Genomic DNA, 461,373 nt, shown 5'->3' on the forward strand with positions numbered 1-461,373 from the left:
TGATTTTGCAAGCAAAATCGTTTTACTCACTCGTTGTTCAGTTTTCAAAGATCAAACATTCAATGTCCGCATCGGCGTTTCTTTCAACCCCTCGGCAACTTTTATAGTGTATCATATTTTCTAGAGTTATGTCAACACTTTTTTCAAAAGTGTTTTTCGCTCTTCTTGATAACACTTGAAGCGACAAGAAATAATATATCATACTTTCTTTATATTGTGCAACTGTTATTTTAAAAATACTTAGTTAAGTAACAATACACTCGATATAAAGCTCTCTTTGCAGCATTAAGTTAATGATTTCCCCATCTACTTGAATCAACGGCCGAGTCGGATGATCTCGATCAGCGAAAATAATTTCCCCTGTACGGTTATCATTGAGGCGCACCTTGGTTCCATTATTGAATTGGGTTAACTTATGAATAAAAACTTGTACGACACTTGGGTCCAGCTTTCCAAATGATTCTGACTTGATTTGCTCTAGAACCAGATACGGTGATTGGGCAGGTCGGTATGTTTTCTCTAGAGTCATAGCATGGAATACATCAGCCACTCCAACGATTTTAGCGTAGATGTGGATTTGTTCCCCTTTAAGACGCAGTGGATATCCAGTACCGTCCACTTTCTCATGATGCTGAAGAGCTGCCAAACGCACACCTTCGTTAATAGCTTTCACATTTTTAAGCAACTGGTATCCTAGTGATGTATGGCGACGTATTTCTTCTTGCTCTTCCCACGTTAGTTTGGAGGGCTTATACAGAATGACCGGGTCCATTTTAGCGTTCCCTATGTCATGAAGCAATCCAGCAAAAGCCACTTGCATCCAATCCTTTTGAGGTAATCCGATCCATTGTGCAATGGAATAGGAAGTAAGGGAGGTTAGCACGGCGTTGTGAAAAATATAGTCCACTTCGATCATGGCGGGCGGAGTATAGGTCATTACATTATAGCGCTGAATGTGCACCAGTAAGGACTCCAATTGTCCTCGCAGTTCATATATAGATAAATTAGAGACGAGCACCGATTGAAATGCATTCTTAACGAGCATCACCATTTTGTCATACTCATCCTGAAATTGTTCAGATTCATCTCGTCCATCTAACGAAGGTCCTTGCGATTCAGATGTTCCAGATCGAACAGTCGTAGACTCGCTACTGGATTTTGTAAGATCATCCGTCCCTACCTCAACTTGCTGGATCAGGAACGCCTGTAAAATCTCCAAGTCACGCGGTAGCAGAATGCGCCCTTTCGGTAGCAGCAAGCTGCCCATTTCTGTAAATACATCGCTTTGCAATCTAAGTCCTGCTTTTAATTCGGATACGGGTACAGTTGTCATGGTCAACCTCTCTGTTCTCACAACAGCTGCTCCAGCTGCCAGTTATGATGTCATTATATTACTTGGGAATGATCCTGTACATTCATTTTATGCCATTTAAAGCATACTTGTCTGAATTCGTTAGCCAGAAAAAGAAAAAGACTCCCCGACCAAATAGTCAGAGAGTCTGTTCCATCTGAAATTTAATAACTACTGTTGTTTCCATATTCAGGCTCTTATTCGCCCCCAGAAGATTCTGGGTCGTTACCTTCCGCACCTTCTGTATTCGTTTCGAGAGATGGTTCAACAGATGATAGAGATGAGCCCTCTCCAGCTTCCCCACCCTCTAATAATTCTTCAAGCAGTTCATCCTGCTCCTCATTCTTGTTCGCTCGACAAACAGTTGCAACCGAATCATCATCGCGAATATTAATCAGCCTTACCCCTTGTGTATTCCGACCCATCGTGGAGATTTCCCCCATGCTAGTCCGAATCAAGGTGCCACTAGCTGTAATGATCATCAGATCCTCTTCGGTTTTTACAACCTTGAGACCGACAACCGGACCATTTTTATCCGTAACATTAATCGTCTTGATCCCCTTACCTCCACGGCTTTGGATACGATAATCCACAACAGGGGTACGCTTGCCATAACCTTTGGCCGTTACAATCAGGATATCCAGGCTGGTATCCACGATGTCCATACCAATTACAGCATCACTCTCATCAAGGTTGATCCCTTTAACCCCTGTAGCGCTACGGCCCATAGACCGTACATCACTTTCAGGGAAACGGATAGACATGCCTTGTGCTGTACCAATAATCATTTCCTGTTGTCCGTCCGTCAGCTTCACTTCGATCAGGGCGTCATCTTCACGCAAGTTAATGGCAATCAAGCCACCTTTGCGGATATTTGCATAGTCGTCAAGTGGTGTCTTCTTTATGATTCCATGCTGGGTCGCAAAGAATAGATAGCTATCCTCCACAAATTCCTCGATTGGAATTACCGCATTGATCGACTCACCCTGTTCAATCTGAATCAGGTTAATAATCGGTGTTCCCCGGGCTGTCCGGCTAAGGTCAGGAATCTCATAGGCCTTAATCCGATATACCTTGCCCTTGTCGGTAAAGAATAACAAATGATGATGTGAATTCGTAATGAACAGATGCTCTACGAAATCCTCATCTTTGGTATCCATACCCACTACACCACGACCACCGCGTTTTTGACTGCGATAGGTAGTAACAGGAAGGCGTTTGATATATCCCGTATGGGTTACAGTAATAATAACATCTTCACGCGGAATGAGATCCTCATCCAGAATACTCTCTTCACCCACTGTAATTTCAGTGCGACGGTCATCAGCGAAGCGTTCCTTAAGTTCATTCAGCTCTTCGCTAATGATGTTGAGTACCAGATGCTCGTTCGCCAAAATCTCACGGTATTCCGCAATCTTTTGTATTAGCTCGTTATATTCGTTCTCGATCTTCTCACGTTCCAAACCGGTTAAGCGTTGCAGACGCATATCGAGAATAGCCTGAGACTGCTCAAGAGTGAGCGAGAAACGCTCAATCAGTCCTTCACGAGCTGCTTCCGCAGTTTGGGAAGAACGAATCAAAGCAATAACTTCGTCCAGATGGTCAAGGGCAATGCGCAAGCCTTCCAGAATGTGTGCTCTAGCTTCGGCTTTTTTCAGATCAAATTCTGTCCGGCGACGAATAACCTCGACCTGATGTTTGAGATAATGATACAAGACATCCTTCAGGTTCAAAATCTTCGGTTCGTTGTTTACAATGGCAAGCATATTAATACCGAAATTCGACTGCATAGCCGTATGTTTAAACAAATTATTCAGAACGACGTTCGGGTTCACGTCCCTACGCAACTCGATAACGACACGCATACCCGTACGGTCCGATTCATCCCGAAGATCCGTAATGCCTTCAATACGTTTGTCACGTACTAATTCGGCAATTTTCTCAACCAGACGAGCCTTATTCACTTGGTAAGGCAGCTCATGCACGATAATCCGTGCTTTATTGCCAATCTCTTCTATGGTGGTCTTCGCACGCATGGTCACAGATCCGCGGCCAGTCTGGTACGCCTGACGGATACCAGAGCGTCCTAAAATATAACCTGCTGTCGGGAAATCGGGCCCTTGAATATAATCCATAAGTTCCATTGGCGTAATGTCGGGGTTTTCGATCAGTGCTTGTACACCATCGATAACCTCTCCCAAGTTATGCGGAGGAATATTGGTAGCCATTCCGACTGCAATTCCGCCGACACCATTCACCAGCAAGTTAGGATAACGTGCAGGTAATACGACGGGCTCGCTCTCTTCACCATCGTAGTTCGGCATAAAATCAACGGTCTCTTTGTTCAAATCACGTAGCATTTCCATGGCAATCTTGGACAACCGTGCTTCGGTGTAACGCATCGCAGCCGCCATATCTCCATCCACGGAGCCAAAGTTACCGTGTCCATCCACCAACATATAACGCAAAGAAAAATCCTGCGCCATCCGCACCATCGTATCATATACAGCCGTATCACCATGAGGGTGATATTTACCGATAACTTCGCCGACGATTCTTGCCGATTTTTTGTAAGGCTTATCTGGCGACATGCCCAGCTCGGACATCGCGTACAAAATACGACGGTGTACCGGCTTCAGTCCGTCCCGCACATCAGGCAAGGCACGGCTAACAATAATACTCATGGCATAATCCATAAAGGATTCGCGCATTTCCACTCCGATATCCCTATTGATGATTTGCGAGTTATTTTGATCCGCCATGCTGGTCCTCCTTCTTATCCTTCAATACAATGCTCTCTATGTGAAAAGCCTAACAAGATACTGCCTATACACTCCGCTCTCTGCGCAGGATTTTGGCTGAAATCCTCATCTGTATAATTATATTACTTTCACAAAAAGAGCACAATTAAACACATCTGTCCTCTTTACAGCGTAAATCCCTCGTCATTCTCTCTCTGCCTGTAGCAGATCGCTATTCTCTTGTACAACTCACAAGCCCTGATTATAACAAATTCCCCAGAGCTGGGGATTAGCCCCCACCCTAAGGGCCTTTTCCACATACAATACGTATACGGTCAGGGTTCACTTAGCAAAATTCCGAAAAACGCCGTATTTCTCTATTATATCATTGTTTTACGCACTTGTCCTTTAGTTTCCCTTGTTTTGTCAAAGTGTTGCGGATTCCAAGTACATGACTCATATTTCGAAAAGAAAGGGATGAGATTACTTGTCTATTCAGCGAGTATCCAGTAAGTGGACCAAAACAAATGCCATTCTCCCCAATCCGACATTGGCCGCTTATGTACCGGAAACACGGTTGTACACGTTTGATCACTTGAACGAAATGTTGGCCGTGTATGGTACTGTCTATATTAAGCCTGATAACGGTACTTATGGAAAAGGGGTTATGCGGGCAGAGAGGCTGACAGAACCGCTTCCGCCGACAGAAGAAGGAATCATCGAAGAGAGAACTTGGTATGTGCTTCGCTATGAAGTAGATACCTTCACCTTCGAAAGTCTAGAAGATCTGCATAGAGTGGTTTCTTCCCGCATACGAAAACGTCCATATCTGATCCAGCGTGGAATTCCACTTCTTCAGCATGAAGCACGCCCTTTCGATCTGAGGGTATTAACCCAGATGAACTTAAGACACCAATGGGAAACAACGCTTATTGTAGGACGCGTAGCTGCTCCTGACAAAGTCGTCACCAATCATCACAGCGGTGGGACAACGCGCTTTTTCAATGAGCTGGTCGCTCCATACATGGATGTAAAGGAATCTGTACGACTGGAGCAAAAATTATCAAAAATGGGCGAACGGGTAGCCTGGCAGTTGCAAAAAAGATACCCACGTTTAAGGGAAATAGGATTAGATGTGGGACTGGATCAGCAAAATTATCCGTGGATTCTGGAGGTTAACACGAGACCAGCAATCAAGGTATTCTCTTCCCTTCCAAACAAAAGCCTCTATCATAAAATATTCAGATATGCAGTAGGCTACGGACGGTACTCTCCATCCACGGGTAAAGCCGTACGCTCTAAGAAAAAAGCCTAAAACAATGAGATTAAATATTCAAATACACCCGGGCTGGTTAATGACAAGAAAAGGGACGCCCATTTGGGCGCCCCTTGTGAACTCCTACAAAATACTACCTAATGAGCACGTAATACAGCCACTAGGAAAGAACATCACACATTAAAAATCGAGATTTTTCACGTACTTCGCATGTTCTTGGATAAAGTCACGACGAGGTTCTACATTATCACCCATCAAGGTATTGAACAGTGTATCAGCCAGCATCGCGTCACTGACAGTTACCTGAAGCATGGTACGACTCTCAGGGTCCATCGTAGTTTCCCAAAGTTGGGTCGCATTCATCTCACCCAAACCTTTATAGCGCTGTACATTGTACTTCGCGTTTTCTCCAAATTCCCTGATGATCTCATCACGTTCCGCCTCGGAGTTCGCATAACGTACAACTTTGTTACGCTCTACTTTGAATAGTGGTGGCTGAGCAATATAAATATAGCCTGCATCAATGATTTTACGCATGTACCGATAGAAGAACGTCAGCAACAACGTACGAATATGGGCACCATCGACATCCGCATCTGTCATGATAATGACCTTGTGATAACGGGCTTTGGCGATGTCAAAGTCGTCTCCGATCCCTGTGCCCATTGCTGTTACCATCGACCGGATTTCATCACTGGACAAAATACGGTCCAAGCGTGCCTTTTCGACATTCAGGATTTTACCGCGAATCGGCAAAATAGCTTGAAAGTGACGATCACGACCCTGCTTGGCCGAACCCCCTGCTGAGTCACCTTCGACGATGTACAGTTCACTAATCGAAGCATCCTTAGAGGAGCAATCTGCCAGCTTGCCTGGGAGCGAACTGATTTCCAGCGCACTTTTACGACGTGTAAGCTCACGCGCTTTACGCGCTGCTTCCCGGGCACGTGCTGCTTGTAATGATTTATCAACCACACGGCGGGAAACAGACGGATTTTCCTCTAGGAATTCCTGGAGTTTCTCTGCGAATAGGGATTCGACAATCCCTCGCACCTCACTGTTCCCCAGCTTTGTCTTGGTCTGACCCTCAAACTGTGGTTCTGGAATTTTGACGGAGATAATCGCCGTCAATCCTTCACGCACATCATCACCGGTCAAGTTGGCATTGTTGTCCTTAATCAAGCCATTTTTACGTGCATAATCGTTAATAATCCGGGTTAATGCACTCTTGAAGCCTGATTCGTGAGTTCCGCCCTCATGGGTATTGATGTTGTTAGCAAAAGAATAAATATTCTCGGTATAGCTGTCGTTATATTGCAAAGCAACTTCGACTTGAATCATATCACGCGAGCCTTCGACATAAATCGGCTGTTCATGTAACGCTTCTCTTTTTTGATTCAAGAATTGCACATATTCACTGATTCCGCCCTCGTAATGGAATGTATCGCTGGCGCCCGTCCGTTCATCAGTCAAGCTGATTGCAATGCCTTTGTTCAGGAAAGCCAACTCACGAATCCGCGTTTGGAGCGTATCATAATCGTATACAGTCGTTTCTGTAAAGATTTGATCGTCCGGATAGAAGGTCGTTTGGGTACCCGTCTCATCTGTATCACCGATGACTCTGACATCATACTGCGGAGCACCACGGTGGTATTCCTGCTCATACAGATGTCCGTCCCGTTTAACATGAACGATCATTTTGCTGGAGAGAGCGTTCACTACCGATACACCAACCCCGTGCAGACCACCGGATACCTTGTACCCTCCGCCTCCGAATTTACCACCTGCGTGAAGTACAGTCATAACGACTTCCAGCGCAGATTTTTTCATTTTGGCGTGTTCGCTTACCGGAATACCGCGTCCGTTATCTGTAACGGTAACGCTGTTATCTTCGTGAACCACAACTTGAATGCTGTCACAATAACCCGCCAGCGCTTCGTCAATGCTGTTGTCCACAACTTCCCAGACCAGATGATGGAGACCTTTGGCGCTCGTGGAGCCAATATACATCCCGGGACGTTTCCGAACCGCTTCCAGGCCCTCGAGGACCTGAATCTCGCCCGCATCATAAGACGGTTGATTCATAGACATGCCTTTCACCTACTTCTATAGATTCTATGGTTAAGCATTGGCAACAAACTGGTTTGCCCGCTTTTTGAGTGTTGTTGAGGAGATGGGGGAATAATACACCGTATTCTGAGTCACTACGATGGACTTGGCTTCCTCTTCGCCAATCATCTCGACATGCTTTTGCTGTTGGGCGTGGTTCACATATTGCTTGGAGATTTTAGAGGATTTTTCAATCGAGATATCGAAAATAGCCACAAGCTCTGACGAGCGGATGATTTTTTCTCCACCCAGATGAATATACATAGCGGTCACTCACTCCTTAGTGTTCCACATGCCCGTCGTGGACGTGGTAAATATTGGAATCCTTGAGTCGTTCTGCGTTCAAAGTCTCAACCCCGGTTGCCGTGATAAAGGTCTGTACCTTGCTTTGGAAAGTCTCGATCAGCTGGGTCTGACGATAGGGGTCCAGCTCGGACAAAACATCATCCAACAGCAAGACAGGATATTCACCAATTTCCTCATGAATTAACTCTATTTCGGCCAGCTTCAAGGACAGGGCCGTCGTCCGCTGCTGCCCCTGAGAGCCATACGTATGCACTTCTCTGCCGTTAATGGCAAAGGCCAAATCGTCACGATGGGGTCCCGCCAAAGTCATGCCACGGCGGATTTCCTGTTCCCTCATTTGGGATAACTTTATCATAAATCGCTCCAATAAGACAGCTTCATCTTCTTCCTCTGGCTCACTGAAGGAGGGAACATAGGTTAATTTTAACTCTTCTGTCCCACCTGCGATCCCTTCATGAATGGCCTGAGCCCACTTTTGTAGCTTTGTTATAAATTGTTTCCGCTTTTTAACAATTTTAACACCATGCTCAACAAGTTGCTCATTCCATACCTCCAGCATCAGCTGCACTGACGCCATATCCTTACCCCAAGCTTGCTTGAGCAAGTTGTTTCGCTGAACCAATACTTTCTGATATTGCTGCAAATGATACAGATATCCTGGCGCAACCTGTCCGATTTCCATGTCAAGAAACCGGCGGCGAACCCCCGGTGTCCCTTTCACAATTTCCAGATCCTCAGGTGCAAACATGACCACATTTAACGAACCGATAAAATCGCTCAGTTTTCGCTGCTCCAGTCCGTTGATCTTTGCTTTTTTGCCTTGTGTGGATAACGCGAGATCCAGTCTGATTTTCCCGTATTTTTTATCCACATCCGCAGCTAGGTGAGTGGAAGTAGCCCCGAAAGAGATTAACTCCTTGTCGCGGGACGTTCGATGACTTTTGGTTAAAGCCAGTACAAAAATCGCCTCTACCAGATTCGTTTTGCCCTGCGCATTTTGTCCGATCAGCAAATTAACGGGCCCAAATTCATTCAGCTCCAGCTGTTCATAGTTCCGGTACTGCTGCAAAACAATGTTGTTCACAAACACATAGGGTCCCCCTTGTTACTCCGTACCTAAAAGGAGTCCTTGCCACCCAGGCGATCATGCTCCTGCTGTAACTTCGAAACTTCCGTTGTCCTCTACTTCTACGGTATCACCCGGGTACAGTTTTCTTCCACGACGTTCTTCCGGTTCACCATTCACACGGACTTGTCCTTCTTGCAGCAGGGCTTTAGCCATGCCTCCTGTGGATACACAATCGGCTAATTTTAAAAATTGATCGAGCTTAATGTATTCGGTTTGTATAGATATCTGTTTCAAGGCTTGTTCATCCTTTCGCTTGTCCTCGGGTGGGTTAACGCTAAACGTCAGTTGGTTGTGCGATATGGCAGGATGATATACAGCGCATTGCTGGAATCAGCCGGTTTTAAAATAATGGGGCTCATAATGCCGGTAAAAGCAATCGTCAGTTGCTCGCTGTCAATCACCTTCAGCACGTCGAGCATGTATTTAGAGTTGAACGAAATTTTGAGCGGCTCTCCCTCAAATTTGGACACAGTTACTTCCTCACGCACTTTGCCAAGCTCAGAGGAACTAGAGGAAATCTCCAAACCGCCATTTTCCAGCGACTGCATTTTTACAATATTCGTTTTTTCCTCACGGGACAGCAAATAAGCACGGTCAATTGACTCACTTAAACTTTTTGTATCCACAATCAGTTCTGTTTTGTAGGAGGTCGGAATAATTCTAGAAGTATCAGGATAGGTGCCGTCCAAGATGCGGGAATAAAATAGCACCCGATCTACTTTGAATAATACCTGATTGTCCGCTACTACGATATCCACAAGCATATTTTGATCTGGAATAATTCTGCTCAGCTCATTCAGCGTTTTGCCCGCAATGACAACATTGCTAAAACGCAAGCCTTCAGACGTCTCCAAATGGGCGCTACGGGTGGCAAGGCGGTGGCGGTCCGTTGCCACAAACTTCAATTCACCCTCAGCCAGATTCCACAACACGCCAGTTAAAATCGGTGTCGTTTCGTGGGTGGAGATGGAGAATACCGTCTGTTTAATCATATTTTTAAGTAAATCTCCTGGTACAGAGATGACTTGATTTTCTTCAATGTTGGGAAGCACCGGGAATTCTTCAGGGTCCAAGCCAACAATCTGAATTTCAGTTGCGCCGGACGAGATAAAGGTTTGGAATTGGTCTTTTACCTCCATATGGATCTCCTGCGACGGCAACTTTTTGATAATTTCGACAAAGAATTTGGCAGGCAGCACAACACTGCCGGGTTGTTCGACCTGAACAACAGTTTGGTCACCATCCTCCATCGGAATAAAGGATTGAATGGAGATGTCTGTATCGCTGGCGGTCAGCGTTACTCCCTGGTGATTCACATCCAGCTTAATACCACTCAGAATTGGAATCGTAGTCCGACTTGATATCGCTTTGGATACATGTTGTATAGCCTCGTTCAAAACGTTTTTCAGAATGCTGATCTTCATAAGTTCCTCCTACGGGTTTTAATCCTTCAAGCACGCGTTGACGCGGGCCTTATTTAGGTGATGTATATCTTTAAAATATAATAGTAATAGTAATAGGCGCACTGAATATGTGGATAAGTCACTGTAACCCTAATAAAATCAAGCCTATCCACATGTGTATAAATTGTGTATAGGCTCTGAACTTATTCAGGTTGGATTTTTGATTTTTTCTATTAGGCTGTTGATAACTTTAAACAGATCCTGATCCACTTGAATGGATTTGGAGATTTTTTCGTGCGCATGAATGACAGTCGTATGATCACGCCCACCGAAGGCTTCGCCGATTTTTGGCAAAGAATAGTCGGTTAGCTCACGAGACAGGTACATGGCAATCTGTCGTGGAAAAGCTACAGCCTTCGTCCGCTTACGCGCTTTAAAATCCTCCAGCCGTAGATTGTAAAATTCCCCGACTTGATGCTGTATATCCTGAATCGTGATCATTTTTGGACGACTGGACGGGATAATATCTTTCAACGCCTCAGCCGCGAGATGACTTGTGACATCCTGATTGGTTAAGGAGGAATAAGCGACAACGCGAATAAGCGCCCCTTCCAGCTCACGGATGTTTGTATCAATTTGATTAGCGATATACATCATGGCCTCATTAGGAATATCCAGGTTTTCCGCCCGCGCCTTTTTCCGAAGAATAGCAATTCTCGTCTCCAGATCCGGCGGTTGAATATCCGTAATAAGTCCCCACTCGAAGCGAGAGCGCAGCCGTTCTTCCAGCGTTGGAATTTCTTTAGGCGGCCGATCGCTTGAGATTATAATCTGCTTGCGTTCCTCATGAAGGGCGTTGAACGTGTGGAAAAATTCCTCCTGCGTCGATTCCTTGCCCGCAATGAATTGAATATCATCAATGAGCAAAATATCAATGTTGCGATATTTATTCCGGAAACTTTCCCCGCGGTTGTCCCGGATGGCATTAATGAATTCATTCGTAAACTTCTCCGACGATAAATAAACGACCTTGCTGGTCGGATTGTGCTCCAAAATATAGTGTCCGATAGCGTGCATCAGATGCGTTTTCCCCAGCCCCACACCACCGTATAAAAACAGCGGATTGTAAGCTTTTGCCGGCGCCTCGGCGACGGCCAGCGATGCCGCATGGGCAAAACGGTTCCCCGATCCGATGACGAATGTATCGAATGTATATTTGGGATTCAGCATATGGGACACAGCTTCTTCATGAACGACCGGCTGCTGCTGAGGTTGTTGCTGAAGGTCGACCTCGGCGGGCTTGTTCTCTTCAATAACGAACTTGACCTCTAGTTGTTTGCCCAAAATTTCATAAACCGTTGCTCCGACTAGCTTGGTATAGCGGCTTTCAAGCCATTCCACGGCAAAAGTTGTCGGTGCAGAAATCACAATGGAGTGGTCATTTAGTTTCGCTGCCTTGGTAGCCTTAAACCAAGTGTCGTAACTCGGCTTACTCAGCTTGGTTTGTATGATGGATAGAATTTGCTGCCATAGTTCAGAGGTATGGCTGTCCACAGACGTCACTCCTTTTAAATCCTGACATTTTACCGAATTAAGCTGCAGAGAGCTGCTCTCGGCGCTTCGGCAAAACGCCTAAATCCCAAAAATGTTGTTGAAGGCCATAAAAAGACATACCGCCGCCTAAATCATGCGGCAGTGTGGTGAGAGAACGCAGCACAAAATGACCCTGAAAAATAGCTAATGGAAATTCCGCTGCTGATCAGCAGAAGAAAGGCGATATTTCTCAGGAGGGAATGTGCGGCACGATCCGTTCTCTTGATCCCGCAGGCCAAAACGGGACTGCAATATGTCGAAATCAAATGAAAAATGTAGAATATATCCCCAGAATCCCGAATCCGCACAAAAATAAAAAGATGGATAAATTGAACTTGTTCACAACTTTATCCACAGGGTGTTGATAATATGGAGGGTAAAACAACATATTCACATTCAAAAGTAATATCATCATAGCAAAAGAAGCCTTGTATTTCAATGACTGGTGGTTATTTATCCACAAATTCAATCTGTTGTGTACAATTTTTATTCACAACACAAGATATTGTTTATAATTTGTTCAGTTTTCGACAATAACTCTTTTTTACTCTAAAATGTTATGCACAGGTTATGACCATTTAAATCACAATTCAGTTCTTTTTGTGGATCTGTGTATAACAGCCGTTGCCTTTTGGTCACAGAGGCTTATTTTTCTGTTGAAAATTTCCGGTAACGTTTCCGACATTATTTTTGAACGAACCTGATAACGTCGATCTGAAAATAGGATGGATTCAAGTTACAGAATGAATAAATGTAAAAAAACCGTTTTTGGAGGAGCGAAAACTACAAATAGAATGCTGATGATGGAGGGAGAGGTGAAAGAAGTTTTATGAAGTAAGGGGATAAAAGAGTGAAGTGAGTGAGCGGGAGGAAGGGGAGGAGGCTTCCTGAATGCGAAAAAGAGGGAGAGGATTCACAAGTACATTGACTTTGGCCGCTATTTGTGGTTAAATGTACAAAGGTGTTTTTTGTGGAGATTGCTACGTTAGGTATATTCCATATAAAACGTATTCCTTGTAAGGAGGTGCAGCACAATGAGACCGACTTTCAGACCGAATGTCAGCAAACGTAAAAAAGTTCACGGCTTCCGTAAAAGAATGAGCACGAAGAATGGCCGTAAAGTTTTGGCAGCTCGTCGCCAAAAAGGTAGAAAAGTATTGAGTGCGTAATGCGTGCATAAAGACCACTACGGTGGTCTTTTTTTTCATAATTGAGGTATTCAGGGATCGGATTCCTTCTTTTATTGTTGTAAAAAATGTAGTGAAAGAAGAGGGAGAAGTCCAGCATCCTGTCCTATATTAGATGAAGCTTTTGAAAACGGATATAAAATAAGCGAGATTACCATGTTGGAATGTTGTCCATACTTCTTACTATATAAAAGGTAAAGGTTAGCTTACCGACATGTGTAAAAGAGATGAGCAAGGAGAAGCGCCGTGCAAAAAAAATTGCGTCTACGAAACCGGGCGGACTTTGGGCGCGTATACCGCCATGGCAAATCTTTTGCCAACCATCAGTTTGTGGTGTACTGGTTCCGCCGCAGAGAGGTAGAGCAGTTCCGCGTCGGAATTTCGGCCAGCAAGAAGATCGGCAACGCAGTAGTTCGCAACCGGATGCGCAGAATCGTTAAGGAAATTGTGCGCCATCATGAGCATGAATTGGTGGAGCAGATTGACCTGATTTTTATCGTTCGTAAGGGTGCGGTTACAATGTCGTATCAAGAGCTGGAGAAAAGCGTGCTGCACGTTCTACGCAAAGCCTCGCTGCTCAAGTCTTCACGCCGATAGTCAGTATCTTTGTCCTACAGGATATGGTATGATTTACGTTGGAATGGATTGGTTAAGAAAGGGGTTATGAAGTGTCGCGTTTGAAGACTCAACGAGGAAAATGGTTCCTCCTGATTGCCTTATTGGCACTTGTTGCTGTGCTGTCCGGATGTGCTCAGACGGCCCACAATTCTTACACGACGGCAGACTTGGCCAATGGATCGTTTTGGCAAAGATATGTCGTTTACTGGTTTTCGTATGCGTTAGATACATTTGCCCAATGGTTCTCTGGAGAGTATGGCCTGGCCGTACTGATTCTGGTGATTATCGTGCGAACCATTATTTTGCCGCTTACACTCAAGCAAGTACGTAGTTCCAAAGCTATGCAGGCCATTCAGCCGCAATTAAAAGAAATTCAAGCGAAGTACAAGGATACGCCTGAAAAAGTCCAGCAAGAGACGATGAAGTTGTTCCAGGAAAATAAGGTCAACCCGATGGCTGGCTGTCTTCCTTTGGTAGTACAGATGCCAATTTTCATCGCGCTTTATAATGCCATTTATTATAACTCGGCATTGCGGGATCATGACTTCTTGTGGCTCCAGTTAGGTAAACCGGATCACTTGTTTATCCTGCCGATTTTGGCAGCGATTACGACTTTTGTCCAAACCTGGATGATGATGAAAATGAATCCGACGCCGCAGCAGGGACCAATGCAATTTTTGCTGTACGTCTATCCAGTGCTGATTCTTTTCATGTCGTACAACTTTCCATCCGCTTTGCCGTTGTACTGGTTCTACAGTAATATTTACACGATCATTCAAAACTATTTCCTTTATCGGAATAAGGATAAAGAAGCAGCACTGGCGAATGTGAAAACAGCCAGTCTCGCGAAAACAGGTTCCTCCAATAGTAAGAAAAAAAGTGGCAAAAACACGAAGGGGGCTAAAAAGTCGAGATGACCAAAGTCGTGACATCAGGAAAAACCGTTGAAGATGCTGTAAGACAAGGACTCTCCCAGCTGGGAGTAAGCCGTGAACGGGTAACCGTAAGCGTGTTGGAACAGCCGTCAAAAGGATTCCTGGGGTGGCTCGGGGTCAAGAAGGCGAAGGTGGAGCTTACGCTGCTCTCTGAGCCGTCTCCTGAAACCACACACGCGGCTGAACCTCATGTATCGGCTCAAGCACCTTCTAGCGTGGGACAGGCTTTATCAGAAGAAACTGGGCCTGTTGCACAGGAAGCACAGATGAACATGGGAGCACCTTCGGGACATATAGATCCTTATGAAGAGGCGGTGCGTTTCATCCGTGAAACAGCAGCAGGAATGGGATTGGACGTTAAAGTTGATGTCCGCCACCGCAAGGATGAAAGTACACTGGATATCTCCGGTCCGTCGCTCGGTATGTTGATCGGCCGCAGAGGACAGACATTGGATGCATTACAGTACCTGACGAATATCGTTGCCAACCGTCATTCTGACAAATTCATCCGAATTGTGCTGGATGCCGAGCAATTTCGTGCACGTCGGCAAAAAACGCTGGAGGATTTGGCAGATCGGTTGGCGAACCAGGCTATTCGTTATGGCAAGGAAGTGGTACTGGAGCCAATGCCGTCACAGGAGCGGAAGCTGATTCACGCCAAGCTCCAACAGCATGCGCTGGTTAGAACATACAGCAAGGGGGACGAGCCCAATCGGCGCGTCGTCATTGCTAAAAAATAATCCGACGCAATGGCTCTCTGCAAGATGCAGAAGCCATTGCTTTTTTTCTTATATTTCTCGCTGAAACGGCTGCCGTCCTTGATGAAGGACGGCAATGTCGTTTCTACTTGATAGGAGGTAGAAACTTTATGCTGAGCGATACTATAGCTGCCATTGCAACGGCTGTCGGCGAGGGCGGCATTGCGGTTGTACGGATCAGCGGTCCAGAAGCGGTCACGGAAGTGGAGGCTTTGTTCCGTAGTAAAACGCCTCTAAGCAAGGCTCCAACTCACACGGTACATTATGGACATATAATAGATCCTCAAAGCCAGGAAAAGGTGGAGGAAGTTTTAGTTACAGTGATGCGGGCTCCACGCTCTTTTACGACAGAAGATGTCGTAGAAATCAGCACTCATGGCGGGGTCGTAGCCGTCAAACGGGTGATGGATTTACTATTGCTGCAAAATATACGTCTGGCTGAGCCAGGTGAATTTACGAAACGTGCTTTTTTGAATGGTCGTATTGACCTGAGTCAGGCGGAGGGTGTCATTGACTTGATTCGCTCCAAATCAGATAAAGCTTTTTCGGTGGCTTTGAAGCAGGTGGATGGACAACTGTCCCAGAATATTCGTCGCTTGCGTCATGTTTTGGTGGAGACACTTGCTCATATTGAAGTGAACATTGATTATCCTGAGCATGATGTTGAATCTTTTACATCTGACTTAATCAAGGATAAAAGCAGTCAGGTCATGACGGAAATTGATCGGCTGTTGCATACGGCGGAGCAGGGAAAGATTTTACGTGAAGGGCTGACCACAGCGATTGTTGGAAGACCAAATGTGGGAAAATCATCACTGCTGAACACATTGGCTCAGGGCGAGCGGGCAATTGTGACCGATATTCCGGGTACAACCCGTGACGTTATTGAGGAATATGTGACGATTAATAGTATTCCGCTCAAGCTGCTGGATACAGCCGGGATTCGTGAAACGATGGACGTAGTGGAACGGATCGGAGTAGAACGTTCGAGAACGGCGGTTAGTGAAGCGGATCTGCTGCTCATCGTCATTAACGCCAACGAACCACTGCATGAGGATGAAATGGCATTAATGGAACAAATCCGCGGTAGACAAGCGATTGTCATTATGAATAAAATGGACTTACCGGCCCAAGTAGACCGGGATTTGTTGCTGCGTTATGTTCCCGAAGAGCTTATCGTACCGATGTCTGTGAAGGAAAATGAGGGAGCGGACCGACTGGAGCAGGCTATATCGAATTTATTCTTTAGCGGCAAGCTGGAATCAGCGGATATGACATATGTCAGCAACGTACGGCATATTGCTTTGTTGAAGAAGGCGCGGCAATCGCTGGTAGATGCCTATGAAGCCGCTGATCAATTTGTTCCGATCGACATGATCCAGATTGATGTAAGGCTGGCATGGGAGCATTTGGGTGAGATTGTAGGCGATACTGCGCATGATGCGCTAATAGATCAAATATTTTCACAATTTTGTCTGGGCAAATAGAACTTTCAAGCATGGCTGATATAAGCCTACTATCGTTATATATACAAGAGCATATTCGGCGTGAAGACCGGAATGTATAAGGAGGTAAGAAAGGTATGGGTTACCAAGGAGGCGACTATGACGTAATTGTCGTAGGCGCGGGCCATGCGGGCGTAGAATCAGCCTTGGCAGCAGCACGGATGGGCTGTCGCACGTTGATGATCACAATTAACCTGGATATGGTCGCTTTCATGCCCTGCAACCCGTCTATTGGCGGTCCTGCAAAAGGGCATGTGGTGCGAGAAATTGATGCACTGGGCGGCGAAATGGGTCGGAATATCGATAAGACGTTTATCCAAATGAGAATGTTGAATACTGGTAAAGGTCCCGCGGTTCATGCATTGCGTGCACAAGCAGACAAGTTCTCTTATCAGCATACGATGAAGGAAACGATGGAAAAGGAACCGAATCTGACCTTACGCCAAGGTATGGTTGAAGAGCTGATTATGGAAGACGGTCATTGCGTAGGTGTAATTACGAAGACGGGCACAGAGTATCGAAGTAAAGCAGTTGTCCTGACCACAGGCACTTATCTGCGCGGAAAAATCATTATGGGCGAGCTGATGTATGAGAGTGGTCCGAACAATCAACAGCCTTCGTTGAGATTGTCTGAGCATTTGAGAGAGCTGGGTTTTGATCTGGTTCGATTTAAGACAGGAACGCCGCCACGTGTGCATAAGGACACGATTGATTTTAGCAAAACGGAAATACAACCGGGTGATGATCAACCGAAGTTCTTTTCCTATGAAACGAAGTCTTCAGATAATGAACAGCTTCCTTGCTGGCTGACATATACTTCAATAGAAACGCATCAGATTATTAATGATAATTTGCACCGTGCACCCATGTTCTCTGGTCTGATTGAAGGAACGGGACCACGTTATTGCCCATCTATTGAAGATAAGGTGGTACGTTTCAGTGATAAGCCTAAGCACCAAATCTTTTTGGAGCCTGAAGGTAAAAACACATCTGAATACTATGTTCAGGGCTTGTCCACCAGCTTGCCAGAGGATGTGCAATTAGCTGTGCTGCGTTCGATTCCGGGGATGGAAAAGGTAGAGATGATGCGCAATGGCTATGCTATCGAATATGATGCAATGGTACCTACGCAGTTATGGCCTACTTTGGAAACGAAGAAAGTCCCAGGCTTGTTCACAGCAGGTCAGATTAACGGTACTTCCGGTTACGAAGAAGCTGCAGGTCAAGGGATTATGGCAGGGATTAACGCAGCTCGCAAGGTGCAGGGCAAAGAGCCTGTCGTATTGGACCGTTCGCAAGGCTACATTGGGGTTCTGATCGACGATCTCGTGACGAAGGGTACGAATGAGCCTTATCGCTTGCTGACGTCGCGTGCAGAATACCGTCTGTTGTTGCGTCATGATAACGCCGACCTGCGATTGACTCCGATCGGGCATGATATTGGCCTAATTACGGATGAACGATACGAGCGCTTTTTGGATAAAAAGCAAAAGGTAGAGCAAGAGATTGAACGTTTACGCTTGGCGAAGGTTCGTCCGGTTGATATAAATGAGATGCTGGAGCAAGGCGGATCTGCACCAATACAGGATGGCAGTAATTTGTTAACGGTGCTGCGTCGACCAGAGATCAGTTATGCGCAAGTAGCACAAATCTCACCTTCACCTATAGCTCTAACTGAGGAAGAACAGGAGCAGGTGGAAATCCAAATTAAGTATGCGGGCTACATTGAAAAGCAATTGATGCATGTTGAGCGTCTGCAAAAGATGGAGAAGAAGAAGCTCCCAGAGGATATTGTATACAGTGAAGTTCAAGGACTGGCCATTGAAGCCAAGCAGAAACTTGAAAAGATCCGTCCGATGTCGATTGGCCAAGCATCCCGTATTTCGGGTGTAACTCCTGCGGATATTTCCATTTTGCTGGTTTATCTGGAGCATTATAACCGCGTAACGGCAGCAAGGGGATCATAATGGACGCGATACAACAGCAATTTAAGCAGCGGCTGGCAGAGCATAGTATTGTGATTAATGACAGTCAGTTAGAGCAGTTTGAAACATATTACCGTGTGCTGGTTGAGTGGAATGAAAAAATGAACCTGACGGGTATTACTGAGCGTGATGCAGTGTACACCAAGCATTTTTATGATTCTCTTTCCCTGGCCTTTTATGTACCGTTAAAAGATGTGGAAAGCCTAGCTGATATTGGATCAGGTGCAGGTTTTCCGGGCATTCCTTTGAAAATATGCTTTCCGCAGATTCAGTTGACTATTGTAGACTCGTTGAATAAACGTATACAATTCTTGGCACATGTGGTAGAACAGTTGGGTCTGGAAAATGTTGAACTGATTCATAGCAGGGCAGAGGAATTGGGGCGTAAACCAGGATACCGCGATAGTTATGATCTAGTGACAGCCAGAGCTGTTGCTCGTCTCGCAGTATTGAATGAATTTTGTTTGCCGTTTGTCCGTGAAGGAGGACACTTTGCCGCGATGAAGGGCAGTGATCCTACAGAGGAAATCAAGGAAGCTTCCTACAGCTTGAAAGAGCTAAAGGGAAAAATCAAACATGTTCAGGCCTTCCAGCTACCTGTTGAAGATGCAGCTAGACATATGATTATTATTGAAAAAAGAGCGGCGACACCACGAAAATATCCACGTAAGCCGGGTACTCCTTTGAAGACGCCGTTAGTGTAAATGTTTGAAAGAAAGTGAATGTTTCACGTGAAACATTCACTTTCTTTATGGCTGATAGACTCTTTACATAAAAGACTCTTTGCTAACATACGTTCTTGTTTACATTTGGGGAGGAAGATGGCTGATAGTTATCAAAGAGGATGCATAATTTATTCTCTTATCCTTCCGAAAAGCTGGTAGAGACGATAGGATTATGGCTGGAAAAGTGATAGAATAGAGATAATCGTTTTAATGTAAGTTGACTGCTCCTGTACCCATGAATTCAGATATACATATAGGGGAGTGGGACAACAAATGTCAGGGGAGTACGTGGAGTGTACCCGCTTACGGCGCTGTTTCATATAAAAGGGTCTACGATCCGCGTAAGGAACTGTTTTTCACGAAGCGCTGTTAGTATGGTGCTATTATGAAATTAGGTGGTATTATACGGAATGAAAGAACAATTTTCCAAGCTATTTGGTTTGACGGAGCGATCTACTGGGGACGAAATAAAACAAATTCCAGTTCGGGATATTGTCAGCAGTCCTTATCAGCCCCGTACCATATTTGACGACGAGAAGATTGATGAGCTATGCCAGACCATTAAGACGCATGGTGTAATTCAACCGATTGTCGTTCGTTTCCGTAATGGACAATATGAGATTATAGCAGGGGAACGTCGTTGGAGAGCTGTCACCAAGCTGGGTATGGAAACTATTCCAGCCATTGTTCGTGAGTTTAATGATTCACAAGCTGCATCCATCGCGTTGATTGAGAATCTTCAACGGGAAGGGTTAACTGCGATTGAAGAGGCTGTAGCTTACCAAAAGCTGATTGATCTACATCAGCTCACCCAGGAAAGCCTCGCTCAACGACTTGGTAAAAGCCAATCCACTATTGCTAACAAGATACGGCTGCTTCATCTGCCGGAGAGAGTGAAAGAGGCTCTAATGGAACGGAAGGTGTCCGAGCGTCATGCTCGTGCATTATTGTCATTAGAGACCGAAGAACTACAGTACAAGGTTTTAGATGAAGTCATTGCCAAAGAACTCAATGTGAAGCAGACAGAGGCACGAGTTGCCTTTTATAAACAAGTATCCACCAATAAGAAATCGAAGCGGATTTCCTTTACCAAGGATGTCCGGCTTGCGCTGAATACGATACGTCAATCCATTGATATGGTGTCTGGCTCAGGCTTGGATATCAAAACCAAGGAATCTGATCATGAGGATCACTATGAGATTGTCATTCAAATTCCCAAACGTAAGTAAGGGATGAAGCGTACAGGCGGCAGCAATTGCCGCTTTTTCTGTCTAACGCCGAATAAAACCGCAGCATACTCAATTCTATTCTGAAATTGCCGTTATCCGTAAGTTAAGGACTAAGTAACGTCTCCATAGAGCATTTTGCAATCATGGAGTGTAGCAGGATTCCGATTAAATTATGAGGTGAATGAAGTGTCAAAAATAATAGCCGTAGCCAATCAAAAGGGCGGAGTAGGCAAAACAACTACTTCCGTTAATTTGGGCGCCGGACTTGCTTCCCTCGGCAAAAGGGTATTGCTCGTGGATATCGACCCGCAAGGTAATACAACCAGCGGTGTGGGTATCAATAAGGCGGATGTGGCAAATTGCATTTATGATGTACTCATTAACGAGGTTGATCCTAGCGAAGCTATTGTCAGTACACAGGTTGAAGGACTAGATATTATTCCGGCAACCATTCAGTTAGCAGGCGCGGAAATTGAACTGGTGCCGACCATTTCTCGTGAATTGAGATTAAAAAGATCGCTTCAACTCGTTAAGCATAATTATGATTATATATTAATTGATTGCCCGCCATCGCTGGGTATTTTGACGCTCAATTCATTGACGGCTTCCGATTCAGTCATTATTCCAATCCAGTGTGAATATTACGCATTGGAAGGATTAAGTCAATTGTTGAATACCGTGCGATTAGTGCAAAAACATCTGAACACCTCATTGCAAATTGAAGGTGTGTTGTTAACCATGTTTGATGCCCGCACGAACTTGGGTATTCAGGTGATTGAAGAAGTGAAAAAGTATTTTCAAAGCAAGGTTTATCAGACGATTATTCCACGCAATGTGAGACTCAGCGAAGCACCATCACATGGCCAGTCCATTATTACGTATGATCCCCGTTCCCGTGGGGCAGAGGTATATATTGAGTTGGCAAAGGAAGTGGTATCTTATGAGTAAACGGTTGGGAAAAGGACTTGATGCACTCATTCCCTCCCTTACAGTCAATGAAGAGGATAAGGTTGTTGACATTCCGCTCAGCCAGTTGCGTGCGAATCCGTACCAGCCTCGAAAAACGTTTGATGAAGAGTCCATTAAGGAATTAGCCGAATCCATTCGTCAGCACGGTGTTATCCAACCTATTATTGCACGTAGTGTATTGCGAGGATATGAAATCATAGCCGGGGAAAGACGTTTTCGGGCTTCTCAATTTTGTGGGAATCCGACTATACCTGTAGTTGTTCGCAATTTTACGGATCAGCAGGTGATGGAGATTGCCCTGATTGAGAATTTACAGCGTGAGAATTTGAATGCAATGGAAGTGGCAGTAGCTTATCAGGGATTAATGGATCAGTTTTCTTTAACTCAGGAAGAGTTGTCCATGAAAGTGGGAAAATCACGTTCTCATATTGCCAATTTCCTTCGCTTGCTCGCATTGCCTGAAGAAGTTAAAGATCATGTTTCACGTGGAACATTGTCTATGGGACATGCTAGAGCTATTGTTGGGCTCAAAGATCCAGACATGGTGAAACAGTTAGCACAGCAATGTATTGAACAGCAGTGGAGTGTTCGCGAACTGGAGGAAGCTGTACAGCAGTTGGATCATAAGCCTGGTGAGGCGAAAGCCAAAACAAAGGTACGAAAAAAGGACCCCTATATTGACCATATGGAAGAGTCCCTGCGTGAACGCTTTAAAACAACTGTAAAGATCAAGCACAATAAGGATAAAGGCAAAATTGAATTGAATTATTACAGCCAGCAGGATTTGGAAAGATTACTGGAGCTATTACAGTAGTTTGTTGAAATATGGACATGTCTCCTTGAGCAAAATGGAAAGTGAGATATGTCTTTGCTTTGTCTGGAATTGCAGGAATTAGAATGGTTATGATGGATAAACTAATAGCCTTGTGTTATTTGTTTCGCTGTTCTCAAACGTATAAAATATAAGTATGCAGTAACATGATTTTTGAGGTAGAGGAGTAGAAGCAAGCATATGGCTGAATTGAATGGACTAATCATGGAACAGCTTGCCGGAATCGTTGCAGGGATCGTGCTTATTTTGCTCATCCTGTTGATTGTTATTATCGTGCAGGGTGCAAAGCTGAAGAAGATGCGGCGAAAGTATGAAACCATGATGGCAGGCAGCGGTGTCGAGAATTTGGAAACGCTGCTGATTGATTTGAAGGTACAGATGGATACGATTGAGGATGAGCAGGAAACCCATCGTGCAAGTATGAAATCATTACGTAGTAAACTGGCTGGCTTGAAGGGACATATAGGTATCAAACGTTATAATGCCTTTGGTGAGAGAGGAAGCGATTTAAGCTTTTCCCTGGCTATTGTAGACGACAATCAGGATGGTATGGTATTAACCGGCATTTATAACCGAGATGGCTCATATGTGTATGCCAAGCCACTAGAAGCGGGACAATCCACCTATTCCTTATCACCTGAAGAAAAAGAAGCCGTTACTCTTGCGCAGCAAGCAGGACAGAACGGTAATGCCACTCCTTAATTGCGGAGTATAGGCTGCCAGCAATGATATCTGATAATTTCATTACCAAATTTAGTCTCGTATTTTGCAGCACGAAGTATTCCATGAAGCCGCCGACGTTAACGATACCAGTTAAATGGATATCGCCGACCGGCGGTAATTCTTTATTTACACCTGCTCCAGGCTTGAGAGGACCATCTGAAACCTGAATGCATCCAACGCTGGAGGTTTGTCCAAGACATGCATCTATACCAATGATATAAGGCTGTTCATATCGGGCTTGTATGCCATTCAGCGTCGTTTGCAGGTTCATAGCATGTACAGGCTCCTCTAATGTACCGTATAGGTTAAACAGAGGGCTTTTGTAGCGTGATAAATGCGTACCTACGAGCGGACCCAGGCAATCTCCAGTAGAACGGTCGGTGCCGATGCAAATAATGACGATATTTTGCAGACTCGGCGCCTGATGCAGATGGAACAGCAGACGATGGATGATGGCTGATTGGATCCCGGGGTCTGTGTGTGATATTTTTAAGCTTAGGGGTTCTTGCTCCGGAATGAAGTCAGATGGATGAGTCATGGAATCTTCCTTTCGCTCTGTAATGGAGTGTGAAGGTTGCGCTCGCTGTACCTTGGAGAATAACAATTAGCCTGCGGGTAACATTTATTCTCAAGATAGTAGCTAGTATATGGATAAACTTGTGCTTTTATACTCGAGGAAGTAGATTATTCATAGCCGTATGTTTGAAGTCAGTAGATAAGCTTATATAGTAGGAAATAGAATTCGGGAAGCAGGAAGAGTAGTTCCCTTTTTTAAGGAGGAGTACAGGATGACCTTTATGCATTGGCTGGAGGGCGATTCAGGCACAGAAGAGGTAGTGAAGGGTGCTATCCACTTGAAGGATATCGTATGGAAATTCATTACAGATGGTGAGATGTGGTCGACCTTTTTGTTTGTGATTTTGAAAATTGCAATTATTTTCATTATTACACGTATCTTTATTCGAGTTATTAATAAAATTATAGATAAGTCAATGCAACAAAAGGGAGATAACGGCAGATTCCGATTGAATACAAGGCGGTTAACGACCGTTGGGGAATTGCTAAAAAATGTAACCAATATTGTATTCAATTTCATCTTGATTATGCTGGTGCTTTCTCAAATGGGCATTAATCTTGGTCCTCTGATTGCTGGAGCTGGAGTGCTTGGATTGGCCGTTGGTTTTGGGGCACAGAGCCTGGTTAAGGATGTAATTACTGGATTCTTCATTATTTTTGAAGATCAATTTGCCGTAGGAGACGTCATTCAGACAGGTACTTTCAAGGGTACGGTGGAAATGATCGGGCTGCGCACAACCAGACTGGTGAGCTGGAAAGGTGAGGTTTACATTTTACCGAACGGCTCAATTACAACGGTAACAAACTTCTCCATGTCCAACGCGTTGGCGGTAGTGGATGTGCCAATGAAGGCCGAGCGTAGTCTGGAGGAAGCAGTTGGTTTGGTAAAACAGGCAATCCAAGGCATTGAAGAGTCCAATGTACAGATACTTAATATACCAGATGTGTTAGGGGTTCAGTCCATGACTACCTCAGAGTATATTGTGCGTGTTGTGGCAGAATGTATGCCAAATACAGGGGCCGTGGTAGAGCGTGATATTCAGAATAACATCAAGAAGGCCCTAGAGGATGAGGAACATCGTCAGGCCGCCTTGGAGACGGCGATAACCCTAGAAAAAAAAGATGAGCAAGGAATAAAAGGGGGAGAGAAGGGTGGAGCGTAAGTCATTTGAACTAGGGGACATTGTACAGATGAAGAAGCCTCATCCGTGTGGAACGAATGAAATGGAAATTATCCGCATGGGGATGGATATTCGAATCAAATGTGTCGGTTGCCAGCATAGTGTGCTGATTCCGCGTGCCAAGTTCGAAAAGAATATGAAGAAAGTGCTGCGATCAAAGGCCAACGCCGACGATTAAAACACGGAAGCGAATTGAGCCAAGAAAGATGAATGGCGATGAACCAGAATCAGCTTGCGTCACAGTTGCAATGATGATATAATTATCCTTGCTGCGGAAAGGTACCCAAGAGGTCTAAGGGGGCTGACTCGAAATCAGTTAGGCGTCGCAAGGCGTGCGTGGGTTCGACTCCCACTCTTTCCGCCACTAACTTCATTTAATAAACCAATCTCTTACGTCTGTGACGTAGGAGATTTTTTGTTTATGGGAGATATTTTGAAGGTATATATGCGGCTAACGTGTCCACGAAGTAAAGAACTTAGAAGGGATTTATGCTTTTTGAAAAGTAAGAATCATATTATTAAAAAAAGTACGCGCTATCCCAAAGTGGATTAGCGCGTATTTTCTGTGCTTTGAGGGACGTACTGAATGATATCTTCAATACCAAATGTTTGTTCCAAGCCGTGGCTACGGGCGATTTCGTTTATCGCATTTAAGATATTAACCAAGGTTTCCAGCTTAATGGTTTTTGTATCGCCACTTGCTAAATCAAGAATTGTAGCAGGTCTTGTTTTCGATTCCACCGCGATCTTGTTACGTGTAGTTCCAATCATTTCTAGTGTTTCACTCAATTTAAAATGAATTTGACTCACGTTAATGAGCCTCCTTAAGGAAATATTGTGGGTTACAAAATTACTAAATTAGTTATTTGTATTATATCCTACACTACCTATATCGTAAAACTTTTTTCGTATATCCTATTGACATACTACTCACCGAGTAGTACTATTTTCTTAATATTATATTACTAATAAAGTAGTACTTATTAAGTTTTATTGGTTTTAGGTTTACATACTTTTGCTCCATATTACTTGGAAAGAAGGATAACTTTATTTTCATTAGGAAAGGGGAAACGATGTATGAGTAAATCGTTGGCATTGGAATGGGCTTCGATGGTATACGGGCCGTATGATTTGCCGCATATGTATGAGATATTCGAAGGGGTTCTATATAAAGGATGCTACTTCTTCTATCTGGACAATGGTGTGCTATGTCTGCGTCAGGTACGCAAGTTGGAGCAGCTGGAACACACACATTTGTTCATTGATGGTGACAGTGCAGGATTACAACTGGCAGAGGGGATTCGGCGTGATTTGATGGAGGTAGTATCGGACATCATCAGAAACTGGAGAGACAAAAGCGGACTTACTTTCCTGTTCGATGAATTGCTGTGTCTGCGAGAAAGGGGAGACATACAGCTCGACCTTGTAAAAGACAAGGGTTAGTTTGTTCCTTCTGAGAGATATCGTTACAGCAAAAAATGCTCCTGACAGCAGAGAAACATTGCCGGTAGGAGCACTCTTTTGTTATAGCTGGTTAGGCGGGTAATGATAGCGTTTTGTTTTTTTTGAGCCAGAGATCATCAGAAGGATCGCTGCAATCAAATGGAGAGCCCAGCCTACAAAGGGTATCCAGGCCAGCAAAGAAGTGAGTACTCCCCATACGGAGCCGTAGATCGCCTCCTGATTGCGTAACGACAGGATAAGTGTTACTGCATGCAGGACAAGCATAAATCCCAGAGCCGAGTAGCCGGTCCCCATGACAATAGCTCCCCCCACAATCGGTACGGCAAGCACCAATTCGAATATACCTGATATCCACTTTAATATTCGAGAATAGCTCATCTTTAAACCTCCGTAGATAGTAGGTCTTTGTACTTGGATATATTCTAGCAGAAGGAGCTGAATTAATCTGCATTTTACCAGGATATGCAAAAAGTCCGATAATGCAACAAAGGAGGACCACAAAGGTCCTCCATCGTAGGCGATACATTTTTAACAGGATACGATCTGTCCAATCACATCATGAAACTCGGTGTACTGACCAGCAATACCGTGTTGAAAAGACAGTGTCCTTTTACACAAACCTAACGCTTCTAATGCCCGGAATGGATCTCCTAACAGTTTGTCCGGCTACGTCGTCCAACGGAACCACACCTCTCTGTTGTATCGCCTAATCATAATATGGCCAGGATTGCGACGAAATATACATTAGTGGACACGAGCTTTCGTTTTTTTCTTCCATTTGCGATTATGGTTGGCGGTCTCCGGAAAAGAATCGCCTCTTTCCAGCGTTACTTGCTGCGGGTTTTGGATTTCAGTATGGAAGCTCTTTTCTCCGACCTCCATGTATACGCCGTCGTTTGGGACCTTATCTCCTGGTTCGAACTCAGTCTTTTCACCCATGCGATTGTGCCTCCTTAGATAAATGAATTTGGACTGCAACGGTTATTGTGCGCTGTCTTGAACAGAAACATGCGAAACCGGGTATACAGATACTGAGTGAATCAAATGATTTCCTTTATATATGCGAAATTTTTGATATGCTATAAAATTGTATAAAGCTTATGATATGCAAGTGTTTTTAGCCGTTTTAGGCTTGTTTATTGAATTTGTAGGTTGCATTCAGTTGTTGGATTTGGTAAACTGTTTTAGTGCGAGCTTAGGCTCGTTCCTTGCTCTCAACTGAGATTGAGGGCCTTATGTCCATAAGGAGGTGTAAAGAATGCGCAAATATGAAGCGATGTATATTATTCGTCCTGACATTGAACAAGAAGCTGTTCAAGCGACAGTCGATAAATTCCAAGGTATCATCTCTAACGGCGGTGGCGAAATTACGAGTCACGATGTAACTAAACGCCGTCTTGCGTATGAGATCAAGAAATTCCGTGATGGTTCTTTCGTTCTGGTAAACTTCACAGCAGAACCTGCTGTTGTTACTGAGCTTGAGCGTATCATGAAAATTTCTGACGAAGTAATTCGTTATCTCATTACGAACGACGTAGCTTAATTATTGTACGTGATTATGTAATGAACAACGCTCAAAGGAGGGGATTGGATTGTTGAACCGTGTCATTCTGATCGGTCGTTTGACCAAAGATCCAGAGCTGCGCTATACACCGTCTGGTGTAGCAGTAACCCAGTTCACCCTGGCTGTAGACCGTCCGTTTACGAGTCAAGGCGGCGAACGGGAAGCGGATTTCTTGCCGATCGTAACCTGGCGTCAGCTTGCTGAAACATGTGCTAACTATCTTCGCAAAGGTCGTTTAACGGCTGTTGAAGGCCGTGTTCAGGTGCGTAATTATGAGAACAATGAAGGAAAACGTGTATACGTGACTGAAATTGTAGCTGATAATGTGCGTTTCTTGGAATCTAACCGCGATGGCGGTAACGGTGGCGGCAATAGCGGTGGAGCTGCGCGTGAGGAGTCTCCTTTCGGAGGCGGTAACAGCAATAGTGGACGCGGGAATAATAACTCGCGAAACAATCAGGATCCTTTTTCCGATGACGGAAAACCGATCGATATTTCGGATGATGATTTACCATTTTAATTGGGAAAGGACTGACAAAGAATGGGCTTCAGACAAAGAGAAGGCGGAGACGATAACAAAAGACCAGCTCGTCGTGGTGGTCGCAACAAACGTCGTAAAGTATGTTTCTTCACTGTGAACAAAATTACTCACATTGACTATAAAGATACAGACCTGCTTAAAAAATTCATCAGCGAACGTGGAAAAATTCTTCCTCGTCGTGTGACTGGAACAAGTGCGAAATATCAACGTATGTTGACAATCGCTGTTAAACGTTCCCGTCAAATCGCATTGCTTCCTTACACTACTGAATAGTAGTGGGTGGAAAAAAGAGACGTTCCCGATCCCGGGAGCGTCTTTTTTCGTGATTTTTTATATTGACAACAAGTGCCATCTATTGTAACTTACTAATAATACAATCCATGTTTACCCATAAACCATAGTATACCTTTTAATGGCTTGTGAAATTGCAAGCTCCCCAACTCGCCAGAGTAAACATTTCGGCCTTCTGAAATGTTATTTTATATTACATGGAATCCTGTTTTTTTGTCATTTTCCACAAGTAAAATTCATAAACTTTACATAAATAGATATTTTGCATTTTTATATTACATAAAAAAAGATATTGACGTGATATTATTTTACACTTAAGATAAACCTTAATAAAAATGTAATGGTTGTTAGCGCACGAAATTGACCAGAGGTCTAAAACACGTGTTTACGCTATTAAGACAGTGAGGAGGATGTGCAAACTTCATTTTCAAACCTCAAGCTTTAACGAATCACCGCAGGAATGAGACAGGCTGTTAAATAAAGAACCGACTAAGGGGGATTAACAGGATGATGCAGACGAAGAAATGGGTTTCTTTGCTTATGGTGCTTACGATCGTTGGTGTTCTGTTTGCAGGATGTAGCGGGGGTGCTAATGAGGCACAGCCACAGCAAGGCAATGCGGATAATAAAACAGAGGGAAATGAAGGAACTGCACCCGTTACGGAGGGCGTTATTAAAGCGACTGATCTGACGCAAAATCCTCCGGGGGCGACTAATCGGAAAGATAACATTGTAGTAGGTATGACATCACCTAAAGGGGTATTTAACCCGCTATTCTGGCAAACGACTTACGATTTATATGTAGTCAGAACAGTATTTGATTCCTTCTTACAGGTGAAGGCGGATGGTACATATGAAAATAGTTTGGCTGACAAGGTAGATGTATCGCCGGATGGTCTAAAATATACATTCCATCTGAAACCAGGCGTGAAGTATAGTGACGGTACCCCAGTAACAGTGAAGGATTATGCTTTTGTCCTCAAGGTACTGCATGATCCAAATTATGACGGAGAAACAGATGTATTATCTTTTAAGATTAAAGGCGGTAAAGAGTATCACGATGGCAAGGCGAATGATATCTCTGGTATCAAAGTCATTGATGATAACACAGTAGAGGTAACGGTTACAGAAGCAACAGCGTATACCAAGGATTTTCTGGGTGAGCAATACTTCATGCCAGAAGCTTATTACGGAAAAGGGTTCAAAAAGGGTAACCTGGATAGCATTAAGGCGCTTAATAATAAGCCAATCGGCTCTGGTCAGTATGTGCTGAAGAGCTTTTCCCCGGGTCAACAAGTCGTATTTGATGCGAATCCAAACTACTTCAAAGGCGCACCAAAGGTGAAATCGGTTATTTTCAAAACAACGACAGAAGAAACGAATCTGTCTATGCTGCAAACAGGTGAAACGGACATGGACAACATCACAGTTACTGAAGACAATGTAGAGGAATTAAAGGCGTTAGGCTTCTTGGACGTGAATATTATGCCGACAAACGGCTATGGATATATTGCGTTTAATCATAAGGAAAAGAAATTTCAGGACCCTAAAGTACGTCAGGCTCTAACGATTGGCTTAAACCGTAAGGAGATTGTGCAGGGCGTGTATGGTCCATATGCGAATGTTATTAACATTCCACAATCTACAGAATCTTGGTCTTATACAGATGAAGGTATCAACAAATATGAATTTGATACAGCTAAGGCGAAGGCTTTGCTGGATGAGGCAGGCTGGAAGGTTGGTGCTGACGGAATTCGCGAAAAGGATGGAGAAAAGCTGACCATTAACTTCTCTGCGACTGCTGATAATCCAGTAGTAGAGGCCTTGCTACCGATCATGTCCAATAACTATAAGGAGCTAGGCATCAAGCTGACTTCCGAAACTTTAGATTTTAACGCCATTATGGATAAAAAGGACACAGGCAAGTTTGATATGTTCTTCGCGGCTTGGGGCTTAACTCCAGACCCGGATACAACGACTTTTATTACGAATGGTGCACAAAATGATATCGGCTATTCCAATAAGAAGGTCGATGAACTAACGCTTGCTGGTAAGCATGAGCTGGATCAAGAGAAACGCAAATTGATTTACAAACAGCTCTATCAAGAGCTGAATAAGGATCTACCAACTATTTTTATGTACCAACGCAGAGATATGTGGCCAGTTAATGGACGTGTATCCGGCTTGGAAATTACGCCATACAAAGATTTTGAGTTCACCCTGCATAACGCTCAGATCGCTCAATAAGGGTTGCCAATCGTATGCTCAGCTCTCACGAGCTGAGCATATCACTTTATTCGTCTGGAGGAATGAATATGAAGCAGTACATTATTCGAAGACTGCTGCAACTCATCCCCACACTTATTGGCATATCCATTATCGTATTTGCGATTTCAGCCATGGTGCCGGGTGATTATATTACAGCCAAGCAGAACCCGAATATGACGGCCGAAAAGGCGCAGCAGCTACGACATATCTACGGGCTGGATAAACCGGAGTACCAACGCTATTTTATATGGGCCGGTAATATGTTAAAGGGGAATATGGGGGATTCATTACAGCATAAGCAGCCGGTAACGAAGGTCATTGGCAATTATGTATGGAACTCATTTATTATCGCTTTTTTTAGTCTTATTTTTAGCTGGTTGATTGCGGTTATTGCAGGAGTATTTTCAGCCAAGTTCCAATATTCGTTATTCGATAAGTTTGTCACATTATTCATTTTCTTATGTATGTCGCTGCCTTCATTTTTTATTGGTCTATTGGTCATCAAAATATTTGCCCTGGAGTGGGGAATTCTCCCGGTTGGGGGCATGACCACAGCAGGGATGGAGCCAGGCTCGTGGGCTTATATGGTGGATGTTCTCAAGCATATGTTCCTGCCGACACTCGTACTTACGATGCTGAGCACAGGAAGTCTGACCCGGTATTTCCGTACAGGCATGTTGGAGGTCATTCGTCAGGATTATATTCGTACCGCACGCGCCAAAGGTTTGAAGGAACGTACGGTTATTTTCAAGCACGCACTGCGCAATGCACTGATTCCAGCCATCACACTACTTGGCTTCGAGCTTCCGGCCTTATTTGGTGGGGCGATGATTCTGGAGAAGGTATTTGTGTGGCCGGGTGTGGGTCAGGTCTATCTGGAGTCGATTAGTATGCGGGATTATCCGTTTATGTTGGGCTTCACGATTTTCTTAGCGTTGCTTACGCTTATCGGTAATTTGCTCTCTGATGTATTGTATGGCATGGCAGATCCAAGAATTCGCTTGAAGTAGGAGGGATACTATTGTCCGCAGAAACAGTCACGATTGAAACGAATCAAAAGGCGGCGATCCGTCCTGAAGCGTCTCCATGGAGAATCGCCATTCGCCGTTTTAACCAAAACCGTCTGGCTTTGGCTGGTCTCGTTATATTAATTCTGATGGTTATCATTTGTAGTTTTGGACCGATGATTTCACCTTATCATTTAGATGATTACAAGCTAGCTGACAAAAATTTATCGCCTAATGCTAAGTACTGGCTTGGTACAGATAAGTTTGGTAGAGATATTTTGTTGCGTACGATGCTGGCCGGCCGTATTTCCTTGACGGTGGGACTGGTTGCCACGTTTATTTCGGTCATGATCGGAGCAACGTTGGGTGCGCTGGCAGGGTTTTATCGTAAAGGCGTGGATACGGTTATTATGCGGATTGCCGATATTTTCATGGCACTCCCTACATTACCGCTGCTTATTATTTTAGGTGCTGTTCTGTCGGATTTGAAGGTCGATCCGTCGAATCGCATTTATTTTCTGATGCTCATTATCGGGGTCTTGAGCTGGACTAGCTTGTCCCGTCTGGTCAGGGGGCAAATTCTTACGCTGCGTGAACAGGAGTTCATGCAGGCGACGGAAGCGCTAGGCTTGAGAGACCGTCGCAAAATATTCCGACATTTGCTGCCGAACACCATTCCTACCATTATTGTTACGGCTACGCTTGGAGTAGCGGGTGCGATTATTACAGAATCTGCGCTCAGTTACTTGGGAATCGGCGTTGTGCCGCCCACACCTTCGTGGGGGAATATGATATCGGCTGCAAATAACCTAATTGACTTCCGCAAACGGCCTTGGATATGGGTCCCACCGGGAATGTGTATTCTAATTACAGTTGTAGCGATTAACCTGATTGGCGACGGTTTGCGTGATGCGCTGGACCCTAAAATGAAGAAGTAGGAGACGAACGTTTATGGAAAATGCTTTGATTGAATTTCGTAACCTGAAAACCCACTTTCATACCTCTAACGGAACTGTCAAAGCGGTCAATGACGTCAGTTTTAAAATTCGTGAGGGTGAAACGCTCTGTGTGGTAGGAGAATCTGGTTGCGGTAAGAGTGTAACTGCGATGACGATGATGCGGTTGATTGATTCTCCCCACACCTCAGACGGACAAATCTGGTTTGAGGGCAAAGACCTCCTAAAACTCAATAAAGGTCAAATGCAGCAGATTCGCGGCAATGACATCTCGATTATTTTTCAGGAGCCGATGTCTTCTCTGAATCCCGTGCTTACGATTGGGGAACAGATCACGGAGCCATTGCTGATGCATACATTAATGAGTAAAAAAGAAGCACATGCTCGGGCAATTGAGCTGATTAATTTGGTGGGGATTTCACGTTCAGAGGAAATATTTCATTCCTATCCTCATGAATTGAGTGGCGGTATGCGCCAGCGGATCATGATTGCCATCGCATTAAGCTGTAATCCGAAGTTATTGATTGCGGATGAACCAACAACGGCACTGGATGTTACGATTCAGGCACAGATTCTGGATTTAATGCGGGATTTGAAGGATAAGCTTAAAACGTCCATTATGCTCATTACGCACGACTTGGGTGTCGTGGCAGAAATGGCTGATTATGTGGTCGTTATGTATGCTGGAAACGTCATTGAAGAGGCGCCTGTCATTGAGCTGTTTAAAAATCCGCAGCATCCATATACTCAAGGCTTATTAAAGGCGAAGCCCGTCATTAATCAGAAAATGGATCGACTGTATTCCATCCCAGGACAGGTTCCAAACCCAATTGAGCTGGAAGAAAATTGTCATTTCCATGATCGGTGCTCCCACTGTATGCAAATTTGCAAGGATCAGGCTCCTCCTTTGAATGAAAAGGAGAATGGTCATAAGGTTGCCTGCTGGCTATATGAGAAAGAAGGAGGGCAACGGATATGAGCGAGCCTTTGATTCAAGTGGAAGGGCTGAAAAAGTATTTCCCGATCACAGGCGGGATTTTTCAGCGTACTGTCGGACATGTGAAAGCAGTCGATGATGTATCCTTTAACATTCATAAGGGTGAATCCTTCGGTCTGGTAGGAGAATCGGGTTGTGGCAAAAGTACGATTGGACGCACGATTCTTAGATTGATGGATAAGACAGAGGGATCGGTACGATACAAAGGCGAAGACTTGCACGCGTTAAACAAAGAGCAGATTCGTGCGCTTCGTCCGAAGTTGCAAATCGTCTTTCAGGACCCTTTTAGCTCACTGAATCCGAGAATTAAGGTCGGTGAAGCCATTGGTGAGGCGTTGCTGGATCACGGGTTGATTGATCGTAGTGAGCTGCGGAAGAAGGTCAATGAAACGCTGAATATTTGTGGGCTATCCTCGTATCATTATGATCGGTATCCGCATGAGTTCTCTGGCGGCCAGCGTCAGCGGATCGGGATTGCAAGGGCTTTGATTTTGAATCCTGATTTTATTGTGGCTGATGAGCCGGTATCTGCTCTAGATGTGTCTATTCAGGCCCAGATTATTAACTTGTTAAGTGATTTGCAGCAGGAACGCCAATTGACCTATCTGTTCATCTCGCATGATCTAAGTGTAGTCGAGCATCTGTGTAGCCGGATTGGTGTGATGTATCTGGGCTCAATGGTAGAGCTTTCCTCCAAGGAGGAACTGTTCAGTAATCCGCTTCATCCGTACACAAAGGCGCTGCTATCGGCAGTACCGATTCCCGATCCCACGATCAAGAGACAACGGATTGTGTTGAAAGGAGACATCCCATCTCCGGCCAATCCGCCTTCAGGATGCAAGTTTCATACACGTTGTCCTATGGCAGAAGCACGTTGTAAAACAGAGATTCCGGTATACCGCGATGCGGGCGATCAGCATTTTGTAGCCTGTCACTTTGCCTAAAATATATAATTAGGAAGCAAAATATCCGTCATCCTGAAAGCAGAATTGACGGATATTTTGGCGTGGAATACAAAAGGTAAAAAAATTGTATCTTTTTTTCGAAAAATTGCAGACAAAATGGATTTTTCATCGTCTAATAAAGTATGGAGGTTATTACGATGATGAAAAAACATTGGTTACGTTGGGCTATTGTCGTCCCGGTACTTATTATATTGATTTTTATTACGCTTGGACCCCGCCTGTTGATCGGAAAGCCGAATGTGGATGCAGAGGCTGCGGTGCTGATGGACATGCATACTGGGGAATTACTGATGGATGTGAACGGCGATACGCCTATGCCTTCCGCAAATATGTCCAAGCTCATGACTGAGCTATTGGTGCTGGAGGATATTCGGGCCGGACGGTTAGGCTGGAATGATGAAGTGCGAATTAGCCGTTACGCGAGTACGGTGGGCGGTGTGAATTTGTCCCTCCGGTATGGTGAAAGGATGACCGTATCCGAATTGTTCCAGAGTATGGTTGTGTATTCAGCGAATGATGCCGCTGTCGCGTTAGCGGAGCGTTCAGCAGGGAATGAATCAGCTTTTGTGAAGCGTATGAATGGAAAAGCTACCCAAATCGGGTTGTCATCCGATAGTCGCTTCAGCAATGCCTCTGGAGCAGGGCAGAGTGAATTGGGGCCGAATCACCCTGAGGATATTCGGGGAGAAACGAAAATGACAGCAAGCGACACGGCGAAGTTGGCCTCCTATTTGATTACGTCACACCCGGAGATTTTGAGAACGTCCAGCCGTACGCAGATGGAGTTGAAGGATAAAGGCATCTACATTAGTAATACGAACTGGATGCTGCCTTCCTTGGCTGGACCATACTCTTACGCGGGAACGGACGGACTGAAAGCAGGATACACAAGCGATGCTGGATACTGCTTCACGGGTACAGCTGAGCAGCATGGAAGACGGCTAGTTGCTGTGGTGTTGGGTGCACCGAGCAAGGAGGAGCGTTTTGAGCAGACACGGAGGTTGTTCGATTATGGTTTTGCCCTGTCGACTTCTTTCCCCGTGCGACTGCAAAATTTGGTGAAACTGGCCCCGCATTAAGGGGGAAAATGATTTTGAAAGCTACATAGGATACGAATATAAACATGAATTGGGGCTTTGACCGTGAGGTCGAAGCCTTTTTTGGCATGAATTTGAGAAGCTGACCACGCCATGATACTTTTGACAACAGGGTAGCAGACCTTTTATGCTTTGAGGGGAAGTTTTCGCTTCATGTGGGACCAATTCGGTTTAATGAAGAGATGGGATTTGTGACGGAAAGAAGGAAGGTACCTGTTATGGAGAGAAGACATAAGAGAAGGACCAGTGGAAAGCCCAAAAAGAAAAAGAGGTTTACCGCTCTATATATTTCATGTATTGTTTTATTTTTGATTGCAGTGGGAGGCTACCTATTCCGCAAACAGCTGACACTGGTGGCTTTTGATTGGTTTGTATCACCGACGTTGGAGAGCAAGCTGGAGAAATCCTATCAGCCGCGACAATCCGGTGAACAGCAGCAGCAAGAGACAGTAGCTTACCGTAAGGAGCCCTTTTCGGTGCTGTTACTGGGTACAGATGAAAGGCCAAATGAAAAGGCGCGTGGTCGTTCGGATACGGTTATGTATGCAGTAGTACGGCCCGCAGAATCGCGTGTGCTTTTGATTTCCATTCCAAGGGATACGTACGTACAGATTGTCGGACATGATCCGAATCGCGATGGCGAGGATGATTTTGATAAGTTGGGGCATGCTTATGCGTTCGGAGGCGCAGATATGTCCATGGCTACAGTAGAGAAGTTGATGGAGCATAAGGCCGATTATTATGCTACGATTAATTTCCAGGGTATTCAGGAGGCGGTGAACGCAGTGGGTGGAGTTGTGCTTCCCATCGACAAGCCCATTGAGAATAAGAATCCGCTGCATATCAAGTTCCGTATTGAGGCGGGCAAGCCGCTTTATAATGGTGAGGAAGCCATGTATTATGTTAGATATCGGGAAGATAGCGACTTCAACCGTACAAAACGGCAGCAAATTTTCTTGAACGCTATGGCCGATAAGCTGCTGAATATCAACGGAATTACCAAAATCCCGGAGCTGCTCGATATTATGGGAGCCAATTTCAAAACCGATATGGAACCTACTTTTATTACTGGGCTTGGCAAGCAGGCTATTTCGCAGGGGAATCCACAAATTTCAAGTTTTACGATTACGGGGGAAGGGTTCAAGAAGAAGGGCCTGTATTATGACCGGGCTAATGAACAGGAACTTGAATATGCCAGACTTATGATTGCGAACTGGCTAGATTCCGATACAACCCCGCAGACGCTGAGGCTTCCCGACAAGCAGGACATTCAGTGAATAATCAATTGATTTATATTTGATTTTGAGGGGGATTCGTTTCTCATGAACATCGCTTTTTTCTTGCTTCCCAAACAGGAAGTTGCTTGTGTAACGGCGGATGCTACTTTACGGCAAACGTTGGAACGGATGGAATATCACCGTTTTACAGCGGTTCCTATTTTGGATAAAGAAGGTAGATATACAGGTACAGTTACAGAAGGTGATCTGTTGTGGCATATGAAAGAGTCCGAGGGGAAAATCACCTTTGAAAACGCTTCTAAGTTTATGCTTAAGGACGTTCCGTTGCGGGTTACGATGAAGCCCGTATCCATTGACGCGAACATGGAGGATTTAATTAATTTGGCGAAGGTACAGAATTTTGTGCCCGTCGTAGATGATATGGAACGGTTTATTGGCATTGTACGTCGCAGCCAGATTATTGAGTATTGTGAAAAATTTGTGTCCAGGGAATCGCTTAATACTTCAAGCTAAAATAAGCAGCAAAGCTGGTCCGAAAATAACGATTTACCTTATGGGGTAACAGTTATTTTCAGAATAGGATATGCTATAATGGAGAATAAAGCTTTTTCAGAGGGGTGTGACTCTTCATCATATGCCTAAAGAAATGGATGTAGTTAAACGAGCCAAGGTTATTGAATGGCTTAAAACAGAGGTGCTTGACCAAGTCTCCCGTCTGTTTAAGGCGATGTGGGAAGGCAGTACAGCCCGCATTGGTGATTGTTTGGCGAGTTTGGTGATGAGCAGTTATATTTTGGGGAGGCGCCTTGGAGTGTCTTACCGTGAATTGGATGATCTACTCATCGACAAGCTAAGAAAGCACAGAAAAGAAGGACACCAGCTGGAGGATTGGTATCAGGACATTTCCGCACTGGAAGAACATATGCGTAAGAGGTGAAAACGTTGAAATTCCGCTTGGCAACTGTAGCATGGAGCGTCATTTATTTGCTTCTGCTGCTGACTCTATTGACACCATTAAGAATCATTACCGTATTTTTGCTGATTGTGCCTGGCGCTGTATTGTTTTCATCGCTGCCTTTCAAAGGATTTCTGGTTCACGTCATACCGGTGCTGTTAATTATAGCGCTACTCGATGTGTATTCGCTGCTCCCTGCGATTTATTTTCTGATTCCTTCAATAATGATGGGACGGATTTATAAAAAGGGAGGACCTGCTTTTCAGGCGTTGATGACCGGAATGGGCATTATTTTAGCCGAGTTGTTGGTTGTTCTGTTTATCGCTACGTATTCTTTTGGGTTTGATCTTTCGCAGTACCTTCGTGATCAGGCCGCGATATCGGCAAGTATAGTACAGCAGGTTTTGAGTGCTAATCCGATGTTTTCGAACATGAATTGGACAGCGGAGGATACGCAGAAACTCGGTACAATGCTGATTGGAAAAATTCCGTATGTGCTGATCATGACCTCGTTCATATTGGCGATGATTACGCATGCTTTGGCACGTCCGGCATTGAGCAGTCTCGATGTACCGGTACGCAAAATGAAGCCTGCTCGCGAGTGGAGGCTACCGCGCGCGCTGATCTGGTATTATCTGCTGGCAATTGTAATTGAATGGATAGCAGGGTCTTCCGATAGCAGCTGGATTCAAATGGTTTCCATTAGTATGCTACCGCTGATTCATGCATGTTTTATTATCCAGACGATTGGTTTTGTATACTTCTGGACGCATAGCCGTAAAATGAGCCCGGTGATTGCGTTGCTGCTGTCGCTCGTCGTTCTGGTGTTCCAGCCGCTCCGCATTATAGGTATTATTGATTTGGCCTTTCCGCTGCGTGAAGCTATTACAAGATCAAAGAAATAGGGTGAACAGTCATGCCTAAATTTCTACAAAAACGCTGGCACGGCTATCAGACGGTCTGGGCGTTTTTACTGCTGCTGGTGCTTGTCATATGTATTTCCATGTACAACTGGGAACTGGGTGTGATAGGACTGCTGCTGTCATTCTTGCTCGGCGGACTGATGCTGAAGACGGAATTGGATTTTCGTCGGGAACTGAATCAATATATCAGCGGTCTTTCCTTCCGGATCAAGCGGGTGGAAGGGGAAGCGATTAGTACATTGCCGTTCGGCATCATTTTATACAGTGAAAATCGAACGGTAGAATGGCACAATCGGTTTGCCGGGGAGATGTTCGAGGAGCAATCGCTGATTGGTGAGTCTCTTCAAGATTTGTTTCCTCAACTCGCAGGTGCTCTAAGCACCAAGAAGGAAACAAAGGAGCCTGCTCGTGAGCTGAAGGTGGAGCTACAGCATGATGAGCGTCATTATCAGTTTCTGATCGTGCCCGATGAGCGTCTGATATATTTGTATGAAGTAACGGAGTTGGCGGTGCTACGCAAGCAGTATGAAAACGAGCGGTTGGCGCTCGGTATCGTCATGCTCGATAATATGGACGAGGCTGCTCAGGGAATGGACGATCAGCAACGCACCGCGCTTATTGCAAAGGTGTCGAGCGAGATTACATCTTGGGCTAATCAGTACAATATTTATTTGCGTCGATTATCTTCTGAGCGTTATCTCATTATGCTAAATCATAAAGCGCTTCAGGAGCTGGAGCAAAGTCGATTCGTCATTCTGGATACCGTAAGGGAAATGACGGCGGATTTGAAAGTACCGATGACACTGAGTATTGGCTTGTCCTTCGGTGCAGAGAGCATCAAGGAGCTAGGCGAGCTGGCCCAATCCAGTCTAGATATGGCGCTTGGACGTGGGGGCGATCAGGCAGCAGTGAAGGCGGGACAGCGCCTGTCCTTTTATGGAGGCAAGTCCAATGCTGTCGAGAAGCGTACCAGGGTGCGTGCCCGAGTCATTGCACATGCGCTGCGTGACCTGATGCAGGAGAGCGACCGCGTCCTGATCATGGGACACAAAATACCGGACATGGATGCATTGGGAGCAGCCATCGGTGTGTGGAAGGCTGCGGCACTTTACAATGTAGAGGCACATATCGTACTGGATAAATCCAATCCGTCTATCGACCGAATGATGGAGCAGGTAAACAAGGATGAGAAGTTATCGCAAGCGCTCATGACGCCAGAGCAGTCGCTCCAGCTGATGACTGAGCACAGTCTGCTGGTCGTGGTGGACACGCATAAGGCCTCAATGACGATTGAGCCGCGTCTGGTGCAAACGGCCAGCCGGGTGGTGGTTGTCGACCATCATCGTCGGGGCGAGGAATTTATTAACGATTCGGTTCTGATCTACTTGGAGCCATATGCGTCATCGGCCTGTGAGCTGGTGACCGAGCTGCTGCAATATATCCATGAGAAGGTCCAACTGACACCGCTGGAGGCAACATCACTGCTGGCGGGGATTACAGTGGATACCAAGCATTTTTCCCTGCATACAGGCTCGCGTACATTCGAGGCAGCCGGCTTTTTACGGCGTAGTGGGGCAGATACAGTAATGATCCAGCGCATGTTAAAAGAGGACCTGGATGAATATATTGCTAAGGCGGAAATTATTAAGCATGCTAAAATGATATATGGGCATATCGCAATTGCGGTAACTGAGCCCGGACAGAAAATACCGCAGCTCCTGATTGCTCAGGTGGCGGATTCATTACTCAATATGACGGATGTACTGGCCTCCTTTGTGGTCAGTGAACGTCCTGACGGCCTGGTGGGGATCAGCGCCCGTTCACTCGGACGCATGAACGTACAGGTCGTCATGGAACGGCTAGGCGGCGGAGGACATCTGACGAATGCGGCGGTTCAGCTGGATTGCCCGCTGGAGGAAGCTAAGCGCAGAGTGGTCGACGTGCTGGCCGAAATTGATGGGGAAGAGGGGTTATTTGAATGAAAGTGATATTCATTAAAGATATGAAGGGCCAAGGCAAGAAGGGACAAATTAAGGAAGTGTCGGACGGTTATGCAGCGAATTTCCTGTTGCCGCGTGGTGTTGCCCGTCCAGCGACAGAAGGAAATATGAAGACGCTGGAAAATCAGAATGCTGCTGAGGAAAAGCGCAAGCAAGAGGAAAAGGAAGAGGCTCAAGCGCTCGGCAAAAAGCTGGAAGAGACAACGATTCAGCTCAAGGCGAAGGCTGGTGAAGGTGGACGGCTGTTCGGCGCGATTACAAGCAAGCAAATCGCGGAGGCAGTAGCTAAAACTGGCATCAAGCTGGACAAACGCAAAATTGAGCTGGAAGAACCGATTCGTACGTTGGGCGTGACTCAAATGACCGTTAAGCTTCATCCTGAGGTCAAAGCTACGCTGAAAGTACAGGTGACTGAAGAATAATTATGGGCGGCGAATTTTTTGATCGGATTCCTCCGCAAAATCTGGAGGCTGAACAGGCGGTTATCGGGTCTATTTTGCTCCAGTCTGAAGCACTGATTACCGCAATGGAGCGGGTGCAGACCGAGGACTTTTATGATAAGGCTCATCAGATGATTTACGAAGCAATGATTGAGCTGGGTGAATCCGGACAGCCGATTGACTTGGTTACGCTGACCTCGAAAATTCAGGACAAGGGACAGCTAGAGGATATCGGCGGTGTCAGTTATCTGGCGAAGCTGGCTCACGGGGTGCCAACAGCGGCTAACGTGGATTACTATGCCCAGATCATTGAAGAAAAAGCGATGCTTCGTCGCTTGATTCGTGCAGCTACACAGATTGTGAGCGAAGGCTATAGCAGTGGCGAAGATGTCGCTGGTATGCTGAGCGATGCTGAGCGCAAGATTATGGAGATATCCAACGGGCGCTCAGGTAGTGGCTTTATTGCCATCCGCGATGTCGTGATGGAAGTGTTTGACCGCGTTGAATTGCTGCATCAGAACAAGGGCAATACGACCGGGATTCCGTCCGGGTTTGTTGATTTGGACAAGATGACGGCGGGTTTCCAGCGCAATGACTTGATCATTGTGGCCGCCCGTCCATCCGTAGGTAAAACAGCGTTCGCTCTGAATATTGCGCAAAACGTTGCAGTTCGGGCAAAAGAGACAGTAGCCATCTTCAGTCTGGAGATGTCGGCCGCTCAGCTCGTGCAGCGGATGATTTGCGCCGAGGCCAATCTGGACGCGAACGTCATGCGGACAGGTGAATTTAAAGGCGACGACGATTGGGCGAAGCTGACGATGGGCATTGCAGCCTTGTCAGAGGCGGAAATCTATATCGATGATACGCCCGGCATCACTGTGGCTGATATCCGTGCCAAATGCCGCCGTCTCAAGACGGAAAAGGGACTGGGTATGATCGTAATCGACTACTTGCAGCTTATTCACGGACGAGGCAAAGCAGGCGAGAACCGGCAGCAGGAGGTATCCGAAATCTCACGGACATTGAAGCAAATCGCTCGTGAGCTTGAAGTGCCTGTAATTGCCCTCTCCCAGCTGAGTCGGGGTGTGGAGCAGCGTCAAGACAAGCGGCCGATGATGAGTGACTTGCGGGAATCGGGTTCTATCGAGCAGGATGCTGATATCGTGGCGTTTCTGTACCGGGATGATTACTATAATCAAGAAACAGAAAAGAAGAATATTATTGAGATTATCATTGCCAAGCAGCGTAACGGCCCGGTCGGTACGGTAGAATTGGTCTTTCTCAAAAATTATAATAAATTCGCTAATTACGAGCGTGCCCATTCGGATGCGTTCGCCGGATAACATATTAGTATCATTAGAAAAGGCTCTTTCGACGCGGATCTCGCGATCTCGAAAGGGTCTTTTTTTATAGAATTCACGTATTTCATATAAGGAATGAAACTCTCAATTACGAACAATACTATTTTCATGTAATATAATGTTCGCTTTTTATTTGACTTTAAAAAATGGTGCTGTTACACTTATAGTGCTGCTTCAACGCAGTGGGGAGAACAATACGCCCGGGGCTTTCCGAACCTACGGAATGTCTGCGACGGACGTTTTTTCCTGCTGTCCGAGAACGCTCCATATCTGCTCGCTCAGGCGGTTGAAGTTGGATATGCGTAGTGTGTCAGCTCAAAATTAGAGTGTCTGTGGGCACTCCACGGAGGAATGAAACATGTCAACTGTAGTCGTTGTGGGAACACAATGGGGAGACGAAGGCAAAGGTAAAATCACGGACTATCTGGCGGAAAGCGCTGAAGTGGTAGCCCGTTACCAAGGCGGAAACAATGCTGGTCATACGATTCTCATTGACGGTAAAAAGTACAAGCTGAGCCTGATTCCATCCGGCGTTTTTTATGAAGATAAAAAGTGTGTTATTGGCAACGGCATGGTAGTAAATCCAGCCGCTCTTATTGAAGAAATTACTTACATTCATGATAATGGCTTTTCCACAAAAAATCTGGTCATTAGTGACCGTGCACATGTGATTATGCCGTACCATATGACGCTGGATGTGCTGGAAGAAGACCGCAAAGGTCCTAACAAAATTGGTACTACCCGTAAAGGGATCGGTCCTGCTTATATGGATAAAGCTGCACGTAACGGTATTCGTATTGCTGATTTGCTGGATGCAGAGGAATTCGAAAAGAAGCTGCGCCATCAAACGAAAGAAAAAAATCAAGTGATTGAACAAGTATACGGCGGCGAGCCGCTGGACGTAGAAGAAATACTGAAACAGTATCTGGAGTATGCTGAATTTATCCGTCCTTATGTAGGAGATACGTCTGTCGTGTTGAATGATGCGATTGACGCAAATCAAAAGGTACTGTTCGAGGGTGCGCAAGGCGTTATGCTCGATATCGACCAAGGTACGTATCCGTACGTTACGTCCTCCAACCCGTCGGCTGGCGGCGTATGTATTGGTTCCGGTGTGGGACCGTCCAAGATTCAACAAGTCATCGGTGTAGCTAAATCGTACACAACTCGTGTAGGTGATGGACCCTTCCCAACTGAGCTGAACGATGAAGTCGGCGATTACATTCGTGAAACAGGTCATGAGTACGGTACGGTTACAGGTCGTGCTCGTCGTGTTGGCTGGTTTGACAGCGTCGTTGTGCGTCATGCCCGTCGTGTCAGTGGGTTAACGGGTCTTTCCCTGAACTCGCTGGATGTATTGACTGGCCTGAAAACAGTGAAAATTTGCACAGGTTACAAGTACCACGGCGAGGTGATTACGCATTATCCGGCTAGCCTGAAAATGCTGGCGGAGTGCGAAGCGGTATATGAAGAAATGCCAGGTTGGAGCGAAGACATCACTGGTGTGAAAACGCTGGAGGAACTGCCTGAGACTACACGCAATTACGTACAACGCGTGTCTGATCTGACAGGTATCCCAATTGCTATTTTCTCGGTTGGGCGTAATCGCGATCAAACAAATCAGGTGCTTCCGATTTATTTGTAGGACAAGAATGATATAGCTATTGATACATGTTCAAGGAGAGAGGCTGTTAGCAGCCTCTCTCTTTTTTTTATTCTGTGAAGTGTTAAATGGTTCCTCCCCCTTTACATAATCTTATCTTCCTTGTCGATTTGTGATAACAAACCCTCTCTATAATCCAAATAGAAAAGAGATTCGGACGTCTAGACGTCTTGAGAGGGATGAATTATGAACTGGTATCTTCGCTCACTCGGCACACGCAAAATTGTGGAATTCATCGTGCTTGTCATTTTCGTCATTTTTTTCCTGGGACCTCTGACCAACCTTCTCCTTTTGGCGGTTTCGGGAAAATGGCAATATCCTGCACCGCTCCCGCAGAGCTTGTCACTGGAATGGTGGAAGTTTGTACTTACCCAGGATGATGTACTCAGCTCGATTTCCCTATCCTTCTTTATTGCGATTACCGTTACGGTCTGCTCCATTATCGTATGTATTCCTGCTGCTTATGCCTTTGCACGAATTTCTTTCCCGCTCAGTAAGTGGTTTCTTTTCTCATTCCTGCTTACGCATGCTTTTCCGAAAATGGGTTTGTATGTGTCCATTGCCGTACTATTCTACCAATTCGGGTTGATGAACACCTTTGCAGGTATTGTGCTTATCCATATGGTAAACACGCTCATGTATATGACCTGGATTCCTTCCTCTGCCTTCCGCAGCGTACATCGTGCACAGGAGGAGTCAGCGCGGGATGCCGGAGCCGGACCATTTCGGGTGTTTTGGAAAATCACCTTTCCTATGGCGCTGCCCGGCATTGTGGTCGCCTCCATCTTTACCTTTCTTGCTTCACTAGATGAAGCACAGGGGACACTCCTTGTCGGAACACCGGACTATAAAACAATGCCAGTCATCATGTATTCCATCATTGCTGATTATCCGAGCACAACGGGCGCTGTTTTCTCTGTCATTCTTACCCTGCCAACGATCATTCTGTTATTGGCAGCCAAGCGTTTTGTAAGTGCGGATGTACTGGCAGGCGGATTTCAGGTGAAATAACGTAATTGGTCAAAAGAGGAGTTTGCAAAATCCTGAAAAAGGAGCCTAAGCTAATGCCCATTCAATTATCCATTCAAGAGTTAACCAAGCGCTTCAAGACAGGAGACGGAGTCAAAGGCATTTCACTTGACGTGATGAAGGGAGAGCTGGTGACACTGCTAGGACCTTCCGGCTGTGGTAAAACAACCGTGCTTCGCTCCATTGGCGGCTTTTTGGACCCGGACAGTGGCGACATTCAGATTCAGGGTAAAAGCGTACTCAAGCTGCCGCCCGAAAAGCGTCCGACGGCTATGGTGTTCCAAAGTTATAATTTGTGGCCGCATATGACCGTGTATGACAACCTGGCTTTCGGGTTGAAGATTCGAAAGGTGAAGAAGACAGAAATTGACCGTCAGGTGAAGGAAGCGCTAGCGCTGGTTCGGCTAGAGAGCGCAGAGCGTAAAACGCCAGGACAGCTCTCGGGCGGTCAGCAGCAGCGGGTAGCACTCGCTCGGGCTTTGCTGCTAAAGCCTGATGTATTGCTGCTGGACGAGCCTTTTTCCGCGCTTGATGCCAAATTGCGCATGGAGATGAGAGAGGAGCTGCGCGATATCCAGACCCAGACAGGGATGACGATGGTGTTCGTCACCCATGATCAGGAGGAGGCGCTGTCCATTTCCGACCGAATCGTCGTTATGAATGCGGGCCGAATTGAGCAGCTCTCTTCACCGCAGGAGATTTATGACAAGCCACAGTCACTTTTTGTAGCGGGTTTTATTGGCCGTATCAATTTATTAAAGGGGGTGAGCACAGGTCGCAGTGTCTCTGTGAGCGGAATACCGTTTGCACAAGAGCATGAATACACAGGTGAATCCATGGTTGGTGTAAGACCAGAGGATATTGTTCTGAAGACGGAAGAAAATGGTTCTCTAGCCGGAACGATCAGACAAGTGATGATTCTCGGGCATTATGCGGAAGTTTCGCTGGATAGCGGTACCCATCATCTGAAAATGTTTGTGCCGCGTGAACGAGCGGCCGAGCTGCGCAGTGGAGAGCACATCAGCTTCAGCTTCAGTAAAATTGTTACTTTTCCATCAGCACAGTGAAGATTCACGATCAACCTCTATATCGCATCAATGTCCATCACGAACGCATCATCTGGTGATGCTGCGAACTTGTGCAACTATCTAAAGGAGGCAACAACGTGTTTGGGAAAAAGAATATGGGTCTGGTTTTGGCAGGGGTACTTAGTTTATCGTTGTTGGCTGGCTGTGGAAACGGCGGTAATGCCGCCACGGCTACTGGGGAAGCCAAGTCTACAAAAGCGGGAGCGGCTACGGGAACGACGGAAATTTCCTTGTACACTGGAGGGTCCCTGAACGTCAAAGAGCTGTGGGAAACGTTAATCAAGGACTTTGAAGCTAAAAATGATCACGTTAAGGTCAAACTGGTGTATTTGCCAGCAGGGACCGGAGGCGCATCTACACTGGATCGTCTGATCGCAGCCAAGAAAAGCGGACAAACCGATACAGATATCGACCTGTACGAAGGCAGTCTGGATGACATCACCAAAGGGGTAGGCGAGAAACTGTGGGAAACGGTGGATGCTGCCAAGGTTCCAAATTTGAAGAATGTTGATGAAACATATCTCAAGCAAGTCAACAATCAGGCCATTCCATACCGTGCCTCTTCGGTTGTCCTTGCCTATAACAGTGCAAAAGTAGCGACACCTCCGAAAACAGCCGACGAGCTGTACACGTGGATTCGCCAGCATCCGGGCAAGTTTGCCTATAATGATCCGTCCACAGGTGGATCAGGCAGCTCGTTTGTGAACACGGTTATCTATAATTTCCTTCCGCCAGAGGCGATGAACAGTGATGATCCGGCAAATATGAAGAAATGGGATCAAGGCTTCTCACTGCTCAAGGAACTGGGCCCTTCAATGTACCAAAAAGGAGTCTATCCTAAGAAAAACCAAGGTACGCTTGATATTTTGGCAAGTGGAGAGGTAGACATGGTTCCAGCCTGGTCTGATATGGCGCTCGAACAACTGGCTAAAGGGCTGCTTCCAGACACGGTGAAGCTGACACAGATCGACCCTGCTTTTACAGGTGGACCCTCTTATCTGATGGTTCCTTCGCTTTCCTCCAAAAAAGAAGCAACTCAGGAATTCTTGAATTATATACTGACGCCTGAAGCGCAAACGGTGGTTATTAATAAAATGTACGGCTATCCGGGGATTAAGTGGAATCTGATGCCAACGGAGCTGCAAGAGAAATTCAACAGTGTATCTTCTGGATACCGCAGCTTTAATAGCGGAGAGCTTCAGCAGGAAATCTACAAACGCTGGCAAAGTGAAGTAGCGGGCGGCTGATCATGAGTTCATTGTCTAAAAGGGGGATGCTGGGGCTTGCCCTGGTCATCCCGTCTTTTCTCATTTTGCTGGTCGTCGTTATTATTCCGATTCTCTATGCCGTAGAGGAAAGCTTGATTGATCAATATGGAACGGGCTACGGTCTGGCCAACTATATTCGGCTGTTCACGGAACCTGCCATGCGTAGAAATATCATGTATACCATTAATGTCACGTTAGTCTCGACGGCCCTTACTCTGGTCATCAGCTATGCTTTGGCGGTTTATCTGAGATTCGGTAAAGGGGTTGTCGTGAAGTGGATAGGTCGGTTGTATTTTATTCCGATGTTTGTTCCCGGTGTAATTGCAACGTATGCGATCATTACTATGTATGGTAATCACGGTTGGGCTGCACGTCTTTTGCTGCCGCTTGGCATTGAGACGATTCCGAGGATTATTTATGACTACAAAGGGCTGGTGCTGGCTAATTTGTGGTTCAACATTCCGTTCGCAACCATGCTGCTCAGCTCGGCACTTGCCAGCATTCCAAACGCTGTCGTCGAAAGTGCCAGAGATGCCGGAGCCAGCACGATGCAGCTGTTTGGGCGCTTTATTTTACCCCTTTCCTACAAAACGATGTGGGTTGCGGTGACCTTCATTTTTATGGGAATCATGGGCAGCTTTACGGCTCCTTTCCTGATCGGTGCCAACTCGCCACAAGTGCTGGGTGTTGCGATGCAGCAGGTGTTTTCCAGCTATCAGGAGACGCATACGGCCAGCGCAATGGCAGTGTTTATGTTTCTACTGTGTTCTTTTATGGGCTACTTTTATATTCGGACAATGGTGAAGGATGCGGATGCCAGCTAGACCGCCGTTATACACTAAGGAGGTTACAGGGATGAACAGCCAAGCAGAGGTGCAAATTACCGGGTTTAGTGGGCGAGCGTGGGAAAAGGATCTGCTGGATTGCGGTTATCGGATTGCCTTACACAAGGCGGAGGTTGAGCTCAGTCCGGGAAACGGATTTCGGTTTAGGTTCTCCATGCCAGAAGACGGATACGCGGAGCTTGATCTGTTCGCCAGATCGGACAGTGACTGGGCTGCGACAGATCGAGAATCTGCCTTCGTACGTCTCTACCTGAATGAAGCCTATAATCAAGATGTCATTTTGTACTATGGTAGCAGTCAGGGAGTGTACACCCGTTTGTTGGGGTATCTAAAAGAAGGCGATTATGAGGTCTATGCCGAATTCCGCGAACTGGAATCGGCTCCGCTTGTATCTCGAGCATGGATCGACGGGGTTGAACTGCGCTGCGTGGCTGATTCCTCTCCAAGATCGCTGATTTATCGCCATACCCCGCTTTTATATGGCCGTAATCTGTCACATCCTTATGAGAATCGCTTTACGGATACACCGCTTGTTTTGTTCTATTCCGTGGAAGGGAATGAGGAGAAGACGGTCATCGAATACCAGATGATGTTCAGCCATGAAGATGAGGGAACGCCCGCGCCGCTGCTTATGAGCAAATGGGGAAGAACCACCGATATCGAATGGATGTACCGCGTAGAGCTAGATGCAGAGGACAATGTTCTGGAAGCTGTTTTCCAGGGGGCACATCATATTACGACTGCGTTTAATGGGAATTATGATCTGGGCGGGCATCCTGTTCTCCAATCCGCAACAACCAACGGAAACTTTAAGGATGACATTTCATCGGACTATCGTTTTATGCTGCCGCCTGCTTTCCATTGGAAACCAGAGGAAGAGCCGCGTGAGGCTGTCATGAGCCGTTTTCCTTTTGCCTATCAGGTCACTGGGTGGGAGATGGAACGTCAGCAGGAGCTGGAAATGCCATCACAAGCGTCTTCCATTACACTTGCACACCAGCGTAGCTATGTGTTTATACAGACTTCCAAACGCCCCTTGCGGGATTCAGGCAGAGAATCGGTTCCAGCGTCCAGACCTGGCTTCAATCGGCGTGAGGAGGATGCCTGTGTCGATGTTCAGCTTCGTCTTCACGGCTCGGAGCAGTGGTATTCATCGTGCCATCATGATCTGAGACTCGGGGAATTTAGAGCCGCTTATGAGGGGGCAGAGTCACATTTTTCTACCACGGTCAAGCTGTCTGGAGAGGCTGTGCTTGAGGATATAGCTGAAATCAGAGCCGTATTGCTGGAAGGCGGTGCGGACAGCATGGAAGTGGTCGGACTGTGTGCTTTTACGTTAAACGAGGATAATCTCCCGCAGTTTCCAGGTATTCGTACAGACCGGGTGCTTGAGCTGACGCGGCTTCAACCCGTAGGTGTTTTATGGGCGGCAGACAAAGACATGTCGAGTGATGAAGAACATACTGTGAATGATATGGTAAAGCATGTTGTGGATGAACCGTCTGGCCAGGATGGGGAGTCATGAGCAGACTACTGTATGTGGAAGGAACGGTCGACAGAACCTGCACCCAGAGCCATATTACGTACTCTTTTCATATTCCACAGCCGACTGAAACGATCCGTATTCACTTCTCTTACACGCCCAAGTTATTGGAGGATCAAGAGCAAGCACGAGGAATCATTGAGGAAAGCATGAGCAAATACGGATACGACGAACCGGGACATTCATCCGATCTATGGAAGAAGTATACGCCGCTGCAAAATTTATTAACGCTGTCTGTTGATGATCCTCTCCATCACCGGGGAAATGCGCACCGTCCCGAGATGCAGCAGGAGCATTGGCTCGGTTCGTCTGCGGCTTCGCCGGGATTCCTTGCAGGAGATAATCCGGCGGGCATGTGGCGGATTACGGTCAGTTTGCATGCCGTTGTGACCGAGACGCTTGCCTACCAAATTCGTGTATTGGGGGAGGAAGCAGCATATGCTTAAATGGATTCCGGCTGAGCTTCACACCCATACGCTTCACAGCGACGGCAAGCAAACACTGGAGGAGCTGGCCCAAAGTGCAGCCAATCTCGGGCTTGAATGCATCGCTATGACGGATCACAACACGCAGTCGGCACTTGCGGATCAGGAACGGGTTCAGCGGCAGTTCGGTCTCCCGATCATTTCAGGGATGGAGTGGACGACCTTTTACGGGCACATGCTGACACTTGGGGTTGACCGCTTTATCGACTGGCGTGTGCTGGGACCAGATGACATCCATGAGGGGATTCGGCAGGTGCATGAGCAGGGAGGCATTGCAGGGATTGCCCATCCGTTCAGGATTGGAAGTCCGATCTGTACGGGGTGCTTTTGGGAATACACTATTCAGGATTGGCATGAGGTGGATTATATAGAAGTCTGGTCAACGCTTATGCCATCTATTAAGCGAGATAGCCAGCGGGCGTTTGCCATGTGGACCGATTTGTTGAATCAGGAGTATCGCATCACTGCGGTAAGCGGTCGGGACTGGCATGTATCTAAACCAGATGATGCGCTTCCGGCTGTTACGTATTTGGGTGTTCATGATGAAGCAGAAGAGCGAGAAGGTTTAGCAGGCCGGGCAGTTGAGGCGATTCGCCACGGTTCAGTGTCAGTTACGATGGGACCGTTACTGACGATGTGGGCACAGATTAAGGGCAAAGAAAATCGTTATCACATCGGCGAATGTATAGAGCTGACTGTAGAGGATTCACTATCGGTGACGGTTCAATTGGATGTGGAAGCAAGAGCATCCCATTATAACCTCAAGCCTCAGAATCTTCGTCTTCTGCTGACAAGTAGTCATGGAATATGCTCCGAGATTCAGATCCCTGCTCACACAGGAGAATATACGCTGTCATTGCAAGATCCGCTAGGAAAGGGCTGGATAAGAGCCGAGCTTTACGGCTGCATGGAAGACTGCGTGATGATGATTGCTTTTACGAATCCGATTTATATGGCTTAACACAATAGAAAGGCTGGGCTTCGGACGGTGTCAACAAAACAAGAGAACATAAAGCAGCTTATAGAAGAATATATGAAGGTTAATCAAATGGGTCCGGGGGATCGGCTGCCGTCGGAAACTGCACTTTCCCAATCGTTTCGTGTCTCGCGTACGACGCTAAGGGGAGCTATTCGCCAACTGGAATCGGAAGGTAAGCTACTAGTAAAACACGGGAGTGGCACGTTTGCTACTTGTCCGCTGCCGAGTATTCCAAGCTCGCTGGACCGCCTGTACAGCATCGGGGACATGATTCGTTCGGCAGGGTTACGGGAAGACGAGCAGCTGGAATCCATTCAGAGAATTTCGGTTTGTCCTCCTGATATTGCCGAACAGATGAGATTTTCCGAAAATGAGCCCATGATTGCCCTAGAGCGTACACGCACTGCCAACGGAGAGGCTGTAGCCCACTCTATAAACTGGATGCCAGAGAAATTAGCCGGTCCCATTCTGGAAGGTGACTCTTTTTCAGGCTCACTTTTTCAGAGTCTTGAGTTCAAGGCGGGGGTGCGAATCGTCGGAGCGTATTCCGAGCTTACCGTTCCCAACTATGACGACGCACATATGACACGTCTGCTGAAGGATCCGCAGGCTACGGTATTACTATTGAAGCAGCTTCACTATGATGAAATGAACAGGCAGGTGCTGTATTCTCTGGATTATGTCCGCAGTGACATTTTCCGTTTCTGGGTGCGTCGTACGCGCTGATTCAATCAGAATGTGGCATCTTCTATTGAATTGTGCTAGTTTTACATATTCCATGGGTTAAAAATCGTCATATCTCGTCAATACTGATCTATATGCACTTCATGATGATACACACATGGCAGGATGCGTATAAGGAGGTAACGGGATATGAGGTGGCTTGGATGGCTGCTCAAAAAAGGAATGACGGTGGTGTTGGTTAGCGCACTAACGCTGGCAGTGACAGGTGTAGTCGTTAATGCTTATGTTCAATCGCTGCTGCGGCAGTTTAACATTCAGCTCGATCATCAGCCCATATGGGGATTGGGTTGGCTAAAAGGCAGTGCGGGTACGGACCAAAGCACAAACACGGGGAAGAACAAGACGACGGGAAGTGGCTCGGGAAGTGTAACACCGCCTGATGATGCGTTGCCTGTCATGGGACAGGGCTTAGAAGAAAGCGGGAGTGAGGCTGGTGGCGTAGCCAATGGCAAGGTATCTCAGGAGGGGGCCACGTCGGCCGGAACATCAGGCAACGAGTCACGGAAGCAGGCAGAAGGTACAGCTACACCCGAAACGAGTATTGAAGGCCATGATTTAGTGATTACGCCCGACCATTTGACGGAGAAGAAGAACAACTTACCAGCGGCACAGAAGCAGGAAATTTTTGCGATTCTGATGAATAAGCTGCCGCCGGAGGAGATGCAGAAAATATCAGCTGCGATGGAAGGCGGTCTCACCGAGCAGGAGCTTCAGGATATTCAGCAGGTGCTTGCGAAGTATTTGACCAAAGAGGAATATAACAAGCTGATGGATTTGCTTAAATGAGTATTTTGCAAAATCTTGAATAATAAACGATGAATTCATGGGAAATGTTTATGCTCAAAATAGGACTATAGAATCCGCGCCATGCGCGGATTTTTTTGCGTGTCAGGAAGGAATTGGAGTGTAGTTGAATTCTTTGTAAAGGCTATGTTAAAGTAAACAGTGTTGTGAAAAGGTTAAATTTTTGAAACCTTTTACGCAACTATGCAATGGTAGATAGCGACTAATATCATAGATGCTTGTGAATACAGGCTAGGTTCATAATGTGAAAGACCAATAACGAACGCATTTATATAGAGATAAGATATGCTGAAAAGGAGAGAGTCATGAAGGTTTTGAGGGAGCAGGATTCACCAGACAGCAGGAATGCAGACTCAAACGTTGCAGACAAGCCTGCTGTGGAAGCGGGGAAAATAGCAAAGTGGTGGAGCGGTCGGAGAAAATGGTTGAGCTGGACGGCAGGCGGTGTGGTGATTGCAGGCAGTCTTATTTTTGCGAGTAATCAGTATGTCGGGGCTAACACAGTTCCTTATTATAAAGTGTATGTAAAAGGCGTCGAGGTCGGGAATATCTTGAATGAGCAACAACTTAAACAGCTGTACGCAACGAAGAGCAAACAATATAAGGACAAGTATCCCGGCGTCGATATGGTGCTCAATACGAGCGCGGTAACGACAGGCATTGAGAAGGCATATAAAGCGGATATCGACAGCGCGGCCACGCTGAAGAAGCTGGACGGTATGCTGACAGCGTATGCCAAAGGGGTAGAAGTGAAGGTCAACGGTCAGACGGTTGGCATTGTAAAGGACAAAGCGACTGCACAAGCGGCTTTAAAACAAGTACAGAAGAAGTACACACCTGTGGGTGAGGGTACATCTACAGGCATCAAGGGGCTGGTTCGCAAAACATCCGTGGGCAGCAGCCATGCGAGTGCTAGTACTAAAACCCCTAAAGCATGGCTGGAGTCTGCCGGTATCCGTGAGAAAATCGCGTACGAGCCTGTGAAAGCAGACCCGAACAAGGTGCTGACGGAGGCAGAAGCAGTCAAAGTATTGACTGAGGGGCGTGAGGCTCCTATCACGTATACAGTGCAAGAAGGCGATTCTTTGTCGTCGATTGCAACTAAATTTAATATGACCGCTTGGGAGATTAAGCAGAACAACCCTGGCTCGCGTGAGCTGTATTTGCAAATTGGGGACGAATTGAAGCTTACTGCTCCGAAGGCTCCGGTTACGGTGCGAACAGTAGAGAAGGTCGTCGAACAGATTGCCATCGAGCCTGAGGTTGAGATTCGCCAGAGCGATGAACTGAAGGCAGGAGTTACCAAAGTGGTCAGACCGGGACAAGCAGGTCTTAAAGAGATGGACTATCGTTTGACCAAGGAGAACGGTGAGGTCGTGCAAGAGGAATGGCTCGGTCAAAAGGTGCTGCAGCCGTCTGTTACTGAGGTGGTTCTTAGAGGAACGAAGGTCGTGGGAGAAGGCTCAGGACAGTTCGCTTGGCCGGTGTCCGGCGCATCGATGTCGAGTAGCTTTGGCGCACGTTGGGGACGTATGCATGAGGGTGTGGACTTGGTCGGTAGTGCTGACATTCACGCATCAGATGAAGGCGTGGTATCATTTGCAGGTCAGCAGAATGGATACGGCAATGTTATTATGATCGATCATGGCAACGGCTACCAAACCGTGTACGGGCATTTGAGCAGCATTGGCGTTCATGTAGGACAGGTGGTTCAGCAAGGCGAATCGATTGGGGTCATGGGGAACACAGGACGCTCGACCGGAACGCATCTGCATTTTGAAATTCGTAAAGATAATACGCCACGCAATCCAATGACGTATTTAAGATAGATTGGATGTTTATATCGAGAGTTACATGATTTATGAGAATCAAAGGGAAAGGCCATGTTTTTCTGCATGCTTAACATTAGGTGCAGGCATGGTTTTTTTCTGCTTAAAGAAAAGGGTCTAGAGAAGTAATGGAATGGCTCACGGGTATGATAGAATAGAATAAACATCTTATAGGTACTGACAAACGTAAGTTAATTATAAATTATGATCCGTGAAGAGAGGTGAACGCTATATGCAGGGAACGATTCTGGTAGTGGATGATGAACAGCCAATCGCTGATATTTTAAAATTTAATTTGGAAAAAGAGGGCTACCAGGTGATTTGCGCCTTCGATGGAATCAGCGCGGTGGATATCGCGGTCAAGCAGCAGCCTGACCTGATTCTGCTGGATCTGATGCTACCGGGCATGGATGGCATGGACGTATGCCGCGAGGTACGTGGGCATCAGCTCCAGACGCCGATTATTATGCTGACCGCCAAGGACGGCGAAATCGACAAAGTGCTGGGGCTGGAGCTGGGCGCGGACGATTATGTGACAAAACCGTTCAGCACACGGGAATTGCTGGCACGGGTGAAGGCACAGATGCGCAGACAGCAACGCGGCGGGGCAGGCGCGTCGGAAAGCCGACCGCAGGAGGATAAGCAGGGGCTGCGCGTGGGCGACCTCTTTTTTGATACGGATATGTATACAGCTTACAAAAACGGAACACCGCTTGACCTGACGCACCGTGAGTATGAGCTATTGCACTACATGGCGAAGAATGCCGGAAAAGTCATGACGCGGGAGCATTTACTCCAGGCGGTGTGGGGCTTCGAATACTACGGGGATGTGCGGACAGTGGATGTGACCATTCGGAGGTTGCGCGAGAAGATTGAGGAGAACCCGAGCAAGCCGGAGACCATCCTGACACGCCGTGGTCTTGGATATATTGTGAGCGGGGGCAAAGGTGGCCTGCGGGCATGAGATGGCTGTCTTTCTTTCGTACCATTCATGCAAAGCTGATTATTATCTATGTGCTGCTTATCTTGGTGGCTATGCAGCTGATTGGGGTCTACTTTGTCAGCTCGATGAAGAACTCTCTCACGAGTAATTTTACGCAGGATTTGCAAGCACGGGCGGAGATGCTGTCCGTGCTGGCGGAGCAGGATCTGAGTGGCAGTGACGGCAAAATGGAAGAAGACAGCGTGGAAAGCCTGCGTGCACGCGTGAATAATTTGTTTGATTTCAGCGGCGCGGAAATTCAGGTGCTGGATGCCAGCGGTAAAGTGTTAATTACTTCTCAGGGTTCACACGCCGATTATGTCGGACGCAAAAACACGCAGACAGTGGTCAGCCGCGCACTCCAAGGTATCCGTGATAACGAGGAATACATGGTGGACGAGGATAATGTCCGCAAGAAGGTCGTCGCCAAGCCTGTTATCAGCCAAGGCAAGATTGTCGGCGCGGTGTACATCGCCGCTTCGATGAGCGAGCTCTACGATACGATGAAACGCATTAACAATGTGTTTCTCTCAGGTATGCTCATTGCGCTCGCGTTGACGGCTGTGCTGGGCGTGGTATTGGCCCACACGATTACGCACCCGATTAAGGTGATGACACGTCATGCAACGGAGGTTGCCGAGGGCAAATTCGACCAGCAGATGCCTGTATTTGGTGATGACGAGATCGGCAGGCTCAGCGTGGCCTTTAACTATATGACAGGCCGTCTGCGTGAGGCGCTGTCCCAAAATGAAGAGGAGAAGGAGAAGCTCTCCTCCATCTTGACCAATATGAGCGACGGTGTGGTCGCTACTGATGACAATGGCCGGGTCATTCTAGTCAACCGTCGGGCCAGCGCCATGCTGGGCGTAAACGAAAACGAAATGACTGGCAGGCATATCGCGGTACTGCTGGGGATCGACCCGGAGGAAACCGAGGCCCTGTATAGCGGCTCTTCGGCCTCCACGCTCTTGCAGCTGGAGCCAGCCGGTCAGGATGAACCCATCGTCATCCGTGTGACATTCACGCCGATTCATCGGCGGGAATTTGGCATTACGGGAACGATTGCCGTACTCCAAGACGTGACGGAGCAGGAGGAGATGGAGACGACACGGCGGGAATTCGTAGCGAATGTATCACATGAGCTGCGCACTCCGTTGACGACCATCCGCAGCTATGCTGAGGCGCTGGATGACGGCGCGATGGCTGAACCGCAGCTCGCGGAGCGTTTCGTGGGCGTGATCCGCAACGAGACAGAGCGTATGATCCGGTTGGTTACGGATTTGCTGCATCTGTCACGGCTCGATTCCAATGAGGCACCTTTGCGGATGCAGCCTGCAGATGTGATGGAGATGCTGGACGAGGTCGCAGATCGGTTTTCTTTTCAAATGAAGCAAAAGCACATTCGCTCAGGGATGTTCGTAGAGCAGGGAATCGGTAAAGTCGTGATCGACCGGGACCAAATTGAGCAGGTGTTGGACAACCTGATGTCCAATGCGCTGAAATATACGCCAGATGGCGGGAGTATTCGGATCGAAGCTCGCCGCAATAGTGAGGGGATGCTATCCATTTCGGTACAGGACACCGGGATTGGTATCCCCAAAAAAGACCTGGACCGGATTTTTGAACGGTTTTATCGTGTAGACAAGGCGAGATCGCGCAATATGGGCGGCACGGGACTGGGACTGTCGATTGCCCGGGAAATTGTAAAGGCGCATGGGGGCCAGATTTTTCTGGAGTCGGAATACGGTCAGGGAACCTGCACGACCTTTACGCTACCCATGTCGAGTGAAGGGAGGGAAGCACAGTGAAGGAACGTTTGAAGTCCTGGACGCTTATTTTGCTGGTTGCTTCCAGCCTGATACAGACTTATTTTTTGATTTACCGCCTTCCGGGCAGTGATTCTGTACTCACTTCAGAGACGAACTATGTCAAAACCGAAAGCATGGGGCAGGAGAAAAAGATTGAGAACCTCGTGTTTCCTGATAAAATGCTCATTCACCAAGGTGAGAAGAAGCATACCGTTTTTTATCCGGGTGTTACTTTTTACGATTTAATTTATACACGGCTGGAAAGCCGAAGCTTTAACAACTTTCAACGTCGAAGTATTCAATCGGCAGACTGGGCGCGGATTCGCAGCGAAAATGAAGGCATCGAATTATCTTTTTCAGGCGGGGTCCCGGTTTCATTACTGGAGCGGGTCATGCGTCTGACGCCGGATTCGGTGTTTCAGGGAGAGACGATTAACCGCATCTGGATCTATATAGATGAAAAGAATGCCAAGCCGCACGCGCTCTTTTTCAGTGCCAGAGGCGATGTGGTGTATGAGGCGAACCAGTTCGATATGACGGTAGAGGACATCCGGCAGCATGTGAATTTCGGTAAAAATGCCCCGTTGTACGAGCTGGTGGATAATCAGTACTACATTCCCGTGAATGACCTGGAAACTACACAGCCTGTGGTGTATGCCGGGTTGTTTACGACGGAGCAAATGCAGCGGAATTTGTTTTTCGATCCGGGGATTACGCGCAATATTCAGGAAAAGGACGGCTCCCAAATTTATACGGACAGCAAGCGTAGTCTGCAAATCAAGCAGGAGCAACGATGGATGAGCTATACCGATCCCAGTGCGCCGGGGGCGGGTGGAAGCAGTCCGATTAGGGATGTGCTGGCCGCGGTTGATTTTGTGAATCAGCATGGTGGTTGGGATGCTTCGTATCAGCTGAAATTGAAGAGCAGTGATGAAAATCGTACGACTGTGATGTTTCAGCAGTATTATGGTGCCTATCCGGTGCTGGACACACCATCGTTCCGCTTTGGTACGATTTCGCTGCAAATTCAGCAGGAAACGGCATCGGTCTATGATCGTTCGTTGCTGTTTCTCAAAGGCGGGGAGCAATCCTCAAAGAAGGTTATGCTACCGGGTGGCGAGCCCTTGAAGAAGCAACTGGAGACTGTAGGCAGAGGGAAGACGATTCGAGATCTGACTCCCGTATATCAGCCGGAGCTGATTAATGATGGATTGAAGCTTTCTCCTGAGTGGCGCGTTACGCTCAGTGACGGTTCTGTTGCTGAGATTCATGCTGTCCCTGTAACGACAGCATCGAATACAACACAAACGCAGCCAGACCGGGAGACAAAGAGGTGACAGGAAGGGGGAACGGGAATGGATTGGAGTCGCGCCAAGAACGTATTGATTTGTACATTTTTGCTGCTCAATGTGGTATTAGGTTACCAATTGTGGCATGATGCGCAGGAAACGGCAGGGCCGAATCTGGATTTTACTTCATTGGATGAAAATACGCAGCGTTTAATGGAAGAGAAAAGCATTCAGGTGCTGGCTCCGATTCCCGGTGATACCCCGCAGCTGCCTAAACTTTCTTACACATACGTTCATAGTGGAGAAAAGGATGATCGTGTGCAGCTGGTGAAGCCGGTGGACAGCAAACTGGTATTCACCCATGACGCGTTAGTTGAGGCATTGGAGCCACAAATCAAGGATATCGATAACTTTCAGTATGATCCGCTGGATGTTCAGGAGGAGTTGGCATCCGGACAAGCAGATGCTTTTGTACTTCATCCGCTGGTTCAGGGCAAGTGGCCGCTATTTAATGTGAAGCTGGCTCTGTTTTACAGCAATCAGAAAATTACAGGGTATCGCAAAATTAAGGTCGATCTCCAGCCTTCGGATGAGGCAAAGAAAATGCTGCCTGCGTCCAAAGCACTGGCAAGGCTGATTGACGGTTATTTGCCGCGCGACTCGATTGTGAAGGATATCCGGCTCGGTTATTACGGACAGACCTTTAACTCCGATAGCCAGGTGGCTGCCCCCGTGTGGCGGTTTATGATGGACAACGGGAAAGGTGTGTACTATGTGCAGATGAACGGAGATGTCATTAGTCCAAAGACAGAACATACAGAAGGGTCTTGAACAGATATGGGGATTTCATTTACCGTGCTGTCGAGCGGTTCGACCGGCAACGCTACCGTTGTGCGGAACGAAGACACGACATTGCTCATCGACGCAGGTCTCAGCGCGAAGCGTATTGACGAATTGCTGAAAGAACGCGATCTGAGCGGAGAAGAGTTGGATGGTATTTTGGTCACGCATGAGCATTCCGATCATGTTAAAGGACTAGGCGCCATGGCGCGTAAATATAATTTACCTATATATGCTAACGAGAAGACATGGTTTGCCATCAGCAATGCTGTTGGGCAAATTGCAGACGATAACCGCAGAATATTGGAGACAGGCGCAACGCGGGAATTTGAGTCATTACGCGTGGAGTCTTTTGGCATATCCCATGATGCGGCTGAGCCTGTAGGATATAGCTTTTATGATGGGGCAGAGAAGCTCAGTGTAGCGACCGATCTTGGCTATGTCAGCGACAAAGTGAAACAGGCGATATCAGACGCGGATGTATTGGTGCTGGAGTCTAATCATGATGTGGAAATGCTGCGTATGGGTCGTTATCCGTGGAACATCAAGCGCCGTATTCTCAGTGATATCGGTCATTTATCCAATGAGATGGCGGGCGCGATTCTTAGCGAGCTATTGACAGGACGTACGAAGCGAACGTATTTGGCACATTTGAGCCGCGACCACAATATGATGGAACTTGCGAAGTTGACTGTACGTGGGGCGATGGAAGACCGCGGCTGTTTTTACAAGGACAGTGAATTTCGATTGTGCGATACGTACTATGATCGTCCTACACCTTGGGATAAGGTAAGTGAGTCATAAAGCTGTCCAGCTCGGCGGCTTTGCGTTCTACCTCTTCACGGGTCACTACGCCTTTGTCCACCAGTAGTTCAATCAATGTACTTAGCGCCAGTGTATTGCGGTAATGCTCGTCTTTCAAATCCGCAAGCTTGGCAGCCATGCGAACTTCATCCATAGCCGAACGATGTGAATTCATCATATATTCCTCCTGTAAAAATATTTTAGAAATGGCGTGCAATGAGCTTGGTTCTGCCTGTGGTTTTGTTGGGTGCTGTGATACAATAAAGCTAACAACGGAAAGCTTTCTGAAGGAAGGCTCTCATCGAAAGTATAGGCAGCTTTAAACGGACGGGAATAGGCCAGAACGTCTCTATGAGACGATCATTTTGTAATAGAATAGAAGACTTGTTACTATTGTAGTCCATTGGTTTGGAAATCATTCCTCTTTTTTCCTCTATTCGGGGTCAGATTCGGCGTGTATGCTAATTTATGAGATTCGGTTGCTTAGGAAGGTACCATTTGTGGTGATTAATAAGTAGGCCGGAACGATTGGTTGCTGGATTCCGATGATAAGGGATATTCAATCCATTTGAGATGTTCAACGGAGCAGGTTCTCTGTAGCATAGGTTGGCGCAAGCCCGAATAGCCCTAATTTTTTAGTGAGTGTCGGTGCATGACAACGAAGGGGAGAGGATTAGCATGGGCTTGTTTGAGGACGATTTTTATTCAACAAAGGTATCCACACGTGCGGCTAAAAAAATGGCATTTAAGGCGCGCCGTGGAGGACGTGGACGTTGGCCACACAGGAAGCGTGGAGTAAGTCCGGTGCAAGCTGCTGTCATTAGCGGTGCAGTCAGTGCAGTGGTTGCTGTGCTTCTGTTCAGCTTTATTACAGGCCTGCCCTCCACTACGGCGGTAACGGGAGCCAGTCACTATCCCTTGCGGCAAGCAGCGGGTGATCCGTATGATCGGATTGTGCAGGCGGCAGCCAAGGTGCGCCCAGCCGTCGTCAGCATCGTGAATCTGAAAGAGGAAGATGGTAAAAGCACGGAACAATCCGCGCTTGGATCGGGTGTCATTTTCCGAGTGAGTTCAGGCAAAGCCTTCATTATGACAAATAACCATGTGGTCGAAGGATCAGATGATCTGGATATTGTAACGGTAGACGGCGTCACAAAAGAGGCAAAGCTGATCGGAAAGGATCGCATTAGTGATATCGCTGTACTCGCAGTGGACGATAAAGGCATTAGCACGGTAGCGGATATCGGCGATTCCAGCAAACTTCGTCTGGGTGAAACGGTCATTGCTATCGGCAATCCGCTTGGCCTGGGAGACACGCTTACCTCCGGTATTGTGAGTTATACGAATCGCATCATTCCGATTTCCATTAACCAGGATGGCGTATATGACTGGGAGCAGCATGTGATCCAGACCGATGCGGCGATTAATGAGGGAAACAGCGGCGGAGCGCTGGTCGATCTGGACGGACGTGTGATTGGCATCAATACGATGAAAATCGCTGATACAGGTGTTGAGGGACTTGGCTTCGCCATTCCCGCCAATGAGGTAATGAAGACGGTGAATGAACTGGTTGAGGACGGCAAGATCACCCGCCCTTATCTGGGGGTATACACGGTGGACCTCAACAATGAATATGCACCGCTGGATGAAACTCAGCGCAAGGAGCTCAAGTTGCCGGACAGCGTGAAAAATGGGGCAGTCGTTCTGGAGGCCCATGGTCCTGCCAAGGAGGGTGGCTTGAAGTTGAACGATGTCATTACAGCGTTTGATAGCGAACCGATTAACTCTACCCTTGATTTACGTCGCTACTTGTACGATAACAAGAAGATTGGCGATGAGCTGAAAGTTACTTTTTACCGGGCAGGCAAGGAAGAAACGGTGATGTTAAAATTAACAGATAAGCCGGAAGGCTAAGGTAACTTATAGGCTTAACTATAAAAAAAGGCGTTCACCGGCTCATTTCCGGGAACGCCTTTTTCGATCTTCTGCTGAGCCTTAGATTAGGATGTCGTTCCCGTTACACGGGTTCCGCTCTTGGTGATTTTGTATGTCACCACATCGCCGCTCCAAAAATGGAACTTCAGCGTGACTTCACCATCTTTTACACTATTAAAAAATTCAGGTAGCAGCTTGATGCCATTGGCATCATAGGCAGGGGCAAAAGTATTGCCAAACTCTTTATAAGGCGTCCAATCCTGTGGACCGGCATTGCCACCATTGGTATAAACGGCTTCCATCGTGGCGAGCTGGCTACCGTGGAATTCTGTTGGAATGGTAAAGGCTTGTGTAGTCCCTTCGACAGCGCTTAATTTTGGGGTATCATACACGACTACTTTGAAGTTCCAGTCTGCCCCCTTGTTAAACTTAGCGGTAATGACGGCATTCTCCCCATATTTACCGGAAGTGGTCAGGCTGGTGAGCAAGCTGGCTTTTAAGGTTAATGTATCTCCGCTCAGCGTATAGTCGGTGCCCTGTGTCAGTTGCCTGTTGTTGACACTGAGTGTTTTCAGCTGATTGCCATTCAGGTTTAAGGTGACCTTGGCATCCTGAGCAGGAGTGCCCTTCTTCAAGTGAATGAGGTCACTGGCTGCATTGGAGGAACGCCCTTTTAGACTGGCTTTAATAACATTAAAGAGCTCAGGATCAGACCATTTGTACGTTGTGCGGTTAAAATGCTGGCCGTTATCCCAGAGTATGCCTGTTATTTTCTTCTCTTTCATGTAATAGGTTAAATACTCGAAGAATTTCAGCTTTTCGCCTTGTTCAATAACGCCTGTATTTTTATCGAAGCCGAGTAGACCGAATTCACCTACAATAACCGGAATACCTTTGGCTACAAAGGTGTTATAGACGTTATCAAAGGTTTGGATGATATCGTTTTTAGTATCTTTATCAAAAGTAGTATGGCCCGCAATATTTACACTGAAAGGCCAATAACCATAATAGTGGACGGTGGCAATCAGATTGGGATCATTCAGCTTGGTTATCGTGTTGTACAGCTCGTTGATTTTGGCCTGAGCAGGTGAGGTGTCCAAGCCAGGCAGAACAAGGGGACGAGTGGCATTCTTACCGCCAGAGGCGCGGACAATTTTGTGGAAGGATACATTCAGTTCTTGGAGCATCTGATTCATTTTCGCTTCATCCGTAGTCCCTCCTTCGGAGAAACGGGGTTCGTTAATACTTTCGAACATCAGCTTGTTAGGCTGGTCTTTAAAGCGCGGGGCAATTTGTGTCCATAATGCGTTATAGCGAGCCAGCACCTCATCATGTTTGGGCTCCATATTGCTTACCCACGTCCATGAATCATGATGGACATTAATCATGACGTACAGATTGGCATCCAGTGCCCAGCGAACAACCTCTTCCACACGGTTCATGTAGGCAGCCTCTACGGTATAGTTCGGTGCTGCTCCAATGTGCTTATCCCAGGTGACGGGGATGCGTATGCTTTTGTACCCTTGGGCGGCAATTTGCTGGATCAACGCCTGGGTAATGCGCGGATTGCCCCAGGCTGTTTCATCCGCGCCGACAGCATCCAGAGAATTTCCTAAATTCCATCCGGGCTGCATGGCTTCTACATACAATTGCATGCTGCTCACAGCCGCAGCTTGTGGTGCTTGTCCGTCAGATTCGGCAGCAGCGGCAACGGATGCGAACGTAGATAACAACAGGGTAATGGCAAGCGTCAACGACAGCAATGAAACGGGTCTTCGTTTTAACATAACAGGCCCCTTTACAAAGTTATTTTTGAAAGCGCTTTCTAATAAAACACTACCACACTATTTGAATATGGAATACCTGTATAATTCATGTAAAAATCATGTGTTAATTAGATATTTTAATTTTGTAAGCGTTATTATTGAAAAAATACAGAAATGAGTGTAGAATCTATGGCCCTACGTGGATTGTAGTATAGCATCGGATTTGTAAATACAAAAGAAAGAAGGAGATGAATATGAATAAGTGGGACACGGAAGAGGCCATTCGACGCTGGGATATGCATGCAGAAAACTTTACTGCCAAGTACACGGAGGAAGGAGATCGATCTCGCGAAGTACTGCTAAACCCGGCATTGCAAGCCTGTATGGGACCTCTCGGGGGCAAAAAAGTGCTGGATGCCGGCTGTGGCGAAGGCTATCTAAGCCGTAAAATGGCCAGAGCGGGTGCGTTGGTAGAGGCTGTCGATTACTCGACAGAGATGCTGAAGCTTGCAAGAGAGCGAACACCACCATCAATGGGAATTACATATCACCATGGCAATCTGGAGAGGCTTGAGATGTTTGGAGACCAGAGCTTTGATCTGATTGTGTCCAATATGGTCATACAGGACTTGGCCCATTATGAGCAGGCGATTGCCGAAATGCAACGATTATTAGTTCCAGGGGGCCGCTTTATTTTTTCTATTCTGCATCCGTGCTTTCAGACACCGCAGAGTGGTTGGGTGAAGGATGAGACAGGGAAAAAACTGTATTGGAAAGTGGACCAATATTTCAACGAAGGCCCATTGGAGCAAGCGATCCCTTATGATCAGGAAGAAAAAATTTTGTACTTTCACCGTACGCTGGGCAGCTATGTACAGACCATTATTGAGGCGGGTTTGCTGTTGGAAGGGATGGTCGAACCCAAGCCGTCTGCCGAAATGTTGGAGAAATATCCCCATTTTCACGAGGACCTGAATGTCACTAATTTTCTTATTTTTACAACCAGACGCCTGGGGTAAAAAGCAAGCCCTTTTCTTTCCGCGTCAAGTGTGGTAGAACAAAAGAAGGCGGTTTTGGCACACCTACAACAGGAAGAGCTTCAAACGGAAAGGGATGCAACTGGAATGTACGTGGTATGTAAAGAGCATGTGGAACTGGCAATTGATATGTTCGTCGATGAATACGAGGATGCACCGGATGTCGTCGATCTTAAGGAAACGAAATTTTCGGATTGGGACCCTCCAGTGAAGTGCAAGGAATGTGAGAACAAAGCAGAGTTTTTGGTCGTCTAAAAAACAAGCACGGGCGTTTCGGGCAGAAACGTCCTTTTTGTATACCAGAATTTTTGCAAAAATACCCCATACATAGAGCTATATTTATTCCCATCACGTGCTGAGACAGGAGTGAACGATGGATGGACCCTTTGCTGCATTCACTATTTCGTCCGCTTCAAGTCAATGGAAGTGATCTCTCCACGTATTATATCGAACAAAAGCCGTCTGCTGCGCTGAAAGCTTACGTGGCCTGTTATTGGGAGTCCGGTCCGGCTAATAGGGTGGTAGAAGAGAATCTAGCAGCTTCGTGCGAAGACACCGCTTTGTTAAGCTTGCCGCAGGAAGAAACCATGGAGCGGGTATTACCTGACGGCTGTACGGATATTCTATTTGAATACGACCCGGTGAGTAAGCGTCAGGAACTCTCGTACTGTGGGACATTTACGCAACCGTTTGTGTCTGCCAGACAAGCAGGGTCCGAGACACGCATTTTTGCGGTGCGATTTTTTCCCGGTGGGGCACATTATTTTCACGGTATGCCGACTCATTTGTTTACAGGTGGTAATTATCGCTTGGAAGATCTCTGGCCCGAAAGCATCGCTGTGATAGGTGAGCGCATTATGGAAGCGCAGAATTTCAATGAACGGGTGCGCATAATGGATGAGTATCTTAACCAGCTTCTGCTGCGCCAACGCACGAACGATTGTGACCTGATGAAAAACTTGCTGCATCGCATCTTTGTGAGCGCTGGGAGTGTGGGGGTTAAGGAGCTTGCGGAGCGTGAGGCGATCAGTGAAAGACAGCTTAACCGCAAGTTTGGGCAATGGATCGGAATCAGCCCCAAAAAGTTCAGTGAGGTCGTCCGCTTCCAGAGCGTTCTACACAGTATTCAAAGCGGCGGGGATCTGGATTGGACGGAGTTGGCATTGAAGCACAGCTTTTTCGACCAGGCGCATTTAATCCGCGATTTCCGCAGGTTTTATGGAGATTCTCCGCTTACTGCGGCTAAGGATTTACGGAAGTTGTCCGATTTTTACAATACACGCCCAGAGGCTTCGGCTATACTCAAAATATGAATAAGAATGGCAAAGGAGAGATGTGAATATGAGTGGAACGCTGCAAGTTCGCGATCATCTGCTGAATGAGCTAGAGACCGGAGTACGAACGGGGGAAGCCTTGATCCGTAAAATACGCCCAGAGGATTGGGGCTTTCGCCCGCAAGACAATTTTCGCTCGCTGCTGGAGTTAGTGCATCACTTTGTGCTTATTCCTGCTTCGGATCTTGCGATAATGCAGGAGAAGTCTGAGGGTGAAGTGGGAAGCATTGAAAACAGCCTGTCCGGGGTGGAAGATCCCGAGCGCTTGGCTGCGACTTTCAGGCAGAATTTTGAGGCTTATAAGGCTTACATTCTTTCGCTTAGCGAAGAAGATTATCTGAACCGTTCGACGAAGGCTTTCTATATGGAGCACGGACATTTGCAGGTTCAATGGCAGATTGAGACCTTGACCCACGTATTCCATCATCGTTCGCAGATTTATAATTATTTGAAGCAACTGGGACATGAAGTGAGCTTTTTTATGCTGTACGCTTGAGTATTGTTATAAAAGGTTTGGAGGGCACCTGTGCGGTGCTCTTTTTTGGTTTTATTTATGGTTTTTATAGGGTGGCATGACTTACTTGAACGCCCGTGAAACTTCTTTACTAACCCGTCTGAGAATGCCGATTTGCTCCTCATTCAATCTGATGGTCAACGCAACAAACTCATCTATCGCCTCTTGCCGAATCGTTTCGTCTTCAGTCATATGTTCTTTGGAAAACATTAATTCACTGATAGACACGTTTAAGGCAGTTAACACTTTCTCCAAGGTATCAATCGAAAAGTTTCTTTCGCCACGCTCTACCGATCCAATATATGCATCATCTAATCCTGAAAGTTCCGCAAGTTGTTGCTGTGTTAGTCCCTTAGCCTTCCGAATCGTTCTAATTCTTTCTCCAACCGAATTCCGTAATTTTGTCATATTAACCACCTCATAACAAGCTTATGGAAGATGAAGTGTAAAAGTCAGGTAGAAAAGAATTATTCAATTCTTTTTTGTTGTAACTCAACTAAAGCAACAATATTTTTTGTTATAGTAGTAAGAATTTCGAGCTCTGTTGTTTCTCTTGAATTTATGAGTAACATAAGTTCATTTATGATCTGTTTTCGATCCGTATTTTCATCGAATTGAAAAAGTTCAAAGGCTGGAACGTTTAATGCTAGAATTATTTTTTCCAACGTCTCCAATGAAATATTTCGATCTCCACGTTCTACTCCACCAATATAACTGTAATGAAGTCCTGCTGCTTCTGCCAGTTGTTCCTGTGTCCATCCTTTAGCTTTTCTTAGTTCTCGTATTCGGTTTCCGACACTTTCTGGTAAACTCATGTAATCACCTCCACTTAAGGTTAGAAGAGGAGAGAATATCGTTACAGACCATCTTATACAAAATAAATACATATAAAACTGTACTTTTAAGTACTATTTATATTGACCTCCTTTTTCACTTTCTATACAATTGGTTATGAATGGAAATATAAGGAGGGGCTACTCTTGAGAACTTCTATCCTGAAATCACTCAAACCGGACATCATTGTTGAAATGTTAGAGATGGCTGTGGTTTTTGAAAATTGGAAAAAGGTGATGGAGACGGCAGATATTTTGTACCAATGTGTACAGCGTATCTATGAAGAACGGCAGTATCATAAAGCAATGAAGTTATCCATCCCGCATGTCAATTTAGAACGTCCGTTGGTATACTATTTTGGTTTCAGTCACCTGATGTGTGGAATGGCTCACCAGAACCAGGGTGCATATGAGCAGGCAAGGGAGTGCATCTATAAGTATGCTGAGCTGGGGTGGATGGAGGATTTAGAGAAAGAAGACATTCAGGTTGTCGAGGAATTCAGGTTTTTAGCCAAAACTAATTTATATGCAGTAGATATTTTGTCTGGAAATATAGAGCTTGTCGAGGAATACGTTGCCTTTTTGCAGGATAATCTAGAGGAAATATTACCGGGGCTGAATACCATATTACAGGCAGCGCTTATGTATCATTTGGAAGTAGGGGATATTTTACATACGTTTGCAGAGCAGATTGATGAATTCGGGAGTTATGAAGACGCAGAGAACATATCTTACTATTATAGCTACTGCTATCACTTGGCTTTGTACTATCGGAAGTACAATAGATTACAGGATGCAGTGGGACTTACTGTGCGGGCGATGCAACTAGCCGATCAGTCGGGTAACGATCGTAATTTCAAGAAATGTACAGCATTGTTTGAATCATTACGGGAGTCAGCGACAGCGGAACAAATCAGCGAATATCGACAGATGCTAATGCAGTATCTTGATGAATACGAAACGGACAGGCATTTCATTGTGAAGAGCGTAAATGAATGATCCGCTATAATCTGAACAGGGAATAGGCTCGTAGTGGAGAGGAAATAGATAGGTAAGAGACGTTGCAGGTGCTAAAATAACTATGTTAAAGGTATTTTTTCATGTTAGGGATCGTAAATGCGATTTTACATTATCATTCGACATAGATAGGGGTATGGAATTTGTTTATTCAGCTTATAGGTGTGGGCAAGTTAAAAGAGAAGTATTTGGTCATGGGAATTCAGGAATACGTTAAACGGCTGGGCCCGTACATTAAGTTTCAAATGATCGAAGTAGCCGATGAAAAGGCTCCCGATACACTGAGCGAGGCGGAGGTTCGACAGGTCAAGGAGCGAGAGGGAGAGCGCATCCTTGCTCATGTGAAAAGCGAAGCACACATCATTGTACTCGCCATCGACGGCAAACTGTGGAGCTCGGAAGAACTCGCAGAGGAATTGGACAAGCTCGGCACCTACGGCACAAGCCATGTTGTCTTCGTCATTGGCGGCAGTCACGGCCTTTCTGACGAAGTCCTCCGCCGTGCCCAGCAGAAGCTGAGCTTCGGAAGGATGACCTTGCCGCATCAACTGATGCGATTGGTTCTGGTAGAGCAGATTTACCGGGCGGTGAAGATTAATCGGGGTGAACCTTATCACAAGTAGGGCGAACTATATTATTGCGATTTCACTACTAGGTTTGGCTCTGCCAAACCTAAAATATCCACAACAGTAGCTCCATCTCTTCTGTACAATGAGGAAGTTAATCTGAAAGAAAAATGCTCAGTACCTTTTTTGGCTACAGGGATAATGGTCACAGACGTACAACCTTCGTCATGGACATACGAATATAGCACTGCTATAATGGACGTATGAACACATATGACAAAATATTGGCAGCTGCTCTTAAGGTACTCGAAGAGGAGGGTGGAGCCCAATTTTCGACGCGAGCCGTAACTGCGATCGCGCAGGTTACAGCTCCTACACTCTACCACCATTTTGGAAATGCCGATGGACTTCTAAGTGCAGCTATAGTGGAAGCATTCAAACAGTTATTTGAAAGCAAGATTGCCGCAGTGGAGTCCACCATTCCAGAGATGGCTCTTCGTCAAGGATGGGATGACTATGTCCGCTTCGCGGCAGCCCGTCCTCGGATTTATGCGGCGATGATGGGGCGGTTGCTCGAGGGCGCCCATATCGAGGCGGCAGATCATTCGTACCAAGCACTAGTGCAAAATATTCAGGGAGTCGCCGCCGAAGGCAAACTGGCTGTGTCAGCCAAGGCTGCGGCAGATCTGGTCTGGGCTTCCGCCAATACGGCCTCTTGGCTCTATGTGACGGCCCAGATTCGTAAGGCACCCCCACCCCAACCCGACGTCGTTGACCTCATTCGGGAAAGCGTAATGCAGATCATTTTGATCCAAAGGCCGAACGCCGATTCAAAATGAGGGATTCGATGACAGAGCCTGGAGACTCCAGGCAAAGCCCCAATTTAGAAGACGCATAAGAAAGATCGCCTATCCAACCTGGACCTCCAGAGGATGGCGATCTTTTTATGTTTGGAGGATGCGAGCATTAGTTCTCTTGGATTGTGTTGTGTGATAAGTGAAATGTGGTACGCCGAGTGCATCACGCAACACCCACTAAAACGATGTTCAGACCGCAGGGCAACACTTTAGAAAATATATAGCACCGCTATATACAACTTTGTATAGCGGTGCTATAATGCCAGTATAGCGGTGCTATATCGTGATCCATATCTTATCAAACCTAGGAGGGTTACTATGTCATTCAAAACTCAAGAACTGGTCGTCGTCACAGGTACGTCCAGCGGTATCGGTAGGGCTACCGCGGAGCAGCTCGCCGCTGAAGGATTTCACGTTTTGGCGGGGGTTCGTCGTCAGGAAGACGCCGACAAAATCAAACGCAAAAATATCGAGCCGGTGATCGTCGATGTTACCAATATCGACACACTAAAGACGCTGGCCGAACGGGTGGAGAAAGATCCGCTTGGTCGCCCTTTGCGGGCAGTGGTTAACAATGCCGGCATCGCCGTTAATGCGCCTCTCGAGATGGTTCCGCTTGATGAATTGCGCCGCCAGATCGAAGTCAGCGTGATCGGACAGGTCGCGGTTATTCAGGCACTCACCCCGGCGTTATTGAACAGCGGCGGACGCGTGGTCAATATCGGCTCCGTTGGCGGCAAGGTCTCCATGCCCGGATTCGGAATTTACTCGGCTGCGAAGTATGCGATGGAAGCGATCAATGACAGTCTCCGCAGGGAGATGTCCTCGTTTGGCCTCAAGGTAATCATGATCACTCCGGGTGGCGTCAGCACTGGCCTGTCGGAGCACGGGATTACGACAGCGGAGCGGCTGGCCAAGTTGATGACGCCGGACCAGCACCGACGCCATGATCGTCTTTTTGACGCCGTGAAGGCTCAGGCTGAAACGTGGGCAACGGACGGTATCCGCCCTGAGAAAGTGGCAGCAGTGATTTCACGCGCAATCCACGAAAGAAAGCCACGCACCCGCTATACGGTCGGTCGCGATTCGGCACTGCTGACCCGACTGGTCCGCATTCTCCCAGACAAACTCCTCGACCGGATGCTCCGCAGCCAGATGAAGCTGCAGTAACGGGCAGTTTCACGAATCCTCTTGGACAGAAAGCTAAAATGGGGGAATGAAATATGCCACAAAACAAGTTTGAACATGCCATTATTGTAGGTGGATCTTTAGGTGGTCTAATGATGGGGCTTGCGTTATCCCGTTCTGGTTATACAGTTACCATTCTTGAACGTGCAGATTCATCATTAAGAAATGGTGCTTTTATTCGTTTACACACAAAGCCTTATAGTAATAGTGAAATTGAACGAGAATTAAGACACTTGGCATCCAATGGTAACAACAATGTTGAAGCTTGGTCAGCCATTCAAGAACGTTTGCGCAATGCGGTTGCTAAAGAACGTGGTATTACCCTTCAGCACAATACACGAATTGTTAGTGTTGGGCAAAATGAATCATCTGCTTGGGCTACCAGTGAAGAGGAGAAGACGTTTAAAGGTGATTTTTTAATTGGCGCAGATGGATATCGCAGTATTGTCCGCCGCTATTTAGACCCTGATAAACCATTTGCAGATTATGCTGGCTATCTGGTTTGGGTAGGGAAGGTGGGCGAAGAGCTGCTGCCAAAGAAAGACTGGAAAAAACGGCAATTTTCGAGCGCTTATTTCAACAATAGTGCTGCCGGTACACTGACAACTGCGGTGATGCCAGGTATAGAGGGGGGGACCAATCCTGGCCAGCGATGGATAGGTTTTTGCTGGTTTGATCATTCGCATAATCAATTGCTGTCTGAGTTAGGGGTGTTAAAGGACGGGGTTGCCCAGCATTCCTTATACGGTGGAGATATTCCGGATTCGCTACTGGAAGAACTATCACAAACCAGCCAAGCAAATTGGAATAAAGAAGATGATGCAATTTTGCAAATCGCGATTAAGGACCGCAGTTTAATCGGGGCACCTGTTAATGAATACATCCCTAATATATTGTCAAAAGGAAGAATAGCCATGATCGGCGATGCAGCTCATACCATGTCACCAATGACTGGCGCAGGCTTTAATGACTCACTTGATGATACGGTTGCCATTATGGACTCCATTAAACAGTATCCGAATTCGATAACAAAAGCTTTGGGTGAATACCAAACACGTCGTTTAGATGTGGTTCGTCAAGATGTTCTTGGGGGCCAAGGCTTTAATCGTTCTTTTGGACGATTATAACAGCATTAAACTAAGCCATTGATACACTGGAATTTCAAGCATAAACGGGGAATTCCCCCATTTGAGAAAACGGTAAAGCAAAAAATACGAAGTATTTATAAATTAGGAGGAATTAGTATGAACGATACAAAGAACCCTTACGTTACTGTACTCTGGGAGGCGAGAGCTAAGGCAGGGAGAGAAGCCGAGATGAAGGCATTCATGACTGCTGCTGTCACCCCGTCGCGCAACGACCTGGGCAACATTGACTACGAGGCTCACGAGGTAGAAGGCCAGCCTGGCACATTCATCATCTACGAGCGCTGGGAAAACCGGGATGCCCTCGATCGGCACCTGAGCGCCCCCCGGATGCAGGAACTGGTGCCCCAGCTCTTAGAACTGATGGAGGGATCCATAGAGGAAGGGATTCGACTCCTGCAGCCGTTCCGCCCAGCGCAGTAAAACGCAACACCGAGCGGAACTCATTAAGTTCTGCCGGAAAGCGTGAGAGATATTTTCGTGAGCGGTTAAAGACTTTAGTGGAGGAGGCAAAACGTTGGCAACGATCGATGATTTTGCAGCACTAGATATTCGTGTCGGAACGATTAAGGAAGCGGAGTTTTTTGAAGAAGCAAAGATTCCTGCGATAAAGCTTAAGATTGATTTTGGACCGGAGATCGGGATGAAATCCTCAAGCGCACAAATAACTAAGCGGTATAAGGCTGAAGAATTGGTAGGGAAGCAAATTATAGCGATCGTTAATTTTCCTCCTCGGCGTATTGCAGGATTCAAATCGGAGGTATTAGTTTTGGGAGGCGTTCCGGAAAAAGGAGATGTCATTCTATTAAAGCCGGATATTGAAATACCTAATGGTACTCCTATTGCGTAAAAATAAGGCTCTAAAAGCGGCTCAACCTTAAAATCAGTGCTTGACGATTAGAGCAACAGGCGGTGCCGATTGCATTTCCAGAAGAATGCCGTTTTTGTAGCGGTTACGATTGTAGCCCAACAAGGTGCCCAGACGTTTTCTGCTCTCACCATTTAGTGCATCCGCTGGAGGATTTAGCAAAAGATGTTGCGATTTCAAATGAGCTTTCGCCCATGATGATAACGTATGCTGAACGTTTTTCGCACTGCCTGCAGGCATTCGATCACATACCCGTTGCCCTTTCTTGATGGCGAAGTCATCTACGCCGAGCACCGGCTCGGTCATGGCTTTGGCCTCTCCCCAGCTTTTGTTTGGACTTGTTCGCTCATCTCCGGCATAGGATTTCCTTTCAAAGGCAGGGAGATGGCGTACGGTTCGCATTCCATATGGCGTTAACGGTACTTGGTATGCAACTTAACATGTCATATAATTACGTTGTGCGAGCGATATCCCAGGTCTGAGGCTAAATGTTTCTGGTTTGTTGGAGGAGTGCAATTAGTATCTCTTTGGTTGGAATTTGCAGAAATCTCGCGATGGTCTAGCTTATACTGAATTTTTGAGTTTCTACAAGGCGGGATTTTCCTTGCTGAAAAGAGTTTAGCGTTATTCAAGGTAATTGAATTATAGATTATTTATTCTTATTAATTCTTGGAAATAACGATGGCAATGTGTAACGAAAGCTTCCGAAATTTTAGTTGGATATAGATAATGATGTTTTAATAAACAAATTGTACGTGTAAACTTTCCGTTTATAATTTTAAGGTGTTTTATTTTATCTTCATATATATTAACAGATGTTTCGGGAGTAAATGCTACTCCACGTCCATTCTTAACAAACTGTAAAATTGTAGTTGCTTCTTCTACCTCTATTTGATATTTAGGTGTAAATCCTATTGAATTACAGAATTGATCCGTAAATTGACGAAAGCTATATTGATTTGTTAATCCAATAAATGGTATATCGACAAGCTCTGCTAAGTCAATTTTGCCGGCATTCGCTTCATCGTACGATGTTGGTACAGTTAAAAAAATTTCTTCTTCAAATAAGGGTACACATTCAACATTCGGGTGGTCAATTTTCTCTGTAGTAATACACACATCATATTTGCCATATTCAATAAACTGTTGCAAGTTTTCTTTCGATAAAGGTACTTGTTGCCACTTTACGGATGGGAATTGTTTGGAAAAATAATCTAATATATTTGTAAAAGTATATGGAAGTGTGGTGACAATAGATAAATTACCACTATCTTCACCTTGTCTCTCTCCTAATTCACGCTCTAAATCGCGTACTTCTGAAAAGATACGCTCTACTCTTCTGAGTAAAAACCTTCCATTTTCATTCAATGAAATACGTTTGCCACTCCGGAAAAACAAATCCATGCCTAGTTCTGCCTCAAGATTTGATATTGCCTTACTTAGAGCTGGTTGAGAAATAAAAAGCTCTTTAGCGGCAAGTGATATATTTTCCAAATTAGCTGTTGTGTAAAAGTATTTTAATTTTATAAAGTCCATAATACATCCTTCCTATATAACTTTTAGTTATAAATATAAAGATAAAAGGTAATTTTAATTATATCAAATCATACTGTATATTGAGAATAAATGTGAACATGTTAGGAATATATAAATGCGAAATCATTAACTTACAATACGGGATAGTTTCCATTTATGAGATTAAAAGACAAATTTGCAATCCTTACAGGTGCAGAATCAGTGGTAGAAGAAATTAAAGCATTTGGTGGGGAGGCAATTGCTGTATCCGTAAATGTTAAGAATCAGAAGATATTTTAAACTGCGTAAAAGTAACGGAAGAAACATTCGGTCCAGTTGATATATTAGTAAACAATGCGGGTGTATTTGATAAATACGCTAAATCATTAGATACAACATTAGATAAATACAGGTTCAATCGTAAATATTGCTTCTGTTGCAGGAAAAGGCGGAGCTGCTTATACAGCTACTAAATACGGGGTAATCGGATATACCAAACATCTATCTTCTGAATATGTACGCTTTGGTATTAAGATTAATGCAATCCATTAGTAAAAGATGTGTTGGCTGGTATTCCAAAAGGTTTTGTACCCACTTGTACATTTGGACAAGTAGATCAAGTAGCTGATTTAGCTGTTACAGTGGCATTTTGGTCACGCCTAACAATCCCGAACTAAAGATTGTTGATCAACATGATTTTCGTACTATGAAGTTTCGTGTCTACGATTAGGGAGGATTGGGTTTGGAAACGTAACCCCATGTGTGTGACTCTTGGTTTCTAGCAATTTTACGATTTCCGCATAACTTTGATGTTTAGAAAGCTGTTTGGCAAACGATGACGAACGTGTTACCTCAAGAAGGACTAGATGGGAGTGAGGCATAATGAGAGGTAAGAAGTTCATGATGACGATCAGGAACAAGGTAATTCTAACGATTGTCGTTACTGTAATCACCAGCCTTGTGATCGGAGGCGTTGGGATTTACAATTTGAAGCGGGTACAATCCTCGCTTGAGGAGAGCCTCAGTATTAGGGCGGAAGTCATCGATCTTATTCGTACAGCGGATGTCGACCTATATCAGATGCTATTGGTAGAACGATCGCTGTACAGTTATGAACCAGGGTCGGAACAATTTTTGGAACAACTAGAAGATTACAAAAAGCAAAAGGAGTCGGCAAAGAAGAGACTTGATAAGTATAAGTCAATGGGAACTATTTTTGATAATGAGGAAAAGTTGATTCAAGACTACGAAGCAGCGGTTGCAGCGTATGAATTGGTCTCCAAGAAAGTGATTGACGGATTATCGTCAAATGATTCAACTGTCCGTGAAGGGGCGTATCTTCTTTCTAATCAGGAGGGCAGTGAAAAGTTTGACCAGATGGAAGACGCTTTGGATGACATAGGCGATCTGTACTACGAAGATAATGAAATCATGCTGGCCAGCACAGAAAAACAATACAACTTCCTGCGATTGATCAGTATTCTCTTAACATTGGCAGGCCTGATCGTTTCATCGTTGTTTGGTTATTTGATCATCCGATCCATAAATCATCCGATCCGTTATTTGCGCGGACGTGTCCGAGAGATTGCGGAGGGCAATTTGGCCGTTGATATACGTGCCTTCTCGCAGGATGAGCTTGGGGAATTAACCGCTGATTTTAATATAATGGTATCTCGTATGAAAGAGCTCATTTCGACAGTAAGCCAATCGATTGGGCATGTAAATACTTCCGTTCATGAACTTACCTTTATTGCGGAACAAACAACGGCAACAGGCGAGGAAATGACGTCAGGCATTAATGAAATTGCAGTTGGTGCTTCCGAGCAAGCGTCCTTGACAGAGGCAACGAGCCGTGAAACGATGGCGCTATCGGACACGATTGAAAAGGTAAATGTAAGGAACAAAAAAATGACCAGCTTGTCTTCGGAGGCGGAAATCGTCTTAAGAGGTGGCATGGATAAAGTAAAGAAATTACAGGATCACAATCTCCAAACGACAGAAGCAAATCAACTGGTCGTACAACATATTGAAGGCCTGGCAGAACAGATGCTTACGATTTCCACAATCGTACAAACGATTAATGAAGTATCGGAGCAAACGAAGCTCCTCGCATTAAATGCGAGCATAGAAGCGGCGCGTGCCGGCGATTCCGGAAAAGGATTTGCAGTCGTCGCTACAGAGATTCGCAAGCTGTCGACCATGACTTATGAATCAACAGAGAGAATTAACACAACTATTGCACGCCTCAAGGCAGAAGTTTCTCAAACGTTGCAGGTCATGAATCAGACAGAGGTGGTTATCTCCGAACAATCTCTTATTGTTCAGGAGTCGGGAACGGTATTTGAATCGATTATGGATATGCTAAAGGAAATCATCAGCTCGATTCAAGAGATGGATGGGGATATAGGGCAGATGAATGTTAGCAGGGAACAGGTCATCTCATCCATTATCAAGATATCCGATGTAGCTCGAGACGCAGCTTCTGCCACAGAAGAGATAAGTTCGGCTTCTAACGATCAGAGTCAAGCGTATTCCCATGTGCATAGTGCAGCTGAACAATTGAAACAATCAAGCCAACAAGTGAGCGAAATGATCAGCAGGTTTCGAATTGCACAAGAATAATTAGTGCTGAGAATAAGAAAAGGAGCTATCTGACTACGGATGGCTCCTTTTCTGCCCTCGTTGATGAAAAGCGTGCGTACCGTCTCACCTCTAGGTGGGGGTGGGTGGTGCACGTGATTACCAATGCTTTTATTCAGCTTTAGTTTTTTGTGCACGTACTGGTTTAAAAATAGACAGTAGGAAAATGACTAAACCTGCAATACCAATTCCTAAAATGGTATTGAATGACTGGCCAGTGTAAAAGCCACTACCGAAGTAGAAAATTTCACGTAAACCCTCAGAAGCAAAGCGAATCGGCACCCATGGACGAATGAAGTTTACGAAGAAACTTGGAAGCATTTCTTGGGGTGTCATTAGAACACCCATACCTAACATCATAACAACCATGAATAATGTAATGGCTGGTTTGCCAATCCATGCAGTAATAGCTGATACTAATAAGAAGAAACAGAATGCTGCAAACGATACAAAGAAAGCAACTAAGAAGTAGCTTGGCATGTTAATACCAGCCATCTGTGCAAGTGTTGCAACAGTAAAGCCTGAGAATAGGGCAATAATAAGACCGAATAAAACTTGACCACCTATTAGGCGTAATGTTTGTTTACGTGTTAACATTTCCTTTTTAAGAATGCTTGATGATGCTAGGAATACAATGAAACCACCGATTAATGCACCTACCCAAGCAGGTACGGCCATTAATGTTGGTGCACTACCATTTGCTGTAGCAGTAGTAATGGCATTGAATACTTTTTCTTCAGAAACAATTGGGTGTACAAGCACGGATGCTTGATTAGCATCGATTTGTTGATCGCCCATTTGTGCTACAAAGTTTGTTGAATATTGGTTGCTAATTTGCGTAATTAAACCATTTAAAGCAGTTTTCGCAAAGTTTGCACCTGTCATGTTAAAGCCTTGGTTAATATATACTTTTAAGGTTGTTGGTGTGTTGCTCGTCATGGCATTTTGTACGGCATCATTATAACCCTCAGGAATAACTAATGCTGCATAATACTCTTTATCAGCAAATAATTTTTCAATATCTGCTTCTTTTTCATTTGTAAAAGCTAACATCGGTTCTTCACCGGCAATACCTTTACTCATTTGTTCGATTGCTGCTTTTACAGCGTCAACGTGATCTCCCTCATCACTCGTAATAAGTGCAACTGGTAGATTTTTTACTTGTGGATCTCCTTGAGCAAATAAGTTCAACGAGAATAGCGCAATAATTAATATAACAGCGATGGGGGCAGCCCATGCTAATTTTTCTTTAAATAATCTCAATGGATTTCACCCTTTCTCAATTTTCAACATGTTGTTCAGTGGCATGCATTTATCTTATAATTTTCAAAAGTGTATAAGCAATGAACAAAACTGAACAGATTGTTGAATTTTAAAGCGGGGGTGATTTTGTTGTGAGCATTTATGCAGAGAAAAATCGAAAAACAAAACAGCTCATTCAAACATCATTTATACAAATTTTAGAAAATAAGTCATTTGAATCGATTACGGTAGGGGACATTACGAAAACAGCACAAATTAATCGCGGCACATTTTATTTGCACTATAAAGATAAATTCGATTTGCTAGATCAAATAGAACAGCAGTTGTTTGAGGATTTAGGAAATCATATTGATGAATTGCAATCTCGCTATTCATCTACTCATACGTTTGAAAAAGGACAAGAGCAATTAGCTGCTACATTATTTAGCTCTATTAAAATGCATTCGCCAATATTAAAGATATTTTTAAGCGATCATGGCAGAACTGGTTTTCACCTTCGATTTAGAGATGCCTTTTCAGAAAAAGTGCGTTTTAATTTAGAGAAAAATGAAAGCTTCAATGCAAATTTAAAGGTGCCAATGGAATACTTTTTATCCTTTATTACGTCTGCTTTTTTAGGATTAATAGAGCAATGGGTTCAAAATGGTTTAGATAAAACCCCTCAAGAAATGACCGCATTATATATTGATATTATTTCCTTTATTCAAAAGAAATAACGAGGCGCGAAGACTCGGAAGTATTCATCTACAAATACTAAGGAGATGAAAACATGTTCTAGCACGGTGACTGTATCATAAGCAGGGCGAAACTTGAAATTGCGAATTTATCAGAATTATAAAAAGTGGCAGTCTTCGACTTATTCGTTGGACTGCCGTCTTTCTTTTACATTACTAATGCAGATTAAAATGGTGTGGATTCGAAAGGGAGTTTTTTCCTTTATCCTCTGTCTATGAAAAAAGATCCTCTCTCAAAACCAACTCCTACCCACTCTCCCGATTTGTATGCTTTAATAAAATGAGCAGTATCAACAAGAAGCGTTGAAAGTGGGATTCTATGAAGCGACTAACGATTGGCCTGTTCGCCCATGTGGATGCAGGTAAGACAACTTTTGCGGAACAGCTGCTGTACCATACGCACAGTATCCGGTCGCGGGGGCGGGTGGATCATCAGGATGCGTTTCTGGACAGCCACGACATCGAGCGGGCAAGGGGTATTACGGTATTCGCAGATCAGGCGGTAATAGAATATAAAGGAGACAGCTATTATTTAATAGACACGCCCGGACACGTCGATTTCTCCCCGGAGATGGAGCGGGCGATTCAGGTCATTGATTATGCCATCCTGATTGTAAGCGCAGTTGAAGGTGTCCAGGGTCATACGGAGACGGTCTGGCAGCTGCTGCGCAAGCATCGAATTCCGACGTTCTTCTTTATCAACAAGACGGATCGGATCGGCGCGGATGTAGGCAGAACCGAGGCGGATATCCGTCAACAGTTGACGGGGGAAGTATGCTGCATTACACAGAGCTTCGCTGACGGCATAGTCGGCGAGCCGCTGCGGGAGGCCATGGCGGAGCGGGACGAAGCCTTGCTGGAAGCATTCCTGGAGGGGAGAGAGGATTCCGGCTTCTGGCTGGAGGCCTTGCAGAGGATGATAGCGGCGGGTCTTCTTTTCCCCTGTGCTTACGGCTCTGCGCTTCAGGATACAGGCGTCATTGAATTTCTGAATCAGCTGCATCTGCTGACGACAACCACTTATGACGAGAATGCTTCGTTCCAGGGGCGGGTTTATAAAATTCGGCACGATGCAGGCGGAGCGAGACTCACGTTCATTAAGGCGCTGGGTGGTCGGCTGAAGGTGAGAGAACAGCTTAGTTACGAGAGCGGCGGGGTTCAATATGACGAAAAAGTTACACGGCTCTTCTTGTTTAACGGCCTTAAATCGCAGCCGGTGGAACAAGTGGAAGCTGGAGATTTGTTTGCGGTTGCCGGCTTGTCAGCCGTCGGGGTCGGACAAGGCCTGGGGTCGATATCAGACAAGTTAGCTTACGACTCGGAGCCGACGTTACAATCGAAGGTATTATTCGACAATTCGATACATGTACAGAAGGTGCTCGGTACTTTTCGCACGCTGGAGGCGGAGGAGCCGTCTCTGAACGTCGTTTGGGATGAGAAATTGCAGGAGATTTCTATCCGCGTCATGGGATTGATTCAACTGGAAGTGCTGGAGCAGCTTGTTAGAGAGCGGTTTGGCTTTGCTATCTCTTTTGGACAACCGGAAATCTTGTATAAGGAAACGATTCAATCGGCTGTGAAAGGGTACGGCCACTTCGAACCGCTCAGGCATTATGCGGAAGTGCATCTGCTGATTGAACCGGGAGCAAGGGGCAACGGCATCATGTTCGATAGCAGATGTCATGCCGATGATCTGAATGTCAGCTATCAGAATCTGATTCGGAATCATCTCTATGAACGGGAGCATCACGGACTGCTGACCGGCATGCCAGTCACCGACGTAAACATTACGCTGCTGAGGGGCCGCGCGCATAAAGAACATACCCATGGTGGCGATTTTCGTGAGGCTGCCTTTCGAGCACTACGGCAGGGTCTGGAGAAGGCGGACAACGTGCTGCTGGAGCCTTTTTACGATTTTAAAATTAAGGTCGCTATCGATGAAATGGGCAGGGTGCTGTCCGATATTCAGCGTGCTTCAGGTATTTTTAATCCGCCGCAAACAACCGGAACGCAAGCGGTGGTCACGGGCAGGGTGCCCGTGTCGAGTTTCATGAACTACAGTGCCGAATTTGCATCCTTTACGCATGGACGAGGCAGTATCCGCTGCGTGTTCAGCGGCTACGACCGCTGCCATAATACGGAGCAGGTCATAGAACGGAGGGGCTACCGCAAAGGGGCGGACCCACTGTATACATCCTCCTCCATCTTTTGCGCCAAGGGGGCGGGTTACTCGGTGCCATGGGATGAGGCGGAAGCCAAGATGCACCTTGAATTAGAACCTTAATCGCCCATATTTCCAGGATTCAGGTGAAAAGTAGGTAGATTTAGGACGAACAATTTTTATAATGGAAATAAGATATATATTTTATAGGGCTAAGGGGCGATTGTCATGGAACCGACGCATGAAATACAGGCGCTGGCGGCAGAAATTGCTGATGTGGCTAGGACGTCCTTTCGCACTCTTTTTGAAAATGGTGAACGTTACTATTACTGCACGCTATTCACTTCTGGAGAGGGACATGCGCCAAGCATCTCCGCCTGGTCATGGGAGGCCTTGGAGAGGGAAGCGGTCAGGCAAGGAGACGAAAGCGACACGCCGGGATCAACGATTGCGGAACTCATTAAATGGTCCTATGCCGATTCACCCTATTGTTGTTTCAGGGATGAAAACTTCGATGAGGTTAAACAATTGTTTATGGAGCGTCCTTCTATTGCGGAGCTTGAGGCTGACGAAAGGAATCGTGAGTTTGATTCGAGGCTGAAGGCAATGGAGCTGGCGATGAAAACGCTCGATGATGAAAACGCTCGATGATGAAGGCGTGTTTGCCTTGAATCAACCGCGAGAGGCTGTATGTGTCCTTGTCGAGGTTATGCCGCCGGATGAGATCAATACGGAAATCGCCCTACGTTTGAATCGGGTGGAGTCTCCGGCTATGCAAGCATGGCTGGCAGAAGCGGCGGAGTAAGGGCATTCGCGTTTCTTGAGGGAGAGTTGTAAAATGCCTAATCATCAAGCGGTTTTTGGCGTGCGTATGTCCCATTCGCACAAGCAGGCAGCCCGCCCCTGGCGTAAACTGAATTATAATCAGTGAGCGAGGTGAACTTCCATGGCACAATCGAAAGAGATGCGTGCACGGGCTAAGAAGTTTCAGGGCCGTCCGGTCTGTGTCACCCTGCACAGCGGAGAGATTTACGTCGGCTACATCACCGACGTTAATTACGGCGGGTTGGTACTTGCCAGCGCCGGAGTCCCCCCACGCGCTTCTTCCGGGAAGCAAGACTCCCGATCTCTCAAACGCAGAGCTGGTGCGCATGCTCCGGGCGTCCGTCTCGGCAACCGGAAAGGCGGCGCGCGCAAGCCGTCTGGCCGTTCGCGCTCCCGCAAGCCGGACGCCAAGGTGTCGGCATTCCTGCCGATGATGGGCTCGCTGTTAGGCGGCCTTGGCGGCTCCACTGCGGGCGCAGGAGGGCTTGGCGGTATGCTCGGCGGCGGCCTGCGGCTGTTCGGCATGATCCAGAAGTTTGTCCCGGTCGTGAAGATGGGCTACGGTATGATCAAATCCATTCGCCCGTTTCTCGGCGCCGTTAAAGGCTTGATGCCCCCGGCCAGTCCGGCCACGCCGGATAACGAATAATCGTGTCCCTGTGAACTTTAAGCCCCCATTGAGTGGTCAAAGGGGGCTAGCCCACACCATCACTTTCTAACAAGAATAAAAATGATCACGTTCTTTGTCATTAAATTTGCCAAGTTTCCGTATCCTAACAAATTCGTGTTGGCCCCATATGGATTCCTTTCATATGCATTTTTTGTATGGTAATCTAAGGTGGTCCAGGGGACCTTAAGAGAAGCTACAATGAAAGATTAATTAAAGATACATATCATTTTAAAGAGGTACGACCCATAGAAAAAATAATAAAATTGCTGGATAAGCAAACAAAGGAAACCTGGCTATGGTCAACAGGAGGGTTCAAATATGTGGTTTGGGAAGAAAGAAACGCAACTAGATCGGATAAAAAACAAACTGAGTCAAGCCATGCGCAAAGACGCCGATTTCTCGGTGTTTGGAGCATCCTCACATCAATATAGGGTTAAAGAGAAGCTTACAGCAAAAGAGCTGGCGGACTGGCAAGCCCACAATCAGGTCACACTTCCTGAGCCTTACGCGCAATTTTTAACGAAAATCGGCAACGGTGGCGCTGGCCCCTACTATGGAATCTATTCAATTGAAAAGGCAGCTTCCTATACCGAGCGCCAGGCACTCCTTGCCAAATCCGTTCTGCATCCCGGGATGACGAAAGAGGAATGGAACCATCTGATTGAGCCCCTGACCAAGGATGAGGACATTCCCGATGAGGAATACGACGAAGCCTGTAATAAGGTGCTGGGCGGCATGTTGTGCATAGGCACCCAAGGCTGCGAATACGACATGTATCTTGTACTTGAAGGGAAATACAGGGGGAGAATTGTGTACACCTCCGATTTTCATCCCGATCATCCTTTTTTCTTTGTCTATGAAGACAGCTTTCTGGACTGGTACGAGCGCTGGCTGGATGAAATTATTCTGGATTATGATATCGGGTGGTTTGGTAGTCGAATGCCGGGTGATGAGAATGCGCTGATCCAGATTTATCAGAGCGCTCCAAACGAAGAAATCCAAGCCAAAGCGCTTGATGGAATGTTCAAGTTTAAGAAAGTCTCTCAGCCAACCCTTGCTTTTTTGAAAAATATTGCGGAGCAAAGCCCAAAAAATCGGACCACAGCCATTTGGCTCATCTGCAAAACTTCTTTTGACACGGGTAGGAAATATCTTCTGGAGCTGTTGCAATCGGATAAACATGAGGATTTTCTGCAAGCTTTACAGATTCTGCATGCTTCCAGTAAAACTGTGAATTTAACAGAGTTTATTCCAGTGATCTTGCAAAGGCTTGACAGGATTCACGACCCGGAAACGTTGCGTTATGCAGGGTATATCTTGGAGGATTACGGTGCGATTACTCTCCAGAACTTTGCGCCTTTCTTGTGTCACGCTGACCCGAAAATGCAAACCACTGCCATCTATGCCGCGCGCAGTTGCGAAAACAAGCTGGGAAGCTGGCAGATTATTGAACAGATGTTGATGGGGGGCGGCCCGCAGGTTCTGAATAACTTAATTTTATACTGGGGCATTATCCCACATGAGAAGTTGCTGCCTTACTATAAGGCGGTATGGCCGCAATATAAAAGCAATCCGAATTTCAGAGAAAAATTTATCGGTTGTTTGCGAGAACTGCATTTGCCAGATGATTATTTCGACAAAGACGAATCGTGAAGAAGGTGTACATGAACCACCCCAAGGTTGTCTCCTCCATTCATACAGAGGTTTTGTTTTCCATAAGCATGAATAAGAATGTGGACTAAATGCTAATGCTTGATAGAATATCATTCTATATTGTTGTATTCAGGATTTTATTAAGGCGGATTGGGGAGGTAATTATGGGAAATACGGATAAGTTTGAAATGATAGCGAATATATATGACACTTCGGAAAGAATTCAAATTGCAAAGGCATCATCTGATGCCATTCGTGAATATGTAGTTGACGCTAATAGTAAGAATGCTATTGATTTTGGGTGTGGAACGGGTCTTGTCGGAATGAACTTGTTAAACGATTTTAATTCTATGCTTTTTCTGGATACTTCACAAAACATGATTAATCAAATAAAACAAAAAATTACTGATCTTCATATTCATAATGCAGATACAATATGCTTTGATTTTGAAAAGGAAGGTCTATCGGATCTTCATGCTGACTATATTTTTATGGCTCAGGTTCTGCTCCATATTCATGATGTTGAATTCGTTTTATCCAGATTATTGGATGTTCTAAATGAAGGAGGACATTTACTAATTGTAGACTTTAATAAAAATGAAAAAGTAGTTTCAGATTTAGTTCATAACGGATTTAATCAAGAAGAGCTGGCTGACATTATGACTAAAATAGGGTATAGAGATATTCAATCCAAAACTTTTTATAATGGAAGTAAAATATTCATGGGACAAGATGCATCTATGTTTATTCTTGATTCTCGAAAATAAACTTTTAGGCAGAAATCAGCTCTCGTTATAGTCGGGATTCTAAAATACAACGAAATAAAAGGCCGCCCCTTATGAGACAGCCCCATGCTTCTTGTACAGTCCGAAATCGGATTTACGAGGAAGCCGAAAAAATGCTAAAACGCTACTGACATCCCGTTGTCAGTAGCGTTTTTGTATATTAGGAGCATGCGAATAGCGCAGTGTTTTGGAGATAGGGCGACCTTTCTCAAATCTTATCATAGAGGTGGAATTTATTTATGAGCAATATCAATTGGGAAGTGGATGCGGACCACAGCTCCGTTGAGTTTTCGGTAACGCATTTAATGATTAATAGAATCAAAGGAGTATTCGAGCATTTCCAAGCGAGCTTGAATTTTGACCCCAATGATTTAACAACCATGGGTATTCAAGCTTCCATAGACGCAAATAGTATCACAACTCGCCAATCGCAACGAGATGAACACCTGAAGAGCGACGACTTCCTTCATGCAGCCAAGTATCCAACCATTACGTTTCAAAGCACCAGCTGCGTCCTTGCTGGCGAAAGGCAATATGAGCTTACGGGCAATCTAACTTTGCATGGAGTAACAAAACCCATCACTTTTCATACCGTTTTTGAAGGACTAAATAAAGACCCTCGTGGCCGGGAACGTGTAGGATTTCATTCAACAGCCAGTATCGAACGCAATGAATTTGGCTTGACATTCAACTCGCATCTGGAAAAAGGCGGGATTGTTGTCGGGAATGAAGTGAGAATCGAACTTTATATCGAGGCAATTAAAATAGTAGATTAGCGGTCCTAAAGGCCATCCTTTTATCGGGATGGTCCTTATTCAAAAACTTGCCGCTACAAAAAGATGCCTTGGCGGCCTCATGTTGAGCCTTCCAAGCCTCCATCCGATTGATCTGGCTTGTAGCATAGCTTGGGGGGGATAGTTTTATCAACCTGCGTTATCCGACAATACAGGGCCATTCCTTCTTTGGTTAGATGAGGCAGTATAAGGCTCCATAGGATGGACAAGATGTTTTTGGGATTTGGAAGAAACTTTTGGAGAAGAATTATTTCCTGTGTGCCATACATATTTATCGATAGTAAAGAAATAGCCAAATCTTCATATTGCCCGGCATATAATTCTTCTTTCATAATTCCTTTATTAACAAACCCCTTAAATATGTTGGTAAAAAGCGTATAGAAATCATTAACAACCTTAATTTGCATTTTAGCTATCTCCGGATACAACTTAGGCAATTCTGTAAAACTGGAGAAATAAAAGAAATATTTTTTACGGAATGCATTAAGAATTAAAAACTGCTGATTCAGCCCTTCGATAGAAACCTCCGCTGAGAAATTTAAGTTTTGGTATTCTTCATACTGCATTGCCATAACACCAATCATAAGATCATGTTTTTTTTTGAAATAGTATGTCAAATTACCAGGACTTATATTTAACGCATCGGAAATATCCCTCAATGTTACATATGCATATCCTTTTTTATTAAATAATTCAATTGAAGTCTCAAGGATCTTATCCCTTAAATTAATATCCATTTCTATCTCCTTTAGAGCGTTTGTGCTATGCACTTGAAATCAAAAGCATTATATCATAAATTGTTCCTTCAAGCCGAAATAAGTAGCTTGATTAAGAATACGGAAGAATTCGAGAGATAATTTGCGAAAATCCTCAGCCAAGAGTGCCATTCCCAATAAAGACCAGAGTTGAGTTGCTGTATTTGCAGGAATATACTGATTTTAGTACACGTGTACTAAAACTTTTCTGAATAATTATTGAAGGGAGTGAACCCCTTGCAAGAAATCAGAAAGAGACCTAAAGTTCACAATGCGATTGAACAGGATACAGAAGCACGCTGCTTATTGATTGACTGGTTTGAAGAAAAACTATCAAATGGAGGCAAGCTATGAATCCATTACCTATCGACATTAACGAAAGAAGTAATCACTTTTATGAACTTACTTGGAAAGAAGTACAGATTCCTATGAGAGACGGGAATTATCTCGCCGCAAATCTTTATCAGCCTAATGTGGATGGGAGTTTTCCAGTAATCATGACGATGTGTCCGTATGGAAAGGATCTTCATTTCTCTCAATTTGCTCCTGCTAATCCAACAATCGCAATAGAATATACACACTCGCAGGATAAAGGGCCCTTAATTAGTTGGGAAACACCAAATCCTGAATTTTGGGTGCCGCAAGGCTATACTGTCTTGCGAGTAGATGAACGTGGTATCGGTAATTCTCCAGGAAAGCTGGATATATTATCAAATTCTTTGAAGAAGGATTATTATGATGCAATCGAATGGGCTGGAACGCAACCATGGAGCAATGGAAAGATAGGACTGCTGGGCATCTCCTATTTGGCTATGAGTCAATGGGCCGTGGCATCCGAACAGCCTCCTCATTTAGCTTGTATCATACCTTGGGAAGGTACAGTAGATTATTATGCAGAATTCTGTTATCCGGGCGGAATCCAGGCGAACGGTTTTCTTTCATTCTGGTGGAAGAACGGAGTTTTGGCGCATCAATACAATCCCGATGGAAAATTCTCGGAAGAACAATTGCAAGCCAATCGCACTGATTTCCCGGAGATGGTAAAAAACAATCCATTACGTGATCAATCGTGGACGAATCGATTTTCTGATTTGAGTAAAGTAGAGGTGCCTTTATTATCCGCAAGCAACTGGTTTAGCGCCGGAATGCATACCCGTGGAAATTTCCTGGGTTTTCAGAATGCGGTATCAGAGCACAAGTGGCTTGAAGTACATATCGGGAGCCATGTTGGTGCATTTTACACCGCTCAGGGTCGGGAACTGCAGAAAAAATTTCTGGATTATTGGCTTAAAGGAATCGATACTGGCATAATGAGAGAACCGAAAGTAAAGCTTGCCATTCCTCGCGGAGGCAATAACTACACATGGCGCTACGAGAACGAGTATCCGCTTAAGCGCACCCAATGGACCCGCTTTTACCTTGATGCAAGCTCGAATTTGCTTTCGCAAGAGCCTCCGCAAGCCAAGGCCCAGCTTTGCTATGAAGGCGATAAGGAGTGCGAGTCAAAGCACTGGGCGAAGCCTTTTATGGTGAAAGAATTCTCGAGAGAGGAAAACAATTCAAAGCGTGTTCTGTTTGAAACCGATCCGTTTGATAACGAAACAGAAATTCTCGGGCCTATCAAACTCCGTTTGTGGGCATCGTCAACTACAGATGATATGGACATTTTCGTATCTTTGCGAAATTTTGACTCACTAGGCAATGAGGTCGTTAACTCAGGAGCACTAACAGAGAAATTTCCAATTAGCCAGGGGTGGTTGCGCGCTTCCTTACGTAAAACTGATGATGAATTATCCACGGAGTGTAAGCCTTATTACACCTTCGATGAGGTTCAAAAGCTGGTTCCAGGAGAAGTCTATTGCTTGGATATTGAGATATGGGATAGCGCAATTGTTGTAGCTAAAGGAAACCGATTGCTCCTGGAAATTGGAAGCCAGAATCAAAGTGGCTGCGCACTGCTGACTCAGACGGGGGATGACAGGGTATGGGATGCAGACATTACTCTATATACAGGGGATGAATTTGATTCTTATTTGTTGCTGCCGATTATACCCTAACTGAGTTCAAGTTGACATGCTTCCCAACGCCCATGTTCCCTCAGACAGAAGGAAGTTGGAGAGAATATTCCTTTGGATCGGTGACGATTTATGTATACCAGTAAGTTGCGAGCGCCAGAACCGTAACATAAATAGCGGCAAGTTTTTTGGGGAATAATGAGATAGAAGGAGAGATGGAAATGCCCTATATCGTTGATTTTAATAATGTGTCTACGGTTGGTTTAGAGTCTTCACCTGTAGTAGAAGCGCTTGCTGGTTTGCGTGCTAATGAAGCCCGTTACTTTATGAACAAATACAAGCATGAATTTACGGTTGTGTCAGCTAGTGAAAGTCAGGAGACCCTAGATTATGTGAACCGAATTCTGAAAGAGCGTGATATTGAGTTTGCGGCCAAACCTTTAGAAACGTCACGTTTTCAAGTGGAAAATATTAAATTTGCTTATGTCTTTTATGAGGATGGTCTTGAGGTCAACGTCATGTATACGGTTGATGACACTAAGAAGCGGGCCGTTGGGTTTAAGCTTTCTGAGGGGATGGAGGTACCAAAGGAGCTAGAAGGGAAGTTTAAGTTTGCTAGGCAGAAGTCAAAACTAGCTGGAACAATTCGGGGTTCGTTTTTTGTAATTAAAGGAGAATACTAAAGTAGGCAAAAGCGCAATTGGAGAAATCGGATGTAAATCAGCTTCCGATCTCTCCGCAAACATGATCATGACTTGAATTAATTATCTTTGGAGTGTCGTTCACCCACTTGGTACTCATTCGCATGTTCAAACATATATTTCACTGTTACGGGATCTTGGCCCGTCAGCTTCTTGAAGTCGTCCGTAAATATATCCATTTTTCCTGAGCGAATAGCTTGTCCAAAGGTAACCATACCTTCAGAAGAGAAGGGGGCTTCGGAGTCCTCTGCAAATTTGCCATCCGTTGTTCTGGGAACACCCATGGCATCAAATATGGCGTAGTTTTCTTCATCCGTGATCTGCTTGTAGGTAATATGATGACCCGTTACTTTATTTCCAATCTCGATAAAGTCGGACATTGTTATTAATTCAGGACCATTTATATTTAATATCGCCTCATGATAATTGCTTGCTGCTAATGCATAAGCGACAGCTTTTGCACAATCTTTCCGTGAGATATAGGCCATCTTGCCGTCACCCTGGTTGTTTTTCAACACGCCGTCAGACTTCACATAGGTGAAGTAATTGGTAACCATAGCTTCCGCATATTGCGAATTACGCAGGAAAATATAATCTAACCCGACACTTTTGATATAATCTTCTGTATAGACATGGTCCAGTTTTTCAACACTTGGATTGGATTCATCCGCCGCGTTAACCAATGAAGTATAGATGATTTGTTTTACTCCAGCTTCTTTCGCCGCATCGACCACGTTTTTGTGCGCATTTTGGCGTTTTACCCCCACAAAAGGCATGGAGATTAAAGCAATTTTATCTGCATTAGCAAAGGCTTCTGCAAGGCCGTCTATTTTATTGAAATTGGTCACATGCGTTTCAATACCTTGTTCTGCATACCCTTGTAAAGATGCCGGATCATATGCACAAAAAATAATTTGGTCTTTTTCTACTAATTTCAATAAAAATTCAGCCGCTTGTCTGCCCAGATTGCCATCCACACCCGTTAATAATAACTTACCCATGTTTGTCGTCACTCCTTGCTGAAATGAACTATACTTATATATTATGTGAAAAAAATAACAAAGTATAATACAAAAAACTTATGGGCTATTGCTAAAACGAATTTTGTATTTGTTGTAGGAATGAGTACAATGCTGGATTAGAATTATTTTTTAAGTAGCCTATTTCGATTTTAAAAGTATGGTGTGAACCCTGTATGGGAATGAGTCGGACCTCTTCTTTCAGATCAGCAAGATCATAGTTATCTGGGAAAAAGCCAATTAAATTCTCTGTGATGATATAAAACAGCTTTGTTTCGACATCGTCTGCGGTTCTAAGGATGTTGGGCTGGTAACCATCTTCCATGGCATGCTGAATCATTAAATAATAGGAGTCTCCAATAACCATTGGATTCAGCATGACAAGCGGATACTTATATAATTCTTCCTTTGAGATGGACTCAAAACTGAAGAGGGGATGTTGTTTACTTACGGCCGCGCAGTATCGTCCGCTATATAATGTATGGGTTAGGATTTCCTCTTTCCCTTTAAACTCTGAGTCAAAGGCAATGGCTATGTCATGTATTCCTTTTTGCAGATACTCAGCGATATCCTTTAGCAATACTTTATTTAATTCAAGTTTAATCTTTGGATGATTTTCTTTAAATGAAGGGATAAATTTTAATAAGCTTTGGATATCTGTGATTGCAGCATATTCGATACTCAATAGCTGGGTATTATATTTTTGAAAATTTTCCATGCTTGTTTTCATATGATTATATTGCTTCCAGAGCACGACGGCCTCTGCATAAAACAGCCATCCCGCTTTGGTGGGCTCAATCGGAATTTGTTTTCTATCAATTAACTGAATGTTGAACTCATTCTCAAGTGAGGCAATTTGTTGGCTAATCGTAGTTTGCGATACAAAATTCTTCTTTGCTGTTTCTGTGAAGTTTCTACATTCAACGAGATCTATAAAATATTTTATCCTTTTTAGATTCATGTTTACCTCCAATTGTATGAAATTTATTAAAACTTACGTTCCCGCCATAAATTCAAGCCAGCATACCCTAATGTTAATGGCAAACTGGCGGTTCATAATTGGAGGTAATGTGAGCACCATCTACTTCAGTTTCTTCTTTACCGTCTCCCCTTCAATCAACACGGGCTGATAATAGGTGTGGTTGCGTAGATCCTTCTTCCCTTGCAGTTTCTTAATAACCCAATCGGCGGCATCACGTCCCATTTGTTCCTGTGGGTGTGTTAATGTGGTTAGCTTGATGTTTGCATTTTTGGAAATATAGGAATTATCTTGACCAATAATGGATATGTCTTCGGGAACAGATATCCCAAGTTGTCTGCATACATGTACAACTTCTAATCCTACCTCGTCGTTATAGCAGACAATTGCGGTTAACCCGTCTCTTTGTTCGGTAAGGAATTTTTTTAAGTTGGCGGACAGGTCCTGCTTCGTCTCTGTATAGAATGAGAGCACTTGCTCTGGGTGAAACCGTAATTTGGCTTCTCCAAGCGCTTTGATATAGCCCTTCATTCGATGCTTTCCTTGTAAATCATCCATTTTGGCAATGATACCAATGTGTGTGTGTCCGTTAGCAATCAATTCTTTTGTTGCCAGATAGCTGGATTGTACGTCATCGAGACAAAAGAAGGGAACTTCCAACTCTTCATAATAAGCATTAATCATGATGAACGGAACATCCTGCTCCTTGAACGTCAAATAGTAAGAGATATTGGGATTATATAGATTGCTCTTCGTAGGCTCAATGATCAAGCCATCCACACCAAAGGACAACATCATCTCCAAAGCTTTCTTTTCCTGTGCGACATCATTATTTGTACTAGCTAATAGCAATGAATAATTATCTTCATTCAATCTAGCTTCAATCCCGCGAATAATAGAAGGGAAGATGTAATCAGAAATATAGGTCGTGATGACTCCGATGGTTTTATTACTGGAATTCCCGCCGGTTTTTGATCGGAATTGGTTGCTGACGTAAGTGCCCGATCCTTTTTCACTTCTTAAAAAACCCTCGTTGGATAGTTCTAAAATAGCCTTTCGTACCGTCTGGCGACTAACTTTATACATATCCTGCAAAGCCGATTCCGTTGGAATTTGTTCTCCTACGCTGTATGCTCCTGATAGAATGTTGCTTTTTATATCCTCAAGGATGACCTGATACTTTGGTTTCACTTTATTCCTTCTTTCCTGGTTGTACTAATACCAATTTACCCACCCATAATATTTGTATGTACATATTTTAGCATAATTATGAACTTATTATAATCCATTGCCCAACATGCAGTAATACTAAAGGAAAAATAGAGAAACATTCAATTCGTAAGAATATTTGTAGGTATAACTACGTATTCGTGTTGACAAATGTACGAACAAAAAATATACTAAGGTTGTAAATTAAAGAAAGCGTCTTCTTTCAATTATTGCGATTATAACAGTTGTTCAGAGAGAGGAGTCACGTGAGCATGGATCAAGACATTAAACAAGCGATTACTAAGGGAGAAACCTCACTTGGTATCGAATTTGGATCCACACGTATCAAGGCAGTGCTGATTGATCATCATTTTGAAACAATCGCATCTGGAAGCTATGAGTGGGAAAATCTCTTGGTAGACGGATATTGGACGTACAACTTAGAGAGTATTATTACGGGTCTACAAGAGGCTTATAGTGAAATGAAGCAAGAAGTTGAGCGAAAATATGGAATCACTCTTCGTACCGTTGGTTCTATAGGATTCTCTGCAATGATGCACGGATATATGGCTTTTGACAGCAAAGGTGAGTTGCTTGTTCCGTTCCGGACTTGGCGGAATGCGACAACCGGTGTTGCGGCAAAAGTGTTAACCGATAAATTCCAATTCAACATCCCTGAGCGATGGAGTATTGCTCACCTGTATCAAGCTATATTGAACGAAGAGCAACATGTCCCTCAGATTGATTTTATGACGACGTTAGCTGGATATATTCACTGGCTGCTGACTGGCAATAAGTCCATTGGCATCGGAGATGCTTCGGGCATATTCCCAATTGATGAGACTACACATGATTATAACGAATCGATGGTTAAGCAGTTCGATGAACTCATTGCAGCCAAAGGTTACGATTGGAAGTTAGAAGGAATTCTCCCTAAAGTTTATATTTCAGGCGAGCAGGCAGGTGTACTAACCGCCGCGGGAGCCAAAATCTTAGATAAATCCGAAGATTTACAACCAGGTATTCCGCTTTGTCCTCCAGAAGGTGATGCGGGAACAGGGATGGTCGCTACGAATAGTGTGAGGAAACGGACTGGCAACGTCTCTGTGGGAACCTCGGTTTTTGCCATGCTTGTATTAGAGAAGGATCTTTCAGCGGTATATCCGGAAATTGATCTGGTGACTACACCGAATGGTAATCCGGTCGGAATGGTTCATGCCAACAACTGTTCAAGTGATCTCAATGCTTGGCTGGGATTGTTCCGTGAGTTCTATGAGGCAATGGGGCAAAAGGCCGATCCAAACCAATTATTCAGTGTGTTGCTGAACAAGGCTTTGGAAGCAGATCCAGATGGCGGCGGCTTACTTAGCTACGGATATTTGTCAGGAGAGAATATCACCGGAATAGAGAAAGGCCGGCCATTGTTTGTCCGCTCCCCTGAGAGCCGTTTCAATTTGCCCAATTTCATGCGGACTCATCTTTTCACTGCGTTTGCTGCTTTGAAAATCGGAATGGATATTTTGACAAAGAAAGAAAATGTCGCAATTGATAGCATACTGGCTCACGGTGGTTTATTTAAAACCCCTATCGTCGGACAAAAAATCATTGCGGCTGCCATGAATGTCCCGGTATCAGTGATGTCAACAGCTGGAGAAGGCGGGGCGTGGGGTATTGCTATTCTGGCTTCTTACATGATGAACAAGGCTCAACAAGAAAGTCTGGAAGACTTCCTCGACCAAAAAGTATTTAGAGATGCTGAGGGGCAAGAAATTTCTCCTGACAGTTCCGACGTTAAGGGATTCGAAGCATTCATGGAACGCTATACACAAGGTCTAGCGATTGAACAGGCTGCTGTAGATAATCTAGTGGAAAACTGGAGGGATTGATGTGTTAGAGCAACTGAAAGAAGAAGTATATCAAGCCAATCTGGATTTGCCTAAACATGGACTCGTGAAATACACCTGGGGTAACGTAAGCGCTGTTGATCGTGAGAGCGGCTTATTCGTTATCAAACCTAGTGGTGTTAGTTATGACACGATGAAACCTAGCGATATGGTGGTTGTTGATTTTGATGGCAATGTTGTTGAAGGAGAAATGAGACCTTCATCAGATACACCGACTCACGCCGTGCTTTATAAGCATTATGCAGAGATCGGCGGTATTGTACACACGCATTCAACTTGGGCGACCATTTGGGCTCAAGCAGGCCTGGATGTACCTGTAATGGGGACTACTCATGCAGACACCTTCTATGGTTCTGTTCCTTGCGCCCGTTTCTTGACACAAGAGGAGATTGATCGTGGTTACGAAGCGGAAACCGGCCGTGTCATCATCGAAACTTTTGAGCAGCGCGGGCTGGATATTTTAGCAGTGCCGGGTGTTCTGCTTAAGGGTCATGCTCCCTTCACTTGGGGGAAAGATGCAAAATCGGCAGTCATGAATAGCGTCGTGTTGGAAGAAGTTTCGAAAATGAATTTATTCGCACGAGAATTGAATCATTTTGCTGAAGAATTGCCGCAACGCATTCTAGATAAACACTATTTACGCAAACATGGGAAAGACGCGTACTACGGGCAAAAGTAATATAAACTAAAAAATTATGAAAAGAGGATGAATGATGTCAACAGTAGGTACAAAACAGTTCTGGTTTGTCGTAGGTTCACAACATCTGTATGGAGAAGAAGCATTAGCAGAAGTCAAAGCACACGCACAAGAAATGACCGATGCCTTAAATAAGAGTGGCGTTCTGCCTTATCCGCTTGTATTGCAGGATCTGGCGGTTAGTGCAGACAAAATTACTAGCCTTATGAAAGAAGTCAACTATCGCGACGAGGTTGCCGGTGTCATCACGTGGATGCATACCTTCTCACCTGCAAAAATGTGGATTCGTGGTACTAAATTGCTGCAAAAGCCGCTGCTTCATCTTGCTACACAGTTCAATGAAAGTATTCCTTGGGCTACGATTGACATGGACTTCATGAACCTCAATCAGGCAGCTCATGGTGACCGTGAATATGGATTCATCAATGCCCGTCTGAAGAAACAGAATAAAGTGGTCGTAGGGTACTGGGAACGTGCGGAAGTGCAGAAGCAAATCGCAGAGTGGATGGATGTAGCGGTTGCTTATAACGAAAGCTTCAATATCAAAGTTGCCCGCTTTGGCGACAACATGCGTAACGTTGGCGTTACGGAAGGCGATAAGGTCGAAGCCCAAATTCAATTTGGATGGACCGTTGACTACTTCGGAATTGGCGACCTTGTTCAGTACGTCAATGCTGTGAAAGAAGAAGAGATTGATGCTTTGTTTGCAGAATACTCCGAACTCTATGAATTTGATTATGGTACTTACAGCAAGGAAGCTTGGGAAGCCAGCGTAAGAGTGCAAGCAAGCTATGAAATTGCCCTTAAACGGTTCCTGGATAATGGCGGCTATACTGCCTTCACTACGAACTTCGAAGACCTCTATGGTATGAAACAGCTTCCTGGTCTTGCCGTTCAACGTTTGATGGCACAAGGATACGGCTTCGCCGGTGAAGGGGACTGGAAGACGGCAGCGCTCGATCGCCTGCTTAAAGTAATGAGCCATAACCAATCCACTGGCTTTATGGAAGACTACACCTATGAATTGGCGGCTGGTCAGGAATCGATCCTTCAATCCCATATGCTTGAAGTTGACCCAACGTTGGCAAGCAACAAGCCTAAAATCATCGTTTCACCGTTAGGTATCGGCGATCGTGAAGATCCAGCCCGTCTGGTGTTTGACGGCAAGGCAGGAGACGGTGTAGTTGTTTCCATGGCTGACTTTGGCACGCATTATAAACTGCTGATCAATGAGGTTACTGCATTTGAACCGACAGTTCCTGCTCCAAATCTTCCAGTGGCCCGTGTACTGTGGAACGTGAAGCCAAACTTCCAAGATGGGGTTAAAGCATGGATTGAGAACGGCGGCGGTCACCATACCGTGGTTTCCTTGAATCTAACCACAGACCAAATTGTTACTTATGCAAAACTGGTTAACCTGGAATACGTGATTATTAAGTAACTAGAAGATAGTCATCTACTAAAAGCATTGGGTCAGTCCTCAGGACCCAGTGCTTTTTATTAGTTTTCTAAGAATGTATAGATATGGGAAGGTTCCTAAGCTATCTGGCATTATAACGGGATAATTGGTTTCTCCTTAAGGTAATCATTTAATTCATAAGGATGTGATACTATGTCCAATTTACCAGCTACGAAAACGAAATTGGTTATCGTTGAAGGTATACCTGGCTCTGGCAAATCCACATTATCTAGGTACATACATGACATGTTAAACACACATCAAATAGAATCCGAACTATTTTTAGAAGGGGACTTACGACATCCCGCTGATTATGAATCGGTTGCATGTATGCCAAACGAAGAACTTGATCAGCTTCGATCAATCTATTCCGAGGCGTTTCATTACATTGATCCGTTTATATCTTTGAATGGCAACGACGCTTTAATCGCCTATGCGCTTGCGCAGCAATCAGCCCAAAATGAAATTCCCTCTAGTTTGTATGAGGAAATCCGGCGTTATGAAATCTACGATGGAGTACCCGTAGAAAAGTATTGCGAGTTGATGATTCAACGTTGGAAGTCTTTTGTTAAAGATCAGCGAGAAAAAGAAAAGTTGATGATACTCGAATGCTGTTTTTTACAGAACCCAGGGTGTGCATTACTCGCCCGGCATGATGCTGGAGAAGACCGTTTTATTCAGCATGTATTACAGATTGCGGAGCAAATTCAGGAGTTAAATCCAATTTTGTTCTATTTGAAGCAACCGAATGTGCGTGAGACGATTGAGCGAGTTAAAACAATGAGATCTCAAGAATGGTTAGATTTCGCGATTTGGTACCATACGGGGCAAGATTATGGAAAGAACAAGGGACTTTACGGGTATGAAGGATATATTCAGTTCCTTGAACACCGACGTGAGCTAGAATTGCAAATCATTGAGCAACTCCCTTTTCAATCATTTATTATGGATAACTCCGATTATGCTTGGGAGAATCAACAACAGACCGTTTTGAATATTATGATGAAGTATTTATAAACCGTGAAGCTCATTCCAGAAAACGTTAGTGCAATTAGAAAGGCCTATCCCGTAAAGACATATTTTACCGAATTATTCATATACATGGACTGTTGATTCGATCATTGGAAATCTGTACTCTACATCATTTGCTTCTAAACGCTTTTTTGGTGTCTGTTATTACTGCTAGTAAGTGAAGCTCAAATAATACAGCGTGATCAATTCTTATTATTTCTGCAAAGAAAATTCTCACTTTTTAGCAGAAATGATTTATAATTATCAGATAATAGACAATATAATTTTTAAAAGATTATATTTTAGTTATAATAGAGACAGAAAAGATATGTTCCTGAGTGGAGCCTTGCTTCTTGTATCATCTAAGCAGGAGGGCCTGCTCTTTTTTGCAAATATAAGAGATAAGGAAGGTTTTTATGAATAGCATTCAGAAAAAAACAGACATTATCTTAATTGGTGCCGGAGTCATGAGCGCGACTCTGGGATCATTGCTGAAAGAGTTAGCACCGGAGTGGGAAATTCAAGTGTTTGAGAAACTCGCAAACGCGGGAGAAGAAAGCTCTAACGAATGGAATAATGCAGGTACAGGCCATGCTGCACTGTGCGAACTGAACTATACATCCGAGAAAGCTGATGGATCTATAGATATTCGTAAAGCTGTAGACATTAATGAGCAGTTTCAGCTTTCAAGACAGTTTTGGTCTTTTCTTGTAAACAGCAATTTGATTCGTAATCCACAGGACTTTATCAAACCAATACCTCATATGAGTTTGGTAACAGGAGAGAAAAATGTATCTTTTTTGAAAAAAAGGTTTAAAGCGCTTTCAACTATTTCTCTGTTTCAAGGCATGGAATTTTCCGACGACCCTGAAAAGCTGAAGGAATGGATTCCGTTGATTATGGAAGGCCGTACATTGAATGAACCAATCGCGGCAACCAAAATCGACTCTGGAACAGATGTCAACTTTGGTGCTTTAACACGCATGTTGTTTGAGCATTTAAAAAGTAAAAACGTCGAGATCAATTACAAACATAGTGTTAAGGATATTAAACGTGCGAGCGACGGCTCGTGGAAAGTCAAAGTCCATAATCTGGACAACGGTAAAATCGAATACCATAATGCCAAATTTGTCTTTATCGGTGGTGGGGGTGGAAGTCTACCTTTGCTACAACGAACTGGTATTCCTGAGTCCAAATATATCGGGGGATTCCCGGTAAGTGGACTATTTATGGTATGTAACAATCCTAAGATTGTCGCCCAGCATCATGCAAAAGTATACGGTAAAGCTAAGGTTGGTGCTCCTCCCATGTCTGTTCCGCATCTGGATACAAGATACATCGGTAACCAAAAAGCACTGCTATTTGGGCCGTTTGCTGGCTTCTCACCGAAGTTCTTGAAAACGGGCTCAAATTTGGATTTGATCGGTTCTGTAAAACCCAATAATCTCATCACGATGTTGGCCGCAGGCGCAAAAGAGATGGCATTGACCAAATATCTGATCCAGCAAGTAATGTTATCGAATGAAAAGCGTCTGGAAGAATTACGCGAGTTTATTCCGAACGCCAAAATCGAGGACTGGGGGATTGTGGTAGCGGGTCAACGTGTGCAGGTGATCAAAGATACGGAGGGCGGTAAAGGAACACTTCAATTTGGTACGGAGGTGGTTAGTGCCGCTGATGGTTCGGTAGCTGCACTGCTCGGCGCTTCTCCGGGTGCTTCTACTGCTGTTCACGTTATGCTGGAAGTATTGGAAAAATGCTTCCCACAACATATGGAAGAGTGGGAACCAAAAATAAAAGAGATGATTCCTTCTTATGGGGTGTCACTAGCGGAAAACCCAGAGCTTTACCAAGAAATTTACGATTCCACAACGGAGGTGCTGGGACTGGGCGAAAAAGAACCGCTTCATCGTTAATTTTTGCATGGCTGGTAACTGGATCATCCCACTACTCTTTAATAAAATGTGCAGTAATCTTACGATATATTTTAAAGTTGAATAAATAACAACACCAAGCGGTGGGAAGGAATTCCCACCGCTAAAATGCTTGCTTAACAATACAAAATTTTGCAATCCTTCTGCATTTTCGGTGTCTGCTACAGTGATCACAGTAATTATGTAGAGCGCTATAGGCTCTATTCAGTTCCAGTTGTCCAATAAACTGGTGCAGCGGATTGCTACCCCGGCTTGGTTAAAACGGATGGGCGGAGAAAAGACAGAGCTGTCGGTGGAGGATGTAGCGAAAATGGCGGTCCGACTGGCGACCCTGCCGGAGGGTGGTCCAACGGGCGGATTTAATTACATGGATGATCAGCTTCCAGGGTAAAGCACTTATGTTACATTTGTGCGGTTGGGCGGATCACGATTTCGTTCACATCAATATCATCCGGTTGTTCAATTGCGAATCCAATTGCGCGGGCTACCGCGTCCGGTGTCATGGCTAGTTTATCCCGGATGGCAGCGAGTTGATCTCTCAATGCGGGATTGGTCATACCCTCCGTGAAATTCGTCTGCACAATACCAGGCGAAATGATGGTCACGCGCAGCTTGTCACCAGCCTCCTGGCGCAACCCCTCTGAGATGGCGCGCACAGCGAACTTCGTACCGGAGTAGACCGACTGGTTCGGCACAGTCTTATGTCCTGCTACAGAAGCGATGTTCACGAAGTGTCCGGAACCCTGCTTATGAAAGATAGGCAACGCTGCGGCTATACCGTACAAAACGCCTTTAATGTTGACGTCAATCATGTCCTCCCAGTCCTCGACACACAGATCTTCGAGAGGGGAAATGGGCATAACGCCAGCGTTGCTGACGAGAACATCCAGCTTCCCGTACCGTTCGCAAGCCAAATTAACGAGGTTGCACAGATCCTCGCGCCGTCTCACGTCAGTGCGTGCATAAACAGCTTCGCCACCTCCATTTGAAATGCGTGTCGCCAGCGCTTCAAGGCGATCCGCTCCGCGCGCTCCAAGCACGACTTTTGCCCCACGCTCGGCAAGCAACAGTGCTGTTGCTTCTCCAATTCCGCTGCTTGCACCTGTAATCACGACGACTTTGTTCTCTATTCTTCCTTCCAAATGCATAGCCCAATCCCTCTTCCTCTAATCTATTTGCCTTAGGCCCTTTGTTGGCCTTGCAAGTAAATTTTAAGTAGAATTCGCTTGAGACAGGTAGACCGATCAAGTCCAATTCTTGCCTAATCCTATTCGGCGTGCATATAATTAGCACATCAATATTAGCGTTCAACGGAAAGGACGGTGAAGCATGAATGATTTCGTCTCCTCCCCCCTCTGATATTTCTACGAATCTACAAGAACTGATTCATTTAATTCATCAACATGCGTCTTCGGATGGTACGTTTGTCTCGTCTGTGCCAGGACTTTATTTCAGACGTGCAAGCGATGTGTCCGAGCTGAATCATACGGTCCATATGCCCTCCCTGTACGTGGTTGCACAAGGCTCAAAGACAGCAATGCTGGCTGGAGAAAACTATGTGTACGATCCAACAACTTACATGGTCACATCAGTTCAGCTTCCCGTAACTGGTAAAATAACTCAGGCCTCGTCGGAGCTCCCTTATCTAAGTCTTCAATTATCCATTAGTCCAGACGTCATTTTGGATATTATCAAGAAGAGTCCTCCTCAATGTAACGTAAAGACTGGACGCGGCATACTGGTGAGCCAATTTGATCCTCTGCTGCTTGATGCGCTGCTTCGGCTTGTCAGACTTTCGGATACGCCTGCGGATATTCAGTTTCTTGCGCCGCTTATCACGCACGAGATCCTTTATCGTGTATTACAAGGTGAGCAGGGGGCTTTAATCAGGCAATTTGCCGTAGTTGGTAGCTATGCACATAGCATCTCCAAAGCGATCCATCTGATAACCCGCGATTACTCTAAGCCTCTTGTGATTGAAGAATTGGCGAAGGAAGTAAATATGAGCCCTTCTTCCTTACATAAGCATTTTAAAAAGGTAACGGCTATAAGTCCTCTGCAGTATCAGAAGGCCATTCGACTGCAGACTGCACGCCGCTTGCTGCTCTCGGAGGGAGTGGAAGCCGCCAATGCAGGCTTTCGCGTTGGCTATGAGAGCCCTTCGCAGTTCAGCCGGGAATATGGACGCATGTTTGGGCGTCCACCGATGAGTGATGTTAAACATTTGCGCAATTCCCTTAGTGTCTCAGTTGATTGAGAGATTCTTCGGGTGATCCGTGGAGGAGGCCCAGAGCAAGTTGTCTTTGGTCTGGTCAAAGAGGATATATCACACCAACGGAAGTTCGTCGAGCCGTTCGTAAATCAACAATCCTTTCTCTTTCGCCACCCTTACCATTTCATCGGCACCCTGAGAAGGTCCTCCAACTCGAAGCACGGCGTTACAGCAATCAAGCAGGCGAATGGAAGACGGATGAAAGATTCTGTTAAAAGTCTCGTCTCCCAAAGCAGTGGAACCAGCTGTCGCGATAAGGGGCAAAGCATACCACTCCCCCAGCACCGGCATATGACCAGCCTCGTAAACTTGAAGAGCAATTTCATTCATGTAGTTGACGTTCTTCTCAATTAATACATGATCATCATTCGTTCCAGATCGATACGGGCCTGCGATAAGGATATGAAGCGGTTTCGATTTCACTTTTAAGAGACCCTTGATCTGAGCGTATTGGAGCAGCATTATTGTCTTGGCGTCACGAATCTCGCCGCTTTCGACCATGTTTAGCACTTGAGCAAACGGAAGTTCCATTACTTCAATGTTTTCCTGCTCCTCCTCAAGGCCACCACCGTCACCCGTTGTCATATCTTCACTATACTCGGCTACATAGAAGTGCAGGATTTCGGTTACGGAGCCCGGTGACATATAGGCCTCGCCAACTTTCTGCACACGGTCGATACGGTATCCCGTCTCCTCCTCCGTCTCCCGAAGAATACCTTCTTCCGGTGTTTCTTTATCGAGTAGTCCTGCACAGGTTTCGATAAGCATCCCAGTTTCATTGCCGTTCCGATAAGTAGGCATCCGGAACTGTCTGGTCAGTACAACGGTTTGTTTGTGCTGATTATAGAGCAGGATCGTTGCGCCGTTGCCGCGATCGTACACTTCACGGGATTGTGTCTCCCATTGTCCATTATTTTTTTCAAACTCGAATGTGACCTTATTTAAGATGTACCAGTTATCCGATAGAAGCTCCTCTTTTACAATCCGTACTCTTGGGTGATACTGTTGTGACTTCATCTCATTTCCTCCCTAGAAAGATTCCGTTCTCTTTAGTCATTTCGAGAGTTCCGTTCTGCTGCAGAAGCCGATTGACGTGGTCTCGAAACTTGTCAATAGCCGCTCCGACAAGTCGCTCTCTTGCGTTCATCGGAGTCGAGATTATATATTCGATCAGGGGTTCCGCTTCGTCGACCAACAAACAGTCCTCGTATCGAAGCAACCGAAGATCGGAAAAGCAAGAAGACAGCAAGTCCCCTCCGTTATCCAGGTGGAACCGTTTAATAGCATGATCCAACACATGAAGCTCAGGATCGAACGAAACCGCCAAGTGTTCGACCTCTTGTAGGTGTTGAGTGCTCATTGTAGAGGTGCATACTATACCTCCTTGCTTTAAGATACGGTGCATCTCGCGGATTGCTCTAGGGATGTCCGGCACGTGGTACAGCATGTTGTTAGCGATAACCATATCGAATTGCTCTTCATGGAATGGGATCTGTTGCGCGTCAACAGATAAAAACTTAAACTGCGGATTGTTGCTTCCCAAGCGACAACGTGCTTCTTCCACCATCCCGCTTGACATATCGGTAAGCGGGATACGCCAGCTGCTTGGAATTCGTTCGGCGTTTCTTATCCAAAAGGTCCCGTCGCCGCAGCCCAACTCGAGAATGTGGGCTCCCGGTTGGACCTCCAGTTGTTCAAAGATCCAACGATGCCAGCCTTGGGGATTTGTACTGTACTTGTCGTAAAGATGTATCCGCGTTTGCAGGCGGTTCGCCGTCCGATATTGCTCCCCCCAATTTTGCTCACTCTGCACGGTTTGAATAACATCCGCCAAATGGTTCCAATCGGAGCCATAAGCCGACATTTCCATAGCATCTCGTATTGCATGTACTACGTGCTCTGTATGAGCAATTTTCTTTTGTAAAACATCGAGTTGTGCTTGCAACGAGTGTCTGATCTCTCCGTTGGATGGCGACTCTGCATCTAAAATGTCCATTATTGTTTGAAGCGATAACCCTAGATACTTCAACATCTGAATTCGCTGTAGTCTTTCCATATCTTTCATGTTGTACAGTCTTATGGATCCAGTGCGATGACCTCCTGGACTCAGAAGTCCAATTTGGTCGTAATATCGCAATGTCCTGACCGTTATCCCTGTACGTTTGGCAAGCTGTCCTGTCGTCAGATAGTTCTCTTTGTCCATCCATTGCTCACATCCAATTGATTGCTCTAGCATGTCGTTCTCAGTCAGTATAGCAAATGACGTAACGTCACCTTCAAGAAAAATTTATGCAATAAGAAACAAGAGAAAACCACCCTAGCAAAAGGTAAAGAAAGAATTTTTTCTAGTGAAGATAACCGAATCCCCGATGATGAATTATTCCCTTTGTTAGATAAGTCATTTTCTGATCCCAACTTTGCTTTAACGGGAGGAGAGTCTAATGCAGTTTGTCAGAACCGAAGTATAACAGTCTTAAAGGAATTGCTAAAAATCTACCGAGGACAGAAAGTCGCATTAGGCACTCATGGAGCTGTAATGACTTTAATGATGGAGTATTATGACAAGCAGTATGATTTGAATTTTTTACTACACATCATCCAAACCAGACGTATACAGAATGGAATTCAATGATCAGGAATTAGTTGAGGTAAAAAGATTGTGGAACATGCCGTAATAGTTTGTGAGGAAAAGGTATAAGGACTATTCTTCAAAGAGAGACCACCCTTAAAAAAGGGATGGTCTCTCTTTGAAATTTTTCTTTTATAGCTATTGCGGTGAACCGTTAAGCAAATCTTCAGCTATTTTTACCAGGTCTTCTTTGCTCAGCGGGCTGTCCTGGTTATCAGATATGTTGTAGTGTAACCGTCTTTTTTCATCGAGCCATCCCAGTCGATTTTTTCCTACCTCCAAGGGCTTGCTTGTTTCGCTTGCTCTGATGTAATAGGCCTTGGTTCCTTTAATCATCAGTTCCTCAGCCGAATCCTGTTCATTTTGCATCACGGTCGTCTTTGTGACTTCGGGAGCGTATTTGGTGACGGTGATGTTTACATAGTCATTTCCTCTCGCATACCGGGCGAGGGTGAAGTCTGACTTGTCCCAGCTCAGCTTTTGAATAAACAGATTTTCACCTTTCGGTGCAGCTTTAGCCTGTTGCGTCAGTTTATCCGTTAAAGCCCGATATTCCTCTTTGTTCATCATCCCAGGATATGCAGCGACTGGGTAGACGTATCCGAAATCAAACCGGTAGCCATTCGGCAGATGAGTGGGACTATGCAACAGCGGAGCTTCTGTCCGCTTGATTTCATCCTGCAGACTGCTGAAGCTAGAAAGTTCAGTCGGCTTGTAGGCAAACAGGACGGGATTTGACGAATTTTGTTGATTCATAGAATCGTCCTTAACGTAATAGGCGGCATACTCTCCAGGCTGTAGACGGTCTGTCACCTCTTCGTTCCACTGTGTGTAGGTGGTTGTATACGTTTTGGAAGCGTCCGTTTCGGCAGGTGTTTTGGCGGTATTTAATACGACATCGCCTTTACTGTTACGGAATTCCAGATATTGCGAAGCGGCGTATCCAGTCACAGAGACGCCCAATACAAAAAGCAAGATCATGATAGGAGCGGTGATGCGCGGCTGAAGACGCATTTTTACAATGAGTCCCTTTTTGGATTTCGCCTTTTGGTAGACCTGTTCCATCACTTTATCAGAGACGTCAAAAGCTTGGATTTTTAGGACACTCTCTGGTTCTGTCAGCATGTCCATGTTTTTTAAGCCTCTGTCTTTTAGATCGGTGTATTTCAGGCCTTGTTCCTGAGTTCTGTCTTGTAATTCACGCATTTTGGGTCCTCCTCTATGGGCTCCATCATTTTTTTGAGCTTTGTTTTTGTTCTGCCGTATTTTTTCTTGATCGCTTCCTCGCTTTTGTTCATAATTTCCCCGATTTCTCCAAACGATTTTTCTTCAAAAATGCGCAGCACCAACAGGTTTCGCTCCTCTGCATTCAGTTGGTCCAATGCCCGGCTCAGCGGTTCACTGAAAAGCTGACGTTCCATAACCTGCGCAGCACTGTCTGAAGTCATGTTAGTTGAGGTGAACAGGGTCATTTTAAATTTGCGCTGTAGTTTCTTCCTGCGAATCAGGTTTAGGCAGTGATGATAAGCCATTTTATACAGCCAGGAGGAGAAACCCACTGTGGGCCTGTACATACTAATTTTCTCGAAAGCACTAACGAAAATATCCTGTACAGCCTCTTCCGCTTCCTGCTCACTGCCTAATATCCGCCAGCAGTACACAAAAATCTGACGCTGATACTCCTTTACAATGTAGGCGTAATCCTGGATCTCGCCAGCTTGGACCCGTTTAATTCTATATTCGATTTCCTCATTCAAAGATTTAGGCACCCCCTCTGATTAAAAAGAAAACTATGTCTGTATAACAAATGAAGAGGACCGAAAGGGACACCTTTTCTAAAATTTTTTAAGTATTAAATCAACTCTCTAAGAGAATACGATAAAGCAGAACAATTATCACCAACGTTGTTGATTTCATAGAGCTTGAATTTTTATTGTGGAAATAAATAGAATGATAAAATATACCTATCAAAAAAGTGGAAATAGATTGTAAAGAAAAAAGGAGATGGAAAATGGGGTTTTATGATAATAGGGGAGTCCAGATGGTGGTTGCAATTTTATTTTGTCTGCTATGGAAAAATACTCTTTATGTAATCATCTCTAATGTCTTGATGTGGATTGTATCAGTACCTATGTGGTGGCTGCTAGTTGAACGTGTGAAAACAGGCCAGGGCGCTGAAACTTTCATTTCGTCGTTACCATTCATTATATTGTTATACATATTTACTGTATTACTACCCGAAATTTTAATTGTTCTATTTAGACATTACATTTTTAATAAGTTTAGACGTCGCAATAGTAAGTAATCTCTGAAACGATTCGGAAGTGTTTTTTCAAAATCGCACGGAAGTTACTCATCGAGAAATAGAAAATATGAAGGAGATATTCCAAGAAGAGTAGGCCAGCTCGTAAAAAAATATGAGAGGATACAGTTTCTTATGAATGAAAGTACTAAGAAATATAATTTTGATAATATGATACGTTATCTTAATGATCAAATGGAGTTACTACCTAACTTAGAATCAAAATACATGGGATTAACAATGCCTTTTCCTCAACAAACTGCGTTACGAAATAGGATTATTGAAAGTATTGAAGCATTAATAAAATACGATCAGGATGTTTGTATTGCTGTTCATTTGAATCAGGCTGATGATAGATCAATTGAATATAAGAAAATAATTTTAATAGGGAATGATTACTTGCATCTTAAGAGAATCATTGATTTTATGGAAAGACAACACATTAAATTAAATATTAAAGACACCTGTATACTCTACAGAGAATATACTGCTGACTTGAATATTCATTTGAAAGGCAATCATTCTAGAATAACAAGTTTAAATGACCTATTTGCAGGAGTCGAAATTCATATTGATCATATTCAGGCTGGAATGGGATATAAATACGAAAATAAACAAGTGGATGAAGATATTATTCATTATTGTTGTCATAAAGATGATGAGGAAGGAAAGGAACTTGGATATCAATTATTTATCAAATCGTTAGATTACTTTTCCAAGAAATTATTAGCTGAAGGATTTGTATTAGGGTATCCTGCTGTAGATTCTAAAATTAAAATAATGAAAGCCTCTTGTACAATGTGTTTTTATCGAGATTATTATTATATTAGTGGAGCACATATATCGCTCAAAAACGCTATGCTGAAAGCAGATTGGCAAATATGCGAACCACTGATGCAGATCCATATGACCTGTAACAAGCTATATTTCGAAGGAAACTCTTTTTTTAGAGAGGTAGAAAATATATATATATTCGAGGACAAAGAGGATTGTAAGTTATCATTTAAATCTAGACTTTCCACAATCATTGAGATTCTAGAAGAGATGTATGACCATAAAAAAGATGTTTTGGACTTCCATATGAAATTGGACAGCTTTGTGCCAATTGAAGATGATACTCAGTTGAAAGAAAAATTTAAAGTCATTTATGATATCGATAAGTGGAAAGATGAATTAAATGATCAAGAGATAAACTCGGCAATTCCGCCCGTATAGCTAACGATAACCATCGGCTATGCTGGGCGGGATTGCCTCACCCTCTTTAATGCAGCGTATCTTCTACTTATTCCCTTTGCGTACCTTTAACAGCTTACCCTTTACGGTCGTATTCTTCATAATCTCAAGCACCAGTGGACCTTTACCATTCAGAATCTCAACATCTGTCGCATAATCCAGAATCGTAATGATCCCGATATCATCTGCGGTGACTCCGTCAAGCTTAGCGATGGTCCCCACGAAGTCGACAGCTCTAAGTTTTTTCTTCTTACCGCCGTTAAAATTCAGCTTCATAATCTGTTGGTTTAGTTGCTCGCGCTTATCTTTTTTGAGTGCGGTTTTTACATGCAGTTTCTGCTCAAAATCTTCTCTACGGAGATCAACAGCCTCTTCTGAGGGGGCCTTTACCTGCGGAATCGCGAATCCAATATATGCTTCAATATCAGCTAATCTTCTGCCATCCTTAGGAGTGATGAGGGAAATGGCTTTCCCCGTTTTGCCAGCACGTCCCGTACGTCCTGTACGGTGAACATAGCTTTCCTTTTCAAGGGGAATATCGTAGTTAATGACATGGGTGATATTCGTGATATCAATCCCTCTGGCGGCAACATCTGTCGCAATCAAGTAACGGAATTGACCCCTTCTGAATGCATTCATTACCTCAAATCGCTCGTCTTGCTCCATGCCACCATGAATGCGATCACATGGATATTCGAGATCAGCCAATGCTCTGAATAATGTATCTACATTCTCCTGCGTACGACAGAAAATAATGCAGCTGTCAGGATTCTCAACAATGAGCAGATCTTGCAGTAGTGCCAGCTTGTCTGACTCCTTCACCTGAATAAGAGAGTGATCAATTGTGGCGGTCGTTATACCAGTCGCTTTAATCTCAATTCTAACAGGATCTTTCATATATTTACGTGACAGTGTGGCTACATCCTCAGGGAAGGTAGCGGAGAATAGCATGGTAACCCGGTCACTAGGCAGCGCTTGAATAATCGACTGGACTTGCTCGATAAAGCCCATATTCAGCATCTCGTCAGCTTCATCAATCACGAGGTAGGCAATCCGATCTAAGGATAGCGTGCCTCGTTCGATATGGTCCAGTACACGTCCTGGCGTACCTACAGCCACATGCGTTCTTTGTTTTAACTCAGCTTTTTGGATATGAAAAGGATGTTTTCCATAAAGGGGTGTTGCTTTTATCCGCTTAAAGCGTCCAATATTCGTGATGTCTTCGGTGACCTGTAACGCGAGTTCACGGGTTGGCGTCAGGATTAAAGCTTGGGGCTTATTCTCATTCCAATCTACTAGCTCACAAATTGGAATACCATATGCTGCTGTTTTGCCGCTACCTGTTTGCGATTTGGCGACAAGATCCTTCTTCTCAAGCGCAACAGGAATAACTTCCGTCTGAATCTCTGTTGGCGTCTCATAGCCCAAGCTATTGAGCGCTCTTACAATTTCTTCACTTAATGCGTAATCTGTAAAATGCTTCTGACTCATTTTCAACCTCTTCTGCGCTGTATTTGAATACCAATACATATATAATGTCATCGTGTATCGAACTTATACTCATCTAGTATACTCTATATCCAGGCTTACTCTAATACATATCCATGTTACTGTTTGTCTAATCGTATCCTTGGAGCGTTTAACGAAGGGCTCGTCCATTTTCTCGTGTATGGTATCTGATGTGTTGGTCGACTGAGCTATTTCGCAATTTAACGACCAACAAACTTTACCCCATATGGATCTACGTTGAACAATTTCATGGAGAATTACTTATCTTCAATTGTATCGGCATTTCCATATCCGCATGCGTGAAAACATGTGTTACGCATAAAGGGCACCAATTAGGTGCCCTTTGAACTGCCGTTAGCGCGGAAAACCGTATCAAAAGTATTGTTACGATGAAAAGTGAACCCAATCTCTCCCTTGGACAGCATCCATTTTTTTAAAGAAAATTTGAGCGCGTTTATTCTCAGTAGAAGTTATCCAGGTCATATGAGCATATCCATAATTTTGTGAGTACTTTTGACATTCTAAAAAAAGCTGTGATTCTACTTCTGTATCTCTAAATGGTTCCAATACAAATAGGTCGTTCATAACTGTGATTTTGTCTGCTTTCATCGTGCTAAAGGTAAAGAATAATGTAGCAAAGCCGATTAATTCTCCATTTTGTTCCGCCACAAATTGTATACCGTTTTGCTGCTCAAAAAGGGTTTGAATCAAATTATGAATTTTTTCGATAGGTGGCCTAGGGTTTTGATAAAAACCAACGATGTATTCATACATTAACTCGGTCAAACTGCTTAAATCATCAGGCTTAGCGTTTCTTATTAAAAATGACATTAGATGTACTCCCTTTTCATTAGTTTTGAATTAATATACATTATAAAGTATATATATGCAAAATTAAGATCAGTGAAAGAATCTTTTGAACTCATGCAAATGCGAAGAAGTATGTAATATGGGCGCGACAAAGGCTGCCGAGAAAATGTATCCAGCAGCCTTTGTTGCGCTGAGGGACATGTGCGTCGAGAATACACCCATTCGTTAAAATTGAATTCACTCCGAATTACTTAAGAAGTGTAAGTGTCACCTCTATCGTGTTATCAATAAATGATCGTTCTGGACGAGACTTTATCATTACGGTCAGTCCAATTAACGATACGACTAGCGCCTGTGATACAGCCTTCGCATTGAGCCCGATCTCAAGCTCACCTGATTGTATACCTCGTTCAATGGTTTCTTGAAATATAACCGATAGGTACATTTGATGTTCCCTTGTAAGAATTTCAAATTTCTCATCATGAGGTGCAAGTTCAACCATTGTATTGATGCAAAAGCATCCTTTTCTAGGGTTTTCTGTATATTCCTCATCTACCACACCTTCAAAAAAAGCTCGAAATGCTTCTTTTACAGATGGTTTGCTTTGAAGCTTGGCTCGGATCAGAGAAGCACGGGACATCATGTATTTGCGCAGCGCAGCTTCGAACAATTCTTTTTTGCCTCCAAAAGTGGAGTATATACTAGGTCGTTGAATTTCCATTCTGGAAGTTAAATCACTCAGCGAGGTAGCTTCATACCCCTTCTCCCAAAATATTTGCATTGCTGCATCTAATACTTTATCTTCGTCAAATTCGCGGATTCGTCCCATAATCAATACCTCTCATTGCTCGTAATTTTATTCTTAACTCAATAACTCTGATTATAATTGTCAGGGTTTTTTATTTGCGTACCAATTAGTATGTTATTATCTTATAATTAGCCCGTTATATTGTCAAATGCAGATTGGTTTATCGCACCAAGGAGATATCAGTATGAGGATAAAACAAAGTATTTTTACTATATTTATTGACAGTATTCTTTTTAATGAGTTATATTTACTGGGAAAAATATATTACCGATCGGTATGATATTTTATCGGTATTTGATTGTCATACAAAGAAAGCTATTAGAATAGGAGAGATGGACCATGGAGATAGGTATTACTTCGTTTGTAGAAACAAAGCCTGACGTTCAGACAGGTGAAGTGATAAGTCACGCACAGCGATTGCGCGAAGTTGTCGAGGAAATTATCCTTGCTGATCAAGTGGGACTTGATGTGTTTGGGGTAGGTGAGCATCATCGGAAGGATTATTCGGCATCTTCACCAGCAATTGTGCTGTCAGCGGCTGCAGCGCAGACGAAACGGATTCGGCTGACCAGTGCAGTCACAGTGCTTTCTTCAGCTGATCCCGTTCGCGTTTTTCAGGATTTTGCTACGCTGGATGGTATTTCGAATGGACGTGCGGAGATTATGGCGGGCCGAGGTTCCTTTATTGAATCTTTTCCACTGTTTGGCTATGACTTGGAAGACTATGATGAGCTGTTTGAACAACATCTGGAATTGCTCCTTAAAATACGGGAGTCCGAAAAAGTAACCTGGAAGGGCGGACATCGGCCAGCGATTCACAATTTGGGTGTGTATCCACGGCCGGTTCAGAATCCTTTACCGATATGGGTTGGCAGCGGGGGCAGGCAGGATTCTGCTATCCGTGCAGGTCTGTTAGGACTGCCCTTGATGCTGGCGATCATTGGTGGAAATCCGATGAATTTTGCACCGCTTGTACAGCTTTATAAGAAGGCAGCAGCGCACGCTGGTCATGACGAATCGCAGCTTAAGGTTGGATCGCACTCGATAGGATTTGTTGGAGAGAATAATGAACGAGCTGCAGATACATATTTCCCTTCTACGATGGCAGGTATGAATAGATTAGGCAGGGAGCGGGGCTGGGCGCATTATGATCGTTCCAGCTACGATGCCGCGCGCAGCTTTGAAGGTGCGCTGTATGTTGGCGATCCTGAGACTGTTGCCCAGAAGATCATTCACCTTCGCAAACATGTAGGTGTTACACGCTTTATGCTGTATGTTCCGTTAAGTACAATGCCGCATGCCGAGGTGATGAAAGCCATTGAGCTGCTGGGAACAGAGGTAGCACCCCGAGTTCGGAAGGAAATAGCCCAGTGGGAAGCGGAGACGGAAAAAAGATTATAAAAACCAAACATAGGAGTGATTCACATGGATTTTGAAAATCGTTTGTACCCAGAATTTAGGTCGGTAATTGCACAATTTCCTGGATTTCAATTGGAAGAAAATTTAGAACTGAGTAGAAGCTATTTGTCGAGTCCTCCCATTGAGCAGTCGAAGCACGTACGCACGACAAGCCGGATGATTCCGAGCGTAGCAGGCGAGATATTAGTTAAAATCTACGAACCTGCCCAGCGAACTGACGTTAGGCTTCCGGCCATGCTGTGGATTCACGGGGGAGGCTATGTGATGGGGCATCCTGATATGGACGATGCTTTGTGCGAACGCTTCGTGCAGGCGGCTAAATGCGTCGTCGTATCGGTCGATTACCGACTTGCTCCCGAGCATCCCTACCCAGCTGCCATCGATGACTGTTATGCCGCTTTGATGTGGATGACCGACGAAGCTGAGCTGCTGGGCATCGACTTAGATCGAGTCGCAATTGCCGGAGCAAGTGGGGGCGGCGGTCTAACCGCAGCACTTGCTTTAATGGCCCGTGACAAAGGCGGGCCAGCCCTCATTTTTCAAATGCCGCTGTATCCGATGATCGATGACCGTAGTATTACGGCGTCAAGTCATGAGATTACGGCCGATAACGCACCATGGAACCGGAAGAACAACTTGGCGGCCTGGAACATGTACTTGGGGGATCGTACTGAAGACACCGAGGTGTCCCTATACGCTGTGCCGTCGAGAGCGGAATGCTTGGCTGGGCTACCGCCGACCTATACGTGCATTGGCCAGCTCGATCTGTTCCGAGATGAGACGATTGAATATGTGACACGCCTTGCCCAAGCTGGGGTAGACGTTGAATTCCATCTGTATCCCGGCACATTCCACAACTTTGAGGGGATGGTTCCGCAAGCAGAAGTAAGCCAACGTGCTAGCCAAAGTTATGTAGATGCAATTGCACGAGCCCTTAATTCTTAAACTATTAAATGGGCAGTCTCCAAAGTGATATGCTTCCAAAAAAGTAGACAGGTTAAATAATAAAACTTGCTACTGTAAGGGGAGCATATCACTTTTTGCAGTAATCTTTTTTGTCGTTTGATACGAGGCTAGATTTTAACCGAAACGATGTGTTAAAGGAGCATCAGGTGTTCAGTCGCCCCGCAATGATGTAAAGTTTTTCGGGTAAAATCTTTACTTTTACATGTAGCGGATAATAACCTTTCATTCTTATAATTGGAAATGTAAGCGATTTATTTAGAGGCGAGGATATTAAAAAACTATACGTATGAGGAGGAGATTGTATGTCGAAATTTAAAGTGGGCAAGTTGGTAAGCGGCTTGGCGTTGGCGGGTGTGTTGTTATCATCAGTTCTGATAAACCCGGCTAGTGCCAGTATGGCGAACGGTGGCAAATTCCTCGGGAATATCATTGCTGGAAGTGTCCCTGCAAGTTTCGGAACATACTGGAACCAGGTGACGCCAGAGAATTCGACCAAATGGGGGTCGGTTGAAGGCAGTCGTAACAACATGAACTGGTCGCAGGCGGATACCGCCTACAATTATGCCCGTAACAATGGCTTCCCGTTCAAGTTCCATACATTGGTATGGGGTGCTCAGGAGCCAGGTTGGATTAGCGGACTGTCGGCTGCTGATCAGAAGGCGGAAGTGACCCAGTGGATTAAAGCAGCAGGCCAACGCTATCCGAATGCGGAGTTTATAGATGTGGTGAATGAGCCCCTGCATCAGAAGCCATCCTTCCGCAATGCCATAGGAGGTGACGGATCGACCGGATGGGATTGGGTCATATGGTCATTCCAACAGGCAAGACAAGCCTTTCCAAATGCCAAGCTGATGATTAATGAATATGGAATTATCAACGATCCCTCGTTAACCGACCAATATGTCAATATTATTAATCAGCTCAAGAGCAGAGGCCTGATTGACGGTATTGGTATTCAATGCCACCAGTTTAGCATGGACACTGTCTCAGTTAACACGATGAACACTGTACTGAACAAGCTAGCGGCAACAGGATTGCCAATCTATGTGTCGGAACTGGATATAACTGGCGACGACAACACCCAGCTTGCCAGATACAAGGAGAAATTTCCGGTATTATGGAAGCATTCCGCGGTGAAGGGAGTTACGCTCTGGGGATACATCCAGGGGCAAACCTGGATATCGAATACACATCTGCTGAACTCAAATGGCACGGAACGTCCCGCACTCCAATGGCTGAGACAATATGTGCAGAGTTAAGCTATAGGTGGCACTTAAAACCCAACAGATGCGAAATTTTTCCGAATGTCTGGGCTGGGTAGATATTTATTTGACGAAGTCTTGGCTGAAATGTTATACGCCCAAGGCTTCTTTTTATTTAGCTTAAACCTAACGTATCAAAACCTAATCCAACTCAATTAGGCTTACATACCCAATCTATAACTTTAACCCACTTGAAATAAAACCGTCTGGACGGTATAGTAAAGAGGGGTGATCAATATGAATACAACTAAAAAAACATTAAAAAGAGAATTAATTCTTAAAGCGGCCTCCATGATTGTGCACGAAGAAGGAGTAGAGAAGTTAACGTTAGAAGCGGTGGCTAAGAAAGCGGGAATAAGTAAAGGAGGATTGCTTTACCATTTTCCGAATAAGGATGAATTGGTTTTGGGAATGGTTGAGCAACTATCGACCAGCTTTGTCTCCGAATTTAATGAGAGAGCAGAAAACGATATGCATTCCAAAGGAAGATGGACTCGCGCTTATATGAATACATCATTTTCTGGCGATCGGAATGCAAGTGACCTGTATACCGCTCTTTCAGCAGCACAGTTTACGAACCCTCAAATGCTAAAGTTACTTCAGGACGAGTATGAGAATATCCAAAACAAAATTGAAACCGACGAATTGGATCCCGTTCGTTCCACGATAGTCCGATTAGCTATAGACGGCTTGTGGTTTGCCGAAATGTTTGGGCTTGCTCCTCCTAATGAGGAAATGAGGCAAAAAATGATGGAAGAATTGAAGACATATATAAAGGAGAATGAATAATGGCTTATCTTTTCTTGGCAATCTCTATTGTTGGTGAACTTATTGGAACTTCAATGCTTAAAGCTTCAGAAGGTTTTACCAGATTGTATCCGACTCTATTCACAATTGTTGCGTTTGTGATCTCTTTCTTCTTTATCTCTCTATCCCTTAAGACGCTTCCTTTAAATATGACTTATGCCATCTGGTCAGGTGTAGGGGCTGTTGCTACAACGCTTATTTCAGTATTGATTTGGAAAGAAAAAATCAATACAGGAAGTATCGCAGGTATTGCTTTAATTGTTATTGGCGTGGTGGTACTGAACCTATTTGGTGCAGGACATGGTGAGGCAAAAGCTACAACAGAAGCAACTAGTCCAATCGTTCAAAAATGAGATAAAGATTTTCGGACCGAGGATATAAACACGCTTGAAGGCATAAGGGCATTCGTCGAGAAAGTTCTTGTGCCGCACGGCGTGAGGGTATGAATTTTTAGTCATTTAAATTTTTTTGATTGAATTGCAGATATAATAAGTCTATAATGTCTATTGTAGGGTGTTTCATATTTACCACCATACGGAAGCAAGGTGTAGATATTAGTAGACTTTAAAATCTAATTAGTAGAAGGGAAGTCTAATTAATGACCCAGTCTTTATTTGATCCCGAAGTATGGAAGGCTGCTTGGATAAACGATCCGGAAGCTGGTGTAAATCGAATGCTTAGAGCGGGAACGGTACCGGCTCATTCGTTTGATGATATGGCAAGGGCAAGAAGCTTCCACAAGCAGGCATTTAATGAAGAGGGAATAAAAAGAACAGCCAGAATTATGGGATGGCTAAGGACACAGGGAGTTACCATTAAAGACTCCTCTATCCTAGATATTGGTGCTGCCTCGGGTGTCTTCAGTATTCCTTTTGCAGAGGAAGGGGCAAATGTTACTGCCGTTGAGCCTTCAGGACCGTTGACAGCCTTAATGGAAGAGAGTATTAAGCCATCGATAAAGGAAAACATTAAAATCGTACGGGAACAATTTGAGGAGTTATCTATTGAGACGAACGGATGGCAAAACAAATTTGATCTGGTGTTTGCATCCATGTGTCCAGCCATTTTCGGTTGGGAAATGGTAGAGAAGGCGCTCGCCTGTGCCAGCCAGTTTTGTTACATCAGTACGAGTGCTGGGCCTAAGGAGCATAGTCTGATTCAGGAATTGCGCCCTGTAGTCGGAATAAAAGAGGACCTAGTACAAACGTCAGATATGGCATATATCATCCAACTATTAAATATATATGGCTATTCTTTTCAAACCCTGATTACTCGTGAAACCCAAACGGTAATGATGTCGGTGGACGAGGCGGTAAAACATACATTAGGCTGGTTCTCATTCTTCGGGATGCCGACAGATGAACAGTCATTACAGAAGGCCGAAACTTATTTAAGAAGGACGTACGCAGGAAAGAGAATTCCTGTTCAGCAAGGAGGACGCTTTGGTAAAGTTCTGGTCCGTATAAAGAATCAGCACATGTATTAATCGTTTTGTCATGTAGCTTCTATTTATTCCCCTTGCCCTTCAGAATCTCAACGTCTGTTACATAATATAGACACAAGAGCATTGTGGGGAAAATGTATTCCAAAGGAGTGCCCTAATGAAGGGAAAAACCACTTCATTAGGGCACTGGAGATTTACTACCACTATCGATCACTGCCAGTTTGTGTGAAAGGACCCTGCTGCATCACTTCGTTCATAAGTATGGGCACCAAAATAATCCCTTTGTGCTTGCAAAAGGTTAGCATTCGAAATGCCTGTCCGGTAACTATCATAATAAGTAAGTGAAGCACTTAAACATGGAAACGAAGTGCCAGAATTAATACCCTCACAGACAATTTTTCGTAATCCTTTTTGATACTCTTTAACTTTTTCAGCAAAATACGGGGCGATTAATAGATTAGCCAAATTCGGCTGTTCTTGATATGTTTCGCTTATTACGTTTAAGAATTCAGCACGAATGATGCAACCACCACGGAAAATAAGGGCAATATCCTTTAAAGGTAAATTCCATCCGTAAAGTTCAGAAGTCATTTTATATTGTATAAATCCTTGCGCGTAGGCACAAATTTTACCCATATAAAAAGCTTGTCTAATGTACTCAATCCACAAATCTTTATTTAAACTTCGCTGATCAATCCCTGGTCCTGTTAGAATATTTTCTGCATAAACTCGTTCTTCTTTTAAAGAGGAGATGTAACGGGCAAACAATGACTCTGTAATAATGGATGATGGGATCCCATTGTCAATTGCTTGAATGCTTGTCCATTTACCAGTGCCCTTTTGCCCTGTTTTATCAAGAATCACATCGATTAGTGGTAAGCCTGTTACATCATCCTTTTTCCGTAAAATCTCTGCTGTGATTTGGATTAAATAACTTTTTAGCTCCCCTTGATTCCATATTTCAAAGATATCAGCAATTTCATTCACAGATAAACGTAACCTTTTTCTTAAAAATGTATAGGTTTCTGCGATTAATTGCATATCTGCATACTCGATTCCGTTATGTACCATTTTTACAAAGTGACCGGACCCTTTTGGACCCATATAAACACAGCAAGGGTCTGCGTCCACGTGGGCTGCTATTTTTGTTAGAATAGAAGCTGCTTTTTCATATACGTTTTTATCTCCACCAGGCATGATCGAAGGTCCATTTAAAGCCCCGACTTCGCCGCCGGAAATACCGATTCCTAAATAACCGATTCCTTTTGACTTCAATTCATCATATCTACGTTCCGTATCTTTGTAATGGGAGTTACCACCGTCCATAATCACATCGCCTGCTTCAAGGAAGGGTACTAATGTACCTATTACCGAATCGACCGGTTTGCCCGCTGTTACCATAAGGAAGATTTTCCTTGGAGTTTTTAAGGAGTAAACAAAATCTTGAATTTCGTAGTAAGGATGGATGGAGTGACCTTCACTTTTTTTAACAAGATCATCCGTTAAATCCCTCGTATAGTTATAGACAGCGACTTGCTCACCCTTACCAGCCATGTTCAAGGCGATATTACGGCCCATTACCCCTAAACCAATGACACCAATTGTGTTGGACATTTTTCTGCTCCTTTTATTTGAAATGAATAGGCCGTAGATCCTCACTTATAGGCTTAGAAAATTCTAAGAAAAATAAGTGGGGGATCTACCGCCCGGGAATCATGGTTTATACGAATAAACTTAGTACTAAAATAAATCCTAATCCAGCTACAGAAATGATGGTCTCAAGCAATGTCCATGTTGCAAATGTTTCTTTCATACTTAAACCAAAATATTCTTTAAACATCCAGAAACCAGCATCGTTAACATGTGAAGCTATTAAACTACCCGCTCCCGTTGCAAGCACAACTAAAGCAAGATTAACGTCGGATTGTCCTAACATCGGAATAACTAAACCAGCGGTTGTTAAAGCTGCAACAGTTGCAGAACCTAAGGAAATTCGTAATATTGCAGCGATAATCCAGGCAAGTAAGATGGGTGATAATGTAGTTCCATTGAATAATTCAGCTACATAGTCACCTACGCCGCCATTAATCAGTACTTGTTTGAAGGCTCCGCCACCCCCAATGATTAAGAGCATCATCCCAATATGAGTAATAGCCGTTGTACAAGATGCCATTACATTTTTGATTGGAATTTTCCGTGCTATTCCCATGGTGTAGACAGCTACCAGTAAGGAAATTAACATGGAAGTTGATGCATCACCAATAAAACGGATCGCTGCTAGTAAACTGCTATCTTCAAATCCCATTGTTTTTTGAAGCAAAGTAATAACCGTAGCAATAGACATTAAAATAACAGGAAGCATTGCAGTAAATACACTGATACCAAATCCCGGAGTTTCCTCGGATTTAAATACTTTTTGTTCACCTAAAGAGGCAATATTACCGGTTTTCGTAAATGATGCAGGTACGAGTTTTTTGGCAAGCTTAGTAAATACAGGTCCAGCTAAAATAACGGTTGGAATGGCAATAATGAAACCGTAAAGTAAAACCTCACCAAGGTTCGCGCCATATTCACCAGCAATAACTGTTGGTCCTGGATGTGGAGGTAAGAAACCATGTGTTACGGATAAAGCTGCAACCATCGGAATCCCGAGATATAAAATAGAAACCTTTAATTCTTTTGAAATGGCAAATATGATTGGAATTAACAATACTAATCCTACTTCAAAAAATAACGCCACACCGATAATGAATGAAGCAGCTACGACTGCCCATTGGATATTTTTTTCACCAAATTTGTCTACGAGGGTCATGGCAATTCGTTGAGCACCACCAGAATCAGCGATCAACTTACCTAACATCGCTCCAAGTCCAAAGATTAACGCTAAGTGACCAAGGGTTCCGCCTAATCCGGCTTCGATGGTTTTGACAATTTCCTCTAATGGCATTCCAAGTGCTAAAGCGACGCCGAACGATACAATGATTAATGAAATAAAGGTATTCAATTTGAAGCCCATGATTAAAACTAATAATGCTAAAATTCCAATCGCTACGATAACTAATGGCATTGTAATTACCCCCTGCTTTTTATCTTTTTAGTGTTTAATTAAGCTTCTTTGATAATTGGAAATCCGTGTATAATCATCTTCTAATACTCTGGATAGGTTAATGAAAATCGGCAGCAATTTCCTATATTCCTTGGTCGCTTCTTCTTTTGGTGTATGTTTGTTGGTACTGCCAATCATTTCAGAAACGACTTCAAAGGACTGGATTTGTCCGGTGGTATACAAGCCTAAAATACAAGCTCCTAGACAAGAACTTTCGTAGCTTTCTGGAACGACGACTTCAGATGAGAATATGTCAGACATCATTTGCCGCCAAACATCTGATCTTGCGAAGCCTCCAGTAGCTTGAATTCGGGTCACAGGACCGTCCATACATTCGGTTAATGCTAAAAATACGGTGTACAAATTGTAAATGACTCCTTCTAGGGCTGCGCGAATCATATGTTCTTTCTTATGTGACATCGTTAAACCGAAGAATGAGCCACGTACGTCTGGGTTCCATAATGGCGCACGTTCACCAGCCAGGTACGGATGGAATAACAATCCGTCAGATCCTGGTCTTACACGTTCAGCAATCTTGGTTAGTACATCATATGGATCAATTCCTAGCCTTTTCGCTGTTTCCACTTCTGATGAGGCAAGTTCGTCGCGGATCCAGCGAAGGACCATCCCGCCATTGTTCACCGGCCCCCCAATAACCCAGTGCTTTTCTGTTAAGGCATAACAAAATATTCTTCCCTTTTCGTCTGTTTGAGGCTTGTCTAAAATGGTTCGAATGGCACCGCTTGTCCCGATTGTGACGGCAACTTCGCCTTTTCGTATCGCATTTACACCTAGATTAGAAAGGACTCCATCGCTAGCTCCAATGACAAACGATGTTTGTGGATCGATCCCCATCTTTTTTGCTAAATCTGAATCACAGTTGGTAAATATTCTGGTTGTTGGCACGAGCTCAGATAATTGAGAAGGGGTTATACCAGCAATTTTTAATGCCTCTTCATCCCAATCTAATTTTTCTAGATTCATCATACCCATGGCAGAAGCTAGGGAATAATCCACTACATATTGATCAAAGAACTTTTTAAAAATATATTCTTTAATTCCGATATACTTTTTAACCTTGACAGCGGTTTCAGGAAGGTCATTCACAATCCAAGCTATTTTTGTTAATGGTGACATGGGGTGAATGGGTGTTCCTGTTCGTTTATAGACTTCATGGCCATTCAGCTCATCTTTTATTTTATGTGCCCACGCTTCACTGCGATTATCTGCCCATGTAATACAAGGCGTCAGTGGGCGGTCATTTTCATCCATCGCAATGACACTATGCATGGCACTGCTAAATGAAACAAACGATAGCTTTTTTTGTGAGTGATGTTTCATTATATTTGAAGTGGCTTGCAGAACAGCCTGAAAAATCTCTTCTGGGTTTTGTTCAGCTGTTGCTATATCCGGTGTATAAAGCGGGTATCCAATATTCTCTTGTTGGATGACTTCGCCTTTTTCGCTAAATAGAACGGCTTTCGTACTTGTGGTTCCGATATCTACACCTAACATATAGTTAGTCATTTTGTTGCACGACTCCTTTAGATAGCATTTGTTGTGACATCCATAGGTCTTCTACTTTACCTTGAACATCATCAAAGTTTTCATGTAGAGACTTGATCATGAGGTCTCTATCTTTTGCTTTGATTGCTTCAATATAAAGTTCGTGATTGTTTATAATCCGTGTAAAGTCTTCATACTTTTCTTTAAAACGCATACGCATCGACAAAAGAATGAGACTTTCCATAACAGGCTTTAAATTATTCCAGATCATCAGAATATGTGAATGATTGACTGCACGAATAATCGTTTCATGGAACAAGACATCTTGATATGAAAACTCATCAGCATCACTATATTTGAGGGCGACTTTCATCATTTCGAGTATTTTACTAAGTTCCTTCGCCAAATCATTAGTGTCCATCTTTACAAGACGTTCAAATACGAAGGATTCTATGAGCAGACGGACATCATAAATTTCTTCTATTTCTTTTTCTGATAGGCCAATAACAACGGCTCCCATTCTTTCTAATCGAATGATATTTTCGGATGCCAGTATTTTTAACGCTTCACGAATGGGTGAGCGACTTACAGTGAAATCAGCAGCTAGTTTATTTTCGGATAATATGGTACCGCTTTCAATCCCGCCAGAAATAATGCGCATTCTAAGCTCGGATGTTACGCGATCACCAGCAGAGGCTTTTAAAAGCCATTTGGAGGGATATAGGAATTCTGATTCGACCATCATTTCACCTTCTTAATTAATCAAGTATACTTGTATACAGGTATTATAATCTGAAATTTTAAATTTGCAAGCGTATACATTAAATTTGTTTTGTAACGCCTCGATACATAAAATGAAAATTGCATATTAAGACATAGATCCTGTTTGGATCTTCTCATATATAGTGCTAGACTCAATACTGATTTCATCTATAGGTTCCAATTGAAGTTCCGATTTTTTGTTCAAATGCACAATCAATTTCGTCTGTTCTTCAATATTTTTAACATGCGGCAATCGATATAATGAAAGCGTAATCAAAAATTACCCGGGGGGTTAGACAGATGGAAGGATTGACGATCAGTTGGATAGGAGCTCTGGCAGGGCTGGCTATTGCAATTATTCTGATATTAAGAAAGCTGAATCCGGTTTACGCTTTATTTTTGGGAGCTATTGTAGGCGCTTTATTGGGCGGAGCCAATCTGGAGCAGACGATCAGCGTGTTAATAAGCGGTACGCAAAGTGTGATGGGGACGGTCATTCGTGTGCTTGCCGCAGGTGTATTGGCAGGTGTAATGATGGAATCCGGGGCAGCGGAGACGATTGCGCAGGCTATTGTAAAGAAGTTCGGCGGCAGTAAAGCGATACTCGCACTAGCCTTGGCGACGATGATTATTACGGCGGTAGGTGTATTTATTCCCGTTGCCGTGTTGATTGTGGCACCTATTGCATTGTCGGTCGGTAACAAAATGGGGATTTCCAAGCTGGCGCTCCTGTTGGCTTTGTCTGGAGGCGGAAAAGCGGGGAACATCATCTCTCCCAATCCTAATACGATTGCAGCGGCGCGCGGATTTAATCTGGATTTAAGCCACGTGATGTTGGCGGGTGTGGTTCCTGCGATATGTGGTTTAATCATGACTGTTTTGGTGGCGTCTATGTTGAAAACCAAAGGTGTGAAGGTGTCCGACCAGGATATCATGGACAGTGACGTCGATACATCGAAATATCCAGCGTTGGGACGGGCAATTGTAGCCCCGCTGGTAGCTGTTATTTTGCTGATGATTAACCCGATTGGTTCTATTTCCGGTATTGAAGCACTTTCGAGTTTCAAGGTGGATGCGATGTACATTTTGCCGATCGCTGGGATTGTGGGTATGCTGGCCATGGGGCAAGGGCGCAATATCTTAAAGTATTCGGCCTCCGGTTTAAATAAAATGACGGCGACTGTGCTGATTTTGATCGGTGCAGGCGGGATTGCTGGTCTGATCTCTGCTTCCAACTTGTCTGCTCAGGTGGTTGGCCTGATTGAAGCTTCGGGAGTTTCCGGTACATTTTTGGCACCGCTTGCAGGTATTCTGATGGCAGCTGCTACGGCGTCCACCTCGACGGGCGTTATTTTGGCAACAGGCTCGTTTGGGGAAGCCATTCTGAACATGGGAACGGCCCCACTCGCTGCAGCTGTGATGGTGCATACAGGAGCTACAGTCATTGATTCCTTGCCGCAGGGCAACTATTTTCACGTCACGGCAGACAGCATGAAAATGAGCATTAAACAACGGATGGGCTTGATTCCTTACGAAGCTATTGTGGGTGGAACGATGGCAATTGTAGCGACAATCATGTATGGATTTTTACTTTAATATTCACGATGGGGTGAGAAGATGAGAGAGAAAACGTTTGTGCTGGCACCAGATTCTTTTAAAGAAAGCATGACGGCTAAAGAAGTGTGTATCGCGATGGAGAATGGACTGCGCAAGGTCTATCCGGCGGCGAATTATGTCCACGTACCGATGGCGGACGGCGGTGAAGGAACGGTGCAGTCACTGGTGGATGCGACAGGCGGACAGATTCGTTATATCGAGGTGACAGGACCGCTTGGAGAACCTGTAACTGCTGCATACGGCCTGCTGGGAGACGGCACCACAGCGGCAATCGAGATGGCATCCGCCAGTGGAATCCATTTGGTGAACAAGGATAACAAAAACCCGTTAAAGACAACAACCTACGGAACAGGGGAGTTAATCCGTGAATGTCTGAACCAGGGAATTCGAAAAATTATCATCGGCATTGGTGGAAGCGCAACGAATGATGGCGGTACAGGAATGGCGGAAGCGCTGGGCGCCAGATTTCTGGATACAAAAGGCAATACTCTTCCGCGCGGCGGCGGTAGTCTGGGCGAGCTGGCCAGTGTTGATATTTCATCACTGGATGACCGCTTGCAGCAGGTACAGTTAATTGTAGCCTGTGATGTGACAAATCCGCTGTGCGGAGAGCATGGGGCATCTCAAGTATTTGGGCCACAAAAAGGGGCAACTCCGGAAATGGTGCAGCAATTGGATGCCAATCTTGCTCATTACGCCGATGTGGTGAAGCAGCAGCTGGGCAAGGATGTGCGCGATCTCCCAGGCGCAGGCGCAGCAGGTGGATTGGGTGCGGGCTTATTAATTTTCACTCAGGCGGCGCTGCAAAAAGGCATTGAAATTGTGATTGAATACACAGGTTTAAAACAAAAGCTCGCCACTGCCGATATCGTTTTGACGGGGGAAGGCGGTATTGATTTTCAGACCAAATTCGGTAAAACTCCTTATGGAGTAGCCCAGGCGGCAAAACAGTCTGGTAAAAAGGTCATTGCGGTCGCAGGTTATATCGGGGAAGGGATCGACACGTTGTACAAGGAAGGAATAGATGCGGTGTTCGGCATCGTACCGGGAGCCTCGGAGCTCGGTAAGCTGCTGGCCGAAGGGCCGCAAAACGTAGAGCGTACGTGCGAGAATATCGCAAGAGTACTTCAATTGAGCGAGAAATGAACAGATGGAGAAGCGGGTTTTAAACATAAAACGGCATCATACAAATACGATATAATACGAGCGCTCGCCTGAGAAATTTGGGAGACGGCGAGCGAAAATATGGTGTTACTGGCGCATGGTCTGGCGTGATACAGCAGTTCATTGATACAGTGCCAATAAGCCGTGCGTAAGCTCAAAAAGCTGAAGGAGATTCCGGGGATCTTTACCGGTTAAGGTATGAATGCGCTTCAGGCGGTATTGCAGCGTATTTCGGTGAATATTTAATTCATCTGCGGTAAAGGAGACACTGCCGTTATGGTTAATAAAGCTTCGCAGCGTATCCAGCAAATCCACGGTATCTTCCAGCTTGCTAACCAGATAGATCGTATTCGTCAGGTTCGTTTGACTCAATTTGACCAGAAATTCGACTTCCGCAAAAGAAATTTTTTGCACAGGCGGGCGCAAAGCCAGTAAAACATTCATAGCTGACTTGGCCTGCATATAAACATCCGCAATGTTGATCTCTTGTCTGCTGACCGTAACCAGCACATCGGGATGGCTGCGCACAAGTGGCTCTAGCAGTTTGTCTGTCGGCTCCTGATTTTGTATTAGGATGAGATAGCAGTCTTCCTCCATACGAAAGGATGGATGCTGCATAAATATATTGGACAACTCGGCTAAATGAGCTGGATCAGTAGGCAGGTACTTTACATATACAGCCGAAGTTTTTAGAAGCAAATCAATGTGATATTGGGCTGCTTCTTTTTTTATTTTTTGCGTGTAGGCTCCCTGATGATTTAACAGCATTTCCAGCACAGATTTTTTGCGGTTGGCTTCGTGGGCCAGATGCTCCAAGGAGATCCGCTGTTCAATCAGGAGAGACACCGTAGTTTTAACAATATTGCAAAAAGGACGCACTTCATCAGGATTGCCTGAAATACCAATGACACCAACTAACTCATGATGAATGACAATCGGTTCATTGGTTCCCTTTTTCTCATAGTGGCCGTCCTGCCACACTTCAACCATTTTCCCAGTTTCGAGCGCCTGAACAGCTCCTTGGTGAATGGTTCCGATTCGTTCACTCTCGCCGCTGCCAATGATGATGCCTCGTTCATTCATAATATTGATATTGTATGGAATATCCTTCATCATTTTGTCTACGATGTCTTGGGCTTGTTTTTCGGAGAGCTGAAACAAAATCCGGATTCCTCCTTTATCTATAGTGATATAGCGTATTTTAATGTATCACCTTAATGAAAGGGTTTCCAATTTATTGTGCATCTGAACAATATGATAAAGCGGATTACCGAACATGTCAGTCAATTTTATCATAGATGTGAAATTGCAGCATATTATAATAATCCATTAAACGATGTTATATATTTTTGCATTGAGTGTAATCTAGAGTATAGTTGTACGCAAAAAAACAGGGCTCATAGGAGCACCTGCTTTTTGTCTATCCTTTTTATTGCCAGCCACGCTGTCTAATGACGGACCTCGCGGAAGCTGTAGATAATATCATGTAGCTCTTTCTTAAAACGACTATATTTAGATGCGGGCGTATATCCGAGCACCTGATAATAATCATTTTCGGTCTCAATAATCGCCACATGGGTGACATAATGGTTCACATCTTTTTGTCCTTTAATCGTAAACTCAATGGCAGGATATCCATGAATCGTTGTGTTAGATGAAGGTCCTACAGTAAAGAGATTAAACTCTTTGGTCATGTTGTATTGAATTTTCTTTGTGTAGTGCTGGAGAGTTACATTGCCCAATTCCTTTTTCGAATTGGATACTACCGCAACGGACTTTTGAATGTACGGATTAAATATCGCAATCTCTGCTTTTCCTTCACGGTCCGGGTCTGTTGACCAGTCCAGCGGGGCCGTGATTTGAAATCGTCCATCTTTACTTACATAGCTTTGCTCTTTCTTGCTCACTGGAGCTTCAGGAGGTACGTAACTGTCTGCAAGTATAAAAATAGCATTTACAAACGAGGCTCCCAAGATCACCATTGCAGTAAAAAATATAAAGAGCGAACGTTTCATTGTCTTTTTGTTAATCGGCTCTAAATCCCGTACCTTTACAACATATGTACCTGCAGCTAAATCACCAATTCGTTGTCTTGATGCAGTTACTAACACACTGATACCAGCAGGTATCCCACCCATTAGCAACGGATTGGTGTCTATGAGTCTGAGCAGCGTACGAATGAGTGATTTAAGAAAACCAGGAGGCTTTCCTTCCCCGTTAACCACCTTAATACGAAAAACGAACTTACCCAGCGTATAGCCTGTGTAACCTTCCAAAAGCAAATAATAGCTGAAGAAAGCAATAAGCAGAATACAACGGGTTGCAATCGCTAAAGGCAAAAACCATCTGTCCGTTATTTGAATGACAGAAATAAAAAAACAAATATACCCGATTACAAAAAATATGCAATCAAAAACTGTTGCTCCCCACCGTCTAAACAGAGTAGAATTCCCGTATGTTTTTGATAACGCCGCTATCCTGTTTGGATCTACCCCATAATTTTGACCATGCTGAATGTACGTCTGTCTTGAAGTTTCCTGCGGATTGTGTGATATGTGCTGTTCGTCCAAAAAATACACCTCTTCTTAATAATTGAAAACACACTCCTTATATTAACGGTCATTTTACAATCCATGTTTAGGAAAACATTCTATAAACAAAGAAATTATTATAAATATCCCTTCCTCTCATTGAACCGCATTCAGGCGCTAGTAGAGCCAGAGAATGCACAATCCTTGCGGTTGCTTGAAAAAGCAGGCTTTCGGCAAGAAGGGCTCCTCTCCCAATATGAATTTACGTTAGGGAAATATGATGATCTTTACATGTGCGCATTGGTCAAATCAGAGTATATCAATCGTTCTCAGAAATGATAGATGTAGGTGAATCAAGCGGGAGAGCTTGGATTCAGCGGCATACCCATTTCATATTGCTCAATGGAGTCTTTCGAGAGACCTATTTTTTGGATAAAGCCTTCAAGAGAGTCATTGTCAGACAGACAGATGTACACCTTCTCAATCTTTTGGATCTCTGCTGCTCTATGAAGGAGGGCGCATCCTAATCCTTGGTTGCGATGCTTAGGATCGACCCAAAGAAAGTTGATTTTACCCTTAGCACTCATGCTCACCATGCCGAGGCACGTTTGATTTACTTCGTAGATGCCGAGAAAAGCTTCCTGTGTACTAGTGGCGTAATAAGGTGTGTCACTTTGCCAATGGATGTGGCAGTCGATAAGGGTCTTTCGAAAAGCTGCGATGTCATCAAATGTAACTTCCTTAAGAATATACGAAGATGAGAGGGCAGCGGGTGGGGTGGAGGGCAGAGTGCCGTTGTAGTATTTCAGCGTATAGCGTGGCTGATAGCCTTGCTTTTCATATAATTTGACGGCCCGATGATTATCCTTGATGACTTCGAGCCATAGCTGCTGGCAACCCGCGGAGATGGCTGTTTGTTTATGTAATTCCAGCAACTTGTTGCTAATCCCCTGACCACGGTAAGCCGGGGCGATGCATAGCGTGCCGCAACGCATGGTCTTGTACCCGTCGAACTGCCGGACACCGCCAAGAATTAAGCCGATCGGTTGATCCTCATCCATGGCAAGGAAAGAGTGATTCCGTGTATTACCCTCTGGACCAAAAAAACGTGCTGCGAAATCGTCCTGATCCGTGGTCAGACGAATGGAATAATCCGAGAACCCAAGCGAAAATGCTTGGAAAATGTGTTCCATACTGACGTCATTGCATCTCACATAGGTGATCACCGTTATTCCCCCTAGAAATTCATACTATATTTGGATTATAGGGAATTAAGGGAGCTCCATCAATCTCCCGCTGAAAATAAAAAAACCCCTTAAAAAAGGGGATTGGTGCTGGGTGTTGTAGGGTTGCAATTCGTGTCGCTAAGATCAGGATTGGTAGAGAGGTCACGATAATGGTTGAGCTTATATTCAATAATTTTTTGGGTTTCCATCAGTCTGGAAATTTCTTGTTGAATCTTCTGATTATGTTTCTCAAGTAAGGAGTGTCTGATCGGAATGGTGCTGTTGCCTTGCATCGAAAGTTCTCGATAATGCTTCATTTCCTCTATAGTCATTCCAGTAGCTTTTAATCGGGTTAAAAAGATAATCCCCAGAATCTGATCTCTACTGTAGAACCTGTGTCCGTTAGCCTTTCGTTCTGCATAAGGCAGCAAGCCAATTCGCTCATAATAGCGTATAGTATCTTCTGTTAAACCTGTTAGTTCTGCAGCTTGACTAATAGAGGTTATGGTCTCCGGAATTTCCTGCAAAGTATCCCACTCCTTAATTGTAACGATTACCAAGGCACTTCTCCATTCGAGTCGAAAAACCCTCCTGACGGCCCGTCATTATTTAAAGTGGCTAAACGAACAACGACAGCAGCAGCTTGTTGTACCGAACCCGGTCCTGTAAAGCCATTTAAGTCAGTGGCGGTAAAGCCAGGGTCAGCCGAATTAATTTTGAGAGGTGAGTCTTTGAATTCTTTGGCAAGGGTGACGGTGAACATATTAACCGCTGCCTTGCTGCTATTGTAGGCAAGCAAATTAAATTGTGCATGCTCATGCTCAGGATCGCCATTATAGGTTAACGAACCAAGGCCACTCGACAAGTTAACGATTCTACCACAAGGAGATTCTTGCAATAAAGGTAGCATGGCTTGCGTCACGGCGACCAAACCGAAAAAGTTCGTTTCATACGTTTCTCTTAAATCGTTCAAAGAGAACTGACTTGGAGGAGTGGCTCCTCCTAAAGATATGCCGGCATTGTTGATTAGTACATCAAGGGAACCGAATTCTTGTTTGATCTGTTGGACTGCGGAATCAATCGTACTTTGATTCGTCACGTCTAACAAAATCAATCGGGCTTCTACTCCCTCATTAGCCAACTTAGCCACCGCTTCCCGGCCGCTCTGCTCATTCCGTGAGCCAATCAGGATTGTAATACCCATCCCCCCCAATTGTCTGGCTGTTTCATACCCGATGCCTTTGTTGGCCCCAGTAATAAGAGCTGTTTTCCCAATAGTCATGAGCGATTCCTCTTTTCATTATTCTTGAATTTGGCGGCCACCATGCTTTAAATGTACTACTTGGAGTATACTTAAAGTCAACACAAAACCAGCAAAAATATAGCTCGAAATGCCCTGGACATTCTTTATTTTGGAAGATGGGAGAATGGAATGAATAAAAGGCAAATGGAAATTTTACGCATGTTGTTAACTGAACCGGACCGGTTGTGGTTAGCGCAGGATCTGGCGGATCTGACCGACTGCTCTGAAAAGACGATCCGCAACGATCTGAAAGTAATTGAAGATTATATCGTCAAGCATTCTGATGCCAATCTGGTGAGAAGGCCGGGACGCGGCATTTATCTGGAGATGGGTGAAGCGGATCAGAATGAATTGTTCCATCGACTGTATGCGGACGAGAGTACAGCCCAACATGAGTCGGATGAGGAAAGGGTGCTGCATCTCGCCTATCGGCTCTTGATGAATGCCAAGCCTGTGACCATCCAGGATCTAGCTTCACAGTATTATGTGAACAAGACGGTGATTCGTAGAGATATGGAGAAGATCGATGGCTGGCTGCATAGCTTTGATCTAGCCTTAATTACCAAGCAGCGCGTAGGCTTGACCATTCAAGGCTCTGAGAAAAATAAGCGAATCGCTTTGGCGCGGATGAACCAGCTGATTGACAGTCCTGAGTTAACAGGACAGATGATGCGCAAACAGTTTGAATCGCACGAGATTACAACCATAAATCATGAATTAAAAGCATTTCAAAAACGCCATGAGCTCAGCTTTACTGACGAAGCTTTCGAAGCTCTAATGCTGCATATCCTCTTAATGGTCAAACGAACCAAGATGGGACAACCCATTTCGCTCTCCAAGCAGGACATTGCCTTTTTGCAGGAGAGACGCGAATTTACATGGGCTACGTCTTTTTTGCAGCAGTTGCAAAAGTTGTTTGCTGTGCCTTTTTCCAAGGAAGAGACGGCGTATTTAACTCTGCACCTGCTTAGCGGGAAGTTCCGTTACCAGCAGGAGGGAAGAACAGGAAAACAAGGTGAGCTGGCAGATAGCCACCCGCTTTTGCCTGAGTTGATTGAGCAGTTAGTTCGGCGGATGTCCGAGCTGAATATGATTGCCTTTTCCAAGGACAAGATGTTACTGAAAGGGTTGAATGTCCATTTATATACGACCCTGAACCGTCTTCAATATGGGTTGACCGTGTCCAATCCTATGCTGGCCGAGATCAAGAAGATGTACCCCTACATGTTCGACCGAGTTATTATTACACTGGAAGAGGTGGGGAAATGGATCCGGCTATCCTTTCCCGAGGAGGAAGCGGCGTATTTAACGCTGCATTTTCAGGCTTCTGTGGAGCGATTGCACCAGAAAGAGAGTCATCCCCAGAGAGCCATCATCGTGTGTCACATGGGCATCGGTATGTCCCAACTGCTACGCACCAAGGTGGAACGTAAATTTCCGGCTGTACATGTGGAGACAACCCTTTCCAAAGCAGAAGTCCAGGACTATCTGGCAGCCCAGGAGGTGGATCTCGTCATTACCACTGTAGATCTCCCAGAGATGAACGTTCCGCATATTCTCGTCTCTCCCTTGCTGGATGTCAAGGACGAACGTCGACTGGAGCAAGTGATCCGACGACTGGATGAGCCGGAACATAGGGCAGCAGAAGAATCGGTATTTTTTAAATATACAACACCTTTTTTGGTCTTTCCCCAGCAGGAAGTGCAGCATCCGGAACAATTGATCTCCAAGCTGGCGCAAATACTGGAGGACAAAGGATATGTGGAGCCTGGTTATGTGGACAGCGTACTGGCGCGAGAAAAAATGTCGGCCACGACGATTGGGGGAGGCATAGCCATCCCGCATGGCGGTTCTGAGTGGATAAGGCAGTCCTCCATTGTAATCGCTACCTTGAAGCAGCCGCTTACCTGGGGAACCGAGAAAGTAGAGCTTGTGTTCTTGCTTGCGGTCAAACAGGATGGGCGGGAAGAAATGCGCCAGTTATTTAAGGAATTGTCCCTGATCAGTGAGCAGCCTGCTTTGGTTCATGCCTTATCTAAGGAGACCGATGCGATGAGATTATTAGGGAGAATGAAGGGATAAACTAAAAAAGCTGTGCTCTGGAACAGGACTTATAGATAAGTCCTGTTTTTTGCCGGTATAATTCCGTTTTTCCGAAAGTTCCGGTAAAAAGTTCGTCCGATAACAGCAAGATAGGCGTTTATACTATCAATGTAAGCGGAAACAACAGAGAGAAGGGGAATGACTATGAAGATATTGGCGATTACCTCATGTCCTAACGGAATTGCACATACGTATATGGCAGCTGAGAATCTGCAAAAGGCAGCAGCAAAACTGGGCGTCGAGATGAAGGTCGAGACACAAGGCTCCATTGGAGTCGAAAATCAACTGACCGAGCAGGAGATCCGTGAGGCAGATGGCATTATTATTGCAGCGGATAAAACGGTGGTTAAAGACCGCTTCGTCGGTAAGAAACTGCTGGTCGTTGGCGTACAGGATGGCATTCGCCGTCCAGAAGAATTGATCCAGCGGGTGATGAAGGGTAATGTACCAGTGTACCAAGCAGAGTCACGTTCTGCCGAAGGTAGCTCACAGGAGAACAAACCGAAACAAAATCCCATCTACCGCCACTTGATGAACGGTGTATCCTATATGGTACCCTTCATCGTCATTGGGGGATTGCTCATTGCCATTGCGTTGACGATTGGCGGTGAGAAGACACCAGGCGGTCTGGTTATACCGGACGGTTCATTCTGGAAGACGGTTCAGGATATCGGTTCGGCTTCGTTTACCTTTATGATACCGATCCTCGCCGGATTTATCGCGATGAGTATTGCAGATAGACCGGGGCTTGCACCAGGTATGATTGGCGGATTCATTGCTGCGAACGGCAGCTTTTATGGAAGTGAGGCGGGGGCTGGATTTATCGGCGGCATTATCGCTGGTTTCCTGGCCGGTTATGTTGCACTTGGGATTCGGAAAATTAAAGTTGGCCGAGCATTACAGCCGATCATGCCTATTATTATTATCCCTGTATTGGCATCTTTAATTGTAGGATTAATCTTTGTCTTTGTGATTGGTGCTCCAGTCGCACAATTGTTTGAAGCATTAACAGGTTGGCTTGCAGGTATGCAAGGTACAAGTTCAATTCTATTGGCATTGATTCTAGGTGCGATGATCTCCTTCGATATGGGTGGACCTGTGAACAAAGTCGCTTTCTTATTCGGTTCGGCTATGATCGGCGAAGGGAATTATGAAATTATGGGGCCAATCGCCGTTGCGATTTGTATCCCGCCAATTGGGATGGGACTTGCAGCGATGATCAACAAACGTAAATTTGCACCTGAAGAACGCGAGGCTGGGAAGGCAACATTCACGATGGGTTTGTTCGGTATTACCGAAGGTGCGATTCCATTCGCGGCGCAAGATCCACTACGTGTTATTCCCAGTATCATGGTAGGGTCCATGGTCGGCTCTGTCATCGCCATGTTGGGAAATGTAGGTGATAAGGTAGCTCACGGTGGACCGATTGTAGCTGTACTTGGTGCAGTGGACCATGTGCTTATGTTCTTCATCGCCGTTATTGTCGGCGTAGCCGTATCGGTTGTCCTGGTAAGCTTGCTGAAAAAGGATATTGCAGCAACTGTAACTTCGGATGCTGCTGGGGAAGCGATGCCTGGACATTCCACCGCAGGGGCTGGACAATCTGCGATTACTACAAAGGCCGCTGCGGAGTCATCTGCATCAACAACTGTCACAAATAACGGGCCGGCCGTGTCTTCGCAAACCATTCACATTGAGAAACTGACGGATATTGTAACAATGGATCTGATTAATTTGGATCTGGAAGGAACGACACGAGATGCTGTGGTTGATGAAATGATCAGAGCACTTGAGAGAACTGGAGCCGTAAGCTCTGCCAGTGATTTCAAACAGGCGATATTAGCCAGAGAGGAAGAAGGCTCCACAGGCATTGGAATGAATATTGCCATTCCTCATGGCAAATCGGAAGCTGTCCTGAAGCCAAGCGTGGTCTTCGGCATCAAGCAGGGCGGTGTTGACTGGAATAGTGCAGACGGAAGTGAAGCAAAACTGATTTTCATGATTGCCGTACCGCGCAACAGCAAGGAAAATGCGCATCTGAAAGTACTGCAGATGTTATCGCGTAAGCTGATGGATGATCGTTTCAGAGAAGCGCTCCTGGCGGTTAAAACGAAGGAAGAAGCATATCAATTGCTGGATCAGGTGCATTAATTCCAAGCGATAAGAACTTGAATCAAAAAAAAGAGGCTCCCGAAGTTTCAGCCGGGAGCCTCTTTTCTTGAGAAGGTCTTTGCGTAAGTCAGCGGCGTTCACCGCGTGATATAAGTATGATGCCGAGAAATACAAAGCCTGCACCAGCCAGATGAGCCAATGAGAAGGATTCACGGAGGATGATATAGGACAGCAGTAGTGTGCTGACGGGAATACAACCCCGTGAGGATAGGCTGCTTTTTTCACAACAAGATATTGTGTTCCATGATCATCTAGGTTTGAGCCATGTAATCGCTACATAAAGTCAAAAAAATAACGGATCACGTGAAAAAAGACGGGCGAGGTGTAGGTCAAGCTATCCACCCGACTTAAATAGCTTTTTTTCAAAGCATCGAACTTGTCATCATCGCCGATTAATAAATCCCGCTTCAGCACGGAAACCGTTAAGCTACCGAAGAAACCGCTCAAGCTAATCAGCATGCCGAAAATAATTCCAAATTTCAGGTCAAACGGCGTCAGATAGGGATAGATAAGATAGGAACCCGCTATGGTTACGGGAAAAGCGAATGCAAAGCCTTCCCAAGTTATATTGGGATTGGATGTCGGGACGATTTTCCGCTTTCCGAAATAGAGTGATGCTAGATAGTGTACGACATCATTGAGCTGCGTCAGTACCACTAGAAAAAGTACAAGTTTTGCTCCGTATTGCGGCGTAGCAAACTGAAAATAGGCCAGATGACTCAACCCGAAAACCATCAGCATGAGCCCCCATTGGGTCGAACTGACACTGCGCAGAAAACCAACCGTTCCTTTGTTGATCAATCGCGGGAGCGGTAGCAGCAAGAATACATAGATAGGGATAAAGACAATAAACATTCCATACCACCCGATATAAATCCAATAAAATTGTACGGGAATCGCTAAGTACGCCCATAGAAACAATCTGCGATCAGCTTTTCTGGATCTAATCATGGAAAAGTATTCTTTTAGCGCAAAAAAGGTGAGTGCCATCAAGGAAAGCAGTGAAACGATCGGATTGAAAAGAGTTGCCAAGCAAAAGATAAAGAACATACCCCACCATGTCTTGATGCGAAGCCCAATAGCTGCATAGTCTTTGTCTGGCTGTGTTTTGACTACCACTATATAAATCAGATGGATGACCAATAAGGCTGCGAAAATAAGGATTAACGTTAATAGCGAACTGTCCATTACCACTCACCAACTTATCGCGAAATAGGATTCCATTAAGGCTCCTATGTTATTATGAAGGAATAATTCAAACTTGATAAGGGGAAATTTCGTAAATGGTAGCAGATCAATCCGTCTTTATCTTGCTTACGAATACGGGAACGTTTCTTACGAGAGTCATTAAAAGCTATACGAGAGCGCCATACAATCACGCCTCCATTTCCTTCGACCGGGAACTTTCGGAGTTATACAGCTTCGGGAGAAAGACCCCTAATAACCCTCTGGATGGTGGTTTCGTGAAAGAGGATATTAAGACAGGTACATACAGCAGATTTCCGAATACAACATGTGTTATCTACGAGCTTCAAGTAACCGACCGTGAAGTTGAAAAAATGAAGCGAGTTTTACATGTATTTATCCGAAGTCGTCAAAAATATATGTATAACTTACTGGGTTTGATTGGTATTGCACTCAAAGAACCAGTCGAGTTCAGCAATTCTTATTTTTGTTCGCAATTCGTCGCAGAAATTTTACAGCGATCCGGCATAAAAATATGGAACAAGTTGCCCGCTCTTGTTACGCCAGACGATTTTCGTCAAAGTGATCGATTCCATTTGATCTACGAGGGGAAATTGAGCGAGTATGATCCTCAAGCTTGAGGATCAGCACCGCATTACTTAGACCTCTTCCGGCACAATTACCTCAATATGACGTGGTAAAATACCAAGCTCGATAGGCAAAGACGGCCCTTCCTCACCATCTACATTCGTACTGACCGGTTCTGCAGAGCTGACACTTACATGCTTTGCGGTAAAGTAAACGATATCACTATGATCCTTCAGGTTGCCTAAAAATAAGGATATGCTGGCCGTCACGGTGTTCAATATATTGAGGTTTTTGAAAATAAAGCAGTGAAGCAGACCATCGTCAACAGCCGCATCGGGCGCCAGTTTCTCGAATCCGCCAACTGAATTGGTCAAAGTAGCCAAAAAGAGTGGGGATTTTCCTTCCCAGATATTGTCATCATAGCGGACGATAAGGGAGTGGGCAGGATGGCTGATAAGCTCTTTCATGCCTTCTTTGAAGTAGGCAAACGTGCCAAACATGGATTTATCGTCTGATGATACAGCTGATAGCGATTCAGCAAGTGAACCTGTGGCAACAACATTGGCAAACATTCGGCCGTTTAAGAGACCCATATCTACGTTTTTCACGCGGGCAGAAGTCAGTGTACGGATCGCTAGCTCGGGACTTAGCGGAATTTGCAAGGCACGGGCAAAATCATTGACTGTCCCCAGGGGAATGACACCCAGTCTTGGACGATGGTCTTGATCAATGAAACCGTTGATTGTTTCGTGAAGTGTGCCATCCCCGCCGATGGAAACGACTAGGTCACAAGCTTCCTCACACGCATTGACGCAAAAACGAGTGGCGTCCAGTTCCTTTGCCGTCTCTTTAACCGTAACAACGTATCCTTGATCACGTAGAATTTCTTCTACGCTTCTGACATGTTGGAGGGATTCCTCTTTGCCGGAAGAGGGATTTACAATAATCATAGCTTTCTTCATATACATGTTCCTTTCTCTGGGGAAAGTCTGGGTTACCAACTCTTACCCGAAAAGCAGACCTTTAGACTCTAGATTAGACATGTGTTATATTTTTAGTTACTATATAAAAGTGAATACAATTTGAATGGAGGATTTCATATGAAAATTGCATTAACAGGAGCAACGGGGCAACTGGGTTCCATCGTGGTAGATACGTTGCTTACATTTGTCTCCGCAAACGATCTTATTGTTAGCGTAAGAAATCCAGAAAAAGCAGAGAACTTACGGTCTCGTGGTGTTGACGTTCGTCATGGCGATTTTGATAAACCGGAGACGCTGGATCAGGCGTTTGCTGGAGTAGATCGACTGCTGATTATATCCGCAGACGGGGATAATGATACTAGAATCCGTCAGCATAAAGCGGCTGTTGATGCTGCTGTGCGTGCTGGAGTAGGCTTCATCGTTTATACTAGCGCTGCCAATGCCGCTGACAGCACTCTATTCCTTGCGCCCGTACATCGTATCACGGAGGAGTTCATTCGAGAGTCAGGTATTCCTTACTCCTTCTTGCGTAATAATTGGTATCTGGAGAATGAGGCAGGCACGATCCAATCCGTACTCGCGGGGGCTCCTTGGCTAACCTCGGCAGGGTCCGGTAAAGTAGGTTGGGCTACCCGCGCAGATTATGCGCAAGCAGCTGCAACCGTTTTGTCTGGCGAAGGGCATGAGAATACAATATACGAGCTCTCCGGTAAGCCGATTACCCAAGAAGAGTTTGCAGCGGTACTTGCTGAGGTTCTGGGCAAAGACGTTCCTGTACAGCAGGTGGATGATGCTACGTATGCCGAGGTTATGCTCGGTGCGGGAGTCCCGGAAGGTGCCATCCCTATTGTGGTCGGTATTCAACAAGCAATTCGTGAAGGAGCCTTGGATGTCGTAAGCAACGACTTCGAGAAGCTGTTGAAACGCCCCCTTACGCCGCTTAGTCAAGGAATTAGTGAACTGATCAAGCAAACCCAAGCATAATAAACGTGCCGTAAAAAAGGATGCTGCCTAGGAAGACAGCGTCCTTTTTAGTTACATGTTTACCTCTCGGCATTTTCAGTAGACAGAACGCTTACATATAAGGTACAACAATACTCAGATTAGTTTCATCAATGAGTGGAATCGTGACGGATTATCCAATATACTTGTAGGGAACTCCAAGGAAGACTTGGAGCAAGCTTGGTCTATCAAGGAAGTTTAGCATAGCAGTAGAATTTGAAAATGAATGGAGTACATAATACCATGTCTAATTTACCAAATTGTCCTGAATGTAATTCAGAATACACTTATGAGGATCGCAGTCTTTTCATTTGCCCGGAATGCGCTCATGAGTGGTCTACCGAGTCAGAAGCAAGCAGTGAAGACGTAAAGGTTGTTAAAGATGCGAATGGTAACATCCTGCAGGATGGTGACTCTGTAACTGTCATTAAAGACCTTAAAGTGAAGGGAAGCTCATCCGTCTTGAAAATCGGGACCAAAGTAAAAAACATCCGTCTGGTGGATGGCGATCACGATATTGACTGCAAAATTGATGGTTTTGGAGCAATGAAGCTAAAATCGGAGTTTGTAAAAAAGAATTAAAATGCAAGAAAGGAGAAGCCGAGGGCTTCTCCTTTTTTATTTACAATGGTGCTAACCATACGGTTCCCGTTCCCCTGTACACATTTACCAGCCCTTCGCCGGAAGCAGCCGAGCCCATTTTGGTTTTCCCGGATTTTTCGACGGTGAACTGTAAGGTATTGGACCACATGAGGGCAAAGTTACCATCCACCTTCAGCACATCATTTTGCAATTCTATAACGACCGCTTCCTCAGAAGGGATTGGAGCTTGAAGTGCCAGAACTCCTTTTCCGCGGGCGCTTAAATTAAATAACCCTTCTCCACCCAGTGCAGCAGAGGAAAGATTACTACGTGCAACGACGGAAATGTCCAGCGTCGTGTCACAAGCCAAAAACAAGCCGTCTTCGATGGCAATATCATCATTGTCGACATCAATAAGCCAAATATATTGGTAAGTAGGCTCCAGCATAATGGTACCCGTGCCTCTATAGTGTGGTTTAATGGCACCTGTTCCCGTTACAGCACCGGACACCAAGTTTCGCATTAAGCCTCCAACGCCTTTTACACCAGTAGTCATTTCCATGCTACCCACAGTATATTGCATGGCTCCCGCCTTCATCATAATCTCGCTATTGTTGATTTCGATCATGAGCTGTTTGCGGCGCATATTACTTTTGCTCATATAGTAATTGTCTTTCGCAGCCATAACCGAGGTAGAACTCAAATCTGTTATGTATTCTAGTACCGTAAATCCACCTAATTGGTCAGTCATGGCAACATTGCTGTTATCCTTTAAATTGTTAATGACAAAAGCCATAAATGTATGTGCCTCCTTGTTGTATTCATGTTGTGGGGATGGGAATCTTCTTTATTCCATAAAATATTCGACAAAGAGACTTCTTTTCCTGCGGCGAATCTGGACACTTCCCTTGGCTGGTTTTCAGACTCAAAAAAGGAGAGCTTGAAAAAGATGTGAAAAAGGTTCAATATAAAGATATCGGTTTTTAAAATGATTGGCTTCGAAAGCAGTCGTATGAGAATGAGGCATGAAAATAGGGGGGAGAACAAGTGGAGATAGGTATAAGCACATTTGTAGAAACAACGCCGGATACCCAAACGGGTGAGGTTATCAGTCATGCACAACGAATACGTGAAGTGGTCGAGGAGATTGTGCTTGCAGATCAGGTAGGGCTGGATGTGTACGGCGTGGGGGAGCATCATCGTAAAGATTATGCGGCATCTGCTCCGGCTGTTATCCTCGCTGCTGCAGCAGCAGAGACCCAACGAATTCGGTTAACCAGTGCAGTTACGGTGCTTTCATCGGATGATCCCGTGCGTGTGTTTCAGGATTTTGCTACACTGGACGGTATTTCGAATGGACGGGCTGAGATTATGGCAGGCCGGGGTTCTTTTATCGAATCGTTTCCGTTATTTGGGTACGATTTGGATAACTACGATGAGTTATTCGATGAAAAGCTGGAGCTGTTATTGAAAATACGAGATTCCGAGAAAGTCACCTGGAAAGGCGGACATCGGCCTGCAATTCACAATTTGGGCGTGTATCCACGTCCAGTTCAAAATCCGTTGCCTGTATGGATTGGGAGTGGGGGCAATCAGGAATCTGTGGTTCGTGCAGGCTTGCTCGGGTTGCCGCTGGTTCTGGCGATTATTGGGGGTAGTCCTGTACAGTTTGCCCCGTTGGTGGAACTGTATAAAAAAGCCGCTAGGCATGCCGGTCATGATGCATCGCTGCTTCCGGTTGCATCACACTCGCATGGTTTTATCGCAGAGACTACTGAGCTGGCAGCGGATAAGTTCTTCCCTTCCACTCAGCAGAGCATGAATGTGCTTGGGCGTGAACGTGGTTGGGGCCCTTACACTCGTTCCAGCTTCGATGCCGCACGCAGCTTTGAAGGAGCGTTGTATGTGGGCGATCCCGATACGGTTGCCAAGAAAATCATTCATCTGCGTAAACAGGTAGGCATTACACGTTTTCTGCTGCACGTGCCCGTCGGTACGATGCCGCATGATGATGTCATGAGAGCTATTGAGCTATTGGGAACAGAGGTAGCACCACGGGTTCGTAAAGAGATATCCAAGTGGGAATCCGAGAGTAAATAAGCGGTTACCTCATAGATAAAAGAGAAAGGAGCAGGCCATGGGGGTGAGGTCGCTCCTTTTTTGGGTTCTAAAAAACTATATGCGAGCTGATCAGATCATTTTTTATTTGGTCCGTTTTTTATGCGCAATACGTTTTTGCAATAAAGTTTTGCCTTGTTTTAGTCTCTTAGGTGTTGCAGGAACTCTGCGCAAAATAGGTTTCTCTTGGGTTGCTTTGGAAGGCAATGTCATGCGGAGTGTGGATGATGCAGGTTTTCTTTGACTGCTGCTCGTTACAAAGTTGATGGTGTAGTCCAAGACGAACGGACTAACTGCGATTCTCCGCAGTCCCACGCTTCTACAAGTGGTACAGCCTGTATCCCAGCACCAATTGAAGGCATTTTCAGGAACTTGAGTGAAATATGAACCCCGCCATTCGCGTCCAAAATCATCTTCAGCGTAGTAAAAGAACGTATTACCTCCTGCGAAGCCGCTCCAAACCTGAATAGTCTGTCCGGGGTTAACACGGTACCAGCCTGCTTTAGAGTAGTTAACAGGAGTACAGCTGAAGTCCGGGTAGGCAAAAACTACAAAGATAGCTGCACTAGTACTGTTGCGAAAATTGAGCCCCATTGTCGTCACTTCTTTCCTCATATAGTAATTTACAGTGTATCCTATGAGAGTTTTGAAAGAAGGGAACGGACATGAGTCTCTTAATCGCTCAAATTGAACCATTTGCTGATGTCTATTTTGTGATGTTCATTCATAGATCGCCATTCGTTTGATTCTGATTGATAGGTATAATCTTTTTGCCAGATCATGATGTTTTCCACGATTGCCCGTATGGAAGAGGCGATATAGGAGACTTCCTGATTCGTCATCATGGGATGGAGCGACAGACGCACCCAGCCCGGTTTTCGAGATAAGTCTCCCGCATGGATCAGGTCTGTCATTTGTTTAGATGTTTGTGGGTCGATGCCCAGCAAATAATGTCCGTAGGGGCCTGCACAAGAGCAGCCGCCCCGGACCTGAATGCCAAACCGATCATTCAATAGTTTCACAATCAGGTTATAGTGAATATGGCCGACAACGAAAGAAACGATTCCCATTCGTTCTTGGCTACTTCCTCCTAAAATGTGTAGGTCTGGTATGGTACTCAAGCTCTTTAGTAATAGAGATGTCAGTTCCTTTTTGCGCTCCAACAGGCGCTTCTGTCCCATTTGTTCCTTCAGCCGAATGCAGAGCGCCGTTCGAACGGCCTGTAGAAAAGCAGGCGTCCCTCCATCCTCACGGGCTTCAGTATTCTCTTTATACTCGTATCCACCCCAAGGATTGGTCCAGCTAACTGTGCCCCCTCCGGGCTGATCCGGAGCACAATTGAGGCACAGCCTCGAATCCACAATTAAAACGCCACTTGTACCGGGCCCCCCAAGAAATTTGTGAGGAGAAAATACAATCCCGTCCAGCTTCTCAAGCGGATCTGTACGGTGCATGTTGATCTCGGCATAAGGTGCGCTTGCCGAAAAATCAACGAAACAAACGCCACCATGTTCGTGCATTTTTCGGGCTAGCTGGTAAATCGGCACTTCGAACCCTGTAACATTGGAGCAGGCGGTAAAGGCGCCGATTTTGATAGGACGATGCTGGAATTGAAGCAGCAGTCGTTCGAGATGAGTTGGATCGACAATTCCGCCGGGACCCGGAGAAAGACACACAACGTCTCCAATGGTTTCTGCCCAGGAAATATGATTGGAATGATGCTCCATGTGTGTAACGAAAATAACGGGACGTTCTTTTTCGGCGATGGGGTAGAGGGGCTTTAATTTTTCATGTATTTTCAATCCTAACAGTCGCTGAAGCTTATTCACTGCACCTGTCATACCGGACCCGGCGAACAGGATGATATCATGTTCATTGGCATGAACGTGGCTCTTAATGATTTGTTTCGCTTCTTCATAGGCTTGGGTCATCAGAGTACCTGTCAAATTAGACTCCGTATGCGTGTTCGCCACAAAAGGGCCTAATTCATTAGCTATTTTCGACTCGATGGGTCCATACAGACGGCCGCTGGCTGCCCAATCCGCATAAATCAGCTTTTTTTGCCCATATGGAGATTCAAAGGTCTGGTGATATCCGATTGTACTTTCACGATACCTTTGGAAATAAGCCTCGTTAGAAGGCTGATACCTACAATTACTGCTTCCAATTCGAGCCATGAGCATACGGCGCCTCCCAAGTCGTTCTGTCTTCTTAGGGTACGTAGGTAGGCCCGAATAGGTTAAAAAAAATAGGCGAGTGTCATCATTTAGTCACAATAAAGGCCTCATTCAACAGCCGGATAAGGCGCAAGTTTATCTTATATAAACAACTGCATATCGGATTCGAGCGCATCTTTTAAATACGTTTTGGCCTCGATAATTTCCAGTTCAGGTATAAATTCTTCCGGTTTAAAGCCCATAATATCGACCGATAGCTTACAGGCATAAAATTTCACATTTTTCTTCCGTGCTCCTTTCAAGAAATGAATGAGCTTCGGGGCTTCGTTATCTTCGATCATTTCAGTCAGCATCAGCTTGCCAAGGCCGCTAAAATTCATTTTGGATAATGGCAACTCTTCGGGTCCTTTTGGAGTCATCCAGCCCATGATTTTTTCATAAATCGTCTTGTCCTCAAACGTCATCTTGTCAGGATCACGAACCAGAAATAGTCCCCAGAACGCAAAAAACATCGTCACATCCACGTCCAATTCCCGCGCTGTATTTGCCAGAATCAGTCCAGCCATTGCCTTATCATAATCGCCGCTGAACATAAGCAGATTCATCCTTTTATCCACAATTCCCGCCTCCATTACCAATAGATATATTCAGTATGGATTTGGGAATGAGAAGTATGCCCAGTTCACATATCGCTCACAATTTATGGAGTGGGTGTTGGTAAAAAAATTTTAGCGTTGCTTTTCATGTGGAGATAAAGGGACGGATGCTTTCTTTCAGTGAAGTGAGCGGACCACCGATCAACTGTTCCAATTCATCCGACGTGGAGCGCGTATCTATTTTGCCCAAAAACCCAAATATCCAATTTTTGATTTGGGGGTCATGACGGAGGGAGACGGATCTGCCTGTAAGCTCGGTCAAAGCTGCTGTCAAATCTGAAAAGGTCCAGGGACTGGAGGAGACGAATTCATATTTCTTATTCTTATGGCGGTCTGGACCGGATAGCACTGCTGCGATCCCTCTGGCAAGATCCCAACGCGTGACGGTGTTAAATTTCCACTCTCCAGGGTAAATATCGAGTGCGCCCTTCGCTATGGCGGCGTTCAGGTCGAGAGTTTTGACAAAATCGGTATATAATGCATTCCGTAGAAAAGTGTAAGGAATTCCGGTGGTGCAAATGGCGTGTTCTGTAGCCAAATGCAGATTGGAGAGGGGGATAGAGCTGGCTTCAGAAAAGGCAAAGCTGGTGTATAAAATGTGTTCTACTTTACATTTTTTAGCTACTTCTATGATATGAGTATGTTGACGAATACGAATCGTATCGTCGGGATGTGAACTTGAAATCAACAACAGTTGGGAAGCACCCGCGAATGCTTGCTCAAGCGAATCGGGTTGATCGTAGTCACCTAATCGTACTGTAATTCCCTGTGCCTCATAGTGTTTTCCGGTTTCAAGGTGGCGAACACAAGCGGTAATTTCATGAGGTGAGACTTTTTGAAGGAGCTGTTGTATGATTAGGCTCCCCAATTGACCATTGGCTCCAGTAATAACGATCGACATGGAATATCATCCTTTTTATACAAATGGGATTTTAGTTTAGGGCTTAACCAATTGAGTAGAAAAGCCGTTACGTCCTCTTTAATTTGTTGAGCAGGGAAAGGAGCTGCTTCAATTCCTGATCATTCAACACTTGCATTTTTTCCGCAATCCTCTGTCGGTTTTCGGGTAAATTACGCAACAGGAGGCTTTGCCCTTCACTTGTTATAGAAATTACCGATTTTCTGCCGTCCATGGGATGGCCTTCCCGGCGAATGAACCCTTCGTTTTCGAGCGGGGTGAGCAGCAGGCTAATATTTGATTTGGTGACTCCGATCCTTTGGGCGAGCACAGATGGGAGAATTGTGCCTCCTTCCTTCATGATTTCAACTAGAATTCGAATTCTGGCTCCATTGGTTCCCTTCGAATGCCAGTATTTTTCTGAGACATCAACTAATCCGGCTGTCGTTTCCACCAGTGAAAAGAAAACCAGAGAATGCAGCGGCAAATCAAGTACATAATCCTGTAGGTCTTTCAAACGATCACCACCATAAATGTAGTTAAGGACTTAACTAATATGAATTTACTAAAGTTCGGCAGTACTTGTCAAATTAATTTTTTCAGCGCTGATAGGAGGATTCCCAAGGCCGTTACCGCTATGGTATCTGTTTGGCCCCACCGTTACCAATGTCATATCTACAAACCGCTCCTATTCTGTATAATCTCAAGGGAATTCAAGACATAAGCCTGAGATCGGGAGGATCATGAGAAAGTGAGTATAGACAACAAATATAAAGCACTTGAGCTGGAAAAGCCGGGCATCTACGAGCTGGAGGGACTGGAAGTCGGGGTCACCTCTAATTGCAACTTCAAGTGTGATTACTGCTGCGCGTATCAGCGGAACGATGGGCAATGCATTAGCAGCAAAGAGGTCATTGATATTATTGATGACATTCCAACGTTAAAACGTGTGCGACTGTCCGGGGGAGAAGTGACCTTGAAGTATGAGGATTGTCTGGACATTGTGGCTCACTGCTCAAGCAAGGGCATTGCTACCCAGCTCAATACCAATGCCAGCTTGCTCAGCCCTGAACGAATTGAGAAACTACGTGATGCAGGACTTTCCAACATTCATATCTCTTTCAACTTCACGGATGCCGATAAATATGCAACCTATTATCATGTTCATCCTCGCATGTATGAGAAAATCGTCCAAAATATCCGGTTATGTACCGAAGCCAAGCTGGAAACGGTGCTGGAGACGTTGCTGTTTGCGGAGACGCAGAACAACATGCCAGCGATTAGCGAAAAGGTATATGAACTCGGTGTGCGCATCCATGAAATCCAAAACAGCATTGTGATGGATCATACGAACTGGAATGCTATTTCCACCAAGGAAGCGCTCGTCCGTTCCGTTCATGACCTGATTGCACATAAGAAAGATGATACTGTGTTGTATTTCACCTGTATGGACCGTTTTGCAGAAGCGCTGGGCTTCAAGGAACAGCCTGGTGTTTATTTTTCCAACTGTGTTGATGGTAAAAAACAGCTCCATCTTCACGGGAACGGGGACATCCTGATCTGTGAGCTATGCCATCCTGTGGTCATCGGCAATATTTATAATGGAACATCCCTAAAGGATATTTACAAAAATAAACCGAAGCAGCTTCAGGAGTTTCTCGACAAACTGCCTTGTCCCGCATATGATGCGCTTTTTCCTGTAGGAAGCAAGTAAATATGATTTGAGATTGTGAGGCTATAAGCATCTACCACCCTAACAGTCAGGGTGGTAGATATCCTTCATATAACTCCATGAGTCCTTTATCAATGATTTTAATGAAAGGGTTTACATGTTAAAATATAAAAATATGATCTTCTTATGAAAGAAGGAGTAGATATGAAATATAGAAATGTAGGCAACAGTGGTCTTAAAATTAGTGAAATCGGTCTGGGTAGCTGGTTAACGTACGGTACAGCTGCCGAGCAGGAAGCAGCTCATACCTGTATTGCCAAAGCCTTTGAACTCGGGATTAATTTCTTTGATACCGCGAACGCGTATAACCGGGGAGAAGGCGAGAAGGCTATGGGAGCTGCCTTGAAGCCTTATCGAAGAGAGAGCTATGTGTTATCTACCAAGGTTTACTTCCCTATGGATTCTGGTCCCAATGACAGGGGACTGTCACGCAAGCACATTATGGAGCAATGTGAAGCGAGTCTGAAGCGTCTTGGCACGGATTATATCGACATGTACTTCTGTCATCGTTATGATTCGGACACTCCTTTGGAGGAGACGCTGCGAGCGCTCGATGACCTTCAGGCTCAGGGTAAGATTCTATACGCTGCTGTCAGTGAATGGAGTGCTGCCCAGCTCACGGATGCCTATGGGATTGGAAAAAGGCTGAATTTGCGGCCACTGATTGCCAATCAGCCGATCTATAATATGTTCGAACGTTATATCGAACATGAGGTACTTCCCGTATCCGGGCAGGTAGGTATCGGCCAAATTGTATTTTCGCCTCTGGCCCAAGGTATCCTCACGGGTAAATACAAGCCTGGACAACCTTTACCGACGGGCAGCCGCGGAGCTGATGCCTCTGTCAATAATGTCATCAGCAGTTACATGAACGATACCGTTCTAAACTGTGTTCAGGATCTGGATAAGCTGGCGAAGGATTTGGGTATCACCCTGTCACAGCTCGCGCTTGCCTGGATTCTGAGAGAACCGGGTATCAGCGCTGCGCTCATTGGGGCCACTAAACCGGCACAAATCGAAGAAAATGTAAAAGCAGTCGAAGTGACGCTGCAACCGGAGACATGCGCGGAAATTGAGCGGATTCTCAAGCAAGCAGAGGGTTTTGAACCTTTGCGTTAAGCGTTCACATGAGCCTCTGTAGAGAGGAACCATTAATGAAAAAGTCTCGCTCTTCCTGTGCGTAACAGAGAAAGGCCAGACTTTTTAACTTGCTTCAAGCATGGCATAAATACCTGAAACGACACTAAATACAATCCCGCTTACTAAAACAAGGATTTGCTTCTTACTGAGATCCAGCGGATCAAAAAAGATAGGCAACAGCCATTTTAGGCTGATGACAGCCCATAAGCCCTCCAGTAACCCTAGCAGCAACACCTTTTGTCCCCAGTGAAACTTCATTTGCGGTGTTAGCGGACCTTCAAGAAACTGGTCACCTGAAGTGTGGAGATTCCAAGAAACAATAACTACGAATATAAGGAGAGTTAATAGGGTTGACATAATATAGGTGATATCTTTTTTAGCCTTTTTCGTGAGTTTCGGCGATCTTTTAAACTCAGGAAAGCCAATCAGGAAAAAGACGATTCCTACGATAATAGCCACGCCTACAGAGGAACCGAGTATGATATTGGCTACGATGCCGATGCCATTGATGATTAACAATAAAATAAGCTCTCCCCCTTTGGGGTAACGATGATAGTTATTTTATTGTACACATAGGAACGAAAATGCTCAAATATTTGGAAAAGCCCCAGCGCTTTCGCCTGGGGCTTTTTTTTCTTTTTGCCGATTACAATGCTGATTTAATGACCTTTTTATAATACAGGATGGATAGTATCCCGAAAATGGAATATAAGGCGGTGTACAGCACCATAACGATGATCATAGGCATCCAAATTTCAGTTCCAAACAAGAACCAGCCAGATTGAACGGCAAAATAGCTGTGTGAAAGGCCAATTACTAGTGGAATGCCGAAGTTAAAGAGTTGTTTTATTTTAATGCCTCTAAGCAGGTCGCTCTGGGTGAACCCTAACTTTCTTAACACGGTGTAATTGGCTTTTTCGTCTTCGCTCTCATCCATTTGCTTAAAGTAAAGGATGCAGCCTGATGTAATGAGAAAGGTCAATCCTAAAAAGCCAACTACAAACATGATCACTCCCATGTTCCGCTTCTGATTGCTGCTCATTTCAAGGCGTGATGTTTGTTGATCATTAAAATTCGCAGCTGTAAAGAGACGATTGGCTTCTTCCATTTGTTCTGCATTTATCATATCAATTCCGATATATAAGGATGACTTTTTTTGAATCCGAGGATTTGCATCCTCCTTTAACCGTTCAAAGATAGTTTCGTCTACAATGACAGTGGGTAGTCCGCCGGCTGTAAAATAGTAGGGAATCACATACTCCTTTTTTAGACCCACATATTGTTGGTGTATGACTTCCTTATTTCCCTTCAAATCCAATGGACCTGAGTTTTTCAAGGACATGAATTTCTGTAACAAATCATTATAGCCCGTTAAAATCGTTTGGCCTGGAGATACATCCGTACCCTTCACAGATTGATCGCTTATGACAGGCAACGTCATGGAATTCGCACCGATATTTAATCCTTCCAGAGGAGTGTCCATAATTTGCGCTGTGTTCACACTGACTTGAATAACTTCAATTTTCTTTTCACGATACTTTATGTCATGCTCCTGAAGTAACATTTTGAATTTCTCCGCATCCGGCACATTCGTCATTGCAAAATGGGAAGGCACATTGTCCTCAGCTGCTTGATCCGCAGAATAATAGGCGATATAGCTTAAGGAGAGTAAACCGATGGCAAGTGCCGATACCGTCGTAATAATGGTCAACAACAAAGCATTGGATTTCATACGGAACATAATGGATGAGAGAGACAGCACCTCATTAATGTTCAAATAGCCGCCTTTACTTTTTCTGATGATATTGGAAATAAAGCGGATAGATCCTTTATAAAAAAGGAGTGTTCCGATGATGACAGAGCCCAAAATAAACACCATAGCCATAAATAACTCATTCATGGATGTAAAGTCTCCACCAAACAATTTGGAAGAAACATAGTATCCTAAAGCGATGAATGAAACTCCGATGATCCCGATGATCATCTCATAGATAGATATTTTCTTGATTTTCCCTTCGGTGGTTGAGGATACTCTGAACAAAGACAAAATACTCTGTCTTTTGATAAAGGAATAATTCATGAGCATAATCAATAGGTAGATGATACCAAAAACGATGAGTGTTTGAGTCAATGCCTGGTTAGAAAAATATAAAGTGGCAATGGCTTCGACGCCCGTCGTCTTAAATAAAATCATGATCACTAATTTGGAAAAGGAAAATCCAACCCCAATTCCGATGAATAGTGAACTGAAGTATAGAATTAAGTTTTCAGCACTCAGGATGCGAAAAATTTTATTTTTGGTCATTCCGATCAATTGAAATAGGCCAATTTCTTTGCTGCGTCTTTTTATAAAGATATTATTAGCATACAAAAGGAAGATGCAGACAATAGCGACCAGTAAAACGGAAGCTGCCCGTATGGAAGCTGCACCTTTAACAGAACCCTTCACTTCGTCCATGGAGGGATCGTATTGTAATGTGACAAAAGCGAAATAGAGCGCAACACTGAAAATGAGAGCAAAAACATAAAGGTAATAATTTTTCAGGTTTTTCTTCAAATTTTTCAAAATGAGCAGATTAATGTTCATATTGGACCCCGCCTAAGACCCCTTGGGTTTTCATGATGTCCTGGAAGAAGCTTTGTCTTTCCTGCTCGCCTTTGTGAAGCTGCGTATACATTTGCCCATCTTTAATAAAAATGACTCGACTGCAATGACTGGCTGCGACAGGATCATGCGTGACCATAATAATGGTTGCCTTGCGTTTTTGGTTTAATTGGCCCAGCTTATTTAATAAATCGGAAGCCGACTTGGAATCCAGTGCACCTGTAGGTTCATCGGCAAAAATAATACTGGGCTCATGAATAAACGCTCTGGCCGCAGATGTACGCTGCTTCTGTCCACCCGAGATTTCATTGGGGTATTTGTCCTTTAGCTCATAAATTCCCAGTTCTGTAGCTACTTCCTGAAATTTTTGGTTGGCTTCTTTTTTAGGCGTTTTGGTGATGGATAAGGGTAAGAGAATATTCTCCTTCACGGTTAGCGTATCCAGCAGATTATACTCTTGAAAAATAAAGCCTAAATGCTTTTTGCGAAATTCAGCCAGTTGCTTTTCTTTCATTTTCGTCATTTCGATATCATTGATTCTAATGGAGCCTTGGCTCACTTTATCAATGGAGGAAAGAACATTCAGCAGTGTGGTTTTACCTGAACCGGAGGCTCCCATAATACTGACAAATTCCCCTTCTTCAATGACGATATCTATTCCCTTCAAAACCTCCTGCATATTTAACTTATTACCGTAGCTTTTATGAATTTTATGGGCTTCTAAAATATTCACTTCGATGCACTCCTTATTGTTCTTGTAGCCTTATTATAAAAATAGAGCCGATGTTTTTCCTTTGATTGGGCGAACAATACATAAAAGCATGTGACATCTCTGTCACATGCTCACCATGCTCACAAAATCATTTCGTTTGGGAAAAATTAAAGTGAAGGTTGTACCCACGTTCGGTTTGGAGTGCACATCTATATGTATGAGCAAGGACTGTGCTGCCTTTTTCGTTAAATATAACCCCATGCCCGTTGAAGTATGATCAGAATGTTGGGTTGTGGAGGTAAAACCTTTCTCGAAAATACGGGGTATATCCTTCGGATCAATACCGCGCCCAAAGTCTTGGACCTCAAGTTGTATTCGATCCCTTTGTTCATAGCTGTGAATGATAATATCACTGGGATCGCTATATTTGATGGCATTGGTTAAGAGCTGTCTGATGATAAAAGCCAGCCATTTGGCATCACTCAGCACTTCCATGTGCTCCAATTGGATGTCAAAACCGATCCCTTTTTGGATGCACCATGACTGTAATGCTTTGATTTCATTAAAAACCAGAGATTTTAAATTCACTTGCTCGACATACAGATCATTTTCAATAAAGGATATGCGTTTGTGATGGAGCTGCTGATCCAGCAGTAAGTGGATTCGTAGCCATTCATAGGTTAACTGAGCTTTTAGGGGCTTATCGTCCAACCGCTCAATCATCAAATGCATGGTGGTCAAAGGTGTTTTTACCTCATGAATCCAGGATAATAATTCATCTTTTTCATGTTCAAGTGTCAATTGATTTTGCGAGATGATCTGTTGTAACCGTACGGTCTGGTCAGTGATTTTTTGTTCAATGATTTGCTCAAACGGACTCTCCGGTTCGCCTATACCCGTTAGTTCAAGAGGGCTCTCCCATTCTTCTAGTGTGGTATAGAATTTGGTTTCCTTGGGATAGCGAATGATTAAAAAAACCAAGAAAATCATCATAGATAAGAAGACGATATAAAGAATCGGCATTAACGGAATTGCTGCATCCACATAAGCAATGAACAGGATCAGGAATTGCTGACACACAAACAGTAGAATCCAGCTCCGCCTCTCTATAAGGTATTTTTTAATCATAGGCAGGTGCCTCTTCTGTAGCCATATAGCCTTGTCCGACTTTCGTTTCAATGAAACGGCCCAAATCCAGCTCGTCTAATTTTTTACGCAGGCGGTTCAAGTTGACGGTCAGGGTATTGTCGCTGACAAAACGTTCATCATCCCAGAGGCTTTTAATTAATTCCTCTCGTGCGACAATTTTATTTTTTTGTTCAATCAGCAGCTTCAAAATAAAAATCTCGTTCTTGGTTAATTCGATGGAGCCAGTCCCATTGGCTACTACGTTTTTTTCATAATCGACCGTCGCTCCACGCCATGTTTTCAGAGAGACAGGCTCTGTATTGTAATTATATACGCGGCGAAGTGTCGCCTGTAATTTTGCAATGAGTACATCAAAATGAAACGGTTTTTGGATAAAATCATCCGCGCCAAGCTGCATCGACATCACCATATCCGTAGGATGATCCCGTGATGATAAGAAAAGAATGGGCACGTTAGAGTGGGATCGAATCATTCGACACCAATGAAACCCATCAAATTTCGGCAATTGAATATCTATCACGACCAGGTCAGGCTTTATCGTTGTGAATTCCTGAATGACTTTATTAAAATCCTGGATGCCATACACATCATAGTTCCATTGAGTTAACCGATCCTTCATTTCATGGAACAAAGTTTCATCATCTTCAATTAGTAGGATTTTGAACAACGATTTCACCACTTTATACTTTTTTAGGATTTTGCAACTCCCCTTTTATAAAGTGTATAGCAAAAATTGTATATGTGCTACATGTGTGGATTCAACTTGATACTGCGATAATCTGCTGTTAATAGTTGAGGTTTATAGTGGGGTTTATATTGACTATCTCATATATGTTAAAGGATGGATGCAATGATGGGAATTCACACGTATTTTCGGTCGCTAAATGAGCTGGAAAGAATCATCCGTTGTCCGGGTAAGTTTAAATTCGAGGAACACAGCGTATCGGCACATTCTTGGAAAGTAGTACAATACGCTAAAACGCTGGCTGATATTGAAGAGAGAAATGGTGTCAGTATTGACTGGAAAAAGCTATACGAGATTACGAGCAGTCACGATTACGGGGAAATTTTTATTGGGGACATCAAAACGCCTGTTAAGCATTCCTCTAAGGAACTACGATTATTAATCCAGCAGGTCGAAGAAGGTATGATTGAGTATTTTATTGAAGAGAATATTCCCGAGGATTTTAAAGCTATTTTTCGCAAACAGTTACGGGAAGGCAAAGATAATTCAGTAGAAGGTTTGATCCTTGAAGTTGCTGACAAGATGGATCAGGTGTACGAAGCATTTGCCGAACTACAGCGGGGAAATACTGAAAAAGAATTTATAGTCATGTATCGTAATGCGCTTGTGAAAATCAAGAATATTCAGTTACACTGTGTTGATTATTTTTTGGAAAATATCCTGCCCGATATGGTCAAGGAAGAAACGCCTTCATCCATTGATATCAAAAAGATTACGGAAGAAGCCTTAGCTCTGTAAATGAATTTCCCTACCGTCCAGAAGCTACTGAAGCGCTTCTGTTCATACATAATCATAGTTTTATTTGTAATAAAGCAGCTCTAAATGAAAATAAAGAGCAATAAGGGCAGTTGATTGAACTGCCCTTATTGCTTTTTTGGGGTTGGAAAAACGGAGGGCTAAGCGTATTCCTTAAACAATTTATTAAGGTATAAGAATATTAGTTATTCCGAAAAAGGATTTGGGAAATTCGTTTTCGTGGCAGCATATTGTTCCTTGGTGTTGCCGATTCCCAGTTCGCCGTTTTTGTTATATCCCCAGGACCAAACCGTCCCATCGGCTGTCAAAGCATGGGAGTGGGTTCCTGCTGCACTGAATGCTACTACATCGGTTAGTGGCGTGTTTGTGTCATCTACAACTTGGGATGGGACTTTAACAGAAAATACATCGGTCCCGTCACCTACCTGTCCCTCATTATTGGTTCCCCAGCCCCAAAGAGTTCCATCATTTTTAAGTGCAAAAGTTTGAGTTTTGCCTGCTTTCAGTCTACTTACATTGGAAACATTGATCAATACGGGTGATCTTCTAAAAGTAGAGGTTCCATCCCCAAGCTTTCCAGAAGTGTTACTCCCGGAAGCATATACTTCTCCGCTGTTCGTTAGTACATAAATGCGGTCAGCTCCGGCAGTAAAAGTTTTGATATCATCAATTCGATATTGAACAGGGGTAAGCTGGTTTTCTTTGTCATCCTGCCCCAGTGCGCCGTCATAACCACGTCCCCATACCCATAGCTGATTATTTTTGTCCAGGGCTGCGCCAAAACTGTCACCAGCATCAATGGATACAATATCTTCTAAACCTTGTACCTGAACAGGCTTAACGGAAAAGGCGGAAACTCCTTTTGTGCCAATCCCCAGCTGCCCAAAGTTGTTTTCTCCATAAGCCCACACTGTGCCGTCATTTTTGAGCGCAAGCGTAAATTGACCTCCTGCTCTCACTTCCTTAACATTATCAATATATTTGTTTTTAACAGGTACTCTTGCCGTGTCCCTCTTATTCCCTGTCCCTAGTTCGCCGTAACTTGCAAACCCCCAAGACCAGATGGTTCCGTCTTTTTTGAGCAAAGTTGAATGCAAATCACCAGCATCAATCATTGCGATGTCGGATACATCTGCTTGCATTGGGCTTGTTTTATTATTCCCTCCGCCAGCGCCTACGCCGAGCTTGCCATCACTGTTACTTCCCGTTGCATAAAATGAAGATCCATCTTCCATGGCCAGGAAAGCGTTAGTGGTCCCTGCCGAGAGCAAATGATCGTAATTTACAGTAGAATCAGCGCTTGCCGTAATAGAGCTTCCTACTAAAAGTGTTGATGCAGCGAGAGCTACCAAACTGAGTTTTTTTAACATATAATTGCACACCTTTCAAAATGTAATGGATAAATACAGACTAAAGCAACCAAATTGTTCCTGTCCGCGTCTTAATAGTGAACATATTCTATAAACCAGATTAGGGAGGATCACTTATGAAAAATAGCGTTTCTGCCCTTGTCCTTGTCTTGCTTGCGGCAGCATTACTGCCTGCATGTTCTACAACAGAATCGGCTACGCCGGTTAACGAATCTAATGGAGCGGTGGCTCAATCTATTTTTGACTTAGACCGTCTGGAAAGCACAACGGTATACACAGGGCGTGCCAAAATCGAAAGTATTGAAAGAATTGAAAAAGAAGTAGAACAACCCTTAGCAGCCCCCACCATGGACTATTTGGTCCGATTTGAACAGCCTGTTCAATTTGCTAAAGAACTACCCCAAAGTGATGATCCAACGGAAAAACCTATCCAATCGGTCTATATATCTGTCCCAGATACACATATTTATAAGCAGATGGATGGTCAGCGGAGGCAATTAATCAATCCAGCACAATTACAAGCGGGGCAACCGATTGAAGTTTCTTATCTGTACCCTGTAACACCTGTTTTCCTGGCATTGGAAATCGTTGTGCTGGATGATTTATAGAGGAGGCCGGTAAGGCCTCCTTACTCCTATACAAGCACGTTATATCATAAGGCTTAGGTGATATTAATGAGTTTTACCATGTTGTAGATATAACGTGTTTGCTCATACTTAACCATAGTGCCTGCAGAGTTCTTAACTTGAATACCGGACGAGCCTCCACCATCAAGAAGAATGGCTTCAAAGCAATCCTGTTTAATAAAATAATTGCGAAGTTGTTTCAGTGTCGCATTTTCATGAACAACCAGGTAGACCTGCCAAACATTATTTACGACCTTGAAGCCCAGGCCAGTTCGCCCGGTGGAATCGGTGTATCGCAACGTTCCGTTCAAATCAAATTTTTCAATATCTTTTAAATCCTCAAGCCATGCTTCTTCCTCTTTCTTCAGCGACAGGCTACCGCCGCTAATAATAGACTTATACGTAATCGAAGTCCCCATTTGTTTTTTGAGATCCGTCACACTTGAAGCACGGGTAATCCCTATTTTCGTTTTGTTGCTCTCCGTGTATACAAATGCTGTACCACGGCTATTCCCTTTGGCATTCGCCTTAGTATCATGGGTATTATTAGGTGTGACCGCGATAGACAAACACTCGGTCGGCGCCTTTGTTGTGCTGATTGGGTTAAAGAAGCCACCATTAATCCCGTAATCGGTTTGCTGTGTGATCCGGCTTCGAATATTTTTATTTTGAATATTCGAAGCTGGCGTGATGATAACATGGAAACCATCGGACGTTTTGGTGTAAGAGTAGTTTGCTGGCATGTTAAACCTCCAATTGGATTATTTTGAAACCGAATCTCGCGCGATAATTCGTTTCTCATATATATAGGAAATTTACAGCTGCCTCTTACAACCCGGAAATCAAATTTTTCTAAAAAATTTTGAAATAGCATATACAAGACAATGCTTGACTTCAAGTTAACTTTAAGTAGTAACATACGGAATGTGACGTAGTGATTAGGAAATGCGATGACTATTCTGATAATTTAGGAGTGATAAAAATTGAAAAAGAAACAACTGGGTAACAGCGACCTTCAAGTATCTGCACTGGGTCTGGGCTGCATGGGAATGTCCGAATATTACGGTGAGTTGAATGATCAGGAGTCGATCAAAACGCTTCATCGTGCGCTGGAGCTAGGGATAAACTTCTGGGATACTGCCGATGTCTACGGTGTGGGGAAAAATGAAAAACTGATTAGCCAAGTCCTGCGGAGCCACCGTGACGAAGTCGTATTGGCTACTAAATTTTCCATTATGCGTGGGGAAGATGGCGCATTTATGGGTGTAAGTGGCCGTCCTGAATATGTAAAAGAGGCATGTGATCGCAGCCTGCAAAGACTGGGTGTAGATGTGATTGATTTGTACTACCAGCACCGTGTCGATCCGAATGTACCTATCGAGGAAACGATTGGCGCGATGAGTGACTTGGTTCAGGCGGGAAAAGTCCGCTATTTGGGGCTGTCCGAAGCTTCTCCTGGGCTCATTCGACGCGCTCACAAGGTACATCCGATTACAGCGCTGCAAACGGAATACTCCTTATGGAGCCGGGAAGCGGAAGATGAAGTTATACCGACGTGTAAGAAGTTGGGTATCGAATTTGTGGCCTACAGTCCACTTGGACGCGGATTTTTGAGCGGGCAAATTCAGAAGTTTGATGATTTTGCAGAAGATGATTTCCGTCGCTCGGTGCCACGTTTCCAACCTGAGAATTTCCAGAAAAATCTGGACCTCGTGCAGCATGTTAAGGACCTTGCCGCCCAAAAAGGAGTCAAACCTTCTCAACTGGCGTTGGCATGGCTGCTTGCGCAGGAGGGAATTGTACCGATTCCAGGAACCAAGCGGGTTACGTATTTAGAGGAAAATGCAGGTTCCATCGATGTTGTTTTATCCACACAGGAAATGGAAGCTATTAACGCAATCATTCCAAAAGGAATGGCAGCAGGCCTTCGTTATCCGGCAGAGCGGATGCCGAATTGGCAAGCTGAATAATTAAGATAGCATATTAATCCCAAAACAAAAGCCGTCCTTTACGCGGATCGGCGCGAAAGGCGGCTTTGTGGGTTTACATATACAGTTAAGGACGTGGCTTGAAAATGCCGAAAGGACGTCCAACGGGCAGGAATGTACGGCCAAAATGAGCATTTAGAACGGCAGCTCCTGTACCGTACAGTGAGAGTAGACCAATGCCCATTTCAGCATAAGCGGCGATGGTATGGAATATCTCTGGTGCAACGCCGAATGCATCGAAGCTAAGACCGAGGAACAGAAAATCAATCAACACAAAAATAAAGAATAGAACCTTATGCGTCTCCATCGCTCCAATGGTCATAAAGAGCGTAAAGATGAGATAGCCCGCAAAGGCAAAGCCGAGCTGCTTGCCGTCTACAGCAGACGCCAGCTCAGGGCCGAATACGCCCATTTTAATCATCCAGCTACTAGCTACGGCTAACCAGAAGAAGGCGTAAGCACCAAATGCCGTCATGCCGAAGGTATTGTTATGTTTTGCATCCTGAATGGAGGCAAACAGCTGCGCAAAAGCACCGAGAAATATAGCCCAAGGGATGATGAAGCTTAAGCCTTCGGTGAGACCAAGCTTTTGGGATGAAGCCACAAGCGTTACAATAGCCAAGCCAAACAGGCCGATCGCACTCGGATCGGCCGTTATGATTTTTACGTTAGAATGAGATTCGTTTTGCATGAAAAAATAGAAGCCTCCAATAATGTTCAAGTACGCGTCAATCTGCCGATGCCAGAATCACACTGACATATTGTAACGGAAACCGACGTACTCGCATAGTAGGTAATTCATAAAATTTCTAACGATTGCGGTTGCCTGTATTGACGTTATTACGCCCGCCTTCAATACTGACTGATTTACCTCTAGTATCTGTGATGTTGTCCTTAATTTCATTGGAGTTGGAATCGGTGACCCGTATTCCTATATTGGAGAACCCGGAGTATGTGGTCATCTCGTTACCAATAACTTTGTTGTTGTTTGCGTCAGCAAGGCGAATGACTGCCTCTGGAGTAAGTGAGGAATTGGTTTGAATAAATTCGTTGTCGGTAAACGTATTGCCATCCGATTGGACCAAAAGACCTTGCAGGGATGCATTTTTTACAGTATTTCCGTATACATTGTTACCTGTTGCTCCAGTCAGGACAAAGATCCCGCGCGGGTAATTTTCAATCACATTATTGTTTACAGTATTGTTGGCGCCATTATTAGGGATGCGAATGCCTGCGTATCCATCAGATTGATGGGTCTTGTTAATAATTTGGTTCCCGGTGACTGTCGTGTAGGTTGCGCGTGATAAATTGATTCCACTGCCGCCGCCCGAATTGGTAATCTGGTTATTCGTAATTTTGACATTGCGGAACTCGCCTGCCGGAAAGCTCTCGTGTCCGGTGGCAATAGCATGTCCATTATTTCGGTCAAAGCGGCTGTTGGTAATCTCTGAATCTCTCGTTCTGCGAAGAAGGGCTCCGATCGTTGTATCGCAAATTTCCACGTGATCCAGCGTAAAGTGAGAGACGGCCATTTCCATAATAATACCGCCTACCTGACTTTCGCCACGGGCTTCACGGTTGGCACGGTCTGCATCAATGGTGAGATTAGATAACTTCACGTCTAGTCGGTCAGAATTGTTTCGTAGAATCGGATCGCCAACGACGTATTGGCTTTTAGACCCTGTCTTTTTGAAAATCGTTTTTCCCATTCCGTCACCGTTCAGGCTAACCCCGGCATATAAACGAATAGATTCGTCAACCAAGTATGTTCCTTTTGGAAAATAGACGGTTCCCTCCATTCCTCGGTCGTAGAAATACTTTAATGCATTCTGAATTTCCTTTGACTGTGAGGAATTCGAGTTGGCTTTAACACCAAAATCCTTGGCATTAATTACATTGTCCGCAGCTCGGGCTACATGAATGTCTCCTGTAGAATTTTGAATAACGAACGCAATGATGGCTACGAGTAAGAAGCTAAACCTGACCTTCCGATTAAAGATATTTGACATGATACATATTCCTCCTAACAAAATAGTTGAATTAATTACATAATTACCCTTTATATTTTCGGTCAAAATGGGTTTTATTTCAAGTGCAGTGTGTGACAGCCTATTTTCTGTGGTCCGAACCCCGAGTCTGTCCGAAAGGGTGTTTCCAAGGGGGGCGTATTTATAACAGCTGGGACATGCCTTTTTGTGACATAAATCTTGGTTTCTAGCAGAGGTAGCGGCCCACGCAGAAGGGGATCTGGATGCATATGCATACTGTATGCGCAAAAACCCAAAAAGATAAGAGGGATGACTAGTGCCTATTGGAAAAATGAAAAAGCATAAAGAAATGTTGCAACATCCCGTTTTGCGTTCGCATTTACCTGAAACCCACTGGTTTACGGATTCAAGGACCTCGCGGATGCTGAATACTTATTCATCGGTCTTCATAAAACCCAATCACGGGAGTGGTGGCAGCGGGATCATCCGGGTCAAGAGATTGAAAAAAGGATATGAGGTTCGTAGCGGTTCAAGTCGAAAGTTTGTTGGATCTCGTTTTGTCTTAAAAGCAATTAAGTCATACCGGAAATCCAGACATCGGTATTTGGTACAGAAAGGACTTCGGTTGGCTAAGTACCACGGGTCGATTTTTGACACCAGGATATATTTACAGAAGCCAAGGGGGAAATGGGTTATTTCCGGGGTGGCTGCCCGTGTCGCGGCACCTCATAAGTATGTTACCAATTATCTTAAAGGAGGGCATGCAGTATCCTTGCATCGAGTGCTATTCAGCCTTTTTAAGCACAACCGCGCGAAAGCAGATGCCTATTTTCGTAGAATCTCCAAACTATCCGTCATTATTGCCAAAAAGATCAATGAACGGCATCCGGTTCGCGAATTGGGGGTTGATATTGCCATAGATAAAAAAGGTCATATTTGGATTATCGAGGCCAATTCACACCCAGGACATATGCTATTTACTCAATTTCCCGATCCTACTATGATCAACACCATCATGAGAAACAAGAGTCTTATTCGAAAGTAGATTCCATGCACGTTATTTTTAGGGGAGAAGGAGAAAGTTTCAATGAAAAAAACAAAGCAACTTAGAGACTTGGTCAATTCACAAAAACCAGAGTTTATCATGGAGGCTCATAATGGTCTGTCAGCCAAAATTGTGGAGGAGGCAGGATTTAAAGGAATTTGGGCCAGCGGGTTATCCATCTCTGCAGCGATGGGAGTAAGGGACAACAATGAGGCCTCCTGGACGCAGGTTTTGGATGTTTTGGAATTCATGAGTGACGCTACCTCTATCCCGATTTTGTTGGACGGAGATACGGGGTACGGCAACTTCAACAATGCAAGGCGCTTGGTGAAGAAACTGGAGCAGCGCCATATTGCGGGGGTATGTATCGAAGATAAGCGGTTCCCCAAAACGAATTCTTTCATTAACGGTCAAGAGCAGACTTTGGCTGATATCGAAGAGTTTTCCGGGAAAATTAAAGCGATGAAAGATACGCAGACGGACACGGATTTTACGGTGGTGGCCAGAGTAGAGGCATTTATTACCGGGAGTGGGCTTAAAGTGGCGCTGCAGCGGGCGGAGGCATATCGAAAGGCAGGAGCCGATGCCGTATTTATACACAGCAAAAGATCGGATGCCGCAGAGATTGAAGCGTTCATGAAAGAATGGGCTGGAAGATTGCCAGTAGTGATCGTGCCTACCAAATACTATACGACTCCAACCGTCAGGTTTCAGGAGATGGGGATTAGCCTTGTGATTTGGGCAAACCATAATTTGAGAGCATCCATTCAAGCCATGAAACAATTATCTGGCCGAATTTATCGGGATGAAAGCCTTGTTCATGTCGAAAAGGAAGTCGCAACCCTCGAAGAAGTATTCCGGCTTCAAGGGGTCGAAGAGCTGCAAGCTGCGGAAAAGAAATATCTTCCATCGTCAGAACCGGATTCGGGTGAGCGCGTATAATGGACACGAAATTGTTAGGAGAAGAGCTGAAAAAATTAGGATTTACCTTTTTCAGCGGTGTTCCATGCTCCTTCTTGAAAAGCTTGATCAATTATGCCATAAACGAATGCGATTATGTTGCAGCGGCTAACGAAGGGGATGCGGTCGCCATTGCATCCGGAGCTTATATAGGGGGGAAGAAATCGGTAGTCCTTATGCAAAATTCGGGGCTGACCAACGCTGTTTCGCCATTGACCTCCCTTACTTACCCTTTTCGTATTCCTCTGCTTGGATTTGTCAGTCTGCGCGGAGAACCGGGGATACCTGACGAGCCTCAGCATGAACTGATGGGCCAGATTACAACGCAAATGCTGGATTTGATGGATGTGGAATGGCAGTATCTCTCCAAGGATTTAGAGGAGGTAAAAAATCAATTGATCCAGGCTAATGAGCAAATTGCCCGGAATCGCCCGTTCTTTTTTGTCGTTAAAAAAGGCACGTTCGACAAAGAGCCATTGAAAAAACAGCAAACCTCCATCCATTTAAATCAGATCCGGCAGCATGGTCGTGCGAATCATCAAATGCCTACGCGCTATGATGCATTATGTGCGATTAACTCCATGAAAGACAGCCATACCGTCCAGCTCGCAACAACTGGTAAAACTGGGCGCGAACTATATGAAATTGAAGATGCAGATAACAACCTGTACATGGTAGGTTCTATGGGGTGCATCGGTTCTTTTGGACTGGGGTTAGCTCTGAGCCAACCAAGCAAAAATATTGTCGTGATTGACGGAGACGGATCTCTGCTGATGCGTATGGGGAGCCTGGCAACCAACGGGTACTACCATACGGCCAATATGATTCATATCATGCTAGATAATAATGCCCATGAATCAACAGGCGGGCAAAGTACGGTATCGCATAATATTGATTTTATAGATATTGCTGCTTCCTGTGGGTATACAAAGTCGATTCTTGTTCACAGTCTCGAGGAACTAAAAGTCTTTTTACAAGAATGGAAAATGAATAGAGAACTTACGTTTTTGTGTCTGAAAATATCCAAAGATTCTAAGGATCAGCTTGCTCGTCCGCATATGAAGCCTCACGAAGTAAAAGAACGTCTGCAGCGTTTTATTCATAACGATCCTTTGAAGGGCAAGGAAGTGGGCGGTTCATGAGTTCTGTCGTCAAGAAAAACATTTTGCTAACACCTGGGCCGGCAACGACTACAGAAAGTGTGAAATGTTCACAGGTGGTTCCGGATATTTGTCCTCGTGAAGCCGAGTTTGGGCAAATCATGGAGTACATTTCTACAGAACTGACCCGGTTGGTTGCTGACCCGGATGATTATGCGACCGTATTGTTTGGCGGATCAGGTACTGCAGCGGTGGAATCCATCATCAGTTCGGTCCCGAATCACGATGCAGTAATCATTGTCAGCAATGGGGCCTATGGAAAACGGATGTGCGAGATAGCGAAGGTTTATGGAGTGGATTATTTTGAGTTCAAAAGTTCTCCCGATGATGCGATTGATTTGGCCGAATTAGAAAGGTGTATCCAATCTTCCGAACGCACTGTCTCCCATCTGGCCGTCGTACATCATGAGACGACAACTGGCCTGCTTAACAAGGTGAAGGATATCGGAGAATTGTGCAAAAGCTATCAAATCGACATGATCGTGGATGCCATGAGCTCATTTGCGGCCGTTCCAATTCAATTGAAGGAAATGAACATTGCCTACCTGGCGGCAAGCTCCAACAAAAACTTACAGGGAATGGCCGGGGTTTCGTTTGTGATCGCCGAAAAAAGCAAATTGGAGAATTTGAAAGGCCAGAAACCAAGAAGCTATTATTTGAATTTGTATGCTCAATATAACTATTTTGTGGAACATGGGCAGATGCGGTTTACTCCCCCAGTCCAAACCTTATATGCGCTTAGACAAGCGATTGAGGAATTAAAGCAAGAAGGGGTGGATAAAAGGTACGAAAGGTACGCGACATCCTGGAAAACCTTAATTAACGGGTTAGCCCGGTTAGGCCTAACCTATATCATTCCCGAAGAGCATCATTCCAAGATCATTACTTCCATTCTTGAGCCTCATTGTGCAGGTTATGATTTTCAATCTATGCATGATTATTTTTATAGCAAAGGCATGATGATTTATCCCGGCAAGCTAGAGAAGCTAAATACGTTCCGGATTGCCAATATAGGTGATATTACGTATAAGGAAATGGAGTTATTTTTGGAATTGCTTGAAGGCTATCTCAGTAGCATAAAATGCGGATGAGAAAGGTGGAGTTCCCATGGCATCAGGAGCAAAAGATAAGTGGTACAAATATTTGTTATTGAGAAGGTATGCGTCTCTGAGGTCTTATGTCCCCGAGACGAGGCTCCTGGATAGGCATAATTTCTCGAAACTTCTCTCCAAGTACGTGCATGTTATTGTGAAACCGGTGTGGGGGAGTCGTGGACGGGGGATCTTCCAGGTCTCCTGGTTAGGAAACCATAAGTACATCGTACATTACGAGAATAAAAGAGTTTTAGTAAGGGGTAGAACCAATACGTATCATTATATCAGAAGAAAAATCGGGAACGCCAGTTATATGGTTCAACGCAGAATTACCCGTCCGACCATCAACAAACGCCCTTTTGATATGAGAGTCATCATTCAACGGAGAACCGGCTCACCTGTATGGGTAGTCACAGGGAAGGTTATCAAAGTTGCAGGCAAAGGTTATATTGTTTCCAACAATACACGGAGTAAGGGAACTTTACTCAGTTTTAAATCCGGCATAAAACAATCTTCTGTTCGGCACCTGTCTGCCAGTGCCCTAGAGTCCCATATTAATCGTGTTTCCATCCGTTCCGCGAAGAGATTAAGTAATTTTTTTCCGGGACATCGTATGTATGGACTGGACATTGGAATAGACCGGAAAGGACGTATCGGGATTATTGAGGCTAATCTTTATCCGGCAAGGTCCCATTTCCGTAAGTTGAAGGATAAAACGATGTATTACCGCATTACGGATTACAAAAATGGATAACATAAATGAAAAGGTGGCTCTGTATTCATCAGAGTCATCTTTTTCTCATACAGTTTCTAAGTCGGGAGTTTTAGTCATGGGACAAGGATTATTAAATGGTGTTACCACGGGATTTGTGATAATATTTACACCTATATAGAATGAGGAAGTGACATAGTGATTAATATAACAATTCCAACTCCGGATATCACAATTACCAAACAGGTTAACCCTGAGCTCAGCCATATTTACGGATTTACCGACTTTCACCTGATCCCTAGAGATAAGGCTGGTATCTTTATGTTCTACAACACACAGGAGGAATTGCTGTTCGTTGGTAAAGCAAGAAAGCTGAGACAAAGAATCAAAAAGCATTTTGAAGATACCGTATCGCCGATCAAGGACAAGCGGAACGAAGTAGCGATTATTGAGGTTTGTATTGTGGAAGATGCTGTAGAGCGAGAAATCTATGAAACCTACATCATCAATTCACAAAAGGCTAAATATAACGTCGAAAAAGTGTTTTTTAAATAATGAAGTAACTTCCGTATGAAAAAAAAGAGCAATAAGTCGCAGTGACTGTACTGCCCTTATTGCTTTTTTGTATTTCTGCATTTTAGATCCTTCCAGAGAGGGGCCGTGGTATGAACAAAACAGATCGTTTGCTAGCGATCTTGCTAGAGTTGCAGCGTAAGGATATTTTACGAGCCGAGGATTTGGCAGCCATATTCGAAACGAGTGTGAGGACCATCTATCGGGATATTCAGGCTCTAAGTGAATCGGGTGTACCGATTGTAGGAGCACCGGGCATTGGATATTCCTTGATGGAGGGGTACTTCCTGCCCCCCCTGAGCTTTACCGCAGAAGAGGCTGTGGCGTTGCTAATCGGAACGGATTTTGTCGAACAAAAATTTGATACAGATTACGGTATCAAGGCGCAAACCTCCCGCAGGAAGATTGAAGCCATATTACCGGAGAGCGTTCGCAGGGAAGTCTCCCGGGTGCGTACGACCATCAGACTGCTCGCGGTGGGTGAAGGGGTAAACCATAGCGAGAAAACCTGTTTGGAAACGCTGCGTCTCGCTGTATTGGAAAAACGGAAAGTACAGTTTGGCTACTCCAAGAGAATGCCAGAGGCTGACGGGAATCGTCAAAGTGTGCGTGTGGTCGCTCCTTATGGTCTTGTACTGCTCCGTGGTTCTTGGATGTTAATTGGGCAATGCGAATTGCGACAGCAGCTTCGCCATTTCCGTCTGTCACGTATGGACAAGCTTATTGTGCTGGAGGACAGGTTTCAGTTGCCTGTCGATTTTCATTTGCAGGATTACAAGCAAACCGATGACCGTCATGTAACTGTTCGCATATTAGCACGTTCAGATATCGCAGATAAGGTGAAGGAAGCGAACAACTTTTATATGGAGGCCATAGAGGAGCGTGCAGATGGACTGCATGTACTCTTCCGCGTCAGACAGCCAGAGGAACTACTGCAATGGATACTTGGATGGGGCGCGGATATGGTTGTGCTGGAGCCTGAGTCGCTCAGGGAGCGGATACGTGTGGAAGTGGAAAAAATGTTGAAATGCTACTGACATAATGCTGTCAGTAGCATTTTTGTATAGTAAAGCTACTTTGATAGAGAGGGGCAATTATTAATATATGAATACAACTGAAACATTGCAGCGTTTCGAAGAAACGGCACAACACTATCTTCTTGAATTGGACAGCTTTAGCTTGGAGGAACTGCAATACACACCTCAGGAGGGTCAATGGTCGCTTGGACAAATGTATCTTCATTTGGTGAACTCTGCACTGTATATGCATCTTAAGAACATTGATCTTTGTCTACAGCCTAATGGGGAGACAGGAGTTAAAACGGAGGCAGGCACGGCCATTTTTAATCTGGGGAGCTTTCCGCCAATGCGTATCCAAGTTCCACCATCCCCTCAGTACACTCCCCAACAACCCACTAGCAAAGAAGAAATTGTGGAGGGATTAAACGTCGTGATCCGCAAGATGAGAGAGATTGAGCCGACCGTTGGGAAATCAACAACGCTGTTCACCGTCTCTCATCCCAGTTTTGGTGCGTTGAATGCTGGAGAGTGGTTTGAGCTCATTGAGATGCATTATCGTCATCATCTTTTGCAGAAGGAGCGCTTGAAGCACGCAATAGCCGATTAATCGTCTCCCGACGCAGCCCAATAAACTGGCCGATTTCCTCCTGCGTCAGCACGTCCGTTAACGTGGCGGGTGCGATGTAGGAGTGGAACCAGCGTTGGAGCTTCCGCAGCTTCTCGGCAGGTGATACCTCGGTGAGTTGGTCAATTCGTTGCTGCATCATGCGCAACTTGTCCTGTAGCTGTAAAGCGATAGCCCGACATTGAGCCGGATCTTGCTCCAGCGCCTGATACCATTCTTTTTGCGACAAAACCTCAACCTCAGAGGTTACTAACGCCACCGCTGTACCATAATAAGGATTGGGGCTGATCAGGGAGTGGTGCGGGATGATTTCATCGGGCACAATCACATTAACTAAAATTTGCGAGCCGTCTTCATGGACTCGGACAATTTTTAACAAGCCGCTCTTTAAGTGATATAAAGGGCCGGATTCTCCTTGTCGAAATAAGGTCTCGCCTTTGTTTAATATCATGAACGTAAACAGCCTCCATTCCATGTATTCCAGCTTTTAGATGAACCCGCCATTGACGCGGATCGTTTGCCCGGTAACCCACTGTGATTTGGCGCTGACCAGGAACTCAATCACATCAGCGATATCTTCCGGTTCGCCGAGCCGACCCATAGCATTCATTTTTTTCATGCCTTCGATTTGCTGCTCGGTTTTTCCTGCTTGGAAAAGCTCGGTGTTCACAGGACCGGGAGCCACAGCGTTGATCGTAATTTGCTTGCTTCCGAACTCCTTGGCTAGCTGACGGGTAAATTGCTCCACTGCGCCCTTGGTACCTGCATATACGCTATAGGCCGGGAACATTTGTCCGATCACGGATGTAGACAGGTTCACGATTCTTCCGTAGTTCTCCATATATTTCATGGCTTGCTGACATGCAAAGAAAGTGCCTTTTACATTGAGTGCGAATTGTTTGTCAAAATCTGCTTCGTTTACCTCAGCCAGAGGTTGGGTAATCATCAGCCCAGCGTTGTTAACCAGAATATCCACTTTACCGAATTCAGCAATCGTATTTGTAAATAATGCTTCAATATCACTCATTTTGCCCAGATCAGCGTGAAGTGCTATGGCTTTGCCGCCTTTTTGAAGAATGCTCTTCACGACTTCTTGGGCTTTGTCCGGACTGCTGGCATAATTGATGACTACATTAGCGCCCAGATCAGCCAGTTGCTCGGCAATGGCACGTCCAATCCCTCTGGAGGACCCGGTGATAATTGCTGTTTTTCCGTCCAAATGCTTCATATGTGTTTTGTCCTTCTTTCCTTTATCTATTTTAAGTGATTCCTTTTTCTAAAAGCATCCACACATCCGAAAACTCCTGATTAATCACGGGACTCTTCCATTCGTAAGCATGAGCGGGATGATGAAAACGGGCTGTGGCATAGAAAAGGGTACGCGCCAGTTGGGCTGGCTGATCCGATGTGATGTCCCCGCGTGCAATGATATCAGCGAGCTGATCCACAATGTGGGCGATATGCAGGTCGATTAAATCAGCGGCTTGCTCGGTGACCCTCGTATACATCTCAAACATTTCCTCGTCGTCGCGGGCATAATACTGCTTAAGTTCGACTAAGGTCTGTATATATCGTTTTAAATGTGGCGTTCCCAGTATAGATGAATTCTGACAGACCTCCGTTAACGGGCCAATAATCTTTTCATTCAGCCATTTTTCGGTCACGCCTTCAAGAAGCTCGGCCTTACTTTTAAAGTGTCGGTAAATGGTGCCATGACTTACTCCCAGTACTTTGGCAACATCGGTCACGGAGGTTTTGGCTACACCAAAACGTCTAAGGGTGTCTTCTGTAGCGATGAGAATCTGTTCCTTGGTTAGCACATCTGAGGATTTTTCCATAGGGACACGGTCAAGTGCCGTGTGAGTCACCTCCTTGAAGTCAGGATAACACAAAGAGTATCAAATGACAAATATTCATTTTTGTCATTTGATACTCTTTTTTTAAAGAATCCAAAGAAGTGAACGGAAAAATTACAATAGCGATTCGATGACAGGATCAATGGCACAGGGCTCGGTTGTTACTTCAAATCTTCCTTTTACATGGCCATCGCGATCGACCAAGAATTTAGAAAAGTTCCACTTGATACCGTCGCCAGCGTATATTTCTGGATACTTATCCCGCAGGAAATCCTCCATCCATTGACCGTCTTTGGTCTGGGTATCGAAGCCTTGAAACGGTGCCTGTTGGGTCAGATATTGAAATAAAGGATGAGGAGATAAGCCTCTTACATCCGTCTTCTCAAATAGCGGGAAGGTTACTCCATGGTTCATTTGACAGATTCCCTGAACCTCCGAATGGCTACCCGGCTCTTTTTCATTGAATTGGTTACAAGGAAACGCAAGGATTTCAAAACCTTGTTCCCTCCGTTTCTCGTAGAGCCTCTGCAGATCAGCGAATTGACTGGAGAAGCTACACTTGCTGGCTGTGTTTACAATGAGGAGAACCTTTCCTCTGTAGTCTGAGAATTCAATCGGTTTCCCGTTAATTGAGGTTGCCTGAAAATCATAAATAGACATATTAACGTTCCTCCTCACGTTATTTTTTAATACATCATATATCCAGAATTATTATTGGTCTAATATATTATTGGAATCAACTTTATAGGTATTTGCAATAACTTCATCATGCAAAGAACACATTGTTCATTTCTCTCTTGAAATCAAAGAAGACTCGCCTTAAAGAAAGTAGGAGATTTGCCTCTTTCATAGCAAACTGTGGCATTCGCCGTTACCAAGATAGAATATAGTTGCATATTCATGTAATGTGTGCAAAAACCCAACAGAATCGAGGGATATTCGTGCCCATTGGAAAGATGATTCAATACAAGGAAATGCGACAACATCCCATTTTACGTTCTCACTTGCCCGAAACCCGCTGGATCAGTAATGCAAGGACTTTACGGATGCTGGATACCTATCGCACAGTCTTCATCAAGCCTAATTATGGGAGTGGAGGAACTGGCATCATACGTGCGAAAAAGCTGGGGAGGAAATATGAGATTCGTTGTGGCTCCAGTCGCAGAGTCGTTAGATCCCACGCCGTAAGAAGAGCAGTTAGAACCTATCGGAGACCTCATCGCCGTTATTTGGTACAGCAAGGACTTAAGTTAGCCAAGTACAAAGGTTCCATTTTTGATGCCAGAGTGTATATGCAGAAGCCGGAATCGGAATGGGTCATTTCAGGAATAACCGGCCGTGTCGCTGCACCTCGAAAAGTCGTTACCAACTATCGGAAGGGAGGACATGCGGCGCCGTTGTCCAAAGTGCTTTTAAGGGTCTTTAAAAATGACAGAACAAAAATGAAAGAGATTCTGGACCAGATCACCGAGCTTTCTAGAATCATTGCCGACACGATAGATACAAATCATCCGGTTCGCGAGCTGGGCATCGATCTTGCTATTGAAAAGAGCGGTCAAATCTGGATTATCGAGGCCAACCCGCATCCCGGACATATGTTGTTCAGGCAGCTCCCCAATCACAAGATGATTCGCAACATTTTGAGAAACAAACGTCGTATTCATCACTAGGAAAAGTTTGTGAAATCATTCATTGATAAGAAAAGAGGAGAACGCCCAAGCAAAGATGCGGGAGCGTTCTTCGTTTTTTTTGTTAAATGACTGACGGATTTAAGACGAAGCTTTTATGTTAAAATGTGTCCGCCATCCACATGAAGGACTGTTCCGGTCACAAACTGATTTTGAATCAAATAAATTACACCTCGTGCAACATCCTCCGCAAGTCCAACTCGCTTCACAGGAAGCTTGTGCGCGATCGTATCATAGAATTGATTGCGCGTATTTTCAGGCATTTTGCTGCGTGAAGGTGTATCAATAATGCCGGGTGAGACGACATTCACGCGGATGGGAGCAAGCTCTAACGCCAAGGTTTGACCAAGATTCGAAACCGCTGCATTCACAGCACCGAGCGCAGAGGAGCCAATCATCGGCTTGTATGCCACCACTCCTGAAAATAAGGTAATGGAACCCTCGGTTGAAAGTTGGGAAGCTCCGTATTTAGCTGCATAATACTGGCCCCAAAATTTGTTTTCGAATAGCTTGCGGGCTTGATCTGTCTCCAACTGAAGGAATGACCCACCTGATGTTTCTGCCGCGCTAACGATAAGATGATCATAGGGGCCGACTTTTCCGAAGAAGGATTTTACCTGCTGCTCATCTGACGTGTCCAGCACATGTATTGCAGCACGAGGGCCCAGCATTTCTTTGGCCTTGTGCAATTTATCCTCCGAGCGGCTGGCGATTACCACTTCCGCTCCAAGCGAAATGACTTGCTTAGCTGTTTCTAAACCAATACCTGAGCTTCCACCAATAATGACAATCTTTTGGTTTTGCAAATGGATTCCCTCCTAGTGTTCATCTGGATTTGTTAATCATGTAATACAGCTTGTAGATGTATATCAAGATCAGTAATAAATTTAGGTATATTTGGATTTTTAATAACATCGTAGCACGCAAAGCTTTTCAAAGGCTCCATGCCGAGAAATGTATGTGCAGAATGCAAATGCCTGAGTGCGGCTTCTAGACTAGCGCCACTAAAAAATTGATTTGGATCATTAAAAGCTTTTTCTGGAGCGTTCCAAGTCGTGGAGAACATATATTTCTTGTCGGTTAATAAACCTCCGCTACCATATTCATGAGCACCCGTGAAGAATACACCGTAAGCATAGACTTCATCCATATAAGTCTTTAATAATCCAGGAACGCTGAACCAATAGATAGGGGTTTGGTAAATGACTACATCCGCCCATAAAAATTTTTCTTGTTCTTCGCTGAGGGTATAGCCATTTTGAACAGACGTTGTTTTGATTTTGTTCTCTTCACTTAAGAGACGCACCATATTGTCCATCAATGTTCGGTTCAATTTCCCTTCAGACGAATCATATTTTTGATGACCGTTAATGATTAGTATATTTTTCATCTCTTCACCTCCTCGTATTAGAGAAAACATGACTTGCTACACCGATATTGTATATGTAGTAAGTTTATTTAGGGAAGTAGTGATATTTAATTCATATAGTTTCCTAAATGGAACTATTGTGATACCATTGGGTTTAACAGATATTTTTGGAGGAGTTCCTATGCACGCCCAAGAACCTATTGAATTGACCAAAGGAATACCAGGCAAGCCGTGTCCTATTGCCCAAACACTTGATTTGATTGGAACGAAATGGACTTTTTTAATCATCCGCGACCTTCTTATCGAAGGAACACTGAGATTCAGCCATCTTCAAAAATCCATGAAGGGGATTAGCCCCAAAACGCTTTCCCTACGCCTGAAGGAACTTGAAGATAACGGCCTGTTAGAAAGAAAGGTATATGCCGAGGTTCCCCCGCGTGTTGAATATTCGTTAACGGAAAAAGGGAAGCGACTGGAAGGTGTTTTTATTGAGCTGAAGAGATTTGGCTTAGATTTAAAAGCAGATCATTGAGGGACATGACGCAGTATTCCAAGGTATCGTTGAGATGAACGATGCCTATTTCTTATATACAAAAAAGGAAGCGCTTACTATAAAGTTCACAGAAAGTTCACTTATGTGGAGGTTTTGACTATTTATATAATTACCAAGGTACACAGAAGGGATGATGGAATTGCCAACAACGAAGAAAGAAGATTTTTATTTTGGTTTAATGATGTGCTTGGGGATGGTCGTATTCATGACATTTTATAATCTATATACAAATGACTTGATTGGCACAATATCTCTAAAAGTAATGTTTCTTCAATTTATTTTATGTTTTATCATTGCTTTCGTATTGGAATTATTTATTGTCGGTCCACTAGCAAAGAAAATAGCCTTCTCATTACCATACGACAAATCTAAAAAGGTATTTGTGATTCTGTCCCTCTCATGCTGTATGGTCATTGGAATGGTTCTCTGTATGTCACTTTATGGATTGGGGACGGCTTACCTTTTTAATGGTCTTTCGGGAGACTCATTATTTAAAAATTACTTGTCTTTAGTTTTTAAGAATTTTATTTTTGCTTTCCCTCTGCAGCTCTTAATTGTGGGGCCGCTTGTTCGGTACTTATTTGTTAAATTCGTGAAAGGTACACGAATTGCGGTATCTCTAAGCTAAAACGTAGTCAACGACGGTATACGATAGCTCAAAAGCCGCCTTCTGTCTGAGAAGGCGGCTTGTTTTTACGCAGAAATCCCAGTATTTTTACAGCGTTTGTCCGCTGTCCACCGTAATAGTCTGGCCTGTCATGGCTTCCTGTTCCAAAGCAGAGCAGATCATGCTAGCAATATCCTCGGGCGTGGAAATGTGCTGTAGGAGCAAATGAGGAAACAGTTGCTTCATTTGTTCTTCCCTGCCTGCCCACCATCTTGTTGCTACGGCTCCTGGCACGATGCAATTGACTCGAATATCCGGTGCCAGTGCTCGTGCTAAAGATTTGGTCAGCCCGTGGACGGCCGCTTTGGATACCGCATAGGGAAGAGAGGAACCTAGCCCTGTTTGTCCTGCTATACTTCCCAGATTGACGATAGCTCCTTGTTTACTACGCTTCATAAAAGGAGCTACGGCTCTGGCGCAGTAAAACATGCCTTTTACATTTACATCAAATAGATCATCCCATACCTCTTCCGTGGCTGCCTCCAGATCATCCATAGGAATGTGATGTGTAATGCTAGCGTTATTCACAAGTATATCAATCGTACCGAATTGATGGACAATCTGGTCAACCATAATTCGAACTTCCTGATCTCGGGAAACATCTGCCTGTAATGCGATAGCACGTCCGCCCTTTTCAAGGATCATACGTACAGTTTCCTCAGCATCGTTTTTAGAGCGGGAATAGTTTACGACTACCGTAGCTTTTCGATCTGCCAAGGCCATACATACGGCTCTCCCAATTCCTGTACCTCCACCTGTAACCAGTGCTACTTTTTGATGTAAATCCATATATATTCGCTCCTTCCCATCCAGTTCATTTTGCGTCTGAAAAATAATATGATCTGATATGTATCATTGTAGAAGATGTATTGTGTTCTGTATAATTGAATTAACTGAATTTACAATTCAATAAAATTGAATTAATTGTGCATATAGGAGTTTGAGAATGGACATTAAAACACTCAAAACATTTCAAATGATTGTGAATTACGGGAGTTTTATTCGTGCAGCGGAAGAGTTGAATTATGCACAATCTACCGTGACGATGCAAATACAGAAGCTGGAGTCCGATATGGGAATTCAACTGATCGAACGGGGCAAGAAAATAAAGTTAACTGAAGCGGGCAGGATGTTTTACGAGCAAAGTCTACATATTGTAAAGGATATGGAGCAATTGCAGGAAAATATGGACAATCTGCAAAGAGGAACCGCAGGCGACCTTCGTATAGGAGTGACCGAACCGACTGCCAGTTACCGACTACCAGAAATTTTAAAACGATTCTTAACCCATTATCCGAACATTCGGGTTTCTGTTGAGTTTGGGAATACCCCTACTCTAAGCGAGCGTGTTCTCAAGGGGGATATTGATTTAGCGCTGTGCTCCGCACCGGATTTGGGCACAGAGCTATATTTTGAACCTTTATTTAGGGAGAGATTTGTAGTATTGATGCCTGAAAATCACCCGCTTGCGCAAAAAGAAAAGATTGGGCCGGAGGATTTACAGGGGCAGCGGTTGCTTATTACGTCGGCCACCTGTCCATATCGTCGCAAACTTGAAATGGTCATGAAGGAATATGGAATAACCATATTAAACACGATGGAAATTGGCAGCATGACGGCTCTGAAATTTTATGTGGAGAGCGATTTAGGTATTGCACTTGTGCCACAAATTCTGGTCAGTTCTGTCCCAGCAGGAACAGCGGTGAGGGAATTAAGCGGCAGCCTGATCGATATGACCTTCGGCCTTCTTTGCAAAGCAACAGACTATCCGCTAAAGCCGGCAGGTTCAAGCCTATACTCTGTGTTGAAGCAGGAGCTTGGGGAGTTGCCTGGGAGCATTAAGCTAGAGTAGCGAGTATGCAGGGAATTGTGTTTTCTGCCACCTTATGATGTAAATGCAGTACGGTATAAAACCGACTGCAATAGGCAGTCGGTTCGTTGTTTACTTTTTCTTAATCGGAATCCAAACTTCACTTCGGTAGTCTTCAGCATGTGAATCGCCCATAGTATACACTTCCAGTTCCGGGCCGCCTGAATGCTCATAATTACTGGCAGGGAACCATTCCTGAAAAATTCTTTGCCATACCTTTTGGATCGAGTGAGGCATAGGGCCGATGGATGTAAATACTGCCCAGGTTGAAGCCGGAATGGTTCTGGATTCCAGCCCATTCGCGGTCGCTACGTCTTCGCTGCCTTCTGCGGCAATCAGGTACGTGAATTTCTCTTCTCCATGTTTGAAATCCAAACAAATACCGAGGATGTCGTCGCCTGTTCCCAAGGCATGAATCTGATCCGATGTACCATCCGCATTCAGTTCGTTCCAGAATTTTGGGATTTCTCGAAGATTATCGCCGTTCTTAGTGGTGACTTGAATGGACTTGCCAATGACCGTAAAGGCCGCCTTCTCTATAATTTTGTAATCCATTTCCTGATCTCCCTTCAACGATAAATGGAAGGTGATACGTGGAAAGGCTTTCAGGTTTACCCCAGGGCTTCTGGCCTCAGAGGGCGAAATACCGTGTACCCTTCGGAACGCTTTAGAAAAAGATTCGGGGGAATCATATCCGTATTTGAACGCTACATCCAGCACCTTGGCGGAAGAAAGACTCAATTCCTGAGCAGCCAAGGTCAATCGACGTTTGCGCACATATTCTGCAACCGTAACGCCGGTTAGCATATGAAACATACGCTGAAAATGGAAAGGAGACGAGTAGGCTGCCTTTGCAATTTCATCGATATCGAGTGACTGCTGCATTCTCTCTTCCATCAGATCCAGTGCGTTCTTGATCCGAAGCAACCATTCCAACCGCATCACCTTCCTTAGTTGTAATCATATCATTAGGAGTATCTGTAATCCTGTCTTTGCGTGCTCTTATCGAACAGGTTCTGTCGCCTAGTTTAATGTGGCTTGTACTTTGTTTCAAGATATAATTTCACGCTAAAATTTTGGAGAAACCATGTGCCTGCCCCCTTGTGTTCATAATTAAAATTTGGGACAATGGAAGAGGCGTTTAAATAGCGCAGATTGCTTAAACATGCTATGATGCAATGATGGTTGAGACGAATGGTGCGTGCTTAGTTTCATATAGAGGAAGACGAATTTGAATGTTTTGAAAAGAGGATCGAACATGAAAAAAGAATCCATTTATGGATTAACGCTAGATCAATTGACAGCATGGCTCATCGAGCATGGACATAAGAAATCCCGGGCATTGCAGGTATGGGACGCATTGTACCGGAAGCGGGTTACTGATTTTGCAGCGATGGCAGAGGTTCATGAGGATTGTACTCGCCTGTTGGCCGAGCATTTTTCCATTGAAACACTTGAAGAACACGTGAAGCAACAGTCAGCAGACGGGACGGTCAAGTTCTTGTTCCGGCTTCAGGATGGTAATTTGATTGAGACAGTATTGATGCGGCATAAGTTTGGTTTATCTGTATGTGTGACTACGCAGGTAGGATGTAACATTGGGTGCAGCTTCTGTGCGAGCGGATTGTTGAAGAAGAGCCGTGACCTGTCCAGCGGTGAAATTGTAGAGCAAATTATGAAGGTCCAGCTGTATCTGGATCAGGAACGACCGGGCGACCAGGTCAGTCACGTTGTTGTGATGGGAATTGGCGAACCGTTTGATAACTTCGTGAACCTGTCCGATTTCATTCGGGTCATTAAGGATCACAAAGGGCTAGCGATTGGGCCACGGCATATTACCGTTTCCACAAGTGGACTGGCTGATAAAATCATTGAATTTGCAGATTCCGACCTGCATGTCAATTTGGCGATCTCCCTCCACGCTCCGAATAATGAGATTCGTACTCGCATTATGAAGATCAACCGGGCGATTCCGATTGAGAAACTCATGCAGGCGATTGATTATTATTTGGACAAAACAAATCGTCGGATTACGCTGGAGTACATCTTGCTGAAGGATGTTAATGACGGTAAGGAGCACGCGCTCGAACTGGCTGAGCTGGTGGGCCATCGCCGTAATCTGGCCAATGTAAACCTGATTCCGTACAATCCGGTGGATGAGCATAGCCAATACCAGCGGAGTGAGTCGGAGTCGATTACTGGCTTCTATGATGTTCTGAAAAAACAAGGCATTAGCTGTAGTGTTCGGCTGGAGCATGGAGTCGATATTGACGCGGCCTGCGGGCAGCTACGCAGCAAGCAAATCCGCAAGGATGCCAAGGGTAGCCGCAATGCGGAGCGCGAAGCCATTAGTTAAATACACAAGCGTACTCTCTAACAGGAGTACGCTTTTTTATATCACGAGCCGCAGGGCGAAACGTTACCCGAAAATGTGAAAATAGTCACGTAATAGTTGCTGCTTTTACGTTATAGTGAGTGGTTAGTGGAGGGGTTATATGGCTAACGTAATTTCGAATGTGGCGCTCGTTCCGGGCATTTATGTGATGAAAATAGAGGGAAAGTTTAAAGGGAACATGGGGCAGTTTTACATGCTGCGCAGCGGGACAGGTTACCCACTGCTGCCCAGACCCATCAGCATTTATGATATCGGGGAAGAGAGTATTTCCTTTTTGTACCGGGTTGTTGGAGAGGGGACAAATTTGTTTTCCCAATTACAGCCTGGTCAGGAGATTCATTTAGAAGGACCTTTCGGAAACGGATTTCCGCAGGTAGAGGGTAGTTTGGCTTTGATCGGCGGTGGCATGGGTACAGCTCCGTTGCTGTTGGCTGCAAAGTATTACCCGCATGCGCACGTTTATTTGGGGTTTGCACAGCAAGCCTTTGGGGTTGAAGCGTTCGAAGCTGTGGCGGCATCTGTGCAGGTCAAGGTAGGGGGAAGCATCGTCGAACAGGTCGATCCGACGCTTTATGCAAATATGTTCTCCTGCGGGCCAACTCCGATGTTGCAAGCACTCGCCATGAAAACGGTGGATACGTCATCCCGTTTATATATTTCAACTGAAAGACACATGGCCTGTGGTATTGGCGCATGTTTGGGCTGTACGATGCGTACCCGTGGAGGCAATCGAAGGGTATGTAAAGAAGGGCCTGTATTCCCGGTGGAGGAGGTGGAGTTTGATGATCTCCATGGTGTGTAATATTGCGGGTGTACCATTCAAGAACCCGATCATCATGGCTTCCGGTACGTTTGGATTCGGACGTGAGTATGCGGAATTTTATTCTCCTGAATTATTGGGTGGTATCGTCGGCAAGGGACTGACCCTGCATCCGAAGGCTGGTAATACGGGATCACGAATACATGAGACAGCATCGGGCATGCTCAATAGTGTGGGGCTGGAGAATCCGGGTGTTGCCGCCTTTTTGAAGGATGAGCTGGATGACATGACACGCTGGAACACGGCTGTTATTGCCAACGTGGGCGGCTCCAATCTGGAGGAATACGTTCAGGCCGTAGCGATGATTACGGAAAACGCACAAAAGCGTCGCACGATGAACCGCAGAGGCGTTGATATGCTGGAATTGAACATTTCATGTCCCAATGTGAAGCAGGGTGGAATGCAATTTGGTATCCAGACGGAGGTAGCGCGGGAGGTTGTGCGTCAGGTACGCAATGTGACGGCGCTTCCGTTGGTCGTCAAGCTGTCTCCAAACGCAGAGAACATCACACAGATGGCGGTTATGTGCGAGGAAGAAGGCGCAGACGGAGTTTCGCTGATCAATACATTTTCTGCAATGAAAATAGATATACGCCGGCGTCGCAGTGTCTTCGCCAACACGTATGCTGGTCTTTCCGGCCCGGCAATTAAACCGATTGCCTTGCGCATGGTTCACCAGGTGGCACAGGCGGTGTCGATTCCGGTGATCGGGATGGGCGGGATTAGCTCGGTGGAGGATATTATTGAATTCACCATGGCAGGGGCCGCTGCCATTCAGGTGGGAACGTACAATTTTGTTCATTTACATGCAGGGGCTGAGCTGGTACATGGCCTTGAACAATGGATGCAGCGGGAAAAGGTGCAGTCATTGGATGAGATACGGGGAATTTTGTGAATTTGGAACCTTTTTGCATACACTAATTCATATAGAACCGGCTTGTCTTTAAAAGACAAGTCGGTTTTATTTATTTTACTGAAATAGCCAAGCATCAACTAGTGGTTAATATCGCACTTGTTCAAGATGAACGAAATTTGATTTTCCAGCCGATGAATGGCTTCCTCGGACGCCTGGTCGTTCGCACCTTGTTCCTGAAGCGCGCAGAGCTTGCAGAATAAGAAGGAAATTGTCAAACGATGTCGAATATCAAGGGAATATAGGGTCAGAGAGATAGGCTCTTATTCCTAATGGAGAGCTTAACAAAAAAGCTAGGTGATGGGGTTGCGGTTAAAAAGTAAGTCGAAACCGAGACGACAATTCAAAGTTTCGCTACAATTCATGATTATTATTTTGGTTGTTTTAGTTATCATTATTTCTTTAATTATATCCTTGCTTCTCATTCGTAATTTCGTGATTAACAAGCATTTTGATAATACGAAGGAAAAACTTTCGGGTATTGCCAAGATGGTTGCTAGTGACAACGATGTTATTCGTAATGTTGAGCAGGGAGTTCCTGTGAAGCAGATCCAAGACTACTCGCTTGGAGTCATGCACAACGTTAATGTGGATTTCGTTGTCATTTTGAATCACGATTTAATTCGGCTATCTCATCCGGATGCAACGATGGTTGGCAAACCGTTCTCTGATTTGAATGATGCCAGAAGAGCACTATCCGGTCAGGGACATTTTTCTGAGAATATAGGTATTTTGGGCAAAGGTTACCGATATTTTACGCCGATTTTTAATCAACAGCATGAGGTCATTGGCATTGTATGTGTAGGGCTGACCATGAGAACCCTAAATCATGATTTGATGCAGGCGCAGTATACCATTTTTGGGGGGCTGATGCTTGGGCTCTTTAGTGGAGTTCTGGGCGCGATCATTCTGGCTCAGAAAATCAAAACGATTTTATTTGGGCTTGAGCCGCAAGAGATAGCGACACGATTGCGCGAAAAAGAAATTATTGAAAATGAGGTCGCTGAAGGAATTATAGCCATTTCGGCTGACGAGAAAATTATGCTCATGAACAAAGAAGCTCAGGCCAAGTATCAACTGGCAAACCAAGAGATGAAAGCCCCGATTGGCGAGCAGCTAGATACCAACTTTTATAACGTGCTCTTCAAGAGAGTGTTTGATGATAAAAAGAAAATCAAGGATCGCTCATTTTATGTGAATGGTATAGAAGTCATTGCGACAGTAACCCCTATATATATTGAAAATGAGTTTTTTGGGGCAGTTGCAACGCTGCGCGACCAATCCGAGATGATCCATCTCAGCAACCAGTTAAGTGGTACAAAATATTATATTAACTCCCTTCGCGGACAGACCCATGAATTTATGAACAAAATGCACGTAATATCCGGCCTGATTGAAATGAGGAAATATGCGGAGGTCAGTCAATATATTCAGCAGCTAAATCACCGGTATCAAGATGAGGTAGGCTTTTTGACTGAGAGAATTAAAGTTCCGGCATTAGCAGGTTTTATTATGGGTAAAATCAATGAAGCACGCGAACAGAATATTTCGGTTCTTCTTGCAGAAAGCTCGGATGTCTCTAATGTGGAGATGCAGGATATCGTTCATGATGTCATACACATCCTGGGTAATTTTTTTGACAACGCCATAGATTCCATCTTACAAAAAAAAGAACCCGGCAAAATTGAGCTGAAATTGAATTATGAGTGTGAGGGAAATGTATTCATTTTGAAAGTGAAAGATAATGGGTTGGGGATTGATTTTGAGATGCAAAAAAGGATATTCGAGCATGGCTTTTCAACCAAAGGAGAAGACAGAGGCTACGGCTTGAATCTGGTTAAAACCATGGTGGAAAATCATCAAGGAATCATTGAGCTTGATAGCCAACCGGGTCTCGGAACAAGTATATATGTAGAGTTGCCCTGTACATTGGAGGTGACAAATGAATGAAAGTTCTAATTGTTGAGGATGATCCGATGGTTGCTGAGCTCAATCAACAGTTTATCGAGCGCATGGACAATTTGGATGTTGTATGTAAGGCAGATACCGTCAAGAAAGCACAGGACTGCCTTCAAAAATGGTCACCGGATCTGGTATTACTGGACGTTTATTTACCTGGAAAAAGCGGATTAACTTTATTATCACATATGCAGGAGCATCAGTATCATGCTCCAGTTATTTTAATTACGGCTGCAAAAGATATTCAGACGGTGAAGGAAGCTGTTTTTTATGGTGTTGCAGACTATTTAATTAAGCCCTTTACATTCGAACGCTTTAGACTGGCTGTTGAGAAAATCCAGCGTCTGGCCACGGTGATGGAGGAAGGGAACGGAATTAATCAAGCTGTTATTGACCATTATTTTAATAAAGAAGAGCATGCGGGTGTGGAAAAGAAAAAACCTGTTGAACATCCATCGCATAATCTACCGAAAAACCTATCTAAAAATTTGTCCAAACTAACCATGACCACGATACTGAAGAATATTCAAGAGCTGGACGGACCATTCTCGGTTGAAACATTAGCCAGAGAAGTGGACTTGTCCCGTATCACGGTAAAAAAATATATTCAGTTCCTGGTGGACGATGGCTTTCTAGTTGAATCGATAGAATACCACAAGGTTGGCAGGCCGCTAATGCTCTATCAGTTGAATCCTGATATAAAAGAACCGCCATTTCCGATGTAATCTGGAAATAGCGGTTCTTTTTTGTTCAACAAGAGTACCGAGCTTCCTAATTATTTCATAGAGAGAACAGGAAGTGGGACTAGGTTATCCGAAGAATGAGTTGTAACGATATCATGGAAGTTGTCGTAGCTAGTTTCAATCATGTTGGATAACGCCGTAACGGTATTCGAGCCAGCATGAGGTGTTACCAAAACTCTTGGATACAGCTCCACAAGCTTCTGGATCGTTGGGTCTGGGAGCATTTGCCATGGTTCAAATGCTCTAAAGAATAATTCATCTTCTTTAGGGAAGACATCCGTAGCGAAGCCTTCCAGATGGTTACTGAGCAAAGCGTCCAAAATGGCTTGGTTATCTTGTAATTCTCCACGTGAGGTATTGATGAGAATAGATCCCTTTTTCATTTTTGCCAAAAAGCTGGCGTTAATCATTTTGTCGTTCTGTCCCGGCAGATAAGGAACGTGCACACTAACGACATCACTCTCTGCCAGTAATTCATCCAAGGTCGTGAATGGAATGACTTCCTTGGCCGCATCTGATTGGTACACATCATAACCAATAACAGAGGCTCCCAATCCTTTAAACAATTTGGCCTCCGTCAGACCAATGCGACCAACCCCGATAATCCCAACTTTACAGTTATGGATCTCTTTGCTGAATGTATGCTCATCCACAATAAAATTTTTGAACGAGCTTTTGGTAGTCATATAAGCGGTGTGTCGGAACAGCATCATTGCTAAAGTTAGGGAGAGCTCGGCGATGGCATTCGGAGAGTAGGATGGCACGCGTGCCACCTTCATTCCGAATTCGCTGCAGGCATCCAAATCAATGTGGTTGATTCCGACTGTTCTGGTGAAAACATATTGAATGCCGTATTCATTGAATTTTGTGATATTTTCCCGATTGGCAGCACAGTTTCCTCTTAGCAAAACGGCATCGTGATGCTGTGCCAATTCTGCATTGCTGGTGGTTAACAACTCTTCTACTAGCGTTAGTTGGAAGTTATATTTATTGAGATCCTGGAAATAGGGTTTCTCATAAGAACGGACACCATAGCAAATGATTTTTAACATGTTGTTTTCCCCCTGATTTAGAAAATTCCAATTTTATCAATGACATTGAGCGTAATGATCCACACTGGAATCATGACGACAGAAGTGATAGTAGATAGAAGCGATGCATTAGAAGTTAATATGGCTTCCTTATCAAAACTGATGGCATAGGCTGCGGCTACGGTAGCTGTAGGAGTAGCCATCATGATGACAATAGTAGCTAAAGCGACAGAATCGACTGACAGAATATGGGATACAGTCAACAAAGCCAGCAAGACGATGTTAACAATAGGAACAAGCCAAACCTTAACTATGCTGTAATACCAAGAGGTCTTATCAGTAGCTGCCGACTTGAAGCTGATCTCCCCCAATGTCGAGCCAATCGATAACCAGGCTAATGGAGAAGCTAGTCCAGCTAGGTAGGTCATGGGCTTGAACAGCCAGACAGCAGTTTGATCAATTCTTAGAAAGGCGAACTGCTGAATGGCCCCATCCTCTGTAGCTACACTCATCTGTGGCAAATAACCTTGAAACAACCAAACAAACAAGCCTAGAAACGTGGCGATAACGATGGGATTCAAAAACATGGTTTTGAGATTTTTAAGCTCCATTTTCAAGCCGCTCATTTTGATATAGCCATAGGAGTATAAGAAAATGCGGTACCCTATGTTGAAAATGGAACTGTACATCACTCCGGTAGGACCGTAAATGGCTCCGACAATTGGAATTCCGAAGAAAGTAGTAGAACCGAAAATGGTTAACACCCGCAAAACATCCTGTTTATCCTTGTTGTAGCTCAGGAAGAACGGTTTAGAAATAAAGATGAGAATAATATAAATTAGAACTCCCCATATTAAAACATTCATGCCTTGTTTTAACATTGTAGGATTAATATCCTGCATGAAAGAATTAAAGGCTAGTGCTGGTAGAGCCACGGTTAGAACAACCTTGGATAACATCTTTCCTACTGCTGCGTTAAAAATCCCCTTCTTCCGGCAAAAGAAACCAAGAAGGATAATAAAAACGGTGGAAGCGATAGAACTGAGAATTTTGTTATCTGTTAAGGTCGCTGTAATCATTTCTAGTAAAGACATAGATAAAACCCTCTCTTGTACCTTTTTTCACATAAATGACGATGCAGAATGTGACGATGCAATTCCCTGATCTTTTGGCCAAAGTGTTGGTTTGCACTTTTATAGTAAAATGACTTTGTGAAAAAAAGAACAATATCTAATTAATTTAACTTATGAAACTAATTTAAAAAATTTATACGTTACATCAGATGGTAAATGAAACGAGAGGGCACGTCTTCACGGAATGATTATTTATTGGCTTTGTGAGTGCTCATCAACATCCGTGCTATAATGTAAATCATTAAACCCTACTTGATTAGTAGGTTAAATAGAAAAGACGAGCAGGAGGGGTCACATGAACCCGATACAACATATACTGGACGAATTTCAGCTGATCGTGCTGGACGGCGCCATGGCGACCGAACTGGAGCGTCATGGACATGATCTGAACGATAGCTTATGGTCAGCTAAAATCCTCCATGAGCATCCGGAGTCGATCAAGCGTGTACATAGGGATTATTTTGAAGCTGGGGCAGACTGTGCGATTACTGCGAGCTATCAGGCTACCGTTGAAGGCTATGTTAAACGGGGCCTAAGCGAAAATGAGGCGCTGGAACTGATTCAATCATCGGTGCGGATTGCTGTGCAGGCACGCGATGAGTTTTGGGCTGACGTGACAGCTACTGCTAGTCAGCGACATCGTCCCAAGCCGCTAGTCGCGGCCTCTGTTGGCCCTTACGGGGCGTTTTTGGCAGATGGGTCAGAGTATCGCGGCGATTACAAGCTGAGCGAGGAACAGCTAGTGGAGTTCCACAGGCCGCGTATGAAAGCTCTGATTGAGGCGGGTGCAGATATTTTAGCTTGTGAAACGATACCCTGTCTGGTTGAAGCCAAGGCCATCGCCCGATTGCTGAAGGAATTCCCAGGCACGTATGCCTGGATCAGCTTTAGCGCAAAGGATGGGCAGCATATCAGCAATGGTGAGTCTGCCGCTGCATGTGCTGAGTGGCTGAATGGACATGAGCAAGTGGCCGCTGTAGGAATCAATTGCACTTTGCCGAATTTCGTTCCATCGCTTATTCACGAAATACGCAGTCACACGGATAAGCCTGTGGTGGTATATCCCAATCTGGGGGAGGAATATGACCCGGTCAGCAAGACATGGCACGGCAGCACTTGTACAGAGACATTTGGACAAAGTGCCCGCCAATGGTATGAAGCGGGAGCTCGTCTGATTGGCGGCTGTTGCCGGACTCAGCCGCTGGATATTGAGGAAATAGCATCATGGACGAGAGATGTATAAACGAGGATAAGCGTAGCGTAGGGATAAAAGTTATCTATAAGAGGTAACTCGATGGCCCGAAAAAGAACAAGCAGGCTGAACCAAGTTGTGCTCCAGCAATGGAGCAGCTTGGTTCAGCCTGCTTTGTTAACTACCTGCGCCGATCCGGTCAGCTTTCTGCCAAACGTTCCAGCAGCGCGTCCCCATTGCGGCTCACCCGAATATGGGCAAAATGTGCGTTCTGTTCTACAGTACGTCCGGTTCCCTCAGGGATGAAATAATTCTCAATACCGTACAGAATACGAGAACCATACCATTGTCCATTTAGAACGACCTCATGACTGGTAAGTTTTTCACCATCTTGATATAGGCGATCCGCGACGTATACTCCTTGGCTATCTGGTGTGAGAACGACTTTGACCTTGCCTCGGCTCCATTCCTCCTCCTGAAGAGGGGGCTTGGAAGGCGGGGTAGATATGTCGTAATTCAGTGCCACATAATCGCCTTGCAGCAGGGAGCGCGGGTCTATAGGAGCCAGTTTGAGCTTAATGGAAGCCCCTGTGGCGAGCAGGGTTTCACTTCTCGCCGTCTGATAGCCGATGATCCCCAGCTGTAGCACGATGACAATAGCGATGAGTAACGGGCTTAAGCGCATGAAGCTAAAGCTGCGGTGGTCGGCATCAAATGCTGCTTTGCCGCTATGGGCCATTCGCCGATCCGCCCACCAGGTCAAGCCGAGTGCAATGACCCCTAGAAGCGCCAACGTAAAAGACTTATACAGTAGCGTCCACAATAAATCATAGTATTTGAAGCCGATAAAAATAAACCAGAATACAACGCTCATGAGGGTCTCCGATTTTTGTTTCAGACGGGCAAAGGCAAAGATCATCCCGGTAACGATAACAAAATAAAAAATGTTAATGAACATATAAGAGTGTGGAATGACATCCTCGAAAAACGTCGCCCAAAACAGGAACAACAAGCTGAAAAATAATGAGCTATTCCGCAGATGTTCTTTTAACTCCGTCTTGAATATAAAGTAACTTACCCCATATAACACGGCATTGACGATGAAAAGAGAGAAGATGATGAACTTATAGGTCCAGTTCCAACCATCCCACTCCTGATACTGCTGAAATAAAATGGTCGCCAGATTCAGGTTTACAAAGGTGTAGGCAAAAAACAACTGCCTTTTCCCCTTGGAGCGGAACCATCCAGCGATGGAAACGATCAGAAATAATACCGAAAGCAGCGACTGATCTGACCATAGAATGGCCGCCAAGCCTGTAATATAGCTGATGGTCAGCAGTGTATAACGTATTACCGAATCCAGCTTGGATTCCGGTATGACAATCATCAAAATCATAAGCAGCAACGACACAACCAACAGTACATATTCGGTGTGGTTTACATTCGTGCTAATCATAATCAATCCGATGAGAGATATACTACCGATCAGCACTCCAACCACTTTGATTACACGGGATACGGTTTTGCTGATCCATTCACTGCCATGTTCCTCGGGAACGGTCGTCTCAGTCTTTGATGTACTAATGTCCGTTATCCCTGCTTCCGGCGGTGTTTTTCCCAAACGATTCAAATAACGGAAAAACCACACGTTACCCGTCAGCAGCAGCGCCACAAAAATCAAACCAAACACAAAAAACAGAGATGAGGAGTACGCCTCTGCCAGCTCTATAAATTTAAAGACAGCAAACGCTGAGAGCGCCAATGCATTCAAGGTCAGTAGCGTTTTATTCAGTCGCACCTTGATAAATATATAAAATCCTAAAGCAATCACAGCGATATACGGTATATTCATGACCAGCCCATACCCATCAAATGCAAAAGAGTTGGTCATCGCTAACATGGCTATATGAAAAACAGTAAAGCTCATATATTGTAGTGGAGCAGAGCGTATACGATGAAGGAACGCCAATAGAAACAACACCAGATTGACCAGTGCGAACACTCCGGCAATCGACAATGATCGAAGTTCGCTATAAGGCACACTTTGCATCGTAGGGTAAAAATAAAGCCACAAACCAAGTTGAATCAGTACATAAGACAGCATATAAAAGGGATTGTAGCGAGTAATCCAGCTAAGTAGCAGAGCCGGCACCGACCAAATGAAAAACAATCCGTAGCTGTCCGCATGGGAATTGTAAATTTGACCGAGCAATGCCACGGAAACGCCAAAGGCTATACAGCCAGCCACCAAAAACATATTAGACAGAAAAGCTTGTTGGCCGGGAACAGCAGATATCCGTGCAAATACAAAAGACAAGCCATAGAACAGAACAATAAGAGCAGCAGCAAGTACAATCTTGGATGTCCGATCCAGTCCGCCCCAATTGGAGGCGAAAAAATAAATAATTGCGGCCAGTATCAGTGAGATGCCCAGCAGATAGCCCGTACGTATCGCATTGAATCGCAGCATGGATTTCACGTACCTTTCCTGTTGGTTTGAAGCCTATTATAGCGTTGAAAGGGCTCAGAACCAAGTGGAAATTAGGATCAGGTCATAAAAAGAGAGCCACCGTATACGGTGGCTCTCTTTAACGTTACTGGATTCCGACTAAGCGTTGACGGTACGAATCTCTTGCCGGGACTGATGTCGGAAGCGATACTCACGCGGTGGAATCCCTGCCGTTTTCTTAAATGCCTTGGAAAAGGTGGACATATCGGTATAGCCGATGGACTGGGCTATGATCGACAAATTGTAAGTTGTCTGCTCCAGTAATCTTTTGGCTTCGTTAATCTTGAGGTTTTGCAAATACTTGGCGGGAGAGATGAGGAAGGTGGAATGGAACTTACGTGAAAAATGCGCACGATCCACACCTACATGCTCGGCAATTTGCTCAATCGTAACACGGTCACAATAATGCATTTCAATGTAATCTTTCCCCTGCTGGAGCCAATAATCAGAGCATACAAAGTTGCGCAGCACGTCAGATGTGTTGCGGGACAATTCCTCGAAGATCTGGTGCAGTGTAATCAAGCGGGCCAGATCGCTGCCTTGTCTGCTGTTGTCGTGTACGATGGAAAACAGGTTGGAGATAAGTCCGAGGATTTCCTCGCTCACTGCGTTAGCCATAAATGGCGTAGAGGGATTAATTCCGATCCGCTCCAGCAATGCGAGGGACTTGGGTCCCTCAAAGGCAATCCATACCTTTTGCAACGGGTGCTCCTGATCGGTGTAATATTCATGGGCAAGATGCGGAAAAAAACAGAATAAATCAGACTTTTGGACACGGTAATTCTGCTGCTTATAAATAAACTCAGCCTGACCTTCAAGTACAAAAATCAAATAAAAATAAGGAACAGCCTTGGGACCGACATGGCAGCTTGTTTTCGAAATATCCATACCCAGTCTGACTGGCCAAATGGCGCTGGATTTTTCCAGTTCGGTAGCTGTGAAATAATGGTCTTCCACGATGTCGAAGTGATCTTCATTTTTTGCTCTTTTCATAACTTGTCACCTCTCCTTTGGTGGAGATAAGGGAATTTTGATTTTATTGTATATAAAGGAAAGCATAATTACAAGTTAATTCATTGGAATTTAGGGTTATATAATTAAAGCTAGGTATGCCAAAGGCTCCATGGCCGGTTTGAGACGAGCCATGGAGCCTTTTAAGTTCTGTATTATGAGATGAAGATTAGCCTACATTTATACGTTCAGGATTCCTTCTTTTGGAGTAACGTTAAAGGCTTTCGCCAGATCGGCCAATTCCTGATCCGTAATTCGTTGCTGAATATCATGGTGAGCAATGAGCATATAAATTTGCGCCGCTTTTTCAATCGTTTCAATCAGGCCAAACGCTTCATCAATGGAGCTGCCCGTTCCGAAAATGCCATGATGGGGCCATAATACAGCATGATGATCCTTCATTTTTTTAGCCGTTTCGCGGCCGATTTCGCTGGAGCCCGGTACCATCCAAGGGATTACACCGATACCGTCTGGAAAGACGACAATACATTCGGTACACATTTCCCACAGCGTTTTGGTGAATTGGTTTTCGTCCAGACTATGAATGAAGGTCATGGCAATAACATGGGTGGCATGATTATGAATCACAACACGATGGTTAGGATCGACCTTCAAGCGCTCAATGTGGCCCATAAAATGGGATGGTAACTCACTGGTAGGCACCGCCCCGTGTTTGAGGCCCCACAAGACTTCCAATTGCTCGCCATCCTGCGAGACACGAAGAACTCCTAAATTGGCTTCCGGATCGGCAATTACGTTTTTGAAATATTTTCCTGATCCGGTGACGATAAAATATTTACCAGCCAGTTCATTCACCGGGAAAGCAGGTTTAATCGTCCGAATGACCTGATGAATATCTATATATTTTGCAACCTCAGCTTCATCCAGAATATAGCTTACATTACCTCCATTGCGTTCATCCCAGCCGAATTTCCACATGTTTTGTGTAATTTCCGCCATCTCGCGAACAAATGGGATATCCAGTCCCGATTTGCGTTCTTTTTGATTCTCCAGCACAGTAGTCATGGATAATCTCTCCCTTTGTATGGTATGAATATAAGCATTATCAGTGCAGTAGTTACCGTTTCAGCAGTACCTGTTGTTCATAGTTTTTTACTTCGGCCAACCATTCCTCACGAACAGGAACGCCGTTTTGAGCGCAATAGTAATCCCATATGGCACCAAACGGATACGATTTAAACTCTTCGACCAGAGCAAGACGAGTGGTGAAATCCCGTTCCTCTTCCGCCTGCTTTAATGCTTCAATCGGTTCGAGCATAGCGCGAAGTAGCGCTTTGATCGTGTTGCGTGTTCCGATGACCCATGCTGCTACATGATTGATACTTCCATCAAAGAAATCAAGACCGATATGGGTTCGGGAAAGCAATTCACCGCGAACCAGCTCACGGGCAATGTCCAGCAATTCGTCGTCCATCGTCACGACATGATCACTGTCCCAACGAACCGGTCTGCTGACATGGAGCAATAATTGATCGGTGAACATCAGCACAGAGGACAGTTTGTTCGAAATGACTTCGGTTGGATGGAAGTGACCAGCGTCGAGACAGATGGATTTACCGCGTGTCAGGGCGTAACCCATATAGAATTCATGTGAGCCCACGACATAGCTTTCTGAGCCGATGCCGAACAGCTTGCTTTCAACCGCATCGATGTTGTATTCCTCACTGATTTCCTCGCTGAAAATTTCGTCCAGCGCATCACGCAGACGTTCTCTTGGAGCCAACCGATCAACCGGAGTATCTTTATAGCCATCCGGCATCCAGTGGTTTGTGACACAGGGCTGACCGAGTTCTTTGCCAAAATGCTCTGCAATCCTGCGTGATTTTTTGCAGTGTGTGATCCAGAAATCGCGGATTTCCGAATCCTTGTGACTCAGTGTGAAGCCGTCTTCCGCTTTGGGATGGGAGAACAAAGTTGGATTAAAATCAAGCCCGAGCCCTTGCTGTTTGGCCCAGTCTACCCAGTTCTGAAAATGGCGTGGCTCCAGTTGATCCAGATCCACTTGTTCTGTGGTGTCCGCATAGATTGCGTGCAGATTGACCTTGTGTTTACCCGGAATAAGCGATAGAGCTTTTTCTAAATCCTGACGCAACTCATGCGGCGTGCCTGCTCTGCCCGGGTAGCTGCCCGTTACGGCAATCCCCCCGCTAAGCTGTTTGTCTTTGAACAGAAATCCCTGAACATCATCTCCCTGCCAGCAGTGCAGTGATATTTTGATTTGTGAAAGCTTCCGTAAAATGTCGTCAACTTGAATACCGTGGCGAGCGTACAGCTTTTTCGCTTCGTTATAACTGGCTTCAATAGCTTCGTTCATGGCGGCTTTACTCCTTTATTGAGATATCTGAATAGAGGATGTTGCTTGTATCTTGAGGTGCTCCCAGCGGTCCAGAAGTTCTTGCATGCTTTCCACCGATTGCGGCTCATATAGCCGAGTCGGAAAGGAGCGGGCGATGGTTCGGCCAGCAGCTTGGAGATCTTCAAGAGCACCAGAGCTGATTAATTGCACGACAATATTGCCGATGGCTGTAGATTCGGAAGGACCTGCCTGAACCTCAATTCCCAAAAGATCGGCTGTTAGCTGACATAGTAATTCGTTGTTAGCACCTCCGCCGACAATGTGCAATCTGGTAATCGTTTCGTCTGTTAAACGTTGCAGTTCGTGTAAGGCATCGCGGTAGCTTAAGGCCAGACTGTCAAAAATACAGCGGGCGAGTGAACCCGGCGTCCTGGGGATGGGCTGGCCTGTTTCTTCACAGAATCGCTGGATTTCAAGGGTCATACTATCCGGGTTTAAGAAGGATGACTGGTTACAGAGGACGAGACTGACAAACGGTGTCTCTGCTGAAGCCAGTTCGGCCAATTCAGCAAAGCTATGTGCGGAACCGCCCTCTCTCCTAACCTCCTGAATCATCCACAATCCCATAATATTTTTCAGAAAACGGTACGTACCGTAAGCACCCCACTCATTCGTGTAGTTCGCCTGCATGGCTGCCTTGGTATTCAAGGCTTTGGAACGTTCCATTCCCAGTAGTGACCACGTTCCGCTGCTAATATAGGCCCAAGATTCTTCCCGCTGTGACGGAACACCTGCAACAGCCGATGCAGTATCGTGAGTAGGCGCAAGAATGATCTGACAGTCCGGAAGATCGTATTTTTGAACAAGCTCCGGCAAAAGAGAACCCAGAACCCGTCCAGGCTCGGCAAGCTCTGAAAACTGATTGCGTCGCAGTTGGAGCAGGGACAGCAGGTCTTCATCAAACTCTCGTGTGTTCACGTTGAGAAGCTGCATCGTGGACGCATTCGTCATTTCATTGATCATGATGCCTGTCAGGCGATAGTACAGATAATCGGGGACCATCAATATTTTATCCGCCTGGGCAAGCTGTTCCCGATCATGGACGAACAGTTGATACAGGGTATTAAAGTTTAGTTCCTGAATGCCTGTTTTCTCATACACAGCCTCTCGACTGATGAGCTGGTGCAGCCTGTCGGGCGCATGGAGGGTACGTGCATCCCGGTAAGCGTATACCTCATGAATGCGGTTTCCTTTCTGATCAAGCAGCACGTAATCTACAGCCCATGTATCAATGCCGAGCGTACAGGAGTGAATCCCCGTCTGTTTAGCTTTTTGCAAGCCCTGAATAATCTCATTCAATAGTTCGTCGATATTCCAGTAATCGTGTCCGTTTTTTTCGGTAAAGGAGTTGTTGAAACGGTGAAGCTCTTGCAAGTGTAGCTGGTCACCTTGCAGAGTTGCACTTACGAGCCTTCCGCTTGAAGCTCCAATATCAACAGCAAGATAATTATTCATACCCAATCTCCTTGCATGGATAAAATACTGGCAGCCTGAAAGTCTGCCTTTTGCTTTCTTAACTAACTCCATACTACTTCCGTTTTTCTTTGTAGTCAACATAAACGGAAGTATAATTTGTGGTTTTATTTTTGTTTTCTAAAATTATAATTAAAATTAAATGTTGTTTTGCATGTATTTTTGTTTTTTATCTGTTTTCTACAATCAGGATTATGCAAAGTCCTTACAATATATATACCTTGAACAAAGGTCGGCTTGATTTACGATATTCCAATTGTGGAAGGTTCTCCAAATGCCGCTGTCTGTATGAAAAATAGTCTTGAAACCGCCCGCCAGAGGGTGTAGTATACAAGATATCAATTTCATATGACTCGTATAATATTGGGGATATGGCCCAGAAGTTTCTACCGGATGACCACTGTAATCGTCCGACTATGAGTGATAGCGCATCGGCTTTGGATGAATGCGGGCATTTATTTGTGCGCCAATCCGTCAGGGATTACAACCCCCAAGGACAGGCTTCACTTGAGAAACAACTCAAGGGAGCCTGTCCTTTTTTTGGTTTTGGCAGGTTTTATACTATTTTAAAGTACAGAAGGAGCGATACTCGCATAATGAAAGCTTTGGAGGAACGTATTCGTCAAGAGGGACAAATTTTATCTGATACCGTACTAAAGGTAGATTCATTTTTGAATCATCAGGTAGATACAGCATTAGCATTGGAGATTGGTAAGGAGTTTGCACGCCTTTTCGGCAGTGCTCCGATCACCAAGGTGCTTACAATTGAAGCTAGTGGTATTCAATTTGCTATGGCTACTGCTATTGCCTTGGGGGTCCCGTTCATTTATGCGAAGAAAAAGAAAGCAATCACGCTGAATGAGCAGGTATACTTCGCAGAGGTTCATTCGTTCACTCGGCAGGAAACCTATCAGGTGAGTATTTCCCAAAAATATCTCCATGCCAGCGACCATGTGCTGATCGTAGATGATTTTTTGGCTACTGGCGCAGCATTGGTCGGACTTACGGATATTGTGAAGGAAGCAGGAGCGGAGCTAGCCGGGGTTGGCTGTGTGATTGAGAAGAGCTTCCAGGAAGGTCGTGGACTGTTGGAGCAGAGAGGCATTGCTGTGCGCTCTCTTGCGCGTATCGCTTCCATGGCACCAGGCGAGGTTCATTTTATAGAGGAAGCTGGCGCGGTGATTCCTCCCGTTAAGGAGAATGTGGGATGTTAAGTAAACAAAAGTTATTCGCGCTGGGCTTCCAGCATGTCATGGCGATGTACGCTGGAGCAATTGCTGTACCTCTAATTGTAGGGGGAGCATTGCACCTGACGCCAGCCCAGATGGCTTATTTGGTGGCTGCCGATCTGTTCACTTGCGGGATTGCTACGTTATTACAGATTATGGGCACACGCTTTTTCGGTAGTAGACTGCCTGTCATTTTAGGTTGTACGTTTACGGCAGTAGGGCCCATCATCGCGATTGCTTCGACCTCAAATTTAGCGACAGCGTATGGTGCCATTATTTTGTCTGGTATATTTGTGGTGTTAGCAGCACCGTTGTATGGCAAGCTGCTACGCTTTTTCCCGACGGTGGTTACAGGTTCGGTCGTTACGATTATCGGTCTATCCCTTATTCCGGTGGCGATGAACAATGTAGCAGGGGGTCAGGGCAGTTCGGACTTTGGACAGCCACGTAATTTACTGTTGGCCTTAGTCACACTACTGGTTATTCTGCTTGTGAATCGGTTGGCAAAAGGCTTTTTGCGCTCGATTTCCGTGCTTATTGGGTTGTTCGCGGGCACAGTGGTTGCTTATGGAATGGGAATGGTGCATTTTGCTCCCGTGGCGGAGGCTTCATGGGTGAGTGTTGCACAGCCGTTTTATTTTGGTAAGCCAGAGTTTAGCATTATGGCAGTTTGTACGATGATTATCGTCAATATTGTCAGTATGGTTGAGTCTACAGGCGTTTATTTGGCAGTAGGCAAAGCGATTGATCAGAAGGTGGAGCAGAAGCAGATCGTCAATGGTCTGCGTTCCGAAGGACTTGCGATTATGCTTGGGGGTATTTTTAACGCGTTTCCTTATACAGCTTTCTCGCAAAATGTTGGTTTGATTTCACTCACGCGCGTCAAATCGCGAAACGTTATTTTTGCTGCGGGCGGTATCATGGTTGTTCTTGGTTTGCTTCCTAAGCTGGCTGCCTTAACGACAGTGATTCCTAACGCTGTGCTGGGCGGGGCGATGATCGTCATGTTCGGCTCGGTCGCTGCATCAGGCATGTCTATTTTGTCAGAAGTGGATCTACGGAAAGAAAGCAATCTGCTGATCGCAGCATGCAGCATTGCCGTGGGCCTAGGCTCTGCCGTTCTGCCGCAAATGTTCGACCAGCTGCCGAGCTTTGCTAAAATGCTGTTGCAAAATGGTATCGTTTCGGGTTCGATTACAGCGATTGTCTTGAACATCGTTTTGACAAGAAAACAGGGCGAATCGGTCAAAGGCGTGACGGTTCAGGAGGTTCCACAGAAGGTTTGATGATTAGGGATAAATAAACCCTTGCCGTCTGGGGACATATAGATATTGACCCTGTCCGACTGTGCAGTGGCGCTAAAGTTAGCTCTTAAGTTGATTTATTTACTAGAGGAATTTGCTAGAGTAGTGGGCGAGGCAGTGGTATAATTTACCTTATGGATTTTGAATAGTGGTGGATGTTTTCGGACCACGGTGCAGCTTCCCGAAAGGGGGTGAAGCCGATGGTCAACCTTGTGTCGTGCTACGATGTGTTGCGTTGGATGGTTACGTTACTAAGCCTGGTGTTTAGTATTCGTAAACTTTATCGCTGGCTACGTCGAAAATTTCGGAACAAGCGAAAACCCACCGCGTAATTAGGTTGGCCCCTAACGGTGGGTTTCGTTTGCATTAACATTTAGTTATGCAGCGCGCCGTGGTGGTGATCCACAGCCTTTCAAGTCCTAAGAGTCTTTGCCGTTGGCGCGGCGAAGACTCTTTTTAGTATACGGACACGATGATTATCTATATACCTAATTTTAGCACGTTCATTTCGTGCACGCAATGAATAGACATCACCTTCATTCTCGCCACATCGTTCAAATTTAAATTATTGTGCAGCATTTATTGACAAGCCTGTGACAACAAAATAAGATCGTAATGGAAAGAAATAAAGGAAGAAAACAGGTGTGAGCCGGACGACTCTATGTACGGGGTTTTGTTGAGACCATGTGGATAGTTGTTGAGCGTGTTCACTTAAAAGGGAAGTTCGGTTGATTCCGACACGGGCCCGCCACTGTATACAGGCATCAGCAGGATACTGCTGGAGCTTTCAGAACAGCCACTGGAACTGTGAAGAACCGGGAAGGCCTGAAAGATGCGCCTGGAGTCAGGAGACCTGCCTGTTTTGACATCACTGTCAGACCCACGGGATGCTGGGGAGGTGGTTAGGCGTGCTGCATACGGAATGTCTGAAACCGATCTGATCCCTTCTATGTTTTTGGAGTTGGCTTCGAGGTGAGTTTTGACATTTTATAATGAAAGCATTTCTGACTGCTGATCAAGTGGTCCGGAATGCTTTTTTCGCGTTTTGCGTTAGGTTTATATGATTTTACAAGATAGAGGGGGATTCTTTGAATGATTAGCAATCGTAGTAGGCGTTCATGGTTGATATGTACAGGGGTGATGCTATTTCTGGCAGTTATGGCTCTTTCGGGATGTACCAGCAATAAGACGTCGGATAGCTCCGGCAAGGGTGAAAACGCGTCAGCACAACAAACAGCGACAGGTAAAAAGCTGATAATGGCGTATACATGGAAACCGTCAGGCGTTGACCCGCACGGAGATAATAGCTGGGATGTGATGCGATCCGGTGCAGGTGAGACACTGGTACGTTTGAATGAAAAGCTGGAGCCTGTGGCTTGGCTGGCAAAGGAGTGGAAGCAGGATAGTCCTACAGTTTGGACGTTCAGCTTGCAGGATAAAGTCACTTTTCATGATGGAAAGAGTATGGATGCAGCAGGTGTAAAAGCGTCTTTGCTGCGCTCTATCGAGAAAAGCCATCTGGCGAAGGATTTACTGAATGTGAAGTCCATTGATGTAAGCGGCCCGCTGGCTTTGAAAATCACGACAAACCAGCCGAACGCGGCGCTGGTGTCCAATCTAGCTGATCCATCGACGATTGTACTGGATGTGGCATCGATGAAAGATGAGCAGAGCTACCCAGCGATGACAGGCGCCTTTAAAATCAAAGCATTCAACAAGGACCAATCCTTGGTCGTAGAGCGTTATGACGGATATTGGGGCGAGAAGGCACGACTGGCTGAAGCGACGATGAAGTTCATTACGGATGGGAATTCGCGCCTGATGGCGCTGCAATCCGGCGAGGTGGACGTGGCGACGGATATTCCAGTTGATAACGCAGAGGTACTGAAAAAGAACGACAAGCTACAAGTGCTGTCGGCTCCCTCCTTGCGCACCCATATGATCGTGTACAATATGGAATCGCCAGTATTCAAGGATGCGGCGAACCGTAAGGTGGTGGACAGCCTGATTCCGCGCACATCGATTGTGAGCGCCGTCATGAGGGGCTTCGGTACGGAAGCAAGCAGTCCGTTCCCGAGCATTCTTCCCTTCGGTAAAGTTGAGCGTAAAGCGCTGGATGGAACGGCAGAGCAGCTGTTGACGAAGGATGGCTGGCAGAAGGACGCTCAAGGGACATGGACTAAGCAAGGCAAGCCGTTCGAGGTTACGCTGCTGACTTTCCCTCAGCGTCCAGAGCTCTCTGTTATGGCTGAGGTCATCCAAAGCCAATTGCTGAAAGAGGGAATCCAGGTCAAGATTCGCAAGGTGGAAAATATCGACGAGGCGTTGACCAAAAACGATTGGGATTTTGCAATGTACAGCATGCTTACTGCTCATACAGGAGAGCCGCAATATTTTATGGACATGTTTTATTCTTCGAAAAGTGAAGCCAATGTAAGCCGGTATAGTTCCAAACCGCTAGAGAGTATTCTTAACAGCTTGAAGCTGGCGAAGGATACAGCGCAGCGTAATGCTGTGACACTACAAGCGCTGGATATCATCAATGCGGATTTGCCACAGTCGTTCATTGTGCATCCTGATAATGTGTTTGGTGTGAAAAAAGGGGTGGAGGGTTTTACACCCCATCCGATCGAGTATTACTACATTACAGCGCAATCTGATATTACGGAATAACGAGCTGCGTATCCTATGATTCGTTTTATACTGGAACGTGTGGCGCAGCTGCTCATCATTGTATTCGTTGTATCCACGCTGACTTTTGTACTGATGCGGCTCGCTCCTGGTGACCCTGCTACTATTTTGCTCACCGCGCATAATGTCCCTGCCTCTGAGGAGGCGTTGACGACGCTACGGCAGGAACTGGGCTTAAACGAGCCGCTTCATATTCAATATGTGAACTGGCTGCGAGATGTGTTCACGGGGCATTGGGGCACCTCGTATGTATCCAAGGAATCCGTGCTAGCCGAACTATGGAACAGACTGCCTGCTACTGTGGAGCTAGCTGCTGCGGGCTTTGCCGTCATGACGGTGCTTACGCTGGGGCTGGGACTGGCTGCCTCGCTAAAAATCAGCGGCCCACTGGATCGTCTGGGCAGGCTGTTTGCCCTGCTGGGATCGTCGATTCCCTCTTTTTGGCTTGGTTTTCTGTTGATCTATCTATTCTCCGTTCGCTTGGGCTGGCTCCCATCCATGGGAAGGGAGGACTGGACACATCTAGTGCTCCCAGCGCTGACTCTTGGCGCAGGTTTGGGAGCGGTGCAAGCCCGTGTACTGCGCGCTCAAATGCTGGAGCTGGGTGACCGGAATTTTGTGAAAGCAGCGAAGGCTCGAGGCTTTTCACGTATGCATATCCTGTTTTTTGAGATATTTAAGCATGCGGTTTTGCCTATGATTACACTGCTAGGTACCAATCTATCATTTATGTTGGCAGGTAATGTCATCGTCGAGACCATTTTTTCATGGCCGGGGTTAGGCAAGTATTTTATAGATGCGATTACCCAGCGAGATTATCCTGTGATTCAGGGGTATGTTATTTTTGCCGTATTTTTAATTGTAGGTGTTCAGTGTTTGGTGGATTTGGTCCAGACGGCGATAGATCCGAGGCTACGTTTGCGTTAAGGGGGAAGCTGAAAATGAAAAAGATACGGCTTTCCTTTCAAGGGAGCTTGCTGGCAGGAGGCGTACTTTTTGGTCTGATCGTGCTGCTTGGGTTATTGGCTACATGGGTCGCTCCTCATGATCCTCTTCAAGTGGATCTTTTGAACCGTCTGGCACCACCCAGTCGGAAATATCCTTTCGGTACGGATCATCTGGGTCGGGATGTGTTGTCACGGCTAATTTACGGGATTCGGACGAGCGTGCTAATCGCATGTGCAATTACTGTAGCTACGCTGTGCTTCAGTCTACCTATAGGGTTGCTCATTGGTTATGTGCGCGGACGCGTGGATCAGCTGATTATGCGGGGAATCGACGGCGTATTGGCTTTTCCTGATATTATTTTAACGGTGGCAATTGTGGGCATTTTGGGCCCGGGTTTTGTTAACATGACCCTTGCGATTATTGCGGTACGGTGGGCGGGCTATGTCCGGTATATCCGTAGTCTGGTTCAAAAAGCCTGTCAGGAGGACTACGTTCGGTATGCCCGTTTATCCGGCAATTCACACGTACGTATACTGAGACGTTATGTATTGCCACAAACGTTGCCGCAGTTGTTGGTTTATGCGGTATGGGATATCGGACGCGTGGTGCTGATGATCGCGGGGCTATCCTTTCTTGGACTGGGTGTACAGCCGCCCAAGCCAGAGTGGGGCGTGATGCTGCATGATGCAACCTCATATTTTCAGGTGGCTCCGCATGTCATGATTTTCCCGGGCTTGGCGATTATGCTATTCGCACTTGCCTGCCAGCTTTTGGGCGACCGCTTTTCGGAAAAGGGGGCGGCCAAATAGTGGGAGATCAAATAGCCCTTGGGGGCAAGGATACGATAGAACAAGTGGCAGGGCGAAAACCGTTGTTACACGTGGAACATTTGGAAATCTGCCGCACAGGCGTAGGAGCAAGCGGAAGTGGGAGCAAACCACTGCTGCGGGATGTGAGCTTTTCCATATATTCAGGGGAGATTGTGGCCCTGACCGGACCGAGCGGATGCGGCAAGAGTCTGACCGCACACGCAATCGCAGGCATGCTGGAGCCAGGTATCGGTGTTACGCAAGGGCGTATCTACTATAACGGGGAAGACACTCTCCCGTTCCAGGAACGGCGCTGGCAAAGGCTGCGCCGAGAGGATATTGCCCTGCTCATTCAACAATCGCTGAGCGGGTTGAATCCGATCCGGACTGTCCGCGCCCAGCTGATGGATACGCTTAGACTGCACGGGCGGCGTCGGATGCCGCACGACCAGATGGAGCCGGGGCACGCTGGTGCTGCCCCATCCCACACTGCACCGCAGCAAGTTCACCCGCTGGGCGTGCTGCCACGGATGCGGCGGATGCTGATCCGTGCCATGGAGATAGCCAGAGGAGGCGCTACTCCAGTGCGGGAGGCCTATTTGCGCTCTCTGCTCCGCAAGGTTGGGTTTACAGATCCTGAGCATATTTTGTCGTCATATCCTTTTGAACTAAGCGGAGGCATGTGTCAAAGGGTGCTGCTGGCTGCAATGTTAAGCTCAGGTCCAAGCCTTTTTATTGCCGATGAGCCTACTACGGCGTTGGATGTTATCAACCGCGACAAGGTTTTGGCATTGCTGCAACAATTGAGAGAAGACTTTGATCTCACCATATTGTTGATTTCACATGATCGCCAAGGTATGAGCCGCATAGCAGATCGAGTGTTGGAGATGAGCCCGGAAGGAAGGATGCACCAGTGATGCTGGAATTGAAGAATGTGACCAAAGCATACCCTGTCCGCAAACGGAGAAAAGGCTGGTTCAGCACGCAAGATAGCGAGCAGGCCGTGAAGAAGGTGAGTCTGGAGTTACGGCAGGGGGAGTGTCTTGGATTGGTTGGAGAAAGTGGAAGTGGCAAAAGCACGCTGGCACAATGTATTCTAGGGCTGGAGTCGTTGACCTCAGGGGAGATTTGGCTGGATCATCAGCCTATACATTTCGAAAAGACGAAGGACGTTCAGCTGTACAAGCGAATCCAGTTGGTTGCACAGGATTCGTCCTCCTCATTGCATCCTCGTATGACCATTCGAGATATTTTAATGGAGCCGATCCACAACTATTTTCCTGAGCGAAAAGCGCAGGCGCTGGATATTTGTCTGTCTCTATTGGAATCAGTAGGATTGGAGGCTGACAGTCTGGAAAAATACCCAGCACAGCTGAGTGGCGGGCAAAAACAGCGGGTATGTATTGCCCGAGCGTTGGCGGTGGAGCCGGATATTATCTTGTTCGATGAATCGATCGCCAATCTGGATACGACAACGCAGTCTTCTGTACTGGACATGCTCAAAAGAATGCAGATGGAGCGTCAGTTGTCCTACCTATTCATTACTCACGATCTCCAATCTACTCGCCAGTTTTGTGACCGAGTTGCCGTCATGGTTCAGGGGGAGATCGTGGAAATATTTAAGGAATGGGATGAAGACTTGTTACAGCATGAGTACACGCGTACTCTGTTTCAAACGTTGGAGAATTAATCCATAAATTTGATATTATCAGGATTTTGCAAAATTCGATTCCAGTCGCTCCAAAGTGCAATATCTAGACGAACTAGGCCATTTCGATCTATATCTTGTTCATTGGAAGTCGCTTATTGGATTTTTGCAAAATCGTCATTCTACAAATTTAAAATAAATATAGGCTTCCTTTGTCGAATATTGTTGACAAAATAGAACGTGGTACCTATTCTAAATATGATTATGATAATCATTATCACATATATAGAAAAGGGGAAATACATTGATGTCCGTTCGACACCGCAAGACTGCCACCCTTATGTTGGTGGCGCTCCTCTTATTATCCGTTGTTTTGGGCTGCGCGAAGCAGGAAAACACCCCTGCATCCACCTCTACTGACGGAGCTGCCAATGAAAAGTCGATCACGCTATCGTGGCCGCGTGACATTGGTACGATGAATCCTCACGTATACAATCCTTCCCAACTTTTTGCACAATCCATGGTCTATGAGCCGTTAGTCAGCTACAAGCAAGGAGGCAAGCTGGAGCCTGCTTTGGCTGAATCCTGGACTATTTCCAAGGACGGCAAAATATATACGTTTAAGCTGCGCAAAGGTGTGAAATTTTCGGATGGAACGCTATTTAATGCGACCATTGTCAAAAAGAACTTTGACGCTATTATGAAAAATGAGAAAACGCACAGCTGGCTTGGTATAGTAGGCGTTCTCGACAAAACTGAAGCTGTAGATGACAGCACCTTCCGAATGACGCTCAAAGAGCCATACTACCCAGTGCTTCAGGATTTGTCTGTCGTTCGCCCGTTCCGTTTTCTGGGTGAAGCGGGGTTCCCGGATGATGGAGATACGTCCAAAGGAATCAAGAAACCTGTAGGTACAGGACCTTGGATGCTGGATGAATACAAGCAAGATGAATATGCAACCTTTAAGCGTAATCCGAACTATTGGGGTACTGCACCGAAGGTGGATAAAATTACGGTAAAAATCATTCCCGATGGCGAAACCCGTGTAATGGCCTTTGAAAAAGGCGACCTGGATCTGATTTATGGAGAGGGTGTCATTAGTCTGGATGCTTTCAAACAGCTTCGCGACACGAATCAGTATGTTACCACGCTGTCCGAGCCTGTAGGTACAAGAAGCCTGTTACTCAACTCATCCAATCCCAAGCTGGCAGACCTTCGGGTACGTCTGGCACTCCAGCATGGCTTTAACAAGCAGGCAATGGTGGAAGGTGTAACCTCGGGGCTGGAGGAAACAGCGGATACGGTTTTATCCAAAAACTATCCGTATACGAATGTAAACTTACAGCCTGTTGGCTATGATGTGGAAAAATCCAAATCGTTGCTGGATGAGGCTGGCTGGAAGCTGCCCGCAGGCGGTACAGTACGGGAAAAAGACGGACAACAGCTGGATTTTGAGCTGATTTTTGATAAGACTGATCCGATCCAAAAGGCGATGGCTGAAACCATTCAGGCTGAATGGGGAGAATTGGGTGTCAAAGTGAACCTGACCGGACTGGAGCTGACGGTTCAAATTAAGCGCCTTAGATCCAACCAGTTTGATCTGTACTTCTGGTACAACTATGGTGCGCCTTATGATCCGCACTCCTTTATTAATGTCATTGCCAAGAAGAGCTTCGGAATTTCCGAGGTGCTGAGTGCCCTTCCGATGAAGAAAGACCTGGATCAGCAAGTACACGAAGCGCTCTCATCGACAGATGAAACCAAGCGTCAAGAGCTGTATGCTTCGATTCTGAAGACGCTTCAGGAGCAATCTGCCATTGTGCCTATTTCATATATTAAGAAAACGGCAGTGTACCAGAAAAAGATTACAAACTTTGTATTCCCGGCTAATCGGGATGAAAATCCGTTTGAGGGAATTGAAATCGGAAAGTAGCTGAAGCCGATAGGTAACGGTAGTTTACAGGATAGGAGGACAACTCATGATCAGCTATATCGGGAAGCGAATGGTAGCGGTCATTCCTATTGTTCTCTTTGCCACCCTCGTTACCTTTGCACTGATTCATATTTCACCAGTTGATCCGGCCGAGGCCTATTTGACGGCTGCTCATATTTATCCTACTCCAGAGATTCTGGAGCAGAAAAGACATGAGTTCGGGCTGGATCAGCCTTTGCTGACGCAGTATATGCATACACTTCAAAGAATCAGTCAATTGGACTTTGGTACTTCGTATCTGACCAACAAGCCGGTGTGGGATGAGGTCAAGGTTCGGCTGCCCGCCACTTTTGAATTGGCTGTGAGCAGTATGGTGCTATCTATTGTGGTGAGTATTCCACTGGGCGTGCTGGCGGCGATGCGTAAAAATGGCTGGATCGACATGCTTAGTCGAGGAATTTCATATTTTGGCGCGTCTATACCCCAGTTCTGGCTGGGATATTTGTTAATCTTCTTTTTCTCTGTCCGATTGGATTGGCTCCCTGTAGAGGGGCGAGGAACGTGGCAACATCTGGTGTTGCCCACTTTGACCCTGTCGCTGGTTCTGATTGCTTTATATACGCGCCTGCTGCGTTCCAGTGTGTTGGAGCAGCTTCAGGAAACGTATGTGCAGTATGCCAGAACTAGAGGGATTCGTGAGCGGGTGATCATGCTCAAGCATGTACTGAAAATTGCCATTGCTCCACTGATTACAAGTATGGGTATGAATCTGGGCAAGCTTCTGACCGGAACAATTATTGTGGAGCAGGTGTTTTCATGGCCCGGGTTTGGCCGTTATTTTGTGGAAGCGATTTTTAACCGGGATATTCCCGTCATACAATGCTATGTGTTTTTGGCGGCATGCCTGTTCATCGTATGCAATTTGCTCGTTGATCTGGTGCATTTGTATATGGACCCCCGAATTTCATCGAAGGGACGAGCAGAGCAGTGATGATAAGGTTGCGTACAATGTTCAAAGGTCAAAAGGTAATCGTGGTCTGCTCTGTCGTACTGGCTGCTCTTTTTATCATTATGGCGCTAGCTCCTTGGCTGGCTCCCCATGATCCGGTTAAAGTCAATTTACTGCACAAGCTGGAGGGACCTTCGAAAGAATACTGGCTGGGGACCGATCATTTGGGTCGGTGCAATTTATCCCGGTTGCTGTATGGAGCGCGGATTTCCCTCGGTTTTGCGACATTAATTTTCCTGTCCTCGCTTAGCATCGGCGTTGTGGTCGGGTCGCTAGCAGGTTATGTGGGCGGCTGGGTCGATAGTGTGTTGATGCGGTTTTGCGAAGGTATTATGGCGTTTCCGAATTTGGTGCTTGTGCTGGGCATTGTCGGTATTTTTGGGCCGGGCCTCATGCAGGTGCTGCTTGCCTTAATGATGGTGCAGTGGGTGTATTATGCCAGAATGTGCCGCAATATGGTCGTCAGTCTGAAAGAACGGAATTTTATAGCTGCTGCAAGGATTAGCGGGTCCTCCTCAGGGGCCATTATCCGGCGGCATATTATTCCGAATGTGCTGCGGCCGATTGTGGTCATTGGTACGCTGGAAATGGGCTGGGCGATCATGGATATTTCCGCGTTGTCGTTCCTTGGTCTAGGCATTCAGCCGCCGACTCCCGAATGGGGAGCGATGATTCATGAGGGAACGGGATACATACGCAGTCATCCGGAATTAATGATCTATCCGGGGGTTATGATTCTGGTGGTGGTGATGGCCTTCAATATATTGGGGGAGGCGCTGTCCGACCGATACGGAATTGCCAAACGTCAGTAAAACGGGAGTGAGTTACAACGATGGACGACAGGGAGAAGGTGCTGGAGGTCAGCGGCTTACAGGTGAAGCTCAAAACCGATGCCGGGGCGGTATCTCTGCTGGAGCCAACTCATTTTGAGCTGAAAAAGGGACAGGTACTGGGTCTTGTCGGCGAGAGTGGAAGCGGCAAAACAGTGACTTGTAAAGCGTTGCTCCAACTGCTGGATCGCCAGACGATGGACGTGGAAGGTAGTGTCCGTCTGAACGGGCGTGAGCTGAACGGAATGGTGGCCGAGGAGATGCGCCGTATTCGGGGCAAGGAAATCGCGTTTATTATGCAAAATCCGATGAGCGCTTTTACGCCAGTGTATACGATCGGAGCTCAGTTTATGGAAACGGTCCGCACGCACACCGGATTAACCAAACGACAGGCCCATGAACTTGCCATAACGGCTCTGGAAAATATGAATCTGCCCGATCCAGCCAAGCTGATGAAGCGGTATTCGTTTCAGTTGAGCGGCGGGATGCTGCAACGAGTCATGATCGCCATTTCCATGTGCCTGCGGCCAGCAGTGGTTATTGCCGATGAACCAACGACGGCGCTCGATGTGGTCAATCAGCTACAGGTGCTAAGAGAGCTGGATCGCTTGCGTACGGAATACAATACGTCCATTTTGCTGATCTCGCATGATCTGGGCGTCATTTCCCAATTGGCGGATGAAGTGGCTGTCATGCAGCAGGGTCGTATTGTTGAGCAGGCTGAGGTCCATCAGTTATTCGATCACCCGCAGGATGAATATACTAAAATGCTGCTGCATGTCAGACCCAAGTTGTCCATTCGGGGCATAAATCAGGTAGGTGGTTAGTCGCCTGTTCGACGGTTACACTTTCAAAAGGGGAGCGAATGCGCATGCTACAAGTGAAGAAAGTAACTCATAGCTATGGAAGGCGCAAATGGCTGGGCCGCTCTGAACCACGTCCTCCTGTGTTGGCTAACGTTTCGCTTACTATAGAAAGTGGGTTTTGCCTAGGCTTACTTGGTACCAGCGGAGCCGGTAAAAGCACGCTGGGCAAGGTTATTCTGGGGCTGGAGAAGCCGCAGGAGGGTCAGGTGCTGTTCCAGGGACAGGACATTTATAATGCGAGCCCCCAAGTCCGCAGGGGACTGCGACGGGATATGCAGGTCGTATTTCAGGACTGCTACTCTGCTGTAAATCCCCGAATGACCGCCGGGCAGATTATTGGTGAGCCATTGGACAATTACGAACGGTTATCGGTGCAGGAACAAAAAAGAACGGTCGAAAGCCTGCTGGAACGGGTCGGCCTCAAGCCGGAAGATCGGATTAAATATCCGCATCAATTCAGCGGCGGACAATTACAGCGGATCAACATTGCACGGGCGATTGCGCTCAAACCAAAGCTGATCGTGCTGGATGAGTCCGTCAGCAGCCTCGATATGGTTCACCAGATGCATATTTTATCCCTGCTGGGAGAACTGAAATCTTCGTTTGGATTGTCATATCTGTTCATCACGCATGATATTCGGGCGGCATATGCCATCTGTGATGGCATTGCTGTGATGGAGCAGGGAAGATTGATTGAGCGCTGTGATGAGAAGGATCAGATTTTTGAATCTGCTCATCCGGCTGTACGACGGTTGATCTCGTCCATTTTGCCGGAACATCCAGCAGAGCGTTTTCCGCTTCATGGATAACAGTGGACCCGCAAGGGTCCTTTTTTTGTGCAACATATGGATAAATAATCGAAATGAAATTTACTTGTTGTATTATTTGAATAACCCGTTATAATATAAAATCATAGTAAATTACTTGGATATTAAAAAGGGGATGTTATATATGAAGAAATCTGCTTTGGTAGCAGCGATTGGCCTATCTCTTGTGTTATTAACGGGTGCCTTGAGTGGATGTTCCTCGAAGGATGCGGCATCGGGGGATAAGGTAATCTATGTCGGCACACAAAATGACTACCCTCCGTTTGCTTTTACGAATGAAAAAAACGAGCTGACCGGATACGATGTGGAAGTAGTCAAGGAGATCGACAAGAAGCTGGACGGCTACAAGTTTGAGTTTGTACCTTCTGGCTGGGACGGAATTTTCATGGCGCTGGAATCGAACAAGATTCAGGTCGTAGCAGATGAAATCGCCAAAAATCCTGAGCGCGAGCAAAAATATTTGTTCTCGGATGAATCCTACTTTCAAGCACAATCCGTCATTGTTGTGAAAAAAGGCAGAACGGATATACACTCTCTCAAGGATTTAGAAGGCAAGAAGGTAGCCGCATCAGTAGGCGACTCCTACACACAATTGCTGGAACAATATAATGCGAAGAATGGGAATAAAATTATTTTGAAATACAATGATACAGGCACTTCGTCCGATAACCTTCAAGACGTACAAAATGGCCGGGTGGACGCTTATGTGAATGATCCAGTCATGACGGCTGCTACGATCAAGAAGGAAGGTTTGCAGGTCGAAGCGATAGGTGATCCTGTGCAAACGGATGATATCAATCTGGTGTTCAAAAAGGATAAGCAGGGCGAAGAGCTGAAAGCTAAAATCGACCCGATTATTAAAGAGTTGAAAACGGACGGAACACTGAAAAAATTGTCTGAACAATGGACAGGTGGGGAATATATCCCGCAGTAACAACAATGTAAAGGGTAAAGTGAGGTTCCTATGGAAAAGCTGTTTGACCTTGATTATATGCTGAAAAGCCTTCCCCGGATCGTTGAGTATCTACCCGTTACGCTATGGATTGCATTTTTGTCCATGCTGCTGGGTACGATTATCGGGTTGGCAACGGCGTTAATTCGGATATACAAGGTGCCTGTCTTGGCGCAACTGTCTACGCTGTATGTCTCCTACATCCGGGGAACACCGCTCATTGTGCAGCTGTTTCTCGTATATTATGGAATACCCAAGTTTTTATATTATTTTCAGAGCGAATACGGTTTCTTACAGCAATTAAATATCTACGTGATTCCACCCGAGGTTTTCGCATTGTTGTCATTTTCACTAAATCTCGGGGGTTATCTGTCGGAGACGTTCCGGGCGGCGATTCATTCAGTCGACCGGGGACAATTTGAGGCAGCCAATTCCATCGGCATGAGCCAAACACAAATTATGCTCAAAATTGTATTGCCGCAGGCGTTGACGGTGGCTTTGCCCAATCTGGGAAACACGCTGATCAGTACGGTGAAGGATACGTCTTTTATTTTTATGATCGGTGTCGTCGATATGATGGGACAGGCTAAAATTATGGGCGCGCGGGCGTTGGCTTTTTTTGAGGTATATGTTGCGGTGTCTCTGATTTACTGGTTGGTGTGCATTATTATTGAGCGCGGGCTTGTCGTGCTGGAGAAGCGTATTCGAATTTACGAAAGAAGTGAGTAAGAGCATGATTCAGCTTCATCAAATTCATAAGCATTTTGGACAGCATCACGTGTTGAAGGGCATAGACCTGACGGTAGGCAAGGGAGAAGTCGTGGTGATCCTGGGCCCAAGCGGATCGGGGAAGTCCACGTTGCTGCGCAGCATTAATTTTTTGGAGCAGCCGACCAGCGGAGTCATTGAAATTGACGATGTAAAGGTCGATGCCGCCAAGGCGGGAAAAAAGGACATTCTCGGACTACGGATGGCAACGGCAATGGTATTTCAGCAATATCAGTTGTTTAAAAATTTGAATGCACTCCATAATGTGATGATTGGTCTGACCAGTGTGAAAAAGCTGGATCGTAAGCAGGCGAGGGAGATCAGTGAAGGCATTTTGGAAAAGGTCGGGTTAAAGGATCGTATGACCTATTATCCTGCCCAGCTTTCGGGTGGACAGCAGCAGCGAGTTGCGATTGCCCGTGCTTTGGCACTAAATCCGCAGGTGTTGTTGTTTGATGAACCGACATCCTCACTTGATCCTGAACTGGTGGATGAAGTGCTGTCCGTGATCCAAAAGGTGGCGAGTGAAGGCAATACGATGATTATTGTCACGCATGAGCTTGGTTTTGCGAGAGATGTAGCGGATCGGGTTGTGCTGATGGAGCATGGTGTGATCGTGGAGCAGGGACCCGTGGAGCAGTTTTTCACCAATCCGAAGGAAGAACGGACACGGCAGTTTCTGGGCAAAGCGTTGGTACAGAGAGCGCCACAGGAGCAGCCTGTATCCCCATAAAAAGTACGTGGATGGGTTATAGGTATGTACAACGCTGTAGACTTATTGCACTTATAGTAAAAAGCACGTTAGACAAGTCGCAGGAGGAAGGAAGGCCCGCGCTTGTTTGTCGTGCTTTTTTGGCGCCTCTTATCCCAAATTCTTTTCCATTGCAAAGTAGCTTATCACACTTATTCATGATAAATTCTAAGAACAATACAGTGAAGATGTAATCGGGAAGGAACATTGGCATATGAAAAAGGTTTTGTTCATTAATACCGGAGGGACCATTTCTTCCTCTTATCAGGAAAACGGCCTGACACCGACCCAATCGGCTGAAAATATTTTGGCGGAAATTCCGGAGCTGAAGGAGATTTGCGAGATTGATGCCCATAATCTGATGAGCATTGATAGCACAAATACACAACCAGAGGATTGGGCTTCCATCGCCCGGATGGTACATCGTTCGCTCGATCAGTACGACGGCATTGTCATTGCACACGGTACGGATACGATGGCTTATACGGCTTCAGCCTTGAGTTTCATGCTGGGAACCGTAGACAAACCCGTCGTTGTGACAGGTTCACAGGTTTCCATTTTGGCGGAGCACAGCGATTCCAAAAAAAATGTAATTGACTCATTCCTGACCGCATGTGGCGAGGTGGCTGGGGTTTTTGTCGTGTTTAACGGCAAAATTATCAATGGTAGCCGTAGCTCGAAAATCAGAACACGCAGCTATAACGCCTTTGAGAGTATTAACTATCCGTACATTGGCCTCGTGGAGAACGGTAAGGTGGTCTATACGGAGGGCGTATTTGCAAATCGCAGTACCGTTCGTCATCCATACAACGACGGGTATGCTTCCGAAGTATTTCTGCTCAGGCTGATTCCGGGTACGAATCCGGCGATTTTCGATGCCATTCAGGGCTTGGGCTATAAAGGTATCGTCATTGAGGGCTTTGGTATGGGTGGCGTCCCTTTTAAAGAAAGAAGCCTGATCAGTAAAATCGAGGAACTGATGAAGGACGGTATGAGTATTGTCGTGACTACTCAATGTCCTTATGAGGGCGGGGATTTGACGATTTACGAAGTGGGGCAAAAGGTACTGGAGAAGGGGGTTATTCCGGGGTATGACATGACAACGGAAGCGCTGGTGACGAAAATGATGTGGGCGTTGGGGCAGACGACCGATCCGGCCGGGGTAGCCAAGATTATGGCAACGAACTACGCAGACGAAGTTTCCCTGCCTGCGGATACAGCTTCCTTATAGGAAGCTGATTTCCGTAGATACCGGGTTAACGCTGGCCTTGCCCCAGTCTGCTTTTAATCTCAATAGCCACTTTCAGCGCTTGTACAGCCGATTCCAGTGGAATCAGGCTTTCCGAATGTCCACCAAAGCATTCAAGTGCATGATCCAAACTTTTTTCGTATGGATTGGCAGATTCGAGGTTGATTTTTTGCTGTCCTGATGCGGTATACTCATATAATGCGGTAGGTATAAGATCGTTTTCGTCGCTTTCATGAAATACCAGCTTGGCCTTTTCGAAATAAGCTTCATAGGCCACTGTGAAGGGGTAGCTTCCCGGCATGTGGGATGAGGCGATGACTTCTGTGAATGTATCCCGATGCTGAAAGTAAGCACGAACCTGTGCTTGTTCAGGATGGGTAACTTCTGTACCCCAGACTGTACATGGATCACAGGGGCCTAATAGCCAGGTCAGTAAATCCAGTTCATGAATCATGAACTGAGTAGGGATGGAGCTTAGTCCAAGATCTCCCCACAGGGGAGGCGTTTCTCTTTTCAAAGATAAGGAAATGAGCTTTCCGTACTTCTGTTGGCGGTATGCCTCATACAGATAGGTATAGGCGGGATCAAACTTAATGAACTGGTTGACCAGAATCTTTTTGCCATATTGCTCCGCAGCTTGTTGCATAAGAAGAGCGTCTTCGAGATTAAAGCAAACGGGTGTTTCACAAAATACATGCTTACCGTGCTTTAGCGCATCCACAGCATATGACCTATGCAGGTGGGAGGGCAGGCATAGATCGACGATATCCACGTCTGGATCCAGCAGAATATCCTCTATATTTTGTGTGACTTCTACGTTTAGCTCCTCTTTCAGCTTTTGCAGCTTGGTTTCGTTCCTTCCAAATACCATGATTCTGTTTACCTTGGGATGGTTGTTTAACAATGAGGCATGATATGCGCCGAATCCCGTCCCCAATATTCCAATATTCATCATCCATTACACCCCTTTACTTCTATGATACACACCTATTGCTGCCAACAGGGTGTCAACAATCTTTGCATCATCTTTTCAATTCGGGTTAACCATCTATTGTGGAGGTATGATTGTGAGACTGCATCGTTTAATCGCGATTTTATTATGTATCGAATCTAGAGGGAGAATGAAGGCCAAGGAATTGGCGTTGGCACTGGAAACCTCTGTACGCTCCATTTACAGGGATATCGACCTCCTGGCTGAAGCCGGCGTTCCGATTGTTACCGCATCCGGCCCGAAGGGCGGAATTTATTTAATGGAGGGTTATACGGCGAACCTGAAACAGTTGAATGGCGGGGATGTCATTCAGTTGTATTTAACAGGGATGGGCATTTATACAGGCGGGCCCACCGAATCGGGTTTGAAGTTAAAGAATGCTCTGCTCAAACTGGAACAGACGATGCCAGACCCGTATCAGTCCGATATTAAGAAAGCCAAAGCGCGGTTTTATTTTGATGATACGCCGTGGTGGACGGAACGTATAGCAATTCCTTGTCTTGAATCCGTAAGAGCTGCAGTGTGGGGGTCCCATAAAATAACCATTCAATATGAGAAGGCTGACGGAATCTGTTCTTCCCGTCATGTGCATCCCTATGGACTTGTGGTGAAAAAAGGAGATTGGTATCTCATTGCCTTCTGTGAAGTTGGGCAGGAGATTCGGACCTTTAAATGTGAGCGAATCAAGGAGGTTCAGCCGTCTGCGGAAGTGTTTGAGGTTCCGGTCGATTTTTCGCTGGAACATCATTGGATGAGGCAAGAAACCGCGTTTAAGCAGCTTTGTACAGAGAAAGAATACTATCCCGTTCTGATCCGAACGAATAAGAAGCAAGCGGGAATTATAGCGAAAAGAATGGAAATCATCCAGTCTGTACAGGAAGGCAGTCATTTCATTCTAAAGGTCAACATGTATAGTTATGAAGCGGCTTGTCGCGATGCTATGGATTGGATCGGTAGGGTTGAAGTTTTGGAGCCTGCAGTACTCCGACAGTTTGTGAAGGAAGAAATTAACCGACTCCAGAGGATATATGGATAAATGATTAAAAAAACACCTGCCTAGGGCAGATGCTTTTGCTTGTTAAGTCCAGGCCCATAGAAATCCGTCACGATCCCAGGCAATTCTACCACCATGAAGCTTGCGGAATGCTTTTTTGATTTCTTTTTCCAGAGATACATGACCATGCTCGCTTATAAACACATACTGCTCTCCATACTCAGAGCGTACATATGCAATTGCATCTTCTTGTTTCAGGGTGCCCACTTCACGGATCTGCGCGACCATCCATTGTGCAATCTCTTGTTCTGTTGTAGGGGTGTTGTCCATTTGTCGTATCCTTTCCTGCGTACCGATTGGGTGTAGCTGTTCGGCTCACCTCCCCGTAGTATACGGCAATTCGGAGAATTATTGAATTTTCTGATATAAATTTACTTGAGCGGTTGGCTAAGTGGGCTTTCTTTTGTATAATTAAGGGAATATTCACGGGAATTTTCTTTTTTTGTATTGTAATCATGCAAGTAATCCCTGGGGGTGCCTGATTTGAAGGAAACAACCACAATTCGCGCAGAGCTGGAGCAGTACATCAGACGAGAAGGAATTACGATTAGTAAGTTTGGGGAGAACACAGGTATTAATGCAGGAACGATCAGTGCCATTATTAACGGTAATCGTCCGATTGCGATGCTGCTGTTGGATCGGATTGGTGCAGGCATGGGGCTTGAAGAAGGGAGCCTCTATGAGTTATACATTGATGAATTTATACGGAATACGGCACCGAATTGGCGACGGGTTCGCCCCTTTTTGCATCGCTGTGCAGAGCTGAACAAACTGGATTGTATTAAGCAAGTCGTGGAGTTTATGATGGACTATCTCATATACGCCCCAGCTTTGTTTGAGACAGCAGAAGAATTATTCAGTGAAGGTAAGTTCGAGGCTGCGGCAATTATTTATAAAAATGTTTCGGAAAGTGAAAAGTACCAACATTCAGAGCGTCTGGCGCTCTGCCAATACCGTTTATTTACGATTGCCGTTGGCGATAACCAGGACGAAAACTTATGGGCAGCCACACATTTCGAAAGCTTTGTGGACCGACTGGGTGAAGCAGACCAACTGGATGCCTTAAGAGACTTGGCCAATACCTATGCCTCCTTGCGGCGTTGGGATAAAGTAGAATGGTTTGCTGAAAAAATGGCTCAAAAAGCCAAGGTACAATACGAGCAAAAATACGGAAATACCAGAAGATCGGAGCGTGGCAAGGAACCTAAGGGTCCTTTGTTTATGTATATTGTATACTCTTATGTGCTGCGCGCCGGGGTGTGGGATGAGCGCGGGGATTACCAAAAAGCGCTGGAATTTGTATCCCTATACTCTGATTTGAGCTGGGTGCAAGAGGATACGGAAGAAGCTCAGCGTTTGAAGGCCCTTTGTAGCAACTGGGCTGAGGCCAACGGGTATTTATATCAATTGATGTCCGGCAGCCTGGATGTGATTCCACAGTATGTAGATTATTTGGAAAAAAACGAAGGTGAAATTCTGGTGGGGCTACATAAAATTATGGTAGCGGCCAACCGTTATGATTTTAATGTAGATCATGTACTGCAGCGCTTTGAAAAACAAATTGAGGCATTTGCAGATCAGCATGTCAAGGTAGGGACCTATACGGAGCAAATGTCAGCAGATCTCTATGCACGATTTTTGGCAGAGATGGCTTGTTATGATCTCAACAAACATCGTTATTCCAAAGGTATGAAATTCCTGCTCGAGAGCCTTTCCTATTCCGTCGTGCTGAATGGTAATCCTGTCACAATCAAATGTGTAGGATTATTTGAAAAGTTTCGGCATACTGCCACTTCTGAGGACAAAGAGGAATATAAAAACTTACTTGGAGAGGTAGAGTACATCCATGATAAAAAAGATCGTTTTTTCTCTGCTCGCATTTAATGTTTTTGTCCTATTGAATTTTTCACCCGTTCCCCCCCCTATGGAAGATCCTAGCGACGTCCACAGTCATGGGCTGGGGGGATGGGCTTTTTCATCCCTTGATACATCTACCTGAAAAGGTCTAGATTGTCGTAACCCAAAAGGTATCCTCTTATGAAGAAGAGGATACCTTTTTTTGATGTGGAAGTGCATTTGAAGGAGCACTTTTGCCGTCAAGAGTGGGTAGTTGGAAGTTGAGCAGGCGGAAACCAGACATGACGCAGATCCACCCAGCCCTGACTGTTAAAAGATACACCGCGCACAGAAGGAAGATAGGCCGTCTGAACGGGCTTTTCATATAAAATATGCAGCTGGTGCTCATCCATGAGCCGAGTTTCGATATGTTCAAATTGCTGCGCCCTAACAGCATGATCGGCCTCCCGTGCAATTTCACGCAGCAGTCTTTCGATATCCACACGGCTATGAGGCTCCACATGCCCAGATACATTGAGATACAAGTCAAACAGGCGTAATTGCTCATCACGGTCACGAAAGAGAGAAAAGATGATTAAGTCTGACTCCATACGGATAGATGAGCTTTTGAATTCATTCATAGATGCGGCCACGATGTTACAGGTATACCCACAGGATTCGAGCTGAGCCGCAACCCGGTCTGCGTCCGCTTTATACTCGGGAATGGTAGCAATTTGTAGTGCCGCCAGTGGTTCATAAGAATCGTTAGATGAATCCACTGCTGGAGGAAGGGAGCGATGATCCAGACATGCTACAATGCGGGCACGTATTTCTGGGTTGCGCAACGGTCCATCCTTGTGTGTATTACATGTGATAAATTTGCGTACCGAAGCCGCCGAGTGAATCTGGCTCCATGCGGTATCCGTATCTCCCGCCGATACGGGATTATGGATAATGTGAAAAGAAGAAGCGGTGTCTTCCGTATCCGACGATTCCAGCTTAGTCGCCCACGGGAGTTGGACAATTTCCACTCGGTCCAGATGAGCCCGGCCTTGAAAATAAGGTGCGAAAGCCTCCAGTGTACACAGGCTTTCGTTCATTTCCGTGACTTTGAATGCCCCTGTACCGATAGGGCGGATGCCAAAGGCGGCCTCACCCACCTGATTAAGCTCACGCGGCACAATCGCAGCCCGGCTGGTACACAGGAAGGATAGAAATAGCTCGTTCGGCTCCTTTAGTACGAAGCGTACCATCGTCGGGCTCAACGCCTGGACGTGCTGAATTTGCCGGACGATAAAATGATAAAGTCGCCTTCCCGGCGCCCGACTCAGTCGCTCAAAGGTATAGACGACGTCTTCAGCGGTCAGTATTTTTCCGTTATGAAACAGCACTTCTTTACGTAGGAAAAAGGTCCACTGTGTACGAGTGGCGTCCACCTCCCAAGCGTGCGCCAATCCCGGCAAAATCTCACCGCTTTCGTTCGCCCGGCGGGCCAGGCCATCAAAGACGTGGCTGGATACGAAGGACTCGGCGAGCCAGTTCAAGTACAACGGGTCCAGCGTATAGAGCTGCTGGCGAATAGGCAGACGCAGCGTGTCGATCTGCTGCTGATCACTGCGCACCTCCGCGTGATGCCCGAAATAATTTAGCAGCCAGCCTTGCAAATGCTCCTGCATGGTGGAGGAGCGTGAATGAACTCGGATCTCATCCAGCGCGCGTTTGATATCATGGCGGTCTATGGCTTGCATCATGGATTGCACGGCAATGTCTTCCGGCTGAATGAGGAAGCGCAGACTGGAGCGGCGGCCTCTGCCTCGGCGGGGAGTCCATTGTATCCAGTCGTGCTGCTCCATTTTCTGAATGATCATCAAGGCGTTGCGGTGAGTACAGTCAAAAATAGCCGCCAGCTCATCCAGCGTCGTCTCTATGGTATGGTTTTCGTCCTTGTCGTCAGCTGCGTGTGAGTGAAGCCGTAAAAATTGGGCATGGAGTTTCATTCAAGGTTGCTCCGTTTCCCCTATATTTGATTAAAAGCGTAGCCACTTTTATAAAATAGGAAATTTTGTTTGAATTAATTTCTCTTTATCTTCTTATTTTATCATCTACAATAAGGGTTATAAAGCATATTTGTGGAGGTATTTACCATGCATGACAAGATGAATGGAACGTCTTTGCCGAAAACGTCGTTTCTGTCCGCCTTTGCTGGCGCAATTGTGTTGGCGCTGGTTCATCAATATCTGTTTTACGGACATGGGCTGGGCGTGTCTATGCCAATTTTTGTTATTGTGTTTTACGCCTATATGTATGCCTTTAATCGAGATCGTTTCCAGTTAGGATCATGGATAGGGCGTTTACTGTTTGTGATCATTTTCATGCTGGCATTGACATATGCGCTGTTCAATAATCCGGTCCTATATGTGTTAAATGCGCTGGCGATACCTGCTCTGATTAGCGTACACATGGTGCTGCTGTTTGGGGAGAAAAGGCATGGCTGGTCGGAACCCGGTATTATTGGTCAGGCGTTAAGCCATTGGTTTTATCAAAACTTTCGTCATATCGTGACCCCGTTTCGGATGGTTAAGACAGTAGCCCTTCGGAATGTGAAGGATGAGCGTAAGCGTGTATTGGGCAAAGTGATAATCGGTTTGCTTATTGCCTTGCCGCTACTGTTCATCATCATATCATTGCTGGCTTCGGCAGATGGGATGTTCGAAAAGCTGTTATCTGGCATACCCGATTGGATCGGCACACTGTCCTTTGGGAGTGGCATGCTGCGGCTGATCTGGACCTGCTTTTTCACCTTCTGTTTCTTCTGCTACTTGTGGGGATTTGTACAGCCTGCTCCGCGTAATACGCAAAGAGAGACTCAATCATGGCACGGGTTAAATGAGCGCACGAATGGTCCAACCACCGAGTATGATGGTCATTCTTCAGTGATGATTGACCGACCAACGGTGCCTTACCACGAGCCGGTCGCGATCAAGTTTGATCCTGTAATTACCGCTACGGTGCTGATTGTCATGAATTTGGTGTATGTTGTGTTCGTTGTGTTGCAGTTCGGATATCTGTTTGGTGCATGGGAAGGTGCTCTGCCCGAAGGAACCTCGTATGCTGAATATGCGAGAAGAGGATTCGGGGAGCTGGTTATGGTAACAGGTATCAACTTTGTGCTGATGATCAGTGTATTGAAGTGGACTGAATTCGGCTCAGGTATAGTGCAAAAAATGAACAGCGGCCTGCTGTACATACTCGTGGGTTGTTCGGGTGTGATGCTTTACTCGGGATATACCCGGCTGGTTATGTACGAAGAAGCATACGGCTATACGTACACCCGCTATTTGGTACACGCGTTTATGATTTTTCTGGGCTTGCTACTGCTTATTGCAGCAGTGCGCATTCATTTCCGTCAACTGCCGTTGGCGAAATATTATATTGTACTCGCTCTGGTCGCCTATGTCGTTGTGAACTATGTGGGCATTGATATACGGATTGCCGAAAATAATCTCGAACGATATCGTACGACATCGGTGATAGATAAGGAATATTTGAGTGAGCTATCGGCAGACGCGATTCCGCTGCTGATTGACTTTAGCCGTAAGGAACATGGAGCGCTGGATGAGTTTTTACAAGCCCGTTTGACAAGCATGACGAGAGAAGAATCGGCTTGGCCTGAATTCAATTGGGCAAAGTATCGAGCGCAACGGGAATTGCACGACTATATTTTGGAATGAGAGGTGTTTGGGAATGATCGGAACAGAAACGGTACAGGGTATGGTATTGGAGCTACAGGATGAAATGTCACAGTATCAGCATCAGTTTGGGGTAAGACGGAACGATTTTCTCGTGGAGGCTATGTCTTACGGAATGAGTGAGGAGGAAGCTCGGTCTTATGCTATCCAGAGTATCGGTCCGGTCGTTCCCGTCGCCTATATGCCTACGTTGGCTCCCGGTAAAATCCGACCACTCAGTCCAATGCTGGCAGCGCGGTACCGATATGCGGGGGATTGGAAGGACATCGACGAGCATCTGCTCCTGCCAGATGAAGTGCTGCGGATCGCAGGTACAGAGCAGTTCCGCAGCTGGATCAGCGATATGCGGAATTACTGGGTGGAATCGGCTCCATACCGATTCGGGGATGATCGTCTTTCGCTGCTGTCGGTTGCGAGCGAGGAAGAGGGTCACTTTTCCATGCTCGTCTGGAAGGAGCCTGGTGAAGAGCCTGAAGTATGGACGTATGCTTTGCAGCATGAATACCGATTCAGTCATCTGCTCCATTGGTTCAAGTGGCTGAACGGGCGCAGTGAAGAATGAGAGGTACAGATGATGAAAAAGAATCGTAATTGGGTCGTGCTATTTATCGGCATCGCTCTGATGATGGGGGCAGCAGACTATTTAACACAAGCTAAGCCTACGACTCCTCCTGAGCTTATCGTTCCAACCGTAATCAGTGAAGAAAGCCTTCAGTTGTGAGAATGAAGTTAATTTTTTGTAGTATTACGTTGTTAAAGTAAGCCGGAATTCACCCTAATAGTTGAGAGGGAATTGAGGCCAACATCAATGAATGTGGAGCCATTCAGATGTTCAAGCGACTCCGTCATTTCCTCTACAGCTTATATTCAGGGGGAATTTCAATGGCTAGAAGTGCAAGTACTTACGCGTCTGTAATTGACGGTTTTAAGGTAGAAACGAACAAAAAGTATTCGCCAGTAGGTGGAACGAAGTGTAATATTTTTGCACAAGATGTGATGTCTGCGATGTCGGCTTCCCTGCCAAGTGGCTTAGCCAATCAAATGGCTGATGCTTTACTGAATAAAAAGGCGCCGGGCTGGGACTCTGTAACCTTTCAGGATGCTCAAAAAAGAGCAAATCTAGGGTATCCTACCATCGGGATCAAAAAAGCGGATGGTCATGGTCATGTAGTCGTTGTCAGACCGAAGGGTTCATCGATTACGATTTTGAAAGAGGTACAGGTTGCTCAGGCGGGGACAAAAAATTATAACAGTAATACCATCAACTACTCGTGGGTGGCAGCAGATCTGCCTGGAGTGAAATTCTACACACACGACTAATTGGATTCGAGATATCGGCAATCTAATGACCCTGGAAGCAGATCCATTCGATCTGCCTCCAGGGTCGTTTTTTTATTTCGAAACAGCATGTTTAGATACAATGAACGCTTTGCCTGGCTTGATAAAAGCAACAGCATAGCCATTGGAGAAGGAGGAGGATTCCACTCTGTACTCAAGTTTAGTCAGCAGTTGCCCCTGACGATTGATGTAACCGAATTTGCCGTCTGAGACGGATGATTGTGTTTGTTTACCGACTAAAGCAAGGCCTTCTTTGAACGGAGTAGTAACATCATATTTTTGTTGATATTTAATGACCAGTGCTCCACTTTTATTAATAAATCCGACTTCGTTTTTTGCATTTTTCACACTCGCCAGGCCTTCACTAAAATCCTGGGCATCTGTAAATTTAAAGGGAATCGCGACTTTTCCCTGTTTATTGATGAATCCCCATTTCCCCTTGGTATTTTGCACAGGGGCCAATCCTTCCGAGAAGTCTCCACCGGATTTATATTGAGGAGGAATGACTTCTTTCCCTGCTGTATTGATATACCCGTATAGCCCTTTGCTATTCTGAACAATAGCCAAGCCATTCGAGAAACCACGACTGTATTTATATTTATAAGGAATCGCTAGTTGACCAGAGGCATTCACAAAACCGATCTTACCAGTGTTGGGGGCGTAGGCAAGAGCCAGACCGTCCGTAAATATATATTCTGAATCCCCATTTTCTTTAAAATGAGAAAGGATTTTTCCCGTTCGATCTATAATTGCATTTTCTTTGGTGTCTGCTATGGTTACCTTTGCTTTTCCTTCAGAAAAGAAATTGGCTTCGGTATATTGGCAAGGGATGACCAGTGCCCCTTTGGTGTTAATGTATCCATAGAGATTGGTTTTTGTATTTTTGACTACGGCTCGCTGCTCATGAAAATCACCAATGGGTTTAAGCTCGGCGGGAAGTGAGAAAGCTTTCTCTCCTTTGGAATTGTAATACACGAGGTTTCCAGCAGATGTTTCAGCGGCTAATAAGCCATCATGAAAAGCACCATCGCTCAGCGGGCGAGCAACGTTGTAATCCAGAGCAGTTTTAGAAACTTCAATGGTTGTTGTGCTGGATGCGGCCCAGCCTGTTCCAATAACGGAGAGGCTAGTAACCAGAATCAATGCAGCTAATCCTAACTTTTTTAACATGCATAAGCTCCTTTGTGAGTTGACTTTTTAACTTCAGGCTTCGAAAAATCTTACCCTCATACGTAAGGTCTTCCATAATATAGACGATAAAAATGTAGGAATGTTTCTTGATATTCTAAATTTTTCTAATTTTCAGCACATGAAAAAGCCCTGCTTCCAAGTATGACACTTGCTATTCTCATCTCTACTCATCTCTTCTCACCCCAGCTATTCTTTGGCTACGGAGGGGCTATCAAGTTACTCCGTAAGCTCATGTTAGCATTTTACAGAATCGAATAACATATCATTTGGCAGAACCTCTTATAGTGAAAATCGATTACTATTGAGAGATTAAAGATAAGAGATCACGTTCATTTTCAAGAAAAAAAGTGAAGAAACAGTGTCATTTTAAAAAAAGTCTATACATATAAATTAAATGTATAGACAAATCAAAAGACTGGATTTATAATTACGCTGTAAACGTTTTCTAGTACTTAACATCCAATCAGACCTTGAAGGGAAGGAATAATCATGAAGAAAATTTTACTGGCTTGCAGCTCAGGTATGTCTACAAGTTTGCTGGTTACTAAGATGCAGGAATATGCTAAGTCCATTGGGGACGAGGCTGAAATTTGGGCAGTAGGTCAAGATCAGGCGGCAGAAGACATGGCTAAGGCTGACGCGGTATTGATTGGCCCACAAATGAGCTTTCTGAAAGGACAACTGGAAAAGGAAGCAGCTCCATATGGTATTCATGTAGAAGTGATTGACATGATGGCATACGGGATGGTTGACGGTAAGAAAGCCTATGAGCAAGCAGTGAAGCTGGTGGAACGCAAAAATGGATAAAGTCAATATAGCTGAACTGACGGAAGAGCAAATTAGTTTCCAACTTATTCTTCATAGTGGAAGCGCTCGCAGTAAAGTAATTCAGGCGCTGACCGAATATCGAAATGAGAATGTAGAAGGTGCGGACGAACTGCTCAAACAAGCCAAGCAGGATTTACGTGCTGCGCATGATATCCATTTTCAAATGGTTAAGAAGGAAGCGGGAGGTACCCAAACTCCTTTCTCGCTCCTTCTAATGCATGCCGAGGATCATCTGATGTCCACGGTTACCATGAAGGATCTGGTTCTAGAATTGCTGGAGCTGTTCAAATCCAGAAATTTATAACGAAACATATAAGTATGTGAAATTTGGGACATGAAAAGCTTGCAACCCTATTGATGCAAGTCACTTCGCGGGGAGGAATAGGCTTTGTTTGAAAAATTAAGCCGGATACTGATACCTATTGCCGGTAAACTGAACAACAACCGCTATCTTACTGTACTGCGTGATGCATTTATGCTGTCATTTCCATTAACAGTTTTTGGCTCCATTATCGTCGTTATTATCAATTTGCCGTTTCTAAAAGGGTGGATGGGCGACGGCAATTATGCGACTTTTAGCAGTCTGCTGAACATTGCGCCTAATGCCACACTGAATATCATGACCTTATTTGTAATCGTCGGGATTGGGTATTACCTATCTCGAAGTTATAAGGTCGAGCCCATATTTGGCGGCATGATTGCGTTGGCTAGTTTCTTGATGCTCACCCCGTTTGTGCTGACACAAGAAAGCGGTGCCACGATTGCTGGTGTCATTCCGGTTGATCGGATTGGTGCCAAAGGCATGTTCCTTGGTATGATCGTCGCTTTTATTGCGGCAGAGATATACCGAAAGGTGACGCAACGAAATTTTGTCATTAAAATGCCTCCAGGCGTTCCGCCGGCAGTTGCCAAATCATTTGCCGCTTTGCTTCCGGCATGTATTACATTGGGCATATTTTTGATCATTAATGTTGTAGTTACACTGACCCTTCATAATAACCTGCATGATCTGATTTATCATGCTGTACAGGCACCTCTGGTGCATTTGGGCAGTGGCATTATACCTACATTGATTGCTATTTTCTTTGTTCAGCTTTTATGGTTCTTTGGGCTTCATGGTCAAATTATTATTAACTCGGTTATGGACCCAATCTGGAATACGCTGGCACTTGAAAACTATGAAGCGTACTCCAAAGGAGCAGAACTGCCGCATATCATCACCAAGCAGTTTGTGGATATTTACACCGTAGGTATCGGTGGTACAGGTATGACACTGGCTGTCGTGCTTTCGATTCTGATCTTCCTGAAGAGTAAGCAATTGAAGCAGGTCAGTAAGCTGGCCCTTGGACCGGGTCTGTTTAATGTCAACGAACCCGTCATATTCGGTCTGCCGATTGTGATGAATCCGCTTATTTTTGTTCCATGGGTTATTTCTCCAATGATCGTTACGCTGATTACTTACTTTGCCATGACCACCGGGATTGTGCCGCCGCCAAACGGAATACAGGTTCCTTGGACGATGCCGTTGTTCTTTAGTGGAATGATGGCTACGGGCTCCCTGATGGGTGGCGTGCTGCAGTTGTTTAATATGGCTGTCGTCTTTGTCATCTGGTTCCCGTTCCTGAAAATTATTGACCGGATGAACGTTCGTAAAGAGCAGGAAGAGGAGCTTAGCCAAGCAGCCATTGCTGGTAAGGATCAAACTGTTGGAATGTAATGTGGATAAGCTGCTAGATTAGCAGCTTATTCATTGCAAAAGAGAGAGGAGTAGAGCTGTGAATCATACCGAAATGAAAGATACAGAGCAGCAAACCATTCAATACCGTTTTCCATCCGACTTCTGGTGGGGCTCATCGGCTTCGGCTACCCAAACAGAAGGAACCGTGGAGGGAGACGGCAAAGGACCGAACATTTGGGATTATTGGTTTGAGCAGGAGCCGAACCGTTTTTATGACGGGGTTGGACCTGGCGAAACGTCCCGTTTCTATACCCGTTACAAAGAAGATATTGCACTCATGAAAGAGCTTGGTCACAACTCTTTCCGGTTCTCTATTTCCTGGTCGCGTCTGTTTCCGGCAGGGAAAGGTGCAATAAACCAGCAGGCGGTTCAATTCTATAATGCCGTCATTGAAGAGTTGCATCAGGCGGGTATTGAGCCGTTTGTGAATTTGTATCATTTTGATTTGCCGATGGCTTTACAGGAAAATGGAGGCTGGGTGAACCGGGAGACGGTCGAAGCTTACGTGGATTACGCTAACACTTGCTTTGAGCTATTCGGGGATCGTGTAGCCAAATGGTTTACACATAACGAGCCGATTGTCCCGGTGGAAGGCGGCTATCTATACGATTTCCACTATCCGAATGAAGTGGATTTCGGTAAAGCCGTACAGGTGGGATATCATACCCTGTTATCGAGCGCCAGTGCTATTAAGGCTTACAGAGAAGGCGGTTATAAGGGCAAAATCGGAATTATTTTGAACCTGACGCCAACTTATTCGCGTAGTCAGCATCCGGCAGACGTGCAGGCTGCTGAAATATGCGATGCGTTCTTTAACCGTTCCTTTTTAGACCCATCTGTGACGGGAGAATTCAATCCTTTGCTCGTGGAGCTGTTACGCCAAGAGGGATATGTACCAAGCATGGAAGACGGAGATCGGGAGATCATACGCCAGGGCACTGTGGACCTGCTGGGGATTAACTATTATCAGCCACGCAGAGTCAAGGCTCGCGAAAGTCTGCCAAACCCGGATGCGCCTTTTGTGCCGGAACGTTTCTTCGATTATTACGTCATGCCTGGTCGCAAGATGAATGAAATGCGGGGCTGGGAGATTTATGAGAAAGGCATTTACGACATTCTGACCAATGTCAGAGAAAATTATGGAAACATTGAATGCTTCATTTCGGAAAACGGAATGGGCGTTCAAGGTGAAGAAAAGTTCAGAGATGAACAGGGCATGATCCGCGATGACTATCGCATTGATTTTATCCGTGAGCATCTCAAATGGGTCCAACGAGCGATCTCAGAAGGCTCCAATGTGAAGGGCTATCACCTATGGACGTTTATGGACAATTGGTCCTGGACGAATGCTTATAAGAATCGCTATGGTTTTGTGTCTGTCGATCTTCAGGACGGTGGCAAGAGATCCGTTAAACAGAGTGGGCACTGGTTCAAACAGGTGATCGAGAATAACGGATTCTAAGGTGGTCCTCTGGACCGCCTTTTTTTCTTCATCATCGTCAAAGAACTGTGCTGTACGTCGCTGGTGAGAAAGTATAATGTTCGGTATACTTACTTATACCGTAATACCTTAACGTCCCGCCTGCAGAACAAAAAGAACCAGCGCTACCGATGTTTTGGTAAAATGCTGACATAAAACAATTTTTAGTACAGGTGGTAGACAGATGAACAAATACGAGCGGATTGCACAAGAGGTCAAAGAGCGGATTATGAATAAGACCTATAGCAGTGATGATCCGATTCCCGATGAGATCTCACTGGCAAAAGAGTTTCGTGTAAGTCGGATGACGATTAAGCGGGCATTGGACACATTGGTGATGGATGGGTTGCTGAATCGTAAAAGAGGACACGGAACCTTTATCGTCAAATCAGTTCACAATGGCCCTGTTAACGTTGTCGTAAATGAAATGCTGGGGTTAACCAACGTACTGCGCGGGAAAGAGATCAAAAATAAAATCGTCGCCTTTGACGTTCAATTTCCATCCGAAGAGGTAGCGACCCATCTATTTATTGATGCCAATTCTCCTGTATATCATGTGATCCGTCTGCGTGTCGTGGAGGGTGAGCCCTATGTTATCGAGCGCACATACATGCCCACGAAGCTGATCAGCGGTATTACAGAGGAGGTGCTGTACGGCTCGGTGTACAAACATATTAAGGAGGAGCTGGGACTTAATATTGTCGGTTCACACCGTACCATCCGGGCCTCCAAGTCAACGGAACTGGATCGTGAGCATTTGGACTGCGCAGCGGATGATCCAATCTTGGAAATTGAGCAGGTGGGTTATCTGGATACAGGTATACCATTTGAATACTCGTTCTCGCGGCATCGGTACGATAAATTTGTGTTTACCACAGTGAATCGAATGCGTTGATTAGTAAAAAAATAAGCATAAGGGTTCGAGCTACATATTCTCGAATCCTTGTGCTTTTTTGTGTTTACAATAAGTTTAAGGGAAAATGAGATGCTTTATTTTTTACAATAAGCAATAAAACTTTCTATCCATTGTATGGTTATAGTTTCGCGTAAAATAGCACCATCTAATACAAGATAATCGCCAAAATTATCACTATCAAGAGGAGGAATAGTTTCATAACGTTCTTTATTTTTGCGTAAATGTTCCAGCCTATCTTGATGTTGAAGCAGCTGATGTTCCAACAAATATAATCGGGTTGTTATATCCAGATGATTAGAAAAATACATTCTCAGCCTAAACACATCTTTGGGAGTGGGTTCAATAGGCTCTGCTTTTTTTAGCCATTGTAAAAAATCTTCTTTGCCATTCTCCGTAATCGAATACAATTTTTTTTCTAAAATTTCTCCGCTAATTTGGATCTCGTAGACGATAAGTCCCTCATTAAGCAGTTTTTTTAATTCTGGATAGATCTGACTATGCTTTGCAGTCCAAAATTCGCCTAAATCTTTACTGAATTCTTTACCTATATCATAACCAGTCATAGGTTCTTTATTTAACAAGCCCAGAATGGCATATTTTAAAGTTCTCATAAGGCACTCTTCCTAACATTTTCGTCGTTTATTGGTTAAGTATAACATATTTAGCGAGTCCACAATAAGATTGATATATTATTGAAAACATATTTAATAAAACATATAACTACATACATGTTCCTGTTGATATATTGCAAAGCACGTGTTAATATTATTTCGAAATATGTGAATGATTTCACAATACAACGACGAGGGAGAAGAAGATCTCAGTGGAACTTACAAAAAAGAGATGGATTATTCTGATTGCAAGCTGTTTTATTAATCTGTGTATTGGATCAATTTACGCGTGGAGTGTATTTTCTGCCCCAATGGCAGAATATTTGAGCAGCGTCACAGGACTTAGTTTAACACCGGGGAATTTGGCTATTGCATTTACGATTACAAATTCGGTAGGTCCTATCACGATGATTTCAGGTGGCTGGATTAATGATCGATTCGGGCCCAAGAAAGTGATCTTTGTAGGGGGCTTGCTATTTGGAGGCGGTATGATTTTATCAGGATTTGCAACATCTGTAGGTTACCTGGTATTGGCTTACGGTATCGTACTCGGCCTAGGAACGGGAATGGTTTACGGATGCACAATTAGCAACTCTATTAAGTTTTTCCCTGACAAAAGAGGATTAGTTGGCGGTATAACAACGGCTGCTTATGGAATAAGCTCAGTTATTATACCTCCTATTGCCAATAGTTTAATCAGTAGGTCTGGTGTGACATCAGCATTCATTATCATCGGTATAGCATTTCTTATTATTGTATGTGCTGCTTCTTTCTTCATTGAGAAATGTCCATCTGACTTTGTTCCTGCAGGATGGACACCCAAGACTGTAAATGTTGGCCGTTCTATTCAGAACGACAAAGACTGGAAAGGCATGCTCTCAAGCCCTCTGTTTTATATCATGATCTTGTTATTAATGTGTGGTGCTTTTGCCGGACTCATGTGTACATCACAAGCTTCTCCTATAGCTCAGAAAATGATTGGTATGTCTGCGGCAGCCGCTACGACAGTTGTTTCCGTATTGGCATTGTTTAACACGGGCGGACGAATCGTTGCAGGCTATATTTCGGACAAAATCGGTCGAATCAATACCCTGGCTTTTTCTTCTGTCTTTTCAGTCATAGGACTCACATTGCTTTATTTTTCAGGCGAAGGTAGTGTGTTGACATTCTATATTGGTATTTCAGTTATTGGTTTATGTTTTGGTGCACTGATGGGGGTATTTCCTGGATTTACTGCCGATCAGTTTGGTGTGAGAAATAATAGTGTGAATTATGGAATTATGTTTATTGGATTTGCAACAGCAGGATACTTTGGCCCATCGATTATGAGTCATGTTTACAGCACAGACAGTAGCTATCAGAGAGCCTTTGTCATTGCGGCCGTACTTGGCATAACCGGACTTGTTCTAACATTTGTATATAAGTTCACTACCCGAAAAAATCAGAAGATGGCTGTGGATATGAATCAGAAAGCTATCAATTAACCCATAGCAATAAATACAGATAAGGAGCATGAGATCATGCAAAGAAAATATCCCAATCTATGTAAACCAATTACAATTGGAAATGTGACTTTCAGAAATAGAATGTTTGGCTCTCCTATGGGAGGTACAGATATTACAGCTGACTGCACTATTGGACCGAAATCTACAGCTTTTTATGAATTAAGAGCAAAAGGCGGTGCTGCGTCAGTTACGGTCAGCGAAGTCGTGGTTCATCCTGAGACGGAAGCTTCCCATATGTACCATCTGGATCTGGGGACAGTAGATTCTCTTGCTAGTTTTACCTATACTGCAGACGCTATTCGCCGTCACGGGGCAATTGCCAGTGTGGAATTGTCTCATTCTGGACAGTATGCAGGAACTTATCTGACTGACAAAAATAAGAAACAAGGACTTGCTCAGTGGGGACCCAGTCCAGGAGTACGTCCAGACGGCAGAGAAGTAAAGGAACTTACGCAAGAACTAATTGCTGACATTGTAGCAGCTTATGGTAGATGTGCTGGACTGGCCAAGAGAGCAGGTTACGAAATGATTATGGTTCATGGCGGACATGGATGGTTAATTAATCAGTTTTTTTCTCCTTATTTCAACCGCAGAACAGACAAGTATGGCGGATCTTTGGAAAACAGGGTGCGTTTTGCACAGGAGGTTCTTGACTGTGTTCGTAAAGCTGTGGGTTCTGGCTTCCCAATCGAGTTTAGAATGAGTGGCTCAGAGTTATTTGAAGGCGGCTATGGTCTGACAGAAGGTATAGAAATTGCTAAATTAATCGAATCAAGAGTCGACTTGCTTCATGTATCTGCAGGAACCTATCAGACAGGATTTGGTATCACACACCCTTCGATGTTCTTGCCTCATGGAAGTAATGTTTATCTTGCAGCAGAGATTAAGAAGCATGTAAGTGTTCCGGTTGCAACGGTCGGCGGATTAAATGACCCGGCACAAATGGAAGAAATCATTGCCAGCGGTCAGGCGGATGTTGTTGAAATGGCTCGCGCACTGCTTGCTGATCCAGAGCTTCCAAGAAAGGTGATGAGCAACCGCGACGAGGACATTATTAAATGTCTGAGATGCTTCACCTGTATGGCAGAACGTGCAGAAACATCCACAAGACGCTGTACAGTTAACCCATTAATTGGTCGTGAGATGGATGGAACAGAAATTTACCCTTCCCCTAATCCACGCAAGGTTTTAGTAGCCGGTGGAGGCCCAGGCGGGCTTTATGCAGCTCTTACTGCAGCCAAACGCGGACATAAAGTTATTCTATGTGAGAAGGCTGACGAGATAGGCGGTATTTTGAGGGGAGAGCAGGCGATTCCTTTTAAATATGAGATGTATGAATTAGGTGTTACTCTCGGAAAGCTGGCTAAAGACGCTGGCGTTGAGATCCGTTTGAATACACCTGTTACTAAAGAGTATGCAGAGAAAGAAAATGCTGATGCGTTAATTATCGCAGCTGGTTCCGCAGCAATTGTTCCTCCAATTCCTGGATTGAATGGTGATAACGTAGTCATTGTTAATAACTACTATCTGGAGAAGGATAGGGTCAGCGATAGCGTAGTCGTATTGGGAGGCGGTCTGGCAGGCTGTGAAGCAGCAATTCACCTTGCCCAGGAAGGTAAGACGGTTCATCTGGTAGAGATGAGAACGGAGCTGGCTCCGGATGCTAATATTAGACATCGTCCGATTATGCTAAAAGAAATCGAAAAGAATAACATTCAGGTTCATTTAGGATTTAAAGGGCTGAGTGTTACACAAGAAGGTGTTGCTTGCGCTGATCAAAATGGTGAAGAACATTTTGTTCCAGGTACTTCAGTCATTTGTGCGCTTGGACAACGTCCAAGAAGAAACGTAGTAGATGAGTTAATTGATTGTGCACCTTATGTTGCACAAATCGGAGATTGCGTTAAGGCATCTACTATCACGACTGCAATATATCAAGGATATCATGCAGCGCTTGATATCTGATTATCTGCGACTCACCATCATTGCCCGGCATGGGACACTTCAGGAGTCTAAGAGAGGTACTCGAACATAGCGGTTCAACACAAATTGCACAGCTCCTGCAAATGGGTACAACATTGCGCAAGAGCTGTGCGATATTTTTTTAAGGATTAAGGCAATATTCCAAGTGTGAAAGTTAATTGCCAAGCAATCTTACTTCATGCACCGTCGGGGTATACCAGTTGTTCGGATTATTGAATAGCACTGCATTTACAAGGTTAATTCGCACGTAGCGAGCTTGAAAATTGACTTTGTCACTGGTAAAACCATAAGTGGTATTACCTGTGCGATCAATCGTGAAGTAGTTAACTCCATCCGTGCTGTATTCAATTTTATATTTGTAATACGCTTCAGATCCTTTGTACATAAACCATGAAATATCCACTTCGCTGATGGTCTTGGTACTGCCTAAATCGACCTGCCACCAAGCGGGCCAGGATGCGGAGGCAGCCTTCCACGAGGTTTGGGCGTTGCCGTCGTTCGCCAGTGAAGCTGGAGAACTGGATGCGGCTGAGCTAGCAGTCGCTGTTTTGCCCTGTGCGTGATTCACAAGGGACGGCAGGATTACTGTGCCTGTCGCAGCATCCAGATCCCAGCTACTGTACCAGTTCAGGGTTGCTGTTTTGTTGGAGTCATTCAGAGTTAGTGGCAACCAGATGAATTTGTGGTCGCTCAGATTGAGCGGATTCCAGCGATCGCCCATATAGATGTAGCTGGTTCCTGCGCTACCTGTAATCGTGGCGATGGAATGGATTTGCGAGCCGTAAGCCTCTGGATCACCGAAGGGTGACAGAGCAGACCAGCTTCCAGTCATGGAACTGGCGGTTGCGTAAGCACCCTGATTCGGATACCAGCCAGATGCCTGCGAGGTGAACAGGTAGTAGATATTGTTCTTTTTCACAACAGCAGGAGCTTCGCGATAGCCATTTTCAAAAATCCAGCCAACGAACGCCTGCACACCTGTATAATCGGCTGTCAGCTTGAAGATCGCCATCGTATCATTGGCGCCGCCATTTTTACGGGAAGCTGTAATAAGGTAGCCGCTACCGTCAGTATCCGTGAACACCGTCATATCACGAGACTCGTAATTCAGTGGGCGGAAGCTGCCTTGGTAGGCAAAATTTCCGTCGGGTGTATCGCTGGTAGCGACGGCTACACGACCTAGTGAGTAGTCCGTGCCATTTTCATAGTGCGCCCATAGTACATATTTTCCGGTGGTTTTGTTGTAGATAACTTTGGGACGCTCGATTTTGCTCGAATTCAGCTCAGGGGCGGAATCTTTGGTGAGAATACTGCTGCGGAAGGACCAATTTTTCAAATCGGTTGAGGTATATACGTTCACTTTTTCAAATTTCCAGTTTTCGGCGTGCTCGCCGTACCAATAATAAGTAGAACCTACTTTTAGAATATTACCGCTGTTCGCCTGAATCGGGTTACCTGCGGTGTCTTTCCAATCCGTTCCGTTCGTAATGGCTGTGCTTGCTGTTGCGCTCAGGGATAGTTCAGCATTGGCGACGTCCAAGCCATTCAGCGCTTGGTTTACCTCGGTCCCGTAGGTTGCTTGCGTAACGCCTCTTATATTGGCATGTGCTGTGTCGGGTTGAAGACCCGCACTGGTCACTGCGAATAGGATACAAATCCATGCGGCTAACCATTTGCTGCTGTTGATCCACTTCACGATATCATCTGCCTCCTTTAACACGGATAGGATGGGTCGGAATGGCTTGTCCGGCACCTCATCTTCGATTTTATCCTAATTGGAAGCGTTTACAAGTGGAATAAATTGAAGTCTTTAGCATGGTGAAACTGTTGTTACGAGAAAGGACAAATCTGATCACTGCATACAAAATAGGTATATAGATATTTGAAACTTTGGGGAAAGCTCGTCAGTTATGTGGGAAGCGTTTGTAATTGTGCGTTTTGTCATTGACACGTTCACATTATTTTAAATTTAAAGTGACTGGAATCACATAAACGGTTACTTTATGTGGGTATACTTGCTTTAAATTGAGGGTTACAAATGGGACATATATTGAAATACCCTTTGTTATCTTATTTTGGAGAGAAGAGGGATACAAAGATGCTAAGTGAGCAAACCATTGCAACGATCAAATCGACTGTACCTGTTTTGGAGGTACACGGAACTACAATCACCAAGCGTTTTTACCAGATGATGTTTGAGGCCCATCCCGAGCTTCTCAATATATTCAATCACGCGAATCAGAAGCAAGGACGTCAACAGGGAGCGCTGGCCAATGCTGTATACGCGGCTGCACAGCACATTGACCGTCTGGAGGAAATTCTTCCGGTGGTACGCCAGATTGCACATAAGCATCGCAGTTTGGGAATTAAACCCGAGCATTACCCTATCGTCGGAAAATATCTGCTCGCTGCGATCAAGGATGTACTGGGAGATGCGGCTACAGACGAGATCATTGCCGCATGGGCCGAGGCCTATGGTGTGATCGCTAATGTATTTATAGACGTGGAAGCTGAAATGTACAAGGAGGCTGGACAGCAGCAGGGAGGCTGGTCAGACTTTAAGAGCTTTGTTGTGCAGAAAAAGGTTAAGGAAAGCGACCAAATTACGTCCTTTTATCTGGTGCCGCAGGATGGACAGGTGTTGCCTGAATTCGAGCCCGGACAATATATCAGCTTAAAGATGGAAATCCCGGGAGAACATAATACCCACATTCGTCAATACAGTCTTTCGGATGCACCGGGCCAACCTCACTACCGAATATCTGTAAAGCGAGAGGATGCTGTAGAGTCCCGTCCGGCAGGTAAAGTATCCGTGTATCTGCATGAGCAGGTGCAAGAGGGCGATGTGCTTCAGGTATCTGCACCGGCGGGTGATTTTACGCTGGATCGGGCAGATCGCAGACCTGTCGTGCTGATCAGTGGCGGGGTCGGGCTAACCCCGATGGTCAGTATGCTGGCTTCCTTGGTGAAATCTGCTCCGCATCGGCCTATCACCTTTGTCCACGCAGCAGTCAACGGGGATAACCATGCTCTGCGTAATGAGGTAGAAAAGCTGGTCGCCACACATGCACAGGCTGCAGTTCGCTGGTGTTACAGCAGACCAACGGAGCAGGATCGGCTGGCACAGGCTTTTCACAAGGAAGGCCGTTTGGATCTGGCCTGGTTACAATCCGTGATACCGGAACGTAACGCACAATATTACTTTTGCGGCCCTGAGGGATTCATGCAATCGGTATACGGCCTGTTGAAGGAGTGGAATATCCCTGCTTCGGATATCCACTATGAATTCTTTGGTCCTGCTAGCGCATGGGAAGCAGAAGCACAATGACACAATGAAACATCAAAAAAGACGAAGGATAGTTGTCCTTCGTATTTTTTTGCGATGATTACAATGGGAAATCCTGCTCATTGGGTACTACTTTTCAAAGTGCGCTCCTGTTTTCATAACAAGGGAGTACGCAAAAATTCCATACCTTGCGGCATGTATGGGCGTAAAGCCTCCGGAATACGGATCGAACCGTCCTCTTGCTGGTGATGCTCCAGCAACGGGATCAGAATCCGGGGCGAAGCGACCGCTGTGTTATTGAGCGTGTAACAATATTTCAGCTTGCCGTCCGCATTGCGGTACCGGATGTTGGAACGGCGCGCCTGGAAATCAAGCAGCTGGGACGACGAATGTGTCTCGCCGTAAGCCTGGCGGCTGGGCATCCATGTCTCAATGTCCACCTGCTTGTAGGTTTTTTGCGCCATGTCGCCTGTACAGACAGCCATCTTACGGTAGGGCAGCTCCAGCAGTTGAAGCAGGTCTTCCGCATTGCGCGTAATCTCCTGAAACATCTGTTCCGAAGCGTCCAGGCTGGCTTCGCAGATGACGACCTGCTCAACCTTGGCAAACTGGTGCACACGATACAGTCCGTGCACATCCCTTCCGGCCGAGCCAACCTCATTGCGGAAGCATACGGACACGGCTGCCAGCCGAATCGGGTCCGTAACATCCACGATCTCACCGCTGTAATACGAGACCAGAGGCACTTCCGAAGTGCCTACAAGCCACTGATCCTCACCTGTAATGCGGTACGTCTGATCCAGTCCGAGCGGGAAAAAACCAGTGCTGCGCATGGCCTCTGCACGTACCATCAGCGGAACATCCAGCAACTGGAATCCACGTTCAGTCAGCAGATCCACCGCAAGCTGCTGCACAGCCCGATGCAATGCAACCCCTGCTCCCGTCAAATAGTAGTTACGGGTACCGGCTGTTTTGACACCCCGAGGGACGTCGATTAGCTTATGAAGCTCACCGAGCGTCATATGATCCTTTGGTTCAAATCCGAAGTTCGGAACCGGCCCGACCTGCTCCAGTTCAACATTATCCTCATCCGATCTCCCCCATGGCGTATCTGGCGATACGATATTAGGCATCAGAAGCAAGAGTTGTTGAAACTGTTCCTCTACTTCCTGTTGCGGGGCTTCCAGAAGATCTAGTCGTCCGTTAATTTCTTTGACCTGCCGCTTTGCCACTTCTGCCTGTTCACTCTGGCCGGCATGGATTAGCGCGCCAATATCCTGACTACATTGATTACGCTTCTGCCGAAGTTGTTCCACTTCCTGAAGTAGCTGTTTTCTCCGATCATCCAGGGTCAACAGCTCTGCGACCGATACCTGTATTCCTTTGCCGTCTGCTGCTGTCTGAACCTGTTCTTGATGCTCTCTGATCCATTTGATATCCAACATGACACCGCACTCCTTTTCGGATAAAAATACAAAAAGCGCCCTCATCCACATGGGACGAGGAGCGCTTTGATCTCGCGGTGCCACCCAAATTGACCAGACAGCATGACAGATGTCATAACTCTCCAATCCACTTTGCTCCGCTGTAACGGGCGGGTCCGGTTTACTTAGGTACATATCGCCATATCCTACGCTAACGTATGGTCCTTGGCGTAAACGCCTCCGAGTTGGATGCTCTTCACAGGCATAATATCGTTTGCTTTTTTGTTAGTATACGGATTTTTGGCAGGGTAATCAAGCTACAATAACTTATTAAGCTGCGATATACGGCCTTGTGCCACGCCAAGCCATTGTGCATATTCGCCCTGATTGGCACGGGGATGCTCATGCAGAAGTTCTCTTAGGCGTTGGATTAATTTTTGTGATGATTGGTTTACTCTCTTTCCTTTGTGCGCAGGTTTCTTAACCATTGGAGCAGGAGTGCGACTAACGAATTGTGCACGATAATGCTGTCCTTGAAACAGGAAGAAAACTTCAAAAAGTGTGGAAAGAAATCGATCAAAAAGATGGCTTTGCTCTTGGTAACTACTAGCTTTTTACTGGTATTGGTACTACCGGTTCAGGCTAAAGACTCAACTCTTGGCAAAGCCAAACTGCAAGAACACACTGGTACAGCTTGATTCAGGTTCTAATTTCATTACCACTGACCAGCCTAAACGCTGGTCTTTTTTGTTATATTATGCTGATTTTTGATTGCAAAAATAGCGATTAATATTTCCATATTCCAACCTAAAATGAGATTAATTAGGAGCGGATGTGATATGAATACAGATGAAACGCTAAATCAACAGTTGGAAGATGCCCGGCAACGATTGCATGATCTGTACGAACAATATAATTTCGGATATGCCTGTGTTCTTGAGCAGTCTATGTTTTTGGATGAACTGATAAATCAGTACAACCGTATGTTTCAGACCAAGAAGCTGACCCAAATGATACAACTAAACATCTTCATGCTTTCAGAGCCACATCAGCTATATTGTTTTTCTTGTCTTATGCCTAGTTCCGTTTAAATAAATGAAATAGATTCGACTTATGCAAAACTATTCCTCCTCTCAACTAATTAATAAATCATTCTATATAATGGATTTTTTTAAATAAAAATACATTAAAAAGTAATAAGTTTTGAGGTATAGGTAAGAATTGATACATATATTAATTTCAAAAACCAACCAATGACCATTAAAATCTATCCTTTGACCTAAAGGAAATGGCAATTCAATCTTGTTAAAAGCTTTGGAAGGTTAGCTATCTAGGAGAGGGGATTCATTTATAGGGGATTATTGAATTTTATGGTAGGAAAATAGAAGTTTTGTTATACAATTATTATTATAAATATTTCCTTTGATTAAAAATTATAATAATAATTCAATATTTTTGGTGATATGATTTCACATGCAAATTTCTCCACTCTACTTTTTGCTCGATTACATAACATTACATACTCACATATTTATTAGCGTTGTTAGTCGCTTTTTTTTGTAAGTTTCTATGCAAAAAAAGTTTCTATAAAATAATATTATTGGAGGTATTTATTTGAAAAAGAAAAGTATTGCATTGTTTGCTCTATCATTAGCTCTATTTTCTGTTCCCGTTGTATCTGTTGCAAATGCTGAGGTAACTAATTCTAATATTGCTGTTAGTGAGTCAGCTACTTCACAGCCCGAAGTAGTTAAAGCCTACATAACTACAGAGAGTGGTTTGGAAGAAATCTCGTTAAATGAGTATCAAAAGCTCCTTTCTCAAGAACAGCCACAGACAGTCACAGCTCAAGTTTATGATAGCGGAAATAGGATTAGTCCAATGGCTGATACTGGTCTTGACTTTGTTTTTAAGCGTAAATTAATTCAATCCGCATATTATCCTCAACAATTACAAGTAGATCAGAAAACCGATATAACTGACTATATTAAAAATTCAAGTAAAACTACCACATTAACGCAAATGGTAGGTTGGTCAAAAAGTTTTTCGTGGAGTGCGAATATGACCATTTCCGCTAAATGGAATGACGCAGTAACTCAAGTTCTAGGAGGTGGCTGGTCGACTACTGAAACCCATCTTTATAATAGTTCTCTAACTGTTCAGCCTGGATATCAAGCGAAACTACAATTCACCCCTATTTATAAAGTAGTTAGAGGGGACCTGGTTGGTTATAATTATGTGGGCACGGTATTAGAGCGTATCAAAAATGTTACCATTAAATCACCTGTTAAACTTGCGGGTGGTAAAGTACAAGGTGTAGTCACAGTAGTAGAAAGAAGGCTCTAGTACTTAAATTATTAAGTTATAATGTAAAAGAAGAAGGCCTAGGCCTTCTTCTTTTTTTTCAAATATCCATATTCACTTATAATTAAGTAAGCTACTCCAATAATCAAAGCCATTACGGCAAAAACTTTTAAAGAACCAAACGGAGCATAAAAAGGATTTAACTGCCCGGCTCCTGTAATTGCTGCACAAAGATAATAAGAAGAATACAATATAGCAGATATAAAACAGAATATTGTTCCTGTCGCAGCCCTATTCATTGTCATCATCCTTTATAATTTTATGTAATAAATCCAAAAAATATAAACATGATTATTATAATCCAAAAGGTTGCGCACATCAACTTTTGGAGATTATCAATAGTCATCACTTCTTTTACCCCTCTCAGTCATCCTGACAGAATCAAAACGAAGGATGAATTTGTAAAAAAACTTCAGTCAAAATGAAGTGGTTTACAATGTTCCGGAGGCTACAGATAAAACCAAAGTAATTATTGCATATGACGTACTTATGTTAAGGAAGAATAACAATCGTTAAAATTTACACTCATTACAAAAAATAAGAAAGCTAATTTTAAGTGACATGCAGAAAGCCCTAAAGTCTGTGACGGCTTTCATGAAAAAGTATTAATTTTGTGTAAGGAAGAATCCTACGGAGTTCTTCCTTTTTTTGTGGAAATCTAGAACGCTTAGATAAATCTGAACTATACACTCTACTTTATTTCTTTTTATGACTTACTTTTTTCATCATGATCCTTCCAATAAAAATAAATACAAAGAAAGATTAAGATAAGTGGAAATAAGTAAAAAGCATCATTAAACCCTGAGGAATGGGTGACTCTTAAATAGTATAAAAGCCAAAACATAGACATGCTTGCTATCAAAGCTATAGTGCCACTTATTGAATACATGTATATCTCCTTTCAATTTGGATTTCATGTTTGCGAAGGGGAAAGGTAGGCTTTATTTCATATGTATATCCATTCTACTTCATCTGCGAACATGAAACTGGAAGAATATATAAGTAAAAGCCCCAATTTAACGTCCAAAATGGGCTATAGTCTCTATAATGCCTTTTTAATTTCATGTAAAATGTAATGATTACCAAAATGGACAGCGATGGAGGAGAACATGGAGGATTTTAAAGATCGTTTACATACGATCCGCCAAGAACAGAACAAGCTGCTCAAGGAGTATCAAACATTAATCGCGGACTATGAAGCCTCAGATATCATTCTGGAGAATGAGGTTCTGCGAAAAAAGTTCGAGGATTATCAGGCTCGCTGCATTCACTTGGAAGAGCGAGTACGACATATTGAGCAGGAAAATGGAAAGCTGCGCACTGCGCTGACGGAGCAAATGCTGAGTGAAAAGGCGAATATGATCCGCATTTCGCGTGAAAAGCTGGAGACCTATTTTGCTTCCAGAACCGCAGAAGGGAAAAATCGGCTGACATCCTTTGAATATGGGGCTAAAAACCGGGTGGACCAGCTTATTCAGCAGACTACGCATGAGCTTAAAGAAGATCAGGACGAGATCGTCGCCAGATTACGACTGTTCTCAGAGGAGATTCGTGACCGGATCATGGAACAACGCGAGCGGTTTCAGGAGGCCGAGCGCCAATTGCTTCAGCAGACGGCAAGCGAGTTCCAGCAGTTCGGAGAAGAAGAGATCAGCGAGGAAACGATGCAGAAGCGCATGAAGCAAAATCAGTTTGAAATGAAGCTAGGCTTGAACTGGATCAACAAGCTGGGGATTTTGCTCATTATATTGGGTGTGGGAGCCGCTTTTAAATACTCATACTCGAACTGGTTTACAGGAAATATGAAGGGCGTGGCCTTCTTTCTGCTAGGAGCGTTGATGCTGGGCGGCGGGGAGTGGCTGTACCGCAAGCAGAAGCAGACCTTTGCGCTCGGTATTTTGGGCGGCGGTATTTCTGTGTTGTACGGATCGATTTTTTACAGCTACTTTTTGTTAGAAATCATAGGAATGTATACAGGCATAGGCTTATCCGTACTCGTTACGGTGACCGCTGTGCTCCTGTCATTAAGGTATGAATCCCGAACGATATGCTCTTTTGGTTTAGTAGGGGGATATCTCCCGCTCTTTTCCTATATGGCAGCGAACGGACTGGAAGGGAACGCCGTGTATATCGCCATGGGCTATTTGTTCCTGTTAAACTTGCTGATTCTGCTTGTATCCTTCCGCAAACGGTGGGTCGTCGTGCAATATATCAGCTTTTTACTTAATACGCCCTTGATGATTGTGCTGGCGTGGTTATCGGAAAGTGCCGTAGCGAGCATGCTGTATGCAGTCATTACATTTGCGATGTACCTCGGGATGACGCTGTGGGTGCCGTTCCGTTTAAAATCAAAACTGTCATGGCTGGATTTCTCCCTTTTGGCTCTGAATACAGTCGTGAGCTGTTCCGTTCTGTATTCTTTGTTCGGCGATGCAGGCCTGGATGATTATAAAGGCTTGCTGGCTCTCGTCTTTTGCTTGGTGTACGGGGGTCTGGGACAATGGGTCCGTCGATATATTCCAGAGGAGAAACAAACCAAAATATTATTTTATGCGACTTCGTTGACCTTTGCCATCCTTATGGTGCCGTTCCAGTTTGGAGTTAGATGGTTATCCATGGGCTGGTTGATCGAAGCGGTTCTTCTTACATTATATGGGCACCGTTACCGGTTGAAGGAATTGGAACGAGCTGGCTGGGGCATTTTATTACTGTGTCTGGGCGCATTCTTTTTCGTCGATTTCCCTATATATCTGTTGTCAGGATTTGAAACAGACTATTTTGGACTCAAATATACGCTCATTACACTGGGAATGTTAATCGTTACCGTCTTCTATGCGAGTGAATTTAGCCGTCCGAATGCTTTCAAAAACAATCGTTTGTACGAAATGCATATCATGCAAGGATTTAAATATGTAGCTTTGGTGAACGTGTATTTCTACCTTTTGTATGAAGCCGGGCATTGGTATAACATCGTCTTATCCGACGAGTTTGCTCATTACACCTTGTACAAAGTGTTGTTGTACACCTGCGTATCGCTGGTGTTGGCTTATTTCCTGCCTAAGGTGAGGTTGCTGTATGATCGGGTGATTAAATACTACAGCTTGGCGTTGTACGTCATAGGCTACGCGCTGGCACTGGTGATCACCGTAACGGTTCCAACCTTGCATGAAAATTATGCACAAAATACGGCTGCTGATTATGTGGCGTTAGTGGTACTCGCAGCCTTTAATGTGCTGGTATTCTTCAGCAGCAGGGATTTTCTGAACGCACTGATGACCCGACATTATAGAAGCAATGAGTTGTATCCGGTCATTATGGGTGTATATTTGCTGGGTATCATAACCGCCTTTCTCGGAGTTCAGTTCCGCCTGGGGGATGCTGGTCTTGTGTTCAGTCTGGTGTATTTGCTGCTGGCCATTTTGTATATTGTATACGGCTTCCTCAAGCGAGTGGTCTACATTCGCAGATTTGGATTGGGCTTGACCTTGCTGTCGACAGGTAAGCTGTTGTTGTATGATCTGCACCTGTTAACGACGGGGAGCACGATTGTAGCCTACTTCTCTTTTGGTGTTGTACTGTTGGCGATTTCGTATATTTATCAAAAAGTATCTAATCGCATGGGAGAGACCATAATAAAGAAGGATGTTGAAGAAAATATGTAGTTTTCTGTTGTATTTTGTAGATACGGAACATTATGAAAATAAATCCGGTAATAGTGAAAAATTATGCATGACCTTACATCCTACTTACGCTATAATGAGTAAAAATTATTTATGTGCGCATGCTCATGTTTATGCGTAAGTAGAGAGAATGAGGGGGATATAATGAATTTGAGCAAGGGGCAGAATAGCCTGTCTGATAAAAATGAACGCTTCTCGTCTGCTGGATTCATATTGGCGGCGATCGGGAGTGCGGCAGGACTAGGTAACATATGGAAATTTCCGTATATTACAGGACAATATGGCGGAGCTGCATTTTTCTTATTGTTTATTGTCTGCCTGTTGCTTGTTGGTTTGCCTGTACTTTTAGCAGAGCTTGCGCTTGGTCGTGCAGGTCGAGGAAGTGCTGCTTCTGCAATGGTAAAAGTAGGCGGTCATCCGATTTGGGGCAAGATGAGCATCATGTTTGTTATCGTGCCTTTTGTTATCTTATCGTTCTATGCCATTGTAGGAGGCTGGACACTGCATTATGCCGTAGAGGCATTTAGCGGAAATCTGTTTTCAAATAATGATTTTGCTGGACAGTTCGCTTCTTTTTCCTCCGGGTATGCGCCGTTGGTTTGGCTGTTAGTTGTTTTTGCATTTACAGCAGTCGTGGTTACTCTTGGGGTATCAAACGGGATTGAAAAGTTCAATAAAATTTTGATTCCTGCCAAGGTCATCCTGTTGCTCGTGTTGATGATTAACGCTCTTATGCTGCCAGGCTCTGGTGCGGGCGTATCCTTCTTTCTGAATCCCGACTTCTCTAAGCTAAGCATAGAGTCTGCATTGGTTGCTTTGGGACATGCCTTCTTCTCACTTTCACTGGGGATGGGGATTATGATCACGTACGGTGCGTACGTGGATCGCCGTCAATCGCTGGGTGGAGCCATGCTGGCAGTTGGTGGCGGAGATTTAATCTATGCGTTTATCGCAGGTATGATTATTTTCCCTACAACCTTCTCCTTCGGAATTAACCCAGCTCAAGGACCATCACTGGTTTTCATTGCTTTACCGGCTGCTTTCTCGGCAATGCCTTTTGGTGCATTCTTCGGCGGTTTGTTCTTTGTACTGCTGGCGGTTGCTGCATTAGGTTCTATGGTATCCTTGCTGGAAGTTCCAGTAGCCTATGTCATGGAGCGTATGCGTTGGAGCCGGGTTCGCTCTGTTATCGTCGTATCGGTCCTGTGCTTGATGCTGGGCGTCCCTTCTGCATTGTCCATGGGCCTGGTGCCGGAATTAAAAGTGGGGGATAAATCATTCTTTGATTTCGTAGACTTCACCGCTTCCAACATCTTCTTACCGTTAGGCGGTTTGTTGATTGTTATATTCACAGGTTATTACTGGAAGACTGCGGCTGAGCATGCGAACATCAAACCCTTCTGGTTCAACGTGTGGTTATTCGGTCTTCGGTATGTTGCACCGATCCTGATGTTGTTGGTCTTCCTTCATACCTCAGGTATCATCAAATTTTAAGAGCATAGAATACTAATAAAAAGGCATTTTCTTCCTAAGGGAAGAGATGCCTTTTTTTGTATATCTATCAGTGGTTACCTAACTGTGGAAAGGAATGATATAATAAAAACATTGTCATTAATTTTAACTTCATTGAAATCATTACGATTATGAAGTTTTATATAATGAATGAAAAGGCTACAGGGCATCGCACAGACGATGTGCAGGAGAGGGAAAGGGCAGAAGAGCATTGAAACAGACAGGGAGCTTGAATTTGCAAGAAGGACGGCGGCTGAAATGAAGTCTAAACAATTGCCGTCACAACGTCGTTATATGCCAGGTTTGGATGGATTAAGAGCGCTGGCGGTCATCGCAGTCATTGTGTATCATCTGAATCCGGATTGGTTGCCGGGTGGTTTGTTGGGTGTAGGCGTGTTTTTTACTTTGTCGGGGTATCTGATTACAGATATTTTGGTGAGTCAGTGGGATACATATCATAGTTTTAAAATGAAAGATTTCTGGTTGCGTCGTGCCAGAAGGTTGCTGCCTGCCATGTTGACGGTTGTGGCTGTCATTGTCCTGTGCTCGTTGCTTTTCGATCCGTCACGGCTAACGGCCTTGCGCGGAGATGTACCTGCCGCATTGGTGTATATGAGCAATTGGTGGTTTATCTTCCATCAGGTTTCGTATTTTGAAAGTTTCGGCCCACCTTCTCCGCTCGGGCATCTGTGGTCGCTGGCGGTGGAGGAGCAGTTTTATATCTTATGGCCTTTACTGCTGGCGCTTGGGCTAAAATTCATGCCCAAGCGTATTGTGCTCGCAGGCTGGGTGACTTGTCTGGCGTTAATATCTGCACTCCTGATGGCAGTGATTTACGTACCAGGAAGCGACCCGAGCCGGGTGTATTATGGCACGGATACGCGCGGATTTGCTCTGCTGATCGGTGCGGCGCTGGCCTTGGTATGGCCAAGCGGCAAACTGAAAGAGCAAGCTTCTCCTAAGGCGCGTATGCTTCTGGACAGCATCGGTGCAATAAGCTTGCTGCTGCTTTGTCACTGGGCGTGGGCCTCGAATGAATATGACCCATCTCTGTACCGGGGTGGCCTGCTGGGCATAGCTTTGGTCACTGCTATTGTGGTCGCAGCGTTGGCACATCCGGTAAGCCACCTTGGTCGTCTCCTTGGAATCAAGCCGCTACGCTGGATTGGAGCCCGTTCCTACGGACTGTATCTGTGGCATGTTCCGGTTATTACGCTAACGACGCCTCAAGTAGATACCGATGGCGTGCATGTGATGCGTATCATTTTACAATTGCTAGCTACCGTATTGCTGGCGTCTCTCTCATTTAAATATATCGAGGAGCCGATTCGCCATGGAGGATTCCGCCACTGGATCACAGAAATCCGTTCAGCGGTTCGTAGACAGGCGCGGTGGAGATGGATGCCTACAACTACAGCGGCTGTGCTTTTTGCAGGTATTCTCTTGGGTACCGTCCACCTGTACGTGGCGTCTCCTGACGCAACGATTCAGGCGGCATCAAGTGATGAGAAGCCAGTCGCAAAGGCAAAGGCGATGCCGCCGCTTCACGGAACGGTATCCGTGGCTTCCAAGGAGCCCAAAGCCATCAAGCTGCAAGGGGCCGAGGGCAGCAAGGTGCAGACCCCAGTCCCGTCTCAAGCCCAGATGTCTAAAAACACGGCGGTCCATGCTGGTACTACGGATAATGTTACGAAACCGTCGGAACCTTCGGACAAACCCAAAAAAGCTACGCCTATTACAGGTGATGGGTCGAGTGTGACCGCCATTGGAGACTCTGTCATGTTGGATGTACAGTCGTACATTCAGGATTCCTTCCCGGGAGCTGTTGTAGATGGACGGATCGGCCGTCAGATGGCGGAGGCGCCTGCCGTACTGGAGCAGCTAAGACAGAACGGACAGCTGGGTAAGACAGTTATTATTGAGCTGGGCACGAACGGCGCTTTCACCAAGGATCAGTTAGCGAATTTGCTGGCCAGTCTGAAGGATACGAAGCATATTATACTCGTGAATACCCGTGTGCCTCGGCCGTGGGAGAGTATTGTGAACAAGCATCTTGCCGAAGCAGCGTCCCAGGACCCGCGAATTACAATGATTGACTGGTATGCAGCTAGCTCTGGTAAAAATTCATATTTCGAGCATGACGGAGTACATTTAAAACCTAGTGGTGCTAAAGCTTATGCGTCCTTGTTGGCTCAGGCCTTAACGAAGCAAACGTAATAAACTGCAATGATACTCATAAATTATGCAAATGCAAGACAAGAAAGCCACCAGGAGTAGGTTGTCCTCTGGTTGAAGTGCATCCCTAAATTTTCATCGGCTAAACCTAAGGGTTTTTCCCATGTCCATTCTAAGGTGTGTACATCAACCCTGATCCGGTGGTTTTTCTTATTTTAGTGGGAGGTACATAAGCTAATGGAAAAGGGCTATTCACATAGTAGGACAAGAGAACACCGCTTGAAGAGGAACAGAAAAAGACTAATTTTACTTGCTATTATATTATTTGTGGCAGGCTGTATTACTTTCATTGCGATAAAGGTCTCAGATAACAAAACGCATGCGCCAACACAGGAGCTTGCTAAAAAAACAGATTCCGTATCCAAGGACTCATCAAATGGTAAAGTAAATGCGGGGGCAAATGGTAAAGCAGTCTCTCCAAAAAGCGACCCCGAAGTAGAAGATGGTGCCTTTGTCGAAAAATATTTAAAACAGCAAATGCTAGGGCAGATGCCCGATGGAGCCGATGGTAAAAAAGTGGCCTACTTATCCTTTGATGATGGTCCATCCGTGACGGTAACACCTAAAATATTAGACATTCTGAAAAAACAGAAGGTCAAGGCAACCTTTTTTATCGTAGGAAAAGAAGCCGATGAAAATGAACATACCAGGAACATTATCAAAAGAATTGTTAAAGAAGGTCATGCGATAGGAAACCACACGTACTCTCATAATTATAAGTATTTATATCCTAACAAGCGGGTAAGCACGGACCATGTTATGCAGGATATTGAGAGGAACAATAAGGTGTTAAAAAGTATTCTGGGGCCAGAGTTCACCACAAGAATGATCCGGTTTCCGGGGGGCCACATGACATGGAATAGCAGAGATCCACAGGGGATGGCTGCTTTGGATAAAGTTTTACATCAAAAGGACTATCATCAGGTAGATTGGAATGTATTAACGAAGGATGCAGAGGGGAAATCCAAGAAGGCACCGGCACTAATCAACCAGTTTATAAGGTCAGTCAAAGGTCGTGAAAAAGCAATCATACTCATGCATGACACCTATGGTAAAGAAGAAACCGCAAAAGCGTTGCCTCAAATTATAGAATTCCTAAAGAAACAGGGATATGAGTTTAAGGTTATGAAGTAGGATATGTTTATATGTAAGAAAAGGACGGGGCTGATGGCCACCGTCCTTTTTGCAATTAAGGTTTATACTTCGCGTGTTTAGATGCGTTCTGCTTCACCCATCGCCTGAATGAAAGCTCCGATACCTTTGGGATCGTTGGTTATAATCGGCTCGCTGATATAGTAAGCGAAGGTACCATCCCGACGATCTTTACCACCCAAACCGCTTACTTGCACCGTTTTGTTCAGATTCACGAGTCCTTCTTCAGTAATCGTGATAAATTCATCGATAATTCCCTTACGGATAATTTCTGCCTCTTGACGATATTGCTCTGGCAGATAGCCTTTGCGAACGCCCTTGGCAATAGCATAGAGAATCATGCAGGAAGCAGAGGCTTCCAGATAGTTGCCTTTCACATGGCCCAGGTTGAGCACTTGATAAAAGACTCCACTTTCTTTATCACGCACTTTCAGCAGGGCTTCCAGTGTTTCCGTCAGCATATCAATCAGGACGGGACGGTCTGCATGATCCTCTGGAATATAGTCCAGCACGTCAACGAGTGCCATAACGAACCAACCCATCGAGCGTCCCCAGAAATTTTTGGAGCAGCCTGTTTCCGGGTTGCACCAATGCTGCTCACCTTTCTCATCCCAGGCATGGTAGAGCAGGCCTGTTTTAGGATCACGTGTATGTTCATAGCAGAGCTTGAATTGCAGGGTCACATCGTCAAACTCTGACGGATCTCCGAATTCACGGATAAATTCAGCGTAGAACGGGGCACCCATGTACAAGCCGTCGAGCCAAATTTGATACGGATAAATTTGCTTATGCCAGAATGCGCCTTCGCTTGTGCGCGGGTGTTTTTCCAGCTGACTGCGTAATTGGTAGGCAGCCTTCTTATATCGTTCATCTCCTGTAGCACGATACAGAGAGAAGAGCAGTTTGCCGTTATTCACATGGTCAATATTGTACTCATCTACTTTATAGCGCTGAATAACGCCATTTTCGTCAACAAAATGATCCATATGTTTCTTTATATATTCCATATACTTGGGATCGCCTGTCAGTTCGCCAACCCATTCCAGACCTCTGTAAATGACGCCGTGGTCATATTCCCATTTTTCGTAAAATTCTGGACTCCGTTGTAGAACGGAATCGCTCATACGTACTGCCCAAGAATCTGTTTTTGTAGGACTGGTTGTTGGTTGTGATGTTGGATTTGCCATGATACAGTCACCTCTTTAGTAAATGTTTAATCTGTATTTGTTATTGTTATTACATAGACGGAGTGTGTGTTTTAGGGTCAACAGGTTTGTTCTTAAAGCCCACATTATTGTTGCCCCAGCACCGATCGTAATGGAAACCTGTCAGTTCCTCGAATACCTTTCGTGCTTCCGGTTTGGCTGATTTCATGGAGCCACCGTTTTTGAGGCGGTCAATTTCGGCGATCAGCTTCTTGTGGCTGTCAATATCCAGCTTCATCACGACAGAAGCAATCATACCGATGATCGCGAGAACGATGGTACCGACCACGAGTACATAAAAGATGGCGTGCTGAGCAGCGACTGGCTGACTATCAGCCCCGGATACAAAGCCAAAATGCTGTAACACCCAGCCGAGAATGAAGACGACAACGGCCCGCACCATTTTTCCGGCAAAAGTCATCATACCTGCATAAATACCTTCCCGGCGACGACCAGTCAACGCTTCATCCACATCGGCAAGGAACGTGTATTGATTCCAAGGGATGTAGTAGACGCCCCCTGTACCAAGTCCCATGAACAGTGTGATGACATATAGCCATACCATCGTATTAGAGGCTCCCGTTATATAGAGCAGGCCATAGCCTGCTACGCTGAAGCAAACGACAACGAGTGCGGCGATAAAAGGCATACGGAACCCTTTACGCACACAGAATTGGATGAAGAAATAGGTAGAAATCAATTGAATGACAGAGTTAAAGCTGTTCAAATTGGATACCATCTCCGAGCTTTGGAACAAGGAGAAGACAATAAAGTACGTAAAAGCAGAAGTAAACAGCCACTCAGCTGAAAAGCCGCCCAGGTACATCCCGAGATGATGACGGAACGTCTTGACTCGGAAGGTAGAGGAAATGTCGACAAACAACTTTTTCATCGAATCTATAAAGGAAAGCGGAGCTTCACCTTCCAGTTCCTTTTGCAGTTCCTCACTTGGACGTTCCCAGGAGTTTTTATACAAGAATGCCATCGCAATCAGCAGAATAGCTGCAAAAACGAGACCGGTATAAAAGAAAGGCAATGGAGAGTCTTTGCCATACTCGGCAATAAAGCGACCAGGGATAAAAGCGGCAGCGAAATTGGCAATTTTGCCAAACATGGCCTTCCATCCAGTCAATCTGGAGCGTGCGCCGAAGTCCCGGGTCATCTCCGACGCTAGTGCTTCATACGGCACCATGACAGAGGTATACACCAGTTCAAACAGCACATACGTACTCAGGTAATACCAGAAGCCCAACCCATCTACCCAAAGCATCGGATACACGAGCATCAGCGGGATACCCATCATGATGAAAAAGCGACGTCTGCCGAATTTACGGCCCAAGCGGGTCCGGTGAAAGTTATCGCTGATAAAGCCCATGACCGGATTGCTGATCGCATCTATGATGCTGGCAACAGAGAAAATGGCCGCGGCCTGAACGGGAGACAGTCCGCAAAAGGTTGTATAAAAGTACATTAACCACGCACCGCTAATAGCAAGTGCGCCACTTCCCAGCATGTTACCGCTTCCATAGGCGAGTGTATGTTTCAGTGTGATTCTTCGTTCCATGATCTGTTCACCTCATATTTTGTCTGGTTATGAGGACAATCACCGGTCGCTATATTATGCAGAATTGTCTAAGTTGGTAGATGGGCCAGGGCGTCCTGATTAGGCGGGGCTTTTAACGTGCCCCTATATTTTTTCCGCTCGGAGTACCCGAGCCGATCAGATCGCTTCCTTTGGCCAGCTTAAGGAAATCACCTAGCTGGATGGAACCGTCTGCACTTCGAGTGATAGAAGGCGTGAGACTAACAAAGTCGTCTGCACTGACTACCAGACCTTTGGCATTTGTCGATTTTTTGTTTTTCCACCAAACGCTAGAGTTGTCTTGATCTGTACCGCTTGTTTTGTCACTAGCGCTTCCCTCAAAGGAAAGATTGTTTATGAACACGTGATCACCCTTGTCAAAAGCAAAATTACTTTGTCCATTGTCCCACGAAGTATTATTGGTCAACGTAATGCTGCCGGGGTTGCTATTGTAGGTGAAGCCGTGTTTTTTGTTCTGGAAAGCAATGCTGTTTTTCACAATATGGTTGACTTTGATTTTGTCTCCACCCAGCTTAAATCCGTTGCCGTCGCTGTTCGCGGTAGACGTTCCATCTGAGGTCTGCCCGTTGTGGTGGGCCACACTGTTCAAAATGGTTACTTCGCCGATGGGACCCGTTTCGGTTTTGCTATACAAATCCCAGCCATCGTCTACGTTGTACGCAGCCAAGCAGTTATCAAACACATTGCCTGATCCTACAGTTAATTTAGCCGCGAAGCCATCGGCATCCTCACCATTATCGGGATCAGCGTTATCGTGAGAGTAAGAATTCAAAATCAAATTGTTCGAAGGCCACTCACTAGTGGAAGCGTTAGGCGAGTAACGTCCAAGCTGGAGTCCAGTATCCCGGTTGTGGTGGGTTTCCACGTTTTCGATTCGGTTATTGCTGCCGCCGATATAGATACCATTATCTCCGGCACCCTTTACTTCAAGGCCCTTTACTAGCCAAAAGTCTCCGTTAAGCTGAAGTCCACGATTGGCTGAACCAAAGGCTTGAGCAGAGAAATCAAGTACCGGCTTTTCACTACCGTAAGCGACCAACCCTTTGAGTGAGCCGTTATTGCCGCTGTTTTCACGCTGAATTGTAATCGTTGAGGAGTAAGTGTAGTTACCACCGCGCAGATAAATAGTTTTACCAGGAGCAATTTGTGTAAGTGCTGCTTCGAGCGTGGTAGGACTGGATATTGTACCCGGATTGGACACGTTACCATTTGGCGACACATACAAATCTCCTGCCGCTAACGTTGTGGAGACAGCTGTTGCGTCGGTTGTACTAACTGCCTCTTCTGTGAGTGCAGAAGAAGGGATGTCGTTGGATGACGTATCTGCGTAAGCGGTTCCAATAAGACAAGAAGAAGCGAAAACAAAAGAAACACCGAGCCTTAGAGCGTTAAATCCGTTTTTTGGACGATCATTTCGTTTAAACATGTAATTTCCTCCTTATTTGAGCTCATATTTTAAAAGAAGATAGCATCTATAAAAGTGACTCATGCTGTCTTTCCACTAAAAACAGGACACCTCCTGGGGGGACAGATTGATCTACCATTAGTCCAAAACGCTCTAAGAAGTATATGCACAGTGTAATATATGTTAACGTTTGCATCAACAGTTTTTTACTGTTTTTTTGATATTGTGAAAAAAAGTTCACACTTTTGTTTCAACTAAAAATGCAATTTTGCTAGACTGGGAAAATTTGATTATACTTAAACATTATACATATAATAGGAATGAAAACTGTGAGAAAGGGTGGGTTTAGTGCATGGAGAGTGGAAATCATTTGACGGATTCAACTGTCGAACAATTGCAGGAAAAGCAGCCACGAGTGAAAAATGAGATGATCGATTGGCTTAAGGCCATTATTGTAGCCATTGTGCTCGTGTTCATTATACGTTGGCTATTATTTGCGCCATTTATTGTTGAGGGAGCGTCCATGGAACCGAATTTCAAGACAGATGAACGAGTGGTCGTGAACAAGGTGATTTACGATTTTCGTGATCCTAAACCGAGTGAGGTTGTTGTATTCCATGTGAGAAAGGAACAAAAAGACTTTATTAAGCGTGTTATTGGAGTAGCTGGAGATACGATTCAGTATCAAGGAGATCATCTTTATGTGAACGGTAAGAAAGTAGAGGAGTCATACATTCAGGGAGCTATTCAGGATGCGCACGCCAAGGGAGAACTATATAACAATGTCGATTTTCCAAATGGAACCATAACCGATTCCAAGGTACCTGAGGGTTATATTTTTGTGATGGGCGACCACCGCAATAATAGTAGGGATAGTCGTGCTATTGGTTTTGTTTCTATTAAAGATATCGTTGGCCGTGCGGATGTGATTTTTTGGCCGGTGGATAGCTCGCAATGGGTTAAGCATAAATAATATAAGAGCGCCTAAGAGGGGGGGGATTCCTCACTTAAGGCGCTTTTATTTTATAACCTCATTATATTTTTTTCGTAAACGGGTCAGGCAGCTTGCGCCAATCCTGCTCCATTTCTTCAGGGGTCAGCAGTGTCTCATCCAGGGTGCGCTCGATTTCTTCCCGGTTCATATCGATACCAATAAATACGAGTTTGGTCACCCGGTCACCATACTTTTCGTCCCAGTCAGGTGTCTTTTCGAAATCTTCGCCAAGATAGTATTGGCGTTCTTCTTCAGTCAAGGCAGATACCCACAGTCCTGCGCGTGCGAATTGTTTGGAGCTACCCGCCTGACTGAATGTAAAAGCAGTGCGGTTCTGCGTGGCGAGCCACACCAATCCCTTGGAACGTACAACCTCAGCAGGCCATTGAGCCAGCCATTTCAACAAACGTTCAGGATGAAATGGGATTTTGCGCTTGTACACAAACGAAGCAATGCCATATTCTTCTGTCTCCGGTACGTGCTCTTCTTTGTTCATTTCCTGTATCCAGCCTGCCGCCTGACTAGCTGTTTCAAAATTGAAGCGATGCGTGTTCAAAATCTCTTTTGGGTCCACCTTACCGTACTCGGAACGGATGATTTTGGCGTTTGGTTGAATGCCGCGTAACGCTTTTTCCAGTCGTTCCAGCTCTTCTGGGGATACCAGATCGCATTTATTAATGATCAGCACATCACAAAATTCCACCTGTTCTATGAGCAGATCAACGATGCCGCGTGCATCCTCTTCTGCCACTTCCTGTCCGCGATCCCTGAGGGAGTCCCTAGAGTAGAAGTCTTTCCAAAATTCCGGTGCATTCACGACGGTGACCATAGTATCCAGTCGGGTCAGCTTGGTCAAATCAATTCCATTTTCCTCATCTACATAACTGAAGGTCTGTGCTACCGGAATGGGCTCACCTATACCCGTGGACTCGATAAGAATATAGTCAAACCTTTTGTCGAGTGCCAGTCGTTCTACCTCTTTTAATAAATCTTCCCGCAGGGTACAGCAGATGCAACCGTTGGACATTTCCACCAGCTTCTCATCCACACGAGATAATCCTCCACCGTCACGAACGAGATCAGCATCAATGTTTACCTCACTCATATCATTGACAATGACGGCTACCCGCAAGCCTTCCCGGTTATTCAGCACATGGTTCAGCAGTGTGGTTTTGCCGGAGCCGAGGTACCCGCTTAGTACCGTGACCGGTATTTTCTTTTCCAATTCCATAGCGTTTGCCAACGTAATCACTCTTCCCTTCGAAAGTATCATGAAATGTCGAATGTGCTGTAGTGGTATCATGCGAGATAGGAAAGCAGACGTGCTTTCTTTGTCTTTCTTTAATCGTAATAATTACGAATAGTAAAATTAGTAAATCATTATTAAGAGGAATTGTCAAGGAAGGTAAGGTCACCTGATAAGAACTGTATTAATTTTCAAATCGATAAATAATTAAAATTTTAGGTAATTTGTACGATAAAATAAGTATCCATGATGGAACAGATTCGGCTTAAGTTGTATAGAGTTGTGACGGCATGGCGTCAGATTAGAGAGGACGTATCCAATACATGCGGACAATAGGAATAGGCACAAAAATTAGTGGTATGGTGATCGGCATTTTGATAGTGTTGTCTGTCGTGATCGCTTATGTGGCTACTAGCCGAATGCAGGAGGGTATTGAGGCTTTTGCTACCGAAAAGGCTAAAAATGACTTGAATATGGCAACCCGCCTAGTGGACTACAAGTATAGCGGGGCATGGCAGATCAAGGACGGGCAATTATATAAGGGGAGCCAACGGATTAACAATAATGAGGAAATCGTCGATGAAATTGGCGAGGCAACAGGCGATACAGTGACTTTCTTTCAAGGGGAGCAACGGGTAGCGACGAATGTCATGCTGGAGGGCAAACGAGCTGTAGGCACGAAAGTATCGGAGAAGGTGGCTACCGTTGTCTTAAAGCAGGGTCAGCCCTATTATGGTCAAGCGGTAGTAGTTGGCAAAACGTATCAAGCTGCGTACACACCCATCCGCAGTGCGGACGGTGCTGTGATTGGCATTCTGTATGTAGGTGCATCGCAATCGATCATTGACGGGATCATTAGCGGGTTTATCCGCCAGTTTATGATTGTAATTGTAATTGCTATTGCGGTGTCGCTAGCCGTGATTCTCTGGTACATGAGCAGGGTAAACCGCAGGCTGGGCCGTGTAGGCCAAGCGCTCGCCAAGGCAGGTCAGGGAGATTTTACTTCTGTCCTGCTTGACCGGAGTGGAGATGAGCTTGGGCGGCTGAGTGTCAACTATAATGAAATGCGAGAAAATTTGAGCATTTTGATTTCCGAGGGCATGCATGCTTGTGGAGCGGTAGCCGATTCAACGGGGCGGCTTGCTGTCATTGCTGAAGCATCGACCAGGCAGGCCAATAGGATTGCAGACACCATACGGCAGGTTGCAGACGGAGCCGGAGCGCAGACCCGAAGCGTGTTGGAAAATCAGACGGCGATGGAAGAGATGGCTCAGGGCATTCAGAATGTCGCGGAAAATGCTTCTGAGATTGCGGAAGCTGCTATCTACTCCAAGCAGCAGGCGGAGGCAGGAGCGGAAACGGCGCGCCTCACGGTGGAACAGATGGGGGAGCTGCATTCGTCCATCCAGCATACGGAGGCTCTGATTCAAGCGCTTCACCGTCAATCAGGTGAAATTACCGGAATCATGCAGGTTATTCAGGAAATATCTGAACAGACGGGACTGCTGGCGCTGAATGCCTCTATTGAAGCTGCTCGCGCAGGTGAGCAGGGACGAGGATTCGAGGTTGTAGCATCCGAGGTGCGGAAGCTAGCAGATCAATCGGGAATAGCCTCCCGCCAAGTGGCGCAGCTTATCCAAAACATTGATGGAGATGTACAGCGCTCGGCAGAAGCGATTGGACATGTGGTAACGCATGTGGACAGCGGGCTGCGGATGATGAACGAGACACATGACAGCTTCGAACATATCGTAGAAAGAAGCACTCACATTGCGGAACGGATCGAAAGCATGGCAGCAACCGCAGAACAAATGTCAGCAGGTGTGCAGGAAGTTACCGCTTCTGCTACTGAAATTATTGTCATCGCCCGCAGGACGAGCGGCGGCTCACAGGAAGTATCGGTTGCAGCCTCTGACCAGATGGAAGAGATTAACCGTCTAAATACCTGCTCTGCTGACCTACAGCTTGCTATGGAAGAGATGCTGAAAGCGCTAGGCCAGTTTAAGGCTTAATGAATACTGTACAGAAGTCATGATGGATATCACGAAGACAAGAGGACTTGCGCGAACAACACGCAAGTCCTCTTTTTTGTATCTGGCTTCGCATCCTTGACTCAGCCTTTGACGGCTCCAGCGACGACGCCTTTGACAATGTATTTTTGCAGAAAAATAAATACGATGATCGAAGGCAGAACAGCCATTACCATTGCGGTCATGGCGTATTGCCAGTCTGACGTATACTGTCCGACAAAGGTGTAGGCGGCCAGCGTCAGCGTTTTGGTGCTGGGTGAGCCATTGACCATGAGTAACGGAAGCAGAAAATCGTTCCAAATCCACATCACGTCGATAATGACAATGGTGGCGGTGACTGATTTCAGCAAGGGGAAAATCACGGAAAAGAAAAGCCGGAAGCCCGAGGCTCCATCGATTTTGGCGCTTTCGTCAATCTCAGCCGGAATACCTTTCACGAAGCCGTGATAGATAAACACTGCCAGCGGTGCGCCGAAGCCCCAATACAGCAAGCCAAGTCCCCAAGTGCTGTCTGCCAGATTTAAGTCTTTCGCCAGTCGCAAGACAGTGAGCATGATGGACTGAAACGGGATCAGCATCGGCATAATGCACAGCATGTAAATCACGGAGCTCCATTTGCTTTTGGTTCTTGCCAGCTTGTAGGCCGCGATGGAAGATATCAGCACGATACCTGCCAGGCCGACGACGGTAATAATGGTGTTATTGAGAAATAGGCGTGGATAGTCGATGAATTTCCATACATATACGTAATTATCCAGCGAAAGCTGCTTGGGCAGCGCAATGACGTCGGTCATGACCTCAGCGAAGCTTTTGAACGAATTGTTAATGGCGAGAAACAGCGGGTACAAAAATAACAGTGATAATACAATCATGCCCGCTTCTAGCAAAATACGTCCCGTACGGCTGCGTTGCATCAGGCTTCAACCTCCCTGCGTTTGAAAATAGACAATTGAATAATCGTAATGATCAGGACTGCAACGAATAAAATCAATGCTTTGGCTGTTCCGTAGCCATACAGATTGTTCTGGAATGTGTCCCGGTAAATATCATACGCAATGCTGTATGTCGTACCTCCCGGTCCACCGCCGGTCAGAGATAAAATGACGTCAAACACTTTGATCGAGTTGGTCAGTGCCATGAAGACTGAGATCGTAATGGAAGGTGCGAGCATCGGTAGAATAATACTGAAAAATCTCCGAATCGGCCCCGCGCCATCGACAATGGCAGCTTCTTTTAGATCCTCTGGCACAGATTGTAAGCCTGCAATGTAAATGACCATGTAAAAGCCAATGGATTGCCAGATCGATACTGCCAAAATGGAAACAAACGCGAGCCCTTCCTCACCCAGCCAGCTCAGCTGGAAGATACCCCAGCCTGTACTGTGTCCCAGTGACTCAAAGCCTTGCATGAAGATGAATTTCCATATAAAGCCGACAATCACGAGACTGAGGATATACGGGATAAAGAAGGCCGCCCGCAGCCAAGCCGAGCTTTTCAGCTTCATATCGAGAACGAGCGCCAGCAAAATGGCTAGCACATTCACCAATACAATGTACAGGATGGCATACTTGACGGTAAACCAGGCTGCATGTGCAAAATTGGCGTCCCCAAGCAGGATTTGCTTGAAGTTATCCAAACCTACAAATTTCGGATGTTTGGATATGCCGTTCCACTTGGTCAGGGAATAGCGTATCGTCATCAAAAACGGAATATAAAATGCAATCGTAATGCACAAGATTACGGGCAGTGTGAATAAACCGAATTCCAGTTTACTACCCTTGTCGCCCCAGGTTCCCCTTTTTTTCAGCATAACGCACCTCTTTTTCTCAACATTTTCCGCTCTTTCGCTCCAAGCTGTTTAAGATATAATGAAAGTATAGGATAGCCCCTAGGGCAGGACCAATGGATTTAAGAAAACAGTTGAGGGTAAAAATGTGTACGCTTTCAAAAGGGGCGGTTATCATGATGTCAGAGCGCGTAGGAACGATTCTTCGCTCCATGTGGAGGAGGATCACGCAAAAATTAGTGAACAAACTCATTCTTCTTTTTACCTCGGTGATTATTCTGGTGGTGGGCTCACTTACAATTATTTCCTATCAGATGATTGAAAAGGAGTCGGTTAACCATAGCATCGCCAGCACGACCAATAATCTGCTGCTGGTCAATCAGAATTTGGAGGATTACTTGGAGGGAATGCAGCAGTTGGCTCTTCCACAGCTACGTTATAACGATATCATGAACGCGATTGCCAATGAGAACCGGGACTATGCTTCGCGAATGGTCATTGAAGATTACTTGCGCAGCATGTTTTATTCACGTAATGATCTGGAAGCGATCTATCTGTACGTGGCGGACCGACATCAATACTATGTGGTTACCAGGGAGACGTACAACATTACGGTGCGCAAAGGAATAAACACGGATATTCCCAAGCTTCCTTGGTATAAAGAGGCGATGGCTAGTACCACGAACGAATCATTTCAATCCTTTGTAGGGTCCCGTTCTGATATGGGCTATGTGGCGCCACAAGCCAGCTTTATGGCATACCATCGAGTGCTGAGGTCGATTGCATCCCGTCACCCGCAGGCGGTGCTGTCCTTTTATTACAATACGAGCGCCGTGGATGAAATCATGCAGAACATCCCACTGGGCAAAGGGGACCAATTGATGCTAATGAGCCCTAAAGGGGTTCCCTTTTATGTGAATAGCTCTCCGCTATATGAGCGGATGCGTGATTCCGGAGTGTTGGCACAGATCGGCAAGGGAGGAAGCGGGCGAGTAACGTGGTCAGATAGCAGTGGCAATCAGGAGTATTTGGTCGTCTATGATGCTGGTGAAAAAGATGGGTGGCAGCTCATCAAGCCCATCCCATACCGCCAGATTTATGAAGCAGCTACGACAACACGGAATTGGAGCTATGCCATCGGGGCTTTATTTTTAGGTGTGTCTATTATATTAGTGACACTGACCTCGAACGCCATTACCCGACCTTTACATAAGCTGTCCACCCAGATGAAGCGGTTTAGCACCGGAGATTTTGGAGCAACAGCTCCTGTGAAGGGACATGACGAGATTGCATATTTGTCGCTGCATTTTAACGAAATGGTCCAAAGAACCGAAGAACTTATTAATGAGCGCTATCGCATGAAGCTGGTCGAAAAGAACGCCATACTCAAGGCGTTGGAGGCTGAAATTAATCCTCATTTTCTGTACAATGCCCTGCAAGCCATATCCACACAGGCATTAAAGCGGGAGATGTTCGACATGGCGGATATGGTGGATGCATTGGCCCAAACGTTGCGGTATTCCATCAACGGCAAGGATATCGTAGTTGCCCGCGAAGAGCTCAAGCACATTGAACGGTATATAGGTCTGCAAAAAGCAAGGTTCGGGGCGAGACTGCGGGTCGAAGTGGTATGGGAGGAAACGCTGATGGAGCTGCCGATCCCGAGATTATCTGTGCAGACGTTGGTGGAAAACGCTATCAAGCATGCGTTGGAAAAAGTATCAAGCGATATTCTGATCGCCATTTCAGCCGAATCGAGTTCTACTAATGCCACAATTGCAGTCAGGGACAACGGACCTGGAATTTCAGAGGACAAGCTGAGAATGGTGCTGGATTCATTCCATGAAAAATGGGAAGAACGGGAGAGCGAGCATATTGGTTTGAAAAATCTGAACACACGGCTGAAGCTTTTGTACGGAGATCAGGCAGGATTATTCATACTTACGGATGAAACGGGAACGGAAATGAGAATGCAAATTCCCCGGGGAGGAAGTAGTCATGTATAACGTATTGATTATTGACGATGAAGAGCCGTTGCGCGAAGCCATTCGTATTATCGGGGACTGGGACCGTCTGGGCATCGAACATATTTATGAGGCGACGAATGGAAGGTTGGGACTGGAGCTGTTGGGTCAGCACCATATAGATGTGGTGATGGTCGATATGAAAATGCCTGAGCTGAACGGTATCGAATTTCTTCGTGCGATCGAAAAGGCATATCCCCATCTGCTGACGATTGTCATTAGCGGCTACAACGACTTTGAATTTACACGGCAGGCGATACAATCCCGGGTGGTGGACTATCTGCTCAAACCTATCAATCGTCAGGATCTGAACCAGGCACTGCGCAAAGCAGTGGACATTCTGGAAAGCCGAGAGCAAAGCAAAAACAAGTTCATTAGCCAGAACATTACGCTGAATATGTCACTGCCGAAGCTGAAAGAGAAGCTATATTTGTCCATTTTGGACGGTAGCTTTAAAAGGCAGGCCAATACGGCGTTGCTCCCATTGATCGGAGCGGATCAGAAGGGGAATCGCTTTGGGGTGATCGTGCTGCGGCTGCTGAACAGGGATGAGATTCGCAGGACGCGTTTTCATGGCGATGCCGATCTGATGGATTTTGCCGTGACCAATGTGTTAGCTCAGACGTCAGATGAACGGTTGAGTTGTTTTAGCTTCTCCCATCCGCGACGGGAGCGTGAGGTCGTTTCGATCTGTACCCTGGCCCCAGGACAAGAAGAACATATGGCCTTACTATTGGCACAAGTGACACAGAAGGCGGTGGCCAACCTGCATGGGCTGTTCAGCATGGTGGTAGTTGCCGGATTGGGTAAGCTCTGCACAGATGTATTGGAGCTAGCGTCTGCTTATATGGATGCCAAGACGCTCATTCACAGCACGGATGTGTTAAAGCTGGAAGGGGAATCCATTCTTCATACAGTGCCACGGCAAATGGGTACGTTAGAGGAAATGTCATGGACGGAGCGACTGTTGTCGATCCAAAAGGATGCTCAGACAGGTCAGGCGAACCGGGCAAAGGTACTGCTGGGCGATCTGCTGAAACAATTGGCATCAGGCCCTATTTTCCGTTTACAGGATGCGGATCGAATGATGAAGGAGTTCCATTTTTTACTGAGAGAAGCTGCGATTGAGTTGGGTGCGTCTACGTCAGCGTTGAATCAAGATGGAGCTTTGGAAGATCTGGAGCAAGTGGGGGAAAGCGATTTGTCTGCTGATTTTACGAGCTTTGTCCACTACGGTCAGAGATTGAATCGGATGCTGGAGCTTTACATTGCTGGGGTCCAACATGCTCAAGCGGGGAACCAGCCCTTTGACATAACGGACATCAAAAGGCACATCGACCGTTATTATTTTGAGGATATCAAAATTTCGTTTTTTGCCGAAACCTATTTTTTGAGTCGGGAATACCTGATGAAGCTGTTCAAGCAGCAGTTTGGTTACGGTATTCACGAATATGTGCAGAAGGTTAGAATGGACAAGGCGAAGGAGCTGCTGGGTGATTCTAGCCTGAAAATACAGGAAATCTCGGATATGCTTGGCTACAAAGATAAAAATTATTTCAGTAAGGCTTTTCGTAATTATTATCAGGTGTCACCGTCTGAGTATCGGGTGAGCCTGCAATAAACCACTTTTTTACCCTTAACGCTTCACTAATCTGCCTTTTTAAATTGGAGTATATTTTTTAGAATGAGCGCATGGACGTTGATCACAAACAAATGGGGGAGTATCCATGTTAAAGAAGATGATGGCGTTATCCGGCAGTTTGCTTTTGACGGTCGGTTTGTTGAGCGGATGTGGAAGCAGCGGCGGCACGGATGCGTCGAAAGAAAGTGCTGGCGGCAAAGAAGATTTGAAAACGGTTACAATAAATATGTTCACAGCCTCACCGGAGTATACCGATGCTTTTAACGCGTATATCGAGGAGTATAAGAAGGTCAAACCTAACGTGAAGATCAATCTGGAGATCATGCAGGCAGACTACAACACGATTCTGAAGTCGAAAATAGCCTCAGGTAGTACACCGGATGTATTCCAAACGACGGCAGGAGGCGACATTGACACGTATGCGGATTATAGCGCTGATCTGACCAATGAGCCACTGGCAGCAGCCATGACGGATGCGGTTCGAGCGAATATGAGCTCCAGTGACGGCAAAGTGCTGGGATTCCCGGTGAAGGGGAACCTGTTTACGCTGATTTACAATAAGGATTTGCTTACCAAGGCTGGGGTAACCTCCCCGCCGAAGACGATTGCAGAAATGCAGGATGCGGTCACCAAGCTAGAGGCGAAGGGCATTACTCCATTTGCCAATGCATATAAAGAGTGGTGGGTATGGAAGCATATCTTCCAACACTATGTAGATGCTGCTGCGCAGGATGCGGGCGTGGAACCGAAGCAACTCGTTAGCGATTTTATCGCAGGCAAAGCAAAAATCAAGGACTACCCAGTGCTGTACAACAACTTCTTTAACTTCATTGATTTGACGGTGAAACATGGCACAGATAAGCCGCTGGAACGGGACAGCAATGCGGAAGTAAGTGATTTTGCATCCGGAAAAGCTGCGTTTATGACGGGTAAAGGTGCGTGGGATGAGGAAGCAATCAAGAAAATTAATCCTGATCTTAAAATTGGCATCATGGGATATCCGGTGAGTGACAAAGCTGATCAATCGGTCATCATTACCGGTGCAGATCAGGCGCTGCGTATCAACAAGGATTCCGAAGTATCGAAGGAAACGATAGAATTTTTCAACTGGCTGTACACTTCGGAATACGGCAAGAACTGGTTCTCCCAGGTAGCGAAGGTGATTCCTCCAATTAAGGATGCACCGCTTCCTGATCTGGAAATGCCTAAGGAAATGGAAAGCATCTTGAAAACGTCGAAGTCCGGTGATCTGTCTGTTAACTACTCGCTGGATACGTTCCACCAAAAATTTGGCGAGCTGATGCAAGCATATATCAGCGGTAACATGAATAAGGATCAGGCGGTTGCAGAGATTGAGAAGGCATGGGTGCAATTAGGTTCAGCACAATAAGATTGGTTCCGCAGAGGCGTCCGTAAGGGCGTCTTTTTGTGTTATAGCTAGGAGGCCGAGAGGGCGTAGACAAAAAAATATTTAATAATATTTAAATATTTACTTGCAAAAAGTTATTGAGTTGTGGATAATAGATTGTGTGCAATATATCTACAACATACGACATACATAATGACTGCAAGTTGCAAATGTGAGAGATCCCCCGTTGGAGGGAATCTCTTTATTCCGTTTGGACTATGCCGATCATGTTTATAATAGACCGTGTAATTTGGAACGCATTTTCATTGATGTGGTAAAGGTAAAAAGGAGATGAACGTTTTGACGAACTCGTTGTTTACACCGTATACACTGAAAGATTTGGAATTAAAGAATCGTGTGGTGATGCCCCCGATGTGCCAATACTCGGTGACAGCCAAGGACGGGATTCCGAATGATTGGCATCATGTTCATTACCTGAGTCGGGCTATTGGAGGTACGGGCCTGATTATTATAGAAATGACAGACGTGGAACCAGATGGACGGATTACAGATTATGATCTGGGTCTTTGGTCAGACGAGCATGTCCCAGCTTATAAGAAGCTGGTTGATGGCATTCATGCGCACGGGTCCAAGGTAGGCATCCAGATTGCTCACGCGGGCCGTAAAGCTGAGGATGCAGCTGAGCCAGTTGCTCCTTCGGCCATTGCATACCCGGATGCGAATTATAAACAGCCGCGTGCACTGACCACGGAGGAAGTCCGTGGAATGGTGCAAAAATTCGCAGACGCTGCCCGGCGTGCGGTTCAAGCGGGCGTGGATACGATTGAACTTCACGGGGCACATGGTTACTTGATTCACCAATTCCATTCGCCAGTTACAAACAAGCGGGACGACGAGTACGGTAAGGATTTATCCCGTTTCGGTGTTGAAGTCATTCAGGCTGTACGCAAGGAAATGCCTGCGGGTATGCCGTTAATCTTACGCATCAGCGCGGTGGAATACGTAGATGGTGGGTACGATGTGGATCATGCCATTGAGCTGAGCCGTGCATATCAGGCGGCAGGCGTAGACGTGATCCATGTTAGCTCGGGCGGGGAAGGCCCTGCTGGCGTCAGAAAGCCGGGCAACTATCCGGGCTATCAAGTGCCGTTCGCACGCCAAATTCGCGAGGCACTGAACATCCCGGTGATCGCTGTAGGCGCACTGGATGACCCAGCCTTGGCGCAGTTTGTTATCGGCAACGAGGATGCCGATCTGGTCGCTGTGGGACGCGGATTGCTGCGCGATCCATATTGGGCGATTCATGCAGCAGTGACGCTGCGCGGCGAGGAGCCTTCCATACCTGAACAATATCAACGTGGCTACTGAGGCCTAAGTAATCCCACGTTGTTTATATATAAACAAGGCACCTGCAACGAAGTGTACGCTTCGTCAGGTGCCTGTTTTGTTGTTCAGGATTGCCTTCCCTGTATTCCTACTCACAGGTGACGAAACTCAGTGTCTATACAGAGCAGTTAGTAGGATGGCTCCTGTACTTCATTTTGTAGAAAATCTTTTTGTTTCATATAAGAGTTAGAATAAATACTGCTATACGACATTAGATCAGCATGGCTGCCCTGTTCTATAATTTGACCATTTTGAACAACTAATATATGGTCCGCATGAATGACTGTTTGGAATTTATGAGCGATAATGATGATAGTTCGTTTACCTTTAAGCTCATTTAAAAGATGCAAAATTAGTGATTCAGTTTCAGCGTCAAGTGCAGAGGTCAGCTCATCAAAAATTAGCACGGGTGCATTATGAAGCAATGCCCTTGCTATAGCCAGACGTTGTTTCTGGCCTACCGATAGGTCGTATTTTCCAGAAGCGATATCAGTGTCATATTTTTCGGGAAGGGATGAGATATAGTCATGTAACCCCACCTTCTTTGAAATATTAACAACTTCATCTAAAGTAGCATTTTTATTGCCAAAAACAATGTTCTCGAATATGGTTCCTGTTGTTAATAATTCTTCTTGTGTGACTACCGCTATATTTTTATAGAAGTAATTTTTATTCAAATCATGTAATCTGTTATCCCCATAGTAGATCTCGCCCCTAGTCGGAATGACTTCCCCGGTTAGGAGCTTCACGATAGTCGTTTTACCAGATCCACTTTCTCCTACGATACCTAGCATTTGATTTTTTTTGATTTCAAACGAGATGTCATCAAGAACAGGAGTGAGATTGTTATAGGAAAAAGATACATTTTTTACGTGTATTCCATTTCCCATAAATCCCTCAATATTTGTGCCATTCCAAACATCATTTAAATTGAAAAAGTTAAGAATCCTTTCGCCTGAAGCTACTGCTGATTGCACACCTACGTTTAATTGTGATAAGCGTGATACCGGTTGTAGCAACTTGACTATATATGTACTGAAAGCAACCAGTGTACCTAAGGTAATCTCTCCATTAATTAGTAAAAAGCCTCCAATGACTAGTAAAAGCAAAGGGAAAAATCCGCTTAAAAAGTTACTGATTATACCTAGTAGCAGTTCTCGCGCAAAAAGTTTTTTCAAAATACGAACCAAAAGTATTTGTTCTCTGCAAAATAGGGCACTACTATATTTTTGACGGTTGAATCTGATTGAAGTCCATTTTTGTTTTAAACCTGATTGAAGGGTTTCTGTCATATTTTCATACTGTTTTTTGTAGGCAACATTTAATTGGTACACTTTCTTTTTGGAATTGTAGTATAAGAAAAAGTAAATAGGCATAAAGATCAGGGAGACCGTTGCCAGTTTCCAATTCATAAAATAGAGAACAACAACGGTTGCGACAATTGTCAGACAGTCCGTAAACATAGCTATAAACGCTTGATTTAGTAATCCAGTAAGAGCTTCGACATCATTATAGAGTAAGGCAATAACTTTTCCGGTAGGCTGATGGCCTCTTAGATTAAGATTTTGATGATAAATATCATTCCTCAATCGAAATTGTAATAAATTACGGATTCTAAAAATAATTGTATCTCTCAGTGCTCCTGTCAATCCTCCACCAATTAGTAGTAATAAAAAAAGGCCACCTAAATAGCTGATTTCTTTAGCTGAAAGTGTTTCTGTGTTATAGGAATCTATCAGCCGCTGCATTAAAATAGGTTGGTAGATCATGAACAATATATTTATGATAATGATACAAAGTACAGTAATTTGTAGTGCCAGTAAAGGCTTAATGTATTTTCTGATTAGTTGGAACATAAAATAGGCCCTCCATATTTAGGGATAAAGCCAGATAAGATAGAATCAGAGTAGCTAGATCGGCATTGTTAATAAATGATGTGAAGTCATAGAGGCACAATGCCGAGTAGTTATTACTAACCCAAAAGGATGCTTCTTTGTTCCTGGGTAAGTTGGAGGTATAAATTTATAGTAGCGTTAATGAAGTTCTTAGTTACTTTGCAGAGTTTACCGACAGGTTGATTGACATTTCCGTTCTCCGCGAAGTTCTCTTGATGGCATCCACCACCACAAAGATTTTTGGCCCAACACTTTGAACAGGTGGCTCTATTTCTTACTGTTGAATTCTCAATGAAACCATACTGTTTGCTCAATGGATCTTCATCAAATAGATTGCCAATAGAGCATTCATCCTCGCCTACAAAACGATGGCAAGGGAACAAATTTCCCCTAACATCAACAGCGGCCGCATTCGTACCCGCTCCACAAAAGTGGATTCTAGGACCGCCGGAATGAATTTTACTAAGCATGCCAAGGACATTGGACATTTTTTTGGCTGTAACATAGTCTTCACGTTCCAGTAACTCTCGGAATTGCTCTACGAGTTTAACCATTTCTTTCGATAAAGTATCGTAATGCTCGTCCGATAGGGAATAAAGTGCTGGAGATAAATATATTTTTCTGAACCCCAGTTTCACTAAATGATCAAAAGATTTAGAAAGGTCAAGCTCTGCAGGAGTTACTGTACCGCGCGCGCCTATTTTACGATCATTTCTCATTTCTTCTGTACGCTTCAAGAGTAAATCGTAGGATCCTTGTCCACCTTTAAAAAAACGATTGAAATTATGCGTTTTTTCATCACCATCTATGCTGGTCTGCACCGCAAAATGATGTTTGTAAAAAAAGTTTTTGATTTTAGGAGTGATAAGTGTACCATTCGTAGTTATTGAAAAAGAAAATTTCTTATTATGAATTTCGGATTGCTCATGAACATACTGCACTGTCTCTTGTATGAGAGGGAAATTTAACAAGGGTTCACCGCCGAAAAAAGTGATATTCAATTGCTCTATTTCACCCGATTGTTGGATCAGAAAGTCTACGGCAGATCTAGCAATCTCTGAAGTCATTTTCCCTTTTTGATTATATTCCCCTTCCTCCCCATAACAGTAAGTACATCTAAGGTTACATTCTTGCACCATAAATAAGGTCAGAGAGGATAATTTGAAGACTCTTTGCGAGTTATCAAGTATACCCATTTTTTCAACATCTGATATGTTAGTATCTGTGGCAATAATGTATGCTTCCTTCATATTTTGGATGGCTTCTCTTACTTGTGATAATTCATAACGCTTGGCTAAATCCCTAACAACGTGCTCCTCGTTTTTGCCTTTACTATGTAGAATATCGATAATTAATGAGTCAATCTCAAATATGGCATTCGTTACGACGTTATAAAAGAAGGTTTTTGAGTCGACTTCAAACAATTTATAAGGGTGAAAATGAATGATTTCATCTTTTTTATCCTGGATCAGATTAGCCATTTCAAAGACCTCACTTTTATTATTAAGATAATTTAAGAAGGGGGAAACGGGATTAAATAAAATTAATCCCGTTATTTAGATATAGATAAATACTAGGTATCACTAGAAATACAGAAATCCATTGCATCACATGAACGGCAGTAATCTTTGAGATCGCAATAATAGCAATCATCATTTTTAGGACATCCGTACGCAAGAATGGGTTCTTTAACACCAGAGATAACGTTGATTTGTTTCAGCATAATTTTCACCTCCTTTCATTTTGATGATACGAATTTCTAAGTATCGCTAATTACACAAAAATCAGATTGATCACACATTCCACAGTAGTCACGAGTATCATAAAAAGTACAATAATCGACTTCTCTACAACCATAAGAGCGAATTGGTTCTTTAATCCCAGCAATAACGTTAATTTGTTTTATCATATATTTTTACCTCTTTTCATTATGCTACACGGTGCATGGACATGTAAGGTATGTAGAAATCATACACCCAAAAAGGGAAAATATGTGTTACAAAATTTTGTATAATATTATTAATTTTTGTATTATTTCATTTGAGTTTATGAAACTTATATCACATCTTTTACTAGTTTTAAGATGTAAAATGAATTTTTTGTTATGTATGTAACTAACTATTGTATAATACTATAATTGTAATTTTAATTGATTCATTACAATAATAAATGTATGATAAATGGTGATTATTGTAATGGGAGGTTTAGAAATGGATTATATTATTGAAACGAAAAAGCTCCGCAAACAGTTTGGGGGGGCTGTAGCCGTAGACGACATATCCTTACATGTGGAGCGTGGCAGTATCTACGGTTTCCTCGGTGAAAATGGAGCTGGTAAGACAACCACTATCCGCATGCTAATGAGGCTAATTGAGCCTACAAGTGGGGAGGTTTTTTTATTTGGTGAGCGGCTGGAGAAAAACTATCCTTCTATTTTCTCGAAAATAGGTACAATTATCGAAACGCCTGGTTTATACGAAAATTTGAGCGCACGCGACAATCTAAGAATTTGCTGTATGTACATGGGGGTACAGGACAATGGAAGAATTGAACGTACATTAACGACTGTGGGATTAGAGCATACCGGCAAAAAAAAGTTTAAGAATTTTTCCCTAGGAATGAAGCAAAGATTAGGGATTGCAAGGGCGCTTGTTCATGACCCTGAGTTGCTTATATTAGATGAGCCGACGAACGGACTGGACCCATCTGGAATTAAGGAAATTCGTCAGCTATTGAAGCGGTTGTGCGAGGAAGAAGGAAAAACGATTCTTATTTCCAGTCATATCTTGAGCGAAATTCAGCAGTTAGCTACACACATCGGGATTATACATAATGGAAAACTGTTAGCGGAAGATCGTTTGAGTCGGTTGGAGGAAGGTTTTGAGCAATACACAGATGTAAAGGTAGACGATGCAGAAGCAGTACAAACATTTCTGCAAGAGCACATGAAGCAGCTTCAATCTCAGGTGATATCCCCACAACAACTAAGAATTCATAGTCCGATTGAAAATACAGCCACCTTAAATAGACAGTTAATAGATCATCAGTTTTCAGTCTATGAGATACACACCTCAAAGCAGACACTAGAGGAGTACTTTCTGACTCTCATTTCGGGAGAGGATGTGCGACGTGATTAGAGCAGAACTCATTAAACTTAAAAGTTCTAAAGCCTTCTTGTTGAGCTATATTATATTGCTGGCTGTTGTGCTGTTGGAATTTGCGACGAGCGCTATTTTTTACAGATATTCAATTGATAAACGGGGTTGGACCTACTATTTCGAGGGCATAGTTCTCTTCGTCAATGTTGCAGCCGGATTTATCAGTTACTACATATTAACCGGTCATATTTTTGCAAGAGAGTATCAGGAAAACACGCATCTATTTATGTTTACCACGCCTGTCACCAGGGTTAAATTTTATTTTAGTAAATTGATCATTATTTATGGATTTATTATTGTATCCTTATTTCTCGTTCTGTTTTTGTCTACCTTATTAGGCATGTCCATTACAGAGCGACCTTTAACGATGGCTATCTGGGTATACCAAATCCAAGTGTTTGCTAAAATGTGTGTGATGCATGCGATGTTAATCCCAATCGCCTCTTTTTTTGCTATACGCTGGAAGAGCATCATGGTGGTTGTACTCGTAGTTTGTACTGCAATATTTTTGAATTTTATATATAAAAGTGAATGGTACCCTTGGATTGTACCCTATCTCTTATCTCCTAATGAAAGAAATGCGACTATACCTACCAATGTTTCAATAGCATGGCTCAGCTTATCCGTGATCTTTCTTCTTGGATTGTCTTTATCCATATGGACATATCAAAGAAAAGACTAAATGGAGAGTTTTTGAGAGGAGGGTTACTATGCTTGACCTGTTTAAAGCAGAGTGCTTGAAGCTGAAAGGAACTAAAATTCTTTGGTTGAGTGTAATGATTTTAGTATTAACCATTGTTTTAGAATTTTATAGTTACGCGGGTAGTTCCAAGTATTCCATAGATCGTGATGGTTGGAATGACTACTTTATGAGTGTTGTTATTCTTATTAATTTTCTGACCGGTTATATGAGCTACTATATTTTGACCTGCTATATCTATGCAAGAGAGTATCAGGAGAAGACCCATATTGCACTGTTTACAAACCCGATTCGCCGGACTCGTATTTACTTCAGCAAACTACTCGTTATTTATATGTACATCGCTGTTAGCCTACTGATGGCATTTGTGCTATCTACAGTATTGGGTACGTTTATTACAATCAGACCGCTAACCTTTGAAATCGTTATGTATCAGCTTGGGGTATTTGCTAAAATGATTCTTATGCACGCTATGCTCATCCCGATCATCACGTTCTTCGCTATTCGTTGGAAAAAATTTGTACCCGCCATTATTGGGATGTGTACGGTTATGTGCTTAAATTTTGTTTTGGTTAATACACCGGGGAATACCTTTTATCCATGGACAGTGCCGTTATTGTTTTCTCCCCATGGACAAATGGGCAGAACATTCACGTATGTTCCTGGAGGGGTCATCAGTATTTGCTTCATTTTTGTGCTGGGTCTTTTTTTGGCGTTGAGAAGTTATACTCATATAGAGAAAAAGTAGAATGTGCAAGCAGAAAAACAAGGATGGTAGTCCGCATAAGGTTGGTTGAATGAAGCTGTAAAATGTTGTCGCTAAAGGACGGATTTACGTGCTATAATTCTAGTAACAACAGAATGGCTTAGGTGGGCGGTCGGCTAAGTCTCCCGGAAGGGAGGTGATGCCTGTGGAGGTTAAAGATGCTCTGACATTAATGATGATGTTCGGCACGCTATTAGTAGCGTTGATCGGATTAATCGTTACGATTGTTATTGCGTTGAACCAAAACAAAAAGAAATAGACCGCCCTGGACAAGGGAAAACGGTCTATTTCTAATAGAGCTAGCCCTGTTCAGCCGACCGCTCTTCAAAGCGGCTGTTGCCAAGAGTAGGGATGTTACCAGCATCCTTGCTCTTTTTTAGTATATCCTTCTATCATTTATTTTAGCACAATTGAATAATCGATGTAACTCATTTGGTGAAAACTTTAACTTCCTTTGGAGCGAGGGTCACGGTGATCGAACCGTTGTTGATCTGAATGGAGTCGTTGCTTAATTGGTTGGTCAGGCGAGTGCCGTTGGACAGATTGTCGAAGTTGCCAATCGTGCGGGTTTGACTGCTCCAGGAGTTGTTGATAAGTACGATGGCCTCGTCTCCATTTTTAGAGCGCTGGAAGCTGTAAAAGGAGTCGTCTACCCACTTTTCCTTTTGGCTCCCGTTTTGCAGGGCAGGGTGGCTGTTGCGCACACGGTTCAGCTTAGCGATGTACTGATACAGATCATGATTGGCGTTAAACACAACGTTTTCCCGGTTGGCAGGATCATCTCCGCCACTAAAGCCTTGCTCGGTGCCTTGATAGATGATAGGAATCCCGCGTGAGGTCAAAGTAAAGCCCAAGGCGGCCTTGAGCTGAGGCCATTTGTCATAGTTAGCACCCGGCTTGCCAGAGGCGTCATTCAGGAAACGTTTTACATCATGATTGTCGATAAATACGCCGTTGGTCTGGGCATCGCGATAGTGACGATCATCTGAGTAGCGTTCCTTGATTTTCCTCATAGATTGATCGTGTCCAAACACATCCTTGATTGTATAATACATCGGAAAATCCAGTGCGGCATCGAGATACCGGGTGTAATCACCCACATAAGCAGGATCGCCACTGTAAATTTCACCGAGAGTGAAGGTATTGGCGGCCTGGTCAAAATCCTTCAAAAACCCTTTGGGTACATGCTTCACAGTGTCCACCCGCAGTCCGTCGACCCCCGACTCGTTCAGCAGCCATTTGATCCAGTTTTTGAGTTCATTCGCTGTATCTGGGTTGTCCTGATTCAGGTCGTCCAATCCGGCAACGTCACCGTTTTCGATTTTCCACTGATTGTTTGAGTTGTAGTCTGCTCCTGTGATGTCGCCATTGTGATGATACCAGTCCGCTTTGTCAAAAGGAGCCTTGGCGATGCCGTTCCCAGGTTGAAAATCGCCAGTGTGATTGGGAACTACGTCCAGCATCACAGCGATATTTTTGTCGTGTGCCTTACCAACCAGCTCTTTGAACTTGTCCATGGTACCAAGATGCCCGTCTACCGCATAAAAATCATACGTATGATAGCCGTGGTAAGCGTATTCGCTCTTTTGCATCGTTACCGGAGTAATCCAGATGGCGGTAAACCCCATATTTTTAATGTAGTCGAGTTGGTTAATAATCCCTTGAAAATCGCCACCATGCCACTTGCGCTGATCGTTGTTGTTGGAATTGAAGCCACCGTAATTATCGTTGGATGGATCTCCGTTGCTAAATCGGTCTGTCATGATAAAATAAATGCTCTGTTTGCTCCAGTCTGTGTTGAGGGGAGTGGGCTTGGAGAGGGTACCTAGATCTATAGGAGTGAAGGCGCCCGAAGGCGCCCCCGTTTGAATAGTTACTTCAACTCCGTTAGGGTTGGGTACGTACGTAGAAGTGCCTACGTTTAAGGATGCACCCGAAAGTTCCACTGTTTGGATAGGTCCTGCAACTTCGTTAAGGTTGGTTGTGTAGGTGGAAGTCCCTACGCTGAGGATGCTCCCCGAAGGTGCCCCCGTTCGGATAGTTCCTGCGGCTCCGTTAGAGCCGGGCGTGTAGGTAGAAGTTCCCGCGCTGAAAAGGTAGTTCTTCGTGTTATTGCTGTCCCAGCTGTTATTGCCGTCATTAAAAGCGGCTTCCAGTTGGGAGGCAGACCCGATATCGACGGTAATTTTAGCATAGCCGCTAATCTCGGCATCCTGCATTTTCACACCGGGTACGGCAGTCCAGTTTCCGCCAGCCGGGCGGTAGTGAATGTAAGGCGAGTTAAAGCCTTTTTTGTAGTATACCGTTACCTTATTAGTTGTACCGCCGCCATCCCCGGGAACCGTGCCCGATGGAGCGCCTGATGTGATCGTTCCCGCATTGCCGCTGTTACCGGGCGTGTAAGTAGAAGTGCCCGTGCTGAAGGAGTAGTTTTTGGTGTTGTTGCTGTCCCAGCTGTTATTGCCGTCATTAAAAGCGGCTTCCAATTGGGAGGCAGACCCGATATCGACGGTAATTTTGGCATAGCCGCTAATCTCGGCATCCTGCATTTTCACACCAGGCGCAGCAGTCCAGCTTCCCCCAGCCGGACGGTAGTGAATGTAAGGTGAGTTGAAGCCTTTTTTGTAGTATATAGTTACTTTGTTGCCTGTACCGCCACCGTTATCGCCGGGCTTGGCCTTGTTTACAATATACTGTTTGAATCCACTCATCTCACCGGTTGGTGAGCCGTCGTTGTTGACGAGATTGTTGAGGCGTAAAAGTGTAAAGCCGTGATAACCGAACTTTGTGATTTTTTCTTCGATTTTTTGAAAGCCGCTACCGCCTGTTGGGAGTGCATTTTCACCATTTAGGCGAACACCCTTGGCATTAGCGATCGAGGAGACAGTATCTACTAATGTGGACGGCAAGGAATAATTCGGTGCTGTACCACTGTCGTTCATCTCCAGAGCAGTAAAGGTCAAATCCAGATCCGCATCTTTGAACTTCTCGATGAGACGGTTGTAATCATAATATCCACCTGCTTGCTCTGTGCTGTGAGGCATGGCAGGATTGTTCATCTGCCAGTGCAGACCGGAAATCTTGGCTCCGATACGGACACCGAACACGGAATCGAAGTTTTTGTGTGCAGCAGCTCCGATGACGCCCAGATGCTTCTCAAGCACGCTTTGGTACCACGACAGAAAATCCTTCCCATACGTGGAAGTATACCCGCCGTTCGTGTAAAATCCGTCCCCGTCGGTCGGTGGATTGATTTGGCCAAGGCTGCTCAGCTTGGTACCCCAGGCTGCATTAATCTTGTCCATTGATCCATACTTTTCATTCATGGCCGTGCGGAACGCATTTTTGGCTGTTTCAGTGTAGGCTTGGAATTTGCCCCGTGCAGGATAACTCCATCCCGCTGCCGGATAGTATGAAGGATATCGCAATTCTCCAGAGGGCCCACCGCTTAAATAAATTTTGGGAATGATGCTTTTGTAGCTAGCAAAGGTTTGAGCAAATGAGGCATACAGCTCATCATATTGTTTACCAGTCCCGCTCCATAATGGAGAGAGGGCTTCGTTATTGGCAAAACCGCTTTCGTCCTTGAACTGCATTTCATCTGCACTGCCCTTGCTAGACAGCCAGCTTGGTAGCGGGATGTTGCAATCATCCCCCACATTTCCCCCACACTTATGCGTAGAGATAATAGGAACCCACTTCAATCCCACTTCTTTTACGGCATCTGCATAGGTCTTGTAGTAGCTCCAATCGAACTGGTTATCTCCTGCGCTCTCCACATGGCCCCACCAGACGTCGGTGGTAATAGCATACACACCGTTACTTTTCAGCGTTTGCAGTTGCTTTTTGAAGGCACCCCAGTCATTAATTTTCGCCAGCGGCCCCATGACAGAAGCCTGAAAATCATCAGCAACCGCTGCGCTTGCCGTATTGGAGGGTGAGCCAATAAAGGCGGTCAGAGATAGCACAATGCTTAATAGCATCAGGCACCCTTTTTTCCATAGACTTCGATACAAGGTCAAACCGATCATCCTCCCCAAAGCATAGTCTAATTCGACAACATTTTGTAAACGTCTACAAAAATAGTATAAAGCAAGCGGTTGCATAAAAAGAAGAATTTATTGCACACTCAGGGTGGACAAATATGACATTTTACGTAAGCAACCGTGTGCTTAAAAGTTTCCAGACAAAAAAATAAGGCATAGGTCTGAGTAAGACGCATGCCTTTTAGTGATGTGCGAGCCAATGCCAGTATAGGAGAAAGTGAACCTAAGCGTATAAAAGCCTTGTTCCAGTCTGTATGAAAGTATTGCCGAGGCAGCTTGTTTAATAGTTGCTTACTTAATAAATAGGGCGATCCTTCTGGTCGGCAATGCCGCTTTTACGGTAGAAATACGTATTGATCCGATCCCGCCATTCTTTGGCATGCTCTGCCTGATGCTCCAGCCGCTCCAACACCTGTTCATACATGGCAGCATTCAGTTGCCCTCGTAGACTAACCCATGTGTCTCGGAGATGGGCCGCACGTTCTGCACCTTCAAAATGGGTATCATAAATGTGCTGTATGACGGTTTGACCGGAGTGGAGCAAGTGTGTATAAGGAACATGGTGAAAGAATAAGAGCAGCTCATCCGGGCAGGTGTCCGTAGATTCGTAGATATCAGTATTGGGAGAAAAATATTGTGCTGCATAGCCCGTTCCGGTTGCGGTCGTGCGATCTACCCCAATCCCCTGGCAATCAGCAAAATGGTAGGTGCCCCACATAGAATATTCGTACCCGTCTACATCCGGCCCATAGTGGTGATCGGGACTGACCATCCAGCCGACCCCGAGAGGAGCGGTGTAGGATTCGTAGATATTCCATGAATCGAGCAGCATCTGCTTAAGGGTAGAAATTAAATCTGTGCCCCCGTCGCTATTCCCTTGTCTGCCAAACGTCAGCCGAATCCAATCATCAGCGATTTCGTCTGCGGACAGCTCCGGGTCCCATGCCAGCCGACCATAGCCATAAAGATTGGACTGGGCGAGCAAATGTCCGGTCCAATTGGTGTCTGCACCAATATTGGATACAGCGGCTATTCCATAGTTGGTATGCTTGGGAGAATGCAGAGCGCCACTCACGATACGCTTGATGGTGGAGCCTTTTCCTTGGGCGTATGTGTCAAAATCCAATACTTCCTTCCATTGGGGAACAAGGTAACATAGATGTTTCTGTTGCCCGGTGTACTCTTGCGCAATTTGAAACTCGAGCAGTATCTGAGTGGATTCCAGCGCACCGAACAGGGGGGAGACAGGCTCCCGCACCTGAAAATCCATGGGACCATTTTTGATCTGTAAAATGACATTTTCCCGAAATAATCCATCCAGCGGTTTAAAATGGTCAAAGGCTGCGCGGGCCCGATCCGTCTTGCGATCGCGCCAGTCCTGCTTGCAGTTGTAGACAAAGCAGCGCCAAATCACACGTCCGCCATAGGGCTGCAACGCATCTGCCAGCATATTGGCTCCATCGGCGTGATGGCGCCCGTAGCTGAACGGTCCGGGCCGATTTTCGGAATCGGCTTTGACCACAAAACCACCCAGATCGGGAACGGCGGCGTAAACTTCCTGGGCTTTGGTCTGCCACCATTCAGCTACAGCTGGTTCCAAGGGATCGGCGGTGGTTAACCCACCGAGCTGAATAGGACTGGCATAGTTAATGCTCAAGTAGATCTGTATGCCATAGGCGCGAAATACCGCAGCTACTTTAGCCACATCCGGTAGGAATTTATCTGTAATCAGCTCGGTCTCTACCTGATGGACATTCACGTTGTTAATGGATAGTGCTTGAATGCCTACTGAAGCGAGTAGACGGGCATAGTCTCGCAGGCGCTCCATATTTGTAGTAAAGGCATTATTGTCATAGAAAATAGAGCCACCCGCATACCCGCGTTCAATACTACCATCCATGTTATCCCAGTGATTGATCATGCGGATGGGATTAGCAGGGTTGGATAATTGGTCTAGAATGGGGACGTGCACTGATTCGGTGGTGGGCTTCAACTTCCCGTCTAGTCCTCCCTGCAGGTAGCGCAGCAGATGAAAGACTCCGTACAATACGCCTTTGGAGGTCTGCCCCGCGATTGTAACGTACTGTCCCTTGATATCATCGTTACCGTGCGAAGCTGAATATGCCGGATCTGGCATCTCTATCCCGCGAATCCGGTAGCCTTCTGCGCTCACTTCTGCCTGTTCTTTTGCGCTGAATCGTTCTGCGACCAAAGGATGCGCTGGGAACGTACCCAGCGCAATGAATGGCGTATTCACAGGAACGGCGCTGATCTTCGGCTGCTGTCCAAACATGGAGGTCAATCCGCGCTGAAGCTCACTCGCAGCCGATTGAAGCACTTCATCTGTCCCATGGACCACGATGACCCTGCACCAAGCGGGCAGCTTTTCTACCTTACTATTGCGGCTGTAATGCAGCCAAGCCGCATAGCCGCTCTCTTTTGGCATATCCATCAGCTTGCTCATATTGGAACCTCCTTTTGGGCAGGTGAAGATGATCCTCAGACATGCTGTTCCTGATCCTGACTCATATGCTGAGGGAGAGTCAGACGGTTGCCCTTGCCTTCATACAGCCACAAAATAGCGGTAACTCCGCGCGGATAATATTTACTGCCGTGAGCAATACCGGAGAGTATCTGATCGCTCCAGCACCAATAGGATTCTTCAGGGTGAAGGAGCCATGAGGCATGGGCAGCATCTGCGGCCTGCCCAGCTTCTTCCCAAGGCAGCTCCAGCAGCTCGCGGGCAATAAACTGTGACAGATAGATTTTGCTCAGCCAGGAGTTGTTACTGGTCGAGGACAGCTTCCAGCCTCCGTCTTCAAACAGACAAACTCCCGGTACCAGTACAGTTTCCAAATGACACCGCAGTGCTTGGATATATCCACCGAACCGTCCATCAGGCTTAAGCGCAGCCTCACATCCTGTAAAATAAGGGAAGATCAGCCCCTCAATGGCAGGAATAATCTGCGAATCATTACCTTCCTTAATAACTGCAGGAATATAACCTTTGTCTGTCATATGTGCTGTGATCGCTGCTGCGCATTTGTCCGCCTGTAAGCCAGCCTCCTGTGAGAGGGAGTTAAGCCCTTTTGAGGCAAATATCTTTTCCAGTGCAACATATACTGCCCAGCATTTGCTGCCTAGATAAATGTTGTTGCGAGACTGACCCAGAGATACGTCCAGACTGTCGTAGGTCGTAATTTCCGCGCCTCCCCGGGTTCTAGAGCTGTCCAAGCCCATCAATCCGTTTCGTTGTGCCGGGTCGGGGTGATCCCGCCGCAGCATGCTTTCGAAGCAGTCACACAAGACAGGCAGCATACGTGTCGTAAATGACTGATCCTGTGTCTGCTCGATATATACCGTGGCGCAGCAAAGCCAGTTCACCAGTTCCTCATGGCTCATGTAAGAGAAGCAGTCGTCAATCCCAGCCAGCTCATAACAGGAGTACCCCTGCCGGGAGAACACGTTTGCCACGCCCATATCATGCGTAAACGTGATACCACCGGTATAGGTCTGTTCCTCTCCCGGAAAGCGTACCTCATCCCGATAGCTGTACCTTTGGACAAACCACTCCAGCTCGTTGCGTACCGTCCATGGATTTAAAATCAATTCATAGTAGAGCTGATCTGCCGTCAAATCGAGTGTATTCATCATCCGATACTCGCCTTCGTTCACAACCCAGATCGGTTCTCCGTCCGCTTGGTGAATAAGCAGTTGGGTACTGCCATAGTAGCTGTGGATTGCCTGAGCGAGCATAAATTCCTGATCCGGGCTCAGGTCGGCCGACTCCATCCAGCGATTAGCCTGAACACAGGCTGCGGTCAGGTCTGAAAAATGCTTCAACGCATAGCTTCCCACGTCTTCAATATCCTTGAACAGCTGGGTATAGTAATACGACGCTTCGATGCCTGTTGTCACAATGCCGCCACGATAGAAGCATATGGCGAAGGCATATGTGCGCTTCTCACCTGCGGGAACGTCTATCAGAAGCGCACCCGTCGCGCCCAGGCCAAAGGATAAATTCTCGGCCATGGTCTCCCCAAGCAGCTTCTCCATTGCAAATCCGCTGGCAGGTACCGCTTCACTGCTGTTGGTCACAATGGCTGTGCTGCGTCCTTGGCCGATGCCTGTAAGTCTTTCTTCTAATTGGGTAGAATCAGTAGCGTCCCTGCGCGGATCTTCTCCTATAATGCGTATGCCGCTATACGGATCACTGCCCTGATATCCGAAAAAAGCTCTTCGCGCTGCAGTCCCCAGTGTGTTATCGACGGTTAGCTCGGCGAATACCGCCGGGACCAACGCTGCCCGCAGCTCATCCATACCCGCGGTTCCCGGCTCGGGCACTGGGCGAACAGGAGAGTACAGCCGGAACGTCAAATCGCCAGCCTGCCATGTATCCGTTCCTGCTTTTAGCTCACGGGTAATGTCTGAATCGGCAAAGGCCATAAGCAGCGGTTCCGTTCGTTTACCCTTTTTCTCCACGTCGTAGCGGGCACTTTCATCCTGTGTGGATGTAAAAAAGGGAAGCGCCTCGTATACTCCGCCATCTCTGGATTGCAGCCCGATATATACATTTTCATCGGCAGGCTTGCCCAGCTCCAAACCAAGTCCGCCGCGATTGCCCTTAAACCCAAGCGTAAAGCTGGAAAAAGACCCGATAGGTGCATGCTGTGTGTTATAAAATATATTTTTAGACATATAATGAAACCCCTTTCATGATAAAGTTTAACTTTGACTAACTTCACTTAGAGCCTAGCATGTCATGTGGTGGGGAACCATTGTCAAATCGCTCAACTATTTATCCAAATCGCGCTAAAAGCGATATACTGAGTATATCGATATAAGCCAGGAGGGAAAACATGTCGACACCACGTTTACCGAAGAGCCCCCATCATCCAGACCTTACAGTTGCCGGAGAGGAATTCTTTTTTCCCGATGTGCGAACCACAGTCAATTTGTTTGCTATTCATACACGAAGTGTCGGAAGAGAGTGGAGCTATCCGCTACACGAGCATCCTCAATATGAGATTAACATCGTGCTTGCGGGAGAACAGATCATGGTTGTAGATGGTCGCAGCTATACCCAGCGACAGGGTGATCTGGTGCTGCTGCGACCGGGGATTGTCCACTCCAGCCATAGTAACGGAGAGGGATTTACGTATTTTTGTATGCATTTCGACATTGATGATAAGCTGTTTCTCTCGCTCCTGAGTCGTCTGGAGCAGGTGCTGTTTCCAGCTGAAGGAACAGTGGCAGGGCAGATGGGACCAGCGCTGGGCAAGTTGCTCGATCTTTCAGCGCCGGAAGACATAGGAGTAGGTAGTGATTCGGTGGCAAAGCGAATGCGGATTCAATCTGCTGTGTTTGAACTGTTCGCAACGTTATGGGAGGCTGTATCCAGTGAAGCGGCCCATCTGCCGGGGCGTGGATATGTGCAGGCAGAGCTTGCCCATCAGATTGCCAGTCGTCTTCAGGGCAGAGTGAATCAGCCTTATGGACAGGCCGGCTCGGTGGAAAAGCAGGATGGGATCGAGGGGATTTCATCCGAGCTAGGTATTAGCGTGTCCCATTGTAATCGTGTATTCCGTAGCGTTTTCGGCGTATCTCCCCGTGTATATCTATCCGGGCTTGTGCTGCATGAGGCCAAGTTGCTGTTGGCTGATCCGCAATGGTCGGTGCAACAAATTGCCGATATGCTCGGCTATGGGGATATTGCGCATTTTAGCAGACAGTTCAAGCGCTGGTCGGGCCAATCGCCGACATCCTATCGCAAAAGCACGGTGCAGGAAAGCCTATTCGAATAAAAATAAGTATGTCTTTAAAATAGTTATGATATAATCCTTATAAAGGAGCTGAGAATAATATGAATTTACATAATCAACGTGTCGTCGTGATTGGCGGCAGTGCAGGTATAGGGCTGGCAACAGCCATAGAAGCAGCAAAGCAAGGGGCAAGCATTGTGATCGCTGGGCGTTCCGCAGAAAAACTGGAGCAGGCGAAGAAGGTCATCCCTGCCGAATCGGTGGAAACCTTCCAACTGAATAATCAGATAGAGGAAGAGGTTCAAGCGTTTTTTGAAAAAGTTGGAGCATTCGACCATCTGTTTACACCGGGTGCCAGCTACACGCGTGGTCCGATCACGATAGATACGGAAAAGGCTAAAACCCCGTTCGAAGGGAAATTCTGGCCGCAATATTTTGCTGCCAAGCATGCGGTACCGCATATCTCCAAGGACGGCTCGATCGTCCTTATGTCCGGGGCCTTCAGTCAACGACCGATGGGATTTGGTGCTACATATGGAGCGGCTAACGGCGCGATTGAAAGCTTGGGCAAGGCGTTGGCAGTAGAATTGGCCCCCGTACGGGTTAATGTCGTATCCCCCGGCACAATTTGGAGAGACGGCCCTGAGGGTGAGCAGCGGGCGCAGGCTTTTGAGGAATACAAGGAAGTAACCTTGCTCCGTCGAGTGGGGTATAATGAGGAAATCGCACATACTGTGTTGTATCTGATGACGAACAAGTTTACCACCGGAAGCGTGCTGTTCCCGGATGGCGGTTATACGCTGATCTAATTCGCAACGAAGTGTGTGTTTCATTCTGATCCAATCCGACAGGCAGGAATCAATTTTTAAACAAAAACCGGTTCAACACCATACAAAGTGTTGAACCGGTTTTTTATGATAACAGGTTTGCCTCTTGCAACTCTTTAGCTTTGCACATCTAACCCTTTATATTTTCGCAAAATACGTGGATAAATCACTTTAGACCCGATGCATACCATCGCCAGCATGGCGAACAGCAAACCGCTCCACAGCGTCCCATGGATCCCCGCTCTGGCAATAAACCACCCCCCTGCCAGTGAGCCCAGTGAGACCCCTAGGTTAATAAACGAGATATAAAGACTGTTGGCAAACGCGGGAGCTTCTTTGGCCTCATCAATCACCCAAATCTGGGCGACAATCAGTCCGCTGGTATGAACGGCCCCCCACACGATAATGATGAAGAGCGTAGGGATAAATGAGGAACTGATCCCGTACAACAGCAAATAGGTGCCTCCCAAGGCTACTGGATGAAAAAGAGCGGTGCGTACCTTATGCAAGCCCATGAGCTTGCCAGCCAACAGATTGCCGAGCATTCCGCCGATGCCGAAAATAATAAGCAGAAAGCTGATAACATTGCTGCTCATCCCTGTATTTTGCCCCAAATATTCGGCAGAATAGCTATACACCGAGAACATGGCTGCAAAAATAAAAGTAGCCGCCCCGATATTGAGCCACAGCGATACCTTACGCAAAATGCCAAGCTGCTTCCGATAGGAGGACATTTCGGCTTGTCGTGTATCCGGCAGCATAAATAAAATACCGATCCCTGCAATCCCATTCGCTACCGCAGTAAACCAGAAGGAGGCCTCATATGAAAATTGATTGGCGATATAGGCTGTAATTGGAATACCGAGTACCATTCCCATGCTCGTGCCGAGGAAGGCTTTGGCGGAAGCTTGCGTTGCTTTTTCCGGGGGATACAACGCAGTGGCAGCGACAAAGGCAAGCGAGAAATACACCGGGTGAAACAGAGCCGGAATGATACGTAAAATGACTAGTAGATAAAAGTTGGATGTATAGGCTGACAGCAAGCTTGTTATGGCAAAAACAAACAACGACATTGTCATGATTCGCTTGCGGTTAAATCTGGACATCCATAGCACCATGAAGGGACCGAATAGCGCGATGATCAATGCAAATGAACTGACAAGAAACCCGGCCTGAGCTGCCGTAATATGAAAACGTTCAATGATGACTGGCAAAATGCCAACCACACCGAACTCGATCGTGTATACACCAAATAGGCCAAGCGCAATGAAAAGCAGGGGCTTACTATATTTCATTAGTTTCATTCCTTCTCCACTTCTTCCTGCTTTACGTCCTTGATTTTGCGTGCTAATATTTCATTAAATCATAAAATAATAAGGCAATATTCGGAATAATACATAATAATAATTGTGTTTTTGTAATATTACCTTGGACTTAAGGAGATGGATTTGATGGATCAAGTGGATCATAAAATTTTGTTGTGTCTACAAAACCAGGCGCGTATCTCCATGACCGAGCTGGGTAAGGAGGTTGGGCTTTCCCAGCCTGCCGTAACGGAAAGAGTGCGGCGCATGGAGGATAAAGGTATTATCGCCGGGTATCGTGCCATAGTTTCACATGAGAAAGTTGGAAAGCCGATCATGGCTCACGTGCTCGTGCATACGAATCAATGCAATTCATTTGTTGAGTTTTGCCAATCTGCACCCGAAGTCATTGAATGCCATAGAATCAGCGGTGAGCAAAATTACTTACTGAAAGTCATGGTTGAGTCTATGCTCAAGCTGGAGCAGTTCGGGGATGAGTGTGGAAAGCACGGGCACTCTACCACGTTAATTGTCCTGTCCTCGCCTGTAGACCATAAACATGTAACCCCCACTTTATTAGACCCTATTTGAGCTACCGTAAATGGCTTGGCAAAGCTCAGTTGTAAACGGACCTGACATCCCTTCGAATGCTGTATTGGTAAAGGCGACCACACTAAGTCTTAGTGTGGGATCAACGAACCACGAATGGCCGTAAGCTCCTCCGAGCCGCCACGTTCCGGGTGATTCTGCTGTTCCACTTTCGTCGGGATTTTGGAGTACGGTGAATCCTAGTCCAAAGCCCCGCCCCGGCCAGCCTGCCAAGGGAAGGTTCCCGGTCTGGATGGTGCCCATTTCACGGACCCATTCCTCTGAAAGTAACGGATTGCCGCCGTTTCGCAGTGTTTCCAGCAGCCGCATGAAATCTTTTGCGCTGCCAATCATACCCGAGCCACCAGAGTGGAAAGCCGTGGAATCAAAGGCTCGTGCAGGCTGAAAACGAAGTCCTGCGGTGCCTTCAAAAACCTGCGCAACCTCAAGCTCGCGCATCCGCCGGGGTTCTGATATATCGTTGACATAAGGAGCCGCAATCCGTCCAGCATCCGCGACCGTGAAACTGGTGTCGTGCATACCGAGAGGTTCTGTAACGAGCTTTTTAACAGCTGCATCAAGGGTTGTGCCACATACACGGCTAATGATCGCGCCTAGCACATCAGTAGCAATCGAATATCCCCATGCTTTACCCGGTGCATATAACAGAGGCACAGAAGCCAAACGTTGCAAGTTCTCTTCCAGCGTAAGATTTGAAAAATCCATGCCATCTGATACGCCTGCACGATGATAGGGACCGCCGCCTTCTTCCTCTAAAAAGCCATAGGTCAACCCGGCAGTATGTGTCAGCAATTGGCGTACTGTAATGGAGGGTTGCTCACCACTGATTAATCGGGGGCGAAAGTCGGGCAACCAGCGTTCAATAGATTCATCGAGCTTAATCAATCCTTGGGCTGCCAAAACCAAAGCCGCAGTTGATACAATCGGTTTGGATACAGAAGAAAGCCGAAATAAAGCATCCTCATGCATAAGACGTTGTTCTTCTCGATCAGCCAGCCCCGCCGCTCGGACATACACGGGTGAACCATCCATATATATCATGACGACTGCGCCGACCAGGCGCTTCTCGTTAAGGGTTTGATCTATAACTGCATTTACACGTCCGTCCAGATCAGCTTGTATCGCAAAAACTCTATTATCCAAACTCATAAATATCTCATCCTCTCTATGATCCAGCGGTTATCGCTTGATGGAACTTAGTTTACAGGATGGGAAGGCGACATTACATAAGGTAACAAAGGTGTTCAGTGAGTATTAACGTTAAAATAAAATTATATTAAAAGAATGGCTTTGGATTTAAATGAATGGGGTTTTACAAAAAGTTATACTGCGTTTTACAGTGGCTTTTTAAGTTGAGATACGTTGAAAATAGGTGGTAAAATTTACAACAAAGGGGTTTTATTTATTGAGGCTTGTATCGCGTAATAAGTTGGCTTGCTTGGTTGTCCTCGGAGGGATTTTGACTGTAATTGCTACAGGTTTTGGAGGGGATAAGGAAACTTATAAGCTTCCTGATAAGCCCAAAGAGGCTGCTGTCTCGACATTTTCAGAATATATGAACGCTTCTATGAGTCGCGATTACGATAAGATGCTTTCACTGTCTGATGATTATCGTTTTAAAACAGAACAGGCACGGCTTAACTTTCTAAAAGCTCAGGGAACACCGATTGATTATCGTATCGTGTCTGTGGATGATTCTAACCCTTCCAAGATTGTTGTTTCGTCGATAACGAAGTATGAGGATATGGAGTTACCTTCCATTAAGCATGTTCTTGCTTTTGAGGAAGGAAAGTACAAGCTACAAATGAGAAATGTTGTGATCAATATGATTCCTTCATCTCCTGACTACAGAACGGTCGAGTACGAGCCTGAGAAGGTAGATAATATTTTGGAAGATAATTTCAAGTGATTTTAATTTTTCAATTTTCTAATCAAACGGTCCAAGGCGTATCCAATAAGATACCAGAAAACTAGGGTAGTGAAGTAAACAATGGCTATGGGGATGTCTGCCTCTCGCACAAATCGAAATGATTCATACATCCAAACCAACGGACTAATAATAGCTAATAGTATATTGTAGTCGTCATACCCCGTAATATTTACAGTAATAACTAGACATGAGAGTAGGACCAGCCAAAAACGAAAAGATTTCATTGCCTATACCTCCGCAAGTGTATTTGTTGTTATAGACGAATCAAAAAGCTGGAAGTAGCATTTATTCCAAATTTATTTATTAAAATGTATTAAAAAGAACGATATTTCGATCCTATTTACTTGTCACGATTTTCAGACGTACGGTATTCGTGTGGTTTTGAGTGACGCTGGATTCTTTCAGACTTTTCGATTTGTGATATACTCTCGATATATGAATTGTATGGGATGGTGATGACTGAATGAATCGTACACACGATCTAGGCAAGCTAATCAAACTAACTGGAGATAGAGCAAAACTGGACGCTAAAGCAAATGGCACATATATTGTCTACAAAACGCCGGATGGTCAATTTGTTAAAGAGTACAGTAATGGTCAAGTCGAACGAATTAAAGAACAGGATATTTTATCATGAGTGAGCCGTCAGCAGCTCAGATGGCGTGATTGTATTGGAATCAGATAGTGAAACGATAAAACACCATGTGGCGTTGTTACCGGATTGGGTTAAAATCATTGATAGTTACTTACAAAATAAAAATACTGATCAAGAATAAACCGACAACTGTATGATTCAGTGATCGGTTTATTCTATATTTACATCGTATTGTGTCCACAATGTCAATTCGATGTGTATTGCACCTCAAAATGGGACCCGTTAGTAATAGACTGTTATTATTTTTCAATAGACTTTAGCAAGACGATGAACAGCATCCTGATCGTAGCGGCTTCTTCGGATTCTTTTTCTCTACACTTTTTTCACTGGACGTAACACTGCGTAGCCGTATCCTTCTGGGAAATGTCGCTGATAATCCTGCTTCGTTTCCTCATCCCATTCATACCCCAGGCTGCTAGGGTCAAAGTTCCAAGCCTTCTCCTCCACCATTCTCATAACGTCTCCATTGTTTTTTAAATAATTAAAGGGCGGGTGAAAAAACACCAGGTAATCTGATTCGGGGATGTCCCGGCACTTCATTCCTGCGGGAATCTCTCCGGCATAGTCAGCGGCGACCGGTATTCCATAGAGATAGCCCTTCTGACCATCCTGATAGAACCAGCCCGCAGTTTGGCCCAATTGTTCGGGAAGCTTGAGATGAGACATGCTTTCCAATGTTCCGCAAATTTCATCACAATTGTGACCGTTTCTCCAGAAATCACCGTAGTTTCGTGAAGAAGTATCCCAAATTCCAATAAATTTGTGTGCTGGTATACGCTCGATTTTGACTTCAGCTTCTTGCAAATGATCCTTAACCATCTTATCCCGCTCCTTCAAATGGTAATGATAAGGAGAGAACACCTCAACGCGAATGGCCAACGGGATAGGTCGGGGCTCCTTCTGGTATACAGCCGGAGTTACCTCAAACGCTTTTACAAATGCCCGTGTAAAAGCCTCCTGTGAAGAAAACCCATACTTTACTGCAACATCGAGGATGCGGACATTGCTATCCCGGAGTTCCAGTGCAGCACGGCTAATCCGGCGCATCCACACATAATCCCTTAACGTCATTCCTGTAAGAGAATGAAACTGTTTTGTACAGTAGTAAGGGGAGTAGCCTAACTGATCGGACATTCTCAACAACGAAGGTGCTGAAGTAAGATTATTATCAATCCAATCGATCATGAGCTGGACCATTTCGTTCCATTCGTACACGAGGGTTCCCTCCTTTCGACTCCATCTTAACAGCCGGAATACAGGAATATTTGACTTGAGTTGCATGCACTCTTTTGTATTATTCATGAAGCTTTAGTTAAGGGCTATGTTAGTCCTTGTTGTCTTGTTCTATTTTACTCCTCTACATAACGGATATATGGGCGTTGAAAGTACCTTTGATCAGATACGAAATAATATTGTTTGCCTATAACCAGAGGAGGGATCACAGACTTTGAGGAAATATATAATTCTTTATATTCACCTCCGTTAGAAGCATCTCTCTGTATGACCAAGTAATCATCTGTAGTTTTAACTAATTTAGCGGTTTCTGCTGAGTGATAACCTGAATAATAATAAATCCAGCTGAAAATCAGTGAAAAAAATATAATTCTTAGAATAGTTGCAGCCGTTTTATTCTTTGTAATCAACATTCGCGCAAACCTCCCATAATCCATTCTTTCATTTGTAATAAAATATGTATGATTGGTTAATTAACCTGTTTATGTATATTGTAAGGTGTATGATCGGTTGACGAAAGTAACTTTCACACAAAAAGCCTATCTGCCAAAACAACGGCAGATAGGCTTTTATAACATAAACGTCCACTATACTTCGTGTTTATACGCAGTCTGTGCCTCTACATTACAATTGCACCGACCACATATCCTATTATCAGTTATCCCTACGCTGACGTGCGCGGGCTTCGCCGCCTTTACGGCCAGCTTCTTCCCTGCTCATTTTCCCGTCGCTATCACTCTGGTCTGAATTGCCACGGGCTTCACCGCCCTTGCGTCCGATTTCCTGATAGAAGTCCTTGTCATGGTTTTTGGAAGTGGCTTCGCCGCCTTTTTCACCGATTTCCTGGTAGAAGTCCTTGTCATGGTTTTTGGAAGTGGCTTCGCCACCTTTTTCGCCAATCTCCTGATAAAATTCTTTGTCGTGATTTTTAGCAGTAGCTTCTCCACCTAAACGTCCTGCTTCTTCGCGACTCAGTTTGCCATTTTGGTTGTTGTTAGCCATGTTCAATCACTCCTCATCGAATTTTAGTAAAGCGTGTTCGTGTATCTATTAACCTTCATGTCAGGAATTAAACATGTCTACTTTTTTATAGAAGCTGGTAAATAACTGGATATATCCGCCTCGATCAGCGTTCCCATGCTTCTGTGTTCAATTGTTGCTGGCGGGTAAATAATGCCGGATAAATGAACAAGCTGAGCAGCACGCTGGTCAAAATAGCAGAGGTCATGGTAGTGAATACGATTAGCAATTGCAAACGCACGGCGGCGATCGGATTGGCACCTGCGATGATTTGTCCGGTCATCATGCCGGGAAGCTGGACAAGCCCCAGCGTTTTCTGCCCCTCAATGGTTGGAATCATACTGGAACGTATGCAATCCTTGAGTATAGGGAAGATGGCTTGTCTAGGCGTGCCGCCTAGCGCCAGAATGAGCATGATTTCAGGCTTGCGCAGCAGAACTTCCGACTTGAGCCGGGACACCAGCAGGCTGGACAAAATCATGGAGCTGCCAATGATCATGCCGCTAATCGGAATCATATATCGGGCTGTCGCCGGAATAATATGCAGGCCAATCAGGAACGCCTGCGTAACGATTTCCACACACAGCAGCGTCAGGAATGACTTCCACATGAGACCGGGGATAAATCGTCCTTTGCGCGCAACATTTTGTGAGGCTACGGTAATCATGAGCAGAATGAATAATACGATAAATCCGTAGCTTTGCATCCCAAAAATTAAATGTAATACATATCCAATCGCCAGCAGTTGAATCGACGCTCTGATTGTGGCGATGATAATGTCTCGGTCCAGACCGAGTTTGAAGGATTTGGACATGACGATGGCGATAAATACAAAACCGAGAGAGAGAATCAAGGCAACAATCGTCATACCCATTCTCCTGCTACAAACCTGCGGGTCTCACTATGCTGCGGAGCATTAAAAAACGTCTCCGTATCCGCTTGTTCTACCAGTCTTCCGTCGATCATCAGCCATGTCTCGTGGCCTACCCTGCGGGCTTGTTCCATATGATGCGTAATCCAGATCATCGTTGTTCCCTCTTCTTTGTTCATTTGCAGCAGCAGTTCCTCAACCTCTTTGACCGAGGCGGGGTCCAGTGCAGAAGTAATCTCATCCAGCAGTAAAATATCCGGGCGGTTCGCGAGCGTCCGCGCCAAGGCCAAGCGCTGTCTTTGTCCACCGGACAGTTCCTGCGCCTTTTGTTCCAACAGATCGTGGGTGAGTCCTACGCGTTCCAACAGGCCGGCAGGATCATCCAGCACTGTACCGTGCAGCCGTTCTACGGTTTGGAGATTGTACAGGACAGTTCCCTGAAGCATGGGGGCATCCTGAAAAACCAATGCTACTCTCCGTCTTAGTTCAGGGATCTCCCACTCCGATATCGGTTTGCCGAGGACACGGATGTCCCCTTCATCCGGTGTCATTAGGAGGTTGCACAGTGAAAGCAACGTGCTTTTACCAGACCCCGATGGACCGACCAACGTGGTGATTTTGCCGGGGGAAACTTTTGCCGTAATCCCGTTCAGAACAGCACGTTGCTGTCCAGACCCGGCGAAATATTTGATAATGTGATTGAATTCAATAGCTGGAAGTGGCTTGGATTCCATAGATATAGCTAGCTCCTTTGTAGGGGATCGAGAAAGGGATCAGGTCCGTTCTATGATCTTATTTTTTATTATATCAGTAATGACTGCTATGCTCTTCTATAAAGGTTCAATGCAGGCCGGCTGTTGTAAACGGCATCTTCTTTGTATAAACTAACAGGATTAGTTAAAATAGAATCTGGATCAATTCTGTATAGGTATAAGGAACCGGATTACATAGAAATTCGATGAAAGGAGACAGGATGATGTCGCCTAGAAACGGAGTAAAGTTGCAAGATATCCTGCGGGCTGCCGAGGACATTGCCAATGAACAAGGGATGGGGGATGTCACGCTCACCACGCTGGCTCAAAAACTCCACATTCGCCCTCCCTCCTTGTATAACCACGTGAACGGATTGAACGGACTGCGCCAAGTACTGGCATTGCACAGCCTCGAACAGTTGGAGGAAGCTTTGATGAGCGCAGCGGTGGGTAGAGCGGGCGAAGATGCGCTGACCGCTATGGGGAAGGCGTATATGCGGTATGCTCGGGAGCGACCCGGTTTGTATGAAGCGATGCTGTATGCAACAGATCGAAATGATACCGAAATGAGGCAGGCTGCGGATCGCGTGGCCGAGCTGGTCATTACCGTCCTGTCCAGTGGTTATGGCTTCAAGGAAGAAGATTGCATTCATGCAGCGAGGGGATTCCGTAGTCTGCTTCATGGATTCGCCTCGCTTGAACAAAAGGGCGGCTTTGGTTTACCTGTGGAGGTGGACCGGAGTATTGAGGTGATGATGGCTACCTTTTTGGCAGGTCTGCGTGTGCGGCAAAAGCGAGATGTCGAGCTTACCAAAGAAGTCTGATTTCAACCTGATGCAGCTAACATGATTGCGTCGCAGACCCGAAGGGTAAAATACATCTGTATAATGTAGATGAGAGACTGCGAATACAGGAGGGGTATGAGTGAACGTACTGGTGATTGGTGCAAATGGAAAAGTAGGCAGACATCTTGTCCGTCTATTGGGGCAAAATGAATCGCATCGCGTAAAGGCGTTGATCCGAAATTCGGATCAGGCCGAAGCGCTTGAACGTTTGGGAGCAGAAACGGTGGTAGCTGACCTCGAAGGGACGGTTGGCGAAATTGCCGCAGCTATAAAAGGCAGCGATGCTGTCGTATTTACAGCAGGCTCCGGCGGGAAAACAGGTGCAGATAAAACGCTGCTTATCGACTTGGATGGAGCGGTCAAGGCAATGGAAGCCGCCGAACAAGCAGGTATCCAACGCTTCGTTATGGTCAGCGCCCTACATGCAGAGAATCGAAAGAAGTGGCCCGAATCCATTAAACCGTATTATGTGGCGAAGCATTACGCTGACCGCCTGTTGGAAGCGAGCAACCTAAACTACACGATTCTTCGTCCGGGTGGCCTGACGGATGATGTGGGCGCCGGCAAAGTTGCTACCGGTGAGGAGCTCACCAGCCAGACCATTTCCCGTGAAGATGTGGCGGCAGCTGTGGTAGCAGCGCTGGAGGAACAGCAGACGTATCATCGTGCAATTAATCTGGTGTCTGGCAGTACGCCTATTGCTGAGGCAATCAGGCTGTAATTACGGATGAAGTTGTTGCACAGAGGACGCTTATAAATGACAAAAAAGCGAGAAGACGGCCATCCATGGTCATCTTCTCGCTTTAATAATTTTACAGCTTGGTTGGATCAATTCCTTTTGGGAATGTCTCTTCAAAGCTATGCTTTTTCTCGTATAAGTTGTACCAAGCTTCTGCGATGATATCTGGATCTCCTGCCGTACCAGCTTGTATGAAAGTGCCGATTGAAAGGTGTCCTACAAAAACTCCTTTTTCTTTCAGTTCATTATGCAGGTTAGTCGCATAGTTTCGAAGGCCGGACATCACGATACCACCATTCCCAAGACTGGGCAAAGGGAACATGGCAGATATGCCCGTTGTAAATAGAATCGCGCCTGAACCATTGCTGATCATGTCAGGCAATACTTCATTGACGGATAGAACTGCAGGAAGCACAATGCTGTTGACTTGTTCCAAGACGCTTGCGGGCGTTGTTTCTAAAATATCTGTGAAATTACTCCATCCTGCATAAGGACTGAATTCGAGTACATCAATACTGCCTAAGTCTTTTTTAGCAGCCAGTAAGGCTTGTTTTAAAGCGTTCAAATCCGTAATATCCGCGACATAAGAGCGCGCTACAATATTCAGGCTTTTTAGTTCATTTGTGATGATTTCCAATTTTTCTGTATTACGAGAAACTAAAGCTACCTTAAACCCTTGCGCCCCGAATTTTTTCGCGATAGATAAACCTAACCCGAGTCCTGCACCAATTATTGCAATAGTTTTCATCTTATATGAACTCCTTATTTGTGGTATATTTTAAAGCAACATATGTTGTTTTAGTAAGTATAAGCCCGCTTAATATATGGAACAACCAACAATTAAATGAGAATGTTGTTATAGAAACAAAAATTGAAATGTGCCAAATAAGGAGGGCAGAACGTGGGGACAAAAGTAAAAAATATGCGAATGACACATACAAAGAGATCGTTGATTAACGCTTTTGTTAATTTAGTGAATGAAAAGGATTTTGAAAAGATAACAATAGCAGATCTAACAAAAGGGGCCCAAGTGAATCGTGCTACATTTTATGCACATTTTAATGATAAGTACGAAATGTTGGATTACATGATTGACGACTCTGCTTCGAACGTCATTGAAAAACGAACATTAGGAGTAGTAGAGTTCGATCAGGACACCATAAATCAACTCGTTCTAGCAGTATGTGACTTTCATCAACAACCGAAAATTCAATGTCGCCGTAGCTATTTAAGTCTTGCGCCTCTGTTGAAAGAAAAAATGTTAATTGAGCTGAAAAAATATTTAGTGAAAAGTTTAGATAACATATGTACAGACTCAGAGAAGAGTTTTTATGTACCTATTTATGCCAATATCATACATGAGGCTGGTTATTTATGGGCATCTGGAAATACTCCGTTTGATAAAGAGGAAATAGCCAAGAAGGCTTCGTTATTAATAACAGGAGGAAAAGGTTAATTCTTGTTGTGAGAGGCATCCCCGGGGGCAGAGTCCTGGGGATGCTTTTTGCTGTTTTCTCAGTATGATCGTCCCCGTAGCAGTTCCAGCTCCAACTCCGGCTGAATAGCAGCAAAAATATTTGCTTAAAACTAATTATATTATTTATAATACTAATATGATTAGTTTATAATTAAGACAAGGAGATGAGCTAAAATGCGTATTGTTCAGGTGCAGCATGTGTATCAATTGACGTTTATGCCCCGGCTGTTCCCAGTGAACTGTTATTTGGTGGAGGAGAAAGAGGGGCTCACCTTGGTAGATGCCGGATTGCCATACAGTACCCGTGGTATAGCGCAGGCTGCGGCGCAGATCGGGCAGCCGATTATTCGAATTGTACTTACCCATGCCCATGGGGATCATGTGGGTGCGTTGGATAAGCTCAAGGCAAGGTATCCTGACGCGCAAGTGTTCATTTCAAGGCGGGACGCACCGCTGCTACAGGGCGATGTATCGTTGGAGGCAGGAGAACCGGATACTCCTATTCGAGGCGATGTACCGAAGCATATCCTTACCCAGCCTGACGTTTTACTGGAGGATGGGGATCATGTAGGTTCGCTGTTGGCGATCAGCGCACCAGGACATACGCCGGGCTCGATGGCATTTTTGGATACTCGTACCCGTGCGTTGATTGCAGGCGACGCCTTCCAGACCCGAGGTGGTATAGCGGTATCGGGAAGGCTTAAGCCGCTGTTTCCTTTTCCGGCACTGGCTACCTGGAACAAGGGATTTTCGCTGAAAAGCGCCAAAAAGCTGGTGAGTTTCAATCCATCTTTATTAGCTGTCGGTCACGGTAACATGCTGAAGCATCCACAATCTCAGCTGGAAAGGGCGATTATGGAGCTGGAACGACAAACTTCAGTGTGATGATTCGGTATTCAGCCAACATTCAGCCAGAACTCACAAAGTCCTAAGCTAAGGCAGATACAATATGGGAAAATAGAAACAGAGAGAGGTGCATCGGATTTGAACGTTTGGAAAGCGAACGGTCTGAAATATATACTTCTATTTAGTCTCATATTGTTTGCTGTCGCTAGTGTCGTTTCGTTATGGAGTTATTCAGGTAGTTCTGCGTCCCAGTCTGCGGCTGTTAGACAGGGCCCATCCGGCGGGTTCGGAGGAGGAAGCGGACCTGGTGGAGGTATGGGAGGACCGGGGCAACGTCCTTCTGACGGTCAGACCGCGGGGAACCGTGGAGCAGGAAATGTAGGACAGTATCAGGGGACGACAGAGCAAACTACCAACTCCTCCACTGAGGGAACATCGACATCGGGTGACAAAGGTACAACGGCCGGGAATGATACGTCTTCGGGCGGCAGTGGTGTTGCCAGAGACGGACAGCACAGAGGGCCCGGTGGCATGTCTGGTAACGGATCTGGCATGGGCGGTCCTGGCGGTGGTATGGGTGGTGGAAGAAGTGGCAACTCCTCATCTGCTTATGCTACTCCGCTGGCGATTTTCGCCGCTTTGTTCTTCGGTGCATTCGTGTTTATTGCATACCGTTTTCGGGCTCGTGAATGGAAGCTCGGGGAACGTAATCGGGGACTGATGCTGTGGACAGTGCTGGGTGTGGGGTTCTTTTTAAGAATGGCGATCGCCCCATGGATCTCGGGTCATATGGATTTAATGCTATTCCGGAACTGGGCTACGACAGCAGCGGATAGCTTATCGGGCTTTTACACGAACGGATCAAGTGATTATCCGCCGTTCTATATTTATATTTTATATGTGATCGGTCAAATCGGCTCTACGGATGCTTTCAGTCCCTACATGTCCGTACTGCTGCGGCTTCCCAATATATTAGCCGATATCGTGACAGCGTACATGCTGTACCGGTTGGCAAGCAAACGGGTCGGCTATGGAATAAGCCTTGGATTGGCTATATTCTACGTGTTTAACCCAGCTGTATTTATCAATTCGACCTTCTGGGGGCAGGTGGATTCTTTCTTTACTATGCTGATTGTGGGCATGATTGTGCTGCTTGTGGAAAACCGGGTCGGCTGGTCAGCCGTATTGTTTACGGTAGCCGTATTGATGAAGCCGCAGGGAATTATTTATGGGCCTGTTTTGTTCTTTGAGCTGCTGAGACAACGTAAAATACAGCCTTGGCTGTTGTCCATTGGCGGTGCCGTTGTGACGACCATTCTGGTCATATTACCATTTTCGTGGGGGCAGGAGCCGTTATGGCTACTTGACCTATACAAGGGAACGGTCGGCGAGTATCCGTATGCTTCGGTGAACGCATATAATTTCTTTGCACTGATCGGTGGCAATTATACGCAGGACACTACAACATTGTTCCTGTTCAGTTACCATACATGGGGTATGATCTGCATTGTGCTGGTGACTCTGTTTACGTGGTGGATGTATATCCGCAGTCGCAAACCACAATTTACAGCGGCAGCTGCACTGGTGCTCATTGCAGGTGTATTTACCTTCGCTTCCAGCATGCATGAACGGTACTTGTTCCCTGCGGCCGCGTTAGCTGTACTGGCGTATCTGTATTTACGAGACCGCAGATTTTTGTGGCTTGCGGGTGGATTCAGTCTTACGATTTTCCTAAACACCTTCGATATTTTCTATAGCTCCAACTCTCGGGATCAATACGGTATTATTTTGTGTGTGACATCATTGTTGAATGTGTTGTTGTTTGGGTATTTGGTCAAAGTAGTGTGGGATTGCTCCAAATCGACCACGATTGAGACTGCCCCTCCCAAGGACATGCTTCCATCGGAGTCACCTTCAGGGAAACTTATATGGGGTGCGTCTTCCCCAAGTGTGAACACAACAATTGATAGTTAGTGGAGTATAAAATACGGTAAAAACCGCCCCTTAACGAAATGGAAGTGGTTGATAGATCAACTACAATCCATAAGTTAAAGAAGCGGTTTTTTGTTGTCCTCATGTTAGAGTAACATTGTATCTATGTGTCTCAATCCATATATTCGTTCAGTTTCTGTACATCGCAGATGGTAATCTCTCTTGTACCCTTGCTATGAATAATCCCCAGCTGTTCAAATTTTCCGAATTTGCGACTGATGGTTTCGCGGGTAACACCCACATAATTAGCCATTTCCTCGCGTGAAAGGGGGAGGTTTATTTTAATGTAGGAACCATCCGGCTTGCCGTATTTATGTCCAAGCTCAAGAATCATATAGGCGATGCGGATTTCCGGGTCTTTGGTAGCTAGGCTTTGAGCCAGGTTTTCGGTATGTGCCAAGCGTTTAGTAATGGTTTTGAGCAGCTTCAAAGAGATATCGGGATTGTCGCGGATCAACTGCTCCATATCATCCTTGGTGAGCATACAAATATCAGTATCTTTTAAGGCATACGCACTAAAGTTACTCAGCTCATCGCTGTTAAATATGTTCAACTCGCCAAAAAAATCGCCAGTTGTCAGAATGTGCAGAATTTGTTCTTTCCCCTGAGGTGTCATTTTCAGCAGCTTCACATGTCCACTTTTAATAATGTACAGCGTATCGGAAGCCTGCTCCTCCACAATCAAGGCCTCGCCTTTCTGATATTTTCGGTGTCGGATCATGGAGCTGACCTTACACAAATCTTCGCAGGGCAAAGAGGAAAAGATAGGCACTTTGCGGGCACAGGGCTCCTTTTCGCACTGGCAGGGGCAGGACATCTCATTCACATTCATTCACTCCATTCATAAACCGGAAACTACAGGTTATAGCGCATGGTTGTTATTCTGTATCATCTATTGGGGCAAAATGACTTTGATCCTCACCACAGACTGGACAAACCCAGTCTTCTGGAAGATCCTCAAACGCTGTACCGGGCATAACGTCTTCATCGGGGTCACCGATAGCAGGATCATAAATGTATCCACAGGGCTGACATACATATTTTTTCATCTCTAGTTCTCCTTGTCATTCAAAATTTTTGTAAGCTCTGGTGCGTCCGGTTTGAGTCCCTGCATGATGGCTGTTTTGTATGGTAGTGAAGCAAGGGCATCTCCAAAGCCAATCACGCCGCAGATAGAGCCGTTTTGTATGAACATACGTGTATAAGAAGCTTGATTTTTAGTAATCAGGCTGGTGTCGCAGACTTGTTCATCTACTAGACCGATGGAAAAGAGAGGAGATTCATAGCAGTTCGAAAGGGTTACAGGGAGGGGACGCTGATAGCTGACGGATGCGCCCGCCATATTAGCGCCTGCTATTTTTCCCTGCTCCATTGCGCTTTCCCATAACCCATCTACTCTACTCTGAAATTCGGCTGCATCACCTGCTGCATAGATATTGGCGGAGCTGGTCTCCATCTGCGCATTCACCAGTATGCCTTGTCCAATATCAAGGCCGATTTGGCAAGCAAGCTCCGTATTCGGTACAATTCCGATAGAGTACACGACATGCTCGCAGGGGATAACAGAGCCGTCCTGTAGTTCCACACCTTCTACGTGATCTGTGCCTTTAATACGTTTTACGCCTTGCCCAAGGTGTACTTGAGTACCCTGTTCGGTCATCCGATCGGTCAAAATAGCGGAGGCCTTTTCATCTAGCTGACGGGCAATAAGCCGATGCGAAGCTTCCAGTATGGTTACAGCATACCCTGCTTGCTGGAAGGACCAGGCGGTTTCCACGCCTTGAATACCGCCGCCGATGATACATATCCGGTCTCCCTGTCGCAATTCCGCTTTAAGGCGATCTGCATCTTGTCGAAAACGGATATTGTGAACGTTCCTTAGAGAAGCCCCATCCAGCACAAGCTTACGGTTGTGAGCTCCTGTACACAGCAGCAGCTTGTCATAAGCAACGGTTTGTCCATCTATTGTTTTGATAGTACAGTCCTCAGGATGTATCTCGGTTATCCTGATGCCGGAATACACATGAATTCGTTGATTGGCAAACCATTTTTCCTTTTTGATCAGGATTTTGTCACTGTGCAAATCAGTGAATAGTCCCTTGGAAAGTTTAACTCTGTTATACGGAAAGGATGCTTCCTCTCCGTAAATAGAAATTTCGGCCAGATCATCATGATCTCTAATCGCTTTTGCCGCGTTGACGGCGGCGACACTGCCTCCGATAATAACGTAATGTTGGTTACCCATTCAGTATCTCTCCTATTCGCTATACGCTACTGTGTTTTAAATAACACTAAGCAGTAGATCTGAGACAAATTCAGCGGCATTTTTAATTTTTTTCACTTTTTCAACTTCTGTAGGAGAGAAACGAATACGTACCGGGAATTCCACATGGGTCATACCCGTTGATTTGATTACATCTGAAGTGCTTTGGACCTTCATATTAGTACCATTCAAGTAATCCTGTACAACTTCAATGGCTTCTCCGCTCCAGCCGTAGGAACCAAAGGCAGCAGCCAGCTTGCCTTCCAGATTCATCTTTTGCATTTGTTGCAATAGGTCTTCCAATTTGCCTGTCATGTCGGCATATTTGGTAGAGCTACCGACGAAAACAGCATCTGCTGAGGCAATACTCTTCAATATTTCCGTTCCATCCGCTTTATCCACGTCCCATAGCTCCACCTTGATTTGGTTCTCCAAAAAGCAGTCTTTCAGGATGTTTGCCATTTTTTTAGTGTTATTTTTGAGGGTGGCATAGACAATCGCTACTTTTTTATCCTCCTTGGTTTCGGTACTCATAGAGGCGTACAAATCAATAAACTTGGCAATATCATGTCGGATCGCGAAGCCGTGGGAAGGTGCAATCATCTCAATTTCCAGATCGGCAACAGCTTCGATTAATGTGCGCACATATCTGCGATGTGGATGAATAATAGCCTGATAGTATCCGATAAAGTCCTCGGTGATATCAAAACCAGCCTCATCGGCAAATAGATGCTCTACAGCCACGTGTGTACTGAAAATATCGCAAGGGAACAAGATTTTATCTTCTATACAATACGTAATCATGGTTTCTTCCGTATGCAGATAAGGAGTTTCTTTGAACAGCAGCGTTTTGCCTCCAATGTCCAGTTGATCCCCATCCTTGATTACGAGGAAGTTGCGATGCTGAAGCTTGTACATTTGTTGAATTTCCGGAACGGCAATCTCAGTGCAGACAATCGTAGCGTTCGTTGCCTTGGAAGCAAGTGCCGCCAATCCGCCCGAGTGATCTGGTTCCGTGTGATTGACGATGATATATTGAATATCCAATGGATCGATCAATTCGGTTACAGCTTCGGCAAATTCTCTACCGAACGCCATATCTACGGTATCCACAATGGTTGGTTTTCCAGTTTTCAATAGATATGCATTATAGGTTGTACCCTTAGATAATGTAAGACGATGAAAGGGTACCTCACGGTCATCAATTTTTCCTACCCAATAAATATCCTTTGCCAGCTTGAATCCAGGCTTCATATGGAATAACCTCCTGCTTGTTTTGTTTATCTAACACAATTTGATTCTAGTTGGATGTGTCGATGAAAAAGATGATTGAAATCAAATTTTTAAATATTTTAAAAGTATTTTTACTTAAATTTAGTTTTGTGATTGCAATCACAAGGCGAGCGAAATAATCCAATACAATAAAGGTATTAATCCATCTTAAGCAAATTTAATTTCAAACAGGAGCGTGAACTAATATGAAAAAATCAAACCTCATTCAATTTCAGGAATATAAAGAAGCTGCGTTTACAAAACGAATTGTGCATAAGGAAGCCGACAATGTAATTTTTATTCTCAACTTTACTCCTAATGCCGAGCTACCAACACATAATCACCCAGGAGCGAATGTATATTTGCTTGTTCTTGAAGGCAGCGGGACTGTAACTGTGAACGGCGAAGCAACGGAAGTTGTCCAAGGGGATATCATTCATGTTACGGGAGATGAGCACTTTTCCTATCGTGGCGGTGCAGAGGCGAATTCCAGTCTGCATGTAGTGTTGACCCAAACGCCAAGTGAAAGCTATGCGCAGAACATATAAAAGAGGACACAGCAGCAACATGCTCATATAAAAAAAAGAAAATAGTTATTTTTTTTCACTCGTATTGATAATGAATATCATTATCAAATTTTAAGGAGAGGTGTTAATAGCCAATGCAGACAGTAGATTACAAACAGGTGCCAGGGCACTGGATATTAGCAAGTCTCGGTAAGCGCGTGCTTAGGCCCGGAGGGTTAAAAACAACACGTTGGATGATAGAGGGACTTGACGTAACCGGGCAGGATGAGGTTATTGAGTTTGCCCCCGGATTGGGTATAACTGCCCAAATCACACTGCGGCTTAATCCCCGTCGTTATATTGCGATTGAACAGAATGAGAAGGCGGCTTCTATCGTAAAAACGTATGCAAGCGGAGCAAACCGGGAAGTTATTATTGCCGATGCTGAACAGGTTCCGTTGCCGGATGCCTCTGCGACGGTGGTATATGGGGAAGCCATGCTGACGATGCACACAAGAGCCAAGAAAGCGCAGATTATTTCGGAAGCCAGGCGGCTTTTGAAAACGGGCGGAAAGTATGCTATTCATGAGATGTGCCTTGCTTCTAACCATATTGAGCCTGCGCTCAGAAAACAAATTTACAAGGATTTGGCTACAGCCATGAGAGTTAATGCGACACCGTTGACGGTGTCAGAGTGGGAACAGCTGCTGAAAGAGGAAGGCTTTAAGGTCGTTAAAATCTATACGGTTCCCATGCACTTATTGCATCTGCCACGTATCATTCAGGACGAGGGCTGGTTGAGATTTGGAAAAATCGCCTTTAACCTTATGCGTAACCATGCTGCCCGGACAAGGGTTATGGGTATGCGCAAGCAGTTTGTAAAGTACGCCGACCATCTGCAAGCGGTCAGTATCATCGCTGAGCGATAGCCTGAATTCACGAATAAGAGAATAATAAAAGCTTTTTACGCAATAGCAAAAAAGGAGACGAACCCCTATTCAGGGATTCGTCTCCTTTTTGTATATTTGCTGCTTTGGCTTGGCTGCTGGAGTGCGCATGCTTTGCACCCCTCTATTCGTCATATAATAGGTATAACGAAAATTTCCAATTTCTGATGTTTTACATTACCATATTGACTGAGATCATTGGAATAGTTAACTAAAATAATAAAATAGGCATACTTCAAAAGGAGGAAGCGTGTTATGAAGCTGCATCGAGCCATTGTGGTGGATGATGAAACCTTTACTCGCAAAGGGCTGCTTCAACTCATGGATTGGCAAGCCTGTGGTTTTGAAATCGTAGGAGAAGCTGATAACGGTGAGGATGCGCTGGAGCTAATCAGCCGTATTCACCCGGACCTGGTCATTACCGATATTCGTATGCCTGTGCTGGACGGATTAGAGCTGATCCGGTCTGTGCTCGAACAGAGTACAGAACATCCCGCGTTTATTATCTTAAGCGGTTATAGTGATTTTGCTTATGCGCAGCAGGCAATCCGCTATGGGGTTCATGATTTTATGCTTAAGCCGATTGATGAGGGTGACTTTTCGGCTACACTGCGCAAGCTGAGTGAAAGACTGCATCGTGAACAACAGAATGCACAACGATATCAGAATCACCATGCAGGTGGGCTGTTAGAGACTGTGATGATGAACCCAGTGGATGATGTAGTGGTGACACAGTGGGAGCAGCAGCTGCGGCTTGGGGAAGCCACGTATATGTACTATGTACTCGTCGAGCTGAATGACCAACATCCCTGGCGCTCCGGTGACGATGGTGTCATGCTATCACTTTTTCAGTTCAGGGAGCTTATAGAGCAAGCGCTTCATCGTTTAATGGATGGCAAGTACCCTCTCTATGTTCATGAGCATCGTAACCGGATTGGTCTTATCGTACCGGACTTCTTTTTGGGGTGTTTTGAAGGCAAGGTCGAAGTTTTTATGAAAGCGCTACAACGAGAGATAGAGGGGATGAAGACACTAAAAGGTCAGCTGGGAAGTCGGGTTTTCGTTTATGCAGGAAAGCCTGTGAATCGGTTGCAGGATATCCAGCAGTCCTACGCCTGTGCAAAGGAAGCAGTGCTCCATAAATACATTTATGACAATAGCGGTATTGTTGTATATCTACGGGAGGGAATGCCACCACTTCACTATAAGACCATCCCTCAGGACGTACTGGATCGCTTGACGGAACAAGTTGAGGAACTGCGGTTGGATGAGCTGCGTGTGGCCGTGGATTATTTATTTAGTAGTTTTCGGGAGGAGTGTTATGCACCTGAGGCTATGAAAATGAGTCTGCATCAATGCTTACTTAGTATCGTTCGGGTCATTCAAAACATGCAGGGAAATGAGCGCTCACTTCAGTCACTAGAACCGATGATGAACTGGCAGGACATGAACCTGTCCCTGGGTGAACTACAGCGATTGTTTACAGCTTTTGCAGAGGAAAGTGGAAGGTATATTGGGGTTCTGCGCAAGGATTGTCAGCAAGGAGGCATCCAGCACATCCGTGCTTACATTGAGCAGCATGCCGCCGAGAATATAAGCCTGAAAAGTATTGCGGCTCGCTTTTACATGAACCCGGTATACCTCGGTCAATTGTTCAGGAAAACGTATGGTGTGTACTTTAACGAATTTCTGCTGAAATTGCGTGTTCAGGAGGCGAAACGCTTGTTGCGGCAGACGGATCTGCGGATTTATGAAATTGCTGAGCGCGTGGGCTTCGGCAGTTCAGACTATTTTGTTACCCAGTTTGAAAAGATGGCGCACGCCACGCCTAGTGAATACCGCAATAGCCTGAGTATTGGCGACGAGCCAGAGAGGGCCAGCGAATGAAGATGCTGAGAACGACTCTTGATCATGTGCGATTGCGGGATAAAATGCTGCTGCTTTATTTTCTCTGTGTTTTCACGCCTGTAGTGCTGACCAATCTGATTTTTTACCATGTCACCTCGCAAAACGTGAAGGAACAGCGTATGCAGGATATTTCGCGCGCACTGGAACAGATTAAAATTGAATTTTACCGTGAATTTGAAGATGCGATGGAAATCTCGTCTATCTTTTATACTGATCATCAGCTCAATGAGGTATTGGAAGAAACATATCCCCACCCTGCTGACTATATCGCCGCTTATGACTCTTATTTACGTCATATCTTGAACAACACTTACAGTCCTGCATACCATTCCGTAGGTGGAATTACGATCTACACCAATAATTCAACGCTGCTGAATTCCGGGGGAATCAGCTTTATAGATGAGGGAGTCAGAAGTTTGCCCTGGTATACCAAAATCTCGCCTGGACGCCAGTCCAAGCCTATATTTGTACGTACCGATGACAGCACAGGTGAACAGATGTACCCTTTTAGCCTGATTCGGCGGATGAACTACTTTTATTCCCAAAATGGTCGTGAAAAAATACTGAAAATAGAACTGCGAATGTCGTCCATTCGGGAGATTTTCAATAACCTGAATTTGCAGGGAAGTCTCTTTCTGCTGAACGAACGAGGGGGAATCGAATATACAACGGACCCCAAAGTGGATATAAACCACAAACATGTAGCCTATAACACTCTCAAGCTGCCCGAGGACACGATGGAGTTCAAGACGAATTATGTGCTTACGAGCAATCTGAATGGCTGGAGCATTGTGGCTGCGGTATCGAGAGATGCAGTGCTGTATGAAATGCAGGAATCTCGCAATTTTGTGCTCTTGTTAACCTGTGTAAATATGCTGCTGCCTACATTAATCATTATTTGGATTACACGTTCGTTGAACGTGAGGATTCATCGTATTTTAAAGCACATGAAGAAGGTGAAAAACCAGCATTTTGAGCTGATTCGCGGTACAGAGTCGCGAGATGAAATCGGGCAATTAACAGGTGAGTTTAACCGAATGACGTTGAAAATAAAGCGACTGATTAACGATGTTTATATGGCCGATATTCAGCGAAAAAATCTGGAAATTCAGCGCAGACATGCCCAGTTGAATGCACTTCACAGCCAGATCAACCCGCATTTCCTGTTCAATGCGCTGGAGACGATTCGCATGCGGAGCTTGATGAAGCATGAGGATGAGACAGCGCGCATTATTCATAACATGGCACGGATTTTCCGCAATTCGCTGGTGTGGAACAAGGATCGGGTTACTTTGCGGGAGGAGCTGGAGCTGATCCGTTGTTTTCTGGAAATCCAGCAATATCGCTTTGGTGAGCGAATACAGTACGAAGTGCAAGCGCGCTCTGAAGACCTGGACAATCTGCTTCCCAAAATGGTCGCGCTGACACTGGTTGAAAATGCAAGCATCCACGGCATTGAGCCGCTAAAGCATGGGGGACGCATTGAGATACATTTTGAGCATGAGGAAGGACAACTGATTCTAACGGTTCGGGATGATGGGGTGGGCATGTCTGAGGAGCAGGTACAACGCTTATATGGTTACATGCAAAGGCAGGAAGAAATGGGTGAGCGTATAGGTCTACAAAATGTCATCTATCGTCTAAAACTTTACTACGGGAGCCGCTTTGAGCTTGCCATTCGCAGCGCACCCGGCGACGGTACGGAGATTCGAATTAGGATTCCTGCGGATCGGGAGTGAGGGTAGACAGCAACGCCTATTTTGCTTTGAAGGACCTTTACCTATAGTTTTCTAAGTAACACCTTTAGATTGACAGGTGAACGAAATGAACAGCATTTTATAAAATGAAAGTGCTTACAATTTAGGGAGTGCGGGATTTTCAGTGCTTGAGGTACGTGCGCACGATATTCACACACAATCGACAAAAGAGGACGAAAGGGGAGGGTCTGGCATGACAAGCAAAAGGTTCGGAATCATCACTCTGGTAATGGTTATGATGGCGTCTATGATCGCTGCTTGCTCAGGGAGCTCGGGCAAGGAGCCAGCGTCAGGAGATAGCAAGGAGAAGGTCACATTCACGTATTTTAATGCCACTGCGGGGAGGGACATTAATACCAAAGAAACGCGGATCGGCAAAATCCTGGAGGATCAGACGGGGGTAAACTGGAAGCTGGAGCATTTGGTGGGTGATTCCAATACGAAGATCGGTACATTTATTGCCAGTAACGATTACCCGGATGTGATAGTACCGGATGGCACGATCGATAAGCTGCTGGATGCCGGGGCTTTTATTCCCCTGAATGATTTGATCGACAAGTATGGACCGAATATTAAGCGTGTATATGGACCGTACTACAACTTGATGAAGGCAGAGGATGGGAACATTTACTTTCTGCCGCTCAGTGCGGTGGTAGGCGATTATTTACCTGCGCCTAACTTAGAGCAAGGAGCCTTTTGGGTGCAACGCAGGGTATTAAAAGAAGCGGGATATCCAAAAATCAAAACACTTGACGAGTATTTAGCCCTGATTCGTAACTATGCGAAAAAGCATGCAGATGAGGGATTGACTGGGTACCTGGCGTTAACCACGCAGGATAGGTTTTATGCTCTTACGAACGCACCGATGCATCTGGCAGGCTATCCGAATGATGGCGGCACGATTATTGATATGAAAACACACCGGGCCACGGATTATGGAGATATGGAAATCACAAAGCGGTATCTGAAAGAGCTAAATCAGCTCAATGTAGAAGGCCTATTTGATAAATCGTCCTTTGTGGACAATTACGATCAATATCTGGCGAAGCTGACTTCGGGTAAGGTGCTGGGCTTTTTCGACTACCGCTGGCAGGCGGGGCAGGCCCTGAATAATCTGCAGGAGGCTTCCAAGCAATCGGGCAATGATGATATGGAGTATATAGGGCTGCCTGTTGTATACGACCAGAATATAAAGGATCAGTACATTGATCCGTCGTCATTCGTTAATAACCGAGGCATAGGAATTACGGTCAGTGCCAAGGACCCGGTACGTATCATCAAATTTTTTGACAACCTGCTGACCGACGAAAACCAGGTGTTATCCAACTGGGGAATCAAGGGAGAAACCTATGATGTAGATAAAAAAGGACGCTTTTACCGGACTGAGGAGCAAATTAAGCAGACTGGTCAGGACGCGTTCCGCGAATCATTCGGGTTCAAATATTTTGAATACAGTTGGCCGCGATACGGTAGCGGTTCTACCCTGCCTGACGGCAACTCCGTTGGTGCCGGACGGCAGCCGGAGGTTGCGCGTATGTCCTACACCGAGGGAGATAAAAAGCTACTAAAAGTCTATGGTGTAGAGTCCTTCTCGCAAATGTTTTCCGCACCAGACGAGCGCCCATGGTATCCGGCCTGGAGTATCCCAATTGCTCAAGGTTCACCTGCGCAGCTCTTCCAGCAAAAGAAGGGGGACCTGCAGCGCAAATATTTCCCGCGTTTGGTGCTGTCTGCACCGGAGCAGTTTGATGCGATTTGGAGTGAATACACTACTGAATTTAACAAGCTGGATGTAAAGGCGTATGAGGAGCTGATCACGAAGGAGGTTGCCAAAAAAATCGAGAATCCCGGTAAAAAATAAAGGAGGAACCAGCTATGGGCCACTCGTCACCACCAGCAGTCACGATCTCCCCGGATCAGTTGCCGCCCTCGCGGCGAACCGGCTTTAGGGGATTTATGCACAAGCTGAATCAGCAACGGGCACTGGTATGGATGTCCGTCCCTTTTTTAATCTGGCTGTTTATCTTCAAGTATTTGCCCATCTGGGGCTGGACAATTGCCTTTCAGGATTTTAAGCCTGCCCGCAAGTTGCTCGATCAGCAATGGGTCGGATTAAAACATTTCCATTTTCTATTTCAGGATGAACACTTTCTGCGGGTCATGCGCAATACGCTGGCGATGAGCTTTATTAATCTGGTGCTGGGCTTTGTCACCGCTATAACATTAGCGATTTTGCTGAATGAGCTTCGCCAGCTCGTATTTAAGCGGGTGGTACAGACGATCAGCTATCTACCGCATTTTATTTCGTGGGTGGTCGCGGCTAGCATCATCAGTACGGCGCTGTCTGCGGATGGCGGCATCATCAATGAGGTGCTGATGTGGCTGGGGTTGATTAAAGAGCCTATTCTGTGGCTGGGCGAGGGAAGCTATTTTTGGGGCATTCTCGGTGCATCGGAGGTATGGAAAAATGTCGGCTGGAACACCATCATTTATTTGGCCGCGATGACGATGATTGATCCCTCGCAGTATGAAGCGGCCGAGATGGATGGAGCAGGGCGTTTTCAGCGAATTTGGCATGTGACATTACCCGGATTGAAGCCTGTATTTATCATCCTGCTCATTATGAACATCGGCAATCTGCTGGAATCCGGCTTTGAGCCGCAATACTTACTGGGCAACGGTATGAACGTGGATTACTCGGAGAATCTGGATATTTTCGTGCTGAAATATGGTATCCAGATGGGTAATTTCTCGCTTTCCATTGCTGCGGGGATGTTCAAAACGGTGGTCAGCTTCATCTTACTGTTTAGCGCCAATCATATTGCGAAGCGGTTAGGGGAGGAGAGATTGTTCTGAGAAAAGAGTGAGTTATGGTGGGGGGACGGCCGCTTCGCGTGCGGATTGTTCTTCCGATCGCTGTTATCCCCGTATTCCTTTTTATCATAAAACATTCGAGGCTGGAATCCGGGGCTAGCTTATGCTTACGATGCGAGCTTTCCTCTGGAAAGCTTTTAGCCGAACGCTCCGCTTCTTCAGAACAATTCCGCCCGCTCCGCTGTTGCCCGCCATAAAGTCACTTTTTTAAGAACTGAGGGTAGTGGCAAGAGGAGAGCTTAAGGAAGACGCGTGACTCGCGCTTCCTTGGGCGTCATGATAGCTGGCTCAGCTTCGCTATCGCCATTAGAGGCTGTTTTTTAGGACTGTGCTATTCGAAGGAGATAGCAGAGGGTGCGCGATCCAAATGCCTAAACTATTTTTTAGAAAGGAGCGGAAGTCATGGGCAAAGGGAAGGCCGTACACGGGCGATTTCGGGCCCCCTCGGATCGAATTTTTGATGCGTGCAATATCGTGTTTATGCTCTGTCTGATGGTGTTCACGCTGTATCCGTTTTTAAATACGCTGGCGGTTTCGTTGAATGAAGCGAATGATTCGATTCGGGGCGGGATCTATTTGTGGCCGCGTGAATTCACGTGGAGTAATTATGAATATGTGTTCAAGGAAGCGACGATTTTCCATGCTACGCTGATTTCTGTATTACGTACGGTTGCGGGTACGGTGACCTCTGTGTTTTGCTGCGCGATGGTGGCGTATACGATCAGCCGGCCGGAATATGTGCTGCGCAAATTCGTTTCAATTGCTTTCATTTTAACGATGTATTTTAGCGGAGGATTGATTCCGAACTTTCTCCTGATTCGTGAGCTTGGGATGCTGGGGACTTTCTGGGTGTATGTCGTGCCGGGATTGATCGGGGTGTTTAATGTGATTGTCATTCGCTCCTTTATTGAGGGATTGCCGGAAGGGATTTTAGAGTCGGCGCGTATTGACGGGGCTGGGGAGTTTGCCACTTTTATGCGCATCGTTTTGCCGCTGTGTGTTCCCGTACTGGCGACGGTGTCGCTGTTTACAGCGGTCGCGCAATGGAATTCCTGGTTCGATGTGTTTTTGTACAATTCGTCATATGAGCAATGGAGCACTCTTCAATATGAGCTGATGAAAATACTGCAAAATTCCAACACGTCTGTTAACACTCAGGACTATGCGAGCCAATTCGCTGGTTCGGAAAATCTGGCGAAGTCGGTCACGCCTACCTCGATTCGGGCCACGATGACGATTGTCGCTTCAGTGCCTATTATTTTAGTTTATCCTTTTTTGCAAAAATACTTTGTGAAGGGTATGACCTTGGGAGGTGTCAAAGGATAGTAACTGAAATCCAATGGTGCCCAATACGAATTCAAAAAATTTGAGTGCGGGAGGGATTGCTTTGCGGCCATGTTGGGTTAAGCCTTTTTGTCTGGTGCTGGCTGGAGCGCTGTTGTTATCGCCTGTTGGTTGGTGGGGAGCGTCTGTAGCGAAGGCAGCTACGTCTATAGAACATTCCCCGCCCGTTGCGGATACGGTGCTGTCAGCGGGTGATATCCATAAGACCATTGGAACGTATGGATTTGAGCAAGGAAACAGCGATGGCTGGAAGCCTCGGGGAACTTATACCCAAATTGCATCCGTCACGGAAGCAGCATATGGCGGCACGCACAGTCTGAAGGCAACCGCCCGCACAGCGGCTTGGAACGGGGCGGAGCTGGATGTGAAGTCGCTGTTGCAGCCGGATGTAGAGTATGAAATTAGTGGCTATGTGAAGCTAGATGGTCATTCTGCGGTTCCGAGCATGGTTAAACTTACAGTGGAGCAGCAGCCGACAGGTGGGACTACGACATGGAAGACGGTAGCGCAGACGGAGACGGCGGATACATCGTGGATCAAACTTCAGGGGAAATATACTTTTACCGGGGGGATGGATGCATTGAAGCTGTATGTGGAAAGCTCGAATCCCGCGCAGGCCTACTATGTGGATGAGGTAGAAATAACACAGGTATCGAAGACGCCAACGGAGCCGGCCAATGGTATCGTATCCGGGTTTGAAGATGGTACGGCTCAAGGATGGGTGTCCCGTATGGGAGCCGAGACCGTGCAGGTTTCGAATGCCGATGCACGAACCGGCTCATACAGTCTGCTGACAACAGGCAGACAAAAGACATATGCCGGCCCCAAGCTGGATGTGACTGCTACGATGCAAAAGGGCAGCCGATATACGGTCAGTGCCTGGGTGAAGCTGGCGCTGGGTGAGCAGCCTGCCAAGGTGAGGCTCAGCATACAGCGTGATCACCAAGGGGATAGTGCGTATGAAACTGTTGTAGGCGACACGGCTACTACGACAGGGGGATGGATGCATTTGTCTGGTACGTATACGCTTGCGCATGATGCAGACACCGTTTCTATGTATTTGGAAACGGCAGAAGGAACGTCTTCCTTTTATATGGATGATTTCGAGCTGTCACTTGTACCGCCGCTGGCTATTGAAAAGGACATTCCTTCTTTGCATGGATTATATGGGGGACAGTTTAGCATTGGCACGGCGATTGAAGCTTTCCAGACCGAAGGGGCTTACGGAGAGTTGGTACAGAAGCATTTTAACAGCGTCGTTGCAGGGAATGCGATGAAGCCAATCTCCTTACAACCGTCCGAGGGACAGTTCCATTGGGAGGAAGCAGACCAAATTGTGCAGTTTGCTAGACAGCATGGACTAGAGATTCGCTTCCATACTTTGGTGTGGCATAACCAAACTGGAGATTGGATGTTCAAGGATAAGAATGGACAGCCGATGACGCCGACTGCTGAGAATAAAAAGCTTTTGCTGGATCGGCTGGAGACGCATATTCGCGCTGTTGCAGCCCGATATAAAAATGTCATCACCGATTGGGATGTGGTGAATGAGGTCATTGATCCTGATCAGCCGGATGGCATGCGCCGCAGCAAGTGGTATCAGATTACTGGTACTGATTATATTGAAAAAGCATTCCGTGTTACGAGGGAAGCGGCGGGCCCGAACGCACGACTATTCATTAACGATTACAACACACATGAGCCGAAGAAACGGGATTTTCTGTACAATTTGGTACGTGATCTGCTCGCTAAAGGCGTACCGATTGACGGGGTAGGCCACCAATCGCATATCCGCCTGGAGTTTCCCGCTATTAGCGAGATTGAGCAGTCCATAGAAAAGTTTGCTTCGCTTGGTCTGGATAATCAGATTACCGAGCTGGATATGGGTCTTTATTCCAATGACACAGATCGCTATGAAACGATTCCAGAATCTATGCTGATCCGGCAGGCTCACCGCTATCGGGCGCTGTTCGATATGTTTTCAAGGCAGCAGAATCATATCAGCAATGTGACGATTTGGGGTACGGATGATGGAAATACGTGGCTCAGCACGTTTCCGATAGCCCGGCTGGATAAGCCGCTACTATTCGACGAACGGTTAAAGGCCAAATATGCCTATTGGGCACTTGCTGATCCGTCCAAAGTCCCGTCGTTGCCAGCAGGGAACAGCGAATAAATGGTTTGAATACATGCCGGGCTTGTTTTGCCTTATTCTATGCTGTATCGAACGTCGCCTTATACAAGCATAAAAGCAGGCTGTCCTTCACATGTGACATGTAAAGGACAGCCTGCTTTGTTATCGTAAAGGAATTACATTTTTATTCCAAATTGGCGTGTTGGCCAAACATAGATTTGGAGGTCAGCTTGCGCAGCTCCATCGTTCTGAGTACCAATGCGTCACCGTATAACAGCAGGGTTTGCTCAAACAATGAGCCCATAGGCTGAATCGTTTGGTAGTCCTTGTTGGACGGGTCCTTGGCCGCACCAGGCAGCTTGACGATGATATCGGCCAGTTTGCCAATGGTGGAACCCGGGGAAGTGGTTAGAAGCGCTAGAGAGGCCCCAAGTTTCTTTGCTTTTTCTGCCATGGAGGTCAGGCTTTTGGTTTCACCAGAGCCTGAACCAATAATGAGTAGGTCGCCCTCGCCCAAACCAGGAGTTACGGTTTCCCCGACCACGTAAGCTTGAACCCCCATATGCATCAGCCGCATCGCCAGCGAGCGAATCATGAACCCTGAGCGGCCTGCACCTGCCACGAATACCTTATTCGCAGCGGCGATGGAGTGGATCAGCTGCTCCGATTCTGTATCACTGATCAATTGTGGAACCAATTGCAGCTCCTTGAGTACCTCGGATAAATATTGAGAGGTTTCCATTGGGATTAACCTTGTTTGATGAGCTGTTGCATTTGGGAAGCTACAGCCTTTTTGTCGTCCTCGCCAGTGATACCACCGCCGACGATAACCAGATCCGGTTGAGCCTTTACGACCTCAGCCAAGGTGCTCAGTTTAATACCGCCAGCCACGGCAGTTTTGGAGTTTTTCACGACTTTTTTGACGGTTTGCAGTGCTTCGAACGGGCTCTGTCCTTCAGCTTGCAGATCGTAGCCTGTATGCACACAGATGTAGTCAACGCCCAGAGCGTCGATTTCTTTTGCACGTTGCTCCAGGTTTTTAACACCGATCATGTCCACCAGGATTTTTTTGCCGCCTTGTTTTTTCGCTTCTTCTACTGCACCTTTAATTGTTGCATCTTCAGCTACAGCCAAAATCGTAACGATATCTGCACCAGCCTCGGAAGCTTTTAGCACTTCATAGCCCCCTGCATCCATAACCTTCAGGTCAGCCAGCACTTTCAGATTCGGGAATGCTTCTTTCATTGCTTTTACTGCATGAAGTCCTTCATTGATGACAATCGGTGTACCGATTTCTACGATATCAATATACGACTCTACTTCTTTTACCAATGCAATACCTTGCGGGATATCTACTAAGTCTAAAGCCAATTGAAGTTCCATGTTATTAACTTCACTCCTTAAGTGAATTTATATTTTGATGAACAGGTACATGCTCTGTTGAGTATTACTCTATACTTTGGTTTCATGCACAGGTTTGATTGTAAGGCCCCGATATCCGATTGAAAAGTACGCACTAATTCGTAACGTAGTTACCCCGACGATACTATAGCATCATAAAAACCATTCATGAGAGAGCCTGCATTTTGTCTTCTTTAGCATTATTTCTATAAGGGGAGTCGGTTATTCGTAACCAAGGATTTTGCAAAAATCCCATAAGCGACTTCCAATGAACAAGATATAGATCGAAATGGTTTAGTTCGTCTATATATTGCACTTCGGAGCGACTGGAATCGAATTTTGCAAAATCCATAACCATACACAGCAATGTAAGGTTGCAAAAAAAGAAGGTAGCGATGATTAAATTGACTTCAAGTTAGGTTTTGACTATATTTGTAATATACTGGTATGCAAAAAAATGGAGGCTAAGAGCATAACTACCCTGAAGAGTAGCCGCTGTGCTAAGGGGTAATCGCAATTTTCAGGATAGGGAGGCGGGTTTTAGTGGAAGAGGTCCTGAACCAAAGGGAAGCCATTTATTTGTTGTCGGACAGCCACGAACTCGATAAAGCTTGTGAGTTGTTTAGAATCAGCTACACACATAATGATTGGGATGAAGCGAACAAAGTAGCAGATTATCTGCATACGTTGGCTGAAAGCCTGTATCACACCCAACTGAGAAATGCTGCAGACGGCAAGTATGAGACATTGGACACCAAACACCCGCTAGTGTTTTATTATGCTTACAGTTATCTGGCGAAGTCTATTTACTATCAGAATATGGGAAAGTATGAGGAAGCCAGAAACTATATTATGAAGTATAGCGAAATGGGCTGGTTTATGGGGCTGGATCAGAGCGGTCACGAAGAAGTAGAGAGATTCCGTTTCCTCGCCAAGGCCAATTTATTTACGATTGAATTACTTTCGGGGAGAAGGGAACTTTTGCCTGAGTACGTTCAATTTCTTCACGACAATGAAGAGGAGCTACTTCCAGGATTGGTTGGTATTGCCGAAGCGGCTAACTTGAATAATTGGAATATAGACGACCTGCTGAACGATTTTGCTGATGATATTAAGATATTTGAAGGTTATGAAGATAGAGCAAACCGCGTATATTATTTAAAACTGGTCAACCAGTTGGCCATTTACCATTTCAAGAAGAAGCAATACTCTGTTGCCTTAAATTATGTCCTTGATTCTCTGCAATTCTCTGCCAGTGTAGAAGCGGATGCCGATTTCAGGACATTGGTTGCTCTGTTTGAAACTTATCGAGATTTGGCAACACCATCACAGCAAGAGCAATACCAAACCATTTTATTAAGGGGGCTTCATAATGAAAAAGGCATTAATCTCGGTAACTATGGTCTTGGCGTTTCTTAGTATTGCTCTTCCGGTGGGAAATATTTTGGGAGGGTTAGACCCAGTGTTTCCTTCAAATCATGGTGTTTTTTCTTATACTGCTTGAGTTTCAGATTTAGACCATCAAGCCCGATAGGGCTTTTGTACATAAAGGGAGCACACTTTTACGCATTTTGCGATCAGTGTGCTCCCCTTTTTTATCCCAAGATTTATTTTATGGCATACGAAGTCAGGTCATTGGCCAGATGTTGCATCGTTTCACTCGCCTTTTGCATACGCTCCATCACTTCAGTGAAGGAGCCTACCAGAGTCGCCTGCTCCTGAGAAGAAGAAACAATTTGCTCAATTTCCTGCTCCATTTGACGAATGGAGTTTTGTACATCCTTAAGGGCTCCTTCAATATCGACCGTCGCCTTTTTGGATTCTACGGATAGCTTGCGCACCTCTTGAGCGACGATACCAAAGCCTGCTCCTGCTTCTCCTACACGTGCGGCTTCGATCGCTGCATTCAATCCAAGCAGGTTGGTCTGATCGGAAATTTCCTTGATGAACACAGCTACCTGATTGATTTTACCCGAGTTTTGTACGGCGATTTGAGTGTTTTTCAAAATCTGTTCACTGGTTGCCTGAAGCTCCTCGGAATGAGCCGCTACATGCTGTACCATATCAATGAGCTGCTCGGTGATGGAGCGATTCTCGGATACGATTTGATCCAGTTGATTTTTGTTAGTCAAATTATAAGAGGCCGCAAATGCTGCGATGACTTCACCTTTCTCGTCAAATACAGGGATACTGATCATATCAAGAGGAAACCCTAGAATTTCAGCAGGAATGTGGGTCAGGCTGGCCTCACGTCCATTTTTAAGCATGGCAAAATCTTTATAGTCCTCGAGCAGCTCCGAGCCTGTTTCAAAGCCGAGATCCATACCCTCCGATTGGGTATACATAAGGACATGAGTGCGGTCGAAGAGAGCAAGGGTCACTTTCTCACGCATAATCTGTTGTATGTAGGGAATGGCTGCAATTAATGCATCTATTGTATTCAAATAGATAACCTACCTTTCTTTACTAGATATATTTTTTATAGTCTCGTATATAGTTGTCGGTCTAAAGACGGATAAAAGTTATAAAGATATTGAAAATTTAAAGGGAAATGAAAGCTTCAGAAAAAAAGGCATACCGTTTCCATTAGGGAACGATATGCCTTCTATTTAATCTTAACGTGTCAGTGCTGTGTATAGGTAGTTCACTTGCCGCGTTGCTCGAACAGTTGTGCGATTTCCACAATAACCTTGGTAGCAAGTACCATGTTGTCCACCGACACATATTCAAACTTACCGTGGTAGTTCTCCCCACCTGTAAAAATATTCGGTGTAGGCAGTCCCATGTAGGATAGCTGTGAACCGTCTGTACCGCCACGAATCGGCTTGATAATAGGTTCGATATTCAGCTTCGTCATTGCTTCATAAGCGACATCGACGATATGCTTGACTGGCTCTATTTTCTCTTTCATGTTGTAATACTGATCTCTCAGCTCCAGTGCAATACGGTTTTCTCCATATGCGGCCTGCAGCTCTTTGACTACATTTGTTAAATAAGCTTTCCGGTTTTCAAAGCTCTCGCGGTCAAAATCACGGATAATATAGTACAGTTTAGCTTGTTCTGCCGTACCTGTAGACTCCAAGAGATGATAGAAGCCATCATATCCGTCTGTATATTCCGGGGCTTCGTTTGCAGGTAACCGACTATGCAGCTCCATAGCGATTTTGGCAGCGTGGATCATTTTGTTTTTAGCCGTACCGGGATGCACATTCACACCGTGAATGGTAATATGGGCGGCTGCGGCGTTAAAGCTCTCATACTCCAGTTCTCCGAGCGGTCCGCCGTCTACCGTATAGGCATATTCAGCGCCAAAAGCGGCTACATCAAAGCGTTCCGGTCCTCTTCCAATCTCTTCGTCCGGTGTAAAAGCAACGCGAATTTTGCCATGTTGAATTTCTGGATGGTCAATCAGGTAGTGGATAGCTGTCATGATTTCTGCGATCCCGGCTTTGTTGTCTGCACCGAGCAGGGTGGTACCATCTGTTGTGATCAGGGTGTGGCCTTTATATTGAGTCAGTTCGGGAAACTCACGTGGAGAAAGAACCACACCAAGCGAAGCATTCAGCGTGATATCGCCCCCATCATAGTTTTCCGTCAATTGCGGCTTTACCCCTGCGCCAGTCAGCTCGGTAGCCGTATCGAGGTGAGCGAGAAAACCGATGACGGGAACCTCTTTATCCGTATTGGAAGGAAGGGTTGCCATCACATAACCATGATCATCAATGGTTACGTCTGTCATACCAATGGCTTTCAATTCGCCCACCAAAAGGTTGCCCAATGTGAGCTGTCCGGGTGTAGTGGGGCAAGTGTGGCTGCTTTCATCAGATTGGGTATCTACCTGAACATATGTAGTCAGGCGGTCAATCAGTTCCTGTTTCAAAGTGTGTATCCTCCTTGGTGTCATTTCTATTATGGTACGTATTTTATCATGATTAGGCTTATAATATGAAAAAAATGGTTGACCCTTTTCGGAATGACGGGTTGTGTTGCACAGGGGAGACGAGTAAGATAATAGTAAAATAAAAGTAAAAATAGAGTAAAACCATTAAAGGAGTCTGCAATGCCTACGTTAAAAGATATCGCCCAGGAGGCAGAGGTTTCGATATCCACGGTCTCCCGAGTGCTGAATTATGATGAAACACTGTCTGTTTCTGAGGAAACGCGGCGTAAAATTTTTGAGGTTGCCGAGCGCATGAAATATACGACGGTTAAACGTAAAAATGGCGGTATTGGTCGTCAGCCCCGCAAGAAGGCAGAGGGACCCATCCGGTTGGGCATGGTGCACTGGTTTAGCGCGTACGAGGAACTGGAAGACCCTTATTATCTGTCTATCCGGTTTGGCGTGGAAAAAGAGTGCCGCCAAAGCGGGGCGCAGCTGGAGCGTATTTTCAGAAGAGAGGACCTGACTGCGCTGAAGGCGTCATCCGAAGGGCTACATGGGCTGATCGTGCTGGGGCATTTTAGCAGCGAAGAGGTAGAACGTATGCTGGAACTGCCCATTCCTTGCGTCTTTCTGGATCATCCGGTAGAGCGAACAGGGGCAGACTATGTGGTCATTGACCTTGCTCACGCTGCGGCTGATGCACTGGATTATTTGATGGGCGCAGGCCATCGTCACATCGGATATGTAGGTATGGGCAAGGATGAGCAGTCCCATGATTCCGAACGAGTCGAGTTAGATGCCCGCTATGAGACGTTTTTGCGGTATCAGGAACAGCACAGGCTGTGCACGTCGGATGATATTCATGTGTGCGGCGGAACGGCGGCAGACGGCTTCCGTGCGATGGAAGCGGCTATTCTGGCAGGAACAGAAAGCCTGCCTACAGCCTTCTTTGTCGCGAGCGATTCGGTGGCTATTGGGGTGTTGAAGGCGCTGGAGCAGCATCACCTTGCGGTGCCGGAACGTATCTCAATTGTTGGCTTCAATGATATTCCGACAGCGGAATATTTGACCCCATCTCTGTCAACGGTCAAAACGCATACCGAACTGATGGGAGAGACGGGCGTTCAACTCTTGCTGCATACGGTACGCAACGGTGCAAACGAGGTGGGGCGCAAGGTCATCATTCCGACCGAGCTAATGATTCGCAACAGCAGTGCGCCGCTACATACCGATACCCAATAAAATCGACGTTATTGATTTGGACAGCCCCGGCTTACCGGGGTTGTTTTTTTGATATAAAAAGATACAAAAATGGATTGACAATTGCCTTGTAAATGCTTACATTGAACATATATTTATTTTACTAAGTTTTACTCGTTATTTTTACTCAAATATTTTACTATGGTATAAGAGTGAAAAATAAAAGGTTGAGGTGACTGCCCATGCGTACCATTTTGCCGTTGAATGACCAATGGTTTTATCTTCCTGAATATGTCGAGAGAGAAGTAAGCGCAGGCATTGATGCAAGTCGGTATGAGCCAATTCAGCTGCCGCACACCAATGTAGAGCTTCCGTATAATTATTTTGACGACAAGGCATTTCAGTTTATTTCTACGTATAAAAGAGAGTTGAACATTCCGGCAGATGCCAAAGGTAAGCGAGTGTATGTTGATTTTGAAGGAGTCATGACCTATGCCCAGGTATTTCTAAACGGGGTAAAAGCGGGGGAGCATAAAGGTGGATATACACCGTTCAGCGTTGAATTAACCGAACTTGCCGAATATGGCGGCCCCAATGTGCTCACGGTCATTGTCGATTCCACGGAACGGGACGACATCCCTCCCTTTGGGGCAGTCATTGACTATCTGACCTATGGCGGTATTTACCGCGAAGTACAGCTGCGAATAGTGGAGCCTGTACATCTCGGAACGGTATTCGTCCAAACACCGGAGCCGCTTGCGGCAAATAAGGCGGTGCGCGTGGTCGTGGAGCTGGAGGGCATCAGCGATCAGCAGGACGACTTGACGGTCGCGCTGCAATTGCTGGACGGAGCGAGCGTGAAGGCGGAGACCGGGCTGGAAGCGGTGACGGCGGCGGAAGTAACGCTGGAGCTGAAAGAGCTGGGCGGCCTGCAACTTTGGGATATAGATGATCCCAAGCTATATGAAGCGAAGCTGACGCTGCTACGAAGCGGAGAAGAGTTGGATCAGGTGACCGTGCGCTTTGGCTTCCGCGAGGCCGAATTTCAGCCGGACGGTTTTTACTTGAATGGGCGGAAGATCAAGCTGCTTGGCTTGAACCGTCACCAGTCCTATCCGTACGTTGGCTATGCTATGCCTAAAAGAGCGCAGCGTCGTGATGCAGATGTGCTCAAGGAGGAGCTGGGGCTGAATATGGTACGGACATCCCACTACCCTCAGTCCCGTCATTTTCTAGACCGTTGTGATGAGATCGGATTGCTCGTTTTCGAAGAGATTCCGGGTTGGCAGCACATTGGCGGTGAAGCGTGGAAGGAGCAGGCGGTGAGGGACGTAGAGGACATGATTATCCGTGATCGTAATCATCCCTCCATTGTAATCTGGGGGGTACGAATTAATGAGTCGCAGGATGACCATGATCTGTACACGCGTACCAATGAGCTAGCACGAAAGCTAGATCCGACCCGTGCTACGGGTGGTGTGCGTTATATTGTAGGCAGTGAGCTATTGGAAGATGTATATACGATAAATGATTTTGTTCATGATGGTGGGCACAAAAAATATTTGGCTAAGGAAATCCGCAATTTTGATACGTATGACGATACAGAAGGCGTAGATGGCGAAACGACAGGCTTGCGCCAGCCGTCTCTCGTTACAAAGCTGGATCATCCGGTCCCTTATCTGGTAACGGAATATAACGGGCATATGTACCCGACCAAGCGTTTTGACCAGGAGGAACGGGTAATGGAGCATGCACTGCGCCATACGCGGGTCCAAAATGCTTCCTATGCCGATGAGGGCATTGCCGGGGCGATTGGTTGGTGTGCTTTTGACTATAACACGCATGCTGATTTTGGTTCCGGTGATAAAATCTGCTACCACGGTGTCATGGATATGTTCCGCCTGCCTAAATTTGCAGCGAGTGTGTACCGGAGCCAGAAGAACGTCGAACAGGAAATCGTTATGGAGCCGGTCACTTACTGGTCGCGTGGTGAGCGGAATATTGGAGGCATCGTGCCGCTGGTTGTGTTCACCAATTGTGATGAGGTGGAGTTCATCTACGGTCATGAGCGCAAAGGTGTTTATCGTCCGAACCGAGAGAAGTACCCGGCGCTTCCTCATCCCCCTGTCGTGATCGACGAGCTGACAGGCCACTGGGGCATGAAGTGGGAAGACGCTGTATTCATTGGATACGTAGATGGGCAAGAAGTGACCCGCAAATACTATTCACGTAATCCGGTGCCGACAGAGCTGCGGGTAGCTGCAGATGATATGGTGCTGGAAGTTGGCGATTGGGACGTAACCCGAGTAGTAGTGGATGCGCTGGACGAATACGGCAACGTCTTGCCGTTCTATGCAGATCCAGTTTCGGTGGAGGTCGAAGGGGTGGGTGAATTGATCGGTCCTTCAAGCTTATCCCTAATTGGTGGACGCATTGCATTCTGGATTCGTACGAAGGGGGAGGCTGGACAAATTCGTGTGAAGGTTTCTGCGCCTTCCCGTTTCGGTCCGCAGGAATTGAGCATTCACGTGCAATAAGGGAGCAAAGGCAACATATAATCCTACTAGCCGCTTGTATACCGTTTGAGACTTCCATTATTTAAAAAAGGAGTTGTCCGCAGATTCTGAAAGGGATCTGAGAGGGCAACTCCTTTTTGGCATAGCTTAGGGTATGTTAATCTATCAGTCTTTTAAATTGTGTCTTATTACTGAGTCACTTAACGTTACGCTCATAGATTGGAAGCATAGAATACACTATCAAACGCAAGGGAGGTGAATTCTATGGCGATCCTTTTACCTTCGCAAATCTACAATCTCGCTGCGGGTGTGGGTAAATCCTTTTTTGAAAATTTGAAAGGCGGTAATAATGCTACAATTACCGTGAATAACACGGGTGCCAATCCGGTGGATCTGGTTGTTACACGTGTCAATGCTCCCGTGATCACGTATGTTATCCCGGCAGCCAATAGTCTGACGTTAGAAGTGGCTTTGTTGCTGGTAGCTGCTCTCCAAGCTACTCCAGCTGGAGCTGTGACAGGCACCATCCAAATTGCTACGGCTGATTTTTAACCTGTAACGACCTGACCCTCTAACTCTAGCTTTGCCGTATGGCAAGGTTAGAGTTTTTTTTGTTTGAAATTTTCTGAAACTTTTTTCATATTGTGCCGATATATACATATAGCATAGCAAACAACAACATCGAAAAGGAGTACCCTGTATGAGCTTTAGCAATCCGGTTTTACGTGATGACATCTTTTTGCGCGAAGATGAAAGAGAAGTTAGCGAACAACGCATGACCATCGGAGGAACGGTGAACAAAACGTTGCTTCTGCTGGTTCTGCTCATCGTCTCTGGCAGCATTACCTGGTACATGACCTACGAGGGAACCGTAGAGGTGCTATCCTTGCTGACGGCAGGCTTTATTGGTATGGCAGGCGTAGCACTTGCGATATCCTTTTTTCCAAAAACCGCTCCGTTACTCTCTCCTGTATATGCGATTCTGAGTGGTTTTGCTTTGGGTGGCGTTTCAGCCTTTATGGAGTATGAGTACCCTGGAATTGTAGCCAATGCCATTTTGCTGACCGTGGGTATTTTGTTCTTAATGCTCTTTATGTACACACAGCGAATCATCAAGGTGACACGCGGCTTTATCTCATTCGTTGTCCTGTGTACGATGGCGATTTTTCTGGTGACGCTAGTTGATTTTATTTTGAACTTTTTCGGTATGAATGTTCCGTATATCCATGAAACGGGTTGGCTGGGTATTGGTATTAGTTTATTTATCGTGATCATTGCGGCTTTGAATCTGCTGGTTGATTTCAATTTTATTGAAGAGCAAGCAGATCAAGGTGCACCCAAATATATGGAATGGTATGGTGCTTTTGCATTGCTGGTGACTCTAGTATGGCTGTATGTACGGATTTTGGATCTGTTGGCCAAGTTCAGTAAGAGGGACTAAGTGCAGGGTGAGAAGAAAAGGATGGCTGAATGCCGTCCTTTTTTGTATTAAATAGACGGTTTAAAAATTGCATTTTACGTTAAATACATAGAAGTTGGGTAAAACATAAAGACAGACAGGAGAGGAGTGAGTGTATGTATCAAGTGGTGCTGGTTAGGCATGGAGAAAGCGTGTATAACCGACAAAACCTGTTTACGGGCTGGACGGACGTGGACCTGACTGAACAAGGGACTCATGAGGCCATTGAGGCGGGACGTATTCTCAAGGAGGCTGGATATACGTTTGATTTGGCATTTGCCTCTGTGCTAAAACGATCTATCCGCACGCTGTATCACATCTTGGATGAGCTGGATCATCTGTGGATACCTGTGCAGAAGTCATGGAAGCTGAATGAACGCCATTACGGTGCTCTTCAAGGGCTTAGCAAGCTGGATTCCGCCGTGCAATACGGCGAGGAGCAGGTTCATATCTGGCGGCGTAGCCTAACAGTGCGGCCACCCATGCTGGATGAGAAGGACGAGCGGAGTCCGCATCGGGAAGAGCGTTATCGCAATATTAAGCCAGAAGAGCTGCCGCTTGGGGAAAGTCTGGAGGACACAGTGCATCGGGTCGGTGAGTTTTGGAAGCAGCGGATTGTACCTTTGATTCTCAAAAAGGATCGAGTTATCATTTCTGCACATGGTAACACTTTGCGGGCCTTAATCAAGTATATGGAGAATCTGGACGAAACCGCATTGCTGGATTTGAATATTCCCACAGGCATTCCCCTGGTGTACGAGCTGGATGAGCATATAGATCCCATACGGCGCTTTTATCTCGGTGATCCGAGTCATGTAGAGGCTAAGAAGCAGGCTGTGGCCAACCAAAGCAAGGTAACGGAGTGACTTTCCATACACAAAGAGGACAGGGCGCTTCCTCGCATCCTGTCCTCTTTGTGTTGGGTATAGATTAAGCGTTCGCTTCTTCTTCTGTTTCCTGGCTGTCTTCCTCTGCGGGAAGTGCCCACACCGATACACTGCCGGCACGAACGGGAAATATGCCGTAGCCATCCTGCTCAATCTTTACGGTATGATCGTGACGCCCGGTCAAATCTATCCATTCTTCCGCTGCATGTTGTTTGCCTACGAACATGCGCTTTTCTCCGTCATTTGCGTTGGTGATCACCACAGCACATCCGGAGCCTTCCAGCTCAGGCACGCCTTGACGAACCCATCCAATCGTATGGGGATCATCGAAATAATCTTTTTGCTCACCATAAGCTTTATGGTATCGGGCATATAGAAGCGGGTCTAGCTCAGCCTGCTTGCCTTTGACGGGCGTTTGTCCCTGGATGCCGTAGTAATCGCCATAGAATACGCAGGGATAACCGTCCTTGCGCAGCAAGATAAGTGCATAGGCGCTGGGCTTGAACCAGTCCTCCACCCAGGATTCAAGCGCTTCATGCGGCTGGGAATCATGATTATCGACAAAAGTAACCGAGTTCAGGGGATGGGTATGAACAAGCGTATCCTCGAAAATGGTGCTTAAATCGAAATCCTTGCCACCCAAGGAAGCGCTATGTAGTTTGTAGTGGAGGGATACGTCAAATAGGTCGATTTTATAATCAATGGTATCCAGGAACTTTTGACACGATTCCAGATCCGGTTTCCAAAACTCGCCTACCATATAAAAATCCTGTCCGCGTTTTTTAATCATTTCTGTAGCAAACTCTCGTACAAATTCATGATTAATATGCTTGATTGCATCCAGACGGAATCCGTTGCATTGCAGAGTATCTACCAGCCATTTGCCCCAGCGGATCATCTCTTTGCGCACATCCTGATGATTATAATCAATATTGGCGAACATTAAATAATCATAATTGCCGAATTCATCATCTACATTTTCGCTCCAGCTTTTATTTTTACCTAAAATACGATAGATTCCTGTCCGGTCCTGGCTTGCATCGTAATCGGTTCCGTTAAAATGTTCAAAGTTCCATTGAAATGTGGAATACTGACCTTGACGGCCGGGGAACGTAAATTTAGTCCAGCCCTCGATATCAAAGGGCTCGGAAATGACCTCATTGCGGTTATCCGGATTGACCTCGACGACCTTGAACACTTCGGTTTCATCCGCGCCAGCCTTATGGTTCATAACCAGATCGACATAGACGGCCACACCGTGGCGAACGCAGGCGGCAACAGCCTCCAGCAGGTCTTCCCTGGTTCCGTATTTGGTGCGCACCGCACCTTTTTGGTCAAATTCGCCCAGATCATAAAGGTCATAGACGCCGTATCCCGTATCCTCGGGCGATTGGCCTTTGGTGACAGGTGGAATCCATATCGCGTCAATTCCTTTGGCCTTCAGTTCCGGTGCCAGGCGGGTAAGCTTCTTCCAGTGAGAACCGTCAGCTTCGACATTCCACTCGAAAAATTGCATCATCGTATGGTTCCTTTTCATGTGCGTCCCTCCTTCATATATAACAAGTTACCCACCAAGTGAGGGGGGCTAAACGTCAGACGGTCAATATGATGCTGAATGAAGAACAAGGATCGCTGTATAACGTATGCTAAATCATTAAAATTTGTTATACCTAAGTGTTCCCAACGACTCGGTAGCTAGAAAAGGGAACGTGAAAACGGTAAAATGAATCTAACTTAACAATAGTTCGGGTTTTGGTGAAAACCGTAAAGCACAAGCAACAGAGGAAAGGAGGGGTGGACGTGACAGAACCGCAGCAGAACAAGGATGAAGCGAGCAAACCGCTGATTAAAAAATGTACGTATTGTCAGGAAATGAAACCTTTAACGGACTTTCAGCGCAGAACGGGTCGCCGGGCTGGTCCTTATTCACGGCGTGGTCCTTGCCGTTCCTGCCGAGGGTTGGCCCCGGCCCCGCAAGAACGTGCGGCTACGTCCGCTCCTTCCGGCGAGGAAACGAACCCCGCGGCTGCTCCCGTGACGCAGCATAGCCTTGAAGCAAATACGGCTGCGCACAGCCTGGAGGCGCCACTACCTATGGAGGCACAACGCCCCCGCAGGAAGCTGGTCACGGATAAAGCGCGTGAGCGCCACCGGCAACGGGTTCGGCATCTGCTTAGCAGGCTGAAGCCTGCGGATACCCGGGCATTGCGGCTCAATCGCAATGGCATGATTCGGCTAAGAGGCAAAACCGACCAGGGGAGACGCTGGCATCAAGAGATTGAGCTTGATCTGGCCATGACCCTGGTCAGAGAGCGTATGGCGGTGATTGTTAATCCATACACCGTGCGCAGACTGTATAGCAACAAGGAATTTCGTCAATATGTGCTTAAGCGTGACCGCTATACTTGCTTTTTTTGCGGAGACTACGGTGACACGATTGATCATTTACTGCCTCGGGCAAAAGGGGGGCACACGACGCCGGTCAATTGTGTATGTGCTTGCAATGAATGCAATCAAGTTAAGGCTGCCCGCGATGTAGATGAGTTCATTGAATCTGGTGTGCCGCAGCCGTCTCCTGATGATTTCGAAGCACCTGATAATCCTGATACTTCTGAAGACACCCTACGTACGTAGGGCGATTCTTGGAGCGTAGGTCCCTTAGTACAGTTCTACTTCAAAGCCGGATTCCTTCCAGGCTGTTGTTCCGCCTTCGATAAAAGCTACATTGGTAAAGCCCATCTGCTGGAGTGTATAAGCTGCCAATGCAGCTTGTCCGCCTGCCCCACAAGTGGTGATAATCGGACGGTTGCGGTCACGTAGACGTTCGTCACGCAAATCCTGTGGAACCTCCAAGTCAGCGCGGATGGGCAGCATGCCCAATGAAATATTGGCGCTTCCGCGAATCAGACCGCAAGCGCCTGCATCATGGGAGTCCTGTACATCGATAACGAATGTATCAGGATTTGCCTCCATTCGCTGACGTGCCTCCTGTGAATCAATGCCTTGAACGTGCTGTCTCGCCTCTTGAACCATATCTCCAAATGTTTTAGCCATCGATTTAAACCTCCGTATGAATATATTTTGTGTTATTTTCATATTATCGAACTGAAACGTACGCTCTCTATTACCCTCCTCTAGCATAAAATGACCCTTTTTTTAAGGGAAACTTGGACAAAAATCGAGCTTATTCTAATTTTTATCTAAAATAACAATAAAAATTTTGCAGAAATTTGTGCAAATTTAAAATTTCTTCGACGATTGTGTTGTGAAAGGTGTAATATAGAGGTATAGGGTTCCGTTTCGGCCTGTTGTAGTCACGAAGGAGCGCTTCGTGGGATATTCCGCAGCAGTAACAACAGAATACCGTCTGAGCAATATACAATTGGCATCTGCGATAAATCAGTCTTGCCCTTTAGGGTATAGGCCGGTTTTAGCTGTGCTTCTTGCATGTTTAAGGGCGTGAATTCAATGCACGTTTTATTGCTAGAGTTTATGGATACAGGTTACGAGAAAGGAATGGACTTCTATTTTCACAGTAAAGGAGGACGTTCACGCATGTCTGAAAACCAACAAGAGGTGGCAGTAACACAAGAAGCTACCAAAGAGTCTCGGGATGTATTGGACCAATTGATGAAACCGGAGGTTCAGCAATCGCTGACCGTGCTGGTAGAAAATCTGCCCAAGTTGACTGAGATGGTTACTTTGATGACCGATGCTTATGATGTAGCTCGCAGTCTGGCGACTGACCCTGTCTTTATCGGAGATATGAAAAGCTCCATGGGAGAGTTTGTGAAGCCTGTTACAGATTCGGCTAAAGGATTGGCTTCTGCTGCAATTGAAGCAAATGACCGTGTACAAACTACGGACGGCAGTGTAGGTCTGTTTGGCCTGCTCAAAATGCTTAAAGATCCGAATGTACAAAAAACGCTGCGTTTCAGCCAGGCTTTCCTGGATATTCTGAATGAGCGCCAACGCGAAAGCAAATAATTACCTGATCAAGAACGGAGGATGGACATGTCGAAGCAAATTTTGATCTTGGGCGGCGGATACGGCGGATTGCTGGCCGCTCTTACAGCACGCCAGCATATGGACGCTAGCCAAGCAACCATTACAGTGGTTAACCGCTTTGCGTCGCACCAAATTATTACGGAACTGCACCGTTTGGCGGCAGGTACAATTGCTGAAAAAGCTGTTGCGCTTCCTTTGGAAAAACTGCTGCGTAACAAGGAAATTATCCTGAAAGTGGATACTGTTTCCGAAATCAAGCCTGACGATAAAAAAGTAACCTTGGCCAGTGGCGCTACGTTGAGCTATGACGCTCTCGTTATTTCCCTGGGCAGTGAAACGGCTTACTTCGGTATTCCAGGACTGCAAGAGCATAGCTTCACGCTGAAATCAGTGGCAGAAGCCAATCGCATTCGCGCACATGTGGAAGCTCGTCTGGATGCTTACAAGCAATCCGGTAACCAAGCGGACGCTACAATCGTTATCGGTGGTGGCGGTCTGACTGGCGTTGAGCTGGTGGGCGAATATGCTGACAAATTGCCTGCAATTTGTCGCGAAAAAGGTATTAACTACGAAGATATCAACTTGTATTGCGTAGAAGCTGGACCATCTATTTTGGCAGGCTTCCCTCAACCACTGGTTGATCGTGCAGTAACAAGCCTTGAAAAACGTGGCGTTCAAATCGTAGCGGGTGTTCCGATTACAGAAATGAAAGCTGACGAAGTTCTCTTGAAAGACGGACGTTCGATCAAAACGAACACACTGATCTGGACAGGCGGCGTACAAGGTAATGCACTGGTTGGCGCATCTGGTATCGAAGTAAACCGTGGTCGCGCAACTGTGAATGGTGCGCTGCAATCGACTTCTCACGAAGACATTTTCCTCGCTGGCGACAGTGCAGTGGTGTTCCCGAGTGAAGGCGAGCGTCCATACCCACCAACTGCACAGTTGGCTTGGCAAATGGGCGAATTAGTTGGTTACAACATCTTCGCTTATTTCAACGGAGCGAAAATGGAACGCTTTACACCAGTATTCTCCGGTACACTGGGCAGCTTGGGCAGAACAGACGCGATTGGTACTGTAGGCGCGAATGGCACCCAACTGAAAGGCGCTGTAGCCACTTTGATGAAGGAAGGCAGTAACATCCGTTACTTGTCCCACATCAAAGGACTTTTTGCATTGGCCTATTAATATTTCTTACATTTTATATGGTTCATTGGAAGAGAGCGCTATTCAGCGCTCTCTTTTTTGTAGCTTTTCTTTTCGACACTAGCGATACTCACGATTCATTAGTCTTAATTCACTTTCATCTTCGCTAACTCTGCCACCTGTGCAGGAGGGAGCTCACCTTCAAATATATTCAGCTCATCAATAGATCCTTTGAACGCAGGGTCCCACCAGTTGACACCTAAGCTGAATGTTCCAGATTTAGAGGTAAAGACATCTGGAAATCCTGAGCCGGTAAATTGAATCTTTCCATTCACATACAAGGCTAACATTCCACGATCTACAGTGAAGGCGAGATGTGTCCATTCATTTGTTTTGATCTTTAGGCCGGTACTGCCAGTATACCAAGGTGAGCTGCCGGACCAGACCATTGTGTTATCCTTCTCAGGTCCTCTGGGCAAAAGGCTAATCCAGTGATTACTATCCATAGCTCCAAAGAAAGTTGGTGTATGAACAGTCAATTCGCTTGGTTTTACCCACAGTGACACGGAATATGCTGAGCTGGATATGAGTCCTTCAGGCAGAGCAATGCCCGACTTTCCATCAAGGACTACAGCTTGGCCTCTTACGCCTTCAGCGTAGGACACACTCCCTCCCTGGCGATCGATTCGGTCACCGATAACTTCGCCATTAGCAAAAGCATCTTGCTGATCCTCCAGATTATTTTCAAACGTGTATGACGCAGTCAATGTTGCCTTCTCATAAGGGGATACCGTGATGTTAAAAATTTTGTCCCGACTACGTTCTCCCTTGGTAATGGTAGCTGTCAAAGTGGCAGATGCAGCCTTTTCTCCGATTCCTGGACGCTTGATTTCACCTGTATCCGTAATGACGCTTTGGTCTGAAGTTTTCCAGGTAATCCGGGATTGCCGACTGCCTTCCTTCGGAAGATTCAGGCTAGCCGTCACCCGACTTGTATCGCCAAGATCTAATTCACGATACACACTGTCCACTACTGTCGTATCGGTCATATCAGGGAGCTTGCTGCCCCAAGCCATCTCACCTTTATTCGATAAAACTGTAAACGCCAGGATGTATTGATTCGTAACCTGATCCCATTGTCTTAAGAACACCCCATCCAATACAGCACCATCCAGTGTTAATTGGATATTCGAATCCCCCGACTTGCGCCATGTTCCTTGCACATCGCCTTCAATGGTATGATCTGCTTTAAGCTGAATGAATTGCGTATTCTTGATCGTAGCCGAAGAATCACTGCCATGATTAATATATTGATAATCGCCAATGAATTGTTTCTCATCTAGCTTTGTAAGCGTCTCGCCACCGTAACGATAAGGAGCTACGACGGGCCAGTCCTCCTGATTCATGAACATTTGGTGTACACGCAGCTCATGTGTCTCCCCCTGATGAGGGAATCGGGTATGAAAGACGACAAACATTTGTCCAGTAGCAGGATCGGTGTATACAGAATTGTGTCCAGGGGAAACATAGCCGTAGCCAGTGCCTGTACCGGGGTCACCTATTTTACTATCGAACAAGAAATTACCTATTAACTTGTTGCCATAAGTTATATTTTTGGTGTTTGCTGGCAAAACAGCATTCTGTCCTTTGGCATCTTTATAAGGTCCTGTCGGACTCTTGGAACGGAATAACCTCATGTTATACCCTCCGTCCGCTGCAAGGCCACCGTAGGTTACATACAAATAGTAATAACCCGTCTCCTGGTTGTATTCAATATACGGACCTTCCCCTGACTCACCGTATCCACCTGCGATCTTGGTGCCAAAATAACGATCAATGAGCCGACCGTCTTCTGTAGTTCCATCTTTACCTGGGTACATGGGTTTGCCAGTTGCTTTATCCAGCTCCAGTAAAAATATTCCCCCGGACCATGATCCATACGTCATCCACAAGCGACCGTTTGCATCGTAAAAAACGCTTGCATCGATTGCATTTGGGAACATCCGATTCGCATAAGAACCATCGGTATTAAACCATCCCGGTCTGGGCCCCTCAAGCTTGCCTTCCTTAATAAGTTGTTGAATCGGCGTATTTGTCCATTTTTTATCTACCTTGCTATCTTTATCGAAAGCAGTATCCTTCGTAAAACCAGTGTGTATAATGGTATCCACATATTGATATGGACCCTCGATTTTGGGTGCAACTGCAATGCCGATCGCGGAACGAATGTAGGTGGAAGATACACTATAATAAATCATATATGCCCCTTTTGTCCCATCCTCATTGACATAATGCTCATTCCAAAATACATCGGGCGCCCATACCGAGAATCCTCCCTTACTATCCGCATCATTCTCACCCGCCCAAGCGAAAGATCCGGCCAGATTCTTCGATAAATCCCCGTAAAGTGTGTTCCCAGGCGTGGTGTAACCGTTTGCAAAAGAAGTCCAGTTTGTAAGATCTTTTGACTTCGCCGCAGAGATATGTGACCCAAATACATAATAAGTGTCACCCTCTTTGACAATGGAAGGGTCATGAACCGATACATTAGAGAAGGTTGGCGCATCCTGCTTATTGTTTTGGTCTGGCACCGTTGCCGCCGCGTCTATTGCACCTAATGGTGCGCTTGCGATTGCTAATAATAATGTTAGTGTTATTGCAATACTTTTCCTGACTTTACGTTTAACAAAACTTCTCATCATACACATTTGCCCCTTTCTAAATTGGAATACAGTGATATATTCTGCTTTCATTGCTAAATACCTTTCTATTTATAAATATTATTAATGTATTTATGAATTATATGGCTATAAGGAGGGTCTCGGCATCCAACACCGAGGTATACTTGTAAGATGAATCCTCATTATTTTAGAATGAGCCAAGTGGATGGCATGATTTTTTTAGGTAAAAATTATAAATTATGGTTGACGTTATGTTTTTGTGAGGATAAGCTAGTTATGAAAAATAAGTCGTAAGAACTGTTACTTGAACAAATTTTTGTTTTAGCCTAAACGCTAACAAAGGAGAGCATTATGAAAATCAGACTGTTGGTCTGCCTTATGATTGTACTAAGTTTTGTTACTGCACACTCCAATTCGACATCAGCTCAAGCTCATACCCCGATACACTTGAAGGTCAATGATCATTACGTTTTATACACCTACCCTGCATCCCCCTTTGTGGATAAGAAGGGAAGGCTGCTTATACCGCTCCAAGTGGCTGAGGATATACTGGGCGGTAAAGTAACTTATAATGCAGCGAACAAAACCGCTTCTGTTGATCTGTTAGACCGTAATGTAACGGCAACGATTGGATCACCCGATATATCGGTTAACGGCGAACCCATGACAATGGACACAGTCCCTATCATGCTAAGTAATGCAATGTTTTTACCGGTATCCATTTTGTTGAAAGATACAGATGCGAAGATGGAGTGGGATTCCAAGCGTGGCTTATTGAAGCTAAGGCATGATAGCTTTACGGAAAGTCCAGTTCTTATGAGGTTTAAGGGACAAGACTTGGCCCAAGTCATTGATGCGAATGCATTTGATCTTATTTCCTTTGACTGGGATCAAAGGCAAGGTGTATTGAATATTCATGCTACGTATAAGAGTGACTTATCGCCCGCCTTCAAGCAAATTGACTTTAATCCTATGATTGTATATAGCAAAGGGACCTATACTGTAGATCCTTATTCTAAACCCGGTTCATTTCACAAAGTGAAAATAACCAGCCACGGTCATTTGGTTTATACAATGAATATTGATACAATTGACGCTGATAATGATTATATAAAATATATTACTTCTGTTGGCAGATTAATTAAGTAGTGAAATGTATGTTGCTTGTACATCAAAAAAAAGCGACAAAGGCTTTGTAGCCTTTGTCGCTTTTTTTGAAAGATTAATCTTAGAAGGTAATAATTTGGCTGCTGTTTCCTTTATTGCGTACGTATCCCACGACTTTGGATACAGACTCTCTGTCTTTAAGATAATTAATAACGCCGTCTGTCAGGTTATTTTTTTGATTGTTGGAAAGTTTATTCCAGTCATCCGAATTTACATAGACATCAACGGTGGCTTCACTGCTATCACCTCTTACGGTGAAATCAAAGCCGACTCCGCTATAGGTGCCATATCTATCGGACAAATTACGTTGGATCGTACTTGTATCCAGAGTAGAGGCTAATTTCTTAATTGTCACATCACCTTTGCTGTTGGTTGTAAAGGTTGCTAATTTATCTCTATTACTGGAATTTTTCACTGTGCCTTCAATATCGGCATCTTTGTACTCTTTCAAAATATCATCCACGATGTCCTCCAGGTAGCTTTCCCTTCTGCTATCGGATAGATCATCCCATCTGGATTTTGTCATTTCAATGGTTACTGTAATATCGCTTTTGTTACCATCCAGCGTAATATCCGAGTTGGTGTTGTAGGAATCGCTGTAATCCTTGTTCAGTTGCTTTTGAAGATCTTTCAAGGTGCTAGAGCTGCTTTTGCTCGCGTCATCTTTTAGCGTCTGGTTGTCTTTTTGCAATTGAGCAATGGTAGCGTCCTTCGTCGTGTTCGCTGCTTTCGCTGTGTTGAGCTCTTGAGTCAGCGTCGTAATCTGGTTGTTCAACGCCGTAACTGTAGACTGATCAATCGGAACGCCGTTGTCGGCAATGACTACGCGTTTGTTTGTACCATCCCATGTTACCTTTTTATCCAAAGCTGTACCTGCCAGCTTCAGTGGGATATACGTTACGCCATCCAGCAGGAACGGTTCTGTTTTGGCATCATAAGGAACCTCGGTTCCGTTGTAGATGATTTTGATATTGTTATATACTGCTTGGATCGGCTTAGTCACTTGTGCGGCATATGTGGATTGGCTGAAAAGAGCCCCGGATATGGCCAAGGCGGATACGGCAGTGATGATGACAGGTTTTTTGATAGATTTCAGTGATTTCATTCGTTGGTCTACCCCTTTATTTAAGAATTATAGCCTGGTTCATAGACTAGAGTAACATTAATGCCTACAAAATCCAACAGGTTGGAGAGTCATTATGGGTCGTGCTTATATTGGTTAGACGCAACAGCAACCGTAAAAGTTGCCCTGTTTGCGCAAAAGTTTTTCCAAAAGTATCCGAACAACACAAAACAAGCCCGCTGCACAAGACAGCGTGACTTGTTGGTAAAATAGTGCGTCGAGGTTATCCATTCAGGATTATTTGCCGTCCTTCAGTTTGCCTGCTGTTTCCTGAAGATGGCCTTTGGCCTTATCCAGTTTACCTTCGGCTTGAAGGGACTTATTATCGGTAGCGTTCCCGATTTGGTCCTTGATTTCACCTTTGGCTTTGTTCACATTACCTTTGATTTTATCGCTAATTCCGTTATCCTTCATGTTGTAGCCCTCCTTATGTGATCGAACTTTCATTCAGCATGCTGTAGTTAGTCATTACCCGAGTGAGGGTAATACGAAACCAGAGGCTGTATATCACAGACGGGGGTATAATGTTGGATACAGGTTAAATCAGAACGTGAAGTGGGGAGTGAGCGCATGCTCAAAATTTTATTGTTTATTCTCGTTATTCAAATTATTTACGTATCGGCGTATACACTACGCATGATTCTGACGTTGAAAGGACAGAAGTACATTGCTGCGCTCATTAGCACCGTGGAAGTTACGGTCTATGTGTTGGGCTTGAATGTTGTGCTTAAGTACCTGGATCAAGTGGCAAGTCTTGCAGTATACGCCATTGGCTATGCATTGGGCATTCTTATTGGAGCATGGATTGAGGAAAAAATAGCGCTTGGTTATGTCACCGTTAAGGTGATCAGCAATGAGATCAATGGAGGAATTGCCAATGCGCTACGGGACAAAGGATACGGTGTTACAGCCTGGCTGGGCAGTGGACGTGATGGAGAGCGCCTGGTGATGGAAATTTTGGCTAAACGGAAAAACCAGAATAAGCTGTATCAGTCCATTCTGGAGCTGGATCCTAAGGCTTTTGTCATTACGGTAGAGCCGAAGCAATTTCATGGCGGCTTCTGGACCAAGGCTATCCGTAAATAAACATTTTGGTAAATTGCGCATATTTTTTGGACGTTAGAGCATATTAATACCCGGACAGGTGGAAATTAACAGTAAGCCGACAGGGGATATTACCCTATAAAAACCGAGGGGGGATATAGATGTACAGACGCCAGGCCCCGGAAATCATTCCAGAGGAAAATACGGCTATTTGGTCGTGTACAAACGAGGGTTGCAACGGTTGGATGCGAACGGATTTCACCTTTTTGAACGAGCCTGCTTGTCCACTTTGCCAAGCCTCGATGGGGCAAGAAATGCGGATGCTGCCGATTCTCAATCGGGCGGGCAATTCCTTTGTCGCCCAGCGCTCCTAATCCAGGATTTTGCAAAATCTACAATTGAATGTGAGTACGATGATCACACTGCAGAATTTATGAACGTCAAAAGCCGCTCCAGCGACATGCTGAGCGGCTTTTGGTTGTGGGAATTAGAGTAGGGGTGACCTGTCCCCAAGTAAGGTATGCATTGATCATGGTCTCTGGATGGGCTGCACGGAATCACGATATACAATATGTCCCTGCACCAGGACTCGACCAAAGCGGCTACCGGGATGGCTTATTTTTTTCATCATCGAATCAATCGCGGTACGTGCCATCTGCTCGATGTCTACTCCGACCGTGGTCAGTTGCGGAACAATAAGAGTGGCGTATACATCGTTGTCAAAGCCGACCACAGAGCAGTCTTCAGGTACGCGGTATCCCAGACCAATGAGCTTATGCACCAGATTGTGAGCGACCTGATCGCAGTTACATACAAAGGCAGTTGGTAGCGGCTGAGGAAGCTCCATTTCAACATAAGTACCTTCGTCGTCCCGGTCACTGAGCACCCACTCGTTACGGAGGGGCAACCTGTGCTCCAGCAAGGATTTATAGTAGCCGAGGAAACGATCCTGAATACTACTGGTGGAATAGATATTACCCACATATGCAATATCCCGGTGTCCCTGGGCGATCAAATAGTTGGTCAGCTCGTAGGCTCCGTAAAAATTATCCGTCACCACGGAGTCGATATCGGCATGCTCATCATAAAAATCGAGAAACATTTTGGGGAGGTCCATGGTTTGTACAAGCTCAATATATGGCTTGCTCACTTGGCCCAGGAGAATGAAGCCGTCCACCTTGCGGTCGTAATAGATACGTGGCAGATTAAGCTGTTCTTCGTCTTCGCGATGGAGGATGTGAAGGATGCCGTAGTAGCCGTATGGCTCCAGTGCCCGTGAAATTTGCTGGTAGATGTGCAGATAAAACGATTGGCCAGGGCCGGTAAAACGTTCAGGGATGACAACACCAATGTTATAGGTGAGGCCCTCCTTCATGGACTTGGCAACGGTATTGAAACGATAACCCATTTCTCCTGCGAGCGTCTTAATACGCTCTTTTAGCTCCTCGCTAACCCCATCCTTGTCATTGAGCGCCTTCGACACGGTCACGCTGCTTACTCCCAGCTTATCTGCAATATCCCGCATCGTTACGTTGCTCTTCATTCCTGTTCCGCCTTCCAATTTTAAAAAGATAAGCATTTTGCCTAATCCAGAGAATGGATGCAAAATGCTGGGGAATATATCAGTAGCTTAGCCGCCTGTAAAAATCCAAAAGACTTAGCAGGGTTGCTGTCCTGTAAAGATACAAAGACTGGCAGCATGGCTGCCCATAGAACAACTATTAGCCTGCGGGTAACAGTTGTTCTATGGATAGTATACATGGTTCCGCAAGCAGGATAAAGCCTGCGGCTTATGTCCGCTGGGAAGGACGGGAGTGTGCTTGCAATAGCGCTTCATTGTGATGAATTAGCTCACGACGAACAGCGGCGCTGCTGAGAGAGCGCAACGGGTCGGATGGTGTATTGAAGGTGTAGTCCTCCAGTCGAGCGATGGTGGTCGTCGCTACGTGGATACGGGTATCACTGGATGCGTAGTAAATAAAGACTTCATCTTGTTCGTTAACGACTGCCCCATTGCAAAAAATAACATTCGAAACGTCGCCCACGCGTTCCTCATCATAAGGAGCCAGAAAGTGCCCGCCGGGCTTAGCGATGACGCGCGTAGGGTCTTCCAGACTGGTGGCAAAGGTATACAGCACATACCGCAGCCCAGCGGCCGTATTGCGTACCCCGTGAGCGATATGAATCCAGCCGCGACTGGTTTTGATCGGGGCAGGGCCCTGACCATTCTTGGCTTCGTACACCGTATGATAACAACGCTCATCAATGACGGTTTCGTGTTCAATCACGGGTTGTGTAATATCTTTGCACAGGCCGAAGGCGATGCCTCCGCCCGAGCCGGTGGAAATAAATCCGTCCTGGGGACGAGTATAGAAGGCGTATTGACCGTCCACAAATTCAGGGTGCAGGACAACGTTGCGTTGCTGTGGGGACTGGGTAGTGATGTTGGGAAGCCGGGTCCATGTACGAAGATCACGAGTACGGACCAGTCCGGCCTGAGCGACAGCACTGGAGGTATCGTGAGGTGGTGCGTCAGGGTCTTTTTTCTCTGAGCAATAAATACCGTAAATCCAGCCGTCCTCATGCTTCACCAGCCGCATATCGTACATATTTGTTTCTTCTGGGTCGATATCCTCCCATACTAGGGGGGCGTCAATGAATCGAAATTGATCAATGCCGTTATCGCTCTCTGCTAAAGCGAAAAATGATTTTCGATCCAGTCCCTCGGTACGCGAAACAAGAATGTATTTTCCTTCATGATAGATTGCCCCTGGATTCAATGCCGCATTTACACCCAGCCGCTCCATGAAAAAGGGATTAGTTTGCGCATCCAGATCAAACCGCCAGTGAAGTGGAACATGATGGCGTGTGAGCACTGGATAGAGGTAGCGTTCGTAGATACCATTATAAAAGGTAGCTTTAACCTCATTGGGGCGTGTAATCAGTTCCTCTTGCTGCAACCGCAGCTCATTGTATTTGCTATGGATCATTGGTTTTCCATCCTTTCTAGCATTTCTATGCAAAATCGGCTGTTGTGATAAGGGCACTTCCAGGGTCCTGCAATCTCTCTCGCATCAGGCTTACCATCCGCTTGAACTGACCAGAACCATTCGCCTCCGGGGCGCGGATCGATGATATATTGCCGGGTATAGGACCATAGATTTTTCACAATTTGCAAAAAACGTTCGTCTTTTGTACGTTGAAACGCATTGTAAAAACCAACCATCCCCTCGGCCTGTACCCACCAGATACGTGAGGTGTCTACTCGCTCTCCTTCCCGCTCATTGATGAGCGATCCGTCTGGCTGAACAGCGCGCTCTGCTACCGCATTGGCAATATCCATCACCATATCCACGTATTCTGACGGGTAATAACCCAGCACACTCATAGCGTCCTCAATCAACCAGCTGGCTTCGATGTCGTGACCATATGAGGTCAGGTCAAGCAGAGAGCGCCATTCACGGTCGAAGAATACCCCCAATCGTCGGGCAGAAGCATCGTAAACACGATGATATAAAATATCCAGTACGTTCGTCAGCGCATTTCGAACCTCTTCATTTGGCCAGACGCGCAGCAATTGGGTATACGCCTCCAAAACATGAATATGCGTATTCATGGTGATATGCGCGGTAACCCCATTTTCGCTGAGTAGCTCATTAGGCTGCGTGTTCCACAAGCGGTCATATTGTTCGCCGTATGCCTGTCGGGTGCGATCATATCCTTTTTGCTCCAGCAGATGGAACAGCTCCATAGCTAGTGGTAATGCATTCGGGTCGTCTGTGGCACGTGCATACTCTGCTATCGCATAGATCGCAAATGCCTGCGCGTATACATGCTTGCACGTGTCCACGGGTTGCCCGGTGTAGTCCACCATCCAGTACATTCCTCCATGTAATGGATCAAGCAGGTGATTCCGCAGGAATGTGAATGCATGTCGTGCGGCTTCTGCATAGGTATTTTCCCCTGTTACACGGGCAGCCGCCGAGAATGACCAGAGTAGCCGTGCAGTGGCAATCCCGCCTTTGTCGGCTTGGTTATGAGTGTGCAGATCCACGTCCACCTCGCCGTAAAACCCACCGTGTGTCTCATCCTTCAGTCCAAGCCAGAATGGGAGTATGTGCTCCTTCCATTCCTGTCTAATTTCGTCCAGTAATGTTTCCAAGAGACAAAGCCTCCTTCGGAAAATGAATTATTAGGTTATCGTTAACTTTACAGGATTATCATATCTAGCTGTTTGTAAACTGTCAACCATGCTAAATTGGTGTTTTTTTATAAGATGTGACCCATTCCACTTTACAAAAAGAATATTGCAATTGACATAGTAAGCGCTAACATAATAAAATGATTTTGTTACTTTAACGATAACCTTATTCGAAAACAACAGGAGGAGTCGTCTCATGAAGTTGTCCAAGGTTTTGATGTCATTACTATCCGTGGTTTTGTTAGCGGGGCTGTTTACTGGCTGTACCTCAAAGAAGGATGAGCCAGCTGCCAGCTCTGATCCGAAGGGTGTGGAAGGTGAAATTACGGTTATCACACAGCGGACTGATATTGTGGATACCGTATTTCAGGATTACGCCAAGGAATTTAACAAACTTTATCCGAACGTGAAGGTCAATTTTCAGGCATTGGCCGATTATGAGGGTCAAATTAAAATCCGTATGGGGACCAGGGATTATGGAGATGTTTTGCTGATTCCTGGCAGTATTCCAGTTGAAGAGCTGCCCAACTTTTTCGAGCCGCTGGGTACTTATGAGGAGATGAAAAACAAGTATACCGGCCTTGAAGAACGTACGGTGGATCATAACAGCTACGGTATTCCAATTGCGATGGTTTACTCTGGTGTGATTTATAACAAAAAGGTGTTCAAGGACGCAGGAATCACGCAGCTTCCCAAAACACCGGATCAATTCCTGACAGCGTTACAGCAGATTAAGGACAAAACCAAGGCAGTGCCGCTGTTTACGAACTATGCCTCTGGTTGGGCACTGACCCAGTGGGAGTCTAGTCTGGCAACATTGGCGGGTACGAAGGAATATGTGAATGTCACACAACCGAATACAGATGACAATTTCACGAAGGGCCAGCCCCACTATGAACTGTATAAGGTCCTGTACGATGCGGCTAAAAAAGGCCTGATTGAAAAAGATCCAACGACTACGGATTGGGAGACCTCCAAGGCGGATCTCGCTCAAGGCAAAATCGGTGCGATGGTACTTGGCTCTTGGGCGATTGACCAGATCAAAAGCACAGCTCCTAACAAGGAAGATATCGGTTTTATGCCTTTCCCGACGAATGCCTCGAAGGTACTTGTACCGCTAGCGGGTGATTTTAATCTCGGTATTAACGTAAACAGTGAAAATAAAGCGGCGGCCCGTGCTTGGGTGGACTGGTTTACCGAAAAGTCCAACTATGCTGTAGAGCAGGCAGGCAGTATTAGTCCGCTGAAGGGTGCCCCAATGCCTAGCATTTTGAAGCAATACGAAGATCAGGGAGTCGTTTTTGAAACGCTTACTCCGTCTCAAAAAGGACAGGAAGGAATTGTTGATAAAATAGACAAAATGGGCGAAATTGGTTTGTGGCAGCCTGATTTCAAGAAACGCATTATTGAGGCAGCGGTTGGTAACCGCCCGGAATCGTATGACGCCATTATGAAAGACCTGAACGATGCATGGGTGAAGGCGCGTGCTGAAGTGGCTGCAAAGGAAGCGAAATAGCCATCTGAACTGACGAAAAAAAGGATCGACGTAGCAGTCGATGGACGGATAGCCAGGAGGTGCAGCATGTTAAAATTTTCGAATCTCAGCTACTCCAAACAAAGATTGGCGATTATTGTTGCCTTTTCATTTATTCCGCTAGCGCTGCTGATCACTTTTGCGTACTTGCCGGTGATCAATATGTTTAAATACAGCTTTTCGGACTGGAACGGCTATAGTAAGCGTCTGGAATATGTGGGTTTTGAAAACTATATCAAAATCTTTACCGACCCCGAGTATTTCTCGGTGTTTAAGGTCAGTCTGTATTACTTTGTAGCCACGTTTGTACAGATGGGTCTGGCCCTTTATTTTGCAACCATTCTCAGCTTTCAGACCTGGTTTAAAAATTTCTTTAAAGGCGTTTTATTTTTTCCTTCCCTAATGAACGGGGTGGCCATTGGTTTTATTTTTCTATTCTTTTTTAAGCCAGACGGCACGCTCGATACCCTGCTTCAGGCAGTGGGGCTGGGTTCGTATGTCAAGCTGTGGCTGGGCAACCCGGAGATTATCAATATTTCGCTGGCTGGTACGTCGATCTGGAGATACATGGGCTTTAACTTTATTGTGTTTCTGGGTGCGATTTCTTCCATATCCAGTGATTTGTATGAAGCAGCCGATATCGATGGAGCCAACCGCTGGCATCAGTTCCGCTCAATTATTTTGCCGAGCATCAAGCGGATTTTGCAGTTGAATCTCATCTTGGCAATTAGCGGTGCGGTCAGTGCATTCGATATTCCGTATATTATGACCGGTGGCTCCAACGGTAGCGAAACATTCGTCATTCAAACGCTTGATGTGGCATTCAAATACAGCAAGGTCGGTTTGGCCTCGGCGATGGCGGTTGTTCTGCTGCTGATCGTAATCGCTGTTACGCTGCTTCAACGGTTGCTAATTCGGGGAGAGGAGGACTAATCATGTATAAGCTGAAAATAATACTGGCTAGCAGCATCAAGTATGCGGCGCTACTACTAGGTGCGTTCATTGCACTGCTGCCGATTGTCGTAATTTTGTTTGCATCTTTGAAGACGAAGACTGAATATGCGGCAACCAGTCCTCTGACTCCCCCCGTGAACTGGCTGAATTGGGCTAACTATACCAAAGCCTTTATTAACGGAAATATGCTGACCGGATTTGTGAACACAGCTTTTATCCTGTTGATTTCGATCATCGGAGCCACATTAACGGGTTCCATGATCGCGTATATTTTGAACCGTTTTAAATTTAAGGGCAAAAGTCTTATGCTCGGAGCGTTCCTGCTCGCGACCCTCATTCCGGGGGTAACGACTCAGGTATCGACATTTCAAATTATCAACAAGCTGGAGCTGTTTAACACGCCTTGGGCGGCAATCTTGCTGTATTTGGGAACGGATATTATTGCGGTGTATATTTTTCTGCAATTTCTGGATTCCATTGCGGTGGCGCTAGATGAATCGGCCATGCTGGATGGGGCCTCCTATCTGACGATCTACTGGCGCATTATCTTGCCCCTGCTGAAGCCTGCCATTGTGACGGTGATCATTATCAAAGGCGTTAATATTTACAACGACTTTTACACCCCGTTCCTGTATATGCCCAAAACAAGCCTTCAGGTTATATCGACGGCGCTGTTCAAGTTTAAAGGGCCATATGGCTCGCAATGGGAAGTTATTAGCGCGGGCATTATCATTGCCATTATTCCGACGCTGATTGCGTTTTTATCATTACAAAAATATATCTATAACGGATTCGCGCAGGGTTCAGTGAAATAGAATAACGGCGAAATAGAAAAATGATGAGATCAAGTATCTCGGTGAGAGGAGAATATACGTATGAGTAAATTGAATGTGGATTTGGATGTAGGTGACGTACGAATTGTGGGAGAAAGTCTGTCGAAAATGCCGTGGCAGGATAAGCCGGAAGGTAGCGAGGCTCCGGTGTGGAGGCATACTGAAAACCCAGTCATTGGACGCAATCCGGTGCCGGGTATTGCCCGTATTTTCAACAGTGCAGTAGCTCCGTATGAGGGACGGTTTGTAGGGGTATTCCGGGCTGAAACGATTAATGGACGTCCGCATTTGCATCTAGGCTGGAGTGACGACGGGTTGGCTTGGGACATTGAGACAGAACGTCTGCATTTGGTCGATGAGGAAGGAAGCGATTACCAGCCTAATTATGCTTACGATCCGCGTCTGGTCCGCGTGGAGGATACGTATTATATCATCTGGTGTACAGATTTTTACGGTGCAGCGTTGGGGATAGCACAAACAAAGGATTTTAAAAGCTTTGTACGATTGGAAAATCCGTTCCTGCCGTTTAATCGCAATGGTGTGCTGTTGCCCCGCAAGCTAAACGGAAACTTTATGTTGCTATCCCGTCCGAGCGACAGCGGACATACACCGTTTGGCGACATTTTTCTAAGTGAAAGTCCTGACTTGGTCTATTGGGGCAAGCACCGTCATGTCATGAGCAAGGGCGGACAGGGCTGGTGGCAATCGGTAAAGATTGGCGGCGGACCGGCCCCGATTGAGACGACCGAGGGTTGGCTGATGTTCTACCACGGGGTGACGGGCACGTGCAATGGGCTGGTATACAGTATGGGCGTAGCCGTTCTTGACCTGGATGATCCGTCTAAAGTTAAATATCGTTCCTCCAATTTCGTGCTGACCCCAGAGGAATGGTACGAAGAACGGGGCTTTGTGCCGAATGTGGTTTTCCCGTGTGCTACGCTGCATGATGCGGACACTGGGCGGATTGCGATTTATTATGGAGCCGCTGACACGTATGTAGGTATCGCATACACGACAGTAACTGACATTATGAAGTATGTTATCGCAACGGATGAAGTGGTCGCAGACGACCGCGAGTCGGGCCGGATGTAGGAGGAACTTGAATGCCAGAGGATATGTCTTTACAGCAATTGCAGTCATATATGGGGAGTAACCCGAAGCCGCTGGACTTTGACGCATACTGGGAACGGGCATTACAGGAGCTGGAGCGGCAGCCGCTTGATTATACACTGGAGCCTGCTGATTTTGTCTCTCCGATGGTGGAGTGTTACCATCTATATTTTACTGGAGTGGGCGGAGCGAAGGTTCATGGGAAGCTGGCTCGTCCTAAGCACCTTACGGAACAAGGTCCAGCGTTGGCCATGTTTCATGGATATTCCTGCGACAGTGGTGACTGGTTCGACAAGGTGAGCTATGCGGCACACGGATTCACCGTGCTGGCTATGGATTGCCGGGGGCAAGGAGGGCTATCAGAGGACAATTTGCAGGTTCAAGGAACGACGGTTCGCGGCCATATCATCCGGGGGATTGACGACCCGGACCCGGATCGGATGTATTACCGCAATGTATTTTTGGATACCGTGCAGACGGTACGCATTCTGATGTCTATGGAGCAGGTCGACCCTGAACGGATCGGCGCATTTGGCTGCTCCCAGGGAGGGGCCTTAACGGTTGCCTGCGCTGCATTGGAGCCACGTGTCCGTATGGCAGTTCCGGTATATCCGTTCCTGTCGGACTATAAAAGAGCTTGGGCGCTGGATGCTACTACATCTGCATATGAAGAACTGGTTTATTATTTTCGTTGGTTTGATCCGAATCATATGCGCGAGGAGGAGCTCTTTCACCGACTAGGCTACATCGATATTCAACATTTGGCAGATCGTATTCGTGGTCGTGTGTTGTTTGTGACAGGGCTGTCGGACACCATCTGTCCACCCTCCACGCAGTTTGCGGTGTACAATAAAATCGTATCAGACAAGGAAATACTCCTGTATCACGAGTACGGTCATGAGTATCTACCCTATCTGTCGGATCGTGCCATGAGCGAATTTTTGCGGCTGTAGGGGGTTGAACTTAGCCACAGGCTCCTTTATAGTAATAGCTATAACCTTCGTGAATGCGTAATAAATGAATGCCCCATTTGTATAACCTCAATAATATGGTTTGAGGGTCTCTACCAGGAACCGATAAATCCTGATTACAAAAAGTGTACGTCTTGTACATTTCTTGTGGTCAGGATTTTTTTGCGTAATACGAGGGAATTTACATGACAGCAAAGGAGCTAATGTAATGAACTTCAAAGTAGTTATTTTAACGATTGCGACCTTTACGGTGGGGCTGGTGGAGCTGATTATCGGTGGCGTGCTACCCCAAATTGCACAGGATTTGAATGTCTCCGTAAGCACGGCAGGACAGCTTATCATGATCTATGCGCTCGTGTATGCTATTGCTGGGCCAACTTTATTGGCGTTGACCGCCAAAATTGAACGAAAACGACTGTACCTGTGGTCGATGTTTATCTTTATTTTGGGAAGTCTACTGGCCTTCTGGAGTCCGAATTATGCGGTCTTATTTGTATCCCGTATCGTTACCGCTGCAAGCGGGTCGCTGATCGTGACATTGTCACTGACCATTGCAGTCAAAGTGGTGTCCAAGGCTTATCAGGCCCGTGTCCTTGGTGTCATCTCCATGGGGGTTAGCTCCTCCATCGTTCTAGGTATTCCAGCCGGGGTGCTGATTGGAAATGCGTTTGGCTGGCGGGTGCTTTTCCTGATCATTGCCTTGTTGACGGTCGTTGCTATGATCGTTATCAACTTGTTTATGGAGCGGATTCCGACGGAACATGTTGTGCCTATGCGCGATCAGCTGAAATCCTTAAAAAATGTTAAAGTCATCAGTGCTCATCTGGTGACCACGCTGACACTGGCGGGCCATTACACGTTATATGCGTATTTCACTCCATTTTTAGAAAATATGATGGGTTTAAACGCTTCGTGGATTAGTGTGGCCTATTTTGTCTTTGGGCTGGCGGCAGTGAGCGGCGGATTTATTGGCGGCTCTTTGGCAGATCGGTTCGGCACAGCGAAAAGTATTCTAGTCGTCGTAGGCGTGTTTATCGCCGTGATGTTCTTGCTGCCATTCTCAATCCACTCGATTTATGTATTTGCGCCACTACTGATCATCTGGGGCATACTGAGTTGGGCCTTGTCGCCCCCGATGCAAAGTTATCTTATTGAAAATGCACCCGAATCGGGTAGTATTCAGCAAAGCTTTAATTTCTCCGCACTCCAGGTCGGGATCGCTTTAGGTTCTGCCTTGGGAGGAGTAGTGATTGAAAATAGTGAATCTGTTGCCACGAACGCTTGGGTGGGTGGGGCATTTGTGATTGTTGCTTTTGTCTGCGGCGTATTTTCGATTACCAGAGCGGGGACATCGCAGGCTGTCAGAGGGCACCATTCTGTTTCATAATTCGCTGAACCATCGCCCTCTTTTATAATGCGAGCAAACATGTTATACTACACACAATTATGAAGAAGGAGGTGAGGTAGGTGAATCACGAGATGCTGAACAACCGTATTAGCCAGCTGCCGATTGCTATGGCTGGCATTGTTCATGCTTTTCCATACAACGGGAGAAGTCTGTCCAATTTTAATCATACGGTTGTAAACATCGCGAGAAGACGCCTACCTTAACTCGAACGGATTGCTGTATCTTCCGAAGAGTCGCGGGGTTGCTCCTGCGGCTCTTTTTGTGTTACCCAGGTAAGGGTCTTCCTAAATAAAGGAGAGCCTGAACATGTATATAGTAAACGGTCAACAATTGAAAAAATACCACGCTGCCAATCTGATTTTGGATGGTGCATCGTTTGATATCCATACAGGAGAAAAGGTGGGACTCATCGGCCGCAACGGAAGCGGTAAAACCACCCTATTACGCCTAATCGCACGTTTGTCCCGCCCGGATGAAGGGCAGCTCGTCATCGCCAAGGATACGAAAATCGGTTATTTACCGCAAATTCCGGCGGAGTTTGAGAGTTTTACTGTGTACGAAACGCTGGCTTACGCCTATCGTGAGCTGAAGGATTGCCGCAATCAGATGAGCACACTGGAACGGGAAATGTCAGATCCGGTTGTGGCAGCAGACGTAGGCCTTCTGGAGAAGCTGCTGCAATCGTATGCTGCCTTGCAGGAACGGTTTGAGTGCAACGGTGGCTACGAAATGGATGCAAACATTGACCAGGTAGCGGATGGTCTGCGTATTCCCAAAGGAATGTATACGCGCAGTTTCGGGTCGCTGTCGGGTGGAGAGAAAACAAAAATAGCGCTGGCATCACAGCTCATTGGACGACCGGATTTGCTGCTGCTGGATGAGCCGACCAACCATCTGGATTTGAAGGGGCTGGAATGGCTGGAGCAATTTTTGCAGGGCTACACAGGTGCGTGTGTGGTTGTATCTCATGATCGTTATTTTCTGGATCGGGTCGCCGTTAAAATGATTGAGCTTGAGGATGGCGAGGCGTTTACGTATTATACGAACTACAGCGGCTATGTTAAGGAAAAGGAAGAACGATTGCTACTGCAATTTGAAGATTATAAGGAACAGCAAAAGCGGATTAAAAAGATGAAAGAGGCCATTCGGCGTTTTGAAGAGTGGGGGCGCAATGGCGACAACGAAAAGTTTTTCAAAAAAGCAGCCTCCATTCGTAAGGCGTTGGAGCGTATGGAGCTGGTGAAGCGGCCTGTATTGGACCCGCAGGGGGCGGAATTTCACTTAAAGCTGGAGGATCGTTCCGGTCGCCGGGTGCTACAGTTTGAAGAAATCGTTAAAGCCTATGGAGAGCGTCAGATATTAAACGGGGCAACGGGCAGCCTGGAATTCGGTGAAAAGGTGGCCTTGCTGGGCGATAACGGTTCAGGCAAAACGACGCTGCTCAAGCTGCTGCTTGGTCAGGAAAGCGCGGATGCAGGCTCGGTCCAGTGGGGTGCGCGCGTGGAGTATGGATATTTGGCGCAGCAAGAGAGAGAGCGGAATAGCCGAGCGACTGTGCTTGCTTACTTCAAGGAGGAAGCAGGGGTGGAAGAAGGCGAGGCGCGCGGGTTGCTAGCGAAGTATTTGTTTTACGGTGCCGATGTGTTTAAGCCCGTGAGCATGCTGTCAGGTGGCGAATGGTCCCGCTTGCGGCTGGCGTTGCTGGTCATGAAAAAGCCAAATTTGTTGGTGCTGGATGAGCCGACGAACCATCTGGACATTGACTCACGCGAGGCGCTGGAGGAAGCGTTAGACACCTACACGGGAACGGTACTGGCGATTTCACATGACCGCTATTTTGTGAATAAGCTGGCAGGACGCGTGTGGGAGCTGGAGGCTGGAAAGCTGACCTTTTATCTGGGCAGCTTTGATGAGTACCGAGCGAAGAAGCGGGAGCTGGAAAACGCTCGTCTACAGAGCGGGGGGGATACCGGGACACGCCCGACATCCGCAAGCAGATCCGCATCCGGTGGCGGCTCAGGCTCGGGCACAGCTGCACATTCCAGTGCAGCGAGCAATGGCACGGGGCCGGCTGCGCATACGGGAGCGACTGCGGGAGCCGATGCGAGCCGTGCACGCTCAAATCGCTTGGGCTCGCCCGCTGCCGGGTCTGGGGCCCGCGAAGCGAAGGCCGCGAAGCCATCACGCACGCCCGCTGCATCCAGCGAGCGGTTGGAGCGGGCCATCGCCGCCAAAGAAGCAGAATTGGCGGCGGCGGATGCCGAGCTGGAGCTGCTCGGCGCGAGCGACGACACGATGCACATGGCGGAGCTGTGGGACGCGCGTGAGCGACTGCAAGCCGAGCTGGACACGTTGCTCGGCGAGTGGGTTGAGCTGGAGTAAGTGATAGGCTGGTAGTTACTGGCTAGAAAACAGTTTATTTTATATAGAGGGTAGCCCTGAGGTAGAACGTTTACTGAAGGGCTACCTTTTTTGCAGTGTAAAGACAAAGATATCATCACAAAAATTAATGACTATTAATTAAGATAAATGGTATTGATATATTATTGTTATTATATTTTACATATAAAGAAAGTTGTTTGCATTTCGCAACATATGATACTTTTTAAATTGAATAAATAATATGATTCATTGTTAAATGAAGTTTGGGTTATCCATCATGATCTTACATATCAAATGCACGCGTTGGAACTATGTTGTGATTTGTTATGGATGGAGGGAATAGTATGTCGGACTCCTTACTGGAGGTCAGTCAGGTAACGAAAAAAATGGGAAAAAGGCACTTGTTAGACCGTGTTTCTTTTAAGCTTCAGAAAGGGAAGATATATGGATTCATCGGACCTAATGGAGCTGGTAAAACTACAATGATGCGAATCATGACCGGATTAATGCAGCCAACCAGCGGTTCTGTAAAGATAGCCTCATATGATGTACAGACGGATCGGGAAAAGGCGCTGTCCAAGGTGGGGGCTATTATTGAATCTCCGGTTTTTTTTGATTATATGACAGGCAGGCAGGTTTTGCGCAATTTGTCACGGTTACACTTTGAGATTGCGTCCTCAGATCGGGAGACACATATTGAAGAGTTGCTTACAAAGGTGAGGCTGGAAACACGGGGAGATGACAAGGTGAAAACCTATTCGCTGGGAATGAAGCAAAGGCTAGGTATTGCGCAGTCCATGCTGGGGACTCCTGAGCTTTTATTGCTGGATGAACCGTCCAATGGGCTGGATCCTATGGGAATGCAGGAGCTGAAAGATATTGTGCTTCAGCTACGTGATTCAGCGAATTATGCCTTTTTTATCTCCAGTCATTTGTTGGATGAACTGCAACAGATGTGTGATGAACTCGTTGTTATCAAAGAGGGCAGGCTAGTTTGGCAGGGACCTACTGATCAATTAGTAGAGGACGGCCAACGGCTAGAGGATGCTTTTATGGGATTGATGGGACTATGAAATCATTAATATACAGCGAGTTCGAGCGATTGTGGAGACGGAAGTGGTTCTGGCTCATGGTATTATGTACACCGATTCTAGCCTGTTCGACAGGAGTATATTTTTTGCGCACGATGAAGGTTCCTGTAGAGGTATTATCCTTAAACTTTGTCGTTACTGGTCTGCGTGAGAATTTGTTTTTAGTATGCAACATAGCTGTGGCTGCTTTAGCTGCTGCTGTATACACAGAGGAATTTCGAAGCGGGCAACTGCGGTTGTTATTTATGCGCCGATTTACCCGCGGGCAGATTTTCTGGAGTAAACTGCTGGTTTTAAATGCTACTATTTTGTTTCTTCTCATTGTATTTGCCGTATCCTCGCAGGTGATCGTTGAAGTATGGACTCTTTCCTATGATGTAAGTGATGCGGGGTTGTCCGGATCTCAAGGACTGCGGATGCTTAAATACTATGGTTGGGCGCTTGCCTCATTATTTGCAATAAGCTCCTTCTATTGTTTTATCGCTATGTATAGCAAAAGTGTGACGTATGCCATCGGTGTTTGTATGGTTTACAATCTGGGCTCTTTGTTGTTTGATTCATTGTATTTAAAATTGGCCTCTTTTGTTTCTCATATCCCATACCTATACAATGTGATCGCATTTATGATTATTCCATATATGCAGCATACAGGATTAGATAGATCCTTAATCGGGAATTCGTCTGTGAATGGGGCGATTATCACCGTGGTTAGTCTATATCTTATCTTTTTTACTTGGGGCGCATACCGCCGTTTTGTGACTGATGATTATCTGTATTAGGGGCATCCGTAGCCTGAACATCATAAAAGTAAAAGAAAGATCCAATCGACCGCTTGAGGGTCAGTTGGATCTTTTATCGTTTCTTTTCCATAAGGGACGGGTATTAATTGTCTAGTCCCGCATAGATTGACATAGGGGAAAAGGAGGTATGAGCATGTGGAGTTGGGTCAAAAAGCTGTCTACACTGGCGGCGATCCTTTTGTTGGCTGTTTTTGTAAGCGCATGCAACAAGGGCGATGCTTCGGGTAAGGTGAAAATTGAGTTTTTTCAAAACAAGCCGGAGGCCAAGGGTTCATTCGATAAGCTAATCTCTCAATTCAATCAGGAACATCCCGGTATTGAAGTGACACAGGTCAACCCGCCAGAGGCAGAGACCGTGTTATTGACCCGGGTTGTCAAAAACGATGTACCTGACATTGTGGGGCTTGGGGCCACAGATACCTACTCCATTTTGGCACAAAGCGGTATTTTTACGGATCTGGCGAATACAGAATTGCCACGTACGATTGACCCGATTTACCTCAAAATGCTTAAGGATGTGACCGGGGCCGATCCCGTGTATGGAATTCCTTATGCTGCGAATGCGAATGGTGTGATGTATAACAAAACGCTTTTTAAGGAAATGGGATTACAGGTGCCTAAAACGTGGGATGAGCTGATTGCAACGGCGCAAAAGATCAAGGCTGCTGGGAAAATCCCGTTCTATTTTACATATAAAGATGATTGGCAAACGAACCTCCCCTTTAATGCCCTGGGCCCGAATCTGGTGGGCATTGATTTTTTCCTGCAACGGCGTGAAAATCAGGTCACCTTTCAGGACAAGTACCGCGAGGTTGCTGAAAAGCAGCTGGAGCTATTGAAATACGGACATGGTGATAATTTTGGCAAAAACTATGCCGACGGTAATCGTGCCTTCGCTAACGGGCAGGGATTGATGTACATTCAGGGCTCGTGGGCCATATCTGAAATTCGCAAAGCCAACCCGAAAGTGGAGCTTGGTTTTTTCCCATTACCGACAGGGAATGACGAAAAGGCGGTCAAACTGGTGTCCGGTATAGATACGCTCTTGGCCGTATCGGAGAGCACTCCGCATAAAAAGGAAGCCGAGGAGTTCATTGCCTTCTTGTTGAAGCCGGAGAACAGCAAGCAATACATTACAGAGCAAACGCTGTTTTCGGCGGTGAAGGGAGTTACGCAGGATGATCCGAGTGTGGCGGAGCTGTTGCCTTATTTTAAATCGGGCCGCGTCATTGATTTTGCCGATCACTATATTCCCAAAGCGGTCCAATTGAATTCTATTGTGCAGGCCTTCCTGCAAAACAGAGACATCGACGCTTATCTGGCCAAGCTAGACAGTGAGTGGAATAAGGTAGCTAACCGCCGATAGGAGAGGAGGAGGAGACATGAATAAGCGACTAACGACTTTTTACTGGATGACGGTGCCGGCGGTGCTATTGTTTTTTGTATTTTTGACCTTGCCTGCCTTGCAGGGCTTTTATTATTCGCTCACGAACTGGAACGGCTTTGGTCATCAGTATCACTTTGTCGGGTTTAAGAACTATATTAATTTGTTTCAGGATGACAATATGGGGAACGCATACTGGTTTACTTTCAAATTTGCGATTGTGGTTACCATTGCGACTAATATCCTTAGTTTGCTGATTGCGCTAGGGCTGAATGCTAAAATACGGTTTCGTAACTTTTTCCGCGGTATTTATTTTCTGCCTAATATTTTGAGCGTGCTAATCGTGGGTTACATATTCAATTACTTGTTCTCGAACGTGTTTACGATTTGGGGGCAAAATTTAGGGATTACCTCATTGTCGACGAACATTTTGGGCAGCGAACAACTGGCTTGGGTGGGGGTTGTCATCGTAGCTGTATGGCAGGGGATTGCCTTTAATACGATTCTCTATCTAGCCGGGCTGCAAACCATTCCGACAAGTCTGTATGAGGCGTCCAACCTGGACGGTGCGGGTAAATGGCGCGAATTCTGGAGCATTACCTTTCCGTTAATTGCTCCATTTTTTACGATCAATATGGTATTGGCGATGAAAAATTCCCTGATGGTGTTCGATCAGATCGTGGCTTTGACGAATGGCGGGCCGGGTCGGGCCACCCAGTCGATTTCCCACCTGATATACACCGGAGGCTTTAGAGGCGGAGAATTTGCTTATCAGTCGGCTAACTCTGTTATTTACTTTATTGTGATCGCGATCATTTCCATCTTACAGCTGCGATTCCTCCAGAGAAGGGAGATGGATAACTGATGAAAACGAGCAGACGTACGAACTGGCCTGTGCTGCTTCTGGTAGCGTTGGGGACAATATTTATTCTGTTTCCCCTCTATATGACGGTGACGATAGCCCTTAAAAATCCCGAGCAGATGGCGCATTCCGCCTTTGCCTTTCCGACCGAGCTGCATTGGGAAAATTTTAGTCGTGCAGTAGAAATGACCAACTTCTTCAGCGCTTTTCAGAACAGTGTGATGGTCACGACATCGACGGTCATATTGACTTTGCTAACCAATTCGATGGTCGCTTATGCGATTGCCCGTAATATGCAGCGACGCTTTTTTAAGGGATTATATTTTTACTTTGTGAGCGCCATGTTTATACCGTTCCCGATCATCATGCTGCCGATTGTAAAACTGGCCTCGGGCCTTCATATGACTAATCTGTTGGGTCTTATTATGCTGCATACGGTGTATGGTTTGGCGTTTAATGTCTTCGTGTATGTCGGTTATATTCGCTCCATTCCGGTGGCATTGGAAGAGGCAGCCACGGTAGATGGTGCGACGACATGGGGTACTTTTTGGCGCATTATATTCCCGCTGATGGCGCCGATTAGTGCTACGGTGGGAATTCTCACTTGTCTGTCCACATATAACGACTTCCTGCTGCCGCTCATTATTATCAGCGATGCAGAGCAGTATACACTGCCGCTCGTTCAGTATGTGTTTCAGGGGCAGTTCAATACCGACTTTAATCTGGCTTTTGCTTCGTACCTGATGGCCTTGCTGCCGATGATTATTGTCTATCTGATTGCACAAAAATGGATTATCAATGGCGTTACGCAAGGTTCTGTGAAGTAGGGCGGGAGTCAATCGTCTCAGGCAGACTGTGCCTTACTAGGAAAATAAAAAGGGGTTCCCTATACCACGGTTCACACAGGTATAGAGGACCCTCTTTTTATAACATTGCTATTTAGATGCTTTGCTGTTGCTTGTCAGAGGCCGCAAGGGTATGGTTGTCTCTGCTTCTGGGTCGTCCGTTGTATAATAGAACATATAGATAGAAGCTTCCTTCCCTTTGAAGTTCTTGTAGACATCCACTGCCTTGTTATTGCCGTCTCCGGCGAAATTGGCTGTGATTGGCTTGCCGATAATCCGTTCTTTACCCAGGCCAATATGCGTCTGGTTGATCCCTCCAAAGTGAGCATCCTCGCTTTCGGTTTCTACGAATAAGTCCGATCCCTGTTTGTAGTAGGTCCACTTCACAGGATAGCCACCGATTTGCGTCGTTAGCGTCTGCTTTTGCTCAGAAATATCAGTTAAACGCTGTGGCGTTTTGTCATCCGAATGGGTCGTAACCTTGTATTTGCCTGTAAAAGTAACAGGAGTGTCCTTGGTAATCACAAGACTGGACGGTCGTTCAAAACGGATCGTGTTCAGATCGTGTTCCTGATCAGGTGAAGACCAACGACTACCCTCCAGCGTTGTGCCGTTCACAGAAAGAAAGTATTTTTGATAAGGTAACATGGCGAATTTCTTTTCGCTTCTGATCGTGACACGGATTTGTGTAGGTGTGACAATCATTTGTTCTAGCGTAAAATTCGGATTGCCGTTCTCCAATGGGGTATTCAGCACGCTTTTAATCGTTCCGCTTTCCATTTTCTTCTTGCTTAGCTGCAGATCAAGGTTTATGGGTTCATTTATACTTTTCTCAGTTTGCGCATATTGCAGTTTGAAAGTAGTCTGTCCTTCCGGTATATCTGCTTTAGTAAAATACTGCTGGGCTGTGTATTCCCCATTCTCTCCGGGTGTACCAAAAGCTCCTCCAGGCTGAGGCCGCACAGGTTCTCCACCTTTGTAGGCAATGATTTGTGGATTGTCCCATTCCTTCGGCTTGGACGAATCGAAGGTAATTGCCGAGGACAGCATTAGCTTATCCTTCCCTTGTTCGAATACCTGTACCTTCAAATCTTGTAAGCCGTTACGATCCAGCTTGAACGTCTGCATCTGAGGCGATTTGATATCGAGCGGCAATTCCAGTTCCTGAACGCTGGTGAGCTCAATATGATCTACGGTCAGTCGCACGTTCTCTGTTTCTTGCTGCGGTGTCCAATCGCTTTCAAAGTAGCCGTTATAACGTTGGTTTTTCTCGTCCCATTGTTGAAAGCTATACTCGCCCGCACTGCTTTTCCCCGCAGCACTTTTAAGTGATACGCCTTTGACATTCCAAAACTCGTTGTCTGCGCGTTTTCCGACCTCCAAGCTGTACAGAATCACGGTCCGGTTCTCATCGACAATAGCGGTATGCAGCGTCAGCTTCACTCCGTCTCTGGTTACGGATTGCTCCAGCGGCTGTCCAAGGTCTTGATTTAGTGCCGTCTGTATGCCGCTTCTTCCGTGCAGCAGATCGCCCCAATTATAATGGATGGCGGCATAGACGGGAACGGCAACGAGAAGTGCACTCAGAGAGGCGGCGATAGCTATTTTGCGCCAATTTCTGTGTCGGTGCGGAGGGAATGAATCGGAAGTGTCGGTTAGCGTAGGGGCAGTATGCCCTGTCTGTTCCATCCGGTTCCACATCTCATCGAAGTCAGGATAGGCCATTTCCGAATCATCATTTAACTTGCGCTTCAATGCCTTTTCTATGTTGTTCATAGTTCTCTCCTTCCATCTCGGGAATTTGTACACCTGCATCCCGCAGTATTTTCTCCATTAACTTTAGCCCTTTGTGATTCCTCGATTTGACGGTTCCCAGCGGAATTTCCAGCAGTTTTGATATTTCCGCCAGCGTGAAATCATGCATATAGCGGAGTGTCAGCACAGCGCGGATTTTGGCTGGAAGACGATTCATATAAACGGCCCATTCTTCTGCCGATTCGCGTTCTTCCACCAGCCTGTCTACAGGCTTACCTTCCGCCCCGCTAAATAGATAGGGATTAGCCGATACCTTCAAATGCAGGCTTTTCTGGCGTTTAAGGAAATTCAGACAATGATTGACCGTAATTTTCATAATCCAGGCTTTTAGTTGTTCGATCTGTTCACGATTGCTGCGAAACAGGATGATAAACACTTCCTGTGTTAAATCCTCTGCATCCGATGCATTATGTACCATGTAGTAGCAGGTTCGGTATACATCTCGTTGATACAAATCAAACAACTCTCGATTACTCTCCAATGAATGTGCTCTCCTTTCTCGTGCAGTTTATCTATATAACAACTGAGGTCCTCAAAAGGTTCATTTGGTTGCGAAAAGTAAACCGTCTGCTTCAAATGTACCATGATGTATCTATGTTGTTTGCTCATCTATGGATAAGGAAGTAGCAATAAACGAAAAGAAGCCTGTAAATCTCAAAAAATGCAGATTTACAGGCTTCTTACATTTTCCGAAGCTAGAGCTTACGGAATGAACATTCCTTCACGCGAAACCGCGTCAACGGATTAGCTTGCGGACCTACTCGCTTAGTCAACCAGTCGTACTAGCGTTCTTCCTTGCGAGCGGGCTGCAAGGATGTCTTCGAGCGCGCTTGGCAGGTCAGCCAATCCGACTTCGCGCTCAACGAGCTGCTCCAGCCGCTCCGGCTTCCATTCGCTGCCGAGTCGCTTCCAGATCGCTACGCGGGTGTCGTATGGGCAGAAGACAGAGTCTATGCCCAGCAGACTTACGCCCCGCAAAATAAACGGCAGCACCGTCGTAGGCAGCTTGGTGCCTGCCGTCAGGCCGCTCACGGCTACAGAGCCGTTGTAGGCGATTTGGCTGAGCAGCGAAGCGAGCGGCTTTCCGCCTACAGGATCAACAGCCGCTTGCCAAAGCTGCTTGCTCAGCGGGCGGATGCTCTCCGCACCGTCGTAGACCTCCTCGCGGGAAATGACCTCGGCTGCTCCGAGCGCCTTGAGGTAATCGTGAGCATCAGCCTTGCCACTGCTGGCTACGACATGATAGCCTCTCTTGTTCAGCAGGGCAATGGCTGCCCCGCCTACGCCGCCCGTCGCTCCGGTGACGAGTACCTTGCCCTGCTCCGGAGTAACGCCGTTTTGCTCCAGCCGATATAACGACAGGGCTGCGGTGAATCCAGCTGTCCCGAAAATCATCGCCTCTCTCGGCGTGAGTCCGTCTGGAAGTGGAACCACCCAGTCCGCAGGCACACGTGCATATTGGCTGAATCCCCCGAATTGAGACACACCCAGCCCGTATCCGGTAACGAGCACCGCTTGTCCTTCGCTAAAGCGGCTATCCTCCGAAGAGACGACGGTTCCCGAGCAATCTATGCCTGGTACGAACGGATAGGCTTTGACAATATTGCCATCCTTGTGGGCAGCAAGCCCATCTTTATAATTGATGCTGGAATAAGCGACACGAATCAATACTTCTCCAGCAGGTAAACTGCTAGCTTCCAGAGAACGTACCTCTGCTTGAACTTCACCGTCCTGCGTCTGATCGACGACAAGAGCTTGAAATGATTGAGTCATCTGTAAAAGCCTCCTTTATTACCTTTTAACCCTATGAATGTCCTATATATTCCATCTTTAATTCACAAATTATGCTTAGGAAGCATACAACAATCTTCACAACCTGTCAGCGGCAATGCTCACAGGCTCGTATTCTATTATACTCTTTAGCTCATAATTACGTCGAAAAGACCAGATTCCTGGTATATTCTTGCAATATTCTGTTTCAATAAAGTTCGATAATCAATTATAAAGAGGGTGATAAATGAATTCTTACGCATTTTGCAAATCATTTTACGTAAACGGGATGTATTTTCAGAATGACTGTGCTAACATACCTTTTGATCGTTAAATAAATCTATGAAGAAAGGTGAATGAATGACAACCAGAGCACTAAAAAAAGGTTCGGTATTGTCCGAAGCTAAGGAACTGAATTTGTTCCGTTTAACATGGCCTATTTTCCTTGAATTGTTTCTGTTTATGCTAATGGGGAGCGTCGACACGTTCATGATCAGTTCTGTATCTGATAATGCAGTGTCGGGTGTGGGCGCGTCCAATCAAATTATTTCAATTGCCATCCTTGTACTGGAGGTTATCGGCAACGGCGCTGCTATCGTCGTAGCTCAATATATCGGTTCTAAGAAACTAGTCGAAGCGGCCCAGGTTACAGGTACGGCCATTACGTTGAATTTGATGGTAGGTCTTTTACTTAGCGTAATTTTTCTTGTATTTGGTACGCACATGTTGCAATGGCTGAATGTCCAGGGTGAGATTCTGGCTTACGCGGAGTCGTATATGAGCATCGTCGGGGGTGCCATTTTTCTTCAAGCATTGATTAATGCGCTGGCCGCGACCATTCGTACACATGGTTTTACCAAAGAAACGATGTATGTATCGGTTTTTATGAACGTGATCCACGTGGTCGGCAACTATGTTTTGATTTTTGGGCATTGGGGAATGCCTGCACTTGGAGTAGAGGGTGCTGCTATTTCTACAGTAGGTAGCCGCTTTATTTGTCTCTTGATCTTCTTCTGGCTGATGTACCGGGTCACTGAGGTTCGTGTCGAGTGGAAATATTACGTCCAACTGTCCAAAAAGTTCATCTCTAAAATATTGCGCATTGGTGTACCATCCGCGCTGGAGTCCATTATGTATCAGTCGTGTCAGCTCATTTTCACACTGTACGTGACTTATCTGGGCGCAGAAGCAATGGCGACACGTCAATATGCGAATAATATTTCAAGCTATATTTACTTGTTCAGTATGGCAGTCGGTATGGGTACGGCTATTGTGGTAGGAAGGCTCGTGGGAGCCAGACAGAAGGATACTGCCTATAAACGTGTACTGACCAGTGTGAAATGGGCGTTGCTCGTGACCGTGATTATTGATGCGGTGGTCATCTTTTTCCGTGTTCCCTTGCTTGGTTTGTTCACGGAAAACCCTGAAATTATTCGTTTGGGAGCACAGGTCATTTTACTTAGCATTCTGCTAGAAACTGGTCGGACAACGAATATCGTCATTATTAACTCGTTGCGTGCTGCTGGAGATGCGAAGTTCCCGGTCTTTATGGGTCTGATCTCCATGGTCTGCATGAGCTTGCCGCTTGGTTATCTGCTTGTGTTCAAGCTGGACATGGGGCTCGCCGGCGTGTGGCTGGCGATTGCTGCTGATGAATGGACTCGTGCTGTCATCATGTATGCCCGCTGGAAAAGCCGGTTATGGGAAAAACATGCGTTGGTCGAGCACGATACACCAGATCAGTCTGCAACGCCCGTTCCGGCACACTGATCCGAGCAGTATTTATGGTTACGTGGAGGCAGTTCAAGAGAACATCTTGAACTGCCTCTTTTTGCTGCTGGAGAACCATACTTCTACACGGTGGCACGATAGGCAACTTTGAAGTTCGACTTATATCATAATGGCATTCATAAATAGAAGTATGGTAAATTTACTAAAAAAAAGATATACTTTTGTTGCACTAACGCAGTACATGAAAGACAAGGAGTGTACCGATGAAGAAGCCGACGATTGAAGATGTTGCCCAGAAGGCAGGAGTGTCTAAAAGCACTGTCTCGCAATTTCTGAACAAACGATATAAATATATGAGCGACCAGACCAGAGACCGCATTGCCGAGGTTATTCAAGAGCTGAACTATCAGCCTAACGGGCTGGCCCGCAGCTTGAAGCAAAACCGGACGTTTATGGTCGGGGTCATTGTAGCCAACATTGACTATACCCTTTCGATCCAGTCCATCCGTGCGATTGAGGAGGAATTGCAGCGTTTTGGCATTCAGGTGATCATTTGCAACGCCGATGAAAACCCGGACAAGGAGGGCCAATATATTGAGATGCTCAAGGCTCGGCAGGTGGACGGCCTGATCATCTTCCCGACAGGCAAGCATGCAGATATTTACAACCAGCTCATTCGTGAAAAGTATCCGTTAGTGTTTTTGGACCGTTTGGTAGACGGGGTGAATACGCGCAGCCTGCTGCTGGATAACGAAATGGCGATTAAGCTGGCGATTCAGGAACTTGTGGCTCACAAACATGAGCGAATTGCGCTGATTACTTTGCCGCTTGGCTTGAATCGGATTACTCCACGGGTGGAGCGGCTCAGCGGATACAAAAAGGCGCTGGAGGAGCATGGCTTGCCATTTCGAGAAGAGTATATGCGCAGTGTGCCGAGAGAAGAAATCCAGCAGACACTGAAGGAGTTGTTCCAGCTGCCAGAGCCACCGACTGCGCTGTTGGCCGGGAATGATATTGTGCTAGCAGAAGCGCTGAAATATGTGAATGCCCGCCGTATACGCATTCCGGTGGAGTTGTCTATTATCGGGATTGACGATGCGGAGTTTGCCCATATTTACAATCCGCCGATTACGACTATTACGCAACCGATTGCGGATATGGGGAAGCAAGCGGCAAAGACGCTGCTGTCCAGCATTGAGGAGGGCGGCGAATCGGTTCCGATTATCTACCGATTTGTACCGGATATTAATCGGGGAGAATCCGTCAAAACGCTGTAGACGAGCAATGTGTCATATATTATAAAAATAGCCCGTATTCCTTTGTACGATCTGAGTATGCGTATGCTGCTCAGATCGTACAAACGCGAATACGGGCTATTAAAAGTTAAGGCCGACTTCTTTCGGCCTTGTTGAGCTTGCGCTAATAGCGGTGAAGGCTATGCGGGGAATGAAACCGGATTAATTCGTGCTGGCGCTGAGCAAAAAGGATTCCAGCTCGGCTCGTGTCGGATAGCCGTCCATATCTCCAGCTGACATGACAGCCAGTGCGCCAAGGGCATTACCGCGTTTGACGGCCTCTGCCAGGGGCAAGCCCTCCAGTAGCGCACTGATAACGCCTGCGGCAAATCCGTCACCCGCGCCTACGGTATCAACGACATGCTCTACACGGAAGCGTTTGACGTATCCCTCAGCATCTGCGGATTTGTAATATGCACCTTCGGTTCCCAGCTTGATGATGACCAGCGAGGTACCTCGGTCAAGATAGAAGGAAGCGATATCCTCCGGTGAGGTGTAGCCTGTCAATATTTTACCTTCATGAATGCCGGGTAGAAGCCAGTCGCACCCCTCAGATGCTTCGTTAATCGCCTCCACCATCGTTTGCGTGTCAGGCCATAACTTGGGTCTGAGGTTCGGATCAAAGGATACGGTTTTGCCAGCCTTTTTCATAAATTGCCGCGCATGTCGTGCGAAATCACGGCACTCAGGGGAGAGGGCGACAGAAATACCTGTAAAATGCAGATGGCGAGCTCCGGAAAAGTAAGCCTCGTTAAAATCAGCGATGCTTAGTGTGGAGGCGGCGGAATGTTTGCGAAAGTATTCCACCTCTGGGTCCCCACTTGTAACTTTGGATTTAATCAGCATGCCAGTAGAGTGGTCTTTGGTAAACATGACGTTCTGGGTGTCGATCCCTTCTTGACGTAGCGCACTAGCAATGAACTTGCCGAACGTATCCTCGCCGAGTTTGGTCACGAGTCCCGCCCGTAGACCCAAACGCGCCAAACCGGCTGAAACATTCGTCTCTGCCCCGGCCAACGCTTTGGTGAATGAACGCACCTCATCCAGAGAGCCTGCTTCATTGGCATAAAACATGGCCATCGGTTCTCCGAAGGTAACAGCATCCAATGTTGCGGTCATTTGTATTCCTCCTTATGTTTAGTAAACTTAATCTGTAAGCGCATGCACCAACTGAATAAATTGAAATTATCACATAAATCGGTTTTTCACAATGATGAAGTTGATATATTTGCTAAAAACTTTTTGGGTAATATAGATAAAAAAATTCGATTCTGTTTATCAAAAGGTGAAAATCGTGTAAAACTTCGTGTGTATTAAGGGTTTTTCTAGGAATAGTGAAGTTTTGGGTTGACACCCTCTTAGATAATTATTACAATTCTAGCTAAGAAGTAGAGTTAGAAACCGCTTTTATAACAATTCCGTTGATAAAAAAGTTTATCTAAACAGGAGGAATGTTTTTATGGAAATGCGTTATTCAACTCATCCCGAACATGCCAAGCATTTTACGACTGAAGAGTTGCGTCAGCACTATCTGATCCAGGAACTGTTTGTACCTGAGGAGGTAAAGTTGGTCTATACGCATGAAGATCGTGTCATTATCGGGGGCATTTATCCCGTGAATAAATCTGTTGCACTGGAAGGTAACGATCAAATCAAAGCGGAAACTTTCCTGGAGCGCCGCGAACTGGGTATTTTTAATGTCGGGGGCAGCGGTACGGTCAAGGTGGACGGTGAAACTTACGAGCTGGCCACAAAAGACTGTCTCTACGTAGGTAAAGGTGGTAAGGAGTTGATCTTTGAAAGCGATTCCAGTGAAAAGCCTGCAAAATTTTATATCGTTTCGGCCCTGGCTCATACCACATATCCGACGACAAAGCAGTCTTTTGCCGATGTACCGTCTGAAAGTCTGGGTTCGCAGGAAACAGCCAACAACCGTACGTTGCGTCGCTTTATCCATGATGAAGGCATTCAAAGTTGCCAATTGGTTATGGGGATGACGACGTTGGAGAACGGCAGTGTGTGGAACTCCATGCCGACACATGTTCATGACCGTCGTATGGAAGTGTATTTCTACTTTGAACTGGATGAGAATGCGAGAATGTTCCACCTGATGGGTGAACCGAACGAAACGCGCCATCTGGTGATGAAGAATGATGAAGCCGTTATTTCTCCACCTTGGTCTATCCACTGCGGTGCGGCTACGGGCAGCTATACCTTCATTTGGGGCATGGCCGGTGAAAATAAAACATACAAAGACATGGATCAGGTTGCCATGAGCGAGTTGCGTTAATCCGATCAGTGTATTGGAGCGTAGACCTGCAAGCGGCTGAGGTACATGGTCATCCCATTCGTGGAAAGGATCAGGAACATGACGAAAAAGAAAGTTTTGGAACATATCACTTCAGTAGGTGTCGTCGCAGTCATTCGGGGAAACACGGCGGAGGAAGCATATCTAATGTCTAAAGCCTGCATTGAAGGCGGCTTGGATAATATTGAGCTTACATTTACGACGCCGGATGCGGATCAGGTCATTCGAAGATTGAGAGACGAATTTAAAGATCGGGCAGTGATTGGTGCAGGAACGGTATTGGAGTCACTGACGGCGAGAATTGCTATTCTGGCCGGAGCAGAGTTTGTCGTGAGTCCTTCTTTTGAAGAAGAAACAGCGAAGCTGTGCAACTTGTATGCGATTCCTTATATGCCCGGCTGTATGACGCTAAATGAGATCAAGGAAGCCATGAAATTGGGTAGTGATGTCGTGAAGTTGTTCCCAGGAAGTGCGATGGGGGCGGACTTTGTTAAGGCCGTCAGAGGTCCAATGCCTCATGTACAGATTATGCCAACCGGTGGCGTTGATCTGGACAATATGGAAACCTGGCTGCGTAATGGATGTGTAGCCGTGGGAATTGGGGGTAATTTGACGGCTCCAGCCAAGGAAGGTCGCTACGACTTGATCACAGAAAATGCAGCACGTTATGTAGCTAAATATAAGGAAGTACGCGCAGCGCTGTAGGCTTCAGGAAATATAGGTTTTTATACTAATTTGTGATGGAGGCGTAGACATGGGTCTGGACAATTTTTCATTGGATTTTTTCAGTCTAAAGGGTAAAACGGCGATTGTAACAGGAGGCAACAGTGGTTTGGGTCAAGGGTATTCCGTAGCTTTGGCCAAAGCGGGTGCAGACCTGTTCATTGTAGCTAACAATGATGATTATGAAGAAACAAAACGTCTGCTCGAACCTACAGGTGTGAAGGTTGTCTTTCATGAGGCGGATCTGACGCAAAAAGAATCCATTAAAAAAATTGTAGAAGAATGCGTCAATGAATTCGGTAAAATTGATATCCTCGTAAACAATGCAGGTACGATTCGACGCGCCCCTCTGCTCGAGTATAAAGATGAGGATTGGGACGCTGTTATGGAGATCAACCTGAATGCCGTATATCATCTGAGCCAGGGAGTGGCAAAGGTGATGGTAGAGCAAAAAAGCGGGAAGATTATCAATGTCGCTTCTATGCTTGCTTTTCAGGGTGGCAAATTCGTTCCGCCGTATACAGCGAGCAAGCATGCGGTAGCTGGTTTGACCAAGGCATTTGCGAACGAGCTGGCAGTTCATAACGTTCAGATTAATGCGATTGCGCCGGGTTATATTGCTACGGCAAATACAGCTCCAATCCGTGCGGATGAAAGTCGCAATCAAGAAATCTTGTCGCGTATTCCTGCGGGTCGTTGGGGCGATCCGTCTGATTTGATGGGAGTTGTGGTTTTCCTCGCCAGTCAGGGTTCCGACTACATGAACGGTCATATCTTGGCGGTGGACGGCGGCTGGTTGGTACGTTAAGCAGCGCTGGTCGCATCGGAGTTTATGAACTGAAAGCTGCCTCCAAAGGAAACTATCCTTTCAGGCAGCTTTTATTTTTTCAATGAAGCTATATGGTGAACTTGAAGACTTGGGGCGCTGTGTCGATCCGTCCTATGCATATGGCACGAATGCCTTTATAATTTAATGAGATAAAAATTGCTAGGCTCCAGCCGTACACTTGGTTGGAGCCTTTGAGCATAATACAGATGGATTGGAGAATGGAGAGATGAGTTCACAGCAACACCAACGAGCTTTGGTATACAAATCTTTGTGGCATGCCGGTCCTTGGGTGCTTGCCGTAGGGATCATTCTGGTAGGTGCCAATCTGCGCGCCTCGATTACCTCGGTAGGACCTCTTATCGGTTTGATTAAGGATTCTTTGCATATTTCGAATACACTGAGTGGCCTATTAACGACATTGCCGCTGCTGGCTTTTGCCCTGTTGTCACCTTTTGTAGCCAAACTGTCGCGCCGCTTCGGGTCGTCTCTTATTATTTTTGCAGCCTTGCTGCTGTTGACCGCAGGTATTGTGGTGCGCTCAACGCTGGGGGTGACCGCATTATTTGTCGGGACCGCCATGCTGGGACTGGCCATTGCCGTGTGTAATGTGTTACTGCCCAGTCTGATCAAAGAGGAGTTTCCTCGCAACAGCGGACTAATGACCGGCGTATACTCAGTATCCATGAATGTGGTCGCAGCAACCGCATCTGGCCTGAGTATACCGCTGGCTATAAATGGAGGTATGGGCTGGCGAGGTGCTTTGGGAATATGGGGGATTGTGGGTGTCGTAGGTATTTTACTCTGGGTGCCCCAGCTCCTTAAGGCACGCAAAACAGCCAATAAAGCGGCAGTGTCTGCCCGAACCGTGAATGTATATACATCGTCTTTGGCTTGGAAGGTGACGCTGTTTATGGGGCTGCAATCTGCTCTGTTCTATGTTCCTGCCGCCTGGTTTCCAGAAATGATGAGCGGACAGGGAATGGATTCAGAGACTGCGGGATGGATGCTGTCTGTGCTGCAGTTTTCGCAAATGCCATTTACCTTTATTGTGCCTATTTGGGCGGCACGGGTGAAGGATCAGCGGGTATTGGTTCTGATTATGGCTGCGCTGTATTTTATCGGTCTGGGTGGATTTCTGCTTGGAGCTACACAGTGGAGTGTGATTTGGGTCATTTGTATCGGTATAGCGGGTGGTTTTGCTTTCCCGTTAGTGATGATGTTCTTTAATTTGCGGACGCGGACACCGCAGCAGGCAGCAGAGCTGTCTGGTATGGCGCAATCCTTTGGTTATTTGCTAGCAGCGACCGGGCCGACACTGTTCGGTTATTTGCATGATGCGACACAAGGCTGGACAATTCCGCTGCTGCTGCTCTTGTGCCTGAGTGTTCTGCTTATGTTTATAGGGCTAGGTGCAGCCAAGAAACGATATGTCGGAGGCGAGGTGGATGATCAGACTGCAATTTGATGCAGACGGTTACAGTGTGATCTGTAATGCAGATCGTGTTATGTTGTTGGCTAAAGAGTTTGCGCTGCTGCGCTTTCTGTACGATAACCGGAATCAGGTGTTCACCCGGGAACAACTGCTGGATCGTGTGTGGCCGCTGGAGTATCCGGTGGAGCGTACGGTGGATGATCATATCTACAGATTGCGCAAAAAACTTAAGTCATGGGATGTGCTCCGTATTCATACGGTCAGAGGGTATGGCTACAGCTTGACCTTGACTGACGTGCGGTCACAGAATCATCCGTCCTTGCACGATCAGGAGGTGCAGGACGCCGTACATGGACTATTCCGGAAATACCAGCTGTTGGGGCAGGGGAATTCCATCGTAGCGCTGGCTGCCCAGCAGGAGCAGATGGGTTTTGAATTGTCTGTCTTTTATCAAATGTATACCCGTTTTGTACAGGCGGATGTGTCCTGGTTCTTGGAGCGGGAGGACTTTACACGCGCAGACCGATTGTATTGGATGCTGCTGCTATATATGTGCACAGCAGGGGTGACGGATGAGGGGCTTGCTCTATGTGAGTGTGCGCTTTCCAGCAGGTTGCTGTCCAGTGATCAGGAACGGGAATTACGCATTCTCAACATCCTGGAGGCTTATGTGGAAAATGGAAAACCTGAACGCGCACAGGAAGGTCTACCACTGACCTTGAGGGTCATGGAGCGGGATGATCTCGATAAATTTGTGATGCCTGTTGCACTGATGGAGATGTACATGCATCTGGCTTCCAATCATATGGAAAAGGCTGCGAAACTGTCTGATCGTCTGGAAGGCATGCTGTCGGAGGCTCCGTATTTACGCGAACTGGGCCGTTATCGCATGATGCGCGGACTTATGCTTTTACGTACTGGAGATGTGGGCAACGCCGAGCGGCTCATGGATGAAGGACTGGACACCCTTGATATGGCTAAACAGGAATTGCTAAAAATCAAGGCGATCTGCCAAATCCGCAGTTTTTTGAAGCTTTGCGGCTCCTATCCCATGCTGGAAGAGAAATATGCGGCTCAATATGATCGGCTTGACCGGGATAACAGTTTAACACTGCATCGTCCAGCGCTAAGGCGCTGGTTGGAACAAACACTTTCTGTCGTCTGATGTTTTTAGCTGTCTGATTTTCCTCTGATATAGACCCGCTAGAATGTTCTTATTGCTAAAGAAGCTGAAAATGAGAGCAGGGTGAGTAGATAATGAAGGAAAAGAAAGAACTGCAATCCACGCCTAGCATTTGGCGCAATGGCCGTTTTCGGCGGATGTTTGCGGCGCACACGGCTGCTTCCTTTGGCGATTGGTTTGATGCTATCGCCATTCAGGTGCTTGTTGCCTATCGCTGGGAAGCCGACCCTATGATGATTGCACTGATTCCGGTAGTGATGGCCCTACCGGGTCTGCTGCTGGGTTCCATCGCGGGCACGTTAGCCGACCGGGTACACAAGGCCAGGCTGATGATCGTCTGCGATGCAGCTATTGCCTTATTGACGCTGGCCATCCTCGCCGTCCCGGGCCCGGCGTGGCTGCTGCCTTTGCTTGGTCTGCGCGCGGCCGCTGGCGTATTCCAAATGCCTTCACAGCAAGGCTTGACTCGCACGGTAGTCGCCAGCGACGACCTATTTCGGGCAACCTCGCTGAATGGGTTAGTCAATCAGGCCTCCAAAGTGGCAGGGCCATTACTGGGCGCTATGACCTTGACTGTGCTGTCCCCCCAGGCATGCATTATTCTCAATGCATTGCTGCGCCTCTGTTCCGGCCTGCTGCTGTGGCCGCTGCGCGGAATCGGTCCAGCGCTGGTCAGCGCAGACCAACAAGCTGTTGCAGCCGAGCAGCAAGGAAAGTCGGCTGCGCATACAGCGCCTGAGGCTGATGAAGCCAAAATGCGGGAGGAGCATGTCCGCGCATCTCGTTTTTTCAACCAATGGCGTGAGGGCTGGGCGTTCTTATGGCGCAGTCGAATGCTTTTGCATACGCTCATATTCGGACTTTTCGGCTTAATCGCCATTCTCATGATCGACTACCAGTTCCCTACATTGCTGCGAGTGCTCGCTCCAGGTAATGAATCGCTGCTTGGCTGGCTGGTTTCAGCCATTGGGGCTGGCGCCGTCGGCTGCATGCTTGTGCTTAATCGCTTGAATCGCATAAGCGCAGGCTGGGGGCTCGGTGGTGGATATGTGCTGGTTGGCGGAGCTATTGCTGCTTTAGGCTGGGCGCAACCTGGAACTGGATTGCCTGTACTGCTTATGATCGGGGCTGTGCTGGGCGTGGGCAACGGCCTGTACATTATCACCCAGAACTATATATTACAAGCCAAAACCCCTGCTGATATGGTAGGACGCGTCTTTGGTATCCAAAGTACCGTGATTGGAGCAATCATGGTCGTTTCACCGCTTGCCGGAGGAGTATTGATCCGAATAGCAGGGGCGGGCACGGCTTTTGTCTGGATCGGAATGACTGTTGGAATCCTGGGTTTGACGGGACTGTTGCTTCAATCTGTAATTTGGCGCGAGTCCCTCGCCGATTCTAGCCTGACTACGGAGCAAAATGCAGACCTTGCGTAGTCGATCTTGCGCAATAATTTGCTTTGATTTTCGTCATTTATATTTTTAGCATGGGAGAGATCATGATGACTCAACAAACTTCATCCTCAGAGCCTGTGGCACGGTTACTTGAAGGATCACGGGTATACTTGCGTCCCGTTAACGTAGAGGACACCGAGCTATACTATAATACATTGTTCGATCAGGATGTGCGGCGGCTGACAGGCACACAACGCAGCTTTACCAAGGATCAAATTGCCCGTTATATTGAAGCTAAAGGACAGGATGCCTCAAGCCTGCTTCTGTTGATTGCGCTTCGCGAAGATGATCGTGTCATTGGGGATATAGCCCTGCAGGATATGGACAGCTTGAACCGCAGCGCCAACATCCGTATTGCAATCAATGAGCAGGGAAATCAGGGGAAAGGCTACGGCACCGAAGCGCTTGTACTCATGCTGGGTTACGGATTTGGTATCTGTAATCTGCATCGGATTGAGCTGAATGTATTTGATTTTAATGAACGTGCCATTCGTTGCTATGAAAAAGTAGGCTTTCAGCGTGAAGGTGTACAACGGGATGCTTTATTCTACAATCATGAATACCATGATTCGATTCTGATGAGTATGCTGGACCACGAATACCGCGACCGCTATGTGAAAAAAGCAGAAAGTTAATTCAACACGTTTACACGGGTTTACAGAAGAGATATAATTAAAGGATAAAGTTGCTTGTTTGCGCAAGTATGACCGACAACATCAAATGAATATATGAATTACCGGAGGAGCCTGTCACCAAGGCTCCTTTATGTCTTTTTTAGGGGAACCTGTGCTGTATCTCGGGTTCCCCTTTTTATTTTGCGAGTTGTCCGTTAAGGTCAGACACATATTTTGCACGTTTGTTTAGCATTTTATGATTATTAGTTTTCTTCAATATTGTGGGTTATGCGCAAATGAGTTCAAGGATTAAATAAAAGGAGGTTATCAGCCTATGCAATTTATACTATATCTTCTGCTGATTCTACTGTTTACAAAAGTCGCGGGTCATTTGTCTGTCAAGCTCGCTCAACCAGCGGTATTGGGAAAGCTGATCGCAGGAATTGTGCTGGGTCCAGCCGTATTAGGATGGGTTCAGAATGATTCGCTGATTCATAATATATCTGAAATCGGCGTGCTGCTGCTGATGTTCATTGCTGGACTGGAGACGGACCTGGATCAACTTCGACGTAACTGGAAGCCTGCGGTAGCTGTGGCGGTTGGAGGTATTATTTTACCGCTAATTTGCGGCTTTGGTGTAGGGGAAGCCTTTGGATTCTCGGTGCATGAAGGCTGGTTTCTAGGAATTATTCTGAGTGCTACCTCTGTAAGCATTACGGTACAGGTACTCAAGGATATGAATAAGCTGAATACCCGGGAAGGCTCGACCATTTTGGGTGCGGCAGTGCTGGATGATGTGCTTGTCGTGGTACTACTAGCGGTAGTAATGAGTATATTCGGTATGGGTGGAGAAACATCGCTGGGGCTTCTTGTTGGCAAAAAGCTAGTTTTCTTCGTGGTAGCTATTCTGGGTGGCTGGTTCGTTGTTCCATGGATTATGAAAATACTTGCTCCACTCAAGGTGACTGAAGCAGTCATCACGACTGCGTTGATTATTTGCTTTGGGTTTGCGTATTTTGCGGATATGTTGGGGATGGCAGGTATTATCGGGGCTTTTGCGGCCGGGATTGCCATTGCACAAACCAGCTTTAAGCACGTCGTAGAAGAAAAGGTGGAGCCCATCGCTTATTCCATCTTTGTTCCTGTATTTTTTGTCAGCATCGGATTAAATGTTTCCTTTGAGGGAGTAGGGCAGCAGCTCGGATTTGTTGTTGTTTTGACACTGATTGCGCTGGTGACAAAGCTAATCGGGGGAGGTCTCGGGGCGCGGCTGACGGGCTTCGATAACCGTTCTGCCCTTGCGATCGGCTCCGGGATGATATCTCGCGGCGAGGTTGCACTTATTATTGCAGCTACCGGTCTACAGACGGGTCTGTTGGCACAGCAATATTTTACATCGGTGATCATTGCCATCATTCTGACGACCTTGGCTTCGCCTCCGATTCTCAAGCTGTGTTTTAGCGATAAGAGGGAGAGTTACGCTCACGATATAGAAAAGAAGGTCAGTACTGACAAGTCATAACGAGAGTATCAACAGGTCATAACAAAAAGACCCTTCGGGTTCAGCTTCTCATAGCGTGCATGGAAAGTCTGATTTAGAGTAAAGCGGACTTTCCATGCAGCATGAGAAAATGGGCGAAGGGTCTCTTTTATGCTATAAACGCTGCAAGAATAGGGAAATTAGGATTCGGACACCACTGTGAAACGTTGGTTCAGATGTTGCGGTTTTTCGATTTCGTCCACTACGGCAACTGCATAATCTTCATAGCTGACATAGCTTGCACCTTTGGAATTAACCAACAGCGTTTCTTTTCCCACTTGGTAAGAGCCTGTACGTTTACCCAGAGCAAATTCCGCAGAAGGACTAATGAAAGTCCAGTTCAGATCGCTAGTACCACGCAGAATTTCCAGGTTTTTTCCTTGGTTATTTGCTGTTGGATATACGAAATCAGGGAAGCCAGGAGCATCTTTTACCAAAAGTGTTTGGGATTCGTCAGTGAACAAGCTGCCTGCACCACCTACGACAATTAGGCGAGTACCGGATACATTACGCAGGGCTTCAATTAGTACGTTACCTGCATCGACATGCAGATGCTCTTGTCCGAGTGGAGCGGCAAAAGCATTAACGACTACGTCAAAACCTTTCAGATCATCTGTTTTCAGATCAAAAACGTCTTTTTGTACTACAGTAGCACGGCTTTCCGTTACCTTAGCCAAGTCACGGACGATGGCGGTTACTTCATGTCCTCTGTCTAATGCTTCTTTTACGATATTACTTCCTGCTTTACCGGTTGCACCAATAACTGCAATTTTCATAATAGATAGCCTCCTATAAATATGATTTGGATGATTCATTAGTTTGATCGTAAGTGTACCTGGTACATTTACGAACTTTAACATGTAACTATTATAGTTACAATATAAAATAAAAGTCAAGCTCTTCTGTTGGGCAAACTAAAGTCCTCCGATTGGAAAGAGAGGAACTCGTTTAAATATATAAGGTGAAACTGAATGAGCAAACTTAAGCCATATTGGATATATGTAGAGCACAGATAAGAAAGGAAGAGTGAAACGATATGAGTAAAAAAGTACAGCTTGAACCCGCAGCGCAGAAATTTGCAGACGACAATGCCAAGCCTCCGTTTCTATATGATTTGGGTCCTGAAAAAGGACGTGAAACGGTCAATGAGGTTCAATCCGGTCCAGCAGACAAACCCGCCGCAGATGTAGAAGATCTGTCTATTCCAGGTGGGCCTGGCGGTGAGGTGAAGGTCAGAATTGTTCGTCCACAACAGGTGACAAGCGATCTCCCGGTCATTGTATATATTCATGGAGCAGGCTGGGTATTCGGTAATGCCCATACGCATGATCGTCTGATTCGTGAATTGGCAGTCGGCTCACAGGCAGCCGTTGTATTCCCGGAATACAGCTTATCACCTGAAGCTAAATATCCGACGGCAATTGAGGAAATTTACGCGGTCGTTCAATGGGTGGCACAGCATGGGCGCGAGCATGGATTGAAGCCCGATACGCTGACGATAGCCGGAGACAGTGTCGGCGGTAACATGACCGCGGCCGTAACGCTGCTGGCCAAAGAACGCAGTGGTCCTTCCATCCGGCAGCAGTTGTTATTTTATCCGGTGACGGACGCTTCCTTTGACACGGAATCATACCAGGAGTTCGCCACAGGATATTTCCTGAGCCGCGAAGGAATGCAATGGTTTTGGGATCAATATACGACGGATCCCAACGAACGAGCGCAGATCACGGCGTCCCCGTTACGTGCCACCACAGAACAGCTCAAAGGGCTACCGCGTGCGCTGGTCATTACAGGCGAGGCCGATGTGCTGCGCGATGAAGGTGAGGCCTATGCGAACAAGCTGCGTGAAGCGGGGATAGATGTGACCGCTGCACGCTTTCAAGGCATCATTCACGACTTTGTGATGCTGAACCCATTGTCGGAAACCGCGGCCAAGCGCGGTGCGATCATGCTCGCTACCTCATGGCTGCGCCGAGGGTTTGAGGGCTAGATTAGCTTCAGGCTGAGAGGATAGCAGCGATCGTGCTGGGTAAAGGGGTACAGTTAAAGCATAACAGTAAGGGCAGAAATAAATCGGATCTGCATGAAGCCAAACACGCTTTACAGACGAGCGAAGGAATACGAAGCGAGTATGTAAGGAAGCGCCTCCCAGTTCATGTCTGGAGGTGCTTCTTTTGGTTCTGTATATATAATTCTAGTTGCGTTTACCATATAGTGGTTTTCTATTCTTGCCTAACTTACCTAATTTTCCAGGTGATTTTATAAAGCTGAACTTCCCTAATTTAAAATTGGCCTTTCTTTTTTTCGCCACTAGAGTACGTCTTGACTTAGAGGCACCTTGGGTACTATCTACAAGGTTTAGTGTGTAGTTTTCGAAATTACCAACATTAATCTCATCGAACCCCACACTTCTACAGCCTTGACCTTGGCAACCTGCTATCCAGCATCTTGTGAAAGCCTCTCTAGGAACATCTGTGTAGAAACCACCACCCCACCAATTACCAAAACTGTCATGTCCATAGACATAAAAAAATTGGTTTGCTGCTGATCCAGCTACAAGAAGTGCGCGTCTACCGGGTTCTATACGGTACCACCCTCTCTTAGCATAGGTGATAGGACTACAACCAGAATCATAGTATCCAACAGCAACCGAAATAGGGTTAGGTGTACTGTTACGAACATAAAAACCCATTCTATTCACTCCATTCTTTGAAAGATTAATATTAATTTATGCGAGTTTTTCGAAAATGAAATAGACATATGGTTGATTAAAAAGCACAAAAAAGAAAGCAATATCTCAATGTTTTTGTGGTAGGGAAGTAAAAGAGGCGGGAGTAATCGAGCGCACAGTTGGGGATGATGGGGAGCTCCAACCACAATATCCCAGCAACCTGGCAGATGTGGCAGCCAATAGAGATGATCCATGGATGTTGTTTAGAAATAAAGGCACATATGGAGTATAAAGGGGTATTCTTTTGAAACCGCTTCACCTTCGTCGAACAGAGTGATAATATAAAATTTGAACGAGTTTGACCGACATTCAGCTTTAAGGGGGATATCCATGCCATTTCAGGGACAACGCATTTTACCTGCAGCTAAGCATATGAAGCAGCTGGAGGGTATTTTGGACAGCTCTTATGAGTATGCGGTTTTTCTGGATACGCATGTAGCGCAGCTGCGCAACCTGTACCAGATGGCTAGGAGTCGCAGCAAGCAAATGCTTCTGCATGCCGACCTGGTGCAAGGCTTGAAGAATGACGAGTATGCGGCTGAATATTTGTGTCAGGAAATTAAGCCGTTTGGGATTATTTCGACCCGATCCGGGGTGATTGCAACTGCTAAAAAGAAAGGGATTCTTGCTGTACAGCGGGTGTTCCTGCTCGATACGATTGCGCTGGAAAAAAGCTACGCGCTGGTGGAAAAAACACGACCTGATTATATTGAGGTGCTGCCCGGTGTTGTTCCACCTATGATTAAGGAAGTCAGCGAACGCACGGGCATTCCCATTTTGGCGGGCGGACTTATTCGCACCCCAGAGGATGTGGAAGCGGCGTTGGCTGCGGGAGCTACAGCAGTTACAACCTCCAATAAGCGGCTGTTCGAGCATTATAAGCAATAGCTTTTATTTGAATCAAGTGGGTAACAATACATAAATATGCAAGGAGGCTGGGAAACGATGGAGCAATACATTCTTGCCTTGGATCAGGGTACAACCAGTTCGCGGGCCATCTTGTTTGATCGGCAGGGAAAAGTGGTATACAAGGCACAACGGGAGTTCCCACAGTATTTTCCCCAGCCGGGGTGGGTAGAGCAAAACGCAAATGAAATATGGAGCTCTATTTTGGCCGTCATCGCCTCCTGCCTGTCGGAATCAGGTGTGAAAGCCAACCAAATTGCCGGGATTGGTATTACGAATCAACGGGAAACCGTAGTGGTGTGGGATAAACATACGGGTCTTCCTGTATATCATGCGCTGGTATGGCAGTCACGGCAAACAGCCGGGATCTGCGAGGAATTGAAAAGCCGTGGATTTGATCATATTTTTCATAGCAAAACGGGACTACTCATTGATCCCTACTTTTCTGGCACCAAGGTCAAATGGATACTCGACAACGTCGAAGGGGCACGAGCTCAAGCGGAGCGTGGGGATTTGCTGTTTGGTACGATTGATACCTGGCTAATCTGGAGATTGTCCGGTGGTAAAGCACATGTAACGGACTACTCCAATGCGGCCCGCACACTCATGTACAACATATATGAGCTAAAATGGGATGAGGAGCTGCTGGATATTCTCGGCGTTCCTGCGTCTATGCTACCAGAGGTGAAATCATCTTCTGAGATATATGCTCATACGGTGGATTATCACTTTTTTGGGCAGGAAATTCCTATTGCCGGAGCGGCGGGCGATCAGCAAGCAGCTCTGTTCGGTCAGGGATGCTTTGACAAGGGCATGATTAAAAATACATACGGTACGGGATGCTTTATGCTGATGAATACCGGAGATGAACCCTGTGACTCGGAACATGGACTGATTACGACCATTGCATGGGGGCTGAATGGTCAGGTAAAGTATGCGCTGGAGGGCAGCATTTTTGTAGCTGGGTCTGCTATTCAGTGGTTGCGTGATGGGCTGCGCATGTTCCGCGAGGCCAAAGATAGTGAAGCGTATGCGGCGCGTGTGACCTCGACGGAAGGGGTATATTTTGTCCCGGCCTTTGTAGGTCTAGGCAGCCCGTATTGGGACAGTGACGTGCGCGGCGCGACATTTGGTTTGACGCGGGGAACAACCAAGGAGCACTTTATACGAGCGGTACTGGAATCGCTGGCCTACCAGACTAAAGATGTCCTAACTGCCATGGCGAGCGATTCGGGTGTACCTGTGTGCTCATTGCGTGTAGATGGAGGTGCAGTGATGAACGAGTTCCTGATGCAGTTCCAGAGCGATATTCTCGATCTGCCTGTAGAACGACCTGCTGTGAACGAGACAACTGCACTCGGTGCGGCGTATTTAGCAGGGCTGGCAGTTGGGTTTTGGAGCAGTCTGGATGAAGTCCGGGGATATGCGCAGAGTGATCATACCTTTACTCCGTCCATGAGTGAGGACATGCGGACTGAGCTTTATGGTGGCTGGAAAAAGGCAGTTCATGCCGCAATGGCGTTCAAGTAGAGACGGTTTTGCGATAGAAGGGAGCCATCTGGCAACAGGCAGATTTCCCTTTTCATAGCGTACCGTGTGTGCTACGATATAGATAAGTTAATACTCGTCAGGAGACTTGGAGAGACCATGAACCGCTCGGCATCCGCCGCAGCGATGTTCGTGGTCTTTTTTTGTACCTTATGATGATTCGGTTGGCAGATTGCATCGTGAATATATACAAAGCTGGAGGGATAAATGATGGGAGAACAGGGATTTGCTGCGCAGGAGAGAACCGCTGTTTTGGAACGTATGGGACATGAGCATTTGGATATTTTAATCATTGGCGGCGGCATTACAGGGGCGGGTATTGCGCTGGATGCGGCGGATCGTGGTTTGAAGACAGCATTGGTGGAGATGCAGGATTTCGCAGCGGGTACGTCCAGTCGCTCGACCAAGCTAGTGCATGGTGGTCTTCGTTATTTGAAGCAGTTTGAAGTTAAGATGGTAGCCGAGGTCGGGAAGGAGCGGGCAATCGTATTCGAAAATGGTCCACATGTGACCATACCCGAGCGTATGCTACTTCCTTTTCACAAGGGCGGCACGTTTAACGCATTCACCACCTCTGTCGGGCTGCTGGTATATGATTTCCTTGCTGGTGTTAAGCGTAGTGAGCGCCGCCGCATGCTGGACATCCAAGCTACACTAGAGCGCGAGCCTTTGCTGAAGCGTGATGGACTGAAGGGAAGCGGCAGCTATGTAGAGTACCGCACAGATGACGCTCGCCTGACGATTGAGGTCATGAAGGAAGCTGTTACACGAGGGGCGCTGGCGGTGAACTATGCCAAGGCTGACAAGCTGCTGTATGACGAAGGACGAATAAGCGGTGCAAGCGTAACGGACCGGGTAACGGGAAAACCATACGAAATTCAAGCTTCGCTGGTTATTAATGCAGCCGGACCATGGGTAGACACGTTACGGGAAATGGATCGCTCCAAAGAGGGCAAGGTGCTTCGCCTGACGAAAGGTATTCACCTGGTGTTCGATGCTGAGCGCTTTCCGCTCAAACAGGCAGTGTACTTCGATACACCGGATGGACGCATGGTATTTGCCATCCCACGTGATGGAAAAACCTATGCAGGTACGACCGACACGGTGTATGAGGGGGATACGGCGCATCCCCGGATGACCGCCGAAGATCGGGCCTATGTGCTTCAAGCGATCAACGGAATGTTTCCGGATGTAAAGCTGACTGTTACGGATGTAGAATCCAGTTGGGCAGGGGTACGGCCGCTCATTTATGAAGACGGTAAAAGCCCTTCGGAAATTTCACGCAAGGACGAAATTTGGGAATCCCGTTCAGGTCTGATCACGATTGCAGGCGGCAAGCTGACGGGCTACCGGAAAATGTCCGAACTCGTCGTGGATCGTGCGGTACAGGAGCTGGGGCGCTTGCATGGGCAGAGCTTCCGGGCATGCCGCACCAGACATATCCCGATTTCGGGTGGCAGCGTAGGAGGCTCAGCGGGCTGGGACGCGTACGTAGGTAAGCAAACCGCAGCAGGTGTTGCGCTCGGCCTGTCGCCGGATATAGCTAGAGCATGGGCTACCCGCTATGGCTCCAACACAGAGCGATTGTTTGCCATAGCGGCACAGAGCATGAAGGAGGCTACCGAGAAGGAAGCGGCGCTGCCTGTGGAAGTGCGTGCCCCGCTCCTGTATGCGATGGAACAGGAAATGACAGTGACACCGTCTGATTTTTTTATACGCCGAACTGGGGCTCTGTTCTTCCAGATTGACGAGGTGAAGCGCTGGAAACAGCCCGCCATTGCATTGATGTCCGAACATGCAGGCTGGAGCGCCGCGCAAGAACGACAATATACGGCTGAGCTGGATGCTTACCTGTATGAAGCTGTAACGCCTGTAGAGGTAGAGGTGAAACCCGGTGACGTTAAAGCTATTTGAGGCCGCGAGGGATATATATCCTTGAGCCATCCATTGCTTTGAGACATGGACTGAAAGCAAAGAAGCAGCGATTCTTCATAACAAGAGAATCGCTGCTTCTTTGTATACAGATGGCTTACAGCATCAAGTGGAACAGGAACGGGGCAGCCGCCAAGGTAAAGAGAGCGGCGAGCACCATCGAGATGCTGGATATCGTCCCCGTCAGCGAACTGAACTCGAATGCTTTGGAAGTGCCTGTACCATGAGCACCGGTACCGAGCAGCACCCCACGTGAGACTTCATTTTCGATACGGAACAGTTTTACAATCATCGGACCGATAATAAGACCGCTCAATCCGGTCAGAATAACGAATACAGCCGTGACCGTCGGATTGCCGCCAATCGTTTGCGATACATTCATCGCAATGGGCGTCGTAATGGAGCGAGGAATCAGGCTGCTCAGCAGCGAAGAATTCAGGTGCATCCACTTAGCAAGCGCCATGGAGGACAACACGGCTACAACAGACCCAGACAGCACGCTAAGCACGATTTGGGTCGCGTGTTTTTTTAACACAGGGAAATATCGGTACAAAGGGACAGCAAATGCAATCGTAGCTGGCTGTAGCAGCATGGACAGCAAGTGAGCGCCCGAATTATAAGAACGGTAGTTCACACCCGTCAGCGTCAAAATCAAAATGATAACAATAGGTGTAATGAGCAATGGAGACAAATACACCTTGGGTAGTGTGCGGTACATGCGTTTGGCCATCCAGTAAATAGCGAGTGTCAATACAATACATAGAAGACCGGTCATGATGATTTATGCTCCTTTCGTTTACCAAGCAGACTAGCGACCATACCTGTGCAGGCCATCACCAGAAAGGTGCCGAGCAACACGACCAGCATAATGCTCATACCATCGTGTTCCAGCATCGGCCAATAATTCATAACGCCGACAGCGGAGGGGATAAAGAATAATAGCAGCTCGGCCAGCAACCAATTTGCACCAACTTCAATCCAGCTTAGCCGGACCAAGCCGGTTTGCAGCAGAATAAAAAGGATCAGCATACCAATGATACTACCGGGTACAGGCAGGTGGAGCCAAGAGACTACCGCGTTCAGGATGAGCGAAAAGGCCATCAGGACGGCGATCTGGAGGACACCGCGTATGAAGCTTTTCATATATAATGGCTCCTATCTTTGAGATCGGTTATTTTCAAACTGTAATGAAATTTTACATCACAAGCTTTCATGAGTAAAATGCATATAAAGAATGTAATCTATTCCGTTTGTCTATGGGAGAAGGTGTAGCTTTGGATATCCGACATTTACAATACTTTTTGGAAGTCGCGCGGTTGCGTAGCTTTACAAAGGCAGCCCAGAGCATGTTTATTACCCAGCCGACGATCAGTAAGACGATTAAAAGTCTGGAAGATGAATTGGGGGTCGCTTTGTTCGACCGAATTGGCAAAAGAATCGAACTGACGGACGCGGGAAAGGTAATTGAGCTTCAAGCACAAGCGATTGTAAAGTCCTTTCAAAGCCTGTCCTCGGAGCTGAGTGATTTGATGAACCTGAAAAAGGGACATATCCGTATTGGCCTGCCCCCTATGGTCGGATCAAGCTTTTTTCCGCGTGTCATTGGAGAATTCCATAAGGCATATCCTGATGTGACCATTCAATTATTTGAGGACGGGGCGAAGAAAGTGGAACAGGACGTAGAAGCCGGGGCATTGGATATCGGGGTGATTGTGCTGCCTGCGGTTGGAGATATGTTTGAGACATTTCTGTTTGTGGAGGAAAAGCTGAATTTGCTCGTTCATCCTACGCATGCATTGGCAGAGTGCAAGGAGGTACCGTTATCTGCGTTGGCGGAGGAGGCGTTTGTACTGTTCCGTGAGGATTTTACGCTGCATGACCGTATCATTGCGGAATGTGTTCGTGCTGGCTTTCAGCCGCGTGTAGTCTACGAAAGCTCACAATGGGATCTGATTAGCGAAATGGTTGCTGCAAACCTGGGAGTAGCGCTGTTGCCGGAGGCCATTTGCCGAGATCTGGATTCCGAGCGCTTGCGTGTTCTTCCATTGGTGGACCCCGTCATACCTTGGCATTTGGGGATGATCTGGCGGAACGATCGTTATCTGTCCTTTGCCGCCAGAGAATGGATATCGTTCACACAACAATTGTTGCGGACGGAATATGGCGGAAAATAGTCAGTCAACAAGAAGGTGAGTACGATGCAGAGGTGCACCGAAGGAGGACGAATACTGCTTACATCATAAAAAAGCTGCCCTGAGGGGCAGCGATGTAGCTTGCTTCTATGAGTGTGTTTGGTTTATTGCACGCTTGGTGTGAAGGTACTTGTCCATAATACGGTCAAGTCTGGAGGATTTGTCCAATACACGTTCATCTTTTAATCCGTGTAAGTCAGCCATGCGATTCAGTTCACGGCGTTCTTTTTCCATGAGTTTTTCCAATTGTTCGAGGTTCACAAAGCCCACCCCCCATGTCGATTGTAAGGCATGTCTCCACTAGCGGCAGAAGTTTTTTTGATAACGATGTTATTTCCATTTTACCACTTTTTATTAACAATAATCCAGCTTTCCTGACATTTAGCGACTAATATTTATGGTTTTGCCAGTTTCACCTGATTGCGTCCTGAACGCTTAGCTTCATATAATGCCTCATCTGACTTTTCCAGTAAGTGCCTCGATGCAATGACAGGTGAACTGCCTGCTCCAATGGATACGGTTAGAGAGATCGAGGTTCCGTCATTCAAAAGAAAACGTTCATTTTCCACAGCTTTCCGAATCTTTTCGGCAAAGCTTGCTGCTTTCTGACTATCACAATTTCCAATCAGAATGGCAAATTCCTCTCCGCCTTTACGGGAGGGGTACGCCCTCGTTGTAGATTCCCGGATTAACAGCATTCCTAATTGGCTTAAGACGGTATCTCCGTTCAAATGACCATACGTATCATTAATATTTTTAAAGTGGTCAATATCCAGCATCACGAGTCCAAAGGGTTGTTTTGTAGTCTTGGAAGTATGGAAGACCTCTTCAAATAGCGCATCGAAAGCACGCGGACTGTAGAGTCCGGTTAAATGATCCCGATTTGCAGCTTCTTCCAGCAGATGAACAGCCCGTTCTGTTTTTTTGATATGGGACATCATAAAATAAGTGAACAGGCCGCCAAGTAACTTAACGGTTGTGATTATTATCATAGATTCATTATCAGGAGGATTAACCACATAGAAAGTAGATAACAGCGACACTATAGCAGCTCCAAGCACGGCCGACATCCACTTGCGGAGTGTTAGGCTTTTTTCTCGAATAAAGATAAGTGAAATGCCCAGTGTCATGAAGCAATTGACGGTAGCAGTCAGAGAAACATCTGTCCAACCACCTGTGATGTAAATACGGTACAGGCTTATGATCAAGGTAGTCAGCAGACCGGATACCGATCCTCCCATATAAACAGAAATGATAATCGCCAATTGGCGCAGATCGACCACAAAGTGCCCACGGATCCATAAACCGGTCATCATTAACAGAATGCCAAACAGACCCAGCATTAAACCGTTCATTACCCGATAAATGAATACATGTTTTTTTAGGTAACGCTCATATTTCCGGAAAAATAAATTTCCAAAGAATAAGAAGCTTGTTAATAACGCAAAATTGTTAATTAATTCTTTTAACATATCCCTATCCTTTATGCTGAAATGAGAGTTGTAGTATCGTGGGGAATAAAGCAAAAGGCCTCGTTTCTATATTTCGGTAAAAAGTAGGCATGAGTGAATACCAATCGACCACAAACGATTCTTATGTCCCTTACGTTTCGTTTATCTACGTGGTACAGTGAAAGGACTATGACCGGAACGGGTGATCGTATGAAGGAACCAATTCACATATCGGTGCGTCCTCTTGTGGAGTATGTGCATCGGAGCGGCAGCATTCATAGCGGCTTTCGCTCGAATAGCAGTATGCTCGAAGGAACTCGCGTGCATCAGGTTATCCAGAAAGGTTACAAGGAGCATGACCGCAAAGAGGTACATTTACGTACAGAAATTTCGTATAAGGACGAATTGTTTATCATTGAAGGTCGCTGTGACGGACTGATTGAGCTGGATGGCGTATGGACGGTTGATGAAATTAAATCGATCTCTTTGCCCCTCGAAGATATTCAGGGTGACGGTCAACCCGTACACTGGGCACAAGCATTTCTGTATGCCTATATGATTGCTCGTGAGGAACAACATCATTCCATGCAGGTCCAGCTTACTTATGTACAGGCACACAGTGAAGACATTCGCCGATTTAGGCGCGAGCTATCCTTTGCTGAGCTAGAAGCTTTCGCACAAGAGATGATTGCTGGTTATGCACCGTATGCATTCCTGCTGAGAGCACATGCGGAAAAGCGGGATGCCAGCATTGCTATGTTGAACTTTCCCTTTGATACGTATCGTTCGGGTCAGCGAACTCTCGCGGGTTCGGTGTACAAGACGATTGCCGAAGGGGTTAACCTGTTTGCCAAAGCGCCTACAGGTATTGGTAAAACGGTATCCACCTTGTTTCCTGCGATCAAGGCTATCGGTGAGGGGCAGGTTAGGCGAGTATATTATGTGACGGCTCGTACCACGACTCGGGCAGCAGCCGAAGAAGCTTACGCCAGAATGCAGGCCCAAGGGCTGCACATGCATGTGGTGACTTTGACTGCGAAGGATAAAATTTGCTTTAAGGATGAAAATGATTGTGATGCTGGATCATGCAGCATGTGCGAGGGCTATTACGACCGGATCAACGGTGCGGTATCCGATATTTTGGCGAATGAGACGTTAATGACCCGGGCGGTGATTGAGCATTATGCGCGCAAGCATAAGGTATGTCCCTTTGAATTTTCGCTGGATGTGGCGTATGCCTCGGATGGTATAATCAGTGATTATAATTATGTTTTCGATCCACGGATTTCTTTGAAAAGATTGCTGGAGGAGCACAAGCGAAAAGGTGTCGTACTGGTGGATGAGGCGCATAATCTGGTAGAACGCGGCCGGGACATGTTTTCGGCGGAAATTTTGAAATCTTCTTTTTTGGAACTGAAACGAGAATTTAAGTTGCTAAGCCCAGAGATTGCTGCGGCTGCGAGTGCAGTGAACGCACATATGATTATGCTGCGCAAGCAATATGCAGATACAGGAAAAGCAGTGGAGACAGCAGCACCGCAAGAGGTGCTGGAGCTGTTGGCGCCTTTTGTGGAAGCAGCTGAACGTGAACTGGTGACGGGGGGCAGTACAAGCCACGCAAGCGGTGAGGGTACGGCTTATGCATTGCTTCTAGATACGTATTTTACCGCTCAGAATATGCTGCGCATTGCTGCTTTATACGATGAACGATACGTTACTTATGTGGAAGCGGGGCGCAGTGAAGTGAGGGTCAAGCTGTTCTGCCTCGATCCTTCTCACTTGCTGGGACAAGCTATTAAGGGCTACCGCTCAGCCATTTATTTTTCCGCAACGTTGACACCGCTTGCTTATTACCGGGACATGCTCGGAGCAAACGAGGAAGATTATACGTTACAGGTTCCTTCCCCCTTCCATCAGGAGCAATGGGATGTACGTCTGCTGCCGCTCTCCATCCGTTATCGGGATCGTGAGCGTTCCAAAGGGGCGATTGCGGATATGCTGGCTGCATTGGTTGTAGAACGGAAAGGAAATATCCTTGTGTTTTTCCCGTCCTATCCATATCTGCGTGAGGTATATGAGGAGTTCATGCTTCGGGACGTGTCCGCAAATACGTTGGTACAAAGTCCGGGGATGACCGAACCAGAGCGGGATCGATTTCTAGAGGCTTTCCAGCCTGGGCAAGAGCACACCTTGCTTGGCTTTGCCGTACTGGGTGGTGTGTTTGCTGAAGGTGTCGATTTACCTGGGGATCGCTTAAATGGGGTAGTGGTCGTCGGCGTCGGCTTGCCGCAAATTGGAGCAGAGCGGGATGTGCTGCGGGATTATTTTTCCGAACAGGGACGGAATGGTTTCAACTATGCGTATGTATATCCAGGGATGAACAAGGTTCTTCAGGCAGGTGGCAGACTTATTCGCACAGAGCACGACGAAGGATTGTTGGTCCTGGTAGATGATCGTTTTGCCAAGGAACCGTATGCTTCTTTGCTGCCAGACGAATGGAAAAGCTACCGTCTGACGGAACAAGCGGGATTAAGGAAGGAATGGATAGACTATGAACTTTAATTTTCATAATGACTCCATACGCGGGGTGCTGCGTAGCTTTGGACATGAAGATGCCGAAGTGGATAATATAGAGACTTTTGTGACATTTGCGCGCTTGGCTAACGGTATTTTCAGAGAAATGGATACCGATTTTAGCAAGTTGGGGGCTTCTCAGGGCCGGATTATTGTTCTTAGCCTGTTGCATTGCCATTCGCCGCATCGCATGACACCATCAGAGTTGGCGGAAAAAGCTGATGTGACGCGTGGAACCATGACGGGGCTGATCGACGGATTAGAGCGAGATGGCATGATTGAACGTGTGGCTCATGAGAGTGACGGGCGGATGGTGACTGTCGGATTAAAAGAGGCAGGACGAGAGCTGTTAAGTAAGATAGTCCCTTATTATACGAAGTTAATTCGGTCGTGCATGTCTGAGTTTACGCCGCAGGATCATAAGATGATGAAGGGTTTACTGGGAAAAATGAAAGGCGGTTTTGAGCGGTCCTTGCCGAAATGCTGAATTCCTAATATAAGGAATAAGGAATAGGAGAGAGAACATGTTCTTTTATACAGATGAGGTCTATGAAGCCCGTGATTTTGGATCAATGGATGCCAGAGAAGGCGAGTGGAGAAATTGCGAGTTTACCCGATGTCGCTTTCGGGGTGTGGAGATGAATGAGTCCCTCGTGGAGGGCTGTACTTTTGTGGACTGTGATTTTACCGGAGCCATTCTGAATGCATCTCACTACAAGGAGTCGGCTTTTACCAATTGTTTGTTCACCAGCGCCAATCTGTTTGTAGTCCGGTTTGATAACTGCAAGCTAGTAGGTTCAGATTTTGCGGGGGCGAATATGGATGGTATCACAATTACGGGCGGAGACTGGTCTTATACGAATTTGCGTCATGCAGATTTAAGAAAACAAGATTTGCGAAAAATACGATTCAAGGAAGCTGACTTATCCGAATGCAATTTGGAAAAAGCAGATTTGCGGGAGGCGGATCTTACCCGGGTAAGACTGCACAAAGCCCATCTTCAAGGAACAGACCTGCGCGGTGCGAAAATGGATGGTGTGAATTTTAAAGATCTGGACATCACTGGAGCCAAGCTGGATATCGAGCAGGCAGTAGCGGTAGCTCGCTCCTATGGAGCCAAGGTGGAAGGCTAAAAAGCACGGGATACAGGAGCTGTCTCGATCTGCAGTACCCCGTGTGGGTGAAATGGATGGTTGACTTGAATTTGAAGGACTTAATCTTTAGTGGATGCTGGCAGTAGTGGAATTGCTGCTTCCGGGTCCCGGTTTGGCAAATGATCAACTCCCACAGGCTCTAGCGGCTGCTGTGGAACCGTCCAGTTGCGCGCGATATCTGCCGCAGTTCGCTGCTCCAGCAAGCGCTTGGCCACTTCATAACATTGATCGACATGCCGATTACCAATGGTTCGCATAGCAGTAAAGCCAATTGCCGCGGCTAGCCCTTGCCCCAGAAGGGGGACAAACTTGCTAACCTGCTTGGTAGCGATACGAATGCCCATTTTTTTCAAAATCTGCACGATGACTTCACGGGTAATGAGTCGCCCGATCAGCTTGCTGCCAATTGAGGTGATAAAACCATACACCATGGATTTTGTTTCTGCGTCCAGACCTTCCAGCTGCTTCTCAGATAATCCGAATTTTCCATTAATAGCTGGCAGTAGCTGCATCAAAATGCCAACATCAGCAAGAACGTCAGCCCCTGGAACTGGAACTAATACCGCCCCACCTGAAGCCGCAGCCCTTTTCGTCACCATGGATTTACATTCTTTACGGATCTGCTCCAACTCTTCTATTGTTCGGGCTGTCATATGCATCTCTCCTTCATACGCTTCCGATTAGGACCCACGATTCTACCCTGTTATTACACACATTTCTACCTTTCTTAAGCATGGAGTAAGCAAAAAATCCCTGATTCACGCACTATCCCACATTTACTCCTGTGAAGCGATCAGGCATAATGAAGGATGGTTGCCGATAAGAACAAGCCTGTTTTACGGGGATAAAGGAAGGAAGAGACAGATGAGTCAGACAAACGTTTATTTTAATCATGATGGTGGAGTGGATGATCTAGTATCCCTGTTTATGCTGCTTCAGATGGAGCAGGTTCATTTGACCGGAGTATCGGTGATTCCAGCAGATGGTTACCTGGAGCCTGCGACGGATGCCAGTCGTAAAATTATTGATCGTTTTGGACAAAATAAAGGGCCTGTGGAAGTCGCAAAGTCTAATTCACGCGGTAAAAATCCGTTTCCTGCCGCTTGGCGTTTACATTCCTTCTATGTGGATGCATTACCCGTACTGAATGAATCAGGGCGTATGGAAGCACCGCTTTCATCCCTGCCAGCTCATCGGCACCTGATTGAAAAGGTACGCGGAGCTGAAGGTAAGACGCTGTTGCTATTCACTGGACCGCTAACCGATCTGGCGCGAGCGCTGGATGAAGCACCGGATATTGAAGCAAAGATTGAAAAGCTGGTATGGATGGGCGGCACCTTTGAAAAAGGGAATGTGGAGGAGCCGGAGCATGACGGTACAGCAGAGTGGAATGTGTTCTGGGACCCGGAAGCGGCATATCGGGTGTGGCAAAGTGGCATTACGATTGATCTGGTAGCGCTGGAAAGCACAAGCAAAGTGCCATTAACTCCAGCAGTACGCAATCGTTGGGCTGCGGAGCGCCGATATGAAGGCGTGGATTTCTTGGGCAATTGCTATGCAGGATGTCCTCCGCTTGTTTATAGCGAAACGAACTCAACCTATTACTTGTGGGATGTACTGACCACTGCATCCGTAGGACGCCCGGACATTGTCAAGAAAAAGACGGTGCATTGCAGCGTTATCGCAGAAGGCCCAAGTCAGGGCAGAACGGTGGAACAGGCAAGTGGACGTCCTGTGAATCTGGTATATGATACAGATCCAGAAGCCTTCTTTACGTATATGGCGGATTTGGCCAAGCTGGCTGCTCCCAAACGTTACTAAGTCTGGCTATGCACAAACGTGCGGCATAGGGTGATAATACTGCCTAGTGGCACGTACCGATAACATAAAGCCCGTGACGTTATGCGTCACGGGCTTCTATTATAGGATATGCCATATCATCACAAGCTAATCTCTGTTTTAGGCAGACTCCTGGTATATTTTCAGGGTGAACTGGAGCGTTATCTCCGTCCCGCTACCAGGTTCACTGCTCCCTGTCATCTTACCGTTCATTCGTTTTAATAGATGTTTGGTAATCTGCCAACCCAAGCCTGGATTTCCATATGAGAGAGAGTACCCACGGTCATGTTCAAGCAACAAATTCAATTTATTCGGAGATATACCGATTCCGGTATCCTTCACCTTTAATTCCAGTTCAATCTCAGGTGCATCGGTCACGGATTGGGTGGTTGCAGATAAAGTGACAGCTCCTGTGCTTGTAAACTTCACTGCATTATCTACCAAATTAATCAGCATACGGCGAATTTTAGCTTCATCCCCGATAAAAATAGGCGAGCTGGTGAGATTCCAGTCGAGCTTCAACTCGAGATTCCGCTGCGCGGCTACCTCTGTATACAGGCTCAATACATTTTCCATCATCGTTCTCAGATCAAACGGATCTTCAATATCATCAATCTGCCTGGATTCCATAGTGCTGTAATCCAAAATATTACTCAATAACGTCATGAGCGAGCGACTGCTCGACTCCATGATGCTCATATATTGCTGTTGTTCCTCTGTTAACTCCGTCGTCAGCATGAGATCGGTGGCTCCCCATATTTCGGTTAGCGAAAACCGAATTTTATTACTCAGGGAAGATATCAAATCCAGCTTGCTCATAGAAGAGATTTCAGCATCTATCTTGTCTTTCTCCAGTTCTACCACATAACCCAGAAACACAGCCATAGCCTGAAGGGCCTTCAGTTCGGATTCTGTCAAATGTACAGATGGCGCGTCCAAGATACAAATGGTTCCGTAAGCCTGACCATTTTTCATGCGAATAGGGATTCCTGTAAATGAGTGGTTTCCAATGGTTTTAGTCACATCTAAATCACATGTGTGCGGGTGAATAGTTGTTTCTGAAATCGTGAGGTGATCGGCAGGATGGTCCAACACCAGACTACAATAGCTAAGCTCAAAAGGGAGCACATCCCCTTCCTTAACGAGCACCTCTTCCCGGTTAAATGAATCTACAATCACATTCGTAATGCCGTCATTAGCGGCAATAAAAATGGTGTTTACATATAAAATACCACTTAGCACATCAATGACATGCGCGGTAGCCTCTTGAATACTATTATAAAAACCTGTAGGTGAAGTAATCATGTATCTCCAATCCTGATGCAAAGTGGTGGTTATCCAAAACTCTAGCAGTTTGTGTATCCCATTCCCGATCCTCTGAATGTGTTTTTGGAGCGTATCATTAATTATACATGATTATTTCATTATAAACCGATCTTTCTACTTCCATTTACCTATTCACTTGCGCAAACCTTCATTTCTTAGGTCTAATGCTAGCCTTTCTTGGAGAGTTTTTGTTTATATCATTACATATTCACGAAAAAATGTGATTATTTTCATTCTATTTTCATAAATTCATATGTAATCTCATGATATGAAAATTGTGTAATAAAATAGGAGGATAGGACCAGTAATATCATGTAAATATTCTATATAATAGGTTCAGAGGTGGAATTATGAATAGACTGGAAGCCCTAGAACACTTCCATAAGACCTATGCGGAAGATGTATTGAACCAGAAATTACATCAAGCAGCGTATTTGTATGAACAAAGAAAAGATGAGCTCATTTTTTCTTTTATTCAATCCTTTCAATCGATCTGTCTGCAAGCCCATTCCGGAGAAGTGGCCAAGACAAGGATCGGATACATTACTTATTCTATGAGGCGCACGTATCTGATGGATCGCAACTATAACTATGTCGTCGAAGCCTATGATAAAAATTGGTTCTTTGATCCTCAACCTTGTTATGGAATCTATGATGCAGGCTGGGTATTCCGCTTTTTAGCAGAAGTGGAGGATGAATTGAATCAGCTTCGAAAACCCTATATGAATAAGATTTTTCAGCCTGATGTCGAGCGATTTGTACTCCAGGCTACAGGGGAATTTCATCAATATATTCTGAAATTAGCGAAAGATGCTATTCAGCAAGCTGTACATTTACCTGAATTCAAGGCGTTGAAATGCGAGGACGATTTGGAAGTAAGAATAGGGGAGTATAAAGGAATCAGTGAGGTGGTGTATTCAACAGCTTATGGAGTACTACATGATTCAACAGGATAATCGTATTACGGAGTATATGTATCCAGTAGAGACGAATCGCAGGCAGTTATTGGAATGGGCAGAAAGCTCATTATGTGCTGATGAAGAATCCATTTTACAATTTTATGTATCAGGTGATTCGGACTATATTGATTTTATAGAGCATCCGGTATCCATCGTTTCTGAACAACTAAAGGAAATATTTGATATATATCAGGCCGGATTAAGCTGGAAGTTGGTTGTTTTTGCCGATATGCAGCGAATGCAGCAAACAAGGTATTGGCTGGTAAATCCGCCTAGCCTGATGTGTTTATCACCATGTAGTGAATATCATAGGGACGGTACACTGAAGAAAATCATTCTAGATGAATATGCAGTGGAGAATCATAAAATATTCAGGGTTCAGGATGCCAATCATCATATCATTGTAGACCTCGATGTGGCTGAATGTATTTTGAAGTTCAATCTGGCAGGCTTGAAATTACAAAAGGTCGATACAGAGGGGCCATCTATACAAAGGAGAGTCCAAGAATGAGTGAGAGCTATGTAGTGGATGGGGCACAGATACATTGCAGCTATGGAAGTCATACGGGAAGATTTAGTGTTTCAGCTAACAGGGGGATTAGTATTGGCGACAAACTGCAAGGGAATATTCAGGATTTTCACCCGCAGACGCATATCCCTTCTTTCGGAATGTGCCGTAGTATGCATAATCCTACAGTCTCTTCTGCTAACAAAGGAAATTCCGGAAAAATCATTCCGCAGCCCTGCAAACCGAGCGTTTCTATGCCTTGGTTGAATGGGAAAAAGGATGTATACGTAGATCAATCTCCGGCTCTTATGAGCTGCTCCACGAACTTATGCATGTGGTGTGGAAAAATCTCGTTCACCACAGACGGGCAGGAATAGTTAACAGATTGTAGGATTTGCATCATATGAAAAGCAAACGGGGGGAGTAAGATGGGACTGGCAGGAACTATGCTGACTTATGGAAATATTAGAGTGAATGCACCGTATGAAATTATCAGGCTGCTTGATTTTGAATTGACACAGAAGATAAATGAGCACGGCAAGGTGTACATCACTGCTCTCATACCGGATGAGGATCATGCAAAGTATGATGGATTAGCTTACGATGAAGATGTGCTAGAGGTATATGAGACGGATAAAGAGCGAGGGACAGTTAGCATCTTTAAAGGAATTGTCACCAATATTAGAATTGCATTCAAAAATGGCGTATATCACATGTACATAGAGGCTGCCTCTTTTACATATCTGATGGATCAACAACGGAAAAATCGTTCGTTTCAAAATAGCAACTTGACGTATTATCAACTGTTCCGCGAACTTATAGATGCCTATCCACACGGGGATTTTATTGACCTGACGGACAGCGATCAAAAGCTGGGCGGCTTTACTATCCAGTATGGGGAGAGTGATTGGGAGTTTCTAAAAAGAATGGCCTCTCATCAGCAAACTGGACTCATTGCCGAGATTACATCCGTATTCCCGAGATTATGGTTAGGTACCTCAAAAGAACAGGTGAAAGGTGAACTGCGTAGCATTAACTTTTCCCTCCAAAAAACAAAGTCAGGTCCAGAATATACATATGCTGAAGTGGAGGATACGAAGCGTTTTGAACTTGGAGATGTCGTCGTGTTTCAACGAAAGCATTGGGTTATTAATCAGATTCATGCAGAGATGAAGCAAGGCATCATGACATATGGCTACGTTCTCGTTCCGGAAGCAGGTATTCCGAGGGAGGTTATACATAACCCGTTAATCAAAGGTACCTCTATTGAAGGGAAAGTCATAGAGTTAGATGGTGAAAACGAATCCGTTAAACTGCACTTGTCCGTGGACTATGTGCAGTCCAAAGTTGAGGGGTGCTGGTTTTCTTACCCCACCATGTATACCAGTGATGGAATCGGTTGGCATTGCATGCCCGAGCTAGGGGACCATGTTCATTTGTATTTTCCATCTAACAAAGAAAAGGAAGCTCGTGTAGTTCAATCCCTGCGTAAGAGAGACTACAAAGAAGATGAAATCAGCAAGCCGTCAAGAAAGCTGTTTCATACCAAAACTCAAAAAGTGGCGAGATTCGACGACAAAGAAGTGGCACTTTCCACCCAAAAAGAAAAGATACTTGTACGCTTAAATCCTGCTTCCGGTATTCACGTGTATAGTCATCACGATCTTACCTTTCACGCTGATACAGACTTGGTGCTGCATGGCAAAAAGGTACAGATGACCGCTACTCGCGAAATAACTCTGACGTGCAAAACCAGCTATATCCGAACCGATGGAACGCTTCATATCAAGGCTAGTAAGCTCATGAAAAATCAGGTGCCTGATGCAGAGCTGAAAGCCTATAAATCCCTAGTTCAAGAATTGAAAGGGAAGGGATATCCGCAATGGGTACAGGACTTGCTGCTTCAATATAAAACGGACTACTACAAGGCCGTGGCAGCCGGGGACAAAAAGGGGGCCAAGGAAGCAGCGGCCAAGGCCAAGCAATTGCGTCAGCAGGTGGCAGAAATAGATCGTATGCCTGCCTGGGCCAGAGCGCAAATGCATGAATACACGTCCCAGTGGTGGGAAGCGCATGGAGCCAACGACAAAGCCAAGCAAAAGCAGATGCATCTTCTCGCGAACCAACTGCGTGACAACGTGCTAATCAACGAGCTGATTCGTGGTCATTCAGCCAAATCCTATCTAGATGCGAATCGGCTGGAGGAGCTGTCCGGACAATACGCAGATGCGGCCCATAAGCTGACCATCGCCGATCAAAAGGCTCTAGCCAAGGAAGCAGCTGCCCTGCGGAGTAAGTATGGCGTGAACAGCCAGCTTGCCAGGGAGAATTTGAACAAGCTTGCCAAGAAGTATCCAGACAGCTTCTCGTACAAGCTTCCAGCTACAGGCGATTGGGATCAGACGCTTAACGCTGCATTGCAAGATTTTGCGAAAAAATACGGCTTGGACAATAAGGGCTATGGCCGTGATGTGCTCGCAGTGTACCTGCATCAAGTAGCCAATGGTATCCTTCCATGGCCTAAGGTTAGCAAGGCTGCAACGCCAACAATTCCAGCAACGACAACAACGAAAACGGAACCGGGCAAGAAGCCGCCGACTACTCCTGATAAACCGTCGAAGGAGGAAACGAAGCCATTAGATCCTAAGGATTATAAAGATGGATTAGTGGCGGTGAAAAAGATTGAAAGCTATATAAGTAGTAAGGGTATAAAAGGCACTCAGGCCCAAGCACTGTACAGAGTAAACGATTATACAAATAATAGTATCATTCAAAAGAAGCTGTCTGCCAATCGTAAGGCACCGCTTGTATTTTTCTTTGAAGGAGATGGTTCTTATAGTCACCAACAACCTTGTCATCCAGAAGGTCGCTATGGAGCAATGGCTATTGTGGTAATAGACGGCGAGATTAAGTACACAAGTAAAAACGCTAGTACGCTTCCTGATTATGAAAATGTAGATGCCACAGTAAATGAGGGGGTATATGAATTTGTAGGTGGATGGCACAAAATTAATAACATAAAAAAAAGATATCCAGCGTTACGTGTTAGAAATGGGGGAGTGGTGCCTTCAACGAAAGGTAAAAACAAGAAGCCTCATAATGCAACTGGTATCAACATTCACAAGTGTGTCGACGGAGTTCGGTTACCTAGTAAAAATTCAACTGGTTGTATTACGATCCATAAAGACGAGTTTACACGATTTCTTATCGTGCTAGGAGTGGTGAAAAAATCTTTGACGGAAAAACCCAATACGTCAATTCATGGGCTGGCCATAATTGATCGAAAAGACAGAGAGAAGTAGTAGAAGCAATGAAATGAATAGAAGTATGAGGAGGTAGAATTTTGGGTGAGAAAAACAACAATAATATGTTGTTTGGCGTTTTCAATTTTATATGGTTGTGTTCAACATAATGATAGTGCAGCACAGAGCGAATATAACAAAAGTAATACAGATCAGGTAGTAAAACCAATACAGAATAATAAACAAACAAATTGGATGTGGTTTCAAGGAGAAAAAGATAGTGAGTCTTTAGACTATTTGGCGAATATGGATGACTCCACAGGAAATACCTATATTGTTTTAGATGACATTGTAGATGAGTTATATGTAAACAATAAGGAGAGTTTTCCTAGAGGTGAGCTGGAAATACATCGAATCTCTGATGATGGCAAAGCCATAGTTTTATACAGAGAAACAAACTATTTGGATTATAGTACCTTCCTAATCTATGATTTATCCACGTCTAAGGAAATATATCAGTTCAATATACCAAATAGTTACTATGCTGTGGTATCCCCTGATTTAAGTAGATGTATTTATACAAAGAATGGGGACTTTTATCAATATAGTATTCGGGAACGACTTACTAAAAAGCTCAATGTTTTAAGCTATAAAGGCACAGATAATTCTGCTCTTTTTGATCACTTTTCTCCAGATAGCAAGAAGCTCTGTATACAGGATGGTTATAATAACTTAATCATTTTTGATCTACTGAATAATAAAGAAATTAAACGAATCAGCATGGGGCAAGAGAATATACAGGTTAAAGAATGGCTTAAGAACGACCGACTGGTCTATACCAACAGCAATACTAATCAGACATTTATGTTGGATTTAAAGAATGAGCAGAGGATGTTGTTGGCAAAGGCCTCGGAAGCTCCTGTTTTAACCTTGGATAGCCGCATGACCGCTTATTTGAACTCGTCGGGAGAAGTGGAACAACGCGATGTGCAAACAGGCGTGCGTATAAAATACTCTGATATCATGCATCGGATAGGATTTCCCACCGTTCCTACACAATGGATACAAACTACAACGGATTTGATGAAATATCGGAAAAGCATTCCGGCACAGAGAATTGTTGCTTCATCTACACTTCCAGATCAGGCGGGGAACTCCTATGTTGCCCGTAACATCATGGATGGAGATGCGAGCACAGCCTGGTGTGAAGGAGTTAAGGGGGACGGGATCGGGGAGTGGATCAAAATTGATTTTGGCACTATGCAAGAACTGAAGGGGTTTGAGCTTATTAATGGTTTAGCTAAGTCATCCAAAGCTTTCCAAGCAAATAATAGAGTTAAACGAATGAAACTGGAGTTTTCAAACGGGCAGACCATGATGATAGATAATGATTTTATAAGAAACCATTTTCTTGATAACCCCATTCATACCTCATTCGTGAAAATAACGATAGAGGCCGTAGAGCGAGGAAGCAAATATCACGATGCCTGCATGTCGGAGATACGATTCTTTTAGCATTCTTAACAAAGGAGAAGGCATATGAAGTGGAAAGAACCAGCGTTTGGTGCAACACCTATGTTGAAAGCTTTAACAACTGCTAATGCACATAGGAAAGCAAAGGTTTTGGACTTGGTAGCAGAAGGCTTTGTTGAGAGTGTAACGGAGAGGAGAGCTCATGCGTCTTATAAAAGCAACTGTCATTATTGTTTTTTTAATGTCGATATCTGCATGTAGAGCAAGCACAGGTGGGGACAATGTTATATCTTCGCAGTCTTCCGATATACCATCACGTAATGAAGTTAAGGCAGATCAGGATGATGTAAAGGCAACTCAAAAAAAAGCAAGTTGGCTTTTGAATGGTCAAGAAGGCGTAGAAGATCGAGTTCAATTCTTAACCAATTTAGATGATCCTACTGGAGAAGCTAATATTCGTATCGACGACCTAATTGACACCATGGAAACTAAGGAGGAACGTATAAAATATCGTGGCTCACAAGTATATGTCGGGAAAATAACAAGTGACGGTAGTCGTATGGCGATTATAAGAGATGTTTATGGGGAGCAATCAGAGGATCCACTCATTATTGAAGTGTATAATTTGGATGCGGGAGAAAAAGAACGAGAGTTTAAATTGCTGCCATCTGCTCAATATACTGTAATCTCTTCCGATTTAAGTAAATATTTATATGTATTGAACGGGCATTTGTATTTATATGATGCAATAAGTAAGCGAACTACAGAAGTGAAGACTGAAAAAGGCAAAGCAGACGTTAGTAATATTTCCGATGGGCGGGGAGTGTTTTCACCAGATAACACCAAGTTTTATTTTGTAGATGATCAGACAGGAATCGTAATGCTTGATCTGTCTGGCAATAGTGATACAAAGCGCCTGTTTGTAGGAACTGATGTCTCGGGTATTATGCAATGGGGTCAGGGGAACCAACTTATTTTTACTACTTATAAAAAAGATGATTCTTTTATAACCGATATTTATTCATTAGATATACCCACTGGAAAAGTACAGTTTATAACTAAAAATGAAGGTGACTTTATTCTATCTCCAGATCAAAAAAAACTAGTATTGGCAGACGATGAGGTTGTAAAAATGTTCATGATCGATATAGCCAGTGGGAAAAAAGAAGATGTCTCGTCCATTGTAAACGGAGAAGGTACTTGGGTAGTACCAATACAGTGGATCAATACAAAAACCAAATATATGAAGTATAGCAATAAAGTCGAAGTGAAAAAAATTACGTCCTCTTCTACACTGCCTAATCAGGGGAATCGTTCTTTTAGTGTGAGCAATTTAACGGACGATAATAATTTAACCCCTTGGTGTGAAGGATCTAAGACAGGCGGAGTAGGAGAAACGGTAACTGTAGATTTGGGTTCAACTCAAGAGGTCAGAGGTATAGAGATGGTCGATGGCATTATGTGGGTTAACAATAAGTATTTAGACATGAATACAATCCAAAGAATGAAACTTGATTTCTCGGATGGACAATCATTAGTGCTTGAGAACAATGACACACGTTTCAAGTTCGATGAACCTATACGAACATCTTTCGTTAAGATTACCATCCTGGAAGTGAAAAAAGGCGTGGACTTCCCAAATACTTGTATAGGTGAGCTGAAGTTATTGTGATTAGTTATAGGAAACAAAAAAATTGCGGTGCTAATAATTAAAATTGTGTTATTAGTCATAATTTTTTTATTTTCATCCAGTTATCTACAATTAAATAATAGAGTTAAACGAATGAAACTGGAGTTCTCGAATGGGCAGACCATGATGGTGCCGTTCATACCTCATTTGTGAAAATAACGCTTGAGGCCGTAGAGCGAGGAACCAAATATCACGATACCTGTATGTCGGAGATACGATTCTTCTAAGCATTCTTAAAAAAGGAGATAGCCTATGAAGTGGAAAGAGCCAACGTTTGGTGCAACACCTATGTTGAAGGCCTTAACAACTGCTAATGCACACAGGAAAGCAAAGGCTTTTGATCTGGCGGCAGAACAAAAGAAACAAAAACTGAATTATCCTGATTGGGCCCAGACCTGGATGCGTAAATACAAAGAAGATTGGTATATCGCTCAAGCAAATGGCGACGAGGTCGGCATGCGGAAAGCGCAAAAGCTGGCAGAGGGACTTCGAAGCAAGCTCCGCGAAATGGCGACGATGCCGAAGTGGGCCCAAGAGCAAATGCAAAAAGAAACCGTTCGCTGGATGACCGCTGAAGCAAGCGGGAATATCAAGCAAAAGCTGGCTGCTGAGGAAGCGGGACGAGCCATACGTGGGAAAATTGAAGGAAAGTTTGTTTCTGGTGTGGAAGATAAAGAATCAGAAAAAAATCCATATATAGGGGATAAAGTGCCTGATAAGTTGCATAAAAAGGAGGTTCATAACACCAGCCACAATACACTTAAATATGCTGAATTAGTTGGTCAAGAAGTTGTTGGCACATTTGAAGGGGGAGCCTACGCTATAGCAGGCAATTATGATGGAGCTGGTTTATCTCTGGGTTGGATGCAATTAAACCTTAAAAATAACCTACATGAAGTCCTGAATGACTATGCTAATAGTGCTGATACGAAGGATGAATTTAACTCAATCTTTAATTTTAGTAGCAATGGAAGAAAAGCATCCGCTATCATGAGAGAGATGGTTAAAGCTGATCAAAAGAGAAGAGTAAGTTGGGGAAACTCGATAAGTAAGCCTCCTAAGAAAAAAAGTCTTTATGAGCCGTGGAACTCGGCATTTAGAAAGTTAGTAAAGAGCGATAATTTTCAGTTGAAATACACAGAATCCCCAAAAGTAAAGGGATATCACAAAGAAGCTCTAAGAATTATGGAGTTTATTGGGATGAAAACAGTTAGAGGTTATGTGCTTTCTCTGGATATTTCAGTGAACAATGGATCAACTAAAAAGAAATTAGTTGATGAAGTGATGAGTGGCGGGAAAAACTGGCTTATTGATATTCATGATGAGCATTTTAAAGGTAGGGATCCAAAAGATAAAGAAGTGGTGAAAGATTTGTTGAATAGGCTCTCTAAAACAAAGGATCCTGTGCTAAAAAAAGCATATCTGGCTGGTGCAGCTGCAGCACTTCAAAAAATAGGGGGGTTTTCATGGGATTCTTGGTCCAGAAAGGTTGCAATTATAGAGGGCAAGGGAGTAGTCCACAAAAGTAATTTCTCAAATGCAAAGTTAACAGATGAATCTATTCATTATTAAACTTGGTTTCGATGAGTATATCAATTGATAAAGGAATTTAAAATATGGGGAACAAAAAAAAGATATTTATCTATTTCGTACTATTGGTATGCACACTTACGGGAATTCCTATAGGATTAACTCCAACATATGGACAGATAGAATCTAAACATAACCGTGCCTATGCTACTTATAATATTTCTTCCTTTCAAGGCAGACTAGGTAATAGATCGGAGAAGGGCATTAATAATATATTAACCAAGAAATGGGAACAAGGGTGTATTCACTCCGATTTCCCTATGGTTCAAGAAGGTAATGAAGTATATACATCCACTCCAATCACTTCAATAGATAAAGCAACAGGGAAAATAAAGTGGCAATCCAAGTATTATGCTGATAAAGATATGTATGTTGATCATAAAGTATTAATCTTTATTGAAGGTGAACAAGTGGTTGCTCTGGATCGAAAAAGTGGACAGGTAAAGTGGAGATTTACAATTCCGGATGATTCTAATATATTAGGTCCAACAATCAGAGATGGGTTAGTTTATATAATTACAGATGAAAGTAAGATATATGGAATTGATATTGATAGTGGTCATTTGAGATGGAGATATACCGGTCCATATGGGGGGCCGATTTCTGCATTTAGTTCTCCTGTTCTCATAGGGAATGATTTACTTTATATTAATGATTCTAAAATTCACAAAGTTAATATCCGCTCCAAGGAAATTTCAGGGAGTTTAGATATAACATCCGGACTAGAGAACAGTTTAGTGGTTTATAAAAGTCAATTGCTGAGTTTAACAGATGAAGGAGACATTGTATTAATAAACCCTGCTACTATGAAGGCCATTTGGCATAAAAAAATAGATATACCACATAGTGATTATATACTTTGGCCCTATTTGGCTATTAAACATGATGAGCTAATCTTAAGCACTAATGATAAGGTATTTATTTTTAGTTTAAAAGATGGAGAAATCACATGTGAATATACGTTTCAAGGTAAAGGCTCTATAAAAGGATTAGGAATAAAGGAGGGTAGAATTCTATTGCTGTCCAATCAGGATATTTGGATTCTGGACCCCGAAACCCAAGTAGCAAAATCGTTTAGGCTACAAGTATTTAGTGCCAAGGATAATTATAACTATAGTTATTTTAATAATTTCATAGTAGATTCAGGTGGGATATATGTTATTACTTATGAATATTCCAATATGAAGAGGCCAACTAAATCAAGATTGATTAGGTTTAATTTGGTATTTGATAAATAAGATAAATGGGTATTGATATGCATTATTAAATACAAATCAAGTACCCAATTGATAGGGTTTTGATTTTTCTAATAATCATCAAGGAAAAAGTAGTTAAGTTGACAGCATAATAATTAGCTACTTGCGAGGAAAAAAGAGATGTACAAACGAAGTAGTGCCTTTTTTATTATACTTCTGGTTATTTTTGGAACGGATGCATGCAGTAAAGCACCTCTTCTTCAGCAAGAGAAAGTTAGGGAGAAGCAGAGTGCACAAACTGAAAGAATCAACTTAAATATACCAAGCGATCCTAAATCCCTTCAGGAAGAGGACTTTGAAATTTCATATCGATCACACAAAATTGATAAGAATACGGATATTAAAGAACTTATCCATAAGTGGGGTTACAGTGAGGGATTTGAAGCAAACAACAGGGGATATGTTAGTGGGAATGGAACATATAGAAGATGGAGCTTGTCTTATCCTAACTATGAAGATCCAGAAATTGATTTTGTAGTCTTATCTAAAATTGAACTTGAAGGGGAGGAGCTAGTTGATGGTGAAAGTTATCTAGTAGCCGTGAGCTTGGAAAATCCCAAGTTTAAAACCAAAAGAGGATTGAAGATTGGTGATACCCTTGGTAAAGTGCTACAACTTTACGGTCAACCAAGTATCATAACAAATAGAAGTCTGGTTTACTCCAAAAATGGCCTACATTTGAATATTTATTGGGATACTAAAACAGAGAAAGTAGATAATATTTTTATCGAATATAACATGGAGAAATCCGTGGAGCAGCAACGTAGTGCTGATTATGTAGAAGAAGATGCTCAGCCCGATCCTGATCTGGAACCATATACTATCCAAAAAGGACAATCGTTTACCACCACTCTTAATGGATGGGGGGAAGTAAAGTTTATATCCACATTGAAAGATGAGGAAACAAATGATCTGATACACGCAAAGTTTTTTTTGGAAGTTAACAGTGACAAATATGTGGAAAATAAGATACTATACGAATTCCCCGAATTTTATGGTAACAACGGTAGGATGATTGACAGGATTAAAGCAGTAAGCTTTAAGGATTTAAATCATGACGGGCGTACGGACATTGTCATAATTGCGGATTATATCACAGGGGTAAATGCGCACGGAATAGAAACGCGCCCTATCGCGTGGATTTTCTTTCAGAAAAAGGACAATACGTACACTACCCTATCTGAATTGGATAAGAATATCAATCAAACAGGCCACAATCGAACACTTCAAAATGTCATTCAATATGTAAGTAAACAACGTATAAACGTTCAATGAACAACGTGAAAAGGGAGTTTTTTGAAATCAACTTTATAAAACAAAACAAAATAAAATAAAATACTATTTTTAATATTGTTATTTAGTCTGCTATTGAATGGATGTTCTGAACAACCTACGAATGAGAAGCAGCAAGCAGTTGATCCCATCAAACCTAGCACTCAAATGATAGAGAAAAAAGCTGTGACTGAACCAGAGTCTGCTGCTCAAAAACAAGATCGGAATAGCAATATTGTGAATCCGATTAATAAAAGAAATGAAAATTACGCCATAGATTCTAACACATTAGATCAGTTTATAAAGAAAATCCAACCCCCAAATGAGCAGCTTCAAAAAATATTAAAAGAAGATTTGGACCATGATGGAAAGCTGGAATATGTACTTACTTTTGGAATAGAAAAAGAGGAGATTTATAACATATTTGTAGTCCGGGAGGATGATGGGTATCACATCATTGATAAACTAGAGGATCCGGTTATAGTTGTGCATATAAATACAGATGTGAAAATCATGAAGCTGGACCAAACAGATCAAAAATTTATCGTTGTATACTCTATAGGCGACGGAGGGGCTTATTCAGAGGGATTCTCTATATATGCCTTGGAAAATAATCATATCAAGAGTATAAATTCTGATTTTCCTAATGCTACTGGACAAGGAATTCGAACGTTGAAAGATACCGATCATGACGGTGTCTTTGAAAGTGTCGATTATTACGAGTTTAGCGACACTCAGGAGCATACCATCGTGGTCTATCAAAAATATGATGGAACAGGACCTGAAAAAAAGGAGATTTTGTATAAAAATAAAAGTAAAAAGTTTGTATATCCAAGCGATCCTAAGGCTGTGATATTGAACTACTTGGAAGTTGATTATCTTATGAAGTGGTTTGATTTACCTTTTCCTGAAATGGACCAGCTCACCGATCCTTCAGCAAGGCAAACATATGATTTTGAGGATGCTGTCGATTTTTCCGGTTTAGCATATTTATCTTACCCGGTGTTGGAACTGAGTATTAATGAGGTTAGTAGCGATGATAACCGAAAAATATTTTTGGTAAAAGATAATTCATTAGAAGAAAGAGCGAAAAAGGAAATTACGTTTACGTTAGAAAAGCAGTCAGGCAAGTGGAAGATTATGAGTATAGAGATGAACGATAAATTGTAGAAAGCGTGATATCTAGCATGAGTTACTTGAAGCATGGGCGAATCTGTTGCGCGCTGTTACTACTAATTTCCTGTTTAGTAATGAACGGATGTACGAAGGGACAGGATTCTCCAACAGCAGAAAAAAATCATACGCTTTCTCTCCCGAATGAGGCTAAAACGATTTCCTATTCGAAAAAGCTGGACACGTTAGTGAAAAAACTTCATATAGTCAACAATGAGAATATGGATTATGATGTCAGACAAAACAAGCTTGAGGAGTTCACACAGGAATTTAATTTGTTGTTAAACGAGCCAAAAAGTGTAGAGATGAAGGATGGAGAATTAGTAGAAAAGTTCGATAACAATCTCACTATCTTAACAAAATCGTTTCAGTTAAAAAGTGGACGGCTAAACGTTAGGGTTATGAATTATAGAGCACCTAAAACGGTGACAGGTACGATCGGAGATAAATACACATTTATTCAGTGGTGGAGTTCGAGGCAACTTGTACACGCCCAGATAATTGAGGATGGCGGGCCAGAATTGACTACAGATTTTGTGGTTCGAGATTCAGAGCACGGAATACAGTTGTGGTTAGGGGGGGATGTCTCCATATATCACCCAGACCCTATATTTGTGGATTTGTGGGAGTTGTCTGGACAAAAGTGGACGGAGAAAATCATAAATGTAGGTAAGATGGAGCTCCCTGATGCGTGGGAACTGAACAGGGATATGAATGAGCCTATTATTTTAGAGAGTCGACAACATGATAGCATGAGTATCGGAGTTTTAGACCACGGCGATGGCTTCTTCATAAACAGTGATGATTCTGAACAGAACCTTATCATTGAGTTCTCCAAAAGTGGAGAAGTCCGTATTGATTCCGAATATAGCATCGCCTCGAATACTCATAGTGAACCGCAAAGCTATGAATTCATTCAAGAGAAATATTCAGAAAATGGGATCGTGATTAGATACCCTCAAATTTCAAAACTCAAGGATATTGCAAAGCAAAAATATTTAAACCAAATTCTTAAGACCGAAGCTTTAGAAGGATTACAAGACTATGCGGATTCCAATTCTGGAGTCCATGTCGAAATTGATTATGAGATCAAACGACAAAGTGAACGATTCTTGAGTGTTCAATATACGGGTATTCATTATGTGAAGGACGCAGCCTATCCTACTCATATGTTTTATACGACGAACCTGGATATGAAGCAGGTTTCAAGAATAAGATTGAGGGATTTGGTAAAGATCGAGAAACCTTTTATTGAGCTTATAAAAAGCGGGAAGATTACAGCTGTTCAGCCGGAGCAACAAGGGTTAATTGGTGATTTCACAAAAGATGATTTGATTAAACTGTTAACAAATGCGGATGTAACCAAAGGTTCGCTTGCGGAAGTAGAAATGGAATCGTTTAGTTATTTCACAAATGATTCATTGGGGGTGAGTGTACCTATGGCACATGTGGTAGGGGACCATGCGGAGTATGAAATTCGTTTTGCACAAATTCCAGAGAATATCAGGCAGAATGAGGAACTATGGAGTGAGCTAAGTTCTGTTGAGGATCAGTCTGTTTCCACAGTTGGCGGTGAAAAATTGGATACCGACCAGTATGAAGTTGAAGAGTCACAGTCTTTTCAAACTACTCTTGAAGGCTTTGGGAAAGTAAGATTTGTATCCACATATGGATATCCGGAAGGTCTTCGTAAATTCTTTTTCTTTCTATTAGATGATCAAGGACATATTTTATACTCATTCCCAGAGTTCTACGGGAACCATGAGTGGGTAGCGCGATTTGGAGGCGTAGAAGCGGTGGCCTTCAAGGATGTAAATAAGGATGGATTGAAGGATGTTGTCGTCATTGCCAATGTTGATAATGGGATTCATGGACCTGGTAGAGTTGATGAATTCCCTATGGCCGAGATATATTTTCAGAAAAAAAATAAAACCTTTACCACGCTCCCTGCATTGGATCAGGCTCTCAACGATCAGGAGCATAATCAAACTGTTAAAGATGTCATTCAGTACGTAAGCAAACAACGGATAATTGTAAACTAACCGACAAAAAGGGGCAGAGACATGGGATATCCAATCATAAAGTATAACGGAACGGTTTTATCTCTTAAAAATCCGAAAGTTAAAGTTGTACAGAAAATGAATGAGCATGTGAAAGTCTTTTTGACAGGTGTGTTAACGGGTGCCCAAATGGAAGAGTACACAGATCATATGGAGGCAGGGGCTAAGTTAGTCGTTTCTTATGTGAATGATGATCAAAAGCAGATTGTATTATTTAGGGGATTAGTCATGCAGTTCAGAATCAAGTTGGTGTCCAATGTAGCCTATTTGGTCGTCGAAGCCCTCTCCTATACAAGCCAGCTGGATGAAGTGCTTCATAGACAATCTTTTCAAAATGTGAAGATGAAGGTGCAGGCATTACTTGAACATGTACTTAAATCATATCCCAAAGCCAATTGTACGAGCCGCTTAAAAGATCAGCTTTTACAGGAATTTACGATGCAATTCGACGAAACGGACTGGTCATTTCTAAAACGTATAGCGTCTCGGCTTGGTTGGGGACTGATACCTGATCCGATTGGAGACAAACCTCAGTTTTATTTTGGATTACCGGATGGTGTCAATCAAGGTGAGCTAAAACAGTATAACTACTCGATGACCAGAAAAACCAAGCCAGGGGCCAGCAAGGACGACAATCTTTTGTATTACAAAGTACAAACGACAGGGGCCAAAGATGTTCTGCTGCATATTGGCGCAGAGGTCAAATTCAAAGGAAAAACCTTATATGTCCTGCAATCTGTTGCGTTTATACGGCATAGTGTCTTGTGGCATGAATATGTGCTGACTACATCGGATGGAATGAAACAGGATTTGATTTTAAATGAGAGCATTCGTGGCATATCATTGAAGTCCAAGGTCATTGGAATCGAGCAGGATCATGTAAAGGTTTTCTTTTATGAAATGGATAAGGTCAAGCCTAACGTCAAGGAAACCTTCGCTTTTCCAACGGCTACATTTTATACATCGGAAGGGAATACGGGATGGTACTGCATGCCAGAGTTGTTTGACTTTGTAGATATCTACTTTCCGACCTCTAAAGAAAAAGACGCCATTGTAACTCACTCGATCCGAAAGAGATCCAAGGGCGGTGACTTTATTAAGGACCCGTCGACGAAAATCTTTATGACCAAGTACCGCAAAGCTATTATTTTTGAGAAAAATGAAATTTTAATCACGGGGAACGACGATGAAGTGGTGATTCGACTGCTGGATGACCATGGAATTGAACTGCGAAGCAAAAAGGATATCCGTGTAAAAGCTGACGGGAACCTGGTGTTCAATGCGGGTAACACAATACAGGTCACCGCGAAGGATGCCATCGGCTTAAAATGTAAAACGAGTTTGGTAGAAATGGATGGTAACATCAAAATGACTGGAGAAAAGATTAAGACGCAATAACTAATCCATCGTGAAAGGGTAAAGAATATGGCTAAAGAAACTACAGGAGCAATTGTAAACGAGAAACTGCCTACCCAAGAAGATATGATTCAAGAATGGAAACGTAAAATAAGCAAAGGCGAATATCCTTTTATTCATGTAACTAAGCATAGCACCAAAGGTGAAGAGCGTTAAAGATGGTTAGCAACAAGTAAATAAGGCTCCTAAGGAGCCTTATTTGAATTTGATGATCTATACCCTTTTAGCACTATTATGTAGCCGTAAAGGTGAAGTTTATTAACTACATTTGTCATTGCATACTCTTTAGTAGTACAAATTAAAAATGGTGTTCATCTATGCAATTTTCACCTAACATACAGTTACAAAGACCTATTCTACATAAACTATGTACTGTGACCAGATATACTGTATCCAATGACTTTATACTTATTTTTCCTCTCGGCTATATCGCTCGCAAAAAGGATGCACTATAATTATACTACTTCTTAATTTGGGAAAAATTAGACTTTAACATTTATAATAGTCCTTCTCAGGAAGAAGGGGTCTTGTATTTGGGGACTTCACTGTCGATAAACCAATCTGGCCCGGAGACGTCGATCACTTCTTTGGTTTTATAATTATAGTAGATGGTAATTTTGTTGTCTTCGTGGCCTTTAATGTGCCCATACAAATAAAGCCTGGAGTGGACAGCAGGATCATCCACAGCATAATCCTTTAATATGAAATCGGCATTATAGTGTTCTTTAATAAACTCCACACCGATGGGAGTGGCGACGTCTACTAATTCTTTTTTCTCTTTGTCGGACAAGCTGGAACAACCTCCTAAATACATAATAATTAAAATAAGTGCCAGAATCAGTGGGATTTTTCTGTTCAAGTTACAATTCTCCTTTTCTGGTAATCACCTTTTTTCATAACTCTATAATATATTTACACAATAGACAAGGTGGGAATAACTTGACCTTCACTAACGATAAAACATACTGGACCATTGCGGATAGAGTTTATGACCGAGAGTTGACTGCCAAAGATTCTAAAAGCAGAATTCTTCCTGACTGGAAGATTGTTGAGCCTGAAGGAGCTATGCTACATGATACGAACGGTTCTGGATTCGATGCGACTGTATTCCTTAACGAGAAGACCAATCAGGTGATCATCGGTTATAGGGGTACAGAACCTCCAGATCGCCCCAAATGGAGCGTGGCAATGGACTGGGGAACGGATATCAGCGATGTCGTCGGAGGACGCGCAAAAACGTTGGAAGAAGTCCATCAATATTATGAAAATAATAAGGCAGAGGTGGCTAAACTCCCACCACAAGTGCAAAGTGCATTTCTTCAATATGAGGAAAAGTATCAGAATAATCAATTTACACAAGCTGAGAATCTGTATGATGTCGTAAAAAAACAGTATCCCTCTGCTGAAATAACGACCACAGGCCATTCTCTAGGAGGAGCGGAGGCAGAATATGTGGCGGTGCGGAATGGACTGACATCAGTCGCTTATAATCCACCAAGTATTGTACATCTGTTACCGGATGATCTTCAAAAGAAGGTGGAAAATGGCGATTTTCGAAAGACGAATGTCGCTTATGTCAATCCGAAAGATACTATCGGTTCGGGAGCTAATGATGCACAGCCACATGTGGGTACAACCTACTTTATAGACAATGATTATAAAACGGCTAATAAAGCCAAAATCACTATTCCTGTTTCATTACCAGTCGAAAGAGAAAATAAGTGGGCTAACTTTTTTTTGGGGCCCAAATGGTCTCCCATTGTGTATGTCCCGATTACGTTACCTATGATGCAGCAAGATCCTATTACAAAGTTCTATAATTCGGTAATGGGAGAAGCAACACATAGCATGGATCATTTCACATTTGATGAAAATGGCAATATCAGCAATCCGCTGTACACCATGGACGGTCAATTGGTGGAAGGCAATCCACGGGTGCAGGCGTACGAGCAAATGCTGGCCGCGCGAGCAGAACTCAAGGAAGTCATGGGCGACCTGGTTGAACGCTACGGTGGACAAATGGGTGCTTTCGGGCAGTTTGCTGCTACTACACTGGGAGTGAATCTGATGGGAGAAGGACAGCAAAATGGTCGCACCCATGGTGGGGCATATTTTGTGGGCAACAAAAATGGGGGCACAATTCAATTAACACCTGAGGAGCTAAAGCATGCGGCTAACCAGATGCGTTCCAGCCTGCATGGGTTCTCTAGCGATACCCGAGCATCCATCCAGTTATTTCAGGCTCATATCGGGACAAGTGAAAGTCAGTCTTTGACCCCAATTGCGCATAGTGCAACGGCAACGCTAGATCGGATTAATCGCTGGTATCAAGAATCAATTACGGAGATAGCAGAATATATAGATCGCAAGGGTCAGGAATTCACGATGGTGGATCAGTAAAAGATCAGCTGTAAGAACACAACAGGGGGCAAAAGAGATGGGCAGAATATCTTTGAGTCTGGGGGATCTGCGAAGGGCTGTACAGCAATGCGAACAGCTAAAGCAAAGACTTCAGCATCAGGAGCAGCAGATGAGAAATATATATGGTCGTCTGCAAGACTGGAGGGGCGAATCGGCTGCTGAATTAACACGTAAAATGGAGACGTTTCTCCAAGGCACAACTGTACGAATACAGGAATTGGACGATCATAAAGAGCAGTTGAAACGTTATATTCGGAAAATGGAAGAAGCTGATCGACGTGAGGAGAGACGCAAACGGGCTGCACAATGGTGATACAGGCGGACTGCAATAGTTAGGAGAACATCATGAAAGATCAAAACGCATTTGTCATTTTACTTATATTGAATATCGTTTATGGCTTAACGTTATTTGCCTATCCGGTCATGCTGATGGTGGTCGCATTTTCTTTCGATGCACCAACAGCTGGAGATTATCTCATCAGTTATATTTTTGCCTATGTCATAATGAGCTACCCGATAGGAGTATTTATCTCATGGAGCTGTTGGTATTTTTATCATCGTTATGCTTTTAAGAAGGCGTATATCATAGCTAACTTTATGCTGCTGTGGCCAGCTACTCTTGTCGTGTCCTCGTGGATTCAATCGGCTTTTTCTTGAAGGGTTCCCATCTGGCCAGTCAGCTATATAACATAAAAAAACCGTACAATCGCTAGGGGACTCCCGCGGGGTATGGTTAAATGCGTTTAAATAAAACTACATATATAGTAGAAGAAAAAAATATTCTCCCAGAGTGATGACGATAACGACTTTGTAGTCTACTTTAATTTTCCTGCGGGGAATATAGCAGTGTTCGGAAACTTAAGGGTTAGACGAAAAAGTGTAAAAATGTTGAAAAGCTACAAAGTTCGACATATTGTTCGCTTTTTCGCATCATATGTTATTGAATTAGGGATTTTTGTTTGCTATTTATCGTATATTTATGTATAATCTATCGTGTTGAAAGATTGATTGTACGTAATATGCTGATGAGGGTGGGTTCATTGACGCTGCTCGACAGTAACGAAAGCAAGAAGCGGATGTGCCAGATTTACAATGAAGTTTCAAAGGAACTGTTCGGCTTCGGGACCACGCTGCTGCGGGCCACCGTTGAGAACAACATTGTTACCTTTGTGGCGAAGCACCGGCGTTCTCCACGCTCGGCGGCATTGGAAGTGGAAGCCCCCGGCTTGAAGCTGGAAGTGGATTTCCGAATGTCCATGCTGTACAAGAAGAGACTTCGCGAGAAGCTGATTGAGGATATGGAGCTCGATATAGAGGCTTTACTGCGCGATTATGATGCAGCAACGCAGTGGGCAATTACGAACATCATACTGAAAGAATCCTAATAAAATTGGATATTCGGCTTTTCGCTTCGGATCTATCTGAGGGGAGAACCTGTTATAACGCGCAGCGGGATCAACTTATTCTTTGTTTACGAAGAAAAGTATTCTTGTTTTACAAGAGTACTTTTCTTTTTTGTGTCATAAGGTGTGCAGAATAAAAAAACAGGGGGAGTTTCATATGAAAAAATGGTTTAAAGGATTTATGGCTGTGACCTTGGCATCTGTGGTACTGGCAGGTTGCGGCAGCAATGCTACTGGCGGGCAGACAGATGGAAAAGATGGCTCAGCTGATGGGAAAAAGAAACTAGTTATTTCAACATGGGGCTTTTCCGAGGACTTTTTTAACAAAGAAGTGTACGAGCCTTTTGAAAAGGAACATAACGTTGACATCGTAGTCGAAATTGGAAATAACGCAGAACGGCTGAACAAAATCAGTCAAGGCAGCACAGACGTCGATCTGATTTATCTGTCTGATTATTATGCTCAACAGGGAATTCAACAGGGATTGTTTGAGAAGCTGGATCGCAGCAAGGTGCCAAACCTGAACCAAATTTATGACATTGCCAAAGCACCGCTGGGTGAAGAGTATGGTCCTGCTTATACAGTTGGGCGCCTCGGTATTGCCTATAATCCGGAGCTGGTGAAAAAGAATGTGACCTCTTGGGCTGACCTGTGGGGCAGTGAGTTCAAAGGAAACGTGACTCTGCCGAACATTACGGCGACTGCCGGACCAATGATGGTAGATGCAGCCTCCAAAGTAGCGGGTAGTAAGGAGTTTAATGAAGACCAAGCCTTCGGAAAACTGAAAGAGCTGAGTCCGAATATCGTTAAGTTTTATAGTAAAACGTCCGAGTTCGTGAACATGTTTAGTCAACAAGAAATTGCGGGCGGTCCGATCATGGAAATGTACTTCAAAGATTTGCAGGCGGCTGTGCCAGGAGCGAAATTTGTAGCTCCTAGTGAAGGTGCTTACGCAGTAATGAACACGATTAATGTAGTGAAAGGCTCCGACCAGAAGGAGCTGGCTGAGGAATTTATCAACTGGCAGCTGAGCAAGGAAGTTCAAGAAAAATCTGCCAAGGCAAAGGTTGATTCCCCGGTGAATACGCAGGTGGTACTATCCGGTGCGGATACAGAGGGAATTACGTACGGTGCGGATGTAGTGAACAAGCTGACCAAGCTGGATATGAAGTTCGTTAACGATCATATCAAGGCATGGACAGATCGCTGGAACCGGGAAGTTGCACAATAATGAAAAAGGTCATATTAGATGTAGATACGGGCATTGATGATGCGTTGGGTATTTTACTAGCGGCCAAAAGTGGTCAGCTGGATATCCAAGCGATTACTACAGTATGCGGTAATGTTTCACTTAAACAAGCAACATTGAACACATGCAAAATCCTCGACCTTTTGGATAGACCGGATATTCCGGTTTATCGGGGGGCAGAGGCTCCCTTAATACGTAAAGGTCTGCACGAGCACCGTGTCCATGGAGAAGACGGCATTGGAGGTGCATTGAGTGGAGTAGTACCAGCCATGTCTGCGTCCGAAGGTTTTGCACCGGATATCATCATTGATACCGTGATGGCTCACCCGGGGGAAGTGACGCTCATTTGCACCGGCCCACTCACCAATCTGGCACTGGCGCTGCTCAAGTGTCCCGAGCTGACGGATCACGTCAATGAGGTCATTTTTATGGGCGGTGTTATTCACGGATGCGGCAATATTACACCTGTAGCGGAGTACAACATGTATGCTGACCCTGAAGCCGCACGAATCGTATTTCATGCAGGATTTGGTCGATTGATACAGGTGGGACTGGATGTAACACGGAAGGCTCTGCTGACTGCGGATCATATTGCTCGTCTGACCCGCCCAGCAATTCGTAATTATGTAGCTGAAAGCACGGCCGTTTATACCAAGCGTTATGAAGAACGCAACGGGGTAAAAGCGTGTGCGCTTCATGACCCGCTTGCCGTGGGTGTCGCGTTGAATTCGAGGTTAGTAAATACCTCGCTGTTGTATGTCGACGTGGAAACCTCGAGTCGCATATGTGATGGACAAACAGTGGGCGATGTACAGAACCGCCTCAATCATAGCCCTAATATGACTGTGTGCGAACAGGTGGACAGCGAAGCTTTTCTGGAGCTGTTTATCCAGGTGCTGAATAAGGAATAACATTTTGATAACCGCAAGGAGCTACCCATGAAGAAAACATACTTGTATTGGCTGCTGCTGCCAGGTCTGCTCTTTCTGGCGGTGTTCATGGTCATTCCGATTGTGTTGACGATCGGTTCGACCTTCGTACAGAACAGCTCATTCACCCTAGAAGGCTATCTCCATTTCTTCAAGGACCCTTATTTTCTGAAAATATTGCTGACTACGCTGGAAGTCAGTGTCGTAACGACACTTGTGTGCGTATTACTCGGCTTCCCGACGGCTTATTATATTTCGCAAAAGGCCCCGCGTCGTAAAGGGATTTTGCTAGCGCTGGCTATCTTCCCCTTGTTGACGAGTCCGGTGGTGCGGTCATTCAGTTGGATGGTCATTCTGGGTCGCAAGGGGCTGTTAAATAACGTGCTCATCGGTTTAGGACTCGTGGATGAGCCGCTGAATATTTTGTATACTCCGGCAGCGATGATTATTGGTCTGGTTCATTTGTTTTTACCGCTGATGATTATTTCACTGATTGGTGTACTCGAAAATATCGACGGTGATCTTGTTCATGCTGCTCAGAGCCTCGGGGCCTCCAGATTCAGCGCATTTCGTAAAATCGTATTTCCGCTGTCTGTGCCGGGCCTGATCATTGGAAGCATTCTCGTTTTCGTGGGCAGTCTGACTGCATATACGACACCAGCACTACTTGGAGGAAAACAGCGGGTTATCGCTACATTTTTGTATCAGAACGCGATGACGCTAAACGACTGGTTTTTAGCTTCTGTTATTGCAACAATTATGATTGTTATTACATTTATCGTGGTCGGTCTCTTAAATAAGGCGGCCCATAAACTCAATCCGAAGGGGTAGGTGGATATGCGGGAGAAACATTACGGACTAGGCTTCTTTAGCCTGCTGGTCTTCATCTTTCTGCTCGGTCCGCTGTTGATCATATCGGTCACTTCTTTCGAGCCGGGCACGGTGTTAAAATTTCCTCCGCAGGGCTTTTCTTTGCGCTGGTATGAAAATATTTTTGAAGTGGATTTGTTTATGTCCACGTTCAAAACGTCCATTGTCGTTTCTCTGCTAGGCAACATCTTGGCACTGTTGATCGGTATGCCTGCCGCCTATGCACTTAGTCGTTTTTCGTTTCGCGGGAAGGATGCGCTGAATGCTTTGTTCCTTTCCCCGTTGCTTATACCGGGTATTGTTCTTGGTTTTACACTGCTGCGCTATTTGATCATTGTTTACCATTTACCAGTATATGCTGGACTATTGATCGGACATACGGTGATTATGCTGCCGTTCATTATTAGAGTCATTGCATCCAGTTTGTCTAACTTTGATTTTGCGATTGAGGAAGCAGCGCTTAGTTTGGGGGCTGGACGGCTGGAAACCTTTTTCAAGGTGGTTCTGCCCAACATCCGCTCAGGTATTATTGCGGCTATCCTGATTGCCTTTCTGGAATCATTCAACAATGTCGACATTTCCGTCTTTATGACAGGACCGGGCTTCAGCACCCTGCCCATTCAAATGCTGACTTACGTCGAAAATTATTTTGACCCGACGATTGCGGCGATTTCGGTTATGCTGATGATTTTGACCGGTATCCTGATGTTCTTGATTGAACGACTGATGGGATTGTCTTACTTCACTAAAAGGTAATGGAGGCTTCAACCTTATGGCACTGCTTACTCTGGATCGCGTATCGGTCGCTTATGACAACCAACTGATCTTGCAGGATTTCGATTTGCAGCTCGAACGGGGGCAATTGCTCTCGCTACTCGGACCGAGTGGTTGTGGCAAAACGACCACACTTCGTCTCATTGCAGGATTTCTCGAAGCTAAACAAGGAACATTTTTGTTTGACGATAAGGATTATACTCGGGTTCCGGTAAATAAACGGAACTTCGGCTTTGTATTCCAAAGTTATGCACTCTTCCCGCATTTGTCCGTTTTTGATAATGTTGCCTTTGGTCTGCGGTTACGCAAGGTAAAGGAAGATGATGTAAAGCGCCGCGTTATGACCATGCTGGATACGGTTAGCCTAGGGGGATTTGAAAAACGTTTCCCCGGTGAATTGTCAGGCGGACAGCGTCAACGTGTTGCGATTGCGCGAGCGCTTGTGATTGAACCCGATCTGCTGTTGTTTGATGAACCTCTGAGTAACTTGGATGCTAACCTGCGTGTAAATATGCGTGTGGAAATCCGCCGTATTCAACAGGAACTGGGCATCACTACCGTATATGTATCGCATGATCAGGAGGAATGTTTTTCGATTTCTGACCAGGTTGCGATTATGAATAAGGGGAACATCGAACAATTAGATGCTCCATCGACCATTTTTAAATATCCGACGACCGAATTTGTCGCCCGTTTTATTGGGTTTAATAATTTTCTGAGTTTTGACGAGCGTACTGAAGAAGGGGATCGTATTCGACTAAATACAGGCGATCTTTCGTTCGGTGTAGCGCGTAATCAGGGTACTGCCCAGCCAGGTGCTCGTCAGGGCGCTATTCGCCCGGATGATTTGGTCATTCGAACAGAAGGCAACGAGACAGGGGAAAATGAGCTTCCCGGTATTATTAAGGTAAGTACTTACCTGGGGCGTAGCTATCAGTATGTGGTAGAAACGGCGAAAGGCAACTTTACGGCTAATCAGGAAATGGATACGCCTTACCTGAGTGGTCAGCGGGTTACCCTGCATTTTCCGGCAGATAAAATGGTGCTGGTCCAATAATCAGCGGGTTCGATGAAGGAGATACATCATGCGTGCAGACAAAATGATTTTACAAGTTAAGGTGTATAACAGTTACTATAAGACGTTCGAAGAAGGTAATGTAGCTATACTTGACGGTAAGTTTATGTATATCGGTCAGCGTGGTCTGGAGTCTTTTGAGGTGGCTGAGATTGTAGAGGGGCATGGGAAATATATGATTCCCGGCCTGATTGACATCCATCTGCATATCGAAAGCACAATGGTGACACCGGCAACCTTTTCCTATGGGCTGATTCGCAATGGGGTAACGACGATTGTACCGGAACCGCACGAAATGGCGAATGTTTTCGGATTGGAAGGCATTCAGGAAATGATGGAAGCCAGCAAAGATTGCGTGGCTGATATGTTCTACGGTATTCCAAGCTCTGTCCCGGCAACGCCGCTCGAAACCTCAGGAGGCGAGATCGGTATTCCCGAGATTGATGCGCTACTGCAAACCGGCGAAATGATCTGCCTGGGTGAAATTATGAACTATGTGGATGTCATTCGTGATCCGGAAAGCAAGACGAATCGCATCTTACGCCATGTTCGTGAGCATTACCCGGAGCTGATCATTGAAGGCCATACGCCACAGCTGCTTGATCTGGACCTGCATCAGTTGATCTATGCGGGAATAGGTTCGGACCATACTCACCAAAGTATTGATGGTATGAAGGCGCGGATGGCCGCCGGGATGTTTATTGAAATCCAAGAAAAATCCATGACCCCTGAAGTGATGGACTATCTTATTCAGGAAGATGTGGCACAGCATTTTTGCTTCGTAACGGATGATGTGATGCCAGACTCTTTCGTAGAACGAGGGCATCTGAACCATATTGTAAGTAAAGCTATCGGAATGGGCATGAAGCCTGAGGATGCCATTTATGCAGCTACGTTTACTCCTGCTGCACGGATGCGAATGCATGACCGCGGAACAATTGCACCGGGAAAAATAGCTGACTTTGTACTGCTGTCCGATCTTGGTCAATTTGATGTGGAGCAAGTCTATAAGGACGGACTCAAGGTATTCGATAAGTTCGAGGAATACCATCAAGCACCGATAAAAAGCCGCTTCCCCGCCCATTTTTATCAAAGTGTGAAGCTCAATCCGCTCACGGAGCAGGATTTTACGGTAAAGATGGATGTAGCTGATGGCACACATCAATGTCGTATTATGATGGTCAAGGATGGCTCAACTTTTACGAGCGAACGGATTGCATCTGCACATGTGGAGCAGGGTGAACTGGTATGGGAACATGGTGAACATGGACTCATCGCTACGTTTGAACGGTATGGAAAGAATGGCAACCGTGCTTACGGTTTGATCGGGGGAGATACGATTAAACGTGGGGCAGTGGCAACCACCTATTCGCACGATAACCATAACTTGCTGGTCGTAGGGCATAACAAGCAAGATATGATATTGGCTGCGAATACGGTTTTATCCAGCCAAGGTGGCTTTTGCGTAGTTGAAAATGGCAAGGTGCTGTCCCATTTGCCGTTAACCGTAGGCGGGATTTTAACAGAAGGACCGCTGGAAATGGTTGCAGCCCATGTGAAGGAGCTGCGTTCAGCCTTGTTGTCGCTGGGTTACCGCCATTACAATCCAATCATGTCGCTGAGTACGCATTCTTTGCCGGTCAGCCCGGCCCTGAAAATTACCGATCATGGTCTGATTGATGTAAATGCTGGCAAGGTTGTATCCTTAATCGTGGAACCTTCAGAGATGCAAGAATAATAAAAGAGCCGACCCTCTTACGGGCCGGCTCTTTTTTGTCGTGGCTAGGTATGAGGTAGTAGGTTATGGACTTTGGACTTTGTCTACAATACAGATACTTTAGCAGACAAAATTAACATCTTCTTTACTCCTATTGATGTAACCTATGTATAAAAGATAAATAAGTCTTGATTGTGGATGTCCTATTGCATATAGAGTTTGATTTACAATCAATTCACGTAATCTTCATGATTAAAACCGAATAAAGACTTGAAAAACATCGACACAGTGTTATAATTAAAACAGGATTTAGATTAAGTCTAAATTAATTAATAAATATTTATTGGATTGACGCATGGGATTTTGAAGAAAATCAGACACTACTGTTAACGAGTATCCAAGCTTTACGCCAACTATATTTTGAATGAAAACGAGAGGGGATTTTAACATGAGTACATTAAATCATACGAACGCACCTACACAAGAGGCCATTCAAGAATTGCACAAGGCATTGAATCGTCAGGTAGCTACCTGGTCTGTATTGTACACGAAACTGCATTATTTCCACTGGTATGTGAAAGGACCTAAATTCTTTACACTGCATGCTAAATTTGAAGAACTTTACAATGAAGCAACAGCTAATCTAGATACGATTGCTGAACGTTTGTTGGCTATTGGTGGCCGTCCGGCTGCGACCTTGAAGGAGCATTTGCAACTTTCAGCTATTCAGGAGTCCGCAGGTGAGCAGACAGCTGACGATATGGTGAAGTCCGTTGTTGCTGATTTTAAAACCATCACTGTTGAACTGGCTAATGGGATGGAAGCAGCGGAAGCAGCACAGGATAAAGCGACAGAGGATCTTCTTAACGGCTTGAGAGAAGCAATGGATAAACATATCTGGATGCTGAGTGCGTATTTGGGATAAGATCTTGGGATATATTTCCACGTATATGGAGATCAGGTGAACAAGATACACATCCCGTTGGTTCCACTCTGCCACTGGAGTATAATAACGTGAAGGCGTGGAAGACCACAGGCTCTTGAGTCATAGAGTTGCCGGGATGGGGTGTGTGTTATGGAAGTGAAACAACAGCTTTTGCATGAAGCGGAGCAGTTTATATATACATGTTATGAGGAGCTGGGCCGAAGCCGCGATGAAGCGGAGGCCCGGCTTCTTCATATTCGTCACGACATAGAGACAACTGGAACGTATGATCATACGTACGAAGAGCTGGAGCACGGAGCACTCATGGCTTGGCGCAATAGCAATCGTTGCATCGGGCGCTTATTTTGGGACAAGCTTTTGGTCAGGGATGCGCGGGGCGCGTCAGATGCGACGGAGGTGGTCTGCGAGCTCCTGGAGCATATGCGCATAGGAACGAATGGCGGTAAAATTAAGCCAACGCTTACTGTATTTCGCGCCTCCAAGCCGGGGCAGCCGAATATCCGCATCTGGAACCATCAACTCATTCGTTACGCTGGATATGAAACCGATCAAGGGATCATCGGGGACCCGATCTCGGTGGATTTTACCAATGCTTGTAAAGATATGGGCTGGCAAGGAGCGATGACTCCTTTTGATATTTTGCCACTGGTTGTGGAAGCAGGCGGGCGGCCTCCCGAGCTATTTGATATTCCTGAGCATTTGGTGATGGAGGTAGCCATTGAGCATCCAGAACTTTCGGGTTTCGCTTCCTTGGGATTACGTTGGTATGCCGTGCCTATGATTTCGGACATGACGCTGGCAATTGGCGGTATCATCTATACGGCGGCTCCCTTTAACGGCTGGTATATGGGAACAGAAATCGGCGCCCGTAATTTTGCGGATACCTTCCGCTATAATATGTTGCCACAGGTGGCTAAGCTGATGGGGCTGGATACGACGAGTGAAACAACGCTTTGGCGTGATCGGGCGCTGGTGGAATTGAATATTGCTGTGCTGCATTCTTTTAAAAAAGCGGGAGTCAGCATTGTCGACCACCATACCGCAGCGGCACAATTCAAGCTGTTTGAGGAACGGGAGGCCAAGGCTGGGCGCGCACTGACAGGCAATTGGACATGGCTGATCCCTCCGCTATCCCCGGCGACAACGCATATTTTTCATAGTTCCTACGATAATCGGCTTGTGAAGCCGAATTTCGGAGTTCAAGAGAAGCCGTATATGTCGAGACAGGCTAATACAGCATCAGATGCAGTGCTTCAGCAGAAGCGCCAAGGTTGCCCTTTTCATTCCGGATAATGATGGGAATGACCTAATGGCTGGATTAGGATTCCAGCTTATCCCATGCAACGATAAAAAGGGTAGCCAGTGGCCCTATTAATAGGGAGAGCAGAAACCAGTTTAGCCCGCTCCGATTTTTGGACTGTGCCAAGCCGGCATTAATCAGGGCAAGCGTTCCCCAGCCTATATAATAATCTTCTGACATGGTATTCTCCTTTGTAAAAAGGTATAATATCGTACTGTGTATGGTATGAACACATCCATGATTTCATAAGTTTAAAGTAAATATAACTTTATATATCCTGGTTTGAGGAGCGAAGCTAAGTTGGAAAGATATCAGGCAGAGCGCGTTGTCGCTGAGCTTTTGGAACGGGCTGCTATAGGTGTGACAGTTAAGCTGGAGAAACGTTTTCCTGGTGGAAGGCTGATTGGGGGCAAATATGCCATGAATGCTCACGCTATTACCATGTATACGGACGTTATTGAAACACAGTGTTTACAAATGTTCGGCAGCGTTGATCGAGTTGAGGAGTATTTTACGGTTGTGCTTGCACATGAGATCGGGCACGCCGCCGATACGGAATTAGTGGACCTCTCCGATGCTTTGGAGCAAGAGAGCGGGATAGGGACCCGGCAACGACTTGCGCTGCAAATTGAAGAAAACGCATGGAATTATGCGCTTAGATTGGTGCCTGAAATAGAAGCAACGTTTATTTCTGCCGTAATAGACGAGTCCTTGCTGGCCTATCGAGTCCCGGTTATGGAGCATTCTGACATTGCGTAACGATGATGATCCGAGAGCCGTCAGGCTCTTTTTTTGTTGATAATAACAGACGGATCGGCAGGATTATCTAAAGGAGTAGCTTTTTAAGCTGTGACACGCGTCCCTGGGATAGTTCGAGCATTTCGGCTAATTCTTTTTGAGATACATTAGGATGCTCCTGCATGAGTTGTTTTAGTTTATTCAGGAGATCATTCTGATTTCTGTAACTCCTTCTTTTCTTGGGCTGGACAGGACGGGATTCACTCAAATGACTGGAAGGATTATCGCTCTTCAGATTTTCAATACAACTTTTACATATCAGATGATCCCTAAAATAGCTCAAATGATCTACGGCACCACAAAAATAGCAAGAAACCCCCGTATACTTGCGAATCATCAGTCCCTCTGGGGTAATAAAAAAATCGAGGGCATCTCCAATATTAATATTCATAGAATTGCGCAGCTCCTTGGGCAGCACAATGCGGCCTAAATGGTCTAATGGCCGTGTCATTCCTGTGTTCTTCATCATTTTTCCCCTTTCCTGAAATGCGCTTATAGTTGTAGGAATTGTATGTATATATGCTGGAAGTAAAAAGCGCTTATATTACAGTTTGTTTTGGTATAGCTATGCTGAAAAAAAGCTCCGGCATGACGAACAATTACGTCTGCCGGAGCATTGTACAGCCAATGAATCTAAGATGTCGTGTCGAATTACTGTGGGTTGGTTGTCCAAATACCGGCTACTTTTAATTGAACCCGTGGAGGCAGTTTCAATGCGGCTAATGTCAGATCGGCCAAATCTTGCGGTTGAAGCATGCGATCTTCATCACCAATAGGCAATCCTGCATTTGCCGCCAGTTCTGTATTGACAGTGCTTGGAGTCAGCGCGGTAACGCGAATGTTAGATTTGCGAACTTCCTGCATCAGTGCTTCCGTGAAGCCCATCAAAGCAAATTTGGATGCGCAATATGCCGAGCCTGTTGCAAAACCTCGTTCTCCTGCCGTCGAGGAAATATTAATAATGTTTCCGCTTTTTTGTGCCAGCATGCTTGGAAGAGCAGCATGTGTGACATAGTAGGTTCCCATCAGGTTTACGCGAATAATACGTTCCCACTCTTCGGGGTCCATATCTGCGACTGTGCCAAAGGTAGCAATGCCTGCATTGTTGATCAAAATATCGACAGCGCCCAGCTCATGTTCCAGTGAAGCTACAGCGGCAGCGGCCTGTGTGCGATCCGATATATCTGCAACAGCACTCACCACTTTCACACCGTATGTACTCCCCAGCGAATCCTGCAGCTTTTGCAGGTCAGTCAATGTTCGTGAGATTAATCCCAGGTTAACGCCTTCCTTAGCTAAAGTTTCGGCAATTGCTTTACCGATTCCTTTGCTGGCTCCTGTAATAATGGCTGTTTTATTCTTAAGTTCCATCCAGTCTCCTCCTTTTCACTCCATAACGTGGTTGTGCATGTGAGCACATGGTTACATTATACAAGGTTAAACTCATTGAACCAAACTTCGCCTCTGATGAGGTATTCATCTAGAGGTCTCCTATTTGGAAATATTAATATCCCCTGAGGTGGTTTCTACCTTTATCACGTTCACACTACCGGGAACAGATTCGGGAGTATCTATACTCCCAGAGTCAGAGTGGACATTATAAACACCTTTAAAATCGGGAGCTTGTTTAATCTTCACGTCACCAGAATCAGCATTCACTTCCAATTTGGCTACGGCACGTTGTGTAATATTTGTCTCCCCTGAGGTTAGGGAAATAAGGCCATTACCGCTATAATCGCGGATGGTAACATCGCCTGAAGTAAGCTTCAACTCCATATCTGCTGCAAGCTGACTGGCTGTAAAATTGCCGGATGTTAAATTTGCGATCAGGTGGGTACTTTGGAGGTTTGTAATCTCGGCAGTGCCTGAAGTAGCGGTGATGGAAGTATTCTGCACGGAGGCATCTTGAAGTTTTACATTCCCTGAATGTGCATCTACCTGTAGGTCAGTTAGTGTTTCGCCGGAGGGCATCTCTACGGTAATCGTTTGATCCACATCAGGGGTGATCGAAAGGAATGACAAGGAAGCGGCCGGCTCCGATTGAATCGTAAGCTTACCGTTCTCAATTCGGGCATTATGAATTTGGTCGGCTACCTTTGTCTGAACTTCTCCACTAATGCGTATCGTACCTTGGTCGCCAGAGCCAGGAGTAAACAAAATAGAGACATCATCAGAACTGTCCACTTTCAGCTTCTGTAGCTGACCACGTGTGAACGTCCATTTTTTGTTAATCGCAGTTGTTTCCTTCATGACTTGTTGACTCCATGGGGCACCGTAGGCCACCATTCCGGCTGCGCCGATGACAATGCACAGACCTGCTGCAATAAACCACTTTTTATTCATGTTGTTAGTAAGCTCCCCTCAGGGTAGTCTGATTCCATTTCCAGTATCGTACTGTGCCCTTGACCATAAGGAGTAGGAGATAACGTACTCCAGGCAGCAGCAATAGACCTATACCCGTCAACGTGATAGAGAAAAAGAATTTGGCCGGGTAAAAGGTGCTGTTTAGTGCATAATCAGTAACGGCGAGAAGGGGGGCTGCAATGAAGCTGACCGATAGCACGGTCAATGAAGCCCATACTGCCCATAGGGTAGCCATAATCGGGATGGAGATTAGCAAATTGAGAAACAGCAGCCCTAAGAAAGTAAAAAGATTGCGTGCGAAGCTTCCCTGACGAAGCGGAGGAGAAGCGTTCCAGGCTGCATTGGGATCATCCAACGCTTCTCGGGCAATATCCTCCGGGTTACCCAGTTCATTGGCAATCTCACTTTCGCTTTTGCCATTAACCAACCCGTAGTCAAAATGCTGGCTCAAATCACTAAGCAGCTCATTGCGTACCTCTGCAGGGAGAGGAGAAAGAAGCTGCTCTACCTCTGTAAGAAACTGTTTTCTATTCATCGGAATTCCCTTCCTCCAGTAGGCTTGCGACATGATGGACAAAATCATTCCATTCCCGCGTAAGTATTCTTGTATAATTGCTTCCAGTATCAGTCAGCCGATAATATTTGCGGGGAGGTCCCTCGGTCGATTCCTGTAAATACGTTGTGCAGTATCCTTCTGATACCAGACGGCGAAGTAGTGGATATAGGGCTCCCTCAGCTACTTCAATATGACGGGAGACGGCTTGAGCCAACTCGTAGCCATAACGGTCTCTGCGTCCAATTAGAACTAGAACGCACAGTTCCAGTACCCCTTTTTTGAATTGGATGTTCACATTCACGAGCGGTGCTCCCTTCCTGGATGTTATCAATAATTCATAGGTGTCGTTCGGAATAAGGGGAAGAAACGTGTGTTTGTGCATAATTTGTCACGGGTACTAATTATAGAACAGTAGTCAGGTATAATTTAACATCATGTACTGATTAATGCAAGGTACTAAATTTTTAATAATAAAATATTTGTGCCGAAATGGGCAGATTTTCTTTCTTGAAGGCTTTATTGAATAGCGAATGTTGTAGAAAAAAGTATTTTTATTTGGAAATTACTCGAAATATGGCTGGAAGCACAAATAGGATGCTACTTTAATTTCATTCATTAAAATGATAGATTGTAAAGTATTCAATAGGGTTAAATATTACTTTTTATGAAGAGGTGGGTAAAGGGTGGATTGGAAAAATTGGTATATGGAACTGGAACAGGATGATGAGTCTTGGGATGTATCTGAGGAGATTGTTCTACGTGGTGTAGTACATCTTAATTTTTGCGGGCAGCCCTCGGAAGTAGAAGTCGAATTTATCGTGGGGGCTGACTCCGAAGAACAGGCACAGACTATAGAAGAACCTACTCAGTTGCAAAAAAAGACATGGGAGCAGTATATAGAATATTCGTCAGCTATTCATCCTCAAGTGTTGGAGTCCATACACCATCATTATGCTGACATAGTGGAAAAGTACCGGAATGCTTACAGTATATGGGGAGAGGACCCAGATGAATATGCGCCTTATGTGGAGCGGCCGGAACAATTGCTGGATCGAATACAACTTATGTCTATACTGATTTCCGACTCATCGGCAAAGGATGAACTGTATTTGAATTTTAGTTGCTCCTGGGATCGAGAACATGGCTTAGGCGTACATATGAAGCAGATGAAAATGGAGCATATTCAAGGCGTTTATACATTATATGACCTAGAATAAATCCCCCTTCCCGGCTTTTACCAAAAAGGGCCGGAAAGGGGAATAGGATATGGTGAAATGATGGTGCGATTCGATACGATAAAAAGATTAGTTGGATACAGCCAATGCAGCCCGGGCTGCTTGAGCCGCTTGTACCATTAGTCGCAAGGCGGCGATAGATTCCTCCTTGGTGCGGGTTTTCAGACCACAGTCCGGATTAACCCAGAACAAATCTGATGGCAGTACGCGCAGAGCACGCTGGATCATGCTTAGCATTTCAGATACATCGGGGATGCGCGGACTGTGGATATCGTACACGCCCAGACCGATGCCCTTGTCGTATACCTGATCTTCAAAGCTGACGATCAGTTCTCCGTGACTTCGCGAAGTTTCAATAGATATGACGTCGGCATCCATATCGGAGATGGACTGAATCATATGCTGAAATTCGGAATAGCACATGTGCGTATGGATTTGGGTCTCAGGTTCAACGGTGGCCGTGGTCACAAGGAAGGCTTGAACCGCCCAGTCCAGATAGGCTTGCTGTTGTTCTTTTTTCAGTGGAAGCCCTTCACGAATTGCAGGCTCATCGACCTGAATCATGCCGATGCCCGCTTGTTCCAGTGCCTCTACCTCTGCCCGTAATGCCAGAGCCAACTGTAAAGCAACTTGACTACGAGGAATATCGTTACGTTCAAAAGACCAGTTCAAAATGGTCACAGGGCCTGTAAGCATTCCCTTAACAGGCTTGGAAGTTAACGATTGGGCGAATGCCGTTTCTTCCACGGTCATGGGCTGATCAAAGGAAACGTCTCCGTATATAATCGGCGGTTTGACACAGCGGGAGCCGTAGGACTGCACCCATCCGTTTTGCGTAAAAGCAAAGCCGTTCAGCTTTTCGCCAAAAAATTCAACCATATCGGTCCGCTCAAATTCTCCATGAACAAGCACGTCAATGCCAATGTCCTCTTGAATATCAATCCATTCCTTAATTTGCTGTTGGATGAACGCCCGGTATTGCTCGGCTGACCATTCTCCTTTGCGATAGTGCAGGCGGGCCTTGCGGATCTCGGCGGTTTGCGGGAAGCTACCAATGGTCGTCGTAGGCAGTGGAGGCAACTTCAGCTTATTTTGTTGAATCTCACGACGCTCGGCGAAAGGAACGCTGCGTGACAGAGGCTCTTTTGCCAGCAGGTCGGCCAGATCGGCGGCTGTCTGTACGCGTGCCGCTGAGTTGTTGAAACGGGCTACCGCATCCGCACTTTGCTCAAGCTTGGTGAGTGCGGAAGGATCGTGTTTGCCAAGTGCAGCCGTCAGGACGGCGATTTCCTCCAGCTTTTCATCGGCAAAGGCCAGCGCTTGCACCAGCTCCTTGTCCAGCTTGTGCTCTGCCTCCAGACTGACTGGCACATGCAGCAGACTGCATGATGGCTGTACGATAAGCTGTGCGGCAGTGGTTTGTTCTGCTAACTGACCCAGCAGGGCAGCCACAGCGTTCAGGTCGCTTCGCCATATATTGCGCCCGTCAATAACCCCAGCGCCCAGCGTTTTTCCTTTAGGGAAGCCATGCTGCAATATATGCTGAAGATTTTCGCCATCATCATACACAAAATCAAGACCCAATCCCTGTACCGGAAGTGCGGACAGACGCTCATAATGGTCCAGGCTGCCAAAGTAGGTTTGCAGCATTATATTCAAGGAGGGCGCAGCTTGAGTCAAAGCTTCATAGACTTCCTGAATAATGTCCAAATCCTCTGCCGGGAATGAGGTGGTTAGGACAGGTTCATCGATTTGGACCCACTGAACGCCTTCTGCCGCTAGTTCAGACAGGATACGGGTGTACAGTGGCAGGAAGCTTCGTACGATGGTGGCCAAATCCTTACGATCATAGCCTTTGGATAAGGTAACGAATGAATAGGGGCCGATGAGGACCGGTTTCCCATCAATGCCTAGTTCTTGTTTTGCTTCACGATAAGCCTGTAAGGGTTTATTTTCAGTGAACACCGGGACTGCGTTTGCCAATTCAGGAACGATGTAGTGATAATTGGTATTCATCCATTTGGTCATTTCACTGGCGGTTGCTCCCTTCTGTCCACGAGCGATCCCAAAATACACGGCCAGAGGAACCGGACCTGCGGGACGATGGTTGAACCGTTCGGGTACCAGACCGAACATTACAGATGTATCCAGCATGTGATCGTAATAGGAGAAGTCTCCGACAGGAATGCGATCAATCCCCTTGTCACGCTGCTTGCTCAGATGCTCCAACCGTAATCTTTTCATCTCCGTCTGCAGTTCGCTTTCGTTAATGCTGCCGTTCCAGAAGCGTTCCAGTGCTTTCTTCCATTCCCGGTTTTCGCCGATACGCGGATATCCCAGATTACTGCTAATCAAGCCGGACAATTCAGGCCATTCAATAATGGACATGTACTTTTCCTCCTAGTGGGTAGCTGTTTTATTTTTACGTACCAAAAAAGGCATTCTTCCCCCAGAGTTAAAAATAAGTAGGGGAAAGAATGCCTCCGTGATTAAAAAATCAAAAATACGGCGACTGCTCTTAACACCTCCCTATCTTCCGTAGGTACTTGCGATGTTGTTAAAATAGGCAGGTCTCCTGACTTACGGATCATGACTCTCAGCATTCCTTCCCGGTCTGTGGACCAGTGGATATATGAACAGCTGAAAGTTCCCCGTTTACAGTGGCGGGACCGTGCCGGATTTGCACCGGCTTCCCTTTTAAGCCTGATCTGAATAGAACAGACACCTATCTCCAAGCTATGCGGTTAAGGTATGACGAATAATTATGCACTCGTATACTTGTTCACCATCATAAGTGAAACTTACAGGATGCGCAATAGAAACTCCAATGGAAACAGTTAGCTATATAAAAAAAGACAAGCCTTACCCATGATGGGGACTTGTCTTAGATATATAGCATCTTGCCGGGTAAACTTCGCGTTAAGCCAATGAAACGGTATAGCCTGCCTGAATGCTGGCTTTTACATCTACCAGACGCTGGTTGCGACTGCCCCGGAAGGGAAGGGTCAGGTCCTTTTGCTGTTCTACAAAACGACCATCCACAATCACATCGCACAAAAGCGCTAGCTCCTGTCGCTCCTGATCTGTGAGTAAATCTTCATAGACAAAGCCAGTATAAGCCCACACGGTTCGGTCGGGACAGGCCTCGCGGAAGTCACGCACAAATTGCGAGCATTCTGCTGCTGAGAAAAACGGATCTCCCCCGCAGAGAGTCAGTCCGTCCAACAACGGATTATCCATGATGTCACGAATGACTTCCTGTTGTCGTTGGGGTGTAAATGGCTCACCTGCACGGAAGCTCCACGACGCTGGATTAAAGCATCCGGGACAGGCATGACGGCAACCGCTAATAAACACGACAGTGCGCAGGCCGTATCCTTCGTTCAGAGATTCCGGAATGTAGCCACACAAATTCACTTATGTTTCACCCGGTCTCGAACTTCTGCCTGTTTTGCAGCATTAAAGCGAACGGTATAATCTCCTGTCAGATATCCGGTTACCCGACGTAAGCGCTGAAAGTGTGTATGCTCCTCATCTGTGCCGCATTGGGGGCAGCTTGTCCCGATAATCCCTTCATAACCACATTCCGTACAACGATCCACCGGGTGGTTGATAGAGAAATAGCCGATGTTCTGATGCAGCGCGTACTGAACAATTTTAAGAAACGCATCCGGGTTATTCCGCGCGTTACCATCCAGCTCGATGTATGAAATCGCACCAGCGTTGCAGAGGTTATGGAACGGAGCTTCCAAGCTGATTTTACGAGCAGCCGGGAGCGTATAATACACGGGAATATGAAAAGAATTCGTGTAATATTCTCGATCATTTACCTCAGGGATAATCCCGAAATCACGTTGATCCAGCAATGTGAACTTGCCCGACAGACCTTCGGCAGGCGTAGCGAACAATGTAATATTTAAATTGTGATATTCACTCATTCGATCGCAATACACGCGCATGGAAGTGATGATTCGCTGTGCCTCGCGGTATACGAAATCATCCTCCCCGTGGTGTTTCCCGTATAGTGCCTTCATGCACTCAGCCAGCCCGATGAACCCGATCGAAAGCGTACCGTGCTTTAGTACGCTTCCCACCTTATCATCTGGCGCCAGTTGTTCTCCACCTTCCCATACCCCTTCGCGCATCATAAAGTCCGAGGCTTTGGCCGGTTGGCTGGTCTGGATTTGATAGCGATGGATTAGGCCATCCACCGCAATGCGCATAACTTCTTCCAGTCTCGCATCAAAGCGATCACGGTCAGGTGTCAGGCGTTTGCCTGTGCAAATACCATACTCAATGCCAAGCCGCACCAGATTAATGGTATTGAAGGAGAGATTTCCCTTGCCACTCTGCCGGTTTCTACCGAAACGGTCAGAAATGGTGCGGGTACGGCAACCCATTGTCGCTATAATGGTATCCGGGTCATCAGCACGGTAAAAAGGCAAGTTGAAGGTGGCATCCACATTCACAAAATTGGGATACATCCGTCTGCTAGAGCATTCTACTGCCCGTAAGAACAAATCATAATTGATGTCGCCTTCTGCCTGGTTGATTCCCTCTTTGCATTGGAAAATATGCTGCGGAAAAATAGGAGTTTCCCCGCTGCCCAAGCCGCGAATAGTGGCCTCCAGCAGCGATTGAGTAACAAGCCGTCCTTCAGCAGACGTGCACATTCCGTAATTCAGTGAAGTGAATGGAATCTGTCCACCCGCCCGACTGCTCATGGTGTTCAGGTTATGAATGAGCGATTCAGCAGCCTGCCGGGTTTCCGTTTCCGTTTCTTCGCGTGCGAATGCGTATGAACGAGGGCAGACTTCTTGCAAATGGGGATTGGCCATATGTAGTTCGTCGTCAGACAGATGGGATTCTATCTCTTCCTCGAACAACCGAAGTCCCTTGCGCAGATGCTTGCGGAAGGACCGGGCAACGTATGGGGCAAGGTCCCAATCTATTTTGTTGGCGGAGACACCTCCGAATTGGCTGTTTTGCTGAGATTGGAAAATAATGGCGACCAGTGCCATAGCGGACATAATCGTTTGCGGTGTGCGCACAGAGCCGTTGCCTGTATTGAAGCCGTCTCGCAGTAAACGACCAAAAGGGATAAAGATACAATTCGTAGTTCCGAGCGCATATTGGTCCAAATCGTGAACATATACATATCCGTGGTCAATCGCGTTCGTCAGTTCAGGCGGAAGTACCCGCAGGCGCGCATACCATTTGGCATACTCGGACCCAAGCTTGCTCATTTTGCCGCTGAACGATTCTCCATTCAAATTCGCATTCTCCCGCAGCATGTCCAGATCTTGTGCTCCAATGACCCGCTCGCCGATGTCGTATAATTGATGTTCCTCCAGCACCTTCATCGTAAAACCCTCCATATAGTAAAATATATATATTTTTCACAAAAACAACATATTGATGATATCTTGTGTTAACCAATTGTTTCGATCTATATATTGTATATACGTAAACATTGAGAGTATGTGACTATTGTCACATTGGTAGGAGCGGGCAGCATAAAAAAGCCAGATACAGAGTAAGGGACACATCCGCGGATATGCACCTTACTCTATATCTGGCCATCGTAGTTGCGATGAAAATGATAGGCTTGCGAGTACATAGTATATGATCTTGGGATATTGTTTTGGGAAGGTTTAGAGTAGCTTTTTCAACTGGGACACCCGGCCTTGGGAAATACCTAGCATTTCGGCATATACTTTTTGTGGCAGGTTCGGGTGTTCCTGAATCAGCTTGCGTAGCTTTTTTACCATTTCACCTTGCTGCACTCTAGATTGCTTGGGTTGCCAGGTTGTATTGGTTCGGGTCGGCTTAGAATCTTCTTGAGCCTGGATAGCATCGGTGCTTGTGGCATGCACATTTTCATCGGTCTTTAATACCTGGATGCACTCTGCGCAAATAAAGCTGTCGCGAAAATAAGTTAAATGATCCACTGCGCCGCAAAATTTGCAGGAGACACCGGTGTATTTTCTTAGTACAAACCCTTCTTCATCTACGAAAAATTCAAGTGAATCACCGATATTGATATCCATTGTAGTGCGCATTTCCTTAGGGAGTACAATCCGCCCCAATTGATCCAGAGGCCTTGTCATTCCGGTATTTTTCATTAGCGCTTCCTCCTTCAGTGATATATCCTGATTATACCAAAAAATATTATTTTTAGCTTTGTATATTGAAGGTAAAATACAACTTTTTTTGTCTTTATGCTGCGGTCTCTCTTTCAACCAGTATAGGATGTTTTCGGTATTGTTGCCGGGGTACCCCTTTTTAGCTATGATATATTAAAACGCTTTCATAAAAGTACTTTTTATCATCTTAATTAAGCTAAGGAGATGACGGATATGAGTCATGAAACAACGGGTATCGAATATTTATTTCAAGATCCGAAGATTCATCTGGATGAGCGTGTACGGGATCTTGTGTCGCGACTAACCTTGGAGGAAAAGGTTGAATCCATGTTGCAATACCAGCCGGCCATTGACCGATTGGGAGTCGCAGCTTATAAGCACGGTACGGAAGCGGCACACGGGATAGCGTGGTTGGGTGAGGCGACTTCATTTCCTCAGCCTGTAGGATTGGCATGTACTTGGGATACGGAATTAATGTGCCTCATCGGCTCTGTTATCGCAGATGAGGCACGTGTTTACTATCGTCGTGATCCCAAATTAAACGGTCTGACCCTGTGGGCACCTACGGTGGATATGGAGCGTGACCCGAGATGGGGACGCAATGAGGAAGCTTACGGCGAAGATCCGTATTTGACGGGAGAGTTGTCAAAGGAGTTAGTCAAGGGGATACAGGGGGATCATCCGGTATATTTGAAAGCGGTTGCCACTTTAAAACATTTTCTGGGTAACAACAATGAAGTGGACCGGGGAATCGGCTCCTCCAGTATAGACCCACGAAATCTGCGAGAATATTACTTAAGAGCCTTTGAGAAGCCTTTTACAGAAGGCGGCGCCCAGTCGATGATGACTTCTTACAACCTGATTAATGGAACGCCTGCTACGTTATATCATGGGGTTAACGATATTGTCAGGGGCGAATGGGGGATGGACGGCTTTGTCGTAAGTGATGCGGGTGATGTCATGGGGATTGTCAACGATCATCAGTATTACGATTCCCATACGCCTGGCGTGGCCGAATCTATTCGGGCGGGAATTGACAGCATTACAGATGATGCGGAGCTCTCCAAACAGGCGATTCGTGAAGCCTTGGCGCAAGGAACGCTACAAGAAGAAGACTTGGATCGGGCATTGTTCCATACGTTTCGTGTCCGTTTTCGTTTGGGGGAATTCGACCCGGCGGCAGACAATCCTTATGCCTCAATCGGAGAGGAAGCTCTCCTGACAGAGCAAGCCCGTGAATTGTCGTTGCGTGCGGCGAGGGAGCAGATCGTACTGCTTAAAAATGAGCATGAACTCTTGCCATTGAACCCTGCCCGGTGTGGCAAAGTAGCGGTCATTGGTACGCATGGCAATGAGGTGTACCGCGACTGGTATTCCGGTACGCTGCCCTACCGGGTTACACCGCTGGAGGCGATTCGTGCCAAGCTGGAAGGCGAGGACGCAAAGGAACGCGTCGTGTACCGTGACGGTAAGAATCGTGTGACCTTGACGGCGGTGAATGACGGAGCGAAGCTCACAGTCGATTCTTCCGGTGAGATGCGCCTGTCCCAGGATGGAGAGCCCACAGTATTGACCATGACGGATTGGGGCTATGGCAGTGTGACGTTACATAATGAGCATCTGGGTACTTACGTGACGAGTGATGAGGAAACGCTCCGTGTTACAGCTGATGAAGCGTATGGCTGGTATGTCAAAGAGGTCTTTGGGCTGACTCCTGTTGGACAAGGAGAGCATCTGTGGACAACATGGAATGGCAAACCAGTGATTGCCAGAACGGAGGGCTCATTAAAGGTAGTGGAGGCTGAAAAATCTGCACTTAACGCTGTAGAGAGTAACGCCTCGACAGTTTTAGGACAGAGCCAAACATTCCAGGTAGAGACGGTGTCAGATGGTTTAGCGGAAGCGATAGCCGCTGCGCAAGCGGCAGATACAGCAATTGTATTTGTTGGAAATCACCCGCTCATCAATGGAAAGGAAGAGAATGACCGTCCAGGCTTGGAACTGGCAGCTTCCCAGCAACGGCTTATCGAGGAAGTGTATCGCGTCAATCCGAATACGATTGTGGTTCTGACGGGCAGCTATCCATTTGCCATCCCTTGGGTTCAGGAGCATATTCCAGCGATCGTATACACGTCTCATGCGGGACAAGAGCATGGTACAGCAATAGCGGATGTGTTATTTGGAGATTACGCGCCAGCGGGGCGTTTGAACATGACCTGGGTTCAGAGCGAGGATCAATTGGGCGACATCAAAGATTACGATATTATTCGCGGCGGTCGTACCTATCAATATTTTGAAGGTGAATCCTTGTATCCGTTTGGCCATGGATTGACGTATTCGCCTTTTGAATATAATGACCTGCGTACGGATGCCCCAAAGGATAGCGTAAAATCTATTGCTGCACTGGATGCCGTGGATACGCTCCAGGTGTGGGTAGAGGTGACGAATCGGGGTGTAGCTGCTGGTGAAGAGGTTGTACAACTCTATGTACGGCCCGGTGCCTCACGAGTAAAGCGACCACTGAAGACATTGTGCGGTTTTCAACGTATTCGCTTAGACGCAGGTGAGACGCGAACGGTTTCCTTTACGATTCGGATGAAGGATTGGGCGATTTGGGATGTTACACGGGATTGCTATTGCGTTGAAACGGGGGAATATACACTGCTGGCAGGCGCTTCCTCAGCGGATATTCGGTTGGAGCACCCTGTGTACGTTCGTGGCGAAGTTATTCCACCACGCCAAGCCGGACGAAGTATTCGCGCTGAAAACTTTGATAATTGCTCCGACATCGTACTGGATGAAAGCAAGGAGCAAAGGGAGGCCTGTGTACGTCCGCGCACACCTCAACGTTCCGGTTGGATTGCCTTTCATGGCGTAGACATGGATACGGTGAGTGTGGTCGAGCTTCAGTGTCGCGTGTCAGGCAACAGTAGCGATGCCACAATTGAGCTGCGTTTGGATGCACCGGACAGCGAAGCTGTGGCACGTGTGAACGTGGGCAATACAGGAGGGGCGCAAGCATGGGTTACGCTTTCGGAAGCGGTACATTCAGTCTCTGGCACACGTGATGTATACCTGTTGTTGAGCGGGGAAGTGCGGCTAGCTCATTTTACTTTGGGCGCTAATGCTACAGAGGATTCCGGCTTTCAGGCTTGAACTTACTTCTGACATCACGTACAATGCATTCAACGAAGTTTCTACAGCTTAGGGGTGTCATCTCATTTGAATAGTGAAAAACGACTACGCACCGCAACGCCCAAATGGCTTGGGGTGGCGGTAAAGGCGCTTGTCTATTTGGAAAAGCACGGAGAACTCTGTGCCAGCGGTTCTATTGCCCGTTCCATTGACTGCGAAGTCACTTTGGTGCGCAGGGTGCTGACGCGACTTGTACAGGCAGATTTGATTGCAGCACGCGAAGGTCGTGAGGGAGGCTATGTGCTTACCCGTTCGGCCGACCATATTACACTTGCCGATATATACCACGCCATTGAAATATGTGATCCGATTTTCCCGGGTATGATGCATGAACCGGAAACCAATCCTTTTTGTGAGGAGTTGGCGATAGCCGTATCCGAAATTTTAGCCGAGAGCGAACGACGTATGCTGGAAGTATGGGGGTCCCATACGCTGGCTTCGCTTGCCAATCGTACATCACTCGTGGTGGGAAAATGCAATCATAATGAAGATAAGGATGCCAAGTCTCCTTCCCAGAGGGATTAACACATTTCATTCAAAATGATAATAGCCGATACGACTCTCAAAAGAGGGTTGTATCGGCTATTTCTATGAAATGGTCATGCCTCAAATTATGTTTCATATGAGCAAACCCGGTTACGTCCTGCATTTTTAGCTTCGTATAGTGCTTTATCTGCCTGCTCCAACAGGGCTGCCCCGGACATATCTTCCCCGGTACCAGGAAATGTCGTCACACCGATGGACACCGTGACCTTAAGAACAAGACCATCCGCTAAAATAAACTCGTGCTGATTTACTCCACTAAGAATCTGATTAGCTATGCGCAACGCTTGCCGAAAAGCACAATTTGGCAAAAGCACGGTGAATTCTTCCCCCCCGCTGCGGGTGACTACATCATTAGGACGACATTTTTCCATTAGAATCTGCCCAAGCTGGCGCAGCACTGCATCTCCTGCCGCATGCCCATAGGTGTCGTTGACTTCCTTGAAGTGATCAATATCCAACACCAGTACAGATAAGTGCTCATGACGTTGACGAGCTTGAGGGAGCTTCTCTTCCAATGAAAACTCAAGCTGTCTTCTGTTGCTTAAATTAGTGAGATGGTCTGTGTAGGAGGTATGCTCCAGTCGAAGTAATAGCTCATTGGATGTGTTGATAGATTCAGCAATGAGGTACAGAAGACATCCGCCGATCATGGATATGAATAATTGGAGCGGATAAACATGCAGAACATCATCAAGATTCTTCAAATTAATCATAAGGGAACAGAATATAATGCCCATAGCAAAAACGTTCATAATCATCAGCTTGGGTAAACGTGACCAGGACAGATGTGACAATAAAGCGCACCCCAGCCCAACGAGCATCATAAAAATAGCGCCTACGATGGCTTGAGTGTTGATACCAAACAGCAATAATCTACCTACACATATAAATAGGGTAGCCATGAGCGTTGCTGGGGCGCCGATGTACGTTGCGGTAGCTACGATGGCCAAATGACGAAGATCGGCAATCGTATTAAATCCTACTGGAATTGAATAGTACATCATAACAATGCCATAGCACCCAAAAAGGCCGCCTCCGATCCAATGTATCTTACGCTTCAAGGTGTGCAGACGGATTTTATATCTTTGTGATATGAGGCCAGTTATGTACAAAAAGGTGACAAGGATACAGGTATTTACAAAAAACGTACTGAACAAGATGCTAACCCTCCCGAGAGGCATATTTCTTCATTTTATCAAAAAAACTGACATTAAGCTTGAAAATGAAGAATTTATTGAAATTTATTACGCTGATGCGCTTATAACGTTTCGTTCACGTGTTTGGTGCATAACTGGGAATAGATTGAGCATACTCCAAAGATACAAGAATAAGGAAAAATAGGCGGTATCTATTGCTGCCTTACTGGAGATGAGGTTTGCTCATGATTCGCTATCCCTATCGCAAACATAATAAAAAGTCGGGTGCGGGCAAGAACAATGAAAATTCTCCGCGCTATTTAAAAATCGATACTTGTTTGGAAACCAACTTGCAGCAAATTAAGAAATTGACATCAGATAGCCCAGACTTTCTGATTCGCCGCTTTAAATTAGGGCTGAGGGCGGATGTTCCCGCCGCTATTGTGTTTCTGGATAGTATGGCTAAAACGGATACGGTGAATGAACTCATCATGAGATCCATGCTTAGCCGCCCATCTGCTGAAGTGGCTGCTGAGGCGGAGAATGCAGAAGCGCTGTACGCAAGAATACAGAGTCATGCGCTTGCACTAGGAGAAGTGAAGGACTGCGATGATTGGAATTCCATGATGGAACAACTGTTAGTGGGGGACACGATCATCCTATTGGAAGGCTGCGAAAAAGCCATTGCGTGCGGCACACGTGGGGGAGAGACGCGCGCAGTCAGCGAGCCAACAACACAGACAGTCGTCAGAGGACCGAAAGAGGGATTTGTAGAATCCCTGTTCACGAATATTTCTCTCGTCCGGCGACGGATTAAAAGCTCCGATCTTACACTGGAGATGTTCCAAGTGGGAAGCACGTCCCTCACAAATGTGGCCATGCTCTACATGAAAAATATTGCAAATCCACGTGTCGTAGATGAGGTTCGTAAACGGGTAGAAAGCATCAATATTGACGCTGTATTTGAGTCCGGCATGGTTGAGGAGATGATACAGGAAAATCACTTTACACCATTCCCGACGATTTTTAACACGGAAAGACCGGACACCATTAGCAGCAATATTATGGAGGGTCGAGTGGCTCTCATTGTAGACGGGACTCCGTTTGTACTGGTGATGCCTACAATATTTGCCCAATTTTTTCAGAGTTCTTCGGATTATGAAGAGCGTTACGATATGGCGACTGTTGTTCGGCTCATTAGATATATCAGCTTCATTATTCTTATTCTGGGGCCTTCTCTCTACATTGCCTTAACAACATACCATTATGAAATGATACCGACTCCACTACTGATCAGCATATTGGCTCAGCGGGAATCCGTTCCTTTTCCGGCATTTCTAGAGGCGTTTATTTTGGAGATTACCTTTGAGATTTTGCGTGAGGCGGGTATTCGAATGCCGCGTGCGGGTGGTCAAACGGTATCCGTTATTGGTGCGCTTGTGTTGGGTCAAGCGGCCGTGGAAGCCGGAGTCGTCACCCCGCTGCTCACAATTATAGTAGCCCTGACAGGAATAGCCAGTTTCGCAATCCCAGCCTATAACATGGCAGTGGCCGGGAGATTGTGCCGGTTTATTTTCATGATACTGTCAGCGTTTATGGGGCTATACGGCATTACATTGGGGCTGATTGCGTTGATTGCTCATATGAACAGTCTAAGTTCCTTCGGGGTGCCCTACATGGCGCCTTTCAGTCCTTTTGTGCTGGAGAGTCAAAAGGATGCCGTATTGCGACTCCCATTTTGGATGATGAAGAAACGTCCTAAAAGCATAACGTCTAAGAACCAGAAACGAATGAAGGATGGAAGCGGGAATTCCCCTTCTGATAAAACCACACCGATGCAGGAGGGGGGCAATCAGGGTGTATCAGGGGAAGAGGAATGAACAAAGGGCAGTAACCTTTAAGGGGAGTATAGGGAGACTGTGTTTGGTCCTGTTACTGTTCGCTCCCTTGTTATCCGGTTGCTGGGATTCTGTGGAGTTAAACCAGAGAGCAGTAGTAGCGGGGATAGGAATTGATATGGTTGGGGAGTCAGATTACGAAGTTTCCCTACAGGTGATCGTGGCAGATGAAATCGCCGGAGCCAAAGCGAGAGGAGATACTCCTGTCGTTTTGTATCGGGAAAAGGGAAAAAATCTGTTTCAAGCGCTCCGCAGAGCCTCACAAAAGGTTCCGAGGATCATTTCTTTGGCGCACACCAAACTGGTCGTTATTGGTGAAAAGCTGGCACGGGCTGGAATCGGCGATATGATGGATTCTTTGGAAAGGTCTACAGAAATCCGGTTGCCGGTGAAAATGCTGGTGGCACGCGGTAATACTGGGAAGGATGTACTGGCAATCATGACCGCGATCGGCCGTATTCCGGCCAATGATATTTCAGGAAAGCTGGAAACATCGGAACGTTTGTATGCCGGGGATTACGCGGTGACTATCGACGATGTCATTCGCAGCATGTCTCATAAGGGTGGCGGTCCTGTGCTGACGGGCATAGGGGTCAATGGGAATTTGGAGCAGGCTGCAAGCAAGAACAATGTGGACAATATTTTACCGAAAGCCATTGTTCATATTAACGGAATGGGGGTGTTCAAAAAGGATCGGCTTGTCCACTGGTTGGACGATGACCAGGCCATTGGACTGTCTATGATCAACAACAAGGTGAAAGGTGCCCAAACAACACTGAGCTGCGGTAAGAATAGGGAAACCATTGGCATCGAAACCTTGTTTTCTGCAACCAAGATACACACTCGGATGGAGCAAGGAGAGCCTATTTTTGTGATTAACTTAAAACAGACCGGGGCAGTACAGGAAGCCGAGTGCTCGATTAACTTACAGAGTCCGGAGGCGATGAAAAGACTGCAGGAGCAATGGACAGAGGAGACGAAAAAAGTAATCGCTTCAACAGTCAGAGACATTCAGCGTACCCGCAGCGATGTAATAGGCTTTGGCCTTGCGCTGGAGAGGAGCCATCCCCAACAATGGAAGAGGCTCTCTCACGATTGGAGCCGTTATTTTGCGGAAAGTACCGTTCGTATTCAAGTGACTTCTATACTGAAACACACTCAGTCGCGGACTAACCCATATTCCAAGGGGGAATCAGACTAGTGAAAAATAGAACAAGGAGGGAAGGCCATGAAAAAAAGGGTACAGATAGGTGCAAAAGAGATGATCTCTCTTATGGTGTTGTTTGAGATGGGTACATCCATGATGTCTATTCCCGGAAGGAATGCGGGCAAGGATGCGTGGATCGCCATCCTCATTTCCACAGTTTTGGGGGCAATGCTTTTTGTATGCTATGGCAGCCTTCACCGACGCTTTCCCGACTTGCTCATGACACAGTACTGCAGAGCCCTTTTGGGCAAGAAAGCAGGGAGTGCGCTTGCTTTTATATATATCGTGTTTTTTCTTTACGGCGGAGCACGGGATCTTCGGGACACGGGGATCCTGATTGCCGACCGGACACTTCAGCATACGCCGTTGACAGTCATTTGTGCCTTAATGATTGGACTTGTAATGTATGTGGTGTATTTGGGAATCGAGGTTGCAGGCCGGACGGCCATCATCATGTTGATTTTGCTACTGTTGCTGGGCCTAGCCACGAATATATTAATTTTGTTGGCAGGCATTGTAGATGTGGGCAATATATTGCCCATAGCCGAGCATGGCTGGCAGCCGATATGGCAAGTTGTTTATTCGCAAGCCGTGATGCTACCGTACGGCGAGATGGTTACGTTTGCGATGATTCTTCCCACATTAAAAAAGGGCTATCATGCCAATGGGGTAGGGGTCTCTGCTATATTGTTCGGAGGGCTGCTCCTATCTATTGTTACACTGTCCAATGTGCTTGCACTGGGAGAGGATGTGTTTAAACGGGCGACTTACCCGCTACTCTCGATGATCAGCAAGGTCGAAATATCTGATTTTATCGACAGAGTCGATGTCATCGGCGTTATGAGCGTTATTATCTTTGATTTTTTTAAAATTTTCATCTTCTATTATGCCGCGGTTAAAGCCGCAGAGGATGTATTGAGAATGTCATACCATAAACTGATCCTGCCATTTGGGATTATCATGTTAGTCTCTTGTGTATTGATGACACTGAGCTATCAAGATCACCTTCAAACAGGCGAGTTAGTGCTGAAATGGCTGTTTCCGATATTTGCCGTGTTTTTTCCTATCTTGCTGCTAATCGTGTCGTGGCTGAGAAAGACCCGGAATAAAAAAGGAGAGGAAAATGTCTCATGAGACATCGTCTTGCCGACAAAACATACATCAGTACCGGTAAAATGCTCATTTTGATGTTCGATTTTATTCTTGGAAATGCGGTCATTATTAATATGGATAATGAATATGAACGGAATACATGGATTGCCACTTTGAATTTGGACGAATGTCCCTCATCTATGTCCATCCATTATTTGCTTGCGTTTTCCCTTGTTTGTTCTTTCTGATGACTCTCTTGCGGAGAATCAGAGGAAGAAGTAGAAACTTTGAGGAAACGTGACCATTGTGAGAACAGGAAGCGAAATGCGTTTCCTATTGGCTTTTTGCCCACATTTATAAAGAACACTATAAGCATTCCTGCCAGGACGACATATTCCGATGGTCGCATAGTGCGAAAAGCCAATGAAATAGGCTCCCAAGGATGATGAGCGCCGAAAAGCCATTTTATCGATATACTTGTTCCGAGCGTAAGTATCATAAAGAGGGTGAATATCCACAGTATTTTCATAAAATATTCCTCCGATGTGTATGGGCTGAGATGTACCATGTATACATTGTGTTGCAAAGCCGTTCAATTTATCCGATCCCATTGACTTGAAATAAATTAAGATTTATACTTATTCTAAATTGATCTTTATTGTGATTGTAATTTTGTAATTAATATAATCTGCGTTGGTTAAGGGAGATGCGGTATGAGAACTTTAAATTTAACTTCGCAGCGCCAAGCGGTATATGATGTGGTTCGTGAAGCCCACGATCATCCTACTGCGGCTGATGTTATGAATCGGTTGATGGAGCGCGGATATAATCTGGCCTATGGAACAGTATATAATTCCCTACGTTATTTGACGGATAAGGAATTAATCCGTGAATTGAAGCTGGGGGAAGCTGCTAGTCGTTATGATGGACGGATGGACGATCATCAGCATATTATTTGTCAGGTATGCGGCCGAGTAGATGAAGTAATGAGTGAAGTCCCACATGATTGGATTGACACGGTTGCGCATGAAACGGGGTATAATATTGCCCATGCCCATGTCGTATTCGGAGGAGTGTGTAAGGAATGTCAAAGCAAGCGAATCAGATAACGAATCGTTTCAAAGTGGCTGACATGCCTAGACGGGTGAAGGGCAGTTGGACATCGATGTTAGCAGCTCCCTCTACACCTACGGTGCAGACCGTTCCCTCCAATGAGCCTTTGTATTGTCCGACTACACGTCGTATCATTCTGATCAGTTCGGTACCGGGTGTAGTTCATGGGTTGGTGCGTACGTTGTCAGATGCGTGTTTTGATGTGATGGTTTTTCATCGCTGGGAGCCTGAAGTGCAGCGTCATCTGGGAAGCGATTTGTTGATTTACGATTTGACCGCCACCGAACCACAGAGTGAATTACTGGATATCCGCAATCGTCTTGAGGTAGAACATATGAAAGACACACCGGTTATGTATGTGGTACAGGATCGGATGTCTGTACATGCGCATGAGCTGCTTCCTTCGGAAGAGGTGCTGGTGTGGCCGCTGGCTGCCAATCATATGGTGCATGACATTGAACGGATGATTGTACGCCATCCTGCCGCTTCCCGTCAGGTAGCGCAAGCCAGCCGTCGTACGGTATTCAAGGACATCTGGATTGACCGAGATAAAATGCTGGTATATAAAGAAGAGAGTCAATTGAATCTGACTAAAACAGAATACGATTTGCTGCTGAAGCTGATTGATGCTCAAGGCAAAGTGATCTCCCGCGAGCAAATGATGCACGATATCTGGGAGACGGATTTTGTAGGAGGCAGCAACGTTGTAGATGTGCATGTCAAAAGTTTGCGCAAGAAGCTGGATGATCGACCTGCAGAACCTGAATATATTGCAACCGTAAGAGGTGTAGGATACAGATTGGCAGATTGAACTAAAAGCTATGAATACCGATGAATTTCCGCCGGATGGAGACATTCGGCGGTTTGTATATGATTCCATGAAGAAACTGACATTAGGTGTGACGGTTGACTTTATCCGGATATATACACTACAATCGGTAGTGTGAGGTGCTTCTTATGAAACGACTGAATTTTAAAGCTGGCGAAACCGGGCTTAACCGATTTTTCGGACCTCTGGAAGCCAAAATTATGGATATTTTATGGTCCACTTCGGATCGGAGTATCAAAGAAGTGCAGACCGCGTTGGAGGGGGATCGGGACTTTAACTTCAATACGGTAATGACCGTGATGAACCGTTTAGTGGAAAAGGGAATACTGAGTAAGAGTATACGTGGGAGAACGTCTTTATATCGTCCAGTATTAAGCAGGGATGAGTTCATGGATGAGCAATCCAAGGGACTGAGTCACGAATTGGTTGATGAATTTGGTCCGCTTGCTGTCAATCATATGATTGATGCTCTGGAGGTGGCCGATCCGAAGTTGATCGAACGTCTGGAACAAAAAATTAAACAATGGAAAAAGGATATGTAGACGATGTGGAAAACACGTTCTAAATTACTGTTTACAGCAGGCGCCTTGATTTCGGGTTTCGCCCTTATACAGATGGGTATGTACGCCGGGCAGCATGTTTTCGGCTGGAAATTGAATTATAACGTGTTTCAAATATGCAGAAGCTTGTTGCAGCACTACGGAATCGGCTACATGGTGGATGCGCTCAGCGGGCTGGTTCTCGTTACCTTCACTATCGCCGGAGGAGAAGCAGTCAGACAGTGTATGGCTACCAGGGCAGCTTTTCGCAGACTGCACCGAATGCGTGACCTGCCGCTGACTGAGGCACTGGGTGAGCGATATCGTGAACTCGGGACCGATCGGATATGGGTCATTGATTATGCCAAGCCAGCCGCCTTCACCATGGGATTATGGAAGCCACGTATTGTATTGTCCTCTGCACTATTGTCCGTACTGGACAAGCACGAGGAAGAAGCGGTCATATACCATGAAGCCTATCATATGAAACATTATGATCCGTTGAAGACCTGGTTGCTGCAAGTGTGTGCTAAACAGCTATTTTACTTGCCGGTGCTGCGTCACATTACCAATCATTATAAGACGGCCCGTGAAATTTTGGCTGATAACGAAGCGATTCATCGAGCTGGTTCACCAGTTGGGATTGGGAGCGCATTGCTCAAGCTTCTGAGTATGACGCCTGCCAATACTCGCCTGGTAAACTCCGCCGCTTGTTCCTCGTTTGCAGAAACGTCCATTAATTATCGTATCTCACGTATTTTAGACCCTCAGCAAGAACCTGTCATTCAAATGCCTTGGCGTTCGATTATGTTTTCCAGCTATGTGCTAGTGATGCTGACACTTATGTTCGCACTGGCGCTAATCTAGTTGGGTAAGATGTTTCCTACGGGTGGCGCTTTTCGCGCTCCCGATTCTCGATGTGCAATACACTACACTATGTAGTTTGTTACAGGATTTTTATACAACTTAAAAGGAGATGAGCAAATGAATCAAACGCTTATGAATATTGGATTGTTGTTGGTACGAATCTTTACAGGGGTTATTTTTATCGTTCACGGTGCACAAAAGTTTCAGGGATTAGACGGAACCTCTGGTTTCTTCCAAAGCATCGGACTCCCTGGTTGGATGGCTCCTGTGGTCGCCACGGTTGAGCTGGTTGGGGGTATTGCACTGGTTCTGGGTATCGGAACACGACTGGCTGGAGCGGCATTGACCATCGTTATGATCGGTGTATTGCTAACTGCTAAAAAAGGACAGCCTTTTGGCTCGATTGAATTTGATCTGCTGATTCTGTTCACCAGCCTTCAGCAAGCGCTCGTCGGTGGACGTTTTCTGGCAGTGGATCAGTTATTTGGCCGTAAAAAGGCTGAAAACAGTAACGTACAGGTCTAAATGTTCATATAACCGCGTCCTTAGTCTCATAGGGCGCGGTTTTTGTTTTTCTCCTTTGTGAAATTTTATTGTAAATCATTTGTTACTTTCAACCGATATAACTAACACTGAATGTAATTCAAATATATCGTTTTATGAGCAAAGGGGAAAAAACATGGGAACAACGCGAAAGAGAAAAACTATATGGACACTCAGGAACAAGCTAAGTTTAGGCTTTTTGCTTGTTTTGCTGATTCCGAGCTTAAGTATTTCCATTGCGACCTATAAATCATCATATAATGCTATGGAAAAACAGCTCTACAGCAGTGCAAATCAGGGTGTAGCGACGGCTAACTCGATTATTGAATACGCAATCGCCAGTAAAATTAAAGATGCGAAGTATTTGGCGGAGCGTCTGGACGCCTCAATGATAGATGGTCGAAACAGCCCATTGATTCAGCCCAAACTGATTCAATACAAGGGCTTGCACGAAGATGCGACGGATATTTTTGTTGGAACACCGGACGGGCTGATGATTCGGGGGGTGCCCAAGGAGGACGAAGGGACATTTGATCCTCGCACACGGCCATGGTACATCGAAGCGATGAAGCAACCCGGTAAGGTAGCGATCACCCCTGTTATCATCAATTCATCGGGTATTCCTGTTGTGGTGGTATCTCAGACGCTTTCCGACCAGTCCGGGGTTATCGGGATTTCTCTAAATCTGGAAAGTGTACGCAAACTGGCCTCCATCAAAGTCGGCCAGGAGGGGTATATCATCATTTTGGATCATACGAAAAAATTTGTAGTCCACCCTACGGCTAAGCCGGGTACATCTCTTGATGCAAGCTTTATAAATGATATGTATGCTGCGCAGAGCGGGCAGTATACATATGTGTATGAAGGCCAAGAGAAGTACCTGAACTATGTAACGAATAAAGATACCGGCTGGAAAATAGCAGGTACCTTCTATCAATCCGAGATTAGTGATGCCACCGCTGCCATACGTTATGTAACCATTTTTGTGTTGGCTGCCTCATTGGTGATTGCGCTTATCGCGATTTTCCTGATCACCCGTTCTGTTCTGGTACCGATTCGTAAGCTGCAAAAATCAGCAGAACGAATCAGTGAAGGAGATTTGACGGGCGATTTGGAAACTGGAAAAACGGATGAGGTAGGCGAATTGTCTTCTCACTTCCAAACTATGGTCGATAGTTTGCGCACGATGATTCGAAGCGTACACGAAACGACAGATCGGGTAAGTTCTTCAGCGGAGGAGCTGGCTGCGGGTGCAGATCAGACGACCCAAGCGATTGAGCATGTCACCATTGCTATCCAGGAAGTAGCTGTGGGCAGCGAACGTCAGGTGCAGAGCGTCAAGCACGGCTCTGTACATATGGAGGAGCTTGCTCAGCAAGCAGCGAACGTATCCGAGCGTATGCTGGGCGTATCTGAACATGTGAAGATGAACGCCGAGTCGGCTCAGGAGGGTAGCAAGGCTGCTACGCAGGCTGTACAGAAGATGCATGACATCGACGAGACCGTTAACGATCTCGGACAGGCCATGGACTCCCTCAATGAGCGCTCCGGTGAAATCGTGAATATTATCAGCGTTATATCCGGTATCGCTAAACAGACCAATCTGTTAGCTCTGAATGCGTCCATTGAGGCCGCACGCGCTGGGGATCATGGTAAGGGATTTGCCGTGGTCGCTACGGAGGTGCGTAAGCTAGCTGAGGAATCCGCCAAATCGGCTACCTTGATCTCGGAGCGCATTGAAGCGATGCAGGTGGATATGAATCATGCTCTGGGTGCTATGCATCAAGCGCGGACACGGGTGACGGAAGGCATTGATTCGGTAACCACGTCTGAGCAATCCTTTGCGGAAATCAGCCAAGCCGTGGAACGAGCTATGGAGCATATCAATGACATTACCGGAGTGACTCAGGAAATGGCACGGGGGACTGTAGGTGTCGTAGATATTATGAGCGATATTTCCCACATTTCGGACGAGGCAGCGAGCAACACCGAGTCGATCTCAGCGGCAGCTGAGCAACAGCTCGCTTCTATTGAGGAAATTGCTTCATCTACAGCGGACCTGAGCCAAATGGCAGAGGAATTGCGCGAACTGGTTGGACGTTTTCAGGTTGAAGGAAAATCTTAAAATGAGGATTTCGCAAAATCCTGAAATGATAAAAAGCGCCCGGATACAGGAGATTGTACTCTGTATCCAGGCGCTTTTTTAATGTTTTTAGCAAATTTTTGGTTTGCAGGGTTAGAAGTTAACGTTGGAAGGACTTGCGGCGATCCAGACGGAAACGGACATCCCGTGAGCTGTCGGAAGGACGCAGCGAACTTCTCTGAAACATATTGTTCAGAATCAGTGCGAAAATGACTAACACTGTACCATATAGTTCAAAACGGCTAATAGCATAACCTTGGAAGTACATGAGTACCAGCGTGGTAATCGGTACAAAGTTAATAAATAGAATTCCGTTCAGTGGAGACAGCTTTCGGATTCCGGCATTCCAGCTAAGCAGGGCGGCTAGCCCTGGAAGCAGGATCATAAAGCTCATTTCGTATTTAACTGACCACACAGCCTGCCAGTCCGGTACCACAATCCAGTTGAACGCAGAGGCAAATGTGACGACTACGAAGGAGACGAGAGTTCCGAGCAGGCAGGTTAGAGTTGAATACCGAAGAGTAGACCATCCTGCAAAATGGCTGCCTCCCATGGAATATACGACCCATCCGACGACGCCTACGAAAATAAGCAGCAGCGGCAGTAAATGTTGTCCGGCAAGCGTGAAAAAGGTCCATTTTCCGTTCGTGATCACTAGTAAAGCCCCAGCCAGCGCAATCACCATGCTGATTAGTGTATATTTCGGAGGCATTTTACGGGTCATGATCCACACCATCGCAATGGAAATCATCGGCATTAGAACTTCCATTATAGAGGCTACGAGAGTACCTGCTGCCCCCATCGCGTGCTGCCCCTGGAAAACGGCCATATTATAAATGGTGAATCCCATGGTCCCGAAGAATAACAACGTCTTACCCTTGCCCTCAAAGCGAAATGCAGTCCGTCCCTCTTTGAGCCACAATAGCACGACTAAAATGAGTGTAACCGATAAATAGCGCAAAAATGAAAAGTACAGTGGATTGATATGTTGTAATGCAATGTGCGAAACCGGAAACATCGCCCCCCAGGACATACTGGCGATTAGGCATAATAAAGATCCGGTCATGATTTGTCTGTTCATGGTGTACAAAAGCTCCTCCTTGCCGGTCTCAGCGGACATATCTTATGGACACATCATAAAGGATAGGAAGCTGTTGGTAAAATGATTGAAAATAAACATTATGATCATTTAAAATGATAATAAGTGACAAGGCGCGTCAATTTTGATGGCCCATTGTCCTTCACAATAAGGGGGAGCAGTAGTGGATCTGAACGATTTAAACATTTTCCAGACGGTGGCTGCGCATGGCAGTGTCAGCAAGGCTGCAGCCGAGCTTAGCTATGTCCAGTCCAATGTAACGGCCAGAATCAAGCTGCTCGAAAAGGAACTGCAAACGCCTTTATTTAATAGACATAAGCGGGGAATGATCCTCAATGCCGAGGGCAAGCGTCTGCTGCAATATACGAAAAGCATTTTATCGCAATTCGAGGAAATGAAACATGCGTTTCAGAATACCTCTGCACCTTCGGGGGTGCTGGAGATTGGCATTGTGGAGACTGTCATTGCCCTCCCGGCCATTTTACATGCTTACTATAGCAAGTACCCGGATGTCGAGTTGTCCCTCAAGGCCGGGGTTACAAAGTCTCTGGTGCAGGAGGTTGCAGAAATGCGGCTGGATGGAGCTTTTGTGACCGGGCCGGTGAAGCATCCGCTGATTGAACAGTTTGATGTATTTCAGGAAAAGCTGGTCCTCGTATCCCAAGGAGATGACTTTTCTGTTGAGGATCTTACAACCCGTCCACTCCTGCTGTATAAAAAAGGTTGCGGCTACCGGGGACGGCTGGAAACCTGGCTCAAGATGGAGGGGATTATTCCCAAGCAGATTATGGAGTTTGGGACATTTGAGACAATTATCGGCAGTGTGGCGGCTGGTATTGGAATGACCGTTTTTCCCGAATCTTCGATCAGCGGGCTGGTGGCTCAAGGCCTTGTCTGCGGTCATGCGATGCCTGAGCCGTACAATGAAGTAACAACGGTGTTTATCCGGCGTAAGGAAGCCTTTGTTACCAGTACTTTGCAGTCTTTTATAGACGAGATTATCACTCAGACAGAGGCGTAGCTTTATTGCTTGGGCTCGGGTACAATGAGAGGGATTTGATCTCATTTTTCTTCCTGAAGGAGGGCTATTATGTTTACAATATATCCGGCGGCTTCCCGATTCAGCTTCGATAAGGGCTGGCTGCGGGGGAGTCACAGCTTTTCATTCGCGGAGTATCAGGATGAGAACAATACAGAGTTTGGTCCTATGCGTGTCTGTAATGACGATGTCATCACACCGGGACGGGGCTTTGGGGCGCATCCGCACAGTGATATGGAGATTGTTTCGATTGTGCTGTATGGGGAATTGCGTCATGAAGACAACCGTGGACATGTAGCGGTGACCCGTTTTGGAGGCATTCAGCGAATGTCAGCTGGCCACGGCATCATTCATACGGAGCACAACGCTTCACAAATGGAGGATGTCAGTCTACTGCAATTGTGGTTTAGCCCGCATACGAAAGGCCTGAAACCGTCATATGAGGCTACAGCGTTCAATCCTGAGCGTCTTCACGGTCAGCTTCTGCCTGTCGTTGCCGGAAAGCGCGTACCAGGCACAGAGGGTGAAATAGCTGCAATCAATCAGGATTTAACGATTTATTTAAGCAAGCTTCAGCCTGGAGAGCAAGTAGAATTCACACAGGCCGAGGGTCGGCGCGTGTTCCTATTCGTCATCGAAGGCTCGCTGCGTGTGAACGGTGAACATATTCTGCAAGGACGCGATTCCGCTCGTATTGAGCAGGAGCCGAAGCTCTCACTGAAAGCAGAAGATTCTGTTTTTTATATGTTGATTGATTTGCCCTAAAAGGAGGTGCGCACAATGGCGCAGCAGGAAACATGGCTGATCAAGCATGCCGTCACGGGACGTAGCTTTGCTGACAGCCGCAAGCAGGTTTTCGATTGCCATTTGGAATCGGCGGACGGCGTGTTTCGCTTTACGCTTCAAGGACTGCCGCATGAGACGGCGGAGGCGATTGTGCGTTATAGCGGGGAGTTGAACGTATTTCGTTTTGTAACGCCGGTAGACGATGGACCCGTGGTGAAGCATTGGTATTACGTCACCCCGGAAAGCGTGGAATATCATGATCAGACAGATGAGCTTACGTTCAAAGCTAGTTCTGAGATTGAATACCATCCCGAGGAGTATTGGGGAGATTAATCATTCCTTTATCATAAATTTTCAGATTTATAATGGATTTTCGAAGGCCCTGCATCATTGCAGGGCCTTTTTGTTATCTGTTCAACATGTTGAGTTCATTGGATACATAATCCTTTGCAGGCTGGTACATCCTATATGTCATATTATCTGTTCGGCTCATTCGTAAAGGGGGAATAACGATGAAGAAAGGGCGCTTTCCCAAGTTGCCGAAGCCACCGTGGAGCCGGCGAGCGATTCCAGCCGCAGACCGCAAGACACGAAATTTCAATGTGCCTAAAGGACTGCCTGAGTCTTCATGGCTGGAACAGCCGCTGCGTAGCAGTGTGGAAGACAATTTGATTGCTTTGCGTGATATTTTCAAGGATTGCTCTGATATCGTCTATCGAGAGCTCATGATTTCCCCTGAACGCAAAGGGTTATTGGCTTATTTTGAAGGTACGGTAAAATCGGAGGATTTGCAGGACCATATTCTGCGGCCTGTCATTCTGGGCATGATGCTCAAGGACCCTGAAGTGAACGGCAAATTGGAGCCGCTGGATGAAACTCGTATCTCCATGTCCCAGACCAAAACGATGGACGAATGGAAGATGGTATCGGCAGCGATACTGGACGGCAATGCCGCCTTGTTTGTAGATGGCACGCCTCGTGCGTATATTTTTAGCGCCAAGGGGGGTGTCCGCCGTGGAGTGGAGGAACCGCAGACCGAATCGGTTATTCGTGGACCGCGTGAAGGATTCACAGAGACACTTCGCGTCAATACGGCACTGTTACGTTTCAAATTGAAAACCTCCAAGCTCAAGATGTACAGCATGACCATCGGAACAGAAACTCAAACGAGCGTCGTCCTTACTTATATTGAAGGGATCATAGATCCAAAACTGGTGGAGGATGTTAAAAAAAGGCTTAGCGATATTAAAATTGATGGTGTTCTGGAGACTGGATATATTGAGGAACTGATTGAGGATCACCCGTTTTCGCCGTTTCCGCAAATGGAATACACTGAACGCCCGGATACCGTCACTGCGCAATTATTGGAAGGACGTTTTGCTATTTTTGTAGACGGAACGCCCTTTGCCCTGATTGGGCCAGTCACGATGTGGCAGATGATGCAAGCGAGCGAAGACTATTACGAGCGCTTTTTTATCAGTAATATGGTGCGCTGGATTCGTTTTCTTTTTCTCATATTGGCTCTCTTTCTGCCTGCATTATATGTAGCGGTGACGACCTATCATCATGATATGCTGCCGACGACGCTTATTTTGAGTATTGCGGCAGCGCGTGAGTCTATCCCTTTCCCCGCTTTGGTGGAAGCACTAATGATGGAAATTTCCTTTGAAGCGTTACGAGAAGCGGGGATTCGTCTCCCCAAAACGGTCGGTCAGGCTGTCAGTATCCTTGGAGCGCTCGTCATCGGTCAGGCCTCTGTACAAGCAGGGATTGTATCGGCCCCGATGGTCATTATTGTGTCGCTCACAGGTATTGCGTCGTTTACCATCCCGCGTTTTAACTTTGCCATCACGGTTCGTCTGCTACGATTTCCAATTATGCTGATGGCGGGATTATTCGGATTGTTTGGGATCATTATTGCGACAACGCTGATTGCTACGCATCTAACCAAGCTAACATCGTTTGGTGTTCCTTATATGAGCGGATATAGCCCATACAAACATATGGATCAAAAGGATATCGTCGTTCGTGCGCCTTGGTGGAAAATGACTAAACGTCCTTCCTGGATTGGTAAAGACAACAACAAACGAGCGAAGGAAAAGATGAATGGATCGCCTACAACCGAGGAGGGATGGTGATGAAGCCCAAATCCGATGCACAACAAATACGTAAAGCGGCTGTGCTCTGTTGTCTGCTGCTTTGTTCTGTTCTTTTGGGAGGATGCTGGGATCGCCGTGAAGTGAACGATGTGGCCTTTGTGATGGGCACGGGTCTGGATAAAGAAGGCGATCAATACCGGGTAACGATGCAAATCGCTTTACCCGGACAACTTGGATCTTCGGGCAGTACAGGAGGAGGGGGAGGTACAAGTGGTACGAAATCCTACTACCTGGAGTCCAAAACAGGCCCAAGCTTCCGGGGAGCAAGCACCGAGGAACAGCGTGCGGTTTCGCGAACGCTGAATTACTCCCATCGACGGGTGCTGCTGTTCGGTGAGACGCTGGCGCGGGAAGGGATTAACAAAATGATGGATGTACTGGCGCGTATTCCGCAAAACCGTCTGTCTTCCCTGGTTGTTATTACGAAGGGATCAGCGATGGAAGTGCTTCAGGCAGATGCCCCGATTGAGCAATATCCGGCAGAAATGGTGCGTGAGCTCAACTATTCCTATATGAAAAAACCTCGTTCTGTTAAGCTGCTGATAAATTCCGTCCTGCTGGATGGTATTGACCCGGTGGTGCCGGTGATGTCTCTGGTGAAGAATGGCCCCTCTAATCTTAAAGACAAGAAGACAAATATTCAGGTCGATGGGCTAGCTGTATTTCGGAAAGACAGGTTAACAGGGATTATAGATAACCACCTCAGTCGATTCCTGCTTTTGGGTATGGAGCAAGCCAAGGAGACAGAAATATTTATCCACCCTCCCAAAGGTAGAGGCTACATATCTGTACACCTCATCGAAAATAATGTCCATATCAAGCCATATATTCGTGGGAACGATATTCGCATGACCGTTCATATGAACTGTAACGGGAATGTGAAGGAAAATGAGACGGATTTCGATATTTCCAACGAGGAAAATTTGAAGTGGCTGGAACAGCAGACAGCCGAGGAAATTAAGAGGGAGCTGGGAGAGGGTGTCAAGGTGATCCAGCAAAAATATCACTCAGACGTACTTGGTTTGGGCCGGGCTATTATTACGAGTCATCCGGATGAATGGGAACGGATTAAACCTCAATGGGATCAACTGTATCCCAAGGTGGAGGTCACTATAGATCCGGTCGTGCATATTGAAAATATCGGTGCGGTCACCAAACCATTCGGGGTCAAAAAGGAGCAAATCCAGAATGAATAAAGTATTTCTATTACCTTTATTGCTGGCTATGCTCTTCATGTATCTGATTGACCGCAAAAGTATTAGGGATGCGCCTGCCGTCAATCGCTGGATCTCACGCGTATTGTATGTCATTAGCATTGGTGTCTGGATTTACGGAACATCAACGAAGAGCACTGTTTATGTGGCTACATGGCTGGCCCGTTTTATTGACATGTGGCTCCCCCCTACGTTGTAAATCGTGTAATGGATGCCTGCGGGCAAAAGGAGGATGTACCTGCATGAGACAGTTCACAACCAGACAAATCGTGCTGCTTGGTGTATTGATGGAGGTCGCTATTACCCTTATACATGCTCCGGCGCAGGCAGCAGATTACGCGAATCAACATGCCTACTGGACATGTGTAATTGCAGCTATCGTGCTATGCTTGCCGATTTGGGCCATGTTGAGACTCAAGCGGCGTTTTCCTGATCAGGACCTGATGCAGGCCATGGTGAGCTCTCACCCTGTGCTAGGACGTATGCTGCTTGCAGTCTACCTTATTTTATTTCTGATCATTTTTGCACGGGATTTGAGAGTTATCACGGATTTGGTGGAGGTTGTACTTTTGCCGCTGACTCCGATTGTTGTCGTATCTCTTATTTTGCTTTTGACTCTGGCGTTTATGGCCAAAGGCGGAATAAGCACCATCGTGAATATGACCGAGATTTTTGTACCTTTGTTGATTCTGACGCTGCTGACCATGCCGCTTTTTTTCGGGCGTAATATGGATTTTTCGGTACTGAGACCCTATTTACATCCGGAAGTAGATGGAGTGATCAAGGGCAGCTGGCGCATGCTGGGATATATGGCCGATATCATGATGGTTCCCTTTGTGATTTCTGGGAAGAGCTATAATGGGCGTAGTGCGTGGTATGGGCATTTGCTCGGAACCGCATTTCTGACCATGCTGATGTTGCTGTCGGAGTTGGTTATTGGTGTTCCTATCTTGTCCCGGCTATTTTATCCATCCTATGAACTAGTGCGTCAATTGCAGCTAACGGACTTTCTGGATCGGTTCGACTTGTTCGTGGCAGCACTGACTGTACCGACCTTTCTTACGAAGATTGGGGTTGACCTGTACGTTACCAGTTTGGCAGTAAAGCGTATGTTTGCCCATGCATGGGGAAGTCTGATGGTTTGGCCCGTAGGTTTGTTGGGTTACGTCTGTTCGTTTATGCTGTTCTCCAACATCGTGCAAATTTATGATTTCAGCCGGGAGTGGACCGCGGTGATGATCATTTTTTTTGTTATCATGCCCTTGTTGCTATGGATGTTGCTCCGACCCAAATCTAAAGGGAGAGGCGGAGATGATAAGGCATCTAACGGAGAGCGGGATAGCAGTAGTCAGAAAGAAAGCCAGCATGGAGGCAGAACAGGACACGACCACTTATAAGATTACTGTATTTATCGGAAAAGTAATTCTTATTTGTCTTTTACCCCTCTGATTGTATACTTGGTAGAAAGAAATACGACTTCTACAAGGGAGGCAACAGAATGGCACAACGCATGGCAGGTAAGAGAGTCGCTCTTGCTGGTCCCCGTAAAGCAGAAGAAATGGCGCTGCTAGTTGTGAAGATGGGGGGTGAGCCAGTACAGCGCCCGGCCCAGGGCACCGTTTTTTTGGATGATATCGAGCTGCGCAACGCTGTTGTATCGTGGGTGAAGCACCCTCCGGACTGGTACATCTTCACGACAGGTATGGGGCTGGATGCCTTGTTCGATATGGCAGAGGATATGGGCGTGGCCGAGCAGATTATGGAGTTGCTGCAATCCTCCAACATTGCAGCGCGGGGCTACAAGACGGTCAATGGACTCAAAAAGCGTGGCTTTACGCCAGCAGTACGAGACGAGGACGGAAGTTTGATCGGATTGACAGGAGCTTTCGCCCCATACGATCTGAAGGGGAAGGAAGTACTGTTGCAACTGCATGGCGATCCAGCTCCACGGTTGGTAAAGTGGCTGGACGAGCAGGGGGCAGTGACCCGCCAGGTACTTCCTTATAAGCATATCCCACCTGAGGAAGCAAAATTGCAGGCGTTACTGGAGGATGTTATCCATCGTAATGTTGATGCTGTTACGTTTACAAGTGGTCCGCAAATCCGATTTTTGGCCCAATATGCCAGAGAGCAAAATCGAATCGAGGAGTTACTGGAAGCTTTTCGTGAGGATGTGATTGCTGTATCCGTAGGGAAGGTGACTGCACAGTCCATTGTGGAAGAAGGGATTGACCGAGTCGTGTTTCCAACCGAAGAGCGCATGGGCGCGATGATGGTGGAGCTGGGTAAATATTTTGAACATAACGATTCGGTGCATGGCTGTGGTCTGAAGATCGTGAATGGTCATTGAAATGAGATAGAAATTATAAATGCAGTATGCTAAAAAATGAACTTATATTTTGGGATACAGAGTAAAATAAAGATAAGGGCCTACGAGGTCTTTATCTTTTTTTGTTGGACATGCATCGACAAAGATTTTTGTTATAGCGAAAATGTTTATCTAATATAATGAATAAGTTTCGATGCATGATACTTAGGACAGGAGCTGAGACGTTAATGAATTCTATTTGCGTATTTGCCGGGTCCAGACCTGGACATTCATCGGTATATGTTGAGGCTGCAGGCAAGCTGGGGGAAGCCATGGCTCGCCATCATATCCGTCTGATCTATGGTGGCTCTAGCAGGGGGCTGATGGGAGAGGTGGCGGATGGAATGCTGGCGGGTGACGGTCAGGTCACTGGCATTATGCCCACCCTATTATTTGATGCAGAGATCATTCATCGGGGAGTTACCGAATTTATTGAGGTAGCAAGCATGCATGAGCGTAAAGCGGCAATGAGCGAGATGGCCGATGCGTTTATCGCTCTTCCGGGTGGCTTGGGAACCTTCGAGGAGCTATTCGAGGTATTGTGCTGGGCGCAAATCGGGATTCATCGCAAGCCCATTGGGCTGTTGAATGTGAATGGATATTTTGACCCGTTAGTAGAAATGGTGCGTCATAGCGTGCAAGAAGGGTTTACCGGGGCCGAGCACCCAGCGTTATTAAGTATCTCTGCGGACCCGGACGAATTGCTACATATGTTAAAAAATAAAGCAGAGAACTTGAAATAAAGCGTTTTTCGTGCTTGCACAACTGATTGAGGCAAGGTTATGATAAGACCCATAATCAAATAGCGGACAGACAAGGTGCCTTTGCGGTTGAGCAAAGGGTAACAGGGAATCGGGTGCAAATCCCGAGCGGTCCCGCCACTGTAAGGAAGAGGATTTTTTAAAATGGTCACTCGTGAAAAACGGGGAAGACGAAAGAATCCGTTGATGCCAAGCCAGGAGACCTACCTTGATCTGTATGCACCGTTAACCTTCGCGGAGAGGATGGGTGTACGAAATCAGGAAATCAGGCACACGTTGCTTTTTCCATGTTGGCTAGAGGTTTGCGTGGATTTGAACGTGCAGCAGCGTTTGAAGCGTAAACAGTCAGATGGAAAACAACGGCAGGCTGGAGGAAGACAAATAGTGTCTTCTTACGCTGTTTGTTCGTCTGATGAGAGATGCGTACATAGAAACCCCATCCGGGCAGGATGGGGTTTTTTCGAGTTACACGATGTGCATAAATCATTGAAATAGATAGCATAGCTGCCCTGAAAAGGATGAATAGGAGGAGCACGATGAGCCCATTAGGAAAATTGCTGGTGATTGGATTTGGACCAGGAGATATGGAACATATCACAAAACGGGCGCTGGATGCGCTGGCCGAAAGTGAGGTCATTATCGGCTACAATACCTACGTTGATTTGATCCGTCCGTTGTTGAACGGACAGGAGATTGTACGCACAGGAATGACAGAGGAAGTGAGCCGTGCACAGGAGGCGGTTCGCCAAGCAGAGATGGGCAAGAAGGTAGCTGTCATTTCCAGTGGAGATGCGGGAGTCTATGGTATGGCAGGGCTGGTGTATGAGGTGCTGATGCAAAAAGGCTGGCGACGCGAGGACGGGGTTGAGGTAGAAGTCGTACCGGGGATCTCGGCTATTCAGTCCTGTGCATCACTGTTGGGGGCGCCAGTTATGCATGATGCGTGCACGATCAGTCTGAGTGATCATCTGACCCCATGGGAAACGATTGTGAAGCGCGTAGAAGCAGCGGCTTCGGCCGATTTTGTGATTGCATTATACAACCCGCGCAGTGGTCGGCGTACCCGCCAGATTGTGGAGACGCAGTCCATTTTGCTGCGTTACCGCGATCCGCAAACTCCAGTCGGGTTGGTGAAAAGTGCTTATCGTGAACGTCAGCAAGTTATTGTAACGACGCTGGAAGATATGCTGAACCATGACATTGGGATGCTGACGACTGTAATCATCGGCAATTCCTCGACGACAGTGTATGACGGCTTGATCGTGACTCCGCGCGGATATCAGCGCAAATACACATTAGATGCGACCGAGCAGGCACTCAAGCCGCACCAGCGTCTCCGCACGGAAGCGGAGCCGTGGTCGCTGGGCGCACAAGAGGATACACCGCAGGCAAGCGCAGCCCCGACTACGCCCGCTGGACCCTCCGCGAGCGGCGCTGCGGTTGCGACGCAGGCACGCCCGCAAGCGATGGCTGCCGTGCAGGCAACGAATGCTGTGCAAACCGGCGCAGCCCCGGCATCGCTGGCGGCAGAGGCACTAAGCCGCCTCGCTGTCGGCGGCAAGCTGCCTGGCGCAGCCAACGCTCGCTGGAGCGGGCAAGCGCCTACCGCCGAGAGCACCGCCGGAACGTCAGCGGTGGCCGGAGCGGGGGCTACGGCTGGAATGGCGACAGGCGGCTTTGGCAAGCCTGCGCTGTTTGAGGTGGGCGTTTCCCCGGGTGTGGGAAACAAGAAGTTCACCGCTCGTCAGATGGCGCTGCTCGCCGAGGTAGCGGGTGATGACGGCGAGCTGGAATACACGCCAGATCATCAGATCGTGCTGCGCGTGCCGTGTGCAGACCCCGAGGAACTGGTCGGACGGCTGCGGGATGAACGATTCATTGTCATGCCGATTGGCGATGTGTTTAAGGTGAAGGCGTGCGACTTCTGTAATATGGAGAAGGATGACGCTGTACCTGTGGCTGAGCATCTACAGGTTGTACTTGGCGGATTACAGGCACCCAAGGAAACGAGTATTGCATTGAACGGATGCGGTATGGCTTGCTATGGAGCGGTGCTGGAGGATATCGGAATCGTCTATCGCAAGGGAGGATACGATCTCTTCCTCGGCGGCAAAAAATTCGGCCGCAATGCTCATGCTGCTCAGCCTGTAGCGGAAGGAATTCCGGGTGATCAGATTACTGATATCGTGGAGAACGTCATTGCTGAATATAAGGAAAAAGGGCATCCGAATGAGCGTTTTCATAAATTTTTTAAACGTGTAGGTGTCGTTGCGGGTTTCCGGCATGAAGATGCACCAGCAACGGTAGAAGTGAATGCGGTTTGTGGTGATTAATGGAATGAAGGCCTGATGAACTGGATACAAGCATATATATAAAATAGGGCGTCATGCAGGTTATCCCTATTAAAGAGGAGGAAAAAACAGCAGTGGATGCAATATTGTTGGTTGGACATGGAAGTCGGGACCCGGAGGGGAACCAGGAGCTGCTGGAATTTGCACAGGCAGTGGCAGACCGGGTACCGGATATGTGCGTGGAAACCTGTTTCTTGGAGTTGGCACGTCCCAGCATTGCTGAAGGGATGCAAACATGTGTGGAGAAAGGGGCGACGCGTGTCGTTCTTATTCCGATTATCTTGTTCGCAGCGGTACATGCCAAAATTGATATTCCGATGGCTATTGACCGGGCAAAAGCAAAATATCCGCAGGTGGAATTTGTATACGGACGCCCGATTGGCGTTCACGAGAAAATCGTCAGCATTCTGCAAAGCCGCTTGAAAGAGGCCCGTCCGGTTGCGATTCCAGCGGGAATGAATAGCGCTGTAGAGGCATTTCCCGAGGTATCCGACGAAGAAACGGCGGTACTTGTGTTAGGACGCGGAAGTAGCGATCCAGATGCGAACAGTGACTTTTTCAAAATCACCCGTATGCTGTGGGAGCAGCTTTCTTATACGTGGGTAGAGAGCAGCTTTATCGGTGTGACGCAGCCTTCTTTTCCCGATGGATTGGAGCGTTGTGTACGATTGGGGGCCAAAAAGATTATCGTGCTTCCCTATTTTCTGTTCACGGGTGTGCTGATTAAGCGCATCGGAGAAATGACCCAGGAATTTGCCGAGGCTCACCCTACATTACAAGTGGAGATGGGCGGATATTTTGGTTTCCATCCCCAATTGATTGAACTGGTGCTGGAGCGAGCTAAGGAAGGCTTGTTTGGCAAGGTTACGGCCAATTGTGATAACTGCCAGTTCCGTCTGGAGGCGCAGGAGCACCACCATCATCACCACGATCACCATCACGATCATGATCACCATCATGAGCATGAGCACGACCATGAACATCATCATCATGCACATGAGCACGATCATCATGATCACCATACACACAGCCACGATCACACTCATGAGCATGTCCATGCTCACAGCCATGATGACCATGATCACCATCACGAGCATTCACATACGCCATCTGTAGTGAACGGAAGCGGGCAGGTGAAGGGCTCATGATATTCATGCTATGCGGAACGAGCGACGCTCGGGAATTGGCGCTGCAAATCCGTGACAATGGCTTCAACGTATTGACCTCGGTCGTAACCGAAAGCGCGGCAGCCAGCTTGTCCGAAGTGGGACTAGACGTACGTACAGGCCGAATGACAGCCGATGAAATGGCTGCAATGATTCGGGAGCAGGGAATACTGGCCGTCGTTGATGCCAGTCATCCTTTTGCAGAAGAAGCACATGCGAATGCGATGACAGCCGCTCGCGTATCCGGAGTTCCTTATATTCGCTACGAGCGAACGGGACTGGTATATGACAATCATCCGTTGCTCCACATCGTGTCTTCCTATGAAGAGGCCGCATTAGAAGCGAAGCAACTCAAAGGCTCTGTAATGCTTACGACAGGCAGTAAGACGCTCGGCACGTTCACCAAGCATTTACTCGGAGACCCGGAGATTCGTCTGGTTGCACGCATGCTGCCGCGCTTGGACAATATGGAGAAATGCAGCGAACTGGGCATGGAGCAAAAGAATATTATTGCCATGCAGGGACCCTTTTCCCGCGAGATGAATGAAGCATTGTACAAGCACTATGGCACGACCGTGATGGTCACCAAGGAAAGCGGACGCACGGGAGCAGTGGATGAAAAGGTTCAATCTGCATTGGAGCTGGGGATTCACGTACTTTTGATTTCCAGGCCGGAAGTGGAATTTGGCACAGTATTTGATCATTTCGACGGAGTCATCGACGCACTGCGTATAGACAAAGAGGAGTCTGTGCTTTAAGACATAAGCCTATGAAGTTGGTCGGTCCAGTCAATCCGATGAATTCAGAACGATTTCTGGCGTGTATTTAAAATATAGTCATCTTAAAATGTGCAGTTTTTGTGTAGAGGTGTTTGTAACTCCTTAACATGAATGTCATTTTCCCTATATAAGACGAACTTGAAAAATGAACATAAAACGGAGTAGTCGGAATGGTGCTGTACAAGCGTAGCGGTCGCTTTTGTCCCCGGATTTCTACGCTGATCATAGGTTTTATTCAAGGAATCCGGGGGCGGTGGCGATGGGAAGCACCATCCGACTGCGTAGTGGAACAATAGGTAACTTTAATGTTCTAAGCTAATTTAATTTTCTGATTTTCCATAAGGGAGTGGTCGATACGATGGATTTTAAAACAGATTTCAAACCGCTAACGGTACAGCCGCAGGAGATTGAAGGCAAAAGCTTCGAGATGATCACAGAAGAACTGGGAGAGCATCCTTTTACAGCAGAGCAATATCCCGTTGTACAGCGTGTCATTCATGCATCTGCTGATTTTGAGCTGGGCCGCAGCATGGTGTTTCATCCAAAAGCGATTGAAGCCGGGGTTGCAGCTATTCGCGCAGGACAGCAGGTAGTGGCGGATGTGCAAATGATTCAAGCTGGGCTGAGCAAGGATCGTATCCGTCAATTTGGTGGGGATGTGCATGTGTACATATCTGACCCTGACGTCATGGAAGAAGCGAAAAGGCTGAATACGACACGCGCCATTATTTCGATGCGCAAAGCGATTCAGGCGGGCGAAGGCGGTATCTATGCCATTGGTAATGCACCGACAGCGTTGTTGGAGTTAATTCGTCTGGTGAAAGAAGGAGCCGCTAAGCCCGGACTGGTAATTGGCATGCCCGTAGGCTTCGTCTCGGCGGCAGAATCCAAGGACGAGCTGCGCAAGCTGGATATTCCGTTCATTACGAATATTGGACGCAAGGGCGGCAGTACAATTGTCGTAGCAGCATTGAATGCGATCTCCTTAATGGCTGTCCGCTAGATGCGGTTGTCCGTTTGCTGTATCATGAAATGAATTGGAACATGATCAGCAGAAGAGGTTAAGGAGGAATTGGCATGGAAAAGGAAGCGGCGTCCGTCGACAGGCCCAAACGGATGAAAAGCGGTGAAGCTCCCGCACCGGACAAGCCAATGCGGTCAGGCTTTACGACTGGAGCTTGTGCGGCTGCAGTGGCCAAAGGAGCGGTACAACTACTTATCACGGGCATTCCGCCGAAGGAAGCAGTGATATCGCTGCCCGCGGGCTTTGATCATGCGTTTGAGCTGATTGAGCCTGTGTTGGACGCGGACGAAGCTTCCTGCACGACGATCAAGGACGGTGGCGATGACCCAGATGCCACGCATCAGGCGAGAATTAGCGCCTCTGTTAGCTGGCGCGAGGAGCCGGGCATTGAGTTGGACGGTGGCATCGGCGTGGGGCGGGTAACGAAGCCCGGTCTGCCTGTGCCTGTCGGGGAAGCAGCGATTAATCCGGTGCCGCGCCGGATGATTACGGAGGCTGTGACAGGCGTGCTTGAAGAGCACGGATCGGCCAAAGGTGTCCGTGTCGTCATCAGCGTACCGGACGGTGAAGAAATTGCCAAGAAAACGTTGAACGGGCGACTTGGCATTCTTGGCGGTATTTCCATACTAGGCACGCGTGGTGTGGTCGTTCCGTTTTCTACGTCAGCTTATAAAGCCAGTGTCGTGCAGGCCATATCGGTTGCGCAAGCGATGAACTGCCAGGAAATAGTCCTGACCACAGGTGGCAGCAGTGAAAAATATGCCATGCAAATGTACGATCAGCTGACGGAAGAGGCCTTTATTCAGATGGGGGATTTTGTCGGATTTGCCATTAAGCACGGGAAACGGCTGGGAATGAAAAAGATTATTCTCGTCGGTATGCCCGGCAAGCTGTCGAAGGTAGCTCAAGGTGTCATGATGGTTCACTCCAAGAGCGCTCCGGTGGACTTTGGCTTTTTGGCTGAGGTCGCGCGTGAAGCAGGTGTGGACGAGTCGCTTGCAGCGGCAGTGGCAGAGGCGAATACAGCTACGCAGGTGGCAGATATGATGACCGAAGCGAATGCGCTGAGCTTTTTTGAAAAGCTGTGTACCTATGGATGTCAGCATTGTCTGGACCATGCAGGTGGTGGAATTGTCGTGGAAATGGTACTGGTAACGATGAAAGGGAACGTGCTAGGGAGGGCGAGAGTCGGTGAGTAGAGTGATTCGTGTCATTGGTATCGGTGAAAATGGAGCGGCAGGTCTGTCGCAGGAGACGCTGGAGCACATTGAGCGTGCCGACCTGCTGGTTGGTGGAGAACGCCAGCTAGCCTTTTTCAAGGCATTCGCAGGGGGAAAACGAACATTAAAGAGCGGCTTATCTGCCGTGGTAGAAGAATTGGGACGGTTGCGCAAGGACAAGGATATTGTCGTGCTTGCGTCAGGCGATCCGCTTTTTTTTGGAATTGCAGGTTATTTGTCTGCCAAGCTGGGGGCTGAACATCTGGATATTTTGCCGCATCTCAGCTCGGTTCAGCTGGCGTTTGCGCGTCTCGGTGAAAGCTGGCAGGATGCGGTGCTGGAAAGCGTACACGGCCGTCCGATGACCGGATTGGCGCAGCGGATCGACGGACAGAACAAGGTCGCGCTGCTGACGGATGACCGAAATCATCCCGCCACAGTCGCTGCCTATTTGCTGCATTATGGCATGACGGAATATGATGCCTTTGTCGGCGAGCATTTGGGCGGACCGGATGAGGCGTATCAGCATTATACGCTGGAAGAGATGGCGCAGAGAACGTTCCAACCATTGAATGTGGTTATTTTACGCCACCGTAAGGGAGAAGACGTGCCTGCAATTCGTCGGGGATTTGGCTTCGAGGATGCGGAATTTCACCAGCGCAAGCCGGAAAAAGGGCTGATCACGAAGCGTGAAGTACGCGTATTCAGCTTGTCCGAGCTGCGTCTGACCGAACGAAGCATCGTATGGGATATCGGCGCAGGCTCCGGCTCTGTAGCGGTGGAATGTGCGCGGCTGGCCAGGTATGGGCAAGTATTTGCCATTGAGAAGAATGAAGGCGATCTGGCTAATGTCGAAGCAAACAAAATCAAATTCCGTACCGATTTCCCGGTCATTCATGCCAAAGCGCCTGCCGGATTGGAAGATCTGCCAGACCCGGATGCGGTGTTTATCGGTGGGAGCGGGGGAGAATTGGCTGAGCTGATTCGTCTGTGTGCTTCCCGTCTACGTAAGGATGGACGAATTGTAGTGAATGCTGCAACGATTGAGACGTTGCATGACGGTATGAAGGCGATGCAAGCAGCAGGACTCGATACTTCGGTGACGTTACTGCAAACAGCGCGTAGCAAGCCGATTTTGAATATGACTCGTTTTGATGGACTCAATCCGATATATGTTATTACAGGACAGCCGGTGGTGGACGTGGCTGATGAAGTAGCAGGGGAGTAAGCTGGTAATTCAAGAGGGGGAGAGAGACAGCATGAATACAGCGGCAACAGGAACACTTTACGGCGTAGGCGTGGGGCCGGGTGATCCCGAGCTGATTACAGTCAAGGCGTATCGCATGATTCAGGAATGTGCAGTTGTGGCTTATCCGAAGAAACGCCGGGGAGGTAAGTCGTATGCTCACGAGATCGTGGAGTTGTACGTCAACCCGGAGGAAAAGGAGATGCTGGGACTCATTTTTCCAATGACCAAGGACCCGGTTGTACTGGAGCGTGAATGGAACAAAACGGTGGTTGCTTGCTGGGAGGCACTGAGTCAAGGCAAGGATGTAGCCTTTGTCACAGAGGGAGACCCTAATCTGTACAGTACCTTTATTCATTTGGCACGGCTCATGAAGGATCTCCATCCTGAGGTGCCGATTGTATCTATTCCGGGCATTTCGTCTGTGTTGGGGGCGGCGGCAGCGCTGGAATTGCCTTTGGCAGACGGAGATCAGCAGGTCGGTATTATTCCGGCTACGGATGATCGGGAAGCGATGAAGCGGGCGATTGAGAATCACGATACGGTCGTGTTTATCAAGGTTGCCAAGGTGCTGGATTTGATTTTGGATGTGCTGGATGAACTCCATCTTGGGGACCGTGCTTCTGTCATTACCAAGGTCACTTCTCCTTATGAAATGGTATGGCGCAACGCACGTGAGCTGCGCGGACAGGAACTTGAATATTTGAGTTTAATGGTGGTGAGCAAATGACGTTGGAGCCAAAAGTATATATCGTAGGAGCAGGTCCCGGCGACCCGGAGCTGATTACTGTCAAAGGCTCCCGGATTCTACGCACGGCCGATGTGGTATTGTACACGGATTCACTCGTGAACGACGAGTTGATTGCCACGGCCAAACCAGAGGCGCAGGTACTGCAAAGCTCAGGCATGGATCTGGAGCGGCAGGTCGAGATCATGAGCGAGGCTGTGCAGGCTGGACGCAGCGTAGCTCGCGTACATACAGGCGATCCGGCAGTGTACGGAGCCATTTTGGAGCAGATGGTGTTGCTGAAGCAGCGCGGAGTAGCATACGAAATCGTGCCGGGCGTCAGCTCGGTCTTTGCTTCTGCGGCCGTGTTGGGTGCAGAGCTAACTGTGCCTGACCTGACGCAGACCGTCATTCTGACACGTGCCGAAGGCCGTACACCTGTACCAGATCGGGAAAAGTTGCGTGATTTGGCATCCCATCACTGCACAGTGGCCTTATTCCTCAGCGCAACGCTGGCGAAGAAGGTAGTCGTTGAGTTTCTGGCGGCAGGCTGGAGCGAGGACACACCTGTAGCGGTTGTACAGCGAGCGACCTGGCCGGATCAAAAGATCGTACGCACGACGCTTGCCCAATTGCCAGCTGATCTGCGTGCAGCAGGTATTACGATGCATGCCATGATTCTGGCAGGCTGGGCGCTGGACCCGGGACTGGTGGACAAGGACGCGCATCGTTCCAAGCTGTACGACAAGTCGTTCACCCATGGCTATCGGAAGGGAGTGAAGCCCAGTGAGTAATCCATTTGCCGCTGTGGCGATCACGAAGCATGGAGTGGAAATGGTCCGCAATTTGGGAGCCAGCTTTCCGGGCACGGATGTGTATTACATGTCCAAGTTTGAGCGTGGCGACGAGCAGGAGCGTGGCATTCAGTTGTTCGAAGGCTCGGTCAAGCTGATTTTGCCGGATTTATTTAAACAATATAACGGTATTATTTTGTTTATTTCTCTCGGTGCAGTAGTTCGTATGATTGCACCAATTTTGGTGGATAAAAAGGTAGACCCAGCGGTAGTTGTCATTGATGATCGCGGCGAGCATGTCATTAGCGTATTGTCTGGCCATTTGGGTGGCGCCAATGAATTGACCCGCCATGTAGCGACTGTACTAGGCGCACGTGCTGTAATCACGACTGCATCAGACGTGCAGGGCACGATTCCGGTGGACATGTTTGGTCGGGAATTGGGTTGGGTGGTCGATAGCTTCGACAAGGCCACTCCTGTGAGCGCCGCTGTTGTGAACGAGGAGCCTGTTGCGCTCATACAAGAGACAGGCGAACGGAACTGGTGGCGTTATGACAAGCCTGTACCTGGACATATCAAGGTATATGCTTCGACGGCAGAAGCATTACAAGAACCATTTAACGCCGCGTTGGTCGTGAGTGACCGTTTATTGGAGCCGGAGGAAGAGGAGCAGCTTCTTTCTAATGGCGTGCTGTACCGTCCGAAAAGCTTGGTGCTTGGCATCGGCTGCAACCGTGGGACTGCATTAGAGGAGCTGGAGGCGGGTGTGCTGGACACCTTGCAAGAACTGCGTTTGTCCGTGAAAAGCGTACGGAATATTGCCACTATTGATCTGAAAAAGGACGAAGAGGGCTTACTTGCTCTTTGCGCCAAATACGGTTGGGAACTGGTGACGTATACTCCGTCAGAGCTGAATACGGTGCAGCTTCCCAATCCATCGGAAACCGTCTTCAAATACACTGGCGCATATGGGGTCAGCGAACCTTCAGCCTTGTTGTCTTCTGGTGCAGACCATTGGCTGCTGGAGAAGAAAAAAAGCGGCAATATGACGTTGTCTGTAGCGCGGGTTTCCTATGACTGACGTCATGAAGCAGGCTGCTGTACAGTCTGATCCATCTGCCGCTACGCGCAGAAGCCGTATTGTTGTTGCTGGCACAGGCAGCGGCGCAGGCAAAACGACGGTTACCCTCGGGCTGATGAAGGCGTTCGCCGCCAGCGGCCTGCGAGTGCAGGGGTTTAAGTGCGGACCGGATTATATTGATCCGACCTATCATACTGCCGCGACCGGGACTTCTTCCCGTAATCTGGATTCATGGATGACCTCACCAGATACGGTGCGTGAAATCTTTATCCGTGCTTCCGAAGGCGCGGATATTTCCGTGATTGAAGGCGTCATGGGGCTGTATGACGGCAAGGACCCGCTCAGCAACACCGGCTCGACCGCTGAGATCGCCATGCTGACGGACAGCCCTGTATTGCTGGTGGTCGACGTGCGCAGTATGGCACGAAGCGCCGCCGCTATTGTGCTCGGCTTTCAGCGCTTGGAGCCCAAGCTGCGCATTGTGGGCGTAATTGTGAATCGCTGCGGTAGCCAAGGGCACTATGGCATCGTCAAAAAGGCGATTGAGCAGGAGTGCGGCATCCCCGTGCTCGGCTGGTTAAAGCGTGATGACGGGCTGGATATTCCCGAGCGTCATCTGGGATTAGTGCCTGCTGTGGAACGCGGCGAGCTGGAGCCGCTTTTCCAACGGGCGGCAGAGCTGATCCGCGTGGGTACGGATCTGGATGCACTGCGGGCATTGGCAGATTCGGCTCCGCCGTTGTCTCTGCCCGCACAACCGTTGTTTTCCCCGGATTGGCTTCCATCAGCAGGGCATGAAGCTGATACCGGGGAACGTCCCGTCATCGCCGTCGCCAGAGACGCGGCGTTCAATTTTTACTACCCGGAAAATATGGATTTGCTACGTCAGGCGGGAGCGGAGATTGTCTATTTCAGTCCTCTGGCGGGAGAACGCGTACCTGAGCAGGCAAGCGGCCTATACCTGGGCGGCGGTTTCCCCGAAGAGTTTGCCGCAGATATCGCTGCAAATACGGGCTTTTTGGAAGATATCCGCAACGCGGTGAGCCGGGATATGCCAGTATTCGCCGAATGCGGCGGTTATATGGTACTGGCACGGACACTTACGGATCGTATGGGTAATGCCCATCACATGGCCGGGGTTATTCCGTCGGACGTCCGCATGCAAGAGAAACGGGCCGCACTGGGATACCGGGAAGCAACCGCTTTGCAGGATTGCTTGCTGCTGGAGGCTGGAGAGACCATTCGGGGACATGAATTTCATTATTCTGTCATGCACTATGATGAATCATCCGTCCCCTACTCCT

General features: G+C 45.7%; 428 protein-coding genes, 1 tRNA gene, 1 pseudogene and 5 riboswitches (1 of these 435 only partly in view). Of the genes and pseudogenes, 287 read left to right on the forward strand and 143 right to left on the reverse strand.

From position 1 onward, the window contains the following. Window positions 1–244: 244 nt before the first annotated feature. Both NSS66_RS09875 and gyrA read right to left on the reverse strand, forming a co-directional pair. Complete coding sequence (locus NSS66_RS09875; RefSeq protein ID WP_028540988.1) at window positions 245–1,333, reverse strand: HD-GYP domain-containing protein; 1,089 nt, start codon at window positions 1,331–1,333, stop codon at window positions 245–247. Window positions 1,334–1,548: 215 nt separating this feature from the next. Continuing rightward, complete coding sequence (gene gyrA / locus NSS66_RS09880; RefSeq protein WP_340958865.1) at window positions 1,549–4,113, reverse strand: DNA gyrase subunit A; 2,565 nt, start codon at window positions 4,111–4,113, stop codon at window positions 1,549–1,551. A gap of 466 nt (window positions 4,114–4,579) precedes the next feature. Here gyrA and NSS66_RS09885 point away from each other — a divergent pair, with 466 nt between their 5' ends. Next, complete coding sequence (locus tag NSS66_RS09885; RefSeq protein ID WP_025720769.1) at window positions 4,580–5,407, forward strand: YheC/YheD family protein; 828 nt, start codon at window positions 4,580–4,582, stop codon at window positions 5,405–5,407. Window positions 5,408–5,548: 141 nt separating this feature from the next. On the opposite strand, the gene gyrB is transcribed toward NSS66_RS09885, so the two are convergent. From gyrB to dnaA, 6 genes are all read right to left on the reverse strand, one after another. Next, window positions 5,549–7,459: a DNA topoisomerase (ATP-hydrolyzing) subunit B gene (gene gyrB / locus NSS66_RS09890; RefSeq protein WP_013308100.1), complete on the reverse strand. Its 1,911-nt coding sequence runs from the start codon at window positions 7,457–7,459 to the stop codon at window positions 5,549–5,551. Window positions 7,460–7,489: 30 nt separating this feature from the next. Continuing rightward, complete coding sequence (gene remB / locus NSS66_RS09895; RefSeq protein ID WP_007433255.1) at window positions 7,490–7,741, reverse strand: extracellular matrix regulator RemB; 252 nt, start codon at window positions 7,739–7,741, stop codon at window positions 7,490–7,492. Between the two features lie 16 nt (window positions 7,742–7,757). Beyond that, window positions 7,758–8,873 (reverse strand): DNA replication/repair protein RecF, encoded by a 1,116-nt coding sequence (gene recF, locus NSS66_RS09900; protein ID WP_340958866.1) that lies wholly within the window; start codon window positions 8,871–8,873, stop codon window positions 7,758–7,760. Between the two features lie 54 nt (window positions 8,874–8,927). Beyond that, window positions 8,928–9,146 carry a S4 domain-containing protein YaaA gene (yaaA, locus tag NSS66_RS09905; RefSeq protein WP_023986416.1) on the reverse strand — a complete coding sequence of 73 codons (219 nt, stop codon included), beginning with the start codon at window positions 9,144–9,146 and terminating at the stop codon, window positions 8,928–8,930. 47 nt (window positions 9,147–9,193) lie between these two features. Then, entirely contained in the window at window positions 9,194–10,336 is a 1,143-nt protein-coding gene (dnaN, locus tag NSS66_RS09910) for a DNA polymerase III subunit beta (RefSeq protein ID WP_023986415.1), read from the reverse strand. Window positions 10,337–10,522: 186 nt separating this feature from the next. Continuing rightward, on the reverse strand, window positions 10,523–11,869 hold the full coding sequence (dnaA, locus tag NSS66_RS09915) for a chromosomal replication initiator protein DnaA (protein ID WP_023986414.1): 1,347 nt from the start codon (window positions 11,867–11,869) through the stop codon (window positions 10,523–10,525). A 1,073-nt stretch (window positions 11,870–12,942) separates the two neighbouring features. Here dnaA and rpmH point away from each other — a divergent pair. The 11 genes from rpmH to NSS66_RS09970 all read left to right on the forward strand — a co-directional run bounded on the left by rpmH (window position 12,943) and on the right by NSS66_RS09970 (window position 23,353). Continuing rightward, window positions 12,943–13,077 carry a 50S ribosomal protein L34 gene (gene rpmH, locus NSS66_RS09920; protein WP_007433250.1) on the forward strand — a complete coding sequence of 45 codons (135 nt, stop codon included), beginning with the start codon at window positions 12,943–12,945 and terminating at the stop codon, window positions 13,075–13,077. A 264-nt stretch (window positions 13,078–13,341) separates the two neighbouring features. Continuing rightward, window positions 13,342–13,692, forward strand: coding sequence for a ribonuclease P protein component (gene rnpA / locus NSS66_RS09925; RefSeq protein WP_013312817.1), 351 nt, complete (start codon window positions 13,342–13,344; stop codon window positions 13,690–13,692). A gap of 71 nt (window positions 13,693–13,763) precedes the next feature. Further along, on the forward strand, window positions 13,764–14,630 hold the full coding sequence (locus tag NSS66_RS09930) for a YidC/Oxa1 family membrane protein insertase (protein ID WP_023991157.1): 867 nt from the start codon (window positions 13,764–13,766) through the stop codon (window positions 14,628–14,630). Next, entirely contained in the window at window positions 14,627–15,388 is a 762-nt protein-coding gene (jag, locus tag NSS66_RS09935) for an RNA-binding cell elongation regulator Jag/EloR (RefSeq protein WP_028540985.1), read from the forward strand. Before NSS66_RS09930 ends, jag begins: the two co-directional genes overlap by 4 nt. 128 nt (window positions 15,389–15,516) lie before the next feature. Beyond that, window positions 15,517–16,893, forward strand: a complete 1,377-nt coding sequence (mnmE, locus tag NSS66_RS09940) for a tRNA uridine-5-carboxymethylaminomethyl(34) synthesis GTPase MnmE (RefSeq protein ID WP_013312814.1) — start codon at window positions 15,517–15,519, stop codon at window positions 16,891–16,893. A 95-nt stretch (window positions 16,894–16,988) separates the two neighbouring features. Beyond that, entirely contained in the window at window positions 16,989–18,878 is a 1,890-nt protein-coding gene (gene mnmG, locus NSS66_RS09945) for a tRNA uridine-5-carboxymethylaminomethyl(34) synthesis enzyme MnmG (protein WP_028540984.1), read from the forward strand. Beyond that, window positions 18,878–19,600, forward strand: coding sequence for a 16S rRNA (guanine(527)-N(7))-methyltransferase RsmG (gene rsmG, locus NSS66_RS09950; RefSeq protein WP_028540983.1), 723 nt, complete (start codon window positions 18,878–18,880; stop codon window positions 19,598–19,600). The genes mnmG and rsmG overlap by 1 nt, the downstream gene beginning before the upstream one ends. Before the next feature lie 431 nt (window positions 19,601–20,031). Then, entirely contained in the window at window positions 20,032–20,850 is an 819-nt protein-coding gene (noc, locus tag NSS66_RS09955) for a nucleoid occlusion protein (RefSeq protein ID WP_013312811.1), read from the forward strand. A 186-nt stretch (window positions 20,851–21,036) separates the two neighbouring features. Then, window positions 21,037–21,798, forward strand: a complete 762-nt coding sequence (locus NSS66_RS09960) for a ParA family protein (RefSeq protein WP_023991152.1) — start codon at window positions 21,037–21,039, stop codon at window positions 21,796–21,798. After that, window positions 21,791–22,633: a ParB/RepB/Spo0J family partition protein gene (locus NSS66_RS09965; protein WP_013312809.1), complete on the forward strand. Its 843-nt coding sequence runs from the start codon at window positions 21,791–21,793 to the stop codon at window positions 22,631–22,633. The genes NSS66_RS09960 and NSS66_RS09965 overlap by 8 nt, the downstream gene beginning before the upstream one ends. A gap of 198 nt (window positions 22,634–22,831) precedes the next feature. Continuing rightward, window positions 22,832–23,353 carry a DUF4446 family protein gene (locus NSS66_RS09970; protein WP_023991151.1) on the forward strand — a complete coding sequence of 174 codons (522 nt, stop codon included), beginning with the start codon at window positions 22,832–22,834 and terminating at the stop codon, window positions 23,351–23,353. Here the strand turns inward: NSS66_RS09970 and yyaC are convergent. Then, a complete protein-coding gene (gene yyaC / locus NSS66_RS09975; protein WP_023991150.1) occupies window positions 23,307–23,912 on the reverse strand; it encodes a spore protease YyaC in 606 nt (201 codons plus the stop codon). The genes NSS66_RS09970 and yyaC overlap by 47 nt on opposite strands. A gap of 250 nt (window positions 23,913–24,162) precedes the next feature. Between yyaC and NSS66_RS09980 the strand changes: the two genes are divergently transcribed. From NSS66_RS09980 to NSS66_RS09990, 3 genes are all read left to right on the forward strand, one after another. Continuing rightward, on the forward strand, window positions 24,163–25,113 hold the full coding sequence (locus NSS66_RS09980; RefSeq protein ID WP_339201213.1) for a mechanosensitive ion channel family protein: 951 nt from the start codon (window positions 24,163–24,165) through the stop codon (window positions 25,111–25,113). Beyond that, window positions 25,103–25,309 (forward strand): DUF951 domain-containing protein, encoded by a 207-nt coding sequence (locus NSS66_RS09985; RefSeq protein WP_023991148.1) that lies wholly within the window; start codon window positions 25,103–25,105, stop codon window positions 25,307–25,309. Before NSS66_RS09980 ends, NSS66_RS09985 begins: the two co-directional genes overlap by 11 nt. A 95-nt stretch (window positions 25,310–25,404) precedes the next feature. Next, window positions 25,405–25,495, forward strand: a tRNA-Ser gene (locus NSS66_RS09990). A 185-nt stretch (window positions 25,496–25,680) separates the two neighbouring features. Here the strand turns inward: NSS66_RS09990 and NSS66_RS09995 are convergent. Then, window positions 25,681–25,941, reverse strand: a complete 261-nt coding sequence (locus tag NSS66_RS09995; RefSeq protein ID WP_028540982.1) for a hypothetical protein — start codon at window positions 25,939–25,941, stop codon at window positions 25,681–25,683. A 267-nt stretch (window positions 25,942–26,208) separates the two neighbouring features. On the opposite strand from NSS66_RS09995, the gene NSS66_RS10000 reads away from it, so the two are divergent. Further along, on the forward strand, window positions 26,209–26,574 hold the full coding sequence (locus NSS66_RS10000) for a hypothetical protein (RefSeq protein ID WP_028540981.1): 366 nt from the start codon (window positions 26,209–26,211) through the stop codon (window positions 26,572–26,574). Window positions 26,575–26,655: 81 nt separating this feature from the next. Here NSS66_RS10000 and NSS66_RS10005 read toward each other — a convergent pair whose 3' ends face one another. After that, the gene (locus tag NSS66_RS10005) at window positions 26,656–26,973 is read right to left on the reverse strand and encodes a hypothetical protein (protein ID WP_013312804.1); all 318 of its coding nucleotides are present in this window, start codon (window positions 26,971–26,973) and stop codon (window positions 26,656–26,658) included. 366 nt (window positions 26,974–27,339) lie between these two features. Further along, window positions 27,340–27,534 (reverse strand): YjzC family protein, encoded by a 195-nt coding sequence (locus NSS66_RS10010; RefSeq protein ID WP_013312803.1) that lies wholly within the window; start codon window positions 27,532–27,534, stop codon window positions 27,340–27,342. 319 nt (window positions 27,535–27,853) lie between these two features. Here NSS66_RS10010 and rpsF point away from each other — a divergent pair, with 319 nt between their 5' ends. The 32 genes from rpsF (at window position 27,854) to NSS66_RS10170 (ending at window position 61,198) form a co-directional block, all read left to right on the forward strand. Beyond that, the gene (rpsF, locus tag NSS66_RS10015; protein WP_013312802.1) at window positions 27,854–28,138 is read left to right on the forward strand and encodes a 30S ribosomal protein S6; all 285 of its coding nucleotides are present in this window, start codon (window positions 27,854–27,856) and stop codon (window positions 28,136–28,138) included. A 49-nt stretch (window positions 28,139–28,187) separates the two neighbouring features. Next, window positions 28,188–28,679 carry a single-stranded DNA-binding protein gene (ssb, locus tag NSS66_RS10020; protein WP_013312801.1) on the forward strand — a complete coding sequence of 164 codons (492 nt, stop codon included), beginning with the start codon at window positions 28,188–28,190 and terminating at the stop codon, window positions 28,677–28,679. A 21-nt stretch (window positions 28,680–28,700) separates the two neighbouring features. Further along, window positions 28,701–28,973, forward strand: a complete 273-nt coding sequence (gene rpsR / locus NSS66_RS10025; RefSeq protein ID WP_013312800.1) for a 30S ribosomal protein S18 — start codon at window positions 28,701–28,703, stop codon at window positions 28,971–28,973. Window positions 28,974–29,498: 525 nt separating this feature from the next. Further along, window positions 29,499–31,238 (forward strand): ABC transporter substrate-binding protein, encoded by a 1,740-nt coding sequence (locus NSS66_RS10030; protein ID WP_340958868.1) that lies wholly within the window; start codon window positions 29,499–29,501, stop codon window positions 31,236–31,238. 68 nt (window positions 31,239–31,306) lie between these two features. After that, the gene (locus NSS66_RS10035) at window positions 31,307–32,269 is read left to right on the forward strand and encodes an ABC transporter permease (RefSeq protein ID WP_023991143.1); all 963 of its coding nucleotides are present in this window, start codon (window positions 31,307–31,309) and stop codon (window positions 32,267–32,269) included. An 11-nt stretch (window positions 32,270–32,280) separates the two neighbouring features. Further along, the gene (gene opp4C, locus NSS66_RS10040) at window positions 32,281–33,204 is read left to right on the forward strand and encodes an oligopeptide ABC transporter permease (protein WP_028540977.1); all 924 of its coding nucleotides are present in this window, start codon (window positions 32,281–32,283) and stop codon (window positions 33,202–33,204) included. 13 nt (window positions 33,205–33,217) lie between these two features. Then, window positions 33,218–34,201: an ABC transporter ATP-binding protein gene (locus NSS66_RS10045; protein ID WP_264454327.1), complete on the forward strand. Its 984-nt coding sequence runs from the start codon at window positions 33,218–33,220 to the stop codon at window positions 34,199–34,201. Continuing rightward, window positions 34,198–35,163 carry an ABC transporter ATP-binding protein gene (locus NSS66_RS10050; protein ID WP_013312795.1) on the forward strand — a complete coding sequence of 322 codons (966 nt, stop codon included), beginning with the start codon at window positions 34,198–34,200 and terminating at the stop codon, window positions 35,161–35,163. Before NSS66_RS10045 ends, NSS66_RS10050 begins: the two co-directional genes overlap by 4 nt. Before the next feature lie 158 nt (window positions 35,164–35,321). Further along, window positions 35,322–36,263, forward strand: coding sequence for a D-alanyl-D-alanine carboxypeptidase family protein (locus NSS66_RS10055; RefSeq protein WP_340958871.1), 942 nt, complete (start codon window positions 35,322–35,324; stop codon window positions 36,261–36,263). Window positions 36,264–36,499: 236 nt separating this feature from the next. Then, window positions 36,500–37,558: an LCP family protein gene (locus tag NSS66_RS10060; protein WP_023991140.1), complete on the forward strand. Its 1,059-nt coding sequence runs from the start codon at window positions 36,500–36,502 to the stop codon at window positions 37,556–37,558. 45 nt (window positions 37,559–37,603) lie between these two features. Next, complete coding sequence (locus NSS66_RS10065; RefSeq protein ID WP_013312792.1) at window positions 37,604–38,032, forward strand: CBS domain-containing protein; 429 nt, start codon at window positions 37,604–37,606, stop codon at window positions 38,030–38,032. 121 nt (window positions 38,033–38,153) lie between these two features. Beyond that, window positions 38,154–38,456 carry a MazG-like family protein gene (locus NSS66_RS10070; RefSeq protein WP_013312791.1) on the forward strand — a complete coding sequence of 101 codons (303 nt, stop codon included), beginning with the start codon at window positions 38,154–38,156 and terminating at the stop codon, window positions 38,454–38,456. Window positions 38,457–38,461: 5 nt separating this feature from the next. Beyond that, on the forward strand, window positions 38,462–39,379 hold the full coding sequence (locus NSS66_RS10075; RefSeq protein ID WP_068939311.1) for a DUF2232 domain-containing protein: 918 nt from the start codon (window positions 38,462–38,464) through the stop codon (window positions 39,377–39,379). An 11-nt stretch (window positions 39,380–39,390) separates the two neighbouring features. After that, on the forward strand, window positions 39,391–41,379 hold the full coding sequence (locus NSS66_RS10080) for a DHH family phosphoesterase (RefSeq protein WP_023991138.1): 1,989 nt from the start codon (window positions 39,391–39,393) through the stop codon (window positions 41,377–41,379). Next, entirely contained in the window at window positions 41,376–41,819 is a 444-nt protein-coding gene (rplI, locus tag NSS66_RS10085) for a 50S ribosomal protein L9 (RefSeq protein ID WP_023991137.1), read from the forward strand. The genes NSS66_RS10080 and rplI overlap by 4 nt, the downstream gene beginning before the upstream one ends. A 2-nt stretch (window positions 41,820–41,821) precedes the next feature. Next, window positions 41,822–43,180, forward strand: coding sequence for a replicative DNA helicase (gene dnaB, locus NSS66_RS10090; RefSeq protein ID WP_023991136.1), 1,359 nt, complete (start codon window positions 41,822–41,824; stop codon window positions 43,178–43,180). Between the two features lie 376 nt (window positions 43,181–43,556). Further along, window positions 43,557–44,843, forward strand: a complete 1,287-nt coding sequence (locus NSS66_RS10095; RefSeq protein WP_023991135.1) for an adenylosuccinate synthase — start codon at window positions 43,557–43,559, stop codon at window positions 44,841–44,843. A 204-nt stretch (window positions 44,844–45,047) separates the two neighbouring features. After that, complete coding sequence (locus NSS66_RS10100) at window positions 45,048–45,872, forward strand: ABC transporter permease (RefSeq protein ID WP_340958875.1); 825 nt, start codon at window positions 45,048–45,050, stop codon at window positions 45,870–45,872. 53 nt (window positions 45,873–45,925) lie between these two features. Further along, complete coding sequence (locus tag NSS66_RS10105) at window positions 45,926–46,957, forward strand: ABC transporter ATP-binding protein (RefSeq protein WP_340958876.1); 1,032 nt, start codon at window positions 45,926–45,928, stop codon at window positions 46,955–46,957. A gap of 98 nt (window positions 46,958–47,055) precedes the next feature. Continuing rightward, window positions 47,056–48,225: an extracellular solute-binding protein gene (locus tag NSS66_RS10110; protein WP_025723151.1), complete on the forward strand. Its 1,170-nt coding sequence runs from the start codon at window positions 47,056–47,058 to the stop codon at window positions 48,223–48,225. 2 nt (window positions 48,226–48,227) lie between these two features. Next, a complete protein-coding gene (locus NSS66_RS10115; protein ID WP_340958877.1) occupies window positions 48,228–49,070 on the forward strand; it encodes an ABC transporter permease in 843 nt (280 codons plus the stop codon). A gap of 31 nt (window positions 49,071–49,101) precedes the next feature. Then, window positions 49,102–50,616 carry a hypothetical protein gene (locus tag NSS66_RS10120; RefSeq protein ID WP_340958878.1) on the forward strand — a complete coding sequence of 505 codons (1,515 nt, stop codon included), beginning with the start codon at window positions 49,102–49,104 and terminating at the stop codon, window positions 50,614–50,616. Beyond that, window positions 50,613–51,080 carry a hypothetical protein gene (locus NSS66_RS10125; protein WP_340958879.1) on the forward strand — a complete coding sequence of 156 codons (468 nt, stop codon included), beginning with the start codon at window positions 50,613–50,615 and terminating at the stop codon, window positions 51,078–51,080. The genes NSS66_RS10120 and NSS66_RS10125 overlap by 4 nt, the downstream gene beginning before the upstream one ends. After that, window positions 51,073–52,080 (forward strand): CehA/McbA family metallohydrolase, encoded by a 1,008-nt coding sequence (locus tag NSS66_RS10130; RefSeq protein ID WP_340958880.1) that lies wholly within the window; start codon window positions 51,073–51,075, stop codon window positions 52,078–52,080. Before NSS66_RS10125 ends, NSS66_RS10130 begins: the two co-directional genes overlap by 8 nt. A 27-nt stretch (window positions 52,081–52,107) precedes the next feature. Beyond that, a complete protein-coding gene (locus NSS66_RS10135; protein WP_075155007.1) occupies window positions 52,108–52,824 on the forward strand; it encodes a GntR family transcriptional regulator in 717 nt (238 codons plus the stop codon). Between the two features lie 147 nt (window positions 52,825–52,971). Next, window positions 52,972–53,628, forward strand: a complete 657-nt coding sequence (locus NSS66_RS10140) for a hypothetical protein (protein ID WP_023991126.1) — start codon at window positions 52,972–52,974, stop codon at window positions 53,626–53,628. Between the two features lie 323 nt (window positions 53,629–53,951). Beyond that, a complete protein-coding gene (locus tag NSS66_RS10145) occupies window positions 53,952–55,475 on the forward strand; it encodes a M23 family metallopeptidase (RefSeq protein WP_023991125.1) in 1,524 nt (507 codons plus the stop codon). 232 nt (window positions 55,476–55,707) lie between these two features. Then, on the forward strand, window positions 55,708–56,439 hold the full coding sequence (gene yycF / locus NSS66_RS10150; RefSeq protein WP_025723159.1) for a response regulator YycF: 732 nt from the start codon (window positions 55,708–55,710) through the stop codon (window positions 56,437–56,439). A gap of 71 nt (window positions 56,440–56,510) precedes the next feature. Then, complete coding sequence (gene walK / locus NSS66_RS10155) at window positions 56,511–58,265, forward strand: cell wall metabolism sensor histidine kinase WalK (protein ID WP_371915913.1); 1,755 nt, start codon at window positions 56,511–56,513, stop codon at window positions 58,263–58,265. Then, window positions 58,262–59,602, forward strand: a complete 1,341-nt coding sequence (locus NSS66_RS10160) for a YycH family regulatory protein (RefSeq protein WP_028540970.1) — start codon at window positions 58,262–58,264, stop codon at window positions 59,600–59,602. The genes walK and NSS66_RS10160 overlap by 4 nt, the downstream gene beginning before the upstream one ends. An 18-nt stretch (window positions 59,603–59,620) precedes the next feature. After that, complete coding sequence (gene yycI, locus NSS66_RS10165) at window positions 59,621–60,385, forward strand: two-component system regulatory protein YycI (protein ID WP_069080188.1); 765 nt, start codon at window positions 59,621–59,623, stop codon at window positions 60,383–60,385. Window positions 60,386–60,391: 6 nt separating this feature from the next. Beyond that, window positions 60,392–61,198 (forward strand): MBL fold metallo-hydrolase, encoded by an 807-nt coding sequence (locus tag NSS66_RS10170; RefSeq protein ID WP_053326502.1) that lies wholly within the window; start codon window positions 60,392–60,394, stop codon window positions 61,196–61,198. On the opposite strand, the gene NSS66_RS10175 is transcribed toward NSS66_RS10170, so the two are convergent. Then, window positions 61,167–61,373 (reverse strand): hypothetical protein, encoded by a 207-nt coding sequence (locus tag NSS66_RS10175; RefSeq protein ID WP_007433188.1) that lies wholly within the window; start codon window positions 61,371–61,373, stop codon window positions 61,167–61,169. The genes NSS66_RS10170 and NSS66_RS10175 overlap by 32 nt on opposite strands. Before the next feature lie 503 nt (window positions 61,374–61,876). Here NSS66_RS10175 and NSS66_RS10180 point away from each other — a divergent pair. Beyond that, window positions 61,877–63,112, forward strand: coding sequence for a S1C family serine protease (locus tag NSS66_RS10180; protein ID WP_340958881.1), 1,236 nt, complete (start codon window positions 61,877–61,879; stop codon window positions 63,110–63,112). 86 nt (window positions 63,113–63,198) lie between these two features. Here NSS66_RS10180 and NSS66_RS10185 read toward each other — a convergent pair whose 3' ends face one another. Beyond that, complete coding sequence (locus NSS66_RS10185) at window positions 63,199–64,920, reverse strand: cellulase family glycosylhydrolase (RefSeq protein WP_340958882.1); 1,722 nt, start codon at window positions 64,918–64,920, stop codon at window positions 63,199–63,201. A 233-nt stretch (window positions 64,921–65,153) separates the two neighbouring features. Here NSS66_RS10185 and NSS66_RS10190 point away from each other — a divergent pair, with 233 nt between their 5' ends. The 4 genes from NSS66_RS10190 to NSS66_RS10205 all read left to right on the forward strand — a co-directional run bounded on the left by NSS66_RS10190 (window position 65,154) and on the right by NSS66_RS10205 (window position 67,766). Further along, window positions 65,154–65,918 carry a class I SAM-dependent methyltransferase gene (locus NSS66_RS10190; RefSeq protein WP_340958883.1) on the forward strand — a complete coding sequence of 255 codons (765 nt, stop codon included), beginning with the start codon at window positions 65,154–65,156 and terminating at the stop codon, window positions 65,916–65,918. A 105-nt stretch (window positions 65,919–66,023) separates the two neighbouring features. Further along, on the forward strand, window positions 66,024–66,191 hold the full coding sequence (locus NSS66_RS10195) for a CxxH/CxxC protein (RefSeq protein ID WP_007433184.1): 168 nt from the start codon (window positions 66,024–66,026) through the stop codon (window positions 66,189–66,191). Between the two features lie 122 nt (window positions 66,192–66,313). After that, window positions 66,314–67,249, forward strand: a complete 936-nt coding sequence (locus NSS66_RS10200; protein ID WP_340958884.1) for an AraC family transcriptional regulator — start codon at window positions 66,314–66,316, stop codon at window positions 67,247–67,249. 28 nt (window positions 67,250–67,277) lie between these two features. Next, the gene (locus NSS66_RS10205) at window positions 67,278–67,766 is read left to right on the forward strand and encodes a DinB family protein (protein WP_075155002.1); all 489 of its coding nucleotides are present in this window, start codon (window positions 67,278–67,280) and stop codon (window positions 67,764–67,766) included. 81 nt (window positions 67,767–67,847) lie between these two features. Here NSS66_RS10205 and NSS66_RS10210 read toward each other — a convergent pair whose 3' ends face one another. Then, complete coding sequence (locus tag NSS66_RS10210) at window positions 67,848–68,192, reverse strand: helix-turn-helix domain-containing protein (RefSeq protein ID WP_340958886.1); 345 nt, start codon at window positions 68,190–68,192, stop codon at window positions 67,848–67,850. A gap of 59 nt (window positions 68,193–68,251) precedes the next feature. Beyond that, window positions 68,252–68,599 (reverse strand): helix-turn-helix domain-containing protein, encoded by a 348-nt coding sequence (locus NSS66_RS10215; RefSeq protein ID WP_023991113.1) that lies wholly within the window; start codon window positions 68,597–68,599, stop codon window positions 68,252–68,254. Window positions 68,600–68,764: 165 nt separating this feature from the next. On the opposite strand from NSS66_RS10215, the gene NSS66_RS10220 reads away from it, so the two are divergent. The 7 genes from NSS66_RS10220 to csaA all read left to right on the forward strand — a co-directional run bounded on the left by NSS66_RS10220 (window position 68,765) and on the right by csaA (window position 74,240). Continuing rightward, a complete protein-coding gene (locus NSS66_RS10220; RefSeq protein WP_069080182.1) occupies window positions 68,765–69,616 on the forward strand; it encodes a DNA-binding protein in 852 nt (283 codons plus the stop codon). Window positions 69,617–69,777: 161 nt separating this feature from the next. Further along, on the forward strand, window positions 69,778–70,257 hold the full coding sequence (gene rlmH / locus NSS66_RS10225; RefSeq protein ID WP_068939279.1) for a 23S rRNA (pseudouridine(1915)-N(3))-methyltransferase RlmH: 480 nt from the start codon (window positions 69,778–69,780) through the stop codon (window positions 70,255–70,257). Window positions 70,258–70,463: 206 nt separating this feature from the next. Next, complete coding sequence (locus NSS66_RS10230) at window positions 70,464–71,039, forward strand: TetR/AcrR family transcriptional regulator (RefSeq protein ID WP_068939278.1); 576 nt, start codon at window positions 70,464–70,466, stop codon at window positions 71,037–71,039. 336 nt (window positions 71,040–71,375) lie between these two features. Continuing rightward, window positions 71,376–72,227 (forward strand): SDR family oxidoreductase, encoded by an 852-nt coding sequence (locus tag NSS66_RS10235; RefSeq protein WP_069081096.1) that lies wholly within the window; start codon window positions 71,376–71,378, stop codon window positions 72,225–72,227. A 53-nt stretch (window positions 72,228–72,280) separates the two neighbouring features. Continuing rightward, window positions 72,281–73,372, forward strand: coding sequence for an FAD-dependent monooxygenase (locus NSS66_RS10240; RefSeq protein WP_069081097.1), 1,092 nt, complete (start codon window positions 72,281–72,283; stop codon window positions 73,370–73,372). A gap of 117 nt (window positions 73,373–73,489) precedes the next feature. Beyond that, window positions 73,490–73,813: a putative quinol monooxygenase gene (locus NSS66_RS10245; RefSeq protein ID WP_025720756.1), complete on the forward strand. Its 324-nt coding sequence runs from the start codon at window positions 73,490–73,492 to the stop codon at window positions 73,811–73,813. Window positions 73,814–73,907: 94 nt separating this feature from the next. Next, complete coding sequence (csaA, locus tag NSS66_RS10250; RefSeq protein WP_025720754.1) at window positions 73,908–74,240, forward strand: chaperone CsaA; 333 nt, start codon at window positions 73,908–73,910, stop codon at window positions 74,238–74,240. A gap of 33 nt (window positions 74,241–74,273) precedes the next feature. Here the strand turns inward: csaA and NSS66_RS10255 are convergent, their stop codons facing one another. Continuing rightward, complete coding sequence (locus NSS66_RS10255) at window positions 74,274–74,660, reverse strand: hypothetical protein (RefSeq protein ID WP_340958887.1); 387 nt, start codon at window positions 74,658–74,660, stop codon at window positions 74,274–74,276. A 240-nt stretch (window positions 74,661–74,900) separates the two neighbouring features. Next, the gene (locus tag NSS66_RS10260) at window positions 74,901–75,794 is read right to left on the reverse strand and encodes a LysR family transcriptional regulator (protein ID WP_340958888.1); all 894 of its coding nucleotides are present in this window, start codon (window positions 75,792–75,794) and stop codon (window positions 74,901–74,903) included. 156 nt (window positions 75,795–75,950) lie between these two features. Between NSS66_RS10260 and NSS66_RS10265 the strand changes: the two genes are divergently transcribed. From NSS66_RS10265 to NSS66_RS10275, 3 genes are all read left to right on the forward strand, one after another. Then, entirely contained in the window at window positions 75,951–76,073 is a 123-nt protein-coding gene (locus NSS66_RS10265; protein WP_340958889.1) for a hypothetical protein, read from the forward strand. A gap of 126 nt (window positions 76,074–76,199) precedes the next feature. Then, window positions 76,200–76,325, forward strand: coding sequence for an SDR family NAD(P)-dependent oxidoreductase (locus NSS66_RS10270; protein WP_340959092.1), 126 nt, complete (start codon window positions 76,200–76,202; stop codon window positions 76,323–76,325). Window positions 76,326–76,655: 330 nt separating this feature from the next. Then, a complete protein-coding gene (locus tag NSS66_RS10275; RefSeq protein ID WP_340958890.1) occupies window positions 76,656–78,395 on the forward strand; it encodes a methyl-accepting chemotaxis protein in 1,740 nt (579 codons plus the stop codon). A gap of 129 nt (window positions 78,396–78,524) precedes the next feature. On the opposite strand, the gene NSS66_RS10280 is transcribed toward NSS66_RS10275, so the two are convergent. Continuing rightward, window positions 78,525–79,676 carry a YhgE/Pip domain-containing protein gene (locus NSS66_RS10280; RefSeq protein WP_069081102.1) on the reverse strand — a complete coding sequence of 384 codons (1,152 nt, stop codon included), beginning with the start codon at window positions 79,674–79,676 and terminating at the stop codon, window positions 78,525–78,527. A gap of 131 nt (window positions 79,677–79,807) precedes the next feature. Here NSS66_RS10280 and NSS66_RS10285 point away from each other — a divergent pair, with 131 nt between their 5' ends. The 8 genes from NSS66_RS10285 (at window position 79,808) to NSS66_RS10320 (ending at window position 87,280) form a co-directional block, all read left to right on the forward strand. Continuing rightward, window positions 79,808–80,392, forward strand: coding sequence for a TetR/AcrR family transcriptional regulator (locus tag NSS66_RS10285; RefSeq protein WP_069081103.1), 585 nt, complete (start codon window positions 79,808–79,810; stop codon window positions 80,390–80,392). Between the two features lie 337 nt (window positions 80,393–80,729). Next, window positions 80,730–82,694, forward strand: a complete 1,965-nt coding sequence (locus NSS66_RS10290; protein ID WP_340958891.1) for a translation factor GTPase family protein — start codon at window positions 80,730–80,732, stop codon at window positions 82,692–82,694. Between the two features lie 105 nt (window positions 82,695–82,799). Further along, window positions 82,800–83,222 carry a DUF4303 domain-containing protein gene (locus NSS66_RS10295; RefSeq protein WP_340958893.1) on the forward strand — a complete coding sequence of 141 codons (423 nt, stop codon included), beginning with the start codon at window positions 82,800–82,802 and terminating at the stop codon, window positions 83,220–83,222. Beyond that, a complete protein-coding gene (locus NSS66_RS10300; RefSeq protein ID WP_340958895.1) occupies window positions 83,203–83,376 on the forward strand; it encodes a DUF4303 domain-containing protein in 174 nt (57 codons plus the stop codon). Before NSS66_RS10295 ends, NSS66_RS10300 begins: the two co-directional genes overlap by 20 nt. Window positions 83,377–83,517: 141 nt before the next feature. Further along, the gene (locus tag NSS66_RS10305; protein ID WP_023991094.1) at window positions 83,518–84,045 is read left to right on the forward strand and encodes a hypothetical protein; all 528 of its coding nucleotides are present in this window, start codon (window positions 83,518–83,520) and stop codon (window positions 84,043–84,045) included. Window positions 84,046–84,384: 339 nt separating this feature from the next. Then, entirely contained in the window at window positions 84,385–85,719 is a 1,335-nt protein-coding gene (locus NSS66_RS10310; protein WP_023991093.1) for an SMI1/KNR4 family protein, read from the forward strand. Window positions 85,720–85,883: 164 nt separating this feature from the next. Continuing rightward, the gene (locus NSS66_RS10315; protein WP_023991092.1) at window positions 85,884–86,486 is read left to right on the forward strand and encodes a class I SAM-dependent methyltransferase; all 603 of its coding nucleotides are present in this window, start codon (window positions 85,884–85,886) and stop codon (window positions 86,484–86,486) included. A 257-nt stretch (window positions 86,487–86,743) separates the two neighbouring features. After that, window positions 86,744–87,280, forward strand: coding sequence for a YceI family protein (locus tag NSS66_RS10320; RefSeq protein ID WP_023991091.1), 537 nt, complete (start codon window positions 86,744–86,746; stop codon window positions 87,278–87,280). Between the two features lie 77 nt (window positions 87,281–87,357). Here the strand turns inward: NSS66_RS10320 and NSS66_RS10325 are convergent, their stop codons facing one another. Further along, entirely contained in the window at window positions 87,358–88,035 is a 678-nt protein-coding gene (locus NSS66_RS10325) for a TetR/AcrR family transcriptional regulator (RefSeq protein WP_340958897.1), read from the reverse strand. A 368-nt stretch (window positions 88,036–88,403) separates the two neighbouring features. Here NSS66_RS10325 and NSS66_RS10330 point away from each other — a divergent pair, with 368 nt between their 5' ends. Continuing rightward, on the forward strand, window positions 88,404–90,110 hold the full coding sequence (locus tag NSS66_RS10330; RefSeq protein WP_340958898.1) for a CocE/NonD family hydrolase: 1,707 nt from the start codon (window positions 88,404–88,406) through the stop codon (window positions 90,108–90,110). Window positions 90,111–90,289: 179 nt separating this feature from the next. Further along, window positions 90,290–90,751, forward strand: coding sequence for a hypothetical protein (locus NSS66_RS10335; RefSeq protein WP_023991087.1), 462 nt, complete (start codon window positions 90,290–90,292; stop codon window positions 90,749–90,751). A 77-nt stretch (window positions 90,752–90,828) separates the two neighbouring features. Here the strand turns inward: NSS66_RS10335 and NSS66_RS10340 are convergent, their stop codons facing one another. The 3 genes from NSS66_RS10340 to NSS66_RS10350 form a co-directional block, all read right to left on the reverse strand. Beyond that, window positions 90,829–91,770 (reverse strand): NmrA family NAD(P)-binding protein, encoded by a 942-nt coding sequence (locus NSS66_RS10340; protein WP_023991086.1) that lies wholly within the window; start codon window positions 91,768–91,770, stop codon window positions 90,829–90,831. A gap of 91 nt (window positions 91,771–91,861) precedes the next feature. Continuing rightward, window positions 91,862–92,749, reverse strand: coding sequence for a LysR family transcriptional regulator (locus tag NSS66_RS10345; RefSeq protein WP_340958899.1), 888 nt, complete (start codon window positions 92,747–92,749; stop codon window positions 91,862–91,864). 120 nt (window positions 92,750–92,869) lie between these two features. Beyond that, window positions 92,870–93,958 carry a GntR family transcriptional regulator gene (locus tag NSS66_RS10350; protein ID WP_023991084.1) on the reverse strand — a complete coding sequence of 363 codons (1,089 nt, stop codon included), beginning with the start codon at window positions 93,956–93,958 and terminating at the stop codon, window positions 92,870–92,872. Window positions 93,959–94,248: 290 nt separating this feature from the next. On the opposite strand from NSS66_RS10350, the gene NSS66_RS10355 reads away from it, so the two are divergent. The 6 genes from NSS66_RS10355 (at window position 94,249) to NSS66_RS10380 (ending at window position 101,372) form a co-directional block, all read left to right on the forward strand. Continuing rightward, window positions 94,249–95,862: a xylulokinase gene (locus NSS66_RS10355; RefSeq protein ID WP_028540947.1), complete on the forward strand. Its 1,614-nt coding sequence runs from the start codon at window positions 94,249–94,251 to the stop codon at window positions 95,860–95,862. Between the two features lies 1 nt (window position 95,863). Further along, the gene (locus NSS66_RS10360) at window positions 95,864–96,559 is read left to right on the forward strand and encodes an L-ribulose-5-phosphate 4-epimerase (RefSeq protein ID WP_023991082.1); all 696 of its coding nucleotides are present in this window, start codon (window positions 95,864–95,866) and stop codon (window positions 96,557–96,559) included. Window positions 96,560–96,593: 34 nt separating this feature from the next. After that, window positions 96,594–98,018: an L-arabinose isomerase gene (gene araA, locus NSS66_RS10365; RefSeq protein WP_023991081.1), complete on the forward strand. Its 1,425-nt coding sequence runs from the start codon at window positions 96,594–96,596 to the stop codon at window positions 98,016–98,018. A 171-nt stretch (window positions 98,019–98,189) separates the two neighbouring features. Next, a complete protein-coding gene (locus NSS66_RS10370; protein WP_340958901.1) occupies window positions 98,190–99,053 on the forward strand; it encodes a hypothetical protein in 864 nt (287 codons plus the stop codon). 410 nt (window positions 99,054–99,463) lie between these two features. Further along, entirely contained in the window at window positions 99,464–100,963 is a 1,500-nt protein-coding gene (locus tag NSS66_RS10375) for a malate:quinone oxidoreductase (protein ID WP_028540946.1), read from the forward strand. A 232-nt stretch (window positions 100,964–101,195) separates the two neighbouring features. Next, window positions 101,196–101,372 carry a hypothetical protein gene (locus tag NSS66_RS10380; protein WP_023991078.1) on the forward strand — a complete coding sequence of 59 codons (177 nt, stop codon included), beginning with the start codon at window positions 101,196–101,198 and terminating at the stop codon, window positions 101,370–101,372. A gap of 10 nt (window positions 101,373–101,382) precedes the next feature. Here NSS66_RS10380 and NSS66_RS10385 read toward each other — a convergent pair whose 3' ends face one another. Further along, on the reverse strand, window positions 101,383–102,129 hold the full coding sequence (locus NSS66_RS10385) for an SDR family oxidoreductase (protein WP_034095129.1): 747 nt from the start codon (window positions 102,127–102,129) through the stop codon (window positions 101,383–101,385). Between the two features lie 185 nt (window positions 102,130–102,314). Between NSS66_RS10385 and NSS66_RS10390 the strand changes: the two genes are divergently transcribed. Further along, complete coding sequence (locus NSS66_RS10390; RefSeq protein ID WP_068939247.1) at window positions 102,315–103,238, forward strand: AraC family transcriptional regulator; 924 nt, start codon at window positions 102,315–102,317, stop codon at window positions 103,236–103,238. 69 nt (window positions 103,239–103,307) lie between these two features. Here the strand turns inward: NSS66_RS10390 and nudK are convergent, their stop codons facing one another. Then, window positions 103,308–104,270 carry a GDP-mannose pyrophosphatase NudK gene (gene nudK / locus NSS66_RS10395; RefSeq protein WP_023991075.1) on the reverse strand — a complete coding sequence of 321 codons (963 nt, stop codon included), beginning with the start codon at window positions 104,268–104,270 and terminating at the stop codon, window positions 103,308–103,310. A gap of 1 nt (window position 104,271) precedes the next feature. After that, window positions 104,272–105,456, reverse strand: a complete 1,185-nt coding sequence (locus tag NSS66_RS10400; RefSeq protein WP_340958903.1) for a MerR family transcriptional regulator — start codon at window positions 105,454–105,456, stop codon at window positions 104,272–104,274. A 123-nt stretch (window positions 105,457–105,579) separates the two neighbouring features. On the opposite strand from NSS66_RS10400, the pseudogene NSS66_RS10405 reads away from it, so the two are divergent. Next, a pseudogene (locus tag NSS66_RS10405) lies at window positions 105,580–105,928 on the forward strand (histidine phosphatase family protein); the annotation flags it as partial. A gap of 92 nt (window positions 105,929–106,020) precedes the next feature. Here NSS66_RS10405 and NSS66_RS10410 read toward each other — a convergent pair. Further along, window positions 106,021–107,088 carry a DUF4367 domain-containing protein gene (locus NSS66_RS10410; RefSeq protein WP_075154988.1) on the reverse strand — a complete coding sequence of 356 codons (1,068 nt, stop codon included), beginning with the start codon at window positions 107,086–107,088 and terminating at the stop codon, window positions 106,021–106,023. After that, window positions 107,049–107,639, reverse strand: a complete 591-nt coding sequence (locus NSS66_RS10415) for an RNA polymerase sigma factor (protein WP_023991071.1) — start codon at window positions 107,637–107,639, stop codon at window positions 107,049–107,051. The genes NSS66_RS10410 and NSS66_RS10415 overlap by 40 nt, the downstream gene beginning before the upstream one ends. Window positions 107,640–108,319: 680 nt before the next feature. Here NSS66_RS10415 and NSS66_RS10420 point away from each other — a divergent pair. Next, complete coding sequence (locus tag NSS66_RS10420) at window positions 108,320–109,399, forward strand: elongation factor G (RefSeq protein WP_226887728.1); 1,080 nt, start codon at window positions 108,320–108,322, stop codon at window positions 109,397–109,399. Window positions 109,400–109,462: 63 nt separating this feature from the next. Here NSS66_RS10420 and NSS66_RS10425 read toward each other — a convergent pair whose 3' ends face one another. The 3 genes from NSS66_RS10425 to NSS66_RS10435 form a co-directional block, all read right to left on the reverse strand. Further along, window positions 109,463–110,908 carry a DEAD/DEAH box helicase gene (locus tag NSS66_RS10425; protein WP_023991069.1) on the reverse strand — a complete coding sequence of 482 codons (1,446 nt, stop codon included), beginning with the start codon at window positions 110,906–110,908 and terminating at the stop codon, window positions 109,463–109,465. A gap of 402 nt (window positions 110,909–111,310) precedes the next feature. Further along, the gene (locus tag NSS66_RS10430) at window positions 111,311–111,757 is read right to left on the reverse strand and encodes a GNAT family N-acetyltransferase (protein ID WP_160788352.1); all 447 of its coding nucleotides are present in this window, start codon (window positions 111,755–111,757) and stop codon (window positions 111,311–111,313) included. A 226-nt stretch (window positions 111,758–111,983) separates the two neighbouring features. Next, window positions 111,984–112,565 carry a TetR/AcrR family transcriptional regulator gene (locus NSS66_RS10435; protein WP_023991067.1) on the reverse strand — a complete coding sequence of 194 codons (582 nt, stop codon included), beginning with the start codon at window positions 112,563–112,565 and terminating at the stop codon, window positions 111,984–111,986. A 318-nt stretch (window positions 112,566–112,883) separates the two neighbouring features. Here NSS66_RS10435 and NSS66_RS10440 point away from each other — a divergent pair, with 318 nt between their 5' ends. The 6 genes from NSS66_RS10440 (at window position 112,884) to NSS66_RS10465 (ending at window position 118,484) form a co-directional block, all read left to right on the forward strand. Beyond that, a complete protein-coding gene (locus tag NSS66_RS10440) occupies window positions 112,884–113,945 on the forward strand; it encodes an LLM class flavin-dependent oxidoreductase (RefSeq protein ID WP_340958904.1) in 1,062 nt (353 codons plus the stop codon). Between the two features lie 24 nt (window positions 113,946–113,969). Then, window positions 113,970–114,908 (forward strand): alpha/beta hydrolase, encoded by a 939-nt coding sequence (locus NSS66_RS10445; RefSeq protein ID WP_338533009.1) that lies wholly within the window; start codon window positions 113,970–113,972, stop codon window positions 114,906–114,908. Between the two features lie 323 nt (window positions 114,909–115,231). Next, a complete protein-coding gene (locus NSS66_RS10450) occupies window positions 115,232–116,188 on the forward strand; it encodes an endo-1,4-beta-xylanase (RefSeq protein ID WP_340958905.1) in 957 nt (318 codons plus the stop codon). A 240-nt stretch (window positions 116,189–116,428) separates the two neighbouring features. Then, on the forward strand, window positions 116,429–116,980 hold the full coding sequence (locus NSS66_RS10455) for a TetR/AcrR family transcriptional regulator (RefSeq protein ID WP_075154982.1): 552 nt from the start codon (window positions 116,429–116,431) through the stop codon (window positions 116,978–116,980). Next, a complete protein-coding gene (locus NSS66_RS10460; protein ID WP_071558016.1) occupies window positions 116,980–117,351 on the forward strand; it encodes a DMT family transporter in 372 nt (123 codons plus the stop codon). Before NSS66_RS10455 ends, NSS66_RS10460 begins: the two co-directional genes overlap by 1 nt. A 245-nt stretch (window positions 117,352–117,596) precedes the next feature. After that, complete coding sequence (locus tag NSS66_RS10465) at window positions 117,597–118,484, forward strand: class I SAM-dependent methyltransferase (protein WP_023991061.1); 888 nt, start codon at window positions 117,597–117,599, stop codon at window positions 118,482–118,484. Window positions 118,485–118,652: 168 nt separating this feature from the next. Here the strand turns inward: NSS66_RS10465 and gnd are convergent, their stop codons facing one another. The 4 genes from gnd to NSS66_RS10485 form a co-directional block, all read right to left on the reverse strand. Continuing rightward, entirely contained in the window at window positions 118,653–120,056 is a 1,404-nt protein-coding gene (gnd, locus tag NSS66_RS10470) for a decarboxylating NADP(+)-dependent phosphogluconate dehydrogenase (RefSeq protein ID WP_023991060.1), read from the reverse strand. 106 nt (window positions 120,057–120,162) lie between these two features. Further along, complete coding sequence (locus NSS66_RS10475; protein WP_023991059.1) at window positions 120,163–121,509, reverse strand: GntP family permease; 1,347 nt, start codon at window positions 121,507–121,509, stop codon at window positions 120,163–120,165. 27 nt (window positions 121,510–121,536) lie between these two features. Beyond that, window positions 121,537–123,075: a gluconokinase gene (gene gntK, locus NSS66_RS10480; RefSeq protein WP_076295175.1), complete on the reverse strand. Its 1,539-nt coding sequence runs from the start codon at window positions 123,073–123,075 to the stop codon at window positions 121,537–121,539. Further along, a complete protein-coding gene (locus NSS66_RS10485; RefSeq protein WP_028540932.1) occupies window positions 123,068–123,799 on the reverse strand; it encodes a GntR family transcriptional regulator in 732 nt (243 codons plus the stop codon). Before NSS66_RS10485 ends, gntK begins: the two co-directional genes overlap by 8 nt. Before the next feature lie 317 nt (window positions 123,800–124,116). On the opposite strand from NSS66_RS10485, the gene NSS66_RS10490 reads away from it, so the two are divergent. Then, a complete protein-coding gene (locus NSS66_RS10490; RefSeq protein WP_023991056.1) occupies window positions 124,117–125,412 on the forward strand; it encodes a GntP family permease in 1,296 nt (431 codons plus the stop codon). Between the two features lie 21 nt (window positions 125,413–125,433). Next, window positions 125,434–126,579, forward strand: a complete 1,146-nt coding sequence (locus NSS66_RS10495) for a glycerate kinase family protein (protein WP_340958906.1) — start codon at window positions 125,434–125,436, stop codon at window positions 126,577–126,579. 138 nt (window positions 126,580–126,717) lie between these two features. Here the strand turns inward: NSS66_RS10495 and NSS66_RS10500 are convergent, their stop codons facing one another. From NSS66_RS10500 to NSS66_RS10520, 5 genes are all read right to left on the reverse strand, one after another. Then, a complete protein-coding gene (locus NSS66_RS10500) occupies window positions 126,718–127,758 on the reverse strand; it encodes a CdaR family transcriptional regulator (RefSeq protein ID WP_028540929.1) in 1,041 nt (346 codons plus the stop codon). A 287-nt stretch (window positions 127,759–128,045) separates the two neighbouring features. Next, window positions 128,046–129,167 (reverse strand): RDD family protein, encoded by a 1,122-nt coding sequence (locus NSS66_RS10505; RefSeq protein ID WP_340958907.1) that lies wholly within the window; start codon window positions 129,165–129,167, stop codon window positions 128,046–128,048. A gap of 314 nt (window positions 129,168–129,481) precedes the next feature. Next, window positions 129,482–130,354, reverse strand: coding sequence for a GNAT family N-acetyltransferase (locus NSS66_RS10510; protein ID WP_279833151.1), 873 nt, complete (start codon window positions 130,352–130,354; stop codon window positions 129,482–129,484). Window positions 130,355–130,443: 89 nt separating this feature from the next. Beyond that, on the reverse strand, window positions 130,444–130,914 hold the full coding sequence (locus tag NSS66_RS10515; protein ID WP_023991051.1) for a MerR family transcriptional regulator: 471 nt from the start codon (window positions 130,912–130,914) through the stop codon (window positions 130,444–130,446). Beyond that, window positions 130,908–131,636 carry an SDR family oxidoreductase gene (locus NSS66_RS10520; RefSeq protein ID WP_023991050.1) on the reverse strand — a complete coding sequence of 243 codons (729 nt, stop codon included), beginning with the start codon at window positions 131,634–131,636 and terminating at the stop codon, window positions 130,908–130,910. Before NSS66_RS10520 ends, NSS66_RS10515 begins: the two co-directional genes overlap by 7 nt. A 150-nt stretch (window positions 131,637–131,786) precedes the next feature. Between NSS66_RS10520 and NSS66_RS10525 the strand changes: the two genes are divergently transcribed. Then, on the forward strand, window positions 131,787–133,739 hold the full coding sequence (locus NSS66_RS10525; protein ID WP_338533003.1) for a BglG family transcription antiterminator: 1,953 nt from the start codon (window positions 131,787–131,789) through the stop codon (window positions 133,737–133,739). 165 nt (window positions 133,740–133,904) lie between these two features. Then, window positions 133,905–135,911 carry a PTS fructose transporter subunit IIABC gene (locus NSS66_RS10530; protein WP_340958908.1) on the forward strand — a complete coding sequence of 669 codons (2,007 nt, stop codon included), beginning with the start codon at window positions 133,905–133,907 and terminating at the stop codon, window positions 135,909–135,911. An 88-nt stretch (window positions 135,912–135,999) separates the two neighbouring features. Here the strand turns inward: NSS66_RS10530 and NSS66_RS10535 are convergent, their stop codons facing one another. Both NSS66_RS10535 and NSS66_RS10540 read right to left on the reverse strand, forming a co-directional pair. Continuing rightward, a complete protein-coding gene (locus tag NSS66_RS10535; protein ID WP_305954070.1) occupies window positions 136,000–136,167 on the reverse strand; it encodes an EamA family transporter in 168 nt (55 codons plus the stop codon). A gap of 38 nt (window positions 136,168–136,205) precedes the next feature. Further along, on the reverse strand, window positions 136,206–137,120 hold the full coding sequence (locus tag NSS66_RS10540; RefSeq protein ID WP_071558026.1) for a phosphatidate cytidylyltransferase: 915 nt from the start codon (window positions 137,118–137,120) through the stop codon (window positions 136,206–136,208). 95 nt (window positions 137,121–137,215) lie between these two features. Here NSS66_RS10540 and NSS66_RS10545 point away from each other — a divergent pair, with 95 nt between their 5' ends. Continuing rightward, window positions 137,216–137,758: a hypothetical protein gene (locus tag NSS66_RS10545; RefSeq protein WP_068939222.1), complete on the forward strand. Its 543-nt coding sequence runs from the start codon at window positions 137,216–137,218 to the stop codon at window positions 137,756–137,758. A gap of 18 nt (window positions 137,759–137,776) precedes the next feature. Here the strand turns inward: NSS66_RS10545 and NSS66_RS10550 are convergent, their stop codons facing one another. Next, window positions 137,777–138,667, reverse strand: coding sequence for a diacylglycerol/lipid kinase family protein (locus tag NSS66_RS10550; RefSeq protein ID WP_023991045.1), 891 nt, complete (start codon window positions 138,665–138,667; stop codon window positions 137,777–137,779). 138 nt (window positions 138,668–138,805) lie between these two features. On the opposite strand from NSS66_RS10550, the gene NSS66_RS10555 reads away from it, so the two are divergent. Further along, the gene (locus NSS66_RS10555; RefSeq protein ID WP_028540922.1) at window positions 138,806–139,672 is read left to right on the forward strand and encodes an SDR family oxidoreductase; all 867 of its coding nucleotides are present in this window, start codon (window positions 138,806–138,808) and stop codon (window positions 139,670–139,672) included. 261 nt (window positions 139,673–139,933) lie between these two features. Next, a complete protein-coding gene (locus tag NSS66_RS10560) occupies window positions 139,934–140,272 on the forward strand; it encodes a zinc ribbon domain-containing protein YjdM (protein WP_013312677.1) in 339 nt (112 codons plus the stop codon). 40 nt (window positions 140,273–140,312) lie between these two features. Here the strand turns inward: NSS66_RS10560 and NSS66_RS10565 are convergent, their stop codons facing one another. Continuing rightward, window positions 140,313–141,068, reverse strand: a complete 756-nt coding sequence (locus NSS66_RS10565) for an AIM24 family protein (RefSeq protein WP_028540921.1) — start codon at window positions 141,066–141,068, stop codon at window positions 140,313–140,315. A 251-nt stretch (window positions 141,069–141,319) separates the two neighbouring features. Here NSS66_RS10565 and NSS66_RS10570 point away from each other — a divergent pair, with 251 nt between their 5' ends. Continuing rightward, on the forward strand, window positions 141,320–142,372 hold the full coding sequence (locus NSS66_RS10570) for an LLM class flavin-dependent oxidoreductase (protein WP_340958910.1): 1,053 nt from the start codon (window positions 141,320–141,322) through the stop codon (window positions 142,370–142,372). 102 nt (window positions 142,373–142,474) lie between these two features. Here the strand turns inward: NSS66_RS10570 and NSS66_RS10575 are convergent, their stop codons facing one another. The 5 genes from NSS66_RS10575 to NSS66_RS10595 all read right to left on the reverse strand — a co-directional run bounded on the left by NSS66_RS10575 (window position 142,475) and on the right by NSS66_RS10595 (window position 146,638). Beyond that, entirely contained in the window at window positions 142,475–142,984 is a 510-nt protein-coding gene (locus tag NSS66_RS10575; RefSeq protein ID WP_028540920.1) for a DUF1036 domain-containing protein, read from the reverse strand. Between the two features lie 80 nt (window positions 142,985–143,064). Beyond that, window positions 143,065–144,573 (reverse strand): aminotransferase class V-fold PLP-dependent enzyme, encoded by a 1,509-nt coding sequence (locus NSS66_RS10580; protein WP_340958911.1) that lies wholly within the window; start codon window positions 144,571–144,573, stop codon window positions 143,065–143,067. 134 nt (window positions 144,574–144,707) lie between these two features. Next, the gene (locus NSS66_RS10585) at window positions 144,708–145,184 is read right to left on the reverse strand and encodes a DsrE/DsrF/DrsH-like family protein (protein WP_023991039.1); all 477 of its coding nucleotides are present in this window, start codon (window positions 145,182–145,184) and stop codon (window positions 144,708–144,710) included. A gap of 124 nt (window positions 145,185–145,308) precedes the next feature. Continuing rightward, the gene (locus NSS66_RS10590) at window positions 145,309–146,124 is read right to left on the reverse strand and encodes an NAD(P)H-binding protein (protein WP_028540918.1); all 816 of its coding nucleotides are present in this window, start codon (window positions 146,122–146,124) and stop codon (window positions 145,309–145,311) included. A gap of 67 nt (window positions 146,125–146,191) precedes the next feature. Further along, the gene (locus NSS66_RS10595) at window positions 146,192–146,638 is read right to left on the reverse strand and encodes a MarR family winged helix-turn-helix transcriptional regulator (protein ID WP_076295181.1); all 447 of its coding nucleotides are present in this window, start codon (window positions 146,636–146,638) and stop codon (window positions 146,192–146,194) included. A gap of 234 nt (window positions 146,639–146,872) precedes the next feature. On the opposite strand from NSS66_RS10595, the gene NSS66_RS10600 reads away from it, so the two are divergent. After that, window positions 146,873–147,835, forward strand: coding sequence for a radical SAM protein (locus NSS66_RS10600; RefSeq protein WP_028540917.1), 963 nt, complete (start codon window positions 146,873–146,875; stop codon window positions 147,833–147,835). 162 nt (window positions 147,836–147,997) lie between these two features. Next, a complete protein-coding gene (locus tag NSS66_RS10605; protein WP_068939209.1) occupies window positions 147,998–148,972 on the forward strand; it encodes an aldo/keto reductase family protein in 975 nt (324 codons plus the stop codon). A gap of 84 nt (window positions 148,973–149,056) precedes the next feature. On the opposite strand, the gene NSS66_RS10610 is transcribed toward NSS66_RS10605, so the two are convergent. The 5 genes from NSS66_RS10610 to NSS66_RS10630 form a co-directional block, all read right to left on the reverse strand. Beyond that, window positions 149,057–149,512, reverse strand: a complete 456-nt coding sequence (locus tag NSS66_RS10610) for a hypothetical protein (protein ID WP_235322344.1) — start codon at window positions 149,510–149,512, stop codon at window positions 149,057–149,059. A 127-nt stretch (window positions 149,513–149,639) separates the two neighbouring features. Further along, window positions 149,640–151,580 (reverse strand): ABC transporter permease, encoded by a 1,941-nt coding sequence (locus NSS66_RS10615; RefSeq protein ID WP_340958912.1) that lies wholly within the window; start codon window positions 151,578–151,580, stop codon window positions 149,640–149,642. Continuing rightward, window positions 151,570–152,331, reverse strand: a complete 762-nt coding sequence (locus tag NSS66_RS10620) for an ABC transporter ATP-binding protein (protein ID WP_340958913.1) — start codon at window positions 152,329–152,331, stop codon at window positions 151,570–151,572. Before NSS66_RS10620 ends, NSS66_RS10615 begins: the two co-directional genes overlap by 11 nt. A 102-nt stretch (window positions 152,332–152,433) precedes the next feature. After that, window positions 152,434–153,438 carry a sensor histidine kinase gene (locus tag NSS66_RS10625; RefSeq protein ID WP_340958914.1) on the reverse strand — a complete coding sequence of 335 codons (1,005 nt, stop codon included), beginning with the start codon at window positions 153,436–153,438 and terminating at the stop codon, window positions 152,434–152,436. Next, on the reverse strand, window positions 153,431–154,126 hold the full coding sequence (locus NSS66_RS10630; protein WP_076156699.1) for a response regulator transcription factor: 696 nt from the start codon (window positions 154,124–154,126) through the stop codon (window positions 153,431–153,433). Before NSS66_RS10630 ends, NSS66_RS10625 begins: the two co-directional genes overlap by 8 nt. A gap of 186 nt (window positions 154,127–154,312) precedes the next feature. Between NSS66_RS10630 and NSS66_RS10635 the strand changes: the two genes are divergently transcribed. Next, window positions 154,313–154,942 carry a YfbR-like 5'-deoxynucleotidase gene (locus tag NSS66_RS10635; RefSeq protein WP_023991029.1) on the forward strand — a complete coding sequence of 210 codons (630 nt, stop codon included), beginning with the start codon at window positions 154,313–154,315 and terminating at the stop codon, window positions 154,940–154,942. 203 nt (window positions 154,943–155,145) lie between these two features. Here the strand turns inward: NSS66_RS10635 and NSS66_RS10640 are convergent, their stop codons facing one another. Then, window positions 155,146–156,330, reverse strand: coding sequence for an RCC1 domain-containing protein (locus NSS66_RS10640; protein WP_076264587.1), 1,185 nt, complete (start codon window positions 156,328–156,330; stop codon window positions 155,146–155,148). A gap of 116 nt (window positions 156,331–156,446) precedes the next feature. On the opposite strand from NSS66_RS10640, the gene NSS66_RS10645 reads away from it, so the two are divergent. Further along, a complete protein-coding gene (locus NSS66_RS10645; protein WP_340958916.1) occupies window positions 156,447–156,938 on the forward strand; it encodes a hypothetical protein in 492 nt (163 codons plus the stop codon). Window positions 156,939–156,991: 53 nt separating this feature from the next. Here the strand turns inward: NSS66_RS10645 and NSS66_RS10650 are convergent, their stop codons facing one another. Next, entirely contained in the window at window positions 156,992–157,699 is a 708-nt protein-coding gene (locus NSS66_RS10650; protein WP_023991026.1) for a phosphodiester glycosidase family protein, read from the reverse strand. Window positions 157,700–157,939: 240 nt separating this feature from the next. Here NSS66_RS10650 and NSS66_RS10655 point away from each other — a divergent pair, with 240 nt between their 5' ends. Beyond that, window positions 157,940–158,926: an aldo/keto reductase gene (locus tag NSS66_RS10655; protein WP_340958917.1), complete on the forward strand. Its 987-nt coding sequence runs from the start codon at window positions 157,940–157,942 to the stop codon at window positions 158,924–158,926. Window positions 158,927–159,011: 85 nt separating this feature from the next. On the opposite strand, the gene NSS66_RS10660 is transcribed toward NSS66_RS10655, so the two are convergent. Further along, entirely contained in the window at window positions 159,012–159,635 is a 624-nt protein-coding gene (locus NSS66_RS10660; RefSeq protein ID WP_053326442.1) for an acetate uptake transporter, read from the reverse strand. A 118-nt stretch (window positions 159,636–159,753) separates the two neighbouring features. Continuing rightward, the gene (locus NSS66_RS10665; protein WP_053326441.1) at window positions 159,754–160,953 is read right to left on the reverse strand and encodes a glycosyl hydrolase family 28-related protein; all 1,200 of its coding nucleotides are present in this window, start codon (window positions 160,951–160,953) and stop codon (window positions 159,754–159,756) included. Between the two features lie 295 nt (window positions 160,954–161,248). On the opposite strand from NSS66_RS10665, the gene NSS66_RS10670 reads away from it, so the two are divergent. The 8 genes from NSS66_RS10670 (at window position 161,249) to NSS66_RS10705 (ending at window position 168,102) form a co-directional block, all read left to right on the forward strand. Next, the gene (locus tag NSS66_RS10670; RefSeq protein WP_053326440.1) at window positions 161,249–161,977 is read left to right on the forward strand and encodes a YheC/YheD family protein; all 729 of its coding nucleotides are present in this window, start codon (window positions 161,249–161,251) and stop codon (window positions 161,975–161,977) included. A gap of 42 nt (window positions 161,978–162,019) precedes the next feature. Continuing rightward, window positions 162,020–162,919 (forward strand): phosphoenolpyruvate mutase, encoded by a 900-nt coding sequence (gene aepX, locus NSS66_RS10675; RefSeq protein WP_028540901.1) that lies wholly within the window; start codon window positions 162,020–162,022, stop codon window positions 162,917–162,919. Continuing rightward, complete coding sequence (gene aepY / locus NSS66_RS10680; protein ID WP_028540900.1) at window positions 162,919–164,079, forward strand: phosphonopyruvate decarboxylase; 1,161 nt, start codon at window positions 162,919–162,921, stop codon at window positions 164,077–164,079. Before aepX ends, aepY begins: the two co-directional genes overlap by 1 nt. Next, window positions 164,076–165,188, forward strand: coding sequence for a 2-aminoethylphosphonate aminotransferase (locus NSS66_RS10685; RefSeq protein WP_023991019.1), 1,113 nt, complete (start codon window positions 164,076–164,078; stop codon window positions 165,186–165,188). Before aepY ends, NSS66_RS10685 begins: the two co-directional genes overlap by 4 nt. 16 nt (window positions 165,189–165,204) lie before the next feature. Next, window positions 165,205–165,945 (forward strand): YheC/YheD family protein, encoded by a 741-nt coding sequence (locus NSS66_RS10690; protein ID WP_023991018.1) that lies wholly within the window; start codon window positions 165,205–165,207, stop codon window positions 165,943–165,945. Between the two features lie 156 nt (window positions 165,946–166,101). Further along, window positions 166,102–166,458, forward strand: a complete 357-nt coding sequence (locus tag NSS66_RS10695; RefSeq protein WP_023991017.1) for a nucleotide excision repair endonuclease — start codon at window positions 166,102–166,104, stop codon at window positions 166,456–166,458. 110 nt (window positions 166,459–166,568) lie between these two features. Next, window positions 166,569–167,513 carry a helix-turn-helix transcriptional regulator gene (locus tag NSS66_RS10700; RefSeq protein WP_028540897.1) on the forward strand — a complete coding sequence of 315 codons (945 nt, stop codon included), beginning with the start codon at window positions 166,569–166,571 and terminating at the stop codon, window positions 167,511–167,513. Window positions 167,514–167,580: 67 nt separating this feature from the next. Continuing rightward, window positions 167,581–168,102, forward strand: coding sequence for a DinB family protein (locus tag NSS66_RS10705; protein ID WP_023991015.1), 522 nt, complete (start codon window positions 167,581–167,583; stop codon window positions 168,100–168,102). Here NSS66_RS10705 and NSS66_RS10710 read toward each other — a convergent pair. From NSS66_RS10710 to NSS66_RS10725, 4 genes are all read right to left on the reverse strand, one after another. Further along, window positions 168,035–168,571: a Crp/Fnr family transcriptional regulator gene (locus NSS66_RS10710; protein ID WP_023991014.1), complete on the reverse strand. Its 537-nt coding sequence runs from the start codon at window positions 168,569–168,571 to the stop codon at window positions 168,035–168,037. The genes NSS66_RS10705 and NSS66_RS10710 overlap by 68 nt on opposite strands. 36 nt (window positions 168,572–168,607) lie before the next feature. Further along, complete coding sequence (locus NSS66_RS10715; protein ID WP_053326433.1) at window positions 168,608–169,348, reverse strand: SDR family oxidoreductase; 741 nt, start codon at window positions 169,346–169,348, stop codon at window positions 168,608–168,610. A gap of 31 nt (window positions 169,349–169,379) precedes the next feature. Further along, the gene (locus NSS66_RS10720) at window positions 169,380–169,958 is read right to left on the reverse strand and encodes a TetR/AcrR family transcriptional regulator (protein WP_075154961.1); all 579 of its coding nucleotides are present in this window, start codon (window positions 169,956–169,958) and stop codon (window positions 169,380–169,382) included. Window positions 169,959–170,090: 132 nt separating this feature from the next. Next, window positions 170,091–170,636 carry a glutathione peroxidase gene (locus NSS66_RS10725; protein WP_068939186.1) on the reverse strand — a complete coding sequence of 182 codons (546 nt, stop codon included), beginning with the start codon at window positions 170,634–170,636 and terminating at the stop codon, window positions 170,091–170,093. Between the two features lie 281 nt (window positions 170,637–170,917). Between NSS66_RS10725 and NSS66_RS10730 the strand changes: the two genes are divergently transcribed. Continuing rightward, a complete protein-coding gene (locus tag NSS66_RS10730) occupies window positions 170,918–171,646 on the forward strand; it encodes a YheC/YheD family protein (protein WP_023991010.1) in 729 nt (242 codons plus the stop codon). Between the two features lie 113 nt (window positions 171,647–171,759). Here the strand turns inward: NSS66_RS10730 and NSS66_RS10735 are convergent, their stop codons facing one another. Together NSS66_RS10735 and NSS66_RS10740 are read right to left on the reverse strand one after the other, a co-directional pair. Next, on the reverse strand, window positions 171,760–172,470 hold the full coding sequence (locus NSS66_RS10735; RefSeq protein ID WP_023991009.1) for an SDR family oxidoreductase: 711 nt from the start codon (window positions 172,468–172,470) through the stop codon (window positions 171,760–171,762). 32 nt (window positions 172,471–172,502) lie between these two features. Then, window positions 172,503–173,054 (reverse strand): NAD(P)H-dependent oxidoreductase, encoded by a 552-nt coding sequence (locus NSS66_RS10740; protein WP_053326431.1) that lies wholly within the window; start codon window positions 173,052–173,054, stop codon window positions 172,503–172,505. Between the two features lie 160 nt (window positions 173,055–173,214). On the opposite strand from NSS66_RS10740, the gene NSS66_RS10745 reads away from it, so the two are divergent. Together NSS66_RS10745 and NSS66_RS10750 are read left to right on the forward strand one after the other, a co-directional pair. Beyond that, window positions 173,215–173,565, forward strand: coding sequence for a winged helix-turn-helix transcriptional regulator (locus tag NSS66_RS10745; protein WP_075154960.1), 351 nt, complete (start codon window positions 173,215–173,217; stop codon window positions 173,563–173,565). Window positions 173,566–173,725: 160 nt separating this feature from the next. Further along, window positions 173,726–174,214, forward strand: coding sequence for a hypothetical protein (locus NSS66_RS10750; protein WP_340958922.1), 489 nt, complete (start codon window positions 173,726–173,728; stop codon window positions 174,212–174,214). Window positions 174,215–174,301: 87 nt separating this feature from the next. On the opposite strand, the gene NSS66_RS10755 is transcribed toward NSS66_RS10750, so the two are convergent. Further along, entirely contained in the window at window positions 174,302–175,042 is a 741-nt protein-coding gene (locus tag NSS66_RS10755) for an SDR family NAD(P)-dependent oxidoreductase (protein WP_075154959.1), read from the reverse strand. 157 nt (window positions 175,043–175,199) lie between these two features. Between NSS66_RS10755 and NSS66_RS10760 the strand changes: the two genes are divergently transcribed. After that, complete coding sequence (locus tag NSS66_RS10760) at window positions 175,200–176,105, forward strand: LysR family transcriptional regulator (protein WP_023991005.1); 906 nt, start codon at window positions 175,200–175,202, stop codon at window positions 176,103–176,105. Between the two features lie 90 nt (window positions 176,106–176,195). Here NSS66_RS10760 and NSS66_RS10765 read toward each other — a convergent pair whose 3' ends face one another. After that, complete coding sequence (locus NSS66_RS10765) at window positions 176,196–177,065, reverse strand: AraC family transcriptional regulator (protein ID WP_076264582.1); 870 nt, start codon at window positions 177,063–177,065, stop codon at window positions 176,196–176,198. 316 nt (window positions 177,066–177,381) lie between these two features. On the opposite strand from NSS66_RS10765, the gene rlmN reads away from it, so the two are divergent. The 5 genes from rlmN to NSS66_RS10790 all read left to right on the forward strand — a co-directional run bounded on the left by rlmN (window position 177,382) and on the right by NSS66_RS10790 (window position 182,935). Beyond that, window positions 177,382–178,479, forward strand: coding sequence for a 23S rRNA (adenine(2503)-C(2))-methyltransferase RlmN (rlmN, locus tag NSS66_RS10770; protein ID WP_023991003.1), 1,098 nt, complete (start codon window positions 177,382–177,384; stop codon window positions 178,477–178,479). A 139-nt stretch (window positions 178,480–178,618) separates the two neighbouring features. Beyond that, a complete protein-coding gene (locus tag NSS66_RS10775; RefSeq protein WP_023991002.1) occupies window positions 178,619–179,320 on the forward strand; it encodes a dihydroorotate dehydrogenase electron transfer subunit in 702 nt (233 codons plus the stop codon). Then, window positions 179,301–180,233, forward strand: coding sequence for a dihydroorotate dehydrogenase (locus NSS66_RS10780; RefSeq protein WP_023991001.1), 933 nt, complete (start codon window positions 179,301–179,303; stop codon window positions 180,231–180,233). The genes NSS66_RS10775 and NSS66_RS10780 overlap by 20 nt, the downstream gene beginning before the upstream one ends. 318 nt (window positions 180,234–180,551) lie before the next feature. Beyond that, a complete protein-coding gene (locus tag NSS66_RS10785) occupies window positions 180,552–182,201 on the forward strand; it encodes an ATP-binding protein (protein WP_141697522.1) in 1,650 nt (549 codons plus the stop codon). After that, window positions 182,198–182,935: a response regulator gene (locus NSS66_RS10790; protein ID WP_069081035.1), complete on the forward strand. Its 738-nt coding sequence runs from the start codon at window positions 182,198–182,200 to the stop codon at window positions 182,933–182,935. Before NSS66_RS10785 ends, NSS66_RS10790 begins: the two co-directional genes overlap by 4 nt. Window positions 182,936–182,985: 50 nt before the next feature. Here the strand turns inward: NSS66_RS10790 and NSS66_RS10795 are convergent, their stop codons facing one another. Together NSS66_RS10795 and NSS66_RS10800 are read right to left on the reverse strand one after the other, a co-directional pair. Then, window positions 182,986–184,005, reverse strand: coding sequence for a 2-hydroxyacid dehydrogenase (locus tag NSS66_RS10795; RefSeq protein ID WP_028540889.1), 1,020 nt, complete (start codon window positions 184,003–184,005; stop codon window positions 182,986–182,988). A 17-nt stretch (window positions 184,006–184,022) separates the two neighbouring features. Continuing rightward, on the reverse strand, window positions 184,023–185,078 hold the full coding sequence (locus NSS66_RS10800) for an AEC family transporter (RefSeq protein WP_025720201.1): 1,056 nt from the start codon (window positions 185,076–185,078) through the stop codon (window positions 184,023–184,025). A 334-nt stretch (window positions 185,079–185,412) separates the two neighbouring features. Here NSS66_RS10800 and mmuM point away from each other — a divergent pair, with 334 nt between their 5' ends. Further along, window positions 185,413–186,360: a homocysteine S-methyltransferase gene (gene mmuM, locus NSS66_RS10805; protein WP_023990995.1), complete on the forward strand. Its 948-nt coding sequence runs from the start codon at window positions 185,413–185,415 to the stop codon at window positions 186,358–186,360. Between the two features lie 148 nt (window positions 186,361–186,508). On the opposite strand, the gene NSS66_RS10810 is transcribed toward mmuM, so the two are convergent. The 5 genes from NSS66_RS10810 to rhaB all read right to left on the reverse strand — a co-directional run bounded on the left by NSS66_RS10810 (window position 186,509) and on the right by rhaB (window position 193,661). Then, window positions 186,509–188,779, reverse strand: a complete 2,271-nt coding sequence (locus NSS66_RS10810) for a GDYXXLXY domain-containing protein (protein WP_279833229.1) — start codon at window positions 188,777–188,779, stop codon at window positions 186,509–186,511. A 138-nt stretch (window positions 188,780–188,917) separates the two neighbouring features. Continuing rightward, a complete protein-coding gene (locus NSS66_RS10815) occupies window positions 188,918–189,811 on the reverse strand; it encodes an AraC family transcriptional regulator (protein ID WP_028540885.1) in 894 nt (297 codons plus the stop codon). 198 nt (window positions 189,812–190,009) lie between these two features. Further along, entirely contained in the window at window positions 190,010–190,855 is an 846-nt protein-coding gene (gene rhaD, locus NSS66_RS10820) for a rhamnulose-1-phosphate aldolase (protein WP_023990992.1), read from the reverse strand. A gap of 52 nt (window positions 190,856–190,907) precedes the next feature. Then, entirely contained in the window at window positions 190,908–192,164 is a 1,257-nt protein-coding gene (rhaA, locus tag NSS66_RS10825; RefSeq protein ID WP_053326424.1) for an L-rhamnose isomerase, read from the reverse strand. 15 nt (window positions 192,165–192,179) lie between these two features. After that, a complete protein-coding gene (gene rhaB / locus NSS66_RS10830) occupies window positions 192,180–193,661 on the reverse strand; it encodes a rhamnulokinase (RefSeq protein ID WP_279833237.1) in 1,482 nt (493 codons plus the stop codon). Window positions 193,662–194,012: 351 nt separating this feature from the next. Then, window positions 194,013–194,116: riboswitch (purine riboswitch) on the forward strand. Between the two features lie 159 nt (window positions 194,117–194,275). On the opposite strand from rhaB, the gene NSS66_RS10835 reads away from it, so the two are divergent. The 17 genes from NSS66_RS10835 (at window position 194,276) to NSS66_RS10915 (ending at window position 211,475) form a co-directional block, all read left to right on the forward strand. After that, window positions 194,276–194,893 (forward strand): xanthine phosphoribosyltransferase, encoded by a 618-nt coding sequence (locus NSS66_RS10835; RefSeq protein ID WP_068939163.1) that lies wholly within the window; start codon window positions 194,276–194,278, stop codon window positions 194,891–194,893. Further along, window positions 194,887–196,194, forward strand: a complete 1,308-nt coding sequence (locus NSS66_RS10840; RefSeq protein ID WP_069081038.1) for a nucleobase:cation symporter-2 family protein — start codon at window positions 194,887–194,889, stop codon at window positions 196,192–196,194. The genes NSS66_RS10835 and NSS66_RS10840 overlap by 7 nt, the downstream gene beginning before the upstream one ends. Before the next feature lie 689 nt (window positions 196,195–196,883). Next, a riboswitch (cobalamin riboswitch) is annotated at window positions 196,884–197,087 on the forward strand. Then, complete coding sequence (locus NSS66_RS10845; protein ID WP_023990987.1) at window positions 197,045–197,188, forward strand: hypothetical protein; 144 nt, start codon at window positions 197,045–197,047, stop codon at window positions 197,186–197,188. Its footprint overlaps the riboswitch before it by 43 nt. A 116-nt stretch (window positions 197,189–197,304) precedes the next feature. After that, the gene (locus tag NSS66_RS10850) at window positions 197,305–198,885 is read left to right on the forward strand and encodes an ABC transporter substrate-binding protein (RefSeq protein WP_340958927.1); all 1,581 of its coding nucleotides are present in this window, start codon (window positions 197,305–197,307) and stop codon (window positions 198,883–198,885) included. A 15-nt stretch (window positions 198,886–198,900) separates the two neighbouring features. Next, the gene (nikB, locus tag NSS66_RS10855; RefSeq protein ID WP_023990985.1) at window positions 198,901–199,830 is read left to right on the forward strand and encodes a nickel ABC transporter permease; all 930 of its coding nucleotides are present in this window, start codon (window positions 198,901–198,903) and stop codon (window positions 199,828–199,830) included. Window positions 199,831–199,844: 14 nt separating this feature from the next. Next, on the forward strand, window positions 199,845–200,660 hold the full coding sequence (locus NSS66_RS10860; protein ID WP_340958928.1) for an ABC transporter permease: 816 nt from the start codon (window positions 199,845–199,847) through the stop codon (window positions 200,658–200,660). Continuing rightward, window positions 200,660–201,577, forward strand: coding sequence for an ATP-binding cassette domain-containing protein (locus NSS66_RS10865; RefSeq protein WP_340958929.1), 918 nt, complete (start codon window positions 200,660–200,662; stop codon window positions 201,575–201,577). The genes NSS66_RS10860 and NSS66_RS10865 overlap by 1 nt, the downstream gene beginning before the upstream one ends. After that, window positions 201,574–202,350: an ABC transporter ATP-binding protein gene (locus NSS66_RS10870; protein WP_103744493.1), complete on the forward strand. Its 777-nt coding sequence runs from the start codon at window positions 201,574–201,576 to the stop codon at window positions 202,348–202,350. The genes NSS66_RS10865 and NSS66_RS10870 overlap by 4 nt, the downstream gene beginning before the upstream one ends. A gap of 265 nt (window positions 202,351–202,615) precedes the next feature. Further along, entirely contained in the window at window positions 202,616–204,241 is a 1,626-nt protein-coding gene (gene nikA, locus NSS66_RS10875) for a nickel ABC transporter substrate-binding protein (protein WP_068939154.1), read from the forward strand. Between the two features lie 46 nt (window positions 204,242–204,287). Then, on the forward strand, window positions 204,288–205,232 hold the full coding sequence (gene nikB / locus NSS66_RS10880; protein WP_071558037.1) for a nickel ABC transporter permease subunit NikB: 945 nt from the start codon (window positions 204,288–204,290) through the stop codon (window positions 205,230–205,232). Next, complete coding sequence (gene nikC / locus NSS66_RS10885; RefSeq protein WP_080682961.1) at window positions 205,232–206,062, forward strand: nickel ABC transporter permease subunit NikC; 831 nt, start codon at window positions 205,232–205,234, stop codon at window positions 206,060–206,062. The genes nikB (NSS66_RS10880) and nikC overlap by 1 nt, the downstream gene beginning before the upstream one ends. Window positions 206,063–206,082: 20 nt before the next feature. Next, window positions 206,083–206,907: an ABC transporter ATP-binding protein gene (locus NSS66_RS10890; protein WP_053326416.1), complete on the forward strand. Its 825-nt coding sequence runs from the start codon at window positions 206,083–206,085 to the stop codon at window positions 206,905–206,907. A gap of 38 nt (window positions 206,908–206,945) precedes the next feature. Next, entirely contained in the window at window positions 206,946–207,755 is an 810-nt protein-coding gene (gene nikE, locus NSS66_RS10895; protein WP_023990977.1) for a nickel import ATP-binding protein NikE, read from the forward strand. Window positions 207,756–207,897: 142 nt separating this feature from the next. Then, window positions 207,898–208,707: a transporter substrate-binding domain-containing protein gene (locus tag NSS66_RS10900; protein ID WP_023990976.1), complete on the forward strand. Its 810-nt coding sequence runs from the start codon at window positions 207,898–207,900 to the stop codon at window positions 208,705–208,707. A gap of 30 nt (window positions 208,708–208,737) precedes the next feature. After that, the gene (locus NSS66_RS10905) at window positions 208,738–209,454 is read left to right on the forward strand and encodes an amino acid ABC transporter permease (protein WP_023990975.1); all 717 of its coding nucleotides are present in this window, start codon (window positions 208,738–208,740) and stop codon (window positions 209,452–209,454) included. A gap of 4 nt (window positions 209,455–209,458) precedes the next feature. After that, window positions 209,459–210,226, forward strand: a complete 768-nt coding sequence (locus tag NSS66_RS10910; RefSeq protein ID WP_254348340.1) for an amino acid ABC transporter ATP-binding protein — start codon at window positions 209,459–209,461, stop codon at window positions 210,224–210,226. Window positions 210,227–210,458: 232 nt separating this feature from the next. After that, entirely contained in the window at window positions 210,459–211,475 is a 1,017-nt protein-coding gene (locus NSS66_RS10915) for an asparaginase (RefSeq protein ID WP_013312613.1), read from the forward strand. A 25-nt stretch (window positions 211,476–211,500) separates the two neighbouring features. Here the strand turns inward: NSS66_RS10915 and NSS66_RS10920 are convergent, their stop codons facing one another. Beyond that, window positions 211,501–212,448, reverse strand: a complete 948-nt coding sequence (locus NSS66_RS10920) for a Gfo/Idh/MocA family protein (RefSeq protein WP_049828356.1) — start codon at window positions 212,446–212,448, stop codon at window positions 211,501–211,503. A gap of 112 nt (window positions 212,449–212,560) precedes the next feature. On the opposite strand from NSS66_RS10920, the gene NSS66_RS10925 reads away from it, so the two are divergent. After that, complete coding sequence (locus NSS66_RS10925; RefSeq protein ID WP_340958931.1) at window positions 212,561–213,520, forward strand: helix-turn-helix transcriptional regulator; 960 nt, start codon at window positions 212,561–212,563, stop codon at window positions 213,518–213,520. A gap of 42 nt (window positions 213,521–213,562) precedes the next feature. Here the strand turns inward: NSS66_RS10925 and NSS66_RS10930 are convergent, their stop codons facing one another. Beyond that, window positions 213,563–213,808: a DUF6953 family protein gene (locus NSS66_RS10930; protein WP_013312611.1), complete on the reverse strand. Its 246-nt coding sequence runs from the start codon at window positions 213,806–213,808 to the stop codon at window positions 213,563–213,565. Between the two features lie 213 nt (window positions 213,809–214,021). Here NSS66_RS10930 and NSS66_RS10935 point away from each other — a divergent pair, with 213 nt between their 5' ends. Next, window positions 214,022–215,422: a transcriptional regulator gene (locus tag NSS66_RS10935; protein WP_076295194.1), complete on the forward strand. Its 1,401-nt coding sequence runs from the start codon at window positions 214,022–214,024 to the stop codon at window positions 215,420–215,422. Between the two features lie 212 nt (window positions 215,423–215,634). On the opposite strand, the gene NSS66_RS10940 is transcribed toward NSS66_RS10935, so the two are convergent. Next, window positions 215,635–217,371 (reverse strand): ABC transporter substrate-binding protein, encoded by a 1,737-nt coding sequence (locus NSS66_RS10940; protein ID WP_340958932.1) that lies wholly within the window; start codon window positions 217,369–217,371, stop codon window positions 215,635–215,637. Window positions 217,372–217,518: 147 nt separating this feature from the next. On the opposite strand from NSS66_RS10940, the gene NSS66_RS10945 reads away from it, so the two are divergent. From NSS66_RS10945 to NSS66_RS10960, 4 genes are all read left to right on the forward strand, one after another. Further along, window positions 217,519–219,105, forward strand: a complete 1,587-nt coding sequence (locus tag NSS66_RS10945) for a DUF4153 domain-containing protein (RefSeq protein WP_028540869.1) — start codon at window positions 217,519–217,521, stop codon at window positions 219,103–219,105. Between the two features lie 13 nt (window positions 219,106–219,118). Further along, window positions 219,119–219,685 (forward strand): hypothetical protein, encoded by a 567-nt coding sequence (locus NSS66_RS10950; RefSeq protein ID WP_338532980.1) that lies wholly within the window; start codon window positions 219,119–219,121, stop codon window positions 219,683–219,685. A 9-nt stretch (window positions 219,686–219,694) separates the two neighbouring features. Next, window positions 219,695–219,844, forward strand: a complete 150-nt coding sequence (locus NSS66_RS10955; RefSeq protein WP_179085434.1) for a hypothetical protein — start codon at window positions 219,695–219,697, stop codon at window positions 219,842–219,844. A gap of 161 nt (window positions 219,845–220,005) precedes the next feature. Next, window positions 220,006–220,443 (forward strand): hypothetical protein, encoded by a 438-nt coding sequence (locus tag NSS66_RS10960; protein WP_023990966.1) that lies wholly within the window; start codon window positions 220,006–220,008, stop codon window positions 220,441–220,443. A gap of 72 nt (window positions 220,444–220,515) precedes the next feature. Here NSS66_RS10960 and NSS66_RS10965 read toward each other — a convergent pair whose 3' ends face one another. Beyond that, a complete protein-coding gene (locus NSS66_RS10965; RefSeq protein WP_340958933.1) occupies window positions 220,516–221,631 on the reverse strand; it encodes a WG repeat-containing protein in 1,116 nt (371 codons plus the stop codon). Window positions 221,632–222,141: 510 nt separating this feature from the next. On the opposite strand from NSS66_RS10965, the gene NSS66_RS10970 reads away from it, so the two are divergent. From NSS66_RS10970 to NSS66_RS10990, 5 genes are all read left to right on the forward strand, one after another. After that, window positions 222,142–222,459, forward strand: coding sequence for a PTS sugar transporter subunit IIB (locus NSS66_RS10970; protein ID WP_029518773.1), 318 nt, complete (start codon window positions 222,142–222,144; stop codon window positions 222,457–222,459). Next, window positions 222,452–222,784 carry a PTS lactose/cellobiose transporter subunit IIA gene (locus NSS66_RS10975; RefSeq protein ID WP_013312602.1) on the forward strand — a complete coding sequence of 111 codons (333 nt, stop codon included), beginning with the start codon at window positions 222,452–222,454 and terminating at the stop codon, window positions 222,782–222,784. The genes NSS66_RS10970 and NSS66_RS10975 overlap by 8 nt, the downstream gene beginning before the upstream one ends. A gap of 84 nt (window positions 222,785–222,868) precedes the next feature. Continuing rightward, complete coding sequence (celB, locus tag NSS66_RS10980) at window positions 222,869–224,197, forward strand: PTS cellobiose transporter subunit IIC (protein WP_023990964.1); 1,329 nt, start codon at window positions 222,869–222,871, stop codon at window positions 224,195–224,197. Window positions 224,198–224,270: 73 nt separating this feature from the next. After that, complete coding sequence (locus NSS66_RS10985) at window positions 224,271–225,680, forward strand: glycoside hydrolase family 1 protein (protein ID WP_339202413.1); 1,410 nt, start codon at window positions 224,271–224,273, stop codon at window positions 225,678–225,680. 202 nt (window positions 225,681–225,882) lie between these two features. Next, the gene (locus NSS66_RS10990) at window positions 225,883–226,593 is read left to right on the forward strand and encodes a GntR family transcriptional regulator (protein ID WP_023990962.1); all 711 of its coding nucleotides are present in this window, start codon (window positions 225,883–225,885) and stop codon (window positions 226,591–226,593) included. A gap of 95 nt (window positions 226,594–226,688) precedes the next feature. Here NSS66_RS10990 and NSS66_RS10995 read toward each other — a convergent pair whose 3' ends face one another. Further along, on the reverse strand, window positions 226,689–227,225 hold the full coding sequence (locus NSS66_RS10995; protein WP_028540865.1) for a PadR family transcriptional regulator: 537 nt from the start codon (window positions 227,223–227,225) through the stop codon (window positions 226,689–226,691). Window positions 227,226–227,437: 212 nt separating this feature from the next. Between NSS66_RS10995 and NSS66_RS11000 the strand changes: the two genes are divergently transcribed. Together NSS66_RS11000 and NSS66_RS11005 are read left to right on the forward strand one after the other, a co-directional pair. After that, window positions 227,438–228,709 carry an L-lactate MFS transporter gene (locus NSS66_RS11000; protein ID WP_023990960.1) on the forward strand — a complete coding sequence of 424 codons (1,272 nt, stop codon included), beginning with the start codon at window positions 227,438–227,440 and terminating at the stop codon, window positions 228,707–228,709. A 36-nt stretch (window positions 228,710–228,745) separates the two neighbouring features. After that, complete coding sequence (locus NSS66_RS11005; protein ID WP_023990959.1) at window positions 228,746–230,695, forward strand: oxidoreductase; 1,950 nt, start codon at window positions 228,746–228,748, stop codon at window positions 230,693–230,695. A 172-nt stretch (window positions 230,696–230,867) separates the two neighbouring features. Here the strand turns inward: NSS66_RS11005 and NSS66_RS11010 are convergent, their stop codons facing one another. Continuing rightward, the gene (locus NSS66_RS11010) at window positions 230,868–232,409 is read right to left on the reverse strand and encodes a family 43 glycosylhydrolase (protein WP_340958934.1); all 1,542 of its coding nucleotides are present in this window, start codon (window positions 232,407–232,409) and stop codon (window positions 230,868–230,870) included. 402 nt (window positions 232,410–232,811) lie between these two features. On the opposite strand from NSS66_RS11010, the gene hmpA reads away from it, so the two are divergent. Continuing rightward, window positions 232,812–234,041 (forward strand): NO-inducible flavohemoprotein, encoded by a 1,230-nt coding sequence (gene hmpA, locus NSS66_RS11015; protein WP_279833288.1) that lies wholly within the window; start codon window positions 232,812–232,814, stop codon window positions 234,039–234,041. A 113-nt stretch (window positions 234,042–234,154) separates the two neighbouring features. Here the strand turns inward: hmpA and serS are convergent, their stop codons facing one another. Beyond that, complete coding sequence (serS, locus tag NSS66_RS11020; protein ID WP_069081046.1) at window positions 234,155–235,444, reverse strand: serine--tRNA ligase; 1,290 nt, start codon at window positions 235,442–235,444, stop codon at window positions 234,155–234,157. Window positions 235,445–236,262: 818 nt separating this feature from the next. Between serS and NSS66_RS11025 the strand changes: the two genes are divergently transcribed. Continuing rightward, window positions 236,263–236,514: an aspartyl-phosphate phosphatase Spo0E family protein gene (locus NSS66_RS11025; RefSeq protein ID WP_053326396.1), complete on the forward strand. Its 252-nt coding sequence runs from the start codon at window positions 236,263–236,265 to the stop codon at window positions 236,512–236,514. A gap of 523 nt (window positions 236,515–237,037) precedes the next feature. Next, window positions 237,038–237,769, forward strand: coding sequence for a hypothetical protein (locus NSS66_RS11030; protein ID WP_053326395.1), 732 nt, complete (start codon window positions 237,038–237,040; stop codon window positions 237,767–237,769). A gap of 38 nt (window positions 237,770–237,807) precedes the next feature. On the opposite strand, the gene NSS66_RS11035 is transcribed toward NSS66_RS11030, so the two are convergent. Next, window positions 237,808–238,026: a hypothetical protein gene (locus tag NSS66_RS11035; protein WP_053326394.1), complete on the reverse strand. Its 219-nt coding sequence runs from the start codon at window positions 238,024–238,026 to the stop codon at window positions 237,808–237,810. Window positions 238,027–238,896: 870 nt separating this feature from the next. Between NSS66_RS11035 and NSS66_RS11040 the strand changes: the two genes are divergently transcribed. The 4 genes from NSS66_RS11040 (at window position 238,897) to NSS66_RS11055 (ending at window position 246,348) form a co-directional block, all read left to right on the forward strand. After that, entirely contained in the window at window positions 238,897–241,449 is a 2,553-nt protein-coding gene (locus NSS66_RS11040) for a DUF2339 domain-containing protein (RefSeq protein WP_071558049.1), read from the forward strand. A gap of 162 nt (window positions 241,450–241,611) precedes the next feature. Further along, a complete protein-coding gene (locus tag NSS66_RS11045) occupies window positions 241,612–242,961 on the forward strand; it encodes a sodium-dependent transporter (RefSeq protein WP_013312591.1) in 1,350 nt (449 codons plus the stop codon). 276 nt (window positions 242,962–243,237) lie between these two features. Beyond that, window positions 243,238–245,196, forward strand: a complete 1,959-nt coding sequence (locus tag NSS66_RS11050) for an acyltransferase family protein (protein WP_340958939.1) — start codon at window positions 243,238–243,240, stop codon at window positions 245,194–245,196. A gap of 195 nt (window positions 245,197–245,391) precedes the next feature. Then, the gene (locus NSS66_RS11055) at window positions 245,392–246,348 is read left to right on the forward strand and encodes a polysaccharide deacetylase family protein (RefSeq protein WP_076264566.1); all 957 of its coding nucleotides are present in this window, start codon (window positions 245,392–245,394) and stop codon (window positions 246,346–246,348) included. A 77-nt stretch (window positions 246,349–246,425) separates the two neighbouring features. Here NSS66_RS11055 and NSS66_RS11060 read toward each other — a convergent pair whose 3' ends face one another. The 3 genes from NSS66_RS11060 to NSS66_RS11070 all read right to left on the reverse strand — a co-directional run bounded on the left by NSS66_RS11060 (window position 246,426) and on the right by NSS66_RS11070 (window position 250,600). Continuing rightward, entirely contained in the window at window positions 246,426–247,553 is a 1,128-nt protein-coding gene (locus NSS66_RS11060) for a glycoside hydrolase family 88/105 protein (RefSeq protein WP_023990952.1), read from the reverse strand. A 49-nt stretch (window positions 247,554–247,602) separates the two neighbouring features. Next, the gene (locus NSS66_RS11065) at window positions 247,603–249,135 is read right to left on the reverse strand and encodes an MFS transporter (protein WP_028540860.1); all 1,533 of its coding nucleotides are present in this window, start codon (window positions 249,133–249,135) and stop codon (window positions 247,603–247,605) included. Between the two features lie 112 nt (window positions 249,136–249,247). Beyond that, window positions 249,248–250,600, reverse strand: a complete 1,353-nt coding sequence (locus NSS66_RS11070; protein WP_076295202.1) for a right-handed parallel beta-helix repeat-containing protein — start codon at window positions 250,598–250,600, stop codon at window positions 249,248–249,250. 331 nt (window positions 250,601–250,931) lie between these two features. Between NSS66_RS11070 and lepB the strand changes: the two genes are divergently transcribed. Beyond that, a complete protein-coding gene (lepB, locus tag NSS66_RS11075; protein ID WP_068939127.1) occupies window positions 250,932–251,552 on the forward strand; it encodes a signal peptidase I in 621 nt (206 codons plus the stop codon). A 61-nt stretch (window positions 251,553–251,613) separates the two neighbouring features. Here the strand turns inward: lepB and NSS66_RS11080 are convergent, their stop codons facing one another. After that, complete coding sequence (locus tag NSS66_RS11080) at window positions 251,614–252,816, reverse strand: GTP-binding protein (RefSeq protein ID WP_279833306.1); 1,203 nt, start codon at window positions 252,814–252,816, stop codon at window positions 251,614–251,616. A gap of 326 nt (window positions 252,817–253,142) precedes the next feature. Here NSS66_RS11080 and NSS66_RS11085 point away from each other — a divergent pair, with 326 nt between their 5' ends. Continuing rightward, on the forward strand, window positions 253,143–254,831 hold the full coding sequence (locus NSS66_RS11085) for a methyl-accepting chemotaxis protein (RefSeq protein WP_028540856.1): 1,689 nt from the start codon (window positions 253,143–253,145) through the stop codon (window positions 254,829–254,831). 101 nt (window positions 254,832–254,932) lie between these two features. Here the strand turns inward: NSS66_RS11085 and NSS66_RS11090 are convergent, their stop codons facing one another. Continuing rightward, complete coding sequence (locus NSS66_RS11090) at window positions 254,933–255,763, reverse strand: carbohydrate ABC transporter permease (protein ID WP_013312583.1); 831 nt, start codon at window positions 255,761–255,763, stop codon at window positions 254,933–254,935. Then, complete coding sequence (locus NSS66_RS11095) at window positions 255,763–256,659, reverse strand: carbohydrate ABC transporter permease (protein ID WP_013312582.1); 897 nt, start codon at window positions 256,657–256,659, stop codon at window positions 255,763–255,765. Before NSS66_RS11095 ends, NSS66_RS11090 begins: the two co-directional genes overlap by 1 nt. Window positions 256,660–256,781: 122 nt before the next feature. Between NSS66_RS11095 and NSS66_RS11100 the strand changes: the two genes are divergently transcribed. The 4 genes from NSS66_RS11100 to NSS66_RS11115 all read left to right on the forward strand — a co-directional run bounded on the left by NSS66_RS11100 (window position 256,782) and on the right by NSS66_RS11115 (window position 263,038). Further along, window positions 256,782–258,641 carry a cache domain-containing sensor histidine kinase gene (locus NSS66_RS11100; RefSeq protein ID WP_340959094.1) on the forward strand — a complete coding sequence of 620 codons (1,860 nt, stop codon included), beginning with the start codon at window positions 256,782–256,784 and terminating at the stop codon, window positions 258,639–258,641. Beyond that, window positions 258,634–260,280 carry a response regulator transcription factor gene (locus tag NSS66_RS11105; RefSeq protein ID WP_264454395.1) on the forward strand — a complete coding sequence of 549 codons (1,647 nt, stop codon included), beginning with the start codon at window positions 258,634–258,636 and terminating at the stop codon, window positions 260,278–260,280. The genes NSS66_RS11100 and NSS66_RS11105 overlap by 8 nt, the downstream gene beginning before the upstream one ends. Window positions 260,281–260,386: 106 nt before the next feature. Then, the gene (locus NSS66_RS11110; RefSeq protein WP_028540854.1) at window positions 260,387–261,691 is read left to right on the forward strand and encodes an ABC transporter substrate-binding protein; all 1,305 of its coding nucleotides are present in this window, start codon (window positions 260,387–260,389) and stop codon (window positions 261,689–261,691) included. Window positions 261,692–262,009: 318 nt separating this feature from the next. Further along, window positions 262,010–263,038: an NADH:flavin oxidoreductase/NADH oxidase gene (locus NSS66_RS11115; protein WP_023990946.1), complete on the forward strand. Its 1,029-nt coding sequence runs from the start codon at window positions 262,010–262,012 to the stop codon at window positions 263,036–263,038. Between the two features lie 146 nt (window positions 263,039–263,184). Here the strand turns inward: NSS66_RS11115 and NSS66_RS11120 are convergent, their stop codons facing one another. The 4 genes from NSS66_RS11120 to papA (NSS66_RS11135) form a co-directional block, all read right to left on the reverse strand. Further along, window positions 263,185–264,912: an ABC transporter ATP-binding protein gene (locus NSS66_RS11120; RefSeq protein WP_340958942.1), complete on the reverse strand. Its 1,728-nt coding sequence runs from the start codon at window positions 264,910–264,912 to the stop codon at window positions 263,185–263,187. A 116-nt stretch (window positions 264,913–265,028) separates the two neighbouring features. After that, a complete protein-coding gene (papB, locus tag NSS66_RS11125) occupies window positions 265,029–266,432 on the reverse strand; it encodes a PapB family radical SAM/SPASM ranthipeptide maturase (RefSeq protein ID WP_103744485.1) in 1,404 nt (467 codons plus the stop codon). A 92-nt stretch (window positions 266,433–266,524) separates the two neighbouring features. After that, entirely contained in the window at window positions 266,525–266,674 is a 150-nt protein-coding gene (gene papA / locus NSS66_RS11130) for a freyrasin family ranthipeptide (protein ID WP_181016525.1), read from the reverse strand. Between the two features lie 36 nt (window positions 266,675–266,710). Further along, window positions 266,711–266,860, reverse strand: a complete 150-nt coding sequence (gene papA, locus NSS66_RS11135; RefSeq protein WP_181016524.1) for a freyrasin family ranthipeptide — start codon at window positions 266,858–266,860, stop codon at window positions 266,711–266,713. A gap of 301 nt (window positions 266,861–267,161) precedes the next feature. Between papA (NSS66_RS11135) and NSS66_RS11140 the strand changes: the two genes are divergently transcribed. The 4 genes from NSS66_RS11140 to NSS66_RS11155 all read left to right on the forward strand — a co-directional run bounded on the left by NSS66_RS11140 (window position 267,162) and on the right by NSS66_RS11155 (window position 269,834). Beyond that, on the forward strand, window positions 267,162–268,088 hold the full coding sequence (locus NSS66_RS11140; protein ID WP_071558057.1) for an ABC transporter ATP-binding protein: 927 nt from the start codon (window positions 267,162–267,164) through the stop codon (window positions 268,086–268,088). After that, window positions 268,072–268,791: an ABC transporter permease gene (locus NSS66_RS11145; protein WP_340958943.1), complete on the forward strand. Its 720-nt coding sequence runs from the start codon at window positions 268,072–268,074 to the stop codon at window positions 268,789–268,791. Before NSS66_RS11140 ends, NSS66_RS11145 begins: the two co-directional genes overlap by 17 nt. A gap of 28 nt (window positions 268,792–268,819) precedes the next feature. Next, the gene (locus tag NSS66_RS11150; RefSeq protein WP_023990943.1) at window positions 268,820–269,557 is read left to right on the forward strand and encodes an ABC transporter permease; all 738 of its coding nucleotides are present in this window, start codon (window positions 268,820–268,822) and stop codon (window positions 269,555–269,557) included. A 163-nt stretch (window positions 269,558–269,720) separates the two neighbouring features. Further along, the gene (locus NSS66_RS11155) at window positions 269,721–269,834 is read left to right on the forward strand and encodes a putative holin-like toxin (protein ID WP_010347020.1); all 114 of its coding nucleotides are present in this window, start codon (window positions 269,721–269,723) and stop codon (window positions 269,832–269,834) included. 169 nt (window positions 269,835–270,003) lie between these two features. On the opposite strand, the gene NSS66_RS11160 is transcribed toward NSS66_RS11155, so the two are convergent. The 3 genes from NSS66_RS11160 to NSS66_RS11170 all read right to left on the reverse strand — a co-directional run bounded on the left by NSS66_RS11160 (window position 270,004) and on the right by NSS66_RS11170 (window position 278,319). Further along, window positions 270,004–273,597: a family 14 glycosylhydrolase gene (locus NSS66_RS11160; protein WP_279833319.1), complete on the reverse strand. Its 3,594-nt coding sequence runs from the start codon at window positions 273,595–273,597 to the stop codon at window positions 270,004–270,006. Window positions 273,598–273,916: 319 nt separating this feature from the next. Then, window positions 273,917–276,085: an alpha-glucuronidase family glycosyl hydrolase gene (locus NSS66_RS11165; RefSeq protein ID WP_340958944.1), complete on the reverse strand. Its 2,169-nt coding sequence runs from the start codon at window positions 276,083–276,085 to the stop codon at window positions 273,917–273,919. 35 nt (window positions 276,086–276,120) lie between these two features. Then, a complete protein-coding gene (locus NSS66_RS11170; RefSeq protein WP_340958945.1) occupies window positions 276,121–278,319 on the reverse strand; it encodes a glycoside hydrolase family 52 protein in 2,199 nt (732 codons plus the stop codon). A 161-nt stretch (window positions 278,320–278,480) separates the two neighbouring features. Between NSS66_RS11170 and NSS66_RS11175 the strand changes: the two genes are divergently transcribed. After that, on the forward strand, window positions 278,481–279,425 hold the full coding sequence (locus tag NSS66_RS11175) for a helix-turn-helix domain-containing protein (protein WP_028540849.1): 945 nt from the start codon (window positions 278,481–278,483) through the stop codon (window positions 279,423–279,425). 59 nt (window positions 279,426–279,484) lie between these two features. After that, a complete protein-coding gene (locus NSS66_RS11180) occupies window positions 279,485–280,192 on the forward strand; it encodes an SDR family oxidoreductase (protein ID WP_023990938.1) in 708 nt (235 codons plus the stop codon). 134 nt (window positions 280,193–280,326) lie between these two features. On the opposite strand, the gene NSS66_RS11185 is transcribed toward NSS66_RS11180, so the two are convergent. Next, window positions 280,327–281,505, reverse strand: coding sequence for an MFS transporter (locus tag NSS66_RS11185; RefSeq protein WP_049828354.1), 1,179 nt, complete (start codon window positions 281,503–281,505; stop codon window positions 280,327–280,329). Window positions 281,506–281,661: 156 nt separating this feature from the next. On the opposite strand from NSS66_RS11185, the gene NSS66_RS11190 reads away from it, so the two are divergent. Then, window positions 281,662–282,105, forward strand: a complete 444-nt coding sequence (locus NSS66_RS11190) for an Lrp/AsnC family transcriptional regulator (RefSeq protein ID WP_028540848.1) — start codon at window positions 281,662–281,664, stop codon at window positions 282,103–282,105. Here the strand turns inward: NSS66_RS11190 and NSS66_RS11195 are convergent. Continuing rightward, complete coding sequence (locus tag NSS66_RS11195; RefSeq protein WP_340958946.1) at window positions 282,091–283,272, reverse strand: serine hydrolase domain-containing protein; 1,182 nt, start codon at window positions 283,270–283,272, stop codon at window positions 282,091–282,093. The genes NSS66_RS11190 and NSS66_RS11195 overlap by 15 nt on opposite strands. 256 nt (window positions 283,273–283,528) lie before the next feature. Here NSS66_RS11195 and NSS66_RS11200 point away from each other — a divergent pair, with 256 nt between their 5' ends. After that, on the forward strand, window positions 283,529–284,032 hold the full coding sequence (locus NSS66_RS11200) for a hypothetical protein (RefSeq protein ID WP_340958948.1): 504 nt from the start codon (window positions 283,529–283,531) through the stop codon (window positions 284,030–284,032). A gap of 484 nt (window positions 284,033–284,516) precedes the next feature. After that, window positions 284,517–284,690 (forward strand): hypothetical protein, encoded by a 174-nt coding sequence (locus tag NSS66_RS11205; protein ID WP_023990932.1) that lies wholly within the window; start codon window positions 284,517–284,519, stop codon window positions 284,688–284,690. A gap of 330 nt (window positions 284,691–285,020) precedes the next feature. Here NSS66_RS11205 and NSS66_RS11210 read toward each other — a convergent pair whose 3' ends face one another. The 5 genes from NSS66_RS11210 to NSS66_RS11230 all read right to left on the reverse strand — a co-directional run bounded on the left by NSS66_RS11210 (window position 285,021) and on the right by NSS66_RS11230 (window position 288,566). Then, window positions 285,021–285,923, reverse strand: coding sequence for an AraC family transcriptional regulator (locus NSS66_RS11210; RefSeq protein ID WP_023990930.1), 903 nt, complete (start codon window positions 285,921–285,923; stop codon window positions 285,021–285,023). 134 nt (window positions 285,924–286,057) lie between these two features. After that, on the reverse strand, window positions 286,058–286,354 hold the full coding sequence (locus tag NSS66_RS11215) for a hypothetical protein (protein WP_028540844.1): 297 nt from the start codon (window positions 286,352–286,354) through the stop codon (window positions 286,058–286,060). A gap of 241 nt (window positions 286,355–286,595) precedes the next feature. Then, window positions 286,596–286,943, reverse strand: coding sequence for a general stress protein (locus tag NSS66_RS11220; protein WP_340958949.1), 348 nt, complete (start codon window positions 286,941–286,943; stop codon window positions 286,596–286,598). 124 nt (window positions 286,944–287,067) lie between these two features. Next, window positions 287,068–287,829, reverse strand: coding sequence for an ABC transporter permease (locus tag NSS66_RS11225; protein ID WP_023990927.1), 762 nt, complete (start codon window positions 287,827–287,829; stop codon window positions 287,068–287,070). After that, window positions 287,826–288,566 (reverse strand): ABC transporter ATP-binding protein, encoded by a 741-nt coding sequence (locus NSS66_RS11230; protein WP_023990926.1) that lies wholly within the window; start codon window positions 288,564–288,566, stop codon window positions 287,826–287,828. Before NSS66_RS11230 ends, NSS66_RS11225 begins: the two co-directional genes overlap by 4 nt. Before the next feature lie 242 nt (window positions 288,567–288,808). Here NSS66_RS11230 and NSS66_RS11235 point away from each other — a divergent pair, with 242 nt between their 5' ends. Both NSS66_RS11235 and NSS66_RS11240 read left to right on the forward strand, forming a co-directional pair. Then, a complete protein-coding gene (locus tag NSS66_RS11235; protein ID WP_053326378.1) occupies window positions 288,809–289,408 on the forward strand; it encodes a TetR/AcrR family transcriptional regulator in 600 nt (199 codons plus the stop codon). Window positions 289,409–289,508: 100 nt separating this feature from the next. After that, window positions 289,509–290,150, forward strand: a complete 642-nt coding sequence (locus NSS66_RS11240) for an SDR family oxidoreductase (RefSeq protein WP_023990924.1) — start codon at window positions 289,509–289,511, stop codon at window positions 290,148–290,150. A 91-nt stretch (window positions 290,151–290,241) separates the two neighbouring features. Here NSS66_RS11240 and NSS66_RS11245 read toward each other — a convergent pair whose 3' ends face one another. Further along, window positions 290,242–290,916 (reverse strand): SDR family NAD(P)-dependent oxidoreductase, encoded by a 675-nt coding sequence (locus NSS66_RS11245; RefSeq protein WP_023990923.1) that lies wholly within the window; start codon window positions 290,914–290,916, stop codon window positions 290,242–290,244. 153 nt (window positions 290,917–291,069) lie between these two features. Here NSS66_RS11245 and NSS66_RS11250 point away from each other — a divergent pair, with 153 nt between their 5' ends. The 3 genes from NSS66_RS11250 to NSS66_RS11260 all read left to right on the forward strand — a co-directional run bounded on the left by NSS66_RS11250 (window position 291,070) and on the right by NSS66_RS11260 (window position 294,465). Beyond that, window positions 291,070–291,624: a TetR/AcrR family transcriptional regulator gene (locus tag NSS66_RS11250; protein ID WP_023990922.1), complete on the forward strand. Its 555-nt coding sequence runs from the start codon at window positions 291,070–291,072 to the stop codon at window positions 291,622–291,624. 195 nt (window positions 291,625–291,819) lie between these two features. Further along, on the forward strand, window positions 291,820–292,530 hold the full coding sequence (locus tag NSS66_RS11255) for an MBL fold metallo-hydrolase (RefSeq protein ID WP_075154919.1): 711 nt from the start codon (window positions 291,820–291,822) through the stop codon (window positions 292,528–292,530). Between the two features lie 276 nt (window positions 292,531–292,806). Further along, window positions 292,807–294,465 (forward strand): glycosyltransferase 87 family protein, encoded by a 1,659-nt coding sequence (locus NSS66_RS11260; RefSeq protein WP_340959095.1) that lies wholly within the window; start codon window positions 292,807–292,809, stop codon window positions 294,463–294,465. 130 nt (window positions 294,466–294,595) lie between these two features. Here NSS66_RS11260 and NSS66_RS11265 read toward each other — a convergent pair whose 3' ends face one another. The 4 genes from NSS66_RS11265 to NSS66_RS11280 form a co-directional block, all read right to left on the reverse strand. After that, entirely contained in the window at window positions 294,596–295,300 is a 705-nt protein-coding gene (locus NSS66_RS11265) for a Crp/Fnr family transcriptional regulator (RefSeq protein ID WP_340959096.1), read from the reverse strand. Between the two features lie 61 nt (window positions 295,301–295,361). Next, on the reverse strand, window positions 295,362–295,532 hold the full coding sequence (rd, locus tag NSS66_RS11270) for a rubredoxin (RefSeq protein WP_007432984.1): 171 nt from the start codon (window positions 295,530–295,532) through the stop codon (window positions 295,362–295,364). Between the two features lie 2 nt (window positions 295,533–295,534). Continuing rightward, on the reverse strand, window positions 295,535–296,728 hold the full coding sequence (locus tag NSS66_RS11275) for an NAD(P)/FAD-dependent oxidoreductase (protein WP_340958950.1): 1,194 nt from the start codon (window positions 296,726–296,728) through the stop codon (window positions 295,535–295,537). 36 nt (window positions 296,729–296,764) lie between these two features. After that, the gene (locus tag NSS66_RS11280) at window positions 296,765–298,000 is read right to left on the reverse strand and encodes an FprA family A-type flavoprotein (protein WP_340958951.1); all 1,236 of its coding nucleotides are present in this window, start codon (window positions 297,998–298,000) and stop codon (window positions 296,765–296,767) included. Between the two features lie 224 nt (window positions 298,001–298,224). Between NSS66_RS11280 and NSS66_RS11285 the strand changes: the two genes are divergently transcribed. The 8 genes from NSS66_RS11285 (at window position 298,225) to NSS66_RS11320 (ending at window position 309,530) form a co-directional block, all read left to right on the forward strand. Beyond that, entirely contained in the window at window positions 298,225–298,566 is a 342-nt protein-coding gene (locus tag NSS66_RS11285; protein WP_025721355.1) for a cupin domain-containing protein, read from the forward strand. Between the two features lie 113 nt (window positions 298,567–298,679). After that, entirely contained in the window at window positions 298,680–299,453 is a 774-nt protein-coding gene (locus tag NSS66_RS11290) for a class I SAM-dependent methyltransferase (RefSeq protein ID WP_028540834.1), read from the forward strand. A 273-nt stretch (window positions 299,454–299,726) separates the two neighbouring features. Then, complete coding sequence (locus NSS66_RS11295; protein WP_264454405.1) at window positions 299,727–301,358, forward strand: response regulator transcription factor; 1,632 nt, start codon at window positions 299,727–299,729, stop codon at window positions 301,356–301,358. Then, window positions 301,355–303,118, forward strand: coding sequence for a sensor histidine kinase (locus tag NSS66_RS11300; RefSeq protein ID WP_264454406.1), 1,764 nt, complete (start codon window positions 301,355–301,357; stop codon window positions 303,116–303,118). The genes NSS66_RS11295 and NSS66_RS11300 overlap by 4 nt, the downstream gene beginning before the upstream one ends. A gap of 211 nt (window positions 303,119–303,329) precedes the next feature. Then, window positions 303,330–304,997 carry an ABC transporter substrate-binding protein gene (locus NSS66_RS11305; protein WP_023990912.1) on the forward strand — a complete coding sequence of 556 codons (1,668 nt, stop codon included), beginning with the start codon at window positions 303,330–303,332 and terminating at the stop codon, window positions 304,995–304,997. Window positions 304,998–305,011: 14 nt separating this feature from the next. Further along, complete coding sequence (locus tag NSS66_RS11310) at window positions 305,012–305,992, forward strand: ABC transporter permease (protein ID WP_023990911.1); 981 nt, start codon at window positions 305,012–305,014, stop codon at window positions 305,990–305,992. Between the two features lie 420 nt (window positions 305,993–306,412). Next, window positions 306,413–307,336: a carbohydrate ABC transporter permease gene (locus NSS66_RS11315; RefSeq protein WP_028540826.1), complete on the forward strand. Its 924-nt coding sequence runs from the start codon at window positions 306,413–306,415 to the stop codon at window positions 307,334–307,336. Between the two features lie 61 nt (window positions 307,337–307,397). Beyond that, window positions 307,398–309,530, forward strand: a complete 2,133-nt coding sequence (locus tag NSS66_RS11320) for an endo-1,4-beta-xylanase (protein WP_340958952.1) — start codon at window positions 307,398–307,400, stop codon at window positions 309,528–309,530. 142 nt (window positions 309,531–309,672) lie between these two features. Here NSS66_RS11320 and hxlB read toward each other — a convergent pair whose 3' ends face one another. Then, complete coding sequence (hxlB, locus tag NSS66_RS11325; RefSeq protein ID WP_264454407.1) at window positions 309,673–310,230, reverse strand: 6-phospho-3-hexuloisomerase; 558 nt, start codon at window positions 310,228–310,230, stop codon at window positions 309,673–309,675. A 5-nt stretch (window positions 310,231–310,235) separates the two neighbouring features. Beyond that, window positions 310,236–310,871 (reverse strand): 3-hexulose-6-phosphate synthase, encoded by a 636-nt coding sequence (gene hxlA / locus NSS66_RS11330; protein WP_013312540.1) that lies wholly within the window; start codon window positions 310,869–310,871, stop codon window positions 310,236–310,238. A gap of 561 nt (window positions 310,872–311,432) precedes the next feature. Here hxlA and NSS66_RS11335 point away from each other — a divergent pair. Beyond that, window positions 311,433–312,308 carry a hypothetical protein gene (locus tag NSS66_RS11335; protein ID WP_023990907.1) on the forward strand — a complete coding sequence of 292 codons (876 nt, stop codon included), beginning with the start codon at window positions 311,433–311,435 and terminating at the stop codon, window positions 312,306–312,308. A 188-nt stretch (window positions 312,309–312,496) separates the two neighbouring features. On the opposite strand, the gene NSS66_RS11340 is transcribed toward NSS66_RS11335, so the two are convergent. Together NSS66_RS11340 and pepT are read right to left on the reverse strand one after the other, a co-directional pair. Next, window positions 312,497–313,333, reverse strand: coding sequence for a methyl-accepting chemotaxis protein (locus tag NSS66_RS11340; protein ID WP_023990905.1), 837 nt, complete (start codon window positions 313,331–313,333; stop codon window positions 312,497–312,499). A gap of 200 nt (window positions 313,334–313,533) precedes the next feature. Continuing rightward, window positions 313,534–314,769 (reverse strand): peptidase T, encoded by a 1,236-nt coding sequence (gene pepT / locus NSS66_RS11345; protein ID WP_023990904.1) that lies wholly within the window; start codon window positions 314,767–314,769, stop codon window positions 313,534–313,536. Between the two features lie 180 nt (window positions 314,770–314,949). Between pepT and NSS66_RS11350 the strand changes: the two genes are divergently transcribed. The 5 genes from NSS66_RS11350 to gpmA all read left to right on the forward strand — a co-directional run bounded on the left by NSS66_RS11350 (window position 314,950) and on the right by gpmA (window position 320,813). Then, complete coding sequence (locus tag NSS66_RS11350) at window positions 314,950–316,014, forward strand: LacI family DNA-binding transcriptional regulator (RefSeq protein ID WP_025721381.1); 1,065 nt, start codon at window positions 314,950–314,952, stop codon at window positions 316,012–316,014. A gap of 200 nt (window positions 316,015–316,214) precedes the next feature. Next, window positions 316,215–318,509, forward strand: coding sequence for a glycoside hydrolase family 2 protein (locus tag NSS66_RS11355; RefSeq protein WP_340958954.1), 2,295 nt, complete (start codon window positions 316,215–316,217; stop codon window positions 318,507–318,509). Between the two features lie 243 nt (window positions 318,510–318,752). Further along, window positions 318,753–319,040: a hypothetical protein gene (locus tag NSS66_RS11360; protein WP_023990901.1), complete on the forward strand. Its 288-nt coding sequence runs from the start codon at window positions 318,753–318,755 to the stop codon at window positions 319,038–319,040. A 148-nt stretch (window positions 319,041–319,188) separates the two neighbouring features. Continuing rightward, entirely contained in the window at window positions 319,189–319,929 is a 741-nt protein-coding gene (locus tag NSS66_RS11365; RefSeq protein ID WP_071558073.1) for a Bax inhibitor-1/YccA family protein, read from the forward strand. 134 nt (window positions 319,930–320,063) lie between these two features. Beyond that, window positions 320,064–320,813 (forward strand): 2,3-diphosphoglycerate-dependent phosphoglycerate mutase, encoded by a 750-nt coding sequence (gene gpmA / locus NSS66_RS11370; protein ID WP_025721385.1) that lies wholly within the window; start codon window positions 320,064–320,066, stop codon window positions 320,811–320,813. Between the two features lie 64 nt (window positions 320,814–320,877). On the opposite strand, the gene NSS66_RS11375 is transcribed toward gpmA, so the two are convergent. Beyond that, complete coding sequence (locus tag NSS66_RS11375) at window positions 320,878–322,371, reverse strand: alpha-amylase (RefSeq protein ID WP_023990898.1); 1,494 nt, start codon at window positions 322,369–322,371, stop codon at window positions 320,878–320,880. Window positions 322,372–322,634: 263 nt separating this feature from the next. On the opposite strand from NSS66_RS11375, the gene NSS66_RS11380 reads away from it, so the two are divergent. Further along, complete coding sequence (locus NSS66_RS11380; RefSeq protein ID WP_076156590.1) at window positions 322,635–323,468, forward strand: HNH endonuclease; 834 nt, start codon at window positions 322,635–322,637, stop codon at window positions 323,466–323,468. 24 nt (window positions 323,469–323,492) lie between these two features. On the opposite strand, the gene NSS66_RS11385 is transcribed toward NSS66_RS11380, so the two are convergent. Further along, the gene (locus NSS66_RS11385) at window positions 323,493–323,888 is read right to left on the reverse strand and encodes a rhodanese-like domain-containing protein (RefSeq protein ID WP_023990896.1); all 396 of its coding nucleotides are present in this window, start codon (window positions 323,886–323,888) and stop codon (window positions 323,493–323,495) included. A 501-nt stretch (window positions 323,889–324,389) separates the two neighbouring features. Here NSS66_RS11385 and NSS66_RS11390 point away from each other — a divergent pair. Both NSS66_RS11390 and NSS66_RS11395 read left to right on the forward strand, forming a co-directional pair. Beyond that, complete coding sequence (locus NSS66_RS11390) at window positions 324,390–324,821, forward strand: DUF1641 domain-containing protein (RefSeq protein WP_013312528.1); 432 nt, start codon at window positions 324,390–324,392, stop codon at window positions 324,819–324,821. Window positions 324,822–324,848: 27 nt separating this feature from the next. Further along, window positions 324,849–326,030 (forward strand): NAD(P)/FAD-dependent oxidoreductase, encoded by a 1,182-nt coding sequence (locus tag NSS66_RS11395; RefSeq protein WP_023990895.1) that lies wholly within the window; start codon window positions 324,849–324,851, stop codon window positions 326,028–326,030. Window positions 326,031–326,134: 104 nt separating this feature from the next. On the opposite strand, the gene NSS66_RS11400 is transcribed toward NSS66_RS11395, so the two are convergent. Beyond that, entirely contained in the window at window positions 326,135–328,690 is a 2,556-nt protein-coding gene (locus tag NSS66_RS11400) for a LamG-like jellyroll fold domain-containing protein (RefSeq protein WP_076156585.1), read from the reverse strand. 330 nt (window positions 328,691–329,020) lie between these two features. Here NSS66_RS11400 and NSS66_RS11405 point away from each other — a divergent pair, with 330 nt between their 5' ends. Beyond that, window positions 329,021–329,818, forward strand: coding sequence for a copper amine oxidase N-terminal domain-containing protein (locus NSS66_RS11405; protein WP_340958957.1), 798 nt, complete (start codon window positions 329,021–329,023; stop codon window positions 329,816–329,818). A 79-nt stretch (window positions 329,819–329,897) separates the two neighbouring features. On the opposite strand, the gene NSS66_RS11410 is transcribed toward NSS66_RS11405, so the two are convergent. Together NSS66_RS11410 and NSS66_RS11415 are read right to left on the reverse strand one after the other, a co-directional pair. After that, window positions 329,898–330,941: a stalk domain-containing protein gene (locus NSS66_RS11410; protein WP_076295221.1), complete on the reverse strand. Its 1,044-nt coding sequence runs from the start codon at window positions 330,939–330,941 to the stop codon at window positions 329,898–329,900. Between the two features lie 255 nt (window positions 330,942–331,196). Beyond that, window positions 331,197–331,373 carry a CsbD family protein gene (locus NSS66_RS11415; protein ID WP_068939077.1) on the reverse strand — a complete coding sequence of 59 codons (177 nt, stop codon included), beginning with the start codon at window positions 331,371–331,373 and terminating at the stop codon, window positions 331,197–331,199. 156 nt (window positions 331,374–331,529) lie between these two features. Between NSS66_RS11415 and NSS66_RS11420 the strand changes: the two genes are divergently transcribed. Both NSS66_RS11420 and NSS66_RS11425 read left to right on the forward strand, forming a co-directional pair. After that, a complete protein-coding gene (locus tag NSS66_RS11420; RefSeq protein WP_023990890.1) occupies window positions 331,530–332,045 on the forward strand; it encodes a DUF2179 domain-containing protein in 516 nt (171 codons plus the stop codon). 119 nt (window positions 332,046–332,164) lie between these two features. Beyond that, window positions 332,165–332,377 (forward strand): cold-shock protein, encoded by a 213-nt coding sequence (locus NSS66_RS11425; protein ID WP_023990889.1) that lies wholly within the window; start codon window positions 332,165–332,167, stop codon window positions 332,375–332,377. A 155-nt stretch (window positions 332,378–332,532) separates the two neighbouring features. Here the strand turns inward: NSS66_RS11425 and NSS66_RS11430 are convergent, their stop codons facing one another. The 3 genes from NSS66_RS11430 to NSS66_RS11440 form a co-directional block, all read right to left on the reverse strand. Next, the gene (locus NSS66_RS11430; protein ID WP_023990888.1) at window positions 332,533–333,546 is read right to left on the reverse strand and encodes a substrate-binding domain-containing protein; all 1,014 of its coding nucleotides are present in this window, start codon (window positions 333,544–333,546) and stop codon (window positions 332,533–332,535) included. A gap of 247 nt (window positions 333,547–333,793) precedes the next feature. After that, entirely contained in the window at window positions 333,794–334,993 is a 1,200-nt protein-coding gene (locus tag NSS66_RS11435) for a glycoside hydrolase family 130 protein (protein WP_023990887.1), read from the reverse strand. After that, window positions 334,990–336,165 carry an AGE family epimerase/isomerase gene (locus NSS66_RS11440; RefSeq protein ID WP_071558074.1) on the reverse strand — a complete coding sequence of 392 codons (1,176 nt, stop codon included), beginning with the start codon at window positions 336,163–336,165 and terminating at the stop codon, window positions 334,990–334,992. Before NSS66_RS11440 ends, NSS66_RS11435 begins: the two co-directional genes overlap by 4 nt. 235 nt (window positions 336,166–336,400) lie before the next feature. On the opposite strand from NSS66_RS11440, the gene NSS66_RS11445 reads away from it, so the two are divergent. The 13 genes from NSS66_RS11445 to NSS66_RS11505 all read left to right on the forward strand — a co-directional run bounded on the left by NSS66_RS11445 (window position 336,401) and on the right by NSS66_RS11505 (window position 350,360). Next, window positions 336,401–337,720, forward strand: coding sequence for an ABC transporter substrate-binding protein (locus NSS66_RS11445; RefSeq protein WP_068939071.1), 1,320 nt, complete (start codon window positions 336,401–336,403; stop codon window positions 337,718–337,720). 66 nt (window positions 337,721–337,786) lie between these two features. Beyond that, on the forward strand, window positions 337,787–338,671 hold the full coding sequence (locus NSS66_RS11450; RefSeq protein ID WP_053326360.1) for a carbohydrate ABC transporter permease: 885 nt from the start codon (window positions 337,787–337,789) through the stop codon (window positions 338,669–338,671). Window positions 338,672–338,673: 2 nt separating this feature from the next. Further along, window positions 338,674–339,507: a carbohydrate ABC transporter permease gene (locus NSS66_RS11455; protein ID WP_028540810.1), complete on the forward strand. Its 834-nt coding sequence runs from the start codon at window positions 338,674–338,676 to the stop codon at window positions 339,505–339,507. Between the two features lie 60 nt (window positions 339,508–339,567). Next, window positions 339,568–340,617, forward strand: a complete 1,050-nt coding sequence (locus NSS66_RS11460) for a glycoside hydrolase family 130 protein (RefSeq protein ID WP_023990882.1) — start codon at window positions 339,568–339,570, stop codon at window positions 340,615–340,617. An 11-nt stretch (window positions 340,618–340,628) separates the two neighbouring features. After that, the gene (locus tag NSS66_RS11465; protein ID WP_071558075.1) at window positions 340,629–341,588 is read left to right on the forward strand and encodes an acetylxylan esterase; all 960 of its coding nucleotides are present in this window, start codon (window positions 340,629–340,631) and stop codon (window positions 341,586–341,588) included. Between the two features lie 57 nt (window positions 341,589–341,645). After that, window positions 341,646–341,745, forward strand: a riboswitch (purine riboswitch). A 69-nt stretch (window positions 341,746–341,814) separates the two neighbouring features. Further along, complete coding sequence (locus NSS66_RS11470; RefSeq protein WP_023990880.1) at window positions 341,815–342,993, forward strand: MFS transporter; 1,179 nt, start codon at window positions 341,815–341,817, stop codon at window positions 342,991–342,993. 80 nt (window positions 342,994–343,073) lie between these two features. Then, window positions 343,074–343,217 carry an RAxF-45 family protein gene (locus NSS66_RS11475; RefSeq protein WP_016822706.1) on the forward strand — a complete coding sequence of 48 codons (144 nt, stop codon included), beginning with the start codon at window positions 343,074–343,076 and terminating at the stop codon, window positions 343,215–343,217. A 103-nt stretch (window positions 343,218–343,320) separates the two neighbouring features. Continuing rightward, window positions 343,321–345,396, forward strand: coding sequence for a ribosomal protection-like ABC-F family protein (abc-f, locus tag NSS66_RS11480; RefSeq protein WP_340958962.1), 2,076 nt, complete (start codon window positions 343,321–343,323; stop codon window positions 345,394–345,396). Window positions 345,397–345,740: 344 nt separating this feature from the next. After that, on the forward strand, window positions 345,741–346,469 hold the full coding sequence (locus NSS66_RS11485) for an ABC transporter ATP-binding protein (protein ID WP_023990878.1): 729 nt from the start codon (window positions 345,741–345,743) through the stop codon (window positions 346,467–346,469). Further along, window positions 346,466–347,266 (forward strand): ABC transporter permease, encoded by an 801-nt coding sequence (locus NSS66_RS11490; protein ID WP_340958963.1) that lies wholly within the window; start codon window positions 346,466–346,468, stop codon window positions 347,264–347,266. Before NSS66_RS11485 ends, NSS66_RS11490 begins: the two co-directional genes overlap by 4 nt. A 154-nt stretch (window positions 347,267–347,420) precedes the next feature. Continuing rightward, a complete protein-coding gene (locus tag NSS66_RS11495) occupies window positions 347,421–348,653 on the forward strand; it encodes an ABC transporter substrate-binding protein (protein ID WP_264454414.1) in 1,233 nt (410 codons plus the stop codon). A 16-nt stretch (window positions 348,654–348,669) separates the two neighbouring features. Next, window positions 348,670–349,536, forward strand: a complete 867-nt coding sequence (locus tag NSS66_RS11500) for a carbohydrate ABC transporter permease (RefSeq protein ID WP_339201117.1) — start codon at window positions 348,670–348,672, stop codon at window positions 349,534–349,536. After that, window positions 349,536–350,360 (forward strand): carbohydrate ABC transporter permease, encoded by an 825-nt coding sequence (locus NSS66_RS11505; RefSeq protein WP_023990874.1) that lies wholly within the window; start codon window positions 349,536–349,538, stop codon window positions 350,358–350,360. Before NSS66_RS11500 ends, NSS66_RS11505 begins: the two co-directional genes overlap by 1 nt. A gap of 108 nt (window positions 350,361–350,468) precedes the next feature. On the opposite strand, the gene NSS66_RS11510 is transcribed toward NSS66_RS11505, so the two are convergent. The 3 genes from NSS66_RS11510 to NSS66_RS11520 all read right to left on the reverse strand — a co-directional run bounded on the left by NSS66_RS11510 (window position 350,469) and on the right by NSS66_RS11520 (window position 353,966). Then, a complete protein-coding gene (locus NSS66_RS11510; RefSeq protein WP_340958964.1) occupies window positions 350,469–352,154 on the reverse strand; it encodes a DUF4179 domain-containing protein in 1,686 nt (561 codons plus the stop codon). After that, complete coding sequence (locus NSS66_RS11515; protein ID WP_340958965.1) at window positions 352,114–352,674, reverse strand: RNA polymerase sigma factor; 561 nt, start codon at window positions 352,672–352,674, stop codon at window positions 352,114–352,116. The genes NSS66_RS11510 and NSS66_RS11515 overlap by 41 nt, the downstream gene beginning before the upstream one ends. A 284-nt stretch (window positions 352,675–352,958) precedes the next feature. Beyond that, a complete protein-coding gene (locus NSS66_RS11520; protein ID WP_340958966.1) occupies window positions 352,959–353,966 on the reverse strand; it encodes an acrylyl-CoA reductase family protein in 1,008 nt (335 codons plus the stop codon). 357 nt (window positions 353,967–354,323) lie between these two features. Between NSS66_RS11520 and NSS66_RS11525 the strand changes: the two genes are divergently transcribed. Continuing rightward, entirely contained in the window at window positions 354,324–355,733 is a 1,410-nt protein-coding gene (locus NSS66_RS11525) for an MATE family efflux transporter (protein ID WP_023990870.1), read from the forward strand. A 224-nt stretch (window positions 355,734–355,957) separates the two neighbouring features. Next, a complete protein-coding gene (locus NSS66_RS11530; protein ID WP_023990869.1) occupies window positions 355,958–356,971 on the forward strand; it encodes a LacI family DNA-binding transcriptional regulator in 1,014 nt (337 codons plus the stop codon). Between the two features lie 180 nt (window positions 356,972–357,151). On the opposite strand, the gene NSS66_RS11535 is transcribed toward NSS66_RS11530, so the two are convergent. Beyond that, complete coding sequence (locus NSS66_RS11535; protein ID WP_034095119.1) at window positions 357,152–358,108, reverse strand: sugar kinase; 957 nt, start codon at window positions 358,106–358,108, stop codon at window positions 357,152–357,154. Window positions 358,109–358,448: 340 nt separating this feature from the next. Here NSS66_RS11535 and kduI point away from each other — a divergent pair, with 340 nt between their 5' ends. The 8 genes from kduI (at window position 358,449) to NSS66_RS11575 (ending at window position 367,054) form a co-directional block, all read left to right on the forward strand. Beyond that, complete coding sequence (kduI, locus tag NSS66_RS11540) at window positions 358,449–359,279, forward strand: 5-dehydro-4-deoxy-D-glucuronate isomerase (RefSeq protein ID WP_023990866.1); 831 nt, start codon at window positions 358,449–358,451, stop codon at window positions 359,277–359,279. A gap of 78 nt (window positions 359,280–359,357) precedes the next feature. Beyond that, window positions 359,358–360,002: a bifunctional 2-keto-4-hydroxyglutarate aldolase/2-keto-3-deoxy-6-phosphogluconate aldolase gene (locus NSS66_RS11545; RefSeq protein WP_025683172.1), complete on the forward strand. Its 645-nt coding sequence runs from the start codon at window positions 359,358–359,360 to the stop codon at window positions 360,000–360,002. 49 nt (window positions 360,003–360,051) lie between these two features. After that, on the forward strand, window positions 360,052–360,828 hold the full coding sequence (gene kduD / locus NSS66_RS11550) for a 2-dehydro-3-deoxy-D-gluconate 5-dehydrogenase KduD (protein WP_071558081.1): 777 nt from the start codon (window positions 360,052–360,054) through the stop codon (window positions 360,826–360,828). A gap of 247 nt (window positions 360,829–361,075) precedes the next feature. Next, entirely contained in the window at window positions 361,076–362,314 is a 1,239-nt protein-coding gene (locus NSS66_RS11555; RefSeq protein ID WP_025721977.1) for a CynX/NimT family MFS transporter, read from the forward strand. Continuing rightward, a complete protein-coding gene (locus NSS66_RS11560; RefSeq protein ID WP_340958967.1) occupies window positions 362,295–363,446 on the forward strand; it encodes a winged helix-turn-helix domain-containing protein in 1,152 nt (383 codons plus the stop codon). The genes NSS66_RS11555 and NSS66_RS11560 overlap by 20 nt, the downstream gene beginning before the upstream one ends. A gap of 92 nt (window positions 363,447–363,538) precedes the next feature. After that, the gene (locus NSS66_RS11565; RefSeq protein ID WP_340958968.1) at window positions 363,539–364,900 is read left to right on the forward strand and encodes an MFS transporter; all 1,362 of its coding nucleotides are present in this window, start codon (window positions 363,539–363,541) and stop codon (window positions 364,898–364,900) included. Between the two features lie 62 nt (window positions 364,901–364,962). Then, complete coding sequence (locus tag NSS66_RS11570; RefSeq protein WP_071558084.1) at window positions 364,963–365,553, forward strand: GNAT family N-acetyltransferase; 591 nt, start codon at window positions 364,963–364,965, stop codon at window positions 365,551–365,553. A gap of 313 nt (window positions 365,554–365,866) precedes the next feature. Next, window positions 365,867–367,054, forward strand: a complete 1,188-nt coding sequence (locus NSS66_RS11575) for a cation:proton antiporter (protein WP_340958970.1) — start codon at window positions 365,867–365,869, stop codon at window positions 367,052–367,054. A 158-nt stretch (window positions 367,055–367,212) separates the two neighbouring features. Here the strand turns inward: NSS66_RS11575 and NSS66_RS11580 are convergent, their stop codons facing one another. Further along, complete coding sequence (locus NSS66_RS11580) at window positions 367,213–367,848, reverse strand: NAD(P)-dependent oxidoreductase (RefSeq protein WP_028540794.1); 636 nt, start codon at window positions 367,846–367,848, stop codon at window positions 367,213–367,215. Between the two features lie 260 nt (window positions 367,849–368,108). Between NSS66_RS11580 and NSS66_RS11585 the strand changes: the two genes are divergently transcribed. Continuing rightward, window positions 368,109–369,062, forward strand: coding sequence for an alpha/beta hydrolase (locus tag NSS66_RS11585; RefSeq protein ID WP_340958971.1), 954 nt, complete (start codon window positions 368,109–368,111; stop codon window positions 369,060–369,062). Window positions 369,063–369,266: 204 nt separating this feature from the next. Here NSS66_RS11585 and NSS66_RS11590 read toward each other — a convergent pair whose 3' ends face one another. Further along, window positions 369,267–369,764, reverse strand: a complete 498-nt coding sequence (locus NSS66_RS11590) for a DUF1036 domain-containing protein (RefSeq protein WP_025721808.1) — start codon at window positions 369,762–369,764, stop codon at window positions 369,267–369,269. Between the two features lie 369 nt (window positions 369,765–370,133). On the opposite strand from NSS66_RS11590, the gene NSS66_RS11595 reads away from it, so the two are divergent. The 3 genes from NSS66_RS11595 to NSS66_RS11605 all read left to right on the forward strand — a co-directional run bounded on the left by NSS66_RS11595 (window position 370,134) and on the right by NSS66_RS11605 (window position 374,171). After that, entirely contained in the window at window positions 370,134–370,691 is a 558-nt protein-coding gene (locus NSS66_RS11595) for a glycerol-3-phosphate responsive antiterminator (RefSeq protein ID WP_340958973.1), read from the forward strand. Between the two features lie 57 nt (window positions 370,692–370,748). After that, on the forward strand, window positions 370,749–372,239 hold the full coding sequence (gene glpK, locus NSS66_RS11600) for a glycerol kinase GlpK (RefSeq protein ID WP_340958974.1): 1,491 nt from the start codon (window positions 370,749–370,751) through the stop codon (window positions 372,237–372,239). A 228-nt stretch (window positions 372,240–372,467) separates the two neighbouring features. Next, entirely contained in the window at window positions 372,468–374,171 is a 1,704-nt protein-coding gene (locus tag NSS66_RS11605) for a glycerol-3-phosphate dehydrogenase/oxidase (RefSeq protein WP_340959097.1), read from the forward strand. Window positions 374,172–374,286: 115 nt separating this feature from the next. On the opposite strand, the gene NSS66_RS11610 is transcribed toward NSS66_RS11605, so the two are convergent. Together NSS66_RS11610 and NSS66_RS11615 are read right to left on the reverse strand one after the other, a co-directional pair. Next, window positions 374,287–374,964, reverse strand: a complete 678-nt coding sequence (locus NSS66_RS11610; RefSeq protein ID WP_013312486.1) for a CidB/LrgB family autolysis modulator — start codon at window positions 374,962–374,964, stop codon at window positions 374,287–374,289. Further along, window positions 374,961–375,332, reverse strand: a complete 372-nt coding sequence (locus NSS66_RS11615; protein ID WP_013312485.1) for a CidA/LrgA family protein — start codon at window positions 375,330–375,332, stop codon at window positions 374,961–374,963. The genes NSS66_RS11610 and NSS66_RS11615 overlap by 4 nt, the downstream gene beginning before the upstream one ends. 131 nt (window positions 375,333–375,463) lie before the next feature. On the opposite strand from NSS66_RS11615, the gene cidR reads away from it, so the two are divergent. Beyond that, entirely contained in the window at window positions 375,464–376,363 is a 900-nt protein-coding gene (gene cidR / locus NSS66_RS11620) for a cidABC operon transcriptional activator CidR (RefSeq protein WP_023990853.1), read from the forward strand. 105 nt (window positions 376,364–376,468) lie between these two features. Here cidR and NSS66_RS11625 read toward each other — a convergent pair whose 3' ends face one another. After that, window positions 376,469–376,642 (reverse strand): aspartyl-phosphate phosphatase Spo0E family protein, encoded by a 174-nt coding sequence (locus tag NSS66_RS11625; RefSeq protein WP_013312483.1) that lies wholly within the window; start codon window positions 376,640–376,642, stop codon window positions 376,469–376,471. Between the two features lie 134 nt (window positions 376,643–376,776). Further along, window positions 376,777–377,853: a diguanylate cyclase gene (locus NSS66_RS11630; protein WP_076156555.1), complete on the reverse strand. Its 1,077-nt coding sequence runs from the start codon at window positions 377,851–377,853 to the stop codon at window positions 376,777–376,779. 168 nt (window positions 377,854–378,021) lie between these two features. Between NSS66_RS11630 and NSS66_RS11635 the strand changes: the two genes are divergently transcribed. The 3 genes from NSS66_RS11635 to NSS66_RS11645 are packed head-to-tail and all read left to right on the forward strand — an operon-like array spanning window position 378,022 to window position 381,539. Next, entirely contained in the window at window positions 378,022–380,394 is a 2,373-nt protein-coding gene (locus NSS66_RS11635) for an ATP-dependent DNA helicase (protein WP_340959098.1), read from the forward strand. Further along, window positions 380,384–380,893: a MarR family winged helix-turn-helix transcriptional regulator gene (locus NSS66_RS11640; RefSeq protein WP_013312480.1), complete on the forward strand. Its 510-nt coding sequence runs from the start codon at window positions 380,384–380,386 to the stop codon at window positions 380,891–380,893. Before NSS66_RS11635 ends, NSS66_RS11640 begins: the two co-directional genes overlap by 11 nt. 37 nt (window positions 380,894–380,930) lie before the next feature. Further along, window positions 380,931–381,539, forward strand: coding sequence for a pentapeptide repeat-containing protein (locus tag NSS66_RS11645; RefSeq protein WP_028540785.1), 609 nt, complete (start codon window positions 380,931–380,933; stop codon window positions 381,537–381,539). 80 nt (window positions 381,540–381,619) lie between these two features. Here the strand turns inward: NSS66_RS11645 and NSS66_RS11650 are convergent, their stop codons facing one another. Next, window positions 381,620–382,213 carry a hypothetical protein gene (locus NSS66_RS11650; RefSeq protein ID WP_028540784.1) on the reverse strand — a complete coding sequence of 198 codons (594 nt, stop codon included), beginning with the start codon at window positions 382,211–382,213 and terminating at the stop codon, window positions 381,620–381,622. Window positions 382,214–382,424: 211 nt separating this feature from the next. On the opposite strand from NSS66_RS11650, the gene NSS66_RS11655 reads away from it, so the two are divergent. Beyond that, window positions 382,425–383,381 carry a nucleoside hydrolase gene (locus NSS66_RS11655; RefSeq protein ID WP_340958977.1) on the forward strand — a complete coding sequence of 319 codons (957 nt, stop codon included), beginning with the start codon at window positions 382,425–382,427 and terminating at the stop codon, window positions 383,379–383,381. 138 nt (window positions 383,382–383,519) lie between these two features. Here NSS66_RS11655 and NSS66_RS11660 read toward each other — a convergent pair whose 3' ends face one another. After that, window positions 383,520–384,704 carry a sensor histidine kinase gene (locus NSS66_RS11660; protein ID WP_076156545.1) on the reverse strand — a complete coding sequence of 395 codons (1,185 nt, stop codon included), beginning with the start codon at window positions 384,702–384,704 and terminating at the stop codon, window positions 383,520–383,522. Window positions 384,705–385,075: 371 nt separating this feature from the next. On the opposite strand from NSS66_RS11660, the gene NSS66_RS11665 reads away from it, so the two are divergent. The 14 genes from NSS66_RS11665 to NSS66_RS11730 all read left to right on the forward strand — a co-directional run bounded on the left by NSS66_RS11665 (window position 385,076) and on the right by NSS66_RS11730 (window position 401,520). Next, the gene (locus NSS66_RS11665; RefSeq protein WP_023990847.1) at window positions 385,076–385,681 is read left to right on the forward strand and encodes a hypothetical protein; all 606 of its coding nucleotides are present in this window, start codon (window positions 385,076–385,078) and stop codon (window positions 385,679–385,681) included. Next, the gene (locus NSS66_RS11670; protein ID WP_340958979.1) at window positions 385,665–386,195 is read left to right on the forward strand and encodes a hypothetical protein; all 531 of its coding nucleotides are present in this window, start codon (window positions 385,665–385,667) and stop codon (window positions 386,193–386,195) included. The genes NSS66_RS11665 and NSS66_RS11670 overlap by 17 nt, the downstream gene beginning before the upstream one ends. Then, on the forward strand, window positions 386,192–386,569 hold the full coding sequence (locus tag NSS66_RS11675; protein ID WP_068939027.1) for a DUF4280 domain-containing protein: 378 nt from the start codon (window positions 386,192–386,194) through the stop codon (window positions 386,567–386,569). The genes NSS66_RS11670 and NSS66_RS11675 overlap by 4 nt, the downstream gene beginning before the upstream one ends. A 51-nt stretch (window positions 386,570–386,620) precedes the next feature. Next, window positions 386,621–389,494, forward strand: a complete 2,874-nt coding sequence (locus NSS66_RS11680) for a contractile injection system protein, VgrG/Pvc8 family (RefSeq protein WP_340958981.1) — start codon at window positions 386,621–386,623, stop codon at window positions 389,492–389,494. 45 nt (window positions 389,495–389,539) lie between these two features. Further along, window positions 389,540–390,949 carry a discoidin domain-containing protein gene (locus NSS66_RS11685; protein ID WP_340958982.1) on the forward strand — a complete coding sequence of 470 codons (1,410 nt, stop codon included), beginning with the start codon at window positions 389,540–389,542 and terminating at the stop codon, window positions 390,947–390,949. A 24-nt stretch (window positions 390,950–390,973) separates the two neighbouring features. Continuing rightward, complete coding sequence (locus NSS66_RS11690) at window positions 390,974–391,168, forward strand: hypothetical protein (protein WP_339202425.1); 195 nt, start codon at window positions 390,974–390,976, stop codon at window positions 391,166–391,168. Further along, entirely contained in the window at window positions 391,110–392,579 is a 1,470-nt protein-coding gene (locus tag NSS66_RS11695) for a discoidin domain-containing protein (RefSeq protein WP_340958983.1), read from the forward strand. Before NSS66_RS11690 ends, NSS66_RS11695 begins: the two co-directional genes overlap by 59 nt. A 270-nt stretch (window positions 392,580–392,849) precedes the next feature. Continuing rightward, window positions 392,850–394,169 carry a hypothetical protein gene (locus NSS66_RS11700; RefSeq protein ID WP_340958984.1) on the forward strand — a complete coding sequence of 440 codons (1,320 nt, stop codon included), beginning with the start codon at window positions 392,850–392,852 and terminating at the stop codon, window positions 394,167–394,169. A 44-nt stretch (window positions 394,170–394,213) separates the two neighbouring features. Further along, the gene (locus NSS66_RS11705) at window positions 394,214–395,425 is read left to right on the forward strand and encodes a PQQ-binding-like beta-propeller repeat protein (RefSeq protein ID WP_340958985.1); all 1,212 of its coding nucleotides are present in this window, start codon (window positions 394,214–394,216) and stop codon (window positions 395,423–395,425) included. 138 nt (window positions 395,426–395,563) lie between these two features. Continuing rightward, on the forward strand, window positions 395,564–396,718 hold the full coding sequence (locus tag NSS66_RS11710; protein ID WP_339201099.1) for a hypothetical protein: 1,155 nt from the start codon (window positions 395,564–395,566) through the stop codon (window positions 396,716–396,718). 183 nt (window positions 396,719–396,901) lie between these two features. Then, window positions 396,902–397,885 (forward strand): hypothetical protein, encoded by a 984-nt coding sequence (locus tag NSS66_RS11715; protein WP_340958986.1) that lies wholly within the window; start codon window positions 396,902–396,904, stop codon window positions 397,883–397,885. Between the two features lie 17 nt (window positions 397,886–397,902). Then, complete coding sequence (locus NSS66_RS11720; RefSeq protein WP_340958987.1) at window positions 397,903–399,930, forward strand: DUF4163 domain-containing protein; 2,028 nt, start codon at window positions 397,903–397,905, stop codon at window positions 399,928–399,930. A 21-nt stretch (window positions 399,931–399,951) separates the two neighbouring features. After that, the gene (locus tag NSS66_RS11725; RefSeq protein ID WP_028540772.1) at window positions 399,952–401,346 is read left to right on the forward strand and encodes a hypothetical protein; all 1,395 of its coding nucleotides are present in this window, start codon (window positions 399,952–399,954) and stop codon (window positions 401,344–401,346) included. Between the two features lie 27 nt (window positions 401,347–401,373). Then, entirely contained in the window at window positions 401,374–401,520 is a 147-nt protein-coding gene (locus NSS66_RS11730) for a hypothetical protein (protein WP_177235824.1), read from the forward strand. Window positions 401,521–401,875: 355 nt separating this feature from the next. Here NSS66_RS11730 and NSS66_RS11735 read toward each other — a convergent pair whose 3' ends face one another. Beyond that, complete coding sequence (locus tag NSS66_RS11735) at window positions 401,876–402,223, reverse strand: hypothetical protein (RefSeq protein ID WP_028540771.1); 348 nt, start codon at window positions 402,221–402,223, stop codon at window positions 401,876–401,878. Between the two features lie 80 nt (window positions 402,224–402,303). On the opposite strand from NSS66_RS11735, the gene NSS66_RS11740 reads away from it, so the two are divergent. The 12 genes from NSS66_RS11740 to NSS66_RS11795 all read left to right on the forward strand — a co-directional run bounded on the left by NSS66_RS11740 (window position 402,304) and on the right by NSS66_RS11795 (window position 414,041). Beyond that, window positions 402,304–403,764 carry a lipase family protein gene (locus NSS66_RS11740; protein WP_028540770.1) on the forward strand — a complete coding sequence of 487 codons (1,461 nt, stop codon included), beginning with the start codon at window positions 402,304–402,306 and terminating at the stop codon, window positions 403,762–403,764. 37 nt (window positions 403,765–403,801) lie between these two features. Next, window positions 403,802–404,098 carry a WXG100 family type VII secretion target gene (locus NSS66_RS11745; RefSeq protein ID WP_028540769.1) on the forward strand — a complete coding sequence of 99 codons (297 nt, stop codon included), beginning with the start codon at window positions 403,802–403,804 and terminating at the stop codon, window positions 404,096–404,098. 32 nt (window positions 404,099–404,130) lie between these two features. Next, window positions 404,131–404,442 carry a hypothetical protein gene (locus NSS66_RS11750; protein ID WP_028540768.1) on the forward strand — a complete coding sequence of 104 codons (312 nt, stop codon included), beginning with the start codon at window positions 404,131–404,133 and terminating at the stop codon, window positions 404,440–404,442. Between the two features lie 383 nt (window positions 404,443–404,825). Continuing rightward, complete coding sequence (locus tag NSS66_RS11755) at window positions 404,826–405,170, forward strand: hypothetical protein (protein ID WP_023990832.1); 345 nt, start codon at window positions 404,826–404,828, stop codon at window positions 405,168–405,170. 175 nt (window positions 405,171–405,345) lie between these two features. After that, window positions 405,346–406,419 carry an ABC transporter substrate-binding protein gene (locus tag NSS66_RS11760; protein WP_028540767.1) on the forward strand — a complete coding sequence of 358 codons (1,074 nt, stop codon included), beginning with the start codon at window positions 405,346–405,348 and terminating at the stop codon, window positions 406,417–406,419. Beyond that, window positions 406,419–407,348 (forward strand): nucleoside hydrolase, encoded by a 930-nt coding sequence (locus NSS66_RS11765; protein WP_028540766.1) that lies wholly within the window; start codon window positions 406,419–406,421, stop codon window positions 407,346–407,348. Before NSS66_RS11760 ends, NSS66_RS11765 begins: the two co-directional genes overlap by 1 nt. Before the next feature lie 27 nt (window positions 407,349–407,375). Continuing rightward, window positions 407,376–408,197 carry an ABC transporter permease gene (locus NSS66_RS11770; RefSeq protein WP_013312457.1) on the forward strand — a complete coding sequence of 274 codons (822 nt, stop codon included), beginning with the start codon at window positions 407,376–407,378 and terminating at the stop codon, window positions 408,195–408,197. A gap of 6 nt (window positions 408,198–408,203) precedes the next feature. Next, window positions 408,204–408,992 carry an ABC transporter permease gene (locus NSS66_RS11775; RefSeq protein ID WP_013312456.1) on the forward strand — a complete coding sequence of 263 codons (789 nt, stop codon included), beginning with the start codon at window positions 408,204–408,206 and terminating at the stop codon, window positions 408,990–408,992. Window positions 408,993–409,008: 16 nt separating this feature from the next. Further along, on the forward strand, window positions 409,009–410,067 hold the full coding sequence (locus NSS66_RS11780; protein WP_023990829.1) for an ABC transporter ATP-binding protein: 1,059 nt from the start codon (window positions 409,009–409,011) through the stop codon (window positions 410,065–410,067). Window positions 410,068–410,095: 28 nt separating this feature from the next. Further along, window positions 410,096–411,823 carry an adenine deaminase C-terminal domain-containing protein gene (locus NSS66_RS11785; RefSeq protein WP_028540764.1) on the forward strand — a complete coding sequence of 576 codons (1,728 nt, stop codon included), beginning with the start codon at window positions 410,096–410,098 and terminating at the stop codon, window positions 411,821–411,823. A 427-nt stretch (window positions 411,824–412,250) separates the two neighbouring features. Next, on the forward strand, window positions 412,251–412,727 hold the full coding sequence (locus NSS66_RS11790) for a Dps family protein (protein ID WP_023990827.1): 477 nt from the start codon (window positions 412,251–412,253) through the stop codon (window positions 412,725–412,727). A gap of 150 nt (window positions 412,728–412,877) precedes the next feature. Continuing rightward, window positions 412,878–414,041: a nitric oxide synthase oxygenase gene (locus NSS66_RS11795; protein ID WP_340958989.1), complete on the forward strand. Its 1,164-nt coding sequence runs from the start codon at window positions 412,878–412,880 to the stop codon at window positions 414,039–414,041. Between the two features lie 25 nt (window positions 414,042–414,066). On the opposite strand, the gene NSS66_RS11800 is transcribed toward NSS66_RS11795, so the two are convergent. Further along, window positions 414,067–414,228, reverse strand: a complete 162-nt coding sequence (locus tag NSS66_RS11800; RefSeq protein ID WP_013312451.1) for a hypothetical protein — start codon at window positions 414,226–414,228, stop codon at window positions 414,067–414,069. 120 nt (window positions 414,229–414,348) lie between these two features. On the opposite strand from NSS66_RS11800, the gene NSS66_RS11805 reads away from it, so the two are divergent. Further along, window positions 414,349–414,807: a hypothetical protein gene (locus tag NSS66_RS11805; RefSeq protein WP_053326325.1), complete on the forward strand. Its 459-nt coding sequence runs from the start codon at window positions 414,349–414,351 to the stop codon at window positions 414,805–414,807. Between the two features lie 67 nt (window positions 414,808–414,874). Here the strand turns inward: NSS66_RS11805 and NSS66_RS11810 are convergent, their stop codons facing one another. From NSS66_RS11810 to NSS66_RS11830, 5 genes are all read right to left on the reverse strand, one after another. Beyond that, window positions 414,875–415,312 carry an AbrB/MazE/SpoVT family DNA-binding domain-containing protein gene (locus NSS66_RS11810; protein WP_013312449.1) on the reverse strand — a complete coding sequence of 146 codons (438 nt, stop codon included), beginning with the start codon at window positions 415,310–415,312 and terminating at the stop codon, window positions 414,875–414,877. A 185-nt stretch (window positions 415,313–415,497) separates the two neighbouring features. Beyond that, window positions 415,498–416,217 carry a 3-ketoacyl-ACP reductase gene (locus NSS66_RS11815; protein ID WP_075154883.1) on the reverse strand — a complete coding sequence of 240 codons (720 nt, stop codon included), beginning with the start codon at window positions 416,215–416,217 and terminating at the stop codon, window positions 415,498–415,500. A 120-nt stretch (window positions 416,218–416,337) separates the two neighbouring features. Further along, window positions 416,338–417,189, reverse strand: coding sequence for a DUF4097 family beta strand repeat-containing protein (locus NSS66_RS11820; protein WP_340958990.1), 852 nt, complete (start codon window positions 417,187–417,189; stop codon window positions 416,338–416,340). Window positions 417,190–417,193: 4 nt separating this feature from the next. After that, window positions 417,194–417,745, reverse strand: a complete 552-nt coding sequence (locus NSS66_RS11825) for a DUF1700 domain-containing protein (protein WP_028540761.1) — start codon at window positions 417,743–417,745, stop codon at window positions 417,194–417,196. Beyond that, window positions 417,738–418,067: a PadR family transcriptional regulator gene (locus NSS66_RS11830; RefSeq protein ID WP_028540760.1), complete on the reverse strand. Its 330-nt coding sequence runs from the start codon at window positions 418,065–418,067 to the stop codon at window positions 417,738–417,740. Before NSS66_RS11830 ends, NSS66_RS11825 begins: the two co-directional genes overlap by 8 nt. 382 nt (window positions 418,068–418,449) lie before the next feature. Here NSS66_RS11830 and NSS66_RS11835 point away from each other — a divergent pair, with 382 nt between their 5' ends. Beyond that, entirely contained in the window at window positions 418,450–418,983 is a 534-nt protein-coding gene (locus NSS66_RS11835) for a DUF6985 domain-containing protein (RefSeq protein WP_340958993.1), read from the forward strand. Window positions 418,984–419,070: 87 nt separating this feature from the next. On the opposite strand, the gene metE is transcribed toward NSS66_RS11835, so the two are convergent. From metE to NSS66_RS11855, 4 genes are all read right to left on the reverse strand, one after another. After that, the gene (gene metE / locus NSS66_RS11840) at window positions 419,071–421,389 is read right to left on the reverse strand and encodes a 5-methyltetrahydropteroyltriglutamate--homocysteine S-methyltransferase (protein ID WP_340958994.1); all 2,319 of its coding nucleotides are present in this window, start codon (window positions 421,387–421,389) and stop codon (window positions 419,071–419,073) included. Between the two features lie 160 nt (window positions 421,390–421,549). Then, window positions 421,550–421,745: riboswitch (cobalamin riboswitch) on the reverse strand. Between the two features lie 175 nt (window positions 421,746–421,920). After that, entirely contained in the window at window positions 421,921–422,418 is a 498-nt protein-coding gene (nrdG, locus tag NSS66_RS11845) for an anaerobic ribonucleoside-triphosphate reductase activating protein (protein ID WP_023990818.1), read from the reverse strand. After that, complete coding sequence (locus tag NSS66_RS11850) at window positions 422,415–424,364, reverse strand: anaerobic ribonucleoside triphosphate reductase (RefSeq protein WP_023990817.1); 1,950 nt, start codon at window positions 424,362–424,364, stop codon at window positions 422,415–422,417. The genes nrdG and NSS66_RS11850 overlap by 4 nt, the downstream gene beginning before the upstream one ends. Window positions 424,365–424,655: 291 nt before the next feature. Then, complete coding sequence (locus NSS66_RS11855) at window positions 424,656–425,126, reverse strand: AbrB/MazE/SpoVT family DNA-binding domain-containing protein (RefSeq protein ID WP_340958995.1); 471 nt, start codon at window positions 425,124–425,126, stop codon at window positions 424,656–424,658. Window positions 425,127–425,360: 234 nt separating this feature from the next. On the opposite strand from NSS66_RS11855, the gene NSS66_RS11860 reads away from it, so the two are divergent. Together NSS66_RS11860 and NSS66_RS11865 are read left to right on the forward strand one after the other, a co-directional pair. Next, window positions 425,361–428,303 carry a glycoside hydrolase family 3 C-terminal domain-containing protein gene (locus tag NSS66_RS11860; RefSeq protein WP_340958996.1) on the forward strand — a complete coding sequence of 981 codons (2,943 nt, stop codon included), beginning with the start codon at window positions 425,361–425,363 and terminating at the stop codon, window positions 428,301–428,303. 66 nt (window positions 428,304–428,369) lie between these two features. Further along, a complete protein-coding gene (locus NSS66_RS11865) occupies window positions 428,370–428,867 on the forward strand; it encodes an Rrf2 family transcriptional regulator (protein ID WP_025720321.1) in 498 nt (165 codons plus the stop codon). 86 nt (window positions 428,868–428,953) lie between these two features. On the opposite strand, the gene NSS66_RS11870 is transcribed toward NSS66_RS11865, so the two are convergent. Continuing rightward, the gene (locus tag NSS66_RS11870) at window positions 428,954–430,045 is read right to left on the reverse strand and encodes a GGDEF domain-containing protein (RefSeq protein ID WP_023990814.1); all 1,092 of its coding nucleotides are present in this window, start codon (window positions 430,043–430,045) and stop codon (window positions 428,954–428,956) included. Between the two features lie 224 nt (window positions 430,046–430,269). On the opposite strand from NSS66_RS11870, the gene NSS66_RS11875 reads away from it, so the two are divergent. The 10 genes from NSS66_RS11875 (at window position 430,270) to NSS66_RS11920 (ending at window position 440,237) form a co-directional block, all read left to right on the forward strand. After that, window positions 430,270–431,904, forward strand: a complete 1,635-nt coding sequence (locus tag NSS66_RS11875; protein WP_028540756.1) for a spore germination protein — start codon at window positions 430,270–430,272, stop codon at window positions 431,902–431,904. A 43-nt stretch (window positions 431,905–431,947) separates the two neighbouring features. Continuing rightward, window positions 431,948–433,123, forward strand: coding sequence for a Ger(x)C family spore germination protein (locus NSS66_RS11880; RefSeq protein ID WP_028540755.1), 1,176 nt, complete (start codon window positions 431,948–431,950; stop codon window positions 433,121–433,123). A gap of 27 nt (window positions 433,124–433,150) precedes the next feature. Continuing rightward, window positions 433,151–434,263 (forward strand): GerAB/ArcD/ProY family transporter, encoded by a 1,113-nt coding sequence (locus NSS66_RS11885; RefSeq protein ID WP_340958997.1) that lies wholly within the window; start codon window positions 433,151–433,153, stop codon window positions 434,261–434,263. Next, a complete protein-coding gene (locus tag NSS66_RS11890; RefSeq protein ID WP_028540754.1) occupies window positions 434,260–434,469 on the forward strand; it encodes a hypothetical protein in 210 nt (69 codons plus the stop codon). Before NSS66_RS11885 ends, NSS66_RS11890 begins: the two co-directional genes overlap by 4 nt. A 465-nt stretch (window positions 434,470–434,934) precedes the next feature. Further along, window positions 434,935–435,330 (forward strand): Fur family transcriptional regulator, encoded by a 396-nt coding sequence (locus tag NSS66_RS11895; RefSeq protein ID WP_023990809.1) that lies wholly within the window; start codon window positions 434,935–434,937, stop codon window positions 435,328–435,330. Next, complete coding sequence (locus NSS66_RS11900; RefSeq protein ID WP_028540753.1) at window positions 435,306–436,145, forward strand: winged helix-turn-helix domain-containing protein; 840 nt, start codon at window positions 435,306–435,308, stop codon at window positions 436,143–436,145. Before NSS66_RS11895 ends, NSS66_RS11900 begins: the two co-directional genes overlap by 25 nt. 146 nt (window positions 436,146–436,291) lie before the next feature. Beyond that, complete coding sequence (locus NSS66_RS11905; protein ID WP_023990807.1) at window positions 436,292–436,705, forward strand: BlaI/MecI/CopY family transcriptional regulator; 414 nt, start codon at window positions 436,292–436,294, stop codon at window positions 436,703–436,705. A gap of 3 nt (window positions 436,706–436,708) precedes the next feature. After that, window positions 436,709–437,569: a M56 family metallopeptidase gene (locus NSS66_RS11910; protein WP_028540752.1), complete on the forward strand. Its 861-nt coding sequence runs from the start codon at window positions 436,709–436,711 to the stop codon at window positions 437,567–437,569. 117 nt (window positions 437,570–437,686) lie between these two features. Beyond that, a complete protein-coding gene (locus NSS66_RS11915; RefSeq protein WP_028540751.1) occupies window positions 437,687–438,094 on the forward strand; it encodes a DoxX family protein in 408 nt (135 codons plus the stop codon). A gap of 154 nt (window positions 438,095–438,248) precedes the next feature. After that, window positions 438,249–440,237 carry a methyl-accepting chemotaxis protein gene (locus tag NSS66_RS11920; RefSeq protein ID WP_023990804.1) on the forward strand — a complete coding sequence of 663 codons (1,989 nt, stop codon included), beginning with the start codon at window positions 438,249–438,251 and terminating at the stop codon, window positions 440,235–440,237. A gap of 118 nt (window positions 440,238–440,355) precedes the next feature. Here NSS66_RS11920 and NSS66_RS11925 read toward each other — a convergent pair whose 3' ends face one another. Further along, window positions 440,356–441,336 carry a DMT family transporter gene (locus tag NSS66_RS11925; protein WP_226887718.1) on the reverse strand — a complete coding sequence of 327 codons (981 nt, stop codon included), beginning with the start codon at window positions 441,334–441,336 and terminating at the stop codon, window positions 440,356–440,358. Between the two features lie 181 nt (window positions 441,337–441,517). Here NSS66_RS11925 and NSS66_RS11930 point away from each other — a divergent pair, with 181 nt between their 5' ends. The 19 genes from NSS66_RS11930 to NSS66_RS12020 all read left to right on the forward strand — a co-directional run. Next, on the forward strand, window positions 441,518–442,375 hold the full coding sequence (locus NSS66_RS11930) for a LysR family transcriptional regulator (RefSeq protein WP_340958998.1): 858 nt from the start codon (window positions 441,518–441,520) through the stop codon (window positions 442,373–442,375). 69 nt (window positions 442,376–442,444) lie between these two features. Then, window positions 442,445–443,158, forward strand: coding sequence for a pirin family protein (locus tag NSS66_RS11935; RefSeq protein ID WP_075154878.1), 714 nt, complete (start codon window positions 442,445–442,447; stop codon window positions 443,156–443,158). Between the two features lie 15 nt (window positions 443,159–443,173). Next, window positions 443,174–443,512, forward strand: coding sequence for a hypothetical protein (locus tag NSS66_RS11940; RefSeq protein ID WP_028540747.1), 339 nt, complete (start codon window positions 443,174–443,176; stop codon window positions 443,510–443,512). 179 nt (window positions 443,513–443,691) lie between these two features. Then, the gene (locus NSS66_RS11945; RefSeq protein ID WP_023990799.1) at window positions 443,692–445,317 is read left to right on the forward strand and encodes a spore germination protein; all 1,626 of its coding nucleotides are present in this window, start codon (window positions 443,692–443,694) and stop codon (window positions 445,315–445,317) included. Next, window positions 445,317–446,534 carry a Ger(x)C family spore germination protein gene (locus NSS66_RS11950; RefSeq protein WP_028540746.1) on the forward strand — a complete coding sequence of 406 codons (1,218 nt, stop codon included), beginning with the start codon at window positions 445,317–445,319 and terminating at the stop codon, window positions 446,532–446,534. Before NSS66_RS11945 ends, NSS66_RS11950 begins: the two co-directional genes overlap by 1 nt. Then, a complete protein-coding gene (locus NSS66_RS11955; protein ID WP_023990797.1) occupies window positions 446,527–446,751 on the forward strand; it encodes a hypothetical protein in 225 nt (74 codons plus the stop codon). The genes NSS66_RS11950 and NSS66_RS11955 overlap by 8 nt, the downstream gene beginning before the upstream one ends. 43 nt (window positions 446,752–446,794) lie before the next feature. Next, entirely contained in the window at window positions 446,795–447,949 is a 1,155-nt protein-coding gene (locus tag NSS66_RS11960; RefSeq protein WP_023990796.1) for a GerAB/ArcD/ProY family transporter, read from the forward strand. A 101-nt stretch (window positions 447,950–448,050) separates the two neighbouring features. After that, on the forward strand, window positions 448,051–448,902 hold the full coding sequence (locus NSS66_RS11965) for a uroporphyrinogen-III synthase (protein WP_068938986.1): 852 nt from the start codon (window positions 448,051–448,053) through the stop codon (window positions 448,900–448,902). Window positions 448,903–449,108: 206 nt separating this feature from the next. After that, window positions 449,109–449,663: an LOG family protein gene (locus NSS66_RS11970; protein ID WP_023990794.1), complete on the forward strand. Its 555-nt coding sequence runs from the start codon at window positions 449,109–449,111 to the stop codon at window positions 449,661–449,663. 57 nt (window positions 449,664–449,720) lie between these two features. Then, a riboswitch (cobalamin riboswitch) is annotated at window positions 449,721–449,906 on the forward strand. A 311-nt stretch (window positions 449,907–450,217) separates the two neighbouring features. Continuing rightward, complete coding sequence (gene cobJ, locus NSS66_RS11975; protein WP_053326311.1) at window positions 450,218–452,014, forward strand: precorrin-3B C(17)-methyltransferase; 1,797 nt, start codon at window positions 450,218–450,220, stop codon at window positions 452,012–452,014. A 92-nt stretch (window positions 452,015–452,106) separates the two neighbouring features. Further along, on the forward strand, window positions 452,107–453,180 hold the full coding sequence (locus NSS66_RS11980) for a sirohydrochlorin chelatase (RefSeq protein WP_279833572.1): 1,074 nt from the start codon (window positions 452,107–452,109) through the stop codon (window positions 453,178–453,180). Further along, window positions 453,177–453,956, forward strand: coding sequence for a precorrin-6A reductase (gene cobK / locus NSS66_RS11985; protein ID WP_053326309.1), 780 nt, complete (start codon window positions 453,177–453,179; stop codon window positions 453,954–453,956). The genes NSS66_RS11980 and cobK overlap by 4 nt, the downstream gene beginning before the upstream one ends. A gap of 379 nt (window positions 453,957–454,335) precedes the next feature. Further along, window positions 454,336–454,980 (forward strand): precorrin-8X methylmutase, encoded by a 645-nt coding sequence (locus NSS66_RS11990; protein ID WP_013312413.1) that lies wholly within the window; start codon window positions 454,336–454,338, stop codon window positions 454,978–454,980. 74 nt (window positions 454,981–455,054) lie between these two features. Next, on the forward strand, window positions 455,055–456,200 hold the full coding sequence (locus NSS66_RS11995; protein ID WP_023990789.1) for a cobalt-precorrin-5B (C(1))-methyltransferase: 1,146 nt from the start codon (window positions 455,055–455,057) through the stop codon (window positions 456,198–456,200). Beyond that, the gene (gene cbiE, locus NSS66_RS12000) at window positions 456,193–457,449 is read left to right on the forward strand and encodes a precorrin-6y C5,15-methyltransferase (decarboxylating) subunit CbiE (RefSeq protein WP_340958999.1); all 1,257 of its coding nucleotides are present in this window, start codon (window positions 456,193–456,195) and stop codon (window positions 457,447–457,449) included. The genes NSS66_RS11995 and cbiE overlap by 8 nt, the downstream gene beginning before the upstream one ends. A gap of 31 nt (window positions 457,450–457,480) precedes the next feature. Continuing rightward, window positions 457,481–458,197: a precorrin-2 C(20)-methyltransferase gene (cobI, locus tag NSS66_RS12005; protein WP_023990787.1), complete on the forward strand. Its 717-nt coding sequence runs from the start codon at window positions 457,481–457,483 to the stop codon at window positions 458,195–458,197. Beyond that, window positions 458,194–458,988 carry a precorrin-4 C(11)-methyltransferase gene (gene cobM, locus NSS66_RS12010; protein WP_023990786.1) on the forward strand — a complete coding sequence of 265 codons (795 nt, stop codon included), beginning with the start codon at window positions 458,194–458,196 and terminating at the stop codon, window positions 458,986–458,988. The genes cobI and cobM overlap by 4 nt, the downstream gene beginning before the upstream one ends. Then, window positions 458,981–460,069: a cobalt-precorrin 5A hydrolase gene (locus NSS66_RS12015; RefSeq protein ID WP_075154872.1), complete on the forward strand. Its 1,089-nt coding sequence runs from the start codon at window positions 458,981–458,983 to the stop codon at window positions 460,067–460,069. Before cobM ends, NSS66_RS12015 begins: the two co-directional genes overlap by 8 nt. Beyond that, window positions 460,062–461,373, forward strand: the 5' portion of a protein-coding gene (locus NSS66_RS12020) for a cobyrinate a,c-diamide synthase (protein ID WP_068938977.1). 149 nt of this gene lie beyond the right edge of the window; 1,312 of the gene's 1,461 nt are visible here — the first part of the coding sequence; the start codon lies at window positions 460,062–460,064; its stop codon lies beyond the right edge, outside the window. The genes NSS66_RS12015 and NSS66_RS12020 overlap by 8 nt, the downstream gene beginning before the upstream one ends.

It is taken from the genome of Paenibacillus sp. FSL R10-2748, from assembly GCF_038005565.1.
GTDB classification, from domain to species: Bacteria; Bacillota; Bacilli; order Paenibacillales; family Paenibacillaceae; genus Paenibacillus; species Paenibacillus polymyxa_B.

Coding starts and splice junctions, on each gene's coding strand:
- NSS66_RS10835 (WP_068939163.1), top strand. CDS start 194,276: ATGAAAGCTTTGGAGGAACGTATTCGTCAAGAGGGACAAATTTTATCT.
- NSS66_RS11630 (WP_076156555.1), bottom strand. CDS start 377,853: ATGTTAAAAGAATTAATTAACAATTTTGCGTTATTAACAAGCTTCTTA.
- NSS66_RS11460 (WP_023990882.1), top strand. CDS start 339,568: ATGAGTAAATTGAATGTGGATTTGGATGTAGGTGACGTACGAATTGTG.
- NSS66_RS10665 (WP_053326441.1), bottom strand. CDS start 160,953: ATGTCAAATATCTTTAATCGGAAGGTCAGGTTTAGCTTCTTACTCGTA.
- NSS66_RS11395 (WP_023990895.1), top strand. CDS start 324,849: ATGTCGAAGCAAATTTTGATCTTGGGCGGCGGATACGGCGGATTGCTG.
- NSS66_RS11910 (WP_028540752.1), top strand. CDS start 436,709: ATGTGGAAAACACGTTCTAAATTACTGTTTACAGCAGGCGCCTTGATT.
- NSS66_RS10930 (WP_013312611.1), bottom strand. CDS start 213,808: ATGGACAACACCCCTACAACAGAACAAGAGATTGCACAATGGATGGTC.
- NSS66_RS10340 (WP_023991086.1), bottom strand. CDS start 91,770: ATGGGTAAGTTATTATTAACGGGTGTGGATGGCAATCTGGGCAGACAA.
- dnaB (WP_023991136.1), top strand. CDS start 41,822: ATGGGCGGCGAATTTTTTGATCGGATTCCTCCGCAAAATCTGGAGGCT.
- NSS66_RS10605 (WP_068939209.1), top strand. CDS start 147,998: ATGAAATATAGAAATGTAGGCAACAGTGGTCTTAAAATTAGTGAAATC.
- NSS66_RS11850 (WP_023990817.1), bottom strand. CDS start 424,364: ATGAAGGTGCTGGAGGAACATCAATTATACGACATCGGCGAGCGGGTC.
- NSS66_RS11555 (WP_025721977.1), top strand. CDS start 361,076: ATGAGTTCACAGCAACACCAACGAGCTTTGGTATACAAATCTTTGTGG.
- NSS66_RS10920 (WP_049828356.1), bottom strand. CDS start 212,448: ATGATGAATATTGGAATATTGGGGACGGGATTCGGCGCATATCATGCC.
- yyaC (WP_023991150.1), bottom strand. CDS start 23,912: ATGACTCATCCATCTGACTTCATTCCGGAGCAAGAACCCCTAAGCTTA.
- NSS66_RS11085 (WP_028540856.1), top strand. CDS start 253,143: ATGCGGACAATAGGAATAGGCACAAAAATTAGTGGTATGGTGATCGGC.
- NSS66_RS11785 (WP_028540764.1), top strand. CDS start 410,096: ATGCGTGCAGACAAAATGATTTTACAAGTTAAGGTGTATAACAGTTAC.
- NSS66_RS11585 (WP_340958971.1), top strand. CDS start 368,109: ATGAGTAAAAAAGTACAGCTTGAACCCGCAGCGCAGAAATTTGCAGAC.
- mnmG (WP_028540984.1), top strand. CDS start 16,989: ATGGGTTACCAAGGAGGCGACTATGACGTAATTGTCGTAGGCGCGGGC.
- nikB (WP_023990985.1), top strand. CDS start 198,901: ATGATTCGTTTTATACTGGAACGTGTGGCGCAGCTGCTCATCATTGTA.
- NSS66_RS10900 (WP_023990976.1), top strand. CDS start 207,898: ATGAAGAAATCTGCTTTGGTAGCAGCGATTGGCCTATCTCTTGTGTTA.
- NSS66_RS11900 (WP_028540753.1), top strand. CDS start 435,306: ATGTCAAAGCAAGCGAATCAGATAACGAATCGTTTCAAAGTGGCTGAC.
- NSS66_RS10890 (WP_053326416.1), top strand. CDS start 206,083: ATGGACGACAGGGAGAAGGTGCTGGAGGTCAGCGGCTTACAGGTGAAG.
- NSS66_RS10210 (WP_340958886.1), bottom strand. CDS start 68,192: ATGACAAAATTACGGAATTCGGTTGGAGAAAGAATTAGAACGATTCGG.
- NSS66_RS11615 (WP_013312485.1), bottom strand. CDS start 375,332: ATGAAAAGCTTCATACGCGGTGTCCTCCAGATCGCCGTCCTGATGGCC.
- NSS66_RS10345 (WP_340958899.1), bottom strand. CDS start 92,749: ATGAATCTAAAAAGGATAAAATATTTTATAGATCTCGTTGAATGTAGA.
- NSS66_RS11110 (WP_028540854.1), top strand. CDS start 260,387: ATGTTAAAGAAGATGATGGCGTTATCCGGCAGTTTGCTTTTGACGGTC.
- NSS66_RS11490 (WP_340958963.1), top strand. CDS start 346,466: ATGAAATCATTAATATACAGCGAGTTCGAGCGATTGTGGAGACGGAAG.
- NSS66_RS11675 (WP_068939027.1), top strand. CDS start 386,192: ATGAGTGAGAGCTATGTAGTGGATGGGGCACAGATACATTGCAGCTAT.
- NSS66_RS11790 (WP_023990827.1), top strand. CDS start 412,251: ATGAGTACATTAAATCATACGAACGCACCTACACAAGAGGCCATTCAA.
- NSS66_RS10230 (WP_068939278.1), top strand. CDS start 70,464: ATGAACACATATGACAAAATATTGGCAGCTGCTCTTAAGGTACTCGAA.
- nikA (WP_068939154.1), top strand. CDS start 202,616: ATGTCCGTTCGACACCGCAAGACTGCCACCCTTATGTTGGTGGCGCTC.
- NSS66_RS11570 (WP_071558084.1), top strand. CDS start 364,963: ATGATGACTCAACAAACTTCATCCTCAGAGCCTGTGGCACGGTTACTT.
- remB (WP_007433255.1), bottom strand. CDS start 7,741: ATGTATATTCATCTGGGTGGAGAAAAAATCATCCGCTCGTCAGAGCTT.
- NSS66_RS11795 (WP_340958989.1), top strand. CDS start 412,878: ATGGAAGTGAAACAACAGCTTTTGCATGAAGCGGAGCAGTTTATATAT.
- NSS66_RS11545 (WP_025683172.1), top strand. CDS start 359,358: ATGACGAAAAAGAAAGTTTTGGAACATATCACTTCAGTAGGTGTCGTC.
- NSS66_RS10760 (WP_023991005.1), top strand. CDS start 175,200: ATGGACATTAAAACACTCAAAACATTTCAAATGATTGTGAATTACGGG.
- NSS66_RS10445 (WP_338533009.1), top strand. CDS start 113,970: ATGGATTTTGAAAATCGTTTGTACCCAGAATTTAGGTCGGTAATTGCA.
- NSS66_RS11485 (WP_023990878.1), top strand. CDS start 345,741: ATGTCGGACTCCTTACTGGAGGTCAGTCAGGTAACGAAAAAAATGGGA.
- NSS66_RS11895 (WP_023990809.1), top strand. CDS start 434,935: ATGAGAACTTTAAATTTAACTTCGCAGCGCCAAGCGGTATATGATGTG.
- NSS66_RS10720 (WP_075154961.1), bottom strand. CDS start 169,958: ATGGAAAAATCCTCAGATGTGCTAACCAAGGAACAGATTCTCATCGCT.
- NSS66_RS11040 (WP_071558049.1), top strand. CDS start 238,897: ATGGAGGATTTTAAAGATCGTTTACATACGATCCGCCAAGAACAGAAC.
- NSS66_RS11560 (WP_340958967.1), top strand. CDS start 362,295: ATGATCAGACTGCAATTTGATGCAGACGGTTACAGTGTGATCTGTAAT.
- NSS66_RS11005 (WP_023990959.1), top strand. CDS start 228,746: ATGCAAAGAAAATATCCCAATCTATGTAAACCAATTACAATTGGAAAT.
- NSS66_RS11185 (WP_049828354.1), bottom strand. CDS start 281,505: ATGAAATATAGTAAGCCCCTGCTTTTCATTGCGCTTGGCCTATTTGGT.
- rd (WP_007432984.1), bottom strand. CDS start 295,532: ATGAAAAAATATGTATGTCAGCCCTGTGGATACATTTATGATCCTGCT.
- nikE (WP_023990977.1), top strand. CDS start 206,946: ATGCGCATGCTACAAGTGAAGAAAGTAACTCATAGCTATGGAAGGCGC.
- NSS66_RS11920 (WP_023990804.1), top strand. CDS start 438,249: ATGGGAACAACGCGAAAGAGAAAAACTATATGGACACTCAGGAACAAG.
- NSS66_RS11140 (WP_071558057.1), top strand. CDS start 267,162: ATGGATTATATTATTGAAACGAAAAAGCTCCGCAAACAGTTTGGGGGG.
- serS (WP_069081046.1), bottom strand. CDS start 235,444: ATGTTGGATATCAAATGGATCAGAGAGCATCAAGAACAGGTTCAGACA.
- NSS66_RS10685 (WP_023991019.1), top strand. CDS start 164,076: ATGAGTTCTGTCGTCAAGAAAAACATTTTGCTAACACCTGGGCCGGCA.
- hmpA (WP_279833288.1), top strand. CDS start 232,812: ATGCTAAGTGAGCAAACCATTGCAACGATCAAATCGACTGTACCTGTT.
- NSS66_RS11090 (WP_013312583.1), bottom strand. CDS start 255,763: ATGCAACGCAGCCGTACGGGACGTATTTTGCTAGAAGCGGGCATGATT.
- NSS66_RS10660 (WP_053326442.1), bottom strand. CDS start 159,635: ATGCAAAACGAATCTCATTCTAACGTAAAAATCATAACGGCCGATCCG.
- papA (WP_181016525.1), bottom strand. CDS start 266,674: ATGCTGAAACAAATCAACGTTATCTCTGGTGTTAAAGAACCCATTCTT.
- NSS66_RS11455 (WP_028540810.1), top strand. CDS start 338,674: ATGTATAAGCTGAAAATAATACTGGCTAGCAGCATCAAGTATGCGGCG.
- NSS66_RS11890 (WP_028540754.1), top strand. CDS start 434,260: ATGAGACATCGTCTTGCCGACAAAACATACATCAGTACCGGTAAAATG.
- NSS66_RS11495 (WP_264454414.1), top strand. CDS start 347,421: ATGTGGAGTTGGGTCAAAAAGCTGTCTACACTGGCGGCGATCCTTTTG.
- NSS66_RS11565 (WP_340958968.1), top strand. CDS start 363,539: ATGAAGGAAAAGAAAGAACTGCAATCCACGCCTAGCATTTGGCGCAAT.
- NSS66_RS10845 (WP_023990987.1), top strand. CDS start 197,045: ATGCGCCTGGAGTCAGGAGACCTGCCTGTTTTGACATCACTGTCAGAC.
- NSS66_RS10130 (WP_340958880.1), top strand. CDS start 51,073: ATGCTTAAATGGATTCCGGCTGAGCTTCACACCCATACGCTTCACAGC.
- NSS66_RS10195 (WP_007433184.1), top strand. CDS start 66,024: ATGTACGTGGTATGTAAAGAGCATGTGGAACTGGCAATTGATATGTTC.
- nudK (WP_023991075.1), bottom strand. CDS start 104,270: ATGAAGTCACAACAGTATCACCCAAGAGTACGGATTGTAAAAGAGGAG.
- NSS66_RS11580 (WP_028540794.1), bottom strand. CDS start 367,848: ATGAAAATTGCAGTTATTGGTGCAACCGGTAAAGCAGGAAGTAATATC.
- yycI (WP_069080188.1), top strand. CDS start 59,621: ATGGATTGGAGTCGCGCCAAGAACGTATTGATTTGTACATTTTTGCTG.
- NSS66_RS10255 (WP_340958887.1), bottom strand. CDS start 74,660: ATGCGAACCGTACGCCATCTCCCTGCCTTTGAAAGGAAATCCTATGCC.
- NSS66_RS10260 (WP_340958888.1), bottom strand. CDS start 75,794: ATGGACTTTATAAAATTAAAATACTTTTACACAACAGCTAATTTGGAA.
- NSS66_RS10555 (WP_028540922.1), top strand. CDS start 138,806: ATGAAAATTGCATTAACAGGAGCAACGGGGCAACTGGGTTCCATCGTG.
- NSS66_RS10485 (WP_028540932.1), bottom strand. CDS start 123,799: ATGATGGTCGAATCAGAATTCCTATATCCCTCCAAATGGCTTTTAAAA.
- NSS66_RS10780 (WP_023991001.1), top strand. CDS start 179,301: ATGATCTCCATGGTGTGTAATATTGCGGGTGTACCATTCAAGAACCCG.
- NSS66_RS11315 (WP_028540826.1), top strand. CDS start 306,413: ATGGGCAAAGGGAAGGCCGTACACGGGCGATTTCGGGCCCCCTCGGAT.
- NSS66_RS10320 (WP_023991091.1), top strand. CDS start 86,744: ATGAGCAATATCAATTGGGAAGTGGATGCGGACCACAGCTCCGTTGAG.
- NSS66_RS11230 (WP_023990926.1), bottom strand. CDS start 288,566: ATGGAATCCAAGCCACTTCCAGCTATTGAATTCAATCACATTATCAAA.
- NSS66_RS10785 (WP_141697522.1), top strand. CDS start 180,552: ATGGGGTTGCGGTTAAAAAGTAAGTCGAAACCGAGACGACAATTCAAA.
- NSS66_RS10640 (WP_076264587.1), bottom strand. CDS start 156,330: ATGTTAAAAAAACTCAGTTTGGTAGCTCTCGCTGCATCAACACTTTTA.
- NSS66_RS11855 (WP_340958995.1), bottom strand. CDS start 425,126: ATGAAAAATACCGGAATGACAAGGCCTCTGGATCAATTGGGGCGGATT.
- NSS66_RS10950 (WP_338532980.1), top strand. CDS start 219,119: ATGATCGGAACAGAAACGGTACAGGGTATGGTATTGGAGCTACAGGAT.
- NSS66_RS11470 (WP_023990880.1), top strand. CDS start 341,815: ATGAACTTCAAAGTAGTTATTTTAACGATTGCGACCTTTACGGTGGGG.
- NSS66_RS10410 (WP_075154988.1), bottom strand. CDS start 107,088: ATGCGTGAATTACAAGACAGAACTCAGGAACAAGGCCTGAAATACACC.
- NSS66_RS11970 (WP_023990794.1), top strand. CDS start 449,109: ATGAATTCTATTTGCGTATTTGCCGGGTCCAGACCTGGACATTCATCG.
- gpmA (WP_025721385.1), top strand. CDS start 320,064: ATGTATCAAGTGGTGCTGGTTAGGCATGGAGAAAGCGTGTATAACCGA.
- abc-f (WP_340958962.1), top strand. CDS start 343,321: ATGTATATAGTAAACGGTCAACAATTGAAAAAATACCACGCTGCCAAT.
- NSS66_RS10205 (WP_075155002.1), top strand. CDS start 67,278: ATGAGTGGAACGCTGCAAGTTCGCGATCATCTGCTGAATGAGCTAGAG.
- NSS66_RS10495 (WP_340958906.1), top strand. CDS start 125,434: ATGAGAGAGAAAACGTTTGTGCTGGCACCAGATTCTTTTAAAGAAAGC.
- NSS66_RS10300 (WP_340958895.1), top strand. CDS start 83,203: ATGATGAAAACGCTCGATGATGAAGGCGTGTTTGCCTTGAATCAACCG.
- mnmE (WP_013312814.1), top strand. CDS start 15,517: ATGCTGAGCGATACTATAGCTGCCATTGCAACGGCTGTCGGCGAGGGC.
- NSS66_RS10590 (WP_028540918.1), bottom strand. CDS start 146,124: ATGTCGATCGTTATTACTGGAGCCAATGGTCAATTGGGGAGCCTAATC.
- NSS66_RS10905 (WP_023990975.1), top strand. CDS start 208,738: ATGGAAAAGCTGTTTGACCTTGATTATATGCTGAAAAGCCTTCCCCGG.
- NSS66_RS11780 (WP_023990829.1), top strand. CDS start 409,009: ATGGCACTGCTTACTCTGGATCGCGTATCGGTCGCTTATGACAACCAA.
- NSS66_RS10740 (WP_053326431.1), bottom strand. CDS start 173,054: ATGAAAAATATACTAATCATTAACGGTCATCAAAAATATGATTCGTCT.
- NSS66_RS11905 (WP_023990807.1), top strand. CDS start 436,292: ATGAAACGACTGAATTTTAAAGCTGGCGAAACCGGGCTTAACCGATTT.
- NSS66_RS10765 (WP_076264582.1), bottom strand. CDS start 177,065: ATGCGGTTGGAATGGTTGCTTCGGATCAAGAACGCACTGGATCTGATG.
- NSS66_RS11530 (WP_023990869.1), top strand. CDS start 355,958: ATGAAGAAGCCGACGATTGAAGATGTTGCCCAGAAGGCAGGAGTGTCT.
- metE (WP_340958994.1), bottom strand. CDS start 421,389: ATGTCCATTATTGAATGGCCTGAATTGTCCGGCTTGATTAGCAGTAAT.
- NSS66_RS11925 (WP_226887718.1), bottom strand. CDS start 441,336: ATGAACAGACAAATCATGACCGGATCTTTATTATGCCTAATCGCCAGT.
- NSS66_RS11065 (WP_028540860.1), bottom strand. CDS start 249,135: ATGGAACGAAGAATCACACTGAAACATACACTCGCCTATGGAAGCGGT.
- dnaN (WP_023986415.1), bottom strand. CDS start 10,336: ATGAAGATCAGCATTCTGAAAAACGTTTTGAACGAGGCTATACAACAT.
- NSS66_RS11165 (WP_340958944.1), bottom strand. CDS start 276,085: ATGAGCAAGCTGATGGATATGCCAAAAGAGAGCGGCTATGCGGCTTGG.
- NSS66_RS10215 (WP_023991113.1), bottom strand. CDS start 68,599: ATGAGTTTACCAGAAAGTGTCGGAAACCGAATACGAGAACTAAGAAAA.
- NSS66_RS11995 (WP_023990789.1), top strand. CDS start 455,055: ATGGAAAAGGAAGCGGCGTCCGTCGACAGGCCCAAACGGATGAAAAGC.
- NSS66_RS11245 (WP_023990923.1), bottom strand. CDS start 290,916: ATGAAAACTATTGCAATAATTGGTGCAGGACTCGGGTTAGGTTTATCT.
- NSS66_RS10050 (WP_013312795.1), top strand. CDS start 34,198: ATGAGCGAGCCTTTGATTCAAGTGGAAGGGCTGAAAAAGTATTTCCCG.
- NSS66_RS09980 (WP_339201213.1), top strand. CDS start 24,163: ATGACCTTTATGCATTGGCTGGAGGGCGATTCAGGCACAGAAGAGGTA.
- NSS66_RS11400 (WP_076156585.1), bottom strand. CDS start 328,690: ATGATGAGAAGTTTTGTTAAACGTAAAGTCAGGAAAAGTATTGCAATA.
- rplI (WP_023991137.1), top strand. CDS start 41,376: ATGAAAGTGATATTCATTAAAGATATGAAGGGCCAAGGCAAGAAGGGA.
- NSS66_RS11190 (WP_028540848.1), top strand. CDS start 281,662: ATGGATCAAGTGGATCATAAAATTTTGTTGTGTCTACAAAACCAGGCG.
- NSS66_RS11285 (WP_025721355.1), top strand. CDS start 298,225: ATGAAAAAATCAAACCTCATTCAATTTCAGGAATATAAAGAAGCTGCG.
- NSS66_RS11655 (WP_340958977.1), top strand. CDS start 382,425: ATGAGTCAGACAAACGTTTATTTTAATCATGATGGTGGAGTGGATGAT.
- NSS66_RS10325 (WP_340958897.1), bottom strand. CDS start 88,035: ATGGATATTAATTTAAGGGATAAGATCCTTGAGACTTCAATTGAATTA.
- NSS66_RS11410 (WP_076295221.1), bottom strand. CDS start 330,941: ATGAAATCACTGAAATCTATCAAAAAACCTGTCATCATCACTGCCGTA.
- NSS66_RS11310 (WP_023990911.1), top strand. CDS start 305,012: ATGGGCCACTCGTCACCACCAGCAGTCACGATCTCCCCGGATCAGTTG.
- NSS66_RS10235 (WP_069081096.1), top strand. CDS start 71,376: ATGTCATTCAAAACTCAAGAACTGGTCGTCGTCACAGGTACGTCCAGC.
- NSS66_RS10800 (WP_025720201.1), bottom strand. CDS start 185,078: ATGTCTTTACTAGAAATGATTACAGCGACCTTAACAGATAACAAAATT.
- rhaB (WP_279833237.1), bottom strand. CDS start 193,661: ATGAATAATTATCTTGCTGTTGATATTGGAGCTTCAAGCGGAAGGCTC.
- NSS66_RS11955 (WP_023990797.1), top strand. CDS start 446,527: ATGAATAAAGTATTTCTATTACCTTTATTGCTGGCTATGCTCTTCATG.
- NSS66_RS10475 (WP_023991059.1), bottom strand. CDS start 121,509: ATGCCATTAGTTATCGTAGCGATTGGAATTTTAGCATTATTAGTTTTA.
- NSS66_RS10565 (WP_028540921.1), bottom strand. CDS start 141,068: ATGGCTTTTGTCATTAACAATTTAAAGGATAACAGCAATGTTGCCATG.
- NSS66_RS11875 (WP_028540756.1), top strand. CDS start 430,270: ATGATTCGCTATCCCTATCGCAAACATAATAAAAAGTCGGGTGCGGGC.
- NSS66_RS10125 (WP_340958879.1), top strand. CDS start 50,613: ATGAGCAGACTACTGTATGTGGAAGGAACGGTCGACAGAACCTGCACC.
- NSS66_RS11290 (WP_028540834.1), top strand. CDS start 298,680: ATGCAGACAGTAGATTACAAACAGGTGCCAGGGCACTGGATATTAGCA.
- NSS66_RS11695 (WP_340958983.1), top strand. CDS start 391,110: ATGCGTCTTATAAAAGCAACTGTCATTATTGTTTTTTTAATGTCGATA.
- lepB (WP_068939127.1), top strand. CDS start 250,932: ATGGAGAGTGGAAATCATTTGACGGATTCAACTGTCGAACAATTGCAG.
- NSS66_RS10850 (WP_340958927.1), top strand. CDS start 197,305: ATGATTAGCAATCGTAGTAGGCGTTCATGGTTGATATGTACAGGGGTG.
- NSS66_RS10385 (WP_034095129.1), bottom strand. CDS start 102,129: ATGCATTTGGAAGGAAGAATAGAGAACAAAGTCGTCGTGATTACAGGT.
- noc (WP_013312811.1), top strand. CDS start 20,032: ATGAAAGAACAATTTTCCAAGCTATTTGGTTTGACGGAGCGATCTACT.
- NSS66_RS11450 (WP_053326360.1), top strand. CDS start 337,787: ATGTTAAAATTTTCGAATCTCAGCTACTCCAAACAAAGATTGGCGATT.
- NSS66_RS10945 (WP_028540869.1), top strand. CDS start 217,519: ATGCATGACAAGATGAATGGAACGTCTTTGCCGAAAACGTCGTTTCTG.
- NSS66_RS11710 (WP_339201099.1), top strand. CDS start 395,564: ATGTACAAACGAAGTAGTGCCTTTTTTATTATACTTCTGGTTATTTTT.
- NSS66_RS10715 (WP_053326433.1), bottom strand. CDS start 169,348: ATGAAGCATTTGGACGGAAAAACAGCAATTATCACCGGGTCCTCCAGA.
- hxlA (WP_013312540.1), bottom strand. CDS start 310,871: ATGGAACTTCAATTGGCTTTAGACTTAGTAGATATCCCGCAAGGTATT.
- rpsF (WP_013312802.1), top strand. CDS start 27,854: ATGCGCAAATATGAAGCGATGTATATTATTCGTCCTGACATTGAACAA.
- NSS66_RS10545 (WP_068939222.1), top strand. CDS start 137,216: ATGGTAGCAGATCAATCCGTCTTTATCTTGCTTACGAATACGGGAACG.
- NSS66_RS10200 (WP_340958884.1), top strand. CDS start 66,314: ATGGACCCTTTGCTGCATTCACTATTTCGTCCGCTTCAAGTCAATGGA.
- NSS66_RS11280 (WP_340958951.1), bottom strand. CDS start 298,000: ATGAAGCCTGGATTCAAGCTGGCAAAGGATATTTATTGGGTAGGAAAA.
- NSS66_RS11170 (WP_340958945.1), bottom strand. CDS start 278,319: ATGTCTAAAAATATATTTTATAACACACAGCATGCACCTATCGGGTCT.
- NSS66_RS10625 (WP_340958914.1), bottom strand. CDS start 153,438: ATGATTAAAAAATACCTTATAGAGAGGCGGAGCTGGATTCTACTGTTT.
- NSS66_RS10450 (WP_340958905.1), top strand. CDS start 115,232: ATGTCGAAATTTAAAGTGGGCAAGTTGGTAAGCGGCTTGGCGTTGGCG.
- NSS66_RS10725 (WP_068939186.1), bottom strand. CDS start 170,636: ATGTCTATTTATGATTTTCAGGCAACCTCAATTAACGGGAAACCGATT.
- NSS66_RS10265 (WP_340958889.1), top strand. CDS start 75,951: ATGAGATTAAAAGACAAATTTGCAATCCTTACAGGTGCAGAATCAGTG.
- NSS66_RS11945 (WP_023990799.1), top strand. CDS start 443,692: ATGAAGAAAGGGCGCTTTCCCAAGTTGCCGAAGCCACCGTGGAGCCGG.
- NSS66_RS11725 (WP_028540772.1), top strand. CDS start 399,952: ATGGGATATCCAATCATAAAGTATAACGGAACGGTTTTATCTCTTAAA.
- hxlB (WP_264454407.1), bottom strand. CDS start 310,230: ATGGAAACCTCTCAATATTTATCCGAGGTACTCAAGGAGCTGCAATTG.
- rlmN (WP_023991003.1), top strand. CDS start 177,382: ATGAAAAAAGAATCCATTTATGGATTAACGCTAGATCAATTGACAGCA.
- NSS66_RS11215 (WP_028540844.1), bottom strand. CDS start 286,354: ATGTTGATTACAAAGAATAAAACGGCTGCAACTATTCTAAGAATTATA.
- NSS66_RS11640 (WP_013312480.1), top strand. CDS start 380,384: ATGAACTTTAATTTTCATAATGACTCCATACGCGGGGTGCTGCGTAGC.
- gyrB (WP_013308100.1), bottom strand. CDS start 7,459: ATGTCTATGAATCAACCGTCTTATGATGCGGGCGAGATTCAGGTCCTC.
- NSS66_RS10100 (WP_340958875.1), top strand. CDS start 45,048: ATGAACTGGTATCTTCGCTCACTCGGCACACGCAAAATTGTGGAATTC.
- NSS66_RS11195 (WP_340958946.1), bottom strand. CDS start 283,272: ATGAGTTTGGATAATAGAGTTTTTGCGATACAAGCTGATCTGGACGGA.
- NSS66_RS11535 (WP_034095119.1), bottom strand. CDS start 358,108: ATGACCGCAACATTGGATGCTGTTACCTTCGGAGAACCGATGGCCATG.
- NSS66_RS11145 (WP_340958943.1), top strand. CDS start 268,072: ATGTGCGACGTGATTAGAGCAGAACTCATTAAACTTAAAAGTTCTAAA.
- NSS66_RS10390 (WP_068939247.1), top strand. CDS start 102,315: ATGATTTCGTCTCCTCCCCCCTCTGATATTTCTACGAATCTACAAGAA.
- cobM (WP_023990786.1), top strand. CDS start 458,194: ATGACGTTGGAGCCAAAAGTATATATCGTAGGAGCAGGTCCCGGCGAC.
- NSS66_RS11275 (WP_340958950.1), bottom strand. CDS start 296,728: ATGGGTAACCAACATTACGTTATTATCGGAGGCAGTGTCGCCGCCGTC.
- NSS66_RS10705 (WP_023991015.1), top strand. CDS start 167,581: ATGAATACAACTGAAACATTGCAGCGTTTCGAAGAAACGGCACAACAC.
- NSS66_RS10745 (WP_075154960.1), top strand. CDS start 173,215: ATGCACGCCCAAGAACCTATTGAATTGACCAAAGGAATACCAGGCAAG.
- NSS66_RS10420 (WP_226887728.1), top strand. CDS start 108,320: ATGAATGAAAGTACTAAGAAATATAATTTTGATAATATGATACGTTAT.
- NSS66_RS11750 (WP_028540768.1), top strand. CDS start 404,131: ATGAAAGATCAAAACGCATTTGTCATTTTACTTATATTGAATATCGTT.
- NSS66_RS10370 (WP_340958901.1), top strand. CDS start 98,190: ATGTCCAATTTACCAGCTACGAAAACGAAATTGGTTATCGTTGAAGGT.
- NSS66_RS11650 (WP_028540784.1), bottom strand. CDS start 382,213: ATGACAGCCCGAACAATAGAAGAGTTGGAGCAGATCCGTAAAGAATGT.
- NSS66_RS10145 (WP_023991125.1), top strand. CDS start 53,952: ATGAAGGTTTTGAGGGAGCAGGATTCACCAGACAGCAGGAATGCAGAC.
- NSS66_RS11070 (WP_076295202.1), bottom strand. CDS start 250,600: ATGTTTAAACGAAATGATCGTCCAAAAAACGGATTTAACGCTCTAAGG.
- cobK (WP_053326309.1), top strand. CDS start 453,177: ATGATATTCATGCTATGCGGAACGAGCGACGCTCGGGAATTGGCGCTG.
- NSS66_RS10700 (WP_028540897.1), top strand. CDS start 166,569: ATGAACAAAACAGATCGTTTGCTAGCGATCTTGCTAGAGTTGCAGCGT.
- NSS66_RS11260 (WP_340959095.1), top strand. CDS start 292,807: ATGGGAGGACCGGGGCAACGTCCTTCTGACGGTCAGACCGCGGGGAAC.
- NSS66_RS11060 (WP_023990952.1), bottom strand. CDS start 247,553: ATGGCAAATCCAACATCACAACCAACAACCAGTCCTACAAAAACAGAT.
- NSS66_RS11220 (WP_340958949.1), bottom strand. CDS start 286,943: ATGGCTAACAACAACCAAAATGGCAAACTGAGTCGCGAAGAAGCAGGA.
- NSS66_RS10965 (WP_340958933.1), bottom strand. CDS start 221,631: ATGTTAAAAAAGTTAGGATTAGCTGCATTGATTCTGGTTACTAGCCTC.
- NSS66_RS11940 (WP_028540747.1), top strand. CDS start 443,174: ATGGCGCAGCAGGAAACATGGCTGATCAAGCATGCCGTCACGGGACGT.
- mmuM (WP_023990995.1), top strand. CDS start 185,413: ATGAACCCGATACAACATATACTGGACGAATTTCAGCTGATCGTGCTG.
- NSS66_RS10060 (WP_023991140.1), top strand. CDS start 36,500: ATGGAGAGAAGACATAAGAGAAGGACCAGTGGAAAGCCCAAAAAGAAA.
- NSS66_RS10045 (WP_264454327.1), top strand. CDS start 33,218: ATGGAAAATGCTTTGATTGAATTTCGTAACCTGAAAACCCACTTTCAT.
- NSS66_RS10275 (WP_340958890.1), top strand. CDS start 76,656: ATGAGAGGTAAGAAGTTCATGATGACGATCAGGAACAAGGTAATTCTA.
- rhaA (WP_053326424.1), bottom strand. CDS start 192,164: ATGAACGAAGCTATTGAAGCCAGTTATAACGAAGCGAAAAAGCTGTAC.
- gntK (WP_076295175.1), bottom strand. CDS start 123,075: ATGACTAACTATATGTTAGGTGTAGATATCGGAACCACAAGTACGAAA.
- NSS66_RS11665 (WP_023990847.1), top strand. CDS start 385,076: ATGAATAGACTGGAAGCCCTAGAACACTTCCATAAGACCTATGCGGAA.
- NSS66_RS10080 (WP_023991138.1), top strand. CDS start 39,391: ATGCCTAAATTTCTACAAAAACGCTGGCACGGCTATCAGACGGTCTGG.
- NSS66_RS11360 (WP_023990901.1), top strand. CDS start 318,753: ATGGCGATCCTTTTACCTTCGCAAATCTACAATCTCGCTGCGGGTGTG.
- NSS66_RS10140 (WP_023991126.1), top strand. CDS start 52,972: ATGAGGTGGCTTGGATGGCTGCTCAAAAAAGGAATGACGGTGGTGTTG.
- NSS66_RS10355 (WP_028540947.1), top strand. CDS start 94,249: ATGGATCAAGACATTAAACAAGCGATTACTAAGGGAGAAACCTCACTT.
- NSS66_RS11760 (WP_028540767.1), top strand. CDS start 405,346: ATGAAAAAATGGTTTAAAGGATTTATGGCTGTGACCTTGGCATCTGTG.
- NSS66_RS10635 (WP_023991029.1), top strand. CDS start 154,313: ATGGGAATTCACACGTATTTTCGGTCGCTAAATGAGCTGGAAAGAATC.
- NSS66_RS10815 (WP_028540885.1), bottom strand. CDS start 189,811: ATGAAAAGAGCAAAAAATGAAGATCACTTCGACATCGTGGAAGACCAT.
- NSS66_RS10755 (WP_075154959.1), bottom strand. CDS start 175,042: ATGGATTTACATCAAAAAGTAGCACTGGTTACAGGTGGAGGTACAGGA.
- NSS66_RS10465 (WP_023991061.1), top strand. CDS start 117,597: ATGACCCAGTCTTTATTTGATCCCGAAGTATGGAAGGCTGCTTGGATA.
- NSS66_RS11705 (WP_340958985.1), top strand. CDS start 394,214: ATGGGGAACAAAAAAAAGATATTTATCTATTTCGTACTATTGGTATGC.
- cobI (WP_023990787.1), top strand. CDS start 457,481: ATGAATACAGCGGCAACAGGAACACTTTACGGCGTAGGCGTGGGGCCG.
- NSS66_RS10520 (WP_023991050.1), bottom strand. CDS start 131,636: ATGACTATTGGGAAAACAGCTCTTATTACTGGGGCCAACAAAGGCATC.
- NSS66_RS11105 (WP_264454395.1), top strand. CDS start 258,634: ATGTATAACGTATTGATTATTGACGATGAAGAGCCGTTGCGCGAAGCC.
- NSS66_RS10240 (WP_069081097.1), top strand. CDS start 72,281: ATGCCACAAAACAAGTTTGAACATGCCATTATTGTAGGTGGATCTTTA.
- NSS66_RS10175 (WP_007433188.1), bottom strand. CDS start 61,373: ATGAATTCACATCGTTCGGCTATGGATGAAGTTCGCATGGCTGCCAAG.
- NSS66_RS10960 (WP_023990966.1), top strand. CDS start 220,006: ATGGCTAGAAGTGCAAGTACTTACGCGTCTGTAATTGACGGTTTTAAG.
- NSS66_RS10810 (WP_279833229.1), bottom strand. CDS start 188,779: ATGCTGCGATTCAATGCGATACGTACGGGCTATCTGCTGGGCATCTCA.
- NSS66_RS11885 (WP_340958997.1), top strand. CDS start 433,151: ATGAAAAAAAGGGTACAGATAGGTGCAAAAGAGATGATCTCTCTTATG.
- NSS66_RS11860 (WP_340958996.1), top strand. CDS start 425,361: ATGAGTCATGAAACAACGGGTATCGAATATTTATTTCAAGATCCGAAG.
- NSS66_RS11720 (WP_340958987.1), top strand. CDS start 397,903: ATGAGTTACTTGAAGCATGGGCGAATCTGTTGCGCGCTGTTACTACTA.
- NSS66_RS11365 (WP_071558073.1), top strand. CDS start 319,189: ATGAGCTTTAGCAATCCGGTTTTACGTGATGACATCTTTTTGCGCGAA.
- rpsR (WP_013312800.1), top strand. CDS start 28,701: ATGGGCTTCAGACAAAGAGAAGGCGGAGACGATAACAAAAGACCAGCT.
- jag (WP_028540985.1), top strand. CDS start 14,627: ATGACCAAAGTCGTGACATCAGGAAAAACCGTTGAAGATGCTGTAAGA.
- NSS66_RS11800 (WP_013312451.1), bottom strand. CDS start 414,228: ATGTCAGAAGATTATTATATAGGCTGGGGAACGCTTGCCCTGATTAAT.
- NSS66_RS11055 (WP_076264566.1), top strand. CDS start 245,392: ATGGAAAAGGGCTATTCACATAGTAGGACAAGAGAACACCGCTTGAAG.
- NSS66_RS10955 (WP_179085434.1), top strand. CDS start 219,695: ATGATGAAAAAGAATCGTAATTGGGTCGTGCTATTTATCGGCATCGCT.
- NSS66_RS10840 (WP_069081038.1), top strand. CDS start 194,887: ATGTTAAGTAAACAAAAGTTATTCGCGCTGGGCTTCCAGCATGTCATG.
- NSS66_RS10070 (WP_013312791.1), top strand. CDS start 38,154: ATGCCTAAAGAAATGGATGTAGTTAAACGAGCCAAGGTTATTGAATGG.
- NSS66_RS10330 (WP_340958898.1), top strand. CDS start 88,404: ATGAATCCATTACCTATCGACATTAACGAAAGAAGTAATCACTTTTAT.
- NSS66_RS11150 (WP_023990943.1), top strand. CDS start 268,820: ATGCTTGACCTGTTTAAAGCAGAGTGCTTGAAGCTGAAAGGAACTAAA.
- NSS66_RS10995 (WP_028540865.1), bottom strand. CDS start 227,225: ATGAGAACTTTAAAATATGCCATTCTGGGCTTGTTAAATAAAGAACCT.
- aepY (WP_028540900.1), top strand. CDS start 162,919: ATGGACACGAAATTGTTAGGAGAAGAGCTGAAAAAATTAGGATTTACC.
- NSS66_RS11505 (WP_023990874.1), top strand. CDS start 349,536: ATGAAAACGAGCAGACGTACGAACTGGCCTGTGCTGCTTCTGGTAGCG.
- kduI (WP_023990866.1), top strand. CDS start 358,449: ATGGAAATGCGTTATTCAACTCATCCCGAACATGCCAAGCATTTTACG.
- NSS66_RS11635 (WP_340959098.1), top strand. CDS start 378,022: ATGACCGGAACGGGTGATCGTATGAAGGAACCAATTCACATATCGGTG.
- cobJ (WP_053326311.1), top strand. CDS start 450,218: ATGAGCCCATTAGGAAAATTGCTGGTGATTGGATTTGGACCAGGAGAT.
- NSS66_RS11430 (WP_023990888.1), bottom strand. CDS start 333,546: ATGAAGAGCAACGTAACGATGCGGGATATTGCAGATAAGCTGGGAGTA.
- NSS66_RS11730 (WP_177235824.1), top strand. CDS start 401,374: ATGGCTAAAGAAACTACAGGAGCAATTGTAAACGAGAAACTGCCTACC.
- NSS66_RS10940 (WP_340958932.1), bottom strand. CDS start 217,371: ATGAAACTCCATGCCCAATTTTTACGGCTTCACTCACACGCAGCTGAC.
- NSS66_RS11700 (WP_340958984.1), top strand. CDS start 392,850: ATGAAGTGGAAAGAGCCAACGTTTGGTGCAACACCTATGTTGAAGGCC.
- NSS66_RS10795 (WP_028540889.1), bottom strand. CDS start 184,005: ATGTTAAAAATCATTTGCTATGGTGTCCGTTCTTATGAGAAACCCTAT.
- NSS66_RS11745 (WP_028540769.1), top strand. CDS start 403,802: ATGGGCAGAATATCTTTGAGTCTGGGGGATCTGCGAAGGGCTGTACAG.
- NSS66_RS10105 (WP_340958876.1), top strand. CDS start 45,926: ATGCCCATTCAATTATCCATTCAAGAGTTAACCAAGCGCTTCAAGACA.
- NSS66_RS11180 (WP_023990938.1), top strand. CDS start 279,485: ATGAATTTACATAATCAACGTGTCGTCGTGATTGGCGGCAGTGCAGGT.
- NSS66_RS11500 (WP_339201117.1), top strand. CDS start 348,670: ATGAATAAGCGACTAACGACTTTTTACTGGATGACGGTGCCGGCGGTG.
- yycF (WP_025723159.1), top strand. CDS start 55,708: ATGCAGGGAACGATTCTGGTAGTGGATGATGAACAGCCAATCGCTGAT.
- NSS66_RS11605 (WP_340959097.1), top strand. CDS start 372,468: ATGGGAGAACAGGGATTTGCTGCGCAGGAGAGAACCGCTGTTTTGGAA.
- NSS66_RS10645 (WP_340958916.1), top strand. CDS start 156,447: ATGAAAAATAGCGTTTCTGCCCTTGTCCTTGTCTTGCTTGCGGCAGCA.
- nikB (WP_071558037.1), top strand. CDS start 204,288: ATGATCAGCTATATCGGGAAGCGAATGGTAGCGGTCATTCCTATTGTT.
- NSS66_RS11595 (WP_340958973.1), top strand. CDS start 370,134: ATGCCATTTCAGGGACAACGCATTTTACCTGCAGCTAAGCATATGAAG.
- NSS66_RS11765 (WP_028540766.1), top strand. CDS start 406,419: ATGAAAAAGGTCATATTAGATGTAGATACGGGCATTGATGATGCGTTG.
- NSS66_RS11990 (WP_013312413.1), top strand. CDS start 454,336: ATGGATTTTAAAACAGATTTCAAACCGCTAACGGTACAGCCGCAGGAG.
- NSS66_RS10985 (WP_339202413.1), top strand. CDS start 224,271: ATGAAAGATACAGAGCAGCAAACCATTCAATACCGTTTTCCATCCGAC.
- NSS66_RS11445 (WP_068939071.1), top strand. CDS start 336,401: ATGAAGTTGTCCAAGGTTTTGATGTCATTACTATCCGTGGTTTTGTTA.
- NSS66_RS11300 (WP_264454406.1), top strand. CDS start 301,355: ATGAAGATGCTGAGAACGACTCTTGATCATGTGCGATTGCGGGATAAA.
- NSS66_RS10295 (WP_340958893.1), top strand. CDS start 82,800: ATGGAACCGACGCATGAAATACAGGCGCTGGCGGCAGAAATTGCTGAT.
- NSS66_RS10615 (WP_340958912.1), bottom strand. CDS start 151,580: ATGAACATTAATCTGCTCATTTTGAAAAATTTGAAGAAAAACCTGAAA.
- NSS66_RS11405 (WP_340958957.1), top strand. CDS start 329,021: ATGAAAATCAGACTGTTGGTCTGCCTTATGATTGTACTAAGTTTTGTT.
- NSS66_RS10990 (WP_023990962.1), top strand. CDS start 225,883: ATGAACAAATACGAGCGGATTGCACAAGAGGTCAAAGAGCGGATTATG.
- NSS66_RS11255 (WP_075154919.1), top strand. CDS start 291,820: ATGCGTATTGTTCAGGTGCAGCATGTGTATCAATTGACGTTTATGCCC.
- NSS66_RS10525 (WP_338533003.1), top strand. CDS start 131,787: ATGAATAAAAGGCAAATGGAAATTTTACGCATGTTGTTAACTGAACCG.
- NSS66_RS11950 (WP_028540746.1), top strand. CDS start 445,317: ATGAAGCCCAAATCCGATGCACAACAAATACGTAAAGCGGCTGTGCTC.
- NSS66_RS10775 (WP_023991002.1), top strand. CDS start 178,619: ATGGCTAACGTAATTTCGAATGTGGCGCTCGTTCCGGGCATTTATGTG.
- rsmG (WP_028540983.1), top strand. CDS start 18,878: ATGGACGCGATACAACAGCAATTTAAGCAGCGGCTGGCAGAGCATAGT.
- NSS66_RS10650 (WP_023991026.1), bottom strand. CDS start 157,699: ATGCCAGCAAACTACTCTTACACCAAAACGTCCGATGGTTTCCATGTT.
- NSS66_RS10400 (WP_340958903.1), bottom strand. CDS start 105,456: ATGGACAAAGAGAACTATCTGACGACAGGACAGCTTGCCAAACGTACA.
- NSS66_RS11175 (WP_028540849.1), top strand. CDS start 278,481: ATGTCGACACCACGTTTACCGAAGAGCCCCCATCATCCAGACCTTACA.
- NSS66_RS10170 (WP_053326502.1), top strand. CDS start 60,392: ATGGGGATTTCATTTACCGTGCTGTCGAGCGGTTCGACCGGCAACGCT.
- NSS66_RS10375 (WP_028540946.1), top strand. CDS start 99,464: ATGAATAGCATTCAGAAAAAAACAGACATTATCTTAATTGGTGCCGGA.
- NSS66_RS10055 (WP_340958871.1), top strand. CDS start 35,322: ATGATGAAAAAACATTGGTTACGTTGGGCTATTGTCGTCCCGGTACTT.
- NSS66_RS11425 (WP_023990889.1), top strand. CDS start 332,165: ATGTACAGACGCCAGGCCCCGGAAATCATTCCAGAGGAAAATACGGCT.
- NSS66_RS10975 (WP_013312602.1), top strand. CDS start 222,452: ATGGATAAAGTCAATATAGCTGAACTGACGGAAGAGCAAATTAGTTTC.
- NSS66_RS11225 (WP_023990927.1), bottom strand. CDS start 287,829: ATGACGATTGTTGCCTTGATTCTCTCTCTCGGTTTTGTATTTATCGCC.
- NSS66_RS10550 (WP_023991045.1), bottom strand. CDS start 138,667: ATGAAGAAAGCTATGATTATTGTAAATCCCTCTTCCGGCAAAGAGGAA.
- NSS66_RS10530 (WP_340958908.1), top strand. CDS start 133,905: ATGAAGATATTGGCGATTACCTCATGTCCTAACGGAATTGCACATACG.
- NSS66_RS11610 (WP_013312486.1), bottom strand. CDS start 374,964: ATGACCGGTCTTCTATGTATTGTATTGACACTCGCTATTTACTGGATG.
- NSS66_RS11350 (WP_025721381.1), top strand. CDS start 314,950: ATGCCTACGTTAAAAGATATCGCCCAGGAGGCAGAGGTTTCGATATCC.
- rpmH (WP_007433250.1), top strand. CDS start 12,943: ATGAGACCGACTTTCAGACCGAATGTCAGCAAACGTAAAAAAGTTCAC.
- NSS66_RS10440 (WP_340958904.1), top strand. CDS start 112,884: ATGGAGATAGGTATTACTTCGTTTGTAGAAACAAAGCCTGACGTTCAG.
- NSS66_RS11465 (WP_071558075.1), top strand. CDS start 340,629: ATGCCAGAGGATATGTCTTTACAGCAATTGCAGTCATATATGGGGAGT.
- NSS66_RS11915 (WP_028540751.1), top strand. CDS start 437,687: ATGAATCAAACGCTTATGAATATTGGATTGTTGTTGGTACGAATCTTT.
- rhaD (WP_023990992.1), bottom strand. CDS start 190,855: ATGACTACTGTGCTGGAGAATCAAAAAGAACGCAAATCGGGACTGGAT.
- NSS66_RS11575 (WP_340958970.1), top strand. CDS start 365,867: ATGCAATTTATACTATATCTTCTGCTGATTCTACTGTTTACAAAAGTC.
- NSS66_RS09965 (WP_013312809.1), top strand. CDS start 21,791: ATGAGTAAACGGTTGGGAAAAGGACTTGATGCACTCATTCCCTCCCTT.
- NSS66_RS10430 (WP_160788352.1), bottom strand. CDS start 111,757: ATGTCATTTTTAATAAGAAACGCTAAGCCTGATGATTTAAGCAGTTTG.
- NSS66_RS11775 (WP_013312456.1), top strand. CDS start 408,204: ATGCGGGAGAAACATTACGGACTAGGCTTCTTTAGCCTGCTGGTCTTC.
- NSS66_RS11435 (WP_023990887.1), bottom strand. CDS start 334,993: ATGATCCATAGCAAATACAATGAGCTGCGGTTGCAGCAAGAGGAACTG.
- NSS66_RS10460 (WP_071558016.1), top strand. CDS start 116,980: ATGGCTTATCTTTTCTTGGCAATCTCTATTGTTGGTGAACTTATTGGA.
- NSS66_RS11385 (WP_023990896.1), bottom strand. CDS start 323,888: ATGGCTAAAACATTTGGAGATATGGTTCAAGAGGCGAGACAGCACGTT.
- aepX (WP_028540901.1), top strand. CDS start 162,020: ATGAAAAAAACAAAGCAACTTAGAGACTTGGTCAATTCACAAAAACCA.
- NSS66_RS10315 (WP_023991092.1), top strand. CDS start 85,884: ATGGGAAATACGGATAAGTTTGAAATGATAGCGAATATATATGACACT.
- NSS66_RS10095 (WP_023991135.1), top strand. CDS start 43,557: ATGTCAACTGTAGTCGTTGTGGGAACACAATGGGGAGACGAAGGCAAA.
- NSS66_RS11295 (WP_264454405.1), top strand. CDS start 299,727: ATGAAGCTGCATCGAGCCATTGTGGTGGATGATGAAACCTTTACTCGC.
- NSS66_RS11355 (WP_340958954.1), top strand. CDS start 316,215: ATGCGTACCATTTTGCCGTTGAATGACCAATGGTTTTATCTTCCTGAA.
- NSS66_RS11205 (WP_023990932.1), top strand. CDS start 284,517: ATGAATCGTACACACGATCTAGGCAAGCTAATCAAACTAACTGGAGAT.
- NSS66_RS11935 (WP_075154878.1), top strand. CDS start 442,445: ATGTTTACAATATATCCGGCGGCTTCCCGATTCAGCTTCGATAAGGGC.
- NSS66_RS10030 (WP_340958868.1), top strand. CDS start 29,499: ATGATGCAGACGAAGAAATGGGTTTCTTTGCTTATGGTGCTTACGATC.
- NSS66_RS11035 (WP_053326394.1), bottom strand. CDS start 238,026: ATGAATAGGGCTGCGACAGGAACAATATTCTGTTTTATATCTGCTATA.
- NSS66_RS11680 (WP_340958981.1), top strand. CDS start 386,621: ATGGGACTGGCAGGAACTATGCTGACTTATGGAAATATTAGAGTGAAT.
- NSS66_RS11645 (WP_028540785.1), top strand. CDS start 380,931: ATGTTCTTTTATACAGATGAGGTCTATGAAGCCCGTGATTTTGGATCA.
- NSS66_RS11815 (WP_075154883.1), bottom strand. CDS start 416,217: ATGGAACTTAAGAATAAAACAGCCATTATTACAGGAGCCAGCAAAGGA.
- NSS66_RS10335 (WP_023991087.1), top strand. CDS start 90,290: ATGCCCTATATCGTTGATTTTAATAATGTGTCTACGGTTGGTTTAGAG.
- NSS66_RS10065 (WP_013312792.1), top strand. CDS start 37,604: ATGAACATCGCTTTTTTCTTGCTTCCCAAACAGGAAGTTGCTTGTGTA.
- NSS66_RS11670 (WP_340958979.1), top strand. CDS start 385,665: ATGATTCAACAGGATAATCGTATTACGGAGTATATGTATCCAGTAGAG.
- araA (WP_023991081.1), top strand. CDS start 96,594: ATGTCAACAGTAGGTACAAAACAGTTCTGGTTTGTCGTAGGTTCACAA.
- NSS66_RS11305 (WP_023990912.1), top strand. CDS start 303,330: ATGACAAGCAAAAGGTTCGGAATCATCACTCTGGTAATGGTTATGATG.
- nikC (WP_080682961.1), top strand. CDS start 205,232: ATGATAAGGTTGCGTACAATGTTCAAAGGTCAAAAGGTAATCGTGGTC.
- NSS66_RS11100 (WP_340959094.1), top strand. CDS start 256,782: ATGTGTACGCTTTCAAAAGGGGCGGTTATCATGATGTCAGAGCGCGTA.
- NSS66_RS11375 (WP_023990898.1), bottom strand. CDS start 322,371: ATGAAAAGGAACCATACGATGATGCAATTTTTCGAGTGGAATGTCGAA.
- NSS66_RS11050 (WP_340958939.1), top strand. CDS start 243,238: ATGAAGTCTAAACAATTGCCGTCACAACGTCGTTATATGCCAGGTTTG.
- NSS66_RS10910 (WP_254348340.1), top strand. CDS start 209,459: ATGATTCAGCTTCATCAAATTCATAAGCATTTTGGACAGCATCACGTG.
- NSS66_RS10245 (WP_025720756.1), top strand. CDS start 73,490: ATGAACGATACAAAGAACCCTTACGTTACTGTACTCTGGGAGGCGAGA.
- NSS66_RS11120 (WP_340958942.1), bottom strand. CDS start 264,912: ATGTTCCAACTAATCAGAAAATACATTAAGCCTTTACTGGCACTACAA.
- NSS66_RS10310 (WP_023991093.1), top strand. CDS start 84,385: ATGTGGTTTGGGAAGAAAGAAACGCAACTAGATCGGATAAAAAACAAA.
- NSS66_RS11235 (WP_053326378.1), top strand. CDS start 288,809: ATGTCGCCTAGAAACGGAGTAAAGTTGCAAGATATCCTGCGGGCTGCC.
- NSS66_RS10575 (WP_028540920.1), bottom strand. CDS start 142,984: ATGGGGCTCAATTTTCGCAACAGTACTAGTGCAGCTATCTTTGTAGTT.
- NSS66_RS10180 (WP_340958881.1), top strand. CDS start 61,877: ATGGGCTTGTTTGAGGACGATTTTTATTCAACAAAGGTATCCACACGT.
- glpK (WP_340958974.1), top strand. CDS start 370,749: ATGGAGCAATACATTCTTGCCTTGGATCAGGGTACAACCAGTTCGCGG.
- NSS66_RS09875 (WP_028540988.1), bottom strand. CDS start 1,333: ATGACAACTGTACCCGTATCCGAATTAAAAGCAGGACTTAGATTGCAA.
- NSS66_RS11025 (WP_053326396.1), top strand. CDS start 236,263: ATGAATACAGATGAAACGCTAAATCAACAGTTGGAAGATGCCCGGCAA.
- NSS66_RS10580 (WP_340958911.1), bottom strand. CDS start 144,573: ATGCTCATGGCTCGAATTGGAAGCAGTAATTGTAGGTATCAGCCTTCT.
- kduD (WP_071558081.1), top strand. CDS start 360,052: ATGGGTCTGGACAATTTTTCATTGGATTTTTTCAGTCTAAAGGGTAAA.
- gyrA (WP_340958865.1), bottom strand. CDS start 4,113: ATGGCGGATCAAAATAACTCGCAAATCATCAATAGGGATATCGGAGTG.
- NSS66_RS11820 (WP_340958990.1), bottom strand. CDS start 417,189: ATGAATAAAAAGTGGTTTATTGCAGCAGGTCTGTGCATTGTCATCGGC.
- NSS66_RS10000 (WP_028540981.1), top strand. CDS start 26,209: ATGAGTAAATCGTTGGCATTGGAATGGGCTTCGATGGTATACGGGCCG.
- NSS66_RS10860 (WP_340958928.1), top strand. CDS start 199,845: ATGAAAAAGATACGGCTTTCCTTTCAAGGGAGCTTGCTGGCAGGAGGC.
- NSS66_RS11265 (WP_340959096.1), bottom strand. CDS start 295,300: ATGTCCTGCCCCTGCCAGTGCGAAAAGGAGCCCTGTGCCCGCAAAGTG.
- NSS66_RS11420 (WP_023990890.1), top strand. CDS start 331,530: ATGCTCAAAATTTTATTGTTTATTCTCGTTATTCAAATTATTTACGTA.
- NSS66_RS10710 (WP_023991014.1), bottom strand. CDS start 168,571: ATGATATTAAACAAAGGCGAGACCTTATTTCGACAAGGAGAATCCGGC.
- papB (WP_103744485.1), bottom strand. CDS start 266,432: ATGGCTAATCTGATCCAGGATAAAAAAGATGAAATCATTCATTTTCAC.
- walK (WP_371915913.1), top strand. CDS start 56,511: ATGCAGCTGATTGGGGTCTACTTTGTCAGCTCGATGAAGAACTCTCTC.
- NSS66_RS10490 (WP_023991056.1), top strand. CDS start 124,117: ATGGAAGGATTGACGATCAGTTGGATAGGAGCTCTGGCAGGGCTGGCT.
- NSS66_RS11390 (WP_013312528.1), top strand. CDS start 324,390: ATGTCTGAAAACCAACAAGAGGTGGCAGTAACACAAGAAGCTACCAAA.
- NSS66_RS10185 (WP_340958882.1), bottom strand. CDS start 64,920: ATGTTAAAACGAAGACCCGTTTCATTGCTGTCGTTGACGCTTGCCATT.
- NSS66_RS10435 (WP_023991067.1), bottom strand. CDS start 112,565: ATGGGACGAATCCGCGAATTTGACGAAGATAAAGTATTAGATGCAGCA.
- NSS66_RS11965 (WP_068938986.1), top strand. CDS start 448,051: ATGGCACAACGCATGGCAGGTAAGAGAGTCGCTCTTGCTGGTCCCCGT.
- NSS66_RS09970 (WP_023991151.1), top strand. CDS start 22,832: ATGGCTGAATTGAATGGACTAATCATGGAACAGCTTGCCGGAATCGTT.
- NSS66_RS11510 (WP_340958964.1), bottom strand. CDS start 352,154: ATGAACAACATAGAAAAGGCATTGAAGCGCAAGTTAAATGATGATTCG.
- NSS66_RS11770 (WP_013312457.1), top strand. CDS start 407,376: ATGAAGAAAACATACTTGTATTGGCTGCTGCTGCCAGGTCTGCTCTTT.
- NSS66_RS10115 (WP_340958877.1), top strand. CDS start 48,228: ATGAGTTCATTGTCTAAAAGGGGGATGCTGGGGCTTGCCCTGGTCATC.
- NSS66_RS11520 (WP_340958966.1), bottom strand. CDS start 353,966: ATGACTCAATCATTTCAAGCTCTTGTCGTCGATCAGACGCAGGACGGT.
- NSS66_RS10455 (WP_075154982.1), top strand. CDS start 116,429: ATGAATACAACTAAAAAAACATTAAAAAGAGAATTAATTCTTAAAGCG.
- NSS66_RS10035 (WP_023991143.1), top strand. CDS start 31,307: ATGAAGCAGTACATTATTCGAAGACTGCTGCAACTCATCCCCACACTT.
- NSS66_RS11825 (WP_028540761.1), bottom strand. CDS start 417,745: ATGAATAGAAAACAGTTTCTTACAGAGGTAGAGCAGCTTCTTTCTCCT.
- NSS66_RS10970 (WP_029518773.1), top strand. CDS start 222,142: ATGAAGAAAATTTTACTGGCTTGCAGCTCAGGTATGTCTACAAGTTTG.
- NSS66_RS10540 (WP_071558026.1), bottom strand. CDS start 137,120: ATGGACAGTTCGCTATTAACGTTAATCCTTATTTTCGCAGCCTTATTG.
- NSS66_RS10290 (WP_340958891.1), top strand. CDS start 80,730: ATGAAGCGACTAACGATTGGCCTGTTCGCCCATGTGGATGCAGGTAAG.
- NSS66_RS10010 (WP_013312803.1), bottom strand. CDS start 27,534: ATGGGTGAAAAGACTGAGTTCGAACCAGGAGATAAGGTCCCAAACGAC.
- papA (WP_181016524.1), bottom strand. CDS start 266,860: ATGATAAAACAAATTAACGTTATTGCTGGGATTAAAGAACCAATTCGC.
- NSS66_RS10560 (WP_013312677.1), top strand. CDS start 139,934: ATGTCTAATTTACCAAATTGTCCTGAATGTAATTCAGAATACACTTAT.
- NSS66_RS11415 (WP_068939077.1), bottom strand. CDS start 331,373: ATGAAGGATAACGGAATTAGCGATAAAATCAAAGGTAATGTGAACAAA.
- gnd (WP_023991060.1), bottom strand. CDS start 120,056: ATGTCCAACACAATTGGTGTCATTGGTTTAGGGGTAATGGGCCGTAAT.
- NSS66_RS10915 (WP_013312613.1), top strand. CDS start 210,459: ATGAAAAAGGTTTTGTTCATTAATACCGGAGGGACCATTTCTTCCTCT.
- NSS66_RS10190 (WP_340958883.1), top strand. CDS start 65,154: ATGAATAAGTGGGACACGGAAGAGGCCATTCGACGCTGGGATATGCAT.
- NSS66_RS11810 (WP_013312449.1), bottom strand. CDS start 415,312: ATGAAGAACACAGGAATGACACGGCCATTAGACCATTTAGGCCGCATT.
- NSS66_RS11095 (WP_013312582.1), bottom strand. CDS start 256,659: ATGCTGAAAAAAAGGGGAACCTGGGGCGACAAGGGTAGTAAACTGGAA.
- NSS66_RS10690 (WP_023991018.1), top strand. CDS start 165,205: ATGGCATCAGGAGCAAAAGATAAGTGGTACAAATATTTGTTATTGAGA.
- NSS66_RS10305 (WP_023991094.1), top strand. CDS start 83,518: ATGGCACAATCGAAAGAGATGCGTGCACGGGCTAAGAAGTTTCAGGGC.
- NSS66_RS10425 (WP_023991069.1), bottom strand. CDS start 110,908: ATGAGTCAGAAGCATTTTACAGATTACGCATTAAGTGAAGAAATTGTA.
- NSS66_RS11960 (WP_023990796.1), top strand. CDS start 446,795: ATGAGACAGTTCACAACCAGACAAATCGTGCTGCTTGGTGTATTGATG.
- NSS66_RS10005 (WP_013312804.1), bottom strand. CDS start 26,973: ATGAGCTATTCTCGAATATTAAAGTGGATATCAGGTATATTCGAATTG.
- NSS66_RS11660 (WP_076156545.1), bottom strand. CDS start 384,704: ATGATTACTTCACCTACAGGTTTTTATAATAGTATTCAAGAGGCTACC.
- NSS66_RS10790 (WP_069081035.1), top strand. CDS start 182,198: ATGAAAGTTCTAATTGTTGAGGATGATCCGATGGTTGCTGAGCTCAAT.
- NSS66_RS11525 (WP_023990870.1), top strand. CDS start 354,324: ATGACAACCAGAGCACTAAAAAAAGGTTCGGTATTGTCCGAAGCTAAG.
- NSS66_RS11045 (WP_013312591.1), top strand. CDS start 241,612: ATGAATTTGAGCAAGGGGCAGAATAGCCTGTCTGATAAAAATGAACGC.
- NSS66_RS10120 (WP_340958878.1), top strand. CDS start 49,102: ATGAACAGCCAAGCAGAGGTGCAAATTACCGGGTTTAGTGGGCGAGCG.
- NSS66_RS11690 (WP_339202425.1), top strand. CDS start 390,974: ATGAAGTGGAAAGAACCAGCGTTTGGTGCAACACCTATGTTGAAAGCT.
- NSS66_RS11590 (WP_025721808.1), bottom strand. CDS start 369,764: ATGGGTTTTTATGTTCGTAACAGTACACCTAACCCTATTTCGGTTGCT.